Raw genomic sequence first — 460,415 nt, 5'->3', positions numbered from 1 at the left:
AGAGTCTGCGGCAACGACACTGCCCAAGGCCAAACGTCCAAGCAGGCAAAGTCCGAGCGACCGCGTCCCGTCCTGCCCGATAATCTGAGCATCTGCAGCGGTATCAGCCGCAAGGCTCTCACTGATCGGGCAAAGCCTGCCTTCTTCAATCAGGCTATTCAGCAACGAGGAGCGTAAAATCGACAGGTCAGGCGAGGCGATGACAGCGTCGATCATAACATCTGCTTCGACCACACCTTGGTCCGAAGTCAGCGTCCATCCGCCTTCTGTCAGCGCGATATCGGGATCGGCGGCATGGTCCAATGTCACGATGCCCGCGTCGATCAGCGCTGCAAGCTCGCGGCTAGAAGATACCGGCGGGCCGTAGGAATACCGCTTTAGGCCCTCGTCAAACGCGACAATCAGGTCAGCTGTGTCTGGCTGGGTCTTTGCGGGATTATAGCCACTGCGTAACTGATCCTGCCATTTGCGCCAGACTTGCCCAACCGTGTACCCGATCGAGGGCGCAGCCGCCCCTTCGGCCATCGCAATTCCAGTTTTCAGGGTCTCGACCGGCCCTTCTGTTTCCTGTGTTCCTGGGTCGGAAAATTCGGTTTCAAGCCACGCGAACACTACAGAGAAAACGGTTTCTGCGCCAAACTCGGTCAGGATACGGATCACAGGCGATACGAGCGCTTCGGTCAAGAGTGTCCGCGCCTGCTCGGGGTCGGCAATCGCGGCCGCTTGGATGTTCGCAGAGAAGAGCTCCGTCTCTGCCGCGCTTAGGTCGAACCGTGCGTCCAAAGCCTCTGTCTCTGGCTTGGGAAACGGAGGAAGACCGTCCAAAGAAAAAGGCACAATCTTCGTAGGCTCTTGGCCCGAGGCAATGTACTGCCCTTCTTCGAACCGACCGCCTTGGGCCGTCGTCAGAACACGCAGCACATCGAACGCTGACAGTGCGAGCCCGCGGATCGCCACTGTCCGGCCTGTCCATCCGGCAGCTTCCTCTGCAAGCCGTCTTGAAGGGTAGGCTTGGGCCACTGTGCGGCCCGCCGCACTGGCATGCTGCTGCCATTCTGCAAGTTGATCATCCGGTTGCACTTGCGGCTGCCCAACGGACAAAAGCACTTGGGTGTAGGGCCCATGCCAGGCGTCGTCTGCGCGCAGCATCCAAAGGTCCCCTTGCTGTTTCAGCTCGGTGGCCGTCGTAGGCAAATGGGTGATCGCCAGCCGCCCTGATGTGCGCAGCGCGTCATAGCGGGCCTCAAGGTAAAGCCCCAAATCTGCACGGGCGGGAAAGACATCCGGATGCGGTGTGTCTGCCAACCATTCGGCAAAAGTGCTGCACCCTGTGAACTCTGGCGGGCGAATATCGATATCCCGCATCGGGATATTCAAGCGGCACAGATCCAATTCCTCGGGGTCGAAATTAGGTCCGGCACCGCAGGCTGGAAAGGGATCATAGCAATCCACCGACAGGGGCGCCGCGTCGTTGCCCAGCCGTGCCGCGAGCGCCTCCAAAGCACCAAGGCTGCGCGGCCCCATCCCGACAACTGCGATCCGCATCTCCACCATATCTCTGCCCATACCCGACTACCTTTGACCTTTTGACTCACCCGATGCCGACCTCTGTCGAAACAAGGGCGCAGGCACCTTTAGTGCACTGATCTCTCTGTCATTTGCGGCGGAGCGCGCACAAAGCAAGCCGCAGCGGAACCAAACAACGCCCTAGGGCCAGAAAAGCTGCATACCTATTCTATGTCATTTGAGGCCAAGCACTGAATTTTTGGGATGCCAGCGGCTTCGGCAGGGCGCGGTTCTTGACTTACCCCGCACAAAGGCTTTGTTACCGAGCATGACTGATCTTTCGAACCAATCTCTGGATGACCTCTCGCTGAACGAGGCCGCGCGCCCCAAAGCCCCCAAGGTTTCTGGCGCGACCGATATGCACCGCCGCCAAGGACGCCAACTGGCGGCAATTCATCGGCACTATCTGATGGAGATGGCCCAGATCGGCGCGGTACTGGAGCGTATCGAAGCGGGAGACTCCCCGCCAAAGCACCTGAAGAAAATCGTTCTAAACCTTGAAATGGCTGACAATTTCCGCGCATTCGGCTCCTTGTGCGGCCGCGAATGCCAAGTTTTGAAATTCCATCACGACATCGAAGGCGCAGACATGTTTCCGCGCATCCAAGCTGCGGGCGGTGGTATGTTCAAACAGGTCGTGGCCAAGCTCTTGGCAGAGCACGAGGTGGTACATGAGCTTATCGTTCGACTTGATAACGCGGCGGACGCTCTGATCGAAGATCCAAGCGACGACAATTTTCACCAAGCCGCCGCGACCTATCGCAAGCTTGAAGAGATTGTGCGCTCTCATTTCGGATACGAGGAAACCGAACTGGCCGAAGCTATCGGATTTTATCTCGGCGGGATTTGATCGCGACGGCACGGCAGAACGCCGATGCGCACCGTGCGCATGTCAACTGACGTGACACAGCCGGGTTTTCAGCGATTTCCCAGTCTGCTGAAAGTCCACCAGCACCCCACACATCCCTGATCGCAAACCACCAAACTGGGACTTTCCCTGCCAAAATAGCCGCTTAAATGGACCGCAATTCTGTTGTTGCGCGTTCGCAAGGGCGGCGAAGCTTCGATCCTTTTGCGTGTGCTGCTACCCTGCCCTTCAATCAAAGGGCCGCTTGGCACTTGTTTTCACAGCGCGGGAGTTTCCGATGAACCAGACAGCTACAGGGGATAAGGGGATGTCCCTGACCACAAAAGTCCTGATTGGCATGGGGGCAGGATTCCTTCTCGGGGTCATGCTGAACGCGCTACAGATTCAGGCGATCAACACGCATTTCGTCAGTGGCTTCTTGGGAATGATCGGACGGATGTTCGTGAACGCCCTGTCGATGCTGGTGGTGCCGCTGGTGTTTTTCTCTTTGATCTGTGGAGTCGCGGGCATCGGGGATATTCGCATTCTTGGGCGCGTGGGCGGCAAGTCCTTTGGTCTTTACTTGCTGACCACTGCCACGGCCATCGCCGTCGCGATCGTCATGGCGCTGGTTGTCGGCCCCGGAAACGGCTTTGTGATGGAGGGCGTCGAAACCTCTGGCGTGACCGCGCGAGAGGCCCCTTCGGTCTGGGAGACGTTTGCTGCAATCGTACCCCGCAATCCGGTGGCCGCGTTTGCAGGCGGAGAGATGCTGCAAATCATCTTTTACACCATCATCCTCGGCGTGGCGGCGCTGATGCTGGGAGAGCGGTCAAAACCCTTTGTCGAAGCCTGCGAATACATGAACGAGCTGATGATGAAAGTCGTTCAGATCGTGATGGCCTTTGCACCGATCGGGGTCTTCTGCCTGATCTGCAAGACATTCACAGAGCAAGGGATCGGGCTGTTCATTCCGGTTCTGACCTATGTGCTGGTACTGGTCGCCGCGCTGCTGCTGCACCTGTTTGGCACGCTGATGCTCTATCTCAAGGTCTTTTCGGGCCTGAGCCCGATCATATTCCTGAAAAAGATCCGCCCTGCGCAGATTTTCGCCTTCTCAACCGCATCGTCCAACGCGACCATCCCTGTCACCCTGCGCTGCGTGACAGAGCGGATGGGCGTCAACAACTCGGTTGCATCCTTTACCGTGCCCTTTGGCGCGACGATCAATATGGATGGCACCGCGATCATGCAGGGTGTTGCGACCGTTTTCCTCGCCAATGTCTATGGCATTGATCTTGGGCTCGGCGGCTATCTCACCGTGATCGCAATGGCGGTGCTCGCGTCGATTGGTACTGCAGGTGTTCCCGGTGTTGGTTTGGTGATGCTGACCATGGTCCTGAGCCAAGTCGGACTGCCGCTAGAGGGCATTGCCCTGATCCTAGGCGTCGACCGTCTGATGGATATGATCCGTACGGCCGTAAACATCTCGGGCGATGCTGTCGTAACCACGATCGTCGCCAAGACCGAAGGCCAGATCGACATGGCGGCCTATCTGGACCCTGCGACGGGTGAACGGGTTGACGATAATCTGGACATCGACCCAGCGGTCGAGGCAGAGCTGGCAAAGTACGCCAAGCCTCACTGAACCGGAGTGGATTTACCCTGAATACAGAAGGAACCGTCGTTGGCTCGGCGGTTCCTTTTTGTTTCGCGAATGCCCTACCCATCCCCGCGCATCGCACGCGCCAAACGGCGAATACGCAGGGCGCGGTTGATCTCTCCTCCAAAAATGAGGACGAGCGCGCCCAAATATAAAAAGTACAATGCCGCGACGATGCCGGCGAGACCGCCGTAGTAGCTTGAGTACGTGGCGAAATTCGCGAGATAGAACGAAAATGCCGCTGTCAGCGTGAGCCAAGCCCCCACAGTGAACAGAACACCCGGATAGATCGACGAAAACCGCGTGCGGCGGGCGGGCAGCACGACGTGTGCCAAGAACAGCGAAGACACCAGAATAAGCGCAGCCGCAGGGTAGCGGATGAAACCGATTGTCACAGAGGCCGGATCAAAGCCTGGAAACAAGATGTGCAGCCACGATCCAGCTCTCGGAGCGATTACCAGTAGGTAGCCGACCACGACCAGCACCAAACTGGCGATCACGACCATCGACGCCATCACGGGATAGAGCACGTACCACGCGCGTGTCTCACGCACCCCGTAGGCACGGTTCAGGCCCACGCGCACGCCATCGACGCCTCCGATCGCGAACCAGATGGTAAGCAAGATACCAACGGACAACACCCCGCCGCGCTGGACCGTCATGACCTGCCGCACCTCTGAGACAATCGGCTCGATCAGCGTCGAAGGCACAATCGCGATGAGAAAGGCAATCAGGTCGTCGGCCATGCTTTGGGTCCCGACAAAGGCCGTCAGCGACGACGTAAAGATCAGGAAAGGAAAGACCGCCAGAAGGACGCGAAAGGCCACGTTTCCCGCCAGCCCGAACGCATCGTCGCTCAGCAATCGCAGACCAGCTTCGCGCAAGACGCCCCATACCGCACGTGATCCGCTCCCGCGCAGCAAAGCCTCTGGGTTGTCGGTGACTATGCCGCGGGTGATCACAGCATCTCGGCCCATCTCGCTCGGCTCTCGTTCGGCCATTTGGCGTCCTTTGTTTCAATCTTGGGGCGGGCCTTGTTTGACGCGGGCCGCACCTTTGTTCTGAAAACAACGCGGTTTAAGGGGTTTGGTTCAACGGGCGTAAGCAAATGGTCGGAGAACAAAGAGATAAGTCGCTAGAACGAGGCAGCTAGAGCCCAACCTGCATAGAAACGCGCCACTTCTGAAGCTCAACGCCTGCCCGCCCCGTGCGACCTAACGCTCCCCCTATTCTAGCTCGCCCAGACGCTCGCGCAGGTCTTCGACGTCTTCCATGTGGCGATGCCCAGCAGCGCCCAGAGCGCGCTCGGCTTCGACCACGATCATCTGCAAAAGCGCCAAGGCCCCCACGTAACTGTCCGCAAACTGAGGGGTCTCTACCACGCAATCCAGCGTCCACGTCGCATGGGCCGGTGCGCCGCGAATGGACTCGTCAGCCAGCAGCAGGACTTTGCACCCACGGGTGGCAATCGCCTCGACCATGCGGTTAAAGCCTGCGGGTCGCCGCCGCATCGCCACAACGATTGCCAAATCCTGTGGCCCCAAGGACGAGATACCTTCGCTCTCGGTCTGACCGGGCATGAGCAGCGGCGCCACGCCGGGGCGCATCATCGCGATCTGCGCGGTCAGGTACTGTGACAGGAAATGGCTATTCCGATAGCCCAAGGTGCGAATTCGCGGGGCTGTTCGTATGGCGCTCCCGATATCGCGCAGGACCAGTGGATTGACGCGCGACAACGTCGCCTCGATCACGACGGTCTCTTCGTGCACCAGTTCAGAGATCGGGTCGCCCAACGGTTTGCTTGCCTTGCCGGAAAACAGGGGCGATCCCGTGGCCCGCATTGCACGTGCGGCCTGCCGCGCCTCGTCAAAGCTGGCGTAGCCCAGCCGCCGAAACAGCCGCGTGACTGTGGCGTTAGAGACCTCGGCTTGTGTTGCCAATTCGATTGCATTGCGCACGGCCAAATCCGCGGGCGCTGCCAGCAGCACATCGGCCACCTTACGCTCGCCCTCTGGCAGCTTCGGATAGAACTCGTGAATTCTCTGAACGATAGGCTTTCCCGCCAGAACTGCTGCATTTTCGGGCATACGTCATCGCTCCTGTGGTGAAATCACTTTTTCTACTTCTAACATCATATGAAAATACGTTTTCACTAAAAGAACAAGTGTTTTCACAGCAGGAGATTCGCCAAATGGCCAATCTGTCCGCCAAGGCTAAGAGTATGAGCCTCAAGGTTAATTGGCTCGTTGAACGTGTGTGTGTGGCCCTGCTGGTGGTGCTGGTGCTGGACGTCTGGCTTGGCGTATTGGTCCGCTACGTCATCCCCCTGCCCCTGACATTTACCGAGGAATTGGCGCGTTACCTGATGATCTGGATGGCGCTCTTGGCGGTGTCCTCTGGGATTGCCTACCGCGAACATATCGGGGTCGAGTTCATCTTTGGTCGTCTGCCAGCCCCCGTGCGGCGCTGGTTGGCGGTGGCCTTTGACGTGATCGCCTTTGCCTTCTTCTTTGCGCTGTTCTGGTACGGCCTCGGCTTCGCAGCCAAGGGCTTTAGCCGATTCACCATGATCTACGGCATCCCCAAGGGCTACCCGTTCATGGGTGTCCCCCTAGCCGCAGCGATGGCCTGCGTGCAACTGGCCCTAACAGGCATCCACGACTTTTTCGCCAAAGAGGCGCCGACATCCACCGGTGTGTCCGAGGCCACCATGGCCCTGCGGGAGGACAACTGATGGGTGCTCTATTCGTCGCAATCGCGTTTTTCGGACTGATGGCTTTGGGCATGCCCGTGGGGTTCGCCATCGGGGTGTCGGGCATGATCGGTATCCTCGAAATGGGCCCGCGCTTTATGCAGATGGCGCCAGATCGGGTGTTCGCGGGGCTCGACCTGTTCCCGTTTCTTGCCATGCCGTTCTTCATTCTGGCGGGTGAAATCATGAACCGATCCGGCATTACCTTGGGGCTGGTGCGACTGGCGGATGCACTGGTCGGCTGGATGCGCGGCGGGATGGCCCATTCAAATATGGTGGCCTCTGTGATGTTCGCTGGGATCACCGGATCGGCGACCGCGGACGCGGCAGCCTTTGGCAATACTTTGGTGCCCGCGATGGAAAAGGCTGGGTACACACGCCCCTATGCTGCAGCCGTCACCGCTGCGGGGTCGATCATCGGGCCGACCATTCCGCCTTCGACCCTTGCCATTATCTATGGCTCGATCATGGGCGTCTCGATCGCGGGGCTGTTTGCTGCGGGCATCCTGCCCGGCCTCTTGATCTGCGGCATCTGTATGCTGGTCATCGCCCTACACGCGAAAAAGAAAAACCTGCCCAAAGGCGAAGGCCGCCCCAGTTTTGGCATTGTGATCAAAGCCCTGCGTGAAGGGTTCCTCGCCGCCCTCCTGCCCCTCTTCATCCTTGGTTCGATCCTTGGCGGGTTCGCCACCCCGACCGAAGCGGCTGCGATAGCTGTTGCTTATGCTCTGTTCGTCGGTGGCGTGATCTACCGCGCCCTTACGTGGAAGGACCTGTATGAAATCGCAGTGCGGACCACGCGCATTACCGGCGTTATCTTCCTGATCATTGCGTCGGCGACAATCCTTGGCTGGTGGATGACGTTCAACCGCATTCCGCAGGCAATCGCGACCGGCCTTCTGTCGATCTCTGATAACCCGCAGATCATCATTGCCCTGATCCTGCTGCTTTTGCTGGTGATCGGCCTCGTGATGGACATCAACGCGACGCTCATCATTCTGGCCCCTGTCTTGGCCCCGCTGACCGCCCAAATCGGGATGGAACCGGTGCACGCAGGGATCATGATCATACTCGCTCTGAATATCTCGCTTATGACGCCACCAGTGGGGGCCTGCCTGTTCGTGCTGGCCTCTGTCACCGGCGAAAAGGTCGAGAGCATCACCAAAGAGCTCTGGCCCTTCATTCTGGCCGAAGTCGGCATCCTGCTGGTGATCGCCTTCTGGTCTGACCTGACGCTTTTTATCCCCCGACTGCTAGGCCTGTGAATCTGGCAGCACCCCAACAGGAAAGGAAACTACCATGCGCTTTTTGAAAGCTACCGCCACTGCCGTGGCTGCGCTCTGCCTCGCCGGTCAAGCTTATGCGGCGGACACCACCATCCGCCTCGCGCACCTGAACCCCGAAGACCCTTTTGCCAGCCACTCGGGCGCCATGGCTGCGGTGTTCAAAAGCCTCGTGGAGTCAAACTCCAACGGCCGCATCGAGGTGCAACTGTTCGCCAACGGCCAGCTTGGCAAGGACAACGAAGTCATCGAACAGGTGCGTTCGGGTCTGGTGGAAACCGTGATCTCGTCCTCGGGCGGCATGGCGCAGCACTACCCGCTGGTTGGCGTGTTCGACATTCCCTTTGCTTTCCCGAACATCGGGGTCGCGTCTGAAGTGATCGACATGGACAGCGAGTTCGGCGCGAAATTCTCGGCTGACCTCGAAGAGAAAACCGGCCTCAAAGTGCTGGGTCTGCTGGACTCGGGCGGCTTCTTTGCCTTCACCTCCTCCAAAGGCCCGATTTCGTCGGTCGCGGATATGGACGGCCAGCGCATCCGCACCATGACCCTGCCCACCCACGAGGCGATCATCTCGAGCCTTGGGGGACAGCCGACCGCCCTGCCGTGGGCCGAAGTGTACACCGCCCTGCAAACCGGCGTGGCAGATGGCCAGATGAACCCTGTGCCGATCATTGCCTTTGCCAAGTTTGATGAAGTGCAGAAATACCTGTCGATCACCAACCACCTGATCACGCCCTACATTTGGACCATGAACTCGGAATTCCTCGAGTCCCTGTCCGAAGAAGACCAGTACCTGATCTCGTGGGCGGCTGATGTGGCCACCGATGCCGGCCGCTCCATGTCGCGCGTCATCGAAGCCTCGGAAAAGGGTCTGCCCGCGCTGCAAGGCAAGCTGGACGTGAACGTTGTCACTCCCGAAGAGCAGGCCAAATTCGCCGAAGCGGCGCAACCCGCCGTGCGCGCTCTGATCGAGGAAAGCTACGGCGCCGAGGGCACCGAGATGCTGGACTCGATGCTCAGCTCCATCGAAGCGGCAAAGTAAATGCCATCACAGCGGCTCGGGCGGCGCATCTGCCGCCCGAGCCAACCGCAAGCCCCCCGAGGACGACATGACCACCACACTCACGCGCCATGCTGGCACCCCGTCGGCGTTTACGCTCACCCTGAACCAGATGGCCGCGAAGACCCATCCTTGGACCGAAGCGCAGGATGCGATCCTGTCGGACGCAGGCCTCAGCGCCGCCCGCGACACCATCTCTGATTGGCCTGGCTATGCTCCAACGCCACTCGTGTCCCTGCCCGCTTTGGCGGCGAACCTCGGGATCGCGGCTCTGCATTACAAAGACGAAGGTGGACGCTTTGGTCTGGGCAGTTTCAAAGCCCTCGGCGGGGCCTATGCCGTGGCGCGCCTGCTGCAAGCCAAGGTGTCCGAAGCCCTTGGGCAGCCCGTTCCTATGTCCGAGATTACCGGACGCGCCCATGATGATCTGGTCTCGCAGATCACCGTCTGCTGCGCGACGGACGGCAACCACGGGCGCTCTGTCGCGTGGGGCGCACAAACCTTTGGCTGCAACTGCACGATCTTTATCCACGCCACCGTGTCTGAAGGCCGAAAAGCCGCGATCGAGTCCTATGGGGCGAAGGTGATCCGCTGCGCTGGCAACTACGACGACAGCGTACGAGAGGCGCAGGAAACGGCCACCAAGGAGGGCTGGTTTGTGGTCTCAGACACCTCTTACCCCGGCTATATGGAAGTGCCCAAAGACGTCATGCAGGGCTACGAGCTAATGGCCGCCGAGGCGATCGACGCGATTGAAACGCCCCCGACCCATATCTTTCTACAGACTGGTGTGGGCGGCATGGCCGCTGCCGTAACCGCCCATGTTGTACGCAAGTTCGGTACGGACCGCCCAACGGTCGTTCTGTGTGACCCTGACAAATCTGCCTGTGTCCTCGAGTCTATCCAAGCGGGTGCACTGACCGCCGTCGAAGGGGACCTCGACACGCTAATGGCCGGTCTGGCCTGCGGCGAAGTCTCTGCCCTCGCGTGGGACATTCTGCGCGATCACGGGGACGCGGTGATGGCTGTCACTGACGAGTCTGCCGTGGCCGCGATGAAACTCCTCGCTTACCCCAAAGACGGCGATACTCCGATCGTCGCAGGTGAGTCCGCCGTTGCAGGTCTCGCAGGTCTCTCGGCCGCTCTGTCCGACCCAGAGTCTGCGGCGTTGCTTGGTCTATCTGCAACCTCTCGGGTGTTGGTGTTCGGCACCGAAGGCGACACCGATGCCGCCCTCTATGCCGAACTGGTCGGCGAGACGGGCGACGAAGTGCGGGGCCGCGCCGCATGACATCGCAGATTTCGATCGAGCGCTTGATGGCCTCTGTCCACGAGCTTGGCGCGATCGGCGCACTAGACGGCGGCGGGGTCTGTCGCTTAGCCCTGACCGATGCCGACAAAGCGGGCCGTGATTGGTTCGTAAAGAGCCTGCACGCACTAAACTGCGAGGTCTTCATAGACGCCATCGGAAACATCTGGGGCATTCGTGCAGGCCGAACCGAAGGTGCGCCGGTGATGATCGGATCGCACATCGACACGGTCGCCACAGGGGGCCTCTATGACGGAGCGCTTGGCGTTCTCGCAGGACTCGAAGTCATTGCTGCTCTGAATGCCAGTGAAACAGAAACGGACCTGCCGGTCGCGGTCGCCGCCTTTACCAACGAAGAAGGCGCGCGGTTCGCCCCCGACATGATGGGATCGGGCGTGCATCAAGGCGCATTGGACCTAGACGAGATGCTGTCAACGCGCGCCACCAGTGGCGACGCGCTGGTCGGAGAGGAATTGCGCCGGATCGACTATGCCGGACAGGACCTGCCCATCATCCCGTCCGCCTATCTGGAACTGCACATCGAACAAGGACCAGTGCTCGAGGCCGAGGGACTAAAGATCGGCGCAGTCACGGGCGTCCAAGGCATTCATTGGACGGAATTTACCTTGCGCGGCCAGACCAACCACGCGGGCACGACGCCCATGTTGCTGCGGCGCGATGCGGGACAGGTCGGCTTTGCGATCGCGCGGCTCGCAGACGAGATGGCCCAAGAGCTCGGTGAGCCGCAAGTGGCCACTGTCGGCGTCTTCGAAGTCTCGCCTTGCCTTGTCAACGTCGTCCCAGACCGTGCGCGGCTGACCGTGGACATGCGGAACACAGACGGAGACATCCTGAGATCGGCGACGGACCGTCTTCTCTCTCAGGCACAGCAGTTCGCAGAGGCGGCCGGATGCACCTTGGACATCCGTCCCCTCGCCCGCTTTGCGCCCGTGGTTTTCGACGACGCTCTCGTTACGCGGGTCGAAACCGCCGCCCAGAACCGCCAACTGCCCGTCAAACGTATGCCCTCTGGCGCAGGGCATGACGCGCAAATGTTTGCCCCGAATTGCCCGACCGCCATGATCTTTGTCCCCTCGCACAAGGGGTTGAGCCACAACATCAACGAACACACCGATACCACGTATATCGAGGCAGGCGCTCAAGTCTTGCTCGATGTGGTCTTGGATCTGACAGGAGGCCTGAAATGAGCCGCAAATTCATCGTCGCTGGCGCGCAGCTTGGCCCGATTGCACGGGACGAAAGCCGCGCCTCTGCCGTGGCCCGCATGTGCGCCCTGATGCGCGCGGCCAAAGCCCGCGGAGCGCGGGTCGTCGTCTTTCCTGAACTGGCGCTGACAACCTTTTTCCCGCGCTGGCATTTCACTGACCCAGCCGACATCGACCAATGGTTCGAGACCGAGATGCCGAATGCGGACACCCAGCCGCTGTTCGATCTGTCGCGTGAACTCGGGATTGGATTTCACCTCGGTTACGCAGAACTCACGCCGGATGGGCACCATTTCAATACAGCGATCATGGTGGACGAGTCCGGAGAGATCATCGGCAAATACCGCAAGATCCACCTGCCCGGTCATTTCGAATTCGAGGACTGGCGGCCCTTTCAGCACCTCGAGAAGTACTACTTCGAAAAGGGAGATCTGGGCTTTCATGCCTTTGATGCGTTCGATGGTAAGGCGGGGATGTGTATCTGCAATGACCGCCGCTGGCCCGAGACCTGGCGGTCCTTGGGCCTGGCAGGCGCGGAGTTGGTCGTACTGGGATACAACACGCCCCTGCATTACCCACCCGCACCCGAGCATGACCACTTGCAGTACTTCCACAACGAACTTTCGGTTCAGGCGGGCTGCTACCAGAATGGCCTCTGGGCTGTTGCGGTGGCCAAAGCAGGGAACGAAGAGGGCTGCGATCTGATCGGCGGCAGTGTCATCGTCGCCCCAACCGGCGAAATCATTGCCAAGGCGCAGGGCGTCGGGGACGAGGTGATCACGGCCGAAGTCGACTTGGGTCGCTGCACCGAAATCCGCGAAAACATCTTTAACTTTGCGATGCACCGCGAACCCTCGGACTATCATCGGATCACGGCCCCTAAGAATGCCTCCTAGCCGCCTCTGACGATGACAATCCTGTCAACTCCGTGCGTGGATTGACAGGCGTCTGTTCATTCCTTTGATGACTGGTAAATGCATTATTTTCAGCCACTTGCACTTCATTTTTAACGGCATACCTCCTTCGCATGGATTGTGGAATTTATAGTGAAGGAGCGTACTGATGAAACGTTTTGAAGATAAGGTCGTCATCGTCACCGGCACGGCATCCGGCCTAGGCGAGGCCACGGCAGAGCGCCTATCGCAAGAGGGTGCGAAGCTCGTGCTCGTGGACCTGAACAAAGACGCCTTGGACACGCTGGCAGACAAACTCGGCGGGGACGTAGTGGTGGTCAAAGCCAACGTCGCGGAATTGGACGACGTAAAAGCCTATGTTGCCAAGACAATCGAAAAGTTCGGCCGCATCGATGGTTTCTTCAACAACGCTGGGATCGAAGGCAAGCAGAACCTGACCGAAGACTTCGGCGCGGACGAGTTCCACAAGGTCGTTTCGATCAACCTAGATGGCGTGTTCTTTGGCATGGCCGAAGTGCTCAAGGTCATGCGTGAACAGGGCTCGGGCGCTATTGTGAACACAGCGTCCGTGGGCGGCATTCGCGGAGTCGGCAACCAGTCGGGCTATGCGGCCAGCAAGCACGGCGTCGTCGGCCTGACCCGCAACAGTGCAATCGAATACGGCCAATACGGAATTCAGATCAACGCGATTGCGCCGGGTGCGATCATGACCGCGATGGTCGAAGGATCGCTTCGGCAGATGGGTGGCGATGATTGGGAAAAAGTTGGTGAAGAATTCGTCTCGGTCAACCCGATGAAGCGTTTCGGCAAACCCGAAGAGGTCGCGGCGCTCACAGCCTTCTTGTTGTCCGGAGAGGCAAATTTCGTGAACGGTGCGGTCATCACGATCGACGGCGGTCAGTCCTACAAATACTGATCATTAACGGGACGCAGGCACGGAGAGGCGCCGTGCTTGCGTGCTCTGTATCGGCGCTTCTGCCCGCTTAGTCTGTCCCGCTCCGCGCAAAAGACTGAAGCAGGGAAAAGAAGTTCATCACCTGCGGCTTGCGATTGTCGAGCCGCGCGTGGGCCGTCAGACTGGTACCCGGATTGTGCCCTGTATAGGGCTTGTAAACCACGCCGGAGCGCGGCGAACGCGACACGCTCTCTGGTACCATCGCGACCCCGACCCCAACCGAGACCAGCGATATTGCTGTCTGGTAGTCCTGAGCAAAAATTTGATCCTTTGGGGTGACCTCGTTCTCAGCACAGACCCGCAGGATGAAGTCTGCAAACGAAGGCCTTGGCCGGCGGGGATAGAGAACGAAAGGTTCCTCTGACAGATCACGCAGATCAACAGAACGGGCCGCATCCGCAAAGGGTGAGCCATCAGGGATCGCCAAGATCAACGGTTCACGGAACAGTTCTGCTGAACGCAGTTCTTCTGACCCGCTTAGATACGGTCGGGCCACAGCGATGTCGATGTCGCGGCGGATCAGGGCGCGTTCTAAATCGGCGTTGTTCATCGAGGACAGGGACAGATCGACGTTCTTGTATTTCGACCGGTAGGCCTGAATGAGTCTCGGCAGCGGCCCATGGGTGGCCGACCCGACAAAGGCAATCCGCAGCTGGCCCGCGCCGCCTTGGCCGATCAACCTTGCCTCTCGATACGCGCCGTCCAGATCGCGTAGGATATCCCGCGCCCGCTGCAAAAACGCGGTGCCCGCATCGGTCAGCCTGATCTGGTTGCGGCTACGGTCAAAGAGTTTGACGCCGAGCTGATCTTCAAGTGCCGCGATCTGTCGTGACAAGGGCGGCTGCGCCATTCCCAGACGCACGGCAGCGCGGCCGAAGTGCAACTCCTCGGCCACGGCGATAAAGTATTTCAGACGTTTGAATTCCAAGAGCGGCCCTCGGTGGCCACCCTACCCCATCTTGGCAAGCGCCTCGATGAAATGCGGACGGAAGGTGGCGGGGTTTTCACTCATCGGAAAATGCCCGATCCCCTCCATGACCGCAAGGGTTGCGCCGGGTATCTGGTCCGCCGTGCGCTTGGCGTCTTCGGGGGTGCAGGTCATGTCGTAGGTGCCGACCATGATGTGCACCGCTTTATTGGACGTGTCGATCCCGCCAAGCTTGCCCACCAGACTGTCGTCCTTGGTGTAGAAGTTCAGATCGCCGCGAAACACACCCGGACCGGACTGCATGAACATCCACTGGGTGTTCCAGCGTTCCGCCTTTGGCCCTTGGGGCGCGATGTTGGCCGACACCAGAGCGGCCCCCATTTCGCCGCCATGGGCATCGGGGCGGTGGAACCAGTCGATGTCATACCACGCGGGCTGGAAGTCGGACGCCTCAATCGCGATGAAGCCTTTGAAGGGCTCGGGATTGTTCAGCGCCAGTTGCAGCGCGATCCGCCCGCCCATAGAGCACCCTGCGTAGATCGGATTCTCGAGACCTAGCGCCTCGACCAACTTCAGGACCGTTTCGACATAGACGTCGGTGGTCAGCAGGTACTCTTCTTCTTCGAAGCCTTCGGGCGGCAGGGATTTTCCGTGCCACGGCATGTCCGGCACGATGAAGCGGTAGTTCGCGGTCAACTCTGCATCGTTCATAATGTGACGCCACTGGCGGCTGTCGGCGCCTGCGGTGTGGAAGCAGATAACAGGCTGGCCCTGACCGGCCTCTTCCACATAAACGCGGTAGCTCCGGCCTGCGACCTCGATCGTCACGTAGCGGCCAATGATCGGCTCGTAATTTGGCGCGCTCATGCTGTGGCCTCCTCTTGGCGACCCAGCGCCATAAATTCTTTGAAGAACCGCAGGTTTTTCACCAGCAACAGAATGTCCCCTTCGATCCGCCCACGACCGGTTTTCACAAAACCGAAGATGTCGTGGAAGGTAGGTTCGGGCATCGGTTCCCAGAATTTCGCCAGTGCCTCGCCATCAGTGCGCAATGCAAACCGCCAAGGGGTTTGGCGGCTGGGGCCTTCGGTCACGCGCTCCAGTTCACCGCGATGGAACGCGAGATAGTATTCTTTGCCGTCGATTTCGATCAGAACGGTTTCCGAGAACAGCGCACCAAGCCGCAGAAGATGAGGCTTGGCAGCGAGCTTGCGCCCCATGTCCTCGAAGCGGTCACGTAGATCACTCGTCATTGGGATTTCCTTAGTCTTTGCGGGCGTATTTTTCGATCAGGTCCAGGTCCGGCGTCACGCCAAGCCCCGGCCCGTCGGGCAAATGCACCTCGAAATTCTCGTATCTCAGGCCGTTGCGGCACAGGTCTTCGATCAGGATTTTGGGGCCGAAATGTTCGGTCCCCCAATGCAGATCGGGCAGCGTGGCAAAGGCATGCAGGTGGGCTGCCGCCCCGACCGAGCTTTCTAGCAGACAACCACCATAGAGCTGAACGCCAGCGGCCTGCGCCACGGCGGCCACCTGTTTGAGCTGATGAACCCCACCGTGTTTGCACAGCTTGAGCGACAGCACAGAGCCCGCACCGCGATTGCAGCCGTCCAGCGCCTCTTCGGTGGTAAAGACGCCTTCGTCCATCATGATCGGAACGGGGGACCGCGCAGAAATCCGCGCCATCGCCGCCATTTGTCCGCCCGGCAAAGGTTGTTCAATCAGGCTCACGCCAAGATCAGCGAGCCGAGGAATGTACCGGATGAAGTCCGCCTCGGACCAACCTTGGTTCACGTCGGCGATGATGTCGGTCCCTGCGGGCAGCGCCTTTTGCAAGGCAGCCAAGCGGTCCAGATCGGTCGCCGGATCGGCAAAGCCCAGCTTGATCTTGAAGCGGTTGAACCACCCCTTTTCGATCATGCCTTGGGCTTCTTCGACCTCTTGGCCCGCGTCGCCGGACGCCAACGCCCAAATCGCAGAGAACGACCGCCGCCGCGCACCGCCTAGCAGCACATGGGCCGAAACTTCGAGTGTTTTGCCCGTCGCATCCAGCAGCGCCATGTCCAGCGCGGACTTTGCCGCATTGTTGCGCTTGGCCGCTTTGGCCATCTCGCCCGCCGCTGCCTCTGGCAGACACGCCGGTTTCCCGATCAGCGCGGGGGCCAGATAGGTGTCGATGTTGGCTTTGATCGCTTCGACGCTTTCCTCGGCCCAGCGGGGGCCACCCAAAGTCGATGCCTCGCCAAACCCCTCGACCCCGTTTTCCAGCGTCACGCGGACAAAGACGTAGCCCTGATAGCTGATCGAGGTGTTCGAGAGTTTGTGCTTGCGGCGGGTCGGTGCCTCGACGATCCAAGAGGTGACCGCACGGACGCGCGTGGCCTCTTCCAGATGATCGCAAGGCTGACCAGAGAGCGCTTTGGCTGCGAGGGGCGTGTTCATAATGCTTTCCGGATGGTCAGTTTGGGGAACGGCACGGGCAAACGCGCCGCTCCTAGGGAGGTTGGAGGGAAACTCCCGTCCAGCCAGCGCCGATCACTCGGCGGCGACGCTTTCGATCAACGCATTGTCACGGATCACGAAGTCAAAGGTCATGACCATGTCAGTGTCCGCGCCCTCGGGGGCTTTGGTCATCTCGCCGATCAGCTCCTCTTTCACGGCAAAGACGCTATCGTTATCGAGGTATTCTGTGGTGCTGTCGTAGATCTGCGAAATCAGGGTTTTGTAGCCGTCCTTCATGATCATGAAGTGGATGTGGCCGGGACGCCAAGGGTGGTGACCCATGTATTTAAGAAGTTCGCCCGCAGCCCCGTCATAGGGGATCGGATAGGGCACGGGACGGATCGCGACGAATTCGTACTCGCCCTTTTCGTCGGTAACAAAGCGGCCGCGCAGGTTGTAATCGGGCTGATCGGGGTCCTGCTGTTCGTACAGGCCGTTCGGCGCATCTTCCCAGACATCCATGGTCACGCCCTGCACGGGGTTGCCATCGGTATCGCGGATGGTGCCAGACACGCGGACGGTTTCCTGACCTTCGAAGTCCTTCTGGATGATCGAGGCGCCCTTTTCCAGAACTGGCGGATTTTCGCGGTAGAACGGGCCAAGAACCGTGGAAATAGTCTCGTTGTGGGTCGGCTTCTTGTCGAGCATATCGGCCAGAACCTCGACCCCGATAATGTCGGAGATCAGGATAAATTCGTTGCGGGCATCGCTGGAAATCTCGCCTGCGCGGCGCATCCACTCCATGGCTTCTAGCCACTCATCATAGGTCAGATCGACCTCTTTCATAAAGGCGTGCACGTGCTTCAGTGCGGCCTTCATGATTTCCATGTTGCGTGCGGGAATTCCTGCATCCATCGAATTGATGACAGCCTCGGTAATATTCTCAATGGTAATGTTGCGCACAGTCGTTCCTCCCTCTGGCAATTCGCGTCAAACGTGCCGATGCGATGGCGTTCCTACAATGCTCGGGGAGATATGCGATCATACCTGAGAGGTATGAAGGCAGCTCTCGCTTGACCGCAGAGGGCGGCTGCCCATCGATGCCCTAAAGTCTAAAAGGACAACAGCTTGCGCGCAGCCGCCCATGTTCGATCCCGAACACGACCATTTCCAAACGGCAGCCTCGTCCTAGGTCATCCGGTGCACGAGTTCAGATAGGAAACCGCATGTCGCCAAGCGCCGAGACCGATCATCAAATGCCAGCCAAAGTTGTCGAGCAGCCGTACTTGCTGCTTGGTCTTAGCATTCTGGCCGTCTTGGGCTGTGTCGCGCTCGCGGTGTCCATCCTTGTCGCGGATTTCGTGGTCCCAGACCATGACTGGATCGCCGACACCATAAGCGATCTCGGAGCGGGTCGGTACGAGTTCATCGTGGACATCGGGCTTTACACCTTTTCGGCCGCATTGATCGGATTGGCTGTGTGCGCCGCCCATGTCCATCTCGGGGCTTGGGACTGGAGCGTGGGGATCATCGCGCTCATCGTTTTTGGATTGTTGGTTTTCCTCATCGGGGCCCGCAACGAATACGGCGACAACGACAATGACGGTTGGGTCATCCACGTTTATTTGGTCTACGGCGTCGGAGTCTCCATGACGACCGCTTGTTTTGCTCTGGCGCGCGGCGCGGCACGGGCCAGCCCGAGATATCGCACGCTCCTCGTTGGCACAGGCATTCTATGGGTTCTCTCGGCACCGGTCTTCTTTTTCCTGCCTACTGACATCGACGGCATCTACGAGCGCTACTTGGGCGCGGTGGCTTGCGTCCTCATTCTGACGCTCGCTCATCTGTTCTACCAACGCTCGAAGCTAAGGAACCTCTCGGAGATCACGCGAAAAGGCTGAGGGTCATTGTTGGACGCGTGAAACACGCAACACAACCCAGATCACTGCATCCTGTCTCTGGCGGACCGACGCTGCCCTAACGCGTGGGCAAAAGCGCATCCCATTCCGTCGACTCAGTGGAAAATTCGGACTTTTGCCTTTTTGAACGGAACTCTCCTGCGGTGGAAGGGTGTTAGGTCGATGATAGATAGGAGATGCTGCTTTGGCCTATACACGTTTTTTTCTAATGATTGCGTCCTCAACCATTGTGATGTTCGGGCTCATGTACCTGAACACATATCTTTGGGGGCACATCTTTTTCTCTGAAACCCGACTGTACATGGCAATTGTCATGGGCGCCGCGATGGCGCTGGTGATGCTGGCGTGGATGCTGGGTATGTATCAGAACCGTGCAATGAACATTGGCATTTTCGTCGGATCGGTTGTCGTCTTTGCCGCCGCACTGTTTTTGGTGCGCGCCCAGATCACAGTACAGGACCTGTCCTATATGCGTGCAATGATCCCGCACCATTCGATCGCAATTATGACCTCTTCGCGCGCCGAATTGACAGACCAGCGTGTGCGCACACTCGCCGATGACATCATCTATGCGCAGGACAAAGAAATCGCCGAAATGCGCTACCTGATCGCCGATATCGCGGAAAACGGCGAAAATGATGCGACCAGCGAACAGACCTCGGTAGAGTTGGTAGATGCGGAAACGGCACTCGCCACAGAGGTCGTCGCGAAAATCGATCCCGAGTTCCTGACACCCGACGCGATCAATTTTGCCTTCCCCGAAGGCGCGACCTGCCAATTCACCTATACCGAAACCAGTCCACCAGTCTTGGTCACAACGGATGAAGCGGCTCTGGTCAAAATCAGCGGTGATCTAGTGCGTCTGGATGCCAGCGCAGAGGGCTACGCTGCAGCGCCGATCACCGTGGGCATTCGTTCAACAGAGGACGCGGGGCTCCATGACCTGATCATCAGCGCGGGTCCCGAATACTCTGCAGGCTTTCGTGGACAATACGCGTGCGCGCAATAAAACTGCTCACCACTCGAATGACCGCGAAGGAAAAGCATTACAGTTGAATGACGGGCATCGCGAAGCCCCCGGCTTACGCGCTGCCGTCATCCGGCCTATCGATCCAGAACCTGTAGAAGCGTGTTTACTGACGAGGCACTTGAGAAACGTATCTGGCTATCGATGTCATCCCAGAGAGCCAAAAGCGTCAGGGCGTCAAATAACATTCCACGACTTTTAGGCAGTTCGAACGTACCTCTTGGGCGTGTGTCGCCGAATGAAAACCTGATGATGTTAATGAGGCTGCGCACACTGCTCATCTAAGTGCCCAAAGTAGCGCGCTTCGCGCAAATGTTATCAGATCGTGTGCTGCCGTTCTAACGTAGCGCTTGCGTGCCGCGCTCGTTTTGACGATCACTTTCGCCTATGACAATGTTCGTGCGCCATCCTTTGATGTTGGTCCTTCGGTCTGCCCGTTTGGGACTACGCCTCACAATCGTTGCTATGTTGCTAGCGATTGTGGTGCAATCTGTGCCGCACAAAGCTTTCGCTGATGCACCGTCTGCGTCGATTGCGGCGCATGGTATACATCACGCGCAAACGTCGTTGCCAGATCAAAGCAAAGCGCATCACCACCATAAGACGAACTTTGCGGACCCAGCAGACGATGAGACCACCGACTGCAGCGGGTCCATATGTTGCGCAGGCTGCGAGGTTTCTACTGGCGCCGCCCTAGGCGTGAACCCTGTCATCTTTGCCACCCGAGCCTATCCGACTCATCCGGTCGCGCTATCCCACGAGGGCGCGACACTAGAACGACCTCCACGCATTCAGAGCTGATCCAAGTCGCGGCCTCTGACAGCCGTATGACCCTTGGATTTCGTGGCCCGCGCGAGATGCGCGGCGCCTGCTTGGCCGCAACACGGCGCTCGAAAGCATAAGAGGCATTTCATGCAAGGACGTTATTCGGCCCTCGCCATTCTGGCGTTGGGGGTTGGTCTTGGCGGCGGCGTCGCCATGGAAAGACTATATTTTTCTGCGCCCATTGGCGGCGCGGACGGACCGGCCATCCTGTATTGGGTTGCGCCGATGGACCCGAACTTCCGGCGCGACGGACCGGGGAAATCGCCAATGGGCATGGACTTGGTTCCGGTCTACGAAGGTGATGAGCCCGCCGGTGATCCCGCCGAAGTCCGGATGGACGCAGCCGAGATTAACGCAATCGGGGTGCGGACGGCCTTGGCACAGTCAGACGAGATTTCCTCGCAAATTCGGACGGTCGGCTTTGTGGACTGGAACGAACATCGCACCGCGCATGTCCACACGCGCGTCGAGGGTTGGATCGAACGACTGGACGTGCGTGCGGTCGGTGACACGGTGTCCAAAGGCGATTTGCTGTTTGAACTCTTCTCACCCGAGGTTGGCTCTGCCACTGCGGAACTCGTCCGCATCAATCAAAGCGAACCCGGCACGCGGATCGTCGAAATCGCGAAAAACCGTCTTCGCAGTCTCGGTATGGGGGACGCGCAGATCGAGCGGATTTCCCGAACCGGCAAGGCCGAGCGCAACATCGCGATCTATGCGCCCCAAGACGGCGTTGTTGTTGGCCTAGAGGCCGCCGAGGGTATGTACCTGAAACCCGACGTGCGGGCCCTAACCCTGACCAACCCGACCGATATCTGGCTGATCGCCGAAGTCTTTGAGCGTGATTTGGGCCGCCTGTCCGAGGGGATGCGAGCCGAAGCGCAGTTTGAACATTTGCCGGATACTGTCTTCGAAGGCACCGTCGATTACATCTATCCCGAGCTTGATCTGCGGACCCGAACGCTGCCGGTCCGTCTGGTCTTTGACAACGCGGACGGGACTTTGCGTCCGGGGATGTTCGGCACGGTCCTGCTAGAGGACACCGACCGCCATCTGGCCGTAACCGTCCCCTCCGAGGCTGTGATCCGCACGGGCCGCGCCGAGCGGGTGATCCTGCGCACTGGAGAGGGCCGTTTTGCCCCACGCTTGGTCACGACGGGCCTGCGTGACGGCTTTGGCGCAGGTGGCCGGACCGAGATCGTCCAAGGCCTTGCCGCAGGCGAGGAGGTCGTCTCCTCGGCCCAATTCCTGATCGACAGCGAAAGCGTTCTGAATGCGGGCATGATGCGCATGGCCCCCACCGATCAGGCCCCTGCGATGGCCACTGGTGTGGTGGTCGCAGTGGACGCTGAGGCGCGCAAACTGGTGCTGCATCACGATGCGATCACCGAACTGGATTGGCCTGCGATGCAGACCAGCTTTGCCTTGGCCAAGGACGTGATGCTCGACGGTGTCACCGTCGGGGCCGAGGTCAAAGTCACCTTGCATCGCGGCTCCGATGGCCAGTTTTGGATCGGTTCTATGACTGGCGATGATGGCGTCGCGGCTACCGGACGGGGCATCGCTTTGGCGGTAACGCCGGACGGGCGCCTGACCATGTCGCACGATCCGATCCCCGCCTTGGGCTGGGGCGCGATGACCATGGATATGGAAGTCGTCGATCTGGATCCCAACACCGTACCGCTGAACGTCCCCGTGGAGTTTGACCTGACCAAAGACGCTGACGTTATGTTCGCCATCGCGGCCGTCCGTGCCGCAGACGCCCCCGCCGAACCGACGGCCGATGCCCCGCCCACCCGCCAGATCGAGGCGACAGGCACAATCACCGCCCTGCACCCTGAAACAGGGATGGCAACCATCTCGCATGGACCGCTCAAGCCCATCGGGATGCCCGCCATGACGATGGAGTTCGCTTTGGTCGATGGCCTTGACCCCGCGACGGTGCCCATTGGCAAAGAAGTCCCGATTGTTTTTGAGCAGGGCCCCGACATGAGCCTGAAACTGGCAGAGGCCACGGCGCCCGCCCCGTTGATCGAGGCGGTCGGCACCATCAATGCGATTGATCCCGCAACTGGCTTGGCTAGCATCACTCACGGCCCGATGAAGGCGATCGGCATGCCCGGAATGACCATGGACTTTGCGGTCAGTGCAGATCTGGATCCCGCCGCTCTGCCCATCGGCCAAGAAGCGGCTCTGGGCTTTGCGCGCCAGCCGGATATGTCGCTGGTCCTGCAAGAGGTCGGCGCACCAGTTGCAGGGAATTTGGGCCAATGATCGGGGCTGTTATTCGCTGGTCGATCGCGAACCGCTTTATCGTTGTGCTCTTTGCACTGGTGTTGGGGGCCTCTGGCATCTGGGCCCTGCGCACCACCCCCGTGGACGCTATTCCCGACCTTTCCGAAGTGCAGGTGATCGTGCGTACGCCCTATCCCGGGCAGGCCCCCCAAGTGATCGAGGATCAGATCACATACCCCTTGGCGACCGCCATGCTGGCCGTGCCCGGCGCGGTGGATGTGCGGGGCTTTTCCTTCTTTGGGGACAGCTATGTGTATGTCGTCTTCGAAGAAGGGACCGACCTCTATTGGGCGCGTTCGAGGGTGCTGGAATATCTGGGCCAGATCACATCGCGTCTGCCTGATGGCGTCGCGCCAGAGCTTGGCCCCGATGCGACCGGTGTGGGTTGGATCTACCAATACGCGCTGATCGACCGGACGGGCAATCACGACATCTCGCAGCTGCGCAGCCTGCAGGACTGGTGGCTGAAGTACGAGCTTCAGACGATCGACGGCGTGTCCGAAGTGGCCACCATTGGCGGCATGGTGCGCCAGTATCAGGTGGTGATCGATCCGGACAAACTTCGCGCCTATGACCTGACCCTGACCGAAGTGCGCGATGCCATCCAGTCCTCGAACCAAGAGACTGGCGGCAGCGTGATCGAGATGGGCGAGGCCGAGTTTATGGTCCGCGCCACCGGCTATGTCAGCGGGCTGGACGAACTGGCCAAGGCCCCGCTCAAGATCAATGCGCGCGGCGCAGCCCTGACCTTGGGCGATGTGGCCGAGTTGCGGATGGGTCCTGAAATGCGCCGAGGCGTTGGGGAATTCGACGGCTTGGGCGATGCGACCGGCGGCGTGGTGATCATGCGCTGGGGCGGAAACGCCTTGGCCACGATCCGCGCGGTCGAGGCCCGTCTGGATGAGCTGCGCCCGTCCTTGCCCGAAGGGGTCGAGATCGTGACCACCTATGACCGCTCTGGCGTGATCGAGCGCGCGATTGAAAACCTGCAGCACAAGCTGACCGAAGAGTTCATCGTTGTCGTGCTGGTGTGCGGGGCGTTCCTCCTGCACATGCGCTCGTCGCTGGTGATCGTGCTGTCGTTGCCCTTGGGGATTGCGGCGGCGCTGGTTGTGATGCGGCTGCAAGGGGTGAACGCGAATATCATGTCCCTTGGCGGGATCGCCATTGCGATCGGGGCCATGGTCGACGCCGCGATTGTGATGATCGAGGCGATGCACAGGCGCTTGGAACACGAAAAACTGACGCCCGAGAACCGCTGGCGGATCGTCTCTGAAACCTGCTCCGAAGTCGGCCCTGCCCTGTTCTATTCGCTGGCGATCATCGCGGTCAGCTTCCTGCCGGTGTTCGTGCTGGAAAGCCAAGAAGGCCGGATGTTCAAACCACTGGCCTTTACCAAGACCTACGCAATGGCAGCGGCCTGTATTTTGTCCATCACGCTGGTTCCGGTGCTGATGGGCTGGTTCGTCCGTGGTCGCATCTTGGCCGAGGATCGCAATCCCCTGAACCGTCTGTGCATCTGGGCCTATCGCCCGTTTCTGGATGCGGCCGTGGCTTGGCCGTGGGCAACGTCGGCGATGGCGGTCGTCGTGGTTGCCTCAATGTTGTGGCCAATGCAACGGATCGGGACCGAGTTCATGCCCGAACTCAAAGAGGGTGACTTCCTTTATATGCCCTCGCTCTATCCCGGTGTGTCCATCGGCAAAGCGCGAGAAGTTTTGCAACAGACCGACCGCCTGATCAAAACCGTGCCAGAGGTGAAAACTGTCCACGGCAAACTGGGGCGCGCCGAAACCGCCACCGACCCTGCACCGCTGACCATGATCGAAACCACGATCCAGCTAAAACCCGAAGAGGACTGGCGCCCCGGCATGACGATGGAGAAAATCCGCGACGAGCTGGACCGCATCGTTCAGGTGCCCGGTGTCACCAACGTCTGGATTCAGCCGATCAAGAACCGGATCGACATGCTGGCCACTGGCATCAAGACCCCCGTGGGGGTCAAGATCACCGGCGCGGACCTGTCCGTGATCGAAGGCATCGGCGTCGAGATCGAGCGCATCGTTGGCGCGGTCGAAGGGACAGCTTCGGCCTATGCGGAACGTCCTGTGGGTGGGCGGTTTGTCGAGATTAACGTCAACCGCGATGCTGCGGCCCGCTATGGTTTGTCGGTGAACGATGTCCAGATGGTGGTGCAGACGGCCATCGGCGGCATGCAGGTCGCCGAGAGCGTCGAGGGGCTGGAGCGCTATCCCATCAACCTGCGTTACCCGCAGGACTGGCGGAACAGTCCCGAAGCCCTGCGCGACTTGCCCATCGTGACCAAGTCCGGCGCCCATGTGCCTCTTGGTGCGGTCACTGACATTGCGGTCGTGGACGGTCCCGGCATGATCCGGTCCGAGAATGCGCGGCGCACAGGCTTTGTCTTTATCGATATCGCGGGCCGTGACTTGGGTAGCTATGTCGCCGAGGCCCGCGCAACGGTCGAGCAGGAACTGACCCTGCCCACAGGCTATTCCATCGCGTGGTCGGGGCAGTACGAATACATTGAAAGGGTGCGCGATCGCCTGACCCTTGTGGCGCCTGCGACCTTGCTGACGATCACCTTGATGCTCTTCATGGCCTTCCGCCGGATGACCGAAGTCGCAATCATCTTGGCCGCCTTGCCTGTCGCGCTGGCGGGCGGGGTCTGGCTGATCTGGTATCTCGGCTTCGATCTGTCGGTGGCTGTTCTGGTCGGCTTTATCGCATTGGCTGGGGTCGCCGTGGAGACGGCAATCATGATGCTGCTCTACCTGAATCTCGCTTGGGACAAACGCATCAAGCAGGCCCGCACGACCGGCATCGACCTGACCCGTCATGACATTCAAGAGGCCGTGTTCGAAGGCGCCCTGCTGCGTGTCCGGCCCAAGGTCATGACCGTCGCGACCATCTTCGCTGGCCTGATTCCGATCATGTACGGCACTGCGACCGGCTCTGAAATCATGAGCCGCATTGCCGCCCCGATGATTGGCGGCATGGCGACGGCGACGCTGCTGACCCTGTTCGTGATCCCCGCGCTCTTTGTGATCTGGAAGCAGATCACCCTGCGCCGCACCAACCGCAACCTGTCAAACCCCGAGATGGACAGCAAAACCTCAGCCATCGCGGCCCACTAATAAACCAAAGCAATCAAACGGAGATTCCTCATGCGTAAGCTTCTTGCAATGACCCTACTTTCCTTGACCGTCGCCTCTGGCGCTGTGGCCCAGATGGACCACTCCAGCATGGATCATTCTGCCATGCCCATGGCCGAAGACATGGTCCACGCACCTGCAACCCTGAACGCGATTGGCGACGGCACAATCAACGTCAGCCATGGTCCGATTGCAGAAATCGGCTGGCCCGCGATGACCATGGACATGCCGATGATGGATGGCGTCACCCTGCCCGAAGGCATGCAGCCCGGTGATGAAATCATCATGATGCTGGGTCAGGACCACGACGGCATGTACGCCATCGGCGGCGTTGCGGCTGCGGAGTAAGCCGCTTGGAAAAAGCACCCGCCAGAAAGTGGTTTGGCGGGTGCGCGACTTCAGAGCCAAATTTGATAATGTATGCGGCACGCCTCGGAGTTTTCGACCAGACTCAAGGACCTAAAATTTGGTCAGCGCTACCGATCTCCTGCCAACTCGACTTCGTGGAATACTGATGCCCGTGGCGGGTTCCGAAATTCAGCGCCTTCGAGACCTTAAGCTTGGGCCGTTCCACGCCGACCTGAACCGCAACCGCCTGCACAATGGTGTTTGCCACGCCGGCTCCGATCGCCCCGCCCCGTGCAAGTCACTCTTTCTGATCAGTTTTGCGACCTAAGCGCTACCCATGTATTCAAAACCGCTGGCCACTGCCAACTTCGGGGCCTACTTGAACTTTTGACAGCCTCGAAGGACTGGCCAGCCATCGCGTCTTCGCACGCTTTCACGAGCCAGTTCCAGACCGTGAGAGCTTTCGCACTGGTCATCATCTCGGAGTCTGCCTTGAGGCTCACACAGACCGACGTCCGGCCATCGACGCTCTCGAAACTGACGCGAACACCCCGCCGCAAATGAAACACACCACCGCATTTGACGACCAACATTCCGCGCCCGCCACACCAGTTCTGTGATGCAGATTATGTGGCAAAACAACGTGAACGACGGACCGAAAGAGCGGCACTGCAGAGCAAGCGATAGAAATTGATTGGGAAACCCACGTGAAGTGGCGGAGGCTCAGTCCGTATAACTCGTGTAGCTGCACAGTTGGCGCTGTTCGCCTACGTTCAAATTTACCAAACAATAACAATGAAATAAATTCACGCACCTCCATTGAAGTTCGCGCACGTCCGCCTTAAATCGTAACCAAGTGTGGGAACAAATGTGGGAACGCCATGCCGCTCAATGCCAGAAAAGTAGAGACCGCAGGACCGGGGCGGCACGGCGACGGACGCGGCCTGTTCCTCTATGTGAAGCCCACCGGCGCACGGTCATGGGTTCTGCGCTACCAAGTGCAAGGACGCCGCCGCGATCTTGGGCTTGGCGCATACCCTGACGTCAGTCTCGCCATGGCCCGCGACCGCGCGGCAGAGGCGCGGCGGCTGATTGCGGAAGGCGAAGACCCGATCACTAAGAAACAGCAGGCAAAGCCCAAGACCTTCCGCGAAGCTGCGCTGGAGCTGATCGAAAGCAAACGTCCCGGCTGGAAGAACGCCAAACACGCCGCCCAATGGACGGCGACGTTGGAGGCCTACGTCTTCCCCAAGATCGGCGCGGTTCAGGTCGCCAAGATCGAAACGGCGGACGTGATTTCCACGCTCACCCCGATCTGGGCGGCAAAGCCTGAAACCGCCAATCGGGTTCGCCAGCGCATAGAAGCCGTGATTGACTACGCATCCGCTCTGGGTATCCGGTCTGGTGACAATCCTGCCCGTTGGCGTGGGCATCTGGATCACCTTTTGCCGAAGCCAAAGAAGATTCGCGCGGTGAAACATCATCCCGCCTTGCCCCATGTGCAGATTGCAGACTTCATGACCGACCTCGCCCAGCGCGAAGGCGTGGCTGCGCGGACGCTGGCCTTCACGATCCTAACGGCGGCACGGTCGGGCGAGACGCGCGGCATGACGTGGGGCGAAGTTGATCTGGAGGCAAAGGTCTGGACCATCCCGGCGGGACGGATGAAAGCGGCAAAGGAACACCGTGTGCCACTCACTGACGCCGCCCTGAAATTGCTTGGCCAGCGAACCGAAGGCACCCCCGACAATGCTCTGATCTTCGGCAGCGAGGCCAAACCCGGCAAACCGATCTCCGACATGAGCATGACCGCCGTCCTGCGCCGCATGGACCGCACCAACATCACCGTCCACGGCTTCCGATCCACATTCCGCGATTGGGCGGGCGAAACAACAGGTTTCCCGCGCGAAGTGATCGAAGCCGCGCTAGCGCATGGCATCAAAGACAAAGCAGAAGCCGCCTACGCCCGGTCGGACTTGTTCGACAAACGGCGGAAGTTGATGGAGGCGTGGGAAATCGTTGCAACGGCCCGTGAGCTTGGAGGTAACATTATCTCCCTAAGCAAATAGCCGAGAAGCCAGCTTTGGCTGAAAGCCCAGTGCGCAGGCAGCCGACTTCTTGCTGCTGGATTTTCCCTGTCCCGTCAGGCACAAAGGGCGAAAAGACCGATACAGGGGCGACCATCCATGCAAAACCTTCTCGATGACCTGACCACGCTGCTCCAAGCCGAACAGGCGTTCATCTCGGATGGCGCGATCCTCAAGAATGCGGTGATCGAGGCGGCGCTGAACATGGATGCGCGGCTCTTGGAACTGTTGATGCAGTCTGACACGATCAAGGCGCATTTCTTCACCGAAGTGGCGGGGGCGCTGGTCTTCGACAAGGTGAAGTTTCAGGACTTCGTGTCTAACAAAGCCTTCCTGCCCGACAGCTACACCGCCTTCAAGAACCGCATCGGCCTGACGGACAGGCGCGGCGATTACTTGAGCCAGTCGCGCGACGTGGTGCTGGCGTGGCCCTACAAGGACTGCGTGCTGGAAGGTGGCATGACGAAAGAGGACCGGGGCCGCAACGAGGTGTTCTGGAACACGACACTGGCCCCGGACGACATTACGCGGCTGTTTGAGCCTAAGGTGCTGACCGGCTGGGAACGCTGGGATGCAGAGGCCGTGGCAGCGGGCAAGGCCAAGCCCGTGGGCGCGGTGTCGGAGGACGACAATCTGCTTATCAAGGGCAACAACCTGCTGGCGCTGCATTCGCTGAAAGCGCGCTATGCGGGCAAGGTGAAGCTGATCTATATCGACCCGCCCTATAACACTGGCTCAGACGGCTTCAAATACAACGACCGCTTCAATCATTCGGCTTGGCTGACGTTCATGCGCAGCCGCTTAGAGGTTTCCAAGGAGCTTTTGAGCCGGGACGGAACGATATTCGTCAATATGGACGACAACGAGGCCCACTATTGCAAGGTATTGATGGACGAGGTGTTCGGGCGGGATTGCTTCATTGCGAACGTTGTTTGGCAAAAGCGGTACTCACGCGAAAACCGGACTGCAATAGGTGCAGCGCATGATCACATCTTGCTATTTTCCAAGATACCAGAAGCATACAAAGCAACCTTCAACAAACTCCCCTTAGGTGAGAAGCAAAAGTCGGTTTACTCAAATCCCAATGATGACCCGCGCGGATTGTGGCGGGGTGTTTCTCTGTCTGCGCAAGGCTATCGGCCTAACCAGATGTATGAGATCGTCGCGCCAAGTGGGAAGGTGCACAAACCGCCAGCGGGTTCCTGTTGGAAAGTCGTAAAGGCTGAGTATGAACGCCTTCTTGCGGACGACCGCATTTACTTTGGCAAGAATGGCGATGCGGTTCCATCCAGAAAGCAGTTTCTCAAAGACATAGAAGGTATCGCTCCATGGACTTGGTGGCCACATGATGAAGCGGGCCATACTGATGAAGCAAAGCGCGAAGTGTATGAACTCTTTGGCGCTGAGGAAGCCAATAAGCTGACGCCTAAGCCTGAACGTCTGCTGGAACGCATACTGCATGTCGCGACTAAACCCGGTGACATCGTGCTCGACTTCTTTGCAGGCTCAGGCACGACCGCATCGGTGGCGTTTAAGTTGGGCCGCAAGTGGATCGCTGTCGAACAACTCGACTATATCCGTAACCTTCCGGCTTCACGCCTCAAGAAAGTCATCGAAGGCGAACAGGGCGGCATTTCCAAAGCCGTCGAATGGCAAGGCGGCGGATCGTTTGTCTATGCCGAACTTGCGGCTTCCAACTCCGCCTTCGCTGACCGGATCGAAGCGGCCCCGGACATGGCCACGCTGCAAACCATTCATGCCGACATCCAGGCCACCGGCTATCTGCGTTATGACGTGAACCTAAGCGCCTTTGAGACTGACGACTTCTCCACGCTTCCGCTGGACGGCGCCAAGCGTGTGTTGATGGACTGCCTTGATGCCAACCACCTCTACGTCAATCTCGGCTCCCTTGGCGATGCGGACTTTGACATCTCGGACGAAGACGCCCGTGCGACCCGCTCTTTCTACGGGCTGGAACAATGAGCCAGACCCTCAACGATAAGCTGACTGCTGCGGCGGATATGGGGTTGCTGAAAAAGGACATCCCCGACCACATCACAGGCAACCTTGCCCCGACCATCGCCCTGCGCCCGTATCAGCTAACCGCGCTGGAACGGTTCCTGTTCTTTGTCGAGGACTTCCCGCAAAAGCCGTCCAACCCGCACTTGCTGTTCCACATGGCCACAGGCAGCGGCAAGACGGTGCTGATGGCGGCGCTGATCCTTGACCTTTATCGGCGCGGCTATCGCAACTTCCTGTTCTTCGTGAACTCCGCTCAGATCATCGAGAAGACCAAGGAAAACTTCCTCAACCCCGCATCGGCCAAGCACCTTTTCGCGGACACAATCCGCATTGACGACAAGCCCGTGGACATCCGCGCGGTGGATACCTTCGACGCGGTATCCGGCGATGCGATCAACATCCACTTCACCACCATCCAAGGGCTGCACACGCGGATGCAGAACCCGAAAGAGAATGCCGTCACCATCGAAGACTTCCGCGACTACAAGGTGGTGATGATCTCGGACGAAGCGCACCATCTGAACGCCGAGACCAAGAAGACGCTGACCAAGGGCGAGGCCGAGTACAAGGCCAGTTGGGAAGGTACGGTTTCCGAGATTTTCCGGCAGCACCCCGAGAACATGCTGTTGGAGTTTACCGCGACCGTGGACCTGAGCCACGAGGCAATCCGCGCGAAATATGCCGACAAGATACTGTACGACTATTCGCTGCGGCAGTTTCGGGAAGATGGTTATTCCAAGGACATCGAGTTGCGGCAGGCCGATTTGCCGCCCGAGGCTCGGATGATGCAGGCAATGGTCCTTAGCCAGTACCGCCGCAAGGTGGCCGAGACGCACGGGCTGCATTGCAAGCCGGTGATCCTGATGAAGTCCAAGACAATCAAGGACAGCGGCGACAACGAGGCCGTATTCACGGCAATGGTGGCGGGACTGACTGGTGAGGCGCTTGACGCCCTCAGAGCGGCCTCTGAGAGCGATGAGACGCTTTCGCGGGCCTTCGCCTTCATCATGGACGAACGGGCCATGAGCGGCGCAGATTTTGTCCGCGAACTACAGGGGGATTTTGCCCCCGAGAAGGTTGTGAACGTCAACAACCCCAAGGATTTGGAAAACAGGCAAATTGAACTCAACGCCTTGGAGGACCGCGACAACGAGATACGAGTGATTTTTGCCGTCGATAAGTTGAACGAAGGCTGGGACGTCCTGAACCTGTTCGACATTGTGCGGCTTTACGATACGCGCGACGGCAATGCCAACAAGGTGGGCAAGACCACGATGGCCGAGGCGCAGTTGATCGGACGCGGGGCGCGGTACTTTCCGTTCATCGCCCCGGATCAACCGGACGCAGCACGGGAAAAGCGCAAGTATGACAGCGCGGTGGACACGCCCCTGCGCATCTTGGAGGAACTGCACTACCACTGTTCCCACAACCCCAAGTACATCCAAGACATCCGCAATGCGCTGCGCGAAACCGGGATGCTGGACGACACCGCCCGGACGGTGCGCTTGAGGCTCAAGGACAGCTTCAAGCAGACCTCTCTATATGGCAGGGAATACGTCTGGACGAATGACCGGGTAAAGAACCCGCGCGACGGTGTGGCCGGGCTGGACGCCTACAAGATCGAAGGCCCGTTCACATATCCCAACCTGATGACAGGCAGGGTGATGGAAGCCTCTGCCTTTGGCGGTGGACAGTTGACGCTGAAACCGTCGAGCAAGGAACCCGTGTCCCGCGACTTCAACCTGGCCGATTTCGGCAGGGCCATTCTGGGCTTCGCGATGGACGCCAACGACTTCTTCCACTTCGCCAACTTGCGGACCTATTTCCCGCAACTGGCCGGCGCCTCGCAGTTTGTCACCTCCGATACCTATCTGGGCGGCGTGACAGTGAGCGTGCGCGGTTTGCCCGATGACTTGGACAACCTGACCGCGCGGCAAAAGCTGGACATCGCGCAATACGTTCTGCACCAGATCGAAAGCGGCGTGAAACGCGAAAGTGTCGAGTATATCGGCACTAAGGACTTCAAGCCCTATCCCATCAAGGACCGCTTCACTGACAAGGTGCTGAAACTGCGGATAGAAGGCGAAACCGGGCTAAGCTGGACCGAAAGCAATGTGCCGGGGCTGGACCAGATCGACCTGAGCGGCAAGGACTGGCACGCCTATGACGACAGCTACGGCACCGATCAGGAAAAGCACTTCATTAAATACATGCACGATCAGGAAGCCCGGTTGCGCGGTGTCTATGACGACTTCTACCTGCTGCGGAACGAGAAGGCGGTGAAGCTGTACGACTTCGACACCGGACGCGCCTTTGAACCCGACTTCGTCCTGTTTTTGAGGAAGAAGGGCGAGGAAGGCAGCACGATCTTGCAGCTATTCATCGAACCTAAGGGCGACCAGTTGCGCCCGCAAGACGACTGGAAGCAGGACTTCCTACAGCAAGTGAAAGCCAAGGCCCGACTTGAGACCGTATTCCAAGGCCGTGACTATACCGTTCTTGGACTGCCCTTCTTCAATGAGACGGGGCAGACCAATACAGGCTTCAAAGCGGCATTCGAGACCGAGGCGCTGGGAGAATAGCGGATTTCTTTCATTCAGCGCCAATTTGAACACAAACAACTTGCGCGGGACATGCGTGAACCCCATATTTCGCCCAAGTCAATTGGTCGGGCGCAAGATATGGCATCGTTTAGTGCATTTATTCGAAAATCTCCTTCCGTGCGCTTGCGGGATTTTCTGTCGGCGCGAGGTGTTCAAGCTGACGGCGATTTCGATTGGGTTAGCGAAGGGCGCGGTGGGGCGTTTGTGACGTCCATCGAGGCCCTGATTGCGGGCTTGCCCGACGCGCGACAGGACGCGGTGAAGGCTGAATTGGAGCTATTGGCCGAACTTGCCTCAGACGATGGTATGAACGGCGTGGCGCATGTTTGTGCGGGAGAAGGCCTCGATCTTGAGGGGTGCGAGGGCGTGGAAGACGTCCTTTTGATGCTGGCGACTGAGCATGACCGGGTGATGATTGACCGGGTTCAGGTGCAGGCTTCATACCTGCGCAAATCTGGCGGCAAGCAATGGGCGCGTTTTCAATTCCTCGATGATGGCAAGCCTTGGGTTCTGGATCAGCAAAGCGCGCAAGATGCATTCTTGGATGAAACGGTCGGTATATTGAAACTGCCTGCGCATCGAAAACGTGAAGCCGATTGGTTTCACCCCGTCCGAATTGATCCCGCGACCGGCGCGGAAAAAAAGCTGACCCAAGCCACCATTTACGTCGAGGACCACGCCGAAAGCGAATTGGCCTTCGGAGAATCCAGCCTTGAGCGACACACGCGCCAAAAGGTTCTTGAGGTCGGTGTTGTTTGTGACCCCAAAGAGCGGGTTGTCGAAATTTGCGCCAAAGGTGGCCACAAAATCCGCGACCAATATCTGCAAGCCTTTTCCAAACATTTTGCGCCGCAGTCCAAACCGCCCGTTCAGGTGCCTCGTCGCAATGTTCGTCTGGAAGTTTTAGGGAGTGCGCCGGAATTGAGGACCGAACCGGCGGATGGAATTGAACGTGTTGAGGTCTCTTCGCTGTCGTTCCGATCCACGGATGGGGCCTTCCTGATGGCCGAAAAGCGCGGTGAGGATGAAACCCTCTATCAATTTCTGCAAAGGCGGTTTGGCGGTGCGTCACCTTTGCAGGCAGGTGGCTGGCAGATCATCGCGGCAACCTTGCGCATTTTCAAAGCTCCGGGCGACGGCAAAAAGGGACATGTTCTGACCGTGACCCTGCGAACGCCCAACACGACAAGCGTGCCGAACAAGACCGAGGCGGAGCGGGCTTTTGTTTTTGACCTGCTGGAACGCTGGGCGTTGCTGGACCCGCCACCGACCAAAGCCGAGTTGTTTGAGGTCGTCGAGTGAGCACAACGTCGCGTCTTTGCGAGATCATCGCCCAAGGCGGCAAGGTATCGGCAGATTTCTACGGTGGTGACGATGGCTTTGCCGAGTTGCTTCGTCATGGTTACCTGCGCAGCACGGGTGTCTTGGCCTCGGTTTTTTGTGATGACTGTGACGCGCCGCATTCCGCGCCGATTGTCTATCAGGGCCAACAGTATGGGTATTTCTGCCCAGACCTCGGCTTTCTGACGCTTGATCCCGCGCGACTTGGTGCCTTTTTGCCCGACATTCCAAAATTGATTGACCGCTTGGCCGACGCCCTAGGCTGTCGGCAGCGCAAGACCTCCAGCATTTGCGGCGAGACGTGGCGCATCGGCGTGGTCCAGACCGACGCCGCGACGGTGATGATCTACTTTCATCCGACGTTGTCGACCGAAAACGATGCGCGCGCAGTGCAAGATGCCTTGGGACGTGAAGCCCGTTCGGATTGGCGGCTTGTGGTGACAGCTCAGGGTGCTTTGCCGATGGCTGGCTTGGCGACGGTGCGGCTAGACGACCTTGCGGAGATCGACACTGCGACTGGCGCGCTGCATGTTCTTGCCGATCCCGGCGTTTTAACAGGAATGCCTCGCAAGAACCTTGGCGGACGGCCTGCTGAGCATGGGGATTTGCTCAAGCCGTTGATCGAAAGTCGCATTCGCGACGGCGCAGCAGTTGAGGGCATAAATGCCGAAGCCCGCGAAGTGCGAACCGCGTTCATCACCAAATTTCCAGACCACCCGATACCGTCCGACCCCACTATCAAGCGCCACATCAAAAAAGCGCGCGGGGGGTCATAACTGGTTCATAACCTCGCCTCTGTTTTGAACCACCTCGCGTCCGGCACCGTCCGCTCATGCTCTTACAAAGGAGAATGAGCCATGACGAACACGCCGGAACTGATCAACCAAGCCGCACAAATCCTCGCCGTCTCCCCGAATGAAGCGGCCCGCCTGTGCAGCATCGGGCGGACCACGCTCTACGCCGCTTTGTCGTCGGGCGAGTTGAAAAGCGTCAAGATCGGAACGCGCCGCCTGATCACCTTGGATGCGCTGCGCGACTGGTTGAAGCGCAATGAGACGACGGCGGGCGAGTGAGGCCAATATGCCGAAACAAGCACGCCTGAGCGGGATCAAATCGGCCCGCTGCTACACCATCGAAGAGGCGGCGGAGGTTTCCGGCGTCTCTCCTCGCACCATCCGCAATTGGGCTTCGGACGGCTTACGCGTCATGGACGGGGCGCGGCCTGCTTTGATACGGGGGGACGAACTGCGCGACCACATCAAATCGAAGCGTGAAAAACGCTCGGTGAAAACCCGGATCGACACCTTCTACTGTCTGCCGTGTCGCAAGGCACGGCGCGCGGCGGAAGGCATCGCAGATTGCGAGATCAAGGAGGGACGCGCGAAGCTGACCGCATTGTGCGAGGCCTGCGGGACGGTCGTCTCCAAGCCGGTTGCCGAGGCGCGCATCCCGGAAATCGCCCGGACCCTCGACCTCAAAATAACGCGGCACTAGCACACATTAAGGTGGTGGACATAGCCCCCCGTGTTTTTCCAGTTCCCGCCATATCGCAAGGCACCCCGAAATGCACCGCATCCAACAATGTCAGCGTGACCAATTGTGGGAGCGCCCCACGGGCGCGGGGGGGGGGAGGCCCAAACTTGGCAACCTTCGCACCGGAAATCCGTCGCGCCCCAGCGTGCGAAATATCCTCAACGCAAAACCGGGGTGCGGCCTTGACCGACACAAGCCCCCAACTCCCTCAAACATGAAAGGCTGAAAGGAGATCACCATGGCCAAACGACCGAACGAGAAGAACGAACGCCTAAAACGCCAGTTCATCGACTATCGCAAGTATGCGCGGCAACTGTCCGACAAATCGTTAGACCGGGAATTGGCGGCGCTCGAACGCTTCGATGTTTGGAACGGGCGCAAGGATTTCGCGCTGTTTCATATTCAATGGGCAATGGGTTTTCGAACGCATCTTGAGACGGCGAAGGGCGCGAACGGAAGACCTCTGAGCAAATCGACAATGCGCGCGATGCTGGCGACAATGCGCGAGTTCACGATCTGGCTGTCACAGCAGGACGGCTTTCGCAGCCGGATCAGAACGGCTGATGCCGACTACTTCAAGCTGTCGCGCCGTGACGAGGCCGAAGCCCGCGCCGCACCGCCACGCGCCGCGCCGGGGATCAAACAGGCCAAGCGCGCCTTGGCGTTGATGCCGGAGACAAGCCCGCGCGAAAAACGCGACAAGGCTATCTTTGCTCTACTTTGCCTGACGGGCGTGCGCGTAGGGGCATTGATCTCCCTGCGGATCAAACACGTCGATCTGGAGGAAAAATCTGTCACGCAAAACCCGCGCGAGGTGGCAACGAAGTTCGGCAAAAGCCTTCACACCTTTTTTTCCAAGGGCTTCCCCGAAGCCGAAGCCGCACTGACCGCGTGGATAGAGTATCTTGAAGACGAAGCACTGTTTGGCCCTGAAGATCCGCTCTTCCCGGCCACTGCGATTGCGCCTCAATCCAACACGGGTTTTGCAGCGGATGGCTTTGAGCGGCGAGCGTGGAAAACATCAGAACCGGTGCGCAAGATCGTTAACGGTGCCTTTGCGGCGGCCAAGCTCCCGGCCTTCGGCCCGCACGCCTTCCGACACATGCTGGCCCGCCACGGCGCGAAAACCAGCGAGTCGGTGGCGGAACTGGTGGCTTTGTCACAAAATCTTGGCCATACGGACGTTCTGACCACTCTGCGCAGCTATGGCCAAATCGACCGCGACACCCAACGCCGCCTAATCACGGGTGAGATGGGCGATGATGTGCTGGAGGATTGAGGGCAGGCAGTAGACGCGCGTCGCAAGTGTGGGAATGGATGTGGGAACAAACCCGAGGATTCCCCATTTATTATGAAAAAACAACACCTTAATTCAGGTATTTGGCGGAGGCTCAGGGATTCGAACCCTGGGGACGCTCTCACGCCCAACGGTTTTCAAGACCGCCGCAATCGACCACTCTGCCAAACCTCCGTGGTTCGGACGAGTTACAATGAAGCATTCGATTCGAAAAGACCTGTTACACCGCAACGTGTTGGTGAAATTCTGCCCAATATCAGCGCGACACTTCCCAAGGGGGGCAGGTTTCATTACAGTTACGCCTGCATTGCCTTGGAAAAACGGCAAGCTGGTAACAAATGGGGGCGGCGCAACAAGACGCCGCAGGCAGAGGGCAGTTCTGAATGGCTGGGATTTTGGTGACACGCACCTTGGTTGGGATCGCGGCGCTTTCGCTCGTGGCAGGTTGTATGGAGGGCATGAACCCTCTGGCCAAGAAAGAGGACAGCGCCGTTGCAGCGTCCGCAGGGCAAACCGCGACGCGCAGTGTTGAGCGCGATGTCGAAGCACCGGATGTATTTCAGGCCAGTGAAAAGGGCCTCTGGGACGGTCGCCCGTCGCTTGGCGGTGTGTGGGTCGCTCATCCTGATGTCAAGGAACCCGAGCGTGTGATCATCCGCAATGAAAGCAACGGCTCGTTCGTCATTGGCGCCCTGTTCCGCCGCGAACGCACCAACCCCGGCCCGCGCATCGAGGTGTCCTCTGACGCTGCCGAAGCGCTCGGAATGCTGGCTGGGGCGCCCGTGGACATCACTGTGACGGCCTTGCGCCGCGAAGAAGCGGCCGAGCCCGAAGCCGAGGCTGTCATCCTGCCTGCTGAGGAAATCGCAGAGGCGCCCGAGGTCGAGACCCAGTCGCTCGACCCTATTGAAGCAGCCGAAGCAGCGATCGATGCCCCCGCGCCAGAGCCCGTCGCGGCCCCTGCCCCGCAGACCAGCAACCTGTCGAAGCCTTATGTCCAGATCGGCATCTTCAGCATTCAAGCCAACGCCAATCGCACTGCCGAACAGATGCGCGACCTTGGCCTTAAGACCGAGGTTCTGTCCGCCACCATTAAGGACAAGCCCTACTGGCGCGTCATCGTCGGCCCTGCCATGTCGGCCAACGAGCGCGCCGAGACATTGACCAAAGTAAAAGCGGCCGGATTTACGGACGCCTATTCTGTAACAGACTGACCTCCGACCAGAGGAAATTGTAATGCGTAATCTGCTGATGATAGCAGCCCTCGTGGCTTCGACGGCCCTTCCGGCGTATGCGTTTGATACGCAAGCGCGGGCGGCCTATGTCTTTGACCAGACGACGGGGACGGTGCTTCTGGCCAAAAACGCCGACCAGCCCCTGCCCCCTGCGTCGATGTCGAAGCTGATGACGCTTTACATGACTTTCGAGGCGCTCGGTGACGGGCGTCTCACCCTGAACGAGCGCCTGCCTGTGTCTCAGCACGCCATGAGCTATGGCGGCTCGACCATGTTTCTGGACACCACAGACCGGATCGCGGTCGAGGATTTGATCCGCGGCGTGATCGTGCTGTCTGGCAACGACGCCTGCGCCGTTCTGGCCGAAGCCCTGTCGCCGGACGGAACTGAGGCTGGCTTTGCCCGCATGATGACCGAGCGGGGCAAGCAGATTGGCCTGACCAACTCGACCTTTGCGAACTCGAACGGTTGGCCCGCACCCGGTCACCGCATGAGCATGAAGGATCTGGTGGTGCTGTCCGATCGCCTGATGCAGGACTTCCCGCAGTATTACCCCCTGTTCGCGCAGAAGGAGTTCGCGTTCGATGGCCGCGCGCCGCAAAACACACGAAACCGCAACCCCTTGCTGCGTCTCAACATCGGGGCTGATGGCCTGAAAACCGGCCACACAGAAGAGGCGGGCTATGGTCTGGTCGGGTCGGCCAAACAGGGCGAACGCCGCGTGATCTTTGCCATGAGCGGTCTGGCCTCGCAGGCGCAGCGCGCCGAAGAGGCAGAGCGGATTGCTACATGGGCCTTCCGCCAGTTTGCCGAACGCCACATCACGGAGCCTGCGGCCCCTTTGGCCACAGCCAAGGTATGGATGGGCAACGAAACCAGCGTAAACCTCGTACCGCGTGAGGACGTGCTATTGCTGCTGCCTGTCCTCGCGGGCAATGAAATCCCTGCAGAAGTCATCTACGACAGCCCTGTCGAGGCACCGATCACCAAAGGCCAGCAACTGGCCGAACTGGTCCTGCACCCCGAAGGTCTGCCCGAACGCCGCCTGCCCTTGGTTGCGGATCGCAGTGTGGCCCGCGCTGGCTTTGCCGGCCGCGTTCGCACCGCCGCGCAGGTTCTGCTGCGCAAGTTAAATGAACAAGCCGAGGCTGCCGCAAACTGATGGCACAGACCGCTGCCCCGAAGGGGCTTTTCGTCACCTTCGAAGGCATTGACGGGTCGGGGAAATCCACTCAGGCCCGTCTCTTGGCCGAAGCTCTGCAGGCCGAAGGTCAGGAAGTCATCCTGACACGTGAACCCGGTGGCAGCGCGGGGGCCGAGGAAATCCGCGCACTTGTCCTGCAAGGCGACAAGGATCGCTGGAGCGCCGAGACAGAGCTGCTGCTCTTTACCGCCGCGCGCCGCGACCATCTGGAACGAGTCATCAATCCCGCGACGGAACGAGGCGCGACCGTGATCTGCGACCGTTTTGCCGACAGCACGCGCATGTATCAGGGCCTGAGCCGTGGCGATCTGCGTACCAAGGTCGACACCCTGCACGACCTGATGATCGGGCGTGAGCCCGACTTGACGATCCTAGTAGACATGCCGCCCGAAGTGGGCCTGAGCCGCGCGCTTGGTCGGCAAGGGGCCGAAGAGCGGTTTGAGAGCATGGGCGTTGAGCTCCAGCAGAAAATGCGTGACGGCTTTCTGGCGCTCGCTGCCGAGTTTCCCGACCGCTTCCGCGTGGTGAATGGCGATCAGCCGATCGAAGCCGTCCGCGCAGACATCCGCGCCCATTACGACGAGGCCCGTTCATGAGAGCGGTCGAAGTCCCCGAAAACGACCTGATCCCAGAGGCAGACCGCGTCGAAGGCGCCCCGCACCCGCGCGAAACCGAAACCCTGATCGGGCATTCCGAGGCAGAGCAAGCCTTTCTGGATGCCTTCAACAGCGGACGCCTACACCATGGTTGGCTGATCAGCGGCCCCCAAGGGGTTGGTAAAGCGACCTTTGCGTGGCAGATCGCCAAGTTCCTCCTGTCTCAACCGCTTGAGGATGACGGCGGGCTTTTCGGTGCGCCGCCCCCGCCCACGACGATGCGCGTCTCTCCCGAATATCCGGTCGCTCAGCAAGTCGTTGCCCTGTCTGAACCCGGCCTGTTCCTGTTGCGCCGTGGCTGGAATGACAAAACCAAGAAGCTCAAGTCCATGATCACCGTGGACGAGGTTCGCAAACTGCACGGGTTCTTTGGAATGTCCGCAGTGGATGGCCGCCGCCGTGTGGTCATCGTGGACGCCGCCGACGACATGAACGTTCAGGCCGCCAACGCGATCCTCAAAATGCTAGAGGAGCCCCCTGCCCGTACCACGATCCTCTTGGTCTCGCACCAGCCCTCGCGCTTGTTGCCGACCATCCGATCGCGCTGCCGCGAGTTGCGCCTGCGTCCGCTGGATGCGGGGAACATGACCGCGGCCCTGTCCCAAGCAGGCGCAGAACCCGAAGACGATGCCGCCGCGCTCGCAACCTTATCCGGAGGGTCAGTCGGCGGAGCAATGCGCTTGATCCGGCTGGACGGGCTGAAACTCTACGAACAACTGATCAGCCTGATGGACACGATGCCGCGCCTTGATCAGCCCCAAGCGATCAAGCTCGCTGACCATCTGGCCGCACGCGGCAATGACGCCAAATTAGAGCTGTTCGAAACCCTGCTGGATCTGGCGATCGCGCGGATGGCGCGCCAAGGCAGCCTTGGCGTCCCTGCCCCTATGCCCGCTACCGGCCATGAAACGCAGGTCTTCGCAAAGCTTGCGCCCGATGCGTGGGCAGCACGCAAATGGGCCGATCAGGCGCAAGACATCCTGGCACGTTTCCGTCACGGACGGGCGGTGAACCTTGACCCTTCCGCGCTCATCCTAGATACGCTGTTTCATATGAACAGAACGGCAGCGGGTGGAGCATGAGCGCGACAGCAGAAATCACCGACAGTCACTGCCATCTGGATTTCCCCGATTTCGACGGCGAATTGGATCAGATCGTCGAACGCGCCCTCGGCGCTGGGGTCACTCGGATGGTGTCGATTTGCACGAAACTCGAGAACGAGCCCCGCGTTCGCCAAATCGCTGAGACCTATGCGCAGGTATTCTATACCTTTGGCGTCCATCCCATGAGTGCGGCAGAACATCCCCCCATGACAGTGGACCAAATTCTGGAGCTGACAAAGCACCCGAAAATGGTGGGCATTGGCGAAACGGGTCTGGATTATTTCTACACCGCCGAAAGCGCGCAGGTGCAGCAAGAGAGCCTGCGCATCCACATCGCTGCGGCCCGTCAGAGCGGCCTGCCCCTGATCATCCACGCGCGCTCCGCAGACGAGGATATGGCGCGCATCCTGACCGAGGAATACAAGAACGGCGCCTATGACTGCGTGATGCACTGCTTCTCCAGTTCCGCAGAACTGGGACGTGCAGCGCTGGATTTGGGGTTCTACCTGTCCATGTCCGGCATCGCTGCCTTCCCCAAAAGCCAAGACCTGCGCGATATCTTTGCCGCCGCGCCCTTGGACCGCATTCTGGTCGAAACCGACAGCCCCTATCTGGCCCCGCCGCCCTATCGCGGCAAACGCAATGAGCCGTCCTATACCGTGCACACCGCGCAAAAGGGTGCCGAGGCTTTCGGCATCAGCTACGAAGAATTCGCGGCTGCCACCCAGGCCAACTTCGAGCGGCTGTTTTCCAAGGTCGTGGCCTATCAAGAGGCGGCGTAAATGGCCGAGCTGCGCTTTACCATTCTGGGCTGTGGATCGTCCGGCGGGGTGCCCCGCATTGGCGGGCACTGGGGCGAATGCGACCCCGATAACCCAAAGAACATCCGCCGTCGCTGCTCGCTCTTGGTCGAGCGGGAAACCGAAGACGGCATCACCCGTGTTCTGATCGACACAACGCCCGACATGCGGGCGCAGCTGATCGGAGCTGGTGCTGGGACCTTGGATGGCGTTGTCTACACACATGCCCATGCGGACCACGTCCACGGGCTCGACGACCTGCGCCAAGTGGTCTTTAACCTGGGGCATCAGCTGGACGTTTGGGCAGATGGCGACACCCAAGACAGCCTGCTCACGCGGTTCAGCTATGCGTTCGTGCAGCCAGAGGGCTCGCCTTATCCGTCGATCCTGAACATGCACACGATCAAAGGACCGGTGACGATCTCTGGCGCGGGCGGTGACGTGACGCTGACCCCCTTCAAAGTCGCCCATGGCAGCATCGACTCCCTCGGGTTCCGCATTAAGGACATTGCGTACCTCCCTGATGTTTCAGAGATTTACGCCGATGCATGGCCCGCACTAGAGGGCCTTGAATGCTGGATCGTAGATGCCCTACGCCGCAAGCCCCACCCAACCCACGCGCACCTCGACAAAGCGCTGGAGTGGATCGACAAAGCGAAACCGCGCACAGCCGTATTGACGAATATGCATATCGATCTTGATTACGCAGACGTTGAAGCGGAGACCCCGGACCATGTATCCCCTGCTTACGATGGTATGGTCCTAAGGTATCCAGGTTAAATGCAAATTCTGCTCGAAGTCATTGTCCCCGTTTTTATCGTCATTGGCTTCGGGTATCTGGTTACCTGGCGCAAGCTATTCTCGGACAGTGCTGTCGACGGTGTCATGCGCTTTGCCCAGAACTTTGCGGTGCCCTGCCTGCTGTTTCGCGGCATCTCCCAGCTGGACCTGAAGGCGAACTTTGATTTTAGCCTGCTGAGCAGTTTTTACGGTGGCGCTGTCGGCGGCTTTATCCTTGGCCTGCTTGTCGCGCGCTACGTGTTCAAACGTGACTGGGAGGACTCGGTCGCCATCGGGTTCTGCTGTCTGTTCTCAAACTCGCTGCTGCTGGGAATTCCGATCACTGAACGCGCCTATGGCGAGGCGGCTCTGACGAACAACTACGCGATCATCGCGATGCACTCGCCCTTTTGCTACGGGCTTGGGATCACCGCGATGGAGATCGCCCGCGCCCAAGGGGCTGGCCCCGCCGTCATCGCCCCCAAAGTCCTTAAGGCGATGTTCCGCAATCCGCTCATCCTAGGCATAAGCACGGGTCTGGTGGTAAATCTGACCGGATTGACCCTGCCGACACCGCTGAATGATGCGATCGACATGATGATCCGCTCGGCCATTCCCGTCGCGCTCTTTGGCCTTGGTGGTGTGCTCTACCGCTACCGCCCCGAAGGTGACCTCAAGACGATTGCTTTTGTCTGCTTTGTCTCGCTTGTGGTGCACCCATCGATCTCGTGGACCCTTGGCCACATGCAGAACCTGAACGTCGATCAGACGCGGTCGCTGATCCTGACCGCGTCCATGGCGCCGGGCGTGAATGCCTACCTGTTTGCCAACATGTATGGACGGGCGCGGCGTGTAGCCGCCTCGGCTGTATTGCTGGCGACCGCAGGCTCTATCATCACCGTTTGGGGATGGCTTTCGATACTGCCCTAATCGCGGGTTTCCGTTGGCAATTCGGCTTTGCACCACGCGCCAAAACCCCCTTCCATCGACGCGCAGCGCAGTCCCATGCGCTGTGCGACCTGCGCAGCCAAAAGCGAGCGCCATCCAGAGGCGCAGTAAAAAACAAAAGTCTTATCCTCTGCAAAATACGGCTTGTGATAGGGGCTATCCGGATCAATCCAAAACTCCAGCATACCCCGCGGCGCGTGCCGCGCACCCGCGACCAAGCCGTCGCGCTCTAGCTCTCGGACATCGCGAATATCGACAAACACAGTCTCGGGGTCATCGCGTAGCGCATTCGCCTCCTCGACTGTGATTGACCGCACATCCGCGCGGGCCTCTTCCATCAGATCCTTGATTCCGACAGCCATAATCTGCTCCTCCATTCCTCTTTCCCTATAGAGGTAAAGCAGCGCTGCCCGACGCGCGAACAAAACTTCGCTACGTCAGTGCCATTTATTGTATACAATAAATTGAAATAATCCTATCTTCGTATTCAAAACTAGCCAGAGGCCCCAATGGACACGCTCTCCTCACTCGACATGATCTTTCTGCTTGGCGGTGTCATCGCTACAGCGATCATAGCGGGCATTATGGCCGGCCTGCTTGGGGTTGGCGGAGGCATCGTTCTCGTTCCGGTGCTGTTCTGGATTTTGTCCGTGACCGATTTCCCGCCGGACCTCTCAATGCATATGGCCGTCGCGACCTCTCTTGCGACCATTATCTTTACCTCAATCTCTTCGGCGCGAGCTCATCACAAGCGCGGCGCGGTGGACAAGTACCTGCTTCGCAAGTGGGCTCCCGGCATAGTGCTCGGTGCGCTCAGCGGCGGATTGGCAGCCAAATACATCAATGGCGATGGATTGCGCGTGATCTTTGGGGCAATCGCCCTGCTCGTTGCGATCAACATGGCGACACCAAAAACACTTGTGATCTCGGATAGATTGCCGGGCTCCGCCGCCCTGAATGGGGCCTTTTCCTATGTCACAGGGTTCTTCTCAGCGCTGATGGGAATTGGGGGTGGCACGTTGTCGGTGCCCCTGCTCGTCGCCTATTCGGTCGAAGTGCGCCGCGCAGTTGGGACGGCGTCATCCTTTGGTATCTTGATTGCGGTGCCTGCGGTCATCGGTTTCATCACAGCAGGCTGGAGCGTACCGGACCGCCCACCGCTGTCGCTCGGCTATGTGAACCTGCCCGCTGCGGCGATTATCCTACCCTTTACCGTGGGTTTCGCGCCGGTCGGCGTCAAAATCGCGCACACCGTTGACCCCAAATGGATCAAGCGGGCGTTTGCCGTGTTCCTCGGGATCACGGCGGTGCGAATGTTGATGTCGGTGGTGGGCTAAGCCCTAGCGCATCTGACCTAGGACTTGCTGCGCCGCACTCATCAAATGACGGCGCAGGGCCCGTTCCGCTCCAGCGGGGTCGTTGTCTACGATAGACGTGACAATGTCCTGATGCTCTGCCGAAGACTTTTCCATGCGCGCAGCCGATTTAAGTTGGGTCCGGCGAAACGGTGCCAGCTTCAGCCGCAGGGTGTCCGCCAATTCGGCGATGTCCGCGTTGTGGGCACCATCATAGATCATGGCGTGGAAACGGGTATTGGCAGCCTCATAGTCATTGTAGGCCTCTTTCTCCGCCATAATCTGCATCTCATCGTGCAAAACCTGCAAAGCACCGCGTTCGCCGATAGTCATTCGCTGCGCCGAGAACCGACCGCAGAGCGCCTCGACTTCGGCCATCGCTTCGAACATCTGCTCAATTCGCTCGGGTGTGATATCCAGCACAACAACCCCACGATACGGAACGCGCTCGACCAAAGAGCGCGCCGCCAACAGGTGCAACGCCTCTCGCACAGGGGTGCGCGACACATCAAACCGCTCAGCGAGCCCCTGCTCGTCGAGCTTGGTTCCACCAGTGATCTGGCCCGTAATGATTTCCGCTTCGAGCGTTGCGGCGATCGACGCCGCACGCAGGGGCGGCTGTCCGGAGGTATCTTGCATAAAAGCACCTTGGCATCGGCTGGGCATTTATTGCTTTTAGACCAATTCACTAGACGGCGAAACGCAAAATGCCGTTCCGCTGACGCGACGGGAGCAAACATGCTATTGTAGAGATGCCTGACATCACCCTTGCGATGTCGATGGTGCGGTCGAGAAGACTCGAACTTCCACGGGAGTTACCCCACAGCGACCTCAACGCTGCGCGTCTACCAATTCCGCCACGACCGCACTGTCTTGACTTGGTGCGCGGTTCTTAGCGAGTCGCGCTGCAGATGAAAAGCGGATTTTTCACCCTTTTCCATATTTTTTCGAGTGACGCGCGACTGGTGTTTCCAACCGTCGCGCGCCGTGGGGGTATGGGGCGAAACGGCCCTTATTGCGACGCTGCTCCGGCGGCTGCGCCGAAATCCATTAGGTTCAGTTTGGGTTTTGCAGCCCCCGTCATTTTGTGCGAGGCAGCTACGACCAATGTCTGCCCCTCTGCGTCTTCGGGCGCGCGCAGCGGCTCCGCGCTGGCCTTCTGCGTGGCTTCGAAAGCATTGTCATACCAAGCCACGGCCAAATCAGGACGCATAGTGCCTCCTACTCCGGTCGCCAGATGATGCCCGACCATCTCTTCATAAGCGCCGAGATTCACTGCCGATAATGCCAAGGCCGACGCAATCGCTGTGGGCATGGTGTCAGTCCGATAGCCAACGCCAAGGCAGATCTGCGCAGTCCCCGCGATCTGCTCTGCAGGCATACCAAGCTCTTGGAGCACCGCCGTGGTCGCTGCCAACGCCTGATCGCGCTCGCCCGCTGCTGCGGCTGCAATCGCTGGCGACAGGTGCTCTGCAAAGCCCGCGCACTGCTCTGCAATTTGCTGTGGTGTGAAGCCTTCGATCTTGGAGAGCAGCGTTTCACTGCGGTCGATGGTGATGTCCCGCAACATGCAAAACTGCTCGCCGATGGCTTGGGCGGGACTGGTCATCGCGGCTGCGGTCTCGGGGCCACCCGCTTTTGCCGTATTCACTGCGATTTTGGAACAGAACGGCGCGGCGCTGACCGAGACGGCAGTCTCTGCGGGCTTGAAGAAATTCGGAACCATTGGCCCATTGGCCGAGGCCATCTCGGTTTTTGGCAGAGCCTCTTCCGGTTCCACAGGGGCCACCGGCGCGGTGCCAATGGCCTGCGGGGCAAGGTCATTCAGGGTGCAATTCCCCTGTTGGCAAGAGAAGGCCGCTGGGATGATCTGCTCGCGGCTCGTGACTTGGAAGTCATTCTGCTGGAAGCCCGTCGGTGTCGATGCAAACACCCGCGCGATACAGCTTTGGGCGCTGCACCAGAATTGCGAACCGCTTTTTGAGGTGTCGATCAGATAGTCGGTTTTCCCGTCCATATTCATGTCGGCCAATTGGATGAAGCCCGCGCGCTGCATCAACGCGGTGCCCTCGACCCCAGAATTGCGGGCGATCTCGTCCACGGCTTGCGCGACCTCCGGCGGCAGGCCTCCGTAGTTGCCAGACATCTGCGTCGTGCCCCCAACGCCGAGCGCCTCTTCCTTTTGCTTCATCAGAAGCCCGCGCATGCCCATGGGGTGGGTCGAGACGGTTTGAGTGACATACTGCCCGCCCATCATGGCCCGCTGGTACGCGGTCACCAGAATGTTCCGCTCGATGTCATTGAGCGTGCCATCCACGGGAAAAGACAAAAGCGCCTGATATTGTGAGATAGCAGAGCGGGATTTGGACCCAAGCACACCATCGGCAGTCCCTGCAGGAAAGCCGAAGTGGTTGAGGGCGCGCTGAACCTCTCGGTTAGATTCCCGCTGGGCCGAGGACACGCCGCTCGAGCGCGGCTGAACGTAGGTCTTGGTCGTTGTGCGCTGCTTTGACGCCGCGCTGTTCGCGATTGCCCCCAAGGCACCGCCGATCACCAACCCTTTGAGCAAATCATTATCAGCGAGCGCATTCGTGGCAAGCGATAGGGAAAGGACACCGGCGATCACACCGGTCGGAAGGGAGTATTTTGCCATATCTGGCCCTCCGTCAGAGCCAGCGCCCAATCACGACAAACAACGAGCCAAAAGGAATCACAGCGATGCGGCGCAAGCGGTTAAATTCAATCGGGTATTCAAGTCAGGTCTTCAAAATAGTCAGTAAACTATGCCTCGAATCGCGCTTGTGACCTAGTAAGGAAGGCCTTACACCCCTTAAAAAATTGGTCGATCACCAAATCGGGGGCGCAAAATGGTCGAGTGGATCATCTCAGAGGGGCTGACAGATTACCGAGAGGCCGAAGCCTTTATGGAGTCGCGCGCTGCCCAGATCGCCGCGGGCGAAGCGGACGAGGCGATCTGGCTGGTCGAGCACCCGCCCCTTTACACTGCGGGCACCTCGGCCAAAACCGAGGATCTGACCGACCCCAACCGCTTTCCCGTTTATCCCACCAAGCGTGGCGGCCAGTACACTTATCACGGGCCGGGCCAGCGCGTCGCCTATGTCATGCTGAATGTCGGCAAACGTGGCCACGATGTGCGCGCATTTGTCAAAGATTTAGAAGAATGGGTGATCGCCACGCTTGACCAGTTCAATGTCAAAGGCGAAATCCGCGAGGGGCGCGTCGGTGTCTGGGTGACGCGGGACGACAAGCCCTTGACCGCGACAGGAGCAAAGCCCGAGGACAAGATCGCCGCGATTGGTATTCGTCTGCGCAAGTGGGTCAGCTTCCACGGAATTTCGATCAACGTCGAGCCGGACCTGAGCCATTTTGGCGGCATCGTGCCCTGCGGCATTCGCGAGCACGGGGTGACCAGTCTGGTCGACCTGGGACTTCCTGTCACAATGGATGATCTGGACGTCGCCCTACAACGTACATTCGAAGACCGATTTCCCCCACTGGAAAGCAACTAAGCGAAAGGTCGCATTTGCTTTCCATTATTGGAGTGGCACTTCTGGGGGGAAGTGTGCTTTGTTCGCTTTAAGCAACGTAAAGGGAAGAGAAATGAAGACGATCCTTACCGCAGCAGCAACTATTCTGGCTCTGGCCGCACCTGCACTGGCAGAAGGCGACGCTGACAAGGGCGCAAAAGAATTCCGTAAGTGTAAAGCCTGCCACAAGCTGGAAGACGGCGCGAAAAGCACCGTTGGCCCCAACCTCTATGGTGTCATGGACCGCACCGCAGGCACGCTGGACGGCTACAAATACAGCTCTTCGATGGTAGAAGCAGGCGAAGCGGGTCTGGTCTGGACTGCAGAAACGCTCGCGGCCTATCTGCCCGACCCCAGCAGCTACCTCAAAGAGGTCACTGGTGACGATGGCGCCAAGTCGAAAATGGCCGCTCAGCGTATCAAAAGCGCCGAAGACATCGCCGCCTATCTCTCTTCGGTTGTGGAATAAGCCGCGACTGCGACATGTGACCACACCTTCGGCCACATTTTTTTGATCTGCGTCAAAGTCGTGCATTGCCGAAGTCAAAGTCGCAATCTAAAAACCGAATGGAATCCGGGCGCGGAGTTTTCTTCGCGCCCAAAGTCTAACCAGCAGGAGGCAAGAGTATGGCGGACGCAGCCATTCAAGGCCACGAGCATGAAGACAACCGGGGTTTCTTTACCCGGTGGTTCATGTCGACCAACCACAAGGACATCGGGATCCTCTACGTCATTACCGCGGCGTTTGTAGGTCTGATCTCGGTCGCCTTTACCGTTTATATGCGCCTGGAGCTGATGCATCCTGGCGTTCAGTACATGTGCCTTGAGGGCGCACGTTTCTTTGCAAGCGATGCAACGTGTACCCCGAACGGACACCTGTGGAACGTGATGATCACCTATCACGGCATCCTCATGATGTTCTTCGTCGTTATTCCCGCGCTGTTCGGCGGCTTTGGCAACTACTTCATGCCGCTGCAGATCGGTGCGCCGGACATGGCGTTCCCCCGTCTGAACAACCTCAGCTACTGGCTCTATGTTGCTGGTACCGCGCTGGGTGTTGCGTCGCTCCTGTCTCCCGGAGGTAACGACCAGCTGGGTTCGGGTGTTGGCTGGGTTCTGTACGCGCCTCTGTCGACCAACGAAGCCGGATACTCGATGGACCTCGCAATCTTTGCGGTTCACGTATCGGGTGCGTCGTCGATCCTCGGTGCGATCAACATCATCACCACCTTCCTTAACATGCGCGCGCCTGGCATGACCCTGCACAAGGTTCCGCTGTTCGCTTGGTCCGTGTTCGTCACCGCGTGGTTGATCCTTCTGTCGCTGCCCGTTCTGGCCGGCGCGATCACCATGCTGCTGACCGACCGCAACTTCGGCACCGCGTTCTTCCAGCCTGCTGGCGGCGGTGACCCGATCCTGTACCAGCACATCCTGTGGTTCTTCGGTCACCCCGAAGTGTACATCATCATTCTGCCCGGCTTTGGCCTGATCAGCCACATCATTGCGACCTTCTCGCGCAAGCCCGTCTTCGGCTACCTGCCGATGGTCTACGCGATGGTTGCGATCGGTGTTCTCGGCTTCGTCGTATGGGCGCACCACATGTACACCGTCGGCATGAGCCTGCGTCAGCAGTCCTACTTCATGATGGCCACCATGGTTATCGCGGTTCCCACCGGCGTGAAGGTCTTCAGCTGGCTGGCAACCATGTGGGGCGGCTCGATCGAGTTCAAAACCCCGATGCTGTGGTCGCTGGGCTTCTTGTTCCTGTTCACCGTTGGTGGCGTGACCGGTGTTGTCCTGTCGCAGGCAGGTCTGGACCGTGCATACCATGACACCTACTACGTGGTTGCGCACTTCCACTATGTGATGTCGCTGGGTGCGGTGTTCTGTATCTTTGCCGGTATCTATTACTACTTCGGCAAAGTGACTGGTCGCCAGTACCCCGAGTGGGCCGGCAAGCTGCACTTCTGGGCGATGTTCGTCGGCGCAAACCTGACCTTCTTCCCCCAGCACTTCCTGGGCCGTCAGGGTATGCCCCGCCGCTACATCGACTACCCCGAAGCGTTCGCCTTCTGGAACACCATCTCGTCGATCGGCGCATTCATCGCCTTCGCTTCGTTCCTGTTCTTCTTTGGCGTGATGTTCTACTCGCTGTTCTACGGCAAGAAAGAGACCCGCGCGAACTACTGGAACGAGTACGCGGATACTCTGGAATGGACCCTGCCCTCGCCGCCGCCCGAGCACACCTTCGAGCAGCTGCCGAAGCAGGAAGACTGGGACAAGGGCCACGCCCACTAATCCCGGGCTTGATCCCATAGACCTTCAAAGGCCCGGACACTGTCCGGGCCTTTTTCGTTCCTCCAAGCTGCAGAGGTCCTGATGCCGTACGAATGGGTCAAAGAACTTCCCGACACCCCGACAGAGTCAGAGGGGCCGCTGGCCGAACTCCATCTATGGCCCTACCGCTCTTTGCCCCGCAAAGGGTTTGTCACCTTCTTTGCGATCACCTCGGCGTTCATCGCCCTGCCCCTGATCGCAATGATCGGATCGCCGGTGATGTGGGGGCTGCTGCCTTTTATCGTGATCGCCATGGGCCTGATGTGGTACCTGCTTCAACGTAGCTACCGCGACGGGGATGTGATCGAGACGATGACCCTCTGGCCGGAACGGGTCGACCTGTTGCACCGCGACAAGACCGGAAAAACCAGCCAGTGGACCTGCAACATCTACTGGGCCAAAGTCAGCCTCCATCCGCGCGGCGGCCCCGTTCCGAACTATGTTACCCTCAAGGGCAACAGCAGAGAGGTTGAGATAGGAGCGTTTCTGAGCGAAGACGAGCGCAAAGAGCTCTACTCGGAGCTTCTCCTCGCCCTTCCGCGCGCGGCGCGCAAACAATAGAAAGCCCGTCTATGGCCCAGGTTCCTGCCACACCGAAAATGCGCCGCTTCAGCCTGCTGACTGCGGCACGCCTGTTTGGGCCTGACCTATTGCTCAAGAACTCCGATCTTCAGCCCTCTGAGCGCGCGGCTTTGACCCTGCGCAGCCTGAAGCCACCACGTGCCCCCGAAAATCCGACATCGATCTTCCTGATCCCGCTGGTGGGTCCGCACCACGTGGGCGACTGGCAGGCGGTGTGCCAGCGCCTGAACGCCACCCTACTCAGCTTCATCGCACAGACAGATCCGAACTGGCGTGTTTTGATTTGCGGCCAGACCTGCCCTGATTTGCCCGATGATGCTCGCATCACCTTTGTCCCCTTCACCGAAGAAATCGAAGGCAATGACAAATGGGCCAAGCTGAGGCAGCTCTGCGAAACCCTTCCGACCCTTGGGATCCCCCAAGGCTACGCCATGACATTTGATGCAGATGATCTCGCGCATCCCGCATTGGTCAAAGAAATGCACACCCGGCGCGCAGCAGGCGGTTATCTGATGAGCCAAGGCTACGTGTTTGACGTGGGTAACAATCGCATCGCCCTCGCCGCCCCCGCCAGCGCAGCGCAGCCCCTGCGCAAACCGTTCTGGAAACTCTGCGGCAGTTGCGCAGCGCTTGCTTTTGACTTCACCTCAGACCCGGACGCCGAAACAGCGCGTATCCAAGAGTCGACGCAGCACGAACACCGCATGTTCCCCTATCTGGCAAAACTCGCAGGCCGCCCTCTGTCTCCATTGAGCGGACCAAAGGCGCTCTACCTACTCAACCACGGCGAAAACTTCGGTGCACGCCGCGGCCGCGTGAGCTTCAAGCAACGCTTTGCCGAACGCTTCGAGGTCACCGACCCTGAAACGCTGGCACGAATCCGTCAGGACTTTGCGCTCGACTGATCTTCATCTTGGAAAAAATACCCCCGCGCCGGAGGCGATGAGGGATTTGCCTCGCAAATCCCTCAATTAAGTCAGGCCGACAGACGGGCCTTCACCTGAGGACCAGCCAGACCAAAGTCCATCTGACCCATGTATTTCTCTTTGAGCAGGCCCATGACCTTGCCCATATCGCGGATCGAGGACGCGTCGCTCTCGGCGATGGCCGCATCGATCGCCGCCTTGGTTTCGTCCTCATCCAACTGGCGGGGCAAAAACTCTTCGATGATCTCGATTTCCGCCTCTTCGGACTGAGCCAGATCGAGCCGGCCCCCTTCTTCATAGGTCTTAGCGCTTTCCTGACGTTGCTTGACCATCTTGGCCAGAATCGCCTGAATTTCGCTTTCCGAGATCACGGCTTCTTCGCCGTCGACACGCAGCGCGATCTCGCGATCCTTGATGGCCGCATTGATCAGGCGCAGCGTCGACAGCCGTGTGGCGTCTTTTGCTTTCATGGCGTCCTTGAGTGCGGCGCCAATCTTTTTACGCAGTTCCATTAAATCATTCCCATCCCAGGGGCTTGCACAAGTGCGCTCATATAAGAGTTCACCCGACATATGTCTACCTTCGCTGTTAGCGCTCTGCATAGGCGCTATTTTGACCCATTCTGCTTGACCGCTGACGCGTGCGGGCCTATGTGTCGCCCGATTTGTCCCCAAGGAGAGAGCCGATGCCCAGCAGCGCCCACGCCCCTGCCCGCCCGACCGCCTGTCTGGCCCTTGCAGACGGGACCATTTTCTATGGCAAAGGCTTCGGTGCAACCGGAGTGACCGAAGCCGAACTGTGCTTCAACACTGCCATGACCGGTTACCAGGAAATCATGACGGACCCGTCCTACGCGGGCCAAATCGTGACCTTTACCTTCCCCCACATCGGGAACACCGGTGCGACCCCCGAAGACGACGAAACCGGTGATCCGGTGGCCGCAGGGATGGTTGTGAAATGGGACCCCACCGAACCCAGCAACTGGCGTTCGGTTGAAACATTGGGCGAATGGCTGACCAAGCGCGGCCGCATCGCGATCGGTGGCATCGACACCCGCCGCCTGACCCGCGCGATCCGCCAACAAGGCGCCCCGCACGTTGCTCTGGCCCACGATCCCGAAGGTAACTTCGACATCGAAGCGCTGGTTGCCAAAGCCCGCGCCTTCAAAGGCCTCGTTGGCCTCGATTTGGCCAAAGACGTGACCTGCGCGCAGTCTTATCGCTGGGACGAGATGCGTTGGGCATGGCCCGAAGGCTACGCCAAGCAAGAGGCCCCCAAGCACAAGGTCGTCGCGATCGACTTTGGCGCCAAGCGCAACATCCTGCGCTGCCTCGCGTCCGCCGGCTGTGACGTGACCGTCCTGCCCGCATCGGCCACTGGCGAAGAGATTTTGGCTCATAGCCCCGATGGCGTCTTCCTGTCGAACGGCCCTGGCGATCCGGCTGCGACCGGCGAATACGCCGTGCCCGCGATCAAGAAGGTCCTCGAAGCTGATCTGCCCGTCTTTGGCATCTGCCTTGGACACCAGATGCTGGCGCTGGCGCTCGGTGCCAAGACCGTCAAGATGAACCACGGCCACCACGGTGCGAACCACCCGGTTAAAGAGAACAAGACCGGCAAGGTCGAGATCACCTCGATGAATCACGGCTTCACCGTTGACACACAGACTCTGCCCGCAGGTGTTGTGGAAAGCCACGTGTCGCTGTTCGACGGGTCGAACTGCGGGATCGAGGTCGAAGGCAAGCCCGTGTTCAGCGTACAGCACCACCCCGAGGCAAGCCCCGGCCCGCAGGACAGCTTCTACCTCTTCGAGCGTTTCGCCGAAGCGATGGATGCGCGCAAAGCGGCTGCAAATTAAGACCGGCTTAACCGCCTATTAAGACCTACCATGGATGCTCTTCTCACCCAGTGAGGAGAGCATTTTCATGTTCAGCCAAGGAGCGCCGCAGAAGGCACGCCCTCGGACAGCCGCAGCGCATGCTGCCGCTGGGTATTTCCAGTTGCCCTCAGACCTGGCCTTGACGTGCGATCCTTTAGGCCACCCGCATCTGACCGCAAATGACTGGGTAAGATTGCGGGCCGTCCCCTTGGCCGATGGGACCGTTGCAGTCGAAAGCGCATCTGCAGTCGCGACGGTATCGACCCAACTAGGCGCAGGCACAAATTATTGCATCGCCACGCAATCTCAGATCGAAGCCGCCCATCATCAGTTTTTCGGTATGGCCCTCGCGCGGCGCGCCGAGACTCGCGTCGCCAAAGATCTGAGTTGCCGCGGCTTTGACGGGTTCTGCGCCCGCAATCGCCTACAAATGCCCTTGGTCACTGTAACAGGCCTCGGCTTCGTGCTTGCCACGCCGTCGACCGCCGCGCTGGTCCTGACAGCGTGGTGCATCTTTACCCTGATTTGTGTGACCGTGCTAAAGCTCTTTTGCGTTGGTGCTGCCTTGGTGGGTCGGCGATCCCACCAAGACCCGCCCGCGCTTGAAAACGCCAGCTTGCCGATGATTTCGATCATGATCCCGCTGCACAAAGAGTCGCGGATCGCGCAGCGACTGGTCCGGCGAATGCACCGTCTCGATTATCCCCACGACAAACTCGACGTCCTATTTGTCGTCGAGGAGCATGACGCCAAGACCCGCAATGCTCTAGACGAGGCCGCGCCCCTTCCTGAGGGGTTCCGCGTGATTGTCGTGCCGGACGGACACCCGAAAACCAAGCCGCGCGCCCTGAATTACGCCCTGGATTTCTGCCGAGGCGAGATTGTTGGCGTCTACGATGCCGAGGATGCGCCCGAGGCAGACCAACTGCGCAAAGTCGCCGCCGCCTTTGCAGCCGCCCCGCCAGAGGTCGTGTGCCTGCAAGGGCGTCTCGACTACTACAACCCGCGCGACAACTGGCTATCGCGCTGCTTTACCACAGAATATGCGGCGTGGTTCCGTCTGATCCTGCCCGGTCTTTCGGCGCTGGGACTTGCGGTTCCTCTGGGGGGCACCACCCTGTTCGTCCGCCGTCACGCACTCGAAGAGCTTGGCGCCTGGGACGCGCACAATGTCACCGAGGACGCCGATCTGGGGATTCGCCTGTCGCGACGTGGATGGCGCACCGAGCTTATCCCGACCACCACGATGGAAGAGGCGAACTGCCGGACTTGGCCGTGGATCAAGCAGCGCTCGCGCTGGATCAAGGGCTACATGGTCACCTATCTGGTACACATGCGTAGCCCGTGGCGCCTGTGGCGTGAGCTTGGAGCGCGGCAGTTTCTGGGATTCCAAATCTTCTTCTTGGCCTCAATCAGCCAGTTTCTATTGGCCCCGCTGCTTTGGTCGTTCTGGCTGCTGCCCTTCGGCTTCACCCATCCAATGCTCGGGGCTCTGGACCACACCGCCACGTGGACGTTGATCTATACCTTCATGGCCTGCGAGGTGATCAATCTGTCCGCTTCCCTGATCGCAGTTGCCGCGCCGCACCTACGGCACTTGTTGCCATGGGCGATCTTCATGCCCCTGTACTTCCCACTCGCCACCCCCGCCGCGTTCAAAGCCGCGTACGAGCTGGCCCTGCGCCCATTCTATTGGGACAAGACGGACCACGGGCATTCTGACGAAGAGACTTAACCCTTCTCCGCCGCAGCCGCGTCCGATTTCAGACGTGTGACAAAAGCCTTGGAGATATGCGCCTTGAGCGCGGCATAGGCCGCCTCCCCATCTCGCGCGGCGATAGCATCAACGATCTGGTCGTGCTCTTTGATCGCGGTTTCCGACCGGCCCTCGGCCGCCAAAGAGGTCGTCGCCATCAAGGCCATGGTCCGGTAGACCAGATCCAACTGCTGAAACAGATAGCGGTTGTGCGAAGCCAAATGCACCTGGCGGTGGAAACGGCGGTTCGCACGCGCCAAGGCCGCAGGGTTTCCGATCAGCGCGCGGTCGGCTTCGTTCATGTCGCGCAGCACGTTGATCTCTTCTTCGGTCGCATGACGGGCCGCGAGGCGGGCGGCCAACGCCTCTAGCTCGGACCGGACGACGTACAATTCGGCCAGCTGATTATGATCCAAGGACGCCACAATCATCGACCGTCCGTCCCGAGTCAGCAGGGACTGGGTTTCCAGACGCTGCAAGGCTTCTCGGATCGGGGTGCGGGACACGCCGAACCGTTCGGCCAGCTCGCTTTCGACAAGACGGTCGCCCGGCCGGTAAATCCCGGTATCGATTGCATCCAGAATCAGCGTGTAGGCATCCTTGTTCTGGTTCTTGTCGTCTGCCACCTGCAGTCCCCCTTACAACTCAATGCGCCAGATTATGCTGGCGCGCGCCCGTGGATCAACCCACTGTGTTTCCTAGGTTATGGGCAAAGCGCCGCATTTGGGCTAGGGGAAAGCCATGCCACGTCATGATTTCAACCATATCGATACCTGGGTGTTTGACCTCGACAACACTCTGTATCCGCCGCACTTCCGTCTTTTCGACCAGATCGAAAAGAAAATGATCGATTACGTCATGGGCACGCTCGGTGTCTCGCACGCCGAGGCGGACCGCCTGCGCAAGACTTATTGGGCGCTCCATGGCACCACGCTGGCAGGTCTGATGGCCGAGTACAGCATCGAGCCGGACCCGTTCTTGGACCACGTGCACGACATCGACTTTACCGTGCTAGAGCCCGACGCGGCCCTAGCGGGCCACATCCGCGACCTGCCGGGGCGCAAGATCGTCTATACGAACGGCTCTGCCCCCTATGCCGAGCAGGTTTTGCAGGCGCGCGGATTGGAGGGCCTATTCGATGCGGTCTACGGGATCGAACACGCGAACTACCGCCCCAAGCCCGAGGCTGCTGCGTTTGACGCGGTGTTTACCAAGGACAACCTGTCGCCCACGACTGCTGCAATGTTCGAGGATGACCCGCGCAATCTGGCCGTTCCCCATGCCATCGGGATGCGCACCGTCCACGTCGCGCCAGAGCCGCACGCAGCCGATCACATCCACTACCACACCGTTGATCTGACTGACTTTTTGTCGCGGCTCAAATAGTCGCACTGCGTCAAAGAGGGCAATTTCACTGGTGTTTTGGAAAACATACCTAGGGGTCAAATTATTTATCCAAAGGACTCCTTAACATGGCTGACATCACCAGCACCCCCTCCCAGCCCGGCGTTCTGATGCGCATTATCCTGTCGATTCCCGTGATCGGCTGGATTGCCAAGGACCTGCTCCACGGCGACAAAGATAACATCTGGTATCTGCTCGTCGCGGTCCTGAGCCTATGGGCCGCCGCTGTGATGACGTGGGGCATCCCCGCGCTTTACCTGCCTGCTGTCGCATTTGTGCCCGTGATGTGGGTGATCCTGCTGCTCATTACACGCGGTTAAACTGTCGCTTGGACCTTCGGGCATAAACGCCCTATGTCATGGGGCAAGGAGAGATCCCATGACGACATTCCAAAGCTACGACATCATTGTATCCGGAGGCGGCGTTGCTGGCCTGAGCGCCGCTGCGGCCTTCGGATCTGCGGGTTTCACCGTTCTTTGCGTGGACCCCCAGCCCCCCATCACAGATCGCAACGCCGAAGGGTCCGACCTTCGCACAACGGCGATTCTACAGCCTGGGCGGCTCTTGCTCGAAGAAGCGGGCCTATGGGACCGTCTGGACGCCGAGGCAATGCCGCTGGACGTCATGCGCATCATCGACGCGGGCGGCGAAGTGGCCGAGCCTCGCGTGACCAAGGATTTCGTGGCGTCCGAGATTTCGGATCAACCCTTTGGCTGGAACCTGCCCAACTGGCTCTTGCGCCGCGAGATGGTCGCGCATCTAGAGGGGATGGAGACTGTCACTTTCCGCCCCGGTGTCGGCACTGCGGGCGTTCTGACCCGCACTGACCACGCACGCGTCCGGCTAAGCGACGGCATGGTGGCCCAGTGTCGCCTGCTAATCGCAGCAGATGGTCGCAATTCGCCCGTGCGCAAGGCCCTGAACATCCCTGTCAAAACCCGCCGCTACGGACAAAAGGCGCTGGCCTTTGCGGTCACGCACCCCCTACCCCACGAAAATGTCTCGCCCGAGATTCACCGCTCCGGCGGACCGTTTACCTTGGTGCCGCTGCCCGATTTCGAAGGACGCCCCAGTTCCGCGATCGTCTGGATGGAAGACGGGCCAGAGGCGATGCGTCTGTTCAACCTGCCCGAAGCAGACTTCGAAGCAGCCATGAACGAACGATCCTGCCAGATCCTTGGCCCGCTAACGTTGGCGTCGCGCCGGACCGTCTGGCCAATCATCAGCCAGTGGGCAGACCAGATGTACGGCGCCCGCACCGTGCTGGTGGCAGAGGCCGCGCACGTCGTGCCGCCCATTGGCGCCCAAGGTCTGAATATGTCACTTGCCGATCAGCGGTGCCTGCTGGACTTGGCCAAGGCCGACCCCGCCAACATCGGATCGCCCGAGATGCTGCAACGGTATCACCGTCGCCGCCACCCAGAGGTGCTGGCCCGTGTCACCGGCATTGATCTGTTGAACCGCACGTCGCAACTGTCAGCCCAGCCCCTGCGCGACCTGCGCGCGGCGGGACTGAACGCGCTCTATTCGCTGGCGCCGGTGCGCAAGACGCTGATGCAATTGGGGCTAGGCATGCGCTAAGCCCCCGTCGCGGCGCGTTTACAGCGCCGCGTCCAGCGCCCGTGTCAGACGCTCAATCGTCGCGGGCACGTCATAGAGTTTATCCAACCCGAACAGGCCCAAACGGAAGGTCGAGAACCCCTGCGGTTCGTCACATTGCAGCGGAACGCCCGCCGCGATCTGAGTGCCATTCGCAGCAAATGCACGACCCGACTGCACCTCGGGATCATCCGTGTAGCTGACCACGACGCCCGGCGCGCCAAATCCGTCGGCCGCGACCGACTTGATCCCGCGCTTCGCCAAGAGTTCGCGAACCCCATTCCCCAGCGCCCATTGCGCCTCGCGCAAGCGCTCGAAGCCATAGGCGCGCGTTTCAGCCATGGTATCGCGGAAGGCCAGCAAGGAATCCGTCGGCATCGTAGCGTGATAGGCATGGCCGCCATTCTCGTAGGCCTGCATGATCTGGAACCACTTCTTCAGGTCCACGGCAAAGCTGTCCGACGTTGTCTCTTCCAGCTTTGCAATCGCACGCTCCCCTAGCATCACCAAACCCGCGGACGGGGTCGACGACCAGCCCTTCTGCGGAGCAGAGATCAGCACGTCCACGCCGGTTGCCTTCATGTCGACCCAGATGCAGCCACTAGCGATGCAGTCCAGCACCATCAGCGAACCGACCTCGTGGGCAGCTTCAGCCAGCGCCTTGATATAGCTGTCCGGCAGGATCACCCCAGCCGAGGTTTCGACGTGCGGGGCAAAGACCACATCGGGCTTCTCTTCGCGGATTTTTGCGACAACCTCTTCAATCGGCGCAGGGGCAAAAGGCGCAGTCGTTTCATTGCCTTGCTGGCGTGCCTTCATGACGATGGTTTCTGTCGCTAGATTGCCGGCGTCCACGATCTGGCTCCAACGGAACGAGAACCAGCCATTGCGCACCACCAGAACCTTGGAGCCCTTGGCAAACTGGCGCGCAACCGCCTCCATCCCGTAGGTGCCGCCACCAGGCACGATGGCAACTCCGTCCGCCTTGTACACTTCCTTAAGCATCGAAGAGATGTCGTTCATCACGCCTTGAAATTGCGCGGACATATGGTTCAGCGACCGGTCCGTGAAGACCACCGAAAACTCGTCCAGACCATTTGGATCAACACTATCAAGCAACGCCACGGCTCTCTCCTTCTCGAAAACTTCTGACCAGATCAGTAACGGCCCGTTGGGGGTGTGGCGAGGAATACTTTTGCATGCAGTGGTGTGCAAATTCGGGGCCTGCGCGGGTGGTGACCATGAGCCATGAGTATTTTAGCAAAAAGAAGCCTGCCCTTTCTGCTTTGTCTTAAATACTCACTGTCGGAGCCTATCCGCCAAGCGGCCCGGGCAGACGCTCTTCGCTGAGCAGGACGTTTGCCTCGACATCCCCCACACCGGGCAGTGCCATGATCCGCCGACGCAGCACCCGTTCAAAGTCACTGATATCCCGCGCCACGATCCGTAGACGATAATCGTAGACCCCAAGAATGTGCTCGACCGTCTGCACCTCTGGCACCGCCGTTACCGCACGCTCGAAATCCTCAAGGCTGACGCGTCCTTTGGTGGCCAGCTTTACGCCAAGAAAGACTGTCACGCCGAAGCCCAATGCCTCGTGATCCAATACCAGACGGCGGTGGGACAATGCGCCCTCGGACCACAGGCGTTTAACTCGGCGCCACGCGGCGGGTTGGGACAGCCCAAAGCGGCGTCCTATAGCCCCTGCACTGAGGGTCGCGTCTTGGGACAGGGCGTGCAGGATTTTCAGGTCCAGATCATCAAGGTCAATCATATCGGCAAGGTCCCTTGGCTCTGGATGCGGGCGACGTGCATTAGCGCTTCGATGTCCACGATATGTGGCAGGGTCAGGATGCGGTCGCGATACAGCTGCTGATAGTGCGGCATGTCGCGGGCGATCAGGGACAAGCGCAGGTCCACGCGGCCGAGAAAGCTCTGGATCTCCAGCACCTCTGGCACTTCGCGGGCGGCGGCGCTGAAATCCTCGAACGCGCGCGGGACGGTTTTGTCCAGCACGACACGCAAGGACACCTCGACCTCGTAGCCCAAGGCACGCCAGTCGATCACCGCCTCGACGCCCTTGATGACTGCGGTGCTGCGCAGTTTTTCAAGCCTGCGCCAGCAGGCCCCTGCACTGACCCCTGCCCTTTCCGCCAGGTCTGCTGTGGAAATGGACGGGTCTGCCTGAAAAAGGCGCAGAATGCGTCTATCGGTGTCGTCGAGCATGATCTTCTCAATATTCCGACCTATGGCGAATAGCTTTTTCACTTAATGACAAAAATCACGCGAAATTAAAAGCGTATCCACAAAACATTCATGCGATAAGGTCGCCAACGAACACCCAAGCGAGGAGAATTCCGATGCGCGTATACTACGACCGCGATTGCGACGTTAACCTGATCAAAGAAAAGAAAGTGGCGATTCTGGGCTATGGCTCTCAGGGCCACGCTCACGCGCTGAACCTGCGCGACTCGGGCGCCAAGAACGTTGCCATCGCTCTGCGCGAAGGCTCGCCCTCGGCCAAGAAGTGTGAAGCCGAAGGCCTGCAGGTCATGGGTATCGCCGAAGCAGCAGCATGGTGCGATGTCATCATGTTCACCATGCCCGACGAACTTCAGGCAGAGACCTACAAAAAGTACGTCAAAGACAACATCAAGCCCGGTGCAGCGATCGCATTCGCCCACGGCCTGAACGTTCACTTCGGCCTGATCGAAGCGCCCGAAGGCGTTGACGTCATCATGATGGCACCCAAGGGCCCAGGCCACACCGTGCGCGGCGAATACACCAAAGGCGGCGGCGTGCCCTGCCTGGTCGCAGTTCACAACGACGCAACCGGCAAAGCGCTGGAAATCGGTCTGTCGTACTGCTCGGCGATCGGTGGCGGCCGTTCGGGCATCATCGAAACCAACTTCCGCGAAGAGTGCGAAACCGACCTGTTCGGCGAGCAGGCAGTTCTGTGCGGCGGCCTGGTTGAGCTGATCCGTTGCGGCTTCGAAACCCTGGTCGAAGCTGGCTACGCACCCGAAATGGCGTACTTCGAGTGTCTGCACGAAGTGAAGCTGATCGTCGACCTGATCTACGAAGGCGGCATCGCGAACATGGACTACTCGATCTCGAACACTGCAGAGTTCGGCCAGTACGTCACCGGCCCGCGCATCCTGCCCTACGAGCAGACCAAAGCCGCGATGAAAGAGGTTCTGACCGACATTCAGCAGGGCAAGTTCGTTCGCGACTTCATGTTGGAAAACGCTGTTGGCCAGCCCACCCTGAAAGCATCGCGCCGTGCAAACGACGAGCACCTGATCGAAGCAACCGGTGCCAAGCTGCGCGAAATGATGCCTTGGATCTCTGCCGGCAAGATGGTCGACAAGTCGAAGAACTAATCGCCTCGCGGGATTTCCCGCAGGCGGGGTGGCCGTTGACAAGACGGCCACCACCCCATCTAAAGGCTCCGATCCGTTGCGGTCGGAGCCTTTTTCTATTGCAGGTCACAGAATGCCCGAAGTCACCCTGAAAAGCTGGATCATGGTCCTGACGCTGGGGTGTGTTTGGGGCGGCAGCTTCCTCTTGATCGAAATTGCGCTCCAAGGAATCAGCCCTTTTTGGCTTGCTGAAGCGCGACTCCTGTTTGCCGCAATACTGCTGACCGCTGTGTGGGGCGCGCTAGGTGGCAAGGTCACGCCTGTCAAAGACGGCAAGAACCGCTGGCCTTATCTGTTGGTGGTCGGTCTGTTTAGTTCTGCCTTTCCCTTTTTCCTTCTCAGTTGGGGTCAGCAGCATGTCACCTCCGCCACGGCGGGCGTGTCCATGGCAGGCGTGCCGCTGCTCGTGATGCCTTTGGCGCATTTCTTTTCTGTCGGTGAACGCATCACTGTGATGAAGCTTGTGGGACTGCTGGTGGGATTTTGCGGCGTGCTCGTGCTACTTGGCGACGGACTGATGCAGAGCAGCGGCTCGGGTCTGGAAGGATGGGGGCGTGTGGCCTGTCTGTCTGCGGCAGCCTGCTATGCGATCAGTTCAGTGACCACCCGAAACTGCCCTCCGATTGATGCTTACGCCATGTCGGCCGTCGTGATGATCATTGCAGCGCTTGCTGGCCTGCCCGTCGCTTGGCTCAAAGAAGGCCCGCCGCCCCTGCCCGATCTAACTACGCTTGCGGTCCTCAGCGGACTTGGGCTGATCCAAACAGCAGGCGCAAATTTGCTGCGCATTCTAGTCATCCGAAGCGCTGGCTCGACGTTCATGTCTTTGACCAACTATCAGGTGCCCTTCTGGTCGATGGTGTTTGGCGCGCTCACTCTAGGAGAGGCCTTGCCCGCCGGGCTGTTCTTGGCGCTGGGTCTGATTCTGGCGGGTATGGGCCTGAGCCAGTGGAGCCATCTGCGCCGCCTGTTCAGCAAAGCATAAACGGCGCGCAAAGGGGATTGGCGCGCCGTTTGAGTATTTTTACCAACAAGAAACCTTAGCTTCGGCTCGCAGCCTCGACCTCCGCCACGATCGAGTCGACGACTTTCTCGAGCAGGATCGGATCTTCGCATTCGGCCATGACGCGGATCAGCGGCTCTGTGCCGGACTTGCGGATCAGAAGGCGGCCTTGGCCTTTTAGATCAGCCTCGGCGCTCGCGATGGCCTGCTGTACGGCAAGGGTTTCGAGCGGTGTTTGTCCGGCCGTGTAGCGCACGTTTTTCAAAAGCTGCGGCACGGGGTCAAAGCTCTTGGCCAATTCGCTGGCGGGTTTGCCCGTCAGCACCATCTCGGCAAGGAATTGCAGGCCCGCCAGCAGTCCGTCCCCGGTGGTCGCATAGTCCGTCATCACGATGTGACCGGACTGTTCGCCGCCCAAGTTGTAACCGTTCTTGCGCATCTCTTCGACCACGTAGCGATCGCCAACTTTGGTACGCTTCAGATCGATGCCACGCCCGCCAAGGAAGCGCTCGAGGCCAAGGTTGGACATCACAGTCGCGACGAGCGCATTGCCTTTCAGGCGATCTTCTTCGGCCCAGCGCGCGGCGATGAGGGCCATCAACTGATCGCCGTCAGCAATCTGGCCTTTTTCGTCGATAATCATGATACGGTCGGCGTCTCCATCAAGGCAGATGCCGATATCTGCGCCGTGCTCGATGACTGCTTTGGCCGCTGTTTCGGGATGCGTGGAGCCGCAATTCAGGTTGATGTTCTTGCCGTCGGGGCTGGTGCCGATGCGGATGACGTCGGCGCCAAGCTCCCATAGCGCCTCGGGGGCCGCGCGATAGGCAGCGCCGTTGGCGCAGTCGATCACTACCTTCAGACCATCAAGACGCTTGCCGTGCGGAAAGGTGGATTTCAGGCGTTCGATGTAGCGGTAAATACCGTCGTCGATCCGCTTGGCGCGGCCGATGTTTTCAGCCTTGGCCGGTTGAATTTCACCCATGACCATAGCTTCGATTTCAGCCTCGGCCTCGTCTGACAGCTTGAAACCATCGGGGCCAAAGAACTTGATCCCATTGTCCTCGTGCGGGTTGTGGCTGGCCGAGATCATGACCCCGACATCCGCGCGCATAGAGGTGGTGAGCAGACCCACCGCAGGCGTCGGAACAGGGCCAAGCAGAAGCACGTTCATACCGGTCGACGTGAAACCCGCCGTCAGCGCGTTCTCGAACATGTAGCCCGACAGTCGGGTGTCTTTGCCGATGACCACACGGTGCGCTGTACTGGAGTCCCGCCGGAAATACCGCCCCGCCGCAGCGCCGATCTTGAGGGCCATCTCGGCAGTCATGGGATAGGTGTTCGCTTTGCCGCGCACACCGTCGGTTCCGAAAAACTTTCTCGACATAATGGGTTAGTCTCCAATAGCAGCTTGAAAGAGGGTCAGGGCCTGACGCGTCTCGGCGACATCATGGACCCGCAGGATTTGCGCGCCTTGGGCCACGCCTGCGAGCGTAACTGCGACAGAGCCGGGCATGCGGGCCGCAGCCTCTGACACGCCCGCGAGGGTTCCGATGAACCGCTTGCGCGACACCCCGAGAAGAATGGGGCACCCGAGCCCATGAAAAATCGAAAGGCGCTGTAGCAGCGCGAGGTTATGGTCCAGCGTTTTGCCAAAACCGATGCCCGGATCGACCATGATGTGCTGTCGCGGGATACCTGCCGCTTCGGCGGCGCTCACCCGCTCTGACAGGAAGTCATACACATCCAGCAACACATCATCGTAGTGCGGGGCGTTCTGCATAGTCTGTGGGTCGCCTTGGGCATGCATCAGGCAAATCGGCGCAGCAGCGGTCGCCGTCACCTGCGCAATTTGCGGATCATAGGTCATGGCTGCAACGTCGTTCACCAGATCCGCGCCAGCATCTAACGCCGCACGAGCGACAACGGATTTACGCGTATCAATCGACACGGGCACGTCGCTAAAGGCACGCAAGGCCGCGATGGTGGGTTCGGTGCGGCGGGTTTCCTCGTCCAGCGCGACGTCTTCGGCACCGGGACGGGTCGACTCGCCGCCAATGTCCAGCATATCGGCCCCTGCCCCGATCATCTCTTTTGCGTGAGCCAAGGCGCGATCCAGATCAGAGAACTGTCCGCCGTCGGAAAAGCTGTCCGGTGTGGTGTTCAGGATGCCCATAATGTTTGGGCGCGCCATGGACAAACGGGCTATGTCCACACGCGGCGTACACAGCACCGTGCGCGCCGCTTCAGGCAGCTCTGCCGCTGGAATGATCCGCGCAGGCGCATCGCGTCGCAGAACTTCGACATCGGTGAACCACGTCCAGCCCCCTCCAAGCGTCAAAGCACTGTCGGGACGGGCGGGACCAGATTGCAAAATGGGACGAAAATAATCACGCATACTGCGTGGATGAGCGATCAGTCGTCGTTTGACAAGAGCCGACTTTCCCGCAGATCATGGTGGCGTTCCTCGATTTGACCGGAAACGCCCTCAATCTCGCCACCGCTGACAAAGATCACCTCAGCGGCGTCCATTTCGGACGCGAACCATCGGCTCAGCGCTTCGGTATCACGGACGGACACGTGCGGCCCCTCGACGGCATCAAGGACGATCTTGGATGGGGCCCAGACGCTGATCTGACCGTGCTTCATACCCCAGTCCAACTCGGTCCGAGTCTCCACGACCACACAGCGACGATCACGCCCCGCCAGAACCCATGCGTTCTGTTCAATCGACAGCAGGTCAATGCGGCGCTGCGCAAGAGGCGCAGCAGAGTGCGTCTCGGCCCGATCCGGTAGGCCCACGCACAGAATAGCCGGACGGTCCCCTGCTGCCAGCTGGTCCAGCCAATCCGACAAATGCGGCGCGGCAATCGCTTCGTTGGTCAGGTAAATGACACGCGGGTCGTTTGCGGCGTTGTGGGCAACCTCGGGTGCCAGACCGTAGTCTTGGCGATTGCGCACAATCTCTACCCCCAGAGCGCCGGGCCCGCGGTCCAGCTTCTCGATGCGAACAAAGGCACGCACGGCTTGCGGTTCGGACAGGATACGACTGGCAACACGATCCGCGAGGGTTTCGAGCAAATTCAGGCGTTCTTCGGCCAGCGAGTCTGCAATCGCCTCGGTCACGCGGTCGTAGGACAGGATGCGATCTACATCGTCGTCCAGCACCTCGGTCACGGGCTGCACCTCAACAACAACGTTAAAGCACACACGCTGGGTGGTCCCACGTTCTGCCTGAAATGCACCGATCTCGACCTCGACAATATGGTCGCGCAGGCTAATCCGATCCAAGGGGCCGCTGATGCCAGGCATCGGGCTCGCTTTGGCCCGCTCGTCAGGGTGGGAAAAGGCCAGCCGTACTTCGTTGGTCATATCGCTACACTCATGTCGTCGAATTTTCGGCGACCCTAGGCGCTATGGCTGCAAATGCCAACTCCGAGGCGGCATATCGGGGAACAACCGCGACAGGCAGGCGTTATCGCTGTGTCAGACGAGAGGTCGCGCTGTAGAATTTGTGCACACCAATCGTGGCGGTGTGGTTAAAGCTGGAGGCCCAACGGGGACGCACAGCTTTGGTGTGATAGAACGTGGCACCATCGGTCAGAGTGCGATCACCGCCGTCCAGCATGATGCGGGCCACTTTAGCCACGCGCTCGTAGGCCTTGGGCTCGTTGATCACTTCGGCATAGCCATCGCACGTGTAGGTGAATTGGCAGGCGTATTTGCGTCCTGTGCCCTGATTGACGACGGCGCAAACAGTATCGGGGAATTTCTTGCTATCGACACGGTTCAAGATGACTTCAGCCACCGCGAACTGGCCTTTGACCGTTTCACCACGCGCTTCGAAATAAAGCGCCTCTGCCAGACATTGAAACTCGTCCCCGCCTTTGGCCTTGGGCAGCTCGGCCAGAAACTGTTTGGAGTATTCGACCTGAGGCGTCTTGGCGATTGCGGCCTCTTTGGCCTTTTTCGGCAAACGTGTCAGGCTGCCTAAGTGTTTGGACGAGACGGCGGCGAGGGCCTCTTTCTCTTGCCCGAGTAGGTCAGTCAGGCGCGCATTCAAAGCATCCGCAAAGACGGCTCCCGGTGCGAGTACCAGAAGTCCCAGAGCTGCTACTTTCAGAATGCCAAAACGCATGCCTTATCCTCGTCATCAGAACCGTCCAGCGGTCCGGCGAAGGACGTACCCGACTTGGGCCTCCTTTTTCAATACTCTCAGAGGTGTCTTAAAGGCATGTAACCTTTTGGCGTCACGCGACATTCTTTCGCGACCTGAGGTTTTACACTTCTGTTACAGGCACTTAGCGCGTTTCACGCTCACTCAACGCGAATTGCGCGGCTGCCAATCTGGCACCCGGAACACGGAATGGTGAGCACGAAACATAGTTGAAACCCGCCTTTCGACAGAATGCAATTGATTCGGGATCGCCGCCGTGTTCTCCGCAAATTGATAGCGTAATATTTGGGCGCGCGTCTCTGGCGCGGGTCGCCGCCAAGTCGAGCAACTCGCCCACACCCTCGGTGTCGAGCCTATGGAACGGATCTTCGGGAAAGACCCCCTCGCTTACATAGTTGGACATGAAGCGGCCCGCATCGTCGCGCGACAGGCCGTATGTCATCTGGGTCAGGTCGTTGGTGCCAAAGCTAAAGAACGACGCATGGCTGGCGATGTCCCCTGCCCGCAAACAGGCGCGCGGGGTCTCGACCATCACGCCAAGGCGGTATGTAAAGTCCTGCCCCGTTTCGGTCCGCACAGCCGCAGCGACCGCATCAACGCGGGTCTTTACCAGCTCGACCTCGCGCTTTGCGGAGACGAGCGGAATCATGATCTCTGGCACAACGGTCGCCCCGCTTTTTTGGGTGGCGATCGTGGCCTCGAAGATCGCGCGTGCCTGCATCTCGTAGATCTCGGGAACGGTCACGCCCAGACGGACCCCCCGCAGACCAAGCATCGGGTTGTATTCCTCCAGCTCTTCGGCACGGCGGGTCACGTCTGATACCGGCAGGTCCAACGCCTCTGCCAAGTTGAGAAGCCCAGCGCGGTCCGACGGCAGGAATTCATGCAGCGGCGGGTCGAACAGGCGAATACACACGGGCAGCCCAGCCATGATCCGGAACAGATCGATAAAGTCCGCCCGCTGCATGGGCAAAATCCGCTCGAGCGCGGCACGCCTGTCCTCGACCGCATGGGCAAAGATCATCTCGCGCATGGCGGTCAGGCGATCAGAGTCAAAGAACATGTGCTCTGTTCGCGCCAATCCGATGCCTTGCGCTTTGAAGTTGCGCGCGACCTGCGCATCCGCTGGCGTGTCGGCGTTCGCGCGAATTTCGATGTCCCGAAACTCATCGGCCCACTCCATCAAGGTCTGGAGTCCATCATCCTCGGCCGCCTCCAGCATTGCGGGCTCGCCCGCCAGCACATCACCGGTGGTACCATCGACCGTGATCACATCGCCTTCTTTGAACTGGCGCCCATCCCGCGTCACCAGCAGCTTCTTTCTCATATGAAACCGCAGAGCTTCGATCCCCACCACACAAGGCAGACCCAAACCGCGTCCGATCACGGCAGCATGGCTGGTCATTCCGCCCCGCTCTGTCATGACGGCCACAGCCGCGTGCATACCGCGAATGTCCTCCGGCTGGGTTTCGCGCCGCACCAGAATGCACGGTTCCCCACGCGAGGCGCTGGCCTGCGCATCCGCCGCACTGAACACGATTTTGCCGGTTGCCGCGCCAGGGCTCGCCGCCACACCGCGCGCGATCCGATCCCGCGGTGCATTCGGATCCACCTGACGGTGCAACAATTCCGACAGTGCTCTTGGCTCAATCCGCAGCACTGCTTCTTCGCGGCTGATCACACCACTTTCGGCCAAATCCACCGCGATCCGTAGCGCCGCACGGTTGCTCCGCACGACCCGCACGCCGTCCAGAATATGGATTTCGCCATCCTCGATGGTGAATTCGATCTGCAACTCTTCACGCAGACGCGTCCGCATCCGCGATCCGAAATCCTTGAGCTTTTCGAAGGCATCCGGCGCGTGTTCTTCTAGCGAAGGTCCGCGCGCATCTTTCTCCAGATAAATCGCTTCGGCCTGCAAGAGCGCCTCACGCCCCTGACTCTGGCTCAGATACCGGCCCTTGATCCGCGGCGCACCGGTTTCGGAATCCACGAACTGAATCACACCAGACCCGCATTCGCCCGACCCCAGCCCCAAGGCCATTCGCTGCACCACAAGCCCGAGCCCTGCATCCGCAGGGGCCCCTTTGGCCTGCCGCAAGAGCCGCGCACTGGTCCCTTCCCAAGCGCGCGCCATCGAGCGCAACACTTCGGTCAACTGCTGGCCAGCGTCCTGCGGGAACCGCTCATCAGTCTCAGCCTCATATGCCGCCAAAGCGGCCCCAAGGCCCGCCGAGCCCTCTTCGGTGATCTCGTCAAACACGTCCGGATCCAACCGCGCCACGTGCACTGCAAAATTCTTGACGAAACGCAGATACAGTTCTGCTGCGGCCTCATGCCCGATCTTGTCTGACAGATCCACATATGTGGCGTCGTTCATCCCGATGTTCAGAACAGCCCCCGGACCGCCCCAATCGGGGTCCTCTGACGATGGGCGCACACACATCAGAGCGCCCTCGCCGAACGGCTCCAGAATACGAGAGACATCCGGCACCCGCCCCGAAGCGATCAGTTTTACCGCCGCAAAAGACAGCGCAACCGTGTCAGGCACAGGCAAATCCATGCGCACAAGCCGCTGCAGACACTTCGCCCGCCCGCCATGGGTCGCCACGGCCACGGGGGCCGATGGGGTGATCAGGGTGACGTTTTCATCAAAATTCTGCACTGCAGCACCTCTTTCGCTGCGCACAGAATAGGCGCTAACTCTGTCCGAGCAAGCGCCTCTTCTTCATCTTTGCAAAAATACTCCGGGGGTGTGGGGGCAGCGCCCCCAAGCACCTAGGCCGCCCCGCGCCGTTCAGGCGGGGTTTACCCCTCGATCCGGCCCAGATCGGCGACCTGACCGCACGTCTGACGGATCTGGCTCAGCAGGTTCAAGCGGTTCCGGCGCACGATCTCGTTGTCCGTATTCACCTGAACGGCCTCAAAGAACGCGTCGATCGGGGCGCGCAGCTCTGCCATCTGCCCCATCGCGGCGGCAAAATCTTCTGACGACAGGGCATCCTTGATCGCGCCGCTCGCAGCGGTCAGCGCATCGAACAAAGCCTTCTCTTCGTCCACCTCGGCAAATTTCGGATCGGCACCAAAGGAATACTCCACACCGTCCTTCTCTTCGGCCTGCGCCAGAATGTTGGCGGCCCGCTTGTAGCCCTGAACCAGGTTCACACCGTCCTCGGTGCCCAGAACGTCGGACAGCGCCCGCGCGCGCTTGACCAAGAGCGTCAGATCATCGGCCCCGTCCATCGCCAAACAGGCATCAATGATGTCGTGACGGATACCCTGATCCTTCAGGTAAACCTTCAGACGATCATGGAAGAAGGACAACAGATCGTCTTTCACTTCACCCGCCGCCGACAGATGATCTAGCAGGTTCATCCGCAGATCATTTTCCAGCAGCAGACGGATGACACCCAACGCAGCGCGGCGCAGAGCGAACGGGTCTTTCGAGCCGGTCGGCTTTTCGTCGATGGCCCAAAAGCCGGTGAGCGTGTCCAGCTTGTCCGCCAGCGCGACGGTCACCGATAGGGGCGCGGTGGGCACATCATCCGACGGGCCGAGGGGCGAGTAATGCTCTTGGCACACGCGCGCCACGTCCGCGTCATAGCCTGCCGCTTCGGCGTAATACCGGCCCATAAGCCCTTGAAGTTCGGGGAATTCATAGACCATCTCGGACTGCAGGTCAGCCTTGGCGATGCGTGCAGCGGTCTGCGCAGCCTCGACCTCGGCACCGGCCACGGGGGCCAGTTCGGCGGCCAAGGCAACGATGCGTTCGATCCGCTCTTTCTGCGAACCCAGCTTGTTGTGGAAGGTCACATTGCCCAGACCGTCCACCCAAGTATCCATGCCCGCTTTGGCGGTGCGCAGGTCATTCTCCCAGAAGAATTTCGCATCCGACAGACGCGCGGCCAGAACCTTCTGGTTGCCCGCAAGAATGGTCGCGCCGTTGTCGCGGGTCTCAATGTTCGCGACGGTGACGAATTTCTCGATCCGGCCGGTCTTGGGGTTTTTGACCGAGAAGAACTTCTGGTGCTCTTTCATCGAGGTTTGCAGAACCTCGGGCGGCAGGTTCAGGAAGTCTGCGCCAATGTCACCCATCAGGACGACGGGCCATTCGACCAGACCGGCGACCTCTGCCAGCAGGCCGCGATCCTCGACCACTTCCATGCCTTGGGCGAACGCCATATTGGTCGCGTCGTGCCAGATGGTCTCTGCACGCTCCTCGGGGTCCAGAATGACCTTGGCCTTTTTCAGCTTGGCGACATAGTCGTCAAAGCTGCTCACCTCGAACGCATCGCCGCCCATGAAGCGGTGACCACGGGTCGCGCGGCCCGAATTGATGCCGTCGATATCCAGATCAACAACCTCTGCCCCGTCTTCGCGGGTCAGCAGACAGATGATCGAGTGCAGCGGTCGCACCCAACGCAAGGAACCTGCGCCCCAACGCATCGACTTGGGCCAAGGGAAATTGCGAACGGTGTTTTCCAGAACCTCTGCGATGATCGCAGCAGCCTCGCGGCCGGGGGTCTGAATGGTCGCGAAATAGACCTGCCCCTTTTTCTCGTCGCGGATTTCGAGCTGGTCCATGGTGACGCCAGCGCCCCGCAGGAAGCCTTCGATCGCCTTTTCGGGCGCACCGACACGGGGGCCTTTACGCTCTTCTTTCAGGTCGGGCGAACGGTCCAGCACATCCTCGACCGCCAGCACCAGACGGCGCGGCGTGGCAAAGGCTTTGGCGTGGGCATAGGTCAAACCTGCCTCGACCATGCCGTCGGTCACTTTCTTTTTCAGATCTTCTGCGGCACGGGCTTGCATGCGCGCGGGGATCTCTTCGGAGAAAAGTTCAATCAGCAGATCGGGCATTAGTTCACGCTCTTCGGGGGTTCGGGGCAATCTTCGGGAACAGGATCGCCGTCATAGACGACTTCGCCGCAATGGTTCATCTGGTGCCAGACAAAGCCGCGGCCATCGGGCAGCACAGCGACCACTCGGTCGATGCCGTAGATAAAGTCACGCTGACCAAGAAAGGCGAGCGCCTCTCCGGATTCCAGCGCGGCGCCAAGGGCTTTGGCATCGAAACAGTCAAACCAGCCGGGGCCGACCAGAGGTTCGGCCTTGGGGTAGTCCTGATAGGTTTCGGTCAGCATCGACTGGGACAGCGGCGTTTCAAAACATGCGCGGTACCGTAGCGGGCTGCTGTCCGCATCAATGGCCTGAAAATTGTCGTAGACGATGCTTTCTGGAGCTTCGCTGACGATGCCCGTCAGGGTCACGTCATCTGTGCCGCTAGCCTCAACGGGTTCGTAATAGGCATAGACCTGCAAATAATACAGAGCCGCGCCCGCTACTGCGGCTGTCACACCAATCGCGCCCACGAGTAACTGCCCCGCTCTCATGCGGTTTCGGGCGTGTAGCCGCCCGCCTCGGTCAAGACAAAGGCATCTGCACACATTTTCGCCAAGGCGCGGACGCGGCCGATATAGGCCTGACGCTCGGTGACCGAGATCACGCCGCGCGCATCCAGCAGGTTAAAGATGTGGCTGGCTTTGATGGTCTGGTCATAGGCAGGGTGCGCCATGATGATACGCTTGCCTGTTTTGGGATCGACATGCTCTTGGCTCAGGATGCGGGCGCATTCGGCCTCGGCCTCTTCGAAGTGGCGCAGCAGGGTGTCGGTGTCGGCCACATCGAAGTTCCAGCGCGAGTATTCCTGTTCGGTCTGCTGGAAAACGTCACCATATTTCAGCGGGATCGGGCTGTCGGGATCGCTGTAGGGCATGTCCATCACGTGGTCGATGCCTAGAACGTACATGGCCAGACGCTCCAGTCCATAGGTCAGCTCGCCGGACACAGGGTGACAGTCATGGCCGCCAACCTGTTGGAAATAGGTGAACTGCGACACTTCCATGCCGTCACACCAGACTTCCCAACCCAGACCCCAAGCGCCAAGCGTCGGGCTTTCCCAGTCATCCTCGACAAAGCGGATGTCGTGCAGGTCCATATCGATACCAATCGCGGCGAGAGAGCCCAGATACAGCTCTTGCAGGTTCGGCGGCGACGGTTTGATAAGCACCTGATACTGATAGTAGTGCTGCAGACGGTTCGGGTTCTCGCCATAGCGGCCGTCAGTGGGACGGCGCGAGGGCTGGACATACGCCGCTGCCCATGGCTTGGAGCCCAGCGAACGCAGGGTGGTCGCGGGGTGGAACGTACCGGCACCGACCTCCATATCGTAGGGTTGCAGGACGGCGCATCCTTTGCTGCCCCAGTAATTCTGGAGGCGAAGGATGATTTCCTGAAAGCTACGGGGTTTTTCAAGCGGTGCTGACATGCTCATTCCTCTAGGGCTCGTGCGCAACACTCTCTAGTCGCGTAGGCGGTCAGGGTCAATTATATGACCCGCATTATTGACCTGCGGCCCGAAGGCAGATTTGTTGGGCATCAAAAGCGCGCAAGCGGACATAACAAAAGACTTTTCAAGGACACTGTATGAATCGGTATCTTTCGCTGATGACCAGCATTTCGGTTTTCGCCGCCACGGCAGCGATTTCCCAAGAAGTCGCATATATCCAGATCGAGGCTCAGCCCACCCTGAACGAGGCGCAATTCCGCGCGCAGGCCTATGCGGGTGCCCTGCCTCAGGTGAACGGTTTCTCTTTGGGATCAGGGTGGTACGCGATCACGTTGGGGCCATTTGCCCCCCAGCAGGCCGAGACGCTGCGCCGCGAATACCTGCGCACCGGACAAATCCCGCGAGATGCCTATGTCACCGATGGTCGCGAGTATCAGGATCAGTACTGGCCCGTTGGGGCGAACACCCAGCCAATTGGTGAACCGCCGGTTACAGGTGAACCCCTTGCCCCCACGGTCGAAGTCACCCCGCTGGACGACTTGCCCCAAACGGACGACGCCCCTGTCGCGCTCGAGCCCGAGGTGGTCGAAGCGCCAGCGCCCGTCATCATCGACGAGACTCCTTATCAAGCGCGCCAGAGCGAAGCCCTGCTGACCGCCGAAGAGCGCAATATGCTGCAAGTGGCGCTAAAATGGGCAGGCTTCTACGAAGGCCGGATCGACGGTGCCTTTGGCCGCGGCACACGTGGGTCCATGGCGAATTGGCAGGCCGCCAATGATTTCGAGCCCACAGGCATCCTGACCACCCTGCAGCGTGCCGAACTCTTGGCGCAGTACAACGCGGTTTTCGACGGGCTGGGTTTTGAGACTGTGCGCGACGACAAGGCGGGCATCCAGATCGACCTGCCCATGGGCGCTTTGCGCTTTGACGGCTACAGCCCACCCTTTGCGCGCTACCTGCCCTCGGGCGAGCCTGCGGTACAGGTCCACCTGATCAGCGAGCCGGGCGATGCCGCAACCTTGGGCGGTCTCTACGAGATCATGCAAACCTTGCAGATCATCCCGCTGGACGGCCCGCGCACCCTGCGCCGCAACGGTTTCACCATTGAGGGCATCAACAACGATATCGTGTCCTACACAGAGGTTTCGCTCGAAGGCGGAGAGATCAAGGGCTTTACCCTTGTCTGGCCTGCGGGAGACGAAGGCCGCCGTACCCGCGTTCTAGAACGCATTCAGGCCAGCTTTACGCGCATTCCCGGCATTCTGAGCGGCGCGCTGAACCTAGACGTCGCTCAGAGCCTTGATCTTGTCGCTGGCTTGGAAGTGCGCAAACCGGAGTTCGCCCGTTCTGGTATGTGGGCAGACGGGGCAGGTCAAGTCGTGACTTTGGCCGACGGTCTGGACACCTGCGCCAGCATCATGCTGGAGAGCGAGCATGAAGCGACCGTGGCCGCTGTGGATGCTGCCAGTGGCCTTGCGCTGCTACGCCCGATGGAGTCGCTGGTGCCCCCCGCCAAAGCGCTGCTGCAGAAGTCGTCGCCTCGTTTGCAGACAGAGATTGCAGTCGCGGGCTACAGCTTTGGCGGCCAACTCGGGGCGCCTTCGGTCACCTTTGGCACCATCGAAAATATGGAAGACCTGAGCGGTGATACGACACGCATGCGCCTGTCCGCTCACACCACTGAGGGCGATATCGGCGGTCCCGTTCTGGATATGAGCGGCGCTGTGATTGGCTTGCTGGTGCCCCAGAGCGACAGCAGCCGCGCCCTGCCCCAAGATGTGCGTTTTGCCGTCAAAGAAGCAGGACTTGAGGCATTCCTCGCGGCGCAGGGAGTGACATCCGAGGTCACAACCGATGTGGGCCGGATGGAAGCCGAAGACCTTCGTCTGGCAGCCAGCGATCTGACCGCGCTCGTTGAGTGTTGGAAGTAAAAACAAGCTCGGCGCGCCGCCTTAGGCGCGCCAGAACCGCGCGGTAAACAGGGTGTACACGGCCAAAAGCTCCAGCCGCCCCGCCAGCATTGCAAAACACAGCAGCCATTTGGCCACGTCGTTCAGCCCTTGGAAATTTCCTGACGGCCCAATCTCATCCCCAAGTCCCGGCCCGATATTCGCCAGAGCCGTCGCTGCGCCAGAGACCGAGGTGACCAAGTCCAGGCCAGTCAGGGACAGTGCGAGGGTGAGTACCCCAAGCGACACGATGAACATCACAAAATACGCCATGACAGAGTTGATGACGTCCTCGGAGATCGGGCGGCCGTCATAGCGCGGCAAAAACACGCCCGACGGCGCGTAAATCTGGCGGATCTGCACCTTGAGCGAGGCCAGCAGCAACTGATAGCGGAAAATCTTGATAGAACACGCTGTCGAGCCCGCGCAGCCACCGATCAGACCGATGAAAAAGAACATGGTGATTAGGAACGGGCCCCACTGCATGTAGTCCACGCTGGCGTAGCCCGTGCCGCTGATGATCGAGGTGATGTTAAACAGACCCTCACGTACCGCATCCTCCCAATGGTGGGGAAAGATGGAGGTCAGCACCAAGGTCGTCACGGCTGTCAGGGTGAAAATCACCAACAGAAATCCGCGCACTTGTGTGTCTTGCCAAATCGCACGGCTGTTTCCGTTCAGAAGCTGCACATAACGCACGAAGGGCAGCGCCGCGAGGATCATGAAAACAGAGGCCACGTATTCCGGTGCCCCCGAAAAGGTCCCGAAACTGGCGTCGTAATTCGAAAACCCGCCGGTCGAGATTGTGGTCAGCGAATGCACCGTCGCGTCAAAAGGGCTCATCCCCAGGACCAGGTAGCACAGCCCGCACACCATGGTCAGACCCAGATAGATCACCGAAATCTGCGCCGCGATAGCGCTGGCGCGGGGCAAAATCTTGCCCATTGTGTCAAAGGCTTCGGCGCGGAAAATCTGCATCCCACCAACGCGAAGTTCAGGCAGGAACACCATCGCGACCACAATGATCCCGATCCCGCCAAGCCATTGCAGCGTCCCCCGCCACAAGAGCAGACCCTTAGGCATCGTATCGAGCCCAGAAAACACGGTGGAGCCTGTGGTCGTCATACCCGAGGTCGCCTCGAAAAAGGCGTCAACAAACCTCGCGTCGGTTTCCCCCAGCATAAAGGGCAGCGCGCCGAACAGGGGCAGCACCACCCAGACGGCTGTAGTCAGGATGAAAGTTTGCTGAAGCGTCAGCCCTTCTTGGACCGCATTCGCACAAGCCAAGGCGAGCAACGCGCCGAAAGCCATTGTGATGAAAGCACTTTCCAGAAGAACGAAACGATGGCCGCGCCCTTCGGCCAGATCGACCAAAAAGGACGGGATCATGGTCACGCCAAGGGCCAGAACAAGCAGGCCGATCACATATCCGACGGGTCGCAGATCAATCATAACCGCGACCCTTGGCCCGAGCCCCCCGCGCTGTCAAGCGCGCTCTCAGCCGACGTGGAAGAGAGAGGCAAACATTTTCGGATCGATGGACGCGCTGGCGAAAGTCTCACCTTCGGTCAGGACGCTGACGGCATCATGGCTGTGAAGGCTTTCCTGATGGCTGGCGATCACACGGAAATCGCCAATGCGCGGATCATTCTGCATCTGCTCGCAGAAAAGACGCGCGGCATCCTCAACAAAGATCGGGTTGGCGGCATTCAGTTCGGCAAAGGCCTGTTCGTCCTCGCGCTTCACCATCACCTGCGTTTCCGTGGGCACGGCGTTGCGGCACAAACCAATCAGGTCTTCGAACCACAGACAATCCTGCCCCGGCTCTAGGACCACGGAGACCCGCGCGACAGAGCGCTGCGAGTGCGGTGTCGCCAGCTGACCGCGCATCATGCGAGCGTGCTCGGACAATTCCAACGAACATGGGCAGGTCGAGCTGTAGACGTAGTCGAGGTGCACGATCTTGCGACGCACACCGTTCTGCTCGATGAGTTCCAGTGCGATATCGTAATACTGGTAGCCCGACAGGCCAGAACGCAGGCTCTCGACCTTGACCGGGTAGCTCAGGCGCATCTGGATGCGGGCGTCAAAGCTCTCGAGGTCCGACTTGTAGTCGTCCAGAGCCGCTTCGATCACTTCAAAACTGAATGTCTCGTCCGCGTGTTTGTAGAAGCTGCGCATGATGCGGGACATGTTGATGCCCTTCTTCTCGGCATCAAGGCTTACTGTGCCGGTGACGCTGGTTTCCAGCATCAGGTCACCATTGTCACGGGTGTGGTACCGGATCGGGAGACGAAAATTCGAAATACCCACATGCTGGATTTGCTTGCGGGCCCCCCTGATGAGGCTCGACGGGCCGTTTTGCAGGTCCGGTAGGTCTGCGCGATACTCGGCATCAACCTCGAAATCCTGCGGATATACACGGGAAAGGACGGGGTAGTCCACCGGACGTGCTTCAGGCAGCAGGGCACGCAGCTCGGGGTCCAGAGCGGCAATCTCGGTGTCAGAGGCATGCACAGCCCAACGCCGGAGCACAGCCAAAGCTTCCTCTGCCTGACGCTCGGTCGGTTGCTGGTCCAACTCCGGAGTGTGAATATTCATGGACTTCGTCCCTCGCATTCTGGTGCCTAATACAATGTAGGAGCGCCGCTCCTACATTGCCATGATCGACCCATTATACGCCCCAACCGTCATGCTGGATCAGTTTACGCCTGCTCGAGTGCTTGCAGAACGTCGTTGATCAGATCCTGACTGTCTTCGAGGCCGGCGCTCATACGGATCAGTCCAGTGGTAATGCCCAGATGGTCCTTTTGTTCCTGTGGCAGGCGCTGGTGCGTTGTGGTGAACGGATGGGTGATGATGGTTTTGGCATCGCCCAAATTGTTCGAAATAATGCACACTTGCAGCGCATTCATAAAGCGGAACGCAGCATCGCGGCCACCCTTGATCTCGTAGGCAACCATGGTGCCGCCCGCACCCATCTGCGACATGCACAGATCATATTGCGGATGACTCGGTAGGCCAGGATAGCTAACACGTTCCAGCTTTGGGTGGCCTTTCAGCGCCTCTGCGATCGCTTTGGCGGTTGCCGCTTGCGCTTTGACACGCAAATCCAGCGTCTCCAGACCTTTCAGCATGATCCACGCGGTGAAAGGGCTCATCGCTGCGCCGGTGTGCTTCATGTAGGGTTCCAGCGTGCCGCGAATGAATTCCTTGGAGCCCAGAACCACGCCGCCCAATGCACGACCCTGACCGTCGATGTGTTTGGTGGTCGAGTAAACGATCACGTCCGCGCCCTGCTCGACCGCCTTGGAAAAGACCGGGGTCGCGAAAACGTTATCCACGACAACCAGCGCGCCAACCGCGTGGGCCAGCTCGGCGACGGCTTTCAGGTCCACCACTTCAAGGGTCGGGTTCGACACAGACTCAAAGAACACAGCTTTGGTGTCGGGACGGATCGCCGCCTTCCACTGCTCTAGATCGGTGCCATCTACGAATGTGGTTTCGACACCGTAGCGGCCCAGAATTTCTTCGATGATATAGAGGCACGAGCCGAACAGAGCCTTGGCGGAGACCACGTGATCGCCTGCCTTGAGCATCGACATCATTGCGCCGTTCACGGCAGCCATACCGCTGGCCGTGGCAAAGGCGTCTTCGGCCCCCTCGAGCGCGGCAATCCGCTCTTCGAACATTGCCACGGTGGGGTTGCCGTACCGAGCATAAATGAACTCGTCATCCCCGAGCGCGAGGAAGCGCTGCTCTGCGGCTTCGGCAGTGTCGTAGACAAAGCCTTGGGTCATGAAAATGGCCTCGGAGACTTCATTATACTGGCTGCGGCGCGTGCCTGCGTGCACGGCCTTGGTGCGAGCGCTCCAGTGCGAGGTGTCCTTTTTCATACCGTCTCTCCTTCGGCCCCGCGGGAGGAGAACGCGAGGCAATAAAAAATCCCCCGGTCGCGGTCAGCAACGGGGGACGCCCTATTCTGACCTCTTTAGCGGCTTGTTTAACGTGGCCCGCAATCCGGTAACAAAGCGCCACTTGGTGCCCGCATACGCGCCTTGGTCCGTTGCGTCAAGATGTCCGACAGGGTGGCAGCCTTGACGAGAGCGGGACAATCGCCACCTGATAAAGGCTGAGTTTGGCGGAGGAGACCCTGATGAGCGCACCGATTGATCTGTACTACTGGCCCACGCCCAATGGCTGGAAAATCTCTGTCGCGCTGGAAGAGTTGGGCCTGCCCTATCTGGTGCACCTGATCAACATCGGCGCAGGGGATCAGCACACCGACGATTTCAAATTGCTGTCGCCAAATGGCAAGATGCCCGCGATTGTCGATCCTGATGGGCCGGATGGCACGCCCATCAGCATTTTTGAGTCCGGAGCGATCCTGCAGTATTTGGCGCGGAAGACGGGGCAGCTGTACGGTCAGACAGAACGGGACCGGATCGCGGTCGACCAGTGGCTCATGTGGCAAATGGGCGGTCTGGGCCCCATGGCGGGCCAAGCGCACCACTTTCTGAAATACGCCCCCCAGATGGAGCCGCCGCAGGTGATCCCCTATGCCAAGGCCCGCTACCGCAAGGAAGTCGCGCGGCTTTATGGCGTGCTGGACGCGCAATTGGGGCAGCACCGGTATGTGGCAGGCGACTTCTATTCGATTGCCGATATCGCGATCTATCCATGGGCCAGCCTGTGGGAAGGGCAGCAGCAGACGCTGGGCGATAAGCCAAACCTGAGCCGCTGGCTCGAAGAGCTGGCCGCGCGCCCCGCGGTCGCCAAGGGAATGGCGTTGTATTTGGACAAACGCCAAGCCCTGCAGGCGAACAAAGCGGCCGTGCAAGGCATGTTCAAACCGGCGCCGCGCTAACGGTCTATGGACCGCATCGCAGCGAGCATCCGGTGCTTTTCGCCGCTGTCACCGGACAGGGCCTGTGCCAAACCTTCAATCGACGCGATGTTGTGGCCAGTGCGGAACACGTCCACATTGGGCAGGATTGCCTGAATGCCTGCAGCTTTGGGGGCGAACTCCTCCCACCGCAGGAGCGGGTTGATCCAGATGAGCTTGCGGGCGCTTCGGCCCAGCCGGCCTGCCTCGACCTGCAACAGATGCGGATCGCCGCGTTCCAGCCCGTCCGTGATCAACAAGACCACCGCCCCCTGCCCCAGCACGCGCCGAGACCAGTCGCGATTGAACCGAGCAAGCGTTTCACCGATGCGCGTGCCACCCTGCCAGTCCTGTGCCTCTGCCCCAGCCGAGGCGAGCGCGGCATCCACATCGCGCGCCTTAAGGTGGCGGGTGATGTTCGTAAGACGCGTTCCAAAGGTAAAGGCATGCACCTTGCCCCAGCCTGCACTGGCGTCATTGCTGATGGCATGCAGGAAATGGAGCATGGCGCGGGAATACTGGCTCATGGACCCCGAGATATCGCAGAGCGCCACCAAGGTCGGCGGACGGGTCCGCGGCGAAGAGCGCGGCAATTGCCCCAGTTCTCCTCCGTTGCGCAGAGCCGCGCGCAAACTGCGCCGCGCGTCGATCCGCGCCCCGTTGATCGATGGGCTGTGGCGTCGAGACATCAACGGCGGCACGGGCAAGCGCAAGGCAGCGATGCGGCGCTTGGCCTCGGCCAGTTCGGCTGCGGACATCTGTTCGAAATCCAACGTCCTCAGCCGCTCTTCCTGAGACATGGTGAGCGTCGATTTAACCTCGACCTCTTCTCCGGGGTCTTCGTCCTCTGCGCCTTCGGGGATGTCGGGGATTTCATCTTGGAGCAATGCCTGAGCTGCGCGCTTCTCCGCAGCCTGTGCTTTTCGCTCTTCTGACACGCCGCGAACCGAGGGCAGCATCATACTCATCATATGCTCTAGATAGCGCGGGTCGCGCCAGAACAGCCGAAAGGTCTGCGCAAAGACCAGTCGGTGCTCGGGCCGCGAGATGAAACAAGCGGCCAGCGCGTGATAGAAATCGGTCCGGCTGGTGAAACCTGCAGCACTGATCGCCTCGACCGCATCAATCACGCGTCCCGGTCCGACGGGAATCCCCGCATGACGCAAGGCCCGCGCGAAATGGGCGATGTTCTGCGCGAGCTTCGGGTTTTCCGGCAGGAGGAGCGGGATATATTCGGCCATCTAGCGCGGCATCCGTTGCAGGGGGGCTATCCGCCCCCCGACGCCCGAGAGGCGCCTCCCCCCGAGAGTATTTGGGCAAAGATGAAACATCACACCATCTCTTTTGCCTGAGCCTTCGCCTCTTCGAGCAGTCGCGAAGCTTCGGAGCCCTGAATACGTTGGATGTCGTCCTGATATTTAAGAAGGGCGCCAAGGGTGTCCGAGATGACTTCGGGCGTCAGCGAGATCACGTCCAGCGCCAGCAAGCATTTTGCCCAGTCGATGGTTTCCGCGACACCGGGCTTTTTGAAGACATCTTCGGTTCGTATGGATTGGACAAAAGCGATCACTTCTTTGGAGAGTTGCAGCGAGGCTTCGGGGACGCGCGCTTGCAGGATGTCCAGTTCGCGCTGCACATCGGGATAATCGACCCAGTGGTACAGACACCGGCGCTTTAAAGCGTCGTGGACTTCGCGTGTGCGGTTTGAGGTCAGGATCACGATGGGCGGTTCGGGCGCTTTGATCGTCCCCAGTTCAGGGATGGTTACCTGAAAGTCAGACAGCGCTTCGAGAAGGAATGCCTCGAACGGCTCGTCGGTGCGGTCCAATTCGTCGATTAGCAGGACTGGCGCTCCGGCCTCGCTAGGGCGCATTGCCTGCAGCAGCGGACGTTCAATCAGGTAGCCCGGTCCAAACAGCTCTTCCTGCAAGCCCTCGCGGGTTGACCCGCCTGCCGCCTCGGCGGTGCGGATCGCGATCATCTGAGCGGGGAAATTCCAGTCATATACGGCACTCGATGCATCAAGACCCTCGTAGCACTGAAGCCTGATCAACGGGCGCCCCAAGGCACGCGCCAATGTCTTGGCGATCTCTGTTTTTCCTGTGCCCGCTTCCCCTTCTAGAAAGAGTGGACGCCCGAGCCGAAGCGATAGGAAAACGACCGTCGCCAAAGCGCGGCCACACACGTAGTTTTCGCGCGCAAGACTTTCTTGCACCGCGTCGATGCTGTCCGGATATTCCATTCATGTCCTCCCTCACGGGGTCATTGCTGCATGGCAGGATAGACGGGTCAAGCCCGCTTTTGCGGTTGGCATTCCGACCTTGGTTGCATAGGGACGCCCGCAAAACTCACATATTTGCAAATACACCAGCATCACACGCATTACGTGTACACCGCCCAATTTCCACCCATTAAGGTCACATTTATAATACCTAAGGTCGCGTTAACCCCTTCTAATTTGTAAGCCAGCCTTTTATTTAACCTTCGTTTTTCGCAATTCTGCCTCAATCCCGCGGTAGTGCGGTCGTAACAAACAACGAAACCGACCCAAGAGAGCGCGATGCAAGACACAGCCAATGCATTCGATGATTCAATGCTCGACCTCTCGGATGACGAGTGGCTGGAACGCCTTGTCGAGATTGGCGAAGAGCACGGATACTTCCAGCCTTTGGGTGACGAGCATCTGGCAGTCTTCATCGACAAAAAACCACAGCTTCTGGTCACGTTCGAGACGCTGAACAGCGCGCAGACCTCGACCGATTTAGGGCAGCCCATGGGCTTTGATCTGGTTCGGGCTTTGGGCTGGTCGCACTTGGCGCTGATCAGTGACGGCGACACCTGGTTCCGCGCTGACCCTGTCTATGGACTGTTCGACCGACTGATTGATGACGGCTTCTTCGAAGAATTCGACAACGTGGTATTCTACGGCAAGGGCAGCTGTGGTTACGCGGCGGCGGCATTCTCGGTCGCCTGCCCCGGATCGACAGTGATCGCGATCCAGCCCCAAGCGACACTCGAGCCGCAACTCACCAACTGGGACGAACGCTTTCACCCAATCCGCATGACGTCTTTCACGGATCGCTATGGATTCGCCCCCGACATGCTCGAGGCTGCAGAGCGCGGGTACATCATCTACAACCCAGCAGACACCTACGACAGCATGCATGCGGCCCTCTTCCGGCGCCCCAACGTGACGCCCGTGCGTCTGCACCATATGGCCGACGACCTAGAGCATCATCTGGTAGAGATGCAGATCCTGTACCGGATGCTCGCCAAAGCGATGTCGGGCAAACTAGATCCCAACGCAATGCACCGATTGATGCGGGCGCGGCGCGAATACCTTGTTTATCTGCGGGCTCTGGCCTCGGATCTGCGGCAGCGGCGCCGAAACTCGTACGAAGCCTTGGTCCTGCGCAGCATTACCAGCCGGATGCGCGCCCCGCGACTGGCCCAGCGCCTGCGAGAGCTGGAAGCCGCCGCCGAACGGGGCCGCATTCACATCCCCGGCCAAGCATCCTGATCCTGCATTTGGACTAGCGCAATGCCCTGTCTTGGGCTAATCCGCGCCCATGACCCAGAGCATCACGATCCGTCGCCCCGACGACTGGCACCTGCACCTGCGCGATGGCGCTATGCTGCAGGGCATCGCACCCGAAAGCGCCCGCCACTTCGGTCGGGCGATCATCATGCCCAACCTCGTGCCCCCTGTGGTCACGGGCGCTCAGGCCGCCGCCTACCGCGAGCGGATCATGGCAGCTCTGCCTGCGGGCGCGGATTTCCAACCGCTGATGACCTGCTACCTCACCGAGGATACTGACGCAGGTGATCTGGCGCAGGCCCACGCGGATGGCATCATCACCGCAGTCAAGCTCTACCCCGCCGGAGCGACCACAAACTCGGCCAGCGGCGTGACCGACTTCGACAAGGTTCGCCCCGTTCTAGAAAAGATGGCCGAGATCGGCCTGCCCCTCTGCGTCCACGGCGAAGTCACCGATCCCGCCATCGACATCTTTGACCGCGAAGCCGTGTTCATCGACCGCGTTTTGGACCCAATCCGCAAGGCGACCCCGAACCTGCGCGTGATCATGGAGCACATCACCACCAAGAACGGCGTCGATTACGTGCGTTCGGGCGGTGATAACCTTGGCGCGACGATCACCACGCACCACCTGATCATCAACCGCAACCACATCCTCGTGGGCGGGATCAAGCCGCACTACTACTGCCTGCCCGTCGCCAAACGCGAAGAGCACCGCATCGCCCTGCGCGAAGCCGCCACCAGTGGCGAGGCCAGCTTCTTCCTTGGCACCGACAGCGCGCCCCACGCGGACGCGGCCAAAGAATCTGCTTGCGGCTGCGCGGGCTGCTTCACGGCAACCAACACCATGTCCCTGCTGGCCCATGTCTTCGAAGAGGACCGCGCGCTGGACAAAATCGAAGCCTTCGCCTCGCTGAACGGTCCGGCCTTCTATGGCCTGAAACCCAACGACGCGACGCTCACCCTGACCAAACACGACGCCCCCGTCGAGTTCGCGGACAAAATCGAAACCGGCGCAGGCCCCGTCACCGTCTTCCAGCCCGGCTTCCCGGTCTTCTGGGCCGCCAGCTAACTTCATCTTGGCGAAAAACCCTCGGGGGGAGGCGCGCCAGCGCCGGGGGGCAGACAGCCCCCCCCGCCGCCGCCCCAAGGAACCACACTGATGATCCCCACCTCTTACCCCACCCGCGAAGAGATCGCCCGCCTGACCGCCCGCATGCTGTTCGAGATCAAGGCCGTCCATTTCAACGCGCGCGAACCCTTCACTCTGGCGTCCGGCCTGCCCTCGCCGACCTATATAGACTGCCGCAAGCTGATCAGCTTCCCCCGCATCCGCTCGACCCTGATGGATTTTCTGACCGTCACTGTCATGCGCAACGCAGGGTTCGAGGCGTTCGACAACATCGCTGGCGGTGAAACCGCAGGCATCCCCTTTGCCGCTCTGGTAGCGGAACGCATGGCCCTGCCCATGACCTACGTGCGCAAAAAGCCCAAAGGCTACGGCCGCAACGCCCGCATCGAAGGCGCCATGACCGAAGGCGAGCGCGTCCTGCTGGTCGAAGATCTGACCACCGACGGCGGCTCCAAACTGTCCTTCGTGGATGCGATCCGCGAAACCGGCGCAACCTGCGGCCACACTGCGGTGATCTTCTACTACGGCATCTTCCCCGAGACCGAGAAAACCCTCGGCGATCACGGCGTTGACCTGCACTACCTCTGCACTTGGTGGGACGTTCTGGCCGAAGCCAAGGAAAGTGGCGCGTTCGACGAGGAAACCCTGACCGAGGTCGAGAAATTCCTGAACGCGCCCCGCGAATGGCAGGAAGCCAACAAGAAATGATTCCGCCGCGCCCCCTGAGTGCATCGGAAACACCTTAAATCAGACAGACCGGCGATCCCCCGCCGGTCTTTTTCGTTCCACGGGGCCAAGCTGCCTACGCCTTGCCCCAAAAGGTCAGAAGCCCACCACATCTGGTAGGCAGCTATTCACAACTTCTCCACAGACTTATACAGTTTGCCTGACAGGTCCGGCTTCGGTTAACACGAGGCCTCACTATCATTCGAGGATCACGATGAACGAGATTGCAGCCATCAAAGCGCAAGTCGACGACTCAAACGGTCTGCCGCACTCGATCGAGGCGGAACAGCAGCTGCTTGGGGCGATCCTGACGAATAACGAGATTTACGATCGGGTTGCGACCCTGATCAAACCCCACCACTTCCACGATCCCGTGCACGCGCGCATCTTCGAGGTGGCCGCAGCGCGGATCGCGAAGAACACCCTCGCCTCGCCAGTGACGCTCAAGGCGTTCATGGAAAACGACGAAGGTCTGAAAGAACTGGGGGGCGCCGCCTATCTGGCCCGTCTAGCAGGCAGCGCTGTGGCCGCCTATGCGGCGCGCGACTATGCCCAGATGATCTATGACATGGCGATCCGCCGCGAGCTGATCCAGCTTGGCGAAGAGATCAAGGGCAAAGCCTCCAAGGTCGAGGTCGAATCCGATCCCCGCGCACAGATCACCGATGCCGAGCAAAAGCTCTATAAACTCGGCGAACAGGGCAAATCGGAAACTGGCTTCCAGTCCTTCCTGCGTGCTGTGACCGAGGCTGTGAACACTGCAAACATCGCCTACCAGCGCGAAGGTCAGCTTGCTGGTATCTCGACCGGTCTGATCGATCTGGACGGCAAGATGGGCGGTTTGCACAAGTCGGACCTTATCATCCTGGCGGGTCGTCCCTCGATGGGGAAAACCTCGCTCGCGACCAACATCGCGTTCAACGTGGCCAAAGCCTTCCGGCGCGGCACCCGCCCCGACGGGTCCGAAGGCACCTTGGACGGCGGCGTTGTCGGCTTCTTCTCTCTCGAAATGAGCGCCGACCAGCTGGCGGGCCGTATTCTGGCCGAAGCGTCGGAAATCAGCTCGCATAAAATCCGTCAGGGTGATTTCACCGAAGAAGAGTTCCGCCGGTTCGTCGAGGCCGCCAAAAGCCTCGAATCCTGCCCGCTGTTTATCGACGACACGCCTGCGCTGCCCATTTCGCAGGTCGCCGCCCGTGCCCGCCGGCTAAAACGAACCCACGGTCTCGACGTGCTGATGGTCGACTATTTGCAGCTGCTGCGCGGCTCGCAATCGGAAAACCGCGTGAACGAAATTTCGGAAATCACGCAGGGCCTCAAGGCCATTGCCAAGGAACTCCAGATCCCCGTGATCGCTCTGTCCCAGCTGTCGCGTCAGGTGGAAAACCGCGAAGACAAACGCCCGCAGCTGTCGGACCTTCGTGAATCGGGCTCGATCGAACAGGACGCCGACGTGGTGATGTTCGTGTTCCGCGAGGAATACTACAAAGAGCGTGAGAAACCCGGCGAACACGATCTGGAACGCCTGCAGGTCTGGCAAGAAGAGATGGAGCGCCTGCACGGCAAGGCCGAAGTCATTCTGGGCAAGCAGCGTCACGGTCCTATCGGCACGGTCGAACTGTCGTTCGAGTCGCAATTCACCCGCTTTGGCAACCTTGTGAAGCCGTGGCAGCAGAACCAGCAGGGCGATTATTAAGCTGACGCACACATCTTTGTGGATCGTCCAATCTGCGATTTCACTTGACCCTATCATAGGGCATGGCATCTAGGCGCTATGGCACGCTCTGTACTCAAGATTGATCTCGACGCCCTTGCGGCGAACTGGCGCGACCTCGCTGCAGCTTCGGGCTCTGCCGAAGCTGGCGCGGTCGTCAAAGCTGATGGATACGGGTTGGGGGCCACACAGGTCGCCACCCGACTGGCACGCGAAGGCGCCAAGCGTTTCTTCGTCGCTATCGCCGAAGAGGGCGTTGAGGTGCGTAAGGCCGTCGGGCCAGACGCAACCATCCACGTTTTTGGCGGACATATGGCAGGCGACGCAGCCGTCCTGCGCGACAACGGCCTGATCCCCATGCTGAATTCTGGCGAGCAGTGGCAGCGGCATCAGTCCGAGTGCCCTGACCTGCCCTTTGGCATTCAGCTGGACAGCGGCATGAACCGTCTGGGCCTAGAGCCTGAGGACTGGGCCGACATCCGCGACGCCGTGATGGCCAAGGGCCCCGAACTGGTGATGAGCCACCTTGCCTGCGCGGACGAACCTGATCACGCGATGAATGCGCAGCAGCTCGAAGCTTTCCGCGATATGACCGCTGGCATCGACGCGCCCAAGTCTCTGTCTGCAACCGGCGGCATTTTAATGGGCCGTGATTTTCATTTCGACGTCACTCGCCCAGGTATCGGCATGTACGGCGGTGAGCCCTTTACCGGTGCGCGCCCCGTGGCCTACCTGAACATCCCCGTGATCCAAGCACGCACCGTCGGCATTGGCGAAAGCGTGGGATACGGCAACACGTGGGTCGCCCACAAAGAAACCCGCGTCGCGACCATAGCGGCGGGTTACGCAGACGGCATCATCCGCGCGCAGTCTGGCAAAGGTCAGGTTTTCGTGGGCGAAACGCCCTGTGACATTCTGGGGCGCGTGTCGATGGACCTGATCGGCATCGATATCAGCGAATTGGACCACACCCCCGAAAGCGTTACCTTCCTTGGTCTGCGTCAGACTGTTGACACCGTGGCGACCTATGCGGGCACCATCGGGTATGAAATCCTGACCTCGCTCGGCGCGCGCTATCAGCGGGAATACCTCGGCGCATGATCCACTTTCTGGCATCCATCGGTCGCGCGGTCATGGCCGCGCTGGCCAAGGTCGGCTCGGTCGCGCTCTTTGCGCTGGAAACCATTAGCCACCTGTTCCGCCCGCCCTTCTACGGGCGCGAGTTCTGGCACGCGCTGATCCAGATCGGATGGCTGTCTTTGCCCGTCGTTGGCCTCACTGCATTCTTTACCGGCGGCGCGCTGGCGCTGCAGATCTTTGCAGGTGGATCGCGCTATGGTGCCGAAGCGGTCGTGCCCTCGATCGTGGCGATCGGCATGGTGCGCGAACTTGGCCCTGTTTTGGGCGGCCTAATGGTTGCGGCACGTGTGGCCAGTTCGATCGCCGCCGAGATCGGCACCATGAAGGTCACCGAACAGATTGACGCGCTTGTCACACTGTCCACCCACCCGATGAAGTACCTGACCTTGCCCCGCGTTCTGGCGGCTACTCTGGCCGTACCGGTGCTGGTAGCGGTTGGCGACTCGGTCGGCATTATGGGCGGCTATCTGGTCGGCGTCGGACGTCTGGACTTCAACGCGGCGACCTACCTGAAAAACACCGTCGATTTCCTAGAGCCTTGGGACATCACCAGCGGCCTGTTCAAAGGCGCAGCCTTTGGCTTTATCGTAGCGACGATGGGCTGCTATCACGGCATGCAATCAGGCCGTGGCGCCCAAGGCGTTGGCGCGGCCACAAAATCTGCTGTGGTCTCGGCCTCGGTGCTGATTTTCGCAGCCAACTACATTCTCACTGAACTGTTCTTTGCCGCATGATCGAGCTTCGCGATATCCACAAGACCTTTGGGGCCAACCACGTTCTGCGCGGGGTTGATCTGACCGTGACCAAGGGCAGCTCTTTGGTGATCATTGGCGGGTCCGGCACGGGGAAATCCGTGACGCTCAAGTGCATTCTGGGTCTGATCAAACCCGATCAGGGCCAGATTTTTGTGGACGGGCAGAATGTCGAGGACGCGAGCCGCGACGCCTTCCTTGCTCGTTTCGGGATGCTGTTTCAGGGCGCTGCCCTGTTCGACAGTATCCCTGTCTGGCAAAACGTGGCCTTTCGCCTGATGCGGGGAGCATTGAAACGCCCCAAAGACGAAGCCCGCGAAGTTGCCATTGAAAAGCTGCGGCGCGTGGGCCTGAAGCCCGAGGTTGCAGACAAATTTCCCGCTGAACTTTCTGGCGGCATGCAAAAACGTGTGGGCTTGGCCCGCGCAATTGCCGCAGATCCCGAAATCATTTTCTTTGACGAACCCACCACTGGCCTCGACCCGATTATGTCGGGTGTTATCAATGACCTGATCCGTGAAATTGTGACGGAGATGGGGGCCACCGCGTTAACGATCACCCATGACATGACCAGTGTGCGGGCCATTGCCGATAACGTGGCGATGCTGCACGATGGCGTTGTGAAATGGACCGGACCCGTTAACGATATGGACACGTCCGGCGATCCATATGTGGACCAGTTTATTCACGGCCGTGCCGAAGGGCCTATTGCCGCGGTGCGCTAAATACCGAGGAGGGGCCATATTGCTAGAGCCCAGTTATCCAGTTCTGATTTTCTTTGCCCTGCGAAATGGTCTGTACCTCGCTGGTCTTTTACCCATCGCTCTGGCCAAGGCGATCGTCTGCCGCAGCCCCGCCCGTTTTTGGGCCATTGGTGCGCTGATCCTCTGCCTCATTAGTGCGGTCGCATATTATGTCGTCCCCGCGCTGGGTCTCTATACCGCTCCGATTGCGGTCTGGGCCTCTTCGATCAAAACCTACGGAGGCGGCGTCATGGTGCCTTTGTTCGCGTCGGTGATGATGCTGGCCTGCGCCACATCCCACGGGTCGCGCTGGCCTTGGCTCGATTACCTACACGGGATTGGCTTCGTCGTCTGGTTGGTGCTGTGGGGCTGGACCACTTGGTTCTGATCCGGCGGTGGGCCAATTTGGCCTGCCTGATTTTGTACCCTGTGGCGTGGTGGGCGCCTCTGGCCCGCGCTGGGGTCCTGCCGCTCTTTGGCCTATCAGAAATCTCCGTGCTGTCTGGCATTGCCAGCCTCTGGTCAACAGACATTGTCCTGGCCGTTGTCGTCGCGCTGTTTGCGATGGTTGCACCGATGGCCAAGTCTATCGCAATCGCCCTGGCCGATTTTGGCATCATTCGCGGCGCCCCGCGCTGGGTCACATTATTGGGCCGCCTCGCCATGGCCGATGTGTTCCTGATCGCCCTTTACATTACTCTGGCCAAAGGCATCGGGATCGGGCGAGTAGAGACCGGCTGGGGCCTTTATCTCTTTACGACGCTTGTGATTATCCAGCTGCTGCTGACCCTGATCAAACCGGAACATAAAAAGAACACTTGCGCTTTGCCCCCTGAATAGGCACATCTGCCTTATGGCAAAGAAAGCGATCTTCAAATGCTCCGAATGCGGGGCGTCCTACACAAAATGGTCGGGCCGCTGCGATGGCTGCGGTGCGTGGAACTCCATCGAAGAAGAGGTGCCCCTGTCCACAGCGGGCCCTGCGAAGAAAACCCTTGGCGCGATGAAGGGACGGAGCATCCCGCTCACCGACCTTGGCACGACCGAAGCGCCCCCGCCCCGCACCATGAGCGGGATGGGCGAATTGGACCGCGTGCTGGGTGGCGGCTTGGTGGATGCCTCTGCGATTCTGGTAGGCGGTGATCCGGGCATCGGGAAGTCCACATTGCTGCTGCAGGGGGCCGCGCGTTTTGCCGAAGCGGGGCTGAAGGTCGTCTATATCTCGGGCGAGGAAGCCAGTGCGCAGGTTCGTATGCGGGCGCAGCGTTTGGGTCTGTCCCATGCGCCAGTGCTGCTAGGGGCCGAAACCAACCTTAGGGATATCCTGACCACTCTGGAAACCGAAAAGCCCGATCTGGCCATCATCGACTCGATCCAGACCATGTGGGCCGATCATGTTGAGAGCGCACCGGGCAGTGTCAGTCAGGTTCGCGCGGCCGCGCATGAATTAACCACGTTTGCGAAACAGCGCGGCATGGCGGTCATCCTTGTCGGCCACGTGACCAAAGAGGGTCAGATCGCAGGCCCTCGCGTGGTGGAACACATGGTCGACACCGTTCTCTATTTCGAGGGCGAGCGCGGTCACCAGTTCCGCATCTTGCGCAGCGTCAAAAACCGCTTTGGCCCCGCGGACGAAATCGGTGTGTTCGAGATGACCGGCGGCGGTCTGTCCGAGGTGTCCAACCCCTCTGCCCTGTTCCTGTCTGAACGCGGGGAACCTACGCCCGGTTCTGTCGTGTTCTCAGGAATCGAAGGGACGCGTCCCGTTCTGGTCGAAATGCAGGCTCTGGTCGCCCCCAGTCCGCACTCCCAACCGCGCCGTGCAGTGGTCGGATGGGATTCGGCCCGCCTCGCCATGATCCTCGCTGTTCTCGAGGCGCGATGCGGCATCGCCTTTGCCGGACTGGATGTTTACCTCAATGTCGCGGGCGGGATGAAGATTTCTGAGCCTGCCGCTGACTTGGCCGTTGCAGCAGCACTTTTGTCAGCAAGAGAAGACGCAGCGCTGCCCAAAGACACCGTCGTTTTCGGTGAAATCAGTCTCTCTGGCGCCATACGTCCGGTGGGCCAAACCGAAAACAGGTTGAAAGAAGCCCAAAAACTTGGTTTTTCAACCGCAATCGTCCCTAATGCGAAAAAGGACGGGGACACAGCCGGTATGCAAACCCGCACTTTTGCGGATCTGACCGGTTTTGTTGGTGATATTTTCGGCGCGGGATAGCGCGCCCAAGGCGGGGACGACGCATGGAAGGTTTCACGATTATTGACGCAGTTGTCGCGGGCGTGGTGGTCCTATCGGCACTGCTGGCATTCTCTCGTGGGATCGTCCGCGAAGCGCTGGCCATCGCAGGCTGGATTGCGGCAGCGGTACTGGCGTTTATCTTTGCCCCTGCGGTCGAGCCGCTGGTCACCGAAATCCCCGTTGTTGGCGACTTCTTGTCCGACAGCTGCGAATTGTCGATCATCACCGCGTTTGCCTGCGTGTTCGCGCTGGCGCTGGTGGTCGTGTCGCTCTTTACCCCGCTCTTTTCCAGCCTCGTGCAAGAAAGCGCCCTTGGCGGTGTGGATCAAGCGCTGGGGTTTGTGTTCGGCGTGGTGCGCGGCATCCTTCTCGTGGGGATCGCGTTCTTCCTGTATAACACCGTGATGACCACCCAGACCGTCGAAGTGGTAAACAATTCGCGTTCGGCCGTTGTATTCAGCCAGATGACCGGCCAGATCGAGGATCAGAACCCCGAGCAAGCGCTTGGTTGGATCACCCAGCAGTACGAAGGTCTGGTTGGCCGCTGTGGCGCCCCTGCGGGTAACTAAACACGAAACGATAAACTTCCATTCACGAATGTAATCCTTTCGTGACACTTCTGCGCACGGCCCTTATATGGGGCCGTGCTAGGCCATTCTTGGATTCGGAGACCCCTCTTGACCGCCCAGATGCCCCCCGCCCATCCGTTCGATGATGACAAACTGCGCGAAGAGTGCGGTGTTTTCGGTGTTGTCGGTGTAAAAGATGCAGCAAACTTTGTTGCTCTTGGCCTTCACGCACTGCAGCACCGTGGTCAGGAAGCCGGCGGTATTGTCAGCCACGATCCGGAACAGGGTTTCAATTCGGCACGCCGCTTCGGCTACGTGCGCGACAACTTTACGAAACAGAGCCTGATGGAGACGCTCCCCGGTCCGCTCGCGATCGGCCACGTGCGTTATTCGACCGCTGGCTCCAAAGGCAACACCGCGATCCGCGACGTGCAGCCGTTCTTTGGTGAATTCTCTATGGGTGGTGCTGCCATTGCCCACAACGGGAACATCACCAACGCAAACGCCCTGCGCCGCGAACTGATCGAGCGTGGGTCGATCTTCCAGTCCAGCTCGGATTCGGAATGCATCATCCATCTGATGGCCCGTTCGCTGCAACAGAACGTGCCCGAGCGGATGAAAGACGCCCTGCGCCGTGTCGAAGGCGCGTTCAGCGTCGTCGCCATGACCCGCACCAAGCTGATTGGTGTCCGTGATCCCTTGGGCGTGCGCCCGCTGGTGATCGGCCGGATCGGTGATGACGGCTACGCGCTGTCCTCGGAAACCTGTGCGCTGGACATCATCGGTGCAGAGTTCGTCCGCGAAGTCGAACCCGGCGAGATGGTTGTGATCGAGCATGGTCACCTGAAGTCGCACCGCCCGTTCGAAGCCGCGAAGTCGCGCTTCTGCGTGTTCGAGCAGGTGTACTTCTCGCGCCCCGACTCGATCCTTGGGGGCCGCTCGGTTTACGAGACCCGCCGCCAGATCGGTGTGGAACTGGCGCGCGAAGCTGCCGTTGATGCGGATCTGGTCTGCCCCGTTCCGGACAGCGGCACCCCCGCTGCAATCGGGTTCAGCCACGAATCCGGCATTCCCTACGGTATGGGCATTATCCGCAACCAGTACATGGGGCGGACCTTCATCGAACCGACAGAGCAGATCCGGAACATGGGTGTGCGTCTGAAGCTGAACGTGAACCGTGCCCTGATCAAAGGCAAGCGCGTCATCCTCGTGGACGACTCGGTTGTGCGCGGCACCACCAGCCGCAAGATCAAGGACATGCTGCTGGACGCAGGCGCGGCCGAAGTGCACTTCCGCATCGCGTCGCCGCCCACCGCATGGCCCTGCTTCTATGGTGTGGACACCCCCGACCGAGAGAAGCTGCTGGCGGCCCGCATGAGCGAAGAGGAAATGTGCGACTACCTCGGTGTCGACAGCCTCAAGTTCATCTCCCTAGACGGTCTGTACCGCGCCGCTGGCGAAGCCGAAGGCCGCAACAACAGCTGCCCGCAGTTCTGCGACGCGTGCTTCTCGGGCGAATACCCCGTGCGTCCGCGCGACATGATCGAAAAAGGCTTTGAGCTGAAGGCCGCAGAATGACGGGGGGCCTGACATTCAGGCCCCACCATTTTCTCTGTGCTCTGGGTTATCGGGGCAAAGGGTATTCTGATGCCTTCACGGCCAACATGACACAGATCGTCACCAACGGGCTTTTTGCCAATGGTGGCGATCACACTCTGATCCGCGTGCGCGCCGCTGCGGACAGCCTGTGCGCCCCCTGCCCCAAACGCCGCGGCGAGGGCTGCACGAACCAAGCCGAAATCGATGCTCTGGACGGTCGCCATGCCGCTGCCCTGAACCTGAAGCACGGGGACGTGCTGACGTGGGGACAAGCCAAAATGCGCATCCGCGAAAAGGTGCGGCCCGACGATCTGGATACCCTGTGCAAGGGGTGCAAATGGCTGGAATTGGGGCTGTGCAAATCAGCCCTCAGCGATTTGCACCGCGGCGCTTAGGCCGGAAAGAACTCTGCGGGTGTCCGCATGGCCGGCAGCGCCAGCATCCGCTCCATCCACTCCTGCATTTTCTCGGTCGGCTCTTGGCCCGCTTCGCGCACCCATTGCACGTAGCCCCAGACCTGCACGTCACCAAAGCCCGGTGCATCCCCGTGCAGGAACGGCGCATCCCCGAGCAGCACATCGAAATTGGCAGCATCGACCGCATAGCGCCCCTCGAGCCATTTGATCACCGCAGGATCCCAGCCGACGAACTGGTCCAGATGGGCTTGCTTTAGCTGGGGCAGACACATGCCAATCCGGTTCGCCTCCCACATCAGCAGACTACGGCCCCGCGCAGTGCCTTCGGCGCTTTCACCGCCTAAGACGCCAAAGCGCTCGGCGATTTGCATCAGGATCGCGCCCGACTGGAAATACGGCGTGCCGTCAATCACCAGCACCGGCACCTCGCCCAAGGGGCTGACCGCCAGAAAATCCGTGGGCCTAGTGGCACGTTCGGCCCAGATATCCACAAACACCGTCCGATGGGGAATCTCGGCCAGCGACAGGGCCAAGGCGACTTTGCAAGCGTGGCCGGAATCAGGATGGCCGTAGAGCACGATCTCAGTCATTGGAAATTTCCGCAGTTTATCTATCCGCTCAGTTCCGCGCAGGGCTGCGCCTCTGTCAACCAAAGAGAGAGTGTGCCGCACGTTTCACCGCTCTTTTCGCCGCAGGACTACCGATTTGCAGCGATGCCATCTTGATCCCGCCGCCAATCCCTGAAATCTGATCGCCCATGGAACAGACCAACGCACCCAAGATCGCCCTTGTGACCGGCGCCTCGCGCGGCCTCGGGGCCGCCCTGTCCGAGCTTCTCTCGGCCGAGTACCACATCGTTGCCGTGGCCCGCACCACCGGCGCGCTCGAAGAGCTGGACGATCGCATCCAGGCCCGCGGCGGCAGCGCCACGCTGGCCCCGATGGACATCACCAACCGTGACGCGATGGCCCAGCTGTGCCGCAGCATCTATGACCGCTGGGGCAAGATCGACCTATGGGCGCACACCGCTGTGCACGCCACGGCCCTGACCCCTGCCGACCACATCATGGCCAAGGATTGGGACAAGTCGATGGCAGTCAACGCCACCGCAACCGGTGTACTGATCCCTTACATCTCGCCGCTTCTTGGCGACAAAGGCACCGCTGTCTTCTTTGACGACCCCAAGGCAGGCGAAAAGCTGTACGGTGCCTACGGTGCCACCAAAGCGGCGCAGATTGCCCTCGCCCGCAGCTGGCAAAAAGAGACCGAGCGTCTGGGCCCCCGCGTCGTGATCACCGAGCCTGATCCGATGCCGACCGCCACCCGCGCCCGTTTCCACCCTGGAGAGGACCGCGAGGCGCTGAATGCGCCAATGGATGTTGCCAAAAAACTGTTGGATCAGCTTTTCACCTGACCCACCGCTGGACCTGCCCCTTTGCCTGAACTATTCACAAATTAAGAAACAGTTCAGGGGCAGGTCATGCGCATTCTCATTACCAACGACGACGGCATCAACGCGCCCGGCCTGGTCGCGCTCGAAGAGATTGCCACCACACTTGCCGGTCCCGATGGCGAGGTTTGGGTCGTTGCTCCCGCGTTCGAGCAGTCGGGCGTGTCTCACTGCATCAGCTACACCCATCCCACGATGATCGCACAGATGGGCCCCCTCCGCTTCGCGGCAGAGGGCAGCCCCGCTGATTGCGTGCTGGCCGGTGTGCACCACGTTCTGAAAGACACGCCTCCGGATCTGATCCTGTCGGGCGTTAACCGTGGTAACAACTCGGCCGAGAACGCGCTCTACTCGGGCACCCTTGGCGGCGCGCTCGAAGGGGCGCTTCAGGGCATCCCGTCCTTTGCGCTGTCGCAATACCTTGGGCCGGAAAACTATGACATCGAAGACCCGTTCGAGGCATCGCGCACCCACGGCGCAGCGACCATCCAGAAAATTCTGGACGCCGGTCTGCCCGATGGCCCGACCTACCGCACGTTTTACAACGTGAACTTCCCGCCTGTACCTGCTGCTGGTGTCAAGGGCGTGCGCGCTGCGCCCCAAGGTTTGCGCCTTGGCACCAGTTTCGCGGTCGAGCCGCACAAAGCGCCGTCTGGCCGGATGTTCCTGTGGGCCCGTGGCGGCGACCAGCGCGCCGTGACCCAAGAGGGATGTGATGCGGACGTGAACCTGAATGGTTATATCTCGGTCACCCCAATGCGTGCCGATTTCACGGCCCATGACATGCTGGGTGCGCTCGACGACGCCCTGAATCAGGGATGATGATGGACGAGGCAGCCCAGCAGAAAATGCAGTTCATGTTCGCCCTGCGCTCGCACGGGGTGACGGACGCACGCGTGCTGTCCGCGATGGAGGCGATTGACCGCTCCTACTTTGTCAAAGGCATCTTCTCGGCCCGCGCCTACGAGGATACCCCCCTACCCATTGCCTGCGGACAAACGATTTCGCAGCCGTCGGTCGTCGCCATGATGACCCAAGCGCTGAAGCTGTCCCCTCGGGACAAGGTGCTAGAGGTCGGTACAGGTTCTGGCTATCAAGCCGCGATCCTGTCGCAATTGGTGCGCCGCGTTTACACGGTGGACCGCCACGCCCGTCTGGTCAAAGACGCGATGTCCCTGTTCCGCAGACTTGATCTGAACAACATCACGGCTCTGATTGCCGATGGCAGCTTTGGTCTGCCCGAACAGGCGCCTTTCGACCGCATTATTCTGACCGCCGCAGCCGAAGACCCCCCGGGTCCGCTCTTGGCCCAACTCAAGGTCGGCGGTATCATGGTGCTACCGGTCGGCCAATCAGACGCCGTCCAGAGCCTGATCCGCGTCACAAAGACCGAAGATGGCCTGCATTACGACGAATTGCGCCCTGTGCGCTTTGTGCCTCTCGTCGAGGGGCTTGGAAAAGACTAGGTTTATTTTTAGTACCCAAGGGCCCTGCCAATGGCCGCAGACGACAAGAGCCCGCACGAGAGGATGATCGAGATGACCCGCTTCGCCTACATGCGCTTTCCCAAAGCCATGACTGCTGTTCTTGGTGTCGGACTGCTGTCCGCGTGTGACCCCAACAGCATGGATGTAGATTTTCGCAGCGTCGGCAAGGGGTTTGATACCTCGTCCGCCGTCACCGGCGGCACCCTGAGCCGCCCTGCCCCCGACGCCCGTGGTGTAATTTCCTACCCCAGCTATCAAGTGGCGCTCGCTCGCAACGGTGAAACCGTGCAGCAAGTGGCCGACCGTCTGGGGATCAGCGCCCAAGAATTGGCGTCCTATAACGGTTTGAAAACCGGCGACCGCTTGCAGCGCAACGAATTGCTGGCCCTGCCGACCAAGATCGACAACAGCATTAGCGCACCTTCCGGCATTCAGACGACCTCGCTCGGGGCCCCGTCGGTGGACATCACCACCATGGCCGGCAATGCCATCGACAACAGCCCGACCACTATTTCACCGCCCGCAAACGCGACGCCCGCCCCTGCGGCGCCTGCAGGTCCGACCCCAGTGCGCCACAAAGTCGTGCGCGGCGAGACCGCCTTTATCATTGCGCGCCAGTACGGCGTGTCAGTGCGCAGCCTAGGCGAGTGGAACGGTCTGGATAGCAACTTCACCGTCCGCGAAGGTCAGGTTCTGCTGATTCCTGTCAGCGAACAGACAGCTGCCGCCCGCACCGCGGCCAGCACAGCCGTCGCAGAGAAGCCCCAGTCGCCTGGTAACGGATCGCCAACACCGACCCCGCCGTCGGCCACCACGCCGCTGCCCAAAGAGCAGACCCAAGCCGCATCCGAACCGGTCGCGGCGCCTGCCGCACCCGAGGTCAAGCAAACCGCCAAGGCAGGTGGTCGTCTTGGCTGGCCCGTGCAGGGCAACATCGTCCGCGATTACAAGAAGGGCACCAACGAGGGCATCGACATTGCGTCTTCGGCTGGCACATCGGTCAAAGCAGCCGAGGCGGGTACCGTTGCTGCGATCACCGCAGACGCCAATCAGGTGCCAATCCTCGTGGTCAAACACGCAGGCAATCTGCTGACCGTCTATGCCTATATCGACGACCTGCAGGTCAAGAAAGGAGATACTGTCAGCCGTGGCCAGACCATCGCGAAGGTCCGCGCAGGCAGCCCCGCGATCCTGCACTTCGAGGTGCGCGATGGCTTTGAAAGCGTCGATCCGACCGATTACCTGAATTGATCTGGCATCGCCCAGACGTGCAAAAGGCCCCTTCACTGCGAAGGGGCCTTTTTGTGTGAGAGCTGAGGTAACGGTCAGAGCGAAACGCCGTGCCGCCCTGCCAGATCGGTAAAAAACTGCCACGCCACGCGGCCAGAACGGGCCCCACGTGTGGCTGTCCATTCAATCGCCTCGGCGCGCACAGTCTCTTCGTCTACTGTCATGCCATGGGCAGCAACGTAGCCAAAGATCATCGACATGTATTCGTCCTGCGAACAGGGATGGAAGCCGAGCCACAGGCCGAAACGATCCGACAGCGACACCTTTTCCTCGACTGCTTCGGCGGGATTGATCGCGCTGGAGCGTTCGTTCTCGATCATGTCCCGAGGCATCAGGTGACGCCTGTTTGAAGTGGCGTAAAAGATCACGTTGTCCGGACGCCCTGCGATACCGCCATCCAGAACGGCCTTGAGCGATTTGTAGTGCTGGTCGTCGTGGCTGAAGCTGAGGTCATCACAGAACAGGATAAACCTATGCTGGGGCGCGTCGCGCAGCAGGTCCATCAGACGCGCTACGGTGGGCAGGTCCTCGCGGGCGAGTTCGACCACTTTCAGGAACAGCCCCTCTTCCAGCAACTTGGCGTGCACGGCCTTGACCAGACTGGATTTGCCCATGCCCCGCGCGCCCCAAAGCAACGCGTTGTTCGCAGGAAAGCCCTTGGCGAACTGGCGGGTGTTGGCCAGTAACGTGTCGCGGCTGCGGTTGATCCCGACCAGAAGGTCGAAATCCACGCGGGACACTTTGTTCACGGGGGTCAGACGCTCTGGCGCGGTTTGCCACAAGAAAGCATCAGCACTGTCAAAGTCCGGAGCGGCCAGCGGCGCCGGAGCCATCCGCTCCAGCGCCGCTGCAATACGTTCCAAAGGATCAGTCACTTGCGGTCCTCTTCGTCCTCGTCGAATTCTTTCATCAGAGGATCGTTGGTGTGCAGGGGATCGTCGGCCAGATCCTCTTCTTCTTCGTCGTCATAGTAACCTTCGGCCCGCAGACGCGCCTCGCGCTTGTTTTCCACACGGCGGACAAGGAAGATCGAAATCTCGTACAGGCCATACACCACCACGAACAAGATCACCTGAGTGATGATATCCGGCGGCGTCACCACAGCGGCGAGGATCAGGATCGCCACCACTGCGTATTTCCGCACCGCACCCAGGCCCTCTGCGCTGACAATGCCGGCCTTCCCAAGCAAGGTCAGCAAGACTGGCAGCTGGAAACACAGACCAAACGCCACGATGAACTTGATGGTCAGGCTCAGGTATTCCTGCGCAGAGCCCATAAAGGCGATCGCGCTATGCTGGGTCTGCTGCACTTCGCCATCTGTCACCAAGACGCCATCTTGTTGGAAGCCAAGGAAGAAGTCGAACGCCATCGGCGTCACAACGAAATAAGCGAACGATGCCCCGAGAAAGAACATGAAGGGCGAAGCCACCAAGAACGGCAGGAAAGCGCCCTTCTCGGATTTGTACAGACCCGGCGCAACAAAGCGCCACAGCTGGTAGCTGATCATCGGGAAGGACAGCACCAAACCGCCCAAGAGCGAGATCGACACAGCCACAAAGAAACCCTCTTGCAGCTTGATCAGTACAAGGCCGCAATCCTCCTGCCCGCGTGCGGCGAGCGCCGAGCACAGAGGCTCGGTCAGGAAGTTAAAGATCGGGTTCCACACGGTGAAACAGATCACCATGCCAACCACAAAGGCCAGCATGGCGCGGATCAGTCGGGTACGAAGCTCAGCCAGATGCTCGATCAGCGGGGCCGAGGAATCTTCGATCTCGTCGGTTTTGGTCATGTACGGGGTCCGTTATTCCCTGTCGCCACTGGTGCTGGCCGGTGCAGGGCTGGCAGGCGCGTCTGCGCTTGTGGCATCTGCGGCGGCCTTGGCTTCGGCGTCCTGACGTGTCTGCGCCTTGCGGGCAGTTGCGTCATGGATCTTGCGTGCGGCGTCCGCCCGCTTTTCGTCCATGCCCCGCGCCTCGGCGTCAGGGTTCCAGTCAGTGAAGCTCTTGGCAGCATCTTTGACGCTGTCGAGGCCCATGTCCTTGTAGGACGCGGCGCTCTTGAAGCTGTTGGCAGCATCTTTGACGCCAGCATCGTCGGCAGCCTGTTCCATCGCCCGAGAGAATTCGCGGGCCATGCCTTTGGCCTTGCCCACAAACCGTCCGACGTTGCGGAACAGTACAGGCAAGTCCTTAGGACCGACGACGATCAGCGCCACGATCCCAATCAGCAGCAACTCGCTCCAGCCAAGGTCAAGCATGTGGGCTTACGCCTTGTCTTTTTCTTCGGCGGGGGTCACGTCGCGCGCGTCATCGCTTTTGTCTTCCAGCTCTTCAGAGCCGTCCTTGACGCCCTTTTTGAAGGCGGTGATGCCCTTGCCAACTTCGCCCATCAGCGAGCTGATCTTGCCGCGTCCGAACAGGACCAGCACAACAACAGCGATCAGAAGAAGACCGGGCAGCCCGATGTTATTCAGCATGTATTCTCTCCCTTGCAGGGGCCCGATCCATTATGTCGCCGAGCCTCGCACAAACATCGCAACAATATGTATGGAGTCTGTCGCAGGGTTAAAAGCGCGAAACGGTCCCTAATGTCGGATTTTTTGCATTTGTTTCGTAAGCTGCTTGCCACGGGCAACTTTTCGCCAGCTTGCAGGGGCCTTTAGACAGTCGCCGGATAGACAAAGCATCGGTCGCGCCGCAGCATGAGCCACAGGGGTTTTCCGGGCTTGGGCAGGAACACACCGGGGACGTTTGCCCGCAGAATCGAGCCATCGTAGTCCATACGGAATTCGACCAGACTCTCTTTGCCCATAAAACGGGCACGTTCCACAACACCCCGTGCGGGGGTGCCATCAGTCGGCGTCGGGTTCGGACCGCGTCCCCCGCGATCAAAGTCGATCCGGATATGCTGCGGGCGGATCACGATATCCACTTCGGCACCGTCAGGCACACCTGGCGCAAGGAATTGGCCAAAGGGGGTTTCAGTCAAAGCCCCCTTCACAGTGCCGCGCAACACATTGATGTCACTAAAGAAAGCGACTGCGCGTTTATCGACGGGATTGTTGTAGATATTATAGGGTGCACCCTGCTGGACGATCACACCGTCGCGCATCAGAGCGATCTCGTCCGCCATGCGCATCGCCTCTTCGGGCTCGTGGGTCACGAGCAAAACCGCGGTATCCTCGTCCTTTAACACGGCCAAGGTTTCATCACGGATATCGTCACGCAGACGATTATCAAGCCCCGAGAAGGGCTCGTCCATCAGCATGATGCGGGGCTTGGGCGCCAGTGCGCGGGCCAAGGCGACACGCTGTTGCTCGCCCCCTGACAGTTCGTGCGGGTAAGAATCGATGTAGCGGCCCATGGCCACCTTGTTCAGCAGTTCCTCGACGCGGGCCCGCTTGCTTTCTTTGTCCCCCTTCAGGCCAAAAGCGACATTCTCGGCTACACTCAGGTGGGGAAACAGTGCGAAGTCCTGAAACATGAGGCCGATCGAGCGGCGCTCTGGCGGCACGCGAAAGACCGTGTCACAGATCAGGTTGCCATCAACGTAAATCTCGCCGCTGTCCTGCATCTCGACGCCCGCGATCATCCGCAAGGTCGTGGATTTGCCGCACCCAGAGGGCCCCAACAGACAGGTCACCTGACCCGGCAACACCTTGAGCGAGACGCCTTTGACAACCTGATTGCCCTCGAAACTACGGGTCAGGTTACGGATCTCGAGGCGCGGGATGGGTGTAGTGTGGGGCAAGTCTGTCCTCTTTACTTTCCGACTATTTCTGTCGGGTCCTCGGCTGATAGCAAGCCCGCCCCTGCCCTGCAAGCAAAGCTGCAGGGTCGGCCCTGCGTTTTTGGCAGGACCGTCAGGGGCGGGATTGGAATTTACATCGTGGTGTTGGTGGCGCCGCCGTCCAAGAGCACGTTCTGGCCGACCATGAACTTGGCGTATTGCGAGCACATAAACGCGCACGTCGCGCCAAAGTCACGAGCATCGCCATATGCGCCGGTCGGGATGCTGGCCAGACGCCGGGAACGTGCCTCTTCGACTGTGATGCCTTCGGTTTTTGCGGTGTTTCCGTCCAGCGCAATCATGCGGTCGGTCGCGTGGATGCCGGGCAGCAGGTTGTTCATGATCACACCGCTTGGCGCGACCTGACGCGAGGTACCCGCCACGTAACCGGTCAGACCCGCGCGGGCCGAGTTCGACAGACCCAAAGCCGCGATGGGTGCCTTGACCGAAACGCTGGTGATGTTCACCACGCGGCCCCAGCCGCGCTCTTCCATGCCGGGGACGAGCGCTTTGATCAGTGCGATCGGAGCCAGCATGTTCGCATCCAGCGCTGCAATGAAATCCTCGCGGTCCCAGTCCTTCCAGCTGCCCGGAGGGGGGCCGCCCGCGTTGTTCACCAGAATGTCGACCTGTCCGGCCACTTCCAACAGTTGCGCGCGGCCCTCTTCGGTGGTCACGTCGCAAGCCACGGTTTCGACGGTCACGCCATACTTTTCGCGGATCTCTGCGGCGGTGGCTTCCAATGCCTCAACGCCACGTGCGTTCATCACCAGATTGACGCCCGCTTCGGCCAGCGCTTCGGCACAGCCACGGCCCAGCCCCTTGCTGGATGCACAGACCAGTGCGCGTTTACCTGCGATACCCAAATCCATTATTCTCTCCCCTTGAGCTTATTTAGCTGAACTTTCGGTCGTTCTTTACAATGTCTTCCGGCCAATTGCCCGACCGATCACAAAGCTGACCTAGATTCGCCTTCATTCCTTGAATAAGTAATCAGTAGCGAGACAAAGGAAACCCACCCTATGGGCAATTCGCCCCGAGCCACGTCCCTACCGCCGCAAAGTTTGCCCGTCTTCCGGAGCGAGCAGTTCATCGTGGTTTCAGGTGCCAACATCGGTGACACCCTTTCCTTTGCCGAAGATTTGGCGCTGGATGACGTGTACTGCTTGGAAAAAGGCGCACCCGCGCGTCTGTCCATCCTGCCCGAAACCCGCAGCAAAGCGCGCATCGCGCCGGATACCGAAGTCGGTCTGGCGGGCAACCTGACCGTGCTGGACAGCTGCATCACCTTGATGTCCCCCCGCGGCGACACGACCGAAGCGCTGATTCTCGTTGAACTGGATGACGAGATGGATGTGCAGGAGGTGTACCTACTGCCCCTCGCCCGTCTGGTGCCAGGCGACGATTACACGCTGGTCGGGATCAGCACCGATGACGCTGCCCAAAAACTGGCCCAAGTGGCCTGTGTGGCGTTTTCACGCGGCACACATATCACTTTGGCCTCGGGCCGGCAGACCCCGATCGAGGAACTTCAGGTCGGCGACCGTGTGTTGACCCGGGATTGCGGTGTGCAGCAGATCCGCTGGATCGGCCAGACCACAGTGCGGGCGGCTGGGGCCTTTGCACCCATCGTGATCACCGCTGGAACTTTGAACAACGAACACGATCTGGTGGTCAGCCCCGAACACAGGCTCTTTATCTATCAGCGTCAGGACCATTTGGGCGCAGGCCGCTCCGAAGTGTTGATCAAAGCGCGCCATCTTGTGAATGGCGACACGATCTATTGGCGCGAAGGCGGCTTTGTTGACTATTTCCAGCTGCTCTTTGATGAACACCAGATCATCTACGCCGAAGGCATCGCCGCCGAGACGCTGCTTTTGGACCTGCGCACAGAGGCCGCTCTGCCAGACGACGTGATCCAGAGCGTTGCGGACAGTGCGCTTGGCGAGGCGGGATTGACCTCCCAGTCGCTCGAAGTGCCCGAAAGCCTGCTGCAATCGCCGGACATCCTGAAACGCATTCGCAGCGCCTCTTCGGGCTAGGGGCTGCAAGGCAGGCTTGCCGAAATCCAGCGGGCGCTGTATGCGCGAGGCCATGCTGGATACATCGACCAATCGCCCCGCCCTACCCCCTGAAATCGCCCGCCGCCGGACGTTTGCGATCATCTCGCACCCCGACGCCGGTAAGACGACTCTGACAGAAAAATTCCTGCTCTATGGTGGCGCGATCCAGATGGCCGGTCAGGTCCGCGCCAAAGGCGAAGCGCGCCGCACGCGTTCTGACTTCATGAAGATGGAACAGGATCGCGGGATCTCGGTCAGCGCCTCGGCGATGTCGTTCGATTTCCGTGAATTCCGCTTCAACCTCGTCGACACCCCCGGTCACTCGGATTTCTCCGAAGACACCTATCGCACTCTGACGGCGGTGGACGCGGCGATCATGGTGATCGACGGCGCAAAGGGCGTGGAAAGCCAGACCCAGAAGCTGTTCGAGGTCTGCCGTTTGCGCGACCTGCCCATTCTGACCTTCTGTAACAAGATGGACCGCGAAAGCCGCGATACCTTCGAGATCATCGACGAGATCCAAGAAAACCTTGCCATCGACGTGACGCCTGCCAGCTGGCCGATCGGAATGGGCCGCGATTTCTTGGGCTGCTACGACATGATCAATGACCGGCTGGAGCTGATGGATCGCGCCGACCGGAACAAGATCGCCGAGTCGATCAAGATCCAAGGTTTGGACGATCCCAAACTGGCAGAACACATTCCCGCCGACATGCTGGACCAGCTGCGCGAGGAGGTCGAGATGGCCCGCGAGCTGCTGCCCGCGCTTGACCCTCAATCGGTGCTCGAAGGGCACATGACCCCGATCTGGTTCGGCTCTGCGATCAACAGCTTTGGCGTCAAGGAACTGATGGACGGGATTGCCAACTACGGCCCCGAACCCCAGCCCCAAAGCGCCGATCCTCGCCAGATCAGCCCTGATGAAACCAAAGTCGCTGGCTTTGTTTTCAAGGTGCAGGCGAACATGGACCCCAAGCACCGCGACCGCGTGGCGTTTGTGCGTCTGGCCTCGGGCCACTTCAAGCGCGGCATGAAACTGACCCATGTGCGAACGAAAAAGCCTATGGCGATCTCGAACCCCGTACTGTTCCTCGCCTCGGACCGCGAACTGGCCGAAGAGGCTTGGGCCGGCGACATCATCGGCATTCCGAACCACGGTCAGCTGCGCATCGGTGACACCCTGACCGAAGGCGAGACCATCCGCGCCACCGGCATCCCTAGCTTTGCACCGGAACTGTTGCAGGGCGTCCGCGCGGGCGATCCGATGAAGGCCAAGCACCTTGAAAAGGCGCTGATGCAATTCGCCGAAGAAGGTGCGGCCAAGGTGTTCAAACCGAATATTGGTTCGGGCTTTATTGTCGGCGTCGTCGGCGCACTGCAGTTCGAAGTTTTGGCAAGCCGGATCGAGCTGGAATACGGCCTGCCCGTCCGGTTTGAGGCGAGCCAGTTCACCAGCGCCCGTTGGGTGTCCGGTGCCAAGGCTGACGTGGACAAGTTCGTCAACACGAACAAGCAGCACATCGCTTTCGATCACGATGGCGACGTTGTGTACCTAACCCGCATGCAGTGGGACATCGACCGCGTGGTCCGCGATCACCCCGAACTAAGCTTGACCGCGACCAAAGAAATGATGGTCTAACAGCTGGGGCGTTCTGCGCCCCAACTTGCGAAAGGCTGATACCGTCAGCCAGATACGCGATCGATGCTTCGCCCCGCTGCGTTTTTGAACGCGGCGGGCAAATTACTAAGCAAGTCGCTCCCTTCGGACTACTCCCCTAAAGCTCACGCCCCAGGCTATCGGACGCCTCGAAAGCGGACGGTTTGGCATGTCGGCTGAGCCGAGCATCGTTCGCATCCTCAGTTACGAACGACTCACTGGCTTTGCTGGCATCAGACGAAACCCAGTTCTGTCTGACCCGAGATGACCCTTGCAAGACGGCTATGCCATAAACGCTTGGAACAGCACGAGCTTACGCACGTTTACATCGAGAAGCGCGGAGCCCAAGGCTTCGGTGATTTCATCCTCAATGTGACTGGGACGTCATCTCGTCCGCGACCTGCATCCGATAATCTGGATGCCCCAACGTCGCGGGCCTCGAACAGGCCGTCCCGCATTTCAGTGACGTGTTCAGAGAGAAAGGGACCCCATGACCCAGAGCAGTATTCGCGGCATCGAACATATCGGCCTGACCGTTCCAAATCACGAAGAGGCCATCCGATTTTTCAAAGCCGCCTTTGAGGCCGAAGTGCTCTACTCGCTTACTGACAAGGATCACGATCCCATCACCCACGAGGATGTGGGATCAAAGAACGGACTGCGCAAAGGCACCCGGATGGTCGCCGTTTCAATGCTGCGGCTCCAGAACGGCGCGAACCTAGAGGTTTTTGAGATTGATCGGCCCGGCGGCGAGACGGGGCGCAGCATTTCCGATTACGGCATCAGCCACTTCAGTGTGACGGTGGATGATATCGACGCCGCGACACGGGCTTTCGCGGCTGCGGGCGGCAAGCTGCTGGAAGGGCCCTACGACCTGAGCGATCAGGAAGAAGGACCCGGGAACCGCGGCCAGTTCGGCCTGACCCCGTGGGGTCTGCTGATCGAGTTCGAACAGCTCCCTGCGCCCATGTCCTATGACGGCCATCCTAGCCGCCCGCGCTGGATCCCTGCGCCGGCCTCGAACAAGGCATCCTGAGAGACGCTCGTCCCCGATTTACAAACCAAGGATTTTCCCATGGATTACGCACCACTCGGCACCACCGGTTTCAACATCTCGCCCATCGTTTTTGGCGGCAATGTCTTTGGCTGGACCCTCGACGAAGCCGAAAGCTTCAAAATTCTGGATGCATTTATCGACCACGGGTTCGATACCATCGACACCGCCGATGTCTACTCGGCATGGGCGGATGGAAATTCGGGCGGCGAATCCGAGACAGTGCTTGGCAATTGGTTCGCGGCACGGCCCGGTATGCGGGACAAGGTCAAACTCTTTACCAAGGTCGGCTCGGACTTGGGCGGCGACGGGCAAAAGGGCCTTGGCGCAGACTGGATCAGCGCGGCGATCGACAATTCGCTGTCGCGTTTGCAAACCGACTACGTCGACCTGTACTTTTCGCACTGGCCTGATGACAGCGTAACTCATGCCGAAACGCTCGGCGCCTATGACGCTTTGCTCAAGTCGGGTAAGATCCGCGCGATCGGTGCCTCAAACTACGACGAGACATTGCTGCGTGCCGCGCTCGACACCTCGGTGTCAGAGGGGCTGCCTGCCTACCAAGTGATCCAGCCGGAATACAACCTATATGACCGCGATGCGCTGGATGGCGGGCTGCGTGAGCTATGCCTGAAAAAGAATATCGGCGTAGTCACCTACTTCTCGCTCGCTGCCGGATTTTTGTCGGGAAAATACAGGTCCAAGGACGATCTGGGTGGGCGTCAGCGCGACGGCATGGTCGAGAAATACCTGACAGAGCGCGGGATGAAGCTGATTGACGTACTCGAAGATGTTGCCGCACTGCACAATGCCAAGCCTGCCGAAGTAGCGCTTGCGTGGCTCATTGCCCGCGATGGCGTAGCGGCCCCTATCGCGTCAGCCACCAGCCTGAGCCAAGTCGCAAGCTTTGCCAAAGCCGCAGAGTTGAGCCTGACCGACGAAGACATGTCGCGCCTGACCAACGCCTAAGGAGCGCGCGGCGTGTCCCAAGTCGCGCCGCGCAACCGATCTGAATGCTAGATACAATTCTTCTTGTGACCGCCGCGCTGATCGTCGGGATGTCCAAAGGCGGCCTTGCCTCGGCGGCTGCGATCGCGGTCCCAATGCTCGCGCTTTTCATGAACCCGGTCAAAGCCGCCGCGACCCTGCTACCAGTGTACATCGTGACCGACTGGTTCGGCGTCTGGCTCTACCGCCAGCATTATTCCAAACGCAATCTGCTGATCCTGACGCCATCAATTCTGCTTGGGGTCGCCATTGCGACGTTTATCACCCCTTACACGCCGGAATACGCCCTGCTCATCTTTACTGGTCTGATCGGCCTGTGGTTTTGCGCCCGCGCTTGGCTAAAACGCGGCTCGACTGAAAAGCACGAGGCCAAGGTCCTGCCCGGCGTCTTCTGGGGCACCCTGACCGGCATCGCCAGCTTCATCACCCATTCCGGCGCACCCCCGTCCCAAGCCTATTTGCTGCCGCAAAAACTGCCGAAGCTGGAATTCGCCGGAACCATCGCCATCGCTTTTGCCATCGGCAATCTGGTGAAATTGCCCGCCTACTGGGCTATTGGCCAGTTGGATGGCTTGAATTGGGGTCTGATCGCCGCTCTCGCAGCGTCGGGCGTCGCTGGGACATTCGCGGGGCGGTACATCACCGGGATCCTTTCAGAAGTTGTTTATGTGAGGATCATCCAAATCATGCTTTTTGTCCTGTCGATCCTGCTCCTGATCCGCGGCGGGATGGAGGGGTTCGGAGGCTGACAGGTCCCCAAATGCGTAGAGCATGATCATGCCCCGACCAATTCGCCAATGCGCGCGTCCGGTTAGCTTGGGTAAAAATCCGCCTCAACTTCTTACTGATCCTAACGTATTATTGAGAGATACCGCGCAAAACTCCCCGTTGCGATTTCGAAATCGAACACGCCTGTTCGGTTTTCCAACTCGAAGGATCGAACATGGCCGCTACCTTTGCCCACAACAATTATCACGGCGCGATGCAACTCTTGCTGCTCTCTGTTCTCGAGAGCGAGAATAATCAAATTCTCTCCAGCACCAGCACGCGCATCGACTATGGCGTGAACCCGTTGCGCGATCCCTACACCAACTTCTTTGGGTCAGGGATGAACGGGTTGGGCGACGGCACCGTCAGACACATTGACATTTACTGGCCGAATGTGGGCTCTGTCGCGATGATCATTGACGGCTTGCCCGACATCTCCTTCCAAAGCTTGCTGGCGACCGCCGACGCGGACGATCCGATGCATGCGCTGAACACGCTGTTGTCGACGACAGATTGGACCGGCACCGGTGGCGTCTATGGCGAGTCTTTTTTGGGCTTTTACGGCGCGGACTCCATTTCGGGTGGGGACGGGAACGACGTCTATACGGCGTCCATGGGTTATGGGCAGACCCGCGCGATCAGCGATCACTTTGATGGGGGCGAGGATACAGATTACGTCGTCCTCAGCGAACTGACGACCGGCGTGATCGCAAACCTTGGGACCGGCATGGTCACCTTCTCCGAAGAGGTGTCAGGCACGGAGTACGCCCGCACCCTGATGCTTAGCAATGTTGAGGAACTCGCCGGAACGCGCTTCCGCGACAAGATCACGGGCAGCGATGACCATGACCTGTTTTTCGGAAACGCAGGACGGGATGTTATCCGTGGCGGCGCCGGCAGCGATACGATTTCGGGTGATGGCGGAAACGATCGGCTCTTTGGGAATGACGGAAACGATTGGCTGTCCGGCAAGCAACGCAAAGACAAGCTGTTCGGCAATGATGGGGACGACGAGCTCTTTGGGGATGCTGGGAATGACAAGCTCAAGGGCGACGCGGGGAACGACACGCTTTCGGGGGGCACCGGACGAGACAAGCTCTTTGGCGGCACGGGAGATGACGTTCTGACCGGTGGTCGGCATCAGGATACTTTTATTTTCGCCGCGGGCGGTCAGGACCAAGGGAATGACCTCATCCTCGACTTCCAAAAACGCCAGGACACAATCCGGTTCGCCGGAGGCGATGTCGAAGTCACCGTCACTCACGAGAACGGCGACACCTATCTGGATTACGACAATGGCTCGATCCGGCTTGTCGGGGTGACTTGGCTGGACGAAGGCGTGGTCGACTTCTGATCGGCGTCCGGGCTTTAGGGACCTCATCTGGCCTTATCAAAGCTTCAGGCTGGCCCTAACGCGAGCCAAGCGGGCAAGAGTACTCTCGGGGTCAAACAGACTGACCCCGAGGCCAAGATGACCACCCTGCCCCCACTCCCGACGACACCAGATGCCACCTTCGCGGCCTATGCCTCTGCGAATTTGGTCAACGCCGCGCTGGCCAAGACAAAGCATACGCTAGACGTTCGCAATCCGGCGACAGGACAGGTCTTGGGGACCGCGCCCGCCAGCACGGCAGAGGACACAGCGCTCGCGGTTGATGCAGCCCAAGCCGCGCAGGCCGCATGGGCCGCAGTGCCCGCAAGAGATCGCGGCAAGCGCGTGTCCGCTGCCGCACGCGCTTTGGCGGAGCATGGGGCGCTCATTGCGCAGGTGCTGGCCCGCGAAACCGGCAAAGCCATCCGGACCGAATGCCGCGGCGAAGTCGCTGTTGCCTCTGACATCATGGATTTTTACGGCAACCTCGGGTCCGAGATCAAAGGCCAGACCATCCCCTACAACCCGCGCATGCTGACCATGACGACCCGCGAGCCCTTGGGCGTGGTCACCGCCATTGTCCCGTGGAACGTGCCGCTGGTCCTCTTTGCGCTCAAGGTTGGGCCCGCGCTGGTTGCCGGCAACACCGTGGTGGTCAAAGCCTCGGAAGAGGCACCTTTTGCGACTTTCTTGATGGCGGACATCCTCATGCGCCACCTGCCTGCTGGGATCTTGAACGTGATCAATGGCACGGGCGCAGAGTGCGGCGATGCCCTGACACGCAATCCCGACATCGCCAAGATCACCTTTACCGGGTCCGAAGCCGTGGGCGAAACAATCTACAAAATCGGGGCCAGCCGGATCATCCCCGTGTCACTAGAGCTTGGCGGGAAATCCCCCATGATTATCTGCGAAGACGCCGATCTGGACAAAGCCGTCGCGGGGGCGATCTCTGGCATGCGTTTCACCCGCCAAGGGCAGAGCTGCACGGCCGCCAGCCGGATCTACGTGCATGAGAGCCTGAGGGCCGCGTTCATGGCGCAGCTCGAAGAGGCGCTGAACGCGCTGGTCATAGGCGATCCGTTGGACGAATCCACCGACGTCGGCACGATCATCAACGCGCGTCAGATGGCTACGATCCAGCGCTATATTGCGCTGGCCGAGGGGACCGAAGGAGCAACTGTCAAACGCTATGGGACCCTGCCCAGCAGCGCCGATCTGTCCCCTGACCTGTTCATTCAGCCGACCATCCTGATGGACCTGCCCGACAACCACCCCTGCGTGATGGAAGAAATCTTTGGCCCCGTCGCGGTTGTCCAAAGCTGGACGGACTACGAAGAGGTCATTGCTGCAGCGAACTCCACGCACTATGGCCTTGCGGCAAGCGTTTGGACGCGCAGCCTCTCGACCGCCTTGGACAGCACCGCGCGACTGAACGCAGGATATGTGCAGGTGAACCAAAACCTGACCATCCAGCCGAATGTTTCCTACGGGGGTTTTGGCAGATCGGGGCTTGGCAAAGAGGCCTCGCTCGAAGCGATGCTGGAACACTTTACGAGATCAAAAACCATCGTGATGAATTTCGACTGACATGGATCATATCTTTATTCTGTCGGCGGCCACCTTGGCCGCCGGTTTTTTGCGTGGTGTCACCGGTTTTGGCTTTGGGCTCGCTGCTGTGCCTTTGTTCAGTTTGGTGGTACCGCCCCTGCATGCGGTCATCGTGATCGAAATTCTGCAGATCGCTGCCGCACCCTTTGACATTTACCAGCATCACCGGCGGATCGACCGCAAGGCGGTAGGTCTCTTGTGCCTCGGGACGTTGGTCGGGGCGCCAGCTGGCGCGCTTCTGGCGACGCAACTGCCCCCCGATGTGATGCGCGTGGCAATTGCGGCGCTGGTATTCGTGGGGCTGTTTGCCTTGTTGGCCAAGGTTGCTATCCCCGATGGTCGCGGGCCAGCGCTTGGGACCGGCTGCGCTGCTGGCTTGCTCGCGGGTTTGGCCGCAATGCCCGGCCCGCCCGCTGTGGCGTACTTCTTGGGTCGTGGCGCGGACAAAGCCACCAGCCGTGCGTCTTTGCTGATTTACTTCAGTTTCGCCGCCGCTTTGGCGCTGCTGTTCATTGAGCTTGGCTCGGACGCCATATCCGTTGACCTACTCTACATTGCGGCGGCCAGCTATCCGGCGCTGCTGATTGGAACCTATGCGGGCAGTCTGCTGTTCAAGCGGCTTGGCGACGGGCACTACCGCATGGCGGCGTTGGGGATCATGCTGATTTCTGCGCTGCTGACGGGGATCAAAGGGCTGAATGGTCTGCTGTAAACGCAAAACGGCGCGCAGTGTGACTGCGCGCCGTTTGTTTGCCTGTCGGGACAAGGTCAGGACTGCCCTTTCCATGGGACCAACCACGCCTCGGCCTTGCGCATGAAGATGTCGATGGCAAAGCCGATGATCCCGATCAGAACGATCCCCATGATCACAATATCGGTTGCTTGGAACTTCGACGCCGCAACAATCATCTTGCCCGCACCTTTTTCTGCAGCGACCAGTTCTGCCGCGACCACGGTGCCCCAGCATACGCCCATCGCCACCCGCGCACCGGTGAAAATCTCGGGCAGTGAATTGGGAACGATCACGTGGCGCAACACCTGCCATTTCGATGCGCCCAACGAGTAGGCCGCATGCACCTTGGTGATGTTGACGCCCGACACCCCTGCCCGCGCCGAGATGATCATCACCCACAGCGCCGCAAGGAACAGGAGCACGATCTTGCCGTTCTCGCCGATGCCGAACCAGATGATCACCAGCGGGATCAGAGCCAAGGGCGGCACAGGGCGCATGAACTCGACAATCGGATCGAACCAACCGCGCGCCCAACCAGACAGGCCCATCGCGTAGCCCAGCGGAATGCCGATCAGCGACCCCAGCACAAAGCCTGAGAGAACGCGCCAGAGCGACCAGCCCACATGCTCCCACAGGGACACATTCTGATAGCCATTCACCGCAATGTCGACCAACTGAGCAGCCACAGCTTCGGGCGGGGGCATCCAGATCGCCTCCATCTGCAAGCCGCTATCGGGCGAGAAGTTGAGCGATCCTTTGCGGGTCATCGTGACCGAACCATTGGGAACCGAGACCGTATCGCCGGGGCTGATGGCCTGCCCCTCGACCTGAGTGACGGTGACATCCTCGCCGTCATTACGGGAGGCCGGGATGAGCACCGACCGCCAAGCCGCAACCGTCGCCACATCGCTGACGGCAAAGCCCGTGTCCGCTGCGGGCTCTGGGTCGGAGACATCCTCGCCCATCTCGTGGACCAGCACGCGGACCGTCCCGTCAGAGGTCGCGCCATCGGGCGCAGTAGCCGTATAGGTGAACTCAGTTTGCCCCATGAACGGGCCTGGAACATGGATCGGCACGAGCTTGGATCCGGTGAACGCGCCCCAAACCAGAAACACCACAACAACCGAAATCAAAGAGGCCATGCGATCAGGCCGCACCGCGCTTTCGTCGCCAAAGGTCACCGTTTTCAAAGAGGTGAAATCAGAGACCTTGGCCATGCTAGCGCGCACGGCAACTACCGCAAAATATGCCCCGAAAAAGAGCGCGAGATAGACAGCAAGAATAACGAGACCGGTCATTTACTTGTCTCCTCCGCTCATGATTTCCTCTTCCATCTCCCAGATCATCCCAAGGATTTCTTTCTTGGTGTTGCCGAAATCTGGGTCCTCTTTGACCGTGCGCAGATCGGACACTGCGGCGCGGTCAGCGAAGGGCAGACGGTATTCACGGTGAATGCGGCCCGGACGCGGGGCCATGACGATCAGCCGTTCGCCCAGCAGCAAAGCTTCGTCCACAGAGTGGGTGATCAGGATGATGGTCTTGCCCGTCTTCTTCCACAGGTCCAGCACCAGTCCCTGCATCTTCTCTCGGGTCAGAGCGTCCAGCGCGCCCAAAGGTTCGTCCATCAAGATCACGTCCGGATCATTCGCCAGACAGCGGGCCAAAGCCACGCGTTGCTGCATCCCGCCCGACAATTCGTACACCGCCTTGTCCTTAAAGGCGCGCAGGCCAACGGTATCGAGCAGGTTCTCGACAATCGTGTTGCGCTCTGTTTCGGGCATGCCCTTCATCCGCAGTCCGAATTCCACGTTCCGGCGGACGCTCATCCATTCGAACAGCGCCCCTTTCTGGAAAACCATGCCGCGCTCTGCGCCCGGTCCGTTCACGGGTTTACCGTTCAAGGTTACTTGCCCGTCCGTCGCAGCCAAGAAACCCGCCACGATGTTCAACAACGTCGATTTCCCGCAGCCCGACGGGCCAAGAACGGACAAAAGCTCGCCTTTCGCGATGTCCAGCGACACATCCTTGAGCGCTTGAACATGCCCGCCGTCCGGCAGGTCAAACCGCATAGAGACAGACTCGATGCTCAAAGAAGACATACAATATTCCTTCGGGGGATCAGAGGTTTGGGCGCGCCTTGTGCGGCGCACCCGTTTGGACCGCTTATTGCGCCGACACCAGCGGACCGGTGTTCACCGAGCCCTCGTAGCTGTCCAGCGCGCTGTCAATCGAACCTGCCTCCACGAAGACATCCGCGACGCCCTTCATGAAGGTCTGCGAGCCGCCACCCAGCCATTTCGCAGAAAGCTGCTCTTCGATCGAGGGGAAGGTGAAGGTCGAAATCGAAGCTTCGGTCGCCTCGACTGTCATGCCGGATTCGGTTGCGATCTTTTCCAGCATCTCGGGCGAATGGGTCTCGTTCCATTCGGCGTTCGCCGCAGCGGTCACGCCAAGGAATTTCGCGACAAGCGCTTCGTTCTCGACGATGAAATCCGAAGGCGCGGTGGTCACATCAAACACCAAGATACCCAGCTCTTCCTTCTCGGCGCCAGTCAGCAGCACATTGCCGTGCTCTTTCATACGGGTCAGGCCACCGCCATACCCGCAGGCAAAGTCGACCTCGCCCTGCGCCAGCGCAGCCGCGCCATCGGTTGGGGGCATGTCGACTACGGTCAGGCTCGACAGGTCGACGCCAAAGTGGTCCATCTGACGAAGGAAGCCGTAATGCGCGGCGGTCCCGATCGGCACGGCGACCTTCTTGCCCGCCAACTCGCCGGCGCTGTCCTTGTCGATCTCGAGTTCGGTCGCCACAACGCAGTTATCATTCTCAGAATAGGACACAGCCACGTCGATGACCTGCAGCGGTTGCCCAGCCGAGGCCGCGACGACGAAGGGCGGCACCCCTTGGGACACCGAAATCTGCACATCGCCCGAGGCCATGGCCGCCGACATCGCGGTGCCGGTTTCAAACGACACCCAGTTCACGTCCATCCCTAGCGCCTCTTCGTAGGCACCGTCCGCCTTGGCCGCGAGGAACGGCATCGGCCACTCTAGGAAATAGCCAACTGTCAGTTCTTCGGCGGTGGCGGCTTGGGCGCTCAGCAAAACGGCGGCGCCGGTCATCAGTTTGGTGAGGGTCTTCATGGTCAACCTCCTTGTTGGAACGCTCGGTCATCTGCTGGAGCGATGCGATTGGGGTGATCGGCGACGGCACATGCTGCACCTGCACGGCCCGCCTTGACCCAAGTAAGAGCGCCCCAGCCCAAACGCTCAACGGCGGTGGCCAACTGGACATATGGCTATGCGGCGTCTGGCCCTACTCACGCTGCAAATTTGGGCACACCGTGGGATCAACCCTGCGCCTTGGCCCATCGAGTCGGGCGCAGAGCACCCCCTGTTCAACGCACGCTTTCGGAGCCCGCCTGTGACACAATCCTTTTCTACCAATGACTTCTCGGACGTCATCGCTGCTGACAAAGCCCATGTGTGGCACCACCTGACCCAGCACAAACAGTATGAGTCCACGGACCCGCGCATCATGATCGAGGGCAAAGGCATGCGCCTGTGGGACTCCACAGGGCGTGAACATCTGGACGGTGTGTCGGGCGGAGTCTGGACGGTGAATGTGGGTTATGGGCGCGAAAGCATCGCCGATGCGGTGCGCGACCAGCTGGTGAAACTAAACTACTTTGCCCAATCCGCAGGTTCGATTCCTGGGGCGCAGTTTGCAGAGCGCCTGATCTCGAAAATGCCAGGGATGAGCCGCGTCTACTACGTGAACTCGGGCTCGGAGGCGAACGAGAAAGCTTTCAAGATGGTCCGCCAAATCGCGCACAAGCGCTACGGCGGCAAGAAGCACAAAATCCTGTACCGCGAGCGTGACTACCACGGTTCGACCATCTCCACGATCTCGGCTGGTGGGCAATTCGAGCGCAACGCGCAGTACGGTCCCTACACCCCCGGCTTTGTCGAAGTGCCCCATTGCCTCGAATACCGCGCTCAGTGGGATGTCGAAAACTATGGCGAACGCGCCGCCGACGCCATCGAAGAGGTCATCCTGCGCGAAGGCCCAGACACCGTCGGCGCGATCTGCCTAGAGCCCGTGACCGCAGGCGGCGGGGTCATTACGCCCCCGGTGGGTTACTGGCAGCGCGTCCAAGAGATTTGCCGCAAGTATGACGTTCTGCTCCATATTGACGAGGTCGTCTGCGGCGTCGGACGCACGGGCAAATGGTTCGGCTACCAGCACTACGGGATCGAGCCGGACTTCGTCACGATGGCCAAGGGCGTAGCCTCTGGCTATGCGGCGATTGCCTGTCTGGTGACCAACGAAAAAGTCTTTGACCTGTTCAAAGAAGACGCCAGCGACCCGCTCGCCATGTTCCGCGACATCTCGACCTTTGGCGGTTGCACGGCTGGTCCCGCCGCCGCTTTGGAAAACCTGCGCATCATCGAGGACGAGGGGCTACTGGACAACACCACCGCCATGGGCGACCGCCTGATGGCCAACCTGAACGCATTGGCGAACAAGCATGCTGTGGTCGGACAGGCCCGCGGATTGGGGCTGTTCTGCGGCCTAGAACTGGTGTCCGACCGCGCGTCCAAAACGCCCGCGCCAGAGGCTCAGGTCCGAGCCGTCGTCGCCGACTGTATGCGCCAAGGGGTGATCATCGGTGCCACCGCCCGCGCCATTCCAGGGCTGAACAATACCCTCTGCCTTGCCCCCGCGCTGATCGCAACGGCGGACGACATCGACGCAATCACCAACGCAATCGATGAAGCTTTGGGCAACGTCTTCGGCTGAGCAAAGCGAAAGCCCAGCTTTGATTGCACCTTCGGAACTGGCCTTCTAGCGTTAAGGCCAGTTCTTTTGTGTCGTAGGTCCAGTGCATGTCGATCCCCCCTGAAATCTTTATGCTGCCGCCCCACAGCGAGGCGACACTTCAGCAGCAAATCCAGCAGATTGTGTCGGATGCGATCATGTCAGGCCGGTGCGTCGCAGGGGAAAAGATGCCATCCTCGCGCAGGTTGGCGGCACAACTTGGTGTCTCCAGAATTACTGTAACTTTGGCCTACACGGAATTGGTTTCAAACGAATATCTCGTTTCGCGCGACCGGTCGGGATACTTTATCGCGGACACTGCCCCCAAGCGCCCCAGTTTCCGCGAGGTCGACAAGAGCCAGAGCGGCGGCGTCGACTGGGATGGCATTCTGGCCCGCCGTCCTCAGCCCCGCCAGAACATCGCACGGCCGCCGAATTGGCCCGACTTCAAGTACCCGTTTATCTACGGCCAGTCCGACCCAGAGCTTTTTGACCACCGCAACTGGCGCGACTGTTCTCTGCGGGCCGTGGGGCGGCGGGACTTCGACACCCTGACCCGCGACCACTACCAGCGCGATGATCCGATGCTGATCGAATACATCCTGCGACACATCCTGCCCCGTCGCGGCATTCGCGCTGAACCGGATGAGATTCTCGTCACAATGGGCGCGCAAAATGCCCTTTGGATGATCGCGCAACTCCTGCTGTCAGAGGGGCAAAAGGCCGTGGTCGAGAACCCCTGCTATCCCGGCTTGCGGCAGATTTTTGACCAGATGGGGTTTGTAGCGTCATCCATCGACGTGGACGAAGACGGCCTGCCACCCGACCTGATACCCGCAGATGCCAATGTGGTGTTCACCACCCCCAGCCACCATTGCCCGACCAACATCACCATGCCCTTGGACCGTCGGCTTGCTATGCTAGAGGGCGCTCTGCGTGACGGCTACATCATCGTCGAGGATGACTACGAGTTCGAGATGTCCTTTTTGTCATCGCCTGCGCCCGCGCTCAAATCACTCGATCAGGCAGGGTCGGTGATCTACGTCGGCTCGTTCTCCAAATCGGTATTTCCCGGCCTGCGTCTGGGCTATGTGGTCGCCGCCCGCCCGATGATCGAGGAAATGCGCAAGCTGCGCTCTGTCGTCTTGCGCCATCCCCCCAGCCACATCCAGCGCACGGCGGCCTACTTTCTGTCTTTGGGCCACTACGACGCGCAGATCACCCGCATGGCCCGCAGCTACGCCAAGCGCCGCGCGGTCATGGAGGACTGCATCAAAGAGTTTGGCCTGACCCTTGGCACGCGCGAAGTGCACGGCGGCTCGTCCTTCTGGATGCGCGCGCCAGAGGGCGTGGACACGATGAAGCTGGCGCTGGACCTGCGAGCCGACAGCGTCTTGATCGAGCCGGGCAATGCCTTCTTTGCCCGACGCGCGCCCGATGCCTCGCATTACCGGCTGGCCTATTCGTCGATCGACCCTGGCCGCATTCGGCAGGGGTTGGAACTGGTGGCCGAACGGCTGGACGAAGCGGCCACCTGATTGGGGTTTAGCCTGTCTTCGAATGCCGCCCCAAAATCTGATAGCCCTGCCCCGCAAGGCCAAAGAATTGCCGCGGCAAGCCTTCGCCGGCCGTTTCCAGCGCTGTTGCCAAGGTCAAAATACGGCGTCCCCAGAGGGCAGACCACCGGTGCGGATCGACGGCCTCTCGACGTGCGGACAAGGCATTCAGGTCGCGGATCAGACGATCCTCTGTCTTGGTGATAAGCCCACGCCCCGGACGGGGCAGCGCCATGATGCACAGGACCACCGCAATCGTACCACCAATCATCGCCGCACCTGATCCCAGAACCACTGGCAGAGGGGCTGCAGCCGCACCGGCCTGACTGGCCAGCATAAAGCACATGTTCGCATCTAGCGCGTAAGTCGCGGTGCGCGGGTTGGCGCGGGCAATCGCCCCCACAGCGACAAACGGCAGCAGACCCAGCACGAGCGTCACCCAATCCGTGACAAACGGCTGCACCCCAAGGCGATAAAGGACCCCTGCGCTTGCCCCTGCAAAAACACCAATCACCAGCTTTGGCGCAATATTTTGCGGGACGGGCATCGACCCGAGCACAAGCGAAAAGATCACCATCGAGAACGCCGTCAGCTCTCCGATAAAGCTGCCGGTCAGAATGAACAAAGCGGACCCAACAAGGCCCCCAGCCGCCGCCAGAAGTGCACCGCGAAGCGCAAGCGCCGGATTGTTTGGCGGCACCAGCTTGCGAAAATCTCGTCCAGAGCGGGCGACGGATTGCAGATCTTCGGATGCGATCTGCAGGGCCCGCTGCGCCTCGATCAGACGGACGACTGCGGGAAACACCGCTTGCGCCGATGTCGGTTCAGGCCGGTCTGCGTGGGTGTCCAACGCTTGGATCGCGAGCTCTCGTTGCTCGGGGTCTTCACTTGCGGCAGTCGCCGCCTCGAGCAGGCCAAGCCCCGCCGCCAAAATAGCGTCTAGCGCCGCCATCCGGCGATACCCGTCTCTGGACCCAGCAGCCACGAGCCGCGCACGCGCCTCGAGCGCTGCGCCCTGACCTACGGTTTCAGCGACCGCTGCATCCAGTTGGGCGTCCGAAGCATCTGCATCCAGCAGCAAGCGCGCCGTGCCGACATGCCGATCCCTGTCACCCACGGCGACGGCGACACCGCCAGCAACGCCAGCCCCGCCGTACCGCCAACGATTGTCCCGACCAGCCGCCACAGCGCCCGCTCCATCGTGACGCCGCGCCAAGGTTGGGCCACTACCCACACCGGCATCGCCGCCCAGAATGCGTGATCCACCCCGAGCGCCGTCGCAACCACAAAGGACATCCAAGCTGCCATCCCAAGGCTCGCCGCGCGCGCCCAATCCGACCGTGTCATCCAATCCACCTTTCCAGCTCCGGCATCCTGCCCGAGCGAATTAAAATTCGTTTATTCGCGTCACCTGTCGCGATGCGTTGCAATATTGCGCTCCAATTGGTCGAGCAGCCGAAGGGTCGCGTCGATGTCCGCCTCGGCGATCCCCTCGAACAGAGCGCTTCGCAGAGCGCTAAACCGCGTTGAAATCTGTTTTAGAAATGCGCGTCCCTCGTCAGTTGCGCTGATCAGCTTGGCCCGCCGGTCGTCTGGGTCCTCTGTCCGGCGCACCAGCCCTTTGGACACCAGCATGTCGAGCGTGCGCACCAGTGTCGGGCCTTCGATGGCCAAGCGGTCGGCCAAATCCTTTTGCCGAAGCGGCGTCTCCTGCCGCGCCAAGTAGCGCAGCGGCAGAGAAGTCGCATCGCTCAGGTCGTTTTCGGCAAAGACGGCGTCCATTGCCTTGCGATAGCGGCGGGACACCATGACCAGCTGAAAGCCAATGTCCTCTCGGTTTTCGCTGTGTCTCACGGGGCGCTCCATATTTAGGTAGCTTTGCTATCTATTTCATATGGATCAATATGGCAAGGCGCTGCCGCGCATGGCCTCTATGACGTTTGCGCAAGCCGTAGCACGGATATCGGATCGCAAAACGGAAAAAGGCTGGCACCTCTCGGTACCAGCCCTTTTAAACCCCATTCCCCAACGGTCAGGTCAGTAGGCCTAACACCCACGCCAGAACCACCGCACCGGTCGCCAAACCAGCGATTCCTATATAGAGGCGGCGTGTGATTTTGCGCTGCAGGACCATCATTTCCATGCGATCGTAGCCGTAGTGGCGACCGAATTCCTGATAGTTTCCGCCATATTGGCTTCGCACCACGGCAATGTGCCGCGCGGGTCCGGGGCCTTTGTCATAGTGATCGCCGTACATGGTCACTCCTGATTGCCTATTGGGTTCAGTTTCGCAAAATGCACGCCAAAGGAGAATAATCTCTTAACGGCAGGTAACGTTCGCTTTGGGATGCGGCGATATACCCTTATGGGCACCCCGCCCCGTTCAGTCGCACAGATATGCGAGTCGCAGACCACCCCAGTGGCGTCCGTTGACGTAAATGGGCGCAGAGACGTCCTTCATCATGCGGAATTCGCCATTGCCCATGTCGCGACGATAGGCCTGAAGCAGGAACGGACGCGTGCTTTTGCCCGCCGCCAAGCCGACCCGGTCGTCAAAGATTCGACGGTTGCGCGAGTTTGCGGTGTTCCACTCCACATCCCCAAAACGCTGGGGGTGGCTAAATTTCAAATTGTGGGTCGGAATGTAGCCGTTGCGATCGATGGACGCACAGAACACCACCTTGTCCGAGAACTTGAGCAGCGGCTCTTGGAAGCTCGGCAGGATCGAATCCGTCAGATGCGTAAAGCGGGTCATGTGCTGAATCGGCGCTGTGCCTTCGATCTGGACGTAGTTATCGTCAAAGAGATCCCGCTCCGTCGCCCTACCCGCTTTGACCGCAGCATTGAGCGCCTCGGTAATCTGCGCCGCATAGGTTTTGACGGCGTCGATGTAGGGCGTGTCATACGTCTCGACCCCCAGCTGCGCGGACAGCGCCGTGAGCGTTTCAGCGTCGTCTGTGACTTCGAGCAAGGCGTCGTTCGCCTTGGCAAGGCTACCTGCGGATTGCTCCACGTTTACGATCAACTCGTCGATGTCCTTCTGGGTCGCCACGATCGACTGGTCGATGGTGCCAGAGGCCGTCACGATATCCTGTTGTGCGACCCGCACCTTGCCAAGCGTCAAGGGGATGGCGTCGATTTCGCCCTCTACGCCACTGGTTTTCTCGCTGATATCCCCGGCCAAAGCTGTGGCGCTTTCCGCGTTGGCGCGCAGGGCCCCAAGCTCTTTGTTCAGCTGTTCGATAGTCTCGCCAATCTCGGCAGTCGCCTGCCCGGCTTGGTTCGACAGTTCCTTTACCTCGCCCGCGACAACCATGAAACCTTTGCCATGTTGCCCTGCGCGCGCCGCTTCGATCGAGGCGTTCAGCGACAACAGGTTGGTCTGACGGGAAATACCAGCCACATGGCGCGAAACCTTGGCCACCTGATCCAGTGCCGCCTGCAGACCATCAAGCTGCCCCGCGATTGCAGTGACTTGTTCAGTCAGGCGGTTCACGTCGGCCACCATGGCGCTTAGGTTTCCGCTGGTCGATGCCATGCGCCCCTCGGCCTCTTCGGAAATCCCCAAGGCGCGCTGCGCAGCAGAGGTGACCACGGCGCTCTGCTCGGACATCCCGAGGGCGCGATTGTGGATTTGCCTGAATCGTTCGCTCTGTTCTTGGACCCGCGCGGCGGTGTCGTTCACATCCCCAGACACCTCGGCGATTGCGACACTCAGGGTTCCGACGCGATTTGCAATCCCTGCGATCGCAGACTTATCCTGCTCGGGCTGTTGCGGAGCGTGGTCGGCTGCGTTTGGAAACACCGCGATTTCGGCCATGAGATCCCCCAGATAGTGCCATTTTGGTTCTATGTTGGAAGAACGACATATCGCGCCAAACCTATAGGACCATTCATCGATGGGATGGGTTTGGGACAGAGGGATAGGTTTGCGACATAAATTTTGGATAGCCTGCCGCGTGTGCGGGGTTGGTAGGCTCGTGCTTAAAGCGCATATGGGATTCGGCCAAAGACGCTCCAGAGCTTGGGCTGAATGTCTTTCGCCGCGACTAACTGAAAAAACCGTGGCTCTGTACAGATGTTCGCATTGGCAGGACCAACAATTTGCATGCCCTTTGGGACACGGCCAATGCGACGGATGGTGAGACGTGCAAAGGGCCGTCGCCTTCCGCAGTCCATAAAGAGCAAAGCAGCGTCACGGGCGCGGGTATCCTCTGATTTTCAACTTACAGCGACTGGACACACCAAGTGCACCGCTCGCCGCAGCGAAGATCGTACGAGGGCCAACCAACACGTTACTTCTTCAGAAAGTCTATCAATGCGCGCAGCGCGGGTGGGGTCTGGCGGCGGCTTGGATGAAAGAGGCTGATGCCGTCGAAGGGTGGGCACCAGTCTTGGAGCACAGCCTCCAATCGCCCAGAGGCAAGGTCATCGGCCACATCCTCTTCCATGTGCAGGCTAACGCTCTCTCAGCTCCGGACAAGCGAGAGCGCACGGTCGACGGAATTGCAGATCAGCCCGCCCTCAACGCGTTGCCGCAGCTCGCGCCCGTCTTTTTCGAACTCCCATGGGCTAATGCTGCCGCTACTTAGGTTGTGGTAAGAGACGCAGCGGTGATTGCGCAGATCGCGCGGGTGTGTCGGGCGCCCGTGGCGGTCCCAGTAATCCGGCGTCGCCACCACGAGGTGCCGCAAAGGCGGACCGACGCGAATGGCAATCATGTCTTTCTCTACGTCGTCGCCAAAGCGCAACCCGGCGTCGAACCTGTCGGCCACGATGTCCTGTAGTTTGTCGTCCACCGTCACCTGCACCGTGATCCCGGGATGGGCCACGAGGAAGGCTGGCAAACGCTGCGCAAGAAAAGTCGAGGCGATCCAGTGGAAGGTCGTCAGGCGCACGATCCCTTCCGGCGTGTCGCGAAACGCAGCAAGCGCCTCCAACCCCTCCTCGATATCAGTCAGCGCGGGAGCTAGGCGGTTGAGCAGCGCCGCGCCTGCCTCTGTCGGTGCGACGGAGCGGGTGGACCGCGCCAGCAGCCGTACACCCAGACGGTCCTCAAGCCCACGCATGGCATGGCTGAGGGCCGACGGCGAGACCCCGAGTTCTACCGCAGCGGCGGTGAAACTGCGCGTCCGAGCAACGGCAGCGAAAGCGCCAAGATCGTTGAGCGGTGTGCGTGCCATTACTGAACTATCCTCACAAGCTTATGGCACCGTTAGCAGCTAATCGCCGACGCCGCGGCCCCTTACGTTGTCTCTCAACGCACAGGAGAGACGCATGAACATGACCGACTACCGCCCTTTTGGCCGCTCTGGACTGATCGTCAGTCCGCTGGCGCTTGGCACCATGACATTTGGCGCAGGCCGCTGGGGCACTGATGAACCCACGGCACGCGCGATCTTTGACACCTATGTCGACGCTGGCGGCAACCTGATCGACACCGCTGATGTCTATTCGGGCGGCGAAAGCGAAAAAATGCTGGGCCGGTTCGTGAAGGACAGCGGGATACGCGACCGGCTGGTGGTCTCGACCAAGGCGGGCTTCTCGCGGTCTGAGGGCACGCCGATGCACGCGAGCAACGGCGCCTACAACATTCGGCTCGGGATCGAAGGATCGCTCAAGCGGCTCGGCGTCGACCGGATCGACCTGTACTGGGTGCATGTTTGGGACCAACTCACCCCCGCCGAAGAGGTCCTGCGCACACTGTCCGATGCGGTCGCACGGGGCGATATTCTGTACTACGGCTTTTCCAACGCGCCGTCGTGGTACGTGGCCAAGATCGCCACGCTAGCCCGCGCCCATGGCCTGCCGGGGCCGATCGGCCTGCAATACGCCTGGTCTCTGGTGGAACGCGGCGTCGAGCTGGACATCCTGCCGATGGCGCGGGAATTCGGCCTTGGCATGATGCCGTGGAGCCCCTTGGGAGGCGGATTGCTAACTGGCAAATACAGACGCGACAAACTCGCCGCCGTCTCCGAAGGCGCCACGGTGCCGAATGCCGCTGACGGAGCCGAGGACCAGCCGCGCGAGCGTCTGAACGGCGCGAACCCATATGGCGGGATGCTGTTCACCGAGCGCAACTTTGACATCGTCGACACCGCACGGGCCGTGGCTGACGCGTTGGACGTGCCCATGGTGCATGGTCGCGCTTGCTTGGGTGCTGCAGCAACCAGGCGCAACGTCGCTCCTACTGGGGGCGAGCAAGCCCGAGCAACTGAAAGGGAATCTTGCCGCCCTGTCGCTAGAATTCACCGAAGATCATTTGGATCGCCTGAACGCCGCGAGCGCCCTGCCCGCACTGAACCCCTACTTCATCTTCGACCTGCCGCGCACGATGCTCTACGGCGGTATGCAGGTGGGCTAACCAAGTTATCGCATGACCTCTGGGTGCGGCGGCACGCCCGCCCGCAGACGGAACACTCAGGCGGCGCGCCTCCCGGACAACCAACTGGCAAAGCTGCGCATCGCTGGCGTTTGCGGTTTGTCCGATGGCCAAGCAAGGTAATAGCGGCCAGCGGTTACCGTCACGCCAAAAAGGCTGCGCGAGCCGCCCCGACGCGATCCAGCTTTCGAACATCGTAACAGGCAAAAGCGCCGCTCCGCCGCCCGACGCCGCGATTTCGGCCAGTGCAATCGAACTGTCAAAGACCGCCCCCGTGACCGGCGGACAGACCGCACCTGCCGCCTCGAACCAGCCCGCCCATTCGGCGCTGCGGTAGCTGCGCAGCAGCGTGACTTGCGCCAGATCGGCGGGTTCCACCAACCGTGCTACCAGCGATGGGGCGCAGAGCGGCGACAGCGGGGCCTCCATCAGCGGCAGTGCCTCGTGCCCCGTCCAGCCGCCGGCGCCGAAACGGATCGCCATATCCAGCCCCTCGCGCAGGATCTCCACCCGATTGTTATTGGTCGAGATGCGCAGGTCGATTTCGGGGTGGGCCTGCCGGAACATCTCGAGCCGCGGCATCAACCAGCCCAGCGCAAAGGTCGTGTTTACGCCAACCTTCAGCACCTCGATATCGCGCCGCCCGCCAAGCCGGTCCAGAACCCGCGCCATCGCATCAAACCCGTGTTCCAGCACCGGAAACAGCAAGCGTCCCTCATCCGTCGGAACGAGCCCCTGCGAGGTGCGAAAGAAGAGCGTCACCCCCAGCAGATCCTCTAGCCGCGCCACTTGATGGCTGACCGCTGCCTGCGTCACCCGCAGCTCAATCGCAGCTTTGGTAAAGCTGCCCTGCCGCATCGCGACCTCGAAAACGCGCAGAGCATTGAGCGGCAAGTCGGGGCGATCCATGGCATTACCTCAACTTATAGCAGGTCATAAGATTTGTCGTTTGATGGCCGGATATTCGCCAGACTACAAGTGCCCCCATGACATCACCTGATGTCCAAGCGGTGTTTCGAGCACCTCAATCAATAAGGATAAAAACCATGCGGATCACCGCCTACGTCCTGTCGCGCCTCGCGGCAGGGCTCTCTCTCGGCCTGTGCCTGACCACAGCTGTCCCCGCCCAGACAGCCATCGAAACGCTCTCCAACACCGTCAGCGAGGTCGAAAATCGCCTTGGCGCACGGGTTGGCGTGATGCTTGTCGACACGGGCTCCGATACATCGTGGGCGCACCGCGCCGATGAACGTTTCCTGATGAACAGCACCGTCAAAGCGCCCGTCTGTGCCGCCATGCTCAAACAGGTCGACGAGGGTGCGCTCTTGCTGTCAGACACGCTGGTTGTGAGGCAAGATGAAATCCTCGCCTACGCGCCGATAACCAAGACCCGTGTCGGTACCGAGATGACCCTCTCGGACCTATGCTTTGCCGCCCTCGACATAAGCGACAATACTGCGACCAATATGGTGATCGACCATATCGGCGGCCCGCAGGCAGTCACCGCCTTTTTCCGCGAGATCGGGGACGAAATCAGCCGCCTTGACCGCCGCGAGCCTGAGTTAAACACATTCGCATCGGGCGACCCGCGCGATACGACGACACCGCGCGCCATGTCCGAAACGCTGCGCGCTCTCTTGCTCGGTGACGTGCTCGCCCCGATGTCGCGGATCCAGCTGGTCGAGTGGATGAGCTTTGGCGGTGTCACAAAAAACCTGCTGCGGGCAGATGCGCCAGATGGCTGGCTGATCCTCGACAAGTCCGGCAGCGGCAGCCACACGCGCAACATCATTGCGCTGATCACGCCCGAGGGTGCCGACCCGTGGATCGCGACGATCTTTATCTCTGACGTGGATGCGGACTTCGCAACGCGAAACGCCGCCCTGCAAGAAATCGGGAGCGCCGTGATGGCTGTCATCAACCACTGAGCACCCACTGCCCCGGCGGGGTCAAGCCGGGGCAGATCGCATTGCGGATAACCCGAAAATTTCCCGCACATTTGAAGATGTAAAACGATCGTTTTACATCACCCTTCGAACAACGAAGGACACCCGCGCATGGACCAGACCCAAAAACTCACCGCAGCAGCGGAGCAGCTCTTTGACCGGCACGGCTACATGGCGACCGGTATAGACAAACTGACCGAGGCGGCGGGTATGTCGAGCCGGACGCTCTACAAGCATGCGGGCAGCAAGGCTCAGCTCATGGCGCGCGTCCTGACTGAGCGTGACCGACGTTTTATGGCGCGGATCGAAGTGCAGAGCGTGGACGCCCTGTTCGCAGCGCTCGAAGACTGGGTGCGGATCGAAGGCAACCGAGGCTGTCTCTTCCTGCGCACACGGGCTGAGACTGGCGGCGACACCCCCGAAATCTCCGAGGCGGTGACGGCGCACAAGATCGTTTTCACCCAGCGCATCGGCCGAATTGTCGCGATGGATTTGGGAAGAGAAGATCAAGCGCTGTCGGACCAGATCCTGATCCTTTTCGAAGGCGCATCCCATGCGGCGGTCTATCGCGGCACAGAGGCCGTCACCGCAGCACGTGTTGCCGCAGCGACTTTGGTCGAAAGCGCAAAGCCATGAGCCCGGCACTGCGCATCGGCGCGACGGGCTTTGCCCTCATCGCGGTCTGCTACGGCTTTGCCCGCTTTGCCTTCGGGCTGTTTCTGCCGCAGATCGACACAGAACTCGGTCTAGGAGCATCGCTAAGCGGCATGATCTCGGGCGGTTCGTTCGCCGGTTACTGCCTTGCAATTATCGCCTCTGCCGCGCTGACTGAGTGGATTGGCGCTCGGGCCGTTCTGGTCACAGCGGCATTGTTTGCCGCTTTTGGTATGGCGGCAATTGCGCTGGCCCCGTCGCCTCTGATCCTTGCGATCGCCGTTGTCGTTGCCGGATCGAGCACGGGACTAGCATCGCCCCCAATGGCTGCCGCCGTCGCTGCAGCGGTGCAAAAGAACAGGCAGGACCTAACCAATACCGTGATCAATGCAGGCACCAGTGCCGGTGTTGCGCTGTCCGGCCCGATCGCATTGGCTATAGCGGGCGAATGGCGGTTGGCCTTTGGCGCATTTGCCGTGGTGGCTGTGATGCTGGCGATAGCCGCAGCGATTGCGCTTCCCTCCGCATCTGGTGCGCCCAAGGCTGGCTTCGTGCCCCGCCTGACCGGGGCGGTCAAGCGCCTGATCGCGTCGTCTTTCCTGATGGGCGCGGCAAGTACTGCGCTGTGGTCCTTTGGTGGACAACTCGTCGCCGAGCAGATGGCATGGGGCCCCAAAGGTGTCGGATGCTCTGGACCTGTATCGGTGTCGGCGGCGTCGCCGGAGCCTGGGCCGGAACACTGGTGAACCGGTTCGGGCTCGAAAGCATCCACCGGACTTTCCTTGGTTTGATGTCGGCCACAATACTGGCGACAGGGGCGGGTATCGGCGCCATTCCCGCATTGCTTGGCGGGGTCCTTTTCGGCGCCGCCTATGTGATGCTGACGGGCGTCCACCTGATCTGGGGCACCAATGCCCTGCCCGATCGTCCAGCGACTGGCCTGATGATCGGGTTTCTAACCATCGCAATTGGGCAAACCGCTGGCGCCCCCCTGTTCGGCTTTCTATTGGAGTGGAATGGGCCGGAAACGGCAGTGATCTGCTTTGCCCTAGTGACGGCCCTTGCCGGTCTGTTGAAGGCACGGACAACGCACGTCCGAGTCCCCGCCTAGAACGGTGTGATCGTCTAGCATCGGCACGAAAGGTCCCACCCTCTGATCGGATAGGCCAAGGACCGATCGGCGCAGCCGAGGCCAGCAAGCGCGTCATCAAAACTTTACGTCGTGATTTCGTTGGAGCCTGTGTGCTGGGTGGTCTTCAGCTGATCTCGGGGGACACGCAAAGCAGCGGTCGCAGCCCCGACGACAGCCCCCTGCCCGGTGCCAAACTTCAAAGACCCGTGACGTACCGCGCAGACAGCCGCTTTCCCCAGCGCCCCCTATGACCATAGCCACCATCCCGGAGAGGATCGTGAAAAGACTCGGCGCATCCGCGCCCTTTTCAAATCATTTCAATCCGAACGGGATAGGTGCCCTTATGCAGCAAGGGGGCTACGTCGCCTTCGATATGACCCAGTCGAATGAGGTCGTCGCGGAAGGTATAGTCATCGTGGAACAGCGCGAGGTTACCCCACCCGAGGAAGTAGCACAGATCGCCCGGAGTCTCGTCACTGAACGCCTCGAATCCACCTTCGTCGAGGCGGCGCGGCAAATGGACGATCTTCTCGTTGGTCGAGAAATCCTGAATCTCCAGCTCAGCGGGCAGCATAGAGACGAGGTCCCGCACCGTCGGGTTGTCGGACAGCTGATAGGTCACCTGTTGGTCGTTGAAGCTGACGCGCACCCGCAGCGATTGTGCACGTGCCACCGCGGGGACCATGAGCGCAGCGGCACCGACCAGAACAGCGCGGCGGTTGGGTTTAATCATCATGGCTCAGCTCTCCGTGTTTGGTTTCAAAAGTTGGCGACCCGTTCCTGTGATCGCAAGCGCGACAAGCGCCAGAAGGACGCTTCCGCCAAAAGTGGCCTCGATTGCCCATAGATCCAGCAAGAAGCCCCCGATGACGCCGCCCATCAGGATTGACGCTTGGATCACTGCGACCATCAGCCCGCCCGCCGCTTCGGGTAGGTCGTCTACGTTGCGCGACATCCAACTCATCCAGATGACCGACATGGCGGTGTTCATCGCCCCCCAGATCGCCAGCAGCAGGCCCACCGCGATCACTGATCCCCCGGCGATCAGCAGCGCGGCAGTGCAGCTGCCCATCACCAAAGCGGGCAGGCAAAGCATCCGCTCGACCCGCCCACCGAACAGCCGGCCCGAGAGCGACGAGCCAACAAAGCCCGCTCCACCCAGCACCAGCAGCAACACCGACAGCAAATCGACGCCAACACCCGTCATCTGTTCCAGAAAAGGCCGCAGGTAGGTGAACATTGTAAAGGCCGAGCCCCAAGTGAAGGTTATAGCGATCAAATCCAGTCGGAAATGGCGACGCCCGAGCAACCTGCCGAACGTGGCAAAGCTCGCCCGCGTCGTCACGGGCAGCGACGGCAATGCAACGAGGTGCCAAACCAGGTTCAGCGCCACCACCGGCGTCAGCGCCCAAAATACACCGCGCCATCCTACGATATCGCCCAGATAACTGCCCAACGGCGCGGCAAAGGCCGCCGCGATTGCCTGCCCGCCATACATTAGGCCGAGCGCGCGCGGCACGTCATGCTCCGGCACCAGGCGCATCAGGATAGAGGTCGCCAGCGACCAGAACCCGCCAACGCATACGCCGAGCAGCGAGATCAGCATCAGTGCCGTCAGAACGACCAGCACGGTCTTGCGGTTGATCCGCCCCGCGACCGTGGTGATCGCAAGGCTGGTGGCCACCGCAAAGAGCCCGCTGATGGAAATCGCCTGCCCGGTCTGTCCAGTGGTCGCGCCAAGCCCCTCGGCCATTGGGGTCAGTAGACTGACCGGCATGAACTCTGACGCGATCAGCATCGCCACGCAAAGTGACATAGACCACACCGCGCCCCACGCGCCGCGTGTCATCTTATCCTTCTGTATCAGGGGAATGTCGGTCAAGGCCTGCTCCGTGCGTTGTCTTTGGCCCTTGGTACCCACTGAGAGCACGCACGTTTATGCAAGATTCTGGCATGCAGTCATGCGCAGAATAGATCAAAAAGCGGGTCTGCAGCGCGTCCGTCGATGCATAATGCCCATTATTTCATAAGGACTGGTCGCATGGATCAGAGCGTCATCGTGAGAACAAACACCGGAAACAAAGGGATCACAGACGTCAGTCTGACTGCGGGCAAATCCAACCACGGCTAAACCCAGTAACCGGACCCTGTTCGCTCGGCATCCGAGGCCAAAATATCTATCACGGCGCGCTGCGCTGGCTTTAGATAGCGTGACCGTGGCCAAACCGCGTGGATCGGCATCTCGGCGCCTGCCAGAGAGTCCAGAACGGTCACCAGCGCTCCGGTCCTGAGTTCTTCGGTGATTAGCCAAGTCGGCAACTGCGACAGACCACCCCCTGCAAGCGTTGCCTCTAGCATTGCATCTCCGTCGCTGAGTTCATGGCGCGCACGGATCACTTGTGATGACACACTACCGTCCTTCTGACGTAGCAACCACGACGCAGGCACGCCCTCGCGGCGTGCGCCAATGATGCAGTCGTGTTCGGTCAGTTCTGCTGCGGTCTGCGGGGTGCCATGCTTCTCTAGGTAGTCGGGGCTTGCACAAATCACCAGCCGCTGCCGCCCCAACCGCCGCGCCACGAGGTCCGCGTCATCGGGCAGCGCCCCAATCCGCACCACAAGGTCCACGCCTTCGTCGATGAGATTGACGCGCCGCTCGGTAAAGCTCACCGCGAGGTTAAGCGCGGGGTGGGTTTGGGCCAGACGCATCAGGACCGGCATCACGTGGCGTCGCCCAAAAGCCGCAGGCAGGTGGATGTTCAGCCGCCCCGAAATTCCCCCGCTGCCCTCTGTAACCGAGTTCTCCAAGCCCTCGATTTCCGCCAGAATCCCCACCCAGCCATCGAAATAGCGCTGTCCTTCTGCGGTCAGTGACAGCCGCCGCGTTGTGCGATGCAAAAGCTGCGTGCCAAGCCGCGCCTCAAGCCGCGTGACGCTCTTGCCGACAGCGGATCCCGTTAGCCCGACGGCGGTGCCAGCGGCAGTGAATGACCCTGTGCGCACAGATTCAACGAACTCACGCACCCCGGCAAAGGGATCTTCGGCCTCTCTCATTGCGGAACCTCAGGACGGAATGAATGGAATACGGCGCATATTATCATTTTTGACGCAGGGAATAAATTGCCGTTCTGAAAGGAAGGCCCGATGACCCACCATACCCTGCCCGAAGCGGATGCCGCCACCGCCCCTGCCCGGCACCCCGGGTTCCGACGCCTATTTGCGCCCGGTGAGATGACCCTCGGCCTCATCATGCCCCTAGAGACCTATCCGAACAGCGGCGTTCCGACGATGGATGCGCACTTGGACACCGCCCGCCACGCCGAGGCGATCGGCATCAGCGGTCTGTGGATGCGCGACATCCCTTTCTTTGATCCACAATATGGCGATGCAGGACAGGTCTTCGAGCCGCTGACCTACATTACGACTCTCGCAGCTGTGACGGACAGCATCACCCTTGGCACAGCAGGGATCGTTCTTCCCTTCCGCGAGCCAAACCTTCTGGCGCGACAAATCGCAAGCATCGACCAGCTTTCTGGCGGGCGCATGATTGCGGGTCTGTCCTCTGGCGACCGCCCCAAGGAATATCCGCTGTTCGACATCGATTTCGACACCCGCGCAGAGCGGTTTCGCGAGGCCTACGACCTTTACCGCCAGTTCACCGAGACCCATGCACCGGCCTCCGAAATAAAGTACTTCGGTGCGTCCCCCGGTGGTTTCGACGTGTTGCCGAAGCCCCCAGCCGGGCGAACACCTGCCATCGCTATCGGGCGCGCCGGGCAAGCTTTGAAATGGATCGGCGCGCATATGGAAGGTCTCATCGTCCCCAGCCCGGCCGAGCCTGATCTGCCGCAGGCCGTGGCGGAGTGGCGGGCCACCAGCGGAGCGCCCTTCAAGCCCTATGGCATCGCCGGTTTCCTGCACCTGTCCCGCGACCGGGATCGCCCATTCGAACGCATCCGTGCTGGCTTCAGAACCGGCAGCAAGGGATTGGCCGCGTTCATGGAGCGCGCCAGAGAGGCCGGCGTTAACCACATCGCGCTGAATCCCCGCTTCACGCCCCGGCCCATGACCGAGGTTCTGGACAATCTCGAACGCGACGTGCTGCCGCGTTTCCCTTCTCTAACCTGATCCAAGGACGACAACATGTCCCTACTCTTCACCCCCTACGACCTTGCCGGTCTGACCCTGCCGAACCGCATCGTCATGGCTCCTATGACCCGCTCTCGGGCGGCGACAGGAGCACCTGACGCTCAGACCGCGCTCTATTACGCGCAGCGCGCCAGCGCGGGTTTGCTGATAACCGAAGGCGCGCCAGTCAGTCAGGAAGGCACCGGTTATCTCTACACCCCTGGCATCTACACCGACACACAAGAGGCTGCCTGGGCCAAGGTCACTCAGGCCGTGCACGACCGCGGCGGACGCATATTCGTGCAGCTCTGGCACGTTGGGCGCGTTTCGCACACGTCCCTGCAACCGGATGGGTCAGCGCCAGTTTCCGCCAGTGCGCAGCGTGCCGAAGGGGCGTTTTCCTTCGCTATAGGCCCGGATGGAAAACCGGGGCAGCAGCCCGCCTCCATGCCCCGTGCTCTGCTGACCACAGAGCTCGCCCGCATCACGGACAATTTCGTGACCGCTGCCCGCCGTGCGATGCGCGCAGGTTTCGATGGGGTCGAGATCCATGGTGCAAATAGCTACCTCTTCGAGCAGTTTCTGAACGCTAACTCTAACCAGCGCACCGACCGTTACGGCGGCAGCATCGAGAACCGCATGCGTTTCATGCTGGAAACCATCGACGCCGTGGCGTCCGAGATCGGCATGAACCGCGTGGGTGTCCGGATTTCCCCCTTCGGACGGCTCTCGGGGATGCAGGGGTATGACGATGAAGCCGAAACTTGGCTTGCCGTCGCCAAGGCGCTCGAAACACGCCAGCCCGCCTATGTGCATCTCAGCGACCAATTGACCATCGGTGGCGAGGCCATGCCCCAAGGCTTCCCCGCGCAGTTCTGCAAAACGTTCACTGGAACGCTGATCGCCGCTGGCGGCTTCACCCAAGAGACTGGTGAACAAGCCCTGAAGGACGGTGCGCTGGACCTAATCGCCTATGGCAAACCTTTCATCGCCAACCCTGACCTCGTCGAGCGAATGCAGAACGGCTGGCCCATCGCTACGGCCCCACGCGAGGCTTTTTACGGCGGCACGGGCGCGTCCGGATACACGGATTTCCCAACTTGGGACAAAGAGAAAGACAATCAGAATGACTGACACCCGAGACGCCCGCATATCCGCAATGCTGGACCGCGAATATATCCGCACCCCACGTCTGCTCTACAGTGCCCTGCTGGACGGCAACGCAACTGATCGGATGGAGGAAGTGTTTACCGAAGACGCGGAGATGACCGTGGGCACGATGAAGGGACTAGACGAGATCAAGCGCAGCCAGCGCGATGCTTATCAGATGTTCGACACTCGCAACGCCGGACATTTCCCATTTATCCACGCCATCGCCAACTACGAGGTCACGCTGACCGGCCCCGACACTTCGAATGGTAGCTGTTACCTACTGGACTTTGTCACCGACCGTCCCGGCGCGCAGCACCCCTTCCTGCTACTGGGCCGCTACGAGGACGACTATGTCCGCGTGAGCGGTGAATGGCGCATCCAGCGGTCCGTGTTGGACGTTCTTTGGCCCCAAGATTGACCGAGGCTCCCCAATGTTCGACACCACAACAACACCCGACAGCTTTGCCCGCGTGTTCACCAAGGGCCGCCTGTCCATTGGCCTGATCACACCGCTCGAGGCCTATCCCGACAGTCCTTTCCCAACGCTAAAAGACCATCAACAGGCTGCCAAGCAAGCTGAGGACGCAGGCTTCAGCAGTCTTTGGATTCGCGATGTGCCATTTTATGACCCGAAATTCGGCGACGCAGCGCAGGTGCTCGATCCCTTTGTCTACGCCGGCTATCTCGCGGCGGTGACCGAGCGCATCACGCTCGGCACCACCGGGATCGTTTTGCCCCTTCGGGAGCCAGTGGCAGTGGCCAAACAAGCCCTATCCATCGACCAACTGACCGACGGGCGGTTCGTACTGGGTCTGTCAACCGGCGATCGCCCCGTGGAATATCCCGCCTTCAACATCGATTTTGAGGATCGGGCTGCGCGCTACCGCGAGGCCATCGAGGTCATCCGAACTCTGTCCGAAAATCATTTCCCCAAGGCCGAAACGATCCGTTTTGGAACGTTTTCTGGTACCCTCGACATGCTTCCGAAGCCCATCCATGGCCGCCTGCCGATCATGGCTGTAGGCCGCTCGGGACAACCAATCGAATGGCTGGCTCAAAATGTAGATGCTTGGATTTGGGCGGTGGATGAGAGCGCAGCCATCCGAGAAATCATCTCGGCACTGAAAACCTCTGCCCTAGATGGCCGCCCACCCGCTTACGGCTACTCGACATTCTTCGACCTCGACCCGAACCCCGACGCGCCCTACCAGCGGTGCTACAACGTGGTGCGGATCGGGCGAAAAGCGCTGACCGAGCGGTTGCTGCATCATCGCGATCTTGGTGTCCAACACGTTGCCCTGAACCTCAAACCGTCGCGCCGTTCGACCCAGTCAGTTATCGGGGAAATGGGCACGCACGTCTTGCCAGAGCTCGCGGCCGCATAACCGAACAGGCAGGTAACGGCGCAGAACGGGGTGGTATCGCGACCGTCTGGGCCAAAGGTGACGCGCAGACATTGCCCAACACCATTTGGCCCAGACACCCTTGGTTCGCGCCAACCATGGGACGCTATGCCCCTTGATCCATTGAGAGAAGTAGCGCGCCTCTCAGAGCTTCAGGCACGTCGCTTGGGACGGTTTAGAGAGCGTTGGTCGCACTGCTGCCCCTCCTCCCGATTGCCTGAGCCTGTCCTGCTGCGGGAAGCCAATTTGCTGCAGCCTCAGACGATACCAAAATTCGTCCGGTTGCTGAGTAGCCTGATGCGCACTGGCATAGGCCACGCACGGCGTCTTCGTTCGGAGGGAATGCTGGATTCGGCGGCAAAAAGTGCTGGGACAGGTCAGTCGGACCGCCCCAACTGAAATAGAACATGCCGTCTTTGACGAACGCACCTGAGACTTTATTGGTCTCTGAAGGCTCCTGCGCGTGCAAGAGCTGAATTCTGACAATGGCTTAGAAAGAAAAGTGGCGCACCCATGAGGATTCGAACCTCAGGCCTCTGCCTTCGGAGGGCAGCGCTCTATCCAGCTGAGCTATGGGTGCCTAAAGGGGGAATAGCAGGGCCATCACAGCCCCGCAATCGCAAAATTAGCCCAAGAGTTCTTGAGCCAGCTCGAGCGCATCGACCAGAGCGTCCACCTCTGCGGTGGTGTTGTACGCGGCAAAGGACGCGCGGCAGCTGGCAGTGATGCCCAGATGTTCCATCAGCGGGCCACAGCAGTGGTGACCTGCGCGCACGGCGACGCCCTTTTTGTCAAGGATGGTCGAGATGTCATGCGCATGCGCAGCCCCCGACATGGTGAAGCTGAAGATCGCGCCCTTGCCCGGCGCGGTGCCCTGCACTTGCAGCCAGTTCAGGCCTAGCAGACGTTCCTGCGCGTAGTCACGCAACGCGGCCTCATGAGCAGCGATATTCTCCATTCCGACGCCCATCATCCAGTCCAGCGCCACACCCAGACCGATTTGCTGGACGATACCGGGGGTTCCGGCCTCTAGCATCATCGGGGTGTCATTGTAGCTGACCGCATCCTTGGACACTTCGCGGATCATGTCGCCGCCGCCCATAAAGGGGCGCATCTCGGCCAGACGTTCTTTGGCAATGAAAATCGCACCCGAGCCAGAGGGACCATACAGTTTGTGCCCGGTGATCGCGTAGAAATCGCAGCCGATATCCTGCACGTCCACAGGCATGTGGACAGAGCCCTGCGAGCCATCGACCAGCACAGGAACACCGCGTTCTTTGGCGGCGGCACAGATGGATTTTACGTCCACCACGGTGCCCAGAACGTTCGACATTTGGGTGATCGCAACCAGCTTGGTCTTGGGGCCGATGGCGTCGATGACCTTTTGCGGATCAAGGCTGCCATCCACTTCGGGGTCGACCCACTTCAGAACGATCCCCTGACGTTCCCGCAGGAAGTGCCATGGCACGATGTTGGCGTGGTGCTCCATCGTCGAGAGGACGATCTCGTCGCCCGCTTCCATGCGGGGCATGGCCCAACCGTAGGCGACCGTGTTGATGCCCTCGGTCGTGCCGGTGTTCATCACGATCTCGTCCTCGGACGGGGCGTTCAGAAACTTGGCCACAATCCCGCGGACACCTTCGTATTTTTCGGTCGCAAGGTTGGACAGGTAGTGCAGCCCTCGGTGAACGTTCGCGTATTCCTCGGAATAGGCGCGGGTGATCGCATCAATGACGACCTGAGGCTTCTGGGAACTGGCGCCATTGTCCAGATAAACCAGCGGCTTCCCGTTCACCTGCCGCGACAGGATCGGAAATTCAGCGCGGATGGCGTTTACATCAAACATAGGACAGAGCCTCCGATAGGATTACACACCAAGCAAGGCGAGCAAGATGATCATGCCGAAGGTAATGCCGGCAAAGCCGAAGACCACCGTAGCGATGGCGCGACCTGTTGTCTCGAACCCGTGTGCGACTTTGATAAATCTGACGGTCAGCCACAGCGCGTAGCCGATCACGATCAGGGAAAACAGAGAGCCCAGAGCCGGAATGGCCAAGGCCAGAACACTCTGCGGGATTTGCAGGGCGATCAGAATGATTTGGGTCCACGACATAAGTAGGACGATCTGGTCCATCCGCGCCGTCCCCTCAAGCGCGCGCCCTGCCCCCAGCATGGCCAATGACATGATGCCAAGATTTGCGGCCATCATAACAGTCAGCAGGAACGGCGTCAGGACCGAGCCCATGCCCGTGGGCAGCAGCAACTCGGTCCCAAAGAACATCATCACGCTGGAAATCACCGTCAGCCCGAACAACAGCCAGACCGCCCGTGTGGGCAGGTTCATGGCGAGCAGCCCTTTGGCAACCTCGTCAGGATCGCGGAAGGTGGCCAGTATAAGCTGCCAGAGGAAAGAAGTGTTCAGTGTCATGGCCTGTCACTATGCGCCTCTTGACGCAGAGGCAAGTGGGCCCGTCCAGTAGGCGACCTTGAGCCCCGTGAACAAGAACCAGACAAAGGCCACAAGCCACAAAGCCCCGACAATCGCGACGCCGCTGCCGGGCGCGAGCCCTTCGGTCAGGCCATAGAGAAGCAAAAGCGGGACAGACGCGAAGAAGCCCCAGAACAGCGCCAGACGGGCGCCGTAGGATTTGCCCTTACCGCCGACGATCCGGACGACCAGGTGCAGCAGCCCCGCCAGAATGTAGAAGAGAAGCGGCGCGAAAAAGACCCACGCCATCAAGGGACCGGTCAGGCTCTCGGTGAAATCCTGACCGTTCAGAAATGCCTCTCGCGAGATTTTGGGCCACTGCCCCACAAAGGTCAGACCGCATGCGGCGATCAGCCAGAACAGGGCGCGATCCTCTCGCTGGCCCATGGCGGACAGGCGTGTGAACACCTGTCCGGGGTTGCGATAGGTCGCGACCATATCCCGCGTGATCGACATCAGAGATCGTCTTCCAGATCCAGCCAGAGGCGGATGCGGCGCAAGATGGACTCGCGCAGCTCTTCGGATTCGATCTCGTCCACAGCTTCGGCGAGGAACGCCAGAACCATCAGATCCTGAGCCTTGCGGTGCGGGATGCCACGGGCGCGCAGGTAGTACAGCGCATCCTCGTCAATCGCACCCGAAGTCGAGCCGTGCGAACACGCCACGTCATCGGCATAGATTTCCAGCTCGGGCTTGGCGAGGAACTGGCTGTCCTCGTCCAAAAGCAGCGACTGGCTGATCTGATAGCCGTCGGTTTTCTGAGCGCCCTGCTTGACCAAGATTTTGCCTTGGAACACGCCGGTCGCACCGTTCGACAGCACCTTTTTGAACACCTGACGGCTTTCGCAGTTCACGGCGTCATGGGTGATAAAGATGGTATCGTCCTGATGCACATCCTTGCCATCCGCCATCAGCGCGCCTGCCACGTGGGCAATCGCATCGTCGCCGGTCAGCTCCATGATGCACTCGTTGCGAGTCATCTTGCCGTTCGGGGTCAGGGTGAACGACTTGAAGGTGCTCTCGGTGCCCAAACGCGCGAACATGTGGGTGACCAGCTGACGTTCCTGATCGCGGCCTTGGCTGCGCACGTGATGGAACGCTGCGGTGTCTGCGATCGCGGCTTCGGTCACGGTATTGGCGCGTGCGCCAGCGGCACCAGTTTCCAGCAGGGTCACGGAAGCGCCCTCTTCAACCTTCACCACGTGGTGCAGAACCGCGTCCGAGGTGTCAGAGCTGCGCTCGTAAACCACGTGGATCGGCTTGGCCGCCGCGCCAGTGGCACGGATCACCAGACCGTCGGTCGCATAGGCGGTGTTCAGGGCCGCGAGTGGACGCTCAACAGGGTTCTGCCCTGCGGTTTCCAGTGCGCCGTAGATGTCCTTGGCCCAGTGGATATCCGCCTGTGCGGCGTCGGCCAAGCGGCTGATTTCCACACCGTCCAGCGCCAGATCGTCGGACGCATCCGCATCAAAGGCGCCATCACGGAAGACAACGGTCAGAACGTCCACGCCCTCGAACACCTGCGTGCCAGCATCATCAGTCAGCGCCGCAGCAACCGGCTCGGCTGATGTGAACGCGTCGGGGCGGGTGTATTTCCAGTATTCGTCGCGGCGGATGGGCAGACCCATCGCATCCAGACGGTCAGCGGCATCTTTGCGGGCAGCGGTGATCCACTCGCCGCCTTCGGGCATCGACAAGGCGGGCTGGCGCGCGGCCAGTGCGTCCTGCTTCTGCTGCTTCAGCTGTGCACGTTTGATCGCCATTACGCGTTCTCCGCCAGCAGGTCTGCGTAGCCGTTCTTTTCAACTTCCAGCGCCAGCTCAGGGCCACCGGTCTTGATGATGCGACCGTCTGCCATGATGTGCACGACATCAGGTACGATGTGGTCCAGCAAACGCTGGTAGTGGGTGATCACAAGGAACGAGCGGCCTTCGTCGCGCAGCGCGTTCACGCCGTCCGACACCAGCTTCATGGCGTCCACGTCCAGACCCGAGTCAGTCTCGTCGAGGATGCACATCTTGGGCTCCAGAACCGCCATCTGCAGGATCTCGTTGCGCTTCTTCTCACCGCCCGAGAAGCCCATGTTCACGGGGCGCTTCAGCATGTCTGCATCGATCTTCAGCGACTTTGCTTTTTCACGGACCATCTTCAGGAAGTCGGTCGCCGACATTTCCTCTTCGCCGCGCGCCTTGCGCTGTGCGTTCAGGGCGGTGCGCAGGAAAGTCATGTTCGACACGCCGGGGATTTCCACGGGGTATTGGAATGCAAGGAACAGGCCTTCGGCGGCGCGCTCTTCGGTTTCCGCTTCCAGCAGATCAAAGCCATCCATGGTGGCCGAACCGTCGGTCACTTCGTAGCCATCGCGGCCCGACAGAACGTAGCTCAGGGTCGACTTGCCCGAGCCGTTGGGGCCCATGATCGCATGGACCTTGCCGGTTTCGACAGTCAGGTCCAGACCCTTCAGGATCTGCTTGTCCTCGTCTTCAAGTTTGACGTGCAGGTTTTTGATTTCCAGCATATTTTCGTTCCTTTACAGGTCAGATCAGCCCAGCACCACGGCGGTGCCCGAGGCCGAGACCATCAGCATGTTGTTGATTACTTCGTAGTCCAGATCGACGCCGACAACGGCGGTCGCGCCCACAGCAGCGGCGCGCTCTTCCAGCTCTTTCAGAGCGGTTTCGCGGGCCTCGGCAAGGCTTGCCTCATAGGCACCGGACCGCCCCCCGATGATGTCGGTGATGCCCGCGAACAGATCGCGAAACACGTTGGCACCCAGAATAGCCTCGCCCGTGACGATGCCACGGTATTCGGCGATCTGGTACCCTTCGACGGTGGGGGTGGTGGTGACGATCATTGGACGTTCCTTTGTGGGATGCGAAGGGGGCAAGCTGCCCCCACCAGATTAACCGACAGAGCCTTCGAGAGAGATGGCCACCAGCTGCTGCGCTTCCATGGCGAATTCCATGGGCAGGGCCTGAAGCACCTCTTTACAGAAGCCATTCACCACAAGTGCGACGGCCTCTTCCTCGTCCATGCCGCGCTGGCGGCAGTAGAACAGCTGGTCATCATCCACCTTCGAGGTGGTCGCCTCATGCTCGACACGGGCCGAGTTGTTGCGAACCTCGATATACGGAACCGTGTGCGCGCCGCACTGATCACCGATCAGAAGGCTGTCACACTGGGTGTAGTTCCGGCCATTCTTGGCTTTTGGGTGCATGGTGACCGCACCGCGATAGGTGTTCTGAGCTTTGCCCGCACTGATCCCTTTGGAGACGATCCGTGATTTGGTGTCTTTGCCAAGGTGAATCATTTTGGTGCCGGTGTCGGCCTGCTGCATGTTGTTCGCAATGGCGATCGAATAGAACTCGCCTTGGCTTTCGTTGCCGCGCAGGATGCAGGACGGGTATTTCCACGTCACAGCCGAGCCGGTTTCCACCTGAGTCCACATGATCTTGGCGCGGTCGCCACGGCAATCGGCGCGCTTGGTCACGAAGTTATAGATGCCGCCTTTGCCCTCTTCATCACCGGGGAACCAGTTCTGAACGGTCGAGTATTTCACCTCAGCGTCTTCTTCGATGATGATCTCGACCACAGCGGCGTGCAGCTGCGCGGTGTCACGCTGAGGCGCAGTACAGCCTTCAAGGTAGGACACGTACGAGCCTTTGTCCGCGATAATCAGGGTACGCTCGAATTGCCCAGTGTTTTCCGCGTTGATGCGGAAATAGGTGGACAGTTCCATGGGGCAGCGAACGCCCGGCGGAATGTACACGAACGAGCCGTCCGAGAAGACAGCGCTGTTCAGGGTCGCATAGAAGTTGTCCGACGCAGGCACAACGCTGCCCAGATACTTCTTGACCAGTTCGGGGTGCTCTTTGATCGCTTCGGAGATCGAGCAGAAGATCACGCCAGCCTTCTTCAGTTCGGCTTGGAACGTGGTTCCGACCGAAACCGAGTCGAACACTGCGTCCACCGCGACCTTACGGCCCTCGGCAGGCATGTCCTCTGCACCCTCGACGCCAGCAAGGATCATCTGCTCCTTCAGCGGAATACCCAGCTTTTCGTAGGTGGCCAGCAGCTTGGGATCGACCTCATCCAGCGACTTCGGCTTGGTCTCAAAGCTTTTGGGACGCGCGTAGTAGTACTGTTCCTGAAAGTCGATCTCGGGATAGGTGACCATCGCCCAATCGGGTTCTTCCATCTGCTCCCAACGCTCGAACGCGGACAGACGCCATTCGGTCATCCACTCCGGCTCGCCGTTCTTTTCCGAGATCAGACGCACGATATCGGGGTTCACGCCCTTGGGCGCGTATTCCATCTCAATGTCAGTGTCCCACCCGTACTTATAGGTGCCACCCATTGCGCGGACGGTTTCAACCGTTTCCCGATCCACGCCTTCGCGGATTTCGTCATCCAAGGTTGCCATTGGCGTCCCTCCTGTTCACATCTCGCTCACGCCCCACGGGCGCGAAATTTCTTGAACTGCTTGCGCCAAGCCTCGGCAAAGCGCAGCACGTCCTCTTCCGTCACGTCCGGCCCCAAGCTGATGCGGATCGCTCCGCTGGCTGTGGCCTCATCAAATCCCATGGCGGTCAAGACGCGGCTCGCGCGTACTTTCCCGCTGGAGCAAGCAGACCCGGCACTGATCGCAAAACCAGCCAAATCCATCTGCATGACTTGCGTCTCACCCTTCCATCCGGGCACCGCCACCACTGTGGTGTTCGGCAGGCGTTCAGCGCCTTTCCCGACAAAAATAGGCAACTCCGAGTCATCTTCCAGAGCGTTTTCTAGAATATTTCTAATTTCCGCAACCCGTTCCCAAACGCCATCCGCCAGATCGCGGGCGGCCGCCTGAGCGGCGGCCCCAAAACCCACCATCCCGATGACGTTTTCGGTGCCCGACCGGCGGCCCATTTCCTGACCGCCGCCTTTGATCCGGCTCTCCACATCCAGGCCCCGGCGCAAGACCAAAGCCCCAATGCCCTTTGGCCCACCAAGCTTGTGCGCGGACACCAGCCCCATCTGCGCCCCGCTCCAATTGAATGCGAACGGCACCTTGCCAAAGGCTTGCGTCATATCGCTAACCGCCAGCCCTTCTGGCAATTTCTGCAAGACCCCGGTTTCACTATTCGCCAACTGCAACGTCGCCCTAGCGGGGTTCTCAACAGTCACACGACCCAGAGAGTCCACCGACAACTCATCCGCAACCCACGCTGACACAGCGTCATGCTCGACCGCAGCCCCATGCAGCCCGCGCCCTGCGCAGGCCAGAGCCGCCGCCTCTGTCGCGCCAGAGGTAAAGACGATGTCCGCCCCCTCAGCCCCAAGTGCTTCGGCCACTTGCGCTCGCGCAGACTCGACCAAGGACTTTGCCGCACGCCCCTCGGCATGCACGCTGGACGGATTGCCCACCACATCCATGGCCGCAATCATCGCAGCCTGGGCCTCCGCCCGCAAAGGCGTGGTCGCATTCCAATCCAGATAGACGCGTCTCACAGATCGGCCCTTTCTGCTTTGTCAAAATACTCTGGGTGAGTCGCGCAGCGACGGGGGCAAAGCCCCCATCCACGCATCATTCATCCACCACAGCGAACAGGCTCGGCACCGCTGGACAGGGCGCCAGCTGGTTCTTGATCACATCCTTCAGGCTCGCCTGATGCAGGAACACATAGACATGGGCACTCAGCCCCTCCCACAGACGGTTCGACAGCGACTGCGCGCGCGACCCAGACAACCCGCCAGAAGCGCCTGCCCCCTTATGCATGGCGCTCACAGTCTCATCCACAGCGCCCAATATCTCGGACACGCGGATCTCGGCAGATGGCCGGGCCAAGCGATACCCGCCACCCGGCCCCCGCACGGATTCCACTAGGCCGGCGCGGCGCAGCTTGACAAACAGCTGTTCCAGATAGGGCAGCGAAATGTCCTGACGCTTCGAGATTTCGCCCAACGTCACCAGATGGTCTTCGGGCTGCAAAGCCAGATCCACCAGTGCAACCATTGCGTAACGACCTTTGGTACTCAGTTTCATTTCGTCCCCCCGACGGCGAATAGATTGACGTCCGCGCCCGCAAGCCCTAAATCGCTTACACCTTCCCGTCCACACCGACGGTAATTTAGAATCCTTCTAAGGTGGCTGATCGTTTTCGTCAAGAATTCGCCGCCCAATTTGTTCAGGAGAGCGCCAAGTACATGCCCGAGGTCATTTTTCCAGGACCCGAAGGCCGCCTCGAAGGCCGCTATCACCCCCAAAAAGACCGTGACGCCCCGATCGCCATCGTGCTTCATCCTCATCCGCAATTCGGCGGAACGATGAACAACAAGGTCGTCTACAACCTGCACTATGCGTTCTACAACATGGGCTTCACCGTGTTGCGGTTCAACTTCCGTGGCGTCGGCCGCAGCCAGGGCGAATACGACCAGGGCGTAGGCGAGTTGTCGGATGCTGCATCGGCGCTGGACTACCTGCAGTCGATGAACTCCAACTCCAAGCATTGCTGGGTCGCCGGCTTCAGCTTTGGTGCGTGGATCGGCATGCAGCTTCTGATGCGCCGCCCAGAGATCACGGGATTTGTCTCTGTTGCGCCACCGGCCAACATGTACGACTTCAGCTTCTTGGCGCCCTGCCCCAGCTCTGGCCTGATCATCAATGGCGGCGCTGACCGTGTTGCGCCGCCTGCGGACACCGTTTCGCTGGTCAAAAAGCTTCAGGAGCAAAAAGGCATCACGATCACCCACGAGGAAATGCCCGGTGCTGGTCACTTCTTCGAGGAGCCGAACATGGAGCCGATGATAGACACCGTGTCGACTTATGTGAAGCGTCGCCTGACCGAGAACAGCCGCTAAGTCATGGGGATCACCGAAGATCTGGCCGACAAGCTGGCCCAAGACGTGATCGCTGCCATGGAAAAGCTTGGCGATGATCGCCTACCGGACGAGGTTGCCGATGTGATCGGCGCCACCTCTCCCACCACCGAAGAGGCCTTCCGCACCGCTGTGCGCGTGCGGATCGCCGAGCAACGGGCCCGCAAATTCCTTGCCTCCAAACTCGGCGAGGAAGAAGCGTGAGCGCAGATCGGATTTCGGCCCAACTCGCCTTTTTGATAGAGGCGGATCGGCTGAAATCCATCAACCGTGCGACGACCCTTTGCGACGCTTCGCGCCGCGAAAACTCTGCAGAACACAGCTGGCACATCGCGCTGTACGCGCTGACCATGGCTGAACACGCCTCGCGCCCAGTAAATGTGGGCCGCGTGATCCAGATGCTGTTGCTGCACGATATCGTCGAGATTGATGCCGGTGACGCACCAATCCACGGCGGTCCTGACCCCGACCTGCAAGCCGCCAAGGAACAGGCCGCCGCCGACCGCATTTTTGGCCTGCTGCCTGCCGACCAGCGCGATGCCTTCCGCGCGATTTGGGAGGAATTCGAGGCCGCCGAAACCGATGACGCGATCTTTGCCAAATCCATCGACCGCGTGCAGCCCGTGATCGCGAACCTCGAAACAGGCGGCGGCACGTGGCCCGAATACAATGTCACCCCAGAGCAGCTGGAAACCCGCGTTGGCGTCAAAGTCAAACGCGGCGCCCCCGCGATTTGGCAGGCGCTGAAGGCACGCATCGACCGCTGGTTCGCTGAAAACACAGGCTAGCGCCTGCCGCACTGCAGCTTTGCGAGCGCAGCATATAGACAGGTCAGCACCTCTGCCCTATATTGGAGGCCATGCCAGCTTCCTATCATATCCCGCTGTCCCGTCAGAAACACTCGCTGATCGAGGACGTCCAAGGCCTATCCATCGGCCTGATCACCACGTCGATCGGCCTGACATTCCTGACCTCACTTGGCTTTATCACAGGCCAAACAGCGGGCTTAGCGTTGATCATCAGCTACCTGACCGACATCAGCTTTAGTTGGGTGTTCTGGACGATCAACATCCCCTTTTACATCGTGGCGTGGTTCTACATGGGCCCCGAATTCACGCTCAAATCTGCGATCAGCGTGACACTGCTGTCGGTGCTCATGGCGGTTGTGCCGGGCCTGATGCCCTTTGACGGGTTGAACCCTTGGTTCGGGACAGTGGCGTTTGGCGTACTGACCGGATTTGGCTTGCTGGGTGTCTTCCGCCACAAATCATCGCTCGGTGGGCTGGGAGTTGTGGCCCTGATGGCCCAAGAGTTTCTGAACATCCGCGCGGGCTATGTGCAACTGGGGTTCGACGCGATCCTCTTTGCCGTCGCCTTTTTCCTATTCGACCCGCGCATCGTGCTCTTCTCGCTATTCGGCGCAGTCATCCTGAACGGCGTTATTGCCTTTAATCACCGGCGCGACCGTTATATCGCGGACTGAGATTTGACCAAACAGACAGAGACGATGCGCCATGGCAGAGCCACATCACTCGATTAACCACACCCTCGCCGAAGATGCCCAAGCCTTTGCGCTGGGAACAACCATTTGTTCGCTCGGACTTTTGATCCTGACCAATCTGGGGCTGATCACGGGACAAACGGCGGGCCTTGCCGTCTTGCTGAGTTACCTGACTGGCATGAAATTCGGGGTGCTCTTCTTTTTGGTGAACATTCCGTTCTACATCCTTGCCTATATGCGGATGGGCACACGCTTCACAATCAAGACGTTCATCGCGGTGGCCCTCTTGTCGGTCATTGCCGACCAGCTCCCCAACTTCGTCAAATTCAGCGAGATTGACCCGTTGGTGGGCACCTTGATCATGGCGGGCGTGACAGGGTTGGGTCTGATGGTCTTGTTCCGGCATGGCGCGTCCCTTGGCGGGATCGGCGTATTGGCGCTGTACCTGCAGGACAAAACAGGCTTTCGCGCGGGCCACACGCAGCTGATTTTTGACGCCTGCCTCTTTACGGTGGCGTTCTTTGTCCTGCCGCTGCCGATGGTGCTTTATAGCTTGCTCGGCGCGGTGATCGTGAACCTGATTATCGCCACCAACCACCGCAAAGACCGCTACGTCGCGCTCTAGGCAACTTTGTGCGCCCGGTGCAGATCGGGCGCAAAGCAGGACCGTTCGACTCCGTCCGCGCTAAAGCGCATCCAGCAGCCGGGCGGAACTTCGACCCAATCCGTCTCGTCAGTTTCCAGGGGTTCCGATACCACAGCCCAGCCGTTCCGCGTGTCGCTCCAGCGGTAGTACAGCGAGGGCGCCAGCGCGTCCGACGCATAGCGCACCGCATACAGGCTCTGCCCATCCGACAAAGCCGCGGCCAGCCGCATGTGGGGTGTCGCGCCCTTTTCTTCGGACAGGATTTGCAGACGAGCGACCGAACGGAGCATCGCACCATGGGGGTCCGCATCCAGCCCCTCATCCAAGGCAATCAGGAACAGCGCCTCGCTATCCGTTGCCCCTTTGCGGCTGTCATAGAGCGCATTCGAGATCATCATATCCGCGTCCTTGCGGATCGCGTTGAAGCCTCCAACCTGCCCGTTATGCATAAAGCTCCATTTGCCCACGGCGAACGGGTGGCAGTTGTTGTGGCTGGTCGCGGTACCTGTCGAGGCCCGCACGTGCGCCATGAAAAGCCCCGACTTTACCTGATAGGCCAGCGACCGCAGGTTCGGGTCCGACCACGCGGGGTGCACATCGCGGTACAAACCCGGCTCTTCGCGCTCGCCATACCACGCCAGCCCGAAGCCATCCGCATTGATCGCAGTCTGGCACTGGGTCGCGCACTGAGACTGGTGGACCAGAGAATGCTTGGGGTCAGTCACGACCTCGGACAGAAAAATCGGTTCTCCGATATAGGCGGCCCAACGGCACATTGGCGTGTCCTCGATCAGTGGCGAATGCTGTGTTGCGGCGTGCAATCTACAGGCCAGTTCACACGGGGACAAGCAGCACCAAAGACCCCCGCCCTGATCCTATCCCTTTTACACATTCCAATCGCGGCGGCCTTATGGACAAGCCCCCTTTGCGTGGGTAGACATTCGTGACGCTTGGCCCACGCCAGAACGAAAGAGACGACATGCCTTCGCTGAACGATATCCGATCGACCTTCCTCGACTACTTTGCCAAGCAGGGACACGAGGTTGTGCCCTCTTCGCCCTTGGTTCCGCGCAACGACCCCACCCTGATGTTCACCAACTCGGGCATGGTACAGTTCAAGAACTGCTTTACCGGTGTCGAAACCCGCGACTACAAGCGCGCGACCACATCGCAGAAATGCGTACGCGCAGGCGGCAAACACAACGATCTGGACAACGTCGGCTACACGGCCCGTCACCACACGTTCTTTGAAATGCTGGGGAACTTCAGCTTTGGCGATTACTTCAAAAACGAAGCGATCCCCTTTGCTTACGAGCTGATCACCAAAGAGTTCGACATAGACAAGACGCGCCTGCTGGCCACCGTCTACCACACCGATGACGAAGCGTTCGAGATCTGGAAAAAGGTCGGCATCCCCGAAGATCGCATTATCCGTATCGCGACCTCTGACAACTTCTGGCAGATGGGGCCGACCGGTCCCTGCGGCCCCTGCACCGAGATTTTCTACGACCACGGCGACCACATCTGGGGTGGCCCTCCGGGCTCACCCGAAGAGGACGGCGACCGCTTCATCGAAATCTGGAACGTCGTTTTCATGCAGAACGAGCAGTTCGAAGACGGCTCGATGAAGGCGCTGGACATGCAGTCCATCGACACCGGCATGGGTCTGGAGCGCATTGGCGCCCTGCTGCAAGGCAAGCACGACAACTACGACACCGACTTGATGCGCAGCCTGATCGAGGCCAGTGCCGAAGTCACCGATGGCGCCCCTGATGGCGAGGGCAACGTGCACCACCGCGTGATCGCGGACCACCTGCGCTCGACCTCGTTCCTGATTGCTGATGGTGTTATGCCCTCGAACGAAGGCCGTGGTTACGTGCTGCGTCGCATCATGCGCCGCGCGATGCGCCACGCGCACCTCTTGGGTGCCAAGGATCCCGTCATGCACAAGCTAGTGCCAGCACTGGTGCGCCAGATGGGTGCGGCCTACCCCGAGCTGGGTCAGGCTCAGGCATTGATCGAAGAAACGCTGGAGCTGGAAGGCAAGCGCTTTGTCACCACGCTCGATCGCGGCTTGAAACTGCTGTCGGACGAAGTGGCCGGCCTGCCCGAGGGCGCCCCCCTGCCCGGCGAAGCGGCATTCAAGCTCTACGACACCTACGGCTTCCCGCTCGACCTGACGCAGGATGCCCTGCGGGAGCAGGATCGCACTGTGGACACCGATGGCTTTGATGCCGCCATGGCCGAACAAAAGGCCAAAGCCCGCGCGGCATGGTCCGGTTCGGGCGAAGCGGCGGACGCGACCATCTGGTTCGATATCGCGGATGACAAAGGCACCACCGACTTCCTTGGCTACGACACCGAGACCGCCGAAGGTCAGGTTGTTGCGCTGGTCAAAGACGGCGCGCAGGTGGACAGTCTGTCCGCGGGCGACACCGGACAGATCGTCCTGAACCAGACCCCCTTCTACGCTGAAAGCGGTGGTCAGATTGGCGACACCGGCGAGATCACCGTCGAAGGCGGCAAGGCTCGCGTCACGGACACCAAGAAAACCGCTGGCGTATTCATCCACTTCGTCGAAGTGACCGAGGGCAAGATCGACCGTGGCCAAGGCGCTCAGCTCGAAGTGGACCACGACCGTCGTGGCGCGATCCGCTCTAGCCACTCGGCCACGCACTTGTTGAACGAAGCCCTGCGCCGTGCGCTCGGCGATCACGTGGCGCAGCGCGGCTCACTGAACGCCGAGGACCGCCTGCGGTTCGACTTCAGCCATGCCAAGCCGCTGACCGCCGAGGAACTGGCCCAAGTCGACGCCGAGGTGAACGAGTTCATCCGCCAGAACACCAAAGTTGAAACCCGTATCATGACCCCCGACGATGCCCGCGGCCTCGGCGCGCAGGCTCTGTTCGGCGAAAAGTACGGCGACGAGGTCCGCGTTGTCTCCATGGGCACCCTGCCCGGGTCGGGCAAGGGTATGGACGGTGAAACCTACTCGCTGGAACTCTGCGGCGGCACCCACGTGCGCCAGCTGGGTGAGATCGGTCTGTATTTGACCCTGTCCGACAGCGCCTCCAGCTCTGGCGTCCGCCGGATTGAGGCTTTGACCGGTCAGGCCGCGCTGAACTATCTGCGCGAGCAGGCAGAGCGCGTCTCGGAACTGTCGGGCGCCCTGAAAACCCAGCCATCCGATCTCGTGGGCCGCGTCCAGGGCCTGATGGACGAGCGCAAGAAACTGGAAAATGAAGTCGCCCAATTGCGCCGTGAACTGGCAATGTCGGGCGGCGGTCAGGCCGAAGCCAAGGCGGAGGACGTGAACGGCGTGCCCTTCCTTGCTCAGGTTCTGTCAGGCGTGACAGGCAAGGACCTGCCTTCCTTGATCGACGCACACAAAGAGAAACTGGGCAGCGCCGCGATCCTACTGATCGCTGATGCGGACGGCAAAGTTGCTGTGGCCGCTGGCGTGACCAAGGACCTGACCGACAAAGTCAGCGCCGTTGATCTGGTCAAAGCAGCCGTGGTCGAGCTGGGCGGCAAGGGTGGCGGTGGCCGTCCCGACATGGCTCAGGGCGGCGCCAAAGATGCCGCGAACGCAGATGGCGCGATTGCCGCTGCCAAAGCCGCCATCGGAGGATAACCCATGACTGCTCTCTGGATCGCCCACGTGCACGTCACAGACGCCGACGCCTATGGCAAATACGCCGCAGGCGCCGGTCCCGCCATCGCTGCCCACGGAGGCAAGTTCCTTGCCCGTGGCGGCGACTACCACATCCTCGAAGGGGCTGATCGCGAACGCCATGTCGTCGCGCAGTTCCCGTCGAAACAGGCAGCCATCGACTGCTACCATTCGGATGAATATCAGGCCGCCTTGGCCCACGCCAAAGGCGCGGCTGAGCGCGATCTGGTGATCGTCGAACTGACAGAATAATCGGATGACTTGGTCGCTTCGCCGGCCAGCCCGACAAAACAAAAGGCCCCGAGGTGATCCTCGGGGCCTTTGCTATTTTAGGCTTGTTTCGCCATCCGCTTACGCTCGTGCGGATCAAGATAGCGCTTGCGCAGACGGACCTTGTTCGGGGTCACTTCGACGAGCTCATCGTTGTCGATGTAGGCAATCGCCTCTTCCAGCGACAGAGTAACCGGAGTGGTCAGGCGAACCGCTTCGTCAGTGCCCGAAGCACGCACGTTGGTCAGTTTCTTACCCTTCAGCGGGTTCACTTCCAGATCATTTTCACGGCTGTGCTCGCCAATGATCATGCCGGTGTACACTTCTTCTTGCGCACCGATGAACATCTTGCCGCGGTCCTCGAGGTTCCACAGCGCGAACGCGACCGACTGGCCGTTTTCCATCGAGATCAGAACGCCAGCACGGCGACCGGGGATTGCGCCTTTGTGCGGTGCCCACTCGTGGAACACACGGTTCATCACGCCAGTACCGCGGGTGTCGGTCAGGAATTCGCCGTGGTAACCGATCAGGCCGCGCGACGGAACGTGTGCGATGATGCGAGTTTTGCCGGTGCCGGCGGGCTTCATCTCGACCAGTTCACCTTTGCGGTTGCCGGTGATTTTTTCGATGACAGCACCCGAGTAGTCATCATCCACGTCGATGGTGACTTCTTCGATCGGCTCCATGCGAACGCCGTTCTCTTCGCGGAACAACACCTGCGGACGCGAGATCGACAGTTCGAACCCCTCACGGCGCATGTTCTCGATCAGAACTCCCATCTGAAGTTCGCCACGACCGGCAACTTCGAAGGCGTCCCCACCGGGGGTGTCTGTGATCTGAATCGCGACGTTCGACTCGGCTTCCTTCATCAGGCGGTCACGGATGACGCGGCTCTGCACCTTTTTGCCATCGCGGCCCGCCAGCGGGCTGTCGTTGATGCCAAAGGTCACGGTGATGGTCGGCGGGTCAATCGGCTGCGCGGGCAGAGGCTCGTTCACCGACGGGGCTACCAGCGAATCCGCAACGGTCGCTTTGGTCATGCCCGAAATGGTGACGATATCGCCAGCCACGGCTTCGTCGATGGGCTGCTGGCCCAGACCACGGAACGCGAGGATTTTCGCAACGCGGAAGTTCTCGATCAACTCTCCTTTGCGGCTCAGTGCCTTGAGGCTGTCGCCGGTTTTCAGGGTGCCCGCTTCAACACGACCGGTCAGAATACGACCAAGGAAGTTATCGCTGCCCAGAGTGGTCGCCAGCATCTGGAAGGGCTCACCGGCCTTTTCCTGCTGCTTGGGCGACGGAACGTGCTCGACAATCAAGTCGAACAGAGCGTGAAGGTTTTCGCGGGGCCCTTCTAGGCTTGCGTCACACCAGCCGGCGCGGCCCGACGCGTACATGGTCGGGAAGTCCAGCTGCTCTTCGTTTGCCCCGAGGTTCGCGAAGAGATCAAAGCATTCGTCCAGTGCGCGGTCAGGTTCGCCGTCGGGCTTGTCTACCTTGTTCACTACAACGATGGGACGCAGGCCCAGTGCCAGAGCTTTGGAGGTCACGAATTTGGTCTGGGGCATCGGGCCTTCGGCCGCGTCCACCAGCAGAACCACACCGTCTACCATGCTCAGGATACGCTCGACCTCGCCGCCGAAGTCGGCGTGACCGGGAGTGTCCACGATGTTGATGCGCGTTCCGTTCCACTCGACGCTGGTCGCTTTGGCAAGGATGGTGATCCCGCGCTCGCGTTCCAGGTCGTTGCTGTCCATGGCACGTTCGTCCACGGCTTGGTTTTCACGGAAGGCGCCCGATTGTTTGAGAAGCGCATCGACCAGCGTGGTTTTACCGTGGTCAACGTGCGCGATGATCGCGATATTGCGAAGATCCATGAGTTCAGCCTTTTCCTATTCCCGCGCGGGTTACCGCGCAGGCGCAGAAAAAGCCAGAAGTAAAGCGGCCCGAGAGCCGCTTCTTTTGTAACTGTGTCGAAATCAGTCGTCCGAGATGACGTCGTCGCCGCCCTCTCCTTCGAAGGAGAAATCGAGCCCGTGGGCGGCGCGGATCTTGTCTTCGATCTCGTCCGCGATTGACGGGTTTTCCTTGAGGAAGTTCTTGGCGTTCTCGCGGCCCTGCCCAATCCGTTCGTCCCCATAAGAGAACCACGCACCGGATTTGTTCACCACGCCAGCTTTGACACCCAAATCAAGGAGTTCGCCGTTCTTCGAGATGCCTTCGCCATACATGATGTCGAACTCGACCTGCTTGAAGGGCGGTGCCACCTTGTTCTTTACGACCTTGACGCGGGTCGCGTTACCGACAACCTCGTCGCGGTCCTTCAGCGCGCCAATGCGGCGGATATCCAGACGGACCGAGCTGTAGAACTTCAGCGCGTTACCACCGGTGGTGGTTTCGGGGCTTCCGAACATCACACCAATTTTCATGCGGATCTGGTTAATAAAGATCACGGTGCACTTCGAACGGTTGATCGAACCGGTCAGCTTGCGCATCGCTTGGCTCATCAGGCGAGCTTGAACACCGACGCTCGAATCACCCATGTCACCTTCGAGTTCGCTTTTGGGTGTCAGAGCGGCGACCGAGTCGACGACGACCATATTGACCGCGCCCGACCGTACCAGCGTGTCGGTGATTTCCAGTGCCTGCTCACCTGTGTCGGGCTGCGAGATCAGCAGCTCGTCCAGATTCACACCCAGCTTTTTCGCATACTGGGGATCCAGCGCGTGCTCTGCGTCCACGAATGCGCAGACGCCACCCTTTTTCTGCTCTTCTGCGATGCAGTGCAGGGTCAGCGTGGTTTTACCAGAGCTTTCAGGACCATAGATTTCGATGATCCGACCCTTGGGCAGACCCCCGATGCCGAGCGCGATATCAAGCCCCAGCGATCCGGTCGATGTTGCCTCGATCTCGCCCATGGGGTTGTTCTGCCCCAGCTTCATGATCGAGCCCTTGCCGAACTGACGTTCGATTTGCGCCAAAGCGCTGTCCAGCGCCTTTTGCTTGTCTGCCTGTGATTTGCTGTCCATGCTCAAAAGATCTGCCATTGCCATTGTCGCTATCCTTATTCCACACCCTGACACGGGCGGCAATCGTTGCGATGTTCCCGTCTTGTTCACATATTGGACCAAAAAGAGAACATTGCAAGAGAAAGGTGATGGAAATAAGTTCGGGCATGTTGGTTAATGCCGCGTTATGATCCGGTAAAATTTGAGAGGATGTCCGTATGCTGGTGTTTTGGAAACAAAATTTGGCACTTCTGTCCGTGCCAAAAACCGGAACAACGGCGCTCGAGGCCGCTCTGTCCCCTGCTGCCGATATCGTGATGTCGAACCCGCCAGAGCTGAAACATTTGCCCGTATATCGCTACACACGCTTCATGGAGAAAATGTTCGACAAGGCGACGGGCCGCAAGCCCGAGACAGTGGCTGTGGTCCGCGAGCCAATCGACTGGCTTGGCAGTTGGTACAGATACAGGCAACGTCCCGAATTGAATGGGCGGCCCAACTCAACGGCTAAAGTCGACTTTGATGAATTTGTCTTGGAATTCACCAAGGGCAAGCCCGCCCCCTTTGCCAATGTTGGCTCTCAGGCGCGCTTTCTGGCCGGTGACAACGACGCACTGTGCGGGGTCACGCACCTGTTCCGCTATGACCAGTTGGACCGGCTTTACAGCTTCTTGGAAGAGCGTCTGGAACTCCGGTTCAATACGGAGCAAATAAACGTCTCTCCGCGCCGAGATATTGCCCTGTCCCCTGAGGTCGCGCAACATCTGCGCCAAAAGTGCGCCAGAGAGTTCGAGCTGTACGAGAGCGTGACCTAAGTCACGCCGCAGTCCCCATCTGCGCCTGAACGGTCGCCGTCAGATCCGTCAAAGAGAATGGCTTTGGCAGGAACACAGAGTTCGCGATCACCTTTTTCGCCTCTTCAAAAATCTCCTCGGCGTAACCCGAGACAAAGACCACCCGCAGATCAGGGCGCGTTTGCATCGCCTCGGCCACCCATGTGGGGCCGTCCTTGCCCGGCATGATGACATCCGTCACCACAACATCCACATGAAAATCGGGCGCAGCGAAATGATCCAGCGCCTCCTCAGCCGAGGAGGCCTCGACGACCTCGTAACCGCGCATCTGCAACGCGCGCGAGGCGAAGGCACGCACTGGTGCTTCGTCCTCGACCAGTAGGATGCGACCTTCGCCGTGGCGCAGACGCGTCGGTTCTGGACACTTTTCCACTTCTATCTCCTCTTCTGCCAAGTGCACGGGGAACAGCAGATCAAAGCGCGTCCCTCGCCCCGGCGCGCTGTTTAGGAAAATGAAACCACCGCTTTGCTTGACGATCCCATAGGCGGTCGACAGCCCCAGCCCTGTCCCCTCGCCTGCCTTCTTCGACGTGAAAAACGGTTCAAAAACTTTGTGCTGCATCTCGTAGGGAATTCCCGTCCCCTCGTCTTCGACCGAGATGACGACGTAATCCCCCGCTGGTATGTGCGCGCGATCCCGAAGCTGCTGGAACGCATAGGTTTGCTCACCGGACGTGATCTTGATCTCACCGCCTTCTGGCATCGCGTCGCGCGCGTTGACCACTAGGTTCATCAGGACCTGCTCCAACTGACGCTTGTCTGCACGAATAGGCCGCGTGTCGTTCTGGTGAGAAAACCCTAGCCGGACTTTCTCGCCCACCAAGCGGTTCAACAGATGGGTTAGATCAGACAGGGTATCCCCCACATCCAACTGCTCGGGGTTCAGCGTCTGCTTGCGAGAAAAGGCCAGCAACTGCCCAACCAACGCGGCCGCGCGGTTGGCATTCTGCGCAATCTGGATCAGGTCAGCGTAATCGGGGTCCTGCGGTTCATGTTTCAGCAACAAGAGATCGCAATGCCCCGAAATCGCGGTGAGCAAATTATTAAAGTCGTGTGCGACACCACCGGCCAGCTGACCGACCGCTTGCATCTTCTGGGTTTGCGCGAACTTTGCCTCCAACACCTTGAGGTCGGTCGCATCTGTCAGCAGTGCCATCACCCGCTGCTCGCCTTCGCGCGTACATTGGGGCGATAGGGTCACCTGAACAAAGCGCTCGCGATCCTGCTCGAGAAGCCGCATGAATTCGGTCTGCCCTGCCGAATGTCCCGCCGCGACCTGCTGAAGCCAATCGGTCAGGGACCGACCCAGCCCCTCTAGCACGCCTGACAAATGAGCGGGCAATGCACGGTCGGTGGCATTCTTACCGAACAGCAGACGGCGCGCCGCACGATTAGCCGATAGGATTGCGCCATCACAGGTGCAGGTCAGAATCGCGACCGGTAGATGTTCGGTGTCCTGATGTTCCAGCCGGTGCACATCAGCCGGAGGCGGCGCCAGCAGAACCTCTCTGCGGCCATTTTCCCGCGACAGATCAATCACAAGATACTCTCGCAGACCGCGATTGGTGCGCAAGGAGATCAGGCGGCCATGTTCAACAGGTGGGTCCAGAAAGATGTCGCTCACGTTGCGGCGGCTGCCCGACAGCATGTTTCGAAGGCTCGCGTTCACCCACAAAATTGCACCATTCCGACCAAGCGAGAGACGTGGCAACTCATCTGGCGTCTCGGCAACAGCGGGGCCTTCCTCGATCACAGTCCGGTTGCAGAAGGTCCACAGAATGCGGTCCTGCGGCAAAAGCTGCAGCGTGGTCGCAAAGCTGTCCTCGTCCAGAGCGCACATTCCCTGCGCCTGACGGCCTGACAAGCAATCGTCCAGCAGGTCTTGCGCCCTTTGCATATCAGGGGTCATGGCTCGAAAGATCGACTGGCCCTGTTCCAGCTCTGGCAATGCGGCCAAGGCTGCGGGCGCGGCTTGTAGAACTGCGCCCCCGTGGTCAGTTATCACCGCAGGGCACGGGAACAGGTCGAGCAGCCCCTCTTGTGGTCCGCTCGGTGCTGGACGGTAACGAGGACGGCTCATGTAGAGAATGCCGATGAACGTCACGGCAGTCATGACGACAAAGATTGCCGCGATTTCCATCGCATGCAGCGCGCTCAGTTCGGGTGCGAGAGATATGGTCACCCCCACACACATCAGGAATACCCCAAGTGCCAAAGCCGCCACGGTCACGGGCGACTGGCGGAGCGCTAGTTTGATTTTTCTGTGCGGCATACCACGCCTCTGACTTGGAACCCTGAACAGGCTTAACCCGAAAACAATTAAGGGCAGCTTAACAAATCAGGACTTCAATCAAAGGCAGAAGACATTTTTAAGACTTTCGTAAGACCGCGACAAAAAAACCGTCACCCCCATCAAGCGGAGTGAAGCTGCGCTCTGTTTCCAGCGTCCAGTCCGGTCGCGCGCTCAGGAACGCTGCGATTTGGTCTTGGTTTTCGACGGACAAGACAGAGCATGTGGCATAGGCCAGCGCACCGCCCGCCACGACCAAAGGCGCTGCATCTTCGAGGATTTGAGCCTGAATGCCTGTCACCTCGTCCAGAACCTCGGGCGTCAGACGCCACTTGCCTTCGGGCGCGCGGCGCCAAGACCCAGAACCGGAACATGGCGCATCACACAGCACCAGATCAAACGGACCGGTCTCTTTGAGTTCATTTGTTTTCAGCAGACGCACCGCGATCCCTGCGCGCTCTGCGCGGTCAGGCAGGTCCTTCATCCGGCGCGGATTGGCATCGTGGGCGTACATCGTGGCTGACGACAGCGCCGCCATCGCCAGCGTCTTGCCCCCACCGCCCGCGCAATAATCCAGCACCTTGCCCGCATCTGCCAGCGGCAGCGCGTCTACCAGCGCTTGGCTCGCCGCATCCTGCAACTCGACCTCGCCGGTCAGGTAGGCCGGAGCCTGCTTGATCCGTCGGGCATTGCCCGTGACCTCGATCGCCGACGGGGACAGCGGGTGCGTTTGCGCTGTAATCTCATGCGCCGCCAAGGCCATGATCGCTTCTTCGGTAGTAGCACGGCGCAGGTTCGCGCGCAGGAAAACAGGTGCGCGGTGGCGCTGGATTTCAGCAACCTCGGCCGCCTTGTCCCCGAGGCTGCTCTGCCACAAGGGCAGCAGCCACTCTGGAATATCCCAAATCTCTGCCAGGCCCAGCGCAGGAGCATCGGCACGCTCATCATCTGCCAAAGGACTTGGCGCATGGCCTTCGCCAGTAAAGACGCTATCCAGATCCGTTCCCGCTTGGATCAGGCTTCCGATCATCAGGGCACGCCCGTTCAGACCGCCCCCAATCGCCGCGCAAGATAGTTTCTGGCGCAAGACATCAAATACGTGATCGCGAATAGCCGCGCGGTCTTTAGAGCCCGCATAGCGCGCGCTGCGCGCCCAAGAGGTCAGCGCCTTTTCCGCAGGCTCGCCCGCGACGATCTGGTCCAGAATTTCGATTGCGGCCTGAATGCGTGCGGCAGGTGTCATACGCGCCCCCTTTGGAAATGGCAGAGGGCCGCCCGATCTTCGGACGGCCCCTGAATGTAACGAACCGAAGGGCCCTTAGCCCAGACGGTAGTTCGGCGACTCGCGGGTGATGGTCACGTCGTGCACGTGGCTTTCCTTGAGGCCCGCGCCGGTGATGCGGACGAACTCGCAGTTCTTGCGCATCTCTTCGACTGTGGCCGCACCGGTGTAGCCCATGGCTGCGCGAAGACCGCCGACCAGCTGGTGCAGAACAGCACCTGCGGGCCCCTTGTACGGAACCTGTCCCTCGATACCTTCGGGAACCAGCTTGTCGCTCGCTGCGTCTTTCTGGAAATAACGGTCGGCCGAGCCTCGCGCCATCGCGCCAAGGCTGCCCATGCCGCGGTAGGATTTGAACGAACGGCCCTGATACAGGATCACTTCGCCCGGCGACTCGTCGGTGCCTGCGATCATCGAGCCGACCATCGCGCAGCTCGCACCCGCTGCGATCGCCTTGGCAAAATCGCCCGAGAATTTGATGCCGCCATCCGCGATGATCGGGGTATCGCCCGCCGCAGCGGCGCAATCCATGATCGCGGTCAACTGGGGCACGCCCACCCCGGCAACCATGCGGGTGGTGCAGATCGAGCCCGGCCCGATGCCGACCTTGACCGCGTCAGCCCCCGCGTCGATCAGAGCGGCGGTGGCCGCGCCAGTCGCCACGTTGCCAGCCACGATTTCGGCACGATCGCCGAATTCTTTCTTGATGCGCGAGACAGCCAGACCAACGCCTTCGGAGTGGCCGTGCGCGGTGTCGATCACCACCATGTCCACACCCGACTCGATCAGAGCCGCCGTCCGCTCGTAGCCCGCATCACCAACGGTCGAGGCAGCAGCCACACGCAGGCGGCCCAGCTCGTCCTTACACGCGGTGGGGTTCAGAACCGCCTGCTCGGTGTCCTTGAGGGTCAACAGACCGGTCAGCTTACCAGTCGCATCCGTCACCAGCAGTTTTTCGATGCGGCGCGATTTCATCAGGTTGATGGCTTCGTCACGGTCCGCAGGTTCGCGCAAAATGGCCAGATTGTCGCTGGTCATCATCGCGCTGACGGGGGTGTTGTCATCGGTCGCAAAACGCATGTCACGGTTGGTAACAATGCCGACCACACGGCCATCACCATCAACAACGGGGAAGCCGGTGAAGTTGTAGCGTTCGATCAGCGCCTTGGCGTCCGCCATAGTCTGATCGGGGCGCAGAGTAACGGGGCTGTAAACGATCCCGCTTTCGAACCGCTTGACGCGGCGCACTTCGCGGGCCTGCTCCTCAACCGTCAGGTTGCGGTGGATCACGCCCATGCCGCCAGCCTGCGCGAGGCAGATCGCCATGCGAGCTTCGGTCACGGTATCCATAGCCGAGGAAAGGAGGGGGATGTTCAGGGCAATTTTCTTGGTCACCTGCGTCCGCGTATCAGCGGTCGAAGGCATCACATTACTTGCGGCCGGAACAAGCAGTACATCGTCGAAGGTCAGCGCCTCGCGAATCTTCATGGCGGGTCTCCGTGGAAGCTTCGTTTGGCGCTTCCCTATTGCACCGAATGGGGTAAGTGGAAAGCCCTATTTGCGCCGCGCTGCAACATATCTGGGTTGCATGTCTGTCGGGGGCGACAGTTTTTCTGACGCTTCCGGCCTTTCCCTTGGCCAGATGCGGTCTATGATCGCAGCGCGCAACAGACTTTTCAGGAATATTCCCATGACCGACGCACTGGTTATTTTTACCCCCTCGGGCAAGCGGGGGCGGTTCCCCATCGGCACCCCTGTGCTGACAGCGGCCCGCCAGCTCGGGGTTGATCTGGACTCTGTTTGTGGTGGGCGCGGCATCTGTTCGAAGTGTCAGGTGCAGCCGTCATATGGCGACTTCCCCAAGTTCGGGGTGCACGTGGCCGAGAACGCGCTGAACGACTTCAACGCTGTCGAGGAACGCTATGACCGTATTCGCGGGCTAAAGGCCGGTCGTCGTCTGGGCTGTCAGGCCACCGTGCAGGGCGACATTGTGGTCGACGTCCCCCCAGAGAGCCAAGTGCATAAACAGGTCGTCCGCAAGGCCGCGACCCAGCGCGACATCGTCATGGACCCCGCGACCAAGCTCTACTTCGTCGAGGTTCAGGAACCCGACATGCACGATCCCAGCGGCGATTTCGAACGCCTGAAGGACGCGCTGCGGGACCAGTGGCAGATCGAAGACGTGACCGCCGCCCTGCCCTTCTTGTCAAAACTCCAGACTGCCCTGCGCAAAGGTCAATGGAAGGTTACCGTCGCGGCTCACAAGGGCCATCAGGACAGCCAAGTTCAGCTTTTGGACATCTGGCCGGGCTTGCATGAGGATGGCCTCTATGGTCTGGCTGTGGACCTTGGCTCAACCACCATCGCAGCGCACCTGTGCGATCTGATCACCGGCGAGGTCAAAGCCTCCAGCGGCCGTATGAACCCGCAGATCCGCTTTGGCGAGGACCTGATGAGCCGCGTCAGCTATTCGATGATGAACCCCGGCGGAGACAAGGAAATGACCCGCGCCGTGCGCGACGCGCTGAACGACCTGACCACTGGGATTGCCGAAGAGGCGGGAATCGCGCCCTCCCTGATCGTCGAGGCGACATTCGTCTGCAACCCCGTCATGCACCACCTTCTGCTGGGTCTGGACCCTGTGGAACTGGGTCAGGCGCCCTTCGCGCTGGCAACCTCTGGCAGCGTGTCCTTGAACGCGCGTGAGATGGACCTAAACCAGATGAACCCGAACGCACGGGTTTTTGTCCTGCCCTGCATCGCGGGCCACGTCGGCGCGGACGCCGCAGCCGTCGCCTTGTCCGAAGAGCCGAACAAATCCGACGACCTCGTGCTGATCGTGGACGTGGGGACCAACGCGGAAATCCTGCTGGGGGACAAATCCCGCGTGCTGGCGTGTTCATCGCCCACCGGCCCCGCTTTCGAAGGTGCGCAGATCAGCAGCGGCCAGCGCGCCGCCCCCGGTGCCATCGAAAAGCTAGAGATCAAACCCGAGACCAAAGAGCCCCGCTTCCGCGTCATCGGTTGCGATCTGTGGTCGGACGAAGAGGGCTTTGCCGAGGCGACCGCAGGCAGCGGCGTCACCGGCATCGCGGGCTCTGGCATCATCGAGGCTCTGGCCGAGATGCGCAGTGCAGGCATCATGGACGAGAGCGGCCTGATCGGCAGCGCCGAGCAAGTCGGCACCACTCGGATCGAAGCCGAAGGCCGCACCAACACCTATGTCATCCACGACGGCAGCGCCAAGGGCGGGCCGCGCATCACCGTGACCCAGAACGACGTCCGCGCGATCCAGCTGGCCAAATCGGCGCTTTATGCTGGTGCCCGTCTACTGATGGACGAACGCGGCGTGGACACCGTGGACCGCGTGGTGTTGGCCGGTGCGTTCGGCGCCCATATCAGCCCAAAACACGCCATGCTCTTGGGGATGATCCCCGACGTACCCTTAGACAAGGTCACCAGCGCAGGCAACGCCGCTGGCACCGGTGCGCGCATCGCCCTGTGCAACGTCAGCGCCCGCAATGACATCGAACAGATCGTGCGCCAGATCACCAAGGTCGAGACCGCGATCGAGCCGAAGTTCCAAGAGCATTTCGTCAACGCCAACGCGATCCCGCACAAGACCGACGCCTTCCCGAACCTTTCCAAGATCGTGACCCTGCCCGAAGTCAGCTTCAACACAGGTGGTGGCGACGGCGGAGGGCGCAAGCGTCGCCGCCGTTAAAGCACACAAGCCTCTTGACGGGCGGGATTGCGAAACGTATCTCGCCTGTCAGTGATGCGGGTATGGTGAAATGGTATCACACGAGCTTCCCAAGCTCTTGGCGCGGGTTCGATTCCCGCTACCCGCTCCAGTCCTCTTGATGTCGATTTTGCTTCAGGTGTGGTGCAAACCTGCCAGAACAGCCTTGGCTGCGCGCAGGCCCGGTGCCTCGCCACCTTCACCCAAGCGGTGCATGGTCGTGGTCATGGCCGCGATCTGCTCTGCCGGATGGTTCAACACCTCTGCCACATAGGGCGCAATCAGTTCAGGCTTGCACTGATCGCCGATCAATTCGGGGATCACCCGCGTATCCGACACAAGCGACACCAGCGTCACCGTATCAATCCGCAGCATGGCCGAGATAATCTTGCGGCTAAGCCAGCTCATGTCATAGGCGATCACCATCGGCGTACGCGCCGCAGCCAGTTCCAGCGAGACCGTACCCGACGCGGCCAGAGCCACATCCGCCGCTCTGAAAGCCGCCTTTTTCAAACGGTCTGCGTTGTCGCCCAACTCACGCGGATCAAGGACAATCAGACGCTCCGGCCACAGCTCTTTGGACGCCTCAATCAGGCCCGCAACCGCAGGCGCGGCAGGGAGCACGATTTGAAGATCTGGTACGCGCTCCAGTACGCCTTTGACAGCCTCTTGAAAGACAGGAGACAAGCGTGTGACCTCTGACCGACGCGAGCCGGGCAGTGCCAGCAGCAAAGGCTGTTCGCCAATCCCGTAGTGCAAACGGAACTGGTCTGCTTCGGCGTCAGTAGCTTGCTCTTGGGTCGCGATGGGATGACCGACAAAGTCACACTCCATCCCCGCCGCTTCCATATAGGACGGCTCGAACGGCAGCAGCGCCAGCACCTGGTCAATGCACTTCGCCATCTTGTCCGCCCGCTTGGGACGCCACGCCCAAACGCTAGGGGCGACGTAGTGAACAGTTCGGATATGGGGCGCTTTGGCTTTGACCAGCTTGGCCACGCGCAAACAGAAATCGGGGGCGTCGATGGTGATCATGACGTCCGGTTTCTGCGCAATCACAGCATCGGCGCATTCGCGAATACGGCGTTTCAGATGGAAGTACTTTGGCAGCACCTCGGCGATGCCCATCAGACTCAGTTCCTCCATCGGGAACTGGCTGGTCAGGCCTTGCGCCTGCATCATCGGCCCACCGACACCGCTGTATTCGATGTCGGGCACTAGGCTGTTCAGCCCCTCCATCAGCGCGCCGCCCAAGGCATCGCCCGAGGGTTCGCCAGCAATCACGTAGATCTTCATGAACGGGGCTCCGCTGCCCAAAGGAAGACACCGGTTTCTTCGGCCATTTTGGCGATCTGAGCGCGGTCCAGCACCACCACATTGCCAGCCGTGATGACGATGCCATTCAGGCCCGCCTTGGCCGCGGCACGCAGGGTATCAGGCCCCACAGCAGGCATATCGACCCGCAAGTCCTGACCCGCTTTCGGGGTTTTCACCAGCACGCCGCCCTTAGCCGCATGGCGCAATTTCTCGGGCGTTTCTCTGACAAAGCGCAGCATGGCGTCGGTGCCTTGGAGGGTTTCAAACCCCAGACACAAACCATTCGCCACCACGCAGCCCTGCCCGATGTCCAGAGCAGCGGTGTGCGCCAGAATGTCAAAACCGCGCGCGGCATCCGCCATGTCGGCGTCGGTCGGCTGTGGCCCTGCAACCAGACCAGCGTCAGCGGTCAACGCAGGCAACACATCGTGGGCACCCAGAACAGTAAAACCCTGTGCCTCAAACGTCTGCACGACCAACCGCAGGACGGCGTCATCCCCCTGCTGCATCGCGGCCAACAGATGGGGCGCCAAGGCGCGCATATCGTCATCAAATTGCGCAGGGTCCAGCGCAGGGCGCGACAGGCCACCGGCAAAGACCACATCGGTCACGCCAGCCTCGCGCAGCGCCGCATAGATCGCGCCAATCCGGTCGATGGGAAACACTGGGGCATCGACCCCCATCAAGTGCTGGACGCCTGCAAAGGTCAGCACATAGGCATCAGGATGCGCCTGCAAAATCGCGAGGGGCAGCGCACCGCCCCCGGCCAATATTCCAAGGCGCGCCATCAGTTGGGCGTCAGGAACGAACGGTCTGTCGCCCCGAGGATAAACTCCGCCATGTAGCGGACGTATTCGCTGTCGCTATCCTCGGTGATGCGCTTGGCACGCTCGTGGAAGGTGCCCTCGCCCTGTGCCAGCGTCTGGAACGCAGCTCGCAATGCGGTGATATCCTCGCGCGCGACGCCTTTGCGTTTCAGACCAACAAGGTTCAGGCCATCCAGCTTGCCACGGGGGCCTTGGACCAGACCGTGGGGCAGCACATCGTTGGTCACCATGGTGACCGCGCCGATGATCGCACCGCGGCCCAAACGGACCCACTGATGAATACCCGACAGGCCACCGATGATAACATCGTCTTCGACATGGCAGTGACCGGCCAGAGCGGCCTGGTTCGCCATGATCACGCGGTCGCCCACGATCGCATCGTGGCCCACATGCGCTCCGGTCATGAACAGGCAGTCGTCACCCACCTTGGTGATCCCGCCGCCACCTTCGGTGCCAGGGTTCATGGTGCAGCCCTCGCGGATGCGGTTGCGCTTGCCCACGACCAGTTTGGTGTTCTCACCCTTGAACTTCAGGTCCTGAGGGACCTCGCCAATGCACGCAAAGGGAAAGATCACGGTCTCGTCGCCGATCTCGGTATCGCCCGCGAGAACCACATGGGATTTCAGGACAACGCCTTGCCCCAGCTTGACCTGAGGACCCACGACGCAGAATGGGCCGATCACGCAATCTGCGCCGACGACCGCGCCCTCTTCGATCACGGCCGAGGCATGAACCTGTGCTGTGGGATCGATGCTCATGCCGCGGCCTTGGGCATGTCCATCATCGCGGTGAAGTCGGCTTCGGCTGCCAATTCGCCATCGACGCTCGCTTTGCCTTTGAACTTCCAAACCTTGCCGCCGGGCTTGCCGCGCACCAGTTCCACGTTCATTTCCAGAACGTCGCCGGGGCGGACCATGCGGCGGAATTTGCAGTTGTCGATCGCCATGAAGTAGATCTGCATGTTCTTGTCTTCGAGGTTCAGGCTGGTGCCGACCATCACTGCAGTGGTCTGTGCCATAGCCTCGATGATGGTCACGCCGGGCATGATCGGGTTTCCGGGGAAGTGCCCCTGAAAGTGCGGCTCGTTCATGGTCACGCACTTGATGCCCTTGGCAGACTGGATGCCGTCAATGTCGACCACTTTGTCTACCAGCAGGAACGGGTAGCGGTGCGGCAGCAGACGCTGGATCAGGTCGATGTCGGCGGTGGTGCGGGGCTCAGTCATGGCTGTACCTTCTGATGTCATTTTGAAGGCTGAGTACCAAGTTGGAAAAGGTCGGGCAAGCGCCCTACTCGGACTGGCCGGATTCTGCCGTTTCGCCTGCCCCGATGCGGGCGTTTATTTCAGCAATGGCTTCATCTGTTACATCCGCTTGATCCAACACGATGAAATAGCTGCGGCTGTCTGCAAGCAACGTCGCATTATGGCGCCCCAGAATCTCGACCAAGATCGGGCGGGCGAGTTCCAGAAAACGGTTATTCGCGGTCTCTGTCAGACGGCCAAAGTTGCGGGCTTTGGCGTCCTGTTCACGGCGGATCGCCTGAACCTTCTCGTCAAAGGCATCGGCGCGGGCGCGAAATTCCTCGACCGTTAGGGTGTTGCGCTGCTCGGTCAGCTCGGCTTCTTCGGCGTCAAGCTCCGCCGTCAGTCGATTGTTTTCGCGCGCGATCTCGGTTCGGCGTCGCTCAATTTCTGCCAGAACGCGCTGGCCATACAGGCTCTCGCGGAAGGCCCGATCAAAATCGACAACCAGAACGGCCGAAGGGGCAGCCTGAACCGGCTGCCCCTCCCCGAAATCAAGTGTCTGCGCGGTGGCGGGGGCAACACCGCACAACAAGGCCGTAGCCAGTGCAGCAATCGCCCTGCGCATCAGAATTCAGCCGAAATGGTGAATTCAAAGGTCCGCGGCTTGTCCTGCGCGCGGCGCTCGATCGGCTCCGACCAGTTGAAGCGCAGCGGACCAATCGGCGTATCCCAGAAGATCGACACACCTGCCACTTGGCGCAGGCTGAAGTCTTCGTACCGCACGTCGGCACTGTAGGTCTTATCCAGACCCCAGAGCGAGCCGATGTCATAGAACACACCACCCGAGACGCCGTACTCTTCGGGCAGGCCAATGGGGAATTCCGCCTCGAAACGTGCGACCGCGAAGTTGTTACCGCCAAGTGCAGCATCCTCGGACGCGTCACGCGGACCGATACCGCCGCCTTCGAAACCGCGCATGTAGCGGCTGCCGAGGTAGTAGCGCTGGAACGCGCGGCTGGAGCCTTGGCTAAAGGTCAGGTTCGACGCTTCGAATGTCGCACGCAGTTCGACCTCTTCGTTCAGGACAAAGGCCTGCGCCTGCGCGCGGATGTTGGTTTCGACGTACTGGACATCGTTGCCCGCCATGAAGTCCTGACCGAACGACAGGAACACGCCTGCGTTGGGGTTCAGACCCGTGGTGCGCGTGTCGTAGCTGTAGGTATAGCCTGCGCCACCGGCCTCCAGCGCGTCCTCATCCGCTTCGTTCTGGATGATGACGCTGGCCTCGTCGTCCACGTCATACATCTCGCCATACTCGGCCTTGAGACGGACTTGAAGGCGACCGTTTTCGCTGACGGGGAAAGTCAACGACGGCTCGAAGATACCGATGTTGCTCGAATATTCGGCGAAGTCAGCGGTGTTGTTCGAGTAGCTTAGGTTCAGGCCGAACGCGAGGTCGCGGCCCAAGAACGCAGGTTCGACAAACTGGATGCCAGCCGTCGAGGTGTTGCTCGAGTTACCAAGCGATACGCGCAGCGACTGACCTCGGCCCAGGAAGTTACGCTCGCTGAATGAACCAACCAGACCAACACCATCGGATGTCGAGTAGTTCGCACCAAACGAGATCGACCCTGTAGGCTGCTCAGTCACGTCCACATCAACGATGACCTGATCTGGGCTGCTCCCTTCGCGTGCGTCGACGTCCGCTTCGGAGAAGAAGCCAAGAGCGCGAATACGTTCAGCAGCCTGACGAACTTCACGCGGGTTGAAGGGGTCGCCTTCGACAACGGTGAATTCGCGGCGGATCACGCGGTCCAGAGTGGTGGTGTTGCCTTCGATATCAATCCGCTCGACGAACACGCGCGGACCACGCGACAGAACAAACTCAACATCCAGAGTCAGATCACGGTCGTTGCGGGTGATGCGCGGCTCGATGCGGACGAACTGCAACTGCTGCTGAACGGTCAAACGCTCCAGACGCGCGATCGAGTTTTCGACCAGCGTAGGCGAATAGATGTCGCCGGATTCGATACGCAGCGCCTCTGCAAACAGATCAGGGTCCACGTTCGACAGTTGCGAGGACACGGTTACGTCGCCGACGCGGAACTGCTGCCCTTCTTCGATATTGAAGTTCAGGAACACGCCGTTGCGCTCACGGGTCAACTCGGGCGTCACGCTCAGGACGCGGAAGTCGACGTAGCCGCGCGCCGCGTAAAAATCTGACAGAACCTGACGGTCAAACGCGATACGGTCTTCGATATAGGTGTCGCGGCGGATCAGGCGGCGCAGCAGTCCAGCCTGCTTGGTCTCTAGAACACCGCGCAGGCGGCGATCCGAGTAAGCCTGGTTGCCGACAAAACTGATGCGCTCGATCTCGGACACGTCGCCTTCGAAAACTTCGTAGACCAGATCAATGCGGTTATCGCTGCGGCGAATGATGCGGGGCTGCACGCGCGCGGCCAGACGGCCCTGCTGGCTGTACGCCTCGGCGATGCGGGCCGCATCGCGTTCCACCTGCGAGGGGTTCAGAACGCGGCGTTCCTGCGACTCGATGATTTCCGAGATGGCATCGTCGTCCAGACGACGGTTGCCCTCGAACGAGATGCGGTTGACCGTCGGGTATTCCACGACATTGATCACCAAGGTGTTCCCGCGCGGCTGCACGTCAACGCTTTCGAACAGGCCGCTATCCTCTAGACGGCGGAAACCTGCGTTGACCTCGGCGGCCGAGACCGTCTGGCCCCGCGCGATCCCCATATAGGACAGGATGGTTGCATCCTCGATCCGCTGGTTCCCGTCGATTTCGACCGAATTGAACGCGAAGCTCTGAGCTACAGCGACCGTCGGCGTGGCAACAACACTGGTAAAGGTAGAAAGTACAGCAACGCTGGCCATCAGGCCTGCAGCTTTGGCAAAACCGCCTGCCTTACGGCGAGGAAATTCGGTCATGGCAGTGACCCCGTCAAATCATCTCAATTGGTTGTGTGACTATCGGGATATGGGACGCTTGTCAAAAACCAACCGCAGCATATGGCGTCTTTGTCATCGCTTTAGACTAGATAGCCGCCAATCCCCGCGCCAACGGCCAATCCGGCCAGCACGCCAAGCGGGAACAAAAGACGGTCCCAGTTGATCCCAACAAGGAAAGACAGGCTGCGGTACCCTTGGGTCAATGCAGTCATAGAAAAGCCTCACTCGATACAGTCGCGTGAGACTATCTGTAATTTGTGATTACGTCATAATTTGGGCGTTACGGGCAGAACAGGTCGTTCCCCAGCGCGAAAACCATCAGCGAAAGGATCAAAGCGAGACCGGCTGCCATCAGCACACGCAGGACTTTGTCGCTCGGGGGTTTGCCCGCGACAGCTTCGTAGGCAAAGAACACAAGGTGCCCGCCATCCAGAACCGGCACAGGGAACAGGTTCAGCAGGCCTACAGCCGCTGACAGTGATCCGATAAACCAGATGAAGTTCTGCGCCCCCTGCGATGCCATCGCACCTGACACTTCGGCGATCCCGACAGGACCCGACATGTTACATGTGCTGATCGCTCCGGTGATCATGTGCCACAGCCCAGAGACCGAGCCCTCGATCAGGAACCACAGCTGCGCTGCACCTGCACCGAGCGACTCGGTAAAGCTGACCGACTCGGTTGCCGCATCAAAGAACAGCCCGCCGACGACACCGATCCGCCAGACGGTCTGAAAGCCCCCTTCGGGCAGCGGCTCGTCCACACGCTTGGCGTTCAATGTGATGTCCAGATCCTGCCCATCACGCCACACAGACAGGCTGATCGGAGCGCCTTCGGCGTCTTTGACCACATCTACCAGCTGGCTGAACGCATACACCGGCACGCCGTCCGCGGCGGTGATCACATCGCCCGGGCGTATCCCCGCCTCGTACGCGGCAGAGCGCGGCGCGACTTGGTCCACCAAAGGAAGATAGGGATTCGGACCAAGTGCCGTAACCTCGCGGCCATCGCGCAGCACGACATACTCGAGCGACCCCTCCTTGGGCAGGTCGGCACGAATTGCGGACAGCCCCTCTTCGGGCAGGTCGAGGCCACCAATCGACAGCAGGGTATCGCCCTCTTGCAACGTGACATTGCCCGGTAGGTCTTGGAGTTGGCCGATGGTCAGGGGCTCTTTGGGCTGACCTTCCCACAGGATGACTGCGGCAAAAATCAGGATAGAAAGAATAAAGTTGAACACAGGGCCCGCAGCGACGGTCGCCGCCCGCGCCCACAATGGGGCACCATGCATCGTGTGCCTACGGTCGGCATCGCTCAGGCCATCTATGGCCTCCGCGTCCTTGCCGCTCGCCGCGTCGCTGTCACCCAAGAATTTGACATAGCCGCCAAGGGGAAGCGCGGCGATCTGCCAGCGCGTGCCGTGTTTATCCACACGCGACGCCAACACCGGCCCGAACCCCAGCGAAAAGACTTCAGCTTGGATCCCGCTCCAGCGGCCGACAATATAGTGGCCGTATTCATGGACCGCGACGATGATGATCAGTGCAACAACGAACGATGCGATAGTGTACAGCAGACCACCCAACCCGGGTGCCAAAGCGAGAATATCCAAAACTGCCTCTTACGTTACCAAATCCATGGCGATCTGATCAGCCGCCTTACGGGCCAAATGGTCCAGTTGAGCGACGTTATCAAGAGTAACCGGCAAATGAAGCGTATTCCGACGCGACAATTGATCCAGAGCGCCTGCAACCAGATCAGCCATATCGGTAAAGCGGATGCGACCGGCGATGAAGTGATCCAACGCGCGTTCTTTGGCGCCGTTCAGCACAGCGCCGGACAGACCGCCAGTTTCCATCACCTCGCGCGCGAGTCGCAAAGCAGGGTAGCGGGTGTCATCCGGCGCGCGGAACGTCATGCGGCCAATCGCGGCCAGATCCAACCGTTCAACCGGCAGGTGGGCGCGGTCCGGCCAATTCAGGGCGTAGCCGATGGCATGGCGCATATCAGGGGCGCCCACATGGGCAATGAGCGCGCCATCATTAAAGCCAACCAGAGCGTGGATCAGAGATTCGGGATGGACCAGAACCTCGATCATCTTGGGATCACAGCCGAAAAACTCTTTGGTTTCTATGACTTCCAACGCCTTGTTAAACATCGAGGCCGAGTCAATGGTAATCCTCTGGCCCATGTCCCAGTTCGGGTGGGTCGAAGCTTGGGCGCAGGTCGCGTTGCGCAAATCCTCGATCGGCCAATCGCGGAACGCACCGCCAGAGGCCGTGATAATGATCCGCTCGACCGCTGACATCTCTTCGCCCACCAAACCTTGGAAGATCGCCGAATGTTCGCTGTCCACAGGCAGGATCGTGGCCCCATGCTTACGGGCTGTGTCCAGCAGCAAGGGGCCAGCCGTGACCAGAGATTCCTTGTTGGCGAGCGCAAGGGTCGTGCCCTGCTCCAGCGCCTTTAGCCCCGGAGCCAGTCCCGCAACCCCAACAATCGCGGACATGATCCAATCGGCAGGGCGCGTGGCCGCCTCGACCAAGGCGTCCTGCCCTGCGGCGCATTCAATCCCGCTGCCCTCGAGCGCCGCGCGCAGATCGTCCAGCTTTTCGGGATAGGCCGTGACGACAAGCTCGGGGCGAAACTTCAGAGCGTCACCTGCCAACTGCGCAATATTCGCGCCGCCGGTTAAAACCACGACCTGAAAATCGTCCATACGGCGACCGATCAGATCCAGCGTGCTTTGCCCGATGGACCCTGTCGCGCCAAAAATGCTGATGCGTTTCACAGCGCCCCCACAACGAATAGAGCGATCATGCAGGCGCCAACGAGCCCGTCAAACCGGTCCATAAAGCCGCCATGCCCCGGGATCAGACGCGAGCTGTCCTTGACCCCTGCCCGACGCTTCAGCCAGCTTTCGCCGATATCGCCGAGTTGCGCGGCAAAGGCCATTGCGGCGCTGATCGGGATCAGGATCGGTCCCGCCCCAGTGGTCGCCGCAAAGAGACCCCCGATCACACCAGCAGCCACCCAGCCCCCCACGGTGCCGGACCACGTTTTCTTGGGCGACAGGCGCGGCCAGAACTTCGGTCCGCCAAAGGTTTTGCCAACGAAATATCCCGCAACGTCCGAGGCGATCACCACGAACAGCAGCCAAAACACCCAGACAATGCCCGCATCGGTGCGCAAGGACACCAGAACGAAGCCGGCCAGAATAATTGCACCAGCGGCCACCCCGATCGGGAATGGCTTGCGCACGCCGCCAATCGTTGCGGCGATCATGCCAGCGACCACAGGCAATATCGTGATGTTCGGAAGAACCGGTAGAAACCACGTCAGCACCGCCGCAAGCCCCCCGAGAAATACAGCGACCTTGTGATCACGGGCCTTACCCAGAAGCCGTAGCTCGTAAATCATGCAGCCCACGGCCAAGGCGATCAGGGCTGAGTACCACAGACCGCCGAACCAAACGCAGGCCAGACCCACCACCAACATAACAATGGCAGAGCCCGCGCGCGGGATCAGGTCGGCCCATTTTGCAGCGTTGCTCATACTTTCACACCGCCGTAACGTCGGTCGCGCTTGCAGTAGCCCGCAATGACGTTTGCAAAAACATCGCGCGAAAAGTCGGGCCACATTGTGTCTATAAATTCGTATTCCGCATAGGCGGACTGCCACAACAGGAAGTTCGAGATCCGCGCCTCGCCACTAGTCCGAATGACCAGATCGGGATCGGGTAGAACGTGCGTATCCAGATAGCGGGCCAGCGTTTCGCCATCCACGGTTTCGGGATCGACTTTGCCTGCCGCAACGTCCTGGGCCAAACGCTTGGTCGCGCGCGCAACCTCGTCCCGCCCCCCGTAATTCAGCGCAATAGTCAGATGCACGCGATCATTGTGCTCGGTCAAATGCTCGAGTTCGTCCATCAGCGTCTGAAGCTTTTTATCGAGTCGCACACGATCCCCGATAAAGCGGACTCGCACGCCTTCTTCCTTTAGCGCACGGGCTTCCTTGGTGATGTACCGGCGGAACAGGCTCATGAGGCCTGCGACCTCGACCTGTGTCCGCTTCCAGTTCTCGGTCGAGAAGGCAAAGATCGTCAGATACTTCACACCCAGATCAGGGCAAGCCTCAACTACCTCGCGTACGCGGCGCGCGCCAGCATGGTGGCCGAAAAGCCGCGGCTTGCCACGGCTTTGCGCCCAACGTCCGTTGCCATCCATGATGATGGCAACATGTTCGGGTGCGTTCTTAGCGTTTGAATCGAGCGCCATACGCACCCTCCCTATACTCGTAATCAGACCTGCATAATTTCTTCTTGCTTGGTCTCCAGAGCAGCGTCGACGGCTTTGATGTACTGGTCGGTCAGCTCCTGAACCTCGGTCTCCCAATACTTCACATCATCTTCCGAGATGCTGCTCTTGGCTTTCTTGATCTGATCCATACCGTCGCGGCGCACGTTGCGCACAGCGACACGGGCGTGCTCTGCGTATTGGGCAGCAACACGGGTCAGCTCTTTGCGGCGCTCTTCGTTCAGCTCGGGGATCGGCAGCATGATGATGGTGCCGTTGGTCTGCGGGTTGATGCCCAGACCGCTCTCGCGGATCGCCTTTTCAACGACACCGACCATGCCCTTGTCCCATACGTTGATGGTGACCATGCGTGGCTCGGGGACGTTGACCGTACCCACCTGGTTGATCGGAGTGCGCTGGCCATAAGCCTCGACCATGATGGGCTCCAGCATGGAGCCCGACGCACGACCGGTCCGCAGCGATGCAAATTCGGTACGCAGCGCGCCCATAGCACCTTCCATGCGGCGGGTCAGATCATCGGTGTCCAGTTCAAACTCTTCATCAGCCATATTGTGCTCTTTCCTGATTGGGGCCCGCGAGAGGTGCGATGCCCTGTCTTGGTTGCTGCGGCAGAGGCCCGAGGCCCCTTGCCGTCTTTATCCGTGAACCGAAGTGTAGGTACCCTGCCCCGCCAGAATACCGCGGAAGCCACCGGGCTCGTCCAGCGAGAATACGATAATCGGCAAGTTATTGTCGCGCGCCAGCGCAATCGCGCTTGCGTCCATCACGCCGAGGTGCTGCGCCAGAACCTCGTCATAGGTGACATTGTCATAGCGTTTTGCATCGGCGTGCTTCTTGGGGTCTTTGTCGTAGACGCCATCGACCTTGGTGCCTTTGAAGATCGCCTCGCAGGCCATTTCGTTGGCGCGCAGGGTCGCTGCGGTATCGGTGGTGAAGTACGGGTTGCCTGTGCCAGCGGCAAAGATACAAACGCGTTTCTTTTCCAGGTGACGCACGGCGCGGCGGCGAATATACGGCTCTGCCACTTCGTCCATGCGGATCGCGCTGATCACGCGGGTGAACACACCCAGCTCTTCCAAAGCGGACTGCATGGCCAGTGCGTTCATGATCGTCGCGAGCATGCCCATATAGTCGGCGGTTGTCCGCTCCATGCCTTGGGCAGAGCCGGACAGACCGCGGAAAATGTTCCCCCCCCCGATGACCATGCAAATCTCGACGCCCAGATCGTGTACCGTTTTGACCTCGCGCGCGATGCGCTGGACGGTCGGTGGGTGCAGACCAAAGCCCTGATCACCCATCAGGGCCTCGCCAGAGATCTTGAGAAGAACACGATTAAACTTGGGCTGCAGGCTGTCGGGCGTATTATCCATCGAAGATCCTCGGGCGATGTCTTTCAGTCGGGCGCAAAATGTCGGAAAACGCGCACGGGATCAATGCAGAACCCAAGGTATTATAAATTCGGAGTGCCGACTTGCCCGATGCGCTGAACAGCTTTGATATCTCGACCATCGCCAAGGACGAGCCTGTCTTGATCGCAGGACCAACCGCGAGTGGGAAATCCGCGCTCGCCTTGCGCATCGCAGAGTCTCAGGGCGGTATCATTGTGAACGCGGATGCCCTGCAGGTTTTTGCAGGGTGGCGGGTTTTGACCGCCCGTCCGGATGACGCAGACCTGAGCATTGCGCCGCATCACCTCTACGGACACGTTCCGCTAGAAGCGGATTATTCCGTGGGGCATTGGCTCCGAGAGGTCACGCCGTTCTTGTCGCATGGCCCGCGCCCGATCATCGTCGGAGGCACGGGGCTATATTTCACCGCGCTTACAGAGGGTCTGGCCGAAATTCCTGCCACACCACCAGAAATCCGTGCCGAGGCAGATGCACGGGTCGCCGCCGAAGGGTTCGAAGCCCTGCTGGCAGAGCTCGATTCCCGTAGCGCCAGTCGGCTGGACCAAAATAACCCGATGCGTGTCCAGCGCGCGTGGGAGGTGCTGCGCGCCACAGGTCGGGGCATCGCAGAATGGCAAGATGACACCCCGCCGCCGCTGTTACCGCTCGCAAACTGTAAGGCAATTGCACTTATGCCGGATCGCGACTGGCTGAATCACCGGATCGAAAAGCGCTTTGATCTGATGCTGGAACAGGGTGCATTGGACGAAGCGCGCGACATTGCGCCGATTTGGCGCCCCGAATGGCAGTCGTCCAAGGCCATCGGCGCAAAAGAATTAATCACCTATGTCAACGGCGGTATTCCCTTAGAAACCGCGAGAAATGAAGCCGTTATCGCCACAAGGCAGTATGCAAAGCGTCAGAGAAGCTGGCTCAGAAGCAAGATGTCAAACTGGCTTAGGCTTGATCTAGACTAAAGTTGCCCTTCTACTGGCTGTGTAGGGTGTCTTCCAAACCCTTTTGGAAACTTACAGATCTAGTAAATATGAACCGTGCACTGATTATCAATCCGACCGAAACGGGACAATGGCCCATCCGAGATGGCAACAAGCCTGTCCGGTTCCAGTCCCTGAGCCAATTCTTCTGCGGCCCTGACTGGAAGCGGAACGCGATGCGCGGCTATTCGGACCATTTGCTGATCTGGGTCACGCGTGGCCAAGGTCGCATGATCCTGAGCGGTGTACGCAGCGGATATAACAGTCACAACGCCATTTTCGTGCCTGCAGGCACGATGCTGAAATTCGAATGCGGGTCCCAGTGTTATGGCACCGTCATGCGAATTTCTTCGGCGCTGCACGTCGGGTTACCCCAACATCCCATGCACTTGCGTGTCCGCAACGCGATTGATCAGTGCGAACTGACCGGCCATCTGGAAGTCCTGCAACAGGAACTGGACAGCCGTCGCGCCCGATCAGAACGCGCAGCAATCTGCCTGCTTGGTTTGGTGTCGGTCTGGCTCGAACGCCAGAGCGAAGAGGGCCCCAAATCCGCAGCCGCTCACAACCCCGAAGCTGTGGAAGCCGTGAACGCCTATACCTCGGCGGTCGAAGCCAATTATGCATCCGGCAAGGGCATCGCAGATTATGCCAGCGATCTGGGGCACACACCCGCCGATTTAACACGTTATTGCAAAGAGTTGTGCGACCTTTCGGCTTCTGACATCCTAAATCAGCGCATCCACTACGCGGCCCAAGAGGCTCTGTCCGACGGCAAGGTCAGCTTCCAGCAAGTCGCCGAGGATTTGGGGTTCAGCTCACCTGCATACTTCACGCGCTCGTTCGAGAATGTCACAGGCGAGTCACCAGAACGGTTCCGCGCGCGCACATCCGCCGCCTGATCCTGATCCCGAAACGGGCTTTTTATCACGGAGCGGTTGACCCGCTCCGTTTTTCTGTGCGCAATCAAGATAGCGTATGGCACCCCTGCCCTTCGCCAACAGACGTCCTCCGCTCAAAGAGGTTGAAATGACGCGCAAAACCCTGACCAACGCCCCGCTGCATCCCGCCGTTGCGGGGCTGCGAACCCATATGGATCAGGGAACCCTTAGTCGGCGAGAATTTCTAGCCTATGCGACGTCACTTGGCGTGACGTCAGCCGCGGCCCTGGCTATGGCGGGCCTGCCCACCTCTGCCCCCGCCCAAGAGGCTCCGGTCCTGTCTGCGACCGAGGTTCTGCGCTGCCAGATGCGGGTACTGACCTTTGCCGATCCGCGCCTCTTTGACTGGCCCGAACAGGGGAACGTGGCGCGCGGACTGTGCGAAAATCTGGTGCGCTGGCGAACAGATCACACGTTCGAGCCTTGGCTTCTTCAGGGGTGGGAAGTCAGCGATGATGCCCGCACTTACACGCTAAACCTGCGCAAGGATGTTTCGTGGTCGAACGGCGATCCGTTTATCGCAAGTGATGTCGCTTACAATTTCTCGCGATGGTGCGATAGCTCTGCGGCAGGCAATTCCATGGCGAACCGGATGAGTGCGCTGATGGATGGGACGACAGGACAGCTGGCCGAGTCCGCCCTTGAAATATTGGACGATCACACACTGCGGCTGCATTTGTCGCGCCCCGATGTGGCGCTCATCGCAAGCCTGACAGACTACCCTGCACTGGTGGTTCACCCCACGTTTGATGAGACGGGTGCAGACCTCTTGGCCAATCCGATTGGCACGGGGCCTTACATGATCGACCTGCTGATCGAGGGGCAATCCGCTGTCCTAAGCCGCCGTGAAAGCTGGTGGGGCGGCACCCCAGCCCTCGCGCGGATCGAGTATGTGGATATCGGCACAGACCCCGCCGTCTTTGTCCGTGCCTTTGCCGAGGACCGCATCGACATGGTCCACGAGAGCAGCGCAACCTACATCGAAACGTTTGATGCGATGGACCTATTCCGGTCAGAGGTTGACACCTCGGCCACGCTGGTCTGTCGCGCCAACCGAAATTTTGAGCAGGACGGCGCACGCATTTTTGCCGACCCACGGGTGCGCCGCGCACTGGCCGCGGCGGTCGACAACAACATCGTATTAGAGCTTGGATATGCCAATCACGGCACTGTCGGCGAGAACCATCCCGTCGCGCCGCGTCACCCTGAATATGTAGCCCAACCAGTCCCAAAAAGAGACCCGAAACGCGCCCGTGCCTTGCTGGCCGAGTCGGGTCAGTGGGCGGTGCCCTTTGAATTGGTGACGGTGGATGATGATTGGAATGCCGCTACGGGAGACGCACTCGCGGTGCAAATGCGGGATGCTGATTTAAAAGTCACTCGGCGCCGTTTGCATGGGCAAGCCTTTCGCCGCGCATGGAAAGAGCACGGTTTGTCCTGCACCCAGTGGAATGCGCGGCCCCTCGCAGTGCAAATCCTAAGCCTTGGTTACAAATCAGATTCCGTCTGGAACGAGTCGGGCGTGGCCCTGCCCCAGCTGGATGCCCTGATTGACGAAGCTTCTGGCCTCACGGACATCGAATCGCGGCAGGCGGTGATTGCACAGATCGAAGAGATCATGATTGAGGACGGCACGATTATCCTGCCCTATTGGCGCAGACTCTACCGTCATGTGCGGCGTGGTGTCGGCGGGACCGTGATGCACCAAGCATTGGAGCATCATCATGATCTGTGGTTCCGGACAGAGGTGCCCGTCAGTTCCCCAGAATAGCCTTCACATAGGCGCGGGTTTCTTTGTACGGGGGCACGCCGTTGTGTTTTTTCACGGCCTGTGGACCCGCGTTGTAGGCAGCCAGCGCCAGCTTCCAATCACGGAATTCGGCGTATTGTTCGGCCAGATAGCGCGCGCCACCTTCTAGGTTTTCTGCGGGATCATTCGGATCGACTCCCAACAAGCGCGCTGTGCCCGGCATCAACTGCGCAAGCCCCAGTGCGCCCTTGTGGGATTTGGCACCGGCGTTCCAGCCCGACTCGCGCTGGACAAGACGCGCGAACAAATCCTCGGGGATACCGTGCTTTCGCGCGGCACTCTTGGCCATTGCCAAATAGGGCCCACTATAACGGCCAGCGTATTTAGGCGTCGCCCATTTGGTGGGCGTGACCACCGAAGGCGGCATCAGCTTGACCGACGCCGCGTATTGCGAAGCCGCCCGCCCATCCAGAACAGAAGTTTGCGTGCGAAACGCCGCCATGCGCGCGCGGGAGCCCGCCGTATCCGCATGGGCAAAAGTCGCCAAGGATGTCGTCGTAAATGAAAAAACAAATGCAGTCGTCGCGAAGGTCCGGATCATAGAAAGACGCATGGACAGCCCCTCGTTGGAAAAACTCCGTGGACCTTAGACAAATCTGTGGATTTTTCCAACCCAAACAGGATCGGGCGTTTTAGTGGGACACGGCTTTGTGTAAGCCTGCGCGGGACACGACGGAACAAGGATTCGAAAGGGACCACTATGGCCGGATCGGTAAACAAGGTTATTCTGGTAGGAAATCTGGGACGCGACCCCGAAGTGCGCAGCTTCCAGAACGGCGGCAAAGTGGCCAACCTGCGTATTGCGACCTCGGAAACATGGCGGGACCGCAACTCGGGCGAGCGCCGCGAGCGCACCGAATGGCACACCGTCGCCATTTTTTCGGAACCGCTGGTGAAGCTGGCAGAGCAGTATCTGCGCAAGGGCTCGAAGGTCTATATCGAAGGTCAACTTGAGACCCGGAAATGGCAGGACCAGTCCGGTCAGGACCGCTATTCGACCGAGGTCGTCCTGCGCCCTTACCGCGGTGAGCTGACCATGCTGGACGGCCGCAACGACGGTGGCCAAGGCGGCGGTGGCGGCAGCTACGGCGGTGGTCAGGGTGGCGGCTACGGCGGCGGCTATGATAGCGGCCCGTCGGATAACGGCGGTGGCGGCTACGGCGGCGGCCAAGGTGGCGGCGGCGGCCGTGATCTGGACGACGAAATTCCGTTCTGATTGGAATGTTGGGGGGCCTTCGGGCCCCTTTCTTTTTGCTTTGGTCTCGTGGCGGTTGTGGTGCCGTGAGTATTTGGACAAAGCAGAAAGCAGAAGGCCCGCGACGATGGCGGGCCTTTGGGAGTTTAGCGGGCGTAGAGGGCTTCTTGGAGAAGCGTGCGTACCATGTCGCGCGGAACGTCCGAGGTGACGAACGCCCGGCCAATCCCGCGTGCGAGGATGAACCGGAGCTGGCCGTCGATGACTTTTTTGTCCTGCCCCATGAGGTCTAGCAGCTTGTCCGCATCGGGCAGATCGCCGGAAATGTCCGCAAGGTCCACTTTGGCGCCCATCTCGCGCAAGTGCTGGCGCAGGCGCGAGGGATCTTCTTGGGGGCAGAGGCCAAGGCACGACGAGAGTTCGAAGGCCAATGCGCAGCCGATCGCGACGCCCTCGCCGTGGAGCAGGCGATCAGAGTAGCCGGTAGCGGCTTCGAGAGCGTGGCAGAAGGTGTGGCCAAGGTTTAGGAGCGCGCGGTCGCCTTGTTCGGTTTCGTCGCGCAGAACGATTGCAGCCTTCATCTCGACCGAGCGTTTGACCGCATAGATGCGAGCGTCCACGTCGCCTGCAGCCATTTTGGATGCGTTTTTCTCCAGCCATTCGAAGAACTTCGCATCCCCGAGCAAGCCGTATTTTATGACTTCGCCGTAGCCCGCTAGGAAATCGCGTTCGGTCAGCGTTCCGAGGGCATCCGTGTCCGCCAGAACAAGGCTGGGTTGGTGGAACGCTCCCACTAGGTTCTTGCCATGAGGAGTGTTGATACCCGTCTTGCCGCCGACCGAGCTGTCGACTTGGGCCAGCAGGGATGTCGGGATTTGCACGAAACGCACGCCGCGGCGCAGGACCGATGCTGCAAAGCCCACCAGATCACCGATCACGCCGCCGCCCAAGGCCACGACCACATCGCGGCGCTCGACCTGTTCAGAGAGCAGCCATTCGACGGTGCGGGTGAAGTGGGGCCAGCTTTTGGTCCCTTCGCCTGCAGGCAGGGTCAGGGCAGTCATGGAGATGCCTTCAGCCTCGAGCCCCGCGCGCAACGTCTCCAAATGGAGAGCGCCCACGTTTTCATCAGTGACGACGGCGACTTTTTTCCGGCGCAGTAAGGGCGCGATTTCGGAACCAGCGCTGGCGATCAGACCTTGGCCCACGCGGATGTTGTATTCACGGCCGGGCAGCGGAACAGAGACGGTTTCAATCATCACAAACCTCCAGAACATCGGGGCGGGTTTTCAGAGCTTCGACCACGCGGTTTGCCATCTCGGGAATCGGCAGGCGCGGCTCAGAGGTCACGCGCAGGTCGGCCTTGGCGTAGATGGGCACGCGCTTGTGGTAGATTTCGGTCAGCGTCGCCTTTGGATCGCGGGTCCGCAGCAACGGGCGCGTATTTTTGTGGCGCACGCGGTTCCAAAGGGTTTGCAACTCTGCGTCCAGCCAGACCGACACGCCTTGCTCGTGAATCACCTCTCGGTTGCGGGCCTGCAGGAATGCGCCGCCGCCGGTGCTGAGGATCGCACCCTCGCTCGTGATAAGGCGCGAGATAACCTCGCTCTCGCGGGCACGAAAGAAATCCTCGCCATCGCGGGCAAAGATTTCAGGGATGCTCATGGCTGCTGCGCGCTCGATTTCTTCGTCCGAATCCAGAAAAGGCACGTGCAGGCGTTCGGCCAAGGCGCGGCCCACGGCTGTTTTTCCGGCTCCCATCATCCCGATCAGAACGACAGTCTTTTTAAGGCGTAGTGTCATGGCTCCCGCTTCGGATCGTCGGCGTGTTCACGCTAAATTGCAATTCGACGCCTTCAATGACGTGAACTTGGCGGAAATGCCATATATAATCTCGGCCAAACCCAAACACACGAGAATGAGGGGACTATGGGGCGCATCATCAAGTGGTTATTTTATCTGGTTGTTTTAGGCGGCATCGGGCTGGTCTGTTATGCCTATGTTGGCCCATTTTTGGGTGCCGATTTTTCTGCGCCTGCGGATGAAGTGCGTCAGGAGGTCATCCTGCATGTGGAATAAGGCCGCCATTCTGGTGGCCCTGTGGCCGGGGCTTGCGCTCGCGCAGCAGCCCCTGTCCGCAATAGACTGGCTGTCGAACTCGATCGAGGCCACCCCCATCGCAATGCCCCCGGCCCAAGACAATCTGGGCAGCAGCGAAATCCCTGAAGTGGTGGTCACTCCTTTGGGAGGGCCCTCGCCCGATGCGGCTGGACTGCTGGCGCGGTCTGTCACCGGTTTCCCCAGAGACCTGTGGTCTCAGAGCGACCCCGAAGATTTAGCCCGCCTGATGCGCCAGGCCGGAAATGCAGAGCTGCCCGCCATTCGCGCCCTGATGTTCACTCTGTTACTGGCCGAGGCCGATGCGCCCACCGGTCTGCAACGCACCGGCGATTTTCTACAATTGCGTGTGGATCAGCTTTTGCGTCTTGGTGCCGTGGAACAAGCCGAAGCCCTGATGGAGCGCGCGGGAATCGACACGCCGGAGCTGTTTCAGCGCGCATTCGATGCGTCTTTGCTGACTGGCAACGAAGACACGCGCTGCGCGGAGATCGACCGGAGGCCAGAACTGTCCGCCCGTTATCCGGCGCGAATCTTTTGTTTGGCACGGCGCGGAAACTGGAGCACCGCAGCACTGGTTCTGGGCACAGCCGAAGTGCTCGGGATGCTGACCCCTGCCGAGGATGCGCTGCTTGCGCGTTTCCTTGATCCTGACCTTTTCGAAGCAGACGATATGCTGGCCTTTCCGGATGTGCCCACACCCCTGGAATTTCGCATGTTCGAGGCGATTGGCGAGCGTATGCCAACTGCCCCTCTGCCCCGCGCCTTTGCCCACGCAGACCTGCGCCCCGTGGCCGGTTGGAAAGCACAGCTTGAGGCAGCAGAGCGTCTAGCGCGTGCTGGCGCCCTGTCCGAGAACAGCTTTCTTGGTATCTATTCCGCCCGTTTGCCCGCTGCATCCGGTGGCGTCTGGGATCGCGTCGAAGCGGTGCAGCGGTTTGAAACCGCTTTGAACCGCCGCGACAAGCAGGCGATCATCCGCACGCTGCCAGACGCGTGGAGCCGTATGGGCGAAGTCGGCTTACAGGTACCCTTTGCCCGCCTCTTCGGCACTCGGCTTTTGGACATTGACCTGAATGGGGCGCATGAACGTCAGGCGCTTGAGGTTGCGCTCTTGTCTCCCGGTTATGAGGAAGCCGCGCGACGTTTGCCCAACATCACGCCGACCGACGCGATGCTGCGCGCCATCGCCTCTGGGCAGATGCCGGACACGCCGCCCTCGCAACCGCAACTTCGGGCGATCTACGACGGATTTACCAACGACCCTTCGCGCCAGTTGCAAGCCATGATCGACAACGGAGCCATCGGCGAAGCGATCCTGAGTGCGATGGCCAAGCTGTCGCAGGACCTGCGCAGCGATCCGCGCCAGATCACAGAGGCGCTTTCGCTTTTTCGGGCGGTTGGACTTGTCGGCACCGCGCGCTCGGTCGCGCTACAGCTGTTGCTGTTGGAGACTGTCTGAGGGCTGCAATGGAAGACCACCGCTGGATTTCCAGCTTTCTCGAAGCACAGGCCGCCGAACAGAACGCCGCAACGAACACGCTCTTGGCATATGGGCGGGATTTGAAAGATGCGGTAGACTGGTTGGCGCGGAACGGCAGCGGCTTTGGCACCGCGCGACGCAATGACCTAGAGAACTACCTGATTTTTTGCGAGGCGCAGGGCCTGTCCCAATCCACGCGTGCGCGCCGCCTGTCTGCGCTAAAACAGTTGTTCCGCTTCGTGCATGATGAGGGCTGGCGCGACACCAACCCCGCCATTCAGATCACCGGACCGGGCAAAGCGAAACGCCTGCCCAAGACCCTAAGCCAAGAGGACGTCACGCGCCTGCTAGATGCCGCGGCCGACTCGGGACGGAACGCAGCCGAGCAGGCCCGCAACACCTGCCTGATGGAACTACTCTATGGCACCGGAATGCGCGTGACAGAACTGGTGAGCTTGCCCGTGGCCGCCACACGCGGCGATCCCCGCATGCTTCTGATCAAGGGCAAAGGCGGCAAAGAGCGCATGGTCCCTCTGTCTGAGCCCGCCCGAGACGCCCTGATCCTGTGGCTTGAACACCGCGATGCTGCCGAGGAAGAGGCGCGACTCAAGGGCAAACCTGCCTCGCCCTTTCTCTTTCCGTCGCGGGGCAAACTCGGGCATCTGACCCGCCACGCCTTCTACCTGATGATCAAGGATTTCGCCGTCCAAGGGGGCGTGTCCCCCTCGGCAGTCACGCCCCACACCTTGCGCCACGCCTTTGCGACTCACCTCTTGGCCAACGGGGCTGACCTGCGGGCGATCCAAACGCTTTTGGGGCACGCGGACCTTGGCACCACGGAAATCTACACGCATGTTCTGGAAGAGCGGCTGAAATCGCTGGTTTTCGAACATCACCCCTTGGCGAAAGGCTCTTAAAGCGCCATCTGCCCCCAAAACACTTCTGAGAGACTTATGGACACCTCCCTATTTGACGCTTCGTTCTGGACGACCGCCGGTGGCATTTTGCTGCTTCTGGTTTTCTCTGGTCTGTTTTCGGGTTCTGAAACCGCGCTGACAGCCGCCTCGCGCGGGAAACTGCGGGCCAACGCGGACAAAGGGTCCAAGGGCGCGGAACAAGCGCTGAAGATCACCGAAGACAATGAACGTTTGATCGGCTCGGTCCTGCTCGGGAACAACCTTGTCAACATTCTGGCGACATCGCTGGCAACCGCGCTCTTTACCCGTCTCTTCGGGGAATCGGGCGTCGCGCTGGCGACAATGGTCATGACCCTGCTGGTTCTGATCTTTGCCGAGGTGCTGCCAAAAACCTACGCGATCACCAATGCCGAGGTGGCCGCCGCCCGTGCAGCCCCCATGATCACCCTGATCGTCAAAGTCTTTTCGCCCATCGTTTCAGCCGTCCGCGCCTTGGTTCGTTTGGTGCTGCGTATGTTCGGCGTCCAGATCGACCCTGACAGCCAAATCCTTGCCGTGCGAGAAGAGATCGCAGGCGCCTTGCACCTCGGTCACTCCGAAGGCGTGGTCGAGAAAGAGGACCGCGACCGCATTCTTGGTGCTCTCGACCTGAACGACCGTTACGTCGAAGAGGTCATGCTGCACCGTTCCTCGATCGAGATGATCAATGCCGAGGATTCGATCGAAGACATTCTGGCCCAGTGTCTGGAAAGCAATCACACCCGCCTGCCCCTGTTCAAAGGCGATCAGGAGAACATCATCGGCGTGGTCCATGCCAAGGATCTGATGCGCGCCATGGACACCATTCTGCGCGATGAAGAGGCGATGAAAGCCTTTGATATCGCCAGTGTCGCGATGAAGCCCTATTTCATTCCCGACACCACCTCGCTGGATGAGCAGATGCGCCAGTTCCTGCGCCGCCGTACGCACTTTGCGCTGGTGGTGGACGAGTACGGCAGCATCGAAGGCCTGATCACGCTGGAAGACATCCTCGAAGAGATCGTTGGTCAGATCACCGACGAATTCGACGCCGAGGCTGAACTGCCGATCAAGAAGGCAGAGGACGGCACCTATATCGTCGAGGGCCACATGACGATCCGCGACCTGAACCGTGCGACCGAATGGAACCTGCCGGACGACGAGGCGAACACCATCGCGGGCCTTGTGATCCACGAAGCGCAGACCATCCCGACCCCCGGTCAGGTGTTCAGCTTCCACGGCTTCCGCTTCTTGGTTCTGGCGCGCGAGGCCAACCGGATCACCAAGCTGAAGATCCGCCCCCTACAGTAAGGGCTGGACAGTCCGCCGCGTTCCGGCCACTTTCTGAACAACCGTTCAGTTAGGGGGGGGAACTCGGATGGATTTGACTGGCGTAAAGGCTGTCGTTACCGGCGGCGCATCGGGCTTGGGCAACGCGACAGCGCGGTTTCTGGCCGCCTCGGGCGCTCAGGTTGTCCTGCTGGACCGCGACACTGCGCGGGGGCAGGAACAGGCCGCCGAGATCGGCGCAGGCTTTCAGGAATGCGACGTCACGGACGAAGGGTCGGTTCAGGCCGCCCTGTCCGCTGCCGCAGACCACATGGGCGGGCTGACCGCCGCGATCAACTGCGCGGGCATTGCGACAGCGGAAAAGACTTTGGGCCGGAATGGGCCCCACGGGCTGGACAGCTGGAAACGCACGATCGACATCAACCTGACTGGCAGCTTCAACGTCGGGCGCTTGGCCGCTGAAATCATGTCAAAAAATGCGCCGGATGTGGACGACCAGCGCGGGGTGATCGTCAACACTGCGTCCATCGCCGCATTCGAGGGGCAAAAGGGTCAGGCGGCCTACGCCGCTTCCAAAGGGGGGATTGCGGCGCTGGCCCTACCCATGGCACGAGACTTGGCATCGGTGGGCGTCCGATGCATGGCAATCGCGCCGGGCATCTTCCGCACGCCGATGCTGGAAAGCTTGGGCCAAGAGGTCATGGACGGTCTGGCCGCCGATGTGACTTTCCCCAAGCGGCTGGGAGACCCGAAAGAGTACGCGCGCACCGTCGGCTTTATCCTGACCTGCCCCTATTTGAACGGGTCGGTTATCCGGATCGACGGCGCGCTGCGGATGCCTTAACCGGCCGCCTTCTCTTCGAGTTCCAGCCACTCTTCTTCAGCGGCGGCGAGTTTCTCTTGCCGCTCGACCAGCGCTTCAGTGGCCTTTTTGAACTTGAGCGGCTCTTTGGTGAAGAGCTCGGGATCGGCAAGGAATTCTTCAAGCTTGGCGATCTCGGCCTCTAGGCGCTCCATCTCGGCAGGCAGCGCATCTAGGCGGTGCTTCTCGCTATTACTCAGACCGTCTTTGGTGGGCTTGGGCGCGGCAGCAGGATTCGGCGCTGCTGCAGGCTTCTCTGCCTTGGGCGCGGCTTTGGCCTCTTCTTTCGCGGTCAGAGCCTTTTGCGTCTGATAGTCGGACCAGCCGCCGGCATAAACTGTCGCCTTGCCGTTGCCCTCCATCGCGATGGTCGTCGCCGACACGCGGTCAAGGAAGTCACGGTCGTGGCTGACCAGCAGCACGGTGCCATCATAGCTGTCCAGAAGCTCTTGCAACAGATCCAGCGTTTCCACGTCCAGATCGTTGGTCGGTTCGTCGAGCACAAGGAGGTTACTCTCGCGCGCCATAATCTTGGCCAGCAACAGACGCGCCTTCTCACCGCCCGACAGGCTGCGCACAGGGGCGCGGGCTTGGGCTTCGGCGAACAGGAATTCCTTTAGGTAGCCAACCACGTGCTTGGGGTTGCCACGCACCATCACCTGATCCGCCAGCCCGCTGACACGCATATCGGGATCGCCGGTCAGGCTGTCCCACAGGGTCATCTCAGGGTCCAGCTGCGCGCGGGTCTGGTCAAAGATCGCGGGAAGCAGGTTGGTGCCAAGGGTCACGGTGCCCGTATCCGGCTGCTCCTGCCCCATCAGCATCTTCAGCAGCGTCGTCTTGCCCACGCCGTTCGGCCCGACAAAGGCCACACGGTCCCCCCGCTGGATCTTGATCGAGAAGTCCCGCAGGATGACCTTGTCGCCGTAGGTCTTGCTGATGCCCTCAGCCTCTATCACGCGCTTGCCCGACTGAGGGCCGCTTTCCAGCGCCATAGCGGCAGCGCCTTGGCGTTTGATCTGGCTGGCCCGCTGAGCACGCAGGTCTTGTAGGGCGCGGACACGGCCTTGGTTCCGCTTGCGACGGGCGCTGATGCCTTCGACGGCCCAGCGGGCCTCGGCCTTGATTTTGCGGTTCAGCTTGTGACGCTGCTCGTCCTCGTCTTCCCAAACCTTATCGCGCCACGCCTCGAAATTCTCGAAACCCAGTTCCTGACGACGCACTTCGCCGCGATCGACCCACAGGGTCGCACGGGTCAAGGCACGCAGGAATGCGCGGTCGTGGCTGATCAGGACAAAGGCGTCGCGGGTGGTCTTCAACTCATTTTCCAGCCAGGCAATCGCCTCGATGTCGAGGTGGTTGGTCGGCTCGTCCAATAGCATCAATTCGGGCGCTTCGGCCATCAGCTTGGCCAAAGCGGCGCGGCGGCGTTCCCCGCCCGAGGCCACGTTCACATCACGCGACGGATCGAATTTCAGCCCCTCGGCCACCATCTCAATTTTGTACATCTCGGAGGCATCCAGACGACTGGATGCGAAATCCCCCAGCGTCGCGAACCCTTCCATTGTGGGGTCTTGCTCCATGTAGCCCACGGTAACGCCCGGGCCCGCCACGCGGTCGCCGCTGTCAGGTTCGACCAGACCGGCCATGACCTTCATCAGGGTGGATTTGCCAGACCCGTTGCGGCCAACCAAGGCCACACGGTCCCCCGGCTGAACGTTCAGCGAGAGGCCGGAGAAAACAGGATCACCGCCGAAAGTCAGCGAGATGTCGGAAAGCTGGAGTAAGGGTGCGCGTGCCATGGCATCGCGCTATCTCTGCCCCGCATCGCCGTCAAGGGGTCAGCCTGCGACGGCGCGCAACAGCTTCTTGCGGGCGGGGGGAATCGCGGCGATTTCAACACCGGTAAAGACATGGAGCGTGTTCATCTGGGCATCGACAACCGCGTGGTCACTGACCCAGCCGCCCATCATCAGATAGGTCTTGAGCAGCGGCGGCATCCGACGCATCGCCAGCTTCGCATCCGGCTTGCGGCGCAGACGGGCGGCAAAGCGAAAGACGTCGGGCGCTTTGACCTTGGGCAGCCAGCGTTTCGGGCCAAGATGCCGTTCCTTGAGCAGCGCAAAGGCGTCAAAGTACTCCTGTGCATCGGTCCCACGAAAACTGGAGCACCCGAACAACATCTCTACCCCTGAATCGTCCACGTAGCGGGTCATCGCCCCCCAAGCCACGCGCAGAATGTCGGGATCGGTGACGGCTGGGTGAATGCAGAACCGGCCCATCTCGACCATCTTGCCCGAATACGCCTCTAGCGCGGCCAGATCGTAGTATTGGGCCGCGTAGCTGCGGGAAATCTCGGACCCAGAAGTCAGCGGCAGCATACGAAAACAGCAGACCAGATCGCCGGACCGATGATCTTCGACCAACATGTGCTGGCAAATGCCGTCGTAGGCGTCGGTATCAAGGCTGCCATCCCGCGCCTCCGCACCCGTCTCGGCGACGAAAGCTTTATAGCGCAGGCGCTGTGCCGCCTCGATATCGGCGGCACTTTGGGCAAGTCGGGTGACGTAACGTCCCTTCATCAAGTTCAGCATCGTCGATCCCTGCTAGGTCGGATGTCCTACCCGCCTAGCATACAACCTGCGACGCGACCGTGACAGGGAAAGTTAGTTGTCGAACGCTTGGCTCAGGTCCAGACCGCCAACGTTACCAAAGAGTTGTGTCAGGAATGGAACGTCGTTTGCGTTATTGCCTGTGACGCGGCGCGACAGGGGCACAACTTTGCCGTCCTGAAGCGTGTAACGTTCGACATTCGAAACCACGCCGGCGTCATCGAACCGGATCGCAACGATCTGACGATCAACAATTTCCGGCTCGCGCATTCCGTAGCTGCGCACATTTTTTGACACGTAGTAGTAGGCGTCGCTTCGGGCCACACCCGAGGTCGTCGGCGTCCCGATCACCTCGGATACTGTGTCGCGCGTATCCACGCCCACCAGAATGTTCGCCAGATCGTCGTCCGAGGGCGTATACCCATGCAAACGGTACTGCGCCACACACCCTGCGACGGCGATCACTGCTGCCAGGCAGGTCGCCCGTCCCATCCATTTAACCGCTCGCATCCTGCTGCCCCTATTGAACTCGACATATATAAGCTTTTATCCCGATTACAGAAGGAAAGGCACCGGTTCAAGAATGCAAGACTCAGCTCCCCTACCGCAGCACATCCTGCGGATCGCGGATTTGCCCCAGCGCAAACCCACTCGCGTCACCCTGACGCCCACTCCCGAGGAAATGCGCGCCGTTGCCTCTGATCTGGGTCTGGATGGCCTGCGAAAGCTACGATTCGAGGCTGAATTGTCCCCGATGGGCAAGACCGACTGGCAGCTCAAAGGTACCTTGGGCGCGACTGTGGTACAGCCCTGTGTGGTCACACTAGAGCCTGTAACAACGCGTATCGATACGGGAATCGAGCTGACATATTTGGCAGACTTGCCTGAAATTGAGGGCGAGGAAGTGGAAATGCCCGAAGACGAGTCGATCGAACGCTTGCCCGCTGCGATCGATATCGCAGAAGTGATGATCGAGTCGCTGGCCCTGAACATCCCGCTTTATCCCCGCGCCGAGGGCACCGATCTGGTCGAAATGCAGGTGACCGAGCCCGGCAAGAAGGCGATGACGGATGAAGACGCCAAGCCTTTCGCTGGCTTAGCAGCCCTTCGGGATAAATTAGGCGGGGACAGCGGGGAAAATTCCTGATACCCCCTTGCGGAACGCCGGAAAAAAGGTATTTTCCGCGCCTCATCGGAATTTTGGGTTGGACACGGACTGCGCCTAGGACTATAGGCCCCGTCAACCCGCAACGACGCCGGGCAACGCCCCAGACTGACAACTCCGGGCCCCGCCCGCCTAAAGCATAGAGGTAGGACAATGGCTGTCCAACAGAACAAAGTTTCGAAATCGCGCCGCAACAACCGCCGTGCCCATGACGCTCTGGTTGCAGGCAACCCCAACGAGTGCACCAACTGTGGCGAGCTGAAGCGCCCCCACCACGTGTGCCCCTCGTGCGGCCACTACGACGATCGTGAAGTCGTAGCGCTGAACAACGAGATCGATCTGGACGAAGACGCAGCGTAAGCTTCTTCTTTGAGAGAACGGGCGACCCATGACTGCGACCCAGAATCCTGAGCGCACGGACGCCCGTACCGTCACCCTATCCATTGATGCAATGGGTGGGGATCGCGGGCCCTCGGCAGTGATCGACGGCCTTGCGCTATCGGCAGAGAAAAATCCTGACATTCGCTTCCTTGTCCATGGTCCAGCCGCCGAGTTGGAGCAGCTGATCGCCCGCAAGCGCGGTCTGGCAGAGCGATGCACCGTGCGCGATGCCGCTGGCGTCGTCAGCATGGAAGACAAACCCAGTCAAGTGATGCGCCATGGCAAGGGAACCTCGATGTTCTCGGCCATTGATGCTGTCCGCAATGGTGAGGCGGACGTCTGCGTGAGCTGCGGCAACACCGGTGCCCTGATGGCGCTGTCGATGGTCCGTCTGCGCAAGCTCCCCGGTGTAAATCGTCCCGCGATTGCGGTGCTTTGGCCCTCTCGCAACCCGATGGGCTTTAACGTCATGCTCGACGTCGGGGCTGATATCCGTGCGGACGAAGAAGACCTGTTGCAATACGCGCTGATGGGTGCGTCCTACGCCCGCAACGGCCTGGATTTGGCCCGCCCTCGCATTGGCCTGCTCAACGTTGGCACCGAAGAACATAAGGGCCGCGCAGAAATGAAGGCTGCGCATGACCTGATCGAAGCAAATGCCGAAGCCGGCAATTTCGACTTCGTAGGTTTTGTTGAAGGCGGCGACATCCCCTCGGACAAAGTTGACGTGATCGTCACCGACGGCTTCACCGGCAACATCGCGCTCAAAACCGGTGAAGGCACCGCGAGCCTTGTGCGCTCTTTGCTCAAAGAAGCGTTCGAGTATAGCTTCCTTTCCAAGATCGCCGCTCTGCTGGCCCTGACGTCGCTCAAACGTTTGCAGAAGCGTATCGATCCGCGCCGCGTGAATGGCGGCGTTTTCCTCGGGCTCAACGGGACCGTGGTGAAATCTCATGGCTCTGCCGATTCGACAGGTGTTTCGGCCGCCGTGAAGCTGGCCTTCCAACTGGCGCAGAGCGGATTTACGAACAAACTCGCCGCGCGGGTTGCATCTGCAGCAACGCTGGCTCAGGATGCCCGAAACACAAACGATAACTAAAAACGGTTCTGAACAAATGACTCTTCGAGCGGTGGTGAAAGGCGTTGGGCATTACCTGCCTGAGCGGGTGGTTCCTAATAGCGAGTTCGAAGAGACAATTGACACCAGCGACGAATGGATTCGCAGCCGCTCTGGCATTGAGCGACGCCATTTCGCCGCCGAAGGTCAGACCACGTCCGATCTGGGCATCCGCGCCGCCAAGGCCGCGCTTGCCGACGCTGGCCTAGAGCCCGATGATCTGGACGCCATTGTGGTGGCCACCTCGACCGCCGATTTCACCTTCCCGTCTGCAGCGACGATGATTCAGTCCGGTCTGGGTATGACCCGCGGATTTGCCTTTGATGTGCAAGCTGTCTGTGCAGGCTTTGTTTTTGCGCTCACAAATGCGAACGGTCTCATTCTTTCTGGTCAGGCCAAACGCGTTCTCGTGATCGGCGCTGAGACCTTTAGCCGGATCATGGATTGGGAAGACCGCGGCACCTGTGTCCTGTTTGGCGACGGCGCTGGCGCGTTGATCCTAGAGGGCGAAGAAGGAAACGGCACCACCGACGATCGGGGCATTCTGGCAACCGATCTAAACTCGGACGGCACGTATCGTGACATCCTGTATGTGGACGGTGGCGTGTCCACCGGAACGACTGGCCACCTGCGCATGCAGGGCAAGGAAGTCTTCCGCCATGCCATTGAAAAACTTGCACAAACCGCACACACCTCGCTCGAAAAAATCGGGCTGTCCGGTGACGATGTGGACTGGATTGTGCCCCATCAGGCCAACCTGCGCATCATCAAAGGCACCGCCCAAAAGATGGGTGTGCCCATGGACCGCGTGGTCGTGACCGTTCAGGATCACGGCAATACCTCGGCCGCATCAATCCCGCTGGCGCTGTCTGTCGGCAAGGAGCGCGGACAGATCAAACAGGGCGATCTGGTTGTCACCGAAGCCATTGGCGGTGGTCTCGCGTGGGGCTCTGTGGTCATCCGGTGGTAACGAAACGTACACCTCCGGCAAGTTGTTGATATTGACTCGTAAAATCCAAGCACCCTATTGTTCACTGAGCAACGGGGAGAGCTATCATGGGTGAAAAGACCCTTACGCGGATGGACCTTAGCGAAGCCGTCTTCAACGAAGTCGGTTTGTCGCGAAATGAATCCGCACAGCTGGTAGAAAGCGTCTTGGAACACATGTCCGATGCGCTTGTGAGTGGTGAACAAGTCAAAATTTCCTCATTCGGAACCTTCAGTGTTCGGGAAAAGGCGGCGCGTGTTGGCCGCAACCCTAAAACCGGCGAGGAAGTGCCAATCCACCCCCGCCGTGTGCTGACGTTCCGTCCATCGCATCTGATGAAGGACCGTGTCGCAGACGGGAATCGCAAAAAATAAGGCTTCCCCATGGCCCGAAAGTCCCCTGATGCGTTTCGAACAATCAGCGAAGTCGCTGACTGGTTAGAAACCCCTGCCCACGTTCTGCGGTTCTGGGAGAGTAAGTTCACTCAGGTGAAGCCGGTCAAGCGTGCCGGCGGGCGACGTTATTACCGACCCGCCGACATGGAATTGCTTGGCGGGATCAAGAAGTTGCTCCACGATGAGGGCATGACGATCAAAGGCGTGCAGAAGATTCTGCGCGAGCAGGGCGTCAAGCACGTGGCTGGATTGTCAGAAACGATAACAACGCCTGATACCAAATCCGTAACTGTCGAGAGTGAAAGCGTCCCAGCCCCGCCCAAGCCAGAGCAGACGCTGCCGGAACAGGCGCCCCTGCCCCCGCTCCCGAAGACAGAGAAACGCGAGCCGCCAAGCGAGGCCGAAGACGGTTACCAGCAGGGCAATCTCTTTGGCGACGATTTCGAGGACACGAGCGAAGTGGAGCTTTTGGAGGTCGACGTCGAAGATACTCCTGCCCCAGCGCCCGCCGAAATCATTCCACTGCGCCCTACCCCGGGGCCAGCGGCCCCAAAGGCAGCCCGAGCGCCCGAGTTTGTTCGTGAACCTGCGCCCCGTCTTCTGGCTATGGCCTTGCAAACACCGGAAAAACAGCTTCCTGCGCTTAGCGCGCTGGCACCACAGATCCGCGCCCTGCACACGCGACTGAGCCAACCGAAATAATTTCAAAAATCGGCGATTTCGCTCTTGCGCCTGCCGCCCACAACTGTAGAAAGCCTCACACAACGTCGGGCTATAGCGCAGCCTGGTAGCGCGTCCGTCTGGGGGACGGAAGGTCGCAGGTTCGAGTCCTGCTAGCCCGACCATTAAAACGCCCGAGTGCCTACACGGCCTCGGGCGTTTAATGTATCTGGGGATCGGTAACGATCCGAAGCGAGGAGGCCGCGACATGACCCTGCCCACCGGTGTTTTGCCGAGTCAGACAATCTCTGAAATGGTTGAGAGCGGTGCGATCACGATTGACGCCCCCCTGCTGACCGGCCAAGTCCAACCTGCCAGCCTCGATCTACGCCTCGGCAAGGTGGCCTACCGGATACGCGCCTCGTTCCTGCCGGGTCATGGGGTGCCAGTGGCAGAGCGGCTGGACGATTTCACCATGCACCAAATCGATCTGACGAATGGTGCCGTGCTGGAAAAGGGCTGCGTCTATCTGGTTCCTCTGATGGAGGGCTTGAACCTGCACGACGGCATTACAGCCGTGGCGAACGCCAAGTCCTCGACCGGCCGTCTGGACCTACTGACGCGCTGTGTGACCGACGGTGGCACTGAATTCGATCGCATTCCCGCAGGCTACTCTGGTCCCTTGTACGCCGAGATTTGCCCGCGTTCGTTCAGTGTTCTGGTCCGCCCGGGCATGCGCCTGAACCAGATCCGTTTCCGCAATGGCCAAAGCGTGCTGGACGACAACGCACTGCGCGCGTTGCACGCCTCTGAGATGCTGGTGAACGGAGAGCCAGTCATTGACGATGGTCTGGGCTTCTCGGTCGATCTGAGGCTCTCTGGCACTGATCTGGTGGGCTACCGCGCGAAACCCCACACGGGTGTGATTGATCTGGACCGCATCGGCGCATACGACCCTGCCGAATTCTGGGAAGAAATCCGCACCGACAAGGGCCGTATCATCCTCGACCCCGGTGCATTCTACATTCTGGTCAGCCAAGAGGCTGTGCACATTCCCCCCGCCTATGCCGCCGAAATGGCGCCCTATCTCGCAATGGTTGGGGAATTTCGCGTGCACTATGCCGGGTTCTTCGACCCTGGCTTTGGCCACGCAGCAGTTGGCGGGTCCGGCGCGCGCGGCGTCCTAGAAGTCCGCTGCCACGAAGCACCATTTGTGCTCGAGCATGGGCAGGTCGTCGGACGCCTGATCTATGAGAAAATGGCAGATCGTCCCGCGACTCTCTACGGCGCAGATCTGGCGTCGAACTATCAGGGACAGGGTCTAAAACTGTCCAAACACTTCAAGTGATCAGAAGCGGCGCATCACACGGCTGATTTGGCGTGCTTTCTTGGCGATATCACCATTCTTCTGACCAGAGACGGGGCCACCTTTGGCCCCTTTTCCTTTGGAAAAATGGTCGATGCCAGCGTTGATGCCTTTGTTCATCAGGCGGCGTCCGAACAGACGCATGGCGATGTTGATGATCTGGTTGGCGTTCATGGTGGCCTCTCGGTTGCAACTCTTTAAAGGTACGCACGCCGCGCACCATTTCAACCCGCAGACGTGGATCAATCTTCGAACAGCTCGGTTTGACCCGCCAATTCTTCGTCTTGATCCTCTTCGCCGCGCGGCGTGGGAATGGTCCCTGCCCCTAGCATCCGGCTGTCGAGCAAGCCCGCTGAGCGCAGTTCTGACAGGCCTGGCAAGTCACGCGCGCTCTCCAATCCGAAGTGATCCAAGAACTCTTGCGTCACGACAAAGGTCACAGGGCGTCCTGGTGTCATGCGGCGGCGGCCAAAGCGAATCCACTCCATATCCAACAGCTGGTCGATGGTGCCCCGACTCACGGTAACGCCGCGAATCTCTTCAATCTCGGCCCGAGTGACGGGCTGGTGATAGGCGATGATCGCCAGCGTCTCGATCGCAGCACGGGACAGCTTGCGGACCTCGATCCGCTCTTGCTGCATCAGGAACGCCAGATCGGGCGCTGTGCGGAAGGCCCAAGCATCGCCAACGCGCACCACACGCACCCCCCTGCCCTCGTACCGCTTGCGAAGATAGGCCAGCGCTTCGGCCGCGTCACAGCCATGGGGCATCCGCGCGTTCAACTCGGCAACGGTCACAGGCTCTGCGCTGGCAAAGAGAATGGCTTCGACCATACGCTCCTGCTCGGCGATGACCGGCGCGTCAAACAAGCTCTGTTCTTCGTCGTGCTTACTCATGGCGGTTTTCCCGTCGGCGCAACTGGATCGGCGCAAAGGTTTCGGTTTGGCGGATCTCGGCCTTGCCCTCTTTGACGAGCTCCAAAGAGGCAGCAAAGGTCGCAGCGGTGGCAGTCCGGCGGCGCTTGGGGTCCTCGACCCAGCCGTCGGGCAGATAGGTCGACAGGTCCACCCACTCGCCGACAAAGCCAATGAGGCTCCGCATCTTTTCCAGCGCTTCTTCCATGGTCAGGATGCTGTCGCGATCCAGCACAAAGGGGCGGAATTCATCCTTGGTCCGAATGCGCGCATACCCACGCATCAGATCAAGGATCGTGGCGGTGTATTGCACCTTGCGCACGCGTTCCATGTCTTCTGGCAGACCACGGGCAAAGAAATCGCGTCCCAGTTGGTCCCGTGCCATCAACTTGGCCGCTGCGTCACGCATGGCTTGCAGACGCTCCAGCTGGAACGCGAGATGTGCGGCCAGTTCTTCGCCCGTGGGGCCATCCTCGGTCGGATCGGGGGGTAGCAGCAGGCGCGATTTCAGGAACGTCAGCCACGCCGCCATCACCAGATAATCGGCGGCCAGTTCGATCCGCAGCTTCTTGGCCTTTTCCACGAACGCTAGATACTGCTGCGCGAGACGCAGAACGCTGACACGGCGCAGGTCCACCTTCTGGGTCCGCGACAGGGTGAGCAAGACGTCCAGAGGCCCTTCAAAGCCTTCGACATCGACGATCAGCGCCTCGGCGGCGAGCCGGTCTTCGACGGTCGCGCCATCGCCCCGCCCGCGGGGATCATCGCTGAATAGATCGTCCATGGCCTCACCCGTTCAAGAGGGAGGAAAATTCTGCCTCTAGGGCCGAAATGTCAATATCGCTGGGGGATCGCCGCTGCGCCAAGGCCCGCTCCGCACGAACCTCCGCCTGTTCGGTCAGGTCACCACAGACGTTTGCAATGCTCTCCATCTCGTCGAGTTCACCGTTGCAGTGCAAGACCACATCGCAGCCTGCCGCGATCGCCTTTTCAGATCGACGCGCCACAGTGCCGGACAGCGCGCCCATGCTGATGTCATCGGTCATAATCAACCCGTCAAAGCCGATGTCTTGGCGGATCAAGCGCATCATCTTGGGCGACAGGGTGGCGGGGCGGTCATCCAGTGCCTCGAACACCAGATGGGCCGTCATCCCCAAGGGTAAATCGCTCAGCGCCTTGAAGGCCGCGAAATCCACGTTACTAAGGGTCTCTGCATCGATCTCGACACGAGGCAAATCCAAGTGGCTGTCCACGCGGGCCAACCCATGGCCAGGCATATGCTTGAGCACCGGAAGCACGCCGCCATCTAAATGCCCCTCGGCACAGGCACGGGCATTGGCGATCACATCTTGCAGTTCCTCGCCATAGCAGCGATTGCGCAGGAACGGATGAGTGTCGGCCCGGGCCATATCGGCCATCGGCGCACAGTTCCCGTCGATGCCAAAGGACAGCAGTTCTGCCGCAATCAGGCGATAGCGCAGCCAGAACGCACGGGCGGCATTGGGACCGGCCGCGCAGGCCATTTCCAAGGGCGGCGTCCAATCACGCACCAGCGGCGGCCGCAAACGCGCCACGCGTCCCCCCTCTTGGTCGATAAAGATCGGCGCGTTCCAACCAACCGCCTCGCGCAGGTCCGCTGTCAGCTTTCGGAGCTGCTCCGCACTCTCGATGTTCCGTGCAAACAGGATAAAGCCCCACGGTTGTGCGGCCCTGAAAAAGTCACGCTCGGCGCCTGTCAGCACAGGCCCCGAGCATCCAAAGATAGCGGCAAGGTTCATGGGTTAGCGCAGCGCGATCGGGATACAGGCCGCGTTGCCCGCCACCAGCACCGAGCAGAACCGGCGCGAGTCGGCCAGGTCGTCAAAGCCGTGCACGCGCAGGCGGTAGAAAATGCGCCCACCGCTCTCGGCCTTTTGGATCACACGGCTTTTGCCGTCGAAAAACTCAGCGAATTGGCCGCTGATGCGAGTCCATTCAACGCGCGCGATTTCGGGGCTCTCATACGCGCCAAGCTGCACCAAACGGGTGCCAGCAGGCAGCGCGGTTGCGTCAAGTTCCGTTGCAGGCGATGTGATGGAGGCGACAAAGTCATCGCTTGCCGATGCGACCTGCACCGAGTCTCCTGCGGGGAACGGGCGAATCTGCGGGCGCAGTGCGACCACTGCGGAATCAGCAACGTCGTCCAGCATCAACGTTTCTTGGGGTTTCACTGCCAAAGCCAGTTGATTCGCCAAAGCCGCGAAGTCGTCTTCGGTATCAACAACGTTATCCAGCGGGACGGGAATGTTTGCCTCATCTACCAAAACGTCGGAATCGTTTTCTGCGAATTCGGTCGACTCTGCAGGGACTGGCTCAACAGGCATGATTTCGGACAGCGGAGCGTCCTCTGCGGCGACGTCCAGCTGTTCCGGAGCTAGGACGACTTGCTCAACAGGTGCGTTATTCGCACCTGCTGCCACCACTTCATTGACCGCGAGGCCCAAATTCTCGGCTTGTTCACCGCCGGGATCGGCTGGGGCCACGCGCACGGGCCCCTCCATCGCGGCGACAACGGGTATGCCACTGACATCCCGCACAATCGTCCCGTAACCCCATAGAACAACAGCAGAAACCACAGCCACAGAGGCTACAGAGCCGACAATATTAATCAGCTTGCGGCGCGGGCTGTCTTCGACAACGAAGTCCTGCATGTAGTCTGCGGGGTCATCCCAGCCATAGTTTCCACCATACTGGTTATAGGGCGTGTAACCGCCCTGTGACGATTGATAATCCGCCATCACTGCCTCTCTGATCCCAGCGATCCCGGACTGCCGCTGGTTATATCTACTGCTCGTGTTTCGCCTGTGGGCTGCGTTCTTTAGCGCAGTTCCTCAGCTGGCGTGACACCCAAGATACCAAGACCGGCTGCAATCACAACGGCTGTCGAACGCGCTAGGGCGATTTTTGCTTGCGATGTGGCAGAATCGTCGTCCTGAATAAATCTCAGGCTGGTATTCTCGTTGCCACGGTTCCAGAGGCCGTGCAAATCCGATGCCAATTCATACAGATAGAAGGCGATACGGTGCGGCTCGTTGGTGCGCGCAGCGATTTCCACCAGACGCGGCCATTCCGCAATCTTCTTGAGCAGGTTCAATTCGGCTTCGTGGTCCAGCTTGGTGTGGTCCGCCGCCAGCAGGGTCGCGTCATCGACCGTGATGCCCGCTTCAGCGGCCTTGCGCAGGACCGAAGCCACGCGGGCGTGGGCGTACTGCACGTAAAAGACGGGGTTGTCCTTGGACTGTTCCAGAACCTTGTCGAAGTCAAAGTCCAGCGGCGCGTCGTTCTTGCGGGTCAGCATAACGAAACGGGTCACATCGGGGCCAACCTGCTCGACCACGTCGCGCAGCATGATGAATGTCCCTGCCCGCTTGGACATCTTGAAGGGCTCGCCGTTCTTGAACAGCTTCACCAGCTGGCACAGCTTGATGTCGACGGGCACTTTGCCACCGGACAGCGCGCTGACAGCAGCCTTCATCCGTTTGACGTAGCCGCCATGGTCGGCGCCAAACACGTCGATCAGCAGATCAAAGCCGCGCTGCACCTTGTCGTAGTGATAGGCGATATCGGGCGCGAAATAGGTCCACGCGCCGTCCGACTTCTTGATCGGGCGGTCCACGTCATCACCATAATCGGTCGATTTGAACAGGGTCTGTTCGCGGGGTTCCCAATCCTCGGGCAACTTGCCTTTGGGGGGCTCCAGCGTGCCGCGATAGATCAGGCCCTTGTCGGTCAGATCCTGAATAGCGCCTTCGATCCGGCCCGTGCCGTAGAGCGATTTTTCGCTATAGAACACATCCATCTCGACGCCGAGCATCTTCAGGTCTTCGCGGATCAGATCCATCATCGCTTCGGTGGCGAATTCGCGCACTTCGGTCAGCCAAACCTCTTCGGGCTGATCGACATAAGCGGCGCCGACCTTGTCTTTCAGGTTCGCGCCGACTTCGATCAGGTACTCGCCGGGGTACGTCCCGTCTTCGAACGCCACTTCCTGACCGTGCGCCTCGAGGTAGCGCAGGTAGACAGAGCGCGCCAGAACGTCGACCTGTGCGCCGCCATCGTTAATGTAATATTCACGGGTCACATCGTAGCCCGCGAAATCCAGCAGGCTAGCCAGCGCGTCACCAAAGACCGCGCCACGGGTGTGACCGACGTGCAGCGGGCCGGTGGGGTTCGCCGAGACGTATTCGACGTTCACTTTCTTACCCGCGCCCACTTCGGAACGGCCAAAACGTGTGCCGCTGTTCAGAACCGCCGAAACCAGTCCCTGCCACACGGCGGGCGCAAGACGCAGGTTGATAAAACCGGGTCCAGCCACTTCTGCACTGGTGATACGGTCGTCCGCAGCCAGTTTTTCGACCAGCTTTTCTGCGATGTCGCGGGGCTTCGACTTTGCAGCCTTGGCCAGCACCATCGCGGCATTGGTCGCCATGTCCCCGTGCAGCGGATCACGCGGCGGCTCCACCGTGACGTTGGCGAAATCGAGGTCCTCGGGCAGCGCGCCCTCGGCCTGCATTTGCCCGAGCGCGGCAAGAACAACAGCGTGAATATCGGTAAAGAGGTTCATAGGTCCAATCCTGTCTGATTGAGGACGGGATGTACCAGCCCTATGCCCCGCGTCAATCCCGAGAGGCAGAATCCTCCTTGGGGGGCAGCATTGCCAACAGGGTCACGCCCGACTTTTCACGCGGGGGGTGTTCCGGTCCAAGCAAACGCACGCTCCCGTTTTCGAAAATCTCCATCATGGGCACGCCATCGGGGCGGTCGGCCTCCCATTGTTCCAGAGTGTAGTCGTCCGTCAGGTTCGTGCGGCCAAAGCGCCAGCCCTGCAGCATCAAGCTGCTGAGTTCGCGGTGGGTGCGCCCAGAGCCCAATTCACGGCCGCCCAGAGTGACAGGCAGCGTGTGACGGCGGGACTCCTCGCGTGAACGGGCGATCTGCCAGACGTTCTCACGGCCAAACTCGGGGGCCAGATCGGTCGCCACGAGGGTGTTGTAGGCATCATTATCCGTGGCAGCGATGACCTTTTCAAAGGGGACCAAATCCAGCGTATTGTGTGCATCTTCTGACAGGATATCCCCGTAATAGGTGCGTACACCTGCCTCTCGGGCACTGCGCAGGCGCGACCGATTGCGATCAACGACCAGCACGGGCATCTCGGCATCCTGCAACGCTTTGGCCAGCGCCGTCGACCAGCGTGATCCCCCCACGATCAGCACGCCAGAAGCGCGATCCGCAGTGAGGCCCAGCCAGCCCGCCAATGGCGCCAGAGTAAACCCGTGCAACACCACCGTGGCCGCGACGAGCGCGAACGCGAGCGCCGGAATTTTGGACGCGTCGTCATACCCCAATTCCACCAAACGCTCTGCAAAAAGACCGGCAACCGCAACCAAGACCACCCCGCGCGGCCCCGTCAGCGCGATCAAGATGCGCTCTTTCATTGGCACGTCAGATCCCAGCAGAGACACCATGACCGTCACAGGACGGGCCAGCAAAATCACTACAATGATAAAGCCCAAAGTGCTCCATTCCATCGCAAAAAGGGTGTCGCGGTCCATGTTGGCGGCAAGCAGAATAAAGACGCCGGACACCAGCAGAACGGTTGCGTGCTCTTTGAACCTGCGCAATTCATCGTAGCTGGGAAGCTCTGCGTTGGCGATCACAACGCCCATCACGGTCACTGCCAGCAACCCGCTTTCGTGCAGAACAGCGTCAGAGGCCGCAAAGACTGCCACCAAGACTGTGAACAGCACAGGGACCTTCATGTATTCCGGCACGACCCCGCGGGTGAAACCTTGGGCGATACCCCAACCCGCTGCCAGGCCAAGAATGGTCGCAACGCCGATACCCAACGAAAATTCGGTGACAGCCTCGCCCACTGTTGCGGTGTCTGCCATCACGAGAACCACGGTAAACGCCAGAACAGCCGCCAGCGCGCCCACCGGATCGTTCACGATCGCTTCCCACTGCAGCAGCTTAGCGGGGCGCTGTTGCAACCGCGCCTGACGCAAAAGCGGCGCGATCACGGTTGGCCCAGTGACCACCATAATCCCGCCAAAGACGCTGGACGCCGCCCATCCAAGACCAGCGGTATAATGCAAGGCTGCAGCTGACAGAGCCCACCCAAGAGGCGCCCCGATGAACACCAACCGCCTGACGCCAACACGCGCTTCTCGCAGTGAATGGAAGTCGAGGGTCAGCCCGCCCTCAAATAGGATAATTGCCACCGCGATGCTGATCATCGGCTTCATCAGCGGGCCGATGTCCCTAGCCGGATCAAATATCCCTAGACCTGGCCCGACGATCAGACCAGCCAGCAACATCAGAACGATTGCGGGCATCCGCAGACGCCACGCCAGCCACTGGCTCCCGACACCCAAGGCTCCAACCAGCGCAATCGCATTTACGGGACCAAGCCCCGCCACTTCACTCGCTACAGCCATGGATGTTCCTTCGTCGTCTTATCGTTGTGCCGGTCCGTGCAGATCCCCTAGCCCCTGTCCACCGCACAGCCGCGCATGCTCTAGCAGTGCGAACCGGTCGGTCATGCCAGACACATAGTCGGCAACGCTGCGCGCGATCTCTGTCTCACCTTGGTCCCGGACGGCCGCAATCTGGGCCTGCCAGTTCTCTGGCAACATCCGAGGATCGTTCAGATAAGTCTGGAACAGATCGATCGTTACCTGCGTCACGCGCTTGCGCACTTCGACAACAGAAGGGGCGCGGTACATCCGCGTGAACAGGAAACGACGGATAACGTTGATCTGTTCCCTCAGGTCATCAGAAAATGTCACCATTGCAATTCCGGCCATGCGCAATTCTTCGACCGAGCCTGCCCCCGTGGCCTTGAGGTTGGCCTGAGCGGTGTCGATCACATCACCCACCATGACCCCGAACACGCGGCGCAAGGCCTCGTACCGACGGCGGCGGCGGTCCAAGTTAGGGTACTTGGCGTCCACCTCGGCATAGGCATCGCAGACGATCGGCAATGCCGCGACCTCTTCTTCGGTAAAGAGCCCTGCCCGCAAACCATCCTGCAAATCGTGGTTGTTGTAGGCCACGTCATCAGCAATGGCCGCCACCTGCGCCTCGGCACTGGCGTGAGTGTTCAACTCCAGATCATGTCGCGCGTTGTATTCGGACAATGCATAGGGATGTGGTGCAGGAACCGGACCGTTGTGCTTGGCGATCCCTTCCAGCGTTTCCCACGTTAGGTTCAGACCGTCGAAATCTGCGTAGTGGGTTTCCAGCTTGGTCACAATGCGCAGGGCTTGGGCGTTGTGGTCAAACCCACCAAAGGGCGCCATCAATTCAGCCAAGGCATCCTCGCCTGTGTGCCCAAACGGTGTGTGGCCCAAATCATGGGCCAGCGCCACGGCCTCGGTCAGCTCCTGATTCAGCCCCAATGCGCCGGAAATAGTGCGCGCCACTTGGGCGACTTCCAATGAATGGGTCAGGCGGGTGCGGTAATAATCACCCTCGTGCTCCACAAAAACCTGAGTTTTATGCTTCAGCCGCCGGAAGGCGCTGGAATGCAGGATACGGTCCCTGTCCCTCTGAAAACAGGACCTGAAGGTGCTGCCTTCTTCCTCAAAAAGCCGGCCGCGACTGCGTGCCGGATCACATGCGTAGGGTGCTTGCATGCCCCCTCCTTGTCGCTGAGTGCTGCACCACATATATTCGAGAAGTCCGCCAATGCAAAAACTTCGGAGATCATTGATGAATCTGCCCCCCAAGGTCACGCCCCGCGCCTTTGACCGCTTGCACGAAATCGGTGCTGCGGCTTCGGGCAAGGCACTGCGCGTCGCCGTCGAAGGCGGCGGCTGCTCGGGCTTCCAATACGAGATCAAGCTGGACGAACCCACGGCCGACGATCTACTGCTCGAAGGCGCCGGAGAAACAGTTGTCGTGGACAGCACCTCTTTGCCGTTCCTCGCAAACGCGGTGATCGATTTCACCGAAGAACTGATCGGCGCGCGTTTCGTGATCGAGAACCCGAATGCCACCAGCTCTTGCGGCTGTGGCACCAGCTTCTCGATGTAAAACGGTTCAGAGCCGCTCGTAAGGGCGTGCGAACACTTCGAAAAATGCGTCAAAGCCAGAACAGGTCGCAGCCGTGTGCAGCCGGTTGAATGCCGGAAAGCTCAGCTGCGACTCGATCTGCGCCCGCATGCTGTGCCAATCGCCTGTCCGAGACTGCGACATACCCCGCAAAACATCTGTCACCTCTCGCAATGGTGACACGTTGGGCAGTGGCAAATGTGCCGAAAACGGGCCCGTTGGCAATTCCAACTGCATCACGCCGAGCCCCGCCTCATAAGCCGCGGGCTGCGCAGCAAACAGCAGAATCAAATCGTCGTCCGCCTCTTGCGGCAACGCGCCATCGAACCGCAAACGCGACACCTGCCGGAACAGGTAATTTTCAATGGGTTGTGGAACGGTCATCCCCAGCAAATGACAAACCGAGATGAGTCGCCCCACAGTGATCGGGTCGTCCGCCAAGAACCCGTAGAATAGCCCGTTCTCGACGCTTTTCTGAATCACCGCCATAGACGGCGGCTGCACATCACCCATCGCCGTCAAAATCGTGATCCCCCGCGCAAGGTCGGCCCCCATCGGCAATTGTGCAAACACATCCGCCCGCGCCAGACGGCGCATCAACCGACCGACCAATGCCTGATCTTCGGCATGACCCAGAGCCGAGGTGTTGCGCTGCCAAAACAACCAACTGACATAAAGCCGTCGATCATCCGATTGCTCTGCTCCCACCAGTTCGCGCGAACGAATCCAGTTGATCATACGCGCTGCCACCTGACCGGGCATACCCTGACGCTCCAACTCCAAAGCGATGTGCAAAAGGCGCGGGTATTCTTCGGTTCGGAACTGCAGAATATCGGTGAGTTGCTCGTAAAGTTCTGCAAATTTCTGGATCAAATCCCAGTGGAGCGTCACATTGCAGCGCCGCGCCGCCATAAGCAGATACACAATTTCCGTGAGCCACTTGGCGCTTTCAGGCTCGTGCCGATGGTGCAGGATGTTGTCGGCCAGTTGCCGCCAAACCAAAGGGGTCTCTACCTTGGGCCGGAATGCAATGATATTGTCCGAGTCAGTCTCGGTAAATGCGGGGCTTACGGAAAACAAAAAACGCTCCAAATCATAAAACCACTCAAGCCGCAAAATACCGGCTACAAGCGTGCAATCGTACAGTTACGACAATTTGATACCATACTACGACCTTTGTTGTACCCCCTAGTTCTACCCACCCCATTCAACCAAGGGTGGATTTTGTCGGCGCCTGCAATCAAAGCGGTATCGGTAACGCAGGCGGAATGCTTGCCCTTGGCAAGCGGATCAGCGATAGCTGTCCCAAGACCGGAGGGACCCCATGCAAATCGTGACCTACAACATCAACGGGATCAAAGCGCGGATCGAAACGCTGCTCACGTGGCTGCAAGAGGCCAGCCCTGATGTGGTTGCTGTGCAAGAAATCAAATCTGTCGACGAGAACTTCCCCCGCGAGCAAATCGAAGAGCTGGGATATCGTGTCGAAACCCATGGACAGAAAAGCTTTAACGGCGTAGCGATCCTTTCAAAGCTTCCGCTCGAAGATGTCACGCGCGGTTTGCCCGGCGATGACAGCGACGAACAAGCGCGCTGGATCGAAGCGACCGTGATTGGCGACAAGACCGCAGTGCGTCTTTGCGCGCTGTACCTGCCGAACGGCAACCCGGCGCCGGGCCCGAAATACGACTACAAGCTGGCTTGGATGGAACGGATGGAAGAGCATGCGCGCAAGTTGCTGGAACAGGAGATGCCACTGGTCATGGCGGGCGACTACAACATCATCCCGCAGGATGAGGACGCGGCACGCCCCCAAGTCTGGCAAAAAGATGCGCTGGCCCTGCCCCGAAGCCGCGCTGCCTTCCGCCGCATTCTGGATCTGGGTTTTACCGAAGCGTTCCGTGCGCGCACCTTTGGCGGCGGGCATTATAGCTTTTGGGACTATCAAGCTGGCGCTTGGAACAAGAACGACGGCATTCGGATCGACCACTTCCTATTGAGCCCAGAGGCCGCTGACCTCCTGACCGACTGCCGGATTGAATCCGAAGCACGCGGCAAGGAAAAGCCGTCGGACCACGTGCCGGTCTGGCTCACGTTGGACGCCTGATTACTTCAGCGCTGGCTCTTGGGTAATGTCATATCCGTAGAGCCAGTCGAACGACCCCACCAGCTTTTGCGGCGCAAGCCGACTGATTAGGCCCATGCCGAAATGCGCACCAAGGCGTAGTGGCATGGATGACAGGTGGTATTTCCACGCATTGCCATTTGCGGCCTCGATGACTTTGGCAGCACGGTCGCGGCGCACCGACTGGTAGGTCGCAAAGGCATCAGTGATACCGGCCCCCTTGGACAGCGACGCGCTCAGCGCATAGGCATCCTCGAGCGCCATATTCGCCCCCTGAGCCAAAAATGGAAGCGTCGGGTGGGCCGCATCGCCAATCAGAACCGCACTGCCCGTATGCCATTTCTCCGCGACCGGATGCCGGAACAGCCCCCACACATTTACATCGCTGATTTGCCCGAGCAACTTTTGCACGTCGTCTCCGAAATCATGGAACGACGCCCGCAGATTCGATGGGTCATCCGGTTGAGTCCAGCCCTCTGCCGCCCATTGGGCGCGTTCCTTAACCGCAACCACATTCAACATTGTTCCGTCGCGCAGCGGATACACCACCATGTGCCGCTTCGGACCCATATAAACCCGCGCCACAGGCCCCTGCCCGATCACGTTAGGCACAATCGCGCGCCAAGCCACCTGACCGGTAAAGAACGGCGCCTCAGACCCATTGATTGCCGGACGCACGACCGAGCGTACGCCGTCTGCGCCAATCAACACCTCTGGCTGGAACTCAGGTCCACACCGCATTTTCATGTTTAACGCATTGTCGAGCGTGACGCTGTCGACCTTCTGCAAGAGGCGCACTTTGACGCCAGCCGAGCGCGCGGCAGAGGCCAGAATGTCGATCAAATCCGCGCGGTGGACAAAGTAATAACCTGTCTCGCCTGCGGTTCGGCGCAGTTTAACCTCGGCGATCACTCCGGGGCGGCGATAATCGCGCAGTTCGACCGCTTGCGCTTCGATCCCTACAGCGCGGATCGCTTCACCGACGCCCATCGCGTCCAGAACCCGAAGCCCGTTGGGACTGATTTGCAGGCCTGCGCCCACTTCCTTGATGGCCTCGGCCTGTTCAAGCACGGTCACGCAGGCATCCCGACGCGCCAATCCCAAGGATACGGCCAAGCCCGCAATCCCGCCGCCTGCCACCGTAAAGTTCTGGTTCATCCGAGGCATAAGCTATCCACCAAAGTCATCTTCTGCATCGCTCAAAAGCAAAGTGCCGGACCCCATGTGGAATCCGGCACCCGCAAATACAATCACCTATGCGGCGCATTTAGTCGTCGCGGTGTACCTTTTCCCGACGCTCGTGACGCTCTTGCGCCTCGAGAGTCATGGTCGCGATCGGACGCGCATCCAGACGCTTGAGCGAGATCGGTTCGCCGGTCACTTCGCAGTATCCGTATTCCCCTTCGTCGATGCGGCGCAGTGCCGACTCGATCTTGGAAACCAGCTTGCGCTGACGGTCCCGTGTCCGCAGTTCAAGCGCGCGGTCGGTCTCTTCGCTCGCGCGGTCAGTCAGATCCGGAATATTCCGGGTGCTGCCCTGCAGTGTTTCAATCGTTTCCCTGCTGTCTTCGAGGATCTCGTCCTTCCACGCAATCAACTTGCGACGGAAGTACTCGAGCTGGCGTTCATTCATGAACGGCTCATCCTCGGCCGGCTGGTAATCCTCAGGCAGAAAGACCTCTGCTTTCATTTCCGCTCCCCTGATCAAGCCCTCGTCTGAGGTACTTTGTTTGTCAGACATATCGGGCCTCCTTCGCGGTCCACTTAACCTAGACCAAGGGGGATGTCACTACACAAAGCACCCCAGTTTCACCCTGAGAGGCATTCTGTTAACCTCTTTATTGGCATAGGAAATGTTAGGAAAACATTAATGAAATTCTCTTCGACCGACAAATATGTCGCGCCGGCGGACCTGACAGTTGCAGTAAACGCAGCCATCGCACTGGAACGCCCCCTCTTGGTCAAGGGCGAGCCCGGCACAGGCAAGACGGAACTCGCCAGACAGGTTGCCGCTTCTTTGGGCGTGCCGATGCTGGAATGGGCGGTAAAGTCCACGACGCGAGCACAACAGGGTCTGTATGAGTATGATGCAGTGTCCCGTTTGCGCGACAGCCAACTTGGCGATCCGCGCGTCGAGGATGTGTCCCACTATATCCGGAAGGGGAAGCTTTGGCAGGCGTTCGAAGCCGAGGAAAAGGTCGTGCTGCTGATCGACGAAATCGACAAAGCGGATATCGAGTTCCCGAACGACCTGCTGCAAGAGCTCGATAAGATGGAATTCTTTGTCTACGAGACGGGCGAGACAATTAAGGCAAAACAACGGCCAATCGTCATCATTACGTCAAACAATGAGAAGGAATTGCCCGATGCGTTCCTACGCCGATGCTTTTTCCACTACATCAGCTTCCCAGATACGGAAACAATGCAGCAAATTGTCGACGTTCATTTTCCCGGCATCAAGTCAGCGCTCCTGACCGAAGCACTCACCCAGTTCTACGAGATTCGTGAAACCCCTGGTCTCAAGAAGAAACCTAGCACTTCCGAGGTTTTAGACTGGCTCAAGCTGCTCTTGGCCGAGGACCTGAGCCCGGAAGACATTCGTAGGGATGGAAAAAACGCACTCCCTAGGTTGCACGGAGCACTTTTAAAGAACGAACAGGACGTTCACCTATTTGAAAGGCTGGCTTTTATGCTAAAAGGGAAACGATAGTTACCCTGCCTTACAAATTTCCCAGTTACATCATCATGTGGTCCGCTTTGAAAACGATACCTGACATCACTGAAAACAAGGATGTTGACGTGTTCACAGGTATCCAGAGCAAAGCGGTCCATATTACGAAAGCCCCGACAGAGGGCGACAGAGCGGCACGAGCGATTCGCGGATACTGGCAGGTTTCATCCCAACATTATCGGGTTACCAGTAATGCTTTCTCGCCTGCTCGTGCCAGTTTTTCTGGCAATATCGGCATGTTCGCCGACTCTGTCTTCTTACGATTCCCCAACTCGCGCCTTCACTGCTGACATTGATCTGCCGGAAATGCGGGTGTTCTCGACCCCGCGCGCGCAACCTCCTGCACGGTCCAACGCCGAAATCGCCCGCGATTTCCTAGACCTGACAATGCGCATGGAGAGTGGTCGTTATTTACCCTACTTTACGCGTTTCGAGGGGCCCATCACCGTGGCCGTCCGCGGCACACCGTCACCCACTCTTACGACTGATCTGGGGCGATTGATTTATCGCCTGCGCACCGAAGCTGGACTGAACATTACACAAACCAGCAACCCTGACGCGAGCATTGTTGTAAATGCGACAACCCGCAAAGCGATCCAGAAGGTCTTGCCTCAGGCGGCATGTTTTGTTGCGCCAAATGTCAGCACTCTGGCCGAATATCGCCTAGCGCGTCGGACCAAGCTGACCAGTTGGTCCGCGATGAGAGAACGCAAGAAGATCACGATCTTTGTCCCGACGGATGTCAGCCCGCAAGAAACCCGCGACTGCCTGCACGAGGAGCTGTCTCAGGCCTTGGGTCCGCTGAATGACCTCTACCGTCTGGCCGACAGCATCTATAATGATGACAACCTGCACACCGTGCTGACCGGTTTCGACATGCTGATCCTCAAGACGATCTACGCACCGGAACTCCATAGCGGCATGAACCGCCGTCAGGTCGCGAACCGTCTGCCCGAAATTCTGGCACGCCTGAACCCCGCCGGTCAGCGCCCACCGGGCAAGTTGCAGCCCTATACCCCCAAAGAGTGGCGCGAGAACATGATCACCGCCCTCGCCCCCGGTGCCAACATGGGCCAACGCTTGCGCGCTGCCGAAGCTGCACTGCAGATCGCCAAGGCGCGGAACCTGACCGACGTGCGGATGGGATACAATTGGTACGCTATCGGGCTGCTGACGGAACGCAGCGATCCAGAACGGTCCTTTGTCGCCTTCCAGAACGCCTACCAGTATTACCAAGCCAATTCGGGCACCGATATTCACAAAGCGCAGGTCGCCTCTCGGATCGGCTCTTATGCCCTGCGCAACGGCAATCCCAGCATGGCCTTGAAGTACATCGAGCCAAGTATATCTGCTGCTATCAAAGGCGAGAACGCCGCCCTTCTGTCGGCCCTGATGCTCTTGCGGTCCGAGGCGCTGATGCGCAACGGCATGGCCACGGACGCCCGTGCCGCACGGGTGGACAGTCTGGGTTGGGCGCGCTACGGCTTTGGATCAGAACGGGAGCTGAAACAGCGCCTGCGTGTCCTCACCGGCTTTAGTCCCTTGTGATGTGCGTGGGCCCTGTAAATGCAGGGCCCGCATCACTTTCAGGGGGGCACAATGCTTCTAGTTATCGGGATCATGATCTTTGGCGGCGCGATGGGTGGTCTGATCGCCAGCCGTCGCAAGGGCACACGCTCTGACGTTATCCATTACATCGCGACATACGCCGTAATCTTTGCCATCATCGGGGTTCTGGCGCAGGTCATTCTGCTGCGCAACATCAGCTAAAGGACCCGCGATGTTCCTGCCCTTTTTCGAAAACCTTAGACAGCGCGCCGTTCCCGTCACATTACGAGAATATCTGGCCTTTCTCGACGGGATGCAAAAGGGGCTGACCACTTACGATATCGAAAGCTTCTACTACTTCGCCCGCACGGCGATGGTAAAGGACGAGCGACACCTCGACCGCTTTGACCAAGCCTTCAGCGAGACATTCAAGGGCATCGAAGACATCCCGAACGACGCGGTTCTGGATGCGCTCGACTTGCCCGAAGAATGGCTGCGCAAGATGGCCGAAAAGCACATGACCGAAGAGGAAAAGGCCCAGATCGAAGCCATGGGCGGCTTTGACAAGCTTATGGGGGCGCTGAAAAAGCGTCTCGAAGAGCAGAAGGGTCGACATCAAGGCGGCAACAAATGGGTAGGCACGGCAGGCACCTCTCCCTTTGGTGCCTATGGCTACAATCCCGAAGGCGTGCGCATCGGCCAACACGAAAGCCGCCACCGCCGCGCGGTCAAAGTTTGGGACAAGCGCGAGTTCCGCAATCTGGATGACTCGGTCGAACTCGGCACCCGCAATATCAAGGTCGCGATGAAGCGCCTGCGCAAATGGGCACGCGATGGCGCGCATGAAGAGCTAGATCTGGACGGCACAATCCGCGCCACCGCTGAACACGGCTACCTTGACGTCAAAACCCGCCCCGAGCGGCGCAATGCGGTCAAGGTCGTCCTGTTTCTGGATGTCGGCGGCTCGATGGATGATCACGTCAAGGTCGTGCAGGAACTTTTCAGCGCAGCACGGACAGAGTTCAAGCATCTGGAATACTACTACTTCCACAACTGCCTGTACGAGGGCGTCTGGCGCGACAACGCCCGCCGCTGGACTGAACAGATCCCGACGCACGAGGTGATGAACACCTACGGCTCTGACTACAAATGTATCTTTGTTGGCGACGCCAGCATGAGCCCCTACGAGATCGCAATCCCCGGCGGCGCGAACGAGCACTGGAACGAAGAGCCCGGACAAGTCTGGCTCCAACGCGCCCGCCGCCAGTGGCCTCAGCATCTGTGGATCAATCCGGTGCCTGAGAAATACTGGCCCTACACTCAGTCAATTCACATGATCCGCCAGATCTTCGAAGACCGAATGGTCCCCATGACTCTCGAGGGGATCGAGCGGGGAATGAAGGAATTGGGCCGATGAAACGGCGCATGCGGGACAGCCTGCGCAAGCATCCTGTCCTCTCTGCGATCTTTGCAGTGGCGCTCTTAGCCACAGTCGTCTTTGGCATTCGCATGCTGATGTTCATGGCCCACTGGGGCCCGCCCCCGCCAGACCAGCAACCGATCGAAGGCTGGATGACCCCGCGCTATGTCGCCTTTAGCTGGGACATCCCCAAGCCCGAAATGTTCGCCATCATGGCTCGGATCACTGGTCTGGAGAACCCACCCGATAAACCCATGCCAATCGAGCGGATCGCCGAAAATAGCGGCATGACCACCCCGGCCTTTATTGACGCGTTGGACCAAGAGATTGCCGCCTATCGTGCAGCCAATCCCGATCACGCGGGTGACAGGCCCCATGACTGAAAGCTTCTTTACGCTCATAACCGATTACGGCGTATGGATCATTCTGGCCTCGACCTATCTCTCCTGCCTTCTCGTGCCGATCCCCAGCTCGATGATGATGCTGGCAGGTGGCGCGCTGGTGTCGGTGGGGGATTTGGTGCTGTGGCAGGTCGTGTTGGCGGCCTATGCTGGCGCAGTTCTCGGGGATCAGAGCGGCTTTGCGATTGGGCAGCGTTCCAGCAAGCTGTTAGCACAGTTCACGTCGGACAAACCCAAGCGCAAGGCACTGTTCACTAAGGCGCAAAAGGTGGTCGACACCTCTGGCGGAATAGGCGTCTTCTTTAGCACGTGGCTCTTTGCCCCGCTTGGACCGTGGGTCAATATCGCTGCGGGCGCGGCCAGCATGCGTTGGCTGCGGTTCACCTTGTGGGATGCGGCCGGAGAATTGGTCTGGGTCAGCATTTACATCGGGCTTGGCTACAGCTTTGCCACCAGCCTCTCGAACATTGCAGAGATCGCAAGCAACGCGATCGGCTTTGTCACGGCTGCCCTGATCGCCTTCCTTCTTGGACGTTGGCTCCTGCACCGCTCGGCGTGACCTTGACGGCTCATGGAACATTTCCGGTGTCTTGGCTGTTGGGTCCACAACGGAAAGACATAGAAGGATTTTATGTGATGATTAACAAGACAGGCTCCGCAAAATGGACTGGCTCGCTCAAAGAGGGTAAAGGCTACGTCTCGACCGAGTCAGGTGCACTGGACGATCAACCCTACGGCTTCAACACCCGCTTCGAAGATGGCGCAGGAACGAATCCCGAGGAAATCATCGGGGCGGCACATGCAGCCTGCTTCTCGATGGCGCTGTCCATGATTCTAGGGGAAAATATCCCTGACTCGATCGCGACGACCGCAACCGTGTCGATGGACAAAGATGGCGAAGGTTTCGCAGTCAAGAAAATTCATCTAAACGTGACGGGCAAGGTCCCCGGCATCACCGCCGAAGAGTTCACCAAAGCGGCCACCACCGCCAAGGATAACTGCCCGATTTCACGCTTGTTGATGGGCGGCACCGCAGAAATCACCATGGACGCCAAGTTCGAGGGCTAAGCCCCAGCTCTTTGCGCACAGCGCCCGACGTTTCATCACGTCGGGCGCTTTTCTTTTGCCATGTGCTGCCCCATCTTATGGGCATGCTCAAGTTCACACCGATCCTGCTCGCGGCACTGTATGCCTTTGCCATGTACCACTTCAGCGCGTGGCGCACGCGCAAGGAACTGGACATGCGGTCCACCGAATTGGCGGATCGCGGGTTGAAACAACTCTGCGATCAGATGGCCGCCGCTTTGGAACTGCCGCGCATCCGCGTCCACCTCTATGACATCGAGCCGGTGAATGGATTGGCCGCGCCTGACGGGCGCATTTTCATCACCCGTGGTTTTTATGAACGCTATAAAGCCGGAGCCGTGACGGCCGAAGAGCTGGCCAGCGTGATCGCCCACGAGATGGGGCATGTCGCTCTTGGCCATACGCGGAAACGGATGATCGATTTTTCGGGTCAGAACGCGTTGCGAACCGCTTTGGCGATGGTCCTTAGTCGGTTTTTGCCCGGCATCGGCGTGATGATCGCGAATGCGATGGCCAGCATGCTCGCTGCGCGCCTGTCCCGCAATGACGAGTACGAGGCCGACGCCTATGCCTCTGCCCTGCTGGTCAAAGCAGGCATCGGCACGGGACCGCAGAAATCCCTATTTCACAAGCTGGATGAGCTGACCCAGAGCCGCGCAGGCGTCATGCCCGCTTGGCTGATGAGCCACCCGAAAACCCCCGACCGCATCGCCGCGATTGAGGCCAACGAACGCCGCTGGAACGTTTAACCTAGCCGCTTGCCCAGACGGGGCATCCGCGCCTTTTTCATCAGGGGACGGATTTCGCGCGGGGCGTCGTCCATGTGTTCAGCGGCAGCGCGGACAGTTTCGACCACCTGTCCGACAGCCTCTGGCGCGTTATCGCACAGACGCAGCATGAACTGGTCGCTGTCCAGACGCTCGATCCCCTCTTCCGCCAGCGTATGGCGGGGGAAATCTTTGGCATTGAGAGTGACGATGACGTCCGCATGCCCTTTGATCGCGGCGGCCAGCACATGCAGGTCACCTCTGTCAGGCAGGTACAAACGCTGTTCGATCTGCTCGAATTCTTGCACCGACGCTTTGGGGAAAGCGCCGCGCAACAGGGCAATCTCACCTTCGGCCTGCATACCGTCAACTGGGCCAGAGCGCGCCGCAGCACGACGCCATTCCTCTAGGATCCGGTCGGACCAGAGCGGCTGATAAAGGCCCGCCTTGGCAGCCCCAATCAGCACTTCGCGCATCACCGTTGGATAGAGGACACAGGCGTCGAGCAGGACCTTCATACGCGGTAGAACAGCGCTTTGAGGTATCCGGTTTCCGCCAATTGCGGCAGCAGCGGATGGTCGGGTCCGGCATAGCCTGTGTAGATCAACTGACCCGTGCGCCCTGCCCGACCAATACCGCGCGTACAGGCCCCACGGAACTTCGCCAGATCGGCGGCGTGGGAACAGGAGCACAGGCCGATGTAGCCGCCCTCTTTGACCAGCGGAGTCGCCAGACGCGCCACACGTTCATAAGCCCGCAAACCAGCATCCAGAGCTTTCTTCGACGGTGCAAACGCGGGCGGATCACAGATGACCACATCGAACTGCTCACCTTCTTCGGCCAGTGCTTCGAGCGTCGCAAACGCATCGCCCTTGCGGGTCGCGAACCGGTCGCCAAAGCCAGAGGCCGCAGCCCCCTGCTCGGCCAATTCCAGCGCGGGCGCAGAGCCGTCTACGGCCAAAGCCGAGGTCGCGCCGCCTGCCAGCATCGCCAGACCAAAGCCGCCCACGTGGCTGAATACGTCCAGAACGCGGCCACCATTCGCCAGCTGCGCGGCAAAGGCGTGGTTCGGGCGCTGGTCATAGAACAGGCCGGTTTTCTGACCACCCATCACGTCCGCCATATAGGTCGCGCCGTTCATCGGCACGGGGATCGCGGCTTCGGGCGCGGTGCCAAGGGTCACCTCGGTCACCTCTTCCAGCCCCTCAAGGGTGCGCGCGCGGCCCGTGCCGTTCTTGATCACGGTGGTCACACCTGTCACATCCACCAAGGCCTGTGCCAGCTCGGCAAAACGCACATCGGCCCACGCCGCGTTCGGCTGCACGACAGCCACATCCCCGAACCGGTCGATTACAACACCGGGCAGGCCATCGGCTTCGGCGTGGACCAGACGGTAGAAGGGCTGATTATACAGGCGCGCGCGATGCGAATAGGCGCGGTGAAGACGCGCGGTGAACCATGCCTGATCGACCGCAGTCTCGGTGTCGCGGTCCAGCATCCGCGCGATGATCCGGCTGTTCGGGTTCACGGTCACAAGGCCCAAAGGCTTGCGTTCGTTGTCCTCCAGAACGGCCAGCGATCCAGCCTCCAGATTGCGGGTCCGGCGGTCGGTCACCAGTTCATTGTCATACACCCAAGGGAAGCCGTGGCGGATGGCGCGGGCTTCGGCGTTGGGCTTCAGGCGGATTGTGGGGTATGCTTGGGTCATGTGCGCCCTCTACTCCGGTTCCAGTGCTGCGAAAAGATCAATCTGCACGAAGGTTTTACATCGCGCTTCTTGTTAGCGCTAACTTAATTTGATATAGGGCGCCCAACAGGACGCTACAGGAGCTACCCATGCCCTTGAATAACACGATCCACGACGTCACCCAGCGCATCCGCGAACGCTCTGCAGACCGCCGTGCCAAGTACATGGACCAGATGAAGCGCGCCGCCGACCAAGGCCCAGCCCGCGCCCACCTGACCTGCGGGAACCAAGCCCACGCTTATGCTGCCATGGGTGACGACAAAGCCTCTTTGGCCGAGGGCCGCGCGCCGAATATTGGTGTCGTGACCGCCTACAACGACATGCTTTCCGCGCACCAACCCTACGAGCGTTACCCTGAACTGATCCGCCAGACCGCCCGCAAAGTCGGAGCAACTGCCCAGGTTGCAGGCGGCGTGCCTGCCATGTGTGATGGCGTGACCCAAGGCCAGACCGGCATGGAGCTCTCGCTCTTCTCACGCGATGTCATCGCGTTGGCGTCTGGCGTGGCTCTGTCACACAACACCTTTGACGCGGCGCTTTACCTTGGCGTCTGTGACAAGATAGTCCCTGGTCTGATCATCGCCGCGGCCACGTTTGGCCACATCCCCGGCATCTTCCTGCCCGCAGGTCCCATGGTCAGCGGCCTGCCCAACGACGAAAAGGCGAAAGTCCGCCAGCAATTTGCAACCGGTGAAGTCGGCCGCGACAAGCTGATGGAAGCCGAGATGGCCAGCTATCACGGTCCGGGCACCTGCACCTTCTACGGCACCGCGAACACCAACCAGATGCTGATGGAGTTCATGGGCCTGCACATGCCTGGCAGCTCTTTTGTGAACCCAAACACGCCCCTGCGTGACGCCCTGACCGTCGCTGGCGTTGAGCGCGCCGCAGCGATCACCCAGCTTGGCAACGAATACACGCCCGTTTGCGACGTTCTGGACGAGCGTGCCTTTGTGAACGGGATCGTCGGCTTGATGGCAACCGGTGGCTCAACCAACCTCGTGCTGCACCTGCCTGCCATGGCCCGCGCCGCTGGCGTCGAACTGACGCTGGAAGATTTCGACCAACTGTCTTCTGTCGTGCCGCTGATGGCCAAGGTCTACCCGAATGGTCTGGCAGACGTGAACCACTTCCACGCAGCTGGCGGTCTTGGCTACATGATCGGCGAGCTGCTCGACAAAGGCCTGCTGCATGACGACACCCAGACCATCGCCGGTCAGGGCCTGTCGCGCTACACCGAGGAGCCCAAGCTGATCGACGACAGCCTGACTTGGGTCGAAGGGCCCAAAGAAACCCAGAACGATAAAATCCTGCGCCCTGTCTCGACGGCCTTCCAACCTACCGGTGGCCTGAAGCAATTGGCAGGCAACCTCGGCACTGGCATCATGAAGGTGTCCGCAGTCGCCCCCGAGCGCCACATCATCGAGGCCAAAGCCCGCGTATTCCACGAACAGGCAGACGTGCGCAAAGCCTTCCAAGCGGGTGAATTCACCGAAGACACCATTGTTGTTGTCCGCTTCCAAGGCCCGCAGGCGAACGGTATGCCCGAGCTCCACAGCCTGACCCCGACCCTCGCCGTCCTGCAGGATCGCGGCCTCAAGGTCGCGCTCATCACCGACGGGCGTATGTCCGGTGCGTCTGGCAAAGTGCCCGCAGCGATCCACGTCAGCCCCGAAGCCTCGCTCGGTGGTCCGCTCGCCCGCGTACGCGACGGCGACCTGCTGCGTGTCGACGCAAAAACCGGCAAGATCGATTGCCTCGAGGCCGACTTCGACAGCCGCGAAGCAGTGGTCGCCGACCTGACAGCCAACAAATCAGGCATCGGCCGCGAGCTGTTCGAAGCTTTCCGCCAAAATGTTGGCCTTGCGTCGAACGGCGCAGCGGTCATCGTCTGACACTGCCAACGTCTGCCTTTGACGATATGAGTATTTGGACAAAGCAGAAAGCCCTGTTGCTTTTTGCCCCAAATACTCCCGCCGGAGGCACGCCACCCCAACCGATTTCGACCCAGAGGACCATTCCATGACCCCCGCAGAAGCCAGCGCAAAATCCCTCGAAATCTGCCGCAAGGCCCCTGTGATCCCTGTTCTGGTGATCGACGATCTGGCCCATGCCCGCCCCTTGGCCGAGGCGCTGGTCAAGGGCGGCCTGCCAGTGCTCGAAGTGACCTTGCGCACCCCCGTTGCGCTAGAAGCAATCCGCGAGATGGCGCAGGTCGAGGGCGGTATTGTTGGCGCAGGCACTTTGCTCACGCCCGCAGATGTCAAAGCCGCCAAGGAAGCAGGCGCTCTGTTCGGCGTGTCCCCCGGCGCGACAGACATCCTGCTGGATGCCTGCGAAGCGGCGGACCTCCCTCTGCTGCCCGGCGCGGCGACCGCATCCGAAGCAATGGCGCTGCTCGAGCGTGGCTACACCGTCCAGAAATTCTTCCCTGCCGAAGCTAACGGCGGCGCCAAAGCGCTGAAGGCCATCGGCGCGCCGATCCCTCAGGTCACGTTCTGCCCCACTGGCGGTGTCAGCCTGAAGAATGCGCCCGACTATCTGGGGCTGGCCAACACCGCTTGCGTTGGCGGCAGTTGGGTTGCCCCCAAAGATATGATGATCGCTGGGGACTGGGACGGCATCGTAGCGCTCGCGCAAGAGGCCGCGCAGCTGCCACGCTAAGGGCAATCCCGAACAAAACAAAACGCGGTGCTCATCGGGCGCCGCGTTTTTCTATGTCCAAACCTCAGTCGCGTGGACGCGACCGCCACCCCCCGCGCCTTTTGGGCCTGTCAGAGGTCGCGAGTCCCTCTTTCAGCACTGTGGTCATCGGGTGCTGTGCCTCCAGACCATACCTCTCCAACAGCTGGCCGATCACCTGCTGCAGATCATCCGTCGGCACGCTGAGCGCCCAATCCAGGAAAATGCTACGACATTCGGCCAGTGTGATCCCGTCGATCCTGTAGGCCTCGCGGATCAGGCCTTTGGGGTCATTGGGATCCTTCTCGGTGGTCATGCGGGGGCGTCCTTTACGCGTGCGGCCAAGACCGCGTCGATGTGTTCTGCTGCAGTGACATAGCCCTTGGACAACCGCTGTTCCAGTTGCGGCATATTTTGGCAATCACAGACGCTGAGCAGAAATTGTTCGCCCCCGCTGCCGATCTTAGCCGGCTCCAATCGGCCATCCCCCAAGAGCCGCGTGGCGACCTGCACCTGCCACAGCTGGCGATAAATCTGACACAAAGCCCGAGCCTCTGCGTCGGTCATCCAACCCAAGGAGCAGGCAGCCGTCAAACCGTCAGACACACTGCGATTTGGCTGCCCTGACAACAACGTTGCCGCTTGGGCAAAGAGTTCGATGTCCTGCATCCGGCCGTCCCCGACCTTGACCTCCCACAGGCTGGCAGGTGTTTTCGCGGCCCTGATCCGAGCGCGCATGTCGGCCACATCCCGTAGAACAGCGCCCTCGTCCCGTTCTTTGGCGATCAGCTCTTGGCGGAATGCTTCGATATCCTCTGACAATCCTGCACCACCGACGACCACCGCCGCGCGGGTCAGAGCCAGATGCTCCCATGTCCAAGCCTCGGTTTTCTGATAGATTTGGAAGGCGTCCCAACTGGTCGCCACCGGCCCCTGATTGCCCGAGGGCCTTAGGCGCATGTCCATCTCGTATAGACGCCCTTCGGACATCGGCGCGGTCATCGCGGTCACCAAAGCCTGTGTCAGGCGGGCAAAATAGGTTCTCACATGCAACGGCCGCTTGCCCGTCGACTCCTCGGCGCCTTCGGGATCGTAAATGACAATGACGTCCAGATCCGACGTCGCCGTCTGCATGCAAGCGCCAAGGCTGCCCATGCCCAGAACCGCCGCGCCGCGGCCGGGCGCAGGGCCGTGCTTGCGGGCAAACTCTGTCTGTACGGCGGGGAACAGTCCCGCCAAGGTCGCTGCAGCAAGATCGGCATATTCGCGGCCCGCCTCTTCGGCTGAGATAAGCCCGCGCAACAGGTGCACACCAATTCGGAAATGCCATTCCTTGGTCCAGCGGCGCGTGTCGTCCAGTTGCCGCTCGTAGTCCCCCTCTGCCACTTGCAGGCGCGACGTCAGCTCTTGGCTCAGCGCCTCCCGCCCTGGCCAAGGATCAAAGAAACTGCCGCCGATCACCCCGTCCAGCACACCTGCGTTGCGCGACAGATACCGTGCCAAAGCTTGCGCTGTGCTGGCAATGTCGACGATCAGATCAACCAGATGCGGATTGGCCTCGAACAGCGAAAAGAGCTGCACGCCCGCAGGAAGGCCGGACAGGAATCCGTCAAAGGCAATCAACGCTTCGTCAGGCTTCGGAGAGGCACTGAGCTTGGTCAAAATTTCCGGCTTCAACCGCTCAAAAATCTCGACCGCGCGTGCGGAGCGCAAGGCTGGGTATGTTTTCCAGCGCTCCACAATCTCGTGGTCGAGCGTCGCGGCCTCTTCACAGGGTTTGGATGGCGCGTCAGGGGCAAAGAAATCTTCGGTGAGATCATGGACGGCTGAAAGCCTGTCCCGCAACTCTTGCCCCAGCGCGGGAGTGTCCATGTCCATCATCGCCGCGATCCGGTCCAGCTCTTCGGGCGCCGTAGGCAAAGTATGGGTTTGTGCGTCGTTCACCATCTGCAAACGGTGTTCGACCTCTCGGTGAAAGCGATAGTGGCTTGTCAGGGTGTCGGCCACATCGGGCGTGATCCACCCCTTCTGGGCCAGCACCTGTAGGCCTGGCACTGTGCCACGAACGCGCAGCTCGAGATCACGCCCACCAGCGATCAACTGGCGCGTTTGGGTAAAGAACTCAATCTCGCGAATGCCGCCGCGTCCAAGCTTCATATTGTGGCCAGGCAGGCTGACAGGACCGTGCAGTCCTTTGTGGTTGCGGATCGCCAGACGCATATCATGCGCGTCCTGAATGGCCGCAAAGTCCAAATGCTTGCGCCAGACAAACGGGGTCAAGGTTTTCAAGAACCCGAGCCCGGCGTCAATATCGCCCGCGCAAGGGTAAGCTTTGATGTAGGCGGCGCGCTCCCACGTGCGGCCTAGGCTCTCGTAGTACCGTTCGGCGGCCTCCATCGGCATGCACACCGGCGTCACCCCCGAATCGGGGCGCAAACGCAGGTCGGTGCGAAAGACATAGCCATCCGCCGTATTGTCCGAGAGCATCGCACACATTTTGCGCGTGGCGCGGATCAGCGCCGCGCGGGCGTCAAGGTAGTCGTCGCGGGTGTACTTTGTCTCGTCGAACAGACAGATCAAGTCGATGTCAGAGCTGTAGTTCAGCTCTCCGGCGCCCATCTTGCCCATGGCCAGCGCCACCATGCCACCCGCCAGTTCCACGTCTTCCTCGGTCATGCCGGGCAATTTTCCCCGCCGGATTTCGGCGCCGACGCAGGCTGTCATCGCCAAATGGGTCGCCAGCCCAGCAAAATCCGTAAGCGCACCCGTCACCTCTTCCAGCGTCCAAACACCCCCTAGATCCGCAAGCGCAGTCAGCAGCGCCACCCGCCGTTTGCCCTGCCTCAGGGCCCCTGCCCGTTGATCCGGTGCGGTTGCCCTTAGCCGATCAAACTCTGCGGCCAGTGCACCTTCTGGGTCTGACACAGCCTCGGCAATCCAATCGGTTTCCTTCGCCAGAAGGCCGCGCAGGTATGGGCTGCATCCGGCAGTCCCTTCGATCAGGGCGCGGGGCTCTGGCGGCAACATCGGGAACAGAGCAGCCCCTTCGGCCCCACGTTCGGGATTGAAGGGGCGCGGCGTGCGGGTCATACGGGATGCGAATGTCATGAGCGCATGTTTGGGTCTGCCCGAACACCGCGTCAATGGCCCAGATCAAATCCCGACAGGAGCCCGAAATGAGCAAGAGTCTGAAGCGTGTCCGCCAAGCCCTGATCGACGCCGGTTTCGAGCCCGAAATTCTGGAAATGGGCGAGACACGCACCGCGCAGCAGGCTGCAGACGCTGCGAACTGCCATGTCGATCAAATCGCGAAATCCATCATCTTTCGCGGGGAAACCAGCGGAGAGGCGATCCTATTTTTGACCGCAGGGGGCAACAAAGTCTGCGCGGACAAGGCGAGCGCACTGGCCGGAGAACCTTTGGGCAAGGCGGATGCTGCCTTGATCCGCAGCCAGACCGGCTTTGCCATCGGGGGCGTTTCGCCTGTAAGTCACCTCAACCCGATCCGTGCTTTTCTAGACCCGCGACTCCTAGAATTCAGTGAGGTCTGGGCAGCGGCGGGCACCCCAAGGCACATATTCGCCCTGAAACCGCAGGAATTATTGCCCCTGAGCGGCGCCCAAACCGCTGATTTCACGGCATAATCCAAATAATGTAAAAAGTTTTCACATTCCCCCTTGTAACAGGGCCGCTCCATCACGATCTCTTGTAATGTGAAAAGCATTCACATTCACCCTGAACGGAGCACTTCATGTCTACTTTTGCAGATCCAATACCCCAAGAAGCCCGCGGCTGGTTCGCCCGCGCCGAAGCCTGGCTTGATGCCAGAGGCAAAGGCGCATGGATCGCTGCGATGGTCCTGTCCTTCATCTTTTTCTGGCCTGTCGGTCTCGCGCTGCTGGCCTACATGATCTGGAGCAAGAAAATGTTCAAATCGTCCTGCCGCGCAAAACGCAGCTTTGGCCCCGCCTTCCGCTCGTCCGGCAACACTGCCTTTGACGCCTACAAGGCCGACACCCTGCGCCGTCTCGAAGACGAGCAGATCGCCTTCGAAAGCTTCCTCGAGCGTCTGCGCGAAGCCAAAGACAAGGCAGAGTTCGACCGCTTTATGGACGAACGCGGCAAGTCCGGCACCGAAGCCGAGACTCCGAACGCCTGATCCCGTACCATGGGCCCGCCCGCTCCGGCGGGCCCCGACCCAGCCCCTGATCCGAAACCGGTCCCACACACATGAGCTATTCAGAGATTTTGCCCGACCCCGACCGCCACGAAGAACTGTATGCAGACACACCGACCAAGCGCCTGTTGGCGTGGCTGGTGGATCTGGTGATCGTCGCCGTACTGTGTGCGTTGATCCTGCCGTTTACATTCTTCACTGGGATCTTCTTCTTTCCGGTGATGATGATGGTGATCGGTTTTGCGTATCGCGTCATCACTCTGGCCCGTGGATCCGCGACGTGGGGCATGCGCCTGATGTCGATGGAGCTGCGTACCATGCAGGGGCACCGCTTTGACCTACCCACCGCATTTCTGCACACTTTAGGATATTCGGTATCCTTTGCTGTATTCCCTTTGCAGATCGTTTCCATCGTATTGATGTTAACCTCATCTCGCAGGCAGGGGCTTACCGACCATATCATGGGCACGGTCCCTATGAACAAGACCACGCTATACTGAGGTCCATGAAACCTACTAGACTGCCCCCTTGGCGCGAGGGGGCGGCATTGTTATCGTCGCTAGCGAACTATATGGGATCGACATGCGCCATACGCCTCCTCTTACGCCGCAGTTTTACGTGACAGCCCCCCAAAGCTGTCCCTACCTGCCCGACCGCATGGAACGGAAGCTGTTCACCGCGTTGCAGGGGGACAATGCCCACGCCCTGAACGACTCGCTGTCGCAACAGGGATTTCGGCGCTCGCAGAACGTGCTGTATCGCCCGTCCTGCTCTGACTGCGCAGGATGTCTGTCTGCCCGCATCCGAGTGAGCGATTTTGCGCCGACAAAGACCCAGTCAAAAACCCTGCGCCGCAATGCCAATCTGGATCGCGAAGTCCGCAGCCCTTGGGCCACCGAGGAGCAATACGACCTCTTCCGCCGCTACCTCAGCGCCCGCCACGCAAATGGCGGCATGGCAGACATGGATATCTTCGAATTCGCCGCGATGATCGAGGAAACGCCGGTCCGCACCCGCGTGATAGAATATACTGACTCGACCGCCACCAATGATGCCCTGACCGCCGTATGCCTGACCGATGTCCTGCAGGACGGCCTGAGCATGGTCTACAGCTTCTACAAGCCCGAAATGACCAACCGGAGCCTCGGGACTTTCATCATACTGGATCACATTCGTCTGGCGCTCGAGCTGGACCTGCCTTTTGTCTACCTCGGCTATTGGGTCCCCGGCTCCGAGAAGATGGGCTACAAAGCCAACTTCTCAGGCGTAGAGCTGTTCCGCAACGGCGGATGGGAGCCGATGGAGCAGCCCGAGAACTACTCGGCGGATCTGCACCCGCTGTCGACAGAACCGATCTCGGAGCAAGTGTCGAACCTGATCCTGCCCAACGTTCGGCCGGTCAATCGCTGAAAGAACCCCGCTTCTTTTTTGCCTTAAATAGTGAAATCCCAACAAAAAAGCCCCGCGCAAACGGGGCCTTTTTCTATCTCTCGCCTGACGCCTTATTTCGGCATCAGGTCAGGAACGATGGTCACGATGCCCGGAAAGAGCCACAGGATCGCAATCCCGACCACTTGGATCAACACAAAGGGCGCAACCCCGCGGTAGATATGGCCGGTCGTCACTTCCCGAGGCGCAACGCCACGCAGATAGAACAGCGCAAAGCCAAAGGGCGGCGTCAGGAACGAAGTCTGCAGGTTTACCGCGATCATGATGGTCACCCATTTGGGATCAAACGATCCACCATAGATCACCGGTCCCACGATCGGCACCACGATGTAAATGATCTCGAGGAAGTCGAGAACAAAGCCCAGCACGAACAGCACCAGCATCACGATCAAGAAGACCGTGAATTCGTTGTCAAAGCTGCGCAGGAACATCTGGATGTAGTGCTCGCCGCCGAACGAAATGACCACGAGGTTCAACAGCTGCGACCCGATCAGAATGGTAAAGACCATGCTGGTCACTTTGGCCGTCTCGCGCATCACCGGCGACAGAACGCCTGTACGGAACAGGGTCCAGCATGCATAGCCCACACCAAACACGATGTAGAGGTACGCAGCATATGCCAGCGTGAACGCCATCCAAGTTTCGGCCGACACACTCTCGGTGTTGATCCGCAGGTCAAAGTTGATGCCCAAGATCAGCAGAATAACCGTCGCGAAGGTCGAGTTGATGATGATCTTGCCCGACTTGTTCTCGTCCTTGAGCTTACGGTAGGCCGCTAGCATCAGAGCACCGACCGCACCAAGCGCCGCAGCGGGCGTCGGGTTGGTGATACCGCCAAGGATCGAGCCCAGAACCGCAACGATCAGAACCAGCGGCGGGAAGACCACGCGGATCAACTCGTTCTGACCCAGACGCGCTACAGCCGCTTTCATCGACCACAGCGTCAACCCGATGGGCAGCGCCATGATGACAAAGGTCATGGTCGCGCTCGTCAGCGGATTGATCAGCACAATGTCTGCCAGAGCAGCCAGCACCAAACCGATGCCACCGATCAGCAGCGGGCGAGGTTCCTGACTCGGGGCCACACCGCGCGCCAGCATCAGGATGATCCCCAGCATCGCGATCATGATCGACACACCTGTTCCGATCGGTGCTGCTGCAGCAACCTTCTCGGCGCGGGCCGCGTCCATCTCTTCAGGGGTCAAGCGAACGCTCTCCTGCAGACCGCCTGCATCGGTGATCGCTTGGTTTTCAGCAACCGCCGTATCCCATGCCTCTTGGCCGTGCAGCTCGATCATCGAGGCCTGACACTCTTCGCTCACGTTGGTCCGCAAGCTTGCAGTGGTACCAGCATCGCTAAAGCTGTCGACGGTCACGTCTTGGGTGCCGACAATCCCGAGATTACCAAGGATCAGCAGTCCCGCGATCAGCGCGACCGGCAAGCCAAGGAACCACGTGAAGCCTTCGCTGCGGGTGATGACTTCGCCAGTGCCCGTGTCGCCCATCTGCACCGCAGGCGCTTTGCTCGGGTTGAACAGCGCGTAGCCAAAGGCATAGAGCGCATAGAGCATCGCGAGCATGATCCCCGGCAGCAGCGCCGCTTGGAACAGAGTACCGACAGACACAACCGCAGGCTCACCCAGATAGGTCAGCGCGTCGGAACAGCCGACAGAGCGCGCGCGCTCTTCCTGAGCGGTGGAGTACAGGTCACCCGCGAGCGTGCCGAGCAAAACAATCACGATCGACGGCGGGATGATCTGGCCCAATGTGCCAGAAGCCGCAATCACACCGGTGGAAAGCTCTGGTGAGTAGTTGTTCCGTAGCATGGTCGGCAAGGAGAGCAGGCCCATGGTTACAACGGTCGCGCCCACGATACCGGTCGATGCCGCAAGGAACGCGCCCACAACCACGACCGACACAGCCAGACCGCCGGGCAGAGGCCCGAAGACTTTGGCCATAGTGGTCAAGAGGTCGTTCGCGATCTTGGAACGTTCCAGCGTGATGCCCATCAGAACGAACATCAGAACGGCCAGCAGCGTCTCGATCGATTGACCTGCCAGAACGCGCTCGTTGATGCGGTTCACGATGAACGACACGTTGCGGTCCAGCGCGGTTTCCCACCCGGACACAAACACAGGTTCCGCGATCCTTGGAAGATCGGGATATCTAAAGACCGAGATAGAGTCCTGTTTGACCCCGCTGGCAACAAGGGCGTTATAGGCGTCCGACCCAGTGTCGATCGCCTGGTGAATCAGGAGACCCGCGCTATCAAGCGCGGCAATGATACCAAAGGCGATCGCCCCTGCCCCGCCGATGGCGAAGGCAACGGGAAAGCCCGAAAGAATGCCCGAGAACAGGCACAAAAAGACGATGATCAGGCCGATCTCTACGCCGTCTAGTCCGAATAGCATGTCTTATCCGCCTTGAATTAATGGGTGCCTTCGTAGGCTTCTTCGCCTTCACCCAGCGTATCGCGGTCCACAAAGCGGCCAGCGGAATCCGGGCCTTCTTTGTATTCCAGATAGGAACGCCAGAAGAATGCGCAGGCATGGATGAAGACCATACCAGCGAAGGTCACGAGCAGAATTTTGAACAGGAAGTAGCCAGTGAAGCCGTTGGCCGAGAAGCCAATGGTTTCTACGTTCCAGCGTAGGGCGCGCGACTTCATCAGCAGGCGATCCAACTGGTCCGAGGCCGACGGCTTGGGAACGATCAGGTGGCGCCACAGGAAGTACCAGCCGTACATCCACGTGATCACCGCCAAGGGCATCATAAAGATCACCGAGCCGACCATGTCGATAACGCGCTGCACACGGTGGCTGACTGCTGCATAGACAAGGTCCACTCGAACATGCCCGCCTTGGACAAAGGTGTAGCTGACGCACATCGCAACAACGATGGCATTCCACAGCTTCAACTCTTCGGACCACCAGCTGACATCAAAACCGACAGGGATACCAAAGCCCAGCACCACGTCAGGCCGCGCAAAGATTCGTTGCATCAGAACGATGACGGTCTGTTGCAGCACCATAATCAGGCCCGCCCAAGCGGCGAAACGGCCCGCGGCATTCGCAAACGCCTCGAGCCCGCGCACACAGCCCCAGAGGAAGTTGTTTTTCCAGACACCAACCGCTGTGATGATCAGGAAGGTGGTGAAAATAACAAAGAAGAATTCGACCGAGCCGCCGTAGTAAACAAAGCGCGACAAGGCCTCTTTGTTCGACCAATCCAGCCAGAGGCCTGGATGCGACACAGCATAGAAGAAATTGTAGAAGGCCATAGCGATGTTGGACAGCGCCCAAACAAGGCCGTCCCACATCGAGAGCAAGGCGCCCCCCAGCCCGATGCTTTCCTGTTCCATGATGTCCCCGAGTATCCCGCTTCGACGCGGGTTAGTTTGCGAACGCGGTGTTCACACGAAATAGGGCACCGCTCATCAGCGGTGCCCACGATGCAAAGGCAGGTATTAGCCGCGGTTCAGAACGCGGTCACGCTGCTGCACGTAGCTACGGTCTGCGCGCTGCAGCCACTCGGAGCTCGACTTCATCGACTCTTCGAAGCTGGTACGGATTTCCGCGTACATCGGATCGTCCATGAATTCGTCCATGGCCTGCAGCGATGCGGTGCCGAACAGATCCCACACGTCGTCGGTGAATTCCATCAGCTTGACGCCTTGGCTCTGGATACGCTTCAGCGCGGCTGCGTTGTTCGCGATACCCTGTGTCAGGCTGTGGGTGGTGGCTGCCTTGGCGGCCTGCTCCATGATGGCCTGCTGGCCGGGTGTCAGGCTGTCCCAGACATCGCGGTTGAACGACACCGACAGAGCCGAACCCGGCTCGTGGAAGCCCGAGGTGTAGTAGAAGTTACAAACTTCCTGGAAGCCCAGACGCTCGTCCGCGAAGGGACCGATCCACTCTGCGCCGTCGATCGCGCCGGATGCCAGAGCCTGATAGATTTCGCCGCCCGGGATCGACTGAACCGATGCGCCGGTCATACCCAGTGCGCGGCCACCGATGCCGGGCATGCGGAACTTCAGACCGTTGAAGTCATCTGCCGAGCGGATTTCCTTGCGGAACCAGCCGCCGGGCTGCATGCCAGTCGAGCCCGCGTGGAACGACTTCAGGCCAAAGATTTCACCCAGACCGTCGTACAGTTCCTGACCGCCGCCGTGGTACATCCAGGTCGACAGTTCCTGCGCGGTCGCGCCGAACGGAACTGCGGTGAAGTAATAGTAACCGGGGTGCTGGCCGCCAAAGTAGTAGTCAGCCGAGTGGTACATGTCTGCCTGGCCCGAGGACACAGCGTCGAACACCTCGAAGCCGCCGACGAGTTCGCCCGCTGCTTTTTTGTCGATGGTGATCTGGCCATCGGTCATCGCCTGAACAGCGTTGTTGAAGTACACGGCCGCGTCATCAAACACAGCAAAGCCATGGGGGACCGAAGTCACCATGGTCAGAGTGCGGTTGCCCTGCGCGATGGCGGGTGCTGCCAGAGTGCTGGCTGCAGCTGCGGTGCCGCCAATTGCCGAAGTCTTCAGAAAAGAACGACGATCCATATGGTCTCTCCTCCCAAATTCTGCCCTACCTTGCGGCGGGCGGATCGTTATCAAGTGGTGCGACCTTAGTGGCGGAAACCCGTTTGGCAAATACCAAGTACTACGTAGCAGCGCCGTTCTGGCCATATTTCCTGACCAAATCCGGCAAATTTTCAGGTTTCCAAGGGCCTGAGTCGCGCAATTTTATTTTAGCGCCGCTTGATCTTGGCTGCGGGTTCTGAGCGAATCGCCCCATGAAACAGATTCTCTTGCGTCTTCATTTCAGTTATGGGCAGAAGCTCTTCTTGCTCGCGACCCTGCCTCTAATCGGGGCTGTGGCCGCGATCTCGGTTGTGGTGGCGCTACAATCGCAAGAGTTGGCCCAGCGCGAGGTCCGCACGCTAGAATCCCAGCTGATTGATGTGAAAAAGCAAGAGCTTAAGAACTATGTCACGCTGGCGCGGAACAGCTTTTACTACATCTACGGGAACGCCGCCCCTGATGATGAAGAGGCCAAACGCAAGGTGATGCAGATCCTTGCTGCGATGATCTACGGGTCCGAGGGCTTCTTCTTTGTCTACGATTACGAGGGCAATAATCTGGTCTCACCGCGCCAGACGGACATGATCAACCAGAATTGGGCAGGCCTTTCTGATTCTACTGGAACGCCCGTGGTCGACGAGCTGATTCGCGTTGCACGATCCGGTGGGGGCTACCACACATATCTATGGCCCAAGCCCAGTACCGGCGAAGAGGCACAGATGATCACCTATGTGACCAGCTTTCCCAGTTGGCGATGGGCGGTGGGTACTGGCGTCTTTGTGGACGACGTGATCAAAACCGTTGCTGCGTCAAAGTCAGAGGTCGAGGCCCGCGTGCGCCGGACATTCTTTTACATCGGGGGGATTACCTTTGCCTCGCTTCTGATGGTGTTCGGAACGGGCATGATCATCAACGTGCGTGAACGCCGTCTGGCCGATGCGAAACTGAAAAGCCTGACCCAGCGGGTATTCGACGCCCAAGAAGAAGAGCGCGGCCGCGTGGCCCGCGAACTTCATGACAGCATCAGCCAAATTTTGGTGGGTGTTCGCTACGGGCTGGAATTGGCCAAGAAACGGTTCGCCAACAATGACCCCCGCGCGCCCGAAGCCATGAACCGCGGGATCGACAGTCTTTCCGGTGCGATCCAAGAGGTGCGCAGGATCAGTCGAGACCTTCGCCCCGGCGTGCTGGACGACCTTGGCCTTGGTCCTGCACTCAAGGCACTGACGGATGACTTCAGCACCCGCACGGGGATCGAGACACAGTTCAGCACGGTGGTGTTCCGCAATCGTCTGGACCAAGACGCCAAAATCGCGCTTTACCGGATCGCGCAGGAGGCCCTGACAAATATTGAACGGCATTCAGGCGCGGACCACGTCACCATCGACTTACGCGGCCACCGCAGCGGCGCGACCATGACCATTGCTGACAACGGTCATGGGTTCGAAACCGCCCGCCGCCAGAACCCGCGCCAAGGTCTAGGCCTGCGCAACATGCAAGAACGGGTCGAACAATTGGATGGCTCACTGAATATTCAATCGGGCAACTCTGGCACGCGGATTTCGGTGTCTGTCCCTCTCACCCACTTGTTGCCGCCCGAAAGCAGCAGTACCTCTGCGCCCAAGAAACCCATGACGGAGGTCCCCGAATGAGCACCGCGCCGATCCGCCTGCTGATCGTTGATGACCACCCGATGGTGGCCGACGGCATCGAAGCCATTCTCGAAGGGTATGACGATATCGAAGTCGTCGGCGTCCTGTGTAACGGGCAGGAAGCCATTGATCAGGTTGAAACGCTGAACCCCGATGTGATCCTCTTGGACCTGAACATGCCGGGTGTTGGTGGCCTGACCGCGACCGAGATCATCCTCGAACGCCGCCCCGAAACGCGCATCCTGATCCTGTCCATGCACGACAGTCCCGAATACATCAGCAGCGCCCTATCCCATGGCGCCCGTGGCTATGTGCTCAAAGACGTTCCGACCGAAGAGATCAAAACAGCCATCGATGCGGTAATGCGCGGCGAGCGGTACCTGTGCACCGGTGCAAGTGGATCACTGACCCCAGAGCCGACGGGCGACCGCGAACCCCTGACTTCTCGCGAACAAACGGTGCTGCTGCAACTGGCACAGGGTAAGTCGAACAAGGAAGTCGCGGCGGAACTGGACATCTCGGTCCGGACTGTGGAAACCCACCGCAAGAACATCAAACGCAAGCTTGGCATCTCGTCGACAGCAGGGCTGACACGGTACGCGCTAGAGCATGGGGTCCTGCAAGGGACAGGTCACGGACTCTGACCCTTCGCAATAATTTTATTTCAAACATGCCCATTCCCGCGAAATTTCCTACAAATGCGGTTGACCTCGGTTTTTGCCGCTTTTAATCAGGGCGCAGCAAACGGAGAGCCCCTATGGACCAGTCGGTCGTACTAGTCGTGGAAAATTGGCGCATGGGCCGGTAACGGACACCATAACGGTACCCCATGCGCCCCCGAGAAAATCGGGGGCTTTTTTGTTTCAAACAGAAGTGACGTCGTAAACGGAGACACGCAGATGACACGTCAGATGACCGGAGCGAAAATGGTAGTCCAGGCCCTGAAGGATCAGGGTGTGGAAGTCGTGTTCGGATACCCCGGTGGCGCCGTGCTACCGATCTACGACGAAATCTTTCAGCAGAACGATATCAAGCACATCCTCGTGCGCCACGAACAAGGCGCGGTGCACGCGGCCGAAGGCTATGCCCGTTCGACCGGCAAGCCTGGCGTTGTTCTGGTGACCTCGGGCCCCGGCGCGACGAACGCTGTGACCGGCCTGACCGATGCGCTGCTCGATTCGATCCCGCTGGTGGTTCTGTCGGGTCAGGTGCCGACCTTTATGATTGGCTCGGACGCGTTCCAAGAGGCCGACACCGTTGGCATCACCCGCCCATGCACCAAGCACAACTGGCTGGTCAAAGACACCGACCGTTTGTCAGCGACCATTCACGAGGGCTTCCACGTGGCGACCTCGGGTCGTCCCGGCCCCGTGCTGATTGACATCCCCAAGGACGTTCAGTTCGCATCGGGCACCTACAACGGTCCCAAGCAGGCGCGCACCAGCCACTACCAGCCCCAGGTCAAAGGCGATCTGGACATGATCAACGAACTCGTTGATGCGCTGGAAAAGGCGAAGCGCCCGATCTTCTACACCGGCGGCGGTGTCATCAACTCCGGCCCCGCAGCCAGCCAACTGCTGCGTGAACTGGTGGATACTACCGGTTTCCCGATCACCTCGACCCTGATGGGTCTTGGCGCTTACCCTGCTTCGGGCAAGGGCTGGTTGGGGATGCTTGGCATGCACGGCCTGTACGAAGCCAACATGGCGATGCACGACTGCGACCTGATGATCAACATCGGCGCCCGTTTTGATGACCGGATCACCGGCCGCATCGACGCGTTCAGCCCAAAGTCCAAGAAGGCGCATATCGACATCGATCCCAGCTCGATCAACAAAGTGATCCGCGTGGACATCCCGATCGTTGGCGATGTGGGCCACGTGCTGGAAGACATCCTGAAGGTCTGGAAATCGCGCGGACGCAAGACCAACCAAGAGGCTCTGGCGAAGTGGTGGAAACAGATCGAAGAATGGAAAGCTGTCCGCTGCCTGTCCTTCAAGCAAGAAGGCCCGGTGATCAAACCCCAGTACGCACTCCAGCGTCTTGAGGAACTGACCAAAGGCCACGACCGCTACATCACCACCGAGGTGGGCCAGCACCAGATGTGGGCGGCCCAGTACCTTGACTTCGAAGATCCGAACCGCTGGATGACCTCGGGTGGTCTGGGGACCATGGGCTACGGCGTTCCCGCGTCGGTTGGCGTGCAGATCGCGCACCCCGAGTCGCTGGTGATCAATGTCGCGGGCGAAGCCAGCTGGCTGATGAACATGCAGGAAATGTGCACCGCAGTTCAGTACCGTGCGCCGGTCAAGCAGTTCATCCTGAACAACGAACGTCTGGGTATGGTGCGTCAGTGGCAGCAGCTGCTTCACGGCGAGCGCTACTCGCAGTCGTGGTCCGAGGCTCTGCCCGACTTTGTGAAGCTCGCAGAGGCCTTTGGCTGCAAGGGCATCCTGTGCTCGGATCCCAAGGATCTGGATGATGCGATCATGGAAATGCTGAACTACGATGGTCCCGTGATCTTTGACTGCCTTGTTGAAAAGCACGAGAACTGCTTCCCGATGATCCCGTCGGGCGCGCCGCACAACGAGATGCTGCTTGGTGACGCGAATGCCACCGATGCCATCGGCTCGACCGGCGCGGTGCTGGTGTAATCCATAGGACAACAGGCGGCGGGTGCGCCCGCCGTCCCCTTGGCAGGTGCGCCTGCCGTTTCGGGTAGAGGAAATTTTCAGATGTCAGCAGCTCTCAACATCAAAAAAGGTTCGTCCAAGCATTCGGCGTATAACCTACGCCCCAACTTCTCGGACGTCGAAGAAACCCACACTCTGGCTGTCCTGGTGGACAACGAGGCCGGCGTTCTGGCCCGCGTGATCGGCCTATTCTCGGGCCGCGGCTACAACATCGAAAGCCTGACCGTGGCCGAGGTTGATCACGAAGGTCACCTGAGCCGCATCACCATCGTGACCACGGGCACCCCGCAGGTCATCAACCAGATCAAAGCACAGCTTGGCCGCATCGTCCCCGTTCACGAAGTGCATGACCTGACCGTCGAGGGCCCCTCGGTCCAGCGCGAACTGGCGCTGATCAAAGTGGCGTGCAACGGTGACAAGCGTGTCGAGGCCCTGCGTCTGGCGGATATCTTCCGCGCCAAGGTCGTGGACAGCACCTTGTCGAGCTTTGTATTCGAAATAACCGGCGCGCCCGACAAAATTGATGCGTTTGCGGACCTTATGCGCCCCCTCGGATTGGCCGAAGTGGCGCGAACAGGGGTGGCCGCTCTATCGAGAGGCGCATCCTAATATCCCTTGGCGGGACTTTTTTGGAACAAAGCCTCCGTTCAATAATTAATTTATTGAAAGGAGGCACTCATGCCGGACAACACATCCCCCGAGCCCGACCCGCAACAAAAGCAGGCAACCGAAGCGTTACGACGCGACGACACGCCTAAGAAAAAGAAGAAGAAACAGGACGACGAGCCTGACTTCATCTTTACCGACTTCGCAATGATCTGAAGTCTGGGATTGCCCCGCCCCCTTGCTATAAGGGGGCATGGCGACTCCTGTAACCTCCATCAAATACATCGGGCCTGCACAGGCCAAAGCGCTGGCAGCCGCTGGCATTCACGACGCCGAAACCCTACACGAGGTTGGCGCCCACGAGGCCTATGGCCGTATGTTGGCCTCGGGCCATTCCCCACATTTCATTTCATATTACGCGCTTGTCATGGCGCTGCAGGGCCGCCCTTGGAACGATTGCAAGGGACAGGAAAAGGATGACCTGCGGGTGGCGTTCGACGATCTGAAGGACGCCAGACATGACAAGGGCCGCTCCGAATTGGAAGCGGCCCTCGATATAATCGGGGTCATTGACCCCAAGATCCGTAGGTAGGCTTAGCCGACCAGTTCCAGACCCGAGAAGAAGAACGCGATTTCGTTCGCTGCGGTTTCGGGAGCGTCCGAACCGTGAACCGAGTTTTCGCCAACCGACAGAGCAAATTCTGCGCGGATGGTGCCTTCGGCTGCGTCTGCGGGGTTGGTTGCGCCCATGACTTCGCGGTTTTTCGCGATTGCGCCTTCACCTTCCAGAACCTGAACAACGACGGGTGCCGATGCCATGAATTCGCACAGTTCGCCATAGAAGGGACGCTCTGCGTGCACTTCGTAGAACTTGCCTGCCTGAGCGGGGGTCAGGTGGATGCGCTTCTGGGCAACGATGCGCAGACCTGCGTCTTCGAACTTGGCGTTGATTTTGCCGGTCAGGTTGCGGTTGGTTGCGTCGGGCTTGATGATGCTCAGAGTGCGTTCGGTGGCCATGGAAAACCTCATTTGAGTTAGACGTGAGCGGGCCGAAACCCGCGATCCCGCGCCCCCTAGCATGGAAAACTTTCTGGGGGAAGACAGCTTTGATGGCGGTAACGTCATGAGTCGGGAAATTCACGTAGCTTTCATGATTTCGCATCGATCCGGTGAATGGCCGCTTTCCGAGGGCATTGGGCTCTGCTAATCGCGGGACATGCTCAAGATTTCTGATATCTCCTATTCGATCGAAGGCCGCCCCCTGTTTGAAGGGGCCAGCGCCACCATTCCCGATGGCCACAAGGTGGGTCTGGTCGGGCCGAACGGCGCTGGCAAAACCACGCTGTTCCGCCTGATCCGCGGAGAGTTGACGCTGGACAGCGGCGACATCAGCCTGCCCTCGCGTGCCCGAATTGGCGGCGTCGCGCAGGAAGTTCCGGGCAACGAGGTCAGCCTGCTCAACACCGTTCTGGCCGCCGATACCGAGCGCGCCGAACTGATGGCAGAAGCCGAAACCGCCACAGACCCCCACCGCATCGCCGACATTCAGACCCGTCTGGTCGACATTGATGCCTGGAGCGCCGAGGGCCGCGCCTCGACCATCCTCAAGGGTCTGGGCTTTGACTACGAGGCGCAGCAGCGCCCTTGTTCGGCCTTCTCGGGTGGCTGGCGGATGCGCGTGGCCTTGGCGGCGGTGCTGTTCTCGGCGCCTGATCTGCTGCTCTTGGACGAACCGACCAACTATCTCGACCTCGAAGGGGCGCTGTGGCTCGAGGAATACCTTGCAACCTATCCCCACACGGTCATTGTGATCAGCCACGATCGCGGCCTCTTGAACCGCGCCGTGACCGAAATCCTACACCTCGAGGATCGCAAGCTGACCCTGTACCAAGGGGGCTACGACCGCTTTGCCAAGACCCGCGCCGAACAGCGCGCGGTTCTGGCCGCCGCCGCGAAAAAGCAGTCTGCCCGCCGCGAGCATCTGCAATCCTTTGTGGACCGTTTCCGCGCCAAGGCGACCAAGGCGAAGCAGGCCCAAGCTCGCCTGAAGATGATCGAAAAGATGGAGCCCATTAGCGCCCCCGAAGAGGCGGCCAAGCGGGTCTTCACCTTTCCCGAGCCCGAAGAACTGTCGCCCCCCATTGTCGCGATGGAAGGGGTCGAGGTCGGGTATGGCGACACCCCAATCCTGAAGCGTCTGAACCTGCGCATTGACCAAGACGACCGCATCGCCCTCTTGGGGAAAAACGGCGAGGGGAAATCGACCCTGTCGAAGCTGATCGCGGGCCGGCTTGAGCCGATGTCCGGCAAGCTGAACAAGTCGAACAAACTGCGGATCGGTTTTTTTGCGCAGCATCAGGTGGACGAACTGTACGTCGATGAAACGCCCCTCATGCACCTTCAGCGCCTGCGCCCCGAGGTACATCAGGCCAAGCTGCGCGCCAAATTGGCGGGCTTTGGCCTTGGCGCGGATCAGGCGGAAACCGAGGTTGGCAAACTGTCGGGCGGCCAGAAGGCTCGCCTATCACTGTTGCTCGCGACCTTGGACGCACCGCAACTGTTGATCCTCGACGAACCGACCAACCACCTTGATATCGAGAGCCGCGAGGCCTTGGTCGAGGCGCTGACCGCATACTCTGGCGCGGTTGTCCTGGTGAGCCACGACATGCACCTGCTTGGGATGGTCGCGGATCGCCTGTGGTTGGTCAAAGATGGGCGGGTCTCGCCTTACGAGGACGACCTCGAATCCTATCGCAAACTTCTGCTGACCAATGACACCCCCGCCCCCTCCAAAGCAAAATCCGAGGACAAGCCCAAGCGCCCCGGACGCGACGCTATGCAGGCCCTGCGGTCCGAGGCCCGCAAGTCCGAAGAGCGCGTCGAAAAGCTGATGGAGATGAAGGAAAAGCTGGAAGTCAAACTGGCTGACCCCGACCTCTATGACCCTGCCCGCAAGGACGAGGCGCTGCAGTGGCAAAAGAAAATGGCAGAGGTCGAAGAGGCGCTCGTTCGTGCCGAAGGCCTGTGGGAAGACGCCATGATGAAGCTCGAAGAGGCCGAGAACCCCGCCTGAGCCCTGCCAGAAAATCCTTGCGCGCGGGACCGTTCCCGAGGACGGTCACCCCAACTGACAGGAGCCCGACATGGATGTGAATTTCCTGATCACGGCGTTCGCGACGCTGTTCGTCATCATCGACCCCATCGGCCTGACCCCGCTGTTCGTGGCCCTGACCCAAGGCATGTCGCCGCAAAAGCGCCGCGCCATCGGCATCCGCGCCTGCTTTATCGCGGCATGCATTCTGACGGCCTTCTCGATCTTTGGCGAAGCTCTGCTCGGGTTCATCGGGATTTCCATGCATGCCTTCCGCATTGCGGGCGGCATCCTACTGTTCCTAACCGCGCTCGACATGCTGTTTCAGCGCCGCACCAAACGCCGTGAGGACCAAGCCGAAGAGGACGAAGGCCATGACCCCTCGGTCTTCCCCATCGCGATCCCGCTGATCGCAGGGCCCGGGGCGATCGCAACGATGATCCTGCTGACTGGCCAGACCGATGGAGTCCTTGGCTACCTGTCAGTGCTGGCTGTGATGCTCGCCGTTCTGGCGATCATGCTGGCGCTCTTCTTTACCGGCGGCGTGATCGAAAAGGCGCTGGGACGCACGGGTATCAACGTTGTCAGCCGTCTGCTTGGGATGCTCTTGGCCGCGCTTTCGGTGCAGTTCGTGCTGGATGGTCTGAGGGGCTTTGGCTTCGCGGGGTGACAAACACAGGATCGGTTCCCATATCAGTTGGGTTCTTGTCCCTGAGTGAAAGTCAAAATGTTCGATAGCCTACCCGGAGATGACATTGCCCGCGCCACTTATCTGGTGGTGCTCGGAAGCGCCTTGATCGGCATGGTTCTGCTGCGGATGCGGCCGGGCTTGATCCAAGGTCTGAAGACCGTAGCCGCGTGGGTTGTGATCTTTGGCGTGGTGGCAATTGGCGCGTCACTGTACGAGGACGTGCAGAACCAACACCCCATGCAGAGCTATTCCGCGCAGGACGCGCAGATCACCGTACCCCGCTCGCGGAACGGGCATTATTACCTGATGCTCGGGGTGAATGGGGTGCCGACGCGGTTCGTCGTGGACACGGGCGCAACAGATATTGTGCTGACCCAAGAGGCCGCGCGTGCGGCGGGCATCCCCTTGGACAATCTGCCCTACATGGGCCGCGCCATGACCGCGAACGGAGAGGTCCGCACGGCCCGCGTGACCCTGAACTCTCTGACTTTGGATGGGATCACAGACACGAACGTCAAAGCCTCGGTCAACGGCGGGGCCCTATATGAGTCACTCTTGGGAATGCGCTACCTGTCTCGGTTCGAGAAAATCGAGATCAGCGGAAATGAGATGATCCTCACCCGCTAAGGCGTTACTTTTCCGCCTTTTTCTCCCACCGACCGGATTCTTCGGACCAGTATTGGGCCGAGCACCCTGCGTCTGTCAGAGTTTTCCACTGCCCCCGCGCGTGGGTCAGTTGGTCGTGATCGTAGCCGTCAAAAACGATGCACACACGGTCGAGCGTGTTCACTTCGTCAGGTGCCACGTCGGCACGGTCAATCGCCATCAGGCAAACCGCATCATTAGGGCGCTCTGTCCCCGTGGTCAGCAGAACGGGCTGGAGCGCGTCATGCGTCCCTCCCGCGATGCCATGGGGCAGGAATTGCTCTTCCGGCCCCATCCAGAGTTTTTGGTCCAGCCATTCCAGCCGGCCCGCTTCGGTCCCGCGCACGGCCACACGCCACCCATTCCCCAGCGATCGGTCGATCAACAGGGACAGCGCCTCGTCCAGCGAGGATCGCGTCAGGTGGTAGAAGAAGGCCGCGCCCAAGAGATCAGCTTTCGTAGTTGTCGCGGACCAGACGGTCCAGCGCCATCACGCCCCAGCCGCTCGCGCCCTTGGGGTGAAGAGTGTGGTCGGCGCGGCTGGCAACACCTGCGATATCGAGATGGATCCAAGGGGTCTCTTCCTTGACGAACCGCAGAAGATATTGCGCCGCCGTGATAGAGCCTGCAGGGCGACCACCTACGTTTTTCATGTCAGCAATCGGACTCGCGATCTGCTTGTCATAGGCAGGCGCCAAAGGCATCCGCCATGCGCCTTCGTTCTCGGACTTGGCAGCCTTGAGGAAACTGTCGCAGAACACATCGTTGTTACTGAAAACCCCAGCGTGCTCGTGGCCCAGACCGATGATAATCGCGCCGGTCAAGGTCGCCAGATCGACAACACCTGCGGGCTTGAAGCGTTCTTGGGTGTACCAGAGCGCATCACACAGCACGAGGCGGCCTTCGGCGTCAGTGTTGATGATCTCGACCGTGTCACCCTTCATGGTGCGCACGATGTCACCGGGACGGATCGCATTGCCGTCGGGCATGTTCTCCACCAGACCAACGATGCCCACGACATTCGCTTTGGCTTTGCGCAGAGCGATGGTTTTCATAACGCCAGAGACGACGCCAGCGCCGCCCATATCCATGGTCATGTCTTCCATGCCGCCCGCGGGCTTCAGGCTGATGCCGCCAGTGTCGAACACAACGCCCTTGCCAACCAGTGCCAGCGGCGCGTCGCCGTCATTGCCACCATTCCATTGCATCACCACCAGCTTGGACGGGCTGACAGAGCCCTGCCCCACAGCCAGCATCGCGCGCATGCCCAGTTCGGCCAGTTGCTCTTCTTCCAGCACTTCGACGGTCACACCCAGCTCCGAGAGCGCCTCGAGACGGGCGGCGAATTCGGTGGTGGTCAGAACATTCGCAGGCTCGGACACCAGATCGCGGGTAAAGAAGACACCTTCGGCGATCGCAGCTTTGGGGGCGTAGGCGGCAGCGCCTGCTTCAGGATCGTTTACCATGACTGAAAGGCCCGCAGGCGCTTCGCCCTGATCGCCGGTTTTATGGTCGATAAAGGTATAGGTCCGCAGAACCGCCCCCAGCGCGACCTCCTCGGGGTGCTTCAGGCGCGCGGCGCACAGAACCGCGGGATCAGTGCCTCGTGCACGGGCCAAAGCGGCACCAGCCTTGCGGCTTTCATCCACGCCAGCTTTCTTGTCCAGCACCACGATGTCGATCGCCTTGGCGTTGCCTGCGGGATAGGACAGTGTCACGACCTCGCCAGTTTTGCGTTTGGCCCATTTTTCATCGCCCACCGCTTTGGCGATCGCGCCCTTGCTCAGGCGGTTCGCGCGACGCGCGAGCACATCTAGCTGACCATCGGGACCGACAAAGACAGCAATCCGCCCTTCGACAGCATCAAGCGCATCAGTTTCAGCGGCGATAAATTCTACGGCAACGGGTTGCGTCATCGAGTTCCTCCTTGTTTACCCAAGACCTAGCCCGCACGGCGGGGTTTTGCCAGATACCAGTTTGCACCCGACGGGCTTTCCGCTAGGGTCCGCACATTATTCGCACGGGGGAAAGAGTGGGACGCACCGATCGCTATATGCTGTCACAGCTTATGGTGCTGTTTGGGTTCTTTGCCCTTGTTCTGGTCAGTATCTACTGGATCAACCGTGCGGTTGTTCTGTTCGACACGCTGATCGGCGACGGCCAGTCCGTGGCTGTTTTCCTGGAATTCTCCATGCTGTCCTTGCCCGCAGTGATCGGCCTGGTGCTGCCGTTGGCCAGCTTTGCGGCGGCTGTGCAGATGACGAACCGTCTTTCAAGTGAAAGTGAACTGGTCGTTATGCAGGCAACCGGCTTTAGCCCGTGGCGGTTGGCCCGACCGGTGGCCATTTTCGGCATCGCGGTGGCGATCCTTGGGGGGGTGCTGACCAACGGCCTGATTCCCGCATCAAGCGAACAGTTGAAGCTGCGCGAAAAAGAGATCTCGCAAAACATGACCGCCAAACTCCTAAAGGACGGCGTGTTCTTGCATCCGACCCGTGGGGTGACCTTCTACATCCGCGACATTGCGGACAATGGCACGCTCGAGGATATGTTCCTGTCGGACAACCGCGACAGCGAAGCGCGTGTGACTTACACCGCCAAAGAAGCCTACCTGACCCGTTCCGACGGACGCCCACGCATGGTGATGGTAGACGGCATGACACAGTCTCTGGACCGCGCAACGGGGCGGCTGTCTGTCACCTATTTTGAGGACTTCGTCTACGACGTGAGCGGGTTTCTGACGAGTGAAGATGGCATCGACCCGAACCGTGATTTCATGTCCACTTGGGACCTTCTCACCAAAACTTCGGAAATGGCTGCGCTCGCCCGCGATACCGAGGGCGAGATATTGGAAACAGCGCACAAACGGATCAATGATCCGCTGCTTTGCCTCGTAACCGCTCTTCTGGGCTTTTCCGCTTTGCTCGCAGGCGGCTTTTCCCGTTTTGGGTCAGGCGCTTACATCCTTCTCTCAATCTTCTTGATCATCGTACTGATGATCATTCAAAGCGCGGTCAAAGATCCCGCCCGAACCAACGCTGCGCTCTGGTGGCTTACCTATTTGCCCAGTGTCGCAGGCTTTGGAATGATCGGTGTTCTGCTATCCTACGCCGCAGGGTACTTTCGCAGAACGCCCAAAGGCGAGGTCAGCGCATGATCCTGCATTTCTACTTCGCTCGCCGTTTCATGCGTGCGTTCTTGGGGACGTTCGGCGTATTCGTTGCCCTGACCTTTCTGCTGAACTTGGTCGAGGAGATTGGGCGCTTTGGCCCTGATACGATCACCTTTCTCGGGGCGGTCGAGCTTACGGCGCTGCGCGTGCCTGCAAACATCTATCAAATCACGCCGCTGATCATGATCCTTGCGACTTTGATCCTGTATCTGGGCCTAGCGCGCAGTTCTGAAATGGTCGTGACACGTGCATCTGGCCGGTCAGCCTTGCGTGCTCTGATTTCTCCGTTCCTGACGGCTCTGCTGCTCGGAGCGCTCATGGTCGGCGTGTTCAATCCCATTGTTGCGACCACGACGAAACGCTACGAGGCGCTCAAAACCTCCTACAAAGAAGGGGGCATCAGCGTCTTTTCGATCAGCCGCGAGGGGCTCTGGCTCCGCCAAGGCAGCCAGCGCGGACAGACAGTGATCCGCGCCCTAACAGCGAATTCCGACGGCAGCGCCCTAACCGATGTGACCTTCATCAGCTTTGACCCCGAAGGCGCGCCCTTGCGTCGGATCGAGGCTGGCACCGCCACCTTGAACGATGGCGCGTGGAGCTTGACCGACGCGAAATCGTGGGACCTGTCGATGAACGTCAACCCAGAGGCCAACGCCGCCTTTTACGACGATCTCACCATCCCTACGACCCTGACCCGACAAGGGATCGTCGACACCTTTGGCGACCCGCTGATCGTGCCAATCTGGCAGCTGCCCGCGTATATCTCTGATCTGGAAACTGCGGGTTTTTCGGGGCGGCGACACGCGATCTGGCTGCAGATGGAGCTATCGCGTCCCCTGTTCCTGGCCGCGATGGTTCTGGTGGGTGCAGCGTTTACCATGCGCCACACTCGTTTTGGCCGGACGGGGATCATGGTTCTTTCTGCGGTACTTCTGGCCTTTGCTCTGTACTTCATGCGCAACTTCGCGCAGATCCTTGGCGAAAACGGGCAGTTGCCTTTACAACTTGCAGCATGGGCACCCCCAGTCGCGGCAATTCTTCTGCCGCTCGGGCTCATCTTGCACCTTGAGGACGGATAATGCGTAAAACCTGGTTCGGGAAAGCCGCGATCATCGGCGCCCTGTTTGCCTCGACTTCGGTACTGGCCCAAACTGCCCAAGATGACGACGTCCCTGTCTATCTGATCGCGGATCAGGTATTTCTGGATGGCGAGGATCTACTGGTCGCATCGGGAAGTGTCGAAGCCCGCCAAGGCGAACGTCGCCTGATTGCCGAAAAGATCACCTATAATCAGGAGACAGATACTCTGACCATCGAGGGCAATATTCGCCTCGAAGATGGCAGCACTACGGTCGTTCTGGCCGACGCCGCGGAACTGAGCGACGACATGCGCGAGGGGATTTTGCAAGGCGCTCGTATGATTCTGGATGACCGCTTGCAACTGGCCGCAGTCGAGATGCAGCGCACCCAAGGGCGTTACCAGCAGATGTCCAAAGTCGCGGTCACCTCCTGCCACGTGTGCGACGACGGGCGCCCACCGCTCTGGCACATCCGCGCGCGCCGCGTGGTGCACGACCAGCAGACCCGAAACATCTATTTCGAGGGCGCTCAATTGCGCGTCTTGGATGTGCCGGTGTTCTATCTGCCTAAGATGCGCCTGCCCGATCCAACGGTCACACGCTCGCGCGGTTTTCTGATACCCGAAGCTGTGAGCAGCACGACCCTCGGCACTGCTGTCCGCACACCCTATTTCCTGCCAATCGGCGATCATGCAGACCTGACCGTCTCGCCCTTCTTGTCCGCGAAAACCAAGACGCTGGAACTGCGCTATCGTCAGGCCTTCTACAACGGGGACCTCGAGATCAACGCCGCCGGATCGCAAGACACGATCCGCGAAGATGTGGGCCGGAGCTATGTCTTCGCAGTCGGCGAGTTTGACCTGCCAGAGGATTTTAAAATCCAGTTTGATCTGGAGACCGTGTCCGACACGACTTACCTTCAGGAATACGATTATTCGTCCAAAGACCGGCTCGACAGTTCGCTGCAATTGACCCGCGACACCCGCGTCAGCTCCTTCGGCCTTGGCGGCACGTTCTTCGAAACCTTGCGCGTGACCGAAGAAAACGACACACAAGCGAGCCGCCTTGGCGAAGCGCGCTATGAATTGCGGATGGCTCCAGACTACATTGGCGGCGAGGCGCGTCTCGGTTTCCAAATCCACGAGCACGTACGTGACAGCCGCACCGATATCGTTGGCCGCGATGTACAGCGCGTGTCCAGCTCCATCGACTGGCGGAAAAGCTGGGTTGTTGGTAACGGTTTCGACTTCCAGTTCCTGAGCGGTGTAAGCACCGGCTACTTTGACTTGGACGACGACAGCACCCTACGCAATCGCGAGGAATACACGATCCCCTACGCAGCGGCGACTCTGCGTTGGCCGCTCGAGGCAATCGGCTCTGCAGGAGCGACGCATCTGGTCGAGCCAGTGATCCAGTTGGCGTGGTCCGAAGACGACACAAATAACATCCCGAACGATGAAAGCACCCGAGTCGAATTCGACAGCGGGAACCTGTTTTCAATCAGCCGCTTCCCTGCCGCTGACCAGAACGAGGATGGCTTTCGCGCGAATGTTGGCCTTAGCTGGACCCGCTGGGGCGTCGAGGGCAGCTATTCTCGCCTGAGCCTGGGACGTGTCATCCGCGCCGAAGAGGACAACCGCTTCTCCGAAAGCTCAGGGCTTGCCGGGCTCGAGTCCGACTGGTTGTTTGAAACCCAAATCGGTCAAGTCGAAGGCCCGATGCTGACCGCGCGCAGCCTGCTGGACGATCACTTGCGTCTGGCCAAGGTCGAGGCCCAGTTGAACTGGGTGTTCCCGCGGGGCGCGCTAGACGCAACCTACCTGTGGCTCGACGAAGACCAGCAAGAGGACCGCGACAACGAAGTGTCCGAATGGACCCTCGCTGGCACCTATGCGATCGACGACTATTGGACCGGCGCTGTGGAATGGCGCTATGATCTGGTCGACGACCGGACCTCGACTGCGGGGCTCGGGCTCCAATATCTAAACGAATGCGTCAAGATGGACCTTTCCGCCTCGCGCCGCTTCACCTCATCCGATAACCTTGATCCGTCCACGACCGTGGGGCTGACAGTTTCGCTGACAGGTTTCAGCGCTGGACGCAGCTCTGGTGCCGTGCGACAGACCTGTAAATCCTGACCCTGACTGACCCAAGAGAGGGACCATGCGCAACCTGCTGCTAATTTCCGCGACCCTTCTTTCGCTGATGCCGGCCCTCGCTCCGGCCCAGGAGCTGTTTTCACCTGTGCTGCGGGTAAACGAAGACGCCATCACCGGATATGAACTGAACCAGCGGATCACGCTCTTGCGTGCGTTCGGGACCCCGGGCAACGTCCCGCAGATTGCCGAAGAGCAGCTGATCGACGACGCCCTGAAAATTCAGGCGGCCGAGCAGATGGGGATCACCCTCTCTCCCGAGGAGATTCAGGCAGGCGTTGCCGAACTGGCCAGCCGCGGGAACCTGTCCGCGGACGACTTCATCGCCAATCTGGCGGGTGATGGCGTTGATCCTGCCACACTCGAGGCATTCGTTGTCCCCGGCTTGGCGTGGCGTCAGGTTGTCCGCCAGCGGTTTGCAGGTCAGGCCAATGTCACCGAAGACGAAATTGATCGCGCCATGTCCTTGACCGGTAGCGGCGGTGGTCTGCGCGTGCTGCTGGCCGAGATCATCCTGCCTGCGCGCCCCGAAGTGCCCGGCGAGATTGAGCAAGCAACCGAGATCGCGAACCGTGTCAGCAAGACCACCTCGCCTGCCGAATTCTCGGCAGCGGCCCGGAACTACTCGGCGACCGCTTCGCGCCAGTCTGGGGGCCGGATGCCGTGGATGGCCATCACCGAACTGCCCCCGATCCTGCGCCCTATCGTGCTGTCGATCGGCATCAACGACGTGACCCAACCGATTGAAATTCCGAACGGTATCGCGCTGTTCCAGCTGCGCGGCATCGAAGAGACCGAAGCCCCAGCACCCGAATATGCAGCCATCGAATACGCGCAGTACCTGATCCCCCGGGGCCAAACCCCCGAGGCACTGGCCGAGGCCAAGCGCATCGCGGGCACTACGGACACGTGCAACGACCTCTATGGGATCAACAAAGGTCAGGACCCCGCCCGCCTAGAGCGCACCAGCCTGCCCCCCGCACAAATCCCGAGCGACATTGCAATCGAGCTGTCGAAACTGGACGAGGGCGAAACCAGCACAGCGATCACGCGCAACGGCGGACAGACCATGGTTCTGCTAATGATGTGTGGCCGCACCGCCGCGATCAACGAAGAGGCCAGCCGCGAGGATGTGGCCAACAACCTGCGCAACCAGCGCCTTGGCGCGTCGGCGGACAGCTACTTGGGCCAGCTCAAAGCTGACGCACGGATCGTTCGTCCATGACACTGGCACCCATTGCCCTGACCTGCGGCGAGCCCGCAGGTATTGGCCCCGAAATCGCGGCGCGCGCCTGGGAAACCTTGGGCGCGCGTTTGCCCTTCTTCTACATTGGCGATCCACGGCACCTGCCCTCTGGCACGCCCGTGACCGAAATCCACAACCCGATGGACGCGCTTCATGCCAGCGCGACCGCCCTGCCCGTGCTGCGCCACGATTTTCCTACAGACAACACGTGGGGCGAACCTGACGCACAGAACGCGCATGGCGTGGTCGAGGTCATTGCCCGCGCCGTGAAACTGGTACAAGACGGTCAGGCCAGCGCGGTTTGCACCCTGCCGATCAACAAGCACGTCCTGCAATCAGGTGCTGGCTTTGCCTATCCGGGTCACACCGAATATCTGGCGGCTTTGGGCGGCGTGGACCGCGTTGTGATGATGCTTGCCAGCCCAGAGCTGCGGGTTGTCCCGACGACCATCCACATCGCACTGGATCAGGTCGCGACCGAGCTGACCCCTGAATTACTGGAAGAAACCATCTGGATCACGCATCGCGCGTTGATTCAGGATTTTGGCGTTGAAAGCCCTCGGATTGCGGTCGCGGGCCTAAATCCCCATGCGGGCGAGAACGGCGCGATGGGCCGCCAAGAGCTCGAGATGATCATTCCCTTGCTCGACAAACTGCGCGCCGAGCGCTTGGATATCACGGGGCCTCTATCCGCCGACACCATGTTCCACCCCGCCGCCCGCGCGCGGTATGACGCTGCGGTTTGCATGTACCATGACCAAGCGCTGATCCCGATCAAGACGTTGGCCTTTGACGCCGGTGTGAACGTGACCCTTGGTTTGCCGTTCATCCGCACCTCTCCGGACCACGGCACCGCCTTTGACATTGCAGGACAGGGCCTTGCCAATCCCGCCAGCACGATCGCTGCACTAGAGATGGCCCGCGACATGGCCATCGCCCGCGCAGGAGCCAAGCTATGAGCGCCATCGACAACCTGCCCCCCCTGCGCGAGGTTATCGCCACACACGAGTTGAACGCCCGCAAATCGCTGGGTCAGAACTTCCTTTTGGATTTGAATCTGACGTCCAAGATCGCGCGCCAAGCGGGAGATCTGACGGGCTGCGACGTGCTGGAAATCGGCCCGGGTCCGGGCGGTCTGACACGCGGTCTGTTGGCCGAAGGGGCGCGCCGTGTCTTGGCCATCGAGAAAGACAGCCGCTGTATTCCCGCACTGGCCGAAGTCGCCGCAGCCTATGCCGGCCGCCTTCAGGTGATTGAGGGCGACGCGCTCGAGGTGGATCCGCTAGAGCACCTGACCCCGCCAATCCGCGTCGCCGCCAATCTGCCCTACAACGTCGGGACCGAGCTTTTGGTGCGCTGGCTGACGCCGCAGCAGTGGCCGCCGTTCTGGACCAGTCTTACCCTGATGTTCCAGAAAGAGGTCGCAGAACGGATCGTCGCGACACCGGGCAGCAAAGCCTATGGCCGTCTTGCTATTCTGGCGCAGTGGCGTGCCGATGCGCGCATTGTGATCAACTTGCCGCCCGAAGCGTTCAGCCCACCGCCCAAAGTCTCTTCTGCTGTCGTGCACCTGACCGCTCTGGAAGAGCCGCGCTTTCCCGCCGAGCCAGCTGTGCTAAGCCGTGTGGTCGCCGCCGCGTTTAACCAGCGCCGAAAGATGCTACGCGCTAGCCTCAAGGGGGTCGCACCGGACATCGAAGATCGGTTGCTGGCCGCAGGCATCAAACCTACAGAGCGTGCCGAGCAAGTCACTCTAGAGGGCTTCTGCGCCCTCGCCCGTGAAATCAAAAAGACCTGAAAACGCAAAAGCCCCCGAAATTCGGGGGCTTTCTTCATTCTGGATGCTTAAGCGCCTTATTCGGCGGCCGCAGGGGTGTCGCTCGAAGAGTCGCCTTTTGGGGCATCGCCGCCCTCGGTGTCTGCCTTCTTGGCCCGAGGCTTGCGCGGCGCGCGCTTTGGCTTGGGCTTCTCTTCGCCTTCTGCCTTGTCAGCCGCCGGCTTTTTGGCGCGCGGCGCGCGGGGCTTGCGCGCGGGCTTAGGCTCTTCGGCAGCGGGCTGTGCTTCAGACGCTTTGCTTTCCGGTGTTTCAACCAGACCGTTGTCCGCATCGTCGCTGTCAGCTTCGGCCTCGACCGTCAGACCTTCGGACTGGGTCTGCTCTGGCGCAGCTTCAGTGGCTACGGGTGCTGCGTCCTCGGACTGGGTCTCGGGCTGCTGATCATTGCCAGACTCTGCGTTTTCGCGCTCACGGCGTTCTTGACGCTCTGCGCGTTCGCGGTCTTTCTCGGCCTGACGCTCGCGCATTTCGCGCTCTTGCTGCTCGCGGCGGGCGTCGATTTCGCGCTGCGCTTCGCTCAGCATGCGCAGGTAGTGTTCAGCGTGCTGCTGGAAGTTTTCGGCCGCCACGCGGTCGTTGGACAACTGCGCATCCCGTGCCAGCTGATTATACTTTTCGATAATCTGCTGAGGAGTGCCGCGCACTTTGCCTTCGGGTCCCGAGCTATCGAAGACACGATTAACAATATTGCCCATCGAGCGGTTGTTGCGGTTCGATTTGGACCGCGACCGTGATTTGGAAGATCTCATAGGTTTTGCTGTCCAGCCTTCATTGGCCTTGTGCTCTGGACCCTGCCGCCTTTTGGGCGGGGATCCGCGAGCAGGATTATTTTTTTGGCTTAACATCGCGGGGGCAGCTTTGACCGCACCGGCCTGCGACTACTCTTGAGTAATCACTTTGACCCAGCTGTTGCAAGGCCAAAGCGTGGTTTTGGGGTCTTAATCCTGCGAAAAATCGCCTAAACCTGCTCTTTTATTGCCGAAACGACACGGTCGTGGCCATTCAAGTCCTGGTGAACGGTCACTTTGGATAACCCTGCCCCCTCAAAAATAGCGGAGACTGCGGGCCCTTGGCGGTAGCCGATTTCGACCAGCACGCGCCCCATTGGCGCTAGGTGTGTCATCGCGCCCGCCGCAATAACTGTATATGGCGCCGTCCCATCCGCGCCGGGGGTCAGCGCCAGTTCTGGCTCGTGCAACCGCACTTCAGGCGACAGGTCAAGCATTTCGGCGGCATCGATGTAGGGCGGATTGGAAACGATCAGGTCAAACGCCCCCTCGACCGCATCAAACCAATCGGACTGTTCAAACTCACAGCGCGCCTCGACGCCCAAACGCACCGCATTCTCGCGCGCGACGTCCAAGGCTCGTTCGGACAGGTCCACCGCCAAGCCGCGCGCCTCGGGACGCACGGCCAAGAGTGTGAGGGCAATGCATCCCGTCCCCGTCCCCAAATCCAGAACCCGCGCAAACGGTTGATCCAGAACCAGAGAAATCAGCGTTTCGGTTTCTGGTCTGGGGTCAAGCACATCGCGGGTGACTGTGAACCGGCGGCCATAGAAATCGCGCCCACCGGTCAAGTGGCTGACGGGCTCGCGCGCGGTACGGCGTGTGATCAGGGTGTCGAACGCGTCGGCCTGCACGGGGTCCAAAGCGTCGTGCATCATCAGGATCAAGCGTCCAGCGTCCACGCCAACGACATGAGCCAGCAAACGGCGCGCATCGACCGCAGGATCAGGCACACCCGCAGCGCGCAGTCGCGCGATGGCCGCGGTCAGCGCCTCTTGCAGGGTCATCCGTCCAGCTCAGATAGCAGGGTCGCCTGATGGTCAGAGATCAGCGCGTCGATCACCTCGTCCAGATCGCCTTGCATGACTTGGTCCAGCTTGTAGAGCGTCAGGTTGATGCGATGATCGGTCATCCGGCCCTGCGGGAAATTGTAAGTCCGGATGCGTTCGCTGCGATCCCCGCTGCCGACTTGGCTCTTGCGGTCAGCGGCGCGTTCCGCGTCCGCCGCTTGGCGCTGCATGTCAAAGAGACGCGTTTTCAAAACCTGCATCGCGATGGCGCGGTTCTGGTGCTGGGATTTCTCGCTGCTGGTGACAACAACACCTGTGGGAATGTGCGTGATCCGCACCGCCGAATCGGTCGTGTTCACGTGCTGACCACCCGCGCCAGAGCTGCGCATGGTGTCGATCCGCAGGTCGTTCGCGTTAATCTCGATATCCACGTCTTCGGCTTCGGGCAGAACCGCCACAGTCGCCGCCGAGGTATGAATGCGCCCGCCACTCTCGGTCTCGGGCACGCGCTGAACGCGATGCACACCGGATTCGAACTTCAGACGGGCAAAGACGCCCTCGCCTTTGACGTTCGCGACGACTTCTTTGATACCGCCAAGTTCGGTCTGCGCCATCTCTAGGATCTCGAACTTCCAGCCGTGGCTTTCGGCGTAGCGCTGGTACATGCGCAACAGATCACCCGCAAAGAGGCCTGCCTCGTCCCCGCCCGTGCCCGGACGAATTTCGATGATCGCCGGTCGGTCGTCCGCCGCATCGCGGGGCAACAAGGCCAAGCGCATCCGGTGCTCCATCTCGGGCAATTGCGCTTTGAGCTCTTGCAATTCCTCTTCGGCCAGTTCCTTCATATCGGGATCGGCCAGCATAGCCTCGGCCTCGGCCAGATCGTCGAGCAAGGTTTTGTAATCGCGGATCTCGGCAACGACTGGCTTCAGCTGTGCGTATTCACGGGACAGCTCTGCGATCTCGTCGTTGAAATCTCCCGAAGACAGCTTGGCTTCTAGGAATTCGTACCGCTGTACGATCTGTTCGAGTTTTTCATAAGGTACCATGCCGCCTAAGTTTCCCAAGGCTGCGCTTTCGTCAAGTGCCCTCGGGGGTCCGTTGCGAAATCCACCCCTCAACGCGCGCCTTGTTCACGCCGAAATCAGATTGGCCAAAGCGCAGCCGACCGAACAGAATCACGCGATCCTCGGCCGCGGTGATGGTCGTGTAATCGGGAAATCCCCAAAAGGCCGAGCGGGTGATATAGGTCACACTACCCTCTTCGACCGCGCCAGCCAGCCGCTCGGTGCGCGGGGTCGCAAGGGCGATGCGATCCAGTTCGGCAAGGGCGGCGCTGGGATCGTTCACAGGCACAACGCGAATAGCTGCGCCCTCTTTGTCCTCGTCCTTGGTGAAGGTCAGCGCACCATGCCAGCGAGCCGGATCACTTGGGGCCAGTCGCACCCACGCCATCAGGGCCGCAACAGCGACGAGGGCTAGGACAAGGATGAGAAGTCCGATCTTCATGGGGGCTGGCTCCTGTGTTTCTGAACAACTTAGGCGGTCTTGCGCCGCGTCCAACACCAAAGGGCCAGAATTTCCATCGCCACGTGGGCGCCCGCGATGGCTGTGGCTCCGGTCGTATCAAACGGAGGAGACACTTCGACCACGTCGCCCCCCACCAGATTGATCCCCGCAATGTCCCGCAGAATGATCGAAGCTTGGCCGCTGGTCAGACCGCCCCAAACAGGCGTTCCGGTGCCCGGTGCAAAAGCAGGGTCCAGACAGTCGATGTCAAAAGTCAGATAGGTCTGGTTGTCGCCGAGGATATCTTTGATCTTCTTCGCCACAGCGACGGGGCCAGTTTCATGGACCTCTCGCGCGTCGATGGTTGGCACCCCAAGATTGTCGTCGTTCACCGTGCGGATGCCGACTTGAACTGAACGCTTGGGGTCGATCAGCCCCTCTTTAACCGCTTTGTAGAACATGGTCCCGTGGTCGATGCGGCTCATGTCATCGTCGGCCCAAGTGTCCGAGTGCGCATCGAAATGCAGCAGCGATAGCGGCCCGTATTTCTCGGCATAGGCGCGCAAAATGGGGAAGCTGATGTAGTGATCCCCGCCCAAGGTGATGCTGGCCGCGCCCGCATCCAAGATGCCCTTGATATGCGTGGTCAATTTGTCCGGAAAGCTGGGGGTATGCGCGTAGTCGAACGCCAGATCGCCATAATCCACGACCGCGAATTCCGACAGCGGGTCAAAGCCCCACCCGTAGGGCGGATCATAGGGCTGCAGGGTGCTGGCCTCGCGGATTGCGCGGGGGCCAAGGCGGGTGCCCGTGCGGTTCGTCACCGCTTGGTCAAAGGGCACGCCAGTGATTGCCACATCGACACCAGTCAGATCCTTGGTGTATTGGCGGCGCAGGAAAGATGTCGCCCCGCCGAATGCATTCTCATACCGCAGCCCGCGCTGGTTCTTCTCAGTGAACGCCGTATCAACCTGTTTCTTTGCGTCTTCGAGCGCCATGATCAGTCCTTTCAGGTGCGGGGCTGGCCGGTTTCGACCAGACGGACGAAATAGCTGGCCCCGATGGGCGCGATCTCGTCATTGAAGTCAAAGGCGGGGTGGTGACAGACAGGCCCATCGCCCTGCCCCAGAAACAGGTAGGACCCGGGACGCGCTTGCAGCATGTAAGCGAAATCCTCGGCCCCCATTTCGCGGTCGATACTGTCGTCGACCTGCGCGTCGCCAACCACGTCACGCGCGACATCGGCAGCAAAGGCCGTCTGCGCGGCGTCATTCACTGTAGGGGGATAGTCGCGGAAATAATCCAGTTCCGCCTCGACGCCATAGGCGATGGCTTGGCCCTGCACGATCTCCGTCAGGCGGCGTTCGACCATGTTCTGCACATCGGGATCAAAGCTGCGAACCGTCCCATTGATATAGGCACTGTCGGGAATAATATTCTCGGCGCTTCCCGTGTGTATCTGCGTGACCGAAACCACCAGATCATCCAGCGCGTGATGGTTCCGGCTGAGGATCGTCTGGATCGCCATCACGATCCCGCAAGAGGCGACGACCGGATCAACACAGTTTTGCGGCTGCGCGGCATGGCCGCCCTTGCCTTTGACGTTAATGGTAAAGGTATCCACGGCGGCCATGATTGGACCGGGTGTGGTGACCAGATGCCCCTCGGGCACGTTGGGCGCGTTGTGTAGGGCAAAAACGCGGGCGATATCGAACCGCTCCATGATGCCTTCTTTCACCATGACGTCCGCGCCGCCGCCATCCTCTTCGGCCGGTTGGAAGATCAGCGCCACACGGCCCGCGAAATTCCGTGTCTCGGCCAGATACCGCGCCGCCCCCAGCAGCATTGTGGTGTGGCCGTCGTGCCCGCAGGCGTGCATCGCGCCTTCGACCTGACTGGCATAATCCGCGCCCGTCGCCTCTTTGATAGGCAATGCGTCCATGTCCGCACGCAGCCCCATGGTGGGCCCGTCGCCGGTGCCGTTGATGATCGCGACAACACCACTGGTCGCAATCCCCTCGTGGATTTCATCGACGCCGAATTCTTTTAGCTTTTCAACGACAAAGGTAGCAGTCTTGTGGCAGTTGAAGCCCAGTTCCGGCATCTGATGCAAATGGCGGCGCCACGCTGTCATCTCGGGCGCGTAATCTGCAATTCGGTTAATGACGGCCATCACTGGACTCCTTTGACGTGGGGCGGCACCTTGGCACCAAATCTGAAACTGAAGGGACACGCAATGCCCCACGATCCGATACACGACCTGAGCGGCAACGCACGTCTGCGCGAAATCATGCGCCGTTTGCGCGACCCTGAAAACGGGTGCCCTTGGGACATCGAGCAAAGCTTCAAGACCATCGCGCCCTACACCATCGAAGAGGCCTACGAGGTCAGCGATGCCATCGAGCGCGAGGCATGGGACGAATTGAAGTCCGAGCTAGGTGACCTGTTGTTTCAATCCTATTTCCACGCGCAGATGGCCGAAGACGCGGGCCTGTTCACCCACGAGGACGTGGTAAACGCCATCAGCGAAAAGATGATCAGCCGCCACCCCCATGTTTTTGGCGACGAATCTCGGGACAAATCTGCCGAGCAGCAGTCCGTGGACTGGGAGGTGGTCAAAGCCGCAGAGCGCGCCGCCAAGAAACAAGACGGTGTGCTGGACGATGTCGCGTTGGCGCTGCCCGCTCTGATGCGCGCGGTAAAACTGCAAAAGCGCGCGGCGCGGGTTGGCTTCGATTGGCCAGAAACCACCATGGTTCTGGATAAAATTCAGGAAGAATGCCGTGAATTGGTCGAGGCAAAAGACACCCTGACCCAAGCCGAAGTCAAAGAGGAAATGGGCGATCTGCTGTTCGTCATGGCCAATCTGGCGCGGCATTTGGGGGTCGAACCCGAAGAGGCCCTGCGCGACACCAACGCGAAATTCACGCGCCGATTCCGCAGCATCGAGGCGGCGCTCGCGGCCCAAGGCAAGCGGCCCGAAGACAGCACACTACAAGAAATGGATCAGCTGTGGGACGCCGCCAAAGCCCAGGAAAAAGCCGCAAAAGCAAAATAGACAATTACAGTCAGGTATTGACCCGAGTACTTTTGTCGGATTTAAGGGCGGAAATTCGCGTGCGAGGAGGATCAATATGTTCGCAAATGTGAAAACCGCTCTGATGGCAGGCGCCGCAGTTCTGGCCGCCGCCCCCGTTCTGGCCGAAGAGGTCAACGTGTATTCCTACCGCCAGCCAGAGCTGCTGCAGCCCCTGCTGGATCCGTTCACCGAGGAAACCGGTATCGACGTGAACATGGCCTATCTGGCCAAAGGCATGGTCGAGCGTCTGCAAGCCGAGGGTGACCGCACCCCCGCCGATCTGGTCTTTACCGTCGATATTTCGCGTCTGGCGGCAGTTGTGAACGCGGGCGTGACCCAGCCGATCACCACCGAGTACCTGCAAGAGCACGTACCCGCGCAGTACCGCGATCCCGATGGTCACTGGTGGGGCCTGACCACCCGCGCCCGCGTGGTTTACGCGTCCAAGGATCGCGTCGCGGACGAAGACGTCACCACCTACGAGGATCTGGCCGATCCCAAGTGGGAAGGCCGAATCTGCACCCGTTCGGGCACGCACACCTACATGCTGGCTCTGACCGCTGCGATGATCCACCACCACGGCGAAGAATATGCCAAAGAGTGGCTCGAAGGCGTGAAGTCCAACCTTGCTCGAAAGCCCGAGGGCAACGACCGCGCGCAGGTCAAGGCGATCTGGGCTGGCCAGTGCGATATCAGCCTTGGTAACACCTACTACATGGGTAAGATGCTCGAAGATGAAGAGCAGACCGAATGGGCAAATAGCGTGCGCCTGCTCTTCCCCGAGTTTGAAAACGGCGGCACCCACGTGAACATTTCCGGCGTGGCGATGACCAAAGCCGCTCCGAACAAAGAGAACGCCATCAAGCTGATGGAATTCCTGACCTCGCCCGCAGCCCAAGAGCTGTATGCCGAAGCAAACCACGAATACCCAATCGCGCCCGGCACCGAAGCCACCGCACTGGTGGAAAGCTGGGGCACTTTTACCGCGGATGACGTGAACCTGATGACTCTGGCAGATCTACGTGACGACGCCCTGCGCATCACTCAGGAAGTTGACTTCGACGGCTAAGCCTTGGCTCTCAGCTGTACACACAAAAACGCCCCGCAGATCACTCTGCGGGGCGTTTCTCTTTACCCGAGTTCGGTAAGTCTGGGGTAATTACGCTGCCTGTACGTCCAGCTTGACCAGCGTCTGGTTCAGCAGGATGTACGCGATTTCGCCAAAGGTCACGGGGCCGGTAAAGGTGCCGGTCGATTTACCTTCGAGCTCGCCATAGAGGTAATTCAGGATGCAGTTACACGAGTACTGGCCGACACCGCTGTCACCAAGGTTCGCGGCAAAGGTACCCGCGTAATCGGTCAGAGGCGCTGCAAGTTGGTATTCCACACCGGGCATGACTGGAGCGTACAGCGCAACCGAACCATTCTCGGTATCGACGGCCTGAACCGACACGTTTACCAGAGCGCCCGCGTAGTTTGCGACCAGCGGCAGGCGGGTGTCGATGTTGTTCTCGGTCAAGTACTCAGCGAAGTTCACTTCCTTGCCGTCAACAACGGCTGTCTGCACGTTGAAGCCGGTCTGCTGGAAGGTGAAAGTGGTCGAGGTGTCATGGCCCTGCTTGAAGATGTTGACGATGTCAGTGCTGACCTTCGCCCCTGCGGACAGTGAGATGTGCAGGCAAACCGCGCCGTCTTCGACCGCTGCTGCGTTGCCGCCGTCAAAGACCATCGGCTTGGCAGTGCCCAGTTCGTCCAGATGCACGCCCGAAATCCAGCCCACCAGCGGCTGCGCGAACAGCGCGCCCATGTTCGGCGCTTCCTGCGCAAAGGTGGTGTGGGTCGACGAGAACGCGGGGATCAGCATGACGGTGAAGCCACCCGCTTTGTAGCCTTTGGAGATGTCAGCCAGTTCATCAGCACCCAGCGCGCGAACTTCGGCGTCTGCCACATCCTCGAACGTGGTGCAGAAGACTTTGTCGCGCACAACAGCGCCGCCGGTTTCGGTTACGAAGTAGACAGAGCTACCGCCAATCCATTTACCTGCGGGCAGCTGCTCGAGCAGAGCAGAGTCACCTGCGACGGTCATCACGTCACCAGCTTCGATCCGTGCAGAAGCTTCGGCTACAGTCAGAAATTCATTTTTCATGGGTCGTCTCCAGGTGCGGAATTAGATGTTGGCCAAGTCGGCTGCGGCAAAATCATTTGCCGTCGCAAATTCGCTCAGTTCTGCAATTTTCGCGGACAGAGACGAGGGATCGCTCGACACCTCGGTGCGCAAGCGTCCTACGGTAATACGGGTGGCCAACGAGGCCGACGAGAGATCACTGGAGCTAAGTAGGATTTGCTCAAGCTGAGCGGGACCAGGCACAGACATTCTTATTATCCTTGCAGTTAAGCCTAAAAGCGTCCGCGGTCTTTCGCAGACTGAGTGCTTTTCAGGCGTAACGCACAAGGACCTTGCAAGGCATCTCGTCAGAGGTATCGAAACCTCGTGAAATAGAGCGGAAATCTATGCTTAGGGATGTATGCCTACCCCCTCAGAGCCCTTTCTGGGCTATTTCAACCGACAGACGCGAGATCGCACGCGCGCGCGCCTCTGCGGCTTGGGGCGCGCCGTAGGGCGCGCTGATCGGTTCAGTTATGTCAAACAGGACGGCGCGGTCCCTGCCCCGTCCTTCGCTATCGACGATGAAGTACTGACCCGCGATCTGGAATTGGTTGTCCGACCGCGCGAGCATGTCAGAGAAGCGCACATCCACACGCCCCGCCGCATAAGCATCAAACGGCCAAGGCTCTGGGGCGACGGTCGCGCCCGTGATTTGCGACAGGTGACGGGCCAGCGCCAGCGTCACCGCCCGCGCCGGATCATCCGCCCACAAGAGCGAGGCCCCAGACGTGATGGTCCCATCCGCTTGCTGGCTGCTGATCTCTTCTGCGCTGGCATAGGTGGGCAAGCTCACCAACCGCATTTCGAGCGAAGGAAAGCTGGTGCGCACAGACACGTCGCTATCGATCTGCGGAGTCGCCAACCGGACTTCGGGAGCGGTACATGCGGCGACAGCCGCCAGAGCGAGGATCGGAAGAGCTTTGATCATAATCAGCGTCCCAGAATAAGAGAGTTGGGTTTGCGTTCAATGGTGCGCGCAAGGCCGTCAATGGCACGTGCCGCTTCGGTCAGGGCGCGCAGGGCCGTCCGCGCATCGCGGTTGATCTGCGAGTTGCCATCATAGCCCGTCAGGGTCGCTTGCGCCTGCGAGATCAGGTTGCCAAGGCGGTCCACCAATGTCGGAAGTTCGTCCGAAGCACGGGCCACGGCGTCCGCCGCATCGCTGGCCGACTGCAGCGTGGTGTTGACGTTCTCGACAGTGCCACCTTCGCGCAACTCGCGCAGGACGGCAGCAACCTCGGTCAGGGTCTGTGACAGGTCTGCCGGCAGTTGGCGCGCCTGCGGGGTATCGATCAGGCGGTCCACAGCCTTGAGCAGTTCGGACAGGTCGACGGTCAACTGATCAATCGGCACGGTTTCGAGCTTGGCGACCACGCCATCAACACGCTCCACCAACTGCGGAACACCGTCGATCGAGGCATTTGCCCGCTCTACCGTCCCTTGCAGCGAGACCAGCGTTTCACTGAGCGTCGACACCAACTGCGCTTCGTTCAACTGCTGGATGGTGGTGTTGAGCTCGGTCGCCACACCGCCAAGCTGAGTCATCAAGGTGCTGAGCTGCTCTGGCACCGCCTGCACTTCATCGGACCCGACAAGCCCGCGGATATCGCCAAGCAAAGCGCGAATGTCTTTGGGGGTGGACTGGGTATCTTCGTTCGCCACAAGCGAGGTGGCACCATTCAAGAAGTCGATGGCAGATTGCAGCAACTCTTCGATGGGCAGGTTGTTGACGCGGTTGAACATGTCTTCGGCAGTCGCGGCCACATCTGTCAGTTCCGGCGGCGCAGTCGGGAAGACGGGATAGGGTTCTGCATCCAGATCAAGCATCGCGTCCGGCGCATCTTCGAGCGTCACTAGATCCACCTTGAGCCCGCCTGTCAGCAGCGAGGCGTTGGTCAGCCGAGCGCGCATGCCTTCGGCCACGCTCCGCTGTAGAAACTCGATTGGGTCCATGCCATCGTCCCCGAGGCCAAGCCGTTCGGGTTGCAGCGCCATAGTTGCCAGCAAACGCACGCGGTTGTCGCCAAAGCGGTCAGGGTCCACGAGGCCGGTCAGGTTGGTAATCCGTCCCACACGCAGACCACTGAGCTCAACAGACGCGTCAGGGCGCAGACCAGAAACGTTGTCATCGAACACCAGCGTCAGTTCGAACTCGGGCCCTTCGGCGCGCGAGAACAGGCTGGCGCGCGCTTCGCTTTCGTCATCGAACAGATCATAGCGGTCTCCGTCCTGCGCGGGCACGCCGCCGGAGGCCGCTGTGTCAAAGGTGATGCCGCCCGCAATCAGGGTCGAGATGGTGTCAAAATCCACCGACGCGCCTTCGGGACCGAAGCTGAGCGAGAAACCAGAGGCATTCCAAAAACGGGTGGTCGAGGTGATCAGCTTGTCATACGGGGCAAAGATCACAGCATCTGCTAAAACGGTCGAGCCGTCATTGCCGATCCGCGACGGGCCAACCGCGCCGACTTCGATCCCGCGATACAGGATCGGAGAATCGCCGCTCAGCCCGTCCTCGCCCACGGCGCGCATGGTCAAACGCAAACCCTCTTCGCCTGGGCTGAGCAACGGAGCATTCTCGAGCCCGACAAATTCCGTTTGCGATGCGCCAATTTCGCTGTCCCAATCCCCTTCGATAAAGACGCCAGAGAGAACGGTATCAAGGCCGGACACACCGCGCGTCGTCACCTCTGGGCGGATGACCCAGAACACCGCGCCATCATCGACGTACTCTGCCACGTCCTTGTCCAAGCGCACTTCGGCAGTGACATTCTTCATGTCCCCTTCGAGTGTCAGATGCTCGACCAAACCTACGGTCACATCGCGGAACCGCACCTCGGTTTCACCAGCCCGAATGCCGGAAGCGTTGGAAAAGGTGATCTCGATCAGTGGGCCACGAGACTGCCAGTGGTTCCACGCAATCGCCAGCGCGATAATCAAAGCGCCCAAAGGAACCAGCCAGACGACCGATGCGCGCTCCCACAGACTGGTGCGCGCGCTTTCGATGGTGACAGAGGTGGGGGTGTCAGTGTCGCTCAAGATGGGGGTCTTTCTTGGTAGGATCGTTTGGGGCGGGGTCAGTGTCCCATATCATGCGGCTGTCAAAGCTTTGTGCTGACAGCATGGTAAAGATCACCGACAGGGCAAAGGTCAGCGCCGCTGGCCCCGGAGAGATTTGCGCCGCCGCATTCAGCTGCACAAGCGCAGACAGGATCGCGACGACAAAGACGTCGATCATGGACCAACGCCCAATATATTCGACCAGTTCATACAGGTGCTGACGCCCATGCGCTGACAGCTTCGCTTGCCGATTCACGGAAAACGCCAGATAGGCGATGGCACCGAATTTCGCGACCGGGATCCCGACCGAGGCAATCAGGATGATCAGCGCAACGGGGATGTCGCCGTGGTGGATCAAGTCAAACGCCCCCTCGACGATGGTGGACTCGGATTCCATCACCAGCGTGCGTGTCTTGAGCATCGGCTCTAGGTTCGCGGGAATGTAGGCCATGACGCCTGCGATCCACCACGCCCAAACCTTTTGCAGGGATTTGGTGTCTCGCGAATGTAGGGTATGCCCGCAGCGTTCGCAATCTGTACCCTCGGCCGCGATCGGCCAAACGGCCCCGCAACGCGTGCAGGCCAGCATGCCACGGCTGCGCGCCGAGGGGATGTCAGAGTGATCGCTCATGACCGCTTCTCCAGAGCGTTCCAGACTGACCAACGACACATCATATTGTCCTGCAGCAGTACCACGATCACCAGCACGCCCATCATCCAAAAGGCCGAACCCAAATGGACCTGCGCCAAGGCCGCTACTTTGACCAGCGCCACGCCGCAGCCCAGAACAAAAATTTCGGCCATCGACCAAGGTTTTAGCGCCTCGAACAGGCGAAAGGCCTTGGCCGCTCCGCGCGCGGGCGCCCTGCCAGCCACCATCGGCCCGAGCACATAGAGCGTCAGGATCATGCGCATCATCGGAACCAACACGATCAGCGCACCGACGGCCAACGACAGGACAAAGAGCGGGCCGTCCGAAAACGCGAGCACCGCGTCCATGACAGATGTCTCGTTATGAAACCCAGCGCGGCTAATCTGAAGAAACGGCAAAAAGAGCGCCGCAATCACGAGGATCAGGTTCGTCACAGACAGGGCCAGAATGCGGATAAAAGCATTGCGGCGCGGCGCGATCAGCACCGTCCGGCAGCGCGTGCAGACCGCGCGCTCCCCGAACTCGGGGGTATGCTGCACATAGAGCGCATCACAATGGGGACAGACGATGTACCCCGATTGCTGTGAATGCGACATTCCGGTGACCCTCTGGCGATGTGGAACTCGTAACAGACGCTCCTATACTTGTAATTGCAATGCAGCAAAACAAGCCTTCGTGGTTGCGTCTGTGAGACCTTCTGCCGTGCCCACGGTGCAACAGCCCATACCGCGCTAAAGTTTGGGCAAAAAATTGGGGGTGCCGAAACACCCCCAAGGTTCGCGGAACCGGGCTCGTTATTATGTACCGCCCGTTCTAGTTTTTGCCTGCGTCCCAGTTCGCGTTAAGGAGCGAACGCATCCGCTCCGGAACGCCATTTTGTGGGTCGTTGCCCATCACCGCGCAGCCCATTCGGGGGGCCCGCGATAATCCAGTGGCTCAGTGCAGCACGCGCTTTGCCGTGTTGACCGAAAACCGCGCGGTGCACGCACCGCCGCCGTTGGTGTGGTACTCCAGAACCGAATACGTCACCGCGACACGCCCGCCATCATCACTCAGCAAGATCACTTTCCGATCGTCCAGCGCTTCGGCCAAGGGGCCCTCGGCGTCGGCAGCGAAATCGGCTTCGATCGTATTGCCGCGCATCTCGACGCGTTCGGCAATGCAAGCGTGACCGGCGATGTCAAAAACCAACTGCATGTGTCTCTTCTTTCATGGGGCCCGCCGCAGCAGACCCTCACCCTGTTGTTTTCTTTTACGAAACGCGGTGGTCTGCGTTCCGAACTGCCTCGTGTCCAACACCTTGGCGGGGCGTGCCTGCCGCCCTGCCAAGGTTTGGCAGGCGTTAGCTACAGCCGCTTGTTGCGCCGCAAGTGTTGCACTTCATACAGGTGCCATTCCGTACGAGGGTGTAGTTTCCACAGTCCCCGCAAGCCTCGCCTTCGTAGCCCTGCATCTTTGCTTTTGCTCGCGCATCGATTCCCACAGCAGGAGCTGAGTCGGCCTCGGGCGCGAGGGTTGTAAGGGCTTGAAGTGACTCAGTTTTGGAGTCAACGGATTCGCTGTGGATATCTCCACCGCCACGCAAAACAACCAGTTCAGCGGGCACACGCTTGCGCAGATAGCCGGACGAGCTGATCTGCTTCAGAACCTCGAGCGGGTCGTTGCCACGGCTCTCTGGAACCTCGCGGAAGTTGCGTTTGTCCTGCTCGTCGCCGCGGTGCAGATCGTCAAAGGACGCGCCTTCGGGCTTGATGTGCGCCAAGTCGGTCCGATCCAGATAACTCACCGCCAATTCACGGAAAATGTAATCCAGAATTGAGGTTGCGTTCTTGATCGAGTCATTGCCTTGCACCAGCCCCGAGGGCTCGAATTTGGTAAAGGTGAACGCATCCACGAACTCCTCGAGCGGCACGCCATACTGCAGGCCAACCGACACCGCGATGGCGAAGTTGTTCATCATCGCGCGGAAGCCGGCACCCTCTTTGTGCATGTCGATAAAAATCTCGCCGAGATTGCCATCGCCATATTCGCCGGTGCGCAGATAGACCTTGTGGCCGCCCACGATCGCTTTCTGGGTGTAGCCCTTGCGGCGCTCGGGCAGCTTGGTGCGCTGGGTCTTGATGACCTCTTTGACCACGATTTTCTCGACGATCTTTTCGGCGATCACAGCGACCTTTTCCTGCGGCGTGCCGGTTTCCAGCACTTCGGCGGCATCGTCGTCATCCTCGACCAACGCAGCCGCCAGCGGCTGGCTCAGCTTCGAGCCATCACGGTACAGAGCGTTCGCCTTGACCCCCAACTCCCATGACAGCTCATAAGCCTTCTGACAGTCTTCGATGCTGGCGTCGTTTGGCATGTTCACGGTCTTGGAGATCGCACCAGAGATGAAGCTCTGGGCCGCCGCCATCATGCGAATGTGGCTCTCGACACTCAGGTAGCGCTTGCCCTTCTTGCCGCAGGGGTTGGCGCAATCGAACACGCTGTAATGCTCGGCTTTCAGGTGCGGTGCACCCTCGAGCGTCATGGTCCCGCAGACGTGGTCGTTGGCCGCGTCGATCTCTGCTTTCGTATAGCCAAGGTGGCGCAGCAAATCGAAGGTGGGGTCAACCAACTTCGGCGCCGGAATGCCCAGAACGTCCTTGCAGAAGGCCTCTCCCAGCGTCCACTGGTTGAACACAAAGCGAATGTCGAAAGCGGTCGCCAGCGCGGTCTCGATTTTCTCGAGTTCCGCATTGCCGAAGCCGTGACCGATCAGGCTAGTGTGGTTCACCCCAGGCGCATTGCCAAGGCTGCCGTGACCGACCGCATAGGCGACGATCTCTTCGATTTGCGCGCTGGTGTAGCCCAGTTTTTCCAAGGCCGACGGGACCGAGCGGTTGATAATCTTGAAGTAGCCGCCACCGGCCAGTTTCTTGAATTTCACCAGTGCGAAGTCAGGCTCGATGCCGGTGGTGTCGCAGTCCATGACCAGACCAATGGTGCCGGTGGGCGCAATCACAGTGGCCTGCGCGTTACGGTAGCCGTGCTGTTCCCCCAGACGCAGCGCCTCGTCCCAGCAGCTGGCCGCAATGGCGGTCAGGCGCGGATCAGGGCAGTTCGCAATGTCCAGAGGCACAGGCTTCACAGCCAGCTCTTCGTAGCCATCCGTGTTGCCATGGGCGGCATTGCGGTGATTGCGGATGACACGCAGCATGTGCTGTGCGTTGCGCTCGTAGCCGGGGAAGGTCCCCAGCTCGCCCGCCACCTCGGCCGAAGTCGCATAGGACACGCCGGTCATGATCGCCGTCAGGCTCGCGGCCATCGCGCGGCCTTCGGGACTGTCGTAGCCATAGCCCATCTGCATCAGCAGACCGCCGATGTTCGCATATCCCAGACCCAAGGTCCGGAAGTCATAGGACAGCTGCGCGATTTCCTTGGATGGGAACTGCGCCATCATCACGCTAATCTCCAGCGTCAGGGTCCACAAACGCGAGGCATGCATGTAGTTTTCTACTTGGAACTGCCCGTCCTTGTAGAACTGCAGCAAGTTCATCGACGCCAAGTTACACGCGGTATCGTCAAGGAACATATATTCCGAGCACGGGTTCGAGCCGCGGATTTGCCCGTCCTCGGGGCATGTGTGCCACGCGTTGACGGTGTCGTGGTATTGGATGCCCGGATCAGCGCATGCCCAAGCGGCGTGACCGATCTGCTCCCACAGGTCGCGGGCTTTGATCGTCTTGGCGACCGAGCCATCGGTGCGACGGATCAGTTCCCAATCGGCATCATCCTTGACCGCCTGCAGGAACGCGTCGGTCACGCGAACGGAGTTGTTCGAGTTCTGACCTGAGACGCTTGCATAGGCCTCGCTGTCCCAGTCCGTGTTGTAGGTCGGGAACTCGATGCTACTGTAGCCCTGCTTGGCATAATCAAGCACGCGCTTGATATAAGTCTCTGGGATCGCGTTCCTTTTCGCGCCGCGAATGGCCGATTTCAGGCTATTATTCTTGGCCGGATCAACCGCGTCTTCGGTGCTGCCATCCCATTGACGGATCGCAGCGAAAATCTCGTTCAGGCGGGCCTCGTGCATCTTGGAGCCGGCAACGATGCTAGCAACCTTCTGCTCTTCCTTGACCTTCCAGTTGATGAATTCTTCGATGTCAGGGTGGTCCGCGTCGCAGATCACCATCTTGGCGGCGCGGCGAGTAGTTCCTCCCGACTTGATCGCGCCAGCTGCGCGGTCACCGATCTTGAGAAAGCCCATCAGACCTGACGATTTACCGCCACCGGACAGAGCCTCGCCCTCGCCCCGCAGACTGCTGAAGTTGGTGCCCGTGCCCGAGCCATATTTGAACAGGCGCGCCTCGCGGACCCACAGGTCCATGATGCCGCCCTCGTTCACTAGGTCATCGCTGACCGATTGGATAAAACAGGCATGGGGCTGCGGGTGTTCATAGGCGCTGTCCGACTTCGTCAGCTTGCCGGTTTTGTAATCCACGTAGAAGTGGCCTTGGCTAGGACCGTCAATGCCATAGGCCCAATGCAGACCGGTGTTGAACCACTGGGGGCTGTTCGGAGCGGCCATCTGGCGAGCCAGCATATAGCGCATCTCGTCGAAATAGGCCTGAGCGTCCTCTTCGGTGGTAAAGTAGCCACCCTTCCAGCCCCAATAGGTCCAAGCCCCAGCCAGACGGTCGAACACTTGCTTGGCACTGGTCTCACCGCCCATTACCGCATCATCGGCTGGTACGGAGCGCCACAGGAACTCTGGCACGCCCTTTTCTTTGACTCGCTTGGTCGCAGACGGCACACCCGCTTTGCGGAAGTACTTCTGCGCAATCACGTCACTGGCGACCTGGCTCCACTTCGCAGGAACCTCCACCTCATCCAGCTTGAAGACCACGGTCCCATCGGGATTGCGGATTTCAGAAGTGGTAAGCACGAATTCCAGTTCGGAATAGGCGTCTTGTCCGGCTTTGGTGAATTTGCGTTCGATCTTCATAAAGTGCCCCGTGTCGGCAAAATATATCCAGCCCGCCGGATGGCGGGTCGCGGTGTTTGAACCGCTGCGTTGCTTTTCTTGTGTTGGCCTCTGGCGCGCTGGCCCCTCAAAGAACGAAGAGCGAGCTTGTCTGCCTGCCGCTGCATGGGCCACCAAATCTAGTGGGCAACCGCCTTGCCAGCACAATCTGGCGTAGGCAGCACTACATGGTCAACGGATTTTTTATCGCGGGATTTCGACATTTGGGGTTGCATCAATCCCCCTAATCACAGGCCCGTGAGAGTCGGTGATTCATGCAATCAGGCCTTGAAAAAGACGTTGTCCGTTAACGTTTTCAATTTTTCCTTAATCTACGACGTTTTACGCAACTCAGTGCAAGACGCGGACTCGAAACCGCTCTTTGGCCTTACCTTTTTGGCGGTCCCAAAAGGATAGTTTTGTCAGTCAAAGGATATCGCGGGGTATGGAATTGCAGAACCACAGATAGGCATGATTCACCCATGCAAAGCACGCAAACACCCGCAGAATCCACAATGTGACCGCGAATCTGGCACTCTCAGGTTGAGAGGTAATTCTGTAGATTTGGTGAAATGGTCGGGGAGGCGAGATTCGAACTCACGGCCTTCTGTACCCAAAACAGACGCGCTACCAGGCTGCGCTACACCCCGACTGGCCTCTCCTTAATCCGAAGAAACGACAAAGAAAAGAGGGATTTGATTATTTTGTGTCACAAGCCCATGCGGCATCGTCGCCAAAGGCCGGATGACGTACCTGGCTGCCCACGGAAATGCCCATGGCATCAGCCAAACCGCCATTAATCTCTAACACTGCGAGCCGCGGGCCCGACGACGGGATCGCGGTTTCATCCAATGGCTCGGCAGTGTGGATTTCCTGAACAACACCTGCGGTGTCGATATAGAGCAGATCTAGGGGAATCAGGGTGTTGCGCATCCAGAACGACACGCGTGGCTGCTCTTGCTCGTAGACAAAGAGCATGCCGTGCGATTTGGGCATGTATTCGCGATGCATCAGGCCAAGCGCACGCTCGGCGTTATCATCAGCAATCTCGACCGAGAATGATGCTGTTCCCCAGTCTCCGCGCAGGCTCACCCGCGTTTCGCTGCATTCTGCCCAGAGCGGGCCCGCAAAACATCCTAAGACGGCGGCCCACCCCCAAATTTTCATGCGTCGCCGCCTCGCATCGCCGCTTCCCACGCGCAGACTTCGGTCGCCATGCGGCCCCGCTTGCCTTCGATGACGCGCAGGCCGACTGCTTCGCCCGGCTGCAAATCGGCCAGACCAGAGCGGCGCAACACTTCGATATGGACAAATACATCTTCGGGACGGCCCCAGATGTTTGCGAAGCCAAAGCCCTTGCCCTTGTCGAACCACTTGACCCGCGCCGGCACCAATTCTGCCGAGGCGATGACCTCTGGGTCCATCTCTTCGAAGTCTGCCAGCGCAGCGGATGAGGTAGAGTTCGGTGGCTCGATGGACAGTACGGCGACGGCCTGAACACCGCGCTGCGTCTCTTGAGCGAGAATCTCAATACCTGCCCCATCTGCAACAGAGCTCTGTCCGAAGTTCCGAAGCACGTTGGCGTGCAGCAGAATGTCTGCACCGCCTTCATGCGCAACGACGAACCCAAAACCCTTTGCAGGATCAAACCATTTCACGTGGCCGGAAACACGTTGGCCACCTTTTTCTCCGTTCACAGCATCAATTCCAAAAATAGTTCCCCAACAACCTCAGTAGTGATGCTGCAGCCTGTAACATGCAACCCCTAAGATTTTGCACAAATGTCGAAGCAACAGACTGTTTTTTGTATCATAAGCAATTTTCAGGGGTTCAGGCGGCGAATTGTCCATTTTTCGCCAATTTCCCTGCGTTTCCATTGAAATCTATCATGCAATCTAAAGGCGCCATCTGCCCAAAATTCTATCTCTAAGGGATTGATTCGGAACCCGCCCCAGAACGGCGGACGCGCCGGGTTCGGCCCCTTCGAAGCGGTTACGCGTGCAACCTCTGCCATGAGGGCTCCGCGCGACGAGAGGGGCCGTGATTGCTCTGATGCCCAGGCCCCAAGACGACTCTTCAGCGATCTTGACGTATAGTAGGCATCTGCTTGGGGACCGTCCTCTTTCTCGACGATACCGCGAACACGGATCTGTCGGCGCAGGCTCTTCCAGTGCATGACAAAGGCCGCCTTGCCCGTCGCAGCGATCTCTTGCCCCTTCGCGCTCTCGTAGTTCGTGTAAAAGACGAACGCGCTGTCCTCGATCTCTTTGAGCAGGACCATGCGCACATTGGGCAGCCCCTCGGCGTCTACGGTCGACAGGGCAATCGCGTTGGGATCGTTGATCTCGGTGGCTTCGGCCTCGGCCAACCAGCGGCGCGCAATCTCGAACGGGTCCTCGCCTGCGAAAATTCCGCTGCGGTTTTCTTGCTCTTCCATAGTCTCTCCAGAGTCGCATGGGTGTTTTGCGGCCAAGGTAGTGCCTTGATGCACCCTCGCCAATCGCCTAAACGACATCCAGCATTTCCAAGACCTGAGCGGGGGATACCTCATGTCAACAGCACTGATGGCCGGCAAGCGCGGCTTGATTATGGGCCTGGCGAACGACAAGTCGATCGCATGGGGCATCGCCCAAGCCTGCGCCGATGCGGGCGCAGAACTGGCATTCTCGTATCAGGGCGAAGCGCTGCTCAAGCGCGTCGGACCTCTGGCCGAACAACTGGGCTCGAACATCGTCCTGCCCTGCGACGTGAATGACGAAGCGTCGATCGACGCTCTGTTCGCCGAACTCGAAGCCAAATGGGGCAAGCTGGACTTTATCGTTCACGCCATCGGCTTCTCGGACAAGAGCGAGCTGCGCGGCCGCTACGTGGACACCACCCGCGGCAACTTCCAGATGACCATGGACATCTCGGTCTATTCCTTCACCGCTGTCATGCAGCGCGCGGAAAAACTGATGACCGAAGGCGGCAGCGCTGTGACCCTGACATACTACGGTGCAGAGCAGGTCATGCCCCACTACAACGTCATGGGCGTGGCCAAGGCGGCACTGGAAGCGTCGGTCATGTATCTGGCCGAAGACCTGGGTAAGAAGAACATCCGCGTCAACGCGATCAGCGCTGGCCCGATCAAGACTCTGGCCGCCAGCGGCATCGGCGATTTCCGCTACATTATGAAGTGGAACGAGTACAACTCGCCCCTGCGCCGCAACGTGACCATCGAAGACGTAGGCAAGTCGGCTCTGTACCTGTTGTCCGATCTGGGCAGCGGCGTGACCGGTGAAAACCTGCACGTCGATGCGGGCTACCATGTCGTCGGCATGAAGGCTGTCGACGCCCCTGACATCACCAAGGGCTAAATGCTCGCGGTTCTGATCCCTGTCTTCGCGGTCCACCTCGTGGCCGCGATGAGCCCCGGCCCGGCCGTCCTCATGACGGCGCGGGTCGCGATGCTTCGGGGGATGGCATCCGCAACCGCACTCAGTTTCGGGCTTGCTTTCGGGGCATGTTTCTGGGCCGCGTCCGCGATGCTAGGCCTTGCCGCCCTGTTCGAAGTGGCCCCCAAGCTGTTGATCGCGCTCAAGGTTGTCGGCGCGACCTACTTGATCTGGTGCGCCTACAAGATGTGGCGCGGCGCGCGCGAACCCTTGGACGTCGGCACGGTCAAGGCGCCCAAAATCTCGCCTCTGCGGGCCATCGTCCTCGGGGTCACCACCCAGCTTGCGAACCCCAAACCTGCGGTTTTCTTTGGCGCGGTCTTTGTGTCAGTCGTCCCGCACGATGCTGACGTAACGACCTTTGCGGCAATCCTAATGATTGTCTTTTTCAACGAAGCGATCTGGAATATCTTCGTTGCTCGATTGTTTTCGCTCGAGACCACCCGCGCCGGATATATGCGCCTCAAGGCCCCGATCGACCGCGTTCTCGGCGGCCTGCTCGCCGCACTCGGTCTCAAGATCGCCACGACCTGAAGGATAACAACAAATGACAGATCGTCTGCCCCACGAAAAAGGCTTCCACGTCAGCTGGGACCAACTGCACCGTGATGCCCGCGCACTTGCGTGGCGCCTGCAAAGCGACGCCCCCGAAGACGGCTACAAGGCTGTGGTGGCGATCACCCGCGGCGGCATGGCCCCTGCGATGATCGTGGCCCGCGAACTGGACATCCGCACCGTCGATACGATCAGCGTTAAAAGCTACAACCACCAGACCCAGTCCGCCCCGCAGGTGATCAAGTCCCCCGACATGGACATCATCGGCGACGGCACCGGCATTCTCGTGGTGGACGATCTGGTCGACACCGGCAAAACCCTCGAGGCCGTGCGCGCCCTGATGCCCAAGGCACAAATCGCCACGGTCTATGCAAAACCCATGGGCCGCCCGCAGGTGAACACCTTTGTCACCGAGGTCAGCCAAGACACGTGGATCTTCTTCCCGTGGGACATGGCGCTCCAGTATGTGGAGCCCTATCGCGGCAAAGACTGATCCCCAAGGGCGCCACATTAGGCGCCCTTTTTCTTTGCCCCTCTTCATCTGGGGCCAAATACCCTCGGGGGTGAATTGGCGCCCCGCGCCAGGAGGGGGCAGACAGCCCCCTGCCCCCGTCAAACATCCCCAAGCCCCCTTCAAATCCGCGCCAAACCGCCAGCACCGCTTGCGGCCCGCCCTGCGCTTGCTTAGACAGTGGCGGACAGAAATTTTTCAGGAGGGCGCGCATCATGGCAAAAGCAGGCAAAGGCTCCAAAATCGTTGTCTGGGCTCTGGTGGGCGGGCTGATCGCCGGTCTTGGCGGGTTCGGTGTGACAAACTTTGGCGGAACCGTCGGCAATGTCGGCACCGTCGGCGACACCCCGATCCAGATCGAAGCCTACTCCCGCGCTCTGCGGGGCGAACTGGACGCGCTCTCGGCGCAGATGGGCTCTCCTGTCAGCTTTGCGGATGCCGCCGCGATGGGCATCGAACAGCGGGCATTGGGGCAGGTCGTGATTGCTGCCACCCTCGATAACGAAGCGTCGGATATCGGTGTCTCGGTTGGCGACACCGCTGTGGCCGACCAGATCTTTACCATTCAGGCGTTTCAGGGCTCGAACGGCGAATTCGACCGCGAGGCTTACAAATTCGCGCTCGACCGCGCGGGCCTGACCGAGGCCGAGTTCGAATCGCAACTGCGCCGCGAAAGCGCCCGCACCTTCCTGCAGGGGGCCGTGACCGGTGGCATTCAAGCGTCGGACAACTATGTGAATTTGCTGCTGAACTACATCGGGCAGCAGCGCGACATCACCTATATCGTCATCAACTCGACCAGCCTACCCGCCACGCAGCCCCTGCCCACGGACGCGCAGTTGCAAGCGTTCTATGACGAGAACATCGCTGACTTCACCCTGCCCGCGCGCAAGGGCATCACCTATGTCGAACTGACTCCTGTCATGCTGGCCGACACCGTCGAGCTGGACGAAGGCATCCTGCGCCAAGCCTACGAGGACAATCAGGACCGCTACTACACTCCCGAGCGCCGCTTGGTCGAACGTCTGGTCTTTCCCGATGCCGAGGCGGCCGAAGCTGCCAAGGCGCGTCTGGACAGCGGCGAGGCCACCTTTGAAGATCTGGCCGCCGAGCGCGGTCTGGAACTGGCGGATATCGACCTTGGGGATGTGGCGCAGGACGATCTGGACGGCGCAGGCGAAGGTGTCTTTGCCGCCGAGGCCGACAGCGTTGTAGGCCCTCTGGACAGCAACTTCGGCCCTGCCCTGTTCCGCGTGAACGCCATCCTGCCAGAGCAATCGACCTCTTATGAAGAGGCCAAGCCCGACCTGCGCGACGAGTTCGCCATCGACCGCGCCCGCCGCGTGATCGAGCAGCAAGCCGAGGATCTGAATGACATGCTCGCCGCTGGTGCCACTCTGGAAGAGGTCGCCGCAGAGACGGAAGCCACCCTTGGCACCATCGAGTATTACGACGGACTAGAGAGCGACATCGCGGGCTACGAAGAGTTCCGCCGCGTGGCCAATGGCCTGACCGTAGACGACTTCCCCGAGATCCACGAGCTCAGCGATGGCGGCATCTTTGCTGCCCGTGTCGATGGCGATCTGGAGCCCAGCCCCATTCCGCTGGAAGACGTGCGCGCCGAAGTCGTACTCGCATGGCAAACCGCCGAAATGATGAACCAGCTGCGGACCCGCGCCGAAGCCCTGCAAGCTGCGCTTGACGCCGGTGACATGGCCGCGCTGGACGAGGTGGAAATCCAAACCGCCGAGAATGTGGGCCGCGGCCAGATGCTGCCGAACACCCCCGCCACCCTGAACAACCACATCTTCGAAATGGAAGAAGGCGCGATTGATCTGGTCGAGGGCGCGGAAAAGGTTGTCATCGTGCGCCTTGATGGTGTCTCGGACCCCGACATGGAGTCCGAAGAGGTTACCCAGATGCGCGGCTTCCTAGAGCAGCAGGCGGCGTCCCAGACCGCTGAGGCACTGTTCCAAGCCTATCTCGAAGCCCTGCGCAGCGATGCAGGCGTCCAACTGAATCAGGCCGCGCTCAACGCGGTCAAAGCCCAGTTTCAATAAGAAAGGTCCGCAGCCGTGGCTCTGACCCCCGATTTTGACAGTTTTGCGCAGGCCTACGAGGCCGGAGAGCATCAAGTCGTTTATACCCGCCTCGCCGCAGACCTCGACACGCCTGTGTCGCTGATGATGAAGCTGGCAGGCGATGCGCCTGACGCGTTCGTTCTGGAATCCGTGACCGGCGGCGAAGTGCGCGGTCGCTATTCGATCATCGGCATGAAGCCCGACATCATCTGGGAATGCCGTGGGACCGCGTCACGCATCAACCGTCAGGCCCGCTTCGACCCCACCGCATGGGAAGAGCAGTCTGACGCGCCGCTGGACGCTTTGCGCCACCTGATCGCGGAATCACGCATCGATTTGCCAGCAGATCTGCCCGCGGCCTCCGCGGGTCTGTTCGGCTATCTGGGCTACGACATGATCCGTCTGGTGGAGCACCTGCCTAACGTGAACCCTGACCCGCTGGGTCTGCCCGATGCCCGCCTGATGCGCCCCACCGTGGTCGCCGTTCTGGACGGTGTCAAAGGCGAGGTCACGCTGGTTAGCCCTGCTTGGGTCACACCCGGCCTGTCGGCCCGCGCGGCCTATGCCCAAGCGGCCGAGCGTGTGATGGACGCCCTGCGCGATCTGGACCGCCCTGCTCACGCCCCCCGCGATTTGGGAGAGGCACAAGAACTGGGTGAGCTGAAATCGAACTTCACCAAAGAGGGCTATTTCGCCGCCATCGAAAAGGCCAAGGAATACATCCGCGCCGGTGACATCTTCCAAGTGGTGCCGTCCCAGCGCTGGACGCAGGATTTCCCCCTGCCCCCGTTCGCGTTATATCGCTCGCTGCGCCGCACGAACCCTTCGCCGTTCATGTTCTATTTCAACTTCGGCGGGTTCCAAGTGGTTGGTGCGTCGCCAGAAATTCTGGTGCGCGTGTTCGACAACGAGGTCACTATTCGCCCCATCGCCGGCACCCGCCCACGCGGCGCAACGCCCGCCGAGGACGACGCGCTGGAAGCCGATCTCTTGGCCGACAAGAAGGAACTGGCAGAGCACCTGATGCTGCTGGATCTGGGCCGGAATGATACGGGTAAGGTCTCCAAAATCGGGACGGTGAGGCCGACGGAGGAGTTTATTGTCGAGCGGTACAGCCATGTCATGCACATCGTGTCGAACGTGGTGGGCGAATTGTCAGAAGACAAGGATGCTTTGGCGGCGCTCTTGTCTGGGATGCCTGCTGGGACAGTTTCGGGGGCGCCGAAGGTGCGTGCGATGGAGATCATCGACGAGCTGGAGCCGGAGAAACGCGGCGTGTATGCGGGCGGTCTGGGCTACTTTAGCGCCAATGGGGATATGGACATGTGTATCGCCCTGCGCACCGCCGTCGTGAAGGACAAAAAGCTTTATATTCAAGCAGGTGGCGGGGTTGTCTACGACTCTGATCCTGAGGCGGAGTATCAGGAGACGGTCAACAAATCCAAGGCGATCAAGCGCGCGGCAGAGGATGCGGCACGGTTTACCGGCGGGAATTCCTGAGGCTGCACCCTGCTGCCTGCGTAGGTGCAGGTGGTAACCGGTTTGATTGAGTATTTTTACAAAGCAGAAAGGGCGGTTCCGCATGGGACCGCCCCTTTTGTATGACAAATACGGCAGGTCTGGATCGCGTCTGGTTTGCGTATGGCAAACGTACTGACGTTGGGGGTGACGTGGAGGTCTGATTTTGGCAATCTATGATTGTATTTTTATATGAGACTGATTGATGACCAACCCATTTCGCGTGGACTTTCTGGCGGTTTTCGCCGTTATCATATCGATCGGTGTGATCGGGTATGTCCCCAAAAGCTGGGATTGGTTTTGGCTTCATTTTTCATACATCCTTTGGTGCCTTGCGGTGATCATCGCTTGGCTCGCGCTCCAAGATGAAAACCATCGTCGGCGCGTCGGCCGTTTTTTGCGGCACAGACGCTACACACATGTTTATCAGGTTATTTCCCGGTTCTTTTTGACACGGGTGTGGCGACGGTTTTGCGATCCGGACGTCAGCGAGCGGGCAAAATGGTCTGCGCAAGCCAAGGGCGCGTTGACGGCAAAGCTTTATGACAAGGCGCTGTTGTTTGCTGTGGTCTATCCAATTTTTGCTGCGGTAGGGTATTGGCTGTGGACGGGGAATGCCGCGACCATAGGAAGTGCCAAGATCATTGGTGCAGAGCCAAGCCAAGAACGGCTTTTCGCGCTGGCACCCATTGCAACCTTAATTTTATTTATCTGCCTGAAGCATCATTTTCTTATTACTTCGCAGAGACGCCAAGTTTCCTTTACAAGCTTGCAAACAAAGATCATCGAAAGCCTTGAGTTAATTGGTCTATTTATTGCGGTAGCTGTCGCTAGTGGGTTTGGAGATCCAGTTGCGTTTGCAATCCTCTTTGCAGGCGCTTTCGCAGTTGCGTTTGATGGGGCGATCTCACTCGCAGTAGCACTCGTTTTCGCAGGTGCATCTGCAATCGAATTAGCAGGCTCTTTAGAGGGCGCAATCGCTGTTGCTGTTACAGCGGCATTAGCCCGTGCCTTCAAGGAACTCCAACCCATCCACCTACACTTTCTATCACTCCACATGATATTTATGTGCGCGCTGGTCTCGGGCTTGGTCTGGTATATCCCTTGGATCGAGGTTTCAGATGACAGGAAAAGCCTTTTTGTCTTTCTTGGAATTTTCCCACTGATCAATGGAGTATTCGACTGGATCAGCTATGGGGTGACCCTGAGCCTGCTGCGGCGCGGGCAGTCGAAGCCTTGGCCGTTTCTGTGGGGTTTGCTGGACCTGTTCATTGCTTGCCTGTTGTTCCTCGGGCTGGGGGTCACTCTGGTTGCGGTGCTGCATGTGCTGGACCAGTTGGCGGGGGGCGCGTTGCTGGATTTGCCCGCGCTGTTAAATGGCGTTGAAGAGATGAAGGACGGGGGGCATTGGAGCCAGAGTTGGGCTTTGTTAATGGTGTTTTCAACTATGGTACCTACAGGCTTACACCTGTGCGTGAGTTTGATCGGCTTGCAGGGACTTTGGGGCCGTGATTGGCGGCGCAAGTTGGCGAAGTGGATCGAGGTCGATGAACCCTCGCCCTTATCTCAAGCCTTGTTGCCGATGGTTCTGGGGGTGGTTTGGGCAGCACCGATTTTGGTTGGGAGCTTCCTGCTGTGGCAGATGTTCACCGCATGGGGAAAGCCCCTATTGGGGGGCTTTTTCCAAGCGTATTTCAAACTGCTGATGTGGATTGCCCAGTTGGGCGGCATGGTCTGATTACTCGGTCACGCTTTTCTTGAGGACCGCCGAGACGGGCGCGAGGGCGACTTGGCTGGCGCGGTCTTGGAGGGCCCAGATCAGGAGGGCCGAGATGGTTTCCGGGCGCAGGCGGGTCAGGACGACGACGCCCTCTTCGGCTTGGCGCGCGCGGAAGGCCGCGTTGTCGAGGAAGCGGCGGATGACGTCGGCGTTCTGATCCTTGCCATCCAGATCGCGGAAGATCGAGGCGGCGGGGACGCCTTCTTGGACGGCGACCTTTTGGGCGGTGTTCAGGCCCTTCGGCTGGAGGACGAGGCCGTAGCCGCTGTCGGCCAGAACGGCGGTGACTTGGTCGGTCAGTTCGCGGCTTTGCTGGAGCGAGGCGTCGTCCGCTTCGAGCAAGCCGATGGCTTCGGGGACCGCGCCGAAAATGGCGCCGAGGGCGACTTCGGCATCGGTGGGGCCTGCGCCTTGGGGGAAGTTCGCGGTGGCGAGCACTTCGAAGCCCGCGTCGCGGTAGGCCTGCATCCGCTGGAGCGCGTCAGGGGCCAAGGCGTCGATGGCGATGGTCAGGGGATACGGGAAATCGCGCAGGACCTGCGGGCCGAGGGCCGTGCCGGGGGTGTCGATCAGGACAATGGACATGAGCGGGCGGTCCGAGGGATTCGAAAAGTCGGTGCTGTAGACCGACAGGGGCAGCACGTCGTCGGCAAGGTCCAGCCCCCGCTCTGCAGCGGCGGCGCGGCGGGCGTCGATCAGGTTGCCCGCAGGTTCCGGCAGGCCCGGCTCTGGGCTTTCGGAGTCGTTCAGGTCCACGACCTCTGGCTGGACGGGGGGCAGTTCGGGGGCCACGTCGGACACCACGGGCGCGCGCTCGGTGCGGTCGGGCGATGTGTCGGGCGCGGCGGGGGCTGGCAGGTTTTCGGGGACGATGTCCGCGAGGTCCATTTCCGGCTCTGCCTCGTCTGCGTCGGGTTGGGGCGCGGGCATGCTTTCGGCATCAGGGGCCGGTTCGGCGTCAGCCACGTCGGGCTGTGTCGGGGCGTCCGACTCTGGCACCGCATCGGGGGTGACGTCGGGCGTTGGGGCTTCTTCGATCTCGGCTGCGGGTTCGGGCTGCTGCGGCGCCTCGGCGATCTCGGGTGTGGGCTCTGTCTCGGTCAGGGGCGCGTTGAGATCGGTTTCGGTGACGATCGGCTCTGGCAGATCCTCGGACATAGCGGGATCGGCGGGCGCGGGAGTGTCGCCGGATTCCACATCTGGCACCGGCTCTGCCACCACAACTTGGGGCGCGGTTTCGGTCTGTTCGACCGGAATTTCGGGTAGATTTGCTGCCTGCTCGGGCACGTCCGATAGCAAAGACACCGTGACAGCTCCTGCCACGGACACGAATGTGCCCCAGACCACTCCGTTCCAGAATCCGCTAGCCACTGCCCACCTCCGTTATGTTTTCCGCATTAGCGGCAGACATGCCCCCGCCTGCAAGGGGAAATCCCTGACTTAATGCTTGGTCGCGCCCTTGACGCCGCTTGCCAAGCCTGAACATGTATACCCCGACCCGCACAGGGGGCTCTACCCATTTATTCAAAGGTCTGCCCATGCTTTTGCTGATCGATAACTATGACAGCTTTACTTACAATCTGGTCCACTATCTAGGTGAGTTGGGCGCGGATGTTGTCGTCAAGCGCAATGATGCGCTGGATGTGCAACAGGCTATGGCCTTGAAACCGGCGGGAATTCTGCTGTCGCCTGGCCCGTGTGACCCTGATCAGGCCGGTATTTGTCTGGCCCTGACCGAAGCCGCGGCCGAGACCCGCACGCCCCTGATGGGTGTGTGTCTGGGCCACCAGACCATCGGTCAGGCATTTGGCGGGAATGTTGTCCGCTGCCACGAGATTGTGCACGGCAAAATGGGCATCATGCATCACACCGGCAAAGGGCTGTTCGCTGGCCTGCCCTCGCCCTTTGAAGCGACGCGCTATCATTCGCTGGTGGTCGAGCGCGAGACCCTGCCCGACTGTCTGGAAGTGACCGCAGAGCTGGAGGACGGGACCATCATGGGTCTGCAGCACAAAGAGCTGCCGATTCACGGGGTTCAGTTCCACCCTGAGTCGATTGCCAGCCAGCACGGCCACGCCCTGCTGCAGAACTTTTTGAACGATATGAAGGTACCCGCATGACCGATGCCATCAAGCCGCTGATCTACGCCGCGTCCGAAGGCCCTCTGAGCCGCGCTCAGGCCAATCAGGCGTTCGAGATCCTGTTCGAGGGTCAGGCGACTCCGGCGCAGGTGGCGGGTTTGCTGATGTCGATGCGTGCGCGCGGCGAGGCTGTGTCGGAATATGCGGCGGCGGCGGCAGCGATGCGCGCCAAGTGTGTGCCGGTATCGGCGCCCGAGGGCGCGATGGACATCGTGGGCACCGGCGGCGACGGGATGGGCACGCTGAACATCAGCACCGCGACTGCTTTCGTTGTGGCAGGCGCTGGCGTTCCGGTGGCCAAGCACGGCAACCGCAAGCTGTCGTCCAAAGCGGGCGCGGCGGATGCGCTGGCCGTTCTGGGTATTGAGGTCATGGTCGAGGCGGACGTGGTCGAGAAAGCCATCGCCGAGGCGGGCATCGGCTTTATGATGGCCCCCATGCACCATCCGGCGATGAAGCATGTGATGCCTGTGCGGACCGAGCTGGGCTGCAAAACGATTTTCAACATTCTGGGACCGCTGACCAACCCTGCGGGGGTCAAGCGCCAGCTGACAGGGGCTTTTGCGGTCGATCTGATCCACCCCATGGCCGAGACCCTGCAACAGCTGGGCTCTGAAAAGGCATGGCTGGTGCATGGCTCTGACGGCACGGACGAGATCGCGATCACCGGCACCACCGCCGTGGCCGCGCTAGAGGACGGCGCCATCCACAGCCGTGAAATCCACCCAGAGGATGCGGGCCTGCCGGTGCATCCGCTGCGCGACATTCTGGGCGGCACGCCCGAGGAAAACGGCAAAGCGATGCTGGATCTGTTCGCAGGTCAGGCAGGCGCCTATCGCGACGCGGTTCTGCTGAATGCAGCGGCGGCCTTGATCGTGGCGGACAAAGCCGCAGATCTGAAAGAAGGCGTCGCCATCGCGGCGGAAAGCATCGACAGCGGCGCGGCCAAACGGGCCGTAGACGCGCTGGCAAAAATCACATCGGGGGCAGCATGAGCACCACCATTCTCGACAAGATCAAAGCCTACAAGCTGGAAGAGGTCGCCGCTGACAAGGCTGAGCGCCCCATGGCAGAGGTCGAGGCCGCGGCGCGGGATGCGGGCCCTGTCCGTCCCTTTGCCGAGAGCCTGATGAAAGCCTCTCGCGAGGGGTATGGTCTGATCGCAGAGGTCAAGAAAGCCAGCCCGTCCAAGGGGCTGATCCGCGAGGATTTCGATCCTGCGGCGCTGGCCCAAGCCTATGAGGCGGGCGGCGCGACCTGTCTGTCCGTGCTGACCGACACCCCCAGCTTCCAAGGGGCCAAGGAATTCCTCGTTCAGGCGCGTGAGGCCACCAACCTGCCCGCCCTGCGCAAGGACTTTATGTACGACACCTATCAGGTCGCCGAAGCCCGCGCTTTGGGGGCGGACTGCATTCTGATCATCATGGCCTCGGTCGAGGATTCGCTGGCCCAAGAGCTGGAAGATGCGGCCTTTGGTTGGGGCATGTCCGTTCTGATCGAGGTCCACGACCAAGAGGAACTAGAGCGCGCGACCAAGCTGAAATCGCCGCTGATGGGGATCAACAACCGGAACCTCAAGACATTCGAGACCACGCTGGAAACGACCAAGTCGCTGGCGAAACTGGTCCCCGAGGATCGTCTGATCGTGTCGGAGTCCGGCCTGTTCACCCCTGCTGATCTGGCGGACATCGCCCGCTACGGCGCGCGCACCTTCCTGATTGGCGAGAGCCTGATGCGTCAGGACGACGTGGAGCAAGCGACCCGCGAGATTCTGGCGAACCCGCTGACCTCGGGGGCGCTGTAATGAGCGGCCTGACCCATTTCGACGCCGAGGGGCAGGCCCACATGGTTGACGTGTCCGAAAAGGCCGTCACCAGCCGGATCGCAACGGCCAAAGGCTGGGTCCGCATGGCCCCCGCCACCATGGAAATGATCGCCGACGGCGGCGCCAAGAAGGGCGACGTTCTGGGAGTGGCCCGCTTGGCGGGGATCATGGGCTGCAAGAAAACGCCCGAACTGATCCCTTTGTGCCATCCGCTGCCGATCACCAAGGTGTCCGTCGATCTGGAAATCGATGCCGATCTGCCCGGCGTGCAGATCACCGCAACCGTCAAAACCACCGGCCAAACCGGGGTCGAGATGGAGGCGCTGACCGCTGTCAGCACCACCGCCCTGACCGTCTATGACATGGTCAAAGCGGTCGATAAGTACATGGAAATTGGCGGCATTCGCGTGACTTTGAAGGACGGCGGAAAATCCGGAAGGATCGAAGCGGAATGATCTCTGTCGCAGAGGCGCTGTCGCGGTTGTTCGCACTAGTCCAGCCTCTGTCGGCTGAGACGGTTCCTTTGGCGTCATGCGGTGGGCGCGTGTTGGCCGAGACGGTCTATGCGCAGCGCACCCAGCCGCCCTTTGCTGCGTCGGCGATGGATGGCTATGCGGTGGCGGGCGATGTAGCCTCTGGCGATGTGCTGACCGTGATCGGAGAGGCCGCTGCGGGCCACGCGTTTGACGGCGTCGTGGGGCGCGGTCAGGCGGTGCGGATCTTCACCGGCGCGCCCATTCCCAACGGCGCGACCCGCGTGGTGATCCAAGAGGACGTGGAGCGGTCTGGCGACACAATTACCCTGCAGGACAATCTGGACAGCGGCGGGCACATTCGCCCTGCTGGCGGGGATTTCGCGGCGGGCGATCCGATGGAAGCGCCGGTGCGGTTGGGGCCAGCGCATGTGGCTTTGGCCGCGGCAATGAACATCCCTGCCCTGCCCGTCCGGCGGCGCCCCATCGTGGCGATCATGGCCACGGGCGACGAGCTGTGCATGCCGGGCGAAGACCCTGCGGCGGACCAGATCATAGCCTCGAATAACTTTGGCCTGAAAGCGATGCTCGAAGCACGCGGGGCCGAGGTGCGGATGCTGCCCATCGCCCGTGATACCGAGGACGCCCTGCGTTTCGGCTTTCAGCTGGCCAAGGGCGCGGACATGATCGTGACCATCGGTGGGGCCTCGGTCGGGGATCACGATCTGGTTGGTCCCGTGGCCCGCGATTTGGGCATGGACACCAGTTTCTACAAAATCGCCATGCGTCCGGGCAAACCGCTGATGGCGGGCAAATTGGGCGATCAGGTGATGGTCGGCCTGCCCGGAAATCCGGTGTCGGCGCTGGTCTGCGGGCAGTTGTTCCTGTGTCCGATGCTCGATGTGATGCTGGGCCTGCCTGCTGTCGCACCTGCACGGCGCACGGCGGCTCTGGCGGCTGACTTGGGCGCGAATGGTCCGCGTGAACATTATATGCGGGCGGTTGTGGCGGACGGTCTAATCACGGCGGCTGGTTCGCAGGATTCGTCGCTGCTGACCGTATTGGCGGGCGCGAATGCACTGTTGATCCGGCCCGTGGGCGACGGCCCCCGCGCGGCGGGCGAAACCGTGGAATACATTGCAATTTAAGCAATCCCGTTGACACAAAACGGGAACATCGGTAGAACAAACCCGAGATATGCGAACATCACGGGGCGGAACATGCTGACGAAAAAGCAGAAGGATTTGCTGGAATTCATCCACCAGCGGGTGCAGCGCGATGGCGTGCCGCCGTCTTTTGACGAAATGAAAGAGGCGCTGGATTTGCGGTCGAAATCGGGCATCCACCGGCTCATTACAGCTTTGGAAGAGCGCGGCTTCATCCGCCGCATGGCGCACCGCGCCCGCGCGATTGAAATTGTGAAGCTGCCCGATGCGATGGGCGGCTTTGTCCCGCAGGTGATTGAGGGCGATAAGCCCGCCGCGCCTGCGCACGCCCCGGCCCCCGCGCTCAAGGGGATTCCGGTCGAACGTGGCGATGTGGCAGAGCTGCCCTTGATGGGCCGGATCGCTGCTGGTGTCCCGATCGAGGCGATTGGCGACGGCGATACCAGCGTGGCAGTGCCCGGCATGATGCTGCGTGGGCGCGGCAATCACTACGCGCTAGAGGTCCGCGGGGACTCGATGATCGAAGCGGGCATCAACGATGGTGATCTGGTGATCATCCTCGAGACCGAAGATGCGAAGAACGGCGATATCGTTGTTGCGCAGGTTGAGGGCTATGAAGCGACTCTGAAGACCTATCGCAAGAGCGGGTCTTCGATTGCGCTGGAAGCTGCGAACCCAGCCTATGAGACCCGCGTCTTCCGTGAGGGGCAGGTCGAGGTGCAGGGCCGCTTGGTCGGTTTGATCCGCAGCTACTGATCCGTACCGCGGGCCCGTGTGTTCCAAAGCCGCTGGCCCGTGTGCTCTCTGGCAGATGTGATGGCCAACTGGTCGCCGCCGATGTGGAACGCGAGCGCGCCGGATTTGCGCAGGTCTCTCGGTGTGGTAATCCGGCAATCGCCTGAGCCGAGCGTTTTGTCTAAGTCCTGATCAGAGATCACCCAAGTTTTGCCAGAGCATCCGTCAAAGGCGCGGGCTTCGCGTTTGCCCTTGATATGCAGGATGGTCCATGCGCCTGCCTCCCAGACTTGGCCGCTTTGGGCATCGCGCCATCCGGCGCGCGCGGCGGCTTCGGATTGCGAGGCGGGATCGCCGTCGTTTTCGAGCCAGACAGAGGCGACGAACCCTGCGCCTTTGGGATGGCTCGGGACGCGGCCTGTGTCCGAGAGGACGGCGACGAGTTTGCCATCGTCTGACACCAGACCCTGCGGGCGAGGCGTTTGGCTCCACAGTAGGCAAGCAGCAGTGATGGCGATAATGCCAGCGAGTCGGCCGATCCCCTGCCGAATGGACAGAAAAAGCGCGCCGCCTGTCAGCAGCAGAAAGGCAGCGGTGTTCGGCGTGTGCACGGGTGTGACCGCGCTCGGCCACGCGGAAACCGTTTCGGCCACGCCAATGATCCAGTCGATGCCGTAGCCCATGACGACCAAAGCGGGTTTTTCCAGCCCGAAGGGCATCAGCACGGCCCCTGCGATCCCTGCGGGCATGACCACGGTGCCCATGAGAGGCGTCGCGAGCAGGTTTGCGATCAGACCGTAGTCCGACAGGCGGTTGAAATGCGCCGCTGCAAACGGGGCGGTTGCCGCCCCCGCCATGGCAGAGGACATGAGGGTGACGATGATCGCTTGGAGCCAGCGGCGCTTGATCCGTGCGAGGTGGGGGCTGAGCAGGTCGAAACCGGCGATCAGACCGGTCGTCGCGGCAAAGGACATCTGAAATCCCGGCCCCGTCAGGGCGTGGGGCTGCAGGACCAGCAGGACCAGCGCTGCGGTGGCGACGGAGCGCAGACTGAAAACCCTGCGATCAGCCATAACTGCACAGAGACCGACGGCCGCCATGACAAAGGCCCGCTGGGTCGCGACGCTGGCCCCCGACAGCCCGAGATAGGCGGCGGCACATGTCAGGGCGACGGCGGCGGCAATCTTCTTGGTCGGGTGATAGAGGGCGATGCGCGGGATCAGCGACAGGGTGCGCCGCGTAACCGCGTAGACCAGTCCGGCGAGCAGCCCCATGTGAAGACCCGAGATCGCCAGAAGATGCGCGAGGTTGCTGTCGCGCAAGGCTTGCACCGTACTTGGCGGGACGCCGGAGCGATCGCCAGCCAAGAGCGCGGCGGCGATGTGACCGCTTTGGTCTGGCAGGGCCGCGCGGATGCGGGTGACAAAGGTTTGGCGCAGGCGCATCAGAGAGAGGTCTTGGGGCGCAGGATCACGGAGCAGAACCGGCGTCCGCGAATAGCCCACAGCGCCAAGCCGCTGATACCACGCATGGCGGCGAAAATCGAAACCGCCCGGCTCTGCCGGACCCGAGGGCGGCGACAGGTGGGCGGTCAGGATCACCGTATCGCCGTTCTTGGGGGGCGGGCTGGTGTCATCATATAGGGCAACGCGCACACGGTGGGGCGCGCGGCGCCGATCGAGACGCACTTGGTCCAAGGTCAGGCGCAGGGCGCCAGAGGCTGCACGGTCTTGGAGGATGACGCGCCCCTCGACAGGGCCATAGTACCGCGACGTCAGGACAGGCTCGGCGTGGCGCAACGCCTCTGCCGCGGCAAGGACGTATCCGCCGAGCCCCAGTCCGATGCCGACCACCACGGGGCCAATATAAACGCCAAGCCACCGGCCGCCGATCACCATGGGCAGGGCTATCAGGCCCATAGCCCACAGGAGCCAGAGCGCTGGCTCGCGCACAGCGGCGAAATACAGACCCACCCCAAGGCCAAGGCAAACGGGCGCCCATAGGAACAAGGCCCCCTCTTGTTTCAGCCATTCTTTGCGGATTGCTGCAGGTGCACGCACTCTTGCCACCCAAATATGGGGTCGATAGACACGTCCCGAACGCTGCACGAACTTTCCTAAGCAAAGGTAAATCCTGTCATGACCTCCGCCGTCGTCACCCGTTTTGCACCCTCGCCCACCGGCTACCTGCATATCGGCGGGGCCCGCACCGCCCTGTTCAACTGGCTCTATGCCCGTGGCCGCGGGGGCAAATTCCTGCTGCGGATCGAGGATACGGACCGCGAACGCTCGACCCCCGAGGCGACCGCCGCAATCCTGAAGGGACTGGACTGGCTGGGTCTGGACCACGATGGTGAGCCGATCAGCCAGCACGCGCGCGCCGACCGTCACCGCGAAGTGGCGCTGGAGCTGCTGGACGCGGGCAAGGCGTACAAGTGCTTTAGCACGCAAGAGGAAATTCAGGCGTTCCGCGACGCAGCCAAAGAAGAGGGCCGCAGCACCCTGTTCCAGAGCCCGTGGCGTGATGCTGATCCCAGCACCTATCCGGACGCGCCCTATGTGGTCCGTCTGAAAACCGCGACCGAAGGCACCACCGTCATCGAAGACGAAGTGCAGGGCACGGTGAAAATCCGCAACGACCAGCTGGATGACATGATCCTGCTGCGCTCGGATGGTAGCCCAGTTTACATGTTGGCTGTGGTCGTGGACGACTACGACATGGGCGTGACTCATGTGATCCGCGGGGATGACCACCTGAACAACGCGGCGCGCCAGATGGGCATTTATACCGCGATGGGCTGGCCCCTGCCCGTCTACGCCCACATCCCGCTGATCCACGGTCCCGATGGCAAGAAGCTGTCCAAGCGCCACGGCGCCTTGGGGGTCGAGGAATATCAGGCGATGGGCTACCCCGCCGCGGGCATGCGCAACTATCTGGCGCGTCTGGGCTGGAGCCACGGGGACGACGAATTCTTCTCGGATGAACAGGCCAAAGAGTGGTTTGATCTCAAGGGGATCGGCAAATCACCCGCGCGTCTCGACTTCAAAAAGCTGGAGAATCTGTGCGGCCAACACATTGCTGCAACAGACGATGCTGCACTGCTCGCAGAAATTGAGGCATTTTTCAGCGCGACCAATCAGCCCGCTTTGACACCCGAGAAAAAAGAACTGTTTAAAAATGCGCTTTTCTGCCTGAAAGATCGCGCAAAGACTTTCCCAGAACTAATTGATAAAGCAGCATTTGTTTTCGCGGACCGTCCCATCGCGCCCGACGAAAAAGCTGCAAAGAACCTCGACACGGTATCCCGTGGTATACTGTCAGAATTGACGCCGCACCTGCAAAATGCTAGCTGGACGCGTGAGGCGTTGGAGGAGGTGCTGAACCAATTTGCCGAAGCTCGCGAGCTGAAGTTTGGCAAAATGGCAGGTCCGCTGCGGGCAGCCCTTGCGGGTCGTTCGGTCTCTCCTAGCGTATTCGACATGATGATTGTTCTCGGGCGCGAGGAAACTCTTGCCCGCTTTAACGACGCAGCGAACGGCTAAGCCGGAGAAGCTGACCATGAAAACCCTTTCCGGCCTCCACTGGCCGGAAAAAGGGACTAGATAATATAGCGTACCCTGGCCGGAGCACCGGCCGACGGGAGGTAGCCCCGGGACCCGTGTTCGAGGGCCTTTCAAGAGGAATGACGATGGCTGATACTACAAAGACCGCGAAGCTGACGATTGGTGAGAACACCTACGATCTGCCGATCCACTCGCCGAGTGTGGGACCTGACGTGCTCGATATCCGCAAGCTGTACGCTCAGGCAGGTGTCTTTACCTACGATCCGGGCTTCACCTCGACCGCTGCCTGCGACAGCACCATCACCTACATCGACGGCGACAAGGGTGAATTGCTGCACCGCGGCTATCCCATCGACCAGCTGGCCGGCAAATCCCACTACCTCGAGGTCTGCTTCCTGCTGCTCTACGGCTACCTGCCCACAGCCGCCGAACTGGAAAAGTTCGAGACTACCATCACCCGTCACACCATGATCCACGAGCAGATGCACAACTTCTTCCGTGGCTTCCGTCGTGACGCGCACCCGATGGCAACCATGGTGGGTGTGGTTGGCGCCATGTCGGCGTTCTACCATGACTCGACCGACATCGCGGACCCCCGCCAGCGCGAAATCGCATCGCACCGCCTGATCGCCAAGATGCCCACCATCGCGGCAATGGCGTACAAGTACTCGATCGGTCAGCCCTTCGTGTATCCGCGCAACGATCTGGATTACGCGTCGAACTTCCTGCACATGTGCTTTGCCGTGCCCGCAGAAGAGTACCACGTTGACCCGATCCTCGCCCGCGCGATGGACCGTATCTTCACCCTTCACGCGGACCACGAGCAGAACGCGTCGACCTCGACCGTACGTCTGGCGTCGTCTTCGGGTGCGAACCCGTTTGCGTGTATCGCGGCTGGCATCGCCTGCCTCTGGGGCCCCGCACACGGCGGCGCAAACCAGGCATGTCTGGAAATGCTCAAGGAAATCGGCACCCCCGATCGCATCCCCGAGTACATCGCCCGCGCCAAGGACAAGAACGATCCGTTCCGCCTGATGGGCTTTGGCCACCGCGTCTACAAGAACTTCGATCCCCGCGCGACCGTGATGAAGCAGTCGGCTGACGAAGTTCTGGAGCTGCTGGGTGTCGAGAACAACCCGATCCTCGCGACCGCCAAGGAACTGGAGCAGGCCGCTCTGGCAGACCCCTACTTCGCAGAGAAGAAGCTGTTCCCGAACGTCGACTTCTACTCGGGCATCATCCTCGAGGCGATGGGCTTCCCGACCTCGATGTTCACCCCGATCTTCGCGATGTCGCGGACCGTGGGCTGGATTTCGCAGTGGAAAGAGCAGCTGTCGGATCCGCAGATGAAAATTGGCCGTCCCCGTCAGCTGTACCTCGGCGAAACCTCGCGCGAGTACATCGACATCGAAGAGCGCTAATCGCGCTCTTACTCCCGGCCAAAAAGAAAGCCGCCCGTTTCGGGGCGGCTTTTTTCGTTTCGGCATTGGGTGGGGTTAGCCGGAAAACGGCTCCAGCCCGATCGCGTTCGCGAGATTGAAGGTGCTGGGAAGCGGTTGGTTGATCTGCGCGAAGGCAACGCCATCAAGATAGATCATCGTCCCCTGCGCGTCTGCGTCCTGTTCGGTGGTGATCACGGGCGCAGTGTCTCCCTCGTATTTGATCATCAGGTAGTCCTCTGACGGGTCAAAGGCGCGGATTGCGATCACGTCGTCGCTGTCCGCCGTTTCAACCAGGATCAGGGCGTCAGCACCATCACGGCCATCGATCGTATCCCCGCCGCCAGCAATCAGAATGTCATTGCCTTCACCGCCTTTGATGAGGTCAAAGCCCTCGGTCGAAATGGTGTCGTTATCCATCGGGACATCGATAATGGTTTCGTCCTCGCCAACATCGAAACGGACATAGCGCAGATCCGCGCTGGTGCCGTTCAGCAGGTCATCGCCGGTGTCACCAAAGATCGTGTCGTCACCCGTGCCGCCGACCACTTCGTCGTTGCCGGAATTGCCGTCCAGATAGTCATTCCCTTCACCGCCTGAAACGAAGTCATCGCCACCCCAAGTGAACAAGCGGTCATCACCGCCTTCTCCATAGACCGTGTCATCGCCCCCAAGTGGCTCAAAGCGATCGTCTTCATCACTGCCTAAGAAAAGATCGTCATAGATAGAACCGAACCTTTCGTCAGAAGTGACCCCATCCTCAGGCGCGAACAGGCCAGTTACGACGATATCATCCAGTGTGAAGCTTTCATCCGCCCCTTCAAGGCGGATCACTACCTTTTCGCCATCGACAAGTTCGGCATAGCCATCCTCGTAGTTGATCGAAAGGGTGGCATTCGAGGAAACCGTATAATCGATTATATCCACGCCGGGATTGAAGTCTGTGATCACCGCCGGTTCATCCCCGTCCACGAGGAAATCACGAATAACGCTGAAGGTGTCCAAGCCTCTGCCACCTGTCGCGGTATCGTCAGACCCGATGAACAGGGTGTCGTTGCCGCCGTCGCCGTGAACCTCGTCCGCGCCGCTGGTATCTGCATCACCAACCCAGTCCATGAAGGTGCGAATGTCGATATCTTCGCCACTGGCCAGCGCCGTGAAAGCAGCGGCCTGATCACCCGACCCTGCCGCGATGATCATGTCATTCCCCTGTCCGCCGGACAGGCTGTTTTTGCCGTCGAGATCAATCAAGGTGTCAGTGCCATCGCCGCCCTCTAGGGTATCCGCGCGATCACCGCCAAGGAGCGTGTCACTCTGCGAGCCACCATAGAGGGAATCGTTGCCGTCGCCGCCGTAGATCAGGTCTTCGCTGCGGTTGCCCGACAGTTCATCTCCACCCGCGCCGCCATCAATGGTGTCACGCCAGTTCCCACCGAAAATCCAATCGTGACCCCGGCCACCAGACAGACTGTCGGCTCCGCCATAGCCTTCGATGGAGTCGTCCCCTTGGCCGCCGCTGATGGTGTCTGCTTTGTTCGACCCATAGAGAATGTCATCGCCTTTGGAGCCATTCTCGACTCGCTCGGTACTGTCAGAGCCGGAGTCGTCGCCGTCCGAGTTGTCATTGCTTGAGGAGTCATCGCTCGAGGTGTCGTCGTCACTCGATGTGTCATCCCCTTCGTGTTCCAGACGCTCGTCGTGATCGTGATCCGAGCTGTCGTCAGAGGAGTCGTCGATCACAACCGAATAGACCCCGTAACTCGCGAGGAGGGAGAATAGAATTAGACCAATCATTTTCACACCAATTGCGCGCCTTAACCGACGCATTCACTTTTAAAAGACAGGTGTTAATCACCTGCCTGACCCGTGAGACAGAATTTGGCAAAAATGTGGCATTGGCAAGTATGGATTTACTTTACGTTAACAGACCAAAGACCCGAAGGTGCGAGAATTCCCATCAAGCTTCTGCAACCTAATGGAAAATCCATGTTAACCACGACGGCTGCAATTAAGTTGCCTTCCATAGATCAAGGGCAAGGTTGGGTAACCCCATGGAGCGAGTTCAAGCGTCTTGCAACGGCACCCATTAACTCTCTTTCAAAAAAGAAAGCCGCCCGTTTCGGGGCGGCTTTCATTCACTGCGACTGTTTTATACAAAGCCTGAGTTGTAGTGAGACAAGTGCGGGGTTCCGAAATTTGCAGGCAGAACCGTCTTGATCACGAAGGTTTCCTTTCCGTCTAGTGCCACCACTGTGTGCCCATCCTCGTTGACCGATGTCGTTATTTCAGGCGCCTCGTCGCCCAAATACTTGATCATCAGCACATCCTCGGAGGGGTTGTAGTCTTCGAGCACAGCAAGCTCGTCGCTGCCATCATGGTCAATCACAACAATTAGATCCGTGCCCTCTCCGGCGATCGCGGTATCTCCTGCACCGACGAGCAGCACGTCATCTCCGTAGCCGCCGTTGAGAAGGTCCGCACCATCGGTCTGCACCGGATCATACAATACGATCTCACCGTAGGTCCCTTCGCCATAGTCAGTAAACCAAGCCCTAATATTGTCAGAGTCGATCCCATTCAGAGTGTCGTCACCAGTGCCGCCATTTAGAGTATCGGAGCCATCGCCGCCCATTAGCCAGTCATCATCGGCAGCGCCATTCAGCGTGTCCCTGCCATCGCCACCATACAGGGTGTCGTTACCCTCCTCGCCCGAAGCTTTGTCATTGCCGTCTTGAAGGTAGAAGGCATCATCCCCAGTACCGCCGGTAAGGTCTTCATTACCCACACCGACTTTCGCCGCCAAGACGGACAGGGTGATATCATCTAGGGTGAAGCCCTCGGTATCACCGCCAATCACCATCACCAGCTTTCCACCGTCATAGAGGTTCACACCGGTCTCTGTATGCTCAATACTCAGGTCGGGTTCGCCAGTGGTGGCAGAGTACATGTAATGAATATGGTCGGAAGTCCCCCAGGACTGGGTAGGGTCTAAATCCTCGTAGTCCGTGATAGTGGCCGGAGCGTCACCAGACAGCAAGTGGTGCTGAACCACAGCAAAGGTGTCTTCTTCGCCGCCGCCGGTAACGGTATCTCCTGCCCCAAATGCTAGGATATCGCTGTCGCTGCCCCCATCCAGAACGTCTGCGCCACTCGCGTCCTCTTGGTCAAGTGCCATAGCAAGAGTCTTGGATGAGGCCAGCTGCCAGGTGAAATTCAGCTCTGTGAGGCCGCCCTTCAAGTCGGCATATAGAGTCGAGAGGCCGCCACCGGCGTCGTCTGAAAAATCACCTGCCGAGATCAAGACGTCCTGTCCAACGCCGCCGCTCAAGGTGTTGTTGCCATCGACATCGATCAGCCAGTCGTGCCCTGCGTAACCTGCCAGAGTGTCATCACCATCCCCGCCAAGCAGCGTGTCGCCCCCGCCAAGACTCACGTCGCCGCCGACAATAGAATCGTCCCCGCTCCCTCCAAACAGAAGATCGTTAAAGCCGCCACCATCGAGCGTATCGTTACCTTGGTCGCCGCTGATCGTGTCGTACCAGTCCCCGCCTCTCAGCAGATCGCCGCCTGCCCCGCCAGAGATCAAGTCCGCGACGTCACCACCCAGAACGGTGTCGTCGCCCGCTCTGGCGTTGATCACATCGTCATCGTCGCTGGCTGCCAGACGTTGGTCGCGATCCTGATCGGAGCTGTCGTCAGAAGAGCTGTCAGAGGAGTCATTAACCACAACCGAATAGACCCCTTAACTCGCGAGGAGGGAGAACAGCATTAAACCAATCATTTTCGCACCAATTTGCGCCTTAACTGACGCATTCACTTTTAAACGAAAGGTGTTAATCACCTGCCTGACCCGTAATTCAGAGTTTGGAATAAATGCTCGATTTGCAAGTGTGGATCTACTTTACGTCGAAAATGCAAAGGTCCGCACACCATGCATGATGCACGAGCCTTATGAAATTAAATCGGAAATTTAGGTTAACCATCGCCGCCGGGATCGAGATCCGGTCAATGATTAATAACGAGGGATTTAGCGCCCCTCGTAAGACGCTGGGCGTTTTTCGAGGAAAGCCATAACGCCCTCTTTGAAATCGCGGGTGCCGCCGCAGGTGCCCTGAAGCTGCGCCTCGAGGAGGAGTTGCTGTTCCAGATTGTTGTCCCAGCTGCCACGGAACGAGGCTTTGATGTGCTGGTAGGCGATCGACGGACCGCTGGCCAATTTCGCGGCGCGGGCGCGCCAGTGCGCGTTGAATTCGGCGTCTGGGACGGCCTCCCAGATCATGCCCCATTCGTCGGCTTGGCGCGCGGTAATGGGTTCCGCAAACAGGGCTGCGCCCATGGCTTTGGCAGCGCCCATCTGGCGAGGCAGCCAATAGGTGCCACCGGCGTCAGGCATCAGGCCGATGCGGGCAAACGCCTGTAGGAAGACGGCGCTTTCGGTGGCGATTACCACGTCCGCCGCGAGCGCGAGGTTGGCCCCTGCCCCTGCTGCCGTGCCGTTCACAGCGCAGATGGTCGGCACGGGGCAATCGTAGATCGCTTGCAGCATGGGGACATATTCGTCGCGCAGCACACGCTCCAGATCCAGAGCGTTCAGGGTGCCTGCATCGGACAAATCCTGACCGGAACAAAAAGCCCGCCCTTCGCCTGTCATGACCAGTGCACGGGCGTTTTTGCCCGCGTCCTTGACCGCTTCGAGGATCTCGGCGCGCATCTGCGAGGACAGCGCGTTCATCACGTCCGGACGGTTCAGGGTCAGGACTGCGATGTCGTCCGCGATCTCGTAACGGATGGTCTGGAATTGCATGAAAGGCCTCCTCTGCTCTCTGGCCCGCATCAAAGCGGAAAGCCCGAGAGCAGAAAAGAAAAACCCAGCGTCAGTCCTTGAGGATTTCGCTCAGACGCGCTTCTTCGTCCGCGCTCAGGCGATCCTCGGTCGCGGGTTTGGCAGTGGCACGCCCCCGCAGGTAGAAGAACGCGAGGATCAGGGCGATGACCGCCATGATCGGGCCTGCAAGCCACAGGAAAATATTGGAGCCGCGCGTGGTCGGATTCAGCAGGACGTATTCTCCGTAGCGGTCCACCACGTAGTCCACCACCTCGTCGTTGGTGTCCCCTTCGAGCAGACGCTCACGGACCAAGAGGCGCAGATCGCGCGCCAGTTCGGCGTTCGATTCGTCGATGCTTTCATTGCGGCAGACCAGACAGCGCAGACCGGCCGAGATGTCCCGCGCCCGCTGTTCCATCGCGGGATCGGGCAGCACTTCGTCCGGCTGCACCGCATAGGCAAAGGGCGCCGACAGGATGAGCGCCAAGGCAAGGATCAGGCGTTTCATTCTGCGGGCACTCCTTGGGCGGGCGCTTTGCGGGCGCCAGCTGCAACGCGATAACGACGGTCCGACAGGCTGAGCACGCCGCCCACTGCCATGATGATCGAGCCGAGCCAAATCCAGTTCGCCAGCGGCTTGATATAGGTGCGCACCGCCCAACCGCCGTCCGACTGCGGATCGCCGATCACGACATAGACGTCGCGCAACAGACCGCCATCGATGGCCGCTTCGGTCGTGGGCATTTTCGCCACGGGATAGATGCGCTTTTCAGGGTGAAGGGTCGAGATCACGTTGCCGTTCTTGGACAGGGTGAAATCACCCATGGTCGAGATGTAGTTGGGGCCTTTGACCTCTTGGACGTCGTTCAGGACCAGCGTGTAGGCGCCCACGTCAAAGGGCTCGCCCAATTGGACTGTGCGGATGTCCTCTTGCTCCCAAGCCATCAGACCAGAGACACCGATGAAGGTGATGCCAAGGCCGGCATGGGCGACCGCTTTGCCCCAGTCGGCGCGCGGCATACGGCGCAGGCGGCCAAAGCGGTTGGCTCCGCGGCCCGTCCGGCTCCATAGATCCATCGCAGCGCCAGCAACCATCCAAGTCCCCAGCAGCAGGCCAATCGGACCCAGCGCAGTTTTGCCGGTTTGCAGCGCATATGCCAGCGCGGCAACGGCAACGGCCAGCACCAGCGCGGGCACCAGATGACGTCCCACACGGCCCAGATTGCCACGCTTCCATGGGAGCATAGACCCGAGCGGCAGGATCAGGCCCAAAACCACCATGAAGGGCGTGAAGGCCATGTTAAAGAACGGCGCCCCGACCGACAGTTTGCGGTCAAAGAACATCTCGGCCACCAGCGGCCAGATGGTCCCAATGAACACCACGAACGCCGCCACAGCGAGCAGGATGTTGTTGGCGACCAGCGCGCTTTCGCGGCTGACCATGCCAAAGACACCCTTCGCCTCCATCACGTTGGCGCGGGCAGCGAACAGGGTCAGCGCTCCGCCCATGAAGAACGCGAGGATGAACAGGATGAAGACACCGCGCTCGGGGTCATTGGCGAATGCATGGACCGAGGTCAGCACGCCTGAACGGACGATGAATGTGCCGATGAGCGAGAAGCCGAAGGCGAGGATGGCCAGTAGGATGGTCCAGCTTTTCAGAGCTTCGCGCTTTTCCACCACGATGGCCGAGTGCAGGAGCGCCGCGCCGATGAGCCACGGCATGAAGCTGGCGTTTTCCACGGGGTCCCAGAACCAGAAACCGCCCCAACCCAGCTCGTAGTAGGCCCACCAAGAGCCCAGCGCGATGCCGATGGTCAGGAAGACCCAAGCAGCCAGAGTCCACGGACGAACCCAGCGAGCCCACGCGGCATCCACGCGCCCTTCGATCAGGGCGGCGACGGCGAAACTGAAGGCCATGCTCAGGCCCACATAGCCCAGATAGAGGAACGGCGGGTGGAAGGCCAAACCGGGGTCCTGCAACAGCGGGTTCAGGTCCTGCCCATCAAAGGGCGGCACTGCGAGGCGCAGGAACGGGTTCGAGGTAAAGATAATAAAGGCGAAAAACGCCACAGAGATCGCGGACTGCACGGCCAGAACGCGGGCCTTGAGTGTCGGCGGAAGCTGCCCGCCAAACCAAGCCGCACACGCGCCAAATAGCGTCAGGATCAGCACCCAGAGCAGCATCGACCCTTCGTGGTTGCCCCACACTCCGCTGATTTTATACAGCATCGGCTTGGCCGAATGGCTGTTCAGCACCACGAGCCTTAGGCTGAAATCCGACACAACAAAGGCGTGGGTCAAAGCGGCAAAAGACGCAGCCGTCAGCAGAAATTGCGCGACGGCAGCGGGTTCGGCCACGGCCATCCAGCCGTGCCAGCGTTTATGGGCGCCAATCAACGGGACGATTGCCTGAACGATGGCAACCAGAAAGGCGAGGATAAGGGCGAAGTGTCCGAGCTCTGTAATCATGCGCGGATATTAGGCATTTGAAGTCTCGGGGCCAATCACAATCAGCCCCGACTTAAGTTCACTTTGTCGCGGGTCCGTGATCTGCCAGTCTGCGCCACTCTGCCAGCGCGGGATTGTCCGGTTTGGCCAAACTTTCGATCGCTTGTATCTGCTGGACCACCTGAGGGACACGGGCTGCGGTGGTGATCATATCGCGCTGAAATGACTGGGTTTTCGCCTGATGCCGCGCGCCAAAGTAAAAGCTGACCACCACGCCCATCAGCCACCAGAGCGGCTCTGGAATCAGCGCGAGCCCGTGCATTCGCGCCGCGAACCAGACCGGATCGTGCATCGCCATCCCAAAGAGCCCCAGCACCGACAGCGCCAGCATCGGGCGCGGCAAGCGGTTCAGCCCATCCACAAACCCGTCAAACCAGCTCTGTCGCGGGCGGGCGTATTCGGCGGCCAGTTGATCCAGCGCGGCCGACTGCATTTGCACAGCCCGCTGCCCGGACGCCTCGGCGTTTTCACGCCAGACATGGGCGGTGTCGGCGATCACGTTGCGCCCCCCGAACAGAAGGTCCATCGCGTTCCACATCATCCCCATGAGGCCACCCGCGCGGTGTGGTCTGCGTCCGTCAGGTGATAGCGGGGCGAGATGAATTCTTCGGCCCGGGCGATCCAGCCGCCTTTGCCCCCGTCGCGGCGGCGGGCATATTTGCGGCTGGCGGGACGCTGGTCCGCGAGACGGTAATAGTAGTTGCGGCGTGCGATTCCGTAGGCATCGCGCAGGTGGCTGGAAGACACGGCCGCCGCCGCATGACAGGCCGCAACCGTGATCGGGCCGATCACGCCATCGTCCTTCAAACCGTGGCCCATCTGGGTCAGCAGACGCTGCAGGACCTTGATCGCGTTGGCACCTGCGTTGACATACATGTCGAACACGGTGTCATGCAGCACGTCCGGCAACTGGTCGATGCGCGGTTTCAGATAGTAATGATCAAGGAAAATCTGCACGGCCTGTTCTCGGGTCAACGCTCGCACATCTGCGGCGTTCACGCGCCCATCGCCGGTCAGGTCGAGCCCCAAACGCTGCACCGTCCCGATAGTCACACCGTGATTGGTTGCGCCGCCCGAATCGTCGGGATCGTCCACATAGCCGCCTTCGCGCGCGACGATGTCCCAAGCCATTTTGGTAATTTTGTCCATTCGAACCCCCGAATGCTGTTTCGAGGGCCAAGGATTATGAACAGCCGTTAACTGCTGGTATCTTCACCGTCCGGCTCACGATAAACGCCCTGCTCTTTCAAGGCATCCGTAACCTCTTTGGGCATGTAGCTTTCGTCATGCTTGGCGAGGATTTCAGAAGCCTCGAACACGCCGTTGATGTAACGGCCTGTGCCCACCATGCCTTGGTTCTCGCCGAACAGATCGGGCAGAACGCCGGTATAGACCACAGGGACAGTCGCACCACCGTCGGTCACCGAGAAGCTGATCGTCTCGCCCTCGCCGCGCTTCAGGCTACCCTCTTCGACCAAACCGCCAATGCGGAAGGTTTCATTGGGCGCAGGCGGCTCTGCCACGATCTGGCTGGGGGCGCGGAAGAAGTTGATGCCGTCGCGCATCGCATAGCCGATCAGGCCGGTGGACACGACGAGTGCGACGACCGCAACTGCGATCACCTGAATGCGGCGTGTCTTTTTCAGCGACTTCATTCGAACCTCCTCCGAATATTCGTGTTCCGCAATATATGCGGATGCGCCGCAAGGTCCAAGCCCCTGCGGCGCGATGTCATTAGGGGAAGCACGGGGCCAACATCAGGCCGGTCGTTTCCTCGATCCCGAGCATCAGGTTGGCGTTCTGCAACGCCTGCCCGCTGGAGCCTTTTGTCAGGTTGTCCAGCGCGGCGACCACGATGGCACGGCCCTCGATACGATCGGCAACCACGCCGATGTGGCAGAAGTTCGAGCCGCGGATGTGGCGGGTCGAGGGCAGTTCCTTGAAGGGCAAAACCTCGATAAAGGGCTCGTCCTTGTAGGCGGCTGCCAGAGTCTCGTGGATCTTGGCTGCATCACCGTGGACATAGCTGGTCGCCAGAATGCCGCGGTTGGCGGGGATCAAGTGGGGCGTGAACTGAATTTTGACCGGACGGCCCGCGATGGCCGAAAATTCCTGATCAAACTCGCCCAAGTGACGGTGGGTACCGCCAGCGGAATAGGCGTGATAGCCCTCGGACAGTTCGGCGTGCAGCAGGTTCTCTTTGAGCGAACGACCCGCGCCGGACACTGCGCATTTCAGGTCCAGAATGATGTTGTCCAGATCAATGACGCCAGCCGCAATCAGCGGGCGCAGGACGAACTGGCCGGTGGCCGCGTTACAGCCAGTGCCGGCCACCAGACGGGCGTTCTTGATGTCGTCGCGGTAGAATTCGGTCAGGCCGTACACAGCCTCTTTCTGCATCTCGACCGCAGCGTGGGGGTTGCCGTACCACTTCTCGTATTCCGCGGGGTCGCGCAGACGGAAGTCCGCAGACAGATCCACGATCTTCAGTGTTTTGGGCAGCTGGCTGATGACCTCTTGGCTGGTCTTGTGCGGCAGGGCGCAGAAGCACAGGTCGATCTGGCTGAAATCGATCTCGTCCATGGTGACGAGCGGCGGCAGATCCAAATGACGCAAATGCGGGAAGACCTGCGCGATGGTTTGACCGGCCTTGGAGTTTGCCCCCAGAGCTGCAATTTCGATCTCGGGGTGGGTGGCGATCAAGCGGATCAGCTCTGCCCCGGTGTAACCCGAGGCGCCAATGATGGCGACTTTGTAGGACATGGGTTTATCCCTTTTATCAAACGGTTATCAGGCGGCGCGGAACTTGATCTCGCGTCGCAGGAATTGGGTGGCGCGGGCCGAAACTTTGGCCGGATTGCCCGAGGTCAAGAACATGCTCTCTGTTCCCTTGCCCAGCATTTCAGGGCGGCGCTCCAGATAATCAGCGAGGCTTTCGGCCACGAGGTTGGCTTGGCTGTACACTTCAACATCCGCGCCCAAAGCGTCCTGAAAGGTCGCCTCCATCAGCGGATAATGGGTACAGCCAAGAATGGCGGCTTCGGGCTTGGGCATCTTGCGCTTCAGCGCGTCCACGTGGCTGCGCACCAACGCTTCGGCAAGGATCATGTCGCCCTCTTCGATGGCATCGACCACACCGCCGCAGGCTTGGGCTTCGACATCCACGCCGATTGCGCGGAATGCCAATTCGCGCTGGAACGCGCGGCTGGAGACGGTCGCAGGGGTCGCGAACAGAGCCACGTGCTGGACCTTGACCTGACGCGGCGGGCTGTTGTCGCCCCACTGGCGTTCGGTCAGCGCCTCGATCAGCGGGACAAACACACCAAGGCAGCGTTTGTCGGTGGGCAGAAAGCTTTCCTGCATCCGGCGCAGGGCGGCCGCGCTCGCGGTGTTACAGGCGATAATGACCAGATCGACGCCTTCGTCCCACATACGGGTGACGGCCTTGGTCGTCAGATCATAAATGTCGTCTGCATCGCGCACGCCATACGGCGCGTGTGCGTTATCCCCGAAATAGACCAGCGGTACGTCGGGCAAACGGCGGCTGACGGCATCCAGCACGGTCAGTCCTCCGAGACCCGAGTCGAAAATCCCTACTGCCATCTGCCCTAGCCTTTGTGTTTTTCTTCAAACTCGAAGCCATAATCATACGATGCGTATGGCTTTGGCGAGAGGGCATAGGTGCTTTTTCGCAGGAAATCCATCATCTCTCGCGTGTCCTTCGACCTCTTGGCAATCTCGGTAGGGTCGATGGGCTGGCCGATGACAACGCGGACAGGGGTGCCGACGCGCGCGCGGAACTCCTTGATCAAGAGGCCCATGCGCAGGGTGTAGTGCAGATGGCTGGCCAGTTGGAACATGCGGCTGTTGTGACCATCAAAGTAGATCGGGACCACGGTCGCATTGGATTTCGCCACCATTTTTGCGGTGAAACTGCGCCATCCCGGGTCCATGGGCCGCGAGAACGGCTTGGCCGAGGTGGACACCGTGCCCCCCGGAAAAACGCCGATCGCCCCGCCTTCGTTCAGATAATTCAGCGCATTTTTGCGGGTTTCGAGGTTCAGTTTGACTGCCTCTTTCGTTTCGTCAAAGGCGATGGGCAGGATCACGCGGTTCAGATCCTCGGCCTTGCGAAACACCTGATGGGCCAGAATGCGAAAATCCCCGCGGGTTTTCGACAGGATGTGCCCCATCATCAGCCCATCGAGGATGCCGTAAGGGTGATTGGCGATCAGGATCAGCGGGCCATTTTTGGGGATATTGTCCAGCGATCCGCCCATCACGTCGAGCGACAGGCGGTAGCGCTCGACCATCACCTCCCAGAAGTCGCGACCTTGGGCGACTTCGTGTTCGTATCCCAAAGCCTTGCGGATTAGGCCGAGGCGGCCGGTCACGTTCTCCATCAGGCGAATCAAGGCTGCCCCGCTCCGCGATGTTGCGGAATGGGCATAGCTGATTTCGCGCGCGACCTCTTTGCCCCTCGTCATGGTGTTCCTCCCGACAGATGTCGTTTCTGAACACAAATGCGCGCAGTCTGTCATCCACTTTCCGCGCGCATTTTTGTCATTCCGCCGCTTGCGCCAATTCGGGTCCACCAGAGCGGAAAGCCGCCAAAAGCTCTTCGCGTTTTGCGCGTGCTTTGGTGGCGTTCTCTTCCTTGACCGGCCCGAAACCGCGGATGTCGAGCGGCAGTTTCGCCAGAGCAATCGCGATATCGCGGGTGGCAGGCGTGACCTGCGCCAACACCTCATCCATGTCGCGCTCATACTCGCGGATCAGGGCCCGCTCCATCTTGCGCTCTGCCGTGCGGCCAAAAGGATCAAACGGTGTGCCCCGCAGCGGACGTAGCTTCACCAAGAGCCGCAACAAGCGGTCCATGCCAGTGCCGAATTCCCGCTTCTTCGGACGGCCATTCGCCCCCTCTTTGGCCAAGATTGGGGGTGCGAGGTGATAGCTCATCTCGAAGTCACCATCGAACTCCTCTTCGGCCAGCTTGCGGGTTTGCAGCAGCAGGCGGGCCACTTCGTACTCGTCCTTGTAGGTCAAGAGCTTGTGGTAGCCTTCGGCGACGGCAAGCTTCAGTTCGGGGTCGTTAATCCCGTCGAGCAGCTTGGTATAGCGGCGCGCCAGACGCGCACCGCCGTAGGTGTGCAGATGGTCGGTCCGGTATGCGATCTTGTCATCTGGCGACTGCGGCAAGTTCACTTCCACGGGCGCACTCAGGGCAAAGGCTTCTTCGGGGTAGAGCGCCGTCCACCGCCCAATCTCGAAGGCCCGCAGGTTGTTGTCTATAGCGGCGCCGTTGAGTTTGATCGCATCGACGAGAGCGTCTTGAGCAATGGGGATCAGCCCGCGCTGCCACGCCGCGCCGAGCAGGATCATGTTCGAAAAGATGCTGTCCCCAAGGGTGTTCTTGGCCAAAGTGCTGGCGTCGAGCATCTGCACGCGCTCTTTCAGACGCGCCTCTAGCGCCAATGACAGACGGTCGGACGGCAGCTTGAACGATGGATCACGGGTAAAGTCGCCAGTGACCGTGTCGTGACTGTTCACCACCGCTCCGGTTCGGTCCTCGCTAGTGAGGCCGAGCGTTTTCGCCCCCGCGCTCACCACCAGATCCCCGCCGATCAAGGCATCACATTCGCCCGTTGCCACGCGGATCGCGCTGATGTCGTCGGGCTGATTGGCCAGTCGGCAATGGATGTGCACCGCGCCGCCCTTTTGAGCGAGGCCAGCCATTTCCATCATCCCTGCGCCAAGGCCCGCGATCTGCGCGGCCTGCGCCAGCACCGCGCCGATGGTCACAACGCCCGTTCCGCCAACGCCCGTGACAACCACGTTCCACGTCCCGTTGATCGTCGGCAACTCGGGCAAAGGCATATCCGGCAGGTCCAGCGCTGTGGTCGCCTGTTTGCGCAGCCTGGCCCCTTTGAGCGTGACAAAGGATGGGCAGAAGCCATCAAGGCAGCTGAAATCCTTGTTACAGGCAGACTGATCGATGGCACGCTTGCGACCCAGTTCGGTTTCGACCGGAGTGATCGCCACACAGTTCGACTGCACCCCGCAATCCCCGCAGCCCTCGCAGATATCAGTATTGATGAACACCCGCTGATCCGGATCAGGGAACGACCCGCGCTTGCGACGGCGGCGTTTCTCGGCGGCGCAGGTCTGGATGTAGATGATGGCAGAGACGCCCTCGATCTGCGCGCAGTCCTCTTGAACGCGGGGCATCTCGCTGCGTTCGTGCATTTTCAGGCCCCTGGGAAAAGCATCCAGATCGACCTCTTCTTTGGGGTCATAGACCACCGCGATGTGGCCGACCCCCATGGCCTGCAATTCGCAGGCAATGCGCTGAGGGGACAGGCCCCCTTCGTTCGGCTGACCGCCGGTCATCGCCACCGCGTCATTATAAAGGATCTTGTAGGTGATGTTCGTCCCCGCCGCCAAAGCGGCCCGGATCGCCTGAACGCCCGAGTGGTTATACGTCCCGTCCCCGAGGTTCTGGAACACGTGCTTGCGGTTACTGAACGGTGCCTCGCCGATCCAGTTCGCTCCTTCGGCCCCCATATGGGTAAAGCCGGTGGTGTTCCGGTCCATCCATTGCACCATGTAGTGACAGCCGATCCCCGCATAGGCGCGGTGGCCGTCGGGCACTTTGGTGGATGTGTTGTGCGGACAGCCCGCGCAGTAATAGGGCAAACGCGCAGCGATATCTTCGGCGTTGTCGGCGCGGCGGGCGTTGGCGAGCGTTTCGAGTCCCGCGCGGACTCCATCCGTGCCGCGCCCCTCTTCGATCAGAATACCCCCGATCTTTTCGGCGATCATGACGGGGTCCAGCGCCATTCGGGTCGGGAACAACTCCTCGCCGTGGTCGGCCCCTGCCCCACCGCCTTTGTGCCAGCCATAGACGCGGCGGCCGCGGCGGTCGTCAAAGATGCTTTCTTTGACCTGCACTTCGATCAACTTGCGCTTCTCCTCGACCACGATGATCAGGTCGAGCCCCTCGGCCCAGTCGTGGAACCCGTGCATGTCCAGCGGCCACGTCTGCCCGACCTTGTATGTCGTCAGTCCCAGACGTTCAGCCTCAGCCGCGTCGATGTTCAGCAGGTTGAAGGCATGCACCAGATCGAGCCAGTTTTTTCCCGCAGCGACAAAGCCAATCTTGGCGCCTGCCTTGCCCCAGACCCGCTTGTCCATGTTGTTGGCGCGAGAAAAGGCTTCAGCGGCGAAGCGCTTGTAGTCGATCATCCGCGCCTCCTGGGCGTGGGGCGTATCGCCGAGGCGGATGTTCAGACCGCCCCTTGGCATCGTGAAGTCAGTCGGCTGGACCAGCTGAACACGGTGCGGATCACCATCCACAACGCCCGTTGCCTCGACCGTATCCTTCATCGTCTTGAGGCCAACCCAAACACCGGCGTACCGCGACAGCGCAAAGCCATAGAGACCGTAGTCCAGAATTTCCTGAACACCCGCCGGGTTCACCACAGGCATGTAGGCATCCACCATGGCCCAGTCGGACTGGTGCAAGACGGTGCTGGATTCGCCCGTGTGGTCATCCCCCATCGCCATCAGAACACCGCCATGACGAGACGAGCCCGCCATATTCGCGTGGCGCATCACGTCGCCGGACCGGTCGACGCCCGGCCCCTTGCCGTACCAAAGGCCAAAGACGCCGTCGAATTTGCCCTCGCCGCGCAGTTCGGCCTGTTGGCTACCCCAGAGCGCGGTGGCGGCCAAATCCTCGTTCAAACCGGGCTGAAATGTAACGTCATGTTCACTTAGAACCCGGCCTGCGCGGGTCATCTGCATATCGACCGCGCCCAAGGGCGAGCCGCGATATCCCGTCACCAGACCTGCTGTGTTCAGCCCGGCCACACGGTCGCGTTCACGTTGTGCCAACATAAGTCGCACCAGTGCCTGCGTTCCGTTCAATAGAATCGGGGATTTCGTCAGATCAAAACGATCTTCCAAAGTAACTGTGTGCTTGCTCATCTCGCGCCTCCCCTCGCTCAATGTGCGTGCTATAGTATAGCACAAGGTTAGGTCACAAATACTGACCCACAAAGGCGAAAGTTCGGGTTTTTGCACAATTCCTCGTGTATAATCCGTTCAAATGAATGACATTTCGTCTAAGGTACGAAGAGCGGGCAGAAAGTTACAAAGATGGACTGGGACAAATTACGGATATTTCACGCGGTCGCGGATGCAGGCAGCCTCACACACGCCGGTGACGTGCTGCATCTGTCTCAATCTGCGGTCAGCAGGCAAATTCGGGCCCTCGAAGAGAGCCTGAACACCACGCTGTTCCACCGTCACGCACGGGGACTGATTCTCACCGAACAGGGCGAATTGCTGTTTGACGCCACCTCGGCGATGTCGCGACGCCTTGATGCGGCGTCTGCGCGGATCAAGGACAGCGAAGAAGAAGTGTTCGGCGAATTGCGCGTCACCACGACCACGGGCTTTGGCTCCATGTGGCTCGCGCCGCGTCTGACCAAGCTCTATGAACAGTATCCGAATCTCAAGATTGACCTGATGCTCGAAGAGCGCGTGCTGGACCTGCCCATGCGCGAGGCCGACGTTGCCATCCGCATGAAAGAGCCCAGCCAAGCCGATCTGGTTCGCAAGCGTCTGTTTAACGTCCGCATGCGGATGTACGCTTCGCAGAACTACATCAAAATGCACGGCGCGCCCGAAAAACTAGAGGAATTGGCCAACCACCGCCTGATCTGCCAGAGCCCTAGCACCCCTCAGGTCGGGGCCGGTGCGCAGCTGGTGGCGTCCATCCTTGCCAACGATATTTCATCGACTTTGACCGTAAACAGCTATTTCGGCGTCCTTCAGGGGGCCATTCACGATCTCGGGATCGGGGTTCTGCCTCAATATTTGGCAGTTGACTTCCCAGACCTTGTCAGAGTGCTGCCAGAAATTGAAAGCGCCGAAGTTCCGGTCTACCTTGCTTACCCAGAGGAGTTGCGACAGTCCCAGCGGATCGCCGCGTTCCGAGAGTTTGTACAGTCCGAGATCGCCGAATCCCGGCGGGCTTATCCGGACGAACCGCCGCTGTAAGATGCGACGTCTGCCTAGCTATGCCTTATATGCATAGCAGGAATGTCGCTCCTGCGGCAATTCGAGTCTTGATCGAGTCACCAGTGATCCCTATTTCGACCGTCGAAGCTGGTCGCGCACTTTGGCGCTTCCGCTTCATACCTCCCTGTTGGACTTCGGCCGAGCTTAGTGCTCGGCCTTTTTTTTGCGGCGCCACCAGAGGCCCGCAAACCGTCAGGCGCGATTTCGACCCCTACCCCCTTTCCCATTCGCAGACTCTGTCATAAAAGCGCGGCAATCCGTCTTAAGGGGACTTATTCCATGCAAGAGCCGGCGATCACGCCCGACCTCATCGAGGCCCACGGTATCAAGCCCGATGAATATGCCGAAATCCTTCGCATCCTGAACCGCGAGCCCACCTTTACCGAGCTGGGGATTTTCTCGGCGATGTGGAACGAGCACTGCTCGTACAAAAGCTCCAAGAAATGGCTGCGCACCCTGCCCACCGAGGGCCCTCAGGTCATCTGCGGCCCCGGCGAGAACGCAGGCGTTGTCGACATCGGCGATGGTCAGGCGGTCATCTTCAAGATGGAAAGCCACAACCACCCCTCGTACATCGAACCCTATCAGGGCGCGGCGACTGGCGTGGGCGGCATTCTGCGTGACGTCTTTACCATGGGCGCCCGTCCTATCGCGGCGATGAACTCTCTGTCCTTTGGCGAACCCGATCACCCCAAGACCAAGCGTCTGGTGCACGGCGTTGTCGAAGGCATCGGCGGCTATGGCAACTGCTTTGGCGTTCCCACTGTGGGCGGCGAGATGCGGTTCCACAGCGCATATAATGGCAACTGTCTGGTCAACGCCTTTGCGGCGGGCCTCGCAGATGCGGACAAGATTTTCTACTCGGCAGCGTCCGGCGTGGGCATGCCCGTGGTTTACCTTGGTGCAAAGACTGGCCGTGATGGCGTCGGTGGCGCGACCATGGCGTCGGCAGAATTCGACGAGACCATCGAAGAGAAGCGTCCCACCGTTCAGGTTGGCGACCCCTTCACTGAAAAGCGCCTGATGGAAGCCACGCTGGAACTGATGCAGACCGGCGCGGTGATTTCGATTCAGGACATGGGCGCTGCGGGTCTGACCTGCTCGGCTGTGGAAATGGGCGACAAAGGCGAATTGGGCGTGCGCCTGAACCTTAACGCGGTACCTTGCCGCGAAGAGAACATGACCGCCTACGAAATGATGCTGTCGGAATCGCAGGAACGCATGCTGATGGTTCTGCGCCCCGAAAAGGAAGCCGAAGCCAAGGCTGTCTTCGACAAGTGGGACCTTGACTTCGCGATCGTGGGCGAGACCATCCCCGAAGACAAGTTCATCATCGAACACAACGGCAAGGTCATGGCCGACCTGCCCCTGCGCGCGCTGTCGGGCAACGCGCCCGAATACGACCGTCCCCACGTACCCACCCCCGTCGCAGAAGAGCTGGCGCCGGTGCCCGAGGTGGATGCAATCGACGCGCTCAAAGCGATCATTGGCAGTATGAACTACTGTTCGCGCCAGTGGGTGTATCAGCAGTATGACACGCAGGTCATGGGCGACACGCTCCGCACCCCCGGTGCTGGCGCAGGTCTGGTCCGTGTGCACGGCACCAACAAAGTGCTGGCGTTCAGCAGCGACGTGACCCCGCGCTACGTCAAAGCGAACCCCGTGCAAGGTGGCCGTCAGGCTGTCGCAGAGACCTACCGTAACCTGACCGCAGTCGGCGCGAAGCCGCTGGCGACCACCGACAACCTGAACTTCGGCAACCCCGAAAAGCCCGAGATCATGGGTCAGTTTGTCGGCGCTATTCAGGGTATTGGCGAAGCATGTCTGGCGCTGGACACCCCGATCGTGTCGGGCAACGTCTCGCTTTATAACGAGACTGATGGCGAGCCGATCCTGCCCACCCCGACCATCTGTGCGGTTGGCCTGATTGATCACGTGGACGACATCATCGGCGGCGATGTACGCGAAGGCCACGTAGCCCTGCTGGTTGGCGACACTGTTGGTCATCTGGGCCAGTCCGCCCTTCTGGCCGAAGTCTTCAACCGCGAAGACGGCGATGCGCCCCACGTGGATTTGGACGCCGAACGCAAGAACGGCGAGTTCATTCGTGACAACCGCCAGTTCATCCGCGCCTGTACCGACCTGTCGGACGGCGGGCTGGCTGTTGCTGCATTCGAAATGGCCGAAGCGCACGGGGTTGGCATCCAACTGGACGCAGCAGACACCGCGACCCTCTTTGGCGAGGATCAGGCCCGCTATCTGGTCGCCTGCAACTTCGACTATGCCGAAGCGCTGATGTCCGCGGCCGCTCAGGCGGGTGTGACCATCCAGTCGGTCGGCAAATTCTCGGGCGACACCGTGACCATCGGTGGCGCCTCCGCACCGCTGTCCGAACTGTCGGACCTGTACCGCGGTGCATTGGCCGAACGTCTCGGCTAATCGTAAACACACATCCTAAATCGGTGTAATCGCACAGTGTGCCCCTTGCAGAGGGGGCACACGACGCCTACCCTTGTAACGCTACAAGACGGAGGCCACTTGCACATGCCAATGCGTGCAGACGAAATCGAAAACCTGCTGCGTGAAACGTTCCCCGAGGCACGGATTCAGATCACCGACACCGCTGGCGACGGCAACCACTTTGCCGCCGAGGTCGTGGATGAAAGCTTCCGCGGCAAGAACCGCGTGCAGCAGCAGCGCGCGGTCTACGCGGCCCTTAAAGGGAAGATGGACGGCTCGCAGGGCGAATTACACGCTCTGGCGCTGACCACACGGGCCCCTGAATGAATGACGCCGTCTTCTGGGGACTGATTGCATTGGCTTTGGGCCTTTTTATCGCTGGAAAGGTTCTGGCCCCGCGCAAACACATTCCACTATCCAGAAGACAGCCGAAATCCAGACCGCAAGACAAGCCCGAGTTGGGTTTGGAAGCAGTCGATCACGAGGCCTTGGCGCGGTCGCACAGGCAGAACGCCTCGCTTGAACGCGGGGTCAGCTGGTTGGGCGGCAATTACAGTCAGGCCGACATTCATATCCCGCCAGAGGCGGATGATGCAGACTACGCCCGGCGGTACCATCGGGCTCACAATCGCAGAACCTCAAGGAGGGTCAAATGAGCGAAGCACAAACCCAAATCAAAGAAACCGTCACCAACAATGACGTGGTTCTTTTCATGAAGGGCACCAAGGACATGCCCCAGTGCGGCTTTTCCAGCCGTGTCGCAGGTGTTCTGAACTTTATAGGTGTCGACTATACCGACGTAAACGTTCTGGCCGACGAAGGCATTCGTCAAGGCATCAAGGACTACTCGGATTGGCCGACCATCCCCCAGCTGTATGTGAAAGGCGAGTTCGTCGGCGGCTGCGACATCATTACCGAGATGACCCTGTCGGGCGAGCTGGACACTCTGTTCGAAGAGAACGGCATCACCTACGACAAGACCTCGGCCGAAAAGATCCGCGAAGCCAACGCCTAATCGCATCCGGCATCGTAATGCAAAAAGACCCGCCTCGTTTGGCGGGTCTTTTCTGTTTCCAAGGTGGAGCGACCGCTTAGGCCGTCGCCTTTTCTTCGACCTCTTCGGCCAATTTCTCGGCGCGGTCCGCCAGCGCGGCCAAAGTGCTTTCCAGTCCTTCGGGCAGAGTCGGCACGGGCACTTCGACCGTCACAGTTTGCGGCTCGCGCGCTTTGAGCGCAGCGTTCTCGGCCTCAAGCTCTGCGATGCGGGCATTCAGGGCGGCAGTGTTGTCCCCTGCCCCTGCGGTTTTGTCCGCGAGCATCAGACCAGCCATCAAAAGCATACGCGATTCCGGCATCCGCCCGATCTGCTCAACGAGCACCGAGGCTTCTTCGTCCAAAACAGCCGCTGCGGCTTGCAAATAGCTTTCTTCGCCGGGCTGGCAGGCCACATCGAAAAAGCGTCCGCCGATCGATACCTGAACATGGGGCATTAGGTGCTCTCCTCTTCGGACGCGACGCGGTTGGCCCCTTCGACAAGTGCCAGCAGCGCTTTCATTTCGGTGGCTTCGGCAGCGCGTTCAGCGCGCAATGCTGCCAGTTCGGCAACGACGCCCTGATCCATCTGTTCGATGGTGACGCCGCTTTCTGCACCACGCATCGCCTCGTTCGCGGCCATCAGTTCGGCGTTTGCTTCTTTCAGCTTGGCGATCTGTTCCTCCAGCTCGGCCACGAGGGTCGAGCTGATCTCGGGCTCGGCCTTGGCCAGCTTGTCCTGAACGCCGTCCAGTTTATCCTGCAGCGCTTCGCTATGGGCCAGCGCCGCCTGCAACTCCATCCGTAGAACATCGGCATCTGCCTTGGCGAGCGCACCTTCGGGCAGCGCATCAGCCGTGGGCGCAGCATCCAACATCTGTACGCCTTGTCCGATCCGATCGAACGCCGCCGTGATGCGACGTTGGAGTTCGTCAATCTCAGTCATTCCTGCTTGCCTTTCTTCGAGACAACACTGCTCTTGGGTCCCGCCGAATCGCGAAACCGTCGCTACAGGGTACTTTATCCCCATCCCTACCAAAATGCTGCCCTTTGGGCGTTTTTAGGCCGATTGTACGCGTTTACGGCGGTTGCACTATCTTGGGACCCTGATATTCAGCGCTCACATACGCTTCTGACAGAGGAATTGCCCGTGGATATCGAAGCCCTCCGCACAGCCAACCCTGAACACTGGATGAAGGCCGCCGCCATCCGCACCCTGACGCTGGATGCCGTTGCCGCCGCAAACTCGGGTCACTCGGGTATGCCAATGGGTATGGCAGACGTTGCGACCGTGCTGTTCGAAAAGCACCTGAAATTTGACGCGAAAAACCCCGACTGGTTTGACCGCGACCGCTTCATCCTATCGGCGGGCCACGGCTCGATGCTGATGTACAGCCTTTTGTACCTCACCGGTTACGAGGACATGACCCTCGAGCAGGTCAAGAACTTCCGCCAATGGGGCGCGATCACCGCAGGTCACCCCGAATACGGTCACGCCAAAGGCATCGAGACCACCACCGGCCCGCTGGGTCAGGGCATTTCGAACGCGGTAGGTTTCGCAATGGCCGAAGCTTCGCTGCGCGGCCGCTATGGCAAGAAGATCGTTGATCACTACACTTACGTGATCGCGGGCGACGGCTGCCTGATGGAAGGCGTCAGCCAAGAAGCCATCGCACTGGCCGGCCGTCAGGAACTGTCCAAACTGATCGTCTTCTGGGACAACAACAACATCACCATCGACGGCACCGTTGATATCGCCGACCGCACCAATCAGGTGCAGCGCTTCAAGGCGTCGGGCTGGCACGTAATCGAAATCGACGGCCACAACCCCGCCGAAATCGACGAAGCGATCGCCAAGGCGAAAGTGACCAAGAAGCCCTCGATGATCGCGTGCAAAACGCACATCGCTTTGGGCCACGCGGCGCAAGACACCAGCAAGGGCCACGGCGCTCTGACAAATGGTGACCAGCTGGCAGCGGCCAAAGCAGTATATGGCTGGAACCATGGTCCCTTCGAGATCCCTGCGGACGTAAAAGCCCAGTGGGAAGCCATCGGCACCCGTGGCGCAGCCGAGCGCGAAGCATGGGAAGGTCGCTTTGCCGAGGTTTCGGCCAGCCGTCAGGCGGAATTCACCCGCATCATGACTGGCGAAGCCCCCAAGAAGCTATCGGCCACCGTCAAAGCGCTGAAGAAGCAGCTGTCGGAAGAGGCGCCCAAGGTCGCGACCCGCAAGGCGTCGGAGATGGCTCTGGAAGTGATCAACCCGATCGCACCCGAAACCATTGGTGGTTCTGCTGACCTGACCGGCTCGAACAACACCAAGACCGGCGATCTGGGCATTCTGTCCCCCGAGGACCGCAAAGGCCGCTACGTTTACTACGGTATCCGTGAGCACGGCATGGCTGCTGCGATGAACGGCATGGCCCTGCACGGCGGCGTGCGTCCCTATGGCGGCACCTTCCTGTGCTTTGCAGACTATGCCCGTGGCTCCATGCGTCTGTCGGCGCTGATGGGCGTTCCGGTGACTTACGTCATGACCCACGACTCGATCGGTCTGGGTGAAGACGGCCCGACCCACCAGCCGGTCGAGCATCTGGCCTACTGCCGCGCAACCCCGAACACCTACCTGATCCGTCCTGCGGATGCGGTCGAGACTGCCGAAGCGTGGGAAATCGCGCTGACCTCCAAGTCGACCCCGACCGTGATGGCGCTGTCGCGTCAGAACCTGCCCACCGTCCGCACCGAGCACAAGCTCAAGAACCTGACCGCTCAGGGTGGTTACGTTCTGGCAGACGCCGAGGGCAAGCGTCAGGCGATCATCATGGCGACCGGTTCGGAAGTCGAAATCGCGATGGAAGCCAAGAAGCTGCTCGAAGCCGAAGGCATCGGCACCCGCGTTGTCTCCATGCCCTGCATGGAACTGTTCGATGCGCAGGATGAAGGCTACCGCAAGAAGGTCCTGCCCGCAGGTCCCGTCCGCGTTGCCGTCGAAGCCGCTGTCCGTCAGCCCTGGGACAAGTACCTGTTGGGTGAGCGCGGCCGCGAGGCCAAGGCGGCGTTCGTGGGCATGGAAGGCTTTGGTGCCTCGGCCCCTGCTGAGACCCTCTACGAGAAGTTCGGCATCACTGCTGCGAACGTCGCGCAGAAGGTCAAAGACCTGCTCTGATCTCTTGAGCGATCGGAAATTCGGAGAGGGCGTCCTGCGGGGCGCCCTTTTCTTTGGGCTCTCGGGTTGGGCCGTGCAGGTGCGCCGTGAGTATTTGTAGCAAAAAGAAGTCAGGGGATTCGCGAGGGCCGTCCGCCCCATGCTGCAATGCAGAACTGTTAGCGATTGACTGTTAGCGCAAACCTGCACTTTGAGCACAGTTTATCGCTAACATATTGATAGATTTAGCAGATTTTCTTTGCCCCCTGAGCGGGGTTGGGCCATATACCCGTTAACTCCCTCAGCTCGGTTTCAGGAGATACCCCCATGACCATCACCGTTGGCATCAATGGATTTGGCCGCATCGGTCGCTGCACTTTGGCGCACATCGCGGAAAGCGCACGCAATGACGTACAGGTTGTTAAGATCAACGCAACCGGCCCCATCGAGACCAACGCGCACCTGCTGAAGTATGACAGCGTGCACGGCCGTTTTGGCGGTGTGGTCAAAGTAGACGGCAGCACGCTAGATCTGGGCCGTGGCCCCATCGACGTGATGTCGACCTATGAGCCCAACGAACTGGACTGGGACGGCGTTGACGTTGTTCTGGAATGCACCGGCAAATTCAACGATGGCGGCAAGTCGGCCATCCACCTTGACCGTGGTGCCAAATCGGTGCTGATCTCCGCCCCCGCAACAAACGTGGACAAGACCATCGTGTATGGCGTGAACCACCGCAGCTTGGTTGAAGGCGACCGCATGATCTCGAACGGGTCGTGCACCACCAACTGCCTCGCGCCTCTGGCGAAAGTTCTGAACGACGCGATCGGCATCGAGCGTGGCATCATGACCACCATCCACAGCTACACTGGCGACCAGCCCACTTTGGACCGTCGTCACAAGGATCTGTACCGCGCCCGCGCAGCGGCCATGGCGATGATCCCGACCTCCACCGGTGCGGCGAAGGCCCTGAAAGAAGTTCTGCCCGAACTGGAAGGCAAGCTGGACGGCACCTCGATGCGCGTACCGACGCCGAACGTCAGCTGCGTGGACCTGACCTTTGAAGCTGGCAAGGACGTCACCGTTGCAGACGTCAACGAGATCGTTCGCGAAGCAGCCGCTGGCCACATGGGCCACGTTCTGGGCTACGATCCCGAGCCCAAGGTCTCCATCGACTTTAACCACACCTCTCAATCCTCGATCTTTGCCCCCGATCAAACCAAGGTTGTGGGTGGTCGCACCGTGCGCGTTCTGGCATGGTACGATAACGAATGGGGCTTCTCCTGCCGCATGGCCGACGTGGCCGCAGCAATGGGGCAGCTCCTTAACTAAGGAGCGGCCTCCGCGTGACGAACAAGCTGTCATTGATTCTAGGCGCCCTCATCGTGGGCGCCTTTTGCTATGATTGGATGGTCCAAGATGGCGAGAGCACCATCTTTCTGGCCAAAAAGGGAATTCTCCTGATCGAATACATCGAATTCTGGCGCTGATCCGGCGATATCGTCTGATCGGTTGACATCCTGTGCGATATCGCCATGTTAGCGATAACTTTGTTAGCGTTATCAGCGAACCATTTCGCGGGAGGAAACCATGACCGTAAAAGTTGCTATCAACGGCTTTGGCCGCATCGGCCGTAACGTACTGCGCGGCATCATCGAGTCGGGCCGTACCGATATCGAAGTCGTCGCCATCAACGATCTGGGCCCGGTTGAGACCAACGCACACCTGCTGAAGTATGACAGCGTCCACGGCCGCTTCCCCAGCGAAGTGACTGTTGGCGACGGTGTCATCGACGCAGGTCGTGGCCCGATCCGTGTGACAGCCATCCGTGACCCCAAAGACCTGCCTTGGGGTGACGTTGACGTGGCGCTGGAGTGCACCGGTATCTTCACCTCGAAAGAACAGGCGTCGCTGCACCTCGAGAACGGCTCCAAGCGCGTTCTGGTGTCTGCACCTGCGTCCGGCGCGGACAAGACCATTGTGTACGGTGTGAACCACGACAGCCTGACCGCAGAAGACCTGATCGTGTCGAACGCATCGTGCACCACCAACTGCCTGTCGCCCGTGGCAAAAGTGCTGAACGACAAAATCGGTATCGTCAAAGGCTTCATGACCACTATCCACAGCTACACCGGCGACCAGCCGACGCTGGATACCATGCACAAAGACCTGTACCGCGCCCGCGCGGCAGCTCTGTCCATGATCCCCACCTCGACCGGTGCGGCCAAAGCGGTTGGTCTGGTTCTGCCCGACCTGAACGGCAAGCTGGACGGCGTTGCGATCCGCGTCCCCACCCCGAACGTCTCGGTCGTTGACCTGACCTTCGAAGCAGCGCGCGAAACCACCGTCGAAGAAATCAACGCAGCCATCCACGAAGCCGCCGCAGGCGAGCTGAAGGGCATTTTGGGTGTCACTGACGAGAAGCTGGTCTCGGTCGACTTTAACCACGACTCGCACAGCTCGATCTTTGCCACCGACCAGACCAAGGTCATGGAAGGCACCATGGTTCGCATCCTGAGCTGGTACGACAACGAATGGGGCTTCTCGAACCGTATGGCGGACACCGCTGTTGCGATGGCGAAGTTCATCTGATCCAAGCTGGATTACGAATAACAAAACGGCCCGAGGTATCGCTTCGGGCCGTTTTGCATTTTGAAGCCGTAGGATTGGCGATTAGCGCAGCTTGCCCTTCAGCGCGTCGGCCACCGTGGGCGTCACAAACTTGGACACATCTCCGCCAAGGCGCGCGATCTCCTTGACCAGTTTCGATGCGATGGCCTGATGCTGCGCTTCGGCCATAAGGAAAACCGTCTCGACCGTGTCATCCAACTGCCGGTTCATCCCGACCATCTGATATTCGTACTCGAAGTCAGACACGGCGCGCAGACCGCGCACGATCAACTGGGCTCCAACGTCATGGGCGCAATCGATCAGCAGGTTTTCGAAAGGATGCGCAATGATCTCGACCCCAGTTTCTTGAGCGAGGATCGCACATTCGGACTGGATCATCTCGACCCGTTCATCCAGCGAAAACAGAGGGCCCTTGTCACGGTTGATTGCAACGCCAATCACCAGCCTATCAACCAGGGCTGTCGCACGACGAATGATGTCGATATGCCCCAAGGTGATCGGATCGAATGTTCCCGGATACAGTCCGATACGCATAAGGTGGCTCCTTCCCCCGTTTTTCTGCGACGCAACAATATTGCGGCGCAGAATGCAAGGGGAACGCGACTATTGGCCCATGATCATGCCTTCGAGGGCTTCTTTCTCCATGGCGACATGGCTCAGTTGCGCTTTGACAACATCGCCAAGGCTAATCACGCCGATGAGTTTACCATCCTCGAGCACGGGCATGTGGCGGAAGCGGCCGTCTGTCATTTTCTGCATCACCTCATCCGTCCGGTCGCCCTTGGCGCAGGTGACAAGGTTTGACGTCATCAACTCAGATACAGGCAGATCCAGGACCGAGGGGCCGGTCGAGGCCAGATGGCGCACAATATCACGCTCTGACAAGATGCCATCGGGGTGCTCGCCGTCCGACGAAACCATAACCGTCCCGATTTTCTGGTCGGCCTGAATCTTGGCGGCTTCCATGACAGTGATGGTGGGCTTGACGGTAAAAACGCCCTGCTGACTCTTACTACCCAGGATTTGTTGCACAAGCATGGTCTTACTCCCGAAATAAAATTTCTTATAGACAAGCGTCTGCGCAATTGTCTGCACTGTCAAGCGCTTGCTTCCAGTCTGGCAATCTCGGTCCGCACGCCTTCTGCCACCAGTTTGGCAAAGCTGTTCATTCGTTCAAGTCTACGATCGTCTGCATGCCGGATCAGATAAAAGCTTCGCTTTAGGCTAACGTCTTCGGTTAAAATGCGCCGGACGGTGTTGGTGGAGGGAATCGCAAAATCGTGCACGACACCGACGCCGCCGCCCATCCTGACCCAGTTGAACTGAACAGAGACGGAGTTTGATCCCAGACTCACCCGCTCCGCGCCCATTTCGGTCAGATAGTCCAATTCCTTGTCAAAGATCATGTCGGGGATGTAGCCCACCAGCCGATGCCCCTTCAGGTCCGAAAGGCTCTTGATTGGCGGATTCTGCGCAAGGTAATCCTCGGACGCGGCCAAGGACAGGTGGTAGTCACTGATCTTCTGCACCGTCAGCCGCCCCGTTGTCGGGCGACTCACCCCAATTGCCATGTCAGCCTCGCGCTTGGACAGGTTGAACACACGCGGCAACGCGACGATCTGCACTTCGAGATCAGGGTTCTCTTCGACGATCCGCGCACAGACCTGTGGCAACACGTAGTTCGCACAGCCATCCGGAGCGCCAATCCGGATTTGCCCCGACAGGCCGCCGGTCTGTGACCCCACAGTCTCTAGCGCTGCGTCCATGGCCTGCTCGACCCGCACCGCCTCTGTCATCAAGCGCTGCCCGCGCTCTGTCAGCGCATAGCCTTGGGGGGAGCGCGCAAAGAGAGGCGCTTCAAGCGCCTCTTCCAGACGTGTGATCCGCCGGCCAACAGTGGCAGGGTCCACCCGCAACATCTTGGAGGCGCCGGTCAGGCCCCCTGCCCGTGACACGGCCAAGAATATGCGGAGATCGTCCCAAAGCACTGACATCTTCGTACCTGCATTTTCGCAAAATGAATTTGGGAAACTTCCTCTGTTTGCGTCAGATTTGCAAGACTATGCTGCGCTCAACCACAATTCCGGGAGGACGCAATGCAAGAGCTTACCCACTATATCAACGGCGAGATGGTCAAAGGCACCTCAGGTCGTTTCACCGACGTCTACAACCCCGCCACAGGCGAAGTTCAGGCCAAAGTGCCGCTGGCCTCGATCGAAGAGCTGACCAAAGCCATCGAAGACGCGGCAGAAGCTCAGGTTGCGTGGGCCAACACCAACCCCCAGCGCCGCGCACGCGTGATGATGAAGTTCGGTGCCCTGATCAACGAGCACATGGAAGAACTGGCTGAGCTGGTTTCCAAAGAGCACGGTAAAACCATCCCCGACGCCAAGGGCGACGTTCAGCGCGGTCTGGAAGTTGTCGAAGTTTGCATGGGCGCCCCCAGCATGCTGAAGGGTGAATACATGGACAATGGCGGGCCCGGCATCGACCTATATGCTATGCGTCAGGCGCTGGGTGTCGTTGCAGGCATCACGCCCTTCAACTTCCCCGCAATGATCCCGCTGTGGAAAATGGCCCCTGCAATTGCATGCGGCAACGCCATGATCCTGAAGCCCTCCGAGCGCTGCCCCTCGACCTCGCTGCGTCTGGCTGAACTGCTGACCGAAGCAGGCCTGCCCAAGGGCGTTCTACAAGTCATCAACGGTGACAAAGAAGTCGTTGACGGCATCCTCGACAACGAGACCATCCAAGCGGTTGGCTTCGTAGGTTCGACCCCGATCGCGCAGTACATCTATGGCCGCGCGGCGACCAACGGCAAGCGCGCTCAGTGCTTCGGCGGTGCGAAGAACCACATGATCATCATGCCCGACGCGGATCTGGACAAAGCCGCTGACGCGCTGATCGGCGCTGGCTACGGCGCGGCTGGCGAACGCTGCATGGCGATCTCGGTTGCTGTTCCCGTGGGTCAAGAAACCGCGGACAAGCTGATCGAGAAGCTGGTTCCCCGTGTCGAGGCACTGAAGGTTGGCCCCTACACCGCTGGCGACGACGTTGATTACGGTCCGGTTATCACAGCAGCTTCGAAAGAGCGTATCAACAAGCTGATCACCTCGGGTGTTGAGCAAGGCGCGGATCTGGTCATCGACGGCCGCGACTTCAGCCTGCAAGGCTACGAGAACGGCTTCTTCTGTGGCCCGTCGCTGTTCGACAACGTGACCCCGGACATGGATATCTACAAGGAAGAGATCTTCGGCCCCGTGCTCTCGACCGTCCGCACCGAGACCTACGAAGAAGCGCTCGACCTGATCATGACCAACAACTACGGCAACGGCACTGCGATCTACACCGCGGACGGTGATACCGCTCGTGACTTCGCACACCGTGTCAACGTTGGCATGGTCGGCATCAACTTCCCGATCCCCGTTCCGCTGTCCTACTTCTCGTTCGGCGGTTGGAAGAAGTCGGCCTTCGGCGACCTGAACCAGTACGGCCCCGACGCGTTCAAGTTCTACACCAAGACCAAGACCGTCACCGCACGCTGGTTCTCGGGCATCAAAGACGGTGCCGCGCTGAACTTCAAAGCGATGGACTAAGGCTCAGCCTAGCAAAATAGAAAACCCCGCCAGAGCAATCTGGCGGGGTTTTTCATTGGCAGTTCCGACGTCTAAGTCAGAGCTTTAGGTTTTCCAGCTTCACCGGCGTGTTGGCTTCGACGGCTTCGACCACTGTCGCGCCGACCACCTGATCCAGATGCTTGGGGGCAGCGCCATAGCCGGGACGTACGCTGCGGACATCATCAACTGTGATCGTGCCGCCCGCTGGGATATCTTTGACAAAGTAGAGAGACCGGCGAAACTTCACATTTCCGAGCTCGCTCGACTTACGTCCGTAGTCCACACGGCCAAGCGCTTCCCAAGCTGTTTTTGAACCGGTGCAAAGCGCCTCTAACTCATGTGGTTCAAGAGAGAAGCTGTCGTCTGGACCGCCGCCATTGCGATCCAGCGTCACATGCTTTTCGACCACACACGCCCCCAGAGCCACTGCAGTCAGCGCCGTCGTGTTGTCGAGTGTATGATCGGACAAACCCGTGAGCGTCCCATAGCGGGCGGCCATGTCCGGCAAAGTACGCAGGTTGTAGTCCGACGCAGGCGCCGGATAACCCGAGACGCAATGCAAAACGACAAGCTCGTTGCACCCTGCCCCGCGTGCGGCATCTACGGCTTCGGCAATCTCTTCTGCGTCGGCCATGCCCGTGGACATGATCATCGGTTTGCCGGTCTGCGCGACGTAGCGGATCAGCGGCAAATCGACCAATTCGAAGCTCGCAATTTTATAGGCGGGCGCGTTTAGATCCTCGAGCAGATCAACCGCTGTGCTGTCGAATGGCGAGCTGAACATCGTGATCCCCTCGGCCCGGGCATGATCGAACAGCGCCTTGTGCCAGTCCCACGGCGTATGCGCCCATTCGTACAGATCATACAAGGAATGCCCCGCCCAGAGGCCATCAGTGATCTGAAAATCTGGGCGGTCGGACTTCAGCGTGATGGTGTCGGGACGGTAGGTCTGCAGCTTGATCGCATCCGCACCAGCGGCCTTGGCTTTGGTGATAATCTCCAAAGCTTTGGTCAGGTCACCATTATGGTTCGCTGACAGCTCAGCGATAATGTAGGGCGCATGGTCCGGACCAATCGCGCGGCCATCAATCTTGATCTCGTTCATGTCTTTACCTGTACGTTGCGCTCGAAAACACCAAAGCCATCATTTTCACCAACCGGCTTGTAGCCAGCTTTTTGAAAGGCCCGAAGAGAAGGCAAATTTTCCGGATGGATTTCTGCCTCCAGGCGGGTGATGCCCAACTCTGCCGCCATGTCCTCTATCAAAGACAGACCGATTTGACCAATGCCGCGACCACGGGCATCGTAGGCGAGGCACAGGCTGATCAAGGCTTCCTCGGGAGCGGTCAGGTCCAAGCGGACGTAGCCCAAGGGCAGTGCGCCCTCTTCGATCACCCAGAAGCGCCGAATCTGCGAACGGAGTGCCGCGTTATACCAGCCCCAGTGATCCGAATAGACTGGCTCTGTCTGGCTACGATAGTAACGGCTCGCGCCGCCTTCTCGTCGCCATTCCCAGACACGACGAGCGTCTGTGATCTGTGCGGGGCGCAAGCGCACGGGGGTCGGCACGAGTTCGCGTTGAAGCCGCGCAGTGCCATCACCGTCACAAATCGCAGCGGAAATCTCTGACATCTCTGCCAAACGAATAGGGTCCGACAGATCGTTCAGTGCCTGCAACAGCTGTTCTTCCCAGCCATCACTCGTTTCATCGCCAAGCAAGCGGGCAGCGCCTGTCTGATGCAGAGCGGTGGCTGCCGGGATCTGGTTCGCTGCAATCGTCAGCATCAGGGTCGGCAGGCCCAAAGCACATCGTTCCCACGTGGTCCCACCAACAGCGCCAATGGCAAGGTCCGCCTCAGCCATTCTATGGCCCATATCTGTTACATCAGTCGCTATCTTGCACCGGAACGGAAGCTCTGCAGACTTTGCTCGCAATGAGGGGAGATGCGGTGCCTTCCCACCCAAGACGACGGACACATCCAATGACGGAGCCTGCGGCCACAAAGCGAGTGCGTCCAGCAGGCGCCCGGTCGCATCATGCTGGTCTACACCGCCCATCGCGATCAGGATCCTCTGAAGGCGCCGATTAGAACGCGAAACCAGCGCCTCGGCCCGCTGCGACGCAAACTCGGCCCGTAGTTGGGCGTATTTTGGTCCAATCAAGAGATGCGCGGTATCTGGGACTAACCCGTCGTAATCCTGCGCCGAGGTCCCGAGGTTCTGATCCAGCAGCAAATCGCAGTCGTGTTTGCGGTCGGCCAAGTCATCCCAAACCATGATCTGCAACACGCGCGCCCGCAGAACACTCTGCCAGCGGTGGTCAAACGCATAGTGATCCATAATCAGCCAGTCTACTGTACGCCCCTGCAAGATAGCCGCACATTCGGCGGCATCGGTTTGCCATGGAACGCCCGCCCAATATGCGTGTGGCGGGTCCTTGGGGAGCTCGGCGGTACCATCAGGCGCGGGCAAGAGGTCACAGGCAAACCCCTCGGCCTTGATGCGGTGGGCGAGATGTCCATCAAGTGCACGGGTCAAAAAGGTGCATTCGGCCCCTGATGCACGCAGTGCCTTGGCCAGAGTCAGGCAGCGCACCACGTGACCTGTTCCGATCTGCAAAGACGCATCAGCGCGAAAAAAAATCTGAGGCTGTGCCATGAGGCCCCCGTGAAAAGATCAAACGTCCGTTCGTCGCGCAGACGAGGCGGCGCTCAAGGCGCGGCGCCCTCTTGAGCGTCGATCGCGCGCTTTAAAAATTCGGCGCGCACCCAGTCTTCGGGCGTATCGATGTCCTGCACCCGATGTCGCGGCAAGCTTACTCCGTAAGAGCCGGCTTCGAACACACCGCGCCCACTGCGCCATGTGCCGGCCTTTGCCCAATAAAACTGTCCGGCGTCATGCCACGCCTCTTCTAAATCTTGGCTACGCGTCTGCATGGTGCTGGGATCGAACATCTCGACCGCGCCCGCATCCGACCGCCGCAACGCGCGCTGGATCGGAAAGGGAAAGGTCGTCACGGCCATGACGTAGTGCGCCTGAGCGTCGACCAGCGCAGACAACCCCTGCGCAATATCGGTGCCCAGTACAAAGGGCGCAGTCGCGTAGAGGCAACAAACAGGCGCGTCGTCCGCAAGTTCCAATCGCTCTGCAGCATCCGCAATCACGGGCACGGTCGGCGTATGGTCATCCGACAGCTCGGGGCTGCGCAAAAACGGAACTTCGGCGCCGTATTCACGGGCCACAGTTGCGATATCTGCGTCATCGGTACTGACGATGATACGGTCAAAAACGCCCGAGGCCTGTGCGGCCTTGATGGACCAAACGATCATCGGCTGGCCGCAGAACTCTTTGATATTCTTATGAGGAATGCGTTTGGACCCGCCGCGGGCGGGGATAACACATACGGTCATTGCGACAGTGCCTCTGACAGAACGCGTACCACTTCGTCCTGTTCGACATCGCTCATCCCGGCATACAGCGGGATAGAGATCGCCCGAGAATAGTACGCCTCGGACGCGGGGAAATCGCCGACTTTGTGGCCCAGATCGCGGTAGTAGGGCTGCGTGTGCACGGGGATATAGTGCAGGTTCACGCCGATCCCGTTTGCGCGCAGATATTCGAACACCGCGCGGTGCCGTGCGGCATCGTCCAGACGGATCACATAGAGGTGCCACGCAGAGCGAGCCCCTTCGATCCGGCCGGGAGTTTTCAGCGGCAAATCGGCCAACAGGCTGTCATAGCGATCAGCCAGCGCGTTGCGACGATCAATGAATTGATCCAATCGGGCCATCTGAGACAGGCCAAGCGCGGCCTGCATTTCGGTCATCCGATAGTTCCAGCCCAGATCGACCTGTTGATAGTACCATGGGCCGTCCGACTCATGGGTCATCAGCGCAGGATCGCGGGTCACACCATGGCTGCGCAGCAGGCCCATGCGTTCGGCCAGAACGGGATCGTTCGTGGTGGCCAAGCCGCCCTCAGCGGTGGTGATGATCTTGACTGGGTGGAAGCTGAAAACCGTGATGTCGGAATGCGCGCAGGCACCAACCTTGCCTTCGCCATAGCTCGCACCGATGGCGTGGCTGGCATCTTCGACGATTTTGATCCCGTACCTGCGGGCCAGAGCCGCAATTTCTTCGGCACGAGTGGACTGGCCGCACATGTGCACAGGCACGATGACCTTGGGCAACCGACCAGCAGCTTCTGCCGCCTCCAGTTTCGCCGCCAAAGCATCGGGACACATGTTGAAGGTATCCGCGTCGATATCAACGAAATCCACATCCGCACCGCAATAGCGCCCGCAATTGGCAGAGGCGACAAACGTGATGGGGCTCGTCCACATCAGATCGCCCTCGCCCAAGCCCAGCGCCTTGACCGCGATATGCAGCGCCGAGGTTGCCGAGTTCACAGCCACCCCGAATTTCGCGCCAACATAGTCCGCAATGGCCTGTTCAAAGGCCGGAACCGCCGGCCCTTGGGTCAGGAAATCGGATTTCAGGACATCGACCACCGCGTCGATATCGGCCTGCGAAATATCCTGACAGCCATAGGGGATCATTAGATCGCTCCGATTTTTTCGCGGTTGGCGTCGATCCAAGCCTGCAGCGCATCGTCCGTCATCCAGTCGGTGTTATTGTCACTGGAATAAACGAAATCCTCGGCCACGCGGACGCCATCCTTGATGCGGGCACTGTCGGTGCCCCAGTTGTTCAGGTTCGGCAGGATTTTGAAGTGCTCTTCGTATTCGTAGGTGAACATCGCATCTTCAGCGCCAACCATCTGCTCATGGATTTTTTCACCTGGACGGATGCCAATGATCTCTTGGCTGGCCTCGGGCGCAATCACTCGAGCCACGTCAGTGACCTTCATTGAGGGGATCTTCTTCACATAGATCTCGCCGCCGATCATGTCCTCGAACGCGTGCCAGACCAGTTCAACGCCCTGCTCGAGTGAGATCATGAAACGGGTCATGCGAGGATCAGTGATCGGCAGAACGCCCTTGTCCTTGATCGACATGAAGAACGGAATCACCGAGCCGCGCGAGCCCATGACGTTGCCGTAACGCACAACCGAAAACGCGGTATCGTGGCCGCCCGCATAGGCATTGCCCGACACAAACAGCTTGTCCGACGCCAACTTCGATGCGCCATACAGGTTGATCGGGCTAGACGCCTTGTCGGTGGACAGGGCAACCACGCCTTTGACCTTTTTGTCGATGGCCGCGTCGATCACGTTCATCGCGCCGTTCACGTTGGTCTTGATGCATTCGAACGGGTTGTATTCGGCGGTCGGCACAATCTTGGTTGCAGCAGCGTGGACAACGTAATCCACACCGTCAAATGCGCGGTACATCCGTTCACGATCACGGACATCGCCAATAAAGAAACGCACGCGCGGATCGTTCTGGAACAGCTTGGCCATTTCCCACTGCTTCATCTCGTCTCGCGAGTAGATGATGACTTTTTTGGGATTGAAGCGTTCCAGCGTCATCGGGACAAAGGCATGTCCGAAGGAGCCCGTTCCGCCTGTCACCAGAATTGTCTTGTTCTCGAACATGGCCAAACCCGTCCTTAATTTTCTTACGCTTGAGCCCAGCGATTATCAGTCCCGACCACTTCAATCCAGTGGCTTTTTCCCATAGGTTCAGCGGAAATCAACCGAAGCAGTACAGACATGCCAGTCCATTTGCGGCCGTTTCAAAGCAGCAACGCACTCCATTCGCAGCTTGGGACCCATAGGCGGGCAATGCTTCTGCTTTGTGCGCTCCGTGATATGCGCTGCCGTAGGCTGGCCAAAGGTGTCCCCCCCGCGGGTTTGGCTGCAAAGGGCCACGTGAATTCAGTCACACGCCTGTGGAAAATCGCTCGTTCTCTGCGGTTCGTCACGAGTGACGATATTCAGCCCAAGGCCGGCTGTAGACTCGCTTTGGTGGATTGTCCTGTTCCCAATTCAAAGGCGCGGATGATCTTGGACGCCCTGATTGATGGGGGATGTCCTGAAAAGGCTATATCAACGCCTCGCCCCATGGCGCGCAGAGAGCGTCGCACATTGCGCCTCAGGGCTTTTGCAATGCTATGGAAGATGAAGCCCGCGCGGCGACGCTTGAATTCTGATGAGCTATCGCTGTGCCTCGCGAGTTTCCTACATACCGAAATGCTAGAGGGCTCAGACGCGACCGTTATTCATATCGGAGACCGGTCCGAGCGCCGCATTGCAATGACCGCGGGCGCCGCCCTTGCCGGACGGCCGTCTGTTTACTGGCAAACCGCATACCACGACACGACGTTTCCGCCGCTTGGATATACGCACGCCGCCGTCATAAACAAAACCGGCGAAGATCGCGCTCTTGGCTATGACATCGAACCCTTGAAACAGGCCTTGAAAAAGCCGCGTGCTGTTACCGCGCCCTCGTCCTCGCAGCGCATCGGCATTGCCATGAATGCGTTCGCAGGCCCCGAGGTCGCCGAACTCTGCCGCAGTGTCCTGAGCGCTTTCCCCAGCGCTACATTAGAACTCCGCACCCACCCACGCATAGCATCCCCGAACTTGGGGGACCTGCCCAAAGAGGCCAACATCCGCCCGCGCGGCGAAGCGCTAAGCGCATTTTGCGACACCTGCGACATCGTTCTCTGCGGCAACTCAGCAGTGCAGATCGAAATGTTATTGCTAGGGGTGCTCGTTATTCACATCCCGGGCCTCGACGATCATGGCTTTGATCTCTATCGCTATGTCGCGGAAGGTGTGACATACGGCACAACAGACCTTGATCGACACTCGGTGGACGCCGCAATCCAGTTTTACGCTGCAGCAGAATGGCCAGATCGGCTTTTGCAACACGTCTCACCGCCGAGTGACGCATGCCGTCCGATCAGCGCATTATGGACCACAGAATGAGCAGCCCCAAACGCATCCTATTTCCATATGTTGGTGACAGCGTCGGCGGCAGCCACATTTCGTCACTGACACTCGCACAAGGGTTGCCTCCTGCTCGATATGTCCCTGTCGTTGCGCAGCACGATGACGGACCCCTGTCCCAGTATTTGTCAGAACTCGACTTTTCAGCAGCTTTCGCGCCCAAAGTCACCTTTCTGAACACAGGGCCCTATCGCAAGCAATTCCTGAAAGCTTGGGTCGGCGTCCCCAAGCTCGTCCGCTTTTTACGAGAGCACCGGATAGATATCGTCCATACCCACGACATTCGTATGCACATCATCTGGGGCATGGCCGCCAAGCGGGCTGGCATCCCGCATATCTGGCATCAGCGCACGCCGACCACAGCGAAGCGGTTGGACAAATACACTGCGCATGCAGCCAAAGTTCTGGCGGTCTCTGAATACTGTCGCTCAAAATTCCCGCCCGCCATGCAACGCCGTGCGCGTGTGCTGTTTAACCCGTTTGACATCCCCGAACCCGCGAACCGTCCCGCCGCCCAAGCAAATCTGCTGGCGCGACTAGGGTTCGCCCCCAAGACAAAGGTCATCGGGTTTATCGCCAATCTCGACACGCGCAAACGGCCATTATTGTTTGTAGAGATTGCAAAAGCACTCGTGTCCCAGGGACGCAATGACCTGCGTTTCATCATGCTAGGAGAGGCCCGCGCACCCCACATCGACGATCTGAATTCCGCCATTCAATCGGCCGGCCTCGCAGACGTCGTGCAGCACATCGGACCGCAGTACCCCATCGCCCCGTGGATGGCTGGATTGGACTTGCTAATAGCCCCCGCAGTGCACGAAGCACTGGGCCGGACCATGATCGAGGCACAGCTTTTTGCGACGCCGGTCGTTGCGTCTAATGCTGGCGGCAACCCTGAAATCATTCTGGATGGACAAACCGGTTTGTTGGCCACGCCGGATGCGCCTCAAGCCTTTGCCGACGCCGCGATCCGGCTATTGGATGATCCGCATTTCACCCATACCCTGACCTCCGCTGGCAAAGTCAGAGCAGAGCAAACCTTTTCCGCAGAGCGACACATCGCAGCGATGCTGGAAATCTACGACAGTTTGGCCTAGCCGGTTCCCCTCGACCACTGCCCGAGGTAAACGTAGGCAAATTCTACAGGTGTGCCATGAAAATTCTGTACGTCATCCGAAAGCGCGAGAAGCGCCATTGGTCAAAGCGTCTACAGCGCTGGATCACGGGCTTTACCGACGGACAGGACGGTTTTTTCGAGGCCAGTCTGCACTACGGTTGCTCTGTAACACGCCGCACCTACCGAGAGGCCGCTGCCATGGGGCGCAGCGCTGTGGCGCGATACGACGCGATCATCGTAAATGCGAAATCCGGCTTTCCATGGCAAGATGGAGCCAAGGCCGGTCAGCAGATCCGTGCATGGGGACGCCCCGCCGCCATTTTCATCGGGCAGGCACGCCCCTTCGAAATGGTCCCAGATGACGTCGCCGACCAATTCGACATTCTGTTCAAGCGCGAACCATTTGCTGATCTGGGTCGCTACGACCTGAGCAATGGAAACCGTGCGAAAATCGTTCCAACCCTACTCTCGAACCAGTTGCTGCGCATGAGCTGGCGGTTCAAGGAACGCAACACGCAATTCACCCTACCGAAATACGGCTACGAGCACGAGAAAACCCACGACGTGTATTTTTCCGGGAAACTTGGGCCGAACCGTTTCGACAATCGCGTGCAGGCCTGGGAGCGCGTAACCGCTGATCTCGGCGACTTGCGCCTAAAAGGTGGCCTCGCGTCCAACGGACAGGTTGAGGTTCCCGCCCACCTGAAGGGCGAATTGATGGAAAAACCAGAGTATCTTAATACTCTGCTCACGACCAAAGTGAACCTCGCGCTCTCAGGCATCGGCCCCTTCACGCACCGACACCTTGAATTGTTCTATGCGGGGGCTTTTGCCCTGTCGAACAACGACATCGAGCCGCTCTGGCTTCGCGCGCCTGTTGTCAAAGGACAGGACTACGCCGCCTTTGACACCGAAGACGAGATGATCGACATGATCCGCTATTACGTGGCACATGATGCCGAGCGCGAGGCGATTGCAAAAAATGGCCGCGCCTGTTTCGAGCGCCTTTATGACGTTCCAGCCCATGCGGTCGAACTGCGTGACGCCCTACAGAAAGTAATCTGATGACTCAGCCCCGTGTCTGCATCGCGACTGGCGACTACTATCGCCTTGGCGAGACCTTTGTGAACCGCCACATCGCAGAGATTTTCGGCGGTTCGGTCGGAGTGATCACGGGTCGCTATCACGGGGAAAACCCGTTGAACAAACCTGTGTTCGAGCGGCGTCAGCGCGCGGGCGGCACTGCGGCTCTGTTGCAGGGACTACTCTGGCATATTCCCCTGAATACTCTGAAACACGGCACCTCTCGCCTGCCCTATGGTCAGGCAAAATCAGACCTGATCGCGTTTTTGCGCGAACATCAGGTCGAAGTCATTCTGGCCGAGTTCGGCACGCAAGCGCTGGCGCTGGCGCCCTTGGCCAATGAGTTGAACATCCCGATCTTCACCTACTTCCGCGGCACCGACGCATCCAAACAAATTCAGCGCCCGCGTATCGTGAAAGCTTATAACAAGATGATGCCGCGTCTGGCTGGTGTCTTTTCTGTCAGCCAATTTCTGTTGGACAATCTAGCGCGCCACGGTGTCACGGTGAACCCGAACGCCCATGTGGTGCCTTCTGGCGTGGATATCCGCCGCTTTGTGCCGGGTGAGAAGCGGCCGGGCAGCTTCCTTGCCGTGGGCCGGTTTGTAGAAAAGAAAGCCCCGCAGATCACCCTGCGCGCATTTGCAAAGGCCGCGCAGAACCACCCCGACGCCCGTCTGGACTTCATTGGCTCTGGTCCCCTACTCGAAGACTGCCAGAAGCTGGCGGCCGACATGGGCGTTGCGGATCAAGTGACCTTCCATGGCCAGCAACCGCACGAGTATGTGCGCCAGCACCTGCTGACAACTGAGGTGTTCCTACAGCACTCGATCACCGCAGCCGATGGCAATACCGAAGGTCTGCCCACCGCGATCCAAGAGGCTCTGGCATGCGGGTGCATCACGATTTCAACGAACCACGCAGGCATTCCAGAGGCGGTCGAGCACGGGGTGAACGGCTACCTTGTCGATGAATGGGACGAAGAAGGCTTTGGCCAGCAAATCACAGCCGTTTTGGATCAGGCAGACCGCAGCGCCATGGCAACAGCAGCCCGCCGAACCGCAGAGGAAAAGTTCGACAATGACAAAGGGCTCGCCCGTGTCGAACGGATCATCCTAGAGACAATCGACCGTCAAGGCTGATCCATCTCTAGATTGAACAGGCTACGATACAGAGCATTCTCGGCCATCAAGGCCTCGTGCGTGTCAAAGCCAGCGACGCGTCCGTGATCCAGAACCAGAACGCGGTCCACCCATTCCAGTGTAGAGGGGCGGTGGGTGACAAACAGCATTGTGCTGTCCTTGGCGCCTTGGACGACTGCCTCCATCACGGCGCGGTCGTTTTCACCGTCCAGCGCGCTGGTTGCTTCGTCAAAAATGTAGACCTTGGCCTGTTTCACAAGGGCCCTAGCGATCCCCACACGCTGCTTCTGACCACCCGAGAGGTTAGAGCCATTCGGACCGACCCGAGCCTCTAGCCCGCCCTGCAGTTTATCCAGCACATTGTCGAGTGCAGCGCGGCGCACCGCATCTTGCACCTGCTGCTCGGTTGCGGTGGCATGGCCGTCCAAAATATTGTCGCGGATCGAGCCGTCGAATAGGAACACATCCTGCGAGATCAGCGCGATCCCATCCCGCAGCGCATCGGGCGACACGTCTTTCAAATCCAGATCGCCAAGGCGCACAGTCCCATCGGTCGGATCATAAAAGCGCTGGCACAGGTCGATAAAGGTCGTCTTGCCCGCACCAGAGCGGCCCACAATCGCGATCCGCTCCCCTGCCTTGATCTGCAGATCAACGTCGTGCAGCGCGGGCGCATCATCAGCATAGTAGAAGCTGACATCTTCGAACGCGATGGAGGGCGTCACACTTTCAAGCCCCAGCGTGCCAGTCCGCGTCGCAGCTTGCGGCGTGTCGATCATGTCGTGCATCATTCCGACGTGAACCAGACCTTTCTGGATATCGACCAGCGTCTTCGACACGCGCTCGGCAGGCTGATAGGCCAAAAGAAACGCGGTGATAAATGCCGTGAACTCGCCAGGCGTCTTGCCATTGGTGATGGTTTGCCAGCTGGCGTACATGACGAACAGGCCGATCACGATCCCCCCGAGCAATTCCATTAACGGCACGGTCGCGTTCGTCGCCTTTGCGATGCGCACGACGCGTTTTTCCAGATCCTCTACAACGCGGCCAAAACGGGCTGCGGATTTCTCTTCCAAGGAATAGCTTTTGACGGTCCGGATGCCCTCGATCGATTCTACGCCCGTCGACGCCAGCGCTTGCAAAAGCTCCGTCTCGTGTTTGGAATGCTTTCGCACGCTCTTGATCAGGCGTCCAACCATAAAAAAGATCAGCGGAAATAGGATCAAGCAGATCAGCGACATCGTTGCGTCCTGCCGTACCATCACGACGACCAAGGCCAGCAAGGTCAGGATATCGGTCACCAGCTTGTTCCCGATGCTCACCACGACCGAGCCGCAGGATTTGCCGAACATCATGACCCGTTGCATGTGCTTGGCCGGATGAAGCCCTGCAAAGAAATCGACGTCACGGTACAAGATATTTTCAAACAGCTTGCGCTGGTTTTGTGCCGCGATTTGGCGGTTCATTACCGTCTGGATGACCGCATTTCCGTATTGAAAGAAGCTCTTGGCCACCGAAATCCCGATCACCAACGCGGCAACGATCCATGCCTCGGACACGTTTTCCGACACGAACACATCGTTCACGATCCGCTTGGTGGACCAAGCGAGCAAACCTGTAAACACCGAAACCCCGACCATGAACACAACGTTCAGGGCATAGAGTTTCCAGCGGGGCAGAAGATCATCTTTGAGCAAACGCTTGGTGGTCTGCAGGGGTGTCGCCTCGACTGGCTTGGCGGGCATGGGGACTCCTCGGTCTTGGGCCAATTCGCGCTAGGCTTGGCATATACTGTCCACGTCCCCCTCTTGCAATCATGCGGGGATCAGGGCAATCATCTGAACGAATGTTCAATTCATGCACCGGAGGGGAGGCCGCGCCATGGATTTCGCACTGACCGAAGAACAAGACGCCATTTTCGATATGGCACGCGCATTCGGGGAGGAGCACATCGCCCCCCACGCGCAGGCATGGGAACGGGACGGCACGATACCCAAAGAGCTGTGGCCACAGCTGGCAGAATTGGGGTTTGGCGGCTTATACGTGTCCGAAGAAAACGGCGGTTCTGGCCTGTCTCGGCTGGACGCAACGCTCGTGTTCGAGGCACTGTCGATGGCCTGCCCATCCGTTGCTGCGTTCCTATCGATCCACAACATGTGCGCCAAAATGCTGGACAGCTTTGCCAGCGACGAAATGCGCGACCGCTACTTGCCTGCCGCCCTCTCGATGGAAAAGGTGTTCTCATACTGCCTGACCGAACCCGGATCGGGCAGCGATGCCGCCGCATTGCGCACACGCGCCACGGCCACCGATCAGGGCTACAGCCTGACGGGGACCAAGGCCTTCATCTCGGGCGGCGGCTATTCCGACGCTTATATCGTGATGGCTCGCTCGGGCGACGACAGCCCGCGCGGCATCTCCGCGTTCGTGATCGAAGACGGGACTGCGGGCCTCAGCTATGGCGGGCTTGAAGACAAAATGGGCTGGAGATCACAGCCCACACGTCAAGTCCAGATGGATGACTGCCACATCCCCGCCACCAACCTTTTGGGCACCGAAGGCGAAGGGTTCAAATACGCGATGAAGGGGTTGGACGGCGGGCGCCTGAATATCTCGGCCTGCTCACTCGGGGCCGCTCAGGCCGCTCTCACCCAGACCCTGAATTACATGGCCGAGCGTAAAGCCTTTGGCAAATCCATCGACCATTTCCAAGCCCTTCAATTCCGTCTCGCGGACGCAGAAATTGAACTGCAAGCCGCCCGCACCTTTTTGCGCCAAGCCGCGTGGAAGCTGGACAACGGCACGCCAGACGCCACGAAATTCTGCGCCATGGCCAAGAAGTTCGTGACCGAAGCGGGCAGCCGTGTTGCGGATCAATGTCTGCAGTTGCACGGCGGATATGGCTATCTTGCCGATTACGGCATTGAAAAGATCGTGCGCGATTTACGTGTGCATCAGATCCTTGAGGGGACCAACGAAATCATGCGTCTCATTGTGGCGCGTCAATTGCTGGCCGAAAGATGACATCAGACATTTCTACCCGTATCGAGGGACGCGCCGGTCGCATTACCCTGACCCGCCCCAAGGCTTTGAATGCCCTATCCTATGACATGTGCAAAGCCATCGCCGCAGCCTTGGACAACTGGGAAAACGACGACACTGTACAGATCATCCTGATTGATGCCGAGGGCGATCGTGCCTTTTGCGCGGGCGGGGACATTGCCGCCATTTACCATCAGGGCAAAGCAGGCGACTACGCCGAGGCCCGCGCGTTTTGGGCGGATGAGTACCGGATGAACAACCGGCTCGCGACCTACCCCAAGCCGATCGTCAGCTTTATGCAAGGCTACGTCATGGGCGGCGGCGTCGGGGTTGGCTGCCACGTCCAGCACCGGATTGTCGGCGACACAACACGCCTTGCGATGCCTGAATGCGGCATCGGACTGGTCCCTGACGTGGGCGGCACCGCCCTGTTGGCCGCAGCGCCCGGACACCTCGGTGAGTACCTTGGCCTGACCGGCGCACGGATGAAAGCTGGCGACGCTATTCGCGCAGGATTTGCCGACCACTACATCGCAGAAAGCGATTGGGACACGCTCAAGCAGCAATTGATTGAAACCGGCGATATCACCGCCCTGACGGCCACCTTGCACCCCGCGCCAGACTCCACACTGGCGCAAAAGCAGGACCTGATCGACGAGCTGTTCTCAGCGGGCACACTACAGGACCTGTTCCAGCGGCTCGAAGACAACTCTTCTGATCTGGCAGAGGAAACACTTCAGTCCCTGCGCCATCATGCGCCGCTCGCTATGGCGACATCGCTCCAACTTATCCGGCGCCAACGCCCTACCCCGAACCTGAAGGATGCACTGACCTGGGAATACCGCTGTACCTACCGCGCGCAGGAACAGGGCGATTTCCTCGAAGGCATTCGCGCGCAAGTCATCGACAAGGACCGCACACCACAGTGGACCCACGCCAGTCCCGCTGACCTTACCCAAGCCGAAATTGACCGAATGCTCGAACCGCTCAGGGAAAGCGAACTGCGCTTCTAGCTTCTTTTTGCTGAAAATACTTAATGCCCTCCGCGATCCATCGGGCGCAGCGTCGCGGCAGTATCCAAGACCTGCGCCCATGGGAGGATAGAATGAAAATCGGCTTTATCGGACTTGGAAACATGGGCGCGCCCATGGCACTGAACCTCGTCAAAGCGGGTCACGAGGTCACAGGATATGACGCCGCCGGCGTCACCGTCGAAGGCGTGGCCAACGCCACCTCTGGCGCAGAGGCCGCGACGGGTGCAGACGTTGTTATTACCATGCTGCCCAACGGCGCAATCCTGCAATCTGTTGCCGCCGAGATCATTCCAGCCATGCCCAAGGGCAGCGTGCTCCTTGACTGTTCGACCGTAGACGTCGACAGCGCCCGCGCCGTGTCAGACCAAGCCCGCGAGAACGGCCTTGATGCGCTGGATGCCCCTGTCTCTGGCGGGATTGGCGGCGCGGCGGAGGGCACTTTGACCTTTATGGTTGGCGGCAGCGAAGCGGCCTTCGCGACCGCCAAACCTCTGTTCGACATCATGGGGCAGAAAGCCGTCCATTGCGGCCCTTCGGGCAACGGCCAAGCCGCCAAAATCTGCAACAACATGATCCTTGGCGTGACCATGATCGCGACGTGCGAGGCTTTTGCCCTTGCCGACAAACTAGGGCTCGACCGACAGGCGATGTTCGATGTGGTCTCCACCTCCTCGGGCGCAAGTTGGTCCATCAACGCCTACTGCCCTGCCCCCGGCATTGGCCCGCAATCCCCGTCAGACAATGACTACAAGCCGGGCTTTGCGGCGGACCTAATGCTCAAGGACCTGCGCCTGTCGCAACAGGCCGCTGCCAGCGCAGACGCCGATACGCCCATGGGTCAATTGGCCGAAACGCTCTACCAAACCTTTGTCGAAACCGAAGACGGCAGCGGCAAAGATTTTAGCGCGATGCTACCGCGATTCTCGGCCCGGTCGCGTACCTGATCCAACAGCCACCACCCATCACAGAGCCGCGAGCAGAGAGAACTGCTTCGCGGCTTTTGCGTTAGTCAGGTGAACAACGAAGGATGGACCCGTGAAACGCACAGCCCTTATTATCGCCTCTGCTTTGGCAGCGACGTTTGCCGCCCCTACCGCATTCGCTGCAGGCAACGGCAATTGCCCTCCGGGACTCGCCAAAAAGAACCCGCCCTGTGTCCCGCCGGGCCAAGCGAAAAAAGGCCATGATGCCGGCCACTTCCAGCGCGGCGACTACATCGGCCATTATGATCGCCTCGACCGACCCGACCGGTATGGCTTAAACGATGGCAACTATGTGGTGTCGAACGGCTACGTCTACCGTATCAACGAACAAACCGGCGAAGTGCTGGCTCTGATCGGCGCTATGCAAAATCTGCTGAACTAAGCTACGGGCAAAGCGCCGCATCTGCGGCCCCTAGCGTATCGAGCTCCCGAATGTTATATTCTACATACAGAATATAATTTAGGAGCTCGTTATGTTTTCCAAGAATGTTGGCGGTATTGACCGCATCCTGCGGATCGTGGTGGGCGCGGCCCTTCTGGTCGGCTTTTTGTTCAATGGCGACAGCACATATGGCTGGCTCTATTTGATCGGTATCATCCCGTTGGCGACAGGCCTGATGTCGACCTGCCCGCTGTATTCAATTTTCGGGATGAACACCTGTCCACGGAAATGACGCCAAGGGCACCTAATCAAATGGGGTTGGACCTTCGACCTCAAGATGCTCTGCAAACTTGAAGCAATAGGTCCACCACTCCACCAAATCTTCGCGGTTCTCGAGATTGTCCCATTTGCCTGCGTCCCAGCGATCATGCCAGACCTGTCGCTTTTCGGCGGCAGTTCGCTCCACATAGTTGGCGTCACTACGGCGCACCGCCTCAGCGCGCATATTTGCCGCGGTCCCGACAAAGTATTCCAATTCGGCGCTCTGGCCCGAAACAGGCGTTTGTTCCCCAGTCATTAACTCGATCAGAACCGCACACTCCACAAGGCTCTCTTCGAAAGGTTGGCCCGCATTGGCAGGTCCGGTCGCCGCAAACAGCAAGGCAGCGGCGGCACACAAGGTTTTCAAATCAACTCTCCTTCACTCGCAACGCGAGCAAAGCTGTCACCCCATTCCGGCAGCATGATGACACGAAAAAGGCGGAGCCTTGCCCCGCCTGCATTCTTTTTGCTTGGCTTATTCCGCCGCGACCGGCTTTCTTGGTTTGAGCATGTCGACCAGATAGTGCCCAGTGTGGCTGCGCGGCTCTTTGGCAACCTTTTCAGGCGTGCCCGTGGCCACGACTTCGCCGCCACCATCACCGCCCTCGGGACCGATATCTATGACCCAGTCGGCAGTTTTGATGACGTCGAGGTTGTGCTCAATCACGACAACGCTGTTGCCCTGTTCAACCAGTTCATGCAGCACTTCCAAGAGCTTACGCACATCCTCGAAATGCAGCCCTGTGGTAGGTTCGTCCAGAATATACAGCGTCCGACCTGTCGACCGTTTCGACAGTTCCTTGGACAGCTTCACGCGCTGTGCTTCGCCGCCCGAGAGGGTCGTCGCCTGCTGGCCGACCTTGATGTAGCCAAGGCCCACCCGCATCAGCGCGTCCATCTTCTCGCGGATACTCGGCACCGCTTGAAAGAATTCTTGCGCATCTTCGACAGTCATATCCAGCACATCGGCAATGGATTTGCCCTTGAATTGCACCTCGAGCGTTTCGCGGTTGTACCGCTTTCCCTTACAGGTTTCGCAGGTCACGTAGACGTCGGGCAGGAAGTGCATCTCGATCTTGATGACACCGTCGCCCTGACACGCCTCGCACCGCCCGCCTTTGACGTTGAAGCTGAAGCGGCCCGGTTTGTACCCGCGCGCCTTGGCCTCTGGCAGGCCTGCGAACCACTCTCGGATCGGCGTAAACGCCCCGGTGTAGGTCGCAGGGTTGGATCGCGGCGTCCGGCCGATGGGGCGCTGGTCAATGTCGATCACCTTGTCCAGATGCTCGAGCCCCTTGATCGTCTGGCAGGGCGCAGGCACCTGTTTCGCGCCATTCAGACGCATAGACGCGGTCTTGAACAGGGTCTCGATGGTCAGAGTCGATTTGCCCCCACCCGACACGCCGCTCACGCAGACAAACTTGCCCAACGGAAAATCCACCGTCACATCCTTCAGATTGTTCCCGCTGGCCTTCACGACCTTGATCTTCTTGCCATTTCCCTTGCGTCGCTCTGTAGGAACAGAAATTTCTCGCACGCCGCTCAGGTATTGCCCCGTGACCGAATTCGGGTCCGCCGCCAAAGCCTCTGGCGTCCCGTGCGAGACGACCTGACCACCGTGGACGCCCGCACCCGGCCCGATGTCAAAGACATAGTCCGCCTCGCGAATGGCATCTTCGTCATGTTCTACAACGATCACGGTGTTCCCCTGATCGCGCAGGTTTTTCAGCGTGGTCAACAGACGATCATTGTCGCGCTGGTGCAGACCAATCGAAGGCTCATCCAACACGTACAAAACACCTGTCAGACCGCTGCCAATCTGACTGGCCAAACGGATGCGCTGGCTCTCACCACCCGACAAAGTCCCCGCATTCCGCGACAGCGTCAGGTACTCCAGCCCAACGTTATTCAAGAACCCAAGGCGTTCGCGGATTTCCTTGAGGATTGCATGGGCAATCTCGTTCTTTTGCTTGGACAGACTCTCAGGGACGGTCTTGCACCAGTCATAGGCCTGCTTGATCGACATCTCGACCACCTGACCAATATGCAGCCCCCCAATTTTTACCGCTAAAGCCTCTTCACGCAGACGATACCCGTGGCACGTCCCGCAGGAGCGGTTGTTCTGATAGCGCTCGAATTCTTCGCGAATCCAGTTGGAATCGGTCTCGCGATAGCGGCGTTCCATGTTCGGGATGACGCCCTCGAACACACGGCTGACCTGATAGACGCGCCCGCCTTCGTCATAGCGGAACTGGATTTCTTCGTCGCCAGATCCGTACAGGAACACCTGCTTCACATGGGCAGGCAAGTCCTTCCACTTGGTGTTCTTGTCAAACTCGTAGTGCTTGGCGATCGCTTCGATGGTCTGCAGGAAATACGGCGACTTCCCCTTGCGCCAAGGCGCCAAAGCCCCGTCATAGACCTTCAGATCCTCGTCCGGCACGACCAGCTTTTCGTCAAAGAACAGCTCTACGCCCAAGCCGTCACACTCTGGACAGGCCCCGAATGGCGCGTTGAACGAAAACAGGCGCGGCTCAATCTCGGGGATCGTGAACCCGCTGACGGGACAAGCAAAATTCTCGGAGAAGGTAAAGCGCTCCGGCTCCCCTTCGCGCGGCGCCGTCTCCAGAATGGCGATCCCATCGGCCAGATCCAACGCGGTCCGGAATGAATCCGCCAGACGCGTCTCCATCCCCTCGCGCACAACGATCCGATCCACGACCACATCAATGTCGTGACGGAACTTCTTGTCCAAGGTCGGCGGCTCATCCAGATCATAGAATTCGCCATCAACCTTAACGCGTTGGAAGCCCTGCTTACGTAGTTCCAGAAATTCCTTGCGGTACTCGCCTTTGCGGTCGCGCACGATCGGCGCCAGCAAATAGGCGCGAGTACCCTCTTCCATGCCCATGACACGGTCGACCATGTCCTGAACCTGCTGCGCCTCGATCGGCAAGCCGGTCGCGGGGCTGTACGGAGTCCCCGCCCGCGCAAACAGCAGACGCATGTAGTCGTAAATCTCGGTCACAGTCCCGACGGTCGATCGCGGGTTCTTGCTGGTGGTCTTCTGCTCGATAGAGATCGCTGGGCTCAGACCACTGATGTGATCCACATCCGGCTTTTCCATCATATCGAGGAACTGCCGCGCATACGCGCTCAGGCTCTCGACATAGCGTCGCTGCCCTTCCGCATAGATCGTATCGAACGCCAGACTGGACTTGCCGGACCCCGACAAACCGGTGATCACCACCAGCTGGTCGCGCGGAATATCCACGTCGATGTTCTTCAGATTATGCTCGCGCGCGCCGCGGACCTCGATGTTCTTCAGCTCGGCCATTCGGACCCCCAGAAAGTGACCCCTATCAAATAGTCCAGCCTGCCCGAGTCTCCAACCATTCGTTAAGAACTTTTTAAGAACATCCGCTCTTTCACGCCCTTCGCTTTCTGCTTTGCAAAAATACTCACTATGCCAGCCACGCCATCAGCGCAAAGAAAAGGGCGAGAGCAGCCTTTGCCACCCTCGCCCTTTTCAAATCTTAATCGATTAAATCAGATGTGGATCGCGCGATCCCAAGCGTCCAAGACGCTCTCGTGCATCATTTCCGACAGTGTCGGATGCGGGAACACGGTTTCCATCAAATCCGCTTCGGTGGTCTCCAGCTTCTGGCCGATGACGTAGCCTTGGATCATTTCGGTGACCTCGGCGCCAACCATGTGCGCGCCGAGCAGCTCGCCGGTTTTCTCGTCAAACACGGTTTTCACCATGCCCTCGGGCTCGCCCAGAGCGATCGCCTTACCGTTCCCGATGAAAGGAAAGCGGCCAACCTTGATCTTGTATCCAGCCGCTTTGGCCTTCTCTTCGGTCAGGCCGACGCTGGCGATCTGCGGATGGCAATAGGTACAGCCGGCGATGGTCTCTGGCTTGACGGGGTGCGGATGACCGCCCGCGATGTGCTCTGCAACCATGACGCCTTCGTGGGACGCTTTGTGCGCCAGCCAAGGACCATTGGTCGCGTCGCCAATGACATAAATGCCCTCGACACCGGTGCGGCAGAACTCGTCGGTCACGGCAAAGCTGCGGTCGATCTTGACGCCCACTTCTTCCAGACCGATACCGCCGGTGTTGGCGACGATGCCCACAGCCGAGATAACGGTGTCGAACTCTTCGGTCGTGGTCTTGCCGCCCATTTCGATGTGCGCGGTGACCTTGCCGTTGCCGCGGTCCAATTTTTTGACCATGGCTTTTTCTTTGATCTTGATGCCCTGCTTGGTGAACGCCTTTTTCGCGAAGGCCGCGATTTCTGCGTCCTCGACCGGCAGGATACGGTCCTGAACCTCGACGACAGTCGTGTCAGCACCCAAGGTGTTGTAGAAACTGGCGAATTCGATGCCGATCGCGCCCGAGCCGATCACAAGCAGTTTCTTGGGCATCTTCTGGGGGACAAGTGCGTGCTTGTAAGTCCAAACCAGATCACCATCCGCTTCCAGCCCGGGCAGTTCGCGCGCGCGCGCACCGGTGGCGACGATGATGTTCTTGGCGACAAGTTCTTCGGTGCCCTTGTCGGTCTTGACGCTGACCTTGCCTTTGGCGGGGATGGTCGCAGTGCCCATGATGGTGGTCACTTTGTTTTTCTTCAGCAGGTGACCAACGCCACCGTTCAGCTGCTTTGCCACGCCGCGCGAGCGCTTCACAACCGCGTCCAAGTCAAAGCTGATGTTCTCTGCCGACAGGCCGAAATCCTTGGCGCGATGCATGGTGTGATAGACTTCTGCCGAGCGCAGCAGCGCCTTGGTCGGGATACACCCCCAGTTCAGGCAGATCCCGCCCATGTGCTCGCGCTCGACCACGGCGGTCTTGAGCCCCAGCTGTGCTGCCCGAATTGCAGCTACATACCCGCCGGGGCCCGCCCCGATCACGACAACATCGAATTCCTTGGCGGCCATTGGCACTCCTCCGATTCAAGAATTAGTTTGACGTTAAACTATCTTGGACGGAGCATCAACAAAGGCGTCAGCCAACAGCTTCGAGTTGTTGTTTTTCCTGCAACTCACGCAAGATTTCGCCGTAGCCGCCGGCCGCAAGGAACGTCTCTTCGGCTGCCGTAGAGCTGCGACCTAGCGCCTTGTTGCGGTAAGGGAAGCGCCCGAATTTACGAATGATTTCACGATGAACCTTAGCATGGAGCAGGTTGCTCTCGCCGGTTTCCGGCAGACGCTCGTGCATCAGGCGCACACAGCGATCCTGATCGCATAGGCTCTCGGAATGCATCAAGGGCAAGTAAAAGAATTGACGTGCGGGCTCGTGAATCTTCAGATCCCAGCCATGATCGATGGCAACCTTGGCCGCGGCGCGCGCCGGAAAGTCCGTGGCAAAGGCCTGCGCGTCATCGCGGAACATGTTCCGCGGCAGCTGGTCCATCAGAACAATGTAGCCCAGCGCACCCGTTGGATAGGTCAGCCAAAGTCCATAGGCGCCTTCTGCGGCTTCGGTCCAGATGTCGAAAAATTTGTCTCGGATCTCCGCGTCCAGAGCTTCGGTACTGTTGTACCAGCCTTTTGGACCAACCTCGTCCAACCAGAATTCTAATACCTTTTGCGGTGTCATCAGTCTGCCCTCCACTCAACACTCCATAAAATCGTTACGTAAGGTTGGGTGGAGAGAACAGTCACAATTTATAACATCCTGATGCAACCAGAGAGGGGCACCGGCGGATTATTTCTCTTCGACGGGGTTGGCGTGCGACTCTTCGAGCGCGGTTTCGACCGCCAGTTGGGTCGCCGTTGCGTAAACTGGTGCGTAGGAATTGTAATCCTCGCGCGAGGGTGCGGAGCGGACGGTCATGCGGTACGCAGCGTAGCCGACCAGCGCGGCCAACAGGACCCCGATGATCAGGAAAAACGCGTTGGGCCCGAATTGTGACATGAGCCAACCCGTGATCACAGGACCCGCTATCGCCCCGAAACCGTTGATGAAAACCAGCCCACCCGAGGCGGCGGCCATATCCTCGGTCTCGAGATAGTCGTTCGTGTAAGCCAGAAGCAGGGCATAGAGGGGGTTCGTCACGCCGCCAATGAGCGAGGCCGAGACCAGCAGCAGCACAAAGTGGTTGCCCACCAACATGCCCAGAATTGCACCCAGGACACCGATCGTCGCCAACACGACAATCAGCAGACGGCGATCCATGCGATCCGACAGCCAACCAATCGGGAACTGCACCACAAGAGCTGCGGCAAAAAAGACCGAGATAAAGACCGAAATTTGTGCAGTGTTCAGCCCCGCTTCGGTACCAAAGACGGACGCCATGCCGAATTGCGCTGCAAACGCACCGCCCAACAGGAACATGCCCACGCAGCCCAAAGGCGAGATATTGTAGAGCTGGCGCAGGGTCATCGGCTTGGTCCGGTCAAAGGCCGGGGTCGGGTTGATCGACAACAGAATGGGCGCAAAGGACAGCGAAACCAAAACCGACGGAATGACGAACAGCAGGTACCCGCCAACGTCGCTCACGTTTACCAGACCTTGGGCCGCCACCAGACCAAAAATCTGAACCAGCATATATAGGGACAGCGCTTGCCCACGGGTTTCATTCGTCGTGGTGTTGTTCAGCCAGCTTTCCGCCGTCACGTAGACTGCCGAGAAGCAAAAGCCGATTGCCACGCGCCCCACGGTCCACGCCCACGGGTCCGCAATCGCCGGATATAGAATCAAAACTGCCGACACCATCGAGGCCAGCGCCGCAAACACCCGCACGTGCCCCACGCGCCGGATCATCTCTGGCGCCATCCGTGAGCCGCCCAAGAAGCCGAGGAAGTAGGCCGACATCACGATCGACATCTCAAAGGTGCCAAAGCCCTCATAGGCGCCGCGCAGACCAAGGAGCGTGCCTTGCATCCCGTTGCCCACCATCAGCAGCAATAGACCTAGAAGGAGCGGCCATGCGCTCGAGAACACCTGTAGCATCTGAACTTCCCAGAGTTTGCGTTTCTATTCGGAAGACTAACCGCGGCCTCACCTTAACAGAAGGCGGGTACTCGCACAAAGCCTAGGGAATCAACAGGGATGCATCCCCGTAGGAAAAGAAACGATATTTTTGCGAAATCGCATGGTCGTAAGCGGCCATGATACGGTCCCGTCCGACAAGCGCAGAAACCAGCATCATCAAGGTCGATTTGGGCAGGTGGAAATTCGTCATCAGCGCGTCTGCAACGCGGAATTCAAAGCCCGGATAGATGAAAATATCTGTATCGCCGGACCAAGGCCGAATGGCCCCAGTATCGCGCGCCGCCGTTTCGATCAGCCGCAGCGCGGTTGTCCCGACGGGTATCACGCGGCCTCCGCTCGCTTTGGTCTGTGCGATCTCGGACGCGGCGGCTTGGCTGACTTCGCCCCACTCCGAATGCATCTTGTGCGTGGTAACATCATCCACCTTGACCGGCAAAAAGGTCCCTGCCCCGACATGCAAGGTCACATAGGAGAAGCCAACGCCCATGCCAGCCAGCTTATCCAAAAGCGGTTGGTCAAAGTGCAGGCTCGCGGTTGGTGCCGCGACTGCACCGGTGTTGCGCGCCCAAACGGTCTGGTAATCCTCTTTGTCCTGACTGTCGGCAGCGCGCTTGGCCGCGATATAGGGCGGCAACGGCATCGCCCCTGCTTCGGCCAAAGCGGCATCGAAGTCATCGCCTGTCAGATTGAATTCCAGAACGGCCTGCCCCTCTTCGCGGCCCACGAGCTGCGCCCTGAGATCAGCCGAGAATTCGACCCACTCGCCTTCGCCCAATTTGCGCAGGGGTTTGACCAAGGCCGCCCACTGCCCGTTCGGGCGCGGCTCCAGCAGGGTCACCTCGATCTTGGCGCTCACGCGACCTTGGGCACTGTCCCGCCAGCGTTGGCCGAACAGGCGCGCCGGAATCACGCGCGTATCGTTCAAGACCAAACGATCGCCAGCCTGCAGCAGATCCGGTAGGTCATACACATGCAGATCAGACAGCCCATCAGGACGCGACACCAGCAGCCGCGAGGCGCTGCGGGGCTTGGCCGGACGAGTCGCGATCAGGCTCTCGGGCAGATGGAAATCGAAGTCGCTTAGTTTCACTGGCTTACCTTTGGCGGAGGACGGCGGAAAATCTCTCTGAACATACCGGGGGTCAAGACCGAAAGCGGATTGACCCCGACTTGCGGCGCAGAGGTAGAGCCGGTGAGGGTAAAGTTAAAGCCAAAGAGTCCCTCGCCCGCGCGGGTAAAGATGCCTCCAATGCCGTTCAGCATGTAGACAGGGGACAGGACACCTTGCAGATCCATCATATTATTCTTCAGACCAATAATACCGTCCAGCGACAGCCCCATCGACGGACCCACAGCGCTGCTTTCGGTAAGGATGAACTGTTCTGGCGTCAGTCGGAATTTCGCATCCACATTTGAAAAGTAGATTCCGCCGTTAGCCATTTGATCCAAAAGCCCCACCACGCTCACTGCATTCAGCAGGTCCGTGACCGCAGGCGCATCGTAAAGGCGGGTGTTCGTGATCGCGAGCACTCCATCATACTGCCCCTCCGTCCGCGCAGGGGTCAGGGTCAGAACCATTTCGCCACCATTGGCTTGTTTCAGAATGCCCGCGTCCCGCATCACATCGCCACCGTCTTCGCTGGTGACGCGGATAGCGCTGCGGCCGCGGCTTGGGGCGATCAGCCCTTCGACCGGGGCGCCACCATTCACGTTTGCGGTAAAGGTCCCTCGAGTCCCACCAGTGGTTTCGAAGTCTCCATTGAAGTTTTGCAACCCAATGCCGCTCGTGATCTGAACCGTCATGTCAGACAGGCGCAGCGGACTACCCGCGCCGCCCGAAGAGCGCGTCGCGGGCATCTTGGAGATATCAACGCGCCCATCACGCAGTGAAATCAGCGGTGGAGCATTCTGGCGCAGGCCAAGTGTAACGTTGGAATCCAGCCAATTGCCCACGCGCAACTGCGACAGCCGAACGTCGGTGACCTTCCCTTCGGCTGTGGTGCGCAAATCACCCGAGAGCGCCAAACCGGGGGCCGAAAATTCAAGCGTATCGATCGCCAACGGGTTCAGTTGCCCCGCGAGCGTGAGCCCGCCATTCGCGCTACGCGCCTTGGACCAACCGATAGAGGACAGGCCGACTCCCACACCACTGAGTTTGCTGGTCAACCTCAACCCGATTGGCTTGCCTTTGGGCAAAGTCAGGTCGAGCCGCCCCGTCCCCTGCCCCGAGATCGCAACAGTCCCCAAATCAATATTCAAGGCATCAAGCGCGCGTTCGCTCAACTCAACGTCTGCACTTACAGTCGGTGTGCCGCCTTTGGGCGCTGTGAAGCTGCCATCAAAGGGAATCTGGTTAAACCGCCCACGCCCCGAAATTTTCACTCCACCGCGATCCGCGTGCAGTGTTAGGCTTTCAGAGGCCAGCACCGAGCCTTTGACGATTTGATTAGTACGCACCTGCCGGATGGTTGCGTCGAAATCATAGGCAACATCATTTGGACCAAGCTTGGGCTTGAACGGGATACCCAAGGTGCCCTCCACCTCTGCCATCCCGTCAGCCAAAGTGGTCGGCAGGTTGGTCTTGGTCGGCACATTGATCGGGTCTGAGTCCAGCAGGCTCATAAACGCGGTGACGGTCCCTTTGCCCCGTAGCGCGACTTGGGCATCCTCAGGCGGTTTGCCAAATTTCGGGATTTCATAGCGCGAACCGCTGATGTCGATCACACCACCCTGCTTGGGGCGCACCTCGGCTTGGTCGACTTGCAGAGCAAAACGAGTGTTGTCCAGTTCGGCCCAGCCCGAAGCGTTTCGGATCGGAGGCATCGTGGGCAGGTATTGCACCTCTGCCCCATCAAACGCGAAGTCCAACTGATGGCGCGGCTTCTCGCCCGGATCGGCGGTCAGATGAACCTGAATGTCCCGCAGGCGTCCTGCCTTGATGTTCTTGCTCAGCCAGTCGCGGACTTTGGCGCCTTTGGACGGAGGCCAGTAGGACACCACATCCTCTGGGCTAACTTCGTCCACCTCGGCCAGCAAACTCAGGGCCCAACCACCCACGGCAGCCTCGACCCGACCAGAGATGTTGGCACGGCCCTCTGGGACCTGCACCGTCATCTGGCCCAACTCGAGCGCAAAATCGGGCAGGTTCAGGCGGAACGATGCATCGGCTTGCTGGATGTCCAGCGCTTTGGTCATGACGCCGATCGGCGCAGCGGTCAGGTCCGACAAACGGATCTGACCAATCATCGCCGAAGGCCACTGGCTGCCCTCATCAATAACCAGTTGTGCACTGCCTTCGGCGCGGCCCGTGACCCATGCGCTATCGACGGAGACCTCGTCGAACAGCAGCAATCCGGCTTTGGGTTCATAGTTGAAGTAGGTGCGCGCGCCGTTGAACGGCACAGGCGCGGCATCTTCGTTCGGGCGCAGCGCGCCCTGCCCCACCGAGAGCGAAGCGCTCAGGTTTGAGAGTTCCCCCTCCTCGCCAAGCTGCCCCCGCAAGGAGCCAGACAAGGGCGCATCAAGCGCGGCAAAGAATGCCAATGCCGGTGCCTGCGTCGCAATATCCTGCGCGAGCAAATCAGTTACAGTCAGGCCGAAATCGGCAGAGAGCTCTCCTAACGTCCGCCAATAGCTGCCTTCAACCGTCGCGGCCGTGGCGCCCCCCGTGAGCAAGGTCAACGCCGACGAAGCATGCAGGTCATCGCCATCGCGCTCGACCATGAAGCGTCCGCCATCTACGGTCCAAGAGCGCTCTGCCCGCAGGTCCACATATCGCAGGCTCACATTATCAAGCGTGACTGTGCGCAGGGGGTCCAGTTCAGGCGTTTCGAATGCAGTGTCCAAGACCGAAATGAGCCGAGGGAAATCCATCGACCGCTCGACTGGTGTATCCGACGATCCAAAGGCCAGCTCGAACGTGCCATCCTGTGCTCGTTTCAAGTCAATCAAAAGACCACTGACCGACACGTGCTCGGCCGCCAAGATGCCCTTGATCAAGCGGCGACCCGACAGGTTCACCCGCATATCGCTCACGCGGGCTAGGGCCGCCCCGTCCGGCTGCGTGATCACCGTGTCGTGCAATTCGACCCACGGACGCAGGCCTGTGCCCACGGTCAGGTAAATCTCACCCAACTGGACGCGCGCGCCGGTTCCTTGCCCGGCCAAGGCCTGCTCGATCCGGTTTTCCGCCCACTCCGGCACCCGCACCGGCCGATCCAATAGATAAAGGGCTCCGCCCACGGGCAACAAAACCATGACGAGCAGCACGATACCGACAAAAGCCCACAACTTCCGACGCTTGCGCAGCGAAGCGGTGGATTTTTCTGCCGTTTCAGGCGTCTCGTTCTCTTTCTTTTCGGTCATGCGGCCCTAGACTGCCCGTAATCACTCACTGCAAGGTATATGCCCATGATTGAAGTTGGCGCGAAAGCCCCCGAATTCACACTCCCCCGTGATGGCGGCGGAGAAGTGTCGCTGGACAGCCTGTCGGGTCAGGCCCTGGTTCTGTATTTCTACCCCAAGGACGACACCCCCGGCTGCACCAAAGAAGCCATCGCCTTTACCGAACATGCCGACGCCTTTGGCGCCGCGAATGCAGTGGTACTGGGGATTTCCAAAGACACCGTTGCCAAGCATGACAAGTTCCGCGACAAGCACGGCCTGAAAGTGGCGCTTTTGTCGGACGAAAACAGCGATGTTTGCGAACGCTATGGCGTCTGGAAGGAAAAGAACATGTACGGCCGCACCTACATGGGCATCGAACGCACCACCGTGCTGATCGACGCATCGGGTACCATCGCCCGCATCTGGCCCAAGGTCAAAGTCGCCGGACATGCCGAAGACGTACTGGAGGCCGTGAAGGCGCTGTGACCCAAACTCTGGCAGAAATGGCAACCGAGGTTCTGACCTGCGGTGAAGGACGCGAGAAAACCGAAATCTCGAAGCGGCACGCGGAGGCGTGGTTCGCCGCGCGCAAGGCTGGCACGCCCATCCCTGTGGGCACCGCCAATCCGCCCCTGCGCCCGTCCCGTCCGGCCAAGCCAGAGCTACTGGACCCCCGTGATGTGCCCCGCCGCCGCCCCGGCAGCCCGCAGGGGCGCATCGCATTGCTACACGCCGTCGCTCATATCGAACTGAACGCGGTCGACCTGCACTGGGACATCATCGCACGGTTCGGACATATCCCCATGCCAATCGGCTTTTACGACGACTGGGTGAAATCTGCCGCCGAAGAATCAAAGCACTTCAACCTGATCTGCGACTGCCTCGAGGCGCTGGGTAGCTTTTATGGCGACCTGCCCGCCCACGCGGGCATGTGGAAGGCCGCCGAAGATACCGCGGAGGACTTCATGGGCCGTCTTGCCGTGGTCCCCATGGTGCTAGAGGCACGCGGTCTTGATGTGACCCCCGGCATGATCGAGATCTTCCGCAAGGCCAAGGCAGATGACGCCGTCGCCGCGCTGGAAATTATCTATTCCGAGGAAGTCGGGCACGTGGCCTTTGGCTCCAAGTGGTTCCACTTTATGTGCGGTCGCGAAAATCTGGACCCCAAGGATGTGTTTCACGATCTGGTACGCCGCTATTTCCACGGCGCACTTAAACCACCCTTTAACGAAGAAAAGCGCGCAGAGGCCGGAATCCCGCCTGACTTCTACTGGCCGCTGACCGAAACTGGATCGGTCACCGACGACTGAGTTCCGACGGTTGCTCTCGGCATCAATAGGTCGGCAGATTCCCGCCGAAAGAGCGGGAACCGGCCAAACCGGTTGGCCTGAATTTTCAAAAAGGTTGCCCTAAAACCACGGTGCGGTTTATCCCCTACCTACGCCGTCGCTGCGCCCTGTGGCGTGCTCGCGTCAAAACACCTAGGGGACATATCAGTGAGAAGCCGCGTTAACCGCTTTATCGAGACACACTTCGCCAATGTGTTTCCGGAACGCCGCGTATTTTTGCGTTCGGACACGGAAACCCGTTTCATCCGCCTGACACCGCTTACGCAGATTACAGCGCTTGGTGGGCTGGCGTTGATCATGTCTTGGGCTGCAATCTCGACATCTATCCTGCTCATGGACAGCATCGGGTCCGGCAACCTGCGCGCCCAAGCACAGCGGGAACAAGAAAACTACGAAGAGCGTCTGAACCGTCTGGCCCAAGAGCGTGATATGCGTGCCGAAGAAGCCTCGGACGCGCAGGAGCGCTTCAATCTTGCGCTGCAGCAGATCTCGGTCATGCAGTCGCAGCTTCTGTCCTCCGAAGATCGCCGCCGCGAGCTGGAAACCGGACTGACCGTCGTGCAGGACACCCTACGCCGCACCATGGATGCCCGTGATACCGCCGCTGAAAAGGTTGTCGCCCTGCAAGCCGCGATCGAAGGCGAAGACGGCGCGACCAGCGTGGTCGCCATGGGCTCTGAGGTGAACGGTGCTGTTGATGCCCTGAGCGTCGCCCTGTCCGAGACTGCCGCCGAGCGCGACGCCAAAGCCCAAGAGGCCCGCCAAGCTGTTCGTGAAGCGGATGAGATTGCCATGCAGCTAAAGCTGCTGCGCGACCAGAACGACCGCGTCTTCCGTCAACTCGAAGAAGCGATGTCGGTGTCGGTTGAACCCCTGAACAAGATGTTCCGCTCTGCCGGTATGGATCCTGACCGCATCATTGGCCAAATCCGCAACCGCTATTCAGGCCAAGGCGGCCCGCTCATGCCGCTGACCTTTGGCACCGAAGAAGAGCACAGCCACGAGATCGATCGCGCCAATCGCCTTTTGGAACAGATGGATATGCTGAACATGTATCGCATGGCTGCTGAAAAAGCGCCCTTTGCGACGCCTGTTAAATCGGCATTCCGCTTTACCAGCCCCTTTGGTTATCGCCGTGATCCGAAAACAGGCGGACGCCGGATGCATGCCGGTGTAGATTTTGCAGCATCCACCGGAACGCCGCTTTACGCGACGGCCGATGGCGTTGTAATCCATGCTGGCTGGTCGTCGGGTTATGGTCGTTTGGTTAAAATCCAGCATGAATTTGGTATCGAGACAAGGTATGCCCACTTGTCCAAACTTAACGTGACCAAGGGCCAAAGGGTCTCGCGTGGTGACCGTATCGGTGATATGGGAGCATCAGGACGCGTGACCGGCGTACACCTGCATTACGAGGTGCGCGTCGGGGGCAAACCCGTCAACCCGATGGTATATATCAAGGCTGCTAATGATGTTTTCTAAAAGCAAGATCAACGAACCTGGCCCCAAGGCCACCGAAGCTCCGGCACCGGCTCCGGCAACGGCACCTGCGGAAAAGTCTGATTTCAAAGCACCCGCGGCGACCAAGGCGAAGCCCCCCGCATCGGTTCTGTCGTCTGATCTGCACGTCGAAGGTAACATCCGCACCACTGGCGATGTTCAGGTCGAAGGCACCGTTGACGGTGACATCCGCGCCCACCTGCTGACCGTTGGCGAAACCGCCACCATCAAAGGCGAAGTTGTAGCTGACGACGTCGTTGTAAACGGCCGCATCGTGGGCCGCGTGCGCGGTCTGAAGGTTCGCCTGACCTCGTCGGCACGTGTTGAGGGTGATATCATCCACAAGACCATCGCCATCGAGAGCGGCGCGCACTTCGAAGGTTCGGTTCAGCGTCAAGACGACCCTTTGTCGACCGCCGGCGCCAAGCGCATTACTGGCCCCGAAAGCGCAAGCTGATCCGGCATTTTCCGGATAGATCTTTCGGGAAGATCTTAGGACGAGACAGAAAGGCACCGCGATTGCGGTGCCTTTTTCTATGTCGCGGTCTTAGGCGTTTTCGATCAAAATGCGATAGAGGTGCCACGTCGCATGTCCCAAAATGGGCAGTACGATAAACAGCCCTAAAAAACCCGGCAGCATCGCGACAAACGTCAGAACGGCCACGATCCCAGCCCAAGTCAGCATAGGCACAGGTGCCTGCGTGACAACCTCGAAGCTACTGATCATAGCCGTCACAAAATCCACGTCGCGATCAACAACCATCGGCAGCCCGACCACGGTGATCGCGAAAATCAGCAGCGCAAAGACCGCACCGACAGCTGTCCCGACCGCCAGCATCGTAAGCCCGTTGCTCGTAAGATAGACGTCATAAGACGTCGATACGTTGGTCATCGTCGACAGCCCCATGAAGAGGGCAAAGATCATGTGCGCGATGAAGAACCAGAACAGAAAGATGATCACGACCACCGCGCTAAGCCACGGCAACTGGCGGCTCCCCTGCCCTTTGACGGCGCCAAAGATACGGTGCCAGTCCATGGCCAGTCCGAACTCCAGCCGGCGCGATGTCTCGTACAGCCCCACAGCGGCAAAGCTCCCGACCAAGGGGAAGCTGATCACCGCCAACACCAACCAATAGGTCTGCCCCGTCATCGCGGTGATCGCCCACATCAGCCAGCCTACGGCTACATAGACGCCCGCAAAGATCAGCCCGAACACCGGCGAGCGCCGGAAGTCTCTAACCCCGCGCCGTAGCGCCAGATAAACGTCCGACATCGTTGCTTGCGCCAGCTCGGGCGCGCCGAGTTTGCTGCCCTGCTCAATGGCATCCATTCATGGTCTCCCCTCTTCCTCCGCAAGGGAGCCTATCGGCCATTGGCGATGCGGCGAAGATGTAATTTCGATACAGCTTATGAGGGGACAAAGAAAAACCGCGGCGATTAGGCCGCGGTGTTTTTTACTCTTCGAAGGTCGCTTCGGCGCGGGACTTGCCGCTGACATCCATGGCCAGCGTCGCTGCCATCAAGCCGTCCAGATCCCCGTCTAGTACGCCCGACGTATCAGAGGTCTCGAACCCTGTCCGCAGGTCCTTGACCATCTGGTAGGGCTGCAGAACGTAGGACCGGATCTGGTTGCCCCAACCCGCGTCGCCCTTGGCTTCGTGGGCGGCGTTGATGTCCGCGTTCCGTCGGTCCAGCTCCATTTGATACAGACGCGATTTCAGGGCCTTCATGGCGATATCGCGGTTCTGGTGCTGTGATTTTTCCGAAGAGGTCACAACAATGCCGGTGGGGATATGCGTGATCCGCACCGCCGAGTCTGTGGTGTTGACGTGCTGACCACCCGCGCCGGACGAACGGTAGGTGTCGATCCGGATTTCGCTGGGGTTCACCTCGATCTCAATGTTGTCGTCGACCACAGGATATACCCAGACCGAGCTGAACGAGGTGTGACGGCGCGCGGCCGAGTCATAGGGCGAGATGCGCACCAGACGGTGCACGCCGCTCTCGGTCTTTAGCCAGCCATAGGCATTGTGGCCACTGATCTTGTAGACCGCCGATTTGATGCCCGCTTCTTCGCCAGGGCTCATGGACTGCAGTTCGACCTTATAGCCCTTCTTCTCAGCCCAGCGGACGTACATGCGTGACAGGATCGAAGCCCAGTCACAGCTTTCGGTGCCGCCTGCGCCCGAGTTGATCTCGAGGAAGGTGTCGTTACCGTCCGCCTCGCCGTTCAGCAGAGCCTCCAGCTCTTTTTGCGCAGCGGTCTTGGCTAGGTCTTTCAGAGCTGCTTCGGCATCTTTGACGACCTCGTCATCCTCTTCCATCTCGCCAAGCTCGATCATGTCGATGTTGTCCTGCAGCTCCTGCTTGATGCCGGTGTAGACATCCATGGAATCGATCAGGGTTTGGCGGTCGCGCATCAGCTTTTGCGCCGCTTCGGGATCATCCCACAGGGTCGGGTCCTCAACACGGGCGTTGAATTCCTCGAGCCGGTGCTGCGCGGTGTCCCAGTTCAGCCGCTGGCGCAACAGCTCCAGCGATTTTTCGATCTCGGCCACGGTGTTCTGTGCTTCTGCGCGCATCTTCGTCCTATGGGTTTGAAAGGGTCAAAGGGGCCGCGCGGGGCGGCAGCCCTGTCAGGCAGCGGTGATACCGCAGCATCGCTATATGAGCAAGGTCAGTAGAGACCGCCCGCGCTGAGTGTCCCGAAATCGGCCTTGGGTCCGACCACGGCCGTGCCCCCGCCAGAGGTCGTGACCTGCTTGGGCGCATCGTCGGTTTCCCCGCGTCCGAACATGGGCAGGTTGGAACCAACGGCAAAGCCGCCGTCGAATGCGATCCCGAACATCGGCTCCTCGCCATCGCGGAAGTATTCCGCCACCACCTCAGCACCGCTGGCATCGTCCGACAGGCGCGCACCTGTAAAGCGGTCAATCTTGATGAAGTGACCACCCGGAGGTACGTCAAACGGGCCGCCACCATATTTCTTGGTCGCCGCCTGCATCAACTCGGTAAAGACCGGACCACACAGTGTACCACCGTAGGCGCCGCGGCCCATTGGGCGCGGGCTGTCAAAGCCCATGTAACACCCAGCTACGATGTTCGAGGTAAAGCCGACGAACCACACGTCCTTAGCGTCGTTGGTCGTGCCGGTTTTACCTGCAGTGGGGACAGGCAGCTTTACCGTACTGGCCGCAGTGCCGCGTTGCACAACGCCCTGCATCATCGAGGTCAGCTGATAGGCTGTGATGGGGTCCATCACCTGTTCACGATTCGAGGTGATGCGCGGCCCCATCCCATTCGGGATGGAAGGATCTGCACAATCGGTGCAAATGCGCTCTTCGTGGCGGTAGATGGTGCGGCCATAGCGGTCCTGAACGCGGTCAACCAAAGTGGGCTGCACGCGCTCACCGCCGTTGGCGAACATCGCATAGGCCGCAACCATCTTGTACAGCGTCGTCTCCTCGGACCCCAGAGAGTTCGCTAGGAAGCGGCCCATGTTGTCATAAACGCCAAAGCGTTCGGCATAGCGCGCGATGGTGTCCATGCCGACCTCTTGGGCCAGACGCACGGTCATCAGATTCCGCGACTGTTCGATGCCAGTCCGCAAGGGGGTGGGGCCATAGTATTTGTTCGACGAGTTTTTGGGGCGCCATAGACCTTGGGGGGTGTCCACCTCGATCGGAGCGTCGATCACAATCGTCGCGGGCGAGTAGCCGCTATCCAGAGCCGACGCATAGACAAAGGGTTTGAAGCTAGACCCCGGCTGGCGCTGTGCCTGCGTCACGCGGTTGAACACCGAATCCTGATAGGAGAAGCCCCCCTGCATTGCCAAAACACGACCGTTTTCCACGTCCATCGCCATCAGACCACCCTGCACTTCGGGGGTCTGTCGCAAGGTCCAGCGGATAAAGCTGCCATCTTCGTCCTTGGTCATGCGGCGGACAAGCACGACGTCGCCAACCTCGACCAGATCTCCAGCCACGCGGGCCTTGTTCGCGAGTTTACCATTCTCCAGACGCTTGCGGGCCCACTGAACGTCTTCGGACGGAATCCAGTGGCCATCTTCGTCCTCCTCGACGCCTTCGATCCCGATGCGGGCCGAGGTATCGCCAACGCGCAGAACAACGGCGGGATACCACTGCGCTTCAAGGAAGATGTCGCGGGGAACATCAACGTTCGACAGGGCTTCGCGCCACTGTTCTTCGGTCTCTAGTTCGGCTGGGTCGATCTTCTTGCCTGTGCCGCGCCATATCCCGAGACCGCGGTCATATTTTTCAAGGCCGCGGCGCAGGGATTCGCCTGCAACAGCTTGCAAATCGGGATCGACGGTGGCGCGCACCGATAGACCGCCGGTAAAGAATTCACCCTCGCCGAAATCGTCGCTCAGCTGGCGGCGAATTTCGTCAGTGAAGTAATCCCGGTAGGGCAGCGCAACGCGGAAGTCTTCGTAGTCGCCATTCTGCACGGATTTGAGTGGCAGCGCCTGCTCGGCATCGCGCATGTCGGCGGTGATGTAGCCGTTCTCTTCCATCTCGCGCAGCACGTAGTTCCGGCGATCCACCGCTTCTTCGTAGTCACGGACAGGATGCAGTTTGGCCGGTTTCTTGGGCAATGATGCCAGATATGCCGCCTCGCCCGGGGTCAGTTCACCCAGCGTTTTGTTGAAGTAGGTCTGCGCCGCAGCGGCCACGCCATACGAATTCGCGCCAAGGTAAATTTCGTTCAGGTAGAGCTCTAGGATCTCGTCCTTTTCCAGCGTCTGCTCAATGCGGGTGGCAAGGATCAGTTCTTTGATTTTACGCTCGGCCTGACGGTCGCCGGACAGAAGGAAGTTCTTCATGACCTGCTGAGTGATGGTCGACGCGCCGCGCACATTGCGGCCGCGCGACACCACCGCATCCCGTGCCGCCGAGGCGATGCCCATCAGGTCATAGCCCGAGTGCTGGTAAAAGTTCTTGTCCTCGGCCGAGATAAAGGCCGCTTTGACCAGATCGGGGATTTCCTCAGCAGGGACGAACAGACGCCGCTCTTTGGCGAATTCATCGATAATGCGCCCTTCGGCGGAATAAATTCTGCTGATGGTCGGCGGTTCGTACTGGGACAAAGCCTCGTGGCTTGGCAGGTCACGTCCGTACATCCAGAACACACCACCAATGCCCAGAGCAATCATGAAAATGCCCAAGGTGATGGCGCTAAAGATCGCCCCGAAGAAGGATAATATGAATCGCACCACTGGCCGGCCCTCGTGTCAAACGTGCCCCCTCTTATAGGCAGGGCCTTGTGGGGTCAAAACACAAAGGGTCGAGATCAATGCAAAGGCGGGCTATTGCCGGATCAATTGCCCCTCTGCAGCATCTGCAATCGCCCACTCTAGAATCGCCGTCGTGATGGCAGTTGCAGTGCGCGCGCGCCATTCTGGATTGGTGATGTTGGCGCGATCCCGTTCCGAAGACAGGAAGCCGACTTCAAGCAGGATGGAGGGGATATCCGCAGCCTTCAGGACCGAGAACCCCGCTCCGCGCAGTGGGCGCGAATGCAGCGGATTGCCATTCTCTTTGAGCGCCTCAAGCAATTGGCTTGCCGCACGTTTCGCGCGCGGCATCGTATCCGTCCGCGCCAAGTCCATTAGCACATGAGCGACGATATCGTCCTGCCCGGTCAGGTCTACCCCAGCCAGCAAGTCCGCCCTGTTGTGTCGCTCTGCAAGTTTCTGCGAGGCCTTGTCCGAGGCTTCTTCGGCCAGAGTATAAATGGTGGCCCCCCGCGCGCCGCCGCCGTCCAAGGCATCCGCGTGCAGCGATAGGAAAAGATCGGCGCGGGCCTCGTGGGCGATCGTGACGCGGGTTTCCAAGGGGACAAATTCGTCGGCCTCTCGGGTCAGGTAGACATCGACCTCGCCCGTCCGAACCAGCGTATCGCGCAGTTCCATAGCAAAGCGCAGCATTAACTCTTTCTCATCATAACCGCCGCGCTGCGCGCCCGGGTCTACGCCGCCGTGGCCCGGGTCAATGACAACCACCAGCTTACCACTGCCGGATTGGCGCATGCGGGCCGGATCAACATCCGCGACCAAGGGCATCCCCCAGTCGGGATCGGCAGGCGCGACGGACCGCGCGGCGAAGTCCTGAAGAGAGGTACGTTCAAGCGTCAGGTTCAGCGCGGCCTGCCCCGTCTCGGTATTGATCCGCAGATCAGACGAAGCCAGCGCCAAAGGCCCGTCAAGATCAAGGATCATCCGCGTCCAGCCGGGTCGATACTGACCAAAGCGCGCGTCCGATACGGCGGTTGTTTGGGTAAACAGCGCGGGGTCTAGCCCAGTCCAATCGACTTCGCGAAAGTCCGCGATCAAGCGTGCGGGGTCGTTCAGCGTGAACACCCGATAAGGCACCCCTTGGGTCATCCCAAGGGTCAGCGTCACCCCGCGTTCCGTGCCAGCAGCACGGGTTTCATCCGGTAGAATTCGGGCCCGCCCCGTGAAATCCTGAGCGAACGCAGCACCAGCAAGACACAGCGCCACCACCAAACCTGTAACAATGCGAAAAATCATCTGCTCGGCCTCTGACCGTCTTTTCGCAAATAGATACACGGTCTGGGGGCCTCCGCAAAGTTATCATGAAGGAGAGTGTGTAAGCCCGCCTAAAGACGGCACAAATCCGCTATCGGTTTGCCATGAATTCGGTCAGGCGCCGCAGACCCTCTTCGATATCTGCAGTCGAGCGCGCGTAAGAAAACCGCAGCGTCCCTGCCCCGCGATCTGGATCGAAATCGAGGCCGGGGGTCACCGCAACACCCGCTTTTTCCAAGATTTCGGCGCAAAAGGCGCGGCTGTCGTCGGTAATGTGGCTGACGTCGGCATAGACGTAAAATGCCCCATCGGGCGGCGCGATGCGGTCGAAACCTGCTTTGGGCAGGCCCTCGATCATCAGCTGACGGTTGCGCGTATAGACCTGCAGGTTCGCGTCCAACTCTTCCTTGCAGTCCAGCGCCCCAAGGGCGGCAATCTGGCTGGCATGAGGGGCGCAGATGAACATGTTCTGGGCCAGACGTTCAATCCGGCGTACGTGCTCGGGCGGAACAACCATCCAGCCCACGCGCCAACCAGTCATGCTGAAATACTTGGAAAAGCTGTTGATTACGTAGACGTCGTCGGAATGCTCCAGAGCCGTGACCGCTTTGGCCTCGTACTCGATACCATGGTAAATCTCGTCGCTGATAAAGGCGGTATTCTCGGCCTGCGCGGCATCAATGAGTGCGCCCAAATCATCCTTGCCCAACATAGTACCCGAGGGGTTCGCGGGCGATGCGACCATCAGACCGTCCAACCCTTTGCCCACAAAATCCGATGGCACCGGCTGATATCGGTTCTCGGCCGCCGTTTCGAGCATCACAGGTTCGACGCTCATTGCCTTTAGGATTTGGCGATAACTGGGATAGCCCGGCGCGCCGATGCCAACCTTGTCCCCTGCGTCGAACAACGCGGTGAACGCCAGCAAAAATGCTCCCGAAGAGCCCGAAGTCACCACGACCCGCGACGGGTCCAGATCAACGTCATACCAATCGCCGTAAAGCTGCGCGATCCGTGCCCGCAATTCAGGAATGCCCAAGGCAACCGTATACCCTAGCGAGCCACTCTCCATCGCCGTCGCCAAGGCTTGGCGCGCACCAGCCGGCGCGGCGGTACTAGGTTGACCGACCTCCATGTGAATGATGTGGCGTCCGGCCTCTTCGGCACGGCGCGCGGCCTCCATCACATCCATCACGATAAAGGGATCGACATCGCTGCGGGTTGAATTTCGCATGGGGTCCTCACTAGGGTGTTGCCAATGTCATTTCAGGCGAGGAAAGGATCGTCAATGCGCCAAGCCGCCCGCGTGCTGGCCACCGCACTTTGTCTGACCCTGATTGCGACGCTTCCCGCCCGCGCGATTGGCCTGTTGCGCGATCCGGATATCGAATACGCGCTCAACACCATTGCCTCGCCCATACTGAATGCGGCGGGTCTGGGTTCGCGGGTGCAGGTGCTGGTGGTGAATGACCAGAGCTTGAACGCCTTTGTCGTCGATGCCGAGCATATCTTTATTCACGCAGGCCTGCTTGCCCGTCTGCAGAATGCCAGCCAACTGCAATCGGTGATCGCCCACGAGGCCGCGCATATCGCCAACGGGCATATGGCCCGCCGCCTGTCAAACATGCGCACCGCGCGTACCGCAGCGGGATTGGGTCTAGCCCTTGCGGCAGCCGCCGCGGCAGGTGGTGCCGGTGGCGCCGCAGCTGGTATTGCCATCGGTAGCCAGTCCAGCGCAGCACGGGTCCTTTTCGCCCATACCCGCGCCGAAGAAGCCAGCGCAGATCAGGCAGGCGTCCGCTACATGGTGAATGCTGGGGTTAACCCCAAAGGTGCGGTCGAAGTGGTCGATATTTTTCGCGGTCAAGAGGCACTCAGTGTCTCGCGTCAAGACCCGTACACCCGTACGCACCCCCTGACCCAAGATCGCTTCCGCGCCCTCCAGGGGTTTGCCGCAGCCTATGCGGACCGCGCTTGGGCCGATTCCAGTTCTGCCGATTACTGGTTTGCCCGCGCCCAAGGCAAGCTCACCGCCTTTACCCGCGCCCCCAGCTGGACCCTACGCCGCGCCAAATCTAGCATCACCGACGACATCCGGCTGATGCGCGAAGCCGTCGCTTATCACCGCCAACCGAATGCGAAAAAGGCCATCGCGACAATCGACAAACTGGCAGCCGCCCGTCCCAAAGATCCCTTTGTCCACGAATTGCGTGGCCAGATCTTGCTCGAAAGCCGTAACTTCGGCGCCGCGACCAATGCCTATGGCCGTGCTGTGAATCTAGCGCCGAATGATCCACTGATTTTGGGGGGCTACGGCCGCGCATTGCTGGCGCTAAACACAGCTGATGGCAACAAACGCGCCCTCGCCGCACTGGAAAAGGCCCGCCGTACCGACCGCTACAGCGCAGCAGTGCTGCGCGATTTAGGGATGGCCTATGCCCGTGCGGGACAGAACGGGATGGCTTCACTTGTAACCGCCGAACGCTATGCTCTGAACGGTCGGCTGAATGACGCTGCACTCCACGCCAAACGAGCCGAAGGCTTGCTACCGCGCGGATCCGCCCCTTGGCAACGGGCGCAGGATGTGCTGACTGCTGCGAAAGCCGCGCCGAAATGAAAGGACGCCACATGATCCGAACTCTCGTCACCGCCAGCGCTCTGGCTCTGACCGTTGCAGGTTCTGCCGCGACCGCAGAAACCGATCTGACTAGCATGACCGACGCCGAGCGCGCGGCATTCCGTGACGAAGTCCGCGCCTATCTCTTGGACAACCCAGAGATCATTATGGAAGCGGTCAACGTACTGGAACAGCGCCAAGCCGCCGAGGCCGTGAACACCGACCGCAGCTTGGTCGAAACCCATCAGACCGCGATCTTTGAGGACGGCTTCTCTTGGGTCGGCGGCAATCCCGATGGCGACATCACTCTGGTCGAATTTCTGGACTATCGCTGTGGATATTGCCGCAAAGCCTCGGCCGAGGTTGAGCAGCTGATTGAGTCCGATGGCAACATCAGGTTTATCGTCAAAGAGTTCCCGATCTTGGGCGAAGAGAGCGTCATCTCTTCGCGCTTTGCGCTGGCCGTACGTGCGGTCGCAGGCGACGATGCCTATAAAGAGGCGCATGACGCCCTGATCACCTACAAGGGCAGCTATGCCGAACCCGCTCTGCGCCGTCTGGCCGAGGGTCTGGGTGTCGATGCGGACGCCGTCATCGCGGGCATGTCTGATCCCGCGATCAACGATATTCTGCAGGCCAACCGCGAACTGGCGAATAGCCTGCAAATCAGTGGTACGCCGACCTTCGTAATGGATGACACCATGCTGCGGGGCTATGTCCCGCTGGCGCAGATGCAAGCCATCGCTGACGACATCCGCACACAATGATCCGCTGGGCCGCAGCCCTTTTGGCCGCGGCCAGCCCTGCCTGCGCGCTCGATCTCGGGGATCTGACCCCGAACGAGCGCGAGGCCTTTGGTCAGGAACTCCGTGCGCTGCTGCTTGATGAACCCGAGTTGATTGAGCAAGCCCTATCGCCAGCGCGACCTGACCCCATGTCCTTTCACATCGCAGAGGACAAGCGTCGTCTATCTGACCTACGCGCGCAAATCGCGCCCCAAGATGGGGACGTGGTGATTGGACCCGCAGGCGCACCAGTCGTGACTGCGTTTCTCGGCGCTGGGGATACGTCGGCAGAGATGGCGCGGGTCCTGCGCGATCTGGAGGACACCGTCACACCCCCGAAGATTGTTATCAAATTCTGGCCTGCCAATGACAGGGCCGCAGCGATTGGCCAACTTTATGGCACAGAGGCGCTTTGGGCAGCTTTGACAGGGCAGTCTGATACAGATTGGGACGAAGCCGCAATAGGCGCGCGTGCCGCGAAACTAACGACGGACCGGACCGCGCTTGCAGAGGCGTTGGAGTTGGACGCGCCGCCTTTCCTGCTCATCAACGGCATCATAGTCAAAGGCCCCGTGCCCCCGATCGTCATCCAGAAATACCTCTCTGAATGAAAAAGGGCGCATCGCTGCGCCCTTAGATCCAATCTCTCCCAAAGCCTTACTCGGCAGCGTCCGCCATCTCGGCATCAATTTCTGCTGCGCGCTTTTCGACCTGCTCTACGATGTGGTCGATCATCTTGTCGTTCGACATTTTGTGGCTTTGCTGGCCCGCCAGATAAACCATCCCGCTGCCCGCGCCGCCGCCGGTAAAGCCGACATCGGTCATCAGCGCCTCGCCCGGGCCATTGACCACACAACCGATAATCGACAGGCTCATAGGCGTTTTGATATGTTCAAGCCGCTGCTCCAAAGCCTCGACCGTTTTGATCACGTCAAAGCCTTGCCGCGCGCAGCTCGGGCAGCTGATGATGTTGACGCCGCGATGGCGCAAACCCAGCGATTTGAGGATTTCATAGCCAACCTTCACCTCTTCGACGGGATCGGCCGACAGGCTCACACGGATCGTGTCGCCAATACCCATCCACAGCAAATTGCCCAGTCCAATCGCCGACTTAATCGTGCCAGAGGTCAGGCCACCCGCCTCGGTGATCCCAAGGTGGATTGGCGCGTCTGTGGCTTCGGCAATCCCTTGATAGGCGGCCGCAGCGAGGAAAACGTCGCTGGCTTTGACGCTGATTTTAAATTCGTGGAAGTCGTTGTCCTGCAGAATCCGAATGTGCTCTAGCCCGCTTTCGACCATCGCTTCGGGGCACGGCTCGCCGTATTTCTCGAGTAAGTGCTTTTCCAAAGAGCCCGCGTTCACGCCAATGCGGATTGAACAATTGTGTTCCCGCGCTGCTTTGATAACCTCTTTGACCCGGGTCTCGTCGCCAATATTACCGGGATTGATCCGCAGGCATGCTGCACCCGCTTCGGCTGCTTCGATGCCGCGTTTGTAGTGGAAATGGATATCAGCCACGATCGGAACCGGGCTCTCCTTGACGATCTCTTTCAACGCGATCGAGCTGTCGCGGTCTGGCACAGAGATGCGAACGATGTCAGCGCCCGCCTCCGCCGCAGCCTGAACCTGCGCGATGGTCCCTTTAATATCGGTGGTGACCGTGTTGGTCATGGTCTGAACCGAAATCGGAGCGTCCCCGCCCACCGGAACGTTGCCCACCATGATCTGGCGGCTCTTGCGGCGGTAGATGTTACGCCAAGGGCGGACGTGGTTCAGGGACATGGGCACGCACTCCGGGTTAATCAGAAGTCGTGCAACAAATAGGCCTGATAGGGCTGGGGTGCAATCATCCCCTGCCCCAGATCAGAACAAGTTTATCAGTCAGCGGTGGTTTGCTGAGGCGCTTCGATATCTGCCAGCGCCAGTTCGGCAATAACTTTGGCCAGATCCTGATCATTATCAAGCGAGGCGACGGAATAGGTCTGGGACAAGGTTTCGCTGTCAAGCGCGAGGTTTTTGGTCACCACACCGCGGTCGCCGGCGGGGCCAAAATGCGTGCCATCGATGTCAAAGTAGACCGCACCGGATTCGCCAACACGGATGGTGGGCGCCTCCTCGGTCTGCGGCACTTCGTAGCTGTCACCGCCATTCATGATGCCCTCAAAGATAACCGAGCCATCTGCCGCACGCACCCGCACCCAAGCAGGCCGGACAGCGACCACCGCCAGACGGGGCGGCGCGTCCTCAACCACTTGCGGCTGCGGTGCCGTAGTTGCCGTCATAGGAGCCTCGGCGATCATATCGCCTGTGGGCAGCTCTGCTACTTCGGCGATCTGGGGCAGTTCGGGCTGAGCAAAGACGCCGACCGAGCGCGGATCGAGAGACGCAATAGGCGCATCACGGGGCACCAGAACGGGCACGTCCAGCGCCTCGGGGCGATAGAGGCGGTCCAGCGCTTCGGCAGGCGGATTAAAGATACCCGCCGCATCGGCTATTTGCTCGCCTTCGGCATCACCCTGCTCGACCAGAGGATCAAGGTCGCTGACCAGCATCGGGGTGTGTTCTACAGGCGCGAGTTGCACACGCTGAATTTCGGTGAAGACACTCCAACCGCCAAAGCCCAGCAGACCGATCACAGCGAGCAGCGCGATCGAAGACCCGATGGCACCAGGCTCGATCCCTGCAAAGATACTCTCTTTGCCAGGAACAAAGGGGGTGCCGGACTCAAGCAGTGGATCAGCGTTCATGCGGCGGGCCCGAGGGGCAGGAATACCGTCGCGCTTGCGCGACGACGCTTCGGGCGCCATGCCATGCGCAGTCGAAAAGCCGCTCTCTTTGCAGAACGCCGCGAAGATAACATCGGGCTCTAGGCCCAAGTAGCGCGCATAGGACCGAACGTATCCGGCGATAAAACCGGGCGTATCAAATACACTAGGATCGCAGTTTTCGATCGCCGCAATGTAGGATGCCTTGATCCGCAGTTCGCGTTGCACATCAAGCAGCGATTTGCCGATGGTTGCACGCTCACCACGCAGGACATCCCCTAGGCGCAGCTCAAAGTCGTCGAAACCCTTCGGCTCCGACGATTGCTCCTGCGCATCATTCGATTGGGGTTTGAAACGCATACCCAAATTACACTGCCCTATTTGCTCGTTCCTGTCACGGCGCCGACTCACATCGATTCGCCGTGTCCTGTTATTAGGGCAAGAATATCACACTGCGTAGGAGAATTCAGCGCAGGACTTGATTAAGCGCTTAATTCGGCACGATTCAGCGCACAGTGCGACCACAGGTCGTCCATTGCGCGGACCAAAGCATCCATTTCTTTGGGGCCATGCACCGGAGACGGGGTGAATCGCAGCCTTTCAGTCCCACGCGGAACGGTGGGGAAGTTAATAGGCTGCACGTAGATCCCGTACTGCTCAAGTAACATGTCAGAGAGCATCTTGCACTTCACGGGGTTACCCACGTGAACAGGTACAATGTGGCTGTCGTGGTCGATCAAGGGCAGACCCATGGCTTTCAGACGGGCCTTCAGGATTTTGGCTTGGGTCTGGTGCGCGTCGCGGATCGACTGGTCTTCTTTCAACACAGCGATGCTGGCCGCCGCGCCTGCTGCCACAACGGGGGGCAGCGAGGTGGTGAAGATAAAGCCGGGCGCATAGGAACGGATCGCATCGCACATCTTTTCCGATGCCGCGATGTAGCCGCCATGGACGCCGAACGCTTTGCCCAAGGTGCCGTTAATAATATCAAGACGATCCAAAAGTCCGTCGCGCTCGGCCACACCGCCGCCGCGGGGACCGTACATGCCGACAGCGTGCACTTCGTCCAGATAGGTCAGAGCGCCGAACTCTTCGGCCAGATCGCACAGCTCTGCGATGGGGCCAAAGTCGCCGTCCATGGAGTAGACCGATTCAAACGCGATTAGCTTGGGCGCGTTGGGATCGTCGGCTTCCAGCAGCTCGCGCAGGTGCGCTACGTCGTTGTGACGGAACACACGCTTGGCACCACCGTTGCGGCGGATGCCTTCGATCATCGAGGCGTGGTTCAGCTCGTCCGAGTAAATGATCAGACCGGGGAATAGCTTGGGTAGGGTCGAAAGGGTCGCGTCGTTCGCGATGTACGCGCTGGTGAACAGCAGCGCCGCCTCTTTCTGGTGCAGGTCAGCCAGCTCGGCCTCAAGACGCTTGTGGTAGACAGTGGTGCCCGAGATGTTGCGGGTGCCGCCCGAACCGGCGCCAGTGGCGTCCAGCGCTTCGTGCATTGCTTCCAGCACCTTGGGGTGTTGGCCCATGCCTAGGTAATCGTTGCCACACCACACAGTGATGTTCTGCTCCGAACCATCCTCCTTGCGCCATACGGCGTGGGGATAATTGCCTTTGCGGCGTTCGATATCGATAAAGGTCCGGTAGCGACCTTCTTCATGCAGGCGGTTCAGAGCTACGTCGAGCTGTTGGGTGTAGTCCACCGGTGTCTCCTGTGTTTGGTTGCCGCGTCCCGCCTATGGCGAAATGCGACATGCCTACCTAGGCATCCCGTCGATTTAGAACGGATATAGGTTACTGTTCGCGTAGGCAACAGGCTACAAGGTGCCGCAGGTATTAGACTTTGATCTGCATCAACGTGCTTGACCTGACCGTGACTGGACAGTCCGACGCCGACTGTTAGGGTCGCCTCCAGTAATATTCTGGAGATTCACGATGACCCTCACCCCCGTTTTGGAGCGGATCGATGCCGATCTGGACGCCTCTCTCGACCGTTTGATGGAGCTGCTGCGGATCCAGTCGATCTCGACCGATCCGGCCTATGCCGACCAGTGCGAGGCGGCAGCCGACTGGCTGGTCGCCGACCTGCAGAGTTTTGGCATTGCAGCAGAAAAGCGCGAAACACCGGGCCACCCGATGGTCGTCGGTCACGTGCCCGGTGATGGCCCCCATGTGCTGTTCTATGGTCATTATGACGTGCAGCCCGTCGATCCGCTAAACCTTTGGCACAGAGACCCTTTTGACCCCGCGATCGAAGATGCGAACGGCACCCGCGTGATCCGTGGCCGCGGATCGAGCGATGACAAGGGCCAGCTGATGACCTTTGTCGAGGCCTGCCGCGCGTGGCAAGCAGTGCATGGCTCCCTGCCCTGCCGCATCACCTTCTTCTTCGAAGGCGAAGAGGAAACAGGCTCGCCCTCGCTGGTCCCCTTCATGAAAGAATTTGCCGACGAACTACGCTGTGATCTGGCGCTGATCTGCGACACCTCGATGGTTGCCCCTGGTGTCCCATCTATCGCGAGCCAGCTGCGCGGGATGCTTAAGGAAGAATTCACTCTGATCGGCCCCAAAATGGACTTGCACTCTGGTCATTACGGAGGCACTGCGCTGAACCCGCTGCACGCGATTGCCGACATTGTGGCCTCTTTCCATGATTCGACAGGCCGCGTCGCGGTCGAGGGATTCTACGAAGGTGTGCATCCCCTGCCCGACGACCTGAAGCGCCAGTGGGAAGGCTGCGGCTTTGACGAAGAGGACTACCTGGGCTCCGTCGGGATGACCAAAGCTCATGGCGAAGAGGGTTTCTCGACGCTCGAACTGCAATGGGCGCGCCCGACGCTAGAGGTCAACGGCCTTTGGGGTGGCTATAATGGCAAGGGCAGCAAGACCGTGATTCCGTCCGAGGCGCACTGCAAGATCACCTGCCGTCTGGTGGGCGACATGGAGCCCGACCACCTACGCAACGCGATCCGCAAGCACGTCGAAGACCGCCTGCCCCAAGATGCTTCGGTCCAGTGGGACAATGATGTGGACGGCGCAAAGGCGGCGGTTATGAACATCGAACGCCCCGAATTCGAAGCCGCCCGTCAGGCGCTGTCCGACGAGTGGAACCGCGAAGCTGTGTTTGTGGGCATGGGCGGGTCGATCCCGATCGCGGGCCTGTTCAAGGACATTCTTGGCATGGACGCGATGCTGATCGGCTTTGCGCAGGATGATGACCGCATCCACTCTCCCAACGAAAAGTACAATGTTGAGAGCTTCCACAAGGGCATGCGCTCTTGGGCGCGGGTGCTAGAAGCGCTGTCGAAAAAGTAAGAACAGCAAAGCCAAGGCACCGCGCCTTGGCTTTCTTCTTTTCAGGCAAAGATTACGTCGGCGTGGTCCTGCATGTAGACCTTGAGCCACGGCGTGAACTGATCAGGATGCTTTGCAATCCGGCGGGTAAGGTCGCGCAACGTCACCCATTCCACTGCCATCACCTCGTCTGGGTTGGGCGTGACGGTCAGACCCGCTGGTGCGTCAGATACGTAAATCTGAACAACCTCATGTTCTGTCAGGTCCTGCCCTACGTCGGCACGGTATTCGACCTCTTCTCGGTAGTGCACAGTGATACCCGTGACGCCAAGCTCCTCTTCCATCCGGCGCAAGGCACAAGCTTCGGGAGCCTCGTCCCAATGGGGGTGCGTGCAGCAGGTGTTCGCCCAATAGCCCGGCGTGTGGTATTTCGACAGAGCGCGCCGCTGTATCAAAATGCGATCACCGTCACGCAAGAACACGGAAATTGCTGGGTGCCGGAGGCCGAGCCTATGAACCTCTAGCTTTTCAACAGGTGTCAGGACGCCGTCGCGCCATGCAGGGATGAGATCAGCCATAACGCGCCCGTTCCGTTGCTCTTACGGGGCGCTGGCATATCCCGAGCGCCGCCCTGCCGCAACCCAACTAGGACCGCAAAGCGTCAGGATTGTTGCGCCAGATCGATCCATTCAATGCTGCCGCCACGGTGACCCACGCGAGATAGGGCACGAATAACATCCCAGCGAGCCAGTCGATCTGCCAAAGCACACCCATCAAGATCGCAATCGTGATCCACATGATCGAAATAATCACCATCCCGAGCCTGATCCGATGCGCACCGAAAAAGACCGGTGTCCAAAGCGTGTTCAAAGCGATCTGCAAAGCCCAGAGTGCCATCGCCATCCCCAGTAGAGGGCCACCGGCAAAGGCAGCCCGCGCACCGGCCAAAGCCATCAGCACATAGAGTGTGGTCCACACTACAGGGAAGGCCCAGTTCGGCGGCGTAAATGACGGTTTTTGCAGGGAAACATACCACGCACCGGGCTTGAACAGTACGCCGCTTGCGGCCGCGGCGCCACTGGCCGCCAAAAGAATAATGAAAATCGTCCAATCCATAGAGGATACGGTAATACGTAGGCTGCGCGCTTCAAGCGCCACTTCTTTGATTTTAAGGGAAGAAGTGGCGCGGTTGACGGGGCTCGAACCCGCGACCCCCGGCGTGACAGGCCGGTACTCTAACCAACTGAGCTACAACCGCGCATCTACTTCGCCCGAGGCCTCACATACAGCAGTGGCGCGGTTGACGGGGCTCGAACCCGCGACCCCCGGCGTGACAGGCCGGTACTCTAACCAACTGAGCTACAACCGCTCGCTGCTGTGTGTGACGCCTCGTTGGCGTGTGGGCGGTGTTTATGGCGTGGCGCGGGTGGCGTCAAGCAGAACCAAACACCTTTTTCAAAAAAAGTTCACGGACCCCTCAGGCCCTGCGCACAGGCAGGGGAACGAACGCATCATTATCGTCGGGCGGTAGGTGGAAAAGCCCGTTTTCCCAATCAGTTGCACGCCATTGCGCCTTGGCTTCCTGAATCTTCTCGCGCGAACTAGAAACGAAGTTCCACCAGATATGACGTGGCCCGTTCATCGTTGCACCGCCAAGCAACAACAGACGCGCCCCCGCAGCGCCAGCACGGACGCTCAGCGCGTCTTTGGGGTGAAAGACAACAAGACGTCCGGCATCAAACCGATCCTGCCCCACCTCGATACTGCCACACAGCACATAAACCGCGCGATCCTCTTGGTTGTCGGGCAGTGGCAACAGCGCCCCCGCTTCTAGAAAGGCTTCGGCGTAAAACATTTCCGAAGTTGTGGGGACGCCGGCCTGCGCGCCATACACATCCCCCAAAATCACGCGCACCTGAGTACCGGTGTCCGTGACAAGCGGCGACTCGGCGACCCCTGCGTGGTGAAAGCTTGGTGTGCTGTCTTCTAGATCTTCGGGCAGCGCGACCCAACTCTGCACCCCGTGCAGCGCGTCAGGGCCGCTGAGCGTGACTCCGTCAGTGCGTTCGGAATGTGTAATCCCTTGCCCTGCAATCATCAGGTTCACGTCGCCGGGTCTGATCCACTGCTTTGACCCCAAGCTGTCGCGATGGTGCAAGCGCCCCGACATCAAATAGGTCACCGTCGCCAGACCGATATGCGGATGCGGCAAGACATCAAGACTCTGACCGTTCAGATATTCCATGGGCCCCATCTCATCAAAAAATATGAAGGGCCCCACCATTTGCCGCTGCTTGGAGGGCAGCGCACGCTGCACTTCAAAACCGCCGATGTCGCCTGCGCGCGGAACAATCACTGTTTCGACCGCGTCAGACATGGGATTACCGCACATTACTGGCCCCCTTGGTGTGGATGCTAACTTGTATGTGGGAGGAGATTGGCAGGGATCGAGCGCGCTTTGCGAACAATTCGTGTTTTGACCTGCACAACCGGTTCGCTATCCTGACATAATAGCACAAGATAGTCGCAATCGATGCGCGAAATAGGACCAAGCATTTTCGGAAGGGGAATAGGGTGCGACAGACCGAAGGGTAAAAATCAAAACCGTTAAGCCGCTCACTATGCCTGCGGCCTGTCGCTTCACTCGTTAAACACACACGAGTTAAAAAACCGTTCACCTACACAGCAGTATTACAGCCCTCGGTGATCTTCAAAAAACTTAAGACTTATGAGCCCAATCGAACAAGCCTTGTGTCGTGAAATGCACACTTTTGACGCCTTATGGCACGAAATTCACCTCACGCTTCGTGAAATTCCACAGATTTTCGCGCGTCGCGAATCTGTAGTTTTCCTTTGTTTAGCAGGACTTACACTCATCGCCTTGGATCCACACGACTTTTTGGACCATATCACGGTCCTTGAGGCGCTCTTTGTGTGGGCCTGCGCGGATGTCATCTTTGCCTTGGTGTATTTCATGACATTGCTCGGAATCGCGATGCTTCCGACGAAGACAGCCCCAAAAATCTATCTTCCGATACCCAGCACCTTTGCATTTACAGTCACAACGATTTTCGTAGAATCAATGATCGGTACCCTTAGCCTAGGAGAGTACACTCCAAAGGTGTGGCCAGACATCATGGCTTTTGTCGTGGTTGCTCAACTTTTCGAGTTTTTGTTTGTGCGCTACGTCCTGCCGGATGTTTTGAAGGCAATCCGCGCGAACCGCCCCCAAGAGATCGGCGACCGCTCTTTGCAAATCGGGGATCACTCGTGGCCTCTGACCGACATCAGCGCGATTTCGTCGAACCAGCACTATCTGCAGATTGATTTCCTAGAGGGTGAGCCTGTTAGTATCCGTGCGCGCATCTCTGACGTGCTAAATGACCTGCCCACTGAAGCCGGCGTTCAACCTCATAGATCGTGGTGGGTCGCCGCACATGCACACCCGTCTTTGATCAGCGAAGGTCGGAAAAGATGGCTCGTAACACCTTTTGGACACAAAATCCCTGTAGCCAGAGGTCGAATTGACGAAGTCGAAAAATGGCTAAACACTCATGGTGTACCGGAGTCGAATACTACGTCATGAGTAACTTTTCACACGCCCTAGACACGCCCTTTTCCCTTATCGACATTCTTGGTGGTCGATACCGGGTCAAGCTGCGCACGGCTCTGCCAGCAATCTTTTCACTGACCAGCCTTCTGTTCTTTGTCGTTCTCGTCCTGACGCTTTGGATCAGTGACCCGCTAGACTATCACGACTACATCGCCCCAAGCGGCGCATTGCTGATGTGGTCGACAGGCACCGTGATCATTGTATGCACCTATGTGGGCGGCCTGATACTTTGGGCCAGCACACCCCTCTCGCAGAAGCTCCCGATCCCCATCACACTCGCGGGCTTGCCCGCGTTTGCGCTTTCGACGCTGTATCACCGCATCCTCGGTGAGATTTTCTCAGGCGGCGAATGGACACAGGAATTGTGGCCCAGCCATGTTTTCCTGTTCGTGACACAGATCGGGTTTGAAGTGCTTTATCTGCGCTATGGGTTGCCCAAATCATTTCAAGACATAGCGGATCGCAAGGACGCCGCCGCGCAAGAGGCGGCAAAAGCGGCTGAACCCGTGGTGACAGACGACACACCCTCATCTTCCAAGCACATCACCCTGCCTGGCGAGGCCGCGATCGTTCTAGAGGATGTTTGGCTCGTGCGCGCTCTGGAGCACTATGTCGAGATCCACACCGAAGAAAGCGCTCAGCGTGTGGTTCGTGCACGGATTGCAGATTTCATTGCACAGGTCGGTCATGACCACGGCATTCAAACGCATCGATCATGGTGGGTATCCGCGCGTGCCGCCAAACAACTGATATCGGAGAACGGTAAACGATTCTTGGAGCTGCATGATGGACAAAAAATCCCAGTCTCGCGCGGGCGTCTCGCAGATGTCCAAGAATGGCTATCTGAAAAAATCAGTCTCTAAGCGGAGGGAATGGTGGGTGATGAGAGACTCGAACTCCCGACATCTTCGGTGTAAACGAAGCGCTCTACCAACTGAGCTAATCACCCGGTAGCGCGGTATGTACTGCCAAGGTTTGGGGAAGGCAAGAGCCGTTTTTGAAAAAGTTCATCTATTTGAGAATAGTTTGCTGACCGCCCCGAAAGGCAAAGATAACGCCTTGGCCATCAGGCACTTCGCCCAGCCGATCCATGCCCCACCCCATCACCTGCGCGCGCAAAAACCGCGACGTGAACCCGTGTGTGACGACCACGGCAGGTCGCTTCAGATCTGACAGGAAGGCACCGGTGCGCGCCCAAAGGCTGTCGAAGCTCTCGCCTTCTGGAACACGGCGGTAAAACTCCAGCACGGATTCGTTTTCGGATGGCGCCGGCCAACGCTCGGCAATGTCAGAGAGCAGCAAGCCAGCCCATTGCCCCATCCCGATTTCAGCGATCCGTGTGTCGGTTTGCACATCACACCCCATCAGTCGCGCTATCGGCTCTGCTGTTCGTATCGCCCTGCCCTGCGGACTGCTGATGACGTCAAATGCACCCTTCGCAAGGCCCTGGTCGGCAAGCCGCTGCGCCATTGCATGGGCCTGCGCTTCTCCCTTGGCAGTGAGGGGTGAATCGAACCCGCCCTGCATGCGTCCTTCGGCATTTGCGACAGTCTCGCCGTGGCGCAGGATGTAGAGCTCTGGCAAGTGCATCGGGCCGCTCCGTCAAACAAAAAAGGCGCGCCCTATGCAGGGAGCGCCCGGGAATTCTGGTGGGTGATAAGAGATTTGAACTCCTGACATCTTCGATGTGAACGAAGCGCTCTACCACTGAGCTAATCACCCGTTGGGGCGTGGAATTAGCTGTCTTCGCCACCCTCTGCAAGCGGTTTTTTGTCCTGAATTTTGGACTGACGCAGACGCAGGTTAACCACGGTCGCGTTCGCGCCGGACTTGCTGTTCTTGATCATCAGTTTACCCAAAGGAGGAACGTTCACGCTCTGACCGTTGGTCAGCGCTTCGCCCAAGACTTCGAGCGCGGCTTCGACAGCGGCCTTCACGTCGGGCTTCTTTAGGTCAACTTTGGCGGCGACCGCTTCGATGAGCTCTTTCTTCTTCATCTGGGGGAGCGCATCGGTCGGTTCATTGGTCGAGACAACAGTCATATCAATATCTTCCGCGGAGGTTTGGGAATTATCCATGAAACAAAAACCTTTTAACAACTTAGGTTCTTAAGGGTTAACAGCTTCACAGCAAAAGAAAAGCGCGCCCGAGGGGCGCGCTTCGATTTGTGATGCAAGCTGGCGATTTAGTGCGCAATCGGGCTCGCTGCGGCTTGCTCTTGCTGACGTTTGGCCGCTGCAGCCTCTTCGGCAGCTTCGTCCCATTCGACGGCTTCGGGCTGACGCAGCAGCGCCTTTTCCAGAACCTGAGACACGTGGTTGACGGGGATCAGTTCCAGCCCCTCTTTCACATTGTCCGGAATGTCGGCCAGATCTTTGACGTTCTCTTCGGGAATGAAGACCGTCTTGATCCCGCCGCGCAGCGCCGCAAGCAGCTTCTCTTTCAGTCCACCAATCGCGGTGGCGTTGCCGCGCAGAGTGACCTCACCAGTCATTGCGATGTCTTTGCGCACCGGAATTCCGGTCAGCACCGACACAATGGCAGTAACCATGGCCAGACCCGCCGACGGACCATCCTTGGGCGTTGCGCCATCAGGCACGTGCACGTGGATGTCCCAAGTGTCGAACTTCGGCGGCTTCACCCCGATCTGAGGGCTGATAGAGCGCACATAGCTAGACGCAGCGTCGATCGATTCCTTCATCACATCGCCAAGCTTACCCGTGGTCTTCATGCGGCCCTTACCGGGCAGACGCAATGCTTCGATCTGCAACAGATCACCGCCCACCGATGTGTAGGCCAAGCCTGTGACGACGCCGACTTGGTCTTCCTTCTCGGCCAGACCGTAGCGGTGGCGCTGAACCCCGAGGAAGTCCTCAAGATTATCCGGCGACACGACAACCTTGTCCGTCTTTTTCTGAACGATCTGGGTCACAGCCTTGCGGGCTAGTTTCGCCATCTCGCGCTCCAGATTACGGACACCGGCTTCGCGGGTGTAGTAGCGGATCACGTCAGTCAGAGCTTCGTCGGTGACTTCGAACTCGCCCTTTTTCAGACCATGCGATTTGACCTGTTTGTCGATCAGGTGCTTGCGCGCAATCTCGGACTTTTCCTCTTCGGTGTAACCCGACAGAGGAATGATCTCCATACGGTCCAGCAGAGGCCCAGGCATGTTGTAGCTGTTCGACGTGGTCAGGAACATCACATCGCTCAGGTCATATTCGACCTCAAGGTAGTGATCGACAAAGGTCGAGTTCTGTTCCGGATCCAACACCTCCAGCATCGCCGAGGCCGGGTCGCCACGGAAGTCCTGCCCCATCTTGTCGATCTCGTCGAGCAGAATGAGCGGGTTCGTAGTTTTCGCCTTTTTCAGCGCCTGAATGATCTTGCCAGGCATCGAGCCGATGTAGGTCCGACGGTGACCGCGGATCTCGGATTCGTCACGCACACCGCCGAGCGAAATGCGGATAAACTCACGGCCAGTTGCCTTGGCCACCGATTTCCCCAGCGAGGTTTTACCCACACCCGGAGGGCCGACAAGGCACATGATCGGGCCTTTCAGCTTCTTCGAACGGCTTTGGACAGCGAGGTATTCAACAATACGCTCTTTGACCTTTTCCAAACCGTGGTGATCGGCGTCCAAGATTTCCTGAGCGCGGCCCAAGTCCTTCTTCACGCGCGAGCGGACACCCCACGGGATCGCCAGCATCCAGTCCAGATAGTTACGAACCACGGTCGCTTCGGCCGACATCGGGCTCATGTTCTTGAGCTTTTTAATCTCGGCTTCGGCCTTTTCTTTGGCCTCTTTAGACAGCTTGGTGTTCGCGACTTTTTCTTCGAGCTCCGCGACTTCGTTTTGCTCGTCGCCATCCCCCAGCTCGCGCTGGATCGCTTTCATCTGTTCGTTCAGATAGTATTCGCGCTGAGTGCGCTCCATCTGGGTTTTGACGCGGCTCTTGATCTTTTTCTCGACCTGCAGAACGGACATTTCGCCCTGCATCATGCCGTAGACTTGCTCAAGACGCTCGGCGATGACGACCATCTCCAGAAGCTCTTGCTTTTGATTCACCTCGATCCCGAGGTGGCCTGCAACGAGGTCCGCCAGCTTTCCGGGTTCGTCGGTTTCCGCAACGTTGGACAAGGCTTCTTCGGGGATATTCTTCTTGATCTTGGCGTAGCGCTCAAACTCGTCCGCGACAGAGTTTTCCAACGCGATCACGGCCGCCTCGTCACCCATCTCCTCGTCGAGGTATTCGGCGCGGGCTTCGAAGAACGCTTCGTTGTCCAGATATTCTTTGATTTTCACACGGGCGACGCCCTCGACCAGCACTTTCACAGTGCCATCGGGCAGCTTCAGCAGCTGCAAGACATTCGCCAGCACACCAACGCGATAAATGCCGTCAGTATCGGGATCATCAACGCTGGCGTCGATCTGGCTGGACAGCAGGATTTGCTTGTCATCAGCCATGACCTCTTCCAGTGCGCGCACTGATTTCTCACGCCCGACGAACAGCGGCACGATCATGTGTGGGAACACAACGATATCGCGCAGCGGAAGGACAGGGTAAGAGGAATTGAGAGGTTCTTGCATAACGCATCCTTGTTCTTGGCAAGACAGCCCGGCCCCACATCTGCAGCAGCTCTGGCCATCTCCACGTTTCCGGCAATTGATTTGGGGACGTTGGCCCCGTTTTACAACCGGTTTGTCATAGAATGCCCCTGTCAGCAGCGGGCCGCAAGGGGCACTTACGCTTTGCAGGCGCAGGCAGAGCCACCGCAGCGGCACCTGCCCAGAAGAGTGCAAAACCCGCACCATCTGGCGGGTTCTACCTTGAGTTTATATTAGCACGATTTGCGTCGGCGCCAAAGCGCGCCGAATTATGCTGCCGTCAGCGTGGGATAGTCGGTGTAGCCCTTTTCACCGCCGCCGTAGAATGTGTCCTGATCGCCCTCATTCAAGGGGGCGCCTTGGTGCAGGCGTTCCACCAAATCGGGGTTCGCAATGAACGGACGGCCAAAGGCGACCAGATCAACACCATCGCTCAGGCGTTTCTCGGCTAGGTCGTAGTCGTACCCGTTGTTCCCCATATACGTGCCTTTAAAGAGGCTCCGCAGCGCGTCGAACTGACCGTCCCGCTCGCCGCCGGTCTGACCTTCGACCACGTGCAGGTAAGCCAGTTTGTATTCGTTCAGGCGCTCGAAGACAGGGGTAAAGGTCGCCATCGGATCGCTGTCGCTGACGCCGTTCGCGTTCGAGAAGGGCGATAGGCGAAGGCCCACATGGCCCGCATCCCATTCGGCAATCACGGCGTCCAGCACTTCGAACAGCAGGCGGGTGCGGTTCTCGACGCTGCCGCCATAGCGGTCATCCCGCTGGTTCGCACCATCCTTCAGGAACTGGTCCAACAGATACCCGTTTGCACCGTGCACCTCGACCCCGTCAAAGCCTGCTGCCTTGGCGCAGCGGGTGGCGTGGGCGAAATCTTCGATCACACGGCGGATTTCGTCAGTCTCTAGCGCACGAGGGGTAGAGGTGTCTTCGAACCCGTTTTTGGTGAACGTCTTCACCCCCGCCGAGATCGCCGACGGCGCAACGGGTGCCTGATCGGCAGGCTGGATCGAGGTGTGGGAAATCCGGCCAACGTGCCACAGCTGGACAACGATCTTGCCCCCCTCTGCATGCACCGCATCAGTCACCCTCTTCCACGCGGCAATCTGCTGGTCCGTGTGGATGCCGGGGGTCTGGATATACCCTTTGCCTTCGGGGGAAATCTGGGTCGCCTCGGTGATGATGAGACCTGCGCTGGCCCGCTGACGATAATACTCGACATGAAGGTCGTTCACTTCGCCCGTCTCGTCATCCGCACGGTTGCGGGTGAGCGGGGCCATGACAACCCGGTTCGCAAGTTCGATTTTTCCTGCTGTCAGCGGTGTGAAAAGTGCGTCGGTCATAAAAAACTCCTTAGCTTGACCCGCAAGTGGGCCTTGGCATTCCAGCTAAGAACGCAAAAGGGCACCGCAAGTTCCCCTGCGGTGCCCGTCCCTGAAAACCAAATGTGCAGACGCGCACATCACAACGGCTCGATATCTCCTTCGGCCCGTTTGGCGTGGAAGTCTGCTTCCCACTCGGCAAAAATGCCCGCCGCAATCGCATCGCGCATCCCCTGCATCAGGTCCTGATAGTAGTGCAGGTTGTGCCAGGTCAGCAGCATGGACTGGATAATCTCTTTGGCGCGGAACGTGTGGTGCAGGTAGGCGCGGCTGTAGTTGCGGCACGCAGGGCATGTGCAGTCTTCGTCCAGCGGACGCGGGTCGTCCTGATGGCGGGCGTTCTTGATGTTCAGCACACCGCGGCGGGTAAAGACCTGCCCCGTCCGCCCCGAGCGCGAGGGCAGAACACAGTCCATCATGTCGATGCCGCGCTTCACAGCCCCAACAATGTCGTCAGGCTTGCCCACGCCCATCAGGTAGCGGGGTTTATCGACGGGCAGCATGTCGGGTGCATAATCCAGCACGTCGAACATCATCTCTTGCCCCTCGCCTACAGCCAGACCGCCGACGGCATAGCCATCAAAGCCGATTTTCTGCAGCGCCTCGGCGCTTTCCTCGCGCTGATCGCGGAAGGTGCTGCCCTGCTGGATGCCGAACAATGCATGACCCGGACGATCCCCGAACGCATCGCGCGACCGCTGCGCCCACCGCATGGACAGGCGCATAGACTCCAATGCCTGTTCTTCTGTGGCAGGGAATGGCGTGCATTCGTCGAAACACATCACGATGTCCGACCCCAGCAGGCGCTGGATTTCCATGCTGCGCTCCGGCGTGATCTCGTGCTTGGAGCCGTCCACGTGGCTTTTGAAGGTCACGCCCTTTTCGGTAAGTTTGCGCAACCCTGCCAGCGACATGACCTGGAACCCGCCCGAGTCGGTCAGAATCGGACGCTCCCAGTTCATGAACTTGTGCAACCCGCCCAACCGGTCGATCCGTTCAGCCGTGGGGCGCAGCATCAGGTGATAGGTGTTCCCCAGCAGAATATCTGCGCCAGTCTCACGCACGTTTTCGGGCAGCATCGCCTTGACCGTCGCAGCTGTGCCCACGGGCATAAAGGCCGGCGTGCGAATGTCCCCGCGCGGCGTTGAAATCACGCCTGTGCGAGCTTTTCCGTCTGTCGCCTTGAGTTCAAAGCCAAAACCTGTTGCCATGGTCACACTCTCGTTCTATCGCGCGATTAGTATTACGCGCTGAAACCCCATTAACGGTTCGCGTATCAGGAGCCTTGCCAAAATGACTGACCAGACAGACACCATTTCCGGTGCACCGGAGCCTTTGACCCTCGGTTGGGAGGAGTGGCTCAGTCTGCCTGATCTGGGGCTACCCGCCATGCGCGCCAAAGTGGATACGGGGGCGAAAACCAGCGCTTTGCATGCCTTTGACATTGAATCCTTTGGCAGCGCAACCCGTCCGCGCGTGCGTTTCACCGTGCATCCGATCCCCGGACGCGAAGATCTGATCATTCCATGCTCGGCCGAGATCGTGGACCGCCGCGAAGTCACCTCGTCCAACGGCGAGACCGAGATGCGCTATGTGATCGAGTCTGCCCTGTCGATCGGGGGCCAGTCTTGGCCGATTGAGCTAACGCTGACCGACCGTCGCACCATGAACACGCGGATGCTTCTTGGCCGTCAGGCGCTGATCGAACACGTAACTGTCAGCCCGAACGACCGCTTCTGTCAGCCCAAGCTCAGCTATGATGTCTACCACAGCACCAAGATCGCGCAGGCCGCGCCCCGCCGTTCTCTGCGCGTCGCTGTTCTGAGCCGCGAAGACAACTATTCCACCCGCCGCTTGGTCGAAGAGGGCGAATCCCGTGGCCACTCGGTCGAGGTGATCGACACCGCCCGCTGCTACATGGCAATCAATGCGCTCGCCCCCGAAGTGCACTATGACGGCAAGCGCCTGCCCCGCTATGACGCAGTGATCCCGCGCATCGGCGCATCGATCACCAGCTACGGCACGGCGATCACACGCCAGTTCGAAACCATCGGGACGTACTGCGTAAACGGATCGCAGGGGATCACCGCCAGCCGTGATAAGCTTTATGCCCACCAGTTGATGGCCAAGCACAAGATTGGCATGCCGGTTACGGCTTTTGCCAGTTCGCCCAAAGACACGGGCAACCTGATGGGTCTGGTCGGCGCCGCGCCCCTGATCGTCAAACTCCTCGAATCGACCCAAGGCAAAGGCGTCGTGTTGGCGGAAACCAAGAAGGCCGCCGAGTCGGTGATCGACGCCTTCCGCGGCCTGAAAGCCAACTTCCTCGTGCAACAGTTCGTGAAAGAGGCTGCCGGCGAAGATATCCGCTGCCTCGTGATCGACGGCAAAGTCGTGGCATCAATGAAACGCACCGGCGCGGATGGCGACTTCCGTTCCAACTTGCATCGCGGCGGCAGCGCCAAAGCCGTGCGCATCACCAAAGAAGAGCGCGAAACCGCAATCCGCGCCACGCGTGCATTCGGCCTTGGCCTTGCAGGCGTTGACCTGCTGCGATCCTCCGATGGCCCCAAAGTGCTCGAGGTGAACAGTTCGCCTGGTCTCGAAGGTATCGAGAAAGCCAGCGGCAAAGATATCGCAGGGCTGCTTTTTGATGCGATCGAGATGAAGGTTCGCCCCAATCCCGTGCGCCGCCGCAAGACAGACAGCGCCACAGAGGCCTAGACCTCTGGACCTACGCCCAAGCATTTCCTATATGAACACTCAGGAAATAGGACAGGACCAGCAATGACTGAGGCAAACGAACACCTCGAAGGGGCACCTCTGATCAAGCCCTCGACCACCGACCACGAGCTTTACGACTCGGTCGTAGAGGCGTGCCGCACGGTCTTTGACCCGGAAATTCCGGTGAACATCTATGATCTGGGGCTGATCTACACTATCCTGATCTCGCCCGAGAACGAGGTTCGGATCACGATGACCCTGACCGCCCCGGGTTGCCCGGTGGCTGGCGAAATGCCCGGCTGGATCGCGGACGCGGTCAGCCCCATCCCCGGCGTCAAGGATGTGGACATCGAAATGGTGTTCGACCCGCCCTGGGGCATGGACATGATGAGCGACGAAGCCCGGCTTGAACTGGGCTTCATGTAATCCTGTCAGCGCGACAGCGTAGAAAGGACAGCAAGATGTTCAGCATTCCCGGCAAACAGGCCGTTTCGATCTCTTCGGCGGCTGCCGTGCAAATCCGCAAGCTCATGGAGCGTGACGGGTCCGAAGGCCTGCGTATCGGCGTCAAAAAAGGCGGCTGCGCAGGCATGGAATATACCATGGAATATGTCGATGCCGTCGACCCCAATGACGAGGTCGTCGAACAAGATGGTGCACGCGTCATGATTGCGCCCATGGCTCAGATGTTCCTGTTCGGCACCCAGATCGACTATGAAACCTCGCTTCTGGAAACGGGCTTCAAATTCAAGAACCCGAACGTCGTCGACGCCTGCGGCTGCGGCGAATCCATCAAGTTCAAAGACATCGACGAGCTGAAGGCCGAACAAGGCAACTGAGGCACCCTGCCCGCTTGACCATTGCCCCCCTCTCGTAAAAGGTGCGTCAAAAGCAACTTTGGGGGGCATCAAATGCGTCAAAAACTCGCCGCGGGTAACTGGAAAATGAATGGCACGGCGGACGCCCTGTCAGAACTGAATGAACTGACTCAGGGCTACCCCGAAGCCTCAGTCGACATCCTGATCTGCCCCCCAGCGACCCTGATTGACCGCGCCAGCGAAGCCGCCGCAGGCAGCGCAGTCGTCATTGGCGGCCAAGACTGCCATGCCAAAGTCACTGGCGCGCACACCGGCGACATCTCGGCAGAAATGCTGCGGGACGCAGGCGCAACCTACGTGATCATCGGCCACTCCGAGCGCCGCGATGACCACGGCGAAACCTCTGAACTGATCTCAGCGAAAGCCACAGCGGCTTATGACGCTGGCCTGATCGCCGTTGTCTGCTGCGGCGAACACCTGAACACCCGCGAAGACGGCAAAACACTCGAGCACATCGGCACCCAGATCGCCGAGAGCCTGCCCGACACGGCCAACGCCGACACAACCGTTATCGCCTACGAGCCTGTCTGGGCCATCGGCACCGGCTTGACCCCCACCCTAGAGCAAATCGCAGAAGTCCACGATTTCATCCGCGCCGAACTGGTCAAACGTTTCGGCGAGGAAATCGGCAACGGCATCCGCCTGCTCTACGGCGGCTCGGTCAAGCCCGCGAACGCCGCCGAAATCTTTGCAACCTCGAACGTCGACGGCGCACTGGTTGGGGGCGCAAGCCTGAAGGCAGCGGATTTCTCTGCCATCATCGACGCGCTCGTGGCGGCCTGACCGCAATGAGTATTTAACCAAAGCAGAAAGCCCTTTTCTCTTTCTGCTTTGCAAAAATACTCAAAATCCTGACATCAAAGAAAAGGCGCCGTTCCAGCAGGAGCGGCGCCTTTGAAGTTTGAGGGGAGGTATCGGGCGCGGGAGGGGCGCCCCCTTTTTATTATTTTGTGATGATTTCCGGACCCATGAAGGTCGTCGGCAGGTAGGTCGACAGCCACGGGATGTAGGTGACCATGATCAGGAACACGAACAGGACGGCCAAGAAGGGCAGCGCTGCGCGGACGACCGACATCATCGGCATACCCGCCACACCCGAGGTCACGAAGAGGTTCAGACCAACTGGCGGGGTGATCATGCCGATCTCCATGTTCACGACCATGATGATGCCCAAATGGATCGGGTCGATGCCCAGTTCGATCGCGATGGGGAAAACCAATGGTGCGACGATGACCAACAGACCCGAGGGCTCCATGAACTGGCCGCCGATCAGCAGGATGATGTTCACGATCACAAGGAACATGACGGGGCCGAAACCTGCATCTAGCATTGCCGAAGCGATCTGCTGGGGGATCTGCTCGTCGGTCAGTACGTGCTTCAGGATCAGCGCGTTGGCGATGATGAACATCAGGGTGACGGTCAGCTTGCCCGCTTCGAACAGGGTGTCTTTGGTGTCCTTGTGGAAGAACGCAGTGACCAGAGCCTTAGGCTTTTCGATCAAGGACAGGTTACGCTCTCCGTCCGGCGTGGCCAGCGGGCCCATATCGCGGTAGACAAAAGTTGCGATTAGGAAAGAGTAGACAGCAGCGACAGCAGCAGCTTCGGTCGGGGTAAAGATACCGCCATAGATCCCGCCAAGGATGATAACGATCAGGAACAGACCCCAGCCTGCTTCGCGGCCCGCTTCCATCGCTTCGCCCCAGCCCTTCCACTCGCCTTTGGGCAAGTTGCGCACTTTGGCGATGATGTAGATGGTGGTCATCAGCATGGTGCCTGCAAGCAAACCCGGGATGACGCCAGCCAGGAACATACGGCCCACGGACACGTCAGTCGCCGAAGCGTAGACAACCATAACGATGGATGGCGGGATCAGGATGCCCAGAGTACCCGCGTTGGCAATGACGCCTGCTGCGAAGTCTTTGGTGTAACCGACCTGGCGCATGCCTGCGATCACGATGGAGCCGATCGCCACAACGGTCGCAGGGGACGAACCGGACAGCGCCGCGAAAAGCATACATGCGAAAACGCCTGCAATCGCCAGACCGCCGGGGAAGTGCCCCACCAGCGCAATCGAGAAGCGGATGATCCGCCGCGCCACACCGCCAGTCGACATAAACGACGACGCAAGGATGAAGAACGGGATCGCCAGCAGGGTGTAGTGACCGGCCATAGCTTGGAAAAAGCTCTGCGCGATTGACGACAGCGAAGTTTCCGACAAGACCAAAAGGAAAAGGACGGACGAGAAGCCAAGGCTGACAGCGATCGGCACACCGATCAGCATCAAGCCAACGACCATGGCAAAGAGAATTGCGACTTCCATCGAATTATTCCTCGTAGTTCATGTGGCGCACGTCATCGACGGCGTCTTCGGCTTCGTGGCTCACGATCAGGCTGTCGGTGTCACCGCGCATCACAGCGATGAAGGCTTCGACAAAGCGGAACAGCAGCAGAGCCATGCCGATGGGCAGAATGGCGTAGGGGATGAAGCGCGGCAGCTTTTCATAAGTCTCGCCTTCGTTCATCAGAGGTTCGATCCAACGCAGGAATTCGGGCATCGGAACCTCAAGCACTTCGTACCACGCGCGGTAAGAGGTGCGTTTCATCTCTTCGAAACCAGTGGGGAACCAGCGTCCCTCGGTCTGGGGAAGGTTGGCAAAGTTTGCCCAGTAGTCCCAAGCGCCCTTGGTGAGCAGGAACGCGTAACCGACACAGATCGCGGCGGCGATGATTGCCAGAACGCGGCGCACATTAGTGGAAAACAGATTGGTCAGAGCGTCGACACCCAAGTGGGCGGTCACTTTGACCGAGTAGCTGATGCCGAACAGGACCAGCCAGGCAAATAGGAAAGTCGTGGCCTCTAGGCCCCAAGTAAGGCTGTCGTTAAAGCCATAACGCAGCACAACGTTGATAAAGGTGACGAGGGTCATCAGGCCCAGAAGAATAGCGATAATCGTTTCTTCTAGAGAGTTGATGAACCGCCCCACCGCCGATTTCGGCTCGTATTTGGTGGACATGGGACGCTCCTGAGGACAGGTGAGAGGTTAAGAGAACCCCGGCCCCCATGAAGAAGGCCGGGGCAAATTCACGCAAGTCGTGAAAGATTAGTGCTTTTCGTTGATCGCCTGAGCCGCGTCGATGTTCTCTTGGCCAACATCTTCACGGAACTGGTCCCAAACGGGCAGCATTGCGTCGACCCAAGCCTGACGGCTCTCGGGGCTCAGTTCGCGGATCACACCGCCTGCATCCAGAACAGCCTGACGCGCTTCTGCGTCAACTTCTGCGATCGCTGCGTTACGGGTCGAGGTCACTTCGTCGACGATGGTCGACAGCTGCTCGCGCACGTCGTCATCCAGGCTGTCCCAGAAATCAACCGAGGTCACCAGCATGTAGTCCAGCAGACCATGGTTGGTCTCGGTCACACCATCCTGAACTTCAAAGAACTTCTGGCCGTAGATGTTCGACCAGGTGTTTTCCTGACCATCAACAACGCCGGTTTGCAGCGCGCCATACACTTCGGAGAAGGCCATGGGCTGAGGCGACACGCCGATCGCTTCCATCTGTGCCTTGATCACTTCCGACGGCTGAACGCGGAACTTCAGGCCAGCTGCATCGGTGGGCAGTTCCAGCGGCTTGTTGGCCGACATCTGCTTCAGACCGTTGTGCCAGAAGCCCAGGCCCAGCAGGCCGCGGCGGACCATCGACTCTTTCATCGCCTGACCAGTTTCCGAGTTCTGGAACTCGTCAACGGCTGCCATGTTTTTGAACATGAAAGGCAGGTCAAAAATGCGGAACTGCTTGGTGAACTGCTCGAACTTCGACAGCGAAGGCGCAGCCATCTGGACGTCGCCTTGCAGCATTGCTTCCAGAACCTGGTCGTCGTTGTAGAGAGTCGAGTTGGGGTACACTTCCATGCACGCCTTGCCGTTCATCTCTTCGTTCACGCGCTCTTGCAGAAGCGAAGCCGCCAGACCTTTGGGGTGCTTGTCGGTGTTGGTGACGTGGCTCAGTTTGATGACGACTTCGCCATCATCACAAGCAGCCATTGCGCCTGCGGCGCCGGTCACGGTCAGTGCGACTGCGGTCGCTGCGGTTGCCAAAAATTTCATGGGTCTCCTCCACCTTTGAAATTAAAGTTCGCGATCCCTTTGGTGGGATCTTGGGGCAGAGATAACCGTAGCGGGCCTAAGAGCCTCAAGCGGAGAATTACATTTTCGTGAATTTCTCGTTTTTATGCATCTTTACAGAATGTTAAGCATTGCATGGGACGCAACCCCGCTATGCGGCATCGCAGCGGAGTGCGAAAAACCGCACACGCAAATATCAGCCTGTGCGGATTTCCGCACATCACTCGGATCGGAAGTCTTCGGGTCGAATCCCGTGACGTGTCAGCTTGTCGTAAAAGGTTTTACGCGGCAACTTGAGCGCCTTGGCCGCAGCCGTCGCTTGGCCTGCATGTTTGCGCAGGGCTTCGATCAGAAGGGACCGCTCCACTTGAGCCATCTGTTCCGCAAGCCCAAGGGTCTGGTCCTCGGACACATCCCCTAGTCCCAAGGCAAAGCGCATCGCGGCATTCATCAGCGCCCGCGCATTACCCGGCCAATCCTGCGCCATCAGACGCGCGATTGTGTCGGGCGTAATCTCGGGAGCAGTCACGCCCGCCTGCTCGGCCGCCTGCGCGACGTATTGGCGAAAGATGATCGGAATATCCTCGGGGCGCTCTCGCAGACCAGGAATGTATACCCGCACCCCTTCGAGCCGATAATACAGATCGCTACTAAACTCGCCCTTGGACACCATATCGTCCAGATCACGAGTACAGCCCGCCAGAATGCGCGGCGCTGGCGTTTCCAACCGCTGCGCCAAAGCGAACTGGGTTTCCTGCGGAAGCAAGCTGATCTCGTCCAGAAACAGGCTACCACCCTCGGCCTTGTCCAGCGCACGCTCTAGCTCTTCGACGCTGAGTGCGGCGGCAGAGCGTTTCTCGAACGGTTTGCGGGCATTCGGGGACAGCAAGTGGATCACCTCGGCGCATTTCGGAACGCCGGTGCCAGGGGCCCCAGTGACCAAAACATCCGCCCCCGTTGCGGCCACCGCCCGTACATGAGACCGTAGCGTTTCCACAGCCGCCGATTTGCCAAAGATCATACGGGCTGCGGGATCGCCCTGTACCAACTGCTCTTTCAGGCTGCGGTTCTCGATCACCAATTCGCGGCTCGCAAGCGCGCGCTCCAGAACCGCAAGCAGATCCTTGGCCGCGCATGGCTTTTCTAGGAAGTCAAAAGCTCCTGCGCCCATGGCCTTGACCGCCATTGGAATGTCGCCTTCGCCAGTCAACAGGATCACCGGCAGTTCCGCATCCTGCCCCCGCGCATAGTCCAGCAGATAGAACCCATCGCGCCCCGACATGCGGATATCCGACAGGATCACACCCTGAAAATCGCGGGTGATCATATCTTTGGCCGCGACAAAAGATCCGCAGAGTGTCGGCTCGAAGCCCCCCAGATCCAGCGTCTGCCCCAATGCCTCGCGCACGGCAGCGTCATCTTCGACGACCAGAACGGAACGGATCATAATGTGCTATCCTCTTGCCATGGCTGCAATTCGACGGTGAACAGAGCGCCGCCTTCGGGGGCGTTCTCGCCCCGTATCATGCCGCCGAAGCTCTGGACCAGACCATAAGAGATGGACAGGCCCAGCCCCATGCCTTCGGACGCGCCAACCTCTTTGGTCGAATAAAAGGGGTCAAAGATCTTTTCCGGCGCCTCGATGCCCGGCCCCGTATCCGCTAGGCAAAGCGTCACCTTGCCCGGCTCTCGCGTGACAGAGATCGACAGGCACTGAAAGGTCTGCCCCACCATTGCGTCCAAGGCGTTCGAGATCAGGTTCAATACCACCTGCTGCAAGCGTACCTCGCCGCCCCGAACCAAGACCGGCGTCTCTCTTTCAGACCATACCAGCGAGACGCCTTCGCGCTCCATCCGCGCTTCGGACAATTCCAACGCGCTGCGGATCACGCCCGTCAAATCGACCCGCCCTACGGGCTCTTTCTCTTGGCGCGCAAAAGCGCGCAGGTTTTTGATAATACGCCCCATCCGGTGCGCCATATCCGAAATCCGGTCCAGATTGGCGCGCGCCTCGGGCACACGGTCCCGCTCGAGGTAAAGCGCGGCATTCTCGGCAAAGCTTTGAACTGCCATTAAGGGCTGGTTCAGTTCGTGACTGATGCCAGCGGACATCTTGCCCAAGGCGCTGAGCTTACCCGCCTGAACCAGATCAGCCTGCGCGCGCTCCAATTCGGCGGTGCGCTGCGCGACCCTCTCTTCCAGCCGTTGGTTTACCAAAGTCAGGGTCCGTCGCCGCTCTGTCGCCAAGAATAACAGCGCACCGAAGGCCAGAAGGATCGCAGCAACGACGGCGGCCTGCAGGCTGGCTAGCTTCGCGGCAGGAGCAATATCCACCAGCGCCTCGGCCCGCATGCCGATCACGGGCATCTCTTGCACCAAGTGTAAGGCGCGCGCTGGCACATACCGTCCTGCATCCAATGCCCACAGCTCCAGATCGCCGCGTTGTTCCACCGTGTAGGACAGAAAGGGACGCAGGCTTAGCGCTTCGTAGCTGGCACTGCTGCTGGTCTTGCCGGTGCCCCGCTGCAAATACAGCAACTCCTCGCGGTTCGCGATAAAGACGACACCCAAGTCATCAGTGAAAAAGACAACGGGGACACCGCCGCGCCAATCCCTCTCGATCCGCTCGATATCAACCACGACAACGACCACGCCTTGCACGCTGCGATCTATGCCAAAAACGGGCGCCGCATAATAAAAAGCACGGCGTTGGAACCGCGGGCTATAGGCGTGAAAACTTCCCAAAGCGCCGTCCATGGCACGCTGGAAGAAAGGCGCTCCTGACCAGTCGGCCGGGGGCTCACCGATGGCGTTCGACACCACGTGTCCCTCTGCATCCAGCAGGACGACATCCAGCGCCGTCGTTTTGTCCATCGACCTGACGAACAGCTCGTTCAGTCCCTGCTCAAAGACAGGCAAGGTGACCAAAGGATGATCCGCCAGATAAATCCCCAGTTCGCGGTAGCGCTGCAACTCTGCCCGCAGCCGGTCCGAGGCCAGCGCCAAATCCGACCGTCCCCGCTGCGCGATCTGCTCCAATGCTTGGGTGTGCGCATAGCTGTATAACGCGGAGGCAACGCCCCCGACGGCAATCACAAACGCAGCCACGAGGCTGATGCGGCGCCACAATCCTGTGCTCATCTCTTTGTGCTACCAATCTGCCGCGACCTGCGCCAGAGGATTGGCAACATAGGCAGAATGCAAAGAGCACCATTGTCGCGTGCAACAGGCTCTTGCGAAGGGGGGAACAGTTACGCAATGTCACCGCATGTCAGTTTTAGAGCAGTCGCCGACGCAGCCCGCGTTCGTCCAGAACCCCTATCCGTTTTACGAGGCTGCCCGCGCCGCGAGCCCTGTGCACGATTGGCAGGACTACAACATGCCCGCCGCTTTTACGCACGAGGCTGTGGCCGCCCTGCTCAAGGATAAGCGGTTCGGCCGTGAAATCCCCACGGAATTACAGAGCGCCCCTGCCCCGCATCTGACAGACTTTTACCGGATCGAAGACCATTCGATGCTGGAACTCGAAGCCCCGCGTCACACCCGCCTCAGATCGCTCGTGCTTCGGGCCTTTACCAGCCGCCGGATCAAGGGGCTGGGTCCCGAAATTGAACGCCTGAGTCACCACCTGATCGATGAGATGCCCATGGGCGGATGCGATTTGCTGCCAGCCTATTGCGCAATGGTACCGGTGATCGTCATCGCCCGGCTTCTTGGCGTGCCCGAAGGCATGGCGAACCAACTGCTGTCATGGTCCAACGCCATGGTTGGGATGTACCAAGCAGGCCGCACTTACGAAGACGAAGTTGCCGCCAATACCGCCGCCCGAGAATTCGCCTCCTTCATGGAGGACTACATCGCCGACCGCCGCGCGACCCCTGCGGATGATCTGATCTCTGAACTCATCGCGGCCGAGGAAAACGGCCAGCGCCTGACCGTGGACGAAATGATCGCCACCTGCATTCTGCTGCTCAATGCGGGGCACGAGGCGACCGTCCACACCCTAGGAAACGGCGTAAAAACCCTGATCGAGAACAGAATTCCCGTGTCCGCCCTGCAAGCGGACGCGGTTCAGGCCACGGTCGAGGAGATCCTGCGCTACGATCCGCCCCTGCACGTCTTTACGCGTTATGCCTACGAAGATGTGACTCTGTTTGGCTATGATTTCAAACGCGGGCAACAGGTGGCGCTGATGCTGGCCTCGGCAAACCGTGACCCTGCGGCATGGGACGCGCCGGACCGCTTCGACCCGACCCGTTCGGTGAAAACGAACACCAGCTTCGGCGGCGGCATCCACTTCTGCATCGGTGCACCACTGGCGCGCCTAGAGATGCAGATCGCCCTACGGGTGCTGTTCGAGCGTCGCCCCAAGCTGGCGCTGGACGGGGAGCCGGAATATGCGGACGTCTACCACTTCCACGGGCTCAAGGCGTTGAACGTCACCTACTAGAGCGGCAGGGCGGTCGTGCTCTTGATCTCTTCCATCGACAAAAGCGCCGTGACGTTGTGCACGCGCACCTCTGAGATCAGAGCCTGATAAAACTTGTCATAGGCCCGGGCGTTTTCGACCCGCACCTTCAGGATGTAGTCGATATCACCGGCGAGACGGTGCGCCTCTTGGACCTCGGGGCGTTCACGCACGGCGGTCAGGAACTTGTCCTGCCATTCTTTCTCGTGGGCACTCGTCCGGATCAGAACAAAGAAGCAGGCGTCAAAGCCCAGCGCCTCGGGATCGAGCCGCACGGTCTGCGCTCCGATCACGCCAGCATCGCGCAATTTGCGAATTCTGTTCCACACAGGGGTCTTCGAAGACCCCACTTTTTTGGCGATTTCGTCCAGCGACTGGCTCGCATCCTCTTGCAACTCCGAAAGGATTTTCCGGTCTACCTGATCAAGCCGTACGCTCATTCTGCATTTCCCCCGTTTTGGAAAACCTGCGTTCCACTTAGCCCACCAAACGGAACAAACATCCTTATTGGCCGCGACGTATAGGCAGTATGGGGGAAAATTTCCTATGTAAAGACCAAGATCACCCAAACCGGAATCTCTCGAATGGCACAGATGCACGACATTGCAGACCTGAGCAGGACACGCGACGCCGCGACCCGCCTTGCTACACGTGCGAACCGCCACTTTGTTTTGACACAGGAGCTCGCCTGATATGGCCCGCAAATTCACACCCAAGGTCGTGACCGCAAACCACCTGCTGGAAGGAGATGTAATCTACCTGACCGCAGATGACCGCTGGACCCGCCTCATGTGCGAGGCCGAGTTGATCGAGGACGAAGCCCACGCGCAGGTCCGCCTGCTGCACGCTCAGGCCCAGCCCGAGATCACAGTTGGTGCCTATCTGGCCGATGCGGTCGCCGGCGAGAACGGCCCCGAGCCCACCCACTTCCGCGAGGATTTCCGCCGCACCGGACCCTCGAACTACTTCCACGGCAAGCAAGCCGCCAACGCCGAGGTATAAGCGCATGTATAAGTATAACGAATTCGACGCCGCCTTTCTGGCAGAGCGCAATGCCCAGTTCCGCAGCCAGGTTGAGCGCCGCATTGACGGATCGCTGACCGAGGATGAGTTCCGTCCCCTGCGTCTGATGAACGGTGTTTACCTGCAGCTGCACGCGTACATGCTTCGCGTGGCGATCCCCTACGGCACCCTGTCGTCGGACCAGATGCGCCAACTGGCGCTGCTGGCCGAAAAGTGGGACAAAGGCTACGGCCACTTCACCACCCGTCAGAACATCCAGTACAACTGGCCCAAACTGCCTGATATCCCCGATATGCTGGACGCATTGGGCGAGGTTGGCCTGCACGCCATCCAGACCTCGGGCAACACCATCCGCAACGTGACCGCCGACCATTTCGCCGGCGCCGCCAAGGATGAGCTGATCGATCCGCGCCCTGTGGCTGAACTGCTGCGCCAGTGGTCCACCGACCACCCCGAATTCCAGTTCATGCCCCGCAAGTTCAAGATCGCGATCACCGGATCGCCGAGCGACCGCGCTGTGACCAAAGCGCATGACATCGGCCTGCGCGCTGTCGAAAAGAACGGCGAGATCGGCTTCGAAGTCATCGTCGGTGGCGGCCTTGGCCGGACCCCGATGATCGGCAAAGTCATCAACGAGTTCGTCAGCAAAAAAGACCTGCTGCCCTACCTCGAGGCGATCGTGTCCGTCTGGAACATCGAAGGCCGCCGCGACAACAAGTACAAAGCGCGCATCAAAATCACCGTGCACGAGCAGGGTCTGGATACCTTCCGCGAGAAGGTCGAGGCGCGCTATGCTGTGATCCGCGACCAGTTCGGCGGTTTCGACCAGAAGCTGCTGGCGGAGATCGAGCAGCACTTCCTGCCGCCCGCCTTCCGCAACGCCGAAACCACGCCCTACACCGTGGCCTACGACAATGACCCCGTGTTCCGCGCATGGGCCGACACCAACCTGACCGAGCACAAGCAGGCGGACCACGCCATTGTGACCATCTCGATCAAAGAGCACGGCAAGACCCCCGGCGACGCAAGCGCCGACCAGATGCGTCTGATGGCTCATCTGGCGGACAACTACGCCTATGGCGAGCTGCGCATCAGCCACGAGCAGAACGTGATCCTGCCCCACGTGCACAAGTCGGACCTGCCCGCGCTGCACAAGGCTCTGAAAGAGGCTGGCCTTGGCACCGCGAACATTGGTCTGGCTTCGGATATTATCGCCTGCCCCGGCATGGACTACTGCGCACTTGCCACCGCGCGTTCGATCCCGATCGCTCAGCAGATCGCGACTCGCGTCGAAGAGCTGAAAATCGAGCACGAAGTCGGCGAGCTGAAGATCAAGATCTCGGGCTGCATCAACGCATGTGGTCACCACCACGTGGGCCACATCGGCATTCTGGGGCTGGATCGTGCTGGTGTTGAAAACTACCAGGTCACTCTGGGCGGCGATCACACCGAGAACGCAGTGGTTGGCGAACGTGCGGGACCCGGCTTCAGCTATGACCAGATCGTTCCCGCGATCGAGCGTCTGATGCTGGCCTATCTGGAACTGCGCACCTCGGCCGAGGAACGCTTCATCGACGCATATCGGCGTGTGGGCCCCGCCCCCTTCAAGGCTGCGCTCTACCCCGAAGCAGAGGAAAAGGCGAATGCAGCCTGATCGCAAAAGCGATGTTCTGTTCGGCGGCGTGCCTGACGCCGTGCCCGACAAGGGCACGGACGATGCAGAGTTGCGCGCCCGCGTTGCCGAACTGAACGAACGCTACAAACACCACGGGGCGACCTCCGTGCTGGAACAAGCGCTTCAGGATCCCCAAGCGGGGAAACTGGCGCTGGTCTCCAGCTTTGGCGCCGAGTCGGTTGTGCTCTTGCACCTTGTGTCGATCATCGATCGCAGCACGCCTGTGATCTTTATCGACACCCAGATGCTGTTCGCCGAAACGCTGGCCTACCAGTCCGATCTGGCCGAACGTCTGGCGTTCACCGACATGCGCGTTATCCGCGCTGCGGAGTCGGAAATCGCCCGAAACGACCCTGACGGCACCTTGCATCAGTTCAGCACCGATGCGTGCTGCGCCCTGCGCAAGACCGTGCCGCTGGAAAACGCACTGAAAGGGTTTGACGGCTGGATCACTGGCCGCAAACGTTTTCAGGCAGGCACCCGCGCCGCCCTCGATTTCTTCGAGGTCGAAGAGGGCACCGGCCGCATCAAAGTCAATCCTCTGGCCAAATGGGCGCCCGAGGACATCAAGAACTACATGGAAGAAAACCGCCTGCCCCGTCACCCCTTGGTGGCCAAAGGCTATCCGTCGATCGGCTGTGCACCCTGCACCTCGCCGGTCAAAGAAGGCGAAGATCCCCGTGCCGGCCGCTGGCGTGGACAGGACAAAACCGAATGCGGCATCCATTTCGTGAATGGCAAAATGGTCCGCAAAGGAGTGAACGCATGACTGTAATCGTGACCGACGCGGGTTTCGCCGCAGATGACTGGACCGGTGGCTTCGAAGACCGCGCAGATGTGGCGGATTTGGCGTCAGATGCCGATCTAACAGGCATTCAAACCCGCTTTAACGAGCTTGCGCTTATTCGTGTGGCATTTCCCTCCTTTGCAGACGGCCGCGGATTTGGTATCGCACGTCGCTTGAGAGACATGGGCTACACGGGCCGCCTGCGCGCTCAGGGCCATGTTATCGCTGACCAATATGCAATGGCGCGCCGCTGCGGCTTTGATGAGGTTGAAATCAGTTCCGAGCTCGCCGCCCGCCAGCCCGAAGACCAATGGAAGTTCCGCGCCAACTGGCAGGCGCATGACTATCAGTCGCGCCTCCGCGCCAGCTAAGTCACTTTCAAAATTAAGAATGTGTCGCTATGTTTAGGGCGGCAGAGAAAAGAGATACACGATGACCGAACAAACCGCCGTGACCGAGCAACCCGTTTCGAAAGTCATTCTTCCCGATGCGCAGACCGTCACCTCGGTCAAGCACTGGAATGACCGCCTGTTCTCGTTCCGCGTGACGCGCCCCGCGTCGCTACGCTTCCGCTCGGGCGAATTTGTCATGATCGGCCTGATGGGCGATCCGCACCCCGAAACAGGCAAGCAAAAGCCCCTGCTTCGCGCGTACTCCATCGCCTCGCCCGCTTGGGACGAAGAGCTGGAGTTCTACTCGATCAAGGTGCAGGACGGCCCGCTGACCTCGAAACTCCAGCACATCCAGCCCGGCGATCAGATCATTCTGCGCCCCAAGCCCGTGGGCACGCTGGTGCACGACGCCCTGCTTCCCGGCAAGCGTCTGTGGCTGTTCGCGACTGGCACCGGCATCGCGCCGTTCGCTTCGCTGATCCGCGAACCCCAAACTTACGAAGACTACGACCAGATCATCCTGACCCACACCACACGTGAAGTCAGCGAGCTGCAGTACGGCAAAGAACTGGTGGAGTCGGTCCGCAACGACGAACTTCTGTCCGAACTGATGGGCGAAGGGTTCGCGGACAAACTGGTCTACTACCCGACCACAACCCGCGAAGAGAGCCCCAAGATGGGCCGCATCACTGACCTGCTGAAAGACGGCACCGTCTTCAAAGACCTCGGCATCGAGGGCCTCTCGCCCGAGACTGATCGCGGCATGGTCTGCGGCTCCCTGCCCTTCAACAAGGACATCATGGAGATTCTCGAAGGCGCTGGCCTCCGCGAAGGCGCAAACTCCGAGCCCGCTGAATTCGTGGTGGAAAAAGCCTTCGTCGGCTAACGCACAGCCGAACGAAACATCAAAAACCGCGGTCAGGACAGCGTCCCGACCGCGGTTTCTTTTTGCCAAAAAACACTCACGGCGCGGCCATCAACGCCGCCACAAGACCAAAGAAAAAAGCGCGCCCCATAAGGACGCGCTCGCATTCTCTGAACCGGAAATCCGATTACTTGGGAAGCGGACCGATCACCATGATCATCTGGCGACCTTCCATCTTCGGCATATTCTCGACCTTGCCCAGTTCCTTCACGTCAGCGGCGACCCGCTCAAGGAGTTCGCGGCCGAGGTTCTGGTGAGCCATCTCGCGGCCACGGAAGCGCAGGGTCACTTTGACCTTATCGCCCTTCTCCAGGAACTTGAGAACGTTGCGCATTTTCACTTCGTAGTCGTGGGTGTCCGTGTTGGGACGGAACTTCACCTCTTTGACTTCGATGATTTTCTGCTTCTTGCGCGCCTCGGATTCCCGCTTCTGCTGTTCGTACTTGAACTTGCCAAAGTCCATGATCTTGCACACGGGGGGTTTGGCGTTGGGGGAAATCTCCACCAGATCGAGACCCGCTGCAACTGCCATGTCCAAAGCTTTGGCAGGGTGGATCAGGCCTACGTTCTCTCCGTCGGCACCAATCAGGCGAATCTCGGGTCCGCGAATGGCTCCGTTGATACGGGGGCCGGTTTCACGGGTGGGCGGCGCGTTATGCGGTCTGCGTCCTATGGCTGTGTTCCTTCAATCATGAACGGGAAATTGAGTGCGGAAGGTAAGGCCAGACCGTCCGGCTTTCAAGCGGGGATTCGCGAAACCGCCGTGTTTTCTGGGGAAATCACCCCAATCGACAAGAATTGATTGGACAATGGAACCAGCGGGCTCGGGCATACGTTGGGAGGCCATACGAAAGAGAGGATCATATTCATGAAGAATTTGGCAATCGCACTTGTCGCTGTGCTTGTGGCCTTGGGTGTCTACACGCTGTACACGGGTCCGGGCGAAGAAGACATCCGCGAAGGCGTTCAGGAAAATGCAGCCGCCGCCGAAGCCACCATGGATGAAGCCGCCGAGGAAACCGGCGAAGCCGTCTCCGAAGCGGGCGACGCCATTGCAGACGCCGCGAGCAACGCAGCTGACGCTGTATCGGACGCCGCGAACGACGCCGTCGCAGCAACCGGCGAAGCATTGGATGCAGCGGGCAACGCTATCGAAAACGCCTATGAGGACGCCGCAAACAGCGCTCAGGAACTGACCGAAGACGCTGCAATCGCAGCTGAGAACGCAGAAGAAGCGATCGAAGAAACCGCAGCAGACGCAGCCCAGATGGCCGACGCAGCGGGTGAAGAGATCGCAGAAGAAACCAGTGAAGCGGTTGCTGCTTTGGACAACGCCGCTGAAAACGCAGAAGAAGCCGCAGAAGAAGCTGCTGCTGACGCAGCCCAGATGGCCGATGCCGCCGGCGACGAGATCGCAGAAGAAACCGGCGAAGCTGTCGCCGCTTTGGACAGCGCTGCTGAAAACGCGGAAGAAGCCACTGAAGAGGCAGCAGAAGACGTGGCCCAAGCCGCAGACGCAGCCGGTGATGAAATCGCCGAAGAGACTGCCGAAGCGGGCGAGGCGATCGAAAACACCGCCGAGAACGCAGCCGCAGCGACCGCAAATGCGGTGGACGCCGCCGCTGATGAAGCCGAAGAAGGTGCCAACGAACTGCGCGAGGGTGACCTGATCACCACCACCGAAGCTGGCGAAGCTGCTCAGGAAGCGCTCGATTTCGACGAAATCGACGCAGCGACTGCGCAGGCCAACGCAGGCACAGACGAAGAAGGTCTTGAAGCGCTGCTGTCGGTCGAAGGCTTTGATATGGCGCGTGTGATGGACATCATCCAAGGTGCTGATCTGAACGACCTGCAGAAGACAACCCTTGAGGCGGCTCTGGAACAAGCCCAGAATTCGCCCGAGGCACTGGAAGAAGTTCTGGCCCAATTGCGCGGCGCGCTCGACCTGTAAGGCAGACCCATATCAATAACAAAGGCGGCTTCTCGCGAGGCCGCCTTTTTCTATCAGCACTGCGCCCTTGGAACACATCGCGCCGTGGGTATTTTCACCAAGAAAGAGCTGATCAGGACGCCGTTTTCGGTAGCCGACGCGCGCGTGGCTGCGGGCGGGTGGGGATTTCCTTGAGCAAGCCGCCAACCCCCATAGACGCAATATCATCAGAGCTCACGGTGAGCCCGCAAGCAATGCGCGACAAAACCCAGTCGGCCCCGTTCAACGCGGGCGATCTGGCGCACCCGGGCAACCCGATGACGGGCGTGCCGTTCCGCTCCCCAACAAACAGCAGGTTTCCCGGATCAACAGGCATGCCAAAGCGGGTCACCGTTCCGCCCGCCGCGCGCAGGGCCGAGGGTGCCACGTCATTTGGGTCCGAGGTGGCAGAGCCCGTGAGCACAAGGATCAGGTCTGCTGTGCTGGCCGCAATACGCGATGATAGTGGCTCTGTTTTGTGCGGGCAGGTCTGGACCGCCCTCAAGGTCATTCCCAGTGCCTCTAGACGTCCGCGAATGGCGTCTTCGCCTGCAGACCCGGGTCCGCCGGGCACCTCTGTGATAAACAGATCGGCAGTCCCGAGGGTCACTGGTGCAAAATCGATGGACTGCCGCGCGGCTTCGCAGGCGGCATCCAAGTTGGCACCGTTGACCGCGTAGGAAATAATTTTGACCGTCGCGATCATTCCACCCTGCGCCATTTGTTGGAATTCTGGCACGGTGGCGCAAGAGATCATTGGATCGATCCCATTCAACTGCCGGATCGCCTGAGCGTTCAGGACAGCAACCCCCGGCCCCGGCGCAATCAGGTTCACACGGCCGGTGAAGGCATCGGTCCGCAGGACATTCGGGCCTGCCATCGCTTTGGCCAAACGATCAGCCGCAACGTCTTCGGGGATGTCGCCGTGCTCGGGCTTGGCGACAATGATTTGCTCGTGTCCTTCAATGCGCAGGGTTTCGATGTGCTCTTCTGTCAGCACCAAACCTTTGCGCAGGCGCCCCGATGCCGTACCAATCGAATGCGCGAGGATTGCACTAACTGCGTGCTTTAGCGGGACTGGTCCGAATTGCATCAACCAAGCCTCAGCGACGCGATGACCTGCGCCAGAATAGAGACCGCGATCTCTGCAGGACCAGAGGCACCGATATCCATGCCAACCGGCGCGTCAATCCGAGCGATGTTCGCAGCAGAGACGCCCGCCTCGGTCAATCGCTTAACCCGCTTGGCGTGAGTCCGCTTGGATCCCAAGGCCCCGATGTAAAACGCCGGACTGTCAAAACCGCGCATGAGCGCCGGATCGTCCAGTTTCGGGTCGTGGGTCAACAGGACCAAGGCCGTGCGGGCGTGGATGCCGATCAGGTCGATCCCCTCATCCGGCCATTCGGTGACGATACGGGTGTCGGGAAACCGTGCGGCATTCGCAAAGCTTTCGCGGGGGTCCAAAATGATTGGGTCGAACCCAGCGATCCGCGCCATGGGCACCAACGCTTGGGCGATATGGACACCGCCCACGATCACCATCTGCAAGGGCGGATTGTGGACGGCGACAAAAGTGCGCCCGTCCTCTTCGACGCCAGAGCGGTCCATTCGGAAACGCTCCGCATAGCCATCGGTGCTCAGGCGCGGCTCGCCCTCTTCGAGATCCGTCACCAAGGCAACCTGCGTGCGCGCAGCACGGCACGCGACAAGCTCTGCCAACACTTCTTCGGGCAAAGCCGACCCGATGGGCTGCACCAAAACGCGAATTGTTCCGCCACAGGCAAGGCCTACCGCGAACGCATCACCATCGCTGACACCATATTCCAACAGACGCGGCTTACCGTCCTCTAGGGCTTCCATCGCCTCGACGACCACCGCCCCCTCGACGCAGCCCCCAGAGACCGAGCCTGCCATCTCGCCATCGCCCGAAATCGCCAGCATGCTGCCAACGCGGCGGGGCGCACTGCCCCACGTCTCGACCACAGTGGCCAGCGCAGCGCCGCGGCCCGCGCGATGCCACGTCAATGCGCGCTCGGGGATGTCTTCGAAACGGTCTGTCATAGGGGTCCTCCTGCGGGGATCGTGGCACCATCCCGAAGCAGAACGCAAGGGCACCAAAGGTGCAGTTATGCAGAGGTCACGCCCACTTGTCGCCCAAGTCGGCGCGGGCGCGGTCAACCCAATGGTCCTGCAGCCATGCACAGGGACGCGAGTATCGGATCAAAGAGCCTTTGTACCCAGCAATCGCTTCGGGCATTTTGGGGCGTCCATGAAAACACACGACCCGCGCGTTTTCGGGCAGGATCGGATCGCGCAAATAGTTCACGGGCGGCAGACCAAGGCAGTCGTATTTAAAGCTGACCACAAGATCATCGGGAATGTAGGCGAAATCACCCTTTTCCATCGCCTTGTGCGATGTGTAGCGCTGCTCTGACCCGCGCGCCTCTTCGACGACCTTGTAGGTGTCGGTGGCCAGCTCGTTATAAAGGTAGCCGTGCACAGCCGGATCGTAGCGGAACACGCTGCCATGGCCGGTCGGGCGGCCCTTGCGCTTTTCTGTCCAGTCATGGCGCATGGCGACCTTGCCCGGGGCCATCTCCCAGATCGGGGTTAGATCGCCGGTGATCACCACATCCAGATCAAAGCCCAAGATCGGCCCCTGCAGATCAGGGATCAGACCGGACCGGAACAAAGAGGTTTTGCGCATCGCGCCTTGGCGGTTTGCCACAGCGAGCGCCGCGTCCATTTCCGCCTGATACGGCTCGGACGGCAGGTCCAAAACTTCGATATCGGGGTGAAAGCCTTCGGAATGTTCTGTCATGCAGAAAAACCGGACGGGCAGGTTCAGGTTCCGGCGCACACCGGAATAGAGCCGGTTCACATATTCAGGGCCAAACAAGGTGCCCCATTTGATGCAGATAATGTTGGCCGGCTGCATGATCGCCCCGCTGATGGTCCGTGATGATCAGCGGCTTATCGTGGCGGGGCGCATTTGGCAAATCACGCGGGCAGAGACTCGAGATGATCGCGCAACAGGCGGGCGTTGCGGATGTTTGCTTTGAACCCGACGTCCAGCAGGTCGCCGACCAAGGGAAACAGGCCAATGAACCAGTCCAGAATCATGTTCCAGACCATCTTGGCCAGCAAACCGATAGAGGCGCCGGACCCATGGGCCAACCCCAGAATATAAAGCGACGGGATCAGCGCCACCGTATCCCCGACCCCAGGAACGAGACCCAGAATAGAGTCCCACCCGAACCGGATCGACGTGCCGGGCACGCGAAAGGCGCGGTCCATCAACCGCGCCATGCGCTCGGCTCTCTCAAGCCGTCTTATTTGATTTTCGTCGATCATGCGTGGCGATGATCCGGACCCACAGTCGCGATGACGTAGACGGCGTGGACGATACCGGGGATGTAGCCCAGCAGGGTCAGCAGAATGTTGATCCAGAAGGATTTACCGATACCCACCTGCAGAAAAACACCCAGCGGGGGCAGGAAGATTGCGACGATAATGCGAATGATATCCATGACTTCTTGTCCTTTCGGGGTTGCGTTCGTGTCTTGCAGAGACAACCACGCAAGCCCCAAAAGGTTCCGAAAATCTTAGGCGCTGAGTGGCAGGCGCGCCTCGACCATGCCAACGAACCAGCTGCAACCCGCTGGGATAATCTCGTCGTTGAAGTCATATTCGGGGTGGTGCACGGGCGCGCTGTCACCGTTCCCGACAAGGATGTAGGCCCCGGGTCGTTCCTCCAGCATATAGGCGAAATCCTCGCCCCCCATGATCAGTGGTGCCTCGTCACACTGACCAGTCAAGGACCGCGCCACATCCGCCGCATAAACCGTGTTTTCGTCCGCGTTCACCATGACCGGATAGCCGTGGTAGATCTTCACCTCTGCCACTGCCCCCAAGGCCGCTGCCGATTGGGTGGCCACCGCTTTTATCCGCTCTTCGGTCTGGTGGCGCACCTCTTTGTCCAAGGTGCGGAACGTGCCCTTCATCGTGACCTCTTCGGGGATCACATTGAACGCTTTGGAGCTGCTCTCGATCGAGGTGACAGAGACCACCACCTGATGCACAGGGTCCACAGAGCGAGAGGCGATCGTCTGCATGGCCGTCACCACATGAGACGCGGTCACGATCGGGTCGGTGGTTTCATGGGGTTTCGCCGCGTGCCCACCGCGCCCATGAATGATAATTTCGAACTGGTCCGTCGCGGCAAAGAACCCGCCTGGACGGATCGCGAACTTGCCCGCAGGAATGCCGGGCCAGTTGTGCATGCCGTAGACCTCTTCGATGCCGAAACGGAACATCAGCCCGTCCTCGCACATCTCGCGGCCGCCACCGCCGCCCTCTTCGGCGGGTTGAAAGATCACAACAGCAGTGCCCGCAAAATTCCGCGTCTCGGCCAGATATTTCGCGGCCCCCAGTAGCATCGAAGTATGCCCGTCATGCCCACAAGCGTGCATCTTGCCGGGGTTCTGGCTGGCATAGGGTTTGCCCGTCGCCTCTAGGATCGGCAAGGCATCCATGTCCGCGCGCAGACCAACCGTCCGCCCCTCTTCACGGCCCTTGATGATGCCGACAACGCCCGTCCGGCCAATCCCCGTCACGACCTCGTCACAGCCAAATTCCTTTAGCTTGTCCGCCACGGTGTCGGCGGTCCGGTGCACGTCGAACAGCAACTCTGGATTGGCGTGGAAATCCCGACGCCACGCGGTGATCTCTGGCAACATTTCGGCAAACCGATTCTTCAGCGGCATAACGCTCTCCGATTTAGTCTGGGGCAAAGCTACGCCCGCAGAGCGCGACTTCCAGTGTTCGGGGCAGAAAAGGACAGTCCCACTGCCCCGCCCCTGCTTCTGACAACCACCATCACCCGAGCCGAAGGCCATCACAACGCTTGTCCTGCGCAGCATCGCGCAATCGGAACAGTTTCCCACATGGACTCCTCGACCCCATAGTGTAAAGCCTTGCCAGACTGTTAATGCCCAAGCATTTGAGAACAGAATTCCGAATTTCCGAAAGGGTGCGCGATGTTTGAACAACTGGGACTGGGGGACATCACCCCGCGCGAAGCCAGCGTCTGGCTGGCACTTGCAGTAGGTCTGCTCTTTGGCCTCTTGGCAGAGCCGACCCGTTTCTGTTTCCGCCGCGCCGTCGCTGGCCCCCGTGCAGAGCGCCGCTCGGCAGGTGGTCTGTGGCTCTGGGCTCTGGGTTTTGCGATCCTTGGCACCCAAGGCGCCGTCATGGCAGGCCTGATTGATTTCGGCGGCCACCGCTACACGACCACTGCCCTGCCCATTCTGGCGCTCGTCTTTGGCGGCTTGGCCTTTGGCATCGGCATGGTCCTGACCCGCGGCTGCATCACCCGCCTGACGATCCTGAGCGCCACCGGCAACCTGCGTGCGCTGGTCGTTATGGTAGTGTTTGCCATCGTCGCCCACGCCACACTCAAAGGCGTCTTGGCCCCCCTGCGTCTGTCACTGGGAAGCGTCACAGTCGAGCCTGGCATCAGCACCCTGTCCGACCTGCCCGGCGGCGCTCTGGTCTGGAGCCTGCTGATCGCTGTGCCCGCGCTGGCCTACGGAATCACGGCCCGTATCAAGCCTCTGACCCTTATCGCCGGCGCAATCCTCGGCCTGCTGATCCCCGCTGCTTGGGTCGGCACCGGCTATGTGCTGCTGGACGAGTTTGACCCGATTGCGCTCGAAAGCCTCGCCTTCACTGCTCCCATGGCCGACAGCCTGTTCTACGTGATCGCCAGCACGGCTGTCTCGCCGAGCTTTGGTGGCGGCGTGGTCGCGGGCGTTCTGATCGGCGCGCTGGTTGCAAGCCTGATCGGTCGCCGCTTTGCATGGCAGAGCTTTGACAGCCCCGCGCAGATGGGCCGTTACCTAACCGGGGGCGCACTGATGGGCGTTGGCGGTGTTCTGGCGGGCGGCTGCACCATCGGCGCAGGTCTGTCGGGCGTGCCCACCTTGGGGCTGGCCGCGATCATCGCGATCCTGTCCATCGCAGCAGGCGGCGCGATTGCCGCCCGCTCCGTGGACCGCACTAGTGCACTTGGTTCCGGATACGCCGGATCATCAGATACACAATCACTACAACCGGCAGAGTGACCAAAGCCGTCAGCTCGGTCTTTTCCAGATGGACCAGCTTGCCTACAGGGGCGAGCAGATAAGTCGCCAAGCTGACCGCATAATAGCTGATCGCCACGACCGACAGGCCCTCGACAGTCTCTTGCAGACGCAGTTGCAGGTCGGCGCGGCGATCCATGCTTTCGAGCAGCGCTTGGTTCTGGGCCGAACGGTCCACATCCACACGGGTCTGCAGCAGTTGCGCAGCGCGGATCGCGCGATCCGACATGGTGGCCAAGCGCCGTTCCGTCGACTTCACCGTCCGCATCGCAGGGTCGTACCGCCGCATCATGAACTCGGCAAAGGTCTGACGCCCCCACACCCGCGCCTCGCGCAGCACCTCGATCCTTTGATTTACAATCGCCTCATAGGCCCCTGTTGCCCCGAACCGGAACGCAGCCTGCGTTTGCAGGCTCTCTAGCTCGGCAGAGATCGTCAGTAGCGAATGCAGGGTCTCTTCGGGTTTGTCATGGGTCGCGCTGCTCATGTCCGACATCAAGCGGGTCAGACGCGCGTCCACCTCTCCCAGCTGGTCAGACATCGCGCGCACCCGCGCCAGCCCCAGCATCGACATACTCTTGTAGGTCTCGATCTCGCACAGGCGCTGCAAGATGCGCCCGATCCGGCGCTCCCCCGTATGCTCGGCGGGGAAGATCACGAACCGCATATGCCCCGCAGGATCGATTCGGAAATCGCCCGCGATGGTCGCTGCGTTGTCCAAAACGGTACTGATCGCCATGCTTTCTGCCACGAACCAGTCGTCGCATTTGCGCTGCATCTCCTCGGGCGATCCCTCGGGCTCGATTCGCACCATCGCAGAGGTCACGCGCACACCCGGCGCATCGTTCAGCCAGCCTTCGGGGAATACCTCGAAATCCGCGGGGTCAAAGGGACGCTCCCCCAGCCCTTCGAGAAAGACCGTAAAGGTCATGAACTCGGTGTGCTGTTCCCATTTCAGGATGTGTTTGCCAATCTGCCCCGACCAATGGGTCGCGCCCGGTTGCGGATGGGGGGCCCCATAACGGTCAAGCAGCGCAAGCAGATGATCCCGATCCTGCGACTTGTCGCGACTGGCCGCATCCTTTTGCTTCTTTACCGCCAGGAAAATCGCGCGGCACGGCGCCGCCAACATTGGAAACGGGCGGGCATGCAATTCGTTCGCTAAGGCGTAACGCAGCGGGTGATCGGAAATGGTAGTCATCAGCGAACCTTTTATCTTTCTATGCAAGCTACCGATTTCCGGCCGCCTTACAAGAAAATAGTTCGCATTTTCAGTGGGTTATATGTGCGCAACTGTATACCGAAGCTCAAATGGCAGCCCGCACACCCCTAAGTGTTTATTTATGCGCGAAAAACGGGTCGCGTCCGCCAGGGTGCGACCGATTGCTGCGCACACGGACTTCTGCCAGAACCGCGTTAGGCGCGATCCGCGCCAGTGTCTGGATGTCGGGCGCGCGGGGCATAATCAGCTCGCGGGTTTCACCGCCATTCTCCGCCAACACAATCACGTATTCCTGCTGCAGGTCAGGCACAACAGGCGCAGCAGCGCGGCGCTCTTCGATGCGGTTCAACAGTGCATAAGATACGGACATATCGAGTTCCTACTTCCAATCCTCAGTGGCCCAAAAACGGGGGCGGAACTCGCAATTGCACGGTCTGCGGCGACCCTTTAACGATGTCATCTTCGTCGGACATGCACGGTAGTTTGTCCTACCATTCTTCATAACGCCTGTCCGGCTGCCTGTTTTAGACTATTGGATGTATCCACTTCTGCAATTACACAATCTTGCAATCCTTGCTTTGCGCGTGTCTCAGACTGAGACTTTTCCCTTTTTTGATTGAGGTCAAAGACCTTACTGCCCAAGCCTTAGGCGCGAAAAAGGCCGCTCCCGTCTCCGGAAGCGGCCTAAATTTACTAACCAATCGGTTAGTAATTACTTCAGCATCGGCAGCAGGCTGTCGATCGACGCCTTCGCATCGCCGTAGAACATACGGGTGTTCTCTTTGTAGAAGAGCGGGTTTTCGATGCCCGAGTAGCCAGTACCCTGACCACGCTTGGACACGAACACCTGCTTGGCCTTCCAGCATTCCAGAACCGGCATGCCGGCGATGGGGCTGTTGGGATCTTCTTGTGCGGCAGGGTTCACGATGTCGTTCGAGCCGATGACGATGACAACATCGGTCTCGGGGAAGTCGTCGTTGATCTCTTCCATCTCCAGAACGATGTCGTACGGCACTTTGGCCTCTGCGAGCAGAACGTTCATGTGACCGGGCAGACGACCTGCAACGGGGTGGATCGCGAAACGCACCTCTTTGCCAGCCGCACGCAGCTTGCGGGTCATTTCCGAAACCGACTGCTGCGCCTGAGCCACCGCCATGCCGTAGCCGGGGATGATGATGACGCTGTCTGCTTCGTTCAGAGCGGTGGCAACACCGTCTGCGTCGATTGCAATCTGCTCGCCCTCGACTTCCATCGCAGGACCAGAGGTGCCGCCAAAGCCACCAAGGATAACGCTGATGAACGAACGGTTCATCGCCTTACACATGATGTACGACAGGATCGCACCGGACGAACCAACCAGCGCACCCACAACGATCAGCAGGTCGTTGCCAAGGCTGAAGCCGATCGCAGCCGCGGCCCAACCCGAGTACGAGTTCAGCATCGAAACCACAACGGGCATGTCCGCGCCGCCGATACCCATGATCAGGTGGTAGCCGATGAACAGCGCCAGCAGGGTCATGATGAACAGCGGGAAGAAGCCACCGGTGCCAAAGTACCAGAACAGGCAGAGCAGCGAGATAACCGCAGCGCTTGCGTTCAGGATGTGGCCACCGGGCAGCTTGGTTGCCGCCGACGATACTTTGCCCGCCAGCTTGCCGTATGCGATCACCGAACCGGTAAAGGTCACAGCACCGATGAAGATACCAAGGAACAGCTCAACACGCAGGATGTTCAGCTCGACCGGCGACTTGTGCGCGATCAGATCGGCAAAGGCACCAGACACGTCACCACCCGCAACAGCGTTCATGGTGATGTGCGCGTTAAAGCCGACAAACACAGCCGCAAGACCCACCAGCGAGTGCATCGCAGCAACCAGCTGGGGCATCTCGGTCATCTGGACGCGCTTGGCGACCACAAAGCCGATGGCACCGCCCGCCGCGACGAGGATCAGCGACAGCAGCCACAGACCCGAACCTGGGCCGACCAGCGTTGCGAAAACCGCCAGCGCCATGCCGACGATACCGTACCACACAGCGCGCTTTGCGCTTTCCTGACCGGACAGACCGCCCAGCGACAGGATAAAGAGGATGGCCGCGACGACGTATGCCGCCGTAGTGAAACCAAAGTCCATAATCGTCTACTCCTTACGATTTCTGGAACATGGCGAGCATGCGCCGTGTCACGAGGAAGCCGCCAAAGATGTTGATGCCAGCCATAAAGACCGACAGCGCGGCAAGGAGGATCACCAAGAACGAGCCCGAACCGATTTGCATCAGCGCGCCCAGAATGATGATCGACGAGATCGCGTTGGTCACAGCCATCAGCGGAGTGTGCAGAGAGTGGCTGACGTTCCAGATGACCTGGAAACCGATAAAGACCGACAGAACGAACACGATGAAGTGCTGCATGAAGCTTGCAGGCGCCACCAGACCAACAGCCAGCAAGAGCAGGCCACCAACGGCCAGCAGCGTCACTTGGGTCTTGGTCTCTTTCTTGAATGCCGCGACTTCGGCTGCACGCTTTTCTTCGGGCGTCAGTTCCGGCGTCTTTTCCTTGGGCTTCTGGGCCGCGATGGCCTTCACCTTGGGCGGCGGCGGCGGGAAGGTGATCTCGCCCTCGTGAGTCACGGTCGCACCGCGGATCACGTCGTCTTCCATGTTGTGGTTCGGCTGACCGTCCTTTTCAGGGGTCAGGTCGGTCATCATGTGACGGATGTTGGTCGAGTACAGGGTCGACGCCTGTGTCGCCATACGGCTGGGGAAGTCGGTGTAGCCGATGATGACAACGCCATTGTCGGAAACAACGCGCTGGTCCTTTTCGGTCAGCTCGCAGTTACCGCCCTTTTCGGCTGCAAGGTCAACCACGACCGAGCCGGGCTTCATCATCTCGACCATGTCCTTGGTCCACAGGACAGGTGCATCACGGCCCGGAATCAGAGCGGTGGTGATGACGATGTCCATCTCGGGCGCAAGTTCACGGAACTTCTTCAGCTGGGCTTCACGGAACTCGGGGCTCGAAGGAGCCGCGTAGCCGCCGGTGGCCGCGCCGTCCTGTGTCTCTTCTGCGAAATCCAGATAGACGAACTCGGCACCCATGGATTCGATCTGCTCGGCCACTTCGGGGCGCACGTCGAACGCATAGGTCATCGCACCGAGGCTGGTCGAGGTCCCGATCGCGGCCAGACCGGCCACACCGGCGCCAACGATCAGCACTTTCGCGGGGGGCACTTTACCCGCCGCAGTCACCTGACCGGTGAAGAAGCGGCCAAAGTTGTTACCCGCTTCGATAACCGCGCGGTAACCGGCGATGTTTGCCATCGACGACAGGGCGTCCATCTTCTGTGCGCGGCTGATGCGGGGCACCATGTCCATCGCGATGACGCTTGCGCCTTTGGATTTGCACAGCTCCAGCATCTCTGCGTTCTGCGCAGGCCAGAAGAAGCTGATCAGCGTTTTGTCAGCGCTCAGGCGCTTGGCTTCGGTTTCGTTGGGTTCACGAACCTTGGCAATGATGTCCGCGGCTTTGAACAGCTGCGCCGCGGTGGGCAGAATTTCGACACCCGCCGCTTCGTACGCTGCATCGGAGAAGCCAGCGGCCTCACCAGCGCCGGTTTCGATGGCACACTCGTACCCCAGCTTTTGCAGCTGAAGTGCCGAGTCCGGAGTCATCGCAACGCGACGCTCCCCCTCGAACACTTCTTTTGGTGTTCCGATTTTCACAGGTATAGTCCCCCTTCACTTAACGTAAACCACCTCTGGAAGAGGTTATTACGGATAGATTTCGTGTAACTTGCGCAAGATTATTTCACAAGCACGCAATTTTCATGATCATTATGATTGAAACTTCGTCAGATCCATCTGCGGGTTTTAAGACAATATCGCGCGTATTCCGCCCTGAACTTTCGCCTTAGACGATCCTCCTCGGGAATGACAAAGCGACGTTCAATCACCCAGACAAAGACTGGCAAGAGGGTTAGCGCTAGCACCGCATCAAACCGCAGAATAAACCCTGCCAAAATCAACATATCCCCCACGTAGATGGGATTTCGAGAGCGCCTGAAGATGCCGGAGGTGACCAGATGATCCGCCTCTTGGTGGGGAATCACTGTCGTCCGTTTGCTGCGCATCTCATAGATCGCCAGCGCCAGCAGGATCAGGCCCCCGCCGATCAACACGCCCGCCACCAGCTGCGCCCATTGCCCGCCAAAGGTCAGCCACATCGGCTCGATCTGACCGATCACATAGGCTGCAACAATAGCAGCCAGCAGCCACACCGGTGGCATATCGATCCACTGAACCGGATTGCGCAATCTGACCTCCCTCTTCTTCTCAACGCTCGCGCAGTCTTGCCGCATGGCAGCATGGGTGCAAGTCAGACCATCGGATCGTGGCGTAAGGTCGCAATTCCGTGACTGTAATGCATCTTTTTTCGCAGATTGTTGCGGTCAGCGCCTATGCCCAGCGGGGCACGTGCCGCCGCGTCCCCTCTTGCGGGTCCCTTGTCCTCGGGTCACCATCCACCCCCAGACGCCAAAGGAGCTTTCATGACCGATTTCACCGCCACCCGCGCGCTCTTCGATCTGCCCGAAGGGCTTGTTTATCTGGACGGAAACTCTCTTGGCCCCCTCCCCCGCGCCACCGCATATCGTGTCGCCCGCACGGTGACCGATGAATGGGGACAGATGCTGATCGGCGGCTGGAACAAGGCCGGATGGATGGCGCAACCGGCAGCCCTTGGCGACCGGATCGGGCGTCTGATCGGTGCCCCCGCAGGCCACGTCGTGGTCGGCGACACATTGTCGATCAAAGTCGTCCAAGCCCTCGCCGCCGCCCTGCAAATGCGCCCAGATCGGAAAGTCGTGCTTTCCGACAGCGGAAACTTCCCTTCGGACCTTTACATGGCCGAAGGGCTGCTTGGCGCACTGGGCCCCGATTACGAATTGCGAGTCGTCGCCCCCGAGGACGTCGCCGCGCACATCACCGAGGATGTCGCCGTCCTGATGCTGACCGAAGTCGACTACCGCACAGGCCGCATGCACGACATGGCCGCCCTGACCGCCCAAGCCCACGCGGTAGGCGCTTTGACCGTCTGGGATCTGGCCCACTCTGCTGGCGCAGTCCCCGTGGACTTGAGCCGCGCAAATGCCGACTTCGCCGTAGGTTGCACCTATAAATACCTGAACGCCGGCCCCGGCGCGCCCGCCTTTATCTATGTCGCGCCCCAGCACGCGGATATGGCCCGCCCGATCCTGTCGGGTTGGCTCGGCCACGCTGCCCCTTTTGCGTTTGAACAGACCTACCGCGCGGGCGAAGGCATTGCCCGTATGCGTTGCGGCACCCCGCCGGTGATCCAGCTGGCCGCCTTGGATGCCGCGCTCGACATCTGGGATACGGTCGACATGAGTGCGCTGCGCGCCGCCTCGATCGAACTGTCCGAAGCCTTTATCGCAGGGGTCGAGTCTGCCTGTCCGGAGCTGACCCTCGCCTCCCCGCGCGATCCCGCCCAGCGCGGCAGCCAAGTGTCGTTCCGGTTCGACGAAGGCTACGCCGCCATGCAAGCTCTGATCGCCCGCGGCGTGGTCGGCGATTTCCGAGCGCCCGACATCATGCGCTTTGGCTTCACCCCACTCTACATCGGGATGGAAGACGTCACCCGCGCCGTGCAGATCATCGCAGATGTCATGCAGAACCGTCTGTGGGACCGCCCCGAATACAAAGCCCGCGCGGCGGTGACCTAACACTTCAGGCACCGCCAGATGGATAGAATTCGACCATAATATCACAAAGCGATTGATTGCAGCCCCATGCCACTGCCATTGTAAAGGCTAACAAAGGGTTAATTTGAGCAGACCAAGTACGGGGCACCATCAGATGAGCGGCACGACCTATCCAGACAGCAAACCCCTGCCTGCCTCGGCCCGCGTTGGGATCGGGCAGGTCAACCTGACCGACCTTGCCGACAGATATGGCTCTGACAAAGGCAGTACCAAGCATAGGTATAGCGAACTCTACCAAATGCTCTTTTTGCCCCTAAGGGACAAATCGCTGCGGTTTCTCGAGATGGGTTTGCAAATCGGCGGTCCAGAGATGGGCGAATCTGCGGATCGCAAAACGACCGATGTCCCTTCAATCCGGATGTGGTTGGAATATTTTCCTCGAGCCGAGATTTACGGGCTGGATGTCTCTGACTTCAGCTGGTTCGAAGCCCCGCGTTTCCAGTTCATCCGCTGCGACATGGATGACCGCGCCAAAATCGCAGAGGCCAAGGACACCCTGCCCGAACTGGATGTCATACTGGACGACGCATCCCATGCCTCGCACCATCAGCAGAATGCCTTTCTGGAGTTATTCCCGAAACTGACCTCCGGAGGTCTGTATATTATCGAGGATTTGCGCTGGCAGCCGCGGCCCTATGAAAAACCCGGGATCACCAAGACCGCAGCCTTGTTTTCGGAATATGCAAAAACAGGTGTCTTTACCCATTCCGATCCCGAGATTTCAGCGGAATTTGCCAAGCATCGCCAAGATATCTCTGGCGTTTTCATGTTTCAGGTCAGGTACGACAAGAAGCGCCGTGATCAGGTTGCGGTGATCCACAAACGCTGAGACTGCGGCGCGCGCAGAGCCGCAGAGAATTTGAGGAAAAAAGAAGCCCAGAGTGCTTAGGCCGTCAGCTTTTGCGGTCTGCGGTGGGCGTGCCACGCGGCCAAAGCCTCGCCGAACGCTTGGAAGAGCGGGCGTGAGACCGGATCGTTTGCGGCGTTCCATTCGGGGTGCCATTGGACGGACATTGTGAAGCCCGGTGCGTCCTTGACATAGATGGCTTCGGGCGTGCCGTCGGGGGCGTAGCCGTCGATCACGATGCGCTGGCCTGCGTCCTTGATCCCTTGGCCATGCAAGGTGTTCGTCATCACCTTTTGCGCGCCCATCATGCGGTGAAACGGGCCATTCTCGGTAAAGCTGACCTCGTGGCGCAGGGCGAACTTTTCTTCGATCGTGCCATCGGGAGGCATCCGGTGGTTATCCCGCCCGGGCAGATCGCGGATTTCGGGATAAAGCGATCCACCCATGGCCACGTTCACCTCTTGGAAACCACGGCAAATTCCCAGAATGGGCTGACCGCGTTCCACGCAGGCCCGCACCAAAGGCAAAGTGATCGCGTCGCGGGCGCGGTCGGGCGTGCCGTGGGCTTCGGTCCAAGTTTCCCCGTATTCTTCGGGGTGGACGTTCGGCCGCCCGCCGGTCAATAGAAAGCCGTCGCACGCCTCCATCAGATCGCAGACGGACACGTAGCGCGGATCGGCAGGCACGATCAGCGGGATCGCGCGACACACATCGGCGACAGCCTCTGAATTCATGGTGCCTCCGGCGTGGACCGGATAGCTGGTGTCCAGCAGGGCGTGGTTTCCAATGATGCCGACAACGGGCCGGGACATAGTGTTCCTCCGATTGGGTCAAAAGAAAGATAGGCTTTTCGGCGCCGCTAAGAAAGTGCGCAAGTAAAGGGTGGGCTGTGCAGGGATTTTCCGGACTTTTAGACGTGGCGCCGCAAACTTGGGCAGTGATCGCCTATTTGGCGGTAAACGGCCTGACGTTCCTGCTGTTCGGCTGGGACAAACTGCGCGCCATTCTAAAAAAGCGCCGCACACCGGAATTTCGCCTGCTTTTTCTGGCCTTTATCGGCGGCAGCGTGGGCGCCAAGGCGGGTCAGAAAGTGTTTACCCACAAGACGACGAAACAACCCTTTGCCCGCCGCTTGAACCGCATCTGCGCGTTCCATCTGGTGCTACTGGCGCTCTGGGGTCTGGCCAGCTTTGGGGCGTTCGGACCGGCACCGATCAGAGCAATAGCGGACTTCATCCCAGACCTTCGCCCATTTCTTACGCCATGAGAACGGGCGCCCACAGGTGACGCAGGTTTTCGAGGGCAGATCGGATTTGCGGCGCATCTTGGCCATGATCACAGGTCCAGTGACATCTGGCGGGAATCGCCGCCGCGTTTGCGCGGGCTGCGGTCGTTGACGAACCGGCGGGCGCTGTCCTGACGGCTGGCGTGCCGTTCAATCACGCGGGCGGCTGCGGGGGCGTGCCCCGCATCGCGCCGGATCGCCCAGATGCGGTCGCGGGCCGCGCGCGCAGCGGCAGGCACGTCCACCACAGGCGCGGGATAGGCCAGCTTGGCCGCGCCCTCCCACTTCCAAGGCTCTTGAAGCAGGGCATCGGGTACAGCAGCCAATTCCGGCAGCCACCGGCGGGTAAACGTGCCCGTGGGGTCCTGATCATGCCCCTGTTTGATCGGGTTATAAATGCGCGGCGTGTTGATCCCCGTGGTGCCCGACTGCATCTGGACCTGAGACCAGTGGATCCCCGGCTCGTAATCGGTGAACTGCCGCGCCAGATGGGCCCCCGTGTGCCGCCGATCCAGCCAAAGGTGATAGCTCGCCACCGCCATCACCATCGATCGCATACGGAAATTGAGCCATCCCGTCGCGGCCAGCGACCGCATGCAGGCATCCAGAAACGGCAGCCCCGTCTCACCCCGCTCCCATGCGCGGCGCAGGGTTGGGTCGTCCTCTCGCAAACCTTGGTAGGCTGGGTGCATGGCGCGGTATTCAATCGCGGGCTCATCCTCGAGCTTCTGCATGAAGTGGTCCCGCCACGCGAGCCGCGACTCAAACGCCCTCAGGGACCCTTTCCACCCGCCAACAGCGGTCCGCTTGCGCGCGGCACCCGCTGCCTCGGCCTCTCGGGCAGACAGTGTCCCCCACGCCAAATGCGGCGAGATCCGCGAACAGGCGACCGCCCCTTGCAAGGGCGTCGACATCTGCCGCTGGTAGTGCTCTCCGCGTAGGCTCAAGAAACTGTCCAGCAAAGCCAGTCCTTCGGACCGCCCGCCCTTCTGCCGGTCGGGGCAAGGGTCCACCAACCCCAGATCAGGCATCGGATCGGACACTGCCGCAATCCCGCGCAGACCCACGGGCGCAGGCAGGACATCCTGACTCATGAACCGGTCCCGCAGACCCGCCCATCCATTGCGAGAGGTCAGCCGCCGCACGACGCCGGTCTGGGGCAATTCCGTGAACTGAACACCCGTCCCCCGCGCCCAAGCGCCGACCCGCAGATCGCGGGCATAGGTCCAACCATTGCCGATCTCTTCGTGGGCGACGACCTCTGTGATCTTGTGCCGGACGCGCAAATCCTCCAGCACATCCACCGCGTCCCCCACACGGACACAAAGAGCCACACCCAGCCTTTTCAAGGCCACATGCAGCTCTCTCAAACTCTCTAAAACAAATGCCCATTGGCGACCGGACGCATCACTCTGCGCCCAGAGCTCCGGCTCAACGATATACAGAGCCAAGACGTCGCCCCGCGCCGCCGCATAGGTCAGCGCAGGGTGGTCAACAACCCGTAAATCCCTTTTGAACCAGACGATTGCGGCCAACAGGCCCCCCGTTATTCTTCGACGCCAACAGCAGAGGGGGCAGTGTCAGACGGCGCGCCATCTTCGGCGACTTTCTCGTTCGCGCCAACAGAAACCATGACGATCACCAACAGAAGCGCGACGCCGAAAACACCGGCGGCACCGATGCCCCACAAAGAGGGTTTATGTTGCTTCTTCTGGCGGTCAAGGTTGGTGTCCGGTGCAGACATGAGAAAATTCTCCTTTGTTCCGAGTTGGTGGTTCCATTCCACAAAACAACACATAGAGTCGGGGTCAGGTTCCACACTCGAACCCAAAAGACTTTAGGAGACGCGATGAAAGACGCTGCCCCCCAGACATTCTATTTGTCCGACTACACGCCCCCCGCGTTCCTGATCGACGAGGTCAGCCTGACCTTCCGACTGGCGCCCGAGGCAACCCGCGTTATCAGCCGCATCCACTTTGTGCCCAACCCCGACACCACCGATCGCAGCTTCTTTTTGCATGGCGAACAGCTGAAATTGATCAGCGCCAAGATTGATGGGCACGACGCCAATCCGACCCTGACCGCCCAAGGCCTAACCGCCGAGGTGCCGGACCACGAATTCACGTGGGAAGCCGAGGTCGAGATCAGCCCCGCCACCAACACCGCACTCGAGGGGCTCTATATGTCGAACGGCATGTACTGCACCCAGTGCGAGGCCGAGGGCTTTCGCAAGATCACCTACTACCCCGACCGCCCCGACGTGATGGCCCCCTTCCACGTCCGGATCGAGGGCGACCTGCCTGTCCTCTTGTCCAACGGCAACCCCGTGGATCAGGGCGACGGCTGGGCCGAATGGTCCGACCCGTGGCCCAAACCCGCCTATCTGTTTGCTCTGGTCGCAGGAGACCTGCGCGCGACCAGCGGCACCTTTACCACCCGCTCCGGCAACGAAGTGGCCCTGAACCTCTGGGTCCGTCCGGGCGACGAAGGCAAGACCGAATTCGGCCTGCAGGCCCTGAAGGATTCGATGAAGTGGGACGAGGATGTTTACGGTCGTGAATACGACCTCGACCTGTTCAACATCGTCGCCGTGGACGACTTCAACATGGGCGCGATGGAGAACAAGGGGCTGAACATCTTCAACTCCTCGGCCGTCCTGGCCAGCCCCGAAACCTCGACCGACGCCAATTTCGAACGGATCGAAGGCATCATCGCCCACGAATACTTCCACAACTGGACCGGCAACCGCATCACCTGCCGCGACTGGTTCCAGCTGTGCCTCAAAGAGGGTCTGACGGTCTTCCGCGACCAGCAGTTCACCTCGGACATGCGGTCCGCCCCCGTGAAACGCATCGGCGACGTCCTGATGCTGCGCGGCCGCCAGTTCCGAGAGGACGCAGGCCCCCTCGCCCACAACGTGCGCCCTGAATCCTATCAGGAAATCAACAATTTCTACACCGCGACTGTGTATGAGAAGGGCGCCGAAGTCATCGGCATGCTCTACCGTCTGGTGGGCGAGACGGACTACTACCGCGCGCTCGACATGTACTTCCAGCGCCACGACGGTCAGGCCTGCACCATCGAAGACTGGATCGCCGTGTTCGAGGATGCCACCGGCCGCGACCTGACCCAATTCAAGCGTTGGTACACACAGGCGGGCACCCCCCACCTGACCGTGACCGAGGAGTGGGCGAACGGCAAATACAACCTGCACTTCAAGCAGGAAACCAAGCCCACCCCCGGCCAACCCGACAAACAGCCGCTGGTGATCCCGATTGCGGTCGGCCTCTTGGCCCATGACGGCTCTGAAATCGTCCCGACGACCCTGCTGGAAATGACCGAGGCCGAGCAAACCTTCAGCTTCGACGATCTGGCCGAGCGCCCCATCCCCTCGATCCTGCGAGAATTCAGCGCGCCCGTGGTCCTGCACCGCGACACCAACAACGAGGAACGCGCGTTCCTCTTGGCGCACGATACCGATCCCTTCAACAAGTGGGAGGCTGGCCGCGCGCTAGCCAAGGACGTGCTGGTGCGCATGATCACCAAAGGGACGAACCCCGACACAGGCTTCCTAGATGCCCTGCGCCAGATGGCCTTGGACGACACCCAAGACCCCGCGTTCCGCGCTCTGGCCATGGCCCTGCCGTCCCAAGACGATATCGCTCAGACCCTGTTTTCCAGCGGCGTGACCCCCGATCCCATGGCGATCTACAGGGCCGTCAAAACCCTGTCCCGCGCCATCGCAGAGCATATGAAAGACGACCTTCTCGCCCTGCTAGAAGCGAACACGGTCACCGAACCTTACCTGCCCAACGCCGAACAATCGGGCAAACGCGCGCTGGCGAACACCGCTCTGTCCCTGCTGACCAAGCTCGACAATGGCGCAGCGGCGCAGGCCCAATACGACGCTGCCGACAACATGACCCAGCAGCTGTCGGCCCTGTCCTGCCTGATCCGCGCAGGCACCGGCGCAGACGCTCTGGCCAAGTTCGAACAGCAGTGGAACGGCGACCGTCTGGTCATGGATAAATGGTTCGGCCTTCAGGTCATGCTGGCGGAACCCGACGACACAGCGGCGGTGGTCGAAACACTGACCGCTCGCCCCGACTTCGACATGAAGAACCCCAACCGATTCCGTGCGGTCTTTGGCGCGCTGGCCGGAAATCCCGCCGGATTGCACCATCCCTCAGGCGATGGCTACCGGACCATGGCCGACTGGCTGATCAAACTGGACACGGTGAATCCCCAGACCACCGCCCGCATGTGCAGCGCTTTCGACACGTGGAAACGCTACGACGCCGACCGCCAAGCCATGATTCGCGAACAGCTGGAGCGCATTGCTGCAAAGCCGGACCTGTCTCGCGACGTGACAGAGATGGTCGGGCGTATTCTAGCGGCATAACTTTGCCAAAGACGGGCAGATCGCGCCACTGCGCTTTGCCCGTCACACCATTTTTACTAGCCTAGGAAACAATCGCCCTACTTCGCGGTTGTCACATTACCTTCAAGAAATTCTGGTGTCTGACTCGGACATGAAAGATCGCATCGACCCTCTGATTTCGGAACGTGCCCCTTGGCTGTTCGCGGACCGCCCCGGCACCCGCATGGCGCGGGGCCTTTTGAATTCCATGCTCAGCTATGATCGCACGATCAGCATCGGCGAACATGTCCAGCACATGCCCGCCCCGCAGATCATGGAACACATGGCCGGCCTTCTGGCCCGCGATGTCGAAGCATCCGGCCTGCACAACATCCCCGCCTCGGGTCCGGCCCTGATCGTGGCCAACCACCCCACGGGGATCGCCGACGGGATCATCCTGCAGCACGTGATCCAGAACGTCCGCGATGATGCGTATTTCTACGCCAACTCGGACATCCTGCGCATCCTGCCCCAGTTCGACGCGATGATCGCCCCCGTCGAATGGCGCAAGGACAAACGCAGCCACGGCAAAACCCGCGAAACCATGGCCTACACCCGCAAGGCCGTGGACGCAGGCCGCCTTGGCGTGATCTTCCCCTCGGGCCGTCTGGCGAAACGTCGCAAACTGAAATTGCACGAACGCCCGTGGATGGCTTCGGCCGCGATGATCGCGCGCAAGTTCGACCTGCCCGTCATTCCGGTGAACATTCGCGCCCGCAACTCGGCGCTGTTCTATCTGTTCGACTTCATCCACCCGACCCTGCGCGACATCACTCTGTTCCACGAGACCCTGAACAAGCACCGCCAGCCCTTCCGCATCACCGTGGGCGAGCCGATCTCGGCCAAGGCGCTACCCGTCAAATCCGAAGAGGGCATCGAAATGCTGCGCGAAGCGACGCTGGCTTTGGGCGGCCGCTATGCCCCTACAGTGGATCTGGTGCAGAACACCCGCCGCCCGAAATGGGTGAAACAGTTGGGCTAACACGGGCCACACACCACAGCGCCCGTTGATCCCCCCGCACGCATGGGCTAATCCCTCTGGCAACAGCAGGCGCACCCGCGCCCCAATTGGATTCCGTTAGCCAAACGAGGCCCCCATGCTTGATCTGACCTTCGAGCCCCCGAAACCCAAAGTCATCGCCGGTGCCAAATACGATTGGGAACTGGTCATCGGTCTCGAGGTGCACGCGCAGGTCAGCTCGAACGCGAAACTGTTCTCGGGCGCATCGACCAAATTCGGCGCAGAGCCGAACAGCAACGTGGCCTTCGTCGACGCGGCCATGCCCGGCATGCTGCCCGTGATCAACGAATTCTGCGTCGCGCAGGCCGTGCGCACCGGTCTGGGCATCAACGCCGAGATCAACAAGTGGTCGGCCTTTGACCGCAAGAACTACTTCTACCCCGACCTGCCGCAGGGCTACCAGATCAGCCAGCTCTACCACCCCATCGTGGGCGAGGGCGAAATCATCGTGGACATGGGCCCCGGCGTCTCGCGCAAGGTCCGCATCGAACGCATCCACCTCGAACAGGACGCGGGCAAGTCGATCCACGACATGGACCCCAACATGTCCTTCGTGGACCTGAACCGCACCGGCGTTGCGCTGATGGAAATCGTCAGCCGCCCCGACATCCGTGGCCCCGAAGAGGCCGCAGCCTACGTCGGCAAACTGCGCCAGATCCTGCGCTACCTCGGCACCTGTGACGGCAACATGCAGAACGGCAACCTGCGCTGCGACGTGAACGTGTCGATCTGCCGTCAGGGCGCCTACGAGAAGTTCATCGAAACCGGCGACTTCGGCCACCTCGGCACCCGCTGCGAGATCAAGAACATGAACTCCATGCGCTTTATCCAGCAAGCCATCGAATACGAGGCACGCCGCCAGATCCAGATCGTCGAGGGCGGTGGCACCGTCGATCAGGAAACCCGCCTCTACGATCCGGACAAGGGCGAAACCCGCTCCATGCGCTCCAAGGAAGAAGCACACGATTACCGCTACTTCCCATGCCCCGACCTGCTGCCGCTCGAAATCGAAGACAGCTTCATCGAGGACATCCGCGCATCCCTGCCCGAACTGCCCGACCAGAAGAAAGCCCGCTTTGTCACCGAACTGGGCCTGTCGGAATACGACGCGTCCGTCCTGACCGCCGAGGTCGAGGCCGCCGACTACTTCGAAGCCGTGGCCGCTGGCCGCGACGGCAAGCTCTCGGCCAACTGGGTCATCAACGAACTCTTTGGCCGCCTGAAGAAAGACGACAAGGACATCACCGACAGCCCCGTCTCGCCCGAGCAACTGGGCAAGATCGTCGGCCTGATTTCCTCGGACGCGATCTCGGGCAAGATCGCCAAAGATCTGTTTGAAATCGTCTACACCGAAGGCGGCGACCCCGAAGCCATTGTCGAAGAGCGCGGCATGAAGCAGGTCACCGACACCGGCGCCATTGAGGCCGCCGTGATCGAAGTGATCGAAGCCAACCCCGCACAGGTCGAAAAGGCCAAAGCCAACCCCAAACTGGCGGGCTGGTTCGTGGGTCAGGTCATGAAAGCCACCGGCGGCAAGGCCAACCCCAAGGCCGTCAACGATCTGGTCATGGCCAAACTGGGCCTCTAACCGCCCCCACCAAAACGACCAAAGGCGCCCCGCAAGGCGCCTTTTTTCATGCCCGACTGTCAGCGCCCGCGCACCGCTTCGGGGATCGCCAGCGCCAGCAGAACGCCAGCCGCGCCAATAAACAGCCACGCGCCCACCAGCCCATAGAGCAGCGCGCCAGCCACCCCGCCGACCGCGAAACTCAGCAGGGTCAGCGCGTGCAGCTTCAGCTTGGGCACCGCCTCTTGCCGCGCCGAGCCTTTGTCCAAGACCGCCGCCAACTCGATCCCCAAATCGGTCGCCATGCCCGACACATGGGTCGTCCGCACCCGCGCCTTGGAAATCATCGTGGTCACCGCGTTCTGCAAGCCCATGACAAAGCTCAGCACCACCACCAGCGTGGTCTGCTCTGGCAGATCGGCGACCATCGCGCCCCCAAGGCCGATCAGCACCACCGCCTCGGCCATGACCACCCAAGCGTACACCGTCCGCAACCCCCGCCGCTCGCCCGCCATCACGGCCAGTGCGGCGCACACCGCGCCCAGCACGAACGCGACCACGAGCCCGCCAAAGGACAAAGCCACCCCGAACGCGCCCACCGCCGCCTGATCCGCCATTGCAGAGATATTTCCGGTCATATTCGCGGTGAACGATCCGGCCACCAGAAACCCGACCGCATTCAAAGCCCCCGCCACCGACGACAACACCCCCGCCAAAACAAGGTCAATCGTCTCAGTACGCGCGCTTCCTACACGGATGAGCATTTCAGGGCCTGCCTTGGGGTTGCTTCAGAGGGGCGTGAAAAGTGATCAGCCAAGCATCTCGATCAGTTCTGCACTCGGCTTAGAACCTTTGCGGTTTTATCAGAAATTATAATATGGAATTTCAAATTATAAATTCCGAACTCCGTCTGACCGGTCGACAAGATATATCTTCTAGCTCTACAAAATTCTCGATGACTGCGATGTTCTTACTCGTCAGATTGGCTTGTTGAATGCATTTGAGCGGTTTCAGGAAATGAGGTCACTTTCATCGGTAAAGAAAACTCGCCTTGAAATAGGCGCGCCAGACCTTGTCGTATTATTTCTTGCTGATTTTCAGCAACTCCATGACCTATTGGTGAGTAGATGTCGCTTGTTAGCTGTGCTTTGCTGAAATCATAGTCTAGGTATTCGGCCATCAGTATCAGCATTTCATGAAGGAGCTCGATTCTTTTTTGACCCCACATCGCATTTTCATGGCCTTCTTGAGTCGGAACATTGCTGTGGTGATCTAGATATAGCTTCCATGAGTCATTGATCTTTTTTAGTTGCTTATCGCTACCATAGAATTCTAGCGGAACCGCGTTCAATGCCTCCACGAATCTGGACGACAGTCCAGAAGCACGAGTTGTCATCAAAGTTCTGAAAATCTCTGTTTGCCGGTCTTTTTTTACACGTCTTCGCTCAAGAAATTTTTGCGCCTGCACAGCCAAGACGGGGCCAAGTAAAGTTGCCGCCACTATAGCCAATTCTGTAAGCATTTTTGAATTCCTTTAGAAGCCTTAGAGAAAAATGATCCGAACCTACCAAAGCTATCGTTTCTCAGGCATTGCCAGCAAGCCAATTGCACCGACATTTAAGGTTTGGTCTGAATACGCCGTGATCAAATTCTACCGTCGCCTTGCTTCCGCCCGCTAGTCAAAAACTTGGATCTATTTGAAGCGTAAAGGCATCTAAGCCAACGTACGTACGTCAGCCATACGCAAACCATACGCGCTCCATACCCTGCATATGGCTTGAATTCGGGCGCTCAGGCCCCACCTCTGCACAACACCTGTAACGATGGATGAACAGACCGCGCTTGAGTCGGCATCAACCTGCCGCAAAGTTGTGTGAACCCGTTCGCGAACCCTTGGCGGGTGCAGCATGAGCGGATATACAGCGGCCTCGGTTCATAAGAGGACAGTTTCCATGGCCCAGTACGAATTCCGCGTGATTCCCGCACCGACCAAAGGTCAGAAGGCTCCGGGCCTCAAGACCAACGAGGCGCGTTACGCCCATGCGGTCGAGGAACTGATGAACGATCTGGCGCAGGATGGCTGGATGTATCACCGCGCCGACACCCTGCCCATGGAGGTCCGCGAGGGCCTGCGCGGCACCAAGACCGTGTTCCAGAGCCTCTTGGTTTTCCGCCGCGAGATTCCGTCCGAAGACGTTGAAATCGCAGCAGAACCCGAAGTCACAACCATCACGCCCCAGCCCCTTGGCGCGACCATGAAGGCCGATCCCGAGCCTGCGCCCGAGCCCAAGGAAGAGAAGCCTCTGAAGGCCGAGCGTGCGAAAACGACGATCACCAATGTGCGCGTCTCGCCCAAGCTGAGCAACGCCAAGGTGACCGTCCAAGAAGGCCAGAAAATCCGCGAATTCGAGCCCGACGAGCCGACCTTGGACAAAGAGGACGCCCCGAATGACGTCCTCTTGTCTCGTGCCCAGCGGCTCTTTGCATCGCCCAAGAAAAAGGACTAAGCGTCAGCGCCCGTCGCTCAGGTTCAGCGCCAGCGCGTGGATGCGACCCATCAGGTCCTTGCCAATCGCTGCATGCACCGCACGGTGACGGGCCACACGCCCCATCCCCGCAAACTCCGAACTCACCAGAGTCACAATAAAATGGCTCTCCCCACCTTCCTGATAGCCGCCGTGGCCGCGATGGCTTTCGCTATCGTCCACAATTTCAATCACTTGCGGTTTAAACGCCGCTTCCAACCTTGACCGCATCTCGGCCGCAACAGGCCCATCCGTATTAGACATTTTTTTCGTCTACCCCCTTCAATCCGGCGTCAGTCGGTTTAAACTCTCTCGTCCGAGTCGAAAAGGGAATGCCCATGATCAAACGCGACGACCCCTTTGGTTTCGATATGTCCGTCTCTTCTGCCAAGAAGAAAAACCCGCGCGGTCGCCGCGGGATGTCCGGTGCATCCGAGACATCTACCCGCAACTGCGAACACCCCGGCTGCGAAGAGGCCGGAAAGTACCGTGCGCCCCGAGCGCCCGATGTGCTGGATGAATACCTGTGGTTCTGTAAAGACCACGTGCGCGAGTATAACCAGAAATGGTCATTCTTTGATGGCACCACAGAGGCAGAGCTGAACGCGCAGCGCAGCAAGGACCGAGTCTGGGAACGCAAAACCAAGCCGATGTCCGACCCCGAGCAGCGGGCTTGGGCCCGCCTCGGCATCGAGGACCCCCACCAGGTTCTGGGCCAGAACGCGACCCGCAATCCCGGCAAGTCGGCCAACGGCCACACGCGCAAACTGCCCCCGACCGAACGCAAAGCGATCGAGATCCTCGAAGCCAAGGACCACTGGACCAAGGCCGAGATCCGCAAAGCTTACAAGGCGCTCATCAAGGTCCTGCACCCTGACATGAACGGCGGTGACCGCTCGGACGAAGAAAAGCTGCAAGAGGTCGTCTGGGCTTGGGACCAAGTCAAGGACAGCCGGAACTTCCGCTAATTGTGAACAGGCCGCCTCTTTCGGGCGGCCTTTTCGCTGCTCCACTGCGCTTTCTGCTTTGCGAAAATACTCACGGCGCCACATCGGCCGTGCTCACCAACCCAACACATGAGCGGCCCTTCACCAATCTGCGCCTAAGAAACTTCGTAGATTGCTCTTTCCCTTGTAGCCCCGCGCATTATGGTGCACCACGCAAGTGAAGGTTTGAAAGCAAGAAGGTGACAGCGATGGGCGACCGCAAAGAAGCTGTGGTGAAACCGACCGAACAGATTTCCGTACGTGATGTTTTCGGCATTGATACGGACATGATCGTCCACGGCTTTGCCGAGGAAAACGACCGCATCCCAGAGCTCGACCCCACCTACAAGTTCGATCCCGACACCACTTTGGCGATCCTTGCAGGCTTTGAAAAGAACCGCCGCGTGATGGTGCAGGGCTACCACGGCACAGGCAAATCGACCCACATTGAACAGGTCGCAGCCCGCCTGAATTGGCCCACCGTGCGCGTCAACCTCGACAGCCACATCAGCCGTATCGACCTGATCGGTAAGGACGCGATCAAGCTGAAAGACGGCAAGCAGGTCACCGAATTCCACGAGGGCATTCTGCCTTGGGCGCTGCGCAACAACGTCGCGATCGTGTTCGACGAATACGATGCGGGCCGTGCAGACGTGATGTTCGTGATCCAGCGCGTTCTGGAAACCGACGGCAAGCTGACGCTGCTGGACCAGAACGAGATCATCAAGCCGCACCCCTACTTCCGCCTGTTTGCGACTGCGAACACCGTGGGTCTGGGGGACACCACCGGCCTGTATCACGGCACCCAGCAGATCAACCAGGCGCAGATGGACCGCTGGTCGCTTGTCGCGACCCTGAACTATCTGTCGATCGACGCCGAGACCAACATCGTTCTATCCAAGAACCCGCATTACAACACCGAGGCAGGCCGCAAGACCATCAAGCAGATGGTCACCGTTGCCGACCTGACCCGTAAGGCATTTATGTCGGGCGATCTGTCCACCGTGATGAGCCCCCGTACCGTGATCGCATGGGCCCAGAACGCAGAAATCTTCCGCAATGTGGGCTATGCGTTCCGCCTGACCTTCTTGAACAAGTGCGACGAGCTGGAACGCCAGACCGTAGCCGAGTTCTACCAGCGCCTCTTCAACGAAGAGCTGCCTGAAAGCGCGGCGAGCGTTGCACTGGCCTAAGGCCGATCAATACCGATTTGAGAGGGCCGCTCAGCAACGAGCGGCCTTTTTTCTTGGCTGCGTTGCAGCATAGAGGTCAGGAAAACCAGAGGGTATCCCCATTTGGATAGGTTTTCCGACGATTGGCTTATTTGACCTTTTGGACAAGCGTCATACGCTTGTTACATGAAACACAGAGCCCTATGCCGGATCGGTGCTGCGGCCCTCTTGTGTGTATTAGGGACAGCACCCTCCGCCCTTCCTTTTTGGGCCCATCAACGGGTCCAGTTGTTCGCGACCTGCGCGGGTCGCTATGAAGCCATGTCTTTGGATCATCGCGAGATGGACCGAAGCAAACGCACCGCCATGCGAAGTCAGGTCGAGGGGTTTCAATCCCTTGTCGAGGCGCTCTTGCCCGATGCACTAGCCGAAGAAATGCCGGAAAACATGCCCGTGAAATGGAAAGCAACTGGCTGGTCCGAGATCGCGCATCTGCTGACAGAGGTGCAGTACTCTGTCGATCCGGGCCGTGTGCGCCGCGCGTCCGATATGCTCGGCAAGCGGATTGAGGAATGCGAAGGTCTGCTTTTGTCCTAAGGATTTAGGCAGGTGCTATGGTCAAGCCGCCCTTGTGGGTCTAGGTTGCGGAGGATGAACGACGTCCTCCGAAAGCTGGCACCATGAAGAAGTCCGACAACCCCGCCGATCCGTTCAAAAAGGCTTTGGCCGAAGCCACCCGCGTCATGTCGGAAAACCCCGATTTGACCGTGAGCTATTCGGTCGATCCGGCAGGAATGTCCGGCGACTCGATGCGCCTGCCCCAAATTTCCCGCCGCATGACCCGTGACGAGGTTCTGATCGCGCGCGGGACAGCGGACGCGCTCGCCATGCGCAGCCGCTACCACGATGCGTCGGTCGCCGCGCGCTACATCCCTCAAGGGGACATGGCTCGCGGCATCTACGAGGCGATGGAAACCGCACGGTGCGAGGCGATGGGTGCTCGTGATATGCCCGGCACTGCGGGCAACATCGACGCCAAAATCGCTCACGAAGCCAAGACCCGCGCCTATGAACAGGTGACCGAGGCCAAGGACATCCCGTTGTCCGTCGCTGCTGGCTATCTGGTACGCAATCTGGCCACGGGTCGCGATCTGCCCGCAGGCGCGGACAACGCGCTCGACCTATGGCGCGACTTCCTCGAGGGCCATGGGTCGGAGACCCTGACAGGCATCGACGACGTGTTGTCCGACCAGCAGGCCTTTGCCAAGTTCGCCCGCCAGTTCATCACCGATCTGGGCTACGGCGACCAGTTGGGCGAGGACCCCGACGATCTGGACGACGAATCCGAGGATGACGAGGCGCAGGAAGAAGAACAGGAAGAGGACGAAAGCCCCGAGTCCGACGGCAACGAGGAAAGCGAAAGCGACGAGGGCGAAGCTGAACCTGAGCGGTCTCAGGATCAGCAGATGGATCAGGCGCAGGCCCAAGTCTCGATGGAGGAAGACTCCGAGCTGGAGCTGGACGAAGAGACCGAGCTGCCAGAGGGCGACGCGCCCATGGACCCTCCGCCCCCTGCCCCGCATTCCGAGGCCGATCCCGACTACAAAGTCTTTGAGACCAAATTCGACGAGGAAATCCGCGCCGAAGATCTGGCCGATCCCGCCGAACTCGAACGCCTGCGCGCCTATCTGGACCAGCAGCTCGAGCCGCTGAAGGGGGCTGTCAGCCGTCTAGCGAACAAGTTGCAGCGTCGCCTACAGGCGCAGCAAAACCGCAGCTGGCTATTCGATATGGAAGAGGGCATTCTGGACGCTGGTCGTCTGGCCCGCGTGGTTGCGAACCCCACGACTCCCCTGTCCTTCAAGGTCGAGAAAGACACTGAATTCCGCGATACCGTTGTAACGTTGCTTTTGGACAACTCCGGCTCGATGCGGGGTCGTCCGATCAGCATCGCGGCCATCTGCGCCGATGTTCTGGCCCGCACGCTGGAACGCTGCAACGTCAAGGTCGAGATTTTGGGCTTTACCACCCGCGCGTGGAAAGGCGGCCAGAACCGCGAGACGTGGCTGCAACAGGGACGGCCCCAGCAGCCCGGTCGTCTGAACGATCTGCGCCACATCATCTACAAACATGCCGACGCCCCGTGGCGCCGCGTGCGTCCGAACCTTGGCCTGATGATGAAAGAGGGCCTGCTGAAGGAAAACATCGATGGTGAGGCGCTAGAATGGGCGCACCGCCGGATGCTGGCCCGCCCCGAGGCGCGCAAGATCCTGATGGTGATTTCGGACGGCGCACCCGTGGATGACAGCACTCTGTCGGTAAACCCCGCGAACTTCCTTGAGAAGCACCTGCGCGACGTGATCGCCATGGTTGAGAAGCGCAAGCTGGTGGAACTACTGGCGATCGGCATCGGCCACGACGTGACCCGCTATTACGAGCGCGCAGTCACGATCACCGATGTGGAACAGCTGGCCGGCGCGATGACCGAACAGTTGGCGAGCCTCTTTGACTCCGACCCTCGTGCGCGTGCCCGCGTCATGGGGATCAAGAACAGCACCCGGAGAGCTGGATGAGTTTTCAAGATTTCGCGGTGACCGCGCGGCCCGAACAGGGCCCGCCGCGGCTGGCCGCACTGCGTGAACAGATGGCTGCCGAAGGGCTGGCCGGATTTCTGGTGCCCCGCGCCGATGCCCATCAGGGCGAATACGTGGCTCCTTGTGATGACCGTTTGGCATGGCTGACTGGGTTCACCGGCTCGGCTGGGTTTGCTTTAGTCCTGGCAGAGAAGGCAGCCGTGTTCATCGACGGGCGTTACCGCGTGCAGGTGAAATCGCAGGTGGCCGACTGCTATACGCCGGTGCCTTGGCCCGAAACCAAGGCCGGCGACTGGCTGGTCGAGCATCTGGATGGCGGCTTGGTGGGCTACGATCCATGGCTCCACACCCCGCGCGAGATCGAAGCGATTGAAACCACACTGGCTGGCACAGAGATCGGCCTGAAACCCGTAGGCAATCTGGTGGACCGCATTTGGGAGGATCGCCCTGCCCGACCGACAGCGCCTGCCGAAGCCTTCCCTGTTGAGATCGCCGGTCTGACTTCCGGCGAGAAAAGGGAAATGGTGGCAGAGGCCCTGCGCAAAGCGGGTCATGCTGCGTGCGTCCTTACCATGCCTGACAGTATCTGCTGGATGCTGAACATCCGCGGCGCGGACATCGCGCACAACCCGGTCGTGCAGTGCTTTGCTATTGTCTTCGACGACGCGCGCGTGGCCCTCTTCGCGGACCCTGCAAAGTTCGAAGCTCTTGGTCCTGATCCCGCCATCAGCATCGCCCCGCTCGACGCGTTCGAGGGTGCTCTGGGTCAGCTCAGCGGCCCCGTGCGGTTGGACAAGACCTCGGTGCCGATCCTGGTCCAACAAGTGCTGGAAAGCTTCGAGATCGACATCGCGTGGGGCGACGATCCCTGCGTCCTGCCCAAAGCTTGCAAGACCGAGGCAGAAATCGCCGCCACCAAAGAGGCGCACCTGCGCGACGGTGCGGCGATGGCTGAATTCCTGTGCTGGCTGGATCAGCAGAAGCCCGGAGCATTCACCGAAATCGACGTTGTCAAAGCGCTAGAAGGATTCCGCACCGCGACGAACCAACTGCGCGAGATCAGCTTTGAAACGATCTCTGGCAGTGGGCCGAACGGCGCAATCGTCCATTACCGCGTGAGCGAAGAGAGTGACCGCACCGTTCAGGACGGCGATCTGCTGCTGGTGGACTCAGGCGCACAGTACAGCGACGGCACCACCGACATCACCCGCACCATGCCCATCGGCACTCCGAGCTCAGAGCACAAAGACCGCTTTACCCGCGTGCTCAAAGGCATGATCGCAATCAGCATGGCGCGCTTCCCCAAGGGGATTGCGGGGCGCGATCTGGACGTTCTGGCACGTAATGCCTTGTGGCAGGCAGGGCTGGACTACGACCACGGCACGGGCCACGGCGTCGGCGTTTTCCTGAGCGTTCATGAAGGCCCGCAGCGCATCTCTCGCGCTTCTATGCTGCCCTTGGAGCCTGGCATGATTCTGTCAAACGAGCCCGGCTACTACAAAGAGGGCGCCTACGGCATCCGGATCGAGAACCTGATCGTGGTCACGCCGGTGGAAACACCCGAAGGCGGAGACGACCATCGAACCATGTATGGCTTCAAAACACTCACATGGACACCGATTGATCGCAGGCTGATAGAAACCGCTCTTTTGACCACTGAAGAACGGGCGTGGCTGGATGCTTACCATGCGACATGTTGGGAGAATCTCGCGTCAAGACTGTCGCCAGAAGCCAAAACGTGGTTAGAGAGCATGACTGCGCCGCTCTGACACGAGAGTGTCACCAAAGACTGGCACAGCGATAAAAAACACAGGGGGACTACGCATGACAGCGAACATTAAGATCCATGCAAATGCAGGGACTTATGTTGTACGCGCAGGCGGTGCTGTGTTGGGCGAAAGCTCGAACACTTTGGAGTTGGTAGAAGGCGATTATACGCCGGTGGTTTATTTCCCTCGGGAAGACATCGCGACAGCCTTTCTCGACCAATCCAGCCAGCGCACGACTTGCCCGTTCAAGGGCGAGGCTCAGTACTACAACATCGTGACCAAGAGCACGACCATCGAGAACGCCGCTTGGTCCTACGAGGATCCGGCCAGCGGGCTTGAGCAGATCAAAGGGTATCTGGCCTTCCACGCCAGCCCGCAGCTCGCCATCGAAGAGCTGTAATCCATCGGTCCATAGGGTCCGTACGGGGCGTGCCACTGGCGCGCCCTTTGTCGTTTCTAGCTATGCTCTTCGGCTGCGGTGGCTGCCAAAGCACGGTTGAAGGTTCGTAGAGCATCCACCTGAAAAACGGCACCGACGATGTCGGGTGCTTCCTCTCCTCGGGCAGCTTTCACGACGGGGACAAAGGCCGCACCAGTGCGATCAAAGATCGGCATCGCATCGCGCAGGGTCTGACCGGTTTGCAGCACGGTCCCCTCAGCCACCAACGCCTCGAGCTGGTCAAAGGGGGCAGCGTGTTCATGATCAAGCGGACGCATTACCGTCGCCACGCCATACATTCCCATCAGATAGGCTTGGGGCCCTGCCGCCAGCTGGAGGTTCCGCCGCGCAAGCAGCGTCAGGAAGAACGACTGCGAGACCATACGGCTCGACAGCGCAGTAGACATCGACACGGCAACCATGACTGCCAGGCCCGTGTGCCAGTCCCCCGTCAGTTCAAAAACAATCAGCGTCGTTGAGATCGGCGCGCCTAGCACCGCGGCCGCCACTGCGCCCATGCCTGCCAATGCATAAAGCGTCGCCTCGCCTGACACCGAAGGAAAGATACCTGTCGCGACCAGCCCAAAGGCCAGCCCTGTCAAACCGCCCACCATGAGCGCAGGCGAAAAGACCCCGCCGCCCATACGGCCCGCCATGGTGATGGACACCGCGATGATCTTGAGCACGACGAAGACCAAGGCTTCGTACAGCAGCATGTCCCCCGCCAAGGCGCGGGCGGTCGTCTCGTAGCCAACGCCAATGATATGCGGGAACATTAGCGCGATCCCCCCCAGCAAGAAGCCGGAAATCATGGGGCGCGACCACGCAGGGAACTTCAGCGCCGCCTCAAGCCGGTTACCGAGTTGATCCGCCCAAAAAATCCCGCGCATCAGCACAACAGCAACCAAGCCGCTTACCAATCCGAGGATAAAGAACGCTGGCAGTTCGGCGTAGAACTGCAAGTAGGTGCGCGAGGATAGGACAAACTCGCTCACATCCCCAAAGGTCAAACGCGACACGACCGTTCCGGCCACACTGGCAACCACGATGGGCGCAAAAGCGTGGATCGCAAAGTGGCGTAGTACGACCTCTAGCGCAAAGAGGGCCCCCGCAATTGGTGCGTTAAAGCTGGCAGACACCGCCGCCGCCACCGCACAGCCAAGCAGGTTCCGGCCACTGATGGCGTCAGCGTGGATCCACCCGCTCATCCGTGTGGCCAAAACGCCCGCAAGGTGCACGACAGGCCCCTCTCGCCCCGTCGACCCGCCACTCGACAACGTAATGAGCGAGGCCAGAGCAGACGCCAACCCCTCTTTTACCTCAACCCGACCGCCGTTCAGCGCTGCGCCCTCAATCACATCAGCCACAGACCGCACGCGCCCATCCGGCGTGAACCGCTGCAGCAGTAGTCCCACCACCAGACCGCCCACTGTCGGAATTAGGATGACCCAAATCCAGTTCACGGTCCCAAGGTGAGTGTGAAGATGGTTAATGTCATCGGTCCGGTAGAGCGTGGTTTGCAGCAGCTCGATCCCGAGTCGAAACGCCACCGCAGCACAGCCAGACGCCGCGCCGACCACCAGCGCAATCAGCCAGAATTGAAACTGACTCGGCCCTTTGGTCCGGACCAGATCATAAGACCTGCCGATTTCCTCGCGTAGATCGTTGAGAGATTCTTTAAAAAACTCTTTCACGTTCGCCCGCCATTGCGCGTTTACCTTTTCCACAGACATGAGCATGCGTATGTTGCCTACAACCAGAAAGAAGGCCGGCATGACAAAACCCGATGCACTCCATGAGCTTAGCACCTTACTAGGACAACGTCTCTCGACCTCCAAGTTTGAACTTGAAGCGCATGGGCGCAGCGAATCCTATTTTCCGACCACCCTCGCCGATGCTGTCGCGTTTCCAGACAGCACCGAAGAGGTCAGCGAAATCGTGAAAATCTGCGGACGGCACGGCCTACCGGTAATCGGCTGGGGCGCTGGAACTTCGCTCGAGGGGCACGCACTGGCCAAGCAGGGCGGCGTCATCGTGGATTTCCGGAATATGAATCAGATTTACGATCTGCATGCCGAAGACATGAGCGTCACCGTCCAACCCGGCATCACACGCGAAGCACTAAACGAGGAATTGCGTGCCACGGGTCTGTTCTTTCCAGTTGATCCAGGCGCCAATGCCACGATCGGAGGCATGGCCTCAACTCGTGCAAGTGGGACAACCACGGTTCGCTATGGCACGATGCGGGACAACGTTATGGCGCTGGAGGTGGTCATGCCCGATGGGCGCATCGTTCGCACGGGCAGCCACGCAAAAAAATCTGCTGCGGGCTTTGACCTGACCGCCCTCATGATCGGGGCAGAGGGAACCTTGGGCCTGATCACAGAACTGACCCTGAAACTGCAGGGCCAGCCCGAGGCTGTCGGCGCCGCTGTCTGCGCGTTCGACAACATTTCTGACGCTGTAGCCACCGTGATTGAGACCATCCAGTTTGGGCTTCCCATGGCGCGGATCGAATTCATCGACGCTGCCACGGCTGCGGCTGTGAACGCCTATTCCGGCTCTGACCTGCCCCTGACCCCGCACCTCTTGGTCGAATTCCACGGCTCCGAAGCCGCCTTGGCCGAACAGGCCGAAGTTTTTGGGGGAATTCTGGCCGAGCATGGCGGCAAAGGGTTTGACTGGGCAACCGCGCCCGAAGACCGCAAGGCGCTATGGCACGCACGCCACCACGCGTATTGGGCGATCCTGAACAGCCGCCCCGGATGCCGCGCGGTCGTCACAGATCTGTGTGTGCCAATCTCGCGCCTTGCCGAAGCGGTCGAAGCTACGCGCGCGGACATCGACCAAAGTGGCCTGCAAGGCCCTATTCTCGGTCACGTCGGGGATGGCAACTTCCACGCGATCCTGATGATCGATCCAGAGAAACCCGAAGAACTGGATCGCGCCAAAGAGCTTTCGGACCGTATGGTGAAGCGGGCGTTGTTTATGGGGGGAACTGTCACCGGCGAGCATGGCGTCGGCTACGGCAAGCTGGCGTACATGCCCATGGAGCACGGCGAAGGCTGGGATGTCATGGCGCAGATCAAGGCCGCGCTGGATCCGTTGAACATCATGAACCCGGGCAAGGTTGTGCGGTTCGGGGAATAAACCCAAGTCGATGAGTGATTGAAAAAAGAAAGGGCCGCTTGGCCCTTTTATTTTTGCTCGATCAGAGCGCGCGCCGCCTCTCGTGCAGCTTCGGTGATTGTGTCACCAGAGATCATGCGCGCAACCTCGTCCACGCGCTCTCCTGCATCCAAGGGCACCACGCGGCTCAGGGTTTGGCCATCCTGCACGGACTTGCTGACCTGCCAATGATGCTGCCCCAAGGCGGCGACCTGCGGCGAGTGTGTGACCACAAGCACCTGACCTTCGCTCGCCAATCGCGCCAGACGTCGACCCACGGCGTCTGCCGTTGCGCCACCCACCCCACGGTCAATCTCGTCAAAGATCATTGTCACGCCGGATGTGTTTTGGGAAAGGCAAACCTTGAGCGCCAAAAGAAAGCGGGAGAGTTCGCCGCCCGATGCAATCTTGGCCAAGGGACCTGCAGGTGCACCGGGGTTGGTGGCGACGGTGAACGAGACATTGTCGCGCCCTTCAGGACCGACATCCCCCTCGGTAATCTGGGTATGAAAGACCGCCCGCTCCATTTTAAGGGGGGCCAGCTCGTCCATCACGGCACGATCCAATCGCGCCGCAGCTTCGACACGCGACTCTGTCAACGCCGCCGAAGCGTCTGAATAGGCGGCATCAGTCGCTTTGACGTCTGCGCGCAAACGGTTCAGGTCCCCCTCGCCCGCATCCAGTTGGCCAAGGCGCGTGCGCAATTCTTCAGCAAAGGTCCCCAGATCGTCCGGTGTTACCCCGTGTTTCCGCGCCAAACCGCGGATCGCAAACAAGCGCTCCTCAATCGCTTCGAGTTCCGCCGGGTTAAAGTCGAGGTTCCCGAGAACACGTTCAACCCCTTGCGTTGCATCGCCAAGCTCGTTCAGCGCCCGACCAAGTGCCGCAATCGGTTCATCCAACTGCCCGTCCGCTTCTGCAGCGATACCGTCCAGCCAACGCATGCCGTCACCCATTGCGCCCTCGGCCCCATCGAGCCCAAGGATCTGGAACGCGCGCGCCAGATCATCGCGGATCTTCTCGGCTGCTTGCATCCGGCGGCGCTTCGTGTCCAGCTCTGCGTCCTCGCCCGGTTGCGGGTCAAGTTGGTCCAATTCGGCGACTGAATGGCGCAAGAATTCTTCTTCGCTCCGCATCGCGGCCAGCTTTTCCTCGGCCTCGGCCAACGCTTTGGTCGCGCGGCTGCGCGCCAGCCACAACCCACGCAGATCCGCCAACAAGGCCCCATGTCCAGCGAACTCGTCCAGCAGCTGTCTGTGACCGCGCGGGTTCAGCAGGCCGCGATCATCGTGCTGTCCATGCAGTTCAACCAAAGTCTCGGACAGATCGCGCAGCACCTGCCCTGACACTCGGCGATCATTGATCCATGCAGTCTTGCGGCCATCCACGGTGTTCACGCGGCGCAGGATCAATTCGCCATCCGCCTCGACCCCGGCCTCGGCCAGAATCCGGTGCGCGGCATGATCGGTGGGCAAGTCAAATTCGGCGATCACTTCGCCTTGGTCCGCGCCAGCCCGCACCAATTCGGCACGCCCGCGCCAGCCCAGAACAAAGCCTAAGCTGTCCAAGAGGATCGACTTACCCGCACCTGTTTCCCCTGTCAGGACATTCAGTCCCGGCTGGAAATCCAATTGCAGTCTGTCGATCAGCAACACATCCCGAATATCAAGCGTTCGCAGCATGTAGAATGTCCGGTTGCCCGCCTAGATGCGTGATCAGAGCCACTGGCCCTTGATCATCTGGCGGTAAATTTTGGCCAGCCAACTGTCACCCTTGGCCTCGGGTTTCAGACCCGCGTTGGTCAGCAGTTCATAAGTTTCTGCGTACCACTCGCTGCCCTGATAGTTATAGCCCAGAATAGCCCCGGCAGTCTGCGCTTCGTCGGTCAGGCCCAACGACAGGTAGCTTTCTACTAAGCGGTGCAGCGCCTCGGCGGTGTGGGTGGTGGTCTGAAAATCCGCTACCACGACGCGGAACCGGTTGATCGCAGCGGCATAGTGCTGACGCTTCAGATAGTAGCGACCGACTTCCATCTCCTTGCCCGCCAAGTGGTCAAAGGCGAGGTCGAACTGCAGGATCGAGCTTTCTGCGTATTCGCTGTCGGGATAGCGCTCGATCACCGTACGCAGGGCTTGCAGCGCTTGGAACGTCAAACCTTGGTCGCGGCCCACGTCGTCGATCTGGTCGTAGTAGGACAGCGCCAGCAGATATTGCGCGTAAGCTGCATCTTCGTCTGCGGGGTAGAAATCAATGTACCGCTGCGCGGCGGCACGGCTGTTTTCGTAGTCCTGATCCTGATGGTAGGCAAAGGCCTGCATGATCAGCGCGCGCTTCGCCCATTCGGAATAGGGATACAGACGCTCAATCTCGCCAAAGTAGACCGCGGCCTGATCGGCATCGTTGTCAGCAAGCTCGTATTCACCGCGGGCATAAATCTCTTCGGCAGTAAAGTTTTCCAAAGGTTCGCCCGATTGGCCCCCTTCGGCGAAACTGTTGTTGTTGGCAAAGGGCCGCGCGGAAAAATCGGAACAGCCCGCGACGCTGAGGCTGATAAATACTGTCCCGAAAATCGTCTTAAACGCTTTGCCCATGCTCATACCTGCCCACAATAATTCAGGATCCACGAGGCAGTGATGCCTCTGGTCAACGGCGTGTTAGCACAGAAAATTCCGGTGCAAAATGCCTTTGCCACCCTTACGCAATCATGCGACGGCAGCAAGGTCCGAGACATGCAGCCCAACGCCGGGCAAACGGGCGATGCAAGCCGCGTCGCAATCGACAATGCGGTAGGCGGTCGGATCGGCAAAGAGCGCCCGCAAGAGCATGTTGGTCAGGGTGTGGCCCGCCTTATATCCAGTATAAAGACCAAGGATCGGCGCACCTGCCAAAGCCAAATCGCCAAGGGCATCTAGCATTTTGTGACGAACGGGCTCGTCCGAATGGCGCAGGCCACCTGGGCTTAGAACCTCTTCTCCGTCAACAACTACGGCGTTTTCCATGGTTCCGCCAAGCGCGAGACCATTTTCACGCATGAATTCAACATCTGCGGCGCGGCAGAAGGTGCGGCTGTCGCACAGCTCGCGGACAAACGTGCCGTTCGCCATGTGCAGGCTCTTGCGCTGACGGCCAATTGCTGCGTCGGCGAAGTCGATCTCAAAATCAATTTTCAGCGAGTCGGCAGGTGTCAGAGTGGCAGTGGCGTCACCCTTCTCAACCGTCACCGGCTTCAGGACTTCGATTGCAAACAGAGGCTCTGCCAGCATACGGATGCCCTGCTTCACAAGCCCGCGAACAAAGGGGGCGGAGCTGCCATCAAGGATTGGAACTTCTGGACCATTCACTTCAATCAGGGCGTTGTGAATGCCGCAGCCCGCCAGCGCAGCCATCACGTGCTCGACCGTCGACAGGCTGACGCCGTCGGTGTTGACCAATTTGGTGCAGAGGGGCGAATGTTCGGCAACGTCCCAGCGTGCAGGGATCAGTGGGTCACGGTCCACAATGTCGGTACGCGTGAACCAGATTCCGTGTCCGGCCGTAGCAGGACGGATCGTCAGGCGCACAGGTTGACCGGAGTGAAGGCCAACGCCGTTGAAGCTGACTTGATTTCGGATCGTGGTTTGCACAATGGCCCCAATTGTCTGCGCGAATGTATCGCCTTGTTGAACAGACAGTTAACGCTCACCCCCCAGAGTCACAATTCAATCTTTGCAACACGGTGAAACATCCCATCCTAAAAGGCGGGCAAAAATACGCCTAAGGATTATTTACAGGATCAATGTCTTGATTCTCAAAAACAAAAAGGCCGCCCGAAGGCGACCTAGAATGTTTCGATTCACACGGATCAGTTGGCCTGACGGCGCAGGAACGCGGGAATCTCAATCTTGTCTTGTGCCGGATCGTTATCAACATCCTCTTCGAACGACGGCGCGGGCGGTGCCACACGACGCGCTGTCTGGGGCGCATTGCGCTCTGGCTGAGGCTGCGGACGGGCCGGAGGAGCAGGCTGCTCGTTGTGACCGGTCATGCGGTTGATCAGCGAGTTGATCCCAAAGCGCGACTTCTCGGGCGCAGCCGGAGCAGCGGGGCGCGCGGGCGCCTGCGGCTGGGTGCTGCCCATCGGGCGCTGCTGCTGGGTGCCACTGTGGTTCACGGCTGCCTTCAGACGTGCCATCGTCTCGGGGCTTGCAGCACCTGCGACAGGGCGCTGGGGCGCAACAAAGTCATCGCCCTGATGCGCTTCGGGCGCAGGCTGCTGATACTCTTCGGCACGCGGCTGGTACGCGGGTGCGGGCACATCCTCGGCGGGGTGCTGAGGTGCTGCACTGCGCGGTTGCTGCGTAGGCTGCTGGTAGGATTCCTGCGGCAGCGGCGCAGGGCGCTTGGGCTGCTGCGGTGCAGGAGTCTGGTAGCTGGTCGGCTGCTGCGGTGCGGGCTGTTGGTACTGCGGCTGCTGATACTGGGGCTGCGGCGCAGCGGCAGTCGGCGCTTGAGGCGCGGGCTGCTGCGGAGCGGGCGCAGGCTGTTCAGCGCTCACCTGCTGGGTAAGCGGCTCTGCCAAAGTACGACGGGGCGCGGGCTCTTCCAGAGCTTTGGCCGATGCGTCGATACCAGTTGCAACCACACTCACGCGCATCGCGCCTTCGAGCGATGTATCCAAGGTCGAACCAACGATGATGTTCGCATCGGGATCTACTTCTTCGCGGATACGGTTGGCCGCCTCGTCCAGTTCGAATAGGGTCAGATCGTGGCCACCGGTGATGTTGATCAGAACGCCCTTCGCACCGCGCAGGCTGATTTCGTCCAGCAGCGGGTTCGCGATAGCCTTCTCTGCTGCCTGAATGGCGCGATCTTCGCCGGTCGCTTCGCCGGTACCCATCATGGCTTTGCCCATCTCGTCCATCACGGCGCGAACGTCCGCAAAGTCGAGGTTGATCAGACCGGGGCAGACCATCAGATCGGTCACGCCTTTGACACCTTGGTACAGAACATCGTCAGCCAGGCTAAACGCTTCGGTAAAGGTGGTCTTTTCGGTCGCCAGACGGAAAAGGTTCTGGTTCGGAATGATGATGAGCGTGTCGACGACCTTCTGAAGGGCCTCGACACCCTCCTCGGCCTGACGCATGCGCTTACCGCCTTCGAACTGGAAGGGCTTGGTCACAACGCCAACGGTTAGCACACCAAGTTCACGTGCAGCCTGCGCGATGATCGGCGCTGCACCGGTGCCGGTGCCGCCGCCCATGCCTGCGGTGATGAAGCACATGTGTGCGCCTGCCAGATGATCGACAATCTGCTCGATGCTCTCTTCAGCTGCGGCAGCGCCTACGCTTGCCTTTGCGCCAGCACCCAGACCCTCGGTCACTTTCACACCCAGCTGGATGCGGTTGGTTGCTTGGGCCTGCTGAAGGGCTTGTGCGTCGGTATTCGCGACTACGAATTCCACACCCTCGAGCTGTTTCTCGATCATGTTGTTGACCGCGTTGCCGCCGGCGCCGCCCACACCGAACACGGTGATGCGGGGCTTCAATTCATCGTGTCCGGGCATCGAAAGGTTCAAAGTCATGATCTGTCCGCCTGCTTGTCGCCCGTGCCACCGGGCAGTTTTGTCCCTGATTACATATCATTCTACGCGCCATAAACGGCGACGTCATCCAAAAAGTCAGCCTGTCAACACAAAATCTGGCCACAAAGATGCCCCAAAAGGCGGCATTTCGCCTAAATGCACCAGATATTGGGCTTACCAGTTATCCTTGAACCATTTCATCGCGCGCTGCAATGATCGGGCGGGGTATCTTTCGACCGGCATGTCGAAGTCCCACCATTCGTCCTGTGGATGCGCTGCAAAGCAGCAAAGCCCCACTGCGCTGGCAAATCCCGGCCCTGTTGCGGCCTGAGGAAGTCCGTGTACGCGCAGAGGTCGACCCAGCCGCACCTGCTGCCCTAATATCTTACTGGCCAGCCCGTCAAGGCCGGGAATCTGACTTCCACCGCCCGTCAGGACGATTTGCTGGCTCGGCATATGGTCAAAGCCTGCCGCATCCAGACGCGCGCGCACTTCTTCAAGGATCTCCTCGACGCGCGGACGCATGATCCCGATCAATTCGGTACGGCTGACGGTGCGGCGATCATGCTCCCAATCACCGGAGTCTCCGTCCAGATCGATCAACTCTCGGTCATCCATGCCGGTCGCGTAGACGCCACCGTGGAAGGTCTTGATCCGTTCGGCGGTCGTCATGGGGACCTGAAGGCCCATCGAGATGTCGCTGGTGACGTGATCGCCGCCCATCCGAACGCTGTCCGCGTAAATCATGTGCTTGCGCATGAAGATCGACACGCCAGTGGTGCCGCCCCCCATATCGATGCATGCTGCACCTAATTCTTTTTCATCTTCGATCAGCGCCGCCGTGCCGGACACGTAAGCAGAGCTTGCGACACCTGCCAGCTCCAAGTCGCAACGCTTGATGCAGTATGCCAGATTCTGGATCACGCTGGCATCAACTGTCAGCATGTGCATATCACAGCTGAGTGTATTGCCGATCTGGCCGCGCGGATCATTCAAACCCGAGCGGTGATCCAATGCGAAGTTCACGGGCTGTGCGTGCAGCACCTCGCGGCCCGCTCCGTAATCGGGCACATCGCACGACGCCAGAACGCTGCCGATATCCTCTTCGCTGACCTGCTGACCATCAAGCTCGACCGCGCCTGCCAAGCCGTAGCTGCGGGGACGCGCGCCAGAGAATGTCGCGATCACGTGGTCGACGCGGACACCTGCCATCTTTTGCGCCGCCTGAACGACAGTGCGGATCGCCCGCTCGGTCTCGGCCATCGCGTCAATCTCACCAAACCGAACGCCGCGAGACCGGGTTGTCGCAGCACCGACAACGCGGAAGCCCGCCTGCCCTGCCATGGACCCGATATCCTCGCCTTCGACAAAGGCATCTGTGCGATCAAACCGCAGCACCAGACACGCGATCTTCGAAGTTCCAACGTCCAGAATGGCGATCACGCCACGCTGTAGTGCTGCCTTCCGTAGTCCGCGCATTGCGCGCTGTGTTTCATAAAGCTCGATCATCTGCCTCAATCCTCAGCTTCATACCCCCGGACGCGCAGCAATTCTTTACGTGCCACTTGTGTCATCCGGATTGTCGGCCTGTCGGCCAGTCTCATGTCCACGACGGAAACATCGCGGGTCAAAAGTTCTTTTGCCTGCTCCAGTGCGATCACGCGTTCCAGCGCGCGCACAGCGTCTTTTTCGGGCAGCAAAATGCGCTGATCCCGATCCAGTACCAAATCCCAGCGTCGGTTGCTGACACGCACCACGCCGCGCACCCGTTCACGGATGGGCGCAGCAGCTGCAATCAATTCCAGCGCTTGGGTGACGTTCTTGTTGGCCCCGTCCCCAACGATCAGGGGGAGGTCAGGACGTTCGATCCGCGCATCCAGTTTGTCCGCGCGCACACCCTCCTCGTCGATCACTTCCACGCCTTCGGGCCCACGCCACAGAGCAACGGGCTGGCGCTCTATCACATCAACCTGCAAGACACCGCCGGAACGGATCTGTAGGGACACATCCTTAACCGCGTCGATCTTGCGGATTTCATCGCGCAAGTCGCTGAGGTTCAGATCAAAAGAGCTGAGCGGGAAGCTTGCCGGCATCAGCTCGTGGATCGTCTTCAGGGTCTTTTCGTTCGCACCATCCACGGCCATCATCTGAACCATGAATTCGGGGCGCTCTTGAAAGTCGCGCTTCACCGCTTCGATGCTGGTGAACAGATCGGTGCGACGCTGTTCGTTGCCCAGATATGACGCTGCTGCCAAAGCCACCACCATCACGGGCAACCCCATGCGCAGCCCCATACGGAAGCTGGGGGTCAGCCACATGCGCTGGACCTTATAGGCCCAACGACTAGGAGCAGGATCGGCGCGGCGCGTCATCTGTTGCACGATGCGTCCTCCACCAGCCAGCGGCACAGGGCGCCAAAGCTCATACCAGCGAAGCCTGCCTGTTCAGGGCTCAGCGAAGTGGGCGTCATGCCGGGTTGAGTGTTGGTCTCGAGCAGGATCAGACCATCCACACCACGGCTTTCATCCCAGCGGAAGTCGGTGCGGCTCATGCCGCGGCAGCCCAATGCCTGATGCGCACGAACGGCATAGTCATAGCAGGCATCGCGGATGGCGTCGGGAACATCGGCGGGCACCACGTGGCGCGACCCGCCTACTTCGTACTTGGCGCTGTAGTCGTACCAGCCGTCTGTCAGAATATCGGTCACGGCCAAGGGACGATCCCCGAGCACAGTGGTCGTTAGTTCCCGGCCAGGTGCATATGTCTCGACCATGACGGTCTCGGGCATTTCGTCGGACAATTGCGGCGGCGTGTTTGCGCCGTCCATCACCAGATAGACGCCGACGCTGGACCCTTCGTTGTTGGGCTTCACCACATAGGGCGCGGGCATCACATGGCGGGTGCGGACTTCATCACGGCTGGCCAGAACGCTTTCGACAATCGGCAGACCTGCGGCGCGGTACACATCTTTGCTGCGGGCTTTGTCCATCGCAAGTGATGAGGCCAGAACGCCAGAATGCGTGTAGGGGATACCCATCCATTCAAGAATGCCTTGGACACAGCCATCCTCGCCCCACCGACCGTGGAGCGCGTTGAACACAACGTCAGGGCGAATCTCTGCAAGGCGTGTGGGCAGGTCGGGGCCAGCATCCAGCTCGACCACTTCGAATCCTTCGTCCCGAAGTGCAGCGGCGCACTCTTTTCCACTGGATAACGACACCTCTCGCTCTGCGGAGGGGCCGCCCAATAGCACCGCTACAGTCGGGTGAGCCCTGCTCGACATCACCACATCTGCCTCTGTATTCTCGGCCGTTTCGGCCTGTTTTTGTCTACTGCCAACACAAGAGCCTAAATGCTCTCAAAATGCCACAGATTTTTAGTTAATTTATCTTACAAATCGCGAGGATGGTTAGGTTTCGTCACCCACACGGATCACTTCCCATTCTAGCTCTAATCCGCTCGATTGGAAAACGCTTTTTCGGACAAGCTCGCCTAACCTTTCGAGATCGCTCGCCGTCGCATCGCCTGTATTCACTAGAAAGTTCGAATGCTTCGGGCTCATTTGCGCGCCACCTACGGTTGCGCCGCGCATGCCTGCATCATCGATCAGCTTCCATGCTTTCAGATCATGAACATCATCCGCGCGCCCTGTGCTGGAAAAGCCCGCGGGATTGCGAAAAGTACTTCCCGCAGTGCGATCTTTTGTCGGTTGGGTCGCATCCCGTTTGGCCAGTTGATCGGCCATTTTCTGTTCCAGCTCTGCGGGGTCACCAGTCGGCGCCTCGAACACCGCCTCGGTCAGCACCCACCCCTCGGGCAAGTGACTGTGACGATATCCGAATTGGAGATCTTCGGGGCTCAGTATGACCACTTCACCATTGCGTGAAACGGCCTGCGCGGAAACCAGATGGTCAGCCACATAGGTCCCGTAGCACCCTGCGTTCATACGGATTGCCCCGCCGATCGAGCCAGGAATGGTGCGCAAAAATGTCAGATCAAGACCCGCTGCCGCCGCCTTGCGCGCGGCCATGGAATCGAGCATCGCCGCACCTACGGTTACACGAGTGCCCTCGATGCTCAGGCCATTAAAGCCGCGCCCCATGCGGATGACCACAGCCCTGATTCCACCATCGCGCACGATGAGATTGGACCCGACACCCATCGGAAAAACTGACACATCACTCGGAAGGGCCTTGAGAAAGGCGCAGAGGTCTTCGAGGTCTGCAGGCTGATAGAACCAGTCCGCAGGGCCACCGACCCGTAACCATGTCAGGTCTGCCAGTGGACGGTTGGGGGTCAAATTTCCTCGCACCTCAGGCATCTGCATCGGGGGTCCTCCGTTTTCCGGTCAGCCAGCGCCACAGGTAGATCACCGGCCAGCGTAGAATTGACAGACCTGCTGCCAGAAACGCCAGCGCGATCCAAGGGCCATTCGTGAAAAACAAAGCGACGAGCAAAGGACTGCCCGTCGCGATCAGCCCATATGCACAGAGCCATAGCTTTTGCCCCTTGAAGAGCATGGTCATCAGAGCGGCGCTCAGCACCCAGACGCATGCCGCGCCCATTCCCAGATCCGCGGCAGTCATCAATTGTCGCCCCTCTTAGTCGGCCAAACGGTTCGGCAGGTTATTTGCCCACGCGCTGATGGTCCCTGCCCCAAGGCACACGACCATATCACCGGGCTGGGTCTGCTCGCGCACCAGACGCTCCAGATCCTCTTCGTTGTGCAGGGCGCGGGCGTGGCGGTGACCATGACGGATCAGTCCTGCGACCAAATCATCGCGGCTTGCGCCCTCGATCGGGGCCTCGCCTGCGGCAAAGACTTCTCCGATCGCAACCACATCCGCATCGTTAAAGCAGCTACAGAAATCTTCGAACAAGCTGTGCAGACGGCTGTAGCGGTGCGGCTGGTGGACAGCGATCACACGGCCCGTTGTGGCCTGACGTGCGGCTTTTAGAACAGCGGCAATTTCAACGGGGTGGTGACCGTAGTCATCAATGATCGTGACACCGGTCACTTCGCCCACCTTGGTAAAGCGGCGATTCACGCCACCGAACTTGGCCAGCGCTTCGCGGATTTCTTCGACCTTCATACCGAGATGGCGGGATACCGCGACCGCGGACAGAGCGTTCGACACGTTGTGGTCCCCGGGCATGGGCAGCGTGCAGCCCTCGATTGTCATGCCTTCTTGTTGCAGCCGGATGTCGAAGTGGGCGACGCCGGCCTCATAGCGCAGATTGATCGCGCGCACGTCCGCTTGGGCGTTAAAGCCATAGGTGGTCACGCGGCGGTCGGTGATTTTGCCCACCAGCGCCTGAACTTCCGGGTGGTCAGTGCAGCAAACCGCCAGACCGTAGAACGGAATATTGGACACGAACTGGTAGAAGCCTTCGCGCAGGGTGTCGAAATCGCCCCAATGCTCCATGTGCTCGGGGTCGATGTTGGTGACAATCGCGATGGTAGCGGGCAGACGGTTAAACGTGCCGTCGCTCTCGTCCGCTTCGACCACCATCCACTCGCCCTGCCCCATACGCGCGTTGGAGCCATAGGCATGGATGATGCCGCCGTTGATCACGGTGGGGTCGATCCCACCAGCAACCAACAATTCAGCGACCATCGTGGTCGTGGTAGTTTTGCCGTGGGTGCCCGCAATCGCGATGTTCGACTTCAGCCGCATCAGTTCGGCCAGCATCTCGGCGCGGCGCACAACAGGCAGACCGCGGCGGCGCGCTTCGTCCAGCTCTGGGTTGCCTGGCTTGATCGCAGAAGAGATCACAACAACCTCGGCCCCTTCCAGATTCTCGGCCCGCTGGCCTTCGAAAATGGTCGCGCCCATGCCCGCCAAACGATCAGTGATTTTGCTGGTTTTCTGGTCAGAGCCCTGAACGGTGTAGCCGTGGTTGATCAGAACCTCGGCAATCCCCGACATCCCGATCCCGCCGATCCCGACGAAATGAATGGGGCCAACATCGGTGGGCAGCTTGGTCGCAGCGTTCATGGTGAGAGGTCTTTCTTCGTCAGGAGTGTGCCAGCTCTTCGACCAGCGCGACAAGGCGCTCGGTCGCGTCGGGGCGGCCAATGGACAGGGCTGCTTGGGCCATGTCATGGGCCCGCGCGGGCTGTGTCAAAATATCGGTGATGGCGGTGGCAACGGCGTCCACAGTGAATTCTTTTTCAGACAGAGCGACGGCGCCACCAGCCTCAACCACGCCGCGCGCATTGGCGGTTTGGTGATCCCCTGTCGCCGCAGCGAAAGGCACGAGGATCGCGGGGCGTCCGATCACGGTCACATCCGCAACAGAAGACGCACCAGAGCGGCTGATCACCAGCTGCGCGCGCTCCATCCGCTCGGGGACATCGCTAAAAAAGGGCTGAACGTCGGCTGTGATACCCGCTTCTTGGTAAAACGCTTTGACGCGCGTTTCATCCTCGCCCCGCGCCTGATGGCTGACTGTGATCCGACCACGCAAATCGGCGGGCAATGCGGCAATCGCGGCAGGCACGACATCTGACAGAATGCGCGCACCTTGCGAGCCGCCGATCACCAAGAGACTGACGTCTCCTTCGGGCGCAACATAGGGCGCGGCAGCTTTGTCCAGAACGGCGCTGCGGACGGGGTTGCCGGTATAAATGCCTTCGACGCCCTCGGGCAGATCTGTCGGCCAAGTTCCACACGCCACCTTGTTCACTTTGGCAGCAAATACCCGATTGACCCGCCCCAAGACACCATTCTGCTCGTGGATCATGCGCGGCAAGCTCATCCAAGTCGCCGCCGAAATCGCAGGGATCGAAGGATAACCGCCAAAGCCGACAACGACCGCCGGTTTGTCCTTGGACATCGCGCTACGGGCCGACATGATACCGCCAATGATCTTGAACGGCACGAGCAGCTTCGCCAGCGCCCCGCCACGCGCAAAGGTCGCGCTTTTGACTTCCTCAATCTGAACAGCGTCAGGGAACGCGCCCGTGTAACGCGCACCCCGTGCGTCGGTCGACAACTTGACCCGCCATCCTTTTGCCAGCATCGCCTCGGCCAGTGCCTGAGCGGGGAACATGTGCCCGCCGGTCCCTCCGGCAGCGATCAGCAAAAGTGGTTGGGTCATAGACGCCCTCGTCCTCGCAAAAGTTCACCGATTTGGCCCTGCGGCCGCTTGCGGGTAAACGCCAGAAGCATCCCGACTGCAATACCCATCGCGATCAAAGAAGAGCCACCATAGCTGACGAACGGCAAAGTCATGCCTTTGGCGGGCAAAAGCCGCACCGCCACGCCCATATTAATCATCGCCTGCACGCCAAACGAACAAGCCAGACCCGTGCCAGCAAGGCGGATGAAGGGGTCGCGTTCTTTAATGAGGCGGATCAGCGACCGGACCACAACGACGGAATAGAGCGCAATAATCAGGCCCACCAGAACGAGCCCGTATTCTTCGGCTGCGACCGCAATGATAAAATCCGTATGTGCGTCCGGCAAAGACCATTTCACCTCGCCCTCACCCACGCCAACGCCAAAGAACCCGCCCTCTCGGATCGCATTGGTCGCGTAGCCCAGCTGTGTGCGCGGGTCGACATCGGGGCTCAGGAAGCCGTCAATGCGGCGCGCGAAGTGCTGCGAATTGTGATAGCTGAAGATGCCGCCCAAGACGACCATCCCCGCAATGCCCGAAAGCAGCAGCATCGGCGCACCGGCCACGAAGTACATCGTGCCCCACGCGAACAACACCAGCGCCGACTGACCAAAGTCCGGCTGCAGCGCCAGCAACAGCACAATAACGCCTGTTAGGCCAAAGGAGATCAGCTTGCCCGGCGGGCCATTCAACTCTTGCCCCGCTGCCATCAGCCACGCGGCGGTGACGATATACAGGGGCTTGAGGAATTCAGAGGGTTGGAACGAAGCAAAGCCAAGCGAGTACCAGCGCACCGCACCTTTGCCGAAATCCGTGCCCAAAAAAGGCAGCAGTGCCAGTGCAATGAGCGACATGACAAACCCCAGCACCGCGTAACGTCGGATCACTTGGGGCGACATCATCGACACCACCATTGCGACCGTCAGCGCCACGCCGCCAAAGAACGCCTGACGCTGCACGTAGTAAAACGCGTCCAAGCCATTGCGCCCCGCCAGCGGCGGAGATGCTGCGAACCCCAGCAATAGACCGATACCAAACAGTGAAACGATGCAGCTCAGCGTCCACTTATCAACCGTGCGCCACCATCGCGGAAGGATAGGTTCGCCGGTTTGGACGCGTACTGCGCCATAGACCATTTCTGTCATGGGATGACCTGCCGATTTGCCTCTGCCCTGTCCCTTTGCGGGATCTGCAAGAGATTCTATCGTGAAACTTGCTTCATGGCCAGAGTCCTCTTGATTCCAAGGCGATTTCGCGACAATCCGCCAATATGACCTATGACACGCTGATCCTTGGGGCCGGAGCGGCCGGAATGATGTGCGCCGCCCATTGTGGTGGGCGCGTACTGGTGATCGACCACGCCAAAGCCGCAGGAGAGAAGATCCGCATCTCTGGCGGTGGGCGCTGCAACTTTACCAACATGTACGCAGAACCTGCGAATTTCCTGAGCCAGAACCCGCATTTCTGCAAATCGGCGCTGGCCCGATATACCCAGTGGGACTTTGTGTCTTTGGTCGACAGCTACTGGATCAAGTGGCACGAGAAAACGCTGGGACAGCTATTTTGCGACAACAGCGCAAAGGACATCATCGCCATGATGCGCGATCTGATGGACAAAGCGGGGGCGCAATTGTGGCTGGAAACCGCAGTTGAAAGCGTCAGCCAATCGGACGGCCTGTTCCATGCGCGTCTTGTTAGGGGCGGCAAGCCTTTGACTGTGTCCGCGCGGCGGGTTGTGCTGGCGACAGGGGGCAAGTCGATCCCCAAAATGGGCGCCACCGGCATTGCCTATCAGATCGCAGAAAGCTTTGGCCTGCAGGTCACGGAGACCCGCCCTGCCCTCGTGCCGCTGACGTTCAGTGCACAGCCCTTTGCGCCGATCTCTGGCACCGCCATTCCGAGCCGTGTTCGTGCCGGAAACGGAAGCTTTGACGAGGCAGTGCTGTTTACACATCGGGGCCTGTCCGGCCCTGCGATCCTGCAGGCCTCATCCTATTGGACCGAGGGCGACAGCGTGCACCTGAACTTGTGCCCCGAAAACGACTGGATGGCGATCCTGCGGCAGGCCCGCACGGATATGCCCCGCCGCCAGATCGCCACAGCGCTGGCCGAACACCTGCCCAAGAAACTGGCGCAGCATCTGGACGAGGCTTGGGGTCTACAGGACCAACTGGCCAACACCACGGACAAACGTCTGGCCGAAGTGGCCGAGCAACTGGCGAACTGGGAACTGACCCCAACAGGGTCCGAAGGCTACCGGACCGCCGAAGTCACCCTTGGCGGGATCGACACAAATGGGCTGTCCTCGAAAACGATGGAGGCCAAGGATGTCCCTGGCCTCTACGCGATTGGGGAATGTGTGGACGTGACCGGCTGGCTTGGCGGCTACAATTTCCAGTGGGCGTGGTCCTCGGCGATGGCCTGCGCAAGGGCCATTGCAGCGTCGGATTAATCCTCGGTCTTTTCGATCCCGTACTGCTGGAAGAGTTTACCTTGCAGCATAAAGAACGCAAAAATCGCAATGGTCAGCCCAAAGGTTTTGAAGCTAACCCAAGTTTCCGTGCTCTGGGTGCGCCAGATGATCTCGTTCAGAGCAGCAAGCCCAAAGAAGAAGGCGCAGACCCGACGTGTCAGGATCATCCAGCCCTCTTGCTGCATGGGCAGCGCCTCTTCCATCACGACGCGCAGGTAGCTTTGACCACGCAAGAGGCCAAAGCCCAGAATGCCGCCAAAGATCAGGTAGATCAGGGTCGGCTTCATCTTGAAGAACCGCTCGTCGTTGAGCCAAACAGACAGGCCGCCAAAGACCACCACCAGCACCAGCGTCACGATCTGCATCTTGGACATGTGGCCTGTCAGTTTCCACAAGAGGCCCGAGCAGATCACCATCAGCGGAACAAAAGCCGCTGTCACGGCGATAAAGCCGCTGTATTCCTCGCCGCCGAAGGTGAAGGTACGATCCTTGAGCAGGACATATGCCACAAAGAACGCCAGCACCGGCCCGTATTCGAGCGCGCCTTTGACCATAGGGCTGACGGGTTTGGGCTCTGCCATGGGGTTAACCTCCGAATTCAACGACGACCGCCCCAAGGGCAATCAAGGACATAAGAGCGATGCGGCGCGGGCCGACTTTCTCGCCTAGGACGATCCATCCGATCAGGGCAGCAAACACGGTCGAGGTCTCGCGCAGAACCGCAGCCTCGCCGACCTTGTCCAGACGGGTTGCCAGCATAATGGTGCCGAAGCTGCCAAATGCAACCATTCCGCCGATCACACCTCGGAGGGCGAGCGGACCGAAGTCAGGCTTCACCTCCATCGCGCGCCAGCGCTTTGCCGCGTAGATCGGCATCGCAATCCCGTCGATGAAGAAGAACCATGCCAAGAAGGTGAACGGGTCGGCGGTCGCACGGATGCCGTAGGCGTCATAAGTGGTGTAAAGCGCCACAAACGCGCCTGTGATGAAGGCAAGTCCCAACGCGGGCAGCAGTGTCTCGCGATCCACGTCGATGTGGATGTAGTTATAAAGCGCGAGGCCAAAGATACCGGCCAAAAGAATGCCAACCCCGAGCCACTGGGCCGGAGCAAACGTTTCGCCAAAGATGAGAAATGCGCCGATGACCGTGAACAAGGGACCTGTGCCGCGTACCACGGGATAGACGACCGTATAAGCGCCGCGGGTGTAGGCCATCGCTTGCAGGATTTTGTAGGCCAAGTGGATCAGGAACATGCCCGCAAAGATTGGCCACATATGCGCTTCGGGCCACGGGACGACGAAAAGCGCGAAGGGCATCGCCATCAGACCATAGCTTAGGTCCATTGCGCCGCGGCTAAGCCACGGGTCGTGACGCCCTTTTTGCAGCGCGCCAAAGAATGCATGCAGGATTGCGGCGGAGACGGCGAGGATAAGGGCGAGGTGATGGCCCGCTTCGGTGCCTTCGAGAGAGAGGAGCCAATTGCTCAAGAGGTGCGCCTTTCGGGGACCGGGAATGGGGGCGCTGCCCCCGCCCGCTATCGCGGACTCCCCCGGAGTATTTGGGCAAAGATGAAAGGGTTACTCGAGGCCGACGAGCGCCTTGGCGAAATCTTCGGGATCAAAGGCGTCGAGGTCATCAATCTGCTCGCCCACACCGATGGCGTGGATCGGCAGACCGAACTTGTCCGCCAGCGCGACCAAAACACCGCCGCGTGCGGTGCCGTCGAGTTTGGTCATCACGAGGCCAGAGACATCGGCGATTTGTTTAAAGATTTCGACCTGAGTGACCGCGTTCTGACCTGTCGTCGCGTCCAGAACCAAGAGCGTGTTGTGCGGTGCGTCGGGATCTTTTTTACGGATCACGCGAACAATTTTCGCGAGCTCTTCCATGAGATCGGCGCGGTTTTGCAGGCGGCCAGCGGTGTCAATCATCAGAAGGTCTGCGCCTTCGGCCTCGGCCTTGGTCATCGCCTCGTAGGCGAGGCTTGCGGGGTCCGAGCCTTCGGGTGCGGTCAGAACGGGCACGTCGGCGCGCTGGCCCCAGACCTGAAGCTGCTCGACCGCAGCGGCACGGAAGGTGTCGCCCGCGGCAATCACCACGTTTTTGCCCGCAGCTTTGAACTGGCTGGCAAGTTTCCCAATGGTGGTGGTTTTGCCCGATCCGTTGACGCCGACGACCAGAACGACCTGCGGCTTTTTGGGATAGAGCGGCAGGGGACGCGCGACGCCCTCCATGATGCGGGTGATTTCGCGGGCCAGAAGTTCTTTGATCTGGGTCTGGCTCACACGCTGACCAAGGTGGCTTTGGGCAATGTTGGCCGCGACACGCTGCGCGGTTTCGACCCCCATGTCCGAAGCGACGAGCAAGTCCTCGAGTTCCTCGAGCATGTCATCGTCGAGGGTCCGCTTCGGGCCAGTATCGGCACCCGTGAGTCGCCCCAATATGCCCGTTTTTGCGGGTGCGGGCGCGGCGGGCTGCGCTGGTGCAGGTGCCGGTTCAGACGATGGGGCCGGTGCTGGCGCGGGTGCAGGTGTAGGCTCGGGGCTTTGTGCCTCGGTGGTTTCTTCTGCGCCATCCTCGATCAACGCCTCCAGACCCTGATCGAGTTTGGAGGAAGATTTGAACATCCGGTCGCGGAGCTTGCGGAAAAACGCCATGGGCACCCCTTTTTCTATCCGCGACAGAGGTAAACCTTCTGTGGATGAAAGAAAAGGCGCGGGACACTCGAAAAATACCGTCCTATGCTGCGCGCAAACCTCCGGAGTTTTTATGCTGCGCCTTATTACGTTTATTGCTTTGATTTTTCCCGCCCTCGGGCACGCCGAAACTCTTCTCAGCGCCGAGGAATTTGCCGCCCGCGTCGAGGGCAAAGTGCTGACCTACGGTCTGTTAGGTGAGCCTTATGGCGCGGAAGAGTACCTGCCCGATCGCCGCGTGCGCTGGTCTTTTCTGGATGGCGAATGCGACGAGGGGTTCTGGTATCCCGAAGGCGACGCGATCTGCTTTGTCTATCAGGACACCCCCACACCGCAGTGCTGGAAGTTCTTTGAAACTGGCGCCGGCATTCGTGCCGATTTTCTGAGCGACCCTGCCGATGACAGCCTGTACGAGGTCGATCGGGGAGAAGGGCCGCTCTATTGCACGGGTCCAGAGGTCGGGGTCTAGAACAAGCTGCCTTGCGCGGGACCGCTGTCCTTGGGCTTTTTCGCCGGTTTCGCGGCACCACCGATTTTCATGCGGCCATCGGCGAATTCGATCTCGATCGCACCTGCGTTTTGCGCTGCCTCTTTGGTCGTGACGACGTGACTGTCGGCACGGATCACGGCATAGCCGCGTTCCAGCGTTTTGCGATAGCTGAGGGTTTCTAGCAGGCGGCCTGCTGCATCCAGTCTTTCGGCGCGTTTGTCACTCAGGCGTTTGTGGCTGTCGGCCAAGCGCTGCGTCAGACGGTCTAAATCTGCGGTTTGGCGCGCAATCTCGGCGTTCAGGGCTTCGGGGCGCAGACGGGCCGCGCGGGCAAGGAAGGCGTCTTTGCGGTTGGCGATAAGCCTAGTTTGAGCGGGCGTCAGGCGCGCAGCCAGTTTGGTGGTCCGGCCCGCTTCGGTCTGAATGGCGCGGCGCAAGGTGGCGGGGCGCAAGGAGCCGCCCGCTTCGGACAGACGTAGGCGGCGCGCATCGACGCTACGGCGCAGGGCAGCGGGCAGACGTTCGGACGCGTAATCCAGACGCTGACGGGCAGGTTCGACCAAACGCTCGGGGCGCGGCAAGGCACGGGAGAGATCGCGCAGGCGTTGGCCGCGCAGGTCGAGCCCTCGGGTCAGGCCGCGGCCCAAGCGGGCGGCGAAATCGTCGAGTGCAAACATCAAATCGGTGCGCACGGGCACAGCAATCTCGGCGGCGGCGGTGGGCGTGGGCGCACGGCGATCGCTGACAAAGTCAATCAGAGTGGTGTCGGTTTCGTGCCCAACCGCCGAAATCAGCGGGATGTCAGAGGCTGCGGCAGCGCGCGCAACGATCTCTTCGTTGAAGCCCCAAAGGTCTTCGAGCGAGCCCCCACCCCGCGCGACGATCAGCACGTCAGGGCGCGGCATGGCACCGCCGGGGGTAAGGCGGTTGAAGCCTTCGATCGCGCGGGCCACTTCGGGGGCGCATTTTTCGCCCTGTACGGCGACGGGCCAGATCAGCACCTTGCGCGGGAAGCGGTCGCGCAGGCGGTGCAGGATATCGCGGATCACCGCGCCCGAGGGCGATGTCACCACGCCGATAATCTCTGGCAGATAGGGCAAAGGGCGCTTGCGGGCGGGATCGAACAGCCCCTCCCCTTCCAGCTTTTTCTTGCGGGCCTCGAGCATGGCCATCAGGGCACCCACACCGGCGGGGCGCATATCCTCGATCACCATCTGGTATTTCGACTGGCCGGGGAATGTGGTCAGACGGCCCGTGGCAATAACCTCCAGCCCTTCTTCGGGGCGGGTGGGCAAACGGCTTGCGACGCCCTTCCAGATGACCGAGGCCAGAACGGATTTGTCGTCCTTGAGGTCCAAATAGACGTGACCCGAGCGCGGAAAGGACACCCGCCCGATTTCTGCGCGAATCCGGATATGGCTGAATTCACCCTCGATCATGCGCTTTACCGCGCCTGACACCTCGGAGACGGTGAATTCTGGGGCATTGCCGCCCGGTGCCTCGTCCTCGAACAGGTCCATACTTGCCTCGCTTGTTCTTTGGTTGATCCCAAACTAGAACGCCAGCAACGAAAACCCAAGCGGGAGTAGCCCATGAACATCCTGATCCTTGGCGGCGGTGGCCGCGAACATGCGCTGGCGTGGGCCGTGTCGCAGAATCCCAAGTGCGATAAACTGATCGTTGCCCCCGGCAACGCGGGCATCGCACAGATCGCCACCTGCGCCACCCTGAACGCCGAGGACCCCGCAGCGGTCGTGCAGTTCGCTGAAGCCGAGGCCATTGATCTGGTCATCATCGGCCCCGAGGCCCCGCTGGCCGCTGGCGTCGCGGACCGCCTGCGCGAGGCGCAAATCCCCGTGTTCGGCCCCAACGCCGCAGCGGCCCGTCTGGAAGCCTCGAAAAGCTTTACCAAGGAAATCTGTGACGCAGTTGGCGCGCCCACAGCTGCCTATGCTCGCTTTACCGATGCCGAGCCTGCCAAAGCCTATATCCGCGAGCAAGGCGCGCCCATCGTGGTCAAGGCCGACGGTCTGGCCGCGGGCAAAGGCGTGATCGTCGCGATGGAAGTCGACGAAGCGCTGGCAGCGATTGACGACATGTTCGGCGGCGCATTCGGTGCGGCTGGCGCTGAGGTCGTGATCGAAGAATTCATGACCGGCGAAGAGGCCAGCTTCTTTGTATTGGTCGATGGCGAAGACGTCTTGCCCGTTGGCACCGCCCAAGACCACAAGCGCGTTGGCGAAGGTGACACCGGCCCCAACACCGGCGGCATGGGCGCTTACTCCCCTGCCCCGATCATGGACGCGTCCGTGACCGACAAAGCGCTGGAAGAGATCGTTCGACCGACCATGGCTGAGATGGCCCGTCGCGGCACACCCTATTCAGGCGTTCTGTATGTGGGCCTGATGATCGAAGACGGCCAGCCCCGTCTGGTGGAATACAACGTCCGCTTTGGCGATCCCGAATGTCAGGTGCTGATGCTGCGCCTTGGCGCTCAGGCGCTGGACCTCATCCAAGCCTGTGCCGAGAGCCGCCTCTCCGAAGTCACCGTGAACTGGGCTGACGATCACGCGATGACCGTTGTCATGGCCGCCGAGTGCTATCCCGGCAGCTACGTCAAGGGCACCGAGATCAAAGGCCTAGACGCAATCGAGAACGACAGTATGAATGTCGTCTTCCACGCGGGCACCAAAGCCGAGGGCGGTAAAGTCTTGGCTACCGGTGGCCGAGTATTGAACGTGACTGCGCGTGGCGAGAGCCTGCAAGAAGCGCGCGATCGTGCCTATGCTATGGTAGATCGGGTGGAATGGCCCGAAGGCTTCTGCCGCCGTGATATCGGCTGGCGTCAGCTGCAGCGTTGAGCGGGATGGGGGCGCTGCCCCCTCTTGGCCTCGGGCCGAGGCCAATTCACCCCCGGGGTATTTTTGCCGAGATGAAGATCAGGGCGCGCAGGAAAGCGCGCTCTGAATCGTTTGGGGGTCTTCGTATTTCGCAAGACGGCGCGATTTGAGTTCACCATCGACCAAAGTGGTCGCAATGACTTGGCTCCAGTCGCCATTTGCAGTGATGATCTCGGGCGTGCCGTCCCCTTCGCATGTGCGGATGCCACCAACGATATAAGGCCACCCGATCTGGTGGTTGGTCAGGCCATCTTGGTCCGCGATGGGCGTCAGACGCACCGTGCTCTCGGTCTTTGAATGTTCGATCCGCGTATAGCGGTAGATGCGCAGGGTTTTGTCCAAATGCGGGCGGTCGATATAGGCAATTTCCATGTTGCCGTCGCCATCCAGATCTTCTGCGCCGATTTTCGCGAGCCAGCGGTGCTTTCTGCCGATAAAGGGGGTCGCGATCAGCATCGACAGGGTGCCCGTTGAAATGCCGTAAATCGCAAGGCGCGAACCCAGTTCTTCGTGGCTTTCGACAGTCAGAAGTTCGGCGCTGCCGTCGTTGTCGAGATCAACGATGAGCGGCTCTGTGTCCTCAAACACGATTTGCTTGGCCCATTCGAGCGAGAATTCGCGATCCTCGTCCGTGCGCACGATCAGCTTGGTGTATTCGACCGGATCGCCAAGGACCTCATGATCATAGCGCGTGGTCGGGCCGTCATAGCCCGCCCACGTGATTGTCTCGGCCAGTGCCGGCGATGCCCCAAGGGCCAGAGCCAGTGTGACCGAGCGCAGCATCAGATTTGCTTCTCGGGCATTTGCACAACAAGACCGTCAAGCGCGTCAGACACCTTGATCTGGCAGGTCAAACGCGAGCGTGCAGGATCGGGCTCATAGGCGAAGTCCAGCATGTCTTCTTCCATCGGGTCTTTTGCAGGCAGCTTTTCAACCCAGTCGGGGGCAACGTAAACGTGGCAGGTCGAGCACGCGCAAGCCCCGCCGCAGTCTGCCTCGATCCCCGGAATGCCGTTGTCGCGCGCGCCTTCCATCACGGTCAGGCCATTCGCCACATCGACCACGTGCTGTGTGCCGTTATGCTCGATGTATGTAATTTTCGCCATCTTGCTGGTCTTCCCTTTCAAGTCCTCTTTAGTACCTAGACAATGAAGACGGGTCTCGCCAGTAGGAAAATCGGCGCAGGATCACTGGACTAGGCCAAGTCATTGTTTCAAGGTATCTTTGCCTGAAAACCGGTGAACACACGGTCGAGGAAGAGTGGTGACAAGGTTAAATTTACAGCTGTTTTCGCTGGGACTCGCGATGCTGGTCCAAGGCTGCGGCGGCGGAGTGATTACAACAGCTTACCTGTCCGAGCCCGACAGCATCGGGTATCACAGTGATGGTCCGGCGGGGGCAGCCCCCGGAACCTGCTGGGGAGTCGAGTTCACTCCGGCCGTCATTGAGACTGTGACCGAAGATATCCTTGTGGCACCGGCCAGCACTTTGCCCGATGGCACCCCCCAGCCGCCCGTCTATCGCACCACCACGCGGCAAGAGATTGTGCAGGACCGCGGAGAGCAGTGGTTCGAGACACCTTGCGAAAAGGATTTGACCCCAGACTTCATCGCATCGCTGCAACGGGCGCTGGAATTGCGGGGCTATTTGCGGGGAAACCCTGATGGGGTTCTAGACATTCGAACCAAGCGGGCCATCCAGTCATTTCAACGGGATTTCGGGCTGGACAGCGATGTCCTGAGTATGCGCGCTGCGCGGCAACTGGGGCTTGTCGCCTATGGCCGAGAAGAATTCGGCGTTGCCGAGACGCGACCGTCAGCCCTGTAAACGAAAAAAAGGGCGCGACCGAAGTACGCGCCCTCCTCCCTGTTTTTTTGACTTAGACCGGATTAGTCCTGTTCGACGGTCAGCGCGACAAAGCGTGGCTCGCCCATGCGGCGGATCAGCAAGAGCAGCGACTTGCGGCCGGCATCGCGGGTTTCCTCGATGCGGGTTTGCAGATCATCGATCGCTTCGATCGGCTGCTGGCCAGCCTCAGTGATGACGTCGCCTGCGCGCAGACCCTTTTCATAGGCTTCGCTATCTTCCGCGACCTCTGTGATGACCAGGCCTTTGCTTGCGGGCGGCAGTTCCAGTTCCGAGCGTACTTCGTCGGTCAATTCCGACAGGCTCATGCCTAGCACTTCGGCGCTCGACGGTTCAGCCATTTCCGCAGGTGCGGTAGCTTCGCTGCCCTCGGCTGTTTCGCGGCGGCCCAACGTCACCAGAATGGTCTGGCTCTTGCCTTCGCGGAACACGACCACGCGGACTGCTTTGCCATCGGGGGTATCGCCGACCTGACGGACCAAGCTACGGGTGTCTTCGACTTCGACACCGTCAAAGCTGGTGATCACATCGCCTGCCAGAATGCCTGCATCCTCGGCAGGACCCGGAGGTACGTCGGTGACCAGAGCGCCCTTAGCCTCTTCGAGGCCCATCGCTTCGGCCACATCAGGCGTCACGTCCTGAATGCGGACTCCCAGCCAGCCACGGCGGGTTTCGCCAAACTCTTGCAGCTGATCGACCACTTTGGACACGACGTTGGATGCCATCGAGAAACCAATGCCGATCGAGCCACCGTTGGGCGAAAGAATCGCGGTGTTCACACCAACGACTTCACCGGTCATGTTGAACAGCGGGCCACCGGAGTTACCGCGATTAATCGCAGCGTCGGTCTGGATGTAGTCATCATAGCTGCCCGACAGTTCGCGATTGCGGGCCGAGACGATACCAGCCGACACAGAGAAGCCCTGCCCCAGCGGGTTACCGACGGCCAGCACCCAGTCGCCGACGCGGGCGGTGTCGCTATCACCAAAGGGCACAAACGGCAGTGGCTCTTCGGCTTCTACCTTCAGAAGGGCAATATCGGTTTTGGGATCAGTGCCAATCACCTCTGCGGCCAAATTCTTGCCACTGGTGAATTCGATCATGATCTCGTCTGCGTTTTCGATCACGTGGTTATTGGTCACCACAAAGCCGTCTTCGCTGATCACGAAGCCAGACCCGAGGGCCGAGCTACGACGCGGCTGCTGGGGACCGTTCGGGTTCTGGAACTGGCGGAAAAAGTCTTCGAAGGGCGAACCTTCGGGCACCTGAGGACCGGGGCCGGTATTGACCTCGACCATGGTCGACGTGGTGATGTTCACCACCGCAGGGCTGACTTGCTCGGCAAGATCGGCAAAGCTATCGGGGGCCGCTTTGACGGTGGTCGCTAGACCTTGGGCCATCGTCATAACCGCGACCAGCCCCGCCATGACAACCATCCGAGCCGAAGTCGTGCTGCGGCGTACAATCGTCTGAGTCTGGGAATTCAATTGGGGTCTCCTTCTGGAACACGAGCCGTGTGCATTGTTGAACACCTAGGGTCGCGTTAACGCAACACAAAGGCCGGTAAGATTATCTCAAGACGATGTGATGCGTTGAAACTTCAATGCGGCAAGGCCTCGAACGTTATTGCGACCAGTGCAACGCCCACCGCCATCGCCGCCAAACCTATCATCCGGCGGTCTTCTGTCGACAGCTGCCTCATGGCTTCGAGCATACGCTCAATAAGCGAAGGGGCCAGCGCATAGGCCAGCCCCTCGATCACCAGAACCAGCCCTATGGCCAGAATGGCAGTTTGCATCAATTGGCCTCGGCCTCTGGGGTGTCGTTCTTCAGGTAGTCAAAGAACTGGCTGTTCGGAGTCATCACCATGCTGCTGTTGCCACCCTGAAGGGCGTTCTCATAGGCCTGCAAAGACCGGTAGAAGGCAAAGAACTCTGGGTCAGCGCCAAAGGCTTCGGCGAACACGTTGTTTCGCTGCGCATCGGCTTCACCGCGAACGATTTGCGCTTCGCGCTCTGCCTCGGACAGCGTTTCTACCACGGTACGATCTGCGGTTGCACGAACACGCTGCGCCGCTTCGTTACCGCGAGCGATTTCGTCCGCCGCTTCGCGTTCACGCTCAGCACGCATACGGGCAAAAGTCGCCTCGAGGTTCTGCATCGGCAGGTTGGTCTGCTTCAGGCGCACGTCTACCACGTCCAGACCCAAACTACGCGCTTGGACACGGGCGTTGTCCCGAATGCGCAGCATCAGCGAACCACGCTCTTCGGACAGGATGGTGTCCGAAGTCACCTGATCAGCACCCAGAACTTCGCGGATCTGCGCGTTCAAGATCGAGCTCAGGCGGTCTTCGGCGGCACGAATGCCCCCCACACCAACGGCTTGACGGAACTGCACAACATCGGCGATGCGGTAGCGCGCGAATGCGTCAACGACCAAACGACGATCATCCGACGGCGTGACCTCGATCACATCGGTGTCCAGAGACAGGATGCGATCGTCATATTTCACAACGTCTTGGATCAGCGGAATCTTGATTGCGAGGCCGGGCTCTTCCTTGACCGCTTTGATCTGGCCGAACTGCAGGACGAGCGCCTTCTCGCGTTCGTCGACCACATAGAGCGAGGACAGAATGACCGCGACAACGACGACGATGGCGGGCAGGATGATGGCTGATTTACGCATCTTAGTTACCTCCCTGCGAGCTGTTTCGATTCAGTTCATTCAGCGGCAGATAAGGCACGACACTGCTGCCGTTTTCTCCGCTCACCAGCGCCTCGTCGAGGATGGTCTTGTCGACACTGCCAAGGACCTTTTCCATCGTCTCGATATAGAGACGGCGGCGGGTCACTTCGGGCGCCTTCTCATATTCGGCCAAAACAGCGCTAAAGCGCGATGCTTCACCTAAGGCGTCGTTTACAACGCGCGCACGGTAGCCTTCGGCCTCTTCAAGGGTCTGAGCCGCTTCACCGCGGGCTTCCGCCAGAACACGGTTTGCATAAGCATCGGCCTGACGCTGCAGACGATCACGCTCTTGCTCAGCAGCCTGCACTTCGCGGAAGGCGTCAATCACTTCGCTCGGCGGGTCTGCACGATCAAGGTTCACACGCACAACGCTGATGCCGCTGTCATATTCGTCCAGCGTCGCTTGGATGTTCTGCATTGCGGTATCGGCAATCAGACCACGGTCACGGTTCAGAATTGGCGCGAGGGTCGAGGCCGCGATGATTTCACGCATGACCGACTCAGACACAGCCTGAACAGTCAGCTGGGGATCACGGATGTTGAATAGCAATTTCGCGGGATCGTTGATGTTCCAGACGACCTGAAAGTCGATATCCACGATGTTTGCGTCCGTGGTCAGCATCAGGCCATTGCCATTGCCGCCGCGCGAGACGCCCACGTCTTCGGTCCGTTCCGAGGTCACATTGATGACTTCCGCAGTCACCAGCGGCCAAGGCGCGAAGTTCAGACCCGGATTACCGGTGCTGTAATATTCACCAAGGAACAGCTCTACCGACTGCTCTTCGGGTTTGACGGTGTAGAAGCTGCCGAACGCCCACAGGGCGATCGCGGCCAATACGCCTAGTCCGATGGTGCCACGACCGAAGCTTGGTCCGCCGCCGCCGTTTCCACCACCAGTCGAGCCACCGCTGCCACCGCGACCGCCCATCAGGACGCGCAGTTGCTCTTGGCCTTTCTTCACCAGTTCATCGATTTCGGGGATTTGGTCATTGCCCTTAGGAGGACGCTGGCCATTGTTATCGCCGCCCCCTCCGTTCGATCCGCGGTTGCCACCGCCACCAGAGCCTCCGCCGCCCCAGGGGCCGCTCCCGTTTCCAGCCATATAGCCTCTTCCCTTTCGTTTTTCTGTTAGGCTTTGCCTTAAGGTGAGGGCAAAGCCTGAGAATTCAAGCCGTGCGGGTTGGATTCCGCATGGTCACAAGTTCTTCGGACATGGTCGGGTGGACGGCGCACACACGATCAAAGTCCTCTTTGGTTGCACCCATTTTAACGGCGATCCCCGCAAGTTGGATCATTTCGCCTGCCCCGGGCGCGACGATATGGCACCCCAGCACCTTGCGGGTTTCCTGACTGACAATCAACTTCATGAGAACACGCGCCTGACTGCCCGCAAAGGCGGTCTGCATCGGGCGGAACGATGTCACATAGACTTCGATCGGTTCCTGCGCCGCTGCGGCCTCTTCGCTCAAACCGACGGTGCCCATCTCGGGCTGGGTAAAGACAGCGCTTGGGATCAGGTCGTGATCAACAGCGGTTTTGTTGCCTTTGAACACCGTCTCGACAAAGGCCATACCTTCGCGGATCGCAACGGGTGTCAGGTTAACGCGGTTGGTCGCGTCGCCAATTGCGTAGATCGAGGGCACAGCGGTCTGGCTGTACTTGTCCACGATCACTTCGTTCGAGCGGCCGAGTTCGATGCCGACCTCTTCGAGACCCATATTGGTGGTTGCGGGCAGACGGCCAGTCGCGAACATCACCTTGTCATAGGTGTTGGTGTCGCCGTTGGTCGCTTTGGTCCAAATCTGGCCGTTCTCTTCTTTCATCTCCAACACGTTGGTGCCGGTGTGCAGCTTGATGCCGTTGGCGACCATCTCGTCCGCGATCAGTCCGCGCGCTTCGTCGTCAAAGCCGCGCAGGATCTGCGCACCGCGATAGTACTGGGTCACTTCGACGCCAAGGCCGTTCATGATGCAGGCAAACTCACAAGCAATGTAGCCGCCGCCGACGATCAGCATCTTCTTGGGCAGCTCATCCAGATGGAAGATGTCGTCCGACACGATCCCCAGTTCTGCACCCGGAATGTCGGGGCGCATGGGCGTGCCGCCGGTGGCGATCAGAATTGTTTTGGCGGTCTTTTTGGTGCCGTCAGCCAGTTCGACCGTATGTGCATCTGCGATCCGCGCGCGCTGGTCAAAGGTGTCGACGCCAGAGCCAGCCAGCAATTTACGATAGACGCCTTCGAGACGATCAAGTTCTGCGTTCAGCTTGCCCTTGAAGGTACCCCAGTCGAAGTCGGTGACGCTGGCCGTCCAGCCATAGGCCTCGGCCTCATCCGCCATGCCGCTATATTCGCTTGCGAACACCATCAGCTTCTTGGGCACGCAGCCGCGGATCACACAAGTGCCGCCGTAGCGGTCGCCTTCTGCCAGACCAACCTTGGCCCCTGCTTCGCCCGCAGCGACACGAGCAGCGCGCACGCCGCCCGACCCGCCGCCGATCACGAACAGATCGTAGTCGAAATCCATCTCTTACTCTCTCTCTGTCGGCGCCTGCTCAAATGTCGCGAAAGAGGTTGTCGGACTCGACAAACTCGATCAGCGACTCTTCGACGGTGCCGTTGTTAATGTCCCGGGTTTCGACACGACCGTCGCCGTATCCGATGACCACCCGATCGCAGATATCAATGAACAGCCCGTTTTCAACCACACCAGGCACCTGATTCAACACCATTGCGAGCTGACGCGCATTTCCTATGCGTTTCAGATGCAAATCAATGATGTAATTGCCTTCGTCGGTGATATAGGGCGTATCCCCATTCATGCGTAGCGCGGTCTGGCTGCCCATCACATCAAGGCTCGCGACCATCTCTTCGATCAGGGCTTTGCTGGTTTGCCAGCCAAAGGGGATAACCTCGACCGGCAATGGGAAAGCGCCCAGGGTATCAACCCCCTTGGCCGCGTCCGCGATCACAACCATCTGGTCGCTGGCCGTCGCCACAATCTTTTCCTGCAGAAGCGCTCCACCACCGCCTTTGATCAGGTTCAGATCGCCGTCGAATTCGTCTGCGCCGTCGATGGTCAGATCCAGCCACTTCGCCTCGTCCAGAGAAACGACCTTGATCCCCACATTACGGGCCAGTTCTGCGGTGCGTGTCGATGTCGGAATGCCTGTCACCCGCAGGCCATGTTCGCGGACAAGCTCCCCGAGGCATCGCACCATCCAGGCTGCCGTACTGCCGGTTCCGAGCCCCACACGCATACCATCTTCTACAAACTCAACCGCTCGTTTGGCCGCGACGAATTTTGCCTTATCAATAGGCGAAAGTTCTCCGGTCATCGACAGACTCCATACTGTTTGTCCTGCTTATAGAATGGTTCCCCCTGCTTCGCGAGTGCGAAGGCCGCTTTCCGCAGCGTTTCATAGATAATTCGAAGTATCAGGCGAGACTGACGCGCTGCTTTCGCTGGTTTGACAGCACCTTCTTCTTTCACATCACCAAGGGCGTCGGCGACTGCGGCTTGAGTATTTTCAGCAAAAAGAAGCGGGCACAGCGTAGCGCATCGTCCGAAACCGCAAGAGCGGAGTTGCCGACGCTGCGATTTTGACGGGGTTTGGGCCAAGCTATGAAGGCGTGACGCCATCCCACTTGGGACGGTCGTATTTAGAGCGGTTTGGCTCTGCGCGCTGGGTCATGCTGAGATCAGACTGCGCGATTTGCCCGATTGGAGGATGCATGTTTATTTCGGTCTTTGATGTCTTCAAGATCGGGGTTGGCCCCTCATCTTCCCACACCATGGGCCCCATGGTGGCTGCGGGCCGCTTTCTGGAATTGCTGCGGGCAGCGCCCTTTACCGCTCATGGTCTAAAAGCATCGCTTCACGGATCTCTGGCTTTCACAGGCGTAGGTCACCACACAGACCGCGCAACCATTCTCGGCCTTGCCGGTTTCACCCCTGCCGAGTTTGACGCCGAACGCGCCGCAGAGGTTATGGCCGAGATCGAAACAAGGGGCCGCATCAATCCACCAGACCTGCCCGAAATGGTCTTTGCGCCTAAAGATGACCTGAAATTCGACTATGGTCCAAACTTGCCCGGCCACGCGAACGGTATGATCCTGATGGCGACCGACAAACAAGGCGACGTCATTCTTCAAGAGACCTACTATTCGATCGGCGGAGGATTTGTCCTGACGGCTGACGAGTTGGAGCATGGTGCAGACAAGGATGAGGGCGCCCCTGTTCCCTACCCCTTTAAGTCCGCTGCCGAGATGCTGGAAATGGCCGCGAAGTCCGGCAAAACGATCGCCGAAATGAAGAAGGCGAACGAGTTGACCCGCCGGAGCCATGCCGAGGTAGATCGCGGCCTTGATGCCCTGTGGCAGGTGATGGACGGCTGTATCAACCGTGGCCTCGCAAACGAAGGCATCCTGCCCGGTGGTCTGAATGTGCGTCGCCGCGCGGCGGGAATTTACAACGCACTGATGGCCGAGCGCGGCATGAACCTGACCGCGCCGCACACGATCAACGACTGGATGAGCACTTATGCCATGGCCGTGAACGAAGAGAACGCGGCGGGCGGTCAGGTCGTGACAGCCCCAACGAATGGCGCCGCAGGCGTGTTGCCCGCGACCATACGGTATTGGCTGGACCACGTGCCGGGCGCGACGCGCACGCGCATCCCCGAGTTCCTGCTGACCGCAGCTGCAATTGGCGGCTTGGTGAAATTCAACGCCAGCATCAGCGGAGCCGAAGCTGGTTGTCAGGCCGAGGTTGGCAGCGCAAGCGCCATGGCGGCTGCGGGGCTGTGCGCCGTGATGGGCGGCACGACCGAGCAAATCGAAAACGCGGCCGAAATCGCGCTGGAGCACCACCTCGGGATGACCTGCGATCCGGTCAAAGGCTTGGTGCAGGTGCCCTGCATTGAACGCAACGGCCTTGGCGCAATCAAGGCGGTGAGCGCGGCCAGCCTGTCCCTACGCGGCGACGGCAAGCATCTGGTCCCGCTTGACGCCTGTATTGAAACCATGCGCCAAACGGGCCATGACATGAGCGAGAAATACAAAGAGACCTCGCTTGGGGGCCTCGCTGTCAATATCCCGAACTGCTGAGACGTCATTGGCGAACGACCGCACCCTTCTTGGTATCCTGTATATGGTGGGCTTCTGCCTTTTGGCGCCCATCATGGATGCCTTTGCCAAGGCTACACCTGCCGAAATTCCGGCCGCGCAGATCATCACGGCGCGTTTCGTGCTGCAGATTGTGCTGCTGGCGCCGCTCGCGGTGCTGATGGGGAACTTTGCCCTGCCGGATCGACGCTCTGTGGGCATGCATTTCGTGCGCGCGGGATCGCTTCTGCTCGCGACTTGGATGTTCTTTACAGCGATCCGCGAGATGCCTCTGGCCAGCGCAATTTCAATCTTTTTTGTTGAGCCATTTATCCTGACACTTCTCGGCGCACTGTTCCTGAAAGAGGAAGTCGGCATGCGCCGTATTGTGGCCTGTGTGGTCGGCTTTGGCGGGGCGCTTCTGATTATCCAACCTAGCTTCAGCAATGTCGGGCCGGTTGCTCTGTTCCCGCTGGGGACTGCATTTTGCTTTGCGATCTACATGATTCTGACCCGCATGATGTCGCAAAAATTGCATCCAGTGACCACGCAGCTGCATACCGCCGTCGCAGCATCCGTCCTAATCACGCCCGTGCTTTGGCTTTATGACGGCAGCGGGATCGCAGCGCTGGACCCCGTCTGGCCCAACGGGCTGGCGGTATGGACCCTGCTTGGCGTCGGCGTCATGGCGACCATCTCCCACATTTCGATCACGTTTGCGTTGCGCCACGCCCCTGCCGCAACCATTGCGCCTCTGCAATACCTCGAGATCGTGTCAGCGACGGCCGTGGGCTACCTCATCTTTGACGAATTGCCGAACGGTCTGACGTGGCTGGGGATCGCGATCATCGTGGGGTCTGGCCTATATGTCTTTGCCCGCGAGCGTGCCCGCGATCAGAAACTGAACAAACCGACGCCGCCGCGCTGACCTATGGCCAACGCGTACTCTGGTTCAACGCCGCAACCGCAGCGTCAGCACAGCCGCGCGGCAAAATAACCAGCATGCGCGGCCCTTCCATCGTCAAGCCTACCCGGCCAGCCTGATCGACGCGATTTGACGTCCCAACACGCCCATCCGTCTGCATTGGAATGCCATCAATCGGCCAAACCAATCCAGTCGACCGACCCTGCACCGGCCCCATGGGGTACAGCGAAAACGCCGTCCCCTCTGGCACATCCAACGCCAACTCAGGCGGGCAAAGAAAGATAACCTCTTCTTCGGACAAGAGTAGGCACAGCACATTCGCCCGTGCGCACAGGGTCGAGAACGCCGCTAACGTGTGGTCAAGTCGTCGCCCCGTGAACCCGAGACCCAGAATCATAGGTGCCGCCACGTTCCGAAGACATTTATCGAAATCCGTGCTATCTTGTTCTGATATTGGAAATAGCCTGTTGGGCCCGACTTTTTCGCGCGCCACGTCGGAAACCGAATCGAAATCCCCGATCACGGCGTCAGGAACCCAACCTAATCCCAGCGCCTGATCCGCACCCCCATCGGCCGCGACTAAGCGTTTTGCATATTTTCGGGCCCAAGCGACGTCCTCAGAGGTCACACGACCCCCTCCAATCACCGCTACTGGCTCGTCAGACTGAACAATTACTGCCATAATGCCTTTATTGTATCTTTTTTAGAAACTCGCCACATTTGAGCCACGGATTTATACTGGAATGACCTTTGTTTTGATCCGTTTCCCAACTTTGTAAGTGGTATTCACAGTTCTGCTAACGAAAGGAAGCGAGCGAGAGATGGTAGGCAACAACAAAATTCTCACCGTGTCGTATGGGACGTTCTCATGCACCCTAGAGGGGTTCGATGAGTCTTTCGACACGATGAAGGCGATTGCCGAATATTTCCGGGATCTCGCCGCAGAGGACCGGTATTTCGGAGCAGAGCCCCCGACACCAGATGCAGATATGTTGGCCCGTATCGCGGAGCGTGAAATCGCCCGCCGGGTCGAAGCACGCACCGAACAGGGCGGGATTGTCCTGCGCGCAGAGAGCCAGATCGCCGCGCCGGTGCAACAACCTGCGCCCGCTCCGGCCCCCGCGCCGCAAGCCGAAGCGCCCATCACCAAGGCTGCCGAGCCAGAGCCGCAACCCGAGCCCTCGGTCACACCAGAAGCTGTGCCAGAGCCTGCGCCTGTCAAAGCCAAACCGGCACGCAAATACAAGCAGCCCTCTGCTGCGCCCGTCGCGTTCACCGAAGAGCAAATTGCAAACCAGAAAAGCCGCGCCGCAGAGGCTGCAGAAGCCGCAAGCGTTGCCGCCAAATTGCGCCGCATCCGCGCTCTGATGAACAATGAAACTGCCAGCGACCTGGATGATAGCAACGAGAACCTTGGCGACGACGCACCGCTCTCTGTGATGAGCGCGACCCCCGTCATGGCAGCAGAGGAGATCGACGAGCCTGCCGCCAAGCACGAAGAACCTGCAGATACCCCGGAAGAGACCATTGAAGACGTTCTGGTTTCCGAAGTTCAGGACGAACCAGTCGACCTGACCGCCGAGACAGATGACGACGCCAACGCCGACGCAGTCGAGAACCTGCTGGCCGAAGAAGCGGAAGCGGAAGCGGAAGCGGAAGCGGCAGCGGAAGCGGAAGCGGCAGCGGGAGCGGCAGCGGAAGCGGCAGCGGCAGCGGGAGCGGCCGCGGCAGCGGAAGAAGCGGTGGCCGCAGAGCCCGAAAGTGAAGAGGAAATCGAAGCCGAGCCGCAGGTGGCAGAAATCGCCACCGATGACGACTTTGAGGAAGAGGCCGAAGAGGTCCCGACTTTCACCCTGCCCGCAAGCTTTGATCTAGAAGCCATTGCAGCAGCCGAAGCCGCCGCACGTGCTGAGGCTGAGGCTGAGGCTGAGGCTGAGGCTGAGGCTGAGGCTGAGGCTGAGGCTGAGGCTGAGGCTGAGGCTGAGGCTGAGGCTGAGGCTGAGGCTGAGGCTGAGGCTGAGGCTG

General features: G+C 59.9%; 428 protein-coding genes, 10 tRNA genes, 6 pseudogenes and 1 riboswitch (1 of these 445 running past the window's edge). Of the genes and pseudogenes, 216 read left to right on the top strand and 228 right to left on the bottom strand.

Features of this window, described 5'->3' with window-relative positions:
* Positions 1–1,566, bottom strand: the 5' portion of a protein-coding gene (locus tag N4A58_RS09495; RefSeq protein ID WP_293709071.1) for an FAD/NAD(P)-binding protein. The gene continues 69 nt to the left of window position 1, outside the view; 1,566 of the gene's 1,635 nt are visible here — the first part of the coding sequence; its start codon is at positions 1,564–1,566; the stop codon falls past the left edge of the window.
* A 268-nt stretch (positions 1,567–1,834) separates the two neighbouring features.
* Between N4A58_RS09495 and N4A58_RS09490 the strand changes: the two genes are divergently transcribed.
* Both N4A58_RS09490 and N4A58_RS09485 read left to right on the top strand, forming a co-directional pair.
* Entirely contained in the window at positions 1,835–2,416 is a 582-nt protein-coding gene (locus tag N4A58_RS09490) for a hemerythrin domain-containing protein (protein ID WP_293709070.1), read from the top strand.
* A 295-nt stretch (positions 2,417–2,711) separates the two neighbouring features.
* Positions 2,712–4,061 carry a dicarboxylate/amino acid:cation symporter gene (locus N4A58_RS09485; protein ID WP_293709069.1) on the top strand — a complete coding sequence of 450 codons (1,350 nt, stop codon included), beginning with the start codon at positions 2,712–2,714 and terminating at the stop codon, positions 4,059–4,061.
* Positions 4,062–4,135: 74 nt separating this feature from the next.
* On the opposite strand, the gene N4A58_RS09480 is transcribed toward N4A58_RS09485, so the two are convergent.
* Together N4A58_RS09480 and N4A58_RS09475 are read right to left on the bottom strand one after the other, a co-directional pair.
* The gene (locus N4A58_RS09480; protein ID WP_293709068.1) at positions 4,136–5,077 is read right to left on the bottom strand and encodes a YihY/virulence factor BrkB family protein; all 942 of its coding nucleotides are present in this window, start codon (positions 5,075–5,077) and stop codon (positions 4,136–4,138) included.
* Positions 5,078–5,302: 225 nt separating this feature from the next.
* The gene (locus N4A58_RS09475) at positions 5,303–6,163 is read right to left on the bottom strand and encodes a MurR/RpiR family transcriptional regulator (RefSeq protein WP_293709067.1); all 861 of its coding nucleotides are present in this window, start codon (positions 6,161–6,163) and stop codon (positions 5,303–5,305) included.
* A 104-nt stretch (positions 6,164–6,267) separates the two neighbouring features.
* Between N4A58_RS09475 and N4A58_RS09470 the strand changes: the two genes are divergently transcribed.
* The 7 genes from N4A58_RS09470 (at position 6,268) to N4A58_RS09440 (ending at position 13,539) form a co-directional block, all read left to right on the top strand.
* Positions 6,268–6,810 (top strand): TRAP transporter small permease, encoded by a 543-nt coding sequence (locus tag N4A58_RS09470; RefSeq protein WP_293709066.1) that lies wholly within the window; start codon positions 6,268–6,270, stop codon positions 6,808–6,810.
* Complete coding sequence (locus N4A58_RS09465) at positions 6,810–8,093, top strand: TRAP transporter large permease (protein WP_293709065.1); 1,284 nt, start codon at positions 6,810–6,812, stop codon at positions 8,091–8,093. The genes N4A58_RS09470 and N4A58_RS09465 overlap by 1 nt, the downstream gene beginning before the upstream one ends.
* A gap of 34 nt (positions 8,094–8,127) precedes the next feature.
* Positions 8,128–9,156, top strand: a complete 1,029-nt coding sequence (locus N4A58_RS09460; protein WP_293709064.1) for a DctP family TRAP transporter solute-binding subunit — start codon at positions 8,128–8,130, stop codon at positions 9,154–9,156.
* Positions 9,157–9,223: 67 nt separating this feature from the next.
* Positions 9,224–10,465 carry a diaminopropionate ammonia-lyase gene (locus N4A58_RS09455; protein WP_293709063.1) on the top strand — a complete coding sequence of 414 codons (1,242 nt, stop codon included), beginning with the start codon at positions 9,224–9,226 and terminating at the stop codon, positions 10,463–10,465.
* The gene (locus tag N4A58_RS09450; RefSeq protein WP_293709062.1) at positions 10,462–11,691 is read left to right on the top strand and encodes a M20 family metallo-hydrolase; all 1,230 of its coding nucleotides are present in this window, start codon (positions 10,462–10,464) and stop codon (positions 11,689–11,691) included. The genes N4A58_RS09455 and N4A58_RS09450 overlap by 4 nt, the downstream gene beginning before the upstream one ends.
* Positions 11,688–12,605: an N-carbamoyl-D-amino-acid hydrolase gene (locus tag N4A58_RS09445; RefSeq protein ID WP_293709061.1), complete on the top strand. Its 918-nt coding sequence runs from the start codon at positions 11,688–11,690 to the stop codon at positions 12,603–12,605. Before N4A58_RS09450 ends, N4A58_RS09445 begins: the two co-directional genes overlap by 4 nt.
* 166 nt (positions 12,606–12,771) lie before the next feature.
* Positions 12,772–13,539, top strand: a complete 768-nt coding sequence (locus N4A58_RS09440; RefSeq protein WP_293709060.1) for a glucose 1-dehydrogenase — start codon at positions 12,772–12,774, stop codon at positions 13,537–13,539.
* A 67-nt stretch (positions 13,540–13,606) separates the two neighbouring features.
* Here N4A58_RS09440 and N4A58_RS09435 read toward each other — a convergent pair whose 3' ends face one another.
* The 5 genes from N4A58_RS09435 to N4A58_RS09415 all read right to left on the bottom strand — a co-directional run bounded on the left by N4A58_RS09435 (position 13,607) and on the right by N4A58_RS09415 (position 17,911).
* Positions 13,607–14,506, bottom strand: a complete 900-nt coding sequence (locus N4A58_RS09435; protein WP_293709059.1) for a LysR family transcriptional regulator — start codon at positions 14,504–14,506, stop codon at positions 13,607–13,609.
* 21 nt (positions 14,507–14,527) lie between these two features.
* Positions 14,528–15,373, bottom strand: a complete 846-nt coding sequence (locus N4A58_RS09430) for an alpha/beta hydrolase (protein WP_293709058.1) — start codon at positions 15,371–15,373, stop codon at positions 14,528–14,530.
* Positions 15,370–15,759 (bottom strand): hypothetical protein, encoded by a 390-nt coding sequence (locus N4A58_RS09425; protein ID WP_293709057.1) that lies wholly within the window; start codon positions 15,757–15,759, stop codon positions 15,370–15,372. Before N4A58_RS09425 ends, N4A58_RS09430 begins: the two co-directional genes overlap by 4 nt.
* A gap of 10 nt (positions 15,760–15,769) precedes the next feature.
* On the bottom strand, positions 15,770–16,948 hold the full coding sequence (locus N4A58_RS09420) for a muconate/chloromuconate family cycloisomerase (protein WP_293709056.1): 1,179 nt from the start codon (positions 16,946–16,948) through the stop codon (positions 15,770–15,772).
* Between the two features lie 93 nt (positions 16,949–17,041).
* On the bottom strand, positions 17,042–17,911 hold the full coding sequence (locus N4A58_RS09415; protein WP_293709055.1) for a dioxygenase: 870 nt from the start codon (positions 17,909–17,911) through the stop codon (positions 17,042–17,044).
* 263 nt (positions 17,912–18,174) lie between these two features.
* On the opposite strand from N4A58_RS09415, the gene N4A58_RS09410 reads away from it, so the two are divergent.
* The 13 genes from N4A58_RS09410 (at position 18,175) to N4A58_RS09350 (ending at position 37,403) form a co-directional block, all read left to right on the top strand.
* Complete coding sequence (locus tag N4A58_RS09410) at positions 18,175–18,849, top strand: DUF998 domain-containing protein (RefSeq protein WP_293709054.1); 675 nt, start codon at positions 18,175–18,177, stop codon at positions 18,847–18,849.
* A 202-nt stretch (positions 18,850–19,051) separates the two neighbouring features.
* Positions 19,052–19,876 carry a DUF305 domain-containing protein gene (locus N4A58_RS09405; RefSeq protein ID WP_293709053.1) on the top strand — a complete coding sequence of 275 codons (825 nt, stop codon included), beginning with the start codon at positions 19,052–19,054 and terminating at the stop codon, positions 19,874–19,876.
* A gap of 930 nt (positions 19,877–20,806) precedes the next feature.
* Positions 20,807–22,993 (top strand): efflux RND transporter periplasmic adaptor subunit, encoded by a 2,187-nt coding sequence (locus N4A58_RS09400; protein ID WP_293709052.1) that lies wholly within the window; start codon positions 20,807–20,809, stop codon positions 22,991–22,993.
* Positions 22,990–26,172, top strand: a complete 3,183-nt coding sequence (locus N4A58_RS09395) for a CusA/CzcA family heavy metal efflux RND transporter (RefSeq protein ID WP_293709051.1) — start codon at positions 22,990–22,992, stop codon at positions 26,170–26,172. Before N4A58_RS09400 ends, N4A58_RS09395 begins: the two co-directional genes overlap by 4 nt.
* A gap of 30 nt (positions 26,173–26,202) precedes the next feature.
* Entirely contained in the window at positions 26,203–26,538 is a 336-nt protein-coding gene (locus N4A58_RS09390) for a copper-binding protein (RefSeq protein ID WP_293709050.1), read from the top strand.
* An 881-nt stretch (positions 26,539–27,419) separates the two neighbouring features.
* A complete protein-coding gene (locus N4A58_RS09385; RefSeq protein WP_293709049.1) occupies positions 27,420–28,607 on the top strand; it encodes an integrase arm-type DNA-binding domain-containing protein in 1,188 nt (395 codons plus the stop codon).
* 117 nt (positions 28,608–28,724) lie between these two features.
* Positions 28,725–30,608 carry a site-specific DNA-methyltransferase gene (locus N4A58_RS09380; RefSeq protein ID WP_293709048.1) on the top strand — a complete coding sequence of 628 codons (1,884 nt, stop codon included), beginning with the start codon at positions 28,725–28,727 and terminating at the stop codon, positions 30,606–30,608.
* The gene (locus N4A58_RS09375; protein WP_293709047.1) at positions 30,605–33,229 is read left to right on the top strand and encodes a DEAD/DEAH box helicase family protein; all 2,625 of its coding nucleotides are present in this window, start codon (positions 30,605–30,607) and stop codon (positions 33,227–33,229) included. Before N4A58_RS09380 ends, N4A58_RS09375 begins: the two co-directional genes overlap by 4 nt.
* Positions 33,230–33,328: 99 nt before the next feature.
* Positions 33,329–34,552: a hypothetical protein gene (locus tag N4A58_RS09370; RefSeq protein ID WP_293709046.1), complete on the top strand. Its 1,224-nt coding sequence runs from the start codon at positions 33,329–33,331 to the stop codon at positions 34,550–34,552.
* The gene (locus tag N4A58_RS09365) at positions 34,549–35,367 is read left to right on the top strand and encodes a hypothetical protein (RefSeq protein ID WP_293709045.1); all 819 of its coding nucleotides are present in this window, start codon (positions 34,549–34,551) and stop codon (positions 35,365–35,367) included. Before N4A58_RS09370 ends, N4A58_RS09365 begins: the two co-directional genes overlap by 4 nt.
* Positions 35,368–35,448: 81 nt before the next feature.
* The gene (locus N4A58_RS09360; protein ID WP_293709044.1) at positions 35,449–35,664 is read left to right on the top strand and encodes a helix-turn-helix domain-containing protein; all 216 of its coding nucleotides are present in this window, start codon (positions 35,449–35,451) and stop codon (positions 35,662–35,664) included.
* A gap of 7 nt (positions 35,665–35,671) precedes the next feature.
* A complete protein-coding gene (locus tag N4A58_RS09355) occupies positions 35,672–36,085 on the top strand; it encodes a helix-turn-helix domain-containing protein (protein ID WP_293709043.1) in 414 nt (137 codons plus the stop codon).
* Positions 36,086–36,362: 277 nt separating this feature from the next.
* On the top strand, positions 36,363–37,403 hold the full coding sequence (locus N4A58_RS09350; protein WP_293709042.1) for a site-specific integrase: 1,041 nt from the start codon (positions 36,363–36,365) through the stop codon (positions 37,401–37,403).
* A gap of 102 nt (positions 37,404–37,505) precedes the next feature.
* Here the strand turns inward: N4A58_RS09350 and N4A58_RS09345 are convergent.
* Positions 37,506–37,595 (bottom strand) — tRNA-Ser (locus tag N4A58_RS09345).
* 209 nt (positions 37,596–37,804) lie between these two features.
* Here N4A58_RS09345 and N4A58_RS09340 point away from each other — a divergent pair.
* Genes N4A58_RS09340 through N4A58_RS09310 form a run of 7 tightly spaced genes read left to right on the top strand, consistent with a single transcriptional unit; the run spans position 37,805 to position 44,129 of the window.
* A complete protein-coding gene (locus tag N4A58_RS09340; RefSeq protein WP_293709041.1) occupies positions 37,805–38,635 on the top strand; it encodes an SPOR domain-containing protein in 831 nt (276 codons plus the stop codon).
* A gap of 22 nt (positions 38,636–38,657) precedes the next feature.
* Complete coding sequence (locus N4A58_RS09335; RefSeq protein WP_293709040.1) at positions 38,658–39,818, top strand: D-alanyl-D-alanine carboxypeptidase family protein; 1,161 nt, start codon at positions 38,658–38,660, stop codon at positions 39,816–39,818.
* A complete protein-coding gene (gene tmk / locus N4A58_RS09330; RefSeq protein WP_072706825.1) occupies positions 39,818–40,456 on the top strand; it encodes a dTMP kinase in 639 nt (212 codons plus the stop codon). Before N4A58_RS09335 ends, tmk begins: the two co-directional genes overlap by 1 nt.
* The gene (locus N4A58_RS09325) at positions 40,453–41,598 is read left to right on the top strand and encodes a DNA polymerase III subunit delta' (RefSeq protein WP_072706826.1); all 1,146 of its coding nucleotides are present in this window, start codon (positions 40,453–40,455) and stop codon (positions 41,596–41,598) included. The genes tmk and N4A58_RS09325 overlap by 4 nt, the downstream gene beginning before the upstream one ends.
* Positions 41,595–42,401 carry a TatD family hydrolase gene (locus tag N4A58_RS09320; RefSeq protein ID WP_072706827.1) on the top strand — a complete coding sequence of 269 codons (807 nt, stop codon included), beginning with the start codon at positions 41,595–41,597 and terminating at the stop codon, positions 42,399–42,401. Before N4A58_RS09325 ends, N4A58_RS09320 begins: the two co-directional genes overlap by 4 nt.
* Positions 42,402–43,199 (top strand): MBL fold metallo-hydrolase, encoded by a 798-nt coding sequence (locus tag N4A58_RS09315; protein ID WP_293709039.1) that lies wholly within the window; start codon positions 42,402–42,404, stop codon positions 43,197–43,199.
* Positions 43,200–44,129 carry an AEC family transporter gene (locus N4A58_RS09310; RefSeq protein ID WP_072706829.1) on the top strand — a complete coding sequence of 310 codons (930 nt, stop codon included), beginning with the start codon at positions 43,200–43,202 and terminating at the stop codon, positions 44,127–44,129. It abuts the gene before it with no gap.
* Here the strand turns inward: N4A58_RS09310 and N4A58_RS09305 are convergent.
* A complete protein-coding gene (locus N4A58_RS09305; RefSeq protein WP_293709038.1) occupies positions 44,126–44,509 on the bottom strand; it encodes a rhodanese-like domain-containing protein in 384 nt (127 codons plus the stop codon). The two genes, N4A58_RS09310 and N4A58_RS09305, sit on opposite strands and share 4 nt — an antisense overlap.
* A gap of 147 nt (positions 44,510–44,656) precedes the next feature.
* Here N4A58_RS09305 and N4A58_RS09300 point away from each other — a divergent pair, with 147 nt between their 5' ends.
* Positions 44,657–45,484: a sulfite exporter TauE/SafE family protein gene (locus tag N4A58_RS09300; protein WP_293709037.1), complete on the top strand. Its 828-nt coding sequence runs from the start codon at positions 44,657–44,659 to the stop codon at positions 45,482–45,484.
* Between the two features lie 3 nt (positions 45,485–45,487).
* On the opposite strand, the gene N4A58_RS09295 is transcribed toward N4A58_RS09300, so the two are convergent.
* From N4A58_RS09295 to N4A58_RS09285, 3 genes are all read right to left on the bottom strand, one after another.
* Positions 45,488–46,141, bottom strand: a complete 654-nt coding sequence (locus N4A58_RS09295) for a GntR family transcriptional regulator (RefSeq protein ID WP_293709036.1) — start codon at positions 46,139–46,141, stop codon at positions 45,488–45,490.
* A 141-nt stretch (positions 46,142–46,282) separates the two neighbouring features.
* Positions 46,283–46,369 (bottom strand) — tRNA-Leu (locus N4A58_RS09290).
* Between the two features lie 145 nt (positions 46,370–46,514).
* Positions 46,515–48,155, bottom strand: a complete 1,641-nt coding sequence (locus tag N4A58_RS09285) for a peptidoglycan-binding domain-containing protein (protein ID WP_293709035.1) — start codon at positions 48,153–48,155, stop codon at positions 46,515–46,517.
* Between the two features lie 214 nt (positions 48,156–48,369).
* Here N4A58_RS09285 and lipB point away from each other — a divergent pair, with 214 nt between their 5' ends.
* The 5 genes from lipB (at position 48,370) to N4A58_RS09260 (ending at position 52,874) form a co-directional block, all read left to right on the top strand.
* On the top strand, positions 48,370–49,032 hold the full coding sequence (gene lipB / locus N4A58_RS09280; protein WP_293709034.1) for a lipoyl(octanoyl) transferase LipB: 663 nt from the start codon (positions 48,370–48,372) through the stop codon (positions 49,030–49,032).
* 91 nt (positions 49,033–49,123) lie between these two features.
* The gene (locus N4A58_RS09275) at positions 49,124–49,519 is read left to right on the top strand and encodes a c-type cytochrome (RefSeq protein WP_293709033.1); all 396 of its coding nucleotides are present in this window, start codon (positions 49,124–49,126) and stop codon (positions 49,517–49,519) included.
* Between the two features lie 158 nt (positions 49,520–49,677).
* Positions 49,678–51,348, top strand: a complete 1,671-nt coding sequence (ctaD, locus tag N4A58_RS09270; RefSeq protein WP_293709032.1) for a cytochrome c oxidase subunit I — start codon at positions 49,678–49,680, stop codon at positions 51,346–51,348.
* 81 nt (positions 51,349–51,429) lie between these two features.
* Positions 51,430–51,948 carry a DUF2244 domain-containing protein gene (locus N4A58_RS09265; RefSeq protein ID WP_072706836.1) on the top strand — a complete coding sequence of 173 codons (519 nt, stop codon included), beginning with the start codon at positions 51,430–51,432 and terminating at the stop codon, positions 51,946–51,948.
* Between the two features lie 11 nt (positions 51,949–51,959).
* Positions 51,960–52,874, top strand: a complete 915-nt coding sequence (locus N4A58_RS09260; protein ID WP_293709031.1) for a hypothetical protein — start codon at positions 51,960–51,962, stop codon at positions 52,872–52,874.
* A gap of 71 nt (positions 52,875–52,945) precedes the next feature.
* Here the strand turns inward: N4A58_RS09260 and N4A58_RS09255 are convergent, their stop codons facing one another.
* Positions 52,946–53,407 carry a GatB/YqeY domain-containing protein gene (locus N4A58_RS09255; RefSeq protein ID WP_072706838.1) on the bottom strand — a complete coding sequence of 154 codons (462 nt, stop codon included), beginning with the start codon at positions 53,405–53,407 and terminating at the stop codon, positions 52,946–52,948.
* Between the two features lie 173 nt (positions 53,408–53,580).
* Between N4A58_RS09255 and carA the strand changes: the two genes are divergently transcribed.
* Positions 53,581–54,753 (top strand): glutamine-hydrolyzing carbamoyl-phosphate synthase small subunit, encoded by a 1,173-nt coding sequence (gene carA / locus N4A58_RS09250; protein WP_072706839.1) that lies wholly within the window; start codon positions 53,581–53,583, stop codon positions 54,751–54,753.
* A gap of 67 nt (positions 54,754–54,820) precedes the next feature.
* Positions 54,821–56,509 carry a glycosyltransferase gene (locus N4A58_RS09245; RefSeq protein WP_293709030.1) on the top strand — a complete coding sequence of 563 codons (1,689 nt, stop codon included), beginning with the start codon at positions 54,821–54,823 and terminating at the stop codon, positions 56,507–56,509.
* On the opposite strand, the gene N4A58_RS09240 is transcribed toward N4A58_RS09245, so the two are convergent.
* Positions 56,506–57,156, bottom strand: coding sequence for a GntR family transcriptional regulator (locus N4A58_RS09240; protein ID WP_072706841.1), 651 nt, complete (start codon positions 57,154–57,156; stop codon positions 56,506–56,508). The genes N4A58_RS09245 and N4A58_RS09240 overlap by 4 nt on opposite strands.
* A 115-nt stretch (positions 57,157–57,271) precedes the next feature.
* Here N4A58_RS09240 and N4A58_RS09235 point away from each other — a divergent pair, with 115 nt between their 5' ends.
* From N4A58_RS09235 to N4A58_RS09225, 3 genes are all read left to right on the top strand, one after another.
* On the top strand, positions 57,272–57,916 hold the full coding sequence (locus N4A58_RS09235; protein WP_293709029.1) for a pyrimidine 5'-nucleotidase: 645 nt from the start codon (positions 57,272–57,274) through the stop codon (positions 57,914–57,916).
* Positions 57,917–58,002: 86 nt separating this feature from the next.
* A complete protein-coding gene (locus N4A58_RS09230) occupies positions 58,003–58,254 on the top strand; it encodes a hypothetical protein (RefSeq protein ID WP_293709028.1) in 252 nt (83 codons plus the stop codon).
* 58 nt (positions 58,255–58,312) lie between these two features.
* Positions 58,313–59,515 carry a UbiH/UbiF family hydroxylase gene (locus N4A58_RS09225; protein WP_293709027.1) on the top strand — a complete coding sequence of 401 codons (1,203 nt, stop codon included), beginning with the start codon at positions 58,313–58,315 and terminating at the stop codon, positions 59,513–59,515.
* A gap of 18 nt (positions 59,516–59,533) precedes the next feature.
* Here the strand turns inward: N4A58_RS09225 and N4A58_RS09220 are convergent, their stop codons facing one another.
* The 3 genes from N4A58_RS09220 to N4A58_RS09210 form a co-directional block, all read right to left on the bottom strand.
* Entirely contained in the window at positions 59,534–60,658 is a 1,125-nt protein-coding gene (locus tag N4A58_RS09220; RefSeq protein ID WP_293709026.1) for an aminotransferase class V-fold PLP-dependent enzyme, read from the bottom strand.
* A gap of 187 nt (positions 60,659–60,845) precedes the next feature.
* Positions 60,846–61,307, bottom strand: coding sequence for an Lrp/AsnC family transcriptional regulator (locus N4A58_RS09215; protein ID WP_072706846.1), 462 nt, complete (start codon positions 61,305–61,307; stop codon positions 60,846–60,848).
* Entirely contained in the window at positions 61,304–61,759 is a 456-nt protein-coding gene (locus tag N4A58_RS09210) for an Lrp/AsnC family transcriptional regulator (protein WP_293709025.1), read from the bottom strand. Before N4A58_RS09210 ends, N4A58_RS09215 begins: the two co-directional genes overlap by 4 nt.
* A 134-nt stretch (positions 61,760–61,893) precedes the next feature.
* On the opposite strand from N4A58_RS09210, the gene ilvC reads away from it, so the two are divergent.
* The gene (ilvC, locus tag N4A58_RS09205; RefSeq protein ID WP_072706848.1) at positions 61,894–62,916 is read left to right on the top strand and encodes a ketol-acid reductoisomerase; all 1,023 of its coding nucleotides are present in this window, start codon (positions 61,894–61,896) and stop codon (positions 62,914–62,916) included.
* A gap of 112 nt (positions 62,917–63,028) precedes the next feature.
* On the top strand, positions 63,029–63,940 hold the full coding sequence (locus tag N4A58_RS09200) for a DMT family transporter (protein ID WP_293709024.1): 912 nt from the start codon (positions 63,029–63,031) through the stop codon (positions 63,938–63,940).
* 55 nt (positions 63,941–63,995) lie between these two features.
* Here the strand turns inward: N4A58_RS09200 and glmM are convergent, their stop codons facing one another.
* From glmM to N4A58_RS09160, 8 genes are all read right to left on the bottom strand, one after another.
* Entirely contained in the window at positions 63,996–65,345 is a 1,350-nt protein-coding gene (gene glmM / locus N4A58_RS09195; RefSeq protein WP_293709023.1) for a phosphoglucosamine mutase, read from the bottom strand.
* A gap of 6 nt (positions 65,346–65,351) precedes the next feature.
* Positions 65,352–66,356, bottom strand: coding sequence for a dihydropteroate synthase (gene folP, locus N4A58_RS09190; RefSeq protein WP_293709022.1), 1,005 nt, complete (start codon positions 66,354–66,356; stop codon positions 65,352–65,354).
* A gap of 17 nt (positions 66,357–66,373) precedes the next feature.
* The gene (locus N4A58_RS09185) at positions 66,374–67,330 is read right to left on the bottom strand and encodes a dihydroneopterin aldolase (protein ID WP_293709021.1); all 957 of its coding nucleotides are present in this window, start codon (positions 67,328–67,330) and stop codon (positions 66,374–66,376) included.
* Between the two features lie 103 nt (positions 67,331–67,433).
* A complete protein-coding gene (locus N4A58_RS09180; RefSeq protein WP_072706853.1) occupies positions 67,434–68,096 on the bottom strand; it encodes a cell wall hydrolase in 663 nt (220 codons plus the stop codon).
* A 163-nt stretch (positions 68,097–68,259) separates the two neighbouring features.
* Entirely contained in the window at positions 68,260–70,800 is a 2,541-nt protein-coding gene (locus N4A58_RS09175) for a putative PEP-binding protein (protein ID WP_072706854.1), read from the bottom strand.
* 143 nt (positions 70,801–70,943) lie between these two features.
* Positions 70,944–72,995, bottom strand: a complete 2,052-nt coding sequence (gene glyS / locus N4A58_RS09170; RefSeq protein ID WP_293709020.1) for a glycine--tRNA ligase subunit beta — start codon at positions 72,993–72,995, stop codon at positions 70,944–70,946.
* Positions 72,995–73,528: a DUF6446 family protein gene (locus N4A58_RS09165; protein WP_072706856.1), complete on the bottom strand. Its 534-nt coding sequence runs from the start codon at positions 73,526–73,528 to the stop codon at positions 72,995–72,997. The genes glyS and N4A58_RS09165 overlap by 1 nt, the downstream gene beginning before the upstream one ends.
* Positions 73,525–74,463: a glycine--tRNA ligase subunit alpha gene (locus N4A58_RS09160; protein WP_293709019.1), complete on the bottom strand. Its 939-nt coding sequence runs from the start codon at positions 74,461–74,463 to the stop codon at positions 73,525–73,527. The genes N4A58_RS09165 and N4A58_RS09160 overlap by 4 nt, the downstream gene beginning before the upstream one ends.
* Positions 74,464–74,621: 158 nt before the next feature.
* Here N4A58_RS09160 and N4A58_RS09155 point away from each other — a divergent pair, with 158 nt between their 5' ends.
* On the top strand, positions 74,622–76,415 hold the full coding sequence (locus N4A58_RS09155) for a serine protease (RefSeq protein ID WP_293709018.1): 1,794 nt from the start codon (positions 74,622–74,624) through the stop codon (positions 76,413–76,415).
* Positions 76,416–76,436: 21 nt separating this feature from the next.
* Here N4A58_RS09155 and N4A58_RS09150 read toward each other — a convergent pair whose 3' ends face one another.
* From N4A58_RS09150 to metZ, 3 genes are all read right to left on the bottom strand, one after another.
* Entirely contained in the window at positions 76,437–77,885 is a 1,449-nt protein-coding gene (locus N4A58_RS09150; protein ID WP_293709017.1) for a TrkH family potassium uptake protein, read from the bottom strand.
* A gap of 45 nt (positions 77,886–77,930) precedes the next feature.
* The gene (gene folE2, locus N4A58_RS09145) at positions 77,931–79,034 is read right to left on the bottom strand and encodes a GTP cyclohydrolase FolE2 (protein WP_293709016.1); all 1,104 of its coding nucleotides are present in this window, start codon (positions 79,032–79,034) and stop codon (positions 77,931–77,933) included.
* 104 nt (positions 79,035–79,138) lie between these two features.
* A complete protein-coding gene (gene metZ, locus N4A58_RS09140) occupies positions 79,139–80,329 on the bottom strand; it encodes an O-succinylhomoserine sulfhydrylase (protein ID WP_293709015.1) in 1,191 nt (396 codons plus the stop codon).
* A 74-nt stretch (positions 80,330–80,403) separates the two neighbouring features.
* A riboswitch (SAM riboswitch) is annotated at positions 80,404–80,481 on the bottom strand.
* Positions 80,482–80,589: 108 nt separating this feature from the next.
* Here metZ and N4A58_RS09135 point away from each other — a divergent pair.
* Positions 80,590–81,300 (top strand): glutathione S-transferase N-terminal domain-containing protein, encoded by a 711-nt coding sequence (locus tag N4A58_RS09135; RefSeq protein ID WP_293709014.1) that lies wholly within the window; start codon positions 80,590–80,592, stop codon positions 81,298–81,300.
* Here the strand turns inward: N4A58_RS09135 and N4A58_RS09130 are convergent.
* Both N4A58_RS09130 and N4A58_RS09125 read right to left on the bottom strand, forming a co-directional pair.
* On the bottom strand, positions 81,297–82,559 hold the full coding sequence (locus N4A58_RS09130) for a VWA domain-containing protein (RefSeq protein WP_293709013.1): 1,263 nt from the start codon (positions 82,557–82,559) through the stop codon (positions 81,297–81,299). The two genes, N4A58_RS09135 and N4A58_RS09130, sit on opposite strands and share 4 nt — an antisense overlap.
* Positions 82,560–82,648: 89 nt before the next feature.
* Positions 82,649–83,560 (bottom strand): MoxR family ATPase, encoded by a 912-nt coding sequence (locus N4A58_RS09125; RefSeq protein WP_293709012.1) that lies wholly within the window; start codon positions 83,558–83,560, stop codon positions 82,649–82,651.
* 318 nt (positions 83,561–83,878) lie between these two features.
* Between N4A58_RS09125 and N4A58_RS09120 the strand changes: the two genes are divergently transcribed.
* From N4A58_RS09120 to N4A58_RS09060, 13 genes are all read left to right on the top strand, one after another.
* Positions 83,879–84,838 carry a phosphoadenosine phosphosulfate reductase gene (locus N4A58_RS09120; RefSeq protein ID WP_293709011.1) on the top strand — a complete coding sequence of 320 codons (960 nt, stop codon included), beginning with the start codon at positions 83,879–83,881 and terminating at the stop codon, positions 84,836–84,838.
* Positions 84,839–84,887: 49 nt separating this feature from the next.
* Positions 84,888–85,928, top strand: coding sequence for a dihydroorotase (gene pyrC, locus N4A58_RS09115; protein WP_293709010.1), 1,041 nt, complete (start codon positions 84,888–84,890; stop codon positions 85,926–85,928).
* 90 nt (positions 85,929–86,018) lie between these two features.
* The gene (locus N4A58_RS09110) at positions 86,019–86,696 is read left to right on the top strand and encodes an orotate phosphoribosyltransferase (protein WP_293709009.1); all 678 of its coding nucleotides are present in this window, start codon (positions 86,019–86,021) and stop codon (positions 86,694–86,696) included.
* Positions 86,697–86,928: 232 nt separating this feature from the next.
* Entirely contained in the window at positions 86,929–88,410 is a 1,482-nt protein-coding gene (locus tag N4A58_RS09105; RefSeq protein WP_293709008.1) for a replicative DNA helicase, read from the top strand.
* Between the two features lie 78 nt (positions 88,411–88,488).
* Entirely contained in the window at positions 88,489–89,529 is a 1,041-nt protein-coding gene (gene alr, locus N4A58_RS09100; protein WP_293709007.1) for an alanine racemase, read from the top strand.
* On the top strand, positions 89,526–90,302 hold the full coding sequence (locus N4A58_RS09095) for an ABC transporter permease (protein WP_072706870.1): 777 nt from the start codon (positions 89,526–89,528) through the stop codon (positions 90,300–90,302). The genes alr and N4A58_RS09095 overlap by 4 nt, the downstream gene beginning before the upstream one ends.
* Positions 90,299–91,045 carry an ABC transporter ATP-binding protein gene (locus N4A58_RS09090; protein ID WP_293709006.1) on the top strand — a complete coding sequence of 249 codons (747 nt, stop codon included), beginning with the start codon at positions 90,299–90,301 and terminating at the stop codon, positions 91,043–91,045. Before N4A58_RS09095 ends, N4A58_RS09090 begins: the two co-directional genes overlap by 4 nt.
* A 19-nt stretch (positions 91,046–91,064) precedes the next feature.
* Positions 91,065–91,451, top strand: a complete 387-nt coding sequence (locus tag N4A58_RS09085; RefSeq protein ID WP_072706872.1) for a hypothetical protein — start codon at positions 91,065–91,067, stop codon at positions 91,449–91,451.
* On the top strand, positions 91,427–91,903 hold the full coding sequence (locus N4A58_RS09080) for a paraquat-inducible protein A (protein WP_293709305.1): 477 nt from the start codon (positions 91,427–91,429) through the stop codon (positions 91,901–91,903). The genes N4A58_RS09085 and N4A58_RS09080 overlap by 25 nt, the downstream gene beginning before the upstream one ends.
* A gap of 13 nt (positions 91,904–91,916) precedes the next feature.
* A complete protein-coding gene (gene radA / locus N4A58_RS09075) occupies positions 91,917–93,284 on the top strand; it encodes a DNA repair protein RadA (RefSeq protein WP_293709005.1) in 1,368 nt (455 codons plus the stop codon).
* A gap of 23 nt (positions 93,285–93,307) precedes the next feature.
* Entirely contained in the window at positions 93,308–93,874 is a 567-nt protein-coding gene (locus N4A58_RS09070; protein WP_072706874.1) for a CvpA family protein, read from the top strand.
* 120 nt (positions 93,875–93,994) lie between these two features.
* Entirely contained in the window at positions 93,995–95,452 is a 1,458-nt protein-coding gene (purF, locus tag N4A58_RS09065) for an amidophosphoribosyltransferase (RefSeq protein WP_293709303.1), read from the top strand.
* Positions 95,449–95,868 carry a DUF1284 domain-containing protein gene (locus N4A58_RS09060; protein ID WP_293709004.1) on the top strand — a complete coding sequence of 140 codons (420 nt, stop codon included), beginning with the start codon at positions 95,449–95,451 and terminating at the stop codon, positions 95,866–95,868. Before purF ends, N4A58_RS09060 begins: the two co-directional genes overlap by 4 nt.
* Here N4A58_RS09060 and N4A58_RS09055 read toward each other — a convergent pair.
* Positions 95,865–96,479, bottom strand: a complete 615-nt coding sequence (locus tag N4A58_RS09055; RefSeq protein ID WP_293709003.1) for a glutathione S-transferase family protein — start codon at positions 96,477–96,479, stop codon at positions 95,865–95,867. The two genes, N4A58_RS09060 and N4A58_RS09055, sit on opposite strands and share 4 nt — an antisense overlap.
* Positions 96,480–96,646: 167 nt before the next feature.
* Here N4A58_RS09055 and N4A58_RS09050 point away from each other — a divergent pair, with 167 nt between their 5' ends.
* The 4 genes from N4A58_RS09050 to N4A58_RS09035 all read left to right on the top strand — a co-directional run bounded on the left by N4A58_RS09050 (position 96,647) and on the right by N4A58_RS09035 (position 100,077).
* Positions 96,647–97,303 carry an SDR family oxidoreductase gene (locus N4A58_RS09050; RefSeq protein WP_293709002.1) on the top strand — a complete coding sequence of 219 codons (657 nt, stop codon included), beginning with the start codon at positions 96,647–96,649 and terminating at the stop codon, positions 97,301–97,303.
* Positions 97,304–97,369: 66 nt separating this feature from the next.
* Complete coding sequence (gene surE, locus N4A58_RS09045; RefSeq protein WP_293709001.1) at positions 97,370–98,161, top strand: 5'/3'-nucleotidase SurE; 792 nt, start codon at positions 97,370–97,372, stop codon at positions 98,159–98,161.
* Positions 98,161–98,805 (top strand): protein-L-isoaspartate(D-aspartate) O-methyltransferase, encoded by a 645-nt coding sequence (locus N4A58_RS09040; protein WP_293709301.1) that lies wholly within the window; start codon positions 98,161–98,163, stop codon positions 98,803–98,805. Before surE ends, N4A58_RS09040 begins: the two co-directional genes overlap by 1 nt.
* Before the next feature lie 30 nt (positions 98,806–98,835).
* Positions 98,836–100,077 carry a LysM peptidoglycan-binding domain-containing protein gene (locus N4A58_RS09035; RefSeq protein WP_293709000.1) on the top strand — a complete coding sequence of 414 codons (1,242 nt, stop codon included), beginning with the start codon at positions 98,836–98,838 and terminating at the stop codon, positions 100,075–100,077.
* Positions 100,078–100,151: 74 nt separating this feature from the next.
* Here the strand turns inward: N4A58_RS09035 and N4A58_RS09030 are convergent, their stop codons facing one another.
* The 6 genes from N4A58_RS09030 to N4A58_RS09005 form a co-directional block, all read right to left on the bottom strand.
* The gene (locus N4A58_RS09030; RefSeq protein WP_293708999.1) at positions 100,152–100,991 is read right to left on the bottom strand and encodes an ATP-binding protein; all 840 of its coding nucleotides are present in this window, start codon (positions 100,989–100,991) and stop codon (positions 100,152–100,154) included.
* On the bottom strand, positions 100,988–101,905 hold the full coding sequence (tatC, locus tag N4A58_RS09025) for a twin-arginine translocase subunit TatC (RefSeq protein ID WP_293708998.1): 918 nt from the start codon (positions 101,903–101,905) through the stop codon (positions 100,988–100,990). Before tatC ends, N4A58_RS09030 begins: the two co-directional genes overlap by 4 nt.
* 12 nt (positions 101,906–101,917) lie before the next feature.
* On the bottom strand, positions 101,918–102,373 hold the full coding sequence (tatB, locus tag N4A58_RS09020) for a Sec-independent protein translocase protein TatB (protein ID WP_293708997.1): 456 nt from the start codon (positions 102,371–102,373) through the stop codon (positions 101,918–101,920).
* Positions 102,374–102,379: 6 nt separating this feature from the next.
* On the bottom strand, positions 102,380–102,592 hold the full coding sequence (locus tag N4A58_RS09015; RefSeq protein WP_072706883.1) for a twin-arginine translocase TatA/TatE family subunit: 213 nt from the start codon (positions 102,590–102,592) through the stop codon (positions 102,380–102,382).
* A 182-nt stretch (positions 102,593–102,774) separates the two neighbouring features.
* Positions 102,775–103,866, bottom strand: a complete 1,092-nt coding sequence (locus N4A58_RS09010; protein ID WP_293708996.1) for an ABC transporter ATP-binding protein — start codon at positions 103,864–103,866, stop codon at positions 102,775–102,777.
* Between the two features lie 131 nt (positions 103,867–103,997).
* Complete coding sequence (locus tag N4A58_RS09005; RefSeq protein WP_072706885.1) at positions 103,998–104,777, bottom strand: SDR family oxidoreductase; 780 nt, start codon at positions 104,775–104,777, stop codon at positions 103,998–104,000.
* Positions 104,778–104,927: 150 nt separating this feature from the next.
* Between N4A58_RS09005 and N4A58_RS09000 the strand changes: the two genes are divergently transcribed.
* From N4A58_RS09000 to N4A58_RS08965, 8 genes are all read left to right on the top strand, one after another.
* Entirely contained in the window at positions 104,928–105,947 is a 1,020-nt protein-coding gene (locus N4A58_RS09000) for a Hint domain-containing protein (RefSeq protein WP_072706886.1), read from the top strand.
* A 52-nt stretch (positions 105,948–105,999) separates the two neighbouring features.
* The gene (locus N4A58_RS08995) at positions 106,000–107,607 is read left to right on the top strand and encodes a peptide chain release factor 3 (protein WP_293708995.1); all 1,608 of its coding nucleotides are present in this window, start codon (positions 106,000–106,002) and stop codon (positions 107,605–107,607) included.
* 508 nt (positions 107,608–108,115) lie between these two features.
* Positions 108,116–108,661: a VOC family protein gene (locus tag N4A58_RS08990; protein ID WP_293708994.1), complete on the top strand. Its 546-nt coding sequence runs from the start codon at positions 108,116–108,118 to the stop codon at positions 108,659–108,661.
* A 39-nt stretch (positions 108,662–108,700) separates the two neighbouring features.
* Positions 108,701–109,648: an aldo/keto reductase gene (locus N4A58_RS08985; RefSeq protein ID WP_293708993.1), complete on the top strand. Its 948-nt coding sequence runs from the start codon at positions 108,701–108,703 to the stop codon at positions 109,646–109,648.
* 44 nt (positions 109,649–109,692) lie between these two features.
* Positions 109,693–110,436 carry a sulfite exporter TauE/SafE family protein gene (locus tag N4A58_RS08980; RefSeq protein WP_293708992.1) on the top strand — a complete coding sequence of 248 codons (744 nt, stop codon included), beginning with the start codon at positions 109,693–109,695 and terminating at the stop codon, positions 110,434–110,436.
* 194 nt (positions 110,437–110,630) lie between these two features.
* Positions 110,631–111,809, top strand: coding sequence for a calcium-binding protein (locus tag N4A58_RS08975; protein ID WP_293708991.1), 1,179 nt, complete (start codon positions 110,631–110,633; stop codon positions 111,807–111,809).
* Between the two features lie 117 nt (positions 111,810–111,926).
* Complete coding sequence (locus N4A58_RS08970) at positions 111,927–113,417, top strand: aldehyde dehydrogenase family protein (protein WP_293708990.1); 1,491 nt, start codon at positions 111,927–111,929, stop codon at positions 113,415–113,417.
* A 1-nt stretch (position 113,418) separates the two neighbouring features.
* Positions 113,419–114,150 carry a sulfite exporter TauE/SafE family protein gene (locus tag N4A58_RS08965; protein WP_293708989.1) on the top strand — a complete coding sequence of 244 codons (732 nt, stop codon included), beginning with the start codon at positions 113,419–113,421 and terminating at the stop codon, positions 114,148–114,150.
* 56 nt (positions 114,151–114,206) lie between these two features.
* Here N4A58_RS08965 and N4A58_RS08960 read toward each other — a convergent pair whose 3' ends face one another.
* The 3 genes from N4A58_RS08960 to N4A58_RS08950 all read right to left on the bottom strand — a co-directional run bounded on the left by N4A58_RS08960 (position 114,207) and on the right by N4A58_RS08950 (position 117,315).
* Positions 114,207–115,469, bottom strand: a complete 1,263-nt coding sequence (locus N4A58_RS08960; protein ID WP_293708988.1) for an ABC transporter permease — start codon at positions 115,467–115,469, stop codon at positions 114,207–114,209.
* Positions 115,470–116,270: a taurine ABC transporter ATP-binding protein gene (locus tag N4A58_RS08955; protein ID WP_293708987.1), complete on the bottom strand. Its 801-nt coding sequence runs from the start codon at positions 116,268–116,270 to the stop codon at positions 115,470–115,472.
* A gap of 64 nt (positions 116,271–116,334) precedes the next feature.
* Positions 116,335–117,315, bottom strand: a complete 981-nt coding sequence (locus N4A58_RS08950; RefSeq protein WP_293708986.1) for an ABC transporter substrate-binding protein — start codon at positions 117,313–117,315, stop codon at positions 116,335–116,337.
* 280 nt (positions 117,316–117,595) lie between these two features.
* Here N4A58_RS08950 and N4A58_RS08945 point away from each other — a divergent pair, with 280 nt between their 5' ends.
* Positions 117,596–118,975 carry an aminotransferase class III-fold pyridoxal phosphate-dependent enzyme gene (locus N4A58_RS08945; RefSeq protein ID WP_293709299.1) on the top strand — a complete coding sequence of 460 codons (1,380 nt, stop codon included), beginning with the start codon at positions 117,596–117,598 and terminating at the stop codon, positions 118,973–118,975.
* Positions 118,976–119,061: 86 nt separating this feature from the next.
* The gene (locus tag N4A58_RS08940) at positions 119,062–120,531 is read left to right on the top strand and encodes a PLP-dependent aminotransferase family protein (RefSeq protein ID WP_293708985.1); all 1,470 of its coding nucleotides are present in this window, start codon (positions 119,062–119,064) and stop codon (positions 120,529–120,531) included.
* Positions 120,532–120,538: 7 nt separating this feature from the next.
* Here the strand turns inward: N4A58_RS08940 and N4A58_RS08935 are convergent, their stop codons facing one another.
* The 6 genes and pseudogenes from N4A58_RS08935 to N4A58_RS08915 form a co-directional block, all read right to left on the bottom strand.
* On the bottom strand, positions 120,539–121,501 hold the full coding sequence (locus N4A58_RS08935) for an FUSC family protein (protein WP_367176937.1): 963 nt from the start codon (positions 121,499–121,501) through the stop codon (positions 120,539–120,541).
* Between the two features lie 68 nt (positions 121,502–121,569).
* On the bottom strand, positions 121,570–121,845 hold the full coding sequence (locus tag N4A58_RS20930) for an FUSC family protein (RefSeq protein ID WP_367176936.1): 276 nt from the start codon (positions 121,843–121,845) through the stop codon (positions 121,570–121,572).
* A 111-nt stretch (positions 121,846–121,956) separates the two neighbouring features.
* A complete protein-coding gene (locus N4A58_RS08930) occupies positions 121,957–122,403 on the bottom strand; it encodes a MarR family transcriptional regulator (protein ID WP_293708983.1) in 447 nt (148 codons plus the stop codon).
* A 178-nt stretch (positions 122,404–122,581) separates the two neighbouring features.
* On the bottom strand, positions 122,582–122,806 hold the full coding sequence (locus tag N4A58_RS08925) for a hypothetical protein (protein ID WP_293708982.1): 225 nt from the start codon (positions 122,804–122,806) through the stop codon (positions 122,582–122,584).
* A gap of 126 nt (positions 122,807–122,932) precedes the next feature.
* Positions 122,933–124,369, bottom strand: coding sequence for a methyl-accepting chemotaxis protein (locus tag N4A58_RS08920; RefSeq protein ID WP_083595698.1), 1,437 nt, complete (start codon positions 124,367–124,369; stop codon positions 122,933–122,935).
* 475 nt (positions 124,370–124,844) lie between these two features.
* Positions 124,845–125,732, bottom strand: a pseudogene (locus N4A58_RS08915) (LysR family transcriptional regulator).
* A 94-nt stretch (positions 125,733–125,826) separates the two neighbouring features.
* Here N4A58_RS08915 and N4A58_RS20925 point away from each other — a divergent pair.
* Both N4A58_RS20925 and N4A58_RS20920 read left to right on the top strand, forming a co-directional pair.
* A pseudogene (locus tag N4A58_RS20925) lies at positions 125,827–126,666 on the top strand (aldo/keto reductase); the annotation flags it as partial.
* Positions 126,602–126,772, top strand: a pseudogene (locus tag N4A58_RS20920) (hypothetical protein); the annotation flags it as partial. The pseudogenes N4A58_RS20925 and N4A58_RS20920, both read left to right, overlap by 65 nt.
* Positions 126,773–126,790: 18 nt before the next feature.
* Here the strand turns inward: N4A58_RS20920 and N4A58_RS08910 are convergent.
* On the bottom strand, positions 126,791–127,840 hold the full coding sequence (locus N4A58_RS08910) for a LysR family transcriptional regulator (RefSeq protein WP_293708981.1): 1,050 nt from the start codon (positions 127,838–127,840) through the stop codon (positions 126,791–126,793).
* 137 nt (positions 127,841–127,977) lie between these two features.
* Here N4A58_RS08910 and bla point away from each other — a divergent pair, with 137 nt between their 5' ends.
* The 4 genes from bla to N4A58_RS08890 all read left to right on the top strand — a co-directional run bounded on the left by bla (position 127,978) and on the right by N4A58_RS08890 (position 130,642).
* Positions 127,978–128,859, top strand: a complete 882-nt coding sequence (gene bla / locus N4A58_RS08905) for a class A beta-lactamase (protein ID WP_293708980.1) — start codon at positions 127,978–127,980, stop codon at positions 128,857–128,859.
* A gap of 129 nt (positions 128,860–128,988) precedes the next feature.
* The gene (locus N4A58_RS08900; protein ID WP_293708979.1) at positions 128,989–129,513 is read left to right on the top strand and encodes a TetR/AcrR family transcriptional regulator; all 525 of its coding nucleotides are present in this window, start codon (positions 128,989–128,991) and stop codon (positions 129,511–129,513) included.
* On the top strand, positions 129,510–130,277 hold the full coding sequence (locus tag N4A58_RS08895) for an MFS transporter (protein WP_293708978.1): 768 nt from the start codon (positions 129,510–129,512) through the stop codon (positions 130,275–130,277). The genes N4A58_RS08900 and N4A58_RS08895 overlap by 4 nt, the downstream gene beginning before the upstream one ends.
* Entirely contained in the window at positions 130,217–130,642 is a 426-nt protein-coding gene (locus N4A58_RS08890; RefSeq protein WP_293708977.1) for a YbfB/YjiJ family MFS transporter, read from the top strand. Before N4A58_RS08895 ends, N4A58_RS08890 begins: the two co-directional genes overlap by 61 nt.
* A gap of 328 nt (positions 130,643–130,970) precedes the next feature.
* Here the strand turns inward: N4A58_RS08890 and N4A58_RS08885 are convergent, their stop codons facing one another.
* The 3 genes from N4A58_RS08885 to N4A58_RS08875 form a co-directional block, all read right to left on the bottom strand.
* Positions 130,971–131,399 (bottom strand): cyclophilin-like fold protein, encoded by a 429-nt coding sequence (locus N4A58_RS08885; protein WP_293708976.1) that lies wholly within the window; start codon positions 131,397–131,399, stop codon positions 130,971–130,973.
* 3 nt (positions 131,400–131,402) lie between these two features.
* On the bottom strand, positions 131,403–132,545 hold the full coding sequence (locus tag N4A58_RS08880) for an MFS transporter (protein WP_293708975.1): 1,143 nt from the start codon (positions 132,543–132,545) through the stop codon (positions 131,403–131,405).
* Positions 132,546–132,790: 245 nt separating this feature from the next.
* A complete protein-coding gene (locus N4A58_RS08875; RefSeq protein WP_293708974.1) occupies positions 132,791–133,717 on the bottom strand; it encodes a LysR substrate-binding domain-containing protein in 927 nt (308 codons plus the stop codon).
* 90 nt (positions 133,718–133,807) lie between these two features.
* On the opposite strand from N4A58_RS08875, the gene N4A58_RS08870 reads away from it, so the two are divergent.
* The 4 genes from N4A58_RS08870 to N4A58_RS08855 are packed head-to-tail and all read left to right on the top strand — an operon-like array spanning position 133,808 to position 137,328.
* Positions 133,808–134,791, top strand: a complete 984-nt coding sequence (locus N4A58_RS08870) for a TIGR03571 family LLM class oxidoreductase (RefSeq protein ID WP_293708973.1) — start codon at positions 133,808–133,810, stop codon at positions 134,789–134,791.
* A gap of 15 nt (positions 134,792–134,806) precedes the next feature.
* Positions 134,807–135,925 (top strand): alkene reductase, encoded by a 1,119-nt coding sequence (locus tag N4A58_RS08865; protein ID WP_293708972.1) that lies wholly within the window; start codon positions 134,807–134,809, stop codon positions 135,923–135,925.
* Entirely contained in the window at positions 135,918–136,361 is a 444-nt protein-coding gene (locus N4A58_RS08860; protein WP_293708971.1) for a nuclear transport factor 2 family protein, read from the top strand. Before N4A58_RS08865 ends, N4A58_RS08860 begins: the two co-directional genes overlap by 8 nt.
* A gap of 13 nt (positions 136,362–136,374) precedes the next feature.
* Positions 136,375–137,328: a TIGR03571 family LLM class oxidoreductase gene (locus tag N4A58_RS08855; RefSeq protein ID WP_293708970.1), complete on the top strand. Its 954-nt coding sequence runs from the start codon at positions 136,375–136,377 to the stop codon at positions 137,326–137,328.
* Between the two features lie 521 nt (positions 137,329–137,849).
* On the opposite strand, the gene N4A58_RS08850 is transcribed toward N4A58_RS08855, so the two are convergent.
* The 10 genes from N4A58_RS08850 to N4A58_RS08805 all read right to left on the bottom strand — a co-directional run bounded on the left by N4A58_RS08850 (position 137,850) and on the right by N4A58_RS08805 (position 145,862).
* A tRNA-Arg gene (locus N4A58_RS08850) sits at positions 137,850–137,926 on the bottom strand.
* Between the two features lie 45 nt (positions 137,927–137,971).
* Entirely contained in the window at positions 137,972–139,192 is a 1,221-nt protein-coding gene (locus N4A58_RS08845) for a cysteine desulfurase (RefSeq protein WP_293708969.1), read from the bottom strand.
* A 21-nt stretch (positions 139,193–139,213) separates the two neighbouring features.
* A complete protein-coding gene (locus N4A58_RS08840; RefSeq protein ID WP_072706903.1) occupies positions 139,214–139,774 on the bottom strand; it encodes a YIP1 family protein in 561 nt (186 codons plus the stop codon).
* A 9-nt stretch (positions 139,775–139,783) separates the two neighbouring features.
* Positions 139,784–140,290 carry a YIP1 family protein gene (locus tag N4A58_RS08835; RefSeq protein WP_293708968.1) on the bottom strand — a complete coding sequence of 169 codons (507 nt, stop codon included), beginning with the start codon at positions 140,288–140,290 and terminating at the stop codon, positions 139,784–139,786.
* Entirely contained in the window at positions 140,290–141,597 is a 1,308-nt protein-coding gene (locus tag N4A58_RS08830) for a SufD family Fe-S cluster assembly protein (protein WP_293708967.1), read from the bottom strand. The genes N4A58_RS08835 and N4A58_RS08830 overlap by 1 nt, the downstream gene beginning before the upstream one ends.
* Positions 141,597–142,352 (bottom strand): Fe-S cluster assembly ATPase SufC, encoded by a 756-nt coding sequence (gene sufC, locus N4A58_RS08825; protein WP_293708966.1) that lies wholly within the window; start codon positions 142,350–142,352, stop codon positions 141,597–141,599. The genes N4A58_RS08830 and sufC overlap by 1 nt, the downstream gene beginning before the upstream one ends.
* Positions 142,353–142,376: 24 nt before the next feature.
* Positions 142,377–142,688, bottom strand: a complete 312-nt coding sequence (locus N4A58_RS08820; RefSeq protein WP_072706907.1) for a heavy metal-binding domain-containing protein — start codon at positions 142,686–142,688, stop codon at positions 142,377–142,379.
* Positions 142,689–142,736: 48 nt separating this feature from the next.
* On the bottom strand, positions 142,737–144,257 hold the full coding sequence (gene sufB / locus N4A58_RS08815; protein ID WP_072706908.1) for a Fe-S cluster assembly protein SufB: 1,521 nt from the start codon (positions 144,255–144,257) through the stop codon (positions 142,737–142,739).
* 26 nt (positions 144,258–144,283) lie between these two features.
* Complete coding sequence (locus tag N4A58_RS08810) at positions 144,284–145,327, bottom strand: aminotransferase class V-fold PLP-dependent enzyme (protein WP_293708965.1); 1,044 nt, start codon at positions 145,325–145,327, stop codon at positions 144,284–144,286.
* Positions 145,328–145,403: 76 nt separating this feature from the next.
* A complete protein-coding gene (locus N4A58_RS08805; protein ID WP_293708964.1) occupies positions 145,404–145,862 on the bottom strand; it encodes an Rrf2 family transcriptional regulator in 459 nt (152 codons plus the stop codon).
* Between the two features lie 161 nt (positions 145,863–146,023).
* On the opposite strand from N4A58_RS08805, the gene N4A58_RS08800 reads away from it, so the two are divergent.
* The 5 genes from N4A58_RS08800 to N4A58_RS08780 all read left to right on the top strand — a co-directional run bounded on the left by N4A58_RS08800 (position 146,024) and on the right by N4A58_RS08780 (position 148,821).
* The gene (locus N4A58_RS08800) at positions 146,024–146,677 is read left to right on the top strand and encodes an alpha/beta hydrolase (RefSeq protein WP_072706911.1); all 654 of its coding nucleotides are present in this window, start codon (positions 146,024–146,026) and stop codon (positions 146,675–146,677) included.
* 3 nt (positions 146,678–146,680) lie between these two features.
* Positions 146,681–146,899 carry a hypothetical protein gene (locus tag N4A58_RS08795; protein ID WP_072706912.1) on the top strand — a complete coding sequence of 73 codons (219 nt, stop codon included), beginning with the start codon at positions 146,681–146,683 and terminating at the stop codon, positions 146,897–146,899.
* On the top strand, positions 146,896–147,483 hold the full coding sequence (locus N4A58_RS08790; RefSeq protein ID WP_293708963.1) for an HD family hydrolase: 588 nt from the start codon (positions 146,896–146,898) through the stop codon (positions 147,481–147,483). Before N4A58_RS08795 ends, N4A58_RS08790 begins: the two co-directional genes overlap by 4 nt.
* 71 nt (positions 147,484–147,554) lie before the next feature.
* Positions 147,555–148,178, top strand: a complete 624-nt coding sequence (locus tag N4A58_RS08785; RefSeq protein WP_293708962.1) for a YitT family protein — start codon at positions 147,555–147,557, stop codon at positions 148,176–148,178.
* Positions 148,179–148,209: 31 nt separating this feature from the next.
* A complete protein-coding gene (locus tag N4A58_RS08780) occupies positions 148,210–148,821 on the top strand; it encodes a YitT family protein (protein WP_293708961.1) in 612 nt (203 codons plus the stop codon).
* Here the strand turns inward: N4A58_RS08780 and N4A58_RS08775 are convergent.
* The gene (locus N4A58_RS08775; protein ID WP_293708960.1) at positions 148,818–149,618 is read right to left on the bottom strand and encodes a class II glutamine amidotransferase; all 801 of its coding nucleotides are present in this window, start codon (positions 149,616–149,618) and stop codon (positions 148,818–148,820) included. The two genes, N4A58_RS08780 and N4A58_RS08775, sit on opposite strands and share 4 nt — an antisense overlap.
* A gap of 203 nt (positions 149,619–149,821) precedes the next feature.
* Here N4A58_RS08775 and alaS point away from each other — a divergent pair, with 203 nt between their 5' ends.
* Both alaS and N4A58_RS08765 read left to right on the top strand, forming a co-directional pair.
* Positions 149,822–152,476, top strand: coding sequence for an alanine--tRNA ligase (gene alaS / locus N4A58_RS08770; protein WP_293708959.1), 2,655 nt, complete (start codon positions 149,822–149,824; stop codon positions 152,474–152,476).
* Between the two features lie 3 nt (positions 152,477–152,479).
* Positions 152,480–152,767: a DUF1330 domain-containing protein gene (locus tag N4A58_RS08765; protein WP_293708958.1), complete on the top strand. Its 288-nt coding sequence runs from the start codon at positions 152,480–152,482 to the stop codon at positions 152,765–152,767.
* A gap of 77 nt (positions 152,768–152,844) precedes the next feature.
* Here N4A58_RS08765 and typA read toward each other — a convergent pair whose 3' ends face one another.
* Together typA and recA are read right to left on the bottom strand one after the other, a co-directional pair.
* Positions 152,845–154,662: a translational GTPase TypA gene (gene typA, locus N4A58_RS08760; protein WP_293708957.1), complete on the bottom strand. Its 1,818-nt coding sequence runs from the start codon at positions 154,660–154,662 to the stop codon at positions 152,845–152,847.
* Between the two features lie 102 nt (positions 154,663–154,764).
* Positions 154,765–155,838: a recombinase RecA gene (gene recA, locus N4A58_RS08755; RefSeq protein WP_072706920.1), complete on the bottom strand. Its 1,074-nt coding sequence runs from the start codon at positions 155,836–155,838 to the stop codon at positions 154,765–154,767.
* Between the two features lie 197 nt (positions 155,839–156,035).
* Here recA and N4A58_RS08750 point away from each other — a divergent pair, with 197 nt between their 5' ends.
* The gene (locus N4A58_RS08750) at positions 156,036–156,608 is read left to right on the top strand and encodes a gamma-glutamyl kinase (protein ID WP_367176860.1); all 573 of its coding nucleotides are present in this window, start codon (positions 156,036–156,038) and stop codon (positions 156,606–156,608) included.
* Between the two features lies 1 nt (position 156,609).
* Here the strand turns inward: N4A58_RS08750 and N4A58_RS08745 are convergent, their stop codons facing one another.
* From N4A58_RS08745 to guaB, 3 genes are all read right to left on the bottom strand, one after another.
* Positions 156,610–158,919 (bottom strand): ATP-binding protein, encoded by a 2,310-nt coding sequence (locus tag N4A58_RS08745; RefSeq protein ID WP_293708955.1) that lies wholly within the window; start codon positions 158,917–158,919, stop codon positions 156,610–156,612.
* A gap of 97 nt (positions 158,920–159,016) precedes the next feature.
* Positions 159,017–160,180 carry an RsmB/NOP family class I SAM-dependent RNA methyltransferase gene (locus tag N4A58_RS08740; RefSeq protein ID WP_293708954.1) on the bottom strand — a complete coding sequence of 388 codons (1,164 nt, stop codon included), beginning with the start codon at positions 160,178–160,180 and terminating at the stop codon, positions 159,017–159,019.
* 75 nt (positions 160,181–160,255) lie between these two features.
* A complete protein-coding gene (gene guaB / locus N4A58_RS08735; protein WP_072706924.1) occupies positions 160,256–161,707 on the bottom strand; it encodes an IMP dehydrogenase in 1,452 nt (483 codons plus the stop codon).
* Positions 161,708–161,909: 202 nt separating this feature from the next.
* Here guaB and N4A58_RS08730 point away from each other — a divergent pair, with 202 nt between their 5' ends.
* Positions 161,910–163,943, top strand: coding sequence for an ASKHA domain-containing protein (locus N4A58_RS08730; RefSeq protein ID WP_293708953.1), 2,034 nt, complete (start codon positions 161,910–161,912; stop codon positions 163,941–163,943).
* Between the two features lie 56 nt (positions 163,944–163,999).
* Positions 164,000–164,073 (top strand) — tRNA-Gly (locus N4A58_RS08725).
* Positions 164,074–164,096: 23 nt separating this feature from the next.
* On the opposite strand, the gene lpxB is transcribed toward N4A58_RS08725, so the two are convergent.
* From lpxB to pyrH, 13 genes are all read right to left on the bottom strand, one after another.
* Complete coding sequence (gene lpxB, locus N4A58_RS08720; RefSeq protein WP_293708952.1) at positions 164,097–165,257, bottom strand: lipid-A-disaccharide synthase; 1,161 nt, start codon at positions 165,255–165,257, stop codon at positions 164,097–164,099.
* Positions 165,254–166,066, bottom strand: coding sequence for an LpxI family protein (locus N4A58_RS08715; RefSeq protein WP_293708951.1), 813 nt, complete (start codon positions 166,064–166,066; stop codon positions 165,254–165,256). Before N4A58_RS08715 ends, lpxB begins: the two co-directional genes overlap by 4 nt.
* Positions 166,066–166,863 (bottom strand): acyl-ACP--UDP-N-acetylglucosamine O-acyltransferase, encoded by a 798-nt coding sequence (lpxA, locus tag N4A58_RS08710; protein ID WP_293708950.1) that lies wholly within the window; start codon positions 166,861–166,863, stop codon positions 166,066–166,068. Before lpxA ends, N4A58_RS08715 begins: the two co-directional genes overlap by 1 nt.
* Positions 166,860–167,330: a 3-hydroxyacyl-ACP dehydratase FabZ gene (gene fabZ, locus N4A58_RS08705; RefSeq protein ID WP_293708949.1), complete on the bottom strand. Its 471-nt coding sequence runs from the start codon at positions 167,328–167,330 to the stop codon at positions 166,860–166,862. The genes lpxA and fabZ overlap by 4 nt, the downstream gene beginning before the upstream one ends.
* 64 nt (positions 167,331–167,394) lie before the next feature.
* Entirely contained in the window at positions 167,395–167,976 is a 582-nt protein-coding gene (locus tag N4A58_RS08700) for an OmpH family outer membrane protein (protein ID WP_293708948.1), read from the bottom strand.
* On the bottom strand, positions 167,976–170,300 hold the full coding sequence (gene bamA / locus N4A58_RS08695) for an outer membrane protein assembly factor BamA (RefSeq protein ID WP_293708947.1): 2,325 nt from the start codon (positions 170,298–170,300) through the stop codon (positions 167,976–167,978). Before bamA ends, N4A58_RS08700 begins: the two co-directional genes overlap by 1 nt.
* A 101-nt stretch (positions 170,301–170,401) precedes the next feature.
* Entirely contained in the window at positions 170,402–170,533 is a 132-nt protein-coding gene (locus N4A58_RS08690) for a hypothetical protein (protein ID WP_276326922.1), read from the bottom strand.
* A gap of 68 nt (positions 170,534–170,601) precedes the next feature.
* Complete coding sequence (gene rseP / locus N4A58_RS08685) at positions 170,602–171,933, bottom strand: RIP metalloprotease RseP (RefSeq protein WP_293708946.1); 1,332 nt, start codon at positions 171,931–171,933, stop codon at positions 170,602–170,604.
* A gap of 9 nt (positions 171,934–171,942) precedes the next feature.
* Positions 171,943–173,112, bottom strand: a complete 1,170-nt coding sequence (dxr, locus tag N4A58_RS08680; protein WP_293708945.1) for a 1-deoxy-D-xylulose-5-phosphate reductoisomerase — start codon at positions 173,110–173,112, stop codon at positions 171,943–171,945.
* A complete protein-coding gene (locus N4A58_RS08675; protein WP_293708944.1) occupies positions 173,109–173,876 on the bottom strand; it encodes a phosphatidate cytidylyltransferase in 768 nt (255 codons plus the stop codon). Before N4A58_RS08675 ends, dxr begins: the two co-directional genes overlap by 4 nt.
* On the bottom strand, positions 173,873–174,598 hold the full coding sequence (locus tag N4A58_RS08670) for an isoprenyl transferase (RefSeq protein WP_293708943.1): 726 nt from the start codon (positions 174,596–174,598) through the stop codon (positions 173,873–173,875). The genes N4A58_RS08675 and N4A58_RS08670 overlap by 4 nt, the downstream gene beginning before the upstream one ends.
* 23 nt (positions 174,599–174,621) lie before the next feature.
* Positions 174,622–175,185, bottom strand: a complete 564-nt coding sequence (gene frr / locus N4A58_RS08665; RefSeq protein WP_072706936.1) for a ribosome recycling factor — start codon at positions 175,183–175,185, stop codon at positions 174,622–174,624.
* A gap of 87 nt (positions 175,186–175,272) precedes the next feature.
* Positions 175,273–176,007, bottom strand: a complete 735-nt coding sequence (gene pyrH, locus N4A58_RS08660) for a UMP kinase (protein ID WP_072706937.1) — start codon at positions 176,005–176,007, stop codon at positions 175,273–175,275.
* Between the two features lie 101 nt (positions 176,008–176,108).
* On the opposite strand from pyrH, the gene miaA reads away from it, so the two are divergent.
* The 3 genes from miaA to N4A58_RS08645 all read left to right on the top strand — a co-directional run bounded on the left by miaA (position 176,109) and on the right by N4A58_RS08645 (position 179,732).
* Positions 176,109–177,002 carry a tRNA (adenosine(37)-N6)-dimethylallyltransferase MiaA gene (gene miaA, locus N4A58_RS08655; RefSeq protein ID WP_293708942.1) on the top strand — a complete coding sequence of 298 codons (894 nt, stop codon included), beginning with the start codon at positions 176,109–176,111 and terminating at the stop codon, positions 177,000–177,002.
* Positions 177,003–177,070: 68 nt separating this feature from the next.
* Positions 177,071–177,922: an AraC family transcriptional regulator gene (locus tag N4A58_RS08650; RefSeq protein ID WP_293708941.1), complete on the top strand. Its 852-nt coding sequence runs from the start codon at positions 177,071–177,073 to the stop codon at positions 177,920–177,922.
* Positions 177,923–178,049: 127 nt separating this feature from the next.
* Entirely contained in the window at positions 178,050–179,732 is a 1,683-nt protein-coding gene (locus N4A58_RS08645) for an ABC transporter substrate-binding protein (RefSeq protein ID WP_293708940.1), read from the top strand.
* Here N4A58_RS08645 and N4A58_RS08640 read toward each other — a convergent pair.
* Positions 179,716–180,213 carry a lytic transglycosylase domain-containing protein gene (locus N4A58_RS08640; protein ID WP_293709297.1) on the bottom strand — a complete coding sequence of 166 codons (498 nt, stop codon included), beginning with the start codon at positions 180,211–180,213 and terminating at the stop codon, positions 179,716–179,718. The two genes, N4A58_RS08645 and N4A58_RS08640, sit on opposite strands and share 17 nt — an antisense overlap.
* 258 nt (positions 180,214–180,471) lie before the next feature.
* Between N4A58_RS08640 and ssb the strand changes: the two genes are divergently transcribed.
* Positions 180,472–180,987, top strand: a complete 516-nt coding sequence (gene ssb, locus N4A58_RS08635) for a single-stranded DNA-binding protein (RefSeq protein WP_072706938.1) — start codon at positions 180,472–180,474, stop codon at positions 180,985–180,987.
* Positions 180,988–181,112: 125 nt separating this feature from the next.
* On the opposite strand, the gene aroB is transcribed toward ssb, so the two are convergent.
* Both aroB and N4A58_RS08625 read right to left on the bottom strand, forming a co-directional pair.
* Positions 181,113–182,225 (bottom strand): 3-dehydroquinate synthase, encoded by a 1,113-nt coding sequence (aroB, locus tag N4A58_RS08630; protein ID WP_293708939.1) that lies wholly within the window; start codon positions 182,223–182,225, stop codon positions 181,113–181,115.
* Positions 182,218–182,772, bottom strand: a pseudogene (locus N4A58_RS08625) (shikimate kinase); the annotation flags it as partial. The gene aroB and the pseudogene N4A58_RS08625, both read right to left, overlap by 8 nt.
* A gap of 123 nt (positions 182,773–182,895) precedes the next feature.
* Here N4A58_RS08625 and N4A58_RS08620 point away from each other — a divergent pair.
* The 5 genes from N4A58_RS08620 (at position 182,896) to N4A58_RS08600 (ending at position 187,636) form a co-directional block, all read left to right on the top strand.
* Positions 182,896–183,045, top strand: a complete 150-nt coding sequence (locus N4A58_RS08620; protein ID WP_177218568.1) for a hypothetical protein — start codon at positions 182,896–182,898, stop codon at positions 183,043–183,045.
* Positions 183,035–184,546 (top strand): hypothetical protein, encoded by a 1,512-nt coding sequence (locus tag N4A58_RS08615; protein WP_293708938.1) that lies wholly within the window; start codon positions 183,035–183,037, stop codon positions 184,544–184,546. The genes N4A58_RS08620 and N4A58_RS08615 overlap by 11 nt, the downstream gene beginning before the upstream one ends.
* A gap of 8 nt (positions 184,547–184,554) precedes the next feature.
* Positions 184,555–185,484: a site-specific tyrosine recombinase XerD gene (locus N4A58_RS08610; protein WP_293708937.1), complete on the top strand. Its 930-nt coding sequence runs from the start codon at positions 184,555–184,557 to the stop codon at positions 185,482–185,484.
* Between the two features lie 36 nt (positions 185,485–185,520).
* A complete protein-coding gene (locus N4A58_RS08605; RefSeq protein ID WP_072706956.1) occupies positions 185,521–186,813 on the top strand; it encodes an HlyC/CorC family transporter in 1,293 nt (430 codons plus the stop codon).
* 67 nt (positions 186,814–186,880) lie between these two features.
* Positions 186,881–187,636, top strand: coding sequence for an SDR family NAD(P)-dependent oxidoreductase (locus tag N4A58_RS08600; RefSeq protein ID WP_293708936.1), 756 nt, complete (start codon positions 186,881–186,883; stop codon positions 187,634–187,636).
* On the opposite strand, the gene N4A58_RS08595 is transcribed toward N4A58_RS08600, so the two are convergent.
* The 3 genes from N4A58_RS08595 to N4A58_RS08585 form a co-directional block, all read right to left on the bottom strand.
* Positions 187,633–189,456, bottom strand: a complete 1,824-nt coding sequence (locus N4A58_RS08595) for an ABC-F family ATP-binding cassette domain-containing protein (protein ID WP_293708935.1) — start codon at positions 189,454–189,456, stop codon at positions 187,633–187,635. The genes N4A58_RS08600 and N4A58_RS08595 overlap by 4 nt on opposite strands.
* Before the next feature lie 39 nt (positions 189,457–189,495).
* Positions 189,496–190,248, bottom strand: coding sequence for a GNAT family N-acetyltransferase (locus N4A58_RS08590; protein WP_293708934.1), 753 nt, complete (start codon positions 190,246–190,248; stop codon positions 189,496–189,498).
* Between the two features lie 72 nt (positions 190,249–190,320).
* Positions 190,321–190,776 carry an outer membrane protein assembly factor BamE gene (locus N4A58_RS08585; protein WP_293708933.1) on the bottom strand — a complete coding sequence of 152 codons (456 nt, stop codon included), beginning with the start codon at positions 190,774–190,776 and terminating at the stop codon, positions 190,321–190,323.
* A 73-nt stretch (positions 190,777–190,849) separates the two neighbouring features.
* On the opposite strand from N4A58_RS08585, the gene N4A58_RS08580 reads away from it, so the two are divergent.
* The 8 genes from N4A58_RS08580 to N4A58_RS08545 all read left to right on the top strand — a co-directional run bounded on the left by N4A58_RS08580 (position 190,850) and on the right by N4A58_RS08545 (position 196,320).
* Positions 190,850–191,413 carry a DUF177 domain-containing protein gene (locus tag N4A58_RS08580; protein WP_293708932.1) on the top strand — a complete coding sequence of 188 codons (564 nt, stop codon included), beginning with the start codon at positions 190,850–190,852 and terminating at the stop codon, positions 191,411–191,413.
* Between the two features lie 171 nt (positions 191,414–191,584).
* Entirely contained in the window at positions 191,585–191,791 is a 207-nt protein-coding gene (gene rpmF, locus N4A58_RS08575) for a 50S ribosomal protein L32 (RefSeq protein WP_072706962.1), read from the top strand.
* Between the two features lie 28 nt (positions 191,792–191,819).
* Positions 191,820–192,911 carry a phosphate acyltransferase PlsX gene (gene plsX / locus N4A58_RS08570; protein ID WP_072706963.1) on the top strand — a complete coding sequence of 364 codons (1,092 nt, stop codon included), beginning with the start codon at positions 191,820–191,822 and terminating at the stop codon, positions 192,909–192,911.
* A gap of 16 nt (positions 192,912–192,927) precedes the next feature.
* Entirely contained in the window at positions 192,928–193,899 is a 972-nt protein-coding gene (locus tag N4A58_RS08565) for a beta-ketoacyl-ACP synthase III (protein WP_293708931.1), read from the top strand.
* Between the two features lie 86 nt (positions 193,900–193,985).
* Positions 193,986–194,291 carry an integration host factor subunit alpha gene (ihfA, locus tag N4A58_RS08560; protein ID WP_072706965.1) on the top strand — a complete coding sequence of 102 codons (306 nt, stop codon included), beginning with the start codon at positions 193,986–193,988 and terminating at the stop codon, positions 194,289–194,291.
* Positions 194,292–194,300: 9 nt separating this feature from the next.
* Positions 194,301–195,014, top strand: coding sequence for a MerR family transcriptional regulator (locus tag N4A58_RS08555; protein WP_293708930.1), 714 nt, complete (start codon positions 194,301–194,303; stop codon positions 195,012–195,014).
* Between the two features lie 66 nt (positions 195,015–195,080).
* Positions 195,081–195,157, top strand: a tRNA-Pro gene (locus N4A58_RS08550).
* Positions 195,158–195,240: 83 nt separating this feature from the next.
* Entirely contained in the window at positions 195,241–196,320 is a 1,080-nt protein-coding gene (locus N4A58_RS08545; protein ID WP_293708929.1) for a 2'-deoxycytidine 5'-triphosphate deaminase, read from the top strand.
* Here the strand turns inward: N4A58_RS08545 and N4A58_RS08540 are convergent, their stop codons facing one another.
* The 8 genes from N4A58_RS08540 to N4A58_RS08505 form a co-directional block, all read right to left on the bottom strand.
* Entirely contained in the window at positions 196,321–196,512 is a 192-nt protein-coding gene (locus N4A58_RS08540) for a hypothetical protein (protein WP_293708928.1), read from the bottom strand. It abuts the gene before it with no gap.
* Between the two features lie 68 nt (positions 196,513–196,580).
* The gene (scpB, locus tag N4A58_RS08535) at positions 196,581–197,234 is read right to left on the bottom strand and encodes an SMC-Scp complex subunit ScpB (protein ID WP_072706969.1); all 654 of its coding nucleotides are present in this window, start codon (positions 197,232–197,234) and stop codon (positions 196,581–196,583) included.
* Positions 197,227–198,036 (bottom strand): ScpA family protein, encoded by an 810-nt coding sequence (locus N4A58_RS08530; RefSeq protein ID WP_072706970.1) that lies wholly within the window; start codon positions 198,034–198,036, stop codon positions 197,227–197,229. Before N4A58_RS08530 ends, scpB begins: the two co-directional genes overlap by 8 nt.
* Positions 198,037–198,040: 4 nt before the next feature.
* Complete coding sequence (locus N4A58_RS08525) at positions 198,041–199,030, bottom strand: glycoside hydrolase family 3 N-terminal domain-containing protein (protein ID WP_293708927.1); 990 nt, start codon at positions 199,028–199,030, stop codon at positions 198,041–198,043.
* 3 nt (positions 199,031–199,033) lie between these two features.
* On the bottom strand, positions 199,034–200,029 hold the full coding sequence (locus N4A58_RS08520) for an SPOR domain-containing protein (protein WP_083595703.1): 996 nt from the start codon (positions 200,027–200,029) through the stop codon (positions 199,034–199,036).
* An 80-nt stretch (positions 200,030–200,109) separates the two neighbouring features.
* On the bottom strand, positions 200,110–201,855 hold the full coding sequence (gene argS / locus N4A58_RS08515; protein ID WP_293708926.1) for an arginine--tRNA ligase: 1,746 nt from the start codon (positions 201,853–201,855) through the stop codon (positions 200,110–200,112).
* 52 nt (positions 201,856–201,907) lie between these two features.
* Positions 201,908–203,731, bottom strand: coding sequence for a sodium:proton antiporter (locus N4A58_RS08510; RefSeq protein WP_293708925.1), 1,824 nt, complete (start codon positions 203,729–203,731; stop codon positions 201,908–201,910).
* A gap of 18 nt (positions 203,732–203,749) precedes the next feature.
* Positions 203,750–204,931, bottom strand: coding sequence for a deoxyguanosinetriphosphate triphosphohydrolase (locus N4A58_RS08505; RefSeq protein ID WP_293708924.1), 1,182 nt, complete (start codon positions 204,929–204,931; stop codon positions 203,750–203,752).
* A gap of 76 nt (positions 204,932–205,007) precedes the next feature.
* Here N4A58_RS08505 and N4A58_RS08500 point away from each other — a divergent pair, with 76 nt between their 5' ends.
* Positions 205,008–205,331 (top strand): iron-sulfur cluster assembly accessory protein, encoded by a 324-nt coding sequence (locus N4A58_RS08500; protein WP_072706975.1) that lies wholly within the window; start codon positions 205,008–205,010, stop codon positions 205,329–205,331.
* 6 nt (positions 205,332–205,337) lie between these two features.
* On the opposite strand, the gene N4A58_RS08495 is transcribed toward N4A58_RS08500, so the two are convergent.
* On the bottom strand, positions 205,338–206,429 hold the full coding sequence (locus N4A58_RS08495; RefSeq protein ID WP_293708923.1) for a hypothetical protein: 1,092 nt from the start codon (positions 206,427–206,429) through the stop codon (positions 205,338–205,340).
* Positions 206,430–206,673: 244 nt separating this feature from the next.
* On the opposite strand from N4A58_RS08495, the gene xth reads away from it, so the two are divergent.
* Positions 206,674–207,456: an exodeoxyribonuclease III gene (gene xth, locus N4A58_RS08490; RefSeq protein ID WP_293708922.1), complete on the top strand. Its 783-nt coding sequence runs from the start codon at positions 206,674–206,676 to the stop codon at positions 207,454–207,456.
* Here the strand turns inward: xth and N4A58_RS08485 are convergent, their stop codons facing one another.
* A complete protein-coding gene (locus N4A58_RS08485; protein ID WP_293708921.1) occupies positions 207,457–208,641 on the bottom strand; it encodes an FAD-dependent monooxygenase in 1,185 nt (394 codons plus the stop codon).
* A 100-nt stretch (positions 208,642–208,741) separates the two neighbouring features.
* Entirely contained in the window at positions 208,742–209,215 is a 474-nt protein-coding gene (gene dksA / locus N4A58_RS08480) for an RNA polymerase-binding protein DksA (protein ID WP_072706979.1), read from the bottom strand.
* Positions 209,216–209,344: 129 nt separating this feature from the next.
* Between dksA and N4A58_RS08475 the strand changes: the two genes are divergently transcribed.
* The 8 genes from N4A58_RS08475 (at position 209,345) to N4A58_RS08440 (ending at position 215,409) form a co-directional block, all read left to right on the top strand.
* A complete protein-coding gene (locus N4A58_RS08475) occupies positions 209,345–210,184 on the top strand; it encodes a MoxR family ATPase (RefSeq protein ID WP_072706980.1) in 840 nt (279 codons plus the stop codon).
* A 213-nt stretch (positions 210,185–210,397) separates the two neighbouring features.
* Entirely contained in the window at positions 210,398–211,753 is a 1,356-nt protein-coding gene (locus N4A58_RS08470) for a DUF2927 domain-containing protein (RefSeq protein ID WP_293708920.1), read from the top strand.
* 51 nt (positions 211,754–211,804) lie between these two features.
* Entirely contained in the window at positions 211,805–211,975 is a 171-nt protein-coding gene (locus tag N4A58_RS08465; protein ID WP_143095342.1) for an apolipoprotein acyltransferase, read from the top strand.
* 10 nt (positions 211,976–211,985) lie between these two features.
* Entirely contained in the window at positions 211,986–213,170 is a 1,185-nt protein-coding gene (locus N4A58_RS08460; RefSeq protein ID WP_293708919.1) for a VWA domain-containing protein, read from the top strand.
* Positions 213,167–213,556 (top strand): hypothetical protein, encoded by a 390-nt coding sequence (locus tag N4A58_RS08455; protein ID WP_293708918.1) that lies wholly within the window; start codon positions 213,167–213,169, stop codon positions 213,554–213,556. The genes N4A58_RS08460 and N4A58_RS08455 overlap by 4 nt, the downstream gene beginning before the upstream one ends.
* Positions 213,549–214,133 carry a DedA family protein gene (locus N4A58_RS08450; RefSeq protein WP_293708917.1) on the top strand — a complete coding sequence of 195 codons (585 nt, stop codon included), beginning with the start codon at positions 213,549–213,551 and terminating at the stop codon, positions 214,131–214,133. Before N4A58_RS08455 ends, N4A58_RS08450 begins: the two co-directional genes overlap by 8 nt.
* Positions 214,134–214,210: 77 nt before the next feature.
* On the top strand, positions 214,211–214,642 hold the full coding sequence (locus N4A58_RS08445) for an OsmC family protein (protein ID WP_293708916.1): 432 nt from the start codon (positions 214,211–214,213) through the stop codon (positions 214,640–214,642).
* A gap of 83 nt (positions 214,643–214,725) precedes the next feature.
* Entirely contained in the window at positions 214,726–215,409 is a 684-nt protein-coding gene (locus N4A58_RS08440) for a M48 family metallopeptidase (protein WP_293709295.1), read from the top strand.
* Here N4A58_RS08440 and N4A58_RS08435 read toward each other — a convergent pair.
* Both N4A58_RS08435 and N4A58_RS08430 read right to left on the bottom strand, forming a co-directional pair.
* Entirely contained in the window at positions 215,406–215,945 is a 540-nt protein-coding gene (locus N4A58_RS08435) for an RSP_2648 family PIN domain-containing protein (protein WP_293708915.1), read from the bottom strand. The two genes, N4A58_RS08440 and N4A58_RS08435, sit on opposite strands and share 4 nt — an antisense overlap.
* Entirely contained in the window at positions 215,942–217,135 is a 1,194-nt protein-coding gene (locus N4A58_RS08430) for an RSP_2647 family RNA methyltransferase (protein ID WP_293708914.1), read from the bottom strand. The genes N4A58_RS08435 and N4A58_RS08430 overlap by 4 nt, the downstream gene beginning before the upstream one ends.
* A gap of 128 nt (positions 217,136–217,263) precedes the next feature.
* Between N4A58_RS08430 and edd the strand changes: the two genes are divergently transcribed.
* Both edd and eda read left to right on the top strand, forming a co-directional pair.
* A complete protein-coding gene (gene edd, locus N4A58_RS08425; protein WP_293708913.1) occupies positions 217,264–219,069 on the top strand; it encodes a phosphogluconate dehydratase in 1,806 nt (601 codons plus the stop codon).
* A 127-nt stretch (positions 219,070–219,196) separates the two neighbouring features.
* Complete coding sequence (eda, locus tag N4A58_RS08420; RefSeq protein WP_293708912.1) at positions 219,197–219,838, top strand: bifunctional 4-hydroxy-2-oxoglutarate aldolase/2-dehydro-3-deoxy-phosphogluconate aldolase; 642 nt, start codon at positions 219,197–219,199, stop codon at positions 219,836–219,838.
* A 64-nt stretch (positions 219,839–219,902) separates the two neighbouring features.
* Here eda and N4A58_RS08415 read toward each other — a convergent pair whose 3' ends face one another.
* Complete coding sequence (locus tag N4A58_RS08415) at positions 219,903–220,172, bottom strand: hypothetical protein (RefSeq protein WP_293708911.1); 270 nt, start codon at positions 220,170–220,172, stop codon at positions 219,903–219,905.
* Entirely contained in the window at positions 220,169–222,964 is a 2,796-nt protein-coding gene (locus N4A58_RS08410) for a glutamine-synthetase adenylyltransferase (protein WP_293708910.1), read from the bottom strand. The genes N4A58_RS08415 and N4A58_RS08410 overlap by 4 nt, the downstream gene beginning before the upstream one ends.
* 68 nt (positions 222,965–223,032) lie before the next feature.
* Between N4A58_RS08410 and N4A58_RS08405 the strand changes: the two genes are divergently transcribed.
* The 4 genes from N4A58_RS08405 to N4A58_RS08390 all read left to right on the top strand — a co-directional run bounded on the left by N4A58_RS08405 (position 223,033) and on the right by N4A58_RS08390 (position 225,443).
* On the top strand, positions 223,033–223,500 hold the full coding sequence (locus N4A58_RS08405) for a YbaK/EbsC family protein (RefSeq protein ID WP_293708909.1): 468 nt from the start codon (positions 223,033–223,035) through the stop codon (positions 223,498–223,500).
* 107 nt (positions 223,501–223,607) lie between these two features.
* Entirely contained in the window at positions 223,608–224,015 is a 408-nt protein-coding gene (locus N4A58_RS08400) for a DUF2852 domain-containing protein (RefSeq protein ID WP_072706993.1), read from the top strand.
* Positions 224,016–224,086: 71 nt separating this feature from the next.
* The gene (locus N4A58_RS08395; protein WP_072706994.1) at positions 224,087–224,533 is read left to right on the top strand and encodes an RDD family protein; all 447 of its coding nucleotides are present in this window, start codon (positions 224,087–224,089) and stop codon (positions 224,531–224,533) included.
* A gap of 82 nt (positions 224,534–224,615) precedes the next feature.
* On the top strand, positions 224,616–225,443 hold the full coding sequence (locus tag N4A58_RS08390) for an arginyltransferase (RefSeq protein WP_293708908.1): 828 nt from the start codon (positions 224,616–224,618) through the stop codon (positions 225,441–225,443).
* A 92-nt stretch (positions 225,444–225,535) separates the two neighbouring features.
* Here N4A58_RS08390 and N4A58_RS08385 read toward each other — a convergent pair whose 3' ends face one another.
* The 3 genes from N4A58_RS08385 to N4A58_RS08375 all read right to left on the bottom strand — a co-directional run bounded on the left by N4A58_RS08385 (position 225,536) and on the right by N4A58_RS08375 (position 230,037).
* Positions 225,536–227,893: a TRAP transporter large permease subunit gene (locus N4A58_RS08385; RefSeq protein WP_293708907.1), complete on the bottom strand. Its 2,358-nt coding sequence runs from the start codon at positions 227,891–227,893 to the stop codon at positions 225,536–225,538.
* A gap of 17 nt (positions 227,894–227,910) precedes the next feature.
* Entirely contained in the window at positions 227,911–228,801 is an 891-nt protein-coding gene (locus tag N4A58_RS08380; RefSeq protein ID WP_293709293.1) for a TRAP transporter small permease subunit, read from the bottom strand.
* Between the two features lie 147 nt (positions 228,802–228,948).
* Positions 228,949–230,037 (bottom strand): TRAP transporter substrate-binding protein, encoded by a 1,089-nt coding sequence (locus N4A58_RS08375; RefSeq protein ID WP_072706997.1) that lies wholly within the window; start codon positions 230,035–230,037, stop codon positions 228,949–228,951.
* A 233-nt stretch (positions 230,038–230,270) separates the two neighbouring features.
* On the opposite strand from N4A58_RS08375, the gene N4A58_RS08370 reads away from it, so the two are divergent.
* The 6 genes from N4A58_RS08370 (at position 230,271) to N4A58_RS08345 (ending at position 235,601) form a co-directional block, all read left to right on the top strand.
* Positions 230,271–231,710 carry a cache domain-containing protein gene (locus N4A58_RS08370; RefSeq protein ID WP_293708906.1) on the top strand — a complete coding sequence of 480 codons (1,440 nt, stop codon included), beginning with the start codon at positions 230,271–230,273 and terminating at the stop codon, positions 231,708–231,710.
* Complete coding sequence (locus N4A58_RS08365; protein WP_072706999.1) at positions 231,707–232,354, top strand: response regulator transcription factor; 648 nt, start codon at positions 231,707–231,709, stop codon at positions 232,352–232,354. Before N4A58_RS08370 ends, N4A58_RS08365 begins: the two co-directional genes overlap by 4 nt.
* A gap of 255 nt (positions 232,355–232,609) precedes the next feature.
* The gene (locus tag N4A58_RS08360; RefSeq protein ID WP_293708905.1) at positions 232,610–234,364 is read left to right on the top strand and encodes an acetolactate synthase 3 large subunit; all 1,755 of its coding nucleotides are present in this window, start codon (positions 232,610–232,612) and stop codon (positions 234,362–234,364) included.
* An 81-nt stretch (positions 234,365–234,445) separates the two neighbouring features.
* Positions 234,446–235,012 (top strand): acetolactate synthase small subunit, encoded by a 567-nt coding sequence (gene ilvN / locus N4A58_RS08355; protein ID WP_293708904.1) that lies wholly within the window; start codon positions 234,446–234,448, stop codon positions 235,010–235,012.
* Between the two features lie 69 nt (positions 235,013–235,081).
* Complete coding sequence (locus N4A58_RS08350) at positions 235,082–235,225, top strand: hypothetical protein (RefSeq protein WP_293708903.1); 144 nt, start codon at positions 235,082–235,084, stop codon at positions 235,223–235,225.
* 37 nt (positions 235,226–235,262) lie between these two features.
* Positions 235,263–235,601 carry a TfoX/Sxy family DNA transformation protein gene (locus tag N4A58_RS08345; protein WP_293708902.1) on the top strand — a complete coding sequence of 113 codons (339 nt, stop codon included), beginning with the start codon at positions 235,263–235,265 and terminating at the stop codon, positions 235,599–235,601.
* Positions 235,602–235,603: 2 nt separating this feature from the next.
* Here N4A58_RS08345 and ndk read toward each other — a convergent pair whose 3' ends face one another.
* Complete coding sequence (gene ndk, locus N4A58_RS08340) at positions 235,604–236,026, bottom strand: nucleoside-diphosphate kinase (RefSeq protein ID WP_072707004.1); 423 nt, start codon at positions 236,024–236,026, stop codon at positions 235,604–235,606.
* 199 nt (positions 236,027–236,225) lie between these two features.
* Here ndk and N4A58_RS08335 point away from each other — a divergent pair, with 199 nt between their 5' ends.
* The 3 genes from N4A58_RS08335 to N4A58_RS08325 all read left to right on the top strand — a co-directional run bounded on the left by N4A58_RS08335 (position 236,226) and on the right by N4A58_RS08325 (position 239,418).
* A complete protein-coding gene (locus tag N4A58_RS08335) occupies positions 236,226–238,082 on the top strand; it encodes an ABC-F family ATP-binding cassette domain-containing protein (RefSeq protein ID WP_293708901.1) in 1,857 nt (618 codons plus the stop codon).
* Between the two features lie 70 nt (positions 238,083–238,152).
* Positions 238,153–238,770, top strand: a complete 618-nt coding sequence (locus N4A58_RS08330) for a MarC family protein (protein ID WP_293708900.1) — start codon at positions 238,153–238,155, stop codon at positions 238,768–238,770.
* Positions 238,771–238,827: 57 nt separating this feature from the next.
* Positions 238,828–239,418, top strand: a complete 591-nt coding sequence (locus tag N4A58_RS08325) for a TIGR02281 family clan AA aspartic protease (RefSeq protein ID WP_293708899.1) — start codon at positions 238,828–238,830, stop codon at positions 239,416–239,418.
* Positions 239,419–239,422: 4 nt separating this feature from the next.
* Here N4A58_RS08325 and N4A58_RS08320 read toward each other — a convergent pair whose 3' ends face one another.
* Positions 239,423–239,881 carry a DNA polymerase III subunit chi gene (locus N4A58_RS08320; RefSeq protein ID WP_293708898.1) on the bottom strand — a complete coding sequence of 153 codons (459 nt, stop codon included), beginning with the start codon at positions 239,879–239,881 and terminating at the stop codon, positions 239,423–239,425.
* 4 nt (positions 239,882–239,885) lie between these two features.
* A complete protein-coding gene (locus N4A58_RS08315; RefSeq protein ID WP_293708897.1) occupies positions 239,886–241,352 on the bottom strand; it encodes a leucyl aminopeptidase in 1,467 nt (488 codons plus the stop codon).
* Positions 241,353–241,468: 116 nt separating this feature from the next.
* Here N4A58_RS08315 and lptF point away from each other — a divergent pair, with 116 nt between their 5' ends.
* The 6 genes from lptF to rsmA are packed head-to-tail and all read left to right on the top strand — an operon-like array spanning position 241,469 to position 248,887.
* The gene (lptF, locus tag N4A58_RS08310) at positions 241,469–242,593 is read left to right on the top strand and encodes an LPS export ABC transporter permease LptF (RefSeq protein WP_293708896.1); all 1,125 of its coding nucleotides are present in this window, start codon (positions 241,469–241,471) and stop codon (positions 242,591–242,593) included.
* Positions 242,590–243,687 carry an LPS export ABC transporter permease LptG gene (lptG, locus tag N4A58_RS08305; RefSeq protein ID WP_092463854.1) on the top strand — a complete coding sequence of 366 codons (1,098 nt, stop codon included), beginning with the start codon at positions 242,590–242,592 and terminating at the stop codon, positions 243,685–243,687. The genes lptF and lptG overlap by 4 nt, the downstream gene beginning before the upstream one ends.
* Positions 243,687–245,825 (top strand): LPS assembly protein LptD, encoded by a 2,139-nt coding sequence (locus tag N4A58_RS08300; RefSeq protein WP_293708895.1) that lies wholly within the window; start codon positions 243,687–243,689, stop codon positions 245,823–245,825. Before lptG ends, N4A58_RS08300 begins: the two co-directional genes overlap by 1 nt.
* A gap of 25 nt (positions 245,826–245,850) precedes the next feature.
* Positions 245,851–247,068: a peptidylprolyl isomerase gene (locus N4A58_RS08295; protein ID WP_293708894.1), complete on the top strand. Its 1,218-nt coding sequence runs from the start codon at positions 245,851–245,853 to the stop codon at positions 247,066–247,068.
* A complete protein-coding gene (gene pdxA, locus N4A58_RS08290; RefSeq protein ID WP_293708893.1) occupies positions 247,065–248,048 on the top strand; it encodes a 4-hydroxythreonine-4-phosphate dehydrogenase PdxA in 984 nt (327 codons plus the stop codon). Before N4A58_RS08295 ends, pdxA begins: the two co-directional genes overlap by 4 nt.
* Complete coding sequence (gene rsmA, locus N4A58_RS08285; protein ID WP_293708892.1) at positions 248,045–248,887, top strand: 16S rRNA (adenine(1518)-N(6)/adenine(1519)-N(6))-dimethyltransferase RsmA; 843 nt, start codon at positions 248,045–248,047, stop codon at positions 248,885–248,887. The genes pdxA and rsmA overlap by 4 nt, the downstream gene beginning before the upstream one ends.
* A gap of 56 nt (positions 248,888–248,943) precedes the next feature.
* On the opposite strand, the gene N4A58_RS08280 is transcribed toward rsmA, so the two are convergent.
* The 6 genes from N4A58_RS08280 to N4A58_RS08255 all read right to left on the bottom strand — a co-directional run bounded on the left by N4A58_RS08280 (position 248,944) and on the right by N4A58_RS08255 (position 254,406).
* A complete protein-coding gene (locus tag N4A58_RS08280; protein ID WP_293708891.1) occupies positions 248,944–249,675 on the bottom strand; it encodes a DUF4167 domain-containing protein in 732 nt (243 codons plus the stop codon).
* A 209-nt stretch (positions 249,676–249,884) separates the two neighbouring features.
* The gene (gene prmC / locus N4A58_RS08275) at positions 249,885–250,721 is read right to left on the bottom strand and encodes a peptide chain release factor N(5)-glutamine methyltransferase (protein ID WP_293708890.1); all 837 of its coding nucleotides are present in this window, start codon (positions 250,719–250,721) and stop codon (positions 249,885–249,887) included.
* Positions 250,718–251,773 carry a peptide chain release factor 1 gene (gene prfA / locus N4A58_RS08270; protein ID WP_293708889.1) on the bottom strand — a complete coding sequence of 352 codons (1,056 nt, stop codon included), beginning with the start codon at positions 251,771–251,773 and terminating at the stop codon, positions 250,718–250,720. Before prfA ends, prmC begins: the two co-directional genes overlap by 4 nt.
* Before the next feature lie 31 nt (positions 251,774–251,804).
* Positions 251,805–252,233, bottom strand: coding sequence for a DUF1499 domain-containing protein (locus N4A58_RS08265; protein ID WP_293708888.1), 429 nt, complete (start codon positions 252,231–252,233; stop codon positions 251,805–251,807).
* Positions 252,234–252,262: 29 nt separating this feature from the next.
* Complete coding sequence (gene speB, locus N4A58_RS08260; RefSeq protein WP_293708887.1) at positions 252,263–253,231, bottom strand: agmatinase; 969 nt, start codon at positions 253,229–253,231, stop codon at positions 252,263–252,265.
* 11 nt (positions 253,232–253,242) lie between these two features.
* Positions 253,243–254,406, bottom strand: coding sequence for a M20 aminoacylase family protein (locus N4A58_RS08255; RefSeq protein ID WP_293708886.1), 1,164 nt, complete (start codon positions 254,404–254,406; stop codon positions 253,243–253,245).
* A gap of 63 nt (positions 254,407–254,469) precedes the next feature.
* Here N4A58_RS08255 and mazG point away from each other — a divergent pair, with 63 nt between their 5' ends.
* Together mazG and N4A58_RS08245 are read left to right on the top strand one after the other, a co-directional pair.
* On the top strand, positions 254,470–255,291 hold the full coding sequence (gene mazG / locus N4A58_RS08250) for a nucleoside triphosphate pyrophosphohydrolase (protein WP_293708885.1): 822 nt from the start codon (positions 254,470–254,472) through the stop codon (positions 255,289–255,291).
* Between the two features lie 76 nt (positions 255,292–255,367).
* Entirely contained in the window at positions 255,368–256,381 is a 1,014-nt protein-coding gene (locus tag N4A58_RS08245) for a Fe(3+) ABC transporter substrate-binding protein (RefSeq protein ID WP_293708884.1), read from the top strand.
* Positions 256,382–256,471: 90 nt separating this feature from the next.
* On the opposite strand, the gene N4A58_RS08240 is transcribed toward N4A58_RS08245, so the two are convergent.
* The 12 genes from N4A58_RS08240 to pdxH form a co-directional block, all read right to left on the bottom strand.
* A complete protein-coding gene (locus N4A58_RS08240; protein WP_293708883.1) occupies positions 256,472–257,458 on the bottom strand; it encodes a hypothetical protein in 987 nt (328 codons plus the stop codon).
* Between the two features lie 21 nt (positions 257,459–257,479).
* Positions 257,480–257,686 carry a hypothetical protein gene (locus N4A58_RS08235; RefSeq protein ID WP_072707024.1) on the bottom strand — a complete coding sequence of 69 codons (207 nt, stop codon included), beginning with the start codon at positions 257,684–257,686 and terminating at the stop codon, positions 257,480–257,482.
* A 163-nt stretch (positions 257,687–257,849) separates the two neighbouring features.
* Entirely contained in the window at positions 257,850–258,407 is a 558-nt protein-coding gene (locus N4A58_RS08230; RefSeq protein WP_293708882.1) for an ABC-type transport auxiliary lipoprotein family protein, read from the bottom strand.
* 2 nt (positions 258,408–258,409) lie between these two features.
* Positions 258,410–260,515, bottom strand: coding sequence for an MlaD family protein (locus N4A58_RS08225; protein ID WP_293708881.1), 2,106 nt, complete (start codon positions 260,513–260,515; stop codon positions 258,410–258,412).
* Positions 260,502–261,167 carry a paraquat-inducible protein A gene (locus tag N4A58_RS08220; RefSeq protein WP_293708880.1) on the bottom strand — a complete coding sequence of 222 codons (666 nt, stop codon included), beginning with the start codon at positions 261,165–261,167 and terminating at the stop codon, positions 260,502–260,504. The genes N4A58_RS08225 and N4A58_RS08220 overlap by 14 nt, the downstream gene beginning before the upstream one ends.
* Complete coding sequence (locus N4A58_RS08215; RefSeq protein WP_293708879.1) at positions 261,164–261,784, bottom strand: paraquat-inducible protein A; 621 nt, start codon at positions 261,782–261,784, stop codon at positions 261,164–261,166. The genes N4A58_RS08220 and N4A58_RS08215 overlap by 4 nt, the downstream gene beginning before the upstream one ends.
* 340 nt (positions 261,785–262,124) lie before the next feature.
* Entirely contained in the window at positions 262,125–262,385 is a 261-nt protein-coding gene (locus N4A58_RS08210; RefSeq protein ID WP_293708878.1) for a hypothetical protein, read from the bottom strand.
* A 145-nt stretch (positions 262,386–262,530) separates the two neighbouring features.
* Entirely contained in the window at positions 262,531–266,169 is a 3,639-nt protein-coding gene (locus N4A58_RS08205; RefSeq protein ID WP_293708877.1) for a vitamin B12-dependent ribonucleotide reductase, read from the bottom strand.
* 591 nt (positions 266,170–266,760) lie between these two features.
* Positions 266,761–266,837 (bottom strand) — tRNA-Pro (locus tag N4A58_RS08200).
* A gap of 49 nt (positions 266,838–266,886) precedes the next feature.
* Positions 266,887–267,354 carry a DUF192 domain-containing protein gene (locus N4A58_RS08195; RefSeq protein WP_293708876.1) on the bottom strand — a complete coding sequence of 156 codons (468 nt, stop codon included), beginning with the start codon at positions 267,352–267,354 and terminating at the stop codon, positions 266,887–266,889.
* Positions 267,351–267,884, bottom strand: coding sequence for a cold-shock protein (locus tag N4A58_RS08190; RefSeq protein ID WP_072707032.1), 534 nt, complete (start codon positions 267,882–267,884; stop codon positions 267,351–267,353). The genes N4A58_RS08195 and N4A58_RS08190 overlap by 4 nt, the downstream gene beginning before the upstream one ends.
* A 125-nt stretch (positions 267,885–268,009) precedes the next feature.
* Positions 268,010–268,624, bottom strand: coding sequence for a pyridoxamine 5'-phosphate oxidase (pdxH, locus tag N4A58_RS08185; RefSeq protein ID WP_293708875.1), 615 nt, complete (start codon positions 268,622–268,624; stop codon positions 268,010–268,012).
* A gap of 112 nt (positions 268,625–268,736) precedes the next feature.
* Here pdxH and fabI point away from each other — a divergent pair, with 112 nt between their 5' ends.
* From fabI to N4A58_RS08155, 6 genes are all read left to right on the top strand, one after another.
* Complete coding sequence (gene fabI / locus N4A58_RS08180; protein WP_072707034.1) at positions 268,737–269,543, top strand: enoyl-ACP reductase FabI; 807 nt, start codon at positions 268,737–268,739, stop codon at positions 269,541–269,543.
* Entirely contained in the window at positions 269,544–270,155 is a 612-nt protein-coding gene (locus tag N4A58_RS08175) for a LysE family translocator (RefSeq protein WP_293708874.1), read from the top strand.
* Positions 270,156–270,168: 13 nt separating this feature from the next.
* Complete coding sequence (gene gpt, locus N4A58_RS08170) at positions 270,169–270,669, top strand: xanthine phosphoribosyltransferase (protein WP_072707036.1); 501 nt, start codon at positions 270,169–270,171, stop codon at positions 270,667–270,669.
* A 233-nt stretch (positions 270,670–270,902) separates the two neighbouring features.
* Complete coding sequence (locus tag N4A58_RS08165; protein ID WP_293708873.1) at positions 270,903–272,747, top strand: peptidyl-prolyl cis-trans isomerase; 1,845 nt, start codon at positions 270,903–270,905, stop codon at positions 272,745–272,747.
* A 15-nt stretch (positions 272,748–272,762) separates the two neighbouring features.
* Positions 272,763–274,268 carry an anthranilate synthase component I gene (gene trpE / locus N4A58_RS08160; protein WP_293708872.1) on the top strand — a complete coding sequence of 502 codons (1,506 nt, stop codon included), beginning with the start codon at positions 272,763–272,765 and terminating at the stop codon, positions 274,266–274,268.
* Between the two features lie 223 nt (positions 274,269–274,491).
* Entirely contained in the window at positions 274,492–276,024 is a 1,533-nt protein-coding gene (locus N4A58_RS08155) for a hypothetical protein (RefSeq protein WP_293708871.1), read from the top strand.
* On the opposite strand, the gene N4A58_RS08150 is transcribed toward N4A58_RS08155, so the two are convergent.
* Positions 276,025–277,437, bottom strand: coding sequence for a polysaccharide deacteylase family 2 protein (locus tag N4A58_RS08150; RefSeq protein WP_293708870.1), 1,413 nt, complete (start codon positions 277,435–277,437; stop codon positions 276,025–276,027).
* Between the two features lie 167 nt (positions 277,438–277,604).
* Here N4A58_RS08150 and N4A58_RS08145 point away from each other — a divergent pair, with 167 nt between their 5' ends.
* The 6 genes from N4A58_RS08145 to lexA all read left to right on the top strand — a co-directional run bounded on the left by N4A58_RS08145 (position 277,605) and on the right by lexA (position 282,427).
* On the top strand, positions 277,605–278,186 hold the full coding sequence (locus N4A58_RS08145; protein ID WP_293708869.1) for an aminodeoxychorismate/anthranilate synthase component II: 582 nt from the start codon (positions 277,605–277,607) through the stop codon (positions 278,184–278,186).
* Complete coding sequence (trpD, locus tag N4A58_RS08140; RefSeq protein ID WP_293708868.1) at positions 278,183–279,202, top strand: anthranilate phosphoribosyltransferase; 1,020 nt, start codon at positions 278,183–278,185, stop codon at positions 279,200–279,202. The genes N4A58_RS08145 and trpD overlap by 4 nt, the downstream gene beginning before the upstream one ends.
* Positions 279,199–280,011 (top strand): indole-3-glycerol phosphate synthase TrpC, encoded by an 813-nt coding sequence (gene trpC, locus N4A58_RS08135; protein WP_293708867.1) that lies wholly within the window; start codon positions 279,199–279,201, stop codon positions 280,009–280,011. The genes trpD and trpC overlap by 4 nt, the downstream gene beginning before the upstream one ends.
* Positions 280,011–280,487: a cyclic pyranopterin monophosphate synthase MoaC gene (gene moaC / locus N4A58_RS08130; RefSeq protein ID WP_293708865.1), complete on the top strand. Its 477-nt coding sequence runs from the start codon at positions 280,011–280,013 to the stop codon at positions 280,485–280,487. The genes trpC and moaC overlap by 1 nt, the downstream gene beginning before the upstream one ends.
* Positions 280,484–281,653 carry a molybdopterin molybdotransferase MoeA gene (locus N4A58_RS08125; RefSeq protein ID WP_293708863.1) on the top strand — a complete coding sequence of 390 codons (1,170 nt, stop codon included), beginning with the start codon at positions 280,484–280,486 and terminating at the stop codon, positions 281,651–281,653. The genes moaC and N4A58_RS08125 overlap by 4 nt, the downstream gene beginning before the upstream one ends.
* A 72-nt stretch (positions 281,654–281,725) precedes the next feature.
* Positions 281,726–282,427, top strand: coding sequence for a transcriptional repressor LexA (lexA, locus tag N4A58_RS08120; RefSeq protein WP_293708861.1), 702 nt, complete (start codon positions 281,726–281,728; stop codon positions 282,425–282,427).
* On the opposite strand, the gene N4A58_RS08115 is transcribed toward lexA, so the two are convergent.
* Positions 282,421–284,466, bottom strand: coding sequence for a ComEC/Rec2 family competence protein (locus tag N4A58_RS08115; RefSeq protein WP_293708859.1), 2,046 nt, complete (start codon positions 284,464–284,466; stop codon positions 282,421–282,423). The genes lexA and N4A58_RS08115 overlap by 7 nt on opposite strands.
* Before the next feature lie 78 nt (positions 284,467–284,544).
* Between N4A58_RS08115 and gltX the strand changes: the two genes are divergently transcribed.
* Positions 284,545–285,948 (top strand): glutamate--tRNA ligase, encoded by a 1,404-nt coding sequence (gene gltX, locus N4A58_RS08110; RefSeq protein ID WP_293708857.1) that lies wholly within the window; start codon positions 284,545–284,547, stop codon positions 285,946–285,948.
* A gap of 146 nt (positions 285,949–286,094) precedes the next feature.
* Positions 286,095–287,390 carry a citrate synthase gene (gene gltA / locus N4A58_RS08105; RefSeq protein ID WP_293708855.1) on the top strand — a complete coding sequence of 432 codons (1,296 nt, stop codon included), beginning with the start codon at positions 286,095–286,097 and terminating at the stop codon, positions 287,388–287,390.
* Positions 287,391–287,465: 75 nt separating this feature from the next.
* Here the strand turns inward: gltA and N4A58_RS08100 are convergent, their stop codons facing one another.
* From N4A58_RS08100 to N4A58_RS08045, 12 genes are all read right to left on the bottom strand, one after another.
* Complete coding sequence (locus N4A58_RS08100) at positions 287,466–289,202, bottom strand: calcium-binding protein (protein WP_293708853.1); 1,737 nt, start codon at positions 289,200–289,202, stop codon at positions 287,466–287,468.
* A 355-nt stretch (positions 289,203–289,557) separates the two neighbouring features.
* Positions 289,558–291,135: a calcium-binding protein gene (locus N4A58_RS08095; RefSeq protein ID WP_293708851.1), complete on the bottom strand. Its 1,578-nt coding sequence runs from the start codon at positions 291,133–291,135 to the stop codon at positions 289,558–289,560.
* A 300-nt stretch (positions 291,136–291,435) separates the two neighbouring features.
* A complete protein-coding gene (locus N4A58_RS08090; protein WP_293708849.1) occupies positions 291,436–292,212 on the bottom strand; it encodes an enoyl-CoA hydratase-related protein in 777 nt (258 codons plus the stop codon).
* A gap of 70 nt (positions 292,213–292,282) precedes the next feature.
* The gene (locus N4A58_RS08085; RefSeq protein ID WP_293708847.1) at positions 292,283–292,741 is read right to left on the bottom strand and encodes a cytochrome c-type biogenesis protein; all 459 of its coding nucleotides are present in this window, start codon (positions 292,739–292,741) and stop codon (positions 292,283–292,285) included.
* Entirely contained in the window at positions 292,738–294,705 is a 1,968-nt protein-coding gene (locus tag N4A58_RS08080) for a heme lyase CcmF/NrfE family subunit (RefSeq protein ID WP_293708845.1), read from the bottom strand. The genes N4A58_RS08085 and N4A58_RS08080 overlap by 4 nt, the downstream gene beginning before the upstream one ends.
* Before the next feature lie 58 nt (positions 294,706–294,763).
* Positions 294,764–295,291, bottom strand: a complete 528-nt coding sequence (locus N4A58_RS08075) for a holin family protein (RefSeq protein WP_293708843.1) — start codon at positions 295,289–295,291, stop codon at positions 294,764–294,766.
* Positions 295,282–295,893 (bottom strand): holin-associated N-acetylmuramidase, encoded by a 612-nt coding sequence (locus N4A58_RS08070; protein ID WP_293708841.1) that lies wholly within the window; start codon positions 295,891–295,893, stop codon positions 295,282–295,284. Before N4A58_RS08070 ends, N4A58_RS08075 begins: the two co-directional genes overlap by 10 nt.
* 47 nt (positions 295,894–295,940) lie before the next feature.
* Positions 295,941–296,399, bottom strand: a complete 459-nt coding sequence (gene ccmE, locus N4A58_RS08065) for a cytochrome c maturation protein CcmE (protein ID WP_293708839.1) — start codon at positions 296,397–296,399, stop codon at positions 295,941–295,943.
* Positions 296,400–296,478: 79 nt separating this feature from the next.
* Complete coding sequence (argC, locus tag N4A58_RS08060; protein WP_293708837.1) at positions 296,479–297,507, bottom strand: N-acetyl-gamma-glutamyl-phosphate reductase; 1,029 nt, start codon at positions 297,505–297,507, stop codon at positions 296,479–296,481.
* Between the two features lie 27 nt (positions 297,508–297,534).
* Positions 297,535–298,347 (bottom strand): glutamate racemase, encoded by an 813-nt coding sequence (gene murI / locus N4A58_RS08055; RefSeq protein ID WP_293708835.1) that lies wholly within the window; start codon positions 298,345–298,347, stop codon positions 297,535–297,537.
* Positions 298,348–298,352: 5 nt separating this feature from the next.
* A complete protein-coding gene (locus N4A58_RS08050; RefSeq protein ID WP_293708833.1) occupies positions 298,353–299,231 on the bottom strand; it encodes a lysophospholipid acyltransferase family protein in 879 nt (292 codons plus the stop codon).
* Between the two features lie 76 nt (positions 299,232–299,307).
* Positions 299,308–302,733: an indolepyruvate ferredoxin oxidoreductase family protein gene (locus N4A58_RS08045; protein ID WP_293708831.1), complete on the bottom strand. Its 3,426-nt coding sequence runs from the start codon at positions 302,731–302,733 to the stop codon at positions 299,308–299,310.
* Positions 302,734–302,904: 171 nt separating this feature from the next.
* Between N4A58_RS08045 and N4A58_RS08040 the strand changes: the two genes are divergently transcribed.
* The 4 genes from N4A58_RS08040 to grxD all read left to right on the top strand — a co-directional run bounded on the left by N4A58_RS08040 (position 302,905) and on the right by grxD (position 307,306).
* On the top strand, positions 302,905–303,810 hold the full coding sequence (locus tag N4A58_RS08040) for a LysR family transcriptional regulator (RefSeq protein ID WP_072707061.1): 906 nt from the start codon (positions 302,905–302,907) through the stop codon (positions 303,808–303,810).
* A 300-nt stretch (positions 303,811–304,110) separates the two neighbouring features.
* A complete protein-coding gene (gene purL, locus N4A58_RS08035; protein WP_293708828.1) occupies positions 304,111–306,270 on the top strand; it encodes a phosphoribosylformylglycinamidine synthase subunit PurL in 2,160 nt (719 codons plus the stop codon).
* 105 nt (positions 306,271–306,375) lie between these two features.
* Positions 306,376–306,618 (top strand): BolA family protein, encoded by a 243-nt coding sequence (locus N4A58_RS08030; protein ID WP_072707063.1) that lies wholly within the window; start codon positions 306,376–306,378, stop codon positions 306,616–306,618.
* Between the two features lie 325 nt (positions 306,619–306,943).
* Positions 306,944–307,306 (top strand): Grx4 family monothiol glutaredoxin, encoded by a 363-nt coding sequence (grxD, locus tag N4A58_RS08025; RefSeq protein ID WP_072707065.1) that lies wholly within the window; start codon positions 306,944–306,946, stop codon positions 307,304–307,306.
* Between the two features lie 76 nt (positions 307,307–307,382).
* On the opposite strand, the gene N4A58_RS08020 is transcribed toward grxD, so the two are convergent.
* The gene (locus N4A58_RS08020) at positions 307,383–307,781 is read right to left on the bottom strand and encodes a cell division protein ZapA (RefSeq protein ID WP_072707066.1); all 399 of its coding nucleotides are present in this window, start codon (positions 307,779–307,781) and stop codon (positions 307,383–307,385) included.
* Positions 307,781–308,269 carry a hypothetical protein gene (locus tag N4A58_RS08015; RefSeq protein WP_293708824.1) on the bottom strand — a complete coding sequence of 163 codons (489 nt, stop codon included), beginning with the start codon at positions 308,267–308,269 and terminating at the stop codon, positions 307,781–307,783. The genes N4A58_RS08020 and N4A58_RS08015 overlap by 1 nt, the downstream gene beginning before the upstream one ends.
* A gap of 204 nt (positions 308,270–308,473) precedes the next feature.
* On the opposite strand from N4A58_RS08015, the gene tkt reads away from it, so the two are divergent.
* From tkt to gap (N4A58_RS07995), 4 genes are all read left to right on the top strand, one after another.
* Positions 308,474–310,489 (top strand): transketolase, encoded by a 2,016-nt coding sequence (gene tkt, locus N4A58_RS08010; protein WP_293708822.1) that lies wholly within the window; start codon positions 308,474–308,476, stop codon positions 310,487–310,489.
* A 306-nt stretch (positions 310,490–310,795) separates the two neighbouring features.
* Positions 310,796–311,800: a type I glyceraldehyde-3-phosphate dehydrogenase gene (gap, locus tag N4A58_RS08005; RefSeq protein WP_072707069.1), complete on the top strand. Its 1,005-nt coding sequence runs from the start codon at positions 310,796–310,798 to the stop codon at positions 311,798–311,800.
* Positions 311,801–311,814: 14 nt separating this feature from the next.
* Positions 311,815–311,958 carry a hypothetical protein gene (locus tag N4A58_RS08000; protein ID WP_293708819.1) on the top strand — a complete coding sequence of 48 codons (144 nt, stop codon included), beginning with the start codon at positions 311,815–311,817 and terminating at the stop codon, positions 311,956–311,958.
* A 100-nt stretch (positions 311,959–312,058) separates the two neighbouring features.
* On the top strand, positions 312,059–313,060 hold the full coding sequence (gap, locus tag N4A58_RS07995; RefSeq protein ID WP_293708817.1) for a type I glyceraldehyde-3-phosphate dehydrogenase: 1,002 nt from the start codon (positions 312,059–312,061) through the stop codon (positions 313,058–313,060).
* 81 nt (positions 313,061–313,141) lie between these two features.
* Here the strand turns inward: gap (N4A58_RS07995) and coaD are convergent, their stop codons facing one another.
* The 3 genes from coaD to N4A58_RS07980 form a co-directional block, all read right to left on the bottom strand.
* Positions 313,142–313,633 (bottom strand): pantetheine-phosphate adenylyltransferase, encoded by a 492-nt coding sequence (coaD, locus tag N4A58_RS07990; protein WP_072707071.1) that lies wholly within the window; start codon positions 313,631–313,633, stop codon positions 313,142–313,144.
* Between the two features lie 69 nt (positions 313,634–313,702).
* The gene (locus N4A58_RS07985) at positions 313,703–314,137 is read right to left on the bottom strand and encodes a CBS domain-containing protein (RefSeq protein ID WP_072707270.1); all 435 of its coding nucleotides are present in this window, start codon (positions 314,135–314,137) and stop codon (positions 313,703–313,705) included.
* 59 nt (positions 314,138–314,196) lie between these two features.
* Positions 314,197–315,093 (bottom strand): LysR family transcriptional regulator, encoded by an 897-nt coding sequence (locus tag N4A58_RS07980; RefSeq protein ID WP_072707072.1) that lies wholly within the window; start codon positions 315,091–315,093, stop codon positions 314,197–314,199.
* 102 nt (positions 315,094–315,195) lie between these two features.
* Between N4A58_RS07980 and N4A58_RS07975 the strand changes: the two genes are divergently transcribed.
* A complete protein-coding gene (locus tag N4A58_RS07975; RefSeq protein ID WP_293708812.1) occupies positions 315,196–316,695 on the top strand; it encodes a CoA-acylating methylmalonate-semialdehyde dehydrogenase in 1,500 nt (499 codons plus the stop codon).
* A 76-nt stretch (positions 316,696–316,771) separates the two neighbouring features.
* Here N4A58_RS07975 and pseI read toward each other — a convergent pair whose 3' ends face one another.
* The 5 genes from pseI to pseB are packed head-to-tail and all read right to left on the bottom strand — an operon-like array spanning position 316,772 to position 322,272.
* Positions 316,772–317,821, bottom strand: coding sequence for a pseudaminic acid synthase (gene pseI, locus N4A58_RS07970; protein WP_293708810.1), 1,050 nt, complete (start codon positions 317,819–317,821; stop codon positions 316,772–316,774).
* Positions 317,818–319,374, bottom strand: a complete 1,557-nt coding sequence (pseG, locus tag N4A58_RS07965; protein ID WP_293708808.1) for a UDP-2,4-diacetamido-2,4,6-trideoxy-beta-L-altropyranose hydrolase — start codon at positions 319,372–319,374, stop codon at positions 317,818–317,820. Before pseG ends, pseI begins: the two co-directional genes overlap by 4 nt.
* A 53-nt stretch (positions 319,375–319,427) precedes the next feature.
* A complete protein-coding gene (pseF, locus tag N4A58_RS07960) occupies positions 319,428–320,126 on the bottom strand; it encodes a pseudaminic acid cytidylyltransferase (protein WP_293708806.1) in 699 nt (232 codons plus the stop codon).
* The gene (gene pseC / locus N4A58_RS07955) at positions 320,123–321,274 is read right to left on the bottom strand and encodes a UDP-4-amino-4,6-dideoxy-N-acetyl-beta-L-altrosamine transaminase (protein ID WP_293708804.1); all 1,152 of its coding nucleotides are present in this window, start codon (positions 321,272–321,274) and stop codon (positions 320,123–320,125) included. The genes pseF and pseC overlap by 4 nt, the downstream gene beginning before the upstream one ends.
* Entirely contained in the window at positions 321,274–322,272 is a 999-nt protein-coding gene (gene pseB / locus N4A58_RS07950; protein ID WP_293708802.1) for a UDP-N-acetylglucosamine 4,6-dehydratase (inverting), read from the bottom strand. Before pseB ends, pseC begins: the two co-directional genes overlap by 1 nt.
* A gap of 513 nt (positions 322,273–322,785) precedes the next feature.
* Here pseB and N4A58_RS07945 point away from each other — a divergent pair.
* The 4 genes from N4A58_RS07945 to N4A58_RS07930 are packed head-to-tail and all read left to right on the top strand — an operon-like array spanning position 322,786 to position 326,973.
* Entirely contained in the window at positions 322,786–323,610 is an 825-nt protein-coding gene (locus N4A58_RS07945; protein ID WP_293708800.1) for a hypothetical protein, read from the top strand.
* Complete coding sequence (locus tag N4A58_RS07940; RefSeq protein ID WP_293708798.1) at positions 323,607–324,728, top strand: glycosyltransferase family 4 protein; 1,122 nt, start codon at positions 323,607–323,609, stop codon at positions 324,726–324,728. The genes N4A58_RS07945 and N4A58_RS07940 overlap by 4 nt, the downstream gene beginning before the upstream one ends.
* A gap of 56 nt (positions 324,729–324,784) precedes the next feature.
* Positions 324,785–325,813 carry a glycosyltransferase gene (locus N4A58_RS07935; protein WP_293708796.1) on the top strand — a complete coding sequence of 343 codons (1,029 nt, stop codon included), beginning with the start codon at positions 324,785–324,787 and terminating at the stop codon, positions 325,811–325,813.
* On the top strand, positions 325,813–326,973 hold the full coding sequence (locus N4A58_RS07930) for a glycosyltransferase (protein ID WP_293708794.1): 1,161 nt from the start codon (positions 325,813–325,815) through the stop codon (positions 326,971–326,973). The genes N4A58_RS07935 and N4A58_RS07930 overlap by 1 nt, the downstream gene beginning before the upstream one ends.
* Here the strand turns inward: N4A58_RS07930 and N4A58_RS07925 are convergent.
* Positions 326,964–328,718, bottom strand: coding sequence for an ABC transporter ATP-binding protein (locus N4A58_RS07925; RefSeq protein WP_293708792.1), 1,755 nt, complete (start codon positions 328,716–328,718; stop codon positions 326,964–326,966). The two genes, N4A58_RS07930 and N4A58_RS07925, sit on opposite strands and share 10 nt — an antisense overlap.
* Positions 328,719–328,854: 136 nt before the next feature.
* Here N4A58_RS07925 and N4A58_RS07920 point away from each other — a divergent pair, with 136 nt between their 5' ends.
* From N4A58_RS07920 to N4A58_RS07900, 5 genes are all read left to right on the top strand, one after another.
* Positions 328,855–329,997, top strand: a complete 1,143-nt coding sequence (locus N4A58_RS07920) for an acyl-CoA dehydrogenase family protein (protein WP_293708790.1) — start codon at positions 328,855–328,857, stop codon at positions 329,995–329,997.
* Positions 329,994–331,028: an enoyl-CoA hydratase/isomerase family protein gene (locus N4A58_RS07915; protein ID WP_293708788.1), complete on the top strand. Its 1,035-nt coding sequence runs from the start codon at positions 329,994–329,996 to the stop codon at positions 331,026–331,028. Before N4A58_RS07920 ends, N4A58_RS07915 begins: the two co-directional genes overlap by 4 nt.
* 92 nt (positions 331,029–331,120) lie before the next feature.
* The gene (gene mmsB, locus N4A58_RS07910; RefSeq protein WP_293708786.1) at positions 331,121–331,993 is read left to right on the top strand and encodes a 3-hydroxyisobutyrate dehydrogenase; all 873 of its coding nucleotides are present in this window, start codon (positions 331,121–331,123) and stop codon (positions 331,991–331,993) included.
* Between the two features lie 91 nt (positions 331,994–332,084).
* Complete coding sequence (locus N4A58_RS07905) at positions 332,085–332,414, top strand: excinuclease ABC subunit A (protein WP_293708784.1); 330 nt, start codon at positions 332,085–332,087, stop codon at positions 332,412–332,414.
* A 91-nt stretch (positions 332,415–332,505) separates the two neighbouring features.
* The gene (locus N4A58_RS07900; protein ID WP_072707089.1) at positions 332,506–332,706 is read left to right on the top strand and encodes a DUF2892 domain-containing protein; all 201 of its coding nucleotides are present in this window, start codon (positions 332,506–332,508) and stop codon (positions 332,704–332,706) included.
* A gap of 12 nt (positions 332,707–332,718) precedes the next feature.
* Here N4A58_RS07900 and N4A58_RS07895 read toward each other — a convergent pair whose 3' ends face one another.
* The 7 genes from N4A58_RS07895 to N4A58_RS07865 all read right to left on the bottom strand — a co-directional run bounded on the left by N4A58_RS07895 (position 332,719) and on the right by N4A58_RS07865 (position 344,103).
* The gene (locus tag N4A58_RS07895) at positions 332,719–333,102 is read right to left on the bottom strand and encodes a hypothetical protein (protein WP_293708781.1); all 384 of its coding nucleotides are present in this window, start codon (positions 333,100–333,102) and stop codon (positions 332,719–332,721) included.
* Positions 333,103–333,210: 108 nt separating this feature from the next.
* Positions 333,211–336,072 carry an excinuclease ABC subunit UvrA gene (gene uvrA / locus N4A58_RS07890; protein WP_293708779.1) on the bottom strand — a complete coding sequence of 954 codons (2,862 nt, stop codon included), beginning with the start codon at positions 336,070–336,072 and terminating at the stop codon, positions 333,211–333,213.
* Between the two features lie 212 nt (positions 336,073–336,284).
* Complete coding sequence (lpdA, locus tag N4A58_RS07885) at positions 336,285–337,679, bottom strand: dihydrolipoyl dehydrogenase (RefSeq protein WP_293708777.1); 1,395 nt, start codon at positions 337,677–337,679, stop codon at positions 336,285–336,287.
* A gap of 67 nt (positions 337,680–337,746) precedes the next feature.
* Complete coding sequence (locus N4A58_RS07880) at positions 337,747–338,343, bottom strand: DUF924 family protein (protein WP_092463933.1); 597 nt, start codon at positions 338,341–338,343, stop codon at positions 337,747–337,749.
* A gap of 105 nt (positions 338,344–338,448) precedes the next feature.
* Positions 338,449–339,696, bottom strand: coding sequence for an MFS transporter (locus N4A58_RS07875; protein ID WP_072707094.1), 1,248 nt, complete (start codon positions 339,694–339,696; stop codon positions 338,449–338,451).
* Between the two features lie 82 nt (positions 339,697–339,778).
* Positions 339,779–340,828 (bottom strand): tRNA preQ1(34) S-adenosylmethionine ribosyltransferase-isomerase QueA, encoded by a 1,050-nt coding sequence (gene queA, locus N4A58_RS07870; protein WP_293708774.1) that lies wholly within the window; start codon positions 340,826–340,828, stop codon positions 339,779–339,781.
* The gene (locus N4A58_RS07865) at positions 340,825–344,103 is read right to left on the bottom strand and encodes a DUF3971 domain-containing protein (protein WP_293708772.1); all 3,279 of its coding nucleotides are present in this window, start codon (positions 344,101–344,103) and stop codon (positions 340,825–340,827) included. Before N4A58_RS07865 ends, queA begins: the two co-directional genes overlap by 4 nt.
* Before the next feature lie 45 nt (positions 344,104–344,148).
* On the opposite strand from N4A58_RS07865, the gene bcp reads away from it, so the two are divergent.
* From bcp to N4A58_RS07845, 4 genes are all read left to right on the top strand, one after another.
* Positions 344,149–344,610: a thioredoxin-dependent thiol peroxidase gene (gene bcp, locus N4A58_RS07860; RefSeq protein ID WP_293708770.1), complete on the top strand. Its 462-nt coding sequence runs from the start codon at positions 344,149–344,151 to the stop codon at positions 344,608–344,610.
* A 17-nt stretch (positions 344,611–344,627) separates the two neighbouring features.
* Positions 344,628–345,434, top strand: a complete 807-nt coding sequence (locus tag N4A58_RS07855; RefSeq protein ID WP_293709290.1) for a ferritin-like domain-containing protein — start codon at positions 344,628–344,630, stop codon at positions 345,432–345,434.
* A 186-nt stretch (positions 345,435–345,620) separates the two neighbouring features.
* A complete protein-coding gene (locus N4A58_RS07850; RefSeq protein WP_293708768.1) occupies positions 345,621–346,955 on the top strand; it encodes a M23 family metallopeptidase in 1,335 nt (444 codons plus the stop codon).
* On the top strand, positions 346,945–347,430 hold the full coding sequence (locus N4A58_RS07845) for a polymer-forming cytoskeletal protein (protein WP_072707099.1): 486 nt from the start codon (positions 346,945–346,947) through the stop codon (positions 347,428–347,430). The genes N4A58_RS07850 and N4A58_RS07845 overlap by 11 nt, the downstream gene beginning before the upstream one ends.
* Positions 347,431–347,520: 90 nt before the next feature.
* Here the strand turns inward: N4A58_RS07845 and N4A58_RS07840 are convergent, their stop codons facing one another.
* The 5 genes from N4A58_RS07840 to N4A58_RS07820 all read right to left on the bottom strand — a co-directional run bounded on the left by N4A58_RS07840 (position 347,521) and on the right by N4A58_RS07820 (position 354,775).
* Complete coding sequence (locus N4A58_RS07840) at positions 347,521–348,303, bottom strand: DUF2189 domain-containing protein (protein ID WP_293708764.1); 783 nt, start codon at positions 348,301–348,303, stop codon at positions 347,521–347,523.
* A gap of 124 nt (positions 348,304–348,427) precedes the next feature.
* Positions 348,428–349,555 (bottom strand): peptide chain release factor 2, encoded by a 1,128-nt coding sequence (gene prfB, locus N4A58_RS07835; RefSeq protein ID WP_072707101.1) that lies wholly within the window; start codon positions 349,553–349,555, stop codon positions 348,428–348,430.
* Between the two features lie 95 nt (positions 349,556–349,650).
* Positions 349,651–352,209 carry a penicillin-binding protein 1A gene (locus N4A58_RS07830; RefSeq protein ID WP_293708761.1) on the bottom strand — a complete coding sequence of 853 codons (2,559 nt, stop codon included), beginning with the start codon at positions 352,207–352,209 and terminating at the stop codon, positions 349,651–349,653.
* 90 nt (positions 352,210–352,299) lie between these two features.
* Positions 352,300–353,523 carry an N-acetylmuramoyl-L-alanine amidase gene (locus N4A58_RS07825; RefSeq protein ID WP_293708759.1) on the bottom strand — a complete coding sequence of 408 codons (1,224 nt, stop codon included), beginning with the start codon at positions 353,521–353,523 and terminating at the stop codon, positions 352,300–352,302.
* A gap of 109 nt (positions 353,524–353,632) precedes the next feature.
* Entirely contained in the window at positions 353,633–354,775 is a 1,143-nt protein-coding gene (locus tag N4A58_RS07820; RefSeq protein WP_293708757.1) for an aminotransferase class I/II-fold pyridoxal phosphate-dependent enzyme, read from the bottom strand.
* Positions 354,776–354,829: 54 nt separating this feature from the next.
* Here N4A58_RS07820 and N4A58_RS07815 point away from each other — a divergent pair, with 54 nt between their 5' ends.
* Genes N4A58_RS07815 through N4A58_RS07805 form a run of 3 tightly spaced genes read left to right on the top strand, consistent with a single transcriptional unit; the run spans position 354,830 to position 357,554 of the window.
* Positions 354,830–356,158, top strand: a complete 1,329-nt coding sequence (locus N4A58_RS07815) for a M48 family metalloprotease (RefSeq protein WP_293708755.1) — start codon at positions 354,830–354,832, stop codon at positions 356,156–356,158.
* A gap of 11 nt (positions 356,159–356,169) precedes the next feature.
* A complete protein-coding gene (locus N4A58_RS07810; RefSeq protein ID WP_293708753.1) occupies positions 356,170–356,925 on the top strand; it encodes a DsbA family protein in 756 nt (251 codons plus the stop codon).
* Positions 356,922–357,554, top strand: coding sequence for a hypothetical protein (locus tag N4A58_RS07805; protein WP_293708751.1), 633 nt, complete (start codon positions 356,922–356,924; stop codon positions 357,552–357,554). The genes N4A58_RS07810 and N4A58_RS07805 overlap by 4 nt, the downstream gene beginning before the upstream one ends.
* 46 nt (positions 357,555–357,600) lie before the next feature.
* Here N4A58_RS07805 and ispG read toward each other — a convergent pair whose 3' ends face one another.
* The 3 genes from ispG to hemA all read right to left on the bottom strand — a co-directional run bounded on the left by ispG (position 357,601) and on the right by hemA (position 361,414).
* On the bottom strand, positions 357,601–358,725 hold the full coding sequence (gene ispG, locus N4A58_RS07800; protein ID WP_293708749.1) for a flavodoxin-dependent (E)-4-hydroxy-3-methylbut-2-enyl-diphosphate synthase: 1,125 nt from the start codon (positions 358,723–358,725) through the stop codon (positions 357,601–357,603).
* Between the two features lie 95 nt (positions 358,726–358,820).
* Complete coding sequence (locus N4A58_RS07795) at positions 358,821–360,068, bottom strand: RodZ domain-containing protein (protein WP_293708747.1); 1,248 nt, start codon at positions 360,066–360,068, stop codon at positions 358,821–358,823.
* A 122-nt stretch (positions 360,069–360,190) separates the two neighbouring features.
* On the bottom strand, positions 360,191–361,414 hold the full coding sequence (gene hemA / locus N4A58_RS07790; protein ID WP_072707110.1) for a 5-aminolevulinate synthase: 1,224 nt from the start codon (positions 361,412–361,414) through the stop codon (positions 360,191–360,193).
* A gap of 232 nt (positions 361,415–361,646) precedes the next feature.
* On the opposite strand from hemA, the gene N4A58_RS07785 reads away from it, so the two are divergent.
* Positions 361,647–363,026, top strand: coding sequence for a dipeptidase (locus N4A58_RS07785; protein ID WP_293708744.1), 1,380 nt, complete (start codon positions 361,647–361,649; stop codon positions 363,024–363,026).
* Positions 363,027–363,067: 41 nt separating this feature from the next.
* On the opposite strand, the gene idi is transcribed toward N4A58_RS07785, so the two are convergent.
* From idi to N4A58_RS07760, 5 genes are all read right to left on the bottom strand, one after another.
* Positions 363,068–363,583, bottom strand: a complete 516-nt coding sequence (gene idi / locus N4A58_RS07780) for an isopentenyl-diphosphate Delta-isomerase (protein WP_293708742.1) — start codon at positions 363,581–363,583, stop codon at positions 363,068–363,070.
* A 67-nt stretch (positions 363,584–363,650) separates the two neighbouring features.
* Positions 363,651–364,121, bottom strand: coding sequence for a TspO/MBR family protein (locus tag N4A58_RS07775; protein WP_293708740.1), 471 nt, complete (start codon positions 364,119–364,121; stop codon positions 363,651–363,653).
* Between the two features lie 65 nt (positions 364,122–364,186).
* Positions 364,187–364,263, bottom strand: a tRNA-Asp gene (locus N4A58_RS07770).
* 34 nt (positions 364,264–364,297) lie between these two features.
* Positions 364,298–364,374 (bottom strand) — tRNA-Asp (locus tag N4A58_RS07765).
* A gap of 108 nt (positions 364,375–364,482) precedes the next feature.
* The gene (locus tag N4A58_RS07760) at positions 364,483–365,397 is read right to left on the bottom strand and encodes a pirin family protein (protein ID WP_293708738.1); all 915 of its coding nucleotides are present in this window, start codon (positions 365,395–365,397) and stop codon (positions 364,483–364,485) included.
* A gap of 336 nt (positions 365,398–365,733) precedes the next feature.
* Here N4A58_RS07760 and N4A58_RS07755 point away from each other — a divergent pair, with 336 nt between their 5' ends.
* Both N4A58_RS07755 and N4A58_RS07750 read left to right on the top strand, forming a co-directional pair.
* The gene (locus tag N4A58_RS07755; protein WP_293708736.1) at positions 365,734–366,591 is read left to right on the top strand and encodes a LytTR family DNA-binding domain-containing protein; all 858 of its coding nucleotides are present in this window, start codon (positions 365,734–365,736) and stop codon (positions 366,589–366,591) included.
* The gene (locus tag N4A58_RS07750) at positions 366,588–367,481 is read left to right on the top strand and encodes a LytTR family DNA-binding domain-containing protein (protein WP_293708734.1); all 894 of its coding nucleotides are present in this window, start codon (positions 366,588–366,590) and stop codon (positions 367,479–367,481) included. The genes N4A58_RS07755 and N4A58_RS07750 overlap by 4 nt, the downstream gene beginning before the upstream one ends.
* A 10-nt stretch (positions 367,482–367,491) precedes the next feature.
* Here the strand turns inward: N4A58_RS07750 and N4A58_RS07745 are convergent.
* From N4A58_RS07745 to tgt, 7 genes are all read right to left on the bottom strand, one after another.
* Positions 367,492–367,567 (bottom strand) — tRNA-Val (locus tag N4A58_RS07745).
* A 62-nt stretch (positions 367,568–367,629) separates the two neighbouring features.
* Entirely contained in the window at positions 367,630–368,208 is a 579-nt protein-coding gene (locus tag N4A58_RS07740) for a histidine phosphatase family protein (RefSeq protein WP_293708732.1), read from the bottom strand.
* Between the two features lie 57 nt (positions 368,209–368,265).
* Positions 368,266–368,340: transfer RNA gene (locus N4A58_RS07735), tRNA-Val, on the bottom strand.
* Between the two features lie 14 nt (positions 368,341–368,354).
* A complete protein-coding gene (locus tag N4A58_RS07730) occupies positions 368,355–368,660 on the bottom strand; it encodes an HU family DNA-binding protein (protein WP_293708730.1) in 306 nt (101 codons plus the stop codon).
* Positions 368,661–368,803: 143 nt separating this feature from the next.
* Positions 368,804–371,206 carry an endopeptidase La gene (lon, locus tag N4A58_RS07725; RefSeq protein ID WP_293708728.1) on the bottom strand — a complete coding sequence of 801 codons (2,403 nt, stop codon included), beginning with the start codon at positions 371,204–371,206 and terminating at the stop codon, positions 368,804–368,806.
* 287 nt (positions 371,207–371,493) lie between these two features.
* A complete protein-coding gene (locus N4A58_RS07720) occupies positions 371,494–372,567 on the bottom strand; it encodes an alkene reductase (protein WP_293708726.1) in 1,074 nt (357 codons plus the stop codon).
* Between the two features lie 119 nt (positions 372,568–372,686).
* Positions 372,687–373,817, bottom strand: coding sequence for a tRNA guanosine(34) transglycosylase Tgt (tgt, locus tag N4A58_RS07715; protein ID WP_293708724.1), 1,131 nt, complete (start codon positions 373,815–373,817; stop codon positions 372,687–372,689).
* 82 nt (positions 373,818–373,899) lie between these two features.
* Between tgt and rimK the strand changes: the two genes are divergently transcribed.
* The 4 genes from rimK (at position 373,900) to tpiA (ending at position 376,991) form a co-directional block, all read left to right on the top strand.
* Positions 373,900–375,330 (top strand): 30S ribosomal protein S6--L-glutamate ligase, encoded by a 1,431-nt coding sequence (gene rimK, locus N4A58_RS07710; RefSeq protein ID WP_293708722.1) that lies wholly within the window; start codon positions 373,900–373,902, stop codon positions 375,328–375,330.
* Positions 375,331–375,393: 63 nt separating this feature from the next.
* Entirely contained in the window at positions 375,394–375,756 is a 363-nt protein-coding gene (locus N4A58_RS07705) for an SUF system Fe-S cluster assembly protein (RefSeq protein ID WP_072707121.1), read from the top strand.
* 35 nt (positions 375,757–375,791) lie between these two features.
* Positions 375,792–376,169 (top strand): iron-sulfur cluster assembly accessory protein, encoded by a 378-nt coding sequence (locus N4A58_RS07700; RefSeq protein ID WP_293708719.1) that lies wholly within the window; start codon positions 375,792–375,794, stop codon positions 376,167–376,169.
* A gap of 72 nt (positions 376,170–376,241) precedes the next feature.
* A complete protein-coding gene (gene tpiA / locus N4A58_RS07695) occupies positions 376,242–376,991 on the top strand; it encodes a triose-phosphate isomerase (RefSeq protein WP_293708717.1) in 750 nt (249 codons plus the stop codon).
* Between the two features lie 160 nt (positions 376,992–377,151).
* Here tpiA and N4A58_RS07690 read toward each other — a convergent pair whose 3' ends face one another.
* The 5 genes from N4A58_RS07690 to N4A58_RS07670 all read right to left on the bottom strand — a co-directional run bounded on the left by N4A58_RS07690 (position 377,152) and on the right by N4A58_RS07670 (position 383,473).
* A complete protein-coding gene (locus N4A58_RS07690; RefSeq protein WP_072707124.1) occupies positions 377,152–378,528 on the bottom strand; it encodes a TRAP transporter large permease in 1,377 nt (458 codons plus the stop codon).
* A gap of 4 nt (positions 378,529–378,532) precedes the next feature.
* Positions 378,533–379,222, bottom strand: coding sequence for a TRAP transporter small permease (locus N4A58_RS07685; protein WP_293708714.1), 690 nt, complete (start codon positions 379,220–379,222; stop codon positions 378,533–378,535).
* Positions 379,223–379,309: 87 nt separating this feature from the next.
* Positions 379,310–380,314, bottom strand: coding sequence for a DctP family TRAP transporter solute-binding subunit (locus tag N4A58_RS07680; RefSeq protein ID WP_293708712.1), 1,005 nt, complete (start codon positions 380,312–380,314; stop codon positions 379,310–379,312).
* Positions 380,315–380,552: 238 nt separating this feature from the next.
* On the bottom strand, positions 380,553–381,779 hold the full coding sequence (locus tag N4A58_RS07675) for a sigma-54 dependent transcriptional regulator (protein ID WP_293708710.1): 1,227 nt from the start codon (positions 381,777–381,779) through the stop codon (positions 380,553–380,555).
* Positions 381,776–383,473 carry an ATP-binding protein gene (locus N4A58_RS07670; protein ID WP_293708708.1) on the bottom strand — a complete coding sequence of 566 codons (1,698 nt, stop codon included), beginning with the start codon at positions 383,471–383,473 and terminating at the stop codon, positions 381,776–381,778. Before N4A58_RS07670 ends, N4A58_RS07675 begins: the two co-directional genes overlap by 4 nt.
* Before the next feature lie 127 nt (positions 383,474–383,600).
* On the opposite strand from N4A58_RS07670, the gene N4A58_RS07665 reads away from it, so the two are divergent.
* Positions 383,601–384,782, top strand: a complete 1,182-nt coding sequence (locus N4A58_RS07665; protein ID WP_293708707.1) for a cytochrome P450 — start codon at positions 383,601–383,603, stop codon at positions 384,780–384,782.
* On the opposite strand, the gene N4A58_RS07660 is transcribed toward N4A58_RS07665, so the two are convergent.
* Complete coding sequence (locus tag N4A58_RS07660) at positions 384,779–385,240, bottom strand: Lrp/AsnC family transcriptional regulator (protein ID WP_072707130.1); 462 nt, start codon at positions 385,238–385,240, stop codon at positions 384,779–384,781. The genes N4A58_RS07665 and N4A58_RS07660 overlap by 4 nt on opposite strands.
* A 253-nt stretch (positions 385,241–385,493) precedes the next feature.
* Between N4A58_RS07660 and N4A58_RS07655 the strand changes: the two genes are divergently transcribed.
* From N4A58_RS07655 to N4A58_RS07635, 5 genes are all read left to right on the top strand, one after another.
* Positions 385,494–385,802 (top strand): DUF2849 domain-containing protein, encoded by a 309-nt coding sequence (locus N4A58_RS07655; RefSeq protein ID WP_072707131.1) that lies wholly within the window; start codon positions 385,494–385,496, stop codon positions 385,800–385,802.
* 4 nt (positions 385,803–385,806) lie between these two features.
* Positions 385,807–387,477, top strand: a complete 1,671-nt coding sequence (locus N4A58_RS07650; RefSeq protein ID WP_293708704.1) for a nitrite/sulfite reductase — start codon at positions 385,807–385,809, stop codon at positions 387,475–387,477.
* On the top strand, positions 387,467–388,267 hold the full coding sequence (locus tag N4A58_RS07645; protein ID WP_293708702.1) for a phosphoadenylyl-sulfate reductase: 801 nt from the start codon (positions 387,467–387,469) through the stop codon (positions 388,265–388,267). Before N4A58_RS07650 ends, N4A58_RS07645 begins: the two co-directional genes overlap by 11 nt.
* Entirely contained in the window at positions 388,264–388,656 is a 393-nt protein-coding gene (locus N4A58_RS07640) for a DUF934 domain-containing protein (protein ID WP_072707133.1), read from the top strand. The genes N4A58_RS07645 and N4A58_RS07640 overlap by 4 nt, the downstream gene beginning before the upstream one ends.
* Positions 388,657–388,717: 61 nt before the next feature.
* Positions 388,718–389,563, top strand: a complete 846-nt coding sequence (locus N4A58_RS07635) for a ferredoxin--NADP reductase (RefSeq protein ID WP_293708697.1) — start codon at positions 388,718–388,720, stop codon at positions 389,561–389,563.
* Between the two features lie 166 nt (positions 389,564–389,729).
* On the opposite strand, the gene infC is transcribed toward N4A58_RS07635, so the two are convergent.
* Positions 389,730–390,224, bottom strand: a complete 495-nt coding sequence (infC, locus tag N4A58_RS07630; protein ID WP_367176934.1) for a translation initiation factor IF-3 — start codon at positions 390,222–390,224, stop codon at positions 389,730–389,732.
* A 246-nt stretch (positions 390,225–390,470) separates the two neighbouring features.
* Here infC and N4A58_RS07625 point away from each other — a divergent pair, with 246 nt between their 5' ends.
* Positions 390,471–391,553: a hypothetical protein gene (locus N4A58_RS07625; protein WP_293708695.1), complete on the top strand. Its 1,083-nt coding sequence runs from the start codon at positions 390,471–390,473 to the stop codon at positions 391,551–391,553.
* 112 nt (positions 391,554–391,665) lie between these two features.
* Here N4A58_RS07625 and N4A58_RS07620 read toward each other — a convergent pair whose 3' ends face one another.
* From N4A58_RS07620 to N4A58_RS07595, 6 genes are all read right to left on the bottom strand, one after another.
* Positions 391,666–392,664: a molybdopterin-binding protein gene (locus tag N4A58_RS07620; RefSeq protein WP_293708693.1), complete on the bottom strand. Its 999-nt coding sequence runs from the start codon at positions 392,662–392,664 to the stop codon at positions 391,666–391,668.
* The gene (locus N4A58_RS07615; protein ID WP_293708691.1) at positions 392,664–393,632 is read right to left on the bottom strand and encodes an XdhC family protein; all 969 of its coding nucleotides are present in this window, start codon (positions 393,630–393,632) and stop codon (positions 392,664–392,666) included. The genes N4A58_RS07620 and N4A58_RS07615 overlap by 1 nt, the downstream gene beginning before the upstream one ends.
* Positions 393,633–393,708: 76 nt before the next feature.
* Positions 393,709–394,512 carry a glycosyl transferase gene (locus tag N4A58_RS07610; RefSeq protein WP_293709286.1) on the bottom strand — a complete coding sequence of 268 codons (804 nt, stop codon included), beginning with the start codon at positions 394,510–394,512 and terminating at the stop codon, positions 393,709–393,711.
* Between the two features lie 59 nt (positions 394,513–394,571).
* Positions 394,572–394,925, bottom strand: a complete 354-nt coding sequence (locus tag N4A58_RS07605) for a DUF4112 domain-containing protein (RefSeq protein WP_293708689.1) — start codon at positions 394,923–394,925, stop codon at positions 394,572–394,574.
* A complete protein-coding gene (locus tag N4A58_RS07600) occupies positions 394,922–395,101 on the bottom strand; it encodes a YqaE/Pmp3 family membrane protein (RefSeq protein ID WP_072707141.1) in 180 nt (59 codons plus the stop codon). The genes N4A58_RS07605 and N4A58_RS07600 overlap by 4 nt, the downstream gene beginning before the upstream one ends.
* A gap of 75 nt (positions 395,102–395,176) precedes the next feature.
* Positions 395,177–396,337, bottom strand: a complete 1,161-nt coding sequence (locus tag N4A58_RS07595; RefSeq protein ID WP_293708685.1) for a M20 aminoacylase family protein — start codon at positions 396,335–396,337, stop codon at positions 395,177–395,179.
* Between the two features lie 273 nt (positions 396,338–396,610).
* Here N4A58_RS07595 and N4A58_RS07590 point away from each other — a divergent pair, with 273 nt between their 5' ends.
* Positions 396,611–397,696, top strand: a complete 1,086-nt coding sequence (locus N4A58_RS07590; protein WP_293708683.1) for a YeeE/YedE family protein — start codon at positions 396,611–396,613, stop codon at positions 397,694–397,696.
* On the opposite strand, the gene N4A58_RS07585 is transcribed toward N4A58_RS07590, so the two are convergent.
* The 5 genes from N4A58_RS07585 to N4A58_RS07565 form a co-directional block, all read right to left on the bottom strand.
* Positions 397,632–398,915 (bottom strand): DUF3422 family protein, encoded by a 1,284-nt coding sequence (locus N4A58_RS07585; protein WP_293708681.1) that lies wholly within the window; start codon positions 398,913–398,915, stop codon positions 397,632–397,634. The two genes, N4A58_RS07590 and N4A58_RS07585, sit on opposite strands and share 65 nt — an antisense overlap.
* Positions 398,916–399,051: 136 nt before the next feature.
* Complete coding sequence (locus N4A58_RS07580; RefSeq protein ID WP_072707145.1) at positions 399,052–399,306, bottom strand: hypothetical protein; 255 nt, start codon at positions 399,304–399,306, stop codon at positions 399,052–399,054.
* 342 nt (positions 399,307–399,648) lie between these two features.
* Complete coding sequence (locus tag N4A58_RS07575) at positions 399,649–401,067, bottom strand: NAD(P)(+) transhydrogenase (Re/Si-specific) subunit beta (RefSeq protein ID WP_293708679.1); 1,419 nt, start codon at positions 401,065–401,067, stop codon at positions 399,649–399,651.
* Positions 401,068–401,080: 13 nt separating this feature from the next.
* Positions 401,081–402,655, bottom strand: a complete 1,575-nt coding sequence (locus tag N4A58_RS07570; protein ID WP_293708677.1) for a Re/Si-specific NAD(P)(+) transhydrogenase subunit alpha — start codon at positions 402,653–402,655, stop codon at positions 401,081–401,083.
* A 128-nt stretch (positions 402,656–402,783) separates the two neighbouring features.
* A complete protein-coding gene (locus N4A58_RS07565; RefSeq protein WP_367176814.1) occupies positions 402,784–403,245 on the bottom strand; it encodes an isoprenylcysteine carboxylmethyltransferase family protein in 462 nt (153 codons plus the stop codon).
* Between the two features lie 234 nt (positions 403,246–403,479).
* On the opposite strand from N4A58_RS07565, the gene kynU reads away from it, so the two are divergent.
* Together kynU and N4A58_RS07555 are read left to right on the top strand one after the other, a co-directional pair.
* On the top strand, positions 403,480–404,673 hold the full coding sequence (kynU, locus tag N4A58_RS07560) for a kynureninase (protein WP_293708675.1): 1,194 nt from the start codon (positions 403,480–403,482) through the stop codon (positions 404,671–404,673).
* A 133-nt stretch (positions 404,674–404,806) separates the two neighbouring features.
* The gene (locus N4A58_RS07555) at positions 404,807–405,541 is read left to right on the top strand and encodes a hypothetical protein (protein WP_293708673.1); all 735 of its coding nucleotides are present in this window, start codon (positions 404,807–404,809) and stop codon (positions 405,539–405,541) included.
* Positions 405,542–405,597: 56 nt separating this feature from the next.
* Here N4A58_RS07555 and N4A58_RS07550 read toward each other — a convergent pair whose 3' ends face one another.
* Positions 405,598–406,371, bottom strand: coding sequence for a gamma-glutamyl-gamma-aminobutyrate hydrolase family protein (locus N4A58_RS07550; protein ID WP_293708671.1), 774 nt, complete (start codon positions 406,369–406,371; stop codon positions 405,598–405,600).
* A gap of 77 nt (positions 406,372–406,448) precedes the next feature.
* On the opposite strand from N4A58_RS07550, the pseudogene N4A58_RS07545 reads away from it, so the two are divergent.
* Positions 406,449–406,670, top strand: a pseudogene (locus N4A58_RS07545) (DUF1294 domain-containing protein); the annotation flags it as partial.
* Positions 406,671–406,721: 51 nt separating this feature from the next.
* On the opposite strand, the gene N4A58_RS07540 reads toward N4A58_RS07545, so the two are convergent.
* The 3 genes from N4A58_RS07540 to N4A58_RS07530 are packed head-to-tail and all read right to left on the bottom strand — an operon-like array spanning position 406,722 to position 408,588.
* The gene (locus tag N4A58_RS07540; protein ID WP_293708669.1) at positions 406,722–406,892 is read right to left on the bottom strand and encodes a DUF2256 domain-containing protein; all 171 of its coding nucleotides are present in this window, start codon (positions 406,890–406,892) and stop codon (positions 406,722–406,724) included.
* Between the two features lie 2 nt (positions 406,893–406,894).
* Positions 406,895–408,379 (bottom strand): FAD-binding domain-containing protein, encoded by a 1,485-nt coding sequence (locus N4A58_RS07535; RefSeq protein ID WP_367176811.1) that lies wholly within the window; start codon positions 408,377–408,379, stop codon positions 406,895–406,897.
* Positions 408,380–408,390: 11 nt separating this feature from the next.
* Positions 408,391–408,588 carry a hypothetical protein gene (locus tag N4A58_RS07530; protein WP_072707153.1) on the bottom strand — a complete coding sequence of 66 codons (198 nt, stop codon included), beginning with the start codon at positions 408,586–408,588 and terminating at the stop codon, positions 408,391–408,393.
* A gap of 105 nt (positions 408,589–408,693) precedes the next feature.
* On the opposite strand from N4A58_RS07530, the gene pepN reads away from it, so the two are divergent.
* From pepN to gatB, 3 genes are all read left to right on the top strand, one after another.
* Positions 408,694–411,246 (top strand): aminopeptidase N, encoded by a 2,553-nt coding sequence (gene pepN / locus N4A58_RS07525; protein ID WP_293708666.1) that lies wholly within the window; start codon positions 408,694–408,696, stop codon positions 411,244–411,246.
* Between the two features lie 130 nt (positions 411,247–411,376).
* The gene (locus N4A58_RS07520; protein ID WP_293708664.1) at positions 411,377–412,246 is read left to right on the top strand and encodes a 1-acyl-sn-glycerol-3-phosphate acyltransferase; all 870 of its coding nucleotides are present in this window, start codon (positions 411,377–411,379) and stop codon (positions 412,244–412,246) included.
* Between the two features lie 115 nt (positions 412,247–412,361).
* The gene (gene gatB, locus N4A58_RS07515) at positions 412,362–413,873 is read left to right on the top strand and encodes an Asp-tRNA(Asn)/Glu-tRNA(Gln) amidotransferase subunit GatB (protein ID WP_293708662.1); all 1,512 of its coding nucleotides are present in this window, start codon (positions 412,362–412,364) and stop codon (positions 413,871–413,873) included.
* 59 nt (positions 413,874–413,932) lie between these two features.
* Here the strand turns inward: gatB and N4A58_RS07510 are convergent, their stop codons facing one another.
* Positions 413,933–414,616: a YoaK family protein gene (locus tag N4A58_RS07510; RefSeq protein WP_293708660.1), complete on the bottom strand. Its 684-nt coding sequence runs from the start codon at positions 414,614–414,616 to the stop codon at positions 413,933–413,935.
* Between the two features lie 206 nt (positions 414,617–414,822).
* Entirely contained in the window at positions 414,823–415,374 is a 552-nt protein-coding gene (locus N4A58_RS07505) for a DUF6680 family protein (RefSeq protein ID WP_293708658.1), read from the bottom strand.
* Between the two features lie 430 nt (positions 415,375–415,804).
* On the opposite strand from N4A58_RS07505, the gene N4A58_RS07500 reads away from it, so the two are divergent.
* A complete protein-coding gene (locus tag N4A58_RS07500; RefSeq protein ID WP_293708656.1) occupies positions 415,805–416,359 on the top strand; it encodes a hypothetical protein in 555 nt (184 codons plus the stop codon).
* Between the two features lie 3 nt (positions 416,360–416,362).
* Here N4A58_RS07500 and N4A58_RS07495 read toward each other — a convergent pair whose 3' ends face one another.
* Positions 416,363–416,641, bottom strand: coding sequence for a BolA family transcriptional regulator (locus N4A58_RS07495; protein WP_293708654.1), 279 nt, complete (start codon positions 416,639–416,641; stop codon positions 416,363–416,365).
* 77 nt (positions 416,642–416,718) lie between these two features.
* On the opposite strand from N4A58_RS07495, the gene N4A58_RS07490 reads away from it, so the two are divergent.
* The 6 genes from N4A58_RS07490 to N4A58_RS07465 all read left to right on the top strand — a co-directional run bounded on the left by N4A58_RS07490 (position 416,719) and on the right by N4A58_RS07465 (position 423,298).
* Complete coding sequence (locus N4A58_RS07490; RefSeq protein ID WP_293709280.1) at positions 416,719–417,345, top strand: DnaJ domain-containing protein; 627 nt, start codon at positions 416,719–416,721, stop codon at positions 417,343–417,345.
* Positions 417,346–417,572: 227 nt separating this feature from the next.
* Complete coding sequence (gene cobS, locus N4A58_RS07485) at positions 417,573–418,556, top strand: cobaltochelatase subunit CobS (RefSeq protein ID WP_072707159.1); 984 nt, start codon at positions 417,573–417,575, stop codon at positions 418,554–418,556.
* A 321-nt stretch (positions 418,557–418,877) separates the two neighbouring features.
* Positions 418,878–419,132 carry a hypothetical protein gene (locus N4A58_RS07480; RefSeq protein WP_293708651.1) on the top strand — a complete coding sequence of 85 codons (255 nt, stop codon included), beginning with the start codon at positions 418,878–418,880 and terminating at the stop codon, positions 419,130–419,132.
* Positions 419,133–419,215: 83 nt separating this feature from the next.
* A complete protein-coding gene (gene cobT, locus N4A58_RS07475) occupies positions 419,216–421,108 on the top strand; it encodes a cobaltochelatase subunit CobT (protein ID WP_293708649.1) in 1,893 nt (630 codons plus the stop codon).
* The gene (locus N4A58_RS07470) at positions 421,105–422,898 is read left to right on the top strand and encodes an aminopeptidase P family protein (RefSeq protein WP_293708647.1); all 1,794 of its coding nucleotides are present in this window, start codon (positions 421,105–421,107) and stop codon (positions 422,896–422,898) included. Before cobT ends, N4A58_RS07470 begins: the two co-directional genes overlap by 4 nt.
* A gap of 55 nt (positions 422,899–422,953) precedes the next feature.
* The gene (locus tag N4A58_RS07465; protein ID WP_293708645.1) at positions 422,954–423,298 is read left to right on the top strand and encodes a DUF427 domain-containing protein; all 345 of its coding nucleotides are present in this window, start codon (positions 422,954–422,956) and stop codon (positions 423,296–423,298) included.
* A 56-nt stretch (positions 423,299–423,354) separates the two neighbouring features.
* Here N4A58_RS07465 and N4A58_RS07460 read toward each other — a convergent pair whose 3' ends face one another.
* Positions 423,355–425,070: a chloride channel protein gene (locus N4A58_RS07460; RefSeq protein WP_293709278.1), complete on the bottom strand. Its 1,716-nt coding sequence runs from the start codon at positions 425,068–425,070 to the stop codon at positions 423,355–423,357.
* Between the two features lie 40 nt (positions 425,071–425,110).
* Here N4A58_RS07460 and N4A58_RS07455 point away from each other — a divergent pair, with 40 nt between their 5' ends.
* Complete coding sequence (locus N4A58_RS07455) at positions 425,111–426,487, top strand: FAD-linked oxidase C-terminal domain-containing protein (RefSeq protein ID WP_293708643.1); 1,377 nt, start codon at positions 425,111–425,113, stop codon at positions 426,485–426,487.
* 47 nt (positions 426,488–426,534) lie between these two features.
* Here N4A58_RS07455 and recN read toward each other — a convergent pair whose 3' ends face one another.
* The 12 genes from recN to ftsW form a co-directional block, all read right to left on the bottom strand.
* A complete protein-coding gene (gene recN / locus N4A58_RS07450) occupies positions 426,535–428,187 on the bottom strand; it encodes a DNA repair protein RecN (RefSeq protein ID WP_293708641.1) in 1,653 nt (550 codons plus the stop codon).
* A gap of 33 nt (positions 428,188–428,220) precedes the next feature.
* Positions 428,221–429,102 (bottom strand): outer membrane protein assembly factor BamD, encoded by an 882-nt coding sequence (locus N4A58_RS07445; RefSeq protein WP_072707166.1) that lies wholly within the window; start codon positions 429,100–429,102, stop codon positions 428,221–428,223.
* A gap of 105 nt (positions 429,103–429,207) precedes the next feature.
* Positions 429,208–430,128 (bottom strand): UDP-3-O-acyl-N-acetylglucosamine deacetylase, encoded by a 921-nt coding sequence (gene lpxC / locus N4A58_RS07440; RefSeq protein ID WP_293708638.1) that lies wholly within the window; start codon positions 430,126–430,128, stop codon positions 429,208–429,210.
* Between the two features lie 218 nt (positions 430,129–430,346).
* Positions 430,347–432,065 carry a cell division protein FtsZ gene (gene ftsZ, locus N4A58_RS07435; RefSeq protein WP_293708636.1) on the bottom strand — a complete coding sequence of 573 codons (1,719 nt, stop codon included), beginning with the start codon at positions 432,063–432,065 and terminating at the stop codon, positions 430,347–430,349.
* Between the two features lie 174 nt (positions 432,066–432,239).
* Positions 432,240–433,574, bottom strand: a complete 1,335-nt coding sequence (gene ftsA / locus N4A58_RS07430; RefSeq protein ID WP_072707169.1) for a cell division protein FtsA — start codon at positions 433,572–433,574, stop codon at positions 432,240–432,242.
* A 5-nt stretch (positions 433,575–433,579) separates the two neighbouring features.
* Positions 433,580–434,437 carry a cell division protein FtsQ/DivIB gene (locus tag N4A58_RS07425; RefSeq protein ID WP_293709276.1) on the bottom strand — a complete coding sequence of 286 codons (858 nt, stop codon included), beginning with the start codon at positions 434,435–434,437 and terminating at the stop codon, positions 433,580–433,582.
* Positions 434,434–435,348 carry a D-alanine--D-alanine ligase gene (locus N4A58_RS07420; RefSeq protein WP_293708632.1) on the bottom strand — a complete coding sequence of 305 codons (915 nt, stop codon included), beginning with the start codon at positions 435,346–435,348 and terminating at the stop codon, positions 434,434–434,436. Before N4A58_RS07420 ends, N4A58_RS07425 begins: the two co-directional genes overlap by 4 nt.
* Before the next feature lie 126 nt (positions 435,349–435,474).
* Complete coding sequence (gene murB, locus N4A58_RS07415; RefSeq protein ID WP_293708630.1) at positions 435,475–436,392, bottom strand: UDP-N-acetylmuramate dehydrogenase; 918 nt, start codon at positions 436,390–436,392, stop codon at positions 435,475–435,477.
* The gene (locus N4A58_RS07410; RefSeq protein ID WP_293708628.1) at positions 436,379–436,651 is read right to left on the bottom strand and encodes a DUF2484 family protein; all 273 of its coding nucleotides are present in this window, start codon (positions 436,649–436,651) and stop codon (positions 436,379–436,381) included. Before N4A58_RS07410 ends, murB begins: the two co-directional genes overlap by 14 nt.
* A gap of 15 nt (positions 436,652–436,666) precedes the next feature.
* Positions 436,667–438,064, bottom strand: a complete 1,398-nt coding sequence (gene murC / locus N4A58_RS07405) for a UDP-N-acetylmuramate--L-alanine ligase (protein WP_293708626.1) — start codon at positions 438,062–438,064, stop codon at positions 436,667–436,669.
* A 19-nt stretch (positions 438,065–438,083) separates the two neighbouring features.
* The gene (gene murG, locus N4A58_RS07400; RefSeq protein ID WP_293708624.1) at positions 438,084–439,169 is read right to left on the bottom strand and encodes an undecaprenyldiphospho-muramoylpentapeptide beta-N-acetylglucosaminyltransferase; all 1,086 of its coding nucleotides are present in this window, start codon (positions 439,167–439,169) and stop codon (positions 438,084–438,086) included.
* The gene (ftsW, locus tag N4A58_RS07395; RefSeq protein ID WP_293708622.1) at positions 439,166–440,335 is read right to left on the bottom strand and encodes a putative lipid II flippase FtsW; all 1,170 of its coding nucleotides are present in this window, start codon (positions 440,333–440,335) and stop codon (positions 439,166–439,168) included. Before ftsW ends, murG begins: the two co-directional genes overlap by 4 nt.
* Before the next feature lie 125 nt (positions 440,336–440,460).
* On the opposite strand from ftsW, the gene N4A58_RS07390 reads away from it, so the two are divergent.
* Positions 440,461–441,642 carry an NAD(P)/FAD-dependent oxidoreductase gene (locus tag N4A58_RS07390; protein ID WP_293708620.1) on the top strand — a complete coding sequence of 394 codons (1,182 nt, stop codon included), beginning with the start codon at positions 440,461–440,463 and terminating at the stop codon, positions 441,640–441,642.
* Here the strand turns inward: N4A58_RS07390 and N4A58_RS07385 are convergent.
* The 3 genes from N4A58_RS07385 to ftsY form a co-directional block, all read right to left on the bottom strand.
* A complete protein-coding gene (locus tag N4A58_RS07385) occupies positions 441,639–442,244 on the bottom strand; it encodes an inner membrane-spanning protein YciB (protein ID WP_293708618.1) in 606 nt (201 codons plus the stop codon). The genes N4A58_RS07390 and N4A58_RS07385 overlap by 4 nt on opposite strands.
* Positions 442,245–442,248: 4 nt before the next feature.
* Positions 442,249–443,151 carry an EamA family transporter gene (locus tag N4A58_RS07380; protein ID WP_293708616.1) on the bottom strand — a complete coding sequence of 301 codons (903 nt, stop codon included), beginning with the start codon at positions 443,149–443,151 and terminating at the stop codon, positions 442,249–442,251.
* A 90-nt stretch (positions 443,152–443,241) separates the two neighbouring features.
* Positions 443,242–444,321, bottom strand: coding sequence for a signal recognition particle-docking protein FtsY (gene ftsY / locus N4A58_RS07375; protein WP_293708613.1), 1,080 nt, complete (start codon positions 444,319–444,321; stop codon positions 443,242–443,244).
* 112 nt (positions 444,322–444,433) lie between these two features.
* Between ftsY and N4A58_RS07370 the strand changes: the two genes are divergently transcribed.
* Positions 444,434–444,829 (top strand): hypothetical protein, encoded by a 396-nt coding sequence (locus N4A58_RS07370; protein WP_293708611.1) that lies wholly within the window; start codon positions 444,434–444,436, stop codon positions 444,827–444,829.
* Here the strand turns inward: N4A58_RS07370 and xseA are convergent.
* The gene (gene xseA / locus N4A58_RS07365; RefSeq protein ID WP_293708609.1) at positions 444,826–446,370 is read right to left on the bottom strand and encodes an exodeoxyribonuclease VII large subunit; all 1,545 of its coding nucleotides are present in this window, start codon (positions 446,368–446,370) and stop codon (positions 444,826–444,828) included. The genes N4A58_RS07370 and xseA overlap by 4 nt on opposite strands.
* A gap of 72 nt (positions 446,371–446,442) precedes the next feature.
* On the opposite strand from xseA, the gene purD reads away from it, so the two are divergent.
* Positions 446,443–447,711, top strand: a complete 1,269-nt coding sequence (gene purD / locus N4A58_RS07360; RefSeq protein ID WP_293708607.1) for a phosphoribosylamine--glycine ligase — start codon at positions 446,443–446,445, stop codon at positions 447,709–447,711.
* A 78-nt stretch (positions 447,712–447,789) separates the two neighbouring features.
* Here the strand turns inward: purD and N4A58_RS07355 are convergent, their stop codons facing one another.
* Both N4A58_RS07355 and N4A58_RS07350 read right to left on the bottom strand, forming a co-directional pair.
* Positions 447,790–448,533, bottom strand: a complete 744-nt coding sequence (locus tag N4A58_RS07355) for a VCBS repeat-containing protein (protein WP_293708605.1) — start codon at positions 448,531–448,533, stop codon at positions 447,790–447,792.
* On the bottom strand, positions 448,533–448,856 hold the full coding sequence (locus tag N4A58_RS07350) for a 2Fe-2S iron-sulfur cluster-binding protein (protein WP_072707211.1): 324 nt from the start codon (positions 448,854–448,856) through the stop codon (positions 448,533–448,535). The genes N4A58_RS07355 and N4A58_RS07350 overlap by 1 nt, the downstream gene beginning before the upstream one ends.
* A 157-nt stretch (positions 448,857–449,013) precedes the next feature.
* Between N4A58_RS07350 and N4A58_RS07345 the strand changes: the two genes are divergently transcribed.
* Positions 449,014–449,577, top strand: a complete 564-nt coding sequence (locus N4A58_RS07345) for a peptidoglycan-binding domain-containing protein (RefSeq protein WP_293708602.1) — start codon at positions 449,014–449,016, stop codon at positions 449,575–449,577.
* A 62-nt stretch (positions 449,578–449,639) separates the two neighbouring features.
* Here N4A58_RS07345 and N4A58_RS07340 read toward each other — a convergent pair whose 3' ends face one another.
* The 6 genes from N4A58_RS07340 to rpiA form a co-directional block, all read right to left on the bottom strand.
* Positions 449,640–451,022: a DegQ family serine endoprotease gene (locus N4A58_RS07340; RefSeq protein ID WP_293709274.1), complete on the bottom strand. Its 1,383-nt coding sequence runs from the start codon at positions 451,020–451,022 to the stop codon at positions 449,640–449,642.
* Between the two features lie 194 nt (positions 451,023–451,216).
* The gene (locus N4A58_RS07335; protein ID WP_293708600.1) at positions 451,217–451,414 is read right to left on the bottom strand and encodes a DUF2065 domain-containing protein; all 198 of its coding nucleotides are present in this window, start codon (positions 451,412–451,414) and stop codon (positions 451,217–451,219) included.
* Positions 451,414–452,301, bottom strand: a complete 888-nt coding sequence (gene hflC, locus N4A58_RS07330) for a protease modulator HflC (RefSeq protein ID WP_293708598.1) — start codon at positions 452,299–452,301, stop codon at positions 451,414–451,416. Before hflC ends, N4A58_RS07335 begins: the two co-directional genes overlap by 1 nt.
* A 1-nt stretch (position 452,302) precedes the next feature.
* On the bottom strand, positions 452,303–453,463 hold the full coding sequence (gene hflK / locus N4A58_RS07325) for an FtsH protease activity modulator HflK (protein WP_293708596.1): 1,161 nt from the start codon (positions 453,461–453,463) through the stop codon (positions 452,303–452,305).
* Between the two features lie 64 nt (positions 453,464–453,527).
* Entirely contained in the window at positions 453,528–454,886 is a 1,359-nt protein-coding gene (gene gorA, locus N4A58_RS07320) for a glutathione-disulfide reductase (protein WP_293708594.1), read from the bottom strand.
* A 28-nt stretch (positions 454,887–454,914) separates the two neighbouring features.
* On the bottom strand, positions 454,915–455,697 hold the full coding sequence (gene rpiA, locus N4A58_RS07315; protein WP_072707223.1) for a ribose-5-phosphate isomerase RpiA: 783 nt from the start codon (positions 455,695–455,697) through the stop codon (positions 454,915–454,917).
* A 397-nt stretch (positions 455,698–456,094) separates the two neighbouring features.
* On the opposite strand from rpiA, the gene N4A58_RS07310 reads away from it, so the two are divergent.
* Complete coding sequence (locus tag N4A58_RS07310) at positions 456,095–457,468, top strand: L-serine ammonia-lyase (RefSeq protein ID WP_293708589.1); 1,374 nt, start codon at positions 456,095–456,097, stop codon at positions 457,466–457,468.
* A gap of 7 nt (positions 457,469–457,475) precedes the next feature.
* Positions 457,476–458,393, top strand: coding sequence for a DMT family transporter (locus N4A58_RS07305; protein ID WP_293708587.1), 918 nt, complete (start codon positions 457,476–457,478; stop codon positions 458,391–458,393).
* A 1-nt stretch (position 458,394) separates the two neighbouring features.
* Here N4A58_RS07305 and N4A58_RS07300 read toward each other — a convergent pair whose 3' ends face one another.
* The gene (locus tag N4A58_RS07300) at positions 458,395–459,072 is read right to left on the bottom strand and encodes a thiamine diphosphokinase (RefSeq protein ID WP_367176804.1); all 678 of its coding nucleotides are present in this window, start codon (positions 459,070–459,072) and stop codon (positions 458,395–458,397) included.
* Positions 459,073–459,211: 139 nt separating this feature from the next.
* Between N4A58_RS07300 and N4A58_RS07295 the strand changes: the two are divergent.
* Positions 459,212–460,415, top strand: a pseudogene (locus tag N4A58_RS07295) (hypothetical protein); the annotation flags it as partial.

The sequence above is a fragment of the Donghicola sp. genome (assembly GCF_025210255.1).
In the GTDB taxonomy this organism is placed as follows: domain Bacteria; phylum Pseudomonadota; class Alphaproteobacteria; order Rhodobacterales; family Rhodobacteraceae; genus Donghicola; species Donghicola eburneus.
Note: the sequence above shows the minus strand (reverse complement) of the source record. Positions and strands in the feature narration are given on the sequence as shown.

Bases quoted from the DNA above. Each gene is read 5' to 3' on its own strand.
- N4A58_RS09490 (WP_293709070.1), top strand. From the start codon at position 1,835: ATGACTGATCTTTCGAACCAATCTCTGGATGACCTCTCGCTGAACGAG.
- N4A58_RS09485 (WP_293709069.1), top strand. From the start codon at position 2,712: ATGAACCAGACAGCTACAGGGGATAAGGGGATGTCCCTGACCACAAAA.
- N4A58_RS09480 (WP_293709068.1), bottom strand. From the start codon at position 5,077: ATGGCCGAACGAGAGCCGAGCGAGATGGGCCGAGATGCTGTGATCACC.
- N4A58_RS09475 (WP_293709067.1), bottom strand. From the start codon at position 6,163: ATGCCCGAAAATGCAGCAGTTCTGGCGGGAAAGCCTATCGTTCAGAGA.
- N4A58_RS09470 (WP_293709066.1), top strand. From the start codon at position 6,268: ATGGCCAATCTGTCCGCCAAGGCTAAGAGTATGAGCCTCAAGGTTAAT.
- N4A58_RS09465 (WP_293709065.1), top strand. From the start codon at position 6,810: ATGGGTGCTCTATTCGTCGCAATCGCGTTTTTCGGACTGATGGCTTTG.
- N4A58_RS09460 (WP_293709064.1), top strand. From the start codon at position 8,128: ATGCGCTTTTTGAAAGCTACCGCCACTGCCGTGGCTGCGCTCTGCCTC.
- N4A58_RS09455 (WP_293709063.1), top strand. From the start codon at position 9,224: ATGACCACCACACTCACGCGCCATGCTGGCACCCCGTCGGCGTTTACG.
- N4A58_RS09450 (WP_293709062.1), top strand. From the start codon at position 10,462: ATGACATCGCAGATTTCGATCGAGCGCTTGATGGCCTCTGTCCACGAG.
- N4A58_RS09445 (WP_293709061.1), top strand. From the start codon at position 11,688: ATGAGCCGCAAATTCATCGTCGCTGGCGCGCAGCTTGGCCCGATTGCA.
- N4A58_RS09440 (WP_293709060.1), top strand. From the start codon at position 12,772: ATGAAACGTTTTGAAGATAAGGTCGTCATCGTCACCGGCACGGCATCC.
- N4A58_RS09430 (WP_293709058.1), bottom strand. From the start codon at position 15,373: ATGAGCGCGCCAAATTACGAGCCGATCATTGGCCGCTACGTGACGATC.
- N4A58_RS09425 (WP_293709057.1), bottom strand. From the start codon at position 15,759: ATGACGAGTGATCTACGTGACCGCTTCGAGGACATGGGGCGCAAGCTC.
- N4A58_RS09420 (WP_293709056.1), bottom strand. From the start codon at position 16,948: ATGAACACGCCCCTCGCAGCCAAAGCGCTCTCTGGTCAGCCTTGCGAT.
- N4A58_RS09410 (WP_293709054.1), top strand. From the start codon at position 18,175: ATGTCGCCAAGCGCCGAGACCGATCATCAAATGCCAGCCAAAGTTGTC.
- N4A58_RS09400 (WP_293709052.1), top strand. From the start codon at position 20,807: ATGCAAGGACGTTATTCGGCCCTCGCCATTCTGGCGTTGGGGGTTGGT.
- N4A58_RS09395 (WP_293709051.1), top strand. From the start codon at position 22,990: ATGATCGGGGCTGTTATTCGCTGGTCGATCGCGAACCGCTTTATCGTT.
- N4A58_RS09390 (WP_293709050.1), top strand. From the start codon at position 26,203: ATGCGTAAGCTTCTTGCAATGACCCTACTTTCCTTGACCGTCGCCTCT.
- N4A58_RS09385 (WP_293709049.1), top strand. From the start codon at position 27,420: ATGCCGCTCAATGCCAGAAAAGTAGAGACCGCAGGACCGGGGCGGCAC.
- N4A58_RS09380 (WP_293709048.1), top strand. From the start codon at position 28,725: ATGCAAAACCTTCTCGATGACCTGACCACGCTGCTCCAAGCCGAACAG.
- N4A58_RS09375 (WP_293709047.1), top strand. From the start codon at position 30,605: ATGAGCCAGACCCTCAACGATAAGCTGACTGCTGCGGCGGATATGGGG.
- N4A58_RS09370 (WP_293709046.1), top strand. From the start codon at position 33,329: ATGGCATCGTTTAGTGCATTTATTCGAAAATCTCCTTCCGTGCGCTTG.
- N4A58_RS09360 (WP_293709044.1), top strand. From the start codon at position 35,449: ATGACGAACACGCCGGAACTGATCAACCAAGCCGCACAAATCCTCGCC.
- N4A58_RS09355 (WP_293709043.1), top strand. From the start codon at position 35,672: ATGCCGAAACAAGCACGCCTGAGCGGGATCAAATCGGCCCGCTGCTAC.
- N4A58_RS09350 (WP_293709042.1), top strand. From the start codon at position 36,363: ATGGCCAAACGACCGAACGAGAAGAACGAACGCCTAAAACGCCAGTTC.
- N4A58_RS09340 (WP_293709041.1), top strand. From the start codon at position 37,805: ATGGCTGGGATTTTGGTGACACGCACCTTGGTTGGGATCGCGGCGCTT.
- N4A58_RS09335 (WP_293709040.1), top strand. From the start codon at position 38,658: ATGCGTAATCTGCTGATGATAGCAGCCCTCGTGGCTTCGACGGCCCTT.
- tmk (WP_072706825.1), top strand. From the start codon at position 39,818: ATGGCACAGACCGCTGCCCCGAAGGGGCTTTTCGTCACCTTCGAAGGC.
- N4A58_RS09325 (WP_072706826.1), top strand. From the start codon at position 40,453: ATGAGAGCGGTCGAAGTCCCCGAAAACGACCTGATCCCAGAGGCAGAC.
- N4A58_RS09320 (WP_072706827.1), top strand. From the start codon at position 41,595: ATGAGCGCGACAGCAGAAATCACCGACAGTCACTGCCATCTGGATTTC.
- N4A58_RS09315 (WP_293709039.1), top strand. From the start codon at position 42,402: ATGGCCGAGCTGCGCTTTACCATTCTGGGCTGTGGATCGTCCGGCGGG.
- N4A58_RS09310 (WP_072706829.1), top strand. From the start codon at position 43,200: ATGCAAATTCTGCTCGAAGTCATTGTCCCCGTTTTTATCGTCATTGGC.
- N4A58_RS09305 (WP_293709038.1), bottom strand. From the start codon at position 44,509: ATGGCTGTCGGAATCAAGGATCTGATGGAAGAGGCCCGCGCGGATGTG.
- N4A58_RS09300 (WP_293709037.1), top strand. From the start codon at position 44,657: ATGGACACGCTCTCCTCACTCGACATGATCTTTCTGCTTGGCGGTGTC.
- N4A58_RS09295 (WP_293709036.1), bottom strand. From the start codon at position 46,141: ATGCAAGATACCTCCGGACAGCCGCCCCTGCGTGCGGCGTCGATCGCC.
- N4A58_RS09285 (WP_293709035.1), bottom strand. From the start codon at position 48,155: ATGGCAAAATACTCCCTTCCGACCGGTGTGATCGCCGGTGTCCTTTCC.
- lipB (WP_293709034.1), top strand. From the start codon at position 48,370: ATGGTCGAGTGGATCATCTCAGAGGGGCTGACAGATTACCGAGAGGCC.
- N4A58_RS09275 (WP_293709033.1), top strand. From the start codon at position 49,124: ATGAAGACGATCCTTACCGCAGCAGCAACTATTCTGGCTCTGGCCGCA.
- ctaD (WP_293709032.1), top strand. From the start codon at position 49,678: ATGGCGGACGCAGCCATTCAAGGCCACGAGCATGAAGACAACCGGGGT.
- N4A58_RS09265 (WP_072706836.1), top strand. From the start codon at position 51,430: ATGCCGTACGAATGGGTCAAAGAACTTCCCGACACCCCGACAGAGTCA.
- N4A58_RS09260 (WP_293709031.1), top strand. From the start codon at position 51,960: ATGGCCCAGGTTCCTGCCACACCGAAAATGCGCCGCTTCAGCCTGCTG.
- N4A58_RS09255 (WP_072706838.1), bottom strand. From the start codon at position 53,407: ATGGAACTGCGTAAAAAGATTGGCGCCGCACTCAAGGACGCCATGAAA.
- carA (WP_072706839.1), top strand. From the start codon at position 53,581: ATGCCCAGCAGCGCCCACGCCCCTGCCCGCCCGACCGCCTGTCTGGCC.
- N4A58_RS09245 (WP_293709030.1), top strand. From the start codon at position 54,821: ATGTTCAGCCAAGGAGCGCCGCAGAAGGCACGCCCTCGGACAGCCGCA.
- N4A58_RS09235 (WP_293709029.1), top strand. From the start codon at position 57,272: ATGCCACGTCATGATTTCAACCATATCGATACCTGGGTGTTTGACCTC.
- N4A58_RS09230 (WP_293709028.1), top strand. From the start codon at position 58,003: ATGGCTGACATCACCAGCACCCCCTCCCAGCCCGGCGTTCTGATGCGC.
- N4A58_RS09225 (WP_293709027.1), top strand. From the start codon at position 58,313: ATGACGACATTCCAAAGCTACGACATCATTGTATCCGGAGGCGGCGTT.
- N4A58_RS09215 (WP_072706846.1), bottom strand. From the start codon at position 61,307: ATGATTGACCTTGATGATCTGGACCTGAAAATCCTGCACGCCCTGTCC.
- N4A58_RS09210 (WP_293709025.1), bottom strand. From the start codon at position 61,759: ATGCTCGACGACACCGATAGACGCATTCTGCGCCTTTTTCAGGCAGAC.
- ilvC (WP_072706848.1), top strand. From the start codon at position 61,894: ATGCGCGTATACTACGACCGCGATTGCGACGTTAACCTGATCAAAGAA.
- N4A58_RS09200 (WP_293709024.1), top strand. From the start codon at position 63,029: ATGCCCGAAGTCACCCTGAAAAGCTGGATCATGGTCCTGACGCTGGGG.
- glmM (WP_293709023.1), bottom strand. From the start codon at position 65,345: ATGTCGAGAAAGTTTTTCGGAACCGACGGTGTGCGCGGCAAAGCGAAC.
- folP (WP_293709022.1), bottom strand. From the start codon at position 66,356: ATGCGTGATTATTTTCGTCCCATTTTGCAATCTGGTCCCGCCCGTCCC.
- N4A58_RS09185 (WP_293709021.1), bottom strand. From the start codon at position 67,330: ATGACCAACGAAGTACGGCTGGCCTTTTCCCACCCTGACGAGCGGGCC.
- N4A58_RS09180 (WP_072706853.1), bottom strand. From the start codon at position 68,096: ATGCGTTTTGGCATTCTGAAAGTAGCAGCTCTGGGACTTCTGGTACTC.
- glyS (WP_293709020.1), bottom strand. From the start codon at position 72,995: ATGCCCGATCTGCTGATTGAACTTTTCTCCGAAGAGATCCCCGCGCGC.
- N4A58_RS09165 (WP_072706856.1), bottom strand. From the start codon at position 73,528: ATGAGAGCGGGGCAGTTACTCGTGGGCGCGATTGGTGTGACAGCCGCA.
- N4A58_RS09160 (WP_293709019.1), bottom strand. From the start codon at position 74,463: ATGTCAGCACCGCTTGAAAAACCCCGTAGCTTTCAGGAAATCATCCTT.
- N4A58_RS09155 (WP_293709018.1), top strand. From the start codon at position 74,622: ATGAATCGGTATCTTTCGCTGATGACCAGCATTTCGGTTTTCGCCGCC.
- N4A58_RS09150 (WP_293709017.1), bottom strand. From the start codon at position 77,885: ATGATTGATCTGCGACCCGTCGGATATGTGATCGGCCTGCTTGTTCTG.
- folE2 (WP_293709016.1), bottom strand. From the start codon at position 79,034: ATGAATATTCACACTCCGGAGTTGGACCAGCAACCGACCGAGCGTCAG.
- metZ (WP_293709015.1), bottom strand. From the start codon at position 80,329: ATGAAAAAGGACACCTCGCACTGGAGCGCTCGCACCAAGGCCGTGCAC.
- N4A58_RS09135 (WP_293709014.1), top strand. From the start codon at position 80,590: ATGAGCGCACCGATTGATCTGTACTACTGGCCCACGCCCAATGGCTGG.
- N4A58_RS09130 (WP_293709013.1), bottom strand. From the start codon at position 82,559: ATGGCCGAATATATCCCGCTCCTCCTGCCGGAAAACCCGAAGCTCGCG.
- N4A58_RS09125 (WP_293709012.1), bottom strand. From the start codon at position 83,560: ATGGAATATCCGGACAGCATCGACGCGGTGCAAGAAAGTCTTGCGCGC.
- N4A58_RS09120 (WP_293709011.1), top strand. From the start codon at position 83,879: ATGCAAGACACAGCCAATGCATTCGATGATTCAATGCTCGACCTCTCG.
- pyrC (WP_293709010.1), top strand. From the start codon at position 84,888: ATGACCCAGAGCATCACGATCCGTCGCCCCGACGACTGGCACCTGCAC.
- N4A58_RS09110 (WP_293709009.1), top strand. From the start codon at position 86,019: ATGATCCCCACCTCTTACCCCACCCGCGAAGAGATCGCCCGCCTGACC.
- N4A58_RS09105 (WP_293709008.1), top strand. From the start codon at position 86,929: ATGAACGAGATTGCAGCCATCAAAGCGCAAGTCGACGACTCAAACGGT.
- alr (WP_293709007.1), top strand. From the start codon at position 88,489: ATGGCACGCTCTGTACTCAAGATTGATCTCGACGCCCTTGCGGCGAAC.
- N4A58_RS09095 (WP_072706870.1), top strand. From the start codon at position 89,526: ATGATCCACTTTCTGGCATCCATCGGTCGCGCGGTCATGGCCGCGCTG.
- N4A58_RS09090 (WP_293709006.1), top strand. From the start codon at position 90,299: ATGATCGAGCTTCGCGATATCCACAAGACCTTTGGGGCCAACCACGTT.
- radA (WP_293709005.1), top strand. From the start codon at position 91,917: ATGGCAAAGAAAGCGATCTTCAAATGCTCCGAATGCGGGGCGTCCTAC.
- N4A58_RS09070 (WP_072706874.1), top strand. From the start codon at position 93,308: ATGGAAGGTTTCACGATTATTGACGCAGTTGTCGCGGGCGTGGTGGTC.
- purF (WP_293709303.1), top strand. From the start codon at position 93,995: ATGCCCCCCGCCCATCCGTTCGATGATGACAAACTGCGCGAAGAGTGC.
- N4A58_RS09060 (WP_293709004.1), top strand. From the start codon at position 95,449: ATGACGGGGGGCCTGACATTCAGGCCCCACCATTTTCTCTGTGCTCTG.
- N4A58_RS09055 (WP_293709003.1), bottom strand. From the start codon at position 96,479: ATGACTGAGATCGTGCTCTACGGCCATCCTGATTCCGGCCACGCTTGC.
- N4A58_RS09050 (WP_293709002.1), top strand. From the start codon at position 96,647: ATGGAACAGACCAACGCACCCAAGATCGCCCTTGTGACCGGCGCCTCG.
- surE (WP_293709001.1), top strand. From the start codon at position 97,370: ATGCGCATTCTCATTACCAACGACGACGGCATCAACGCGCCCGGCCTG.
- N4A58_RS09040 (WP_293709301.1), top strand. From the start codon at position 98,161: ATGATGGACGAGGCAGCCCAGCAGAAAATGCAGTTCATGTTCGCCCTG.
- N4A58_RS09035 (WP_293709000.1), top strand. From the start codon at position 98,836: ATGGCCGCAGACGACAAGAGCCCGCACGAGAGGATGATCGAGATGACC.
- tatC (WP_293708998.1), bottom strand. From the start codon at position 101,905: ATGACCAAAACCGACGAGATCGAAGATTCCTCGGCCCCGCTGATCGAG.
- tatB (WP_293708997.1), bottom strand. From the start codon at position 102,373: ATGCTTGACCTTGGCTGGAGCGAGTTGCTGCTGATTGGGATCGTGGCG.
- N4A58_RS09015 (WP_072706883.1), bottom strand. From the start codon at position 102,592: ATGCTGAATAACATCGGGCTGCCCGGTCTTCTTCTGATCGCTGTTGTT.
- N4A58_RS09005 (WP_072706885.1), bottom strand. From the start codon at position 104,777: ATGGATTTGGGTATCGCAGGTAAACGCGCACTGGTCTGTGCATCCAGC.
- N4A58_RS09000 (WP_072706886.1), top strand. From the start codon at position 104,928: ATGGGCAATTCGCCCCGAGCCACGTCCCTACCGCCGCAAAGTTTGCCC.
- N4A58_RS08995 (WP_293708995.1), top strand. From the start codon at position 106,000: ATGCTGGATACATCGACCAATCGCCCCGCCCTACCCCCTGAAATCGCC.
- N4A58_RS08990 (WP_293708994.1), top strand. From the start codon at position 108,116: ATGACCCAGAGCAGTATTCGCGGCATCGAACATATCGGCCTGACCGTT.
- N4A58_RS08985 (WP_293708993.1), top strand. From the start codon at position 108,701: ATGGATTACGCACCACTCGGCACCACCGGTTTCAACATCTCGCCCATC.
- N4A58_RS08980 (WP_293708992.1), top strand. From the start codon at position 109,693: ATGCTAGATACAATTCTTCTTGTGACCGCCGCGCTGATCGTCGGGATG.
- N4A58_RS08975 (WP_293708991.1), top strand. From the start codon at position 110,631: ATGGCCGCTACCTTTGCCCACAACAATTATCACGGCGCGATGCAACTC.
- N4A58_RS08970 (WP_293708990.1), top strand. From the start codon at position 111,927: ATGACCACCCTGCCCCCACTCCCGACGACACCAGATGCCACCTTCGCG.
- N4A58_RS08965 (WP_293708989.1), top strand. From the start codon at position 113,419: ATGGATCATATCTTTATTCTGTCGGCGGCCACCTTGGCCGCCGGTTTT.
- N4A58_RS08960 (WP_293708988.1), bottom strand. From the start codon at position 115,469: ATGACCGGTCTCGTTATTCTTGCTGTCTATCTCGCGCTCTTTTTCGGG.
- N4A58_RS08955 (WP_293708987.1), bottom strand. From the start codon at position 116,270: ATGTCTTCTTTGAGCATCGAGTCTGTCTCTATGCGGTTTGACCTGCCG.
- N4A58_RS08950 (WP_293708986.1), bottom strand. From the start codon at position 117,315: ATGAAGACCCTCACCAAACTGATGACCGGCGCCGCCGTTTTGCTGAGC.
- N4A58_RS08940 (WP_293708985.1), top strand. From the start codon at position 119,062: ATGTCGATCCCCCCTGAAATCTTTATGCTGCCGCCCCACAGCGAGGCG.
- N4A58_RS08935 (WP_367176937.1), bottom strand. From the start codon at position 121,501: ATGGCGGCGCTAGACGCTATTTTGGCGGCGGGGCTTGGCCTGCTCGAG.
- N4A58_RS20930 (WP_367176936.1), bottom strand. From the start codon at position 121,845: ATGTCCTTTGTGGTTGCGACGGCGCTCGGGGTGGATCACGCATTCTGG.
- N4A58_RS08925 (WP_293708982.1), bottom strand. From the start codon at position 122,806: ATGTACGGCGATCACTATGACAAAGGCCCCGGACCCGCGCGGCACATT.
- N4A58_RS08920 (WP_083595698.1), bottom strand. From the start codon at position 124,369: ATGGCCGAAATCGCGGTGTTTCCAAACGCAGCCGACCACGCTCCGCAA.
- N4A58_RS08910 (WP_293708981.1), bottom strand. From the start codon at position 127,840: ATGGATCGCCCCGACTTGCCGCTCAATGCTCTGCGCGTTTTCGAGGTC.
- bla (WP_293708980.1), top strand. From the start codon at position 127,978: ATGCGGATCACCGCCTACGTCCTGTCGCGCCTCGCGGCAGGGCTCTCT.
- N4A58_RS08900 (WP_293708979.1), top strand. From the start codon at position 128,989: ATGGACCAGACCCAAAAACTCACCGCAGCAGCGGAGCAGCTCTTTGAC.
- N4A58_RS08895 (WP_293708978.1), top strand. From the start codon at position 129,510: ATGAGCCCGGCACTGCGCATCGGCGCGACGGGCTTTGCCCTCATCGCG.
- N4A58_RS08890 (WP_293708977.1), top strand. From the start codon at position 130,217: ATGCTCTGGACCTGTATCGGTGTCGGCGGCGTCGCCGGAGCCTGGGCC.
- N4A58_RS08885 (WP_293708976.1), bottom strand. From the start codon at position 131,399: ATGATGATTAAACCCAACCGCCGCGCTGTTCTGGTCGGTGCCGCTGCG.
- N4A58_RS08875 (WP_293708974.1), bottom strand. From the start codon at position 133,717: ATGAGAGAGGCCGAAGATCCCTTTGCCGGGGTGCGTGAGTTCGTTGAA.
- N4A58_RS08870 (WP_293708973.1), top strand. From the start codon at position 133,808: ATGACCCACCATACCCTGCCCGAAGCGGATGCCGCCACCGCCCCTGCC.
- N4A58_RS08865 (WP_293708972.1), top strand. From the start codon at position 134,807: ATGTCCCTACTCTTCACCCCCTACGACCTTGCCGGTCTGACCCTGCCG.
- N4A58_RS08860 (WP_293708971.1), top strand. From the start codon at position 135,918: ATGACTGACACCCGAGACGCCCGCATATCCGCAATGCTGGACCGCGAA.
- N4A58_RS08855 (WP_293708970.1), top strand. From the start codon at position 136,375: ATGTTCGACACCACAACAACACCCGACAGCTTTGCCCGCGTGTTCACC.
- N4A58_RS08845 (WP_293708969.1), bottom strand. From the start codon at position 139,192: ATGTTTGATGTAAACGCCATCCGCGCTGAATTTCCGATCCTGTCGCGG.
- N4A58_RS08840 (WP_072706903.1), bottom strand. From the start codon at position 139,774: ATGACACTGAACACTTCTTTCCTCTGGCAGCTTATACTGGCCACCTTC.
- N4A58_RS08835 (WP_293708968.1), bottom strand. From the start codon at position 140,290: ATGTCGATCACGCGGGATATGGTCGCGACCTATCGCAACCCCGGACAG.
- N4A58_RS08830 (WP_293708967.1), bottom strand. From the start codon at position 141,597: ATGGCGATCAAACGTGCACAGCTGAAGCAGCAGAAGCAGGACGCACTG.
- sufC (WP_293708966.1), bottom strand. From the start codon at position 142,352: ATGCTGGAAATCAAAAACCTGCACGTCAAACTTGAAGACGAGGACAAG.
- N4A58_RS08820 (WP_072706907.1), bottom strand. From the start codon at position 142,688: ATGATCGTCACCACCACCCCCACCGTCGAAGGGTACCAGATCGCCGAA.
- sufB (WP_072706908.1), bottom strand. From the start codon at position 144,257: ATGGCAACCTTGGATGACGAAATCCGCGAAGGCGTGGATCGGGAAACG.
- N4A58_RS08805 (WP_293708964.1), bottom strand. From the start codon at position 145,862: ATGAAACTGAGTACCAAAGGTCGTTACGCAATGGTTGCACTGGTGGAT.
- N4A58_RS08800 (WP_072706911.1), top strand. From the start codon at position 146,024: ATGCCCGAGGTCATTTTTCCAGGACCCGAAGGCCGCCTCGAAGGCCGC.
- N4A58_RS08795 (WP_072706912.1), top strand. From the start codon at position 146,681: ATGGGGATCACCGAAGATCTGGCCGACAAGCTGGCCCAAGACGTGATC.
- N4A58_RS08785 (WP_293708962.1), top strand. From the start codon at position 147,555: ATGCCAGCTTCCTATCATATCCCGCTGTCCCGTCAGAAACACTCGCTG.
- N4A58_RS08780 (WP_293708961.1), top strand. From the start codon at position 148,210: ATGGCAGAGCCACATCACTCGATTAACCACACCCTCGCCGAAGATGCC.
- N4A58_RS08775 (WP_293708960.1), bottom strand. From the start codon at position 149,618: ATGTGCCGTTGGGCCGCCTATATCGGAGAACCGATTTTTCTGTCCGAG.
- alaS (WP_293708959.1), top strand. From the start codon at position 149,822: ATGCCTTCGCTGAACGATATCCGATCGACCTTCCTCGACTACTTTGCC.
- N4A58_RS08765 (WP_293708958.1), top strand. From the start codon at position 152,480: ATGACTGCTCTCTGGATCGCCCACGTGCACGTCACAGACGCCGACGCC.
- typA (WP_293708957.1), bottom strand. From the start codon at position 154,662: ATGGATCTTCGCAATATCGCGATCATCGCGCACGTTGACCACGGTAAA.
- recA (WP_072706920.1), bottom strand. From the start codon at position 155,838: ATGGCAATGGCAGATCTTTTGAGCATGGACAGCAAATCACAGGCAGAC.
- N4A58_RS08745 (WP_293708955.1), bottom strand. From the start codon at position 158,919: ATGCCGCACAGAAAAATCAAACTAGCGCTCCGCCAGTCGCCCGTGACC.
- N4A58_RS08740 (WP_293708954.1), bottom strand. From the start codon at position 160,180: ATGACACCTGCCGCACGCATTCAGGCCGCAATCGAAATTCTGGACCAG.
- guaB (WP_072706924.1), bottom strand. From the start codon at position 161,707: ATGAAGATTCGCGAGGCGCTGACCTTCGACGATGTACTGCTTGTTCCG.
- N4A58_RS08730 (WP_293708953.1), top strand. From the start codon at position 161,910: ATGACCGACGCACTGGTTATTTTTACCCCCTCGGGCAAGCGGGGGCGG.
- lpxB (WP_293708952.1), bottom strand. From the start codon at position 165,257: ATGAAGATCTACGTGATTGCTGGCGAACCCTCGGGCGATGCCTTGGGC.
- N4A58_RS08715 (WP_293708951.1), bottom strand. From the start codon at position 166,066: ATGGCGCGCCTTGGAATATTGGCCGGGGGCGGTGCGCTGCCCCTCGCG.
- lpxA (WP_293708950.1), bottom strand. From the start codon at position 166,863: ATGAGCATCGATCCCACAGCACAGGTTCATGCCTCGGCCGTGATCGAA.
- fabZ (WP_293708949.1), bottom strand. From the start codon at position 167,330: ATGACTGAGCCCCGCACCACCGCCGACATCGACCTGATCCAGCGTCTG.
- N4A58_RS08700 (WP_293708948.1), bottom strand. From the start codon at position 167,976: ATGCGCAGGGCGATTGCTGCACTGGCTACGGCCTTGTTGTGCGGTGTT.
- bamA (WP_293708947.1), bottom strand. From the start codon at position 170,300: ATGACCGAATTTCCTCGCCGTAAGGCAGGCGGTTTTGCCAAAGCTGCA.
- N4A58_RS08690 (WP_276326922.1), bottom strand. From the start codon at position 170,533: ATGACTGCATTGACCCAAGGGTACCGCAGCCTGTCTTTCCTTGTTGGG.
- N4A58_RS08675 (WP_293708944.1), bottom strand. From the start codon at position 173,876: ATGAGCAACGCTGCAAAATGGGCCGACCTGATCCCGCGCGCGGGCTCT.
- N4A58_RS08670 (WP_293708943.1), bottom strand. From the start codon at position 174,598: ATGGCGCTCGATTCAAACGCTAAGAACGCACCCGAACATGTTGCCATC.
- frr (WP_072706936.1), bottom strand. From the start codon at position 175,185: ATGGCTGATGAAGAGTTTGAACTGGACACCGATGATCTGACCCGCCGC.
- pyrH (WP_072706937.1), bottom strand. From the start codon at position 176,007: ATGGATAATACGCCCGACAGCCTGCAGCCCAAGTTTAATCGTGTTCTT.
- N4A58_RS08650 (WP_293708941.1), top strand. From the start codon at position 177,071: ATGAACCGTGCACTGATTATCAATCCGACCGAAACGGGACAATGGCCC.
- N4A58_RS08645 (WP_293708940.1), top strand. From the start codon at position 178,050: ATGACGCGCAAAACCCTGACCAACGCCCCGCTGCATCCCGCCGTTGCG.
- N4A58_RS08640 (WP_293709297.1), bottom strand. From the start codon at position 180,213: ATGGCGGCGTTTCGCACGCAAACTTCTGTTCTGGATGGGCGGGCGGCT.
- ssb (WP_072706938.1), top strand. From the start codon at position 180,472: ATGGCCGGATCGGTAAACAAGGTTATTCTGGTAGGAAATCTGGGACGC.
- aroB (WP_293708939.1), bottom strand. From the start codon at position 182,225: ATGATTGAAACCGTCTCTGTTCCGCTGCCCGGCCGTGAATACAACATC.
- N4A58_RS08620 (WP_177218568.1), top strand. From the start codon at position 182,896: ATGGGGCGCATCATCAAGTGGTTATTTTATCTGGTTGTTTTAGGCGGC.
- N4A58_RS08615 (WP_293708938.1), top strand. From the start codon at position 183,035: ATGTGGAATAAGGCCGCCATTCTGGTGGCCCTGTGGCCGGGGCTTGCG.
- N4A58_RS08610 (WP_293708937.1), top strand. From the start codon at position 184,555: ATGGAAGACCACCGCTGGATTTCCAGCTTTCTCGAAGCACAGGCCGCC.
- N4A58_RS08605 (WP_072706956.1), top strand. From the start codon at position 185,521: ATGGACACCTCCCTATTTGACGCTTCGTTCTGGACGACCGCCGGTGGC.
- N4A58_RS08600 (WP_293708936.1), top strand. From the start codon at position 186,881: ATGGATTTGACTGGCGTAAAGGCTGTCGTTACCGGCGGCGCATCGGGC.
- N4A58_RS08595 (WP_293708935.1), bottom strand. From the start codon at position 189,456: ATGGCACGCGCACCCTTACTCCAGCTTTCCGACATCTCGCTGACTTTC.
- N4A58_RS08590 (WP_293708934.1), bottom strand. From the start codon at position 190,248: ATGCTGAACTTGATGAAGGGACGTTACGTCACCCGACTTGCCCAAAGT.
- N4A58_RS08585 (WP_293708933.1), bottom strand. From the start codon at position 190,776: ATGCGAGCGGTTAAATGGATGGGACGGGCGACCTGCCTGGCAGCAGTG.
- N4A58_RS08580 (WP_293708932.1), top strand. From the start codon at position 190,850: ATGCAAGACTCAGCTCCCCTACCGCAGCACATCCTGCGGATCGCGGAT.
- rpmF (WP_072706962.1), top strand. From the start codon at position 191,585: ATGGCTGTCCAACAGAACAAAGTTTCGAAATCGCGCCGCAACAACCGC.
- plsX (WP_072706963.1), top strand. From the start codon at position 191,820: ATGACTGCGACCCAGAATCCTGAGCGCACGGACGCCCGTACCGTCACC.
- N4A58_RS08565 (WP_293708931.1), top strand. From the start codon at position 192,928: ATGACTCTTCGAGCGGTGGTGAAAGGCGTTGGGCATTACCTGCCTGAG.
- ihfA (WP_072706965.1), top strand. From the start codon at position 193,986: ATGGGTGAAAAGACCCTTACGCGGATGGACCTTAGCGAAGCCGTCTTC.
- N4A58_RS08555 (WP_293708930.1), top strand. From the start codon at position 194,301: ATGGCCCGAAAGTCCCCTGATGCGTTTCGAACAATCAGCGAAGTCGCT.
- N4A58_RS08545 (WP_293708929.1), top strand. From the start codon at position 195,241: ATGACCCTGCCCACCGGTGTTTTGCCGAGTCAGACAATCTCTGAAATG.
- N4A58_RS08540 (WP_293708928.1), bottom strand. From the start codon at position 196,512: ATGAACGCCAACCAGATCATCAACATCGCCATGCGTCTGTTCGGACGC.
- scpB (WP_072706969.1), bottom strand. From the start codon at position 197,234: ATGAGTAAGCACGACGAAGAACAGAGCTTGTTTGACGCGCCGGTCATC.
- N4A58_RS08530 (WP_072706970.1), bottom strand. From the start codon at position 198,036: ATGGACGATCTATTCAGCGATGATCCCCGCGGGCGGGGCGATGGCGCG.
- N4A58_RS08525 (WP_293708927.1), bottom strand. From the start codon at position 199,030: ATGAACCTTGCCGCTATCTTTGGATGCTCGGGGCCTGTGCTGACAGGC.
- N4A58_RS08520 (WP_083595703.1), bottom strand. From the start codon at position 200,029: ATGGCGGATTATCAATCGTCACAGGGCGGTTACACGCCCTATAACCAG.
- argS (WP_293708926.1), bottom strand. From the start codon at position 201,855: ATGAACCTCTTTACCGATATTCACGCTGTTGTTCTTGCCGCGCTCGGG.
- N4A58_RS08510 (WP_293708925.1), bottom strand. From the start codon at position 203,731: ATGGCTGTAGCGAGTGAAGTGGCGGGGCTTGGTCCCGTAAATGCGATT.
- N4A58_RS08505 (WP_293708924.1), bottom strand. From the start codon at position 204,931: ATGCAAGCACCCTACGCATGTGATCCGGCACGCAGTCGCGGCCGGCTT.
- N4A58_RS08500 (WP_072706975.1), top strand. From the start codon at position 205,008: ATGAATCTGCCCCCCAAGGTCACGCCCCGCGCCTTTGACCGCTTGCAC.
- xth (WP_293708922.1), top strand. From the start codon at position 206,674: ATGCAAATCGTGACCTACAACATCAACGGGATCAAAGCGCGGATCGAA.
- N4A58_RS08485 (WP_293708921.1), bottom strand. From the start codon at position 208,641: ATGCCTCGGATGAACCAGAACTTTACGGTGGCAGGCGGCGGGATTGCG.
- dksA (WP_072706979.1), bottom strand. From the start codon at position 209,215: ATGTCTGACAAACAAAGTACCTCAGACGAGGGCTTGATCAGGGGAGCG.
- N4A58_RS08475 (WP_072706980.1), top strand. From the start codon at position 209,345: ATGAAATTCTCTTCGACCGACAAATATGTCGCGCCGGCGGACCTGACA.
- N4A58_RS08470 (WP_293708920.1), top strand. From the start codon at position 210,398: ATGCTTTCTCGCCTGCTCGTGCCAGTTTTTCTGGCAATATCGGCATGT.
- N4A58_RS08465 (WP_143095342.1), top strand. From the start codon at position 211,805: ATGCTTCTAGTTATCGGGATCATGATCTTTGGCGGCGCGATGGGTGGT.
- N4A58_RS08460 (WP_293708919.1), top strand. From the start codon at position 211,986: ATGTTCCTGCCCTTTTTCGAAAACCTTAGACAGCGCGCCGTTCCCGTC.
- N4A58_RS08455 (WP_293708918.1), top strand. From the start codon at position 213,167: ATGAAACGGCGCATGCGGGACAGCCTGCGCAAGCATCCTGTCCTCTCT.
- N4A58_RS08450 (WP_293708917.1), top strand. From the start codon at position 213,549: ATGACTGAAAGCTTCTTTACGCTCATAACCGATTACGGCGTATGGATC.
- N4A58_RS08445 (WP_293708916.1), top strand. From the start codon at position 214,211: ATGATTAACAAGACAGGCTCCGCAAAATGGACTGGCTCGCTCAAAGAG.
- N4A58_RS08440 (WP_293709295.1), top strand. From the start codon at position 214,726: ATGCTCAAGTTCACACCGATCCTGCTCGCGGCACTGTATGCCTTTGCC.
- N4A58_RS08435 (WP_293708915.1), bottom strand. From the start codon at position 215,945: ATGAAGGTCCTGCTCGACGCCTGTGTCCTCTATCCAACGGTGATGCGC.
- N4A58_RS08430 (WP_293708914.1), bottom strand. From the start codon at position 217,135: ATGACCCAAGCATACCCCACAATCCGCCTGAAGCCCAACGCCGAAGCC.
- edd (WP_293708913.1), top strand. From the start codon at position 217,264: ATGCCCTTGAATAACACGATCCACGACGTCACCCAGCGCATCCGCGAA.
- eda (WP_293708912.1), top strand. From the start codon at position 219,197: ATGACCCCCGCAGAAGCCAGCGCAAAATCCCTCGAAATCTGCCGCAAG.
- N4A58_RS08415 (WP_293708911.1), bottom strand. From the start codon at position 220,172: ATGACCACCGAGAAGGATCCCAATGACCCCAAAGGCCTGATCCGCGAG.
- N4A58_RS08410 (WP_293708910.1), bottom strand. From the start codon at position 222,964: ATGACATTCGCATCCCGTATGACCCGCACGCCGCGCCCCTTCAATCCC.
- N4A58_RS08405 (WP_293708909.1), top strand. From the start codon at position 223,033: ATGAGCAAGAGTCTGAAGCGTGTCCGCCAAGCCCTGATCGACGCCGGT.
- N4A58_RS08400 (WP_072706993.1), top strand. From the start codon at position 223,608: ATGTCTACTTTTGCAGATCCAATACCCCAAGAAGCCCGCGGCTGGTTC.
- N4A58_RS08395 (WP_072706994.1), top strand. From the start codon at position 224,087: ATGAGCTATTCAGAGATTTTGCCCGACCCCGACCGCCACGAAGAACTG.
- N4A58_RS08390 (WP_293708908.1), top strand. From the start codon at position 224,616: ATGCGCCATACGCCTCCTCTTACGCCGCAGTTTTACGTGACAGCCCCC.
- N4A58_RS08385 (WP_293708907.1), bottom strand. From the start codon at position 227,893: ATGCTATTCGGACTAGACGGCGTAGAGATCGGCCTGATCATCGTCTTT.
- N4A58_RS08380 (WP_293709293.1), bottom strand. From the start codon at position 228,801: ATGTGGGACGGCCTTGTTTGGGCGCTGTCCAACATCGCTATGGCCTTC.
- N4A58_RS08375 (WP_072706997.1), bottom strand. From the start codon at position 230,037: ATGGATCGTCGTTCTTTTCTGAAGACTTCGGCAATTGGCGGCACCGCA.
- N4A58_RS08370 (WP_293708906.1), top strand. From the start codon at position 230,271: ATGAAACAGATTCTCTTGCGTCTTCATTTCAGTTATGGGCAGAAGCTC.
- N4A58_RS08365 (WP_072706999.1), top strand. From the start codon at position 231,707: ATGAGCACCGCGCCGATCCGCCTGCTGATCGTTGATGACCACCCGATG.
- N4A58_RS08360 (WP_293708905.1), top strand. From the start codon at position 232,610: ATGACACGTCAGATGACCGGAGCGAAAATGGTAGTCCAGGCCCTGAAG.
- ilvN (WP_293708904.1), top strand. From the start codon at position 234,446: ATGTCAGCAGCTCTCAACATCAAAAAAGGTTCGTCCAAGCATTCGGCG.
- N4A58_RS08350 (WP_293708903.1), top strand. From the start codon at position 235,082: ATGCCGGACAACACATCCCCCGAGCCCGACCCGCAACAAAAGCAGGCA.
- N4A58_RS08345 (WP_293708902.1), top strand. From the start codon at position 235,263: ATGGCGACTCCTGTAACCTCCATCAAATACATCGGGCCTGCACAGGCC.
- ndk (WP_072707004.1), bottom strand. From the start codon at position 236,026: ATGGCCACCGAACGCACTCTGAGCATCATCAAGCCCGACGCAACCAAC.
- N4A58_RS08335 (WP_293708901.1), top strand. From the start codon at position 236,226: ATGCTCAAGATTTCTGATATCTCCTATTCGATCGAAGGCCGCCCCCTG.
- N4A58_RS08330 (WP_293708900.1), top strand. From the start codon at position 238,153: ATGGATGTGAATTTCCTGATCACGGCGTTCGCGACGCTGTTCGTCATC.
- N4A58_RS08325 (WP_293708899.1), top strand. From the start codon at position 238,828: ATGTTCGATAGCCTACCCGGAGATGACATTGCCCGCGCCACTTATCTG.
- N4A58_RS08315 (WP_293708897.1), bottom strand. From the start codon at position 241,352: ATGACGCAACCCGTTGCCGTAGAATTTATCGCCGCTGAAACTGATGCG.
- lptG (WP_092463854.1), top strand. From the start codon at position 242,590: ATGATCCTGCATTTCTACTTCGCTCGCCGTTTCATGCGTGCGTTCTTG.
- N4A58_RS08300 (WP_293708895.1), top strand. From the start codon at position 243,687: ATGCGTAAAACCTGGTTCGGGAAAGCCGCGATCATCGGCGCCCTGTTT.
- N4A58_RS08295 (WP_293708894.1), top strand. From the start codon at position 245,851: ATGCGCAACCTGCTGCTAATTTCCGCGACCCTTCTTTCGCTGATGCCG.
- pdxA (WP_293708893.1), top strand. From the start codon at position 247,065: ATGACACTGGCACCCATTGCCCTGACCTGCGGCGAGCCCGCAGGTATT.
- rsmA (WP_293708892.1), top strand. From the start codon at position 248,045: ATGAGCGCCATCGACAACCTGCCCCCCCTGCGCGAGGTTATCGCCACA.
- N4A58_RS08280 (WP_293708891.1), bottom strand. From the start codon at position 249,675: ATGAGATCTTCCAAATCACGGTCGCGGTCCAAATCGAACCGCAACAAC.
- prmC (WP_293708890.1), bottom strand. From the start codon at position 250,721: ATGACCCTGCAAGAGGCGCTGACCGCGGCCATCGCGCGACTGCGCGCT.
- prfA (WP_293708889.1), bottom strand. From the start codon at position 251,773: ATGGTACCTTATGAAAAACTCGAACAGATCGTACAGCGGTACGAATTC.
- N4A58_RS08265 (WP_293708888.1), bottom strand. From the start codon at position 252,233: ATGAAGATCGGACTTCTCATCCTTGTCCTAGCCCTCGTCGCTGTTGCG.
- speB (WP_293708887.1), bottom strand. From the start codon at position 253,231: ATGGCGCTCGAAGACGCAAAGAAACAGGTTGATACGGCGTTCACTGAG.
- N4A58_RS08255 (WP_293708886.1), bottom strand. From the start codon at position 254,406: ATGGCCGTCATTAACCGAATTGCAGATTACGCGCCCGAGATGACAGCG.
- mazG (WP_293708885.1), top strand. From the start codon at position 254,470: ATGCCCCACGATCCGATACACGACCTGAGCGGCAACGCACGTCTGCGC.
- N4A58_RS08245 (WP_293708884.1), top strand. From the start codon at position 255,368: ATGTTCGCAAATGTGAAAACCGCTCTGATGGCAGGCGCCGCAGTTCTG.
- N4A58_RS08240 (WP_293708883.1), bottom strand. From the start codon at position 257,458: ATGAAAAATGAATTTCTGACTGTAGCCGAAGCTTCTGCACGGATCGAA.
- N4A58_RS08235 (WP_072707024.1), bottom strand. From the start codon at position 257,686: ATGTCTGTGCCTGGTCCCGCTCAGCTTGAGCAAATCCTACTTAGCTCC.
- N4A58_RS08230 (WP_293708882.1), bottom strand. From the start codon at position 258,407: ATGATCAAAGCTCTTCCGATCCTCGCTCTGGCGGCTGTCGCCGCATGT.
- N4A58_RS08220 (WP_293708880.1), bottom strand. From the start codon at position 261,167: ATGAGCGATCACTCTGACATCCCCTCGGCGCGCAGCCGTGGCATGCTG.
- N4A58_RS08215 (WP_293708879.1), bottom strand. From the start codon at position 261,784: ATGTCGCATTCACAGCAATCGGGGTACATCGTCTGTCCCCATTGTGAT.
- N4A58_RS08210 (WP_293708878.1), bottom strand. From the start codon at position 262,385: ATGCAGTTGGTTTTTGACATCGCCGGTCACGCTTGCATTGCCGAACGC.
- N4A58_RS08205 (WP_293708877.1), bottom strand. From the start codon at position 266,169: ATGAAGATCGAACGCAAATTCACCAAAGCCGGACAAGACGCCTATTCC.
- N4A58_RS08195 (WP_293708876.1), bottom strand. From the start codon at position 267,354: ATGAAAATTTGGGGGTGGGCCGCCGTCTTAGGATGTTTTGCGGGCCCG.
- pdxH (WP_293708875.1), bottom strand. From the start codon at position 268,624: ATGGAAGAGCAAGAAAACCGCAGCGGAATTTTCGCAGGCGAGGACCCG.
- fabI (WP_072707034.1), top strand. From the start codon at position 268,737: ATGTCAACAGCACTGATGGCCGGCAAGCGCGGCTTGATTATGGGCCTG.
- N4A58_RS08175 (WP_293708874.1), top strand. From the start codon at position 269,544: ATGCTCGCGGTTCTGATCCCTGTCTTCGCGGTCCACCTCGTGGCCGCG.
- gpt (WP_072707036.1), top strand. From the start codon at position 270,169: ATGACAGATCGTCTGCCCCACGAAAAAGGCTTCCACGTCAGCTGGGAC.
- N4A58_RS08165 (WP_293708873.1), top strand. From the start codon at position 270,903: ATGGCAAAAGCAGGCAAAGGCTCCAAAATCGTTGTCTGGGCTCTGGTG.
- N4A58_RS08155 (WP_293708871.1), top strand. From the start codon at position 274,492: ATGACCAACCCATTTCGCGTGGACTTTCTGGCGGTTTTCGCCGTTATC.
- N4A58_RS08145 (WP_293708869.1), top strand. From the start codon at position 277,605: ATGCTTTTGCTGATCGATAACTATGACAGCTTTACTTACAATCTGGTC.
- trpD (WP_293708868.1), top strand. From the start codon at position 278,183: ATGACCGATGCCATCAAGCCGCTGATCTACGCCGCGTCCGAAGGCCCT.
- trpC (WP_293708867.1), top strand. From the start codon at position 279,199: ATGAGCACCACCATTCTCGACAAGATCAAAGCCTACAAGCTGGAAGAG.
- moaC (WP_293708865.1), top strand. From the start codon at position 280,011: ATGAGCGGCCTGACCCATTTCGACGCCGAGGGGCAGGCCCACATGGTT.
- N4A58_RS08125 (WP_293708863.1), top strand. From the start codon at position 280,484: ATGATCTCTGTCGCAGAGGCGCTGTCGCGGTTGTTCGCACTAGTCCAG.
- lexA (WP_293708861.1), top strand. From the start codon at position 281,726: ATGCTGACGAAAAAGCAGAAGGATTTGCTGGAATTCATCCACCAGCGG.
- gltX (WP_293708857.1), top strand. From the start codon at position 284,545: ATGACCTCCGCCGTCGTCACCCGTTTTGCACCCTCGCCCACCGGCTAC.
- gltA (WP_293708855.1), top strand. From the start codon at position 286,095: ATGGCTGATACTACAAAGACCGCGAAGCTGACGATTGGTGAGAACACC.
- N4A58_RS08100 (WP_293708853.1), bottom strand. From the start codon at position 289,202: ATGATTGGTCTAATTCTATTCTCCCTCCTCGCGAGTTACGGGGTCTAT.
- N4A58_RS08090 (WP_293708849.1), bottom strand. From the start codon at position 292,212: ATGCAATTCCAGACCATCCGTTACGAGATCGCGGACGACATCGCAGTC.
- N4A58_RS08085 (WP_293708847.1), bottom strand. From the start codon at position 292,741: ATGAAACGCCTGATCCTTGCCTTGGCGCTCATCCTGTCGGCGCCCTTT.
- N4A58_RS08080 (WP_293708845.1), bottom strand. From the start codon at position 294,705: ATGATTACAGAGCTCGGACACTTCGCCCTTATCCTCGCCTTTCTGGTT.
- N4A58_RS08075 (WP_293708843.1), bottom strand. From the start codon at position 295,291: ATGGGGATGATGTGGAACGCGATGGACCTTCTGTTCGGGGGGCGCAAC.
- N4A58_RS08070 (WP_293708841.1), bottom strand. From the start codon at position 295,893: ATGGACAAAATTACCAAAATGGCTTGGGACATCGTCGCGCGCGAAGGC.
- ccmE (WP_293708839.1), bottom strand. From the start codon at position 296,399: ATGAAGTCGCTGAAAAAGACACGCCGCATTCAGGTGATCGCAGTTGCG.
- argC (WP_293708837.1), bottom strand. From the start codon at position 297,507: ATGTCCTACAAAGTCGCCATCATTGGCGCCTCGGGTTACACCGGGGCA.
- murI (WP_293708835.1), bottom strand. From the start codon at position 298,347: ATGGCAGTAGGGATTTTCGACTCGGGTCTCGGAGGACTGACCGTGCTG.
- N4A58_RS08050 (WP_293708833.1), bottom strand. From the start codon at position 299,231: ATGACGAGGGGCAAAGAGGTCGCGCGCGAAATCAGCTATGCCCATTCC.
- N4A58_RS08045 (WP_293708831.1), bottom strand. From the start codon at position 302,733: ATGAGCAAGCACACAGTTACTTTGGAAGATCGTTTTGATCTGACGAAA.
- N4A58_RS08040 (WP_072707061.1), top strand. From the start codon at position 302,905: ATGGACTGGGACAAATTACGGATATTTCACGCGGTCGCGGATGCAGGC.
- purL (WP_293708828.1), top strand. From the start codon at position 304,111: ATGCAAGAGCCGGCGATCACGCCCGACCTCATCGAGGCCCACGGTATC.
- N4A58_RS08030 (WP_072707063.1), top strand. From the start codon at position 306,376: ATGCCAATGCGTGCAGACGAAATCGAAAACCTGCTGCGTGAAACGTTC.
- grxD (WP_072707065.1), top strand. From the start codon at position 306,944: ATGAGCGAAGCACAAACCCAAATCAAAGAAACCGTCACCAACAATGAC.
- N4A58_RS08020 (WP_072707066.1), bottom strand. From the start codon at position 307,781: ATGCCCCATGTTCAGGTATCGATCGGCGGACGCTTTTTCGATGTGGCC.
- N4A58_RS08015 (WP_293708824.1), bottom strand. From the start codon at position 308,269: ATGACTGAGATTGACGAACTCCAACGTCGCATCACGGCGGCGTTCGAT.
- gap (WP_072707069.1), top strand. From the start codon at position 310,796: ATGACCATCACCGTTGGCATCAATGGATTTGGCCGCATCGGTCGCTGC.
- gap (WP_293708817.1), top strand. From the start codon at position 312,059: ATGACCGTAAAAGTTGCTATCAACGGCTTTGGCCGCATCGGCCGTAAC.
- coaD (WP_072707071.1), bottom strand. From the start codon at position 313,633: ATGCGTATCGGACTGTATCCGGGAACATTCGATCCGATCACCTTGGGG.
- N4A58_RS07985 (WP_072707270.1), bottom strand. From the start codon at position 314,137: ATGCTTGTGCAACAAATCCTGGGTAGTAAGAGTCAGCAGGGCGTTTTT.
- N4A58_RS07980 (WP_072707072.1), bottom strand. From the start codon at position 315,093: ATGTCAGTGCTTTGGGACGATCTCCGCATATTCTTGGCCGTGTCACGG.
- N4A58_RS07975 (WP_293708812.1), top strand. From the start codon at position 315,196: ATGCAAGAGCTTACCCACTATATCAACGGCGAGATGGTCAAAGGCACC.
- pseI (WP_293708810.1), bottom strand. From the start codon at position 317,821: ATGAACGAGATCAAGATTGATGGCCGCGCGATTGGTCCGGACCATGCG.
- pseG (WP_293708808.1), bottom strand. From the start codon at position 319,374: ATGGCACAGCCTCAGATTTTTTTTCGCGCTGATGCGTCTTTGCAGATC.
- pseF (WP_293708806.1), bottom strand. From the start codon at position 320,126: ATGACCGTATGTGTTATCCCCGCCCGCGGCGGGTCCAAACGCATTCCT.
- pseC (WP_293708804.1), bottom strand. From the start codon at position 321,274: ATGATCCCCTATGGCTGTCAGGATATTTCGCAGGCCGATATCGACGCG.
- pseB (WP_293708802.1), bottom strand. From the start codon at position 322,272: ATGTTCGAGAACAAGACAATTCTGGTGACAGGCGGAACGGGCTCCTTC.
- N4A58_RS07945 (WP_293708800.1), top strand. From the start codon at position 322,786: ATGCTATGGAAGATGAAGCCCGCGCGGCGACGCTTGAATTCTGATGAG.
- N4A58_RS07940 (WP_293708798.1), top strand. From the start codon at position 323,607: ATGAGCAGCCCCAAACGCATCCTATTTCCATATGTTGGTGACAGCGTC.
- N4A58_RS07935 (WP_293708796.1), top strand. From the start codon at position 324,785: ATGAAAATTCTGTACGTCATCCGAAAGCGCGAGAAGCGCCATTGGTCA.
- N4A58_RS07930 (WP_293708794.1), top strand. From the start codon at position 325,813: ATGACTCAGCCCCGTGTCTGCATCGCGACTGGCGACTACTATCGCCTT.
- N4A58_RS07925 (WP_293708792.1), bottom strand. From the start codon at position 328,718: ATGCCCGCCAAGCCAGTCGAGGCGACACCCCTGCAGACCACCAAGCGT.
- N4A58_RS07920 (WP_293708790.1), top strand. From the start codon at position 328,855: ATGGATTTCGCACTGACCGAAGAACAAGACGCCATTTTCGATATGGCA.
- N4A58_RS07915 (WP_293708788.1), top strand. From the start codon at position 329,994: ATGACATCAGACATTTCTACCCGTATCGAGGGACGCGCCGGTCGCATT.
- mmsB (WP_293708786.1), top strand. From the start codon at position 331,121: ATGAAAATCGGCTTTATCGGACTTGGAAACATGGGCGCGCCCATGGCA.
- N4A58_RS07900 (WP_072707089.1), top strand. From the start codon at position 332,506: ATGTTTTCCAAGAATGTTGGCGGTATTGACCGCATCCTGCGGATCGTG.
- uvrA (WP_293708779.1), bottom strand. From the start codon at position 336,072: ATGGCCGAGCTGAAGAACATCGAGGTCCGCGGCGCGCGCGAGCATAAT.
- lpdA (WP_293708777.1), bottom strand. From the start codon at position 337,679: ATGGCCGCCAAGGAATTCGATGTTGTCGTGATCGGGGCGGGCCCCGGC.
- N4A58_RS07875 (WP_072707094.1), bottom strand. From the start codon at position 339,696: ATGCTACAGGTGTTCTCGAGCGCATGGCCGCTCCTTCTAGGTCTATTG.
- N4A58_RS07865 (WP_293708772.1), bottom strand. From the start codon at position 344,103: ATGACCGAAAAGAAAGAGAACGAGACGCCTGAAACGGCAGAAAAATCC.
- bcp (WP_293708770.1), top strand. From the start codon at position 344,149: ATGATTGAAGTTGGCGCGAAAGCCCCCGAATTCACACTCCCCCGTGAT.
- N4A58_RS07855 (WP_293709290.1), top strand. From the start codon at position 344,628: ATGGCAACCGAGGTTCTGACCTGCGGTGAAGGACGCGAGAAAACCGAA.
- N4A58_RS07845 (WP_072707099.1), top strand. From the start codon at position 346,945: ATGTTTTCTAAAAGCAAGATCAACGAACCTGGCCCCAAGGCCACCGAA.
- N4A58_RS07840 (WP_293708764.1), bottom strand. From the start codon at position 348,303: ATGGATGCCATTGAGCAGGGCAGCAAACTCGGCGCGCCCGAGCTGGCG.
- prfB (WP_072707101.1), bottom strand. From the start codon at position 349,555: ATGCGCGCAGAAGCACAGAACACCGTGGCCGAGATCGAAAAATCGCTG.
- N4A58_RS07825 (WP_293708759.1), bottom strand. From the start codon at position 353,523: ATGATTTTTCGCATTGTTACAGGTTTGGTGGTGGCGCTGTGTCTTGCT.
- N4A58_RS07820 (WP_293708757.1), bottom strand. From the start codon at position 354,775: ATGCGAAATTCAACCCGCAGCGATGTCGATCCCTTTATCGTGATGGAT.
- N4A58_RS07815 (WP_293708755.1), top strand. From the start codon at position 354,830: ATGCGCCAAGCCGCCCGCGTGCTGGCCACCGCACTTTGTCTGACCCTG.
- N4A58_RS07810 (WP_293708753.1), top strand. From the start codon at position 356,170: ATGATCCGAACTCTCGTCACCGCCAGCGCTCTGGCTCTGACCGTTGCA.
- N4A58_RS07805 (WP_293708751.1), top strand. From the start codon at position 356,922: ATGATCCGCTGGGCCGCAGCCCTTTTGGCCGCGGCCAGCCCTGCCTGC.
- ispG (WP_293708749.1), bottom strand. From the start codon at position 358,725: ATGTCCCTGAACCACGTCCGCCCTTGGCGTAACATCTACCGCCGCAAG.
- N4A58_RS07795 (WP_293708747.1), bottom strand. From the start codon at position 360,068: ATGCGTTTCAAACCCCAATCGAATGATGCGCAGGAGCAATCGTCGGAG.
- N4A58_RS07785 (WP_293708744.1), top strand. From the start codon at position 361,647: ATGACCCTCACCCCCGTTTTGGAGCGGATCGATGCCGATCTGGACGCC.
- idi (WP_293708742.1), bottom strand. From the start codon at position 363,583: ATGGCTGATCTCATCCCTGCATGGCGCGACGGCGTCCTGACACCTGTT.
- N4A58_RS07775 (WP_293708740.1), bottom strand. From the start codon at position 364,121: ATGGATTGGACGATTTTCATTATTCTTTTGGCGGCCAGTGGCGCCGCG.
- N4A58_RS07760 (WP_293708738.1), bottom strand. From the start codon at position 365,397: ATGTGCGGTAATCCCATGTCTGACGCGGTCGAAACAGTGATTGTTCCG.
- N4A58_RS07755 (WP_293708736.1), top strand. From the start codon at position 365,734: ATGAGCCCAATCGAACAAGCCTTGTGTCGTGAAATGCACACTTTTGAC.
- N4A58_RS07750 (WP_293708734.1), top strand. From the start codon at position 366,588: ATGAGTAACTTTTCACACGCCCTAGACACGCCCTTTTCCCTTATCGAC.
- N4A58_RS07740 (WP_293708732.1), bottom strand. From the start codon at position 368,208: ATGCACTTGCCAGAGCTCTACATCCTGCGCCACGGCGAGACTGTCGCA.
- N4A58_RS07730 (WP_293708730.1), bottom strand. From the start codon at position 368,660: ATGACTGTTGTCTCGACCAATGAACCGACCGATGCGCTCCCCCAGATG.
- lon (WP_293708728.1), bottom strand. From the start codon at position 371,206: ATGCAAGAACCTCTCAATTCCTCTTACCCTGTCCTTCCGCTGCGCGAT.
- N4A58_RS07720 (WP_293708726.1), bottom strand. From the start codon at position 372,567: ATGACCGACGCACTTTTCACACCGCTGACAGCAGGAAAAATCGAACTT.
- tgt (WP_293708724.1), bottom strand. From the start codon at position 373,817: ATGGCAACAGGTTTTGGCTTTGAACTCAAGGCGACAGACGGAAAAGCT.
- rimK (WP_293708722.1), top strand. From the start codon at position 373,900: ATGACTGACCAGACAGACACCATTTCCGGTGCACCGGAGCCTTTGACC.
- N4A58_RS07705 (WP_072707121.1), top strand. From the start codon at position 375,394: ATGACTGAGGCAAACGAACACCTCGAAGGGGCACCTCTGATCAAGCCC.
- N4A58_RS07700 (WP_293708719.1), top strand. From the start codon at position 375,792: ATGTTCAGCATTCCCGGCAAACAGGCCGTTTCGATCTCTTCGGCGGCT.
- tpiA (WP_293708717.1), top strand. From the start codon at position 376,242: ATGCGTCAAAAACTCGCCGCGGGTAACTGGAAAATGAATGGCACGGCG.
- N4A58_RS07690 (WP_072707124.1), bottom strand. From the start codon at position 378,528: ATGGAAGTCGCAATTCTCTTTGCCATGGTCGTTGGCTTGATGCTGATC.
- N4A58_RS07685 (WP_293708714.1), bottom strand. From the start codon at position 379,222: ATGTCCACCAAATACGAGCCGAAATCGGCGGTGGGGCGGTTCATCAAC.
- N4A58_RS07680 (WP_293708712.1), bottom strand. From the start codon at position 380,314: ATGAAATTTTTGGCAACCGCAGCGACCGCAGTCGCACTGACCGTGACC.
- N4A58_RS07675 (WP_293708710.1), bottom strand. From the start codon at position 381,779: ATGATCCGTTCCGTTCTGGTCGTCGAAGATGACGCTGCCGTGCGCGAG.
- N4A58_RS07670 (WP_293708708.1), bottom strand. From the start codon at position 383,473: ATGAGCACAGGATTGTGGCGCCGCATCAGCCTCGTGGCTGCGTTTGTG.
- N4A58_RS07665 (WP_293708707.1), top strand. From the start codon at position 383,601: ATGTCAGTTTTAGAGCAGTCGCCGACGCAGCCCGCGTTCGTCCAGAAC.
- N4A58_RS07660 (WP_072707130.1), bottom strand. From the start codon at position 385,240: ATGAGCGTACGGCTTGATCAGGTAGACCGGAAAATCCTTTCGGAGTTG.
- N4A58_RS07655 (WP_072707131.1), top strand. From the start codon at position 385,494: ATGGCCCGCAAATTCACACCCAAGGTCGTGACCGCAAACCACCTGCTG.
- N4A58_RS07650 (WP_293708704.1), top strand. From the start codon at position 385,807: ATGTATAAGTATAACGAATTCGACGCCGCCTTTCTGGCAGAGCGCAAT.
- N4A58_RS07645 (WP_293708702.1), top strand. From the start codon at position 387,467: ATGCAGCCTGATCGCAAAAGCGATGTTCTGTTCGGCGGCGTGCCTGAC.
- N4A58_RS07640 (WP_072707133.1), top strand. From the start codon at position 388,264: ATGACTGTAATCGTGACCGACGCGGGTTTCGCCGCAGATGACTGGACC.
- N4A58_RS07635 (WP_293708697.1), top strand. From the start codon at position 388,718: ATGACCGAACAAACCGCCGTGACCGAGCAACCCGTTTCGAAAGTCATT.
- N4A58_RS07625 (WP_293708695.1), top strand. From the start codon at position 390,471: ATGAAGAATTTGGCAATCGCACTTGTCGCTGTGCTTGTGGCCTTGGGT.
- N4A58_RS07620 (WP_293708693.1), bottom strand. From the start codon at position 392,664: ATGCAATTCGGACCAGTCCCGCTAAAGCACGCAGTTAGTGCAATCCTC.
- N4A58_RS07615 (WP_293708691.1), bottom strand. From the start codon at position 393,632: ATGACAGACCGTTTCGAAGACATCCCCGAGCGCGCATTGACGTGGCAT.
- N4A58_RS07605 (WP_293708689.1), bottom strand. From the start codon at position 394,925: ATGATCGACGAAAATCAAATAAGACGGCTTGAGAGAGCCGAGCGCATG.
- N4A58_RS07600 (WP_072707141.1), bottom strand. From the start codon at position 395,101: ATGGATATCATTCGCATTATCGTCGCAATCTTCCTGCCCCCGCTGGGT.
- N4A58_RS07595 (WP_293708685.1), bottom strand. From the start codon at position 396,337: ATGCCGCTGAAGAATCGGTTTGCCGAAATGTTGCCAGAGATCACCGCG.
- N4A58_RS07590 (WP_293708683.1), top strand. From the start codon at position 396,611: ATGTTTGAACAACTGGGACTGGGGGACATCACCCCGCGCGAAGCCAGC.
- N4A58_RS07585 (WP_293708681.1), bottom strand. From the start codon at position 398,915: ATGACTACCATTTCCGATCACCCGCTGCGTTACGCCTTAGCGAACGAA.
- N4A58_RS07580 (WP_072707145.1), bottom strand. From the start codon at position 399,306: ATGTCCGTATCTTATGCACTGTTGAACCGCATCGAAGAGCGCCGCGCT.
- N4A58_RS07575 (WP_293708679.1), bottom strand. From the start codon at position 401,067: ATGGACTTTGGTTTCACTACGGCGGCATACGTCGTCGCGGCCATCCTC.
- kynU (WP_293708675.1), top strand. From the start codon at position 403,480: ATGACCGATTTCACCGCCACCCGCGCGCTCTTCGATCTGCCCGAAGGG.
- N4A58_RS07555 (WP_293708673.1), top strand. From the start codon at position 404,807: ATGAGCGGCACGACCTATCCAGACAGCAAACCCCTGCCTGCCTCGGCC.
- N4A58_RS07550 (WP_293708671.1), bottom strand. From the start codon at position 406,371: ATGTCCCGGCCCGTTGTCGGCATCATTGGAAACCACGCCCTGCTGGAC.
- N4A58_RS07540 (WP_293708669.1), bottom strand. From the start codon at position 406,892: ATGGCCAAGATGCGCCGCAAATCCGATCTGCCCTCGAAAACCTGCGTC.
- N4A58_RS07530 (WP_072707153.1), bottom strand. From the start codon at position 408,588: ATGTCTGCACCGGACACCAACCTTGACCGCCAGAAGAAGCAACATAAA.
- pepN (WP_293708666.1), top strand. From the start codon at position 408,694: ATGAAAGACGCTGCCCCCCAGACATTCTATTTGTCCGACTACACGCCC.
- N4A58_RS07520 (WP_293708664.1), top strand. From the start codon at position 411,377: ATGAAAGATCGCATCGACCCTCTGATTTCGGAACGTGCCCCTTGGCTG.
- gatB (WP_293708662.1), top strand. From the start codon at position 412,362: ATGCTTGATCTGACCTTCGAGCCCCCGAAACCCAAAGTCATCGCCGGT.
- N4A58_RS07510 (WP_293708660.1), bottom strand. From the start codon at position 414,616: ATGCTCATCCGTGTAGGAAGCGCGCGTACTGAGACGATTGACCTTGTT.
- N4A58_RS07505 (WP_293708658.1), bottom strand. From the start codon at position 415,374: ATGCTTACAGAATTGGCTATAGTGGCGGCAACTTTACTTGGCCCCGTC.
- N4A58_RS07500 (WP_293708656.1), top strand. From the start codon at position 415,805: ATGGCCCAGTACGAATTCCGCGTGATTCCCGCACCGACCAAAGGTCAG.
- N4A58_RS07495 (WP_293708654.1), bottom strand. From the start codon at position 416,641: ATGTCTAATACGGATGGGCCTGTTGCGGCCGAGATGCGGTCAAGGTTG.
- cobS (WP_072707159.1), top strand. From the start codon at position 417,573: ATGGGCGACCGCAAAGAAGCTGTGGTGAAACCGACCGAACAGATTTCC.
- N4A58_RS07480 (WP_293708651.1), top strand. From the start codon at position 418,878: ATGGACCGAAGCAAACGCACCGCCATGCGAAGTCAGGTCGAGGGGTTT.
- cobT (WP_293708649.1), top strand. From the start codon at position 419,216: ATGAAGAAGTCCGACAACCCCGCCGATCCGTTCAAAAAGGCTTTGGCC.
- N4A58_RS07470 (WP_293708647.1), top strand. From the start codon at position 421,105: ATGAGTTTTCAAGATTTCGCGGTGACCGCGCGGCCCGAACAGGGCCCG.
- N4A58_RS07465 (WP_293708645.1), top strand. From the start codon at position 422,954: ATGACAGCGAACATTAAGATCCATGCAAATGCAGGGACTTATGTTGTA.
- N4A58_RS07460 (WP_293709278.1), bottom strand. From the start codon at position 425,070: ATGTCTGTGGAAAAGGTAAACGCGCAATGGCGGGCGAACGTGAAAGAG.
- N4A58_RS07455 (WP_293708643.1), top strand. From the start codon at position 425,111: ATGACAAAACCCGATGCACTCCATGAGCTTAGCACCTTACTAGGACAA.
- recN (WP_293708641.1), bottom strand. From the start codon at position 428,187: ATGCTGCGAACGCTTGATATTCGGGATGTGTTGCTGATCGACAGACTG.
- N4A58_RS07445 (WP_072707166.1), bottom strand. From the start codon at position 429,102: ATGAGCATGGGCAAAGCGTTTAAGACGATTTTCGGGACAGTATTTATC.
- ftsZ (WP_293708636.1), bottom strand. From the start codon at position 432,065: ATGACTTTGAACCTTTCGATGCCCGGACACGATGAATTGAAGCCCCGC.
- ftsA (WP_072707169.1), bottom strand. From the start codon at position 433,574: ATGATCGAGCTTTATGAAACACAGCGCGCAATGCGCGGACTACGGAAG.
- N4A58_RS07425 (WP_293709276.1), bottom strand. From the start codon at position 434,437: ATGACGCGCCGCGCCGATCCTGCTCCTAGTCGTTGGGCCTATAAGGTC.
- N4A58_RS07420 (WP_293708632.1), bottom strand. From the start codon at position 435,348: ATGTCGAGCAGGGCTCACCCGACTGTAGCGGTGCTATTGGGCGGCCCC.
- murB (WP_293708630.1), bottom strand. From the start codon at position 436,392: ATGCAGATGCCTGAGGTGCGAGGAAATTTGACCCCCAACCGTCCACTG.
- N4A58_RS07410 (WP_293708628.1), bottom strand. From the start codon at position 436,651: ATGACTGCCGCGGATCTGGGAATGGGCGCGGCATGCGTCTGGGTGCTG.
- murC (WP_293708626.1), bottom strand. From the start codon at position 438,064: ATGAACGCTGCGACCAAGCTGCCCACCGATGTTGGCCCCATTCATTTC.
- murG (WP_293708624.1), bottom strand. From the start codon at position 439,169: ATGACCCAACCACTTTTGCTGATCGCTGCCGGAGGGACCGGCGGGCAC.
- ftsW (WP_293708622.1), bottom strand. From the start codon at position 440,335: ATGACAGAAATGGTCTATGGCGCAGTACGCGTCCAAACCGGCGAACCT.
- N4A58_RS07390 (WP_293708620.1), top strand. From the start codon at position 440,461: ATGACCTATGACACGCTGATCCTTGGGGCCGGAGCGGCCGGAATGATG.
- N4A58_RS07385 (WP_293708618.1), bottom strand. From the start codon at position 442,244: ATGGCAGAGCCCAAACCCGTCAGCCCTATGGTCAAAGGCGCGCTCGAA.
- ftsY (WP_293708613.1), bottom strand. From the start codon at position 444,321: ATGGCGTTTTTCCGCAAGCTCCGCGACCGGATGTTCAAATCTTCCTCC.
- N4A58_RS07370 (WP_293708611.1), top strand. From the start codon at position 444,434: ATGCTGCGCCTTATTACGTTTATTGCTTTGATTTTTCCCGCCCTCGGG.
- xseA (WP_293708609.1), bottom strand. From the start codon at position 446,370: ATGGACCTGTTCGAGGACGAGGCACCGGGCGGCAATGCCCCAGAATTC.
- purD (WP_293708607.1), top strand. From the start codon at position 446,443: ATGAACATCCTGATCCTTGGCGGCGGTGGCCGCGAACATGCGCTGGCG.
- N4A58_RS07355 (WP_293708605.1), bottom strand. From the start codon at position 448,533: ATGCTGCGCTCGGTCACACTGGCTCTGGCCCTTGGGGCATCGCCGGCA.
- N4A58_RS07350 (WP_072707211.1), bottom strand. From the start codon at position 448,856: ATGGCGAAAATTACATACATCGAGCATAACGGCACACAGCACGTGGTC.
- N4A58_RS07340 (WP_293709274.1), bottom strand. From the start codon at position 451,022: ATGACGATGGCCCAAGGTCTAGCGACCACCGTCAAAGCGGCCCCCGAT.
- N4A58_RS07335 (WP_293708600.1), bottom strand. From the start codon at position 451,414: ATGCAAACTGCCATTCTGGCCATAGGGCTGGTTCTGGTGATCGAGGGG.
- hflC (WP_293708598.1), bottom strand. From the start codon at position 452,301: ATGCGTAAATCAGCCATCATCCTGCCCGCCATCGTCGTCGTTGTCGCG.
- hflK (WP_293708596.1), bottom strand. From the start codon at position 453,463: ATGGCTGGAAACGGGAGCGGCCCCTGGGGCGGCGGAGGCTCTGGTGGC.
- gorA (WP_293708594.1), bottom strand. From the start codon at position 454,886: ATGGATTTCGACTACGATCTGTTCGTGATCGGCGGCGGGTCGGGCGGC.
- rpiA (WP_072707223.1), bottom strand. From the start codon at position 455,697: ATGACCGGAGAACTTTCGCCTATTGATAAGGCAAAATTCGTCGCGGCC.
- N4A58_RS07310 (WP_293708589.1), top strand. From the start codon at position 456,095: ATGTTTATTTCGGTCTTTGATGTCTTCAAGATCGGGGTTGGCCCCTCA.
- N4A58_RS07300 (WP_367176804.1), bottom strand. From the start codon at position 459,072: ATGGCAGTAATTGTTCAGTCTGACGAGCCAGTAGCGGTGATTGGAGGG.